The sequence below is a fragment of the Roseobacter cerasinus genome (genome assembly GCF_009811755.1).
In the GTDB taxonomy this organism is placed as follows: Bacteria; Pseudomonadota; Alphaproteobacteria; order Rhodobacterales; family Rhodobacteraceae; genus Roseobacter; species Roseobacter cerasinus.
The window spans coordinates 228,251-682,178 of the sequence record NZ_BLIV01000001.1 but is presented as its reverse complement, the minus strand read 5'-3'; the positions used below and the strand labels follow the sequence as shown (position 1 = coordinate 682,178).

Sequence of the window (453,928 nt, the reverse complement as noted above, 5' to 3'; positions counted from 1 at the left end):
CTTCACCCTGGTTGAGCATCTGGGCTATTCGCTCTTCCGCGTGATCGTGGGCTTTGTGATCGGCGCTCTGGTGGGCATCCCGCTGGGCTATGCGATGGGGCTGAGCGACTGGTTCCGGGGCTGGTTTGACCCGATTGTCGAGTTCATGCGGCCGGTGCCGCCCTTGGCTCTGATCCCGCTGGTGATCATTTGGGCGGGTATTGGTGAGGCGGGCAAGATCATCCTGTTGTTCCTGGCTGCGTTGTGGATCATGGCGATTGCGGCACGTTCCGGTGTGTCCGGCGTGAAGATCTCCAAGGTGCACGCTGCTTACTCGCTGGGGGCCAGCAAATGGCAGATCATGCGTCACGTGATCATCCCCAACTCGCTGCCCGAGATCTTCACCGGCGCGCGGGTTGCCATGGGCGTTTGCTGGGGCACGGTGGTTGCGGCTGAGCTGGTTGCGGCGGAGCAGGGGGCGGGCATGATGATCATGACGGCCTCGAAGTTCCAGAACACCGATATCGTGATCATGGGCATCATCCTGATCGGTGTGATCGGCTTTGGCATCGACATGCTTATGCGGTGGGCCGAACGCATGCTCGTCCCGTGGAAAGGGAAAGGGTAAGCCGCGCCTCAGTTTAGTGACTGCGTGACTTACACCAGTCAAAGACATTCATCGAAGGCTCCTCTGGGGCCTTCGATTGCGTTTTGAGACACCAAAGGCCGACAATAAGATGACATGGCTCTAGGTGCCATCTGCGGGGTCTCGCAATCCCACCTGAAGGGGAGCGCCACCATCATGCGTGCCTTTCAGAGCGCGACCTGATAGAGGCGAGGCAGGCCGCACGCCCCACCGCTCAGGAGAAGAATAATGCCCGATCATGTCATCCCGGCGCCCGAGATACCGGCCATTCCCACAGTTGATGGCGCAGCTTTCCCGGTCAGACGCGTCTATTGCATCGGGCGCAACTTCGCGGCGCATGCGGTGGAGATGGGGCATGACCCCAACCGGGAGCCGCCGTTTTTCTTTCAGAAAAACCCTGACAATCTCGATGCGTCAGGTGATTTTCCTTACCCGGCGCAGTCGTCCGATGTTCATCATGAGGTGGAACTGCTGGTTGCCTTGAAATCCGGCGGCACAAACATCGCTTTGGATCAGGCGCTTGACCATGTCTGGGGCTATGGCGTGGCCCTCGATATGACCCGACGCGACCTGCAGGGTGTGGCCAAGAAGATGGGCCGCCCCTGGGAGATCGGCAAGGCGTTTGAGCGGTCGGCACCGGTGGGGCCGCTGCGGCCGGTGTCAGAGGTTGGTCACCCCGATCAGGGGCGCATCTCACTCACCGTGAATGGTGAGGTGCGGCAGGAGGGGGATCTCAATCAGATGATCTGGAAGGTGCTCGAGATGATCTCCTATCTCTCGGAGTACTTCGCGCTGGCTGCCGGTGATGTCATTCTGGCGGGCACGCCTGCGGGTGTGGGGGCCGTTTCGCGAGGCGACACCATGCATGCGACAATCGAGGGGGTCGGAGAGCTGACGGTCAAGGTGGTCTGACCTCTCACCCATAGAAATAGTCGACCAGAAATAGCGGGATCGCCGGGATATAGGTGCACATCAGCAGAACGGTCAGCAGGACCGCGATGAAATAGATGTTCACCTTGGTCACGTCCCAGATGTTGGCGCGGGCCACCGCGCAGGCGGTGATCAGAACGCTGGCCACGGGTGGCGTCTGCTGCCCAATGGCGAGGTTCAGCGTGACCACGAGACCGAAGTGGATGGGGTTGATGCCCACAGCATCAATCAGCGGGATGACAATTGGCACGACCAGAATGATCGCGGCGGCGGAATGCAGAAAGAAGCCGATGATCAGGAAGAAGAAGTTCAGGATCAGCAGGATCAGCCACTTGTTTTCCGTGATGCTGAGGATGCCAGCGGCCAGCTCCTGCGGGTATTGCGCCCGGGTCAGGAACCCTCCCATCACGACCGACGCCGCCACCAGCAGCATCACCACCGCCGTCTGCATCCCGCCATCGAGCATGGAGCGCTGCAGGTGCCGCAGATCGACCTGGCGGTACCACAGGCTGATTGCGATGGCGGCCAGAACCGCGAGGCCCGCCGCTTCGGTTGCCGTGACATAGCCACCGAAGATGCCGCCGAGGATGATCACCGGCAGGGCAAAGGTGGGCAGCGCGTCGACAAAGGCTTCCCAGAGTTTGCGGCCTGAAAATGCGTCTTCTCTCGGCAGGTCGTAGCGGCGTGCGAAATAGTAAGCCACGCCCATCAGACCTGCGGCCCCCATGAGGCCCGGCACCACGCCCGCGACAAACAGTTGCTCGACCGAGACATTGGCCGAGGTGGCGTAGAGGATCATGGGAATGGATGGCGGGATGATGATGGCAAGCGAGGCCGATGAGGACGTCACCGCCGCAGAGAGCGCGCCGGAATAGCCGCGCTTCTTCATTTGCGGGATCATGACGGAGCCCATCGCTGCGACATCGGCCACGGCGGAACCCGAGATCTCCGCGAAGAACAGCGACACGCCGATGTTCACATGCGCAAGCCCGCCCCGGATAAAGCCGATGAGGGCGGCGACGAAGTTGATCAGCCGGTCTGTGATCCCACCTGCGTTCATGATCGCGCCAGCGAGCACGAACATCGGGATCGCGATCAGCGAAAATTTGGTCGCGCCGCCGTACATGTCCAGCGCGACATTCACCAAAGACCCGGTGCCCTCCAGCACCAGCAGACCTCCGATCGCGGAGACGGCGAGTGCCACGCCGATGGGCACATTCAGGCAGATCATCGCAACCATCGCGATGAAGATCCCCAGCATCAGCATCAGGCGTTCCCCGCTTTCTTCATCTCGGTTTCCACTTCTTCCTCGATTTCCGCGTGCTCAAGCGACACGCCCGCCGCCGTTCTGCGCCAATACTCTGGCAGGCTCAGCGCCTGACAGATCAGGAAGAGCACCGCTCCAATGGGGATGACGGACTGTGTGAAGCTGATCGGCACCCAGGTGAGGGACACAAGCGACATACCACCCAGGATCGTCATTACCGTGTAGCCAGCCCAAGCCAGCAGGATGAAGAACCCGGCGGTTATGCCTTCCGCGAAAGCGACCGCCCACATCCGGGTCGGCATGCGGATCGACAGCAGAACCGAGTCAAACCCGATGTGCCTCCGCCGCAGCGCGGCCAGGGCCGACCCGTAGTAGGTGATCCACGCCAGCAGGATCGCGGCAACCTCGTCGTACCAGGCGAGGCTTGAGCCAACCAAGCGGTAGATGACGGCGACAACAACGACTCCCGTCAGGATCACCATCAGGAAGATCACAAAGTATTCGAGGACGACCTCAAAGAATCTGCGGAGCCATGTGAGCATAAAACGCCTCTGCCGGTCGCCATGCGCCGGTGCTGTGTGAGGAAGAGGGCAAGTGCGGGCAGGGGGCCAACACCCCCGGCCCAGATCGGGTCAGGACCCAGATGCGAGGGTCTGAATACGCTCAATCAACTCCGCTCCACCATCGACGGATGTAGCGAATTCCTCATAGATCGCGGCAGAGGCATCAATGAAAGCCTGATTGTCGGCCTCATTGACTGCCACACCCGCCTCGCGGATCACGTCGAGCAGGTCGGTTTCCAGCTTGGTGGCATGCGCGTAGACGAAATCCTGCGTCTCGGCCCCGCAGGCTTCGAGATCGGCGCGCACGTCTTCCGGCCACTTCTGCCACTGGCTTTCAGCCACAAGAACGTATCCCGGCGTATAGACATGGCCGGTGATCGACAGATACTTCTGCACCTCCTGGAACTTGGCCGAGGCGATCTGGGCGTAGGGGTTCTCCTGCCCGTCAATCACGTTGGTCTGCAACGCGGTAAAGACTTCTGAGAAAGCCATGGGCGTCGGGTTTGCGCCATATTGCTGGAACATCTTCACGCGCCACTCGCCGTTGGGCGTGCGCAGCTTGATGCCTTGCAGATCGTCTGGCGTGTTGATCGGACGCGTGTTGTTGGTGATGTGGCGGAAACCGTTCTCGAAGTAGCCGATAATCCGATAGCCTTGGCCGAGGGCTGCCTCTTGAAACACATCGCCGAGTTCAGCCTGAATGCGACGCATATGGTCGCGGTCTTGCACGATGTAGGGCATCTCGAAGACACCGAACTCTGGCGCGACAGACGACATGACCGAGGAGGGCAGCGAGAAGTGCACTTGCCCGAGCTTCAGCTTTTGCAGCAGTTCACGGTCTTTTCCGAGTTGGCTGGCGCCAAAGGTCTGGACTTCGGCCCGGTCACCCAGTTTGCCGTTGGCGCATTCAGCAAAAGCGTTTGCCGAGGCTTCAAAGAGCGACCCCGGATTGCCCACATGCCCAAACCGCAGCGTCAGATCTGCCGCCGTGGCCGCCACTGGCATCGCCACCGCCGCCACACTCGCCAGTATGGTTGCTTTCAGTGTCATTGATTTTCCTCCCGTTGGTGCCCCTTGCAGAGCGTTATTCAGCGGCCACCCGCTCGTCTGTTGTGTCTTTGAGATACTCCATTGCGGCCTGCGCCCCGCCGGACTGATGCGGCACGCCCGCCTTTGCTAGCCCCATCTCGACGCCAGATAGCGTCGCCATCAGCATCAGATCGTTGAAATCCCCCAGATGCCCGATGCGGAACACCTTGTCGGCGACCTTTGACAGGCCGTTGCCAAGCGAAATATCATAGTGTTTGAGCGTCGTCGCGCGGAAACCATCTGCGGAATGCCCCTCCGGCATCAGCACGGCCGTCAGAACGCCGGATTCCTGCCCCTGCCGCGCGCAGAGCACCTCCAGCCCCCAGGCGCGGACGGCGGCGCGCGTGGCTGCACCATGCCGCGCGTGCCGGGCAAAGACGTTGTCCAACCCTTCCTCGTGCAGCATGTCGATGGCCTCATTCAGCCCGTAAAGCAGGTTGGTGCCGGGCGTGTAGGGGAAATAGCCCGAAGCATTGGGCCCCACCATGTCCTGCCAGTCCCAATAGCTGCGCGGCATACTCACGGATTTTGCATGCTCCAACGCCTTGTCGCTGACCGCGTTGAAGCTGAGCCCTGGCGGCAGCATCAGACCCTTCTGTGAACCGGAAACGCAGACATCGACGCCCCAGTCGTCAAACCGGAAATCAATGGAGGCGAGCCCGGAAATCGAATCCACCATCAGAAGCGCGGGGTGCCCCGCCGCATCGATTGCCTTGCGAACCTCCACGATGGGGGAGACCGACCCCGTCGAGGTCTCATTGTGCACCACACAGACCGCTTTGATCTCGTGGCTGGTATCAGCCCGCAGGCGTGCTTCGATCCGGTCGGGCTCAGCCCCGCCCCGCCAGTCCCCTTCCAAAAACTCCGGCGCGACACCGATCTTGCGGGCCATCTTGTTCCACAGCGTGGCGAAATGCCCCGTCTCGAACATCAGCACCCTATCGCCGGGCGAGGTCGTGTTAACCAGCGCCGCTTCCCAGGCGCCTGTGCCGGAGGAGGGGAAGATGAAGACATGTTGCTCGGTCTTGAAGATCGTCTTCATCCCGCCAAGCGCTTTCAGACCCACTTCGGCAAAATCCGGGCCGCGGTGGTCAATTGTTTGCTGACCAATGGCTTTCAGAATGCGGTCGGGCACAGCGCTCGGACCCGGAATTTGCAGGAAATGTCTGCCAGCCTGGCGCATGGTGTCTCGTCCTCCCAGCGGCGCCGTGGACTCGGCGCAATTTCATATTGTCAAAACGTAATTATGAATTCATAATTCAGTCAACCCAAAAATCTGGTTGCGGTTTTCGGGCCTGACTATCGGGGGAGTTACGGCTTTAATGCGCGAAAACACACGTCTTTCCAATCGCTTGGCTGCGGCTGTTGAGGGTGAGGTGATGGTCGACGCAGCCGCGCGCGGCCGCTATGCGACCGATGCCTCCATCTACCAAATGGTGCCTGAGGCCGTCGTTGTCCCGCGTTCGACAGAGGATGTCGAGGCCGCAATGCAGGTGGCGCGGGAGGAGGAAACGCCCGTCCTGCCGCGTGGCGGCGGCACGTCTCAATGTGGTCAGACCGTGAACCGTGCCGTGGTGCTCGACAACACGCGTCACCTCAATCGGATCTTGGAGATTGACACGGACACCCTCATCGCGCGGGTCGAGCCGGGGTTGGTGCTGGACGAGTTGAACCGGGCTTTGAAACCGCACGGCCTGTGGTTCCCGGTTGACCCGTCCACTGCCTCGCGCTGTACGCTTGGGGGGATGGCGGCGAACAATTCCTCGGGCGGGAAGTCGCTGCGCTATGGCATCATGCGGGACAATGTGCGGGCCATCTCGGCGATTTTGCCGGACGGAACGGCCGCGCGGTTCAACGGAGCTGACCCGATGCCCGGCCCCTATGCGGATCTGGTGCGGGACATGCGCGCCCTTGGCCAGCGTGAAGCGGAGGAGATCGAGCAGTCTTTCCCGAAAGTCCAGCGCCGTGTCGGTGGCTATAACATCGACGCGCTGACCGGGAACGACGTGAACATGGCCCATCTGCTTGTCGGCTCCGAAGGCACGCTGGCCTATTTCACCGAGCTGGAGTTGAGCCTTGCGCATCTGCCGGGTGAGAAGGTGACCGGCATCTGCCATTTCCCGACCTTCTATGCGGCGATGGACGCGGCGCAGCATCTGGTCAAGCTTGGCCCGCAGGCGGTGGAGCTGATCGACGACACGATGATCGCGCTTGGCCGCGACATCCCGCTCTTCCGAAAGACGATTGACGCGTTTGTTCAGGGGGACCCGGCGGCGCTTTTGCTGGTTGAGTTTGCCGAGGGAAGCGCGCAGGCCAATGCGGCCAAGCTGGCTGAGCTGCAAGAGCTGATGGGGGATCTGGGCTTTGCCTTCACAGGCCATGGCTCCAGTTGGGGCGGCGCCCTGCCGGTCACCGACGCTGCGCTGCAATCGGCAATTGCCGAATATCGCAAATCAGGTCTGAACGTGATGATGTCGATGAAGGAGGCGGGCAAGCCAATTTCCTTTGTCGAGGATTGCGCGGTCGCCCTGCCTGATCTGGCGGAGTACACCCAAGGGCTGACAGATATCTTCGCGCGCCATGGCACCAAGGGGACCTGGTACGCCCATGCTTCTGTTGGGTGTCTGCACGTGCGCCCTGTTTTGAACATGCGCCAGGACAAAGACGTCAAAACCATGCGGTCTATTGCTGAAGAGTGCTTTGATCTGGTCAAGCAGTACAAGGGCTCGCATTCCGGCGAACATGGGGATGGGATTGTGCGCTCCGAGTTCCACGAAAAGATGTTTGGCCCGCGCATTGTATCCGCTTTCGAAGAGGTCAAGGTGCGGTTTGATCCAAACGGGCTGATGAACCCGGGCAAGATCGTGCATGCGCCCGCGATGGATGACCGCCGCGTGTTCCGTTACGGGCCGACCTACGCGGTGCCGGAGTTTGAAACGGCGCTCGACTGGTCCGCTTGGCCGGGCAGCGGGGGCGGTTTTCAGGGCGCCGTGGAGATGTGCAACAACAATGGGGCGTGCCGCAAGCTGAAGGGGGGCGGCATGTGCCCGTCGTTTCGCGCCACACGCAATGAACGGGATGCCACGCGCGGGCGAGCGAACACCCTGCGCTTTGCCATCAGCGGTCAGATGCCCGGTGGGCTGACGTCGGATGCGCTGGCCGACACGATGAAATACTGCGTGTCCTGCAAGGCCTGCAGGCGCGAGTGCCCCACGGGCGTCGATATAGCCCGCATGAAGATCGAAGTGCTGTCGGCGCGACGCAAGGAAAACGGGCTGTCTTTTGCGGACAAACTGGTTGGGTATCTGCCGCGCTACGCGCCCAAGGCCGCGAGAGTTGCGGGGGTGATGAACCTGCGCAACAGGATCGGCCCCTTGCGCCGACTGACGGAGGCCCTGACCGGTGTGTCGCACAGGCGCGACTTGCCGGTTTGGTCCTCCAACCCGTTCCGGGATGAGGAGGCGCAAGATGCCGCGCCGGATGTTCTGCTCTTTGCGGATGTGTTCAACCGCTATTTCGAACCGGAGAATCTGCGCGCAGCAGTGCGCGTCTTGCGTGCGGCAGGCGCGCGCGTCGCGGTGGCGCAAGACGGCTCTGGCAGGCCGTTGGACTGCGGGCGCACGCTGCTCGCAGTGGGCTGCGTTGAAGAAGCGCGGGCGGAGGCCAAGCGGATCATCGAGGCGACACGGGAGGCCGTGGCCAAGGGTGTCGCTGTGGTCGGGTTGGAACCCTCCTCAATTCTGACATTTCGCGACGAGTTTCTGGCGCTGTGCCCCGGAGAGGATGCCCAGGCGCTTGCGGCCGCGGCGCAGACGTTCGAGGAATTCCTCGCGCTCCGCCCAAGCCCAGAGATGAAACCGCTGGGTAAACCGATCTATGTGCACGGGCATTGCCACCAAAAGTCCCATGACGCGGTCAGCCCGATGCTTGATCTCCTGAAGCGCATTCCTGAGGCTGAAGTGACCCTGATCGAGAGCAGCTGTTGCGGGATGGCGGGGGCCTTCGGCTACGCGCCCGACACCATCGATATGTCGCTCAAGATGGCCAATCTTGATCTCTTTCCCGCGCTCGCGGCAGCGCCGGAGGATGCGATTGTGGTTGCGGACGGCACCTCCTGCCGCCATCAGATCGCGGATGGCACGCCGCGCCGCGCTATGCACGCTGCCCGCTTGCTCGATCAGGCACTTGCTGGATAGGATGACACCATGACCCTGACCCAGGCCATCAAACGCCCCACACTGCATGAGGAGCTTGTCGACCGGCTGCGCAATCTCGTGGTCGACGATACCCTGAAGCCCGGCGAGAAGGTGCCCGAGAAAGAGCTTTGTGAGGCTTTCGGTGTGTCCCGCACACCGTTGCGTGAGGCGTTGAAGGTTTTGGCCTCCGAAGGGTTTGTGGTGTTGCAGGCCAATCGCGGCGCGCGTGTCGCACGCGTCACCCGGCAGGAGTTGGAAGACACCTTTCCCGTGATTTCACGGCTAGAGCAACTGGCCGGAGAGCTGGCCTGCGCGCATCTGGAGGATGCCGGGATCGCAGACATCGAGGCGCGGCACCGCGACATGGTGCAAGCCTATCACGCGCGGGACCGTCAGGCTTATTTCCAGGCCAATCAGGACATTCATCAGGCGCTGATCCGGGGCGCGCAGAACGAGATCCTCGAAAGCCACCATAAGCTCTTGGCGGGCCGTGTCCGGCGGGCGCGCTTTATGGTGAACCTCTCGGATGAGCGTTGGGCCGAGGCCATCGACGAGCACGAACGTATGATGGCAAAACTGCGCGCCCGAGATGCGGATGGCCTTGGGCAGCTGATGAAGCTGCATATGATGAACAAGTTTGCAGCGCACATCAAAGCAATCGACGCCGGTGGCGATGCGGAGCCCGAAGGCTGAGCGGCCAACCGCGTCTGTTCTCTTTCGATCCGTGGACCACACCCCCTCACAGGAGTACGTCGCACTATGTCCTCTGAACTCACGTCTGAAATGAAGGGCCAAACGCTTTGGCTGACCTTCAACCGACCCGAGGCGCGCAACGCACTAACCTTCGCGATGTATGATGCGCTGGCCGAGATCTGCGCGACCATCCCGACAGACGGGTCGGTGCGCGCCATGGTGTTGACCGGCGCGGGCGGCAAGGCCTTTGCTGCAGGTACGGATATGACCCAGTTCCGCGTCTTCGAGACAGCTCAGGATGCGTTGGACTATGAAGACAACATCTCGCGCGTGCTCGCGGCGGTGGATCAATGTCCCGTGCCAACTGTGGCCGCCGTGCATGGCGCCTGTACGGGCGGCGGCGCGTCGATCGCAGCGGCCTGTGATATTCGGATCAGTTCTGCGCAGCTGAAGTTTGGCTTTCCCATCGCCCGCACGCTGGGCAATTGCCTGAACGCAGGCAGTCTTGCCCGGCTCAGCGAGTTGATCGGCGCGGGGCGGGTGCGCGAGATGATTTTCACCGCCCGGCTCATGGGCGCAGAGGAGGCGCTGGCCACGGGGCTGGTCTCCGAAATCCTGCCTGATGAAGCCGCCCTGATCGCGCGTGCGACGGAGCTCGCGGATCACTTGGCCGGGATGGCGCCGCTGACCCTGCGGGCGACGAAGGAGGCCATGCGCCGCAACCGCGCCGCACTTGCGGTGGAAGACAGTGACCTGATCACCTCCTGTTACATGAGCCGCGACTTCAAACATGGGCTTGAAGCCTTCCTGGCCAAGCAGAAACCAGAGTGGAGCGGAACATGACCTCGACAGGGCCTCTCGCCGGCATGAAGGTGATCGAGCTGGCCCATATCATGGCTGGCCCCGCCTGCGGCATGATGCTGGCGGATATGGGCGCGGATGTGATCAAGGTGGAAAAGCCCGACGGAGACGATAGCCGCCGCTTTCTGCCGCCCGACATCAAGGGCGAAAGTGCGGCCTTCATGATGATGAACCGGAACAAGCGCGGCCTTGCGTTGAACCTGAAAGACTCCGATTCCATCGACGTGCTGCGTACGCTGTTGGACGGCGCGGATGTGGTCATCGAGAATTACCGGCACGACACCATGCAGCGGCTTGGCCTGGATTATGCCGCGCTGCGTCAGCGCAATCCCAAGCTGGTTTATTGCGCCATTTCGGGGTTCGGGCGCACCGGGCCTTATGCCGAGAAAGGCGGTTTCGATCTGATCGCGCAGGGCATGTCGGGGCTGATGTCCATCACGGGCGAGGGGCCAGGGCGCCCACCGGTCAAACCCGGCGCGCCGATTGCGGATATTACGGCCGGGTTTCTGGCGGCTTTGGGCTGCGTCGCGGCTTACAGCCACGCGCAGCAGACCGGCGAAGGGCAGATGGTTGACACTTCGCTTTTTGAGGCGGGGATATCGCTGACCTACTGGCAATCCGCCATTGCCTTTGCCACCGGGCAGGCGCCGGGCGCCCTCGGCTCCGCCCATCCACTGAATGCGCCCTATCAGTCTTTTCGCACCCGGGACGGCTGGATCAACATCGGGGCGGCGAACCAGCGCAACTGGCTGCGGCTGCTGGAGGTGATCGAAGCGCCCGACCTCAACGACGATTCGCGGTTTGCCAGCAACGCGGACCGGATCACCAACCTGCCCGCTCTGGTGCCGGTCCTTGAGCAGCACCTGCAACACCGGGACACGCAAGACTGGATGGATAGGATGGAAGCGGCGGGTCTGCCCGCTGGTCCCGTCATGGATATTTGCGAGATGCATCGGGACCCGCAGGCGCTGGCCCGTGACATGATTGTGGAAACGACACATCCGGTGGCCGGTCAGGTCAAGTCCATTGGTTTGCCGATCAAGTTCAGCGAGACCCCCGGCAGCGTCACAGCACCCGCACCTACCATTGGGCAGCATGGGGCCGAAATCCTGCGGCAGCACGGGTATGAACAAGTGACGATAGATCAGCTTCGGGCCAAGGGGGCGTTGATTGTCGGAGAAGGTTGAGTGAATCCGCTGCACCGCCCACCGGGATGGCTCAAGCCGCGTCGCAATGCGCGGATCAGCTGCCTGTTAACCCGGCAGCTGCAGATCCCGAGCCGTGCCCCGGCTCGTTGGTAGGGCGCCCGGTGTTGACACTTCTGGACAATACGGGCACGGACAAATGCCACCAAAAACCAAGACCAAGCGGGACAGTCTATGCCAGGCCCATCTCATCTTATTGTCGGCGACGGCATCACAGCGCTGGCCTTTCTGGAGAGCTGTCTGACGCGCGACATCGTGCATGTGACGGTCGTCGGCAGAACCGCGTCGCAGCTTGGCCGGGGCGTGGCCTATGCGAGGGATGCGGAGGATGCGCCCTGGCGTTTTGCCTATCTTCTGAACTCGCCAGCGGATGACATCGACCCGGCCTTTGCCGCATGGCTGGCCGAGAATTGGGACAGGATTGAAATTACGATGGCGGGCCGCAAACCAGACTGGCTCCGTGCGGCCGCTCCGCTGGTGGCGGCAGGCGATGTCCACGGCGTGAACGCCCCACGGGAGTTCTACGGCGACTTCATGGAACTGCGCGCGCAGCAAATCATCGACCAACTGCGCAAGGCGGGGATTAAGGTCACTCTCATTGACGATATCGCCACGTCCATGCGTGTCGAAGACCACAAGGTCAGCATCCGGACATCGGGCGGGCAAATGCTGGATGCACAAAGCGCGGATGTTGCTCCGGGCGGGCCGGAGACGATGCGATTTGAGGGGGACGACGGCCCCTTCAGCGCGCCGTCGGTCTTTGGATATGAGCATCGGATCTCCGAGCATATCAAAGCCGGGTCGGAGATTTTCTGCATTGGTGGCAACGCGGCGATGCTGGACGTGCTGCGGCTCTGCCAGAGCCATATTCCGGACAGCGAGATCAGATTTGCCTTTTGCGCGCCGGAAGGTGAGGTGCCGCCGCCGCTGGTGCCGACCCTGCCGCGCAGGTTGGCCAAGCCCAACCTGTCACCGGGCCATGCCTCTGCACAGAGTTTCCTGTCCGAGATCCGGAGGGAGATCGACGCGGCGGAGGCATCGGGCCACGAGCGGCGCGATGTGAGGGCGGGTTTCCGGGCGCACTTCCTGGAGCACCCGTTGCATCTTTACGTGGCCGACCCGGAGGAGGCAGCTGAGGTTGCCAAGGTGCTGCGCTTCTGGCTGCGGGGCGGCACCCGAGACACGATCTTTGACATGCGGCGGCTGGTCGACGCTGGCCGCGTGCAGATCGTGAAGGGCCACGTGCGCCGGATCGAGACCACGAACACGGGCGCGACTGTTGTTTTTGATGACGAACACGGGGTCACGCAGCGGCGTGAGACGGGCTTTGTGGTGAACTGTGCCGGGGCCGCGCCGCACTCGCGGTTTGATCCGCTGACCGAGGATTTGCTGAGGCAGGGTCTGATCGACCGCAACCGTTCAGGCGGATTGGTCATCGACGCGAAGTGCCAGACCAAAGCGCCGAACCTGCGATATCTGTCTCCGGCTGTTGTGCAGTTGGGCGAAGAGGTTGTGGCGATGCCGCTCTATGACGCGCATATGCTGCGCACCTATGTGGCCAGAGCCGTATCATAACGCGGACCCCTTGGTGGGCAACGGGGCGTCGCGCAGCGATCTCCCGGGCTGGTGATCATTGCCCCCGGTCAGAACCCAGAGGGCGCCTGCCTCAGAGCATGGGAGGAGGGGTCAGATTGGCGCCCACTGTCGCGCCTGCGCCAATCCTTTCGGAGATATCGCGGCCCGCTGCGATCAAGATGCGCTTGCAGGCTTCCACATCGGGGTCGCTCGACGCGTGCAGCCGCTGCACATGCGGGATGGTGAGCGCGGCGACAACCTCACCTGCGTATCCGAACACCGGGACGGACAGGTTCAGAACACCTTGAATGACCGAAGACGGGCTTTCGCAGACGCCGGTGCTGACCACCTGCGCCACCGCTTCTTCGAACACGGCCATCGTTTCGGTCGTAAAAGCCTCGCTTTTGGCGCAGATGTCGCGCCGTTCCGTTGCTGTCAGCTGGTGCAGCAGGCTGGCCCCTGATGAGGTGAGCACAATGGGAACCTGCGCGCCGAGGCGCACCACTGTGATGTTGTTGCCGGGCGAGTCGATCTGCGCGATGACGAGGATCTGGCCGTCGTAGGGAATGGCCAGATGCATGGACTGGTTCAGCACCGCAGCCGTGCGCTCCATGATCCGGCCCGCCACCGCCGTGAGCCGACGCGTCGGCGGATAGCGATGCGACAACTCAAACAGGCGCATCGACAGCGCATAGCGCTCGCTTTCCTCATCGAACAGAACATAGCCACGCGCCACCAGCACAGCCAACATGCGGTACAGCTCGTTCACGGAGCGGTCGAGCGCTTGCGCGATTTCGTTTTTCTTCAGACCGTTGGTCTGCGCTGCCAGAAGCTCAAGAATATCGAGCCCTTTGGACAGGGCCGGGGCGCTGTATTTCTCGGTGCTCGCCACGGCTTTGCTCATCTGTTTTGACTTTCGTTAGAGGTGGGCTCGGATCTTGCGCTGTGCCATCAGGCGTCCAACTGCCATAGGTCAAGGGCGTTCAGGTAATATAGTGCATTGCGCTCCTCCTCCGACCACCCTTGGGTCAGCATGTGGGTGACCGCCACCCATGTGGGCAGATCGCCGCCAAGATTGCAGACCGGGCTGTCGGAGCCCCACACAAGTCGGTTTGTCCCGAAGGCGTCGACAGTCTCTTCGACAAAGGGTCTGATGTCCTCAAGCGTCCAGGTCGCCGCGTCGCCATAAGCGATCACACCCGAGATCTTGGCGTGCACATTCGGTCGCTCGGCCACCGCGCGCAGGTGGTCGCGCCAGGGCTCCAACGCCCCCGAGGCGACATCAGGCACGCCGCAGTGGTCAAGGATGAAGGTGACGTCGGGACAGTGGTCCACAAGGTCGATCGCGAGCGGCAGCTGGCGTGGCAAGACACACAGATCGAAGGTCATCCCTGTCCCGCTAAGACGGCGGATATTGTCGCGGAACGTCTGGGTTGTGCTGACATCATCGGGCACCACATGCAGTACGCGCCGAAACCCTCGGACCAAACCCGTCGCCCGCGCCCGGTCGAGATGGGCGGCAAATCCGCCATGTTCTGGCCTACAGGAAGAAATGATGCCGCGCAGCAACCCGTTGTGCGCTCCGGCCAGCTTCGAGATCACCGCAACCTCCTGCTCGATCTGATCTTCGGCCACGTCGACTTCCATGTGAAAGCAGTGGCTGATGCCCAGACGGGCGGCCAGGCGCGCGTACTCATCGAACCCGTTGTCGTGGTTCAGCGCCGCGTAATCATCGAGCCAAGGATAGGAGAGCCGGTCCTTATAGATCAGATGCAGATGGGTATCGAACAGCATTCCCTGGGTCTCCTCTTCCCTCTAAAGATAGACGTTGACTAAATATGAAAGTCAAGTTTGTATGTGAATAGTTGAAATGAAGCGCATACCGCTCGTTCAATCCAGATGGGAGGACGTCATGAGAAATTTGAAACTGACAGCGCTGCTGGGTGCCACGGCTTTGGCTGCGGCCACCGGCGCCGCATCAGCCGCTGAGTTTGATGGGGTGACCCTGCAAGCCAAGCTGATCGGTGGGCAGCAGTATGAGGCGCTTTATGCGCGCATCGGGGAGTGGGAGGCCGCGACCGGTGCGGAGGTAGAGATCATTTCGAAGAAGAACCACTTCGAATTGGACAAGGAGTTCAAATCCGATCTGGCGGCGGGCACGCTGGGCTGGTGCGTGGGGTCGAACCATTCGTCTTTCGCGTCGCAGTACCCCAATCTCTACACTGATCTGAACCCCTATCTGTCAGAGGATTTCGTTGCGGAATACGTGCCGTCGAACCTTTCGGCCTCCAAGATCGGGGATGCGCTGGTCATGCTGCCGCGGGCGCAGTTCGACGTGTCGGTTCTCTATTACCTGAAATCGCTATACGAGGACGCGGACAATCAGGCCGCCTACAAGGCTGAGACAGGCCGCGATCTGGCGCCGCCCGACACCTGGGAGGAGTATAAGGCGCAGGCGATCTTCTTCACCGACGCGCCCAACTTCTATGGCACGCAGTACGCTGGCAAGGACGAGGCCATCGTTGGTCGTTTCTATGAGATGATCATCGCTGAGGGCGGGCAGCTTTTCAACGAGGATTGGTCACCGGCCTTTGACAGCGAGGCGGGGCAGCGGGCGCTGGCCTGGTTTGTCGATCTCTATCAGGCGGGCGCGGTGCCGCCGGGCACCACCTCTTATCTGTGGGATGATCTGGGGCAGGGCTTTGCCTCCGGGACCATCGCGCTCAACCTCGATTGGCCGGGCTGGGCGGGGTTCTTCAACGGCGAAGACACGTCGAAAGCCGCCGGAGACGTGGGTGTGATCGTGCAGCCGCAAGGCAGCGCAGGCATTCGGACCGGCTGGTCGGGGCACCATGGGTTTTCGGTGACCGAGTCTTGCGAGAACAAAGAGGCGGCGGCGTCTCTGGTGGCCTGGCTGACCAATGAAGACAGCCAGAAGCTGGAAAGTGCGGGCGGTTCGCTGCCCACGCGGACAGCCGTCTGGGATCACGTGCTCGAAACCTCGCAATCCGACCCCTTCCGCTCGGAGGCGATTGCAGCTTTCCAGGCCGGGTCTGAGCATGCGTTTCCCGCGCCGCAGACGCCCTATTGGATCGAGGCAACGAACCTGATCTATCCCGAATTGCAGGCCGCAATCCTCGGGGACAAATCCATCGAAGAAGCTCTGGGCGACGCCTCAGAGGCCGTCGATGAGATGATGCAGGAAAACGGCGTCTACTGACCCTGCGCCCGCCTCGGGGCCAATGTCCCGGGGCGGGCTGCCACCGTGCCACCCACCGTCCACCGGTTCGAATGTAAAGGATGCAGGCGATGACGCGCTTCCGCCTTCCAGCTTGGTTTGTGCTTTTGTTGCCTGCGATCATCGTTCTGGCGGCGGTGGTGCTGATCCCTTTGCTGCTGTCGCTTTACTCTAGCTTCACGTCGTACCGGCTGACGCGACCGGACTCGCTCTATAACTGGATCGGCACCTTCAACTACGAAAAGGCCGCCAAGAGCGCGCATTTCTGGGCGGCCTTCGGGCGCACTCTGCTGCTGCTGACCATCGCGCTCAATCTGGAGATGTTGCTGGGCCTGGGCCTGGCCCTGCTGGTCAATCAGGTGACTTACGGGCAGCGCGCGCTGCGCACGATCATGATGTTTCCGATGATGTTCTCGCCGCTTCTGGTCGGCTTTCAGTTCAAATTCATTTTCAACGACAATGTGGGGCTGGTGAACAACGCGCTGCAATCGCTGGGGCTGTCGAATACGGCGATCCCCTGGCTGGTCGATGGGCAGCTCGCGTTCTTCTCAATTCTCGTGGCGGAGATGTGGTCCTCCACCTCCGTATTCGCCATCCTCATTCTGGCGGGGCTTTTCGCGGTGCCACGCGACCCGATTGAGGCGGCCAAGGTTGATGGCTGCACACCCTGGCAAAGCTTTCGCCACATCACGCTGCCCTACATCATGCCCTTTATCTACATCGCGCTGGCCATTCGGTCGCTGGATGTGGCGCGCGCCTATGACATCGTACAGATCATGACCAACGGTGGCCCCGCGCGGCGGACAGAGCTGATCTGGACGATGATCGGGCGCACCGGCTACGTCGATGCCAAGATGGGTTACGCCAATGCGATGGGCTACATCTCCATCTTTCTCGCCATTTTCTTCACCATCTACTTCTTCCGCAAGCTGAACGCCGCGCGCGCCGAACTGGGCATGGGGGGCTGAGCATGGACGAGAACCGCCACCACCGTCTGCGCGCCCGGACCCTGAAGGGGTTGCAGCTCTTCGCGCTCTTCATTGCTATGTGTTTTATCTGCATCCCGGGCCTGTGGGTGGTGCTCAACTCCTTCCGTCCCACGGTCGAGATCATGGCTAAACCACCGGTCTGGATCCCGCAGGATCTGAACCTCGACCACTACCGCGCCATGTTCGGCGGTGTCGGTGAGGGGGGCGTACCGGTCTTACGGTACTTCACCAATTCTCTAATCATCTCCGTCACCTCCACGGTCATCGCGATCCTTGTGGGTATGGCGGGGGGCTATGCGTTTGCACGGTACCAGTTCAAAGGCAAGGCGGCGATCTTCATCGGGCTGATGCTGACCCGCGCGGTCCCGGGTGTGGCCCTGTCGCTGCCGCTGTTCATCGTGATGGCGCGCACCGGGCTGATCGACACCCATATCGGGCTGATCCTCGTCTATGTCTCGCTGAACGTGCCCTTCACCATCTGGCTGATCGACGGCTTCTTTCGCCAGGTTCCGGTCGAGCTGGCAGAGGCCGCTGAGATAGACGGCTGCACCCGCTGGCAGGCCTTCTGGAAGGTAGAGTTCCCGGTGGCGCGCGCCGGGGTCGCCTCGGCCGGTATTTTTGCCTTCCTGACCTCCTGGAATGAATATGCGCTGGCGAGCCAACTGACCCGCTCGACCTTTTCCAAGACGATGCCGGTGGGCCTGCGCGATTTCACCAGCGAATTCACCATCAATTGGGGTGGGATGTGCGCGCTGGCGGTCCTGATGATCATCCCCGCGCTGATCCTTACCTTCCTTGTACAAAAGCACCTCATTGCCGGCCTGACCTTCGGCGGCGTGAAAGGATAAGCCACATGGCACAAGTCAACCTTAGGAATGTGGTGAAACGGTATGGCGCGCTTCAGGTGGTGCATGGGGTCGATCTGAACATCGACGATAACGAATTCGTGGTGCTGGTCGGGCCCTCGGGCTGCGGCAAGTCGACAACCCTGCGGATGATCGCGGGGTTGGAGGCGATCTCCGGCGGAGAGATCGTGATCGGGGACCGGGTGGTCAACGACCTGCCGCCGCGCCACCGCAATATCTCCATGGTGTTCCAGAACTACGCGCTTTACCCGCATATGTCTGTGCGGGAGAACCTGGGGTTCTCGCTCAAGATCGCCAAGAAAACGCAAGCAGAGATCGACCAGGCCGTCGATGAAGCTGCGGAAATCCTCAGCCTGACGGAGTATATGGACCGCAAGCCCGGTGCGCTCTCGGGCGGGCAGCGCCAGCGGGTCGCCATGGGCCGCGCCATTGTACGCCACCCGGATGTGTTTCTCTTTGACGAGCCTTTGTCGAACCTCGATGCCAAGCTGCGCACGCAGATGCGGACCGAGATCAAGAAGCTGCATCAGAAGGTGAATTCCACCATCGTCTATGTGACCCATGATCAGGTGGAGGCGATGACCCTGGCGGACCGGATCGTGATCATGCGCGATGGGCACATCGAGCAGGTCGGCACACCGCTGGAGGTGTTCGAGAACCCGGCCAATACCTTTGTGGCGACCTTCATTGGCTCGCCGCCGATGAACCTGCTGGCGGGCCGGGTGTCAAAGGATCGCATCGTCTTGGAGAACGGGCTGGACGTGCCCGTCCCGGGCCAGTTCAGCGACAAGACCCACGAGGGACAGGAGGTTATCCTGGGCTTTCGAGCGGACAACCTGATGCCCGTAGGCCATGCGATGCCGATGGGGGGTGCCTCTGCCGAGCTGGACATGGCGGTGACACTGTCGGAACCGCTTGGCACTGAAACGCTCCTGTTCACGTCCATCGCAGGTAAGGAGGTGCAGGCCAAGATGCTGAACCCACGCCCGGTTGCGCCGGGCGAGCGCCTGTCTTTCCAGTTGGATCTGACGCGCTGTCATTTGTTCGACGCGCAATCCCAGAACAGCCTGAGGTAACGCCATGGCCCGTATCGCCCAAGTCGAGATTTTCATGGCCAACCTGACGCCTAAGGTGAAGCGCACAGATGCCATTCAGAGCTTTGAAAGCCAGGAAACACCCTTTGTGCGGATCACCGACAGCGAGGGGGCGGTTGGTCTGGGCTACACCTATACCATCGGGCAGGGCGGCCCGGCCATCATGTCGCTGCTGCGCGAGACGTTGGTGCCGCAGCTGATCGGGCGTGAGGCGGAAGAGATCGGGCGGATCTGGCGTGACCTGTTGTTTTCGACTCATGCCACGGCTGTGGGCGCCATCACGTCGCTGTCGCTGGCGGCCATTGATACCGCGCTCTGGGATCTGCGTTGCAAGCGTGCGGGCGTGCCGCTGTGGCGGATGCTGGGCGGCGCGAAGCCGTCCGTGCCCATGTACACAACCGAAGGCGGCTGGCTGCACATCTCGACCGACGATCTGGTCGCGGATGCGGTGGCGGCGCAGGCGGCAGGGTTCTCCGGCAGCAAGATCAAGATCGGGCGTCCACATCTGGACGAAGACCGGCAACGTCTGGCCGCCGTGCGCGCGGCGGTGGGCCCCAACTATGAGATCATGGTGGATGCCAACCAGTACTTTTCACGCGCCGAAGCCACCCGCCGCGCGCGTGTGCTGGAAGAGTTTGGCATCGCCTGGTTCGAGGAGCCGATGCCCGCCGACGACGTGATGGAACACGCGCTTTTGGCGGCCTCCACCTCCGTGCCGATCGCGGTGGGGGAAAGCATGTATTCGCTGTCGCAGTTCAAAGACTATCTGACCACAGGCGGGGCCAGCATCGTGCAGGTGGATGTCGCACGGATCGGGGGCATCACGCCGTGGATGAAAGTCGCGCATCTGGCCGAGGCGCATAACGTGCCCGTCTGCCCGCACTTCCTGATGGAGCTGCATGTCAGCCTTGTCTGCGCCATTCCGAACGCCCCTTGGCTGGAATACATCCCGCAGCTCGACAGCCTGACCGCCTCGCCCATGGCAATGAAAGACGGGCGCGCCTATCCGTCAGATGCGCCGGGGCTGGGCATTGATTGGGATCTGGACCGGCTGGATGCGGCCCGGGTCGATGGTCTCTCGGCCAGAGTCACAAGCTAGGAGGCATGTGCGATGGAACGTATGGGCATGGTCATTGGTCTCGAAGCCGACAATGTGGCCGAATACAAGCGCCTGCATGCGGATGTGTGGCCGGGTGTTCTCGCCAAGATCACCGAATGCAACATCCGCAACTATTCGATCTTCCTGAAGGAGCCGGAGAACATGCTGTTCGGCTATTGGGAATACCACGGCACGGATTTCGCGGCTGATGCGGCCAAGATGGCGGCGGACCCGGAAACGCAACGCTGGTGGGCGGTTTGTATGCCCTGCCAAATCCCGCTGGAGACCCGCAAGGACGGAGAGTGGTGGGCGATGATGGAGGAGGTGTTTCACCTCGACTAGGCCATGTTCGATGATCTGATGCAATTCTGGCCCCGCGCCAGTCATCCCAAGCCCATCGTCATCTTTGGCGCCGGGTCGATTGTGACCGACGCGCATCTGCCAGCTTATGCCAAGGCAGGCTACGCGGTGGCTGGGATCTATGACCCTGACACCGAAAAGGCGGAGGCCTTGGCGCGCGCACATGGGTTTACAGCGTTTGCATCTCCAGAAGAGGCGGCGCGGCTGGGTGATGTGGTCTTCGATCTGGCAACGCCGCCCGACGCGCATGCCGCAATCCTTGAGGGTCTCCCAGCGGGCGCGCCGGTTCTGATCCAAAAGCCCATGGGCAGCGATCTGGCTGGCGCGTCCGAGATTTTGCAGATTTGTCGCGCGCGGCAGTTGAAAGCGGCGGTGAATTTTCAACTCCGGTTTGCCCCGATGATGCTGGCCCTGCGCGATGCCATTGACCGTGGCCTGTTGGGCGGCGTGGTGGATTTTGATGCCTGGCTGGCACTGAACACGCCTTGGGGTCTGTGGAAGTTCCTGGAGCCTTTGCCACGGGTGGAGATCAGCCTGCATTCGATTCACTATCTCGACCTCGTGCGCAGCCTGCTGGGGGACCCCTTGGGTGTGCATGCGAAAACGCTTGGGCATCCGTCGTCCAAGATCGCGCAGACGCGCACGGCGGCGATCCTCGACTATGGCGACGAGGTGCGCTGCGCGCTGTCGATCAACCACAACCACGCATTTGGTCGCAAACATCAGGCCTGCGCGTTCCGCATCTGTGGCACCGAGGGGGCCGCCTATCTGCAGCTGGGCGTAAATCTCGACTATCCGAAAGGCGAGCCGGACATTCTGGAACTCAACACTGGCGATGGGTGGCAGGCGGTGCCGCTGCGGGGCGCCTGGTTCCCCGATGCCTTTGGCAGCCGGATGAGCCAGCTGCAACGCTTTGCCACCGGCGAGGACGATGTTCTGATCAGCAGTGTGGAGGACGCCTGGACTACGATGGCGCTGGTCGAAGCGGCTTATGAGAGCAGCGCCGCCTCGGCCACGCCGTTGGCCACAAAGCCGGTGTGACAGCGTCTACAAGAACAGCTTCCGTCGCAGCTCCGCCTCAGCGCGGCAGATCTCGAAATCCCGCTCCAGAAGACGCCCCTGCGGGCTGGCCGCGATGTCGAAATTCTTGAACCGATCCACGCCGCTGACGATGGCGACAAGCGGGCGATCACCGGAGCTCTGCTTCATCGACGGGCGGATATAGCGGATCGCCACGCCGATGCGGCGGTCGTCGGTGGTGTTGGGCCCTGAGGCGTGGAACAGATGGCCGTGATGCATGGAGGCCTGCCCAGGGGTCAACTCGCAGAGCACCGCGTCGGCCTCATCCACTTCAACGGCAATCTCTTGCCCGCGCGAGAGCAGGTTGTCTTCGGCGTAGGTGTCCACATGCTCAACGATGCGTTGCTTGTGGCTGCCGGGGACAAACCGCATGCAGCCGCTGTCCCGGTTTGCCGGAGAGAGGGCGACCCAGCAGGTAACCTCCTCTGCGTCGTCCAGCCCCCAATAGGTCAGATCCTGATGCCAGGAGACGATCTTGTCGGACTGCGCCGGTTTGATGAACAGCGCACCGCTATAGACCAGCAGATCGGGCCCAAGCACCGAAGACACGGCCTCGATGATCGCCGGATGTCGGATCAGACTGTCAAAGCCGGGCAGCAGTCGGTCCGGGTAGGTGCGCAACAGCGCCAGTCGCTCGGTATCATCTGCAAGGTTTGCTTCCGCACGCTCCAGATCGTCGCGCAGGCTTTGTGCCTCTGCCGCGCTCAGGATATCGAGCGGCAGCGCAAAGCCATCCCGCGTATAGGCGTCAGCAATGCTGCCCGGAGAAGCGGATACTTTGGAGGCGATGTTCACGGCGGCGGCTCCTGTGTCAGTGGTCGCGGGGATAATATTGCATGGCTAGGGAAATCTCAAAAATTGATTTATAAGATAAAGCAACATCATTTTTTTGGATGATACATGCGTCTGTCCGGTTTCAACCTCAATCAACTGATCGGCCTTGAAGCGCTGCTTGCCGAGGGTAATGTGACCCGCGCGGCCAAGCGCGCGCATCTCAGCCAATCGGCGATGAGCGCTGTGCTGTCGCAGCTACGCTTGCATTTCGATGATGCGCTGCTGGTGCGATCCGGGCGGGGCATGGTGCTGACCCCCTTTGCGCGCAGCCTGATCGCCCCGATGAACGAACTGTTGTCGCAGGCGCAGTCCTTCGCCGCACTTCGGCCTTACGCGGACAGCGAGACCATTGATCGGGAGGTGACGATTGTTGCGTCTGAGTTTGTCCTGCAAACCTGTGTCGGGCCGGGCATCATCGCCTCCACCCGCGAGGTGCCCGGGCTGCGGTTTGATCTGCTGCCGCTCTCGGAGGATTCGGGGAAGTTGCTGCGAAACGGCGAGGTTGATCTGCTGCTCGCCGGGCAGTCGCTTGATGTGGGCATGCCGCCCAAGGCTGAGCTGTTCTCGGAAGGGTTTGTCTGTCTTTCCTGTGCAGAGCGGGGGCCGCCGCAAGGGCAGTTGACCCGGCAGGCGTTTCTGGAGCGCCGACATGTGGTCGTGAAATACATTCAACACCAGATGACTCACGACGACGAAGAGGTTCTGAGGCGCGAAGGCCTGATCCGGAAGCGGCAGATCACCGTCTGGTCCTATTCGCTGGTGCCCTATGTTCTGTGTGGCACAGAGATGATCGCGACCTTACCCGAACGTGCAGCGCACCAGATTTCCCGACGGTGGCCGGTGCAGATCCACCCGTTTCCCTTTGGCCACGACCCTGTTCGCGTTTTTGCCTATTGGCACGCCAGCCGGGATACCGACGCGGTGATCGAGCGTTTCCTCGCCAGGTTGTCGTGACGGGCGCGCGGGACTGCATGCACTTGCAGCCTGTTCAGCCGCTTGTGTTCTCGCGCACGAGGTCCGTATATAGCGCGCGGATCCGCGTCGTCATAGGCCTGTCACCGGTCCCGATGCGCTTACCGTCAATCTCCGCCACGGGCGTCTGCGCACCAAAGGTCCCGGTCAGGAAGGCTTCATCCGCGCCGTAAGCTTCATAGAGCGAATAGTTCTTCTCAAACACTGGGATGTCATGGGCGCGGCAGAGGTCGATCACCTTCTGCCGAGTCACCCCGTTCATGCAGTAGTCGCCAGTCGAGGTCCAAACCTCACCGCGCCGCACGATGAAGAAATTGCAGGCATTGGTGGTGTTCACGAATCCATGGGGGTCAAGCATCAGCCCTTCATCGGCGCCCGCCTGTTCGGCCTGCAGACAGGCGATGACGCAATTGAGCTTGGAGTGGGAGTTGTATTTCGCATCCTGAGACATGGGCAATCCACGGACCTGGGGCACAGTGGCCAGCCGGATACCCTTGGCCTGTAGGCCAGACGCAGGCCTGGAATGTTCGACAATCGCGACGATGGTGGGGCCAAAGCGCGACAGATCCGGATGCTGGAAGGGTTTTGCCTTCCGTCCGCGCGTGACCATCAGACGGCAGTGGGCGTCGTCTGTCATACCGTTGGCCTCGGCCGTGCGGTTCAGGATGTCGAGCACATCCCTCGGCCCGATGCCGATGCCGATGTCGATGGAGACGGACTTCAGCGCGTTGAACAGCCGATCCATATGGTCGTCGAAAAACGCCCATCTGCCGTTGTGCAAACGCAGCCCCTCCCACATCCCGTCGCCCAGCATGAAGCCTGAGTCGTAGACCGACACAACCGCCTGCGACTTTGGCACCAGATCACCGTTGACGTAGATCACGATGTTGTCGTTGCGCGCGTCCTCTTCAGCGTCATGGGTGGAATTTCTGTCGATTTTGCTCATGCTCACTGCCTCGGTCGCTGGCGTTGGGTGGCCGCGTTTTGGTGTCGCTGGGCCGGTTTGGATTGTTCTGAACACGGGCCGGCATCGTGATCAAGTCGACCCCAAAGGTCACAATACCGGTTTCTCAGCGGATCACGTCAAGATTTCACCCTTTGGTCATCGCCAGGCATCCGAACCCGGCGCACCTACGGCGGTCAGAGCAGGCCATGGCGCCGCAGAAGGCTGTTCTCTTTCTGCGCGATCCGCTCGCGGTGGTTCGAGCGGTTTTTGCGGGCACCTCGGATGTCACCCGCATCTGTGGTGGCCAGAAAGGCTTCGGCCAGTCGTTGCAGTGCGGGGATACGTGTGCTGGCGTCAACCAGGATCTCGATGATCGCGCAGATGGCCATGACTTGATCCGCCGTGCCATGCAGTCGAATATGGTCGTTCGAAATTGCTTCCGATATCTCCATGTACCCTCGCAGCAGTGCCGTCACCGTGTGCCGATCGGTTGCCCCGTGCGGGCTTTTCAGCTGCGCGGTGCTTGCCCGCATCCGCCGCACGATCAACGCCCCATCGACAAAGCGAAGGGTGATCCGGTCTTTGTCCAGCGCCATGCGTGAGATCTCATCTCCCGCGAGCTTTCGAATGGCCTCGGCCCGCTGCGGTTCGGCTTCGTCCAAAGCCGCATAAAGCGCGACGATCCAGTCGCGCAGATGCCGAGGCTCATTCGACATATTCGAACACGCCCGAGCCTTCGGCGCGCAGCAAGGTCTGGTCCAGCGTCGCCACGAGACGGCAGCGTCCGGCCAACTCGTTGATGAAGCCGGATCCGGGGCGCATCGGGTCGGAGAGCAGCAGCTGCGCGACAGTCTCCGGCTCGAAGACCAGTTCGAATTGCGCGTGCCGACTGACCGCCTGCAAGGTCACTCTCCTTGGCAGATCCGGCGCGCGGCGGTCTGGGTGGATTGCGGCCAGCGCGCCGGGCAGGCGCCGGTTCGCGCGGGTTGGAGCCGTATCAAAGCTCAATCTAACCTGCCCTGGCAGGAACCCGTAGACTTTGCTGCGGTAAACCAGAAAGACATGCGGCGGTTGCCGGTTGAAATGGGCCTTGTCGGTGCCCCGTGCGGCCACCACGGTGATATCCTCACTCAGAACCCAGGCGCCCCATTCCCAGGCCACATCCTCACCCCAGAACCAACGCCCCCAGTTATGGTCGTGATAGCCGCGCGCGTTTTCCAACGAGATGTCCTCTCCATCGAGTTTGAGAGTACCGGAGACAGACAGCACTGGCACCGCGCTCCAGCCGATCCAGCCACTGCCGAACTGCGCCGTGAGGTCCAGCGCGCCCGCCGACAGAACGGGACGGGCGATCAGGTCCGCCTCGAACCCGTCTTCAGGGCGGGCGACTTTGGCGTGCAGCGCCGTGCCATCTCTGGTCACAGCCATCGAAACGGTGCTGAGAAACAGCGCCTGCGTGTCCACTTTGCTCTCGGCGAACGACGCAATCTCGATCCCGCCAATCCAATCGCCATCCGGCGCGCTCGCCAGCGCCACGCCGACTGCCCGAGCCCGCTGGTCCCAGGGCGGCCCATGCATCGACAGGTTGATCAGCACAACGCGCCCCGAGTCGGGCAGGAACACGTTGAGGTGAAACCAGTCCTTGTAGGCCGCCGCCGTGGGATCGCTCAGAACCGGCGGCCGGAGCACATCGAAGGCTGTCACCGCAGGATCGGGCCGCTGTGCACCGCGTCCCCGGGCTCGATGTCGTCCCGCTCAGGTGCGCTACGGGCCAGCGCCTCAACCGATTGCACGATCTCGCGTGAATGGATCCACAGGCCCATCAGCGTGTCGATGAAGGTGATCGCTGGCGGCACCGTCTTGCTGCGATGCACCTTGTTCTCCAGCGGCGCGGGCACGTTATCAATCGTCTCGGCCAGATCATCGGCGAGCAGCAAGGCGAGGTCGTTTCGGATGTGGTCGAGCACAGGGGCGGCTGGCATGCCTTCGGTCCAGCCGGTCACCCGAAGGGCGCTCCACAAAAGCTCGCCGTTGTCCTTGACCGCGCTTGCCTCCAGCGCTCGGCGGATACGCGCGCCCTCCGCAGTCTTCGAAATCTCGCGGCCCGCCTCGGCGAGCCCCGCGAGGGTGGAGCCGATGACGCTGACACCGGACGTATAGTGTAGTGCGATGAGCCTGCTGGCGAGCGAGGAAAACAGGCTCGCCGTGGTGCGCCCCGCGTCCTCGGGCGGGTCAATGAGGCGAATGTGTGCGCTGTTGGCCATGGTCATACTCCTCAGGACGCTTTGGTGGGTTTGCGGGCAGCGGGCTTCCTCGCAGGTGCTTTCTTTGCCGCTGTCTTGGCTTTGGCAGCAGCCGGGGCGGCTTTGCGCTTCGCCGCCTGTTTCGCCACGGTCACCTCCAGCGGCACCACCCCGTCGCTGCAGCCATAGATCAGCACCGCCCCGCGATAGACCCCCACGGGCATATCCTTCGGCGCCTCCAGCACCAGCGCGAAGTCCAACACCTCATCCGTCGCCAGCAGCGCTGTGGGCGGTGTGAATGCCGTTTGCGCGAACCACGTGGCCCCGGTGTCCGAGACCAGCGGCGTGATCATCGGCGTCACCATGGAGTGCACGCGCTGGCGGTTCTCCACGTTCACCAATGCCTTCGCCTGTCCGCCCGGGCGCAGTTTGAGCGTGACGCCTGTCCCCTCCACCTGCTGCACCACGGTGCCGGGGGTGACCGGCCCAACGATACCCTGCAGCTGCCGCAGATACTGCATCGTCGCCTGGCTCAGGCTCTGCTGAAATGCGCTTTGCAGTTTCATCAGCTCCTCAAACGGGCTCGAAGGCGTGCTCCCGTGGTCGTGGTCATGTGGCATGTCGGTCCCTCTTACTTAAGTCTTGCAATCACGTATTTCAGCACTTCGCGCAGGAATTGGCGGTGGCGGGTCTCTGCCATGAAGCGCAGCCCCTCCGCTTCGAATGTCAAAGCCCGGGTGATGAAATCCTGCGCCAGCTCGCGCCCGTGGTCGATGGAGCCTGCTTCGTGCATGGCCTGCAGCAGCCAGCGCACCTCGTCGGGCTCCTTCTCCGCGCGTGGCTGGGTCAGCAGCTTGATCGCCCGGGTGCGCTGGCGCTTGGGGGCCGTGCGCAGGAAATGCAGCAGCATGATGGTGCGCTTGCCTTCGTAGAGATCCCCGCTGATCTCTTTGCCATAGAGCACTTCGTCGGCAGTCAGGTTCAGCAGGTCATCCTGCACCTGAAAGCCGATGCCCGCGAGATAGCCCAGTTCCATCACTTCGATCAGCGCGTCTTCGAGATCGGCCACCATCGACGGGCCGGACCCGGCCACGACACCCAGCCGCAAGGGCGCGATCATCGTGTACCAGCAGGTTTTTTTGTAGGCCATGCGCAGGTAGTCTTCACTATCGAGATCGAAGCGTGCGTTGTGGATCCAGTCGAGTTCAATGGCCTGCCCTTCGACGGATTCTCGGCTTAGCCGTTCGAAATCCTTGAGGATGCGCATCGCCTTGCGCACGCCGAGCTGTTCGACATTGTCGAGCAGCAGCGAGAGGCAAAACACGAAGGTCGCATCGCCGGTGTTGATCGCAATGGGGACCCCGTGGCGGCGAAAGAGCGTCTCATCCCCGCGCCGGAAATCGGAGATATCCTCGATATCGTCATGCACCAGCGCGCCATTGTGGAAGAGCTCGATGGCCGTCGCGGTGTTTTCGGCCTGTGCTTCGGTGCCGCCCATGCCCTGGCAGGCGGCATAGACCAGCGCGGGCCGCAGGCCTTTGCCAACGCGAAACGGATAATCGCTGATCTGATCGTAGAGCACATCCATCCCCGTTTCGCGCCGAGCATCAAAAAACCGGGTCATTGCCTTTTCGGTCCGGGTCCTTGCGGTTTTGAGGGCCTGCTCGATGAGGGCCCGGTCGTAGTCCGGCGTGGTCAAAGGGGCTTCTGCGCGCAGGCGATGCCGAAACCGGGCACAAGGTCGATCCAGCCGGTGGTCTCGAACCCCGCCGCCTCGAAGAGCGCCATAAATTGCTCGGGCGTGTGAAATCCGATCCAGCCCGGATCGGCCCAGAGCGCGAGCCCGGAGGAGCGTTTCACGAACCATTCGGGGCCCGCGTCGATCACCGTGTAGTAGCCGCCCGGGCGCAGGGCACGGAAGATCTCGCGCGTGGCAGCGGGCGGGTCGGGGTAGTGGTGATGCGCCAGACAGGAATAGACCAGATCGAACTGCCCGGTGAAGACCTCGGGCAAATCGCCCACGTCAGATTGAAAGAACGCTGTATGATCAAAGGCTTTTGCACGGGCCGAGGCATAGGCGGCATTGACCATCCCCGCCGCCAGATCAATGCCGACCGCTTCACCATCTGGCACCATCTGCGATAGGCGACAGAGCTCGCGCCCCGCGCCACAGCCCGCGTCCAGCAGCCGGAAATCCGGCTTGATCCAGGCCGACAGCTCCTCCACGGCGGCATTCATGATCGGCGTCGAGAAAGGGCGCACATAGGCGTCGTAAATCTCGCCCATGCGGTCAAACTCGGAGACCAGCGCGTCATTCTCGGTTGCGCGCCCCAAAAGCACCGGCTTGGGGTATTTCTTGGAGAAATGCGGGCCGAGGCCATTCCGATCGAGCGGTTGGGGCAGGGTGCCCAGCGTCGTGCGCTCGATCAGTCCCGCATTGCGGCCCTGTTCATAGGGCTTCATCACCAGCGCGGAATAGAGGTGCATCGCCTGCACCAGCACGCCTTCGGCCATGATGCCACCCGGCGCGCTCACGCGGTCTTTGCCTTCGCTTTGGCGGGCGCGCGCAAGCGGCGCAGCACCACCGGAATCTCACGATCCCCGAAGGGGCGCACGCTGACCGTGCCATGGATGTCCTCATCGAGTTTCATCTTCGACGTCGGCTTGCCCTTCAGCGTGAAGACCACGTCTTCCCCATGCGCGACCATCCGGCCCGCCGGTTCGGCCACGACGCCCGCTGCCCTCAGGTTCTCCGAGACCTCAGGGTCCGCCGCCACCTCCTGCCCGGTGTTGTTCGTGACCGCAAAGCTGGCCGCTGCCTCCTTGCCCGCTGGGGCGGCAAGGATCAGGGGCTGGATCGCGGGCACCGCCGGTGGCGCCGTCGGCGGAACAGGCCGCGCCACATCGGTCTCGAGCCCTTGCTCCGCCAGCGTCCGCAGCGCGCCCAGGTAATCCTTCGTGACGTCAAATAATCCGGAATAATACTTCATGTTCAGGCGCATGGCCTGGCTGAAAAGGTCTTTCATCTGTGAGTTCGACATGGATCACCCTTTGATCCCGCTGCCCGGGCGCACCGAGCGGCCGTAACAGGGCCGCACGCAATAGAAATGATCATACCAATGATGCTCATAATCCGGCTGGTCGAAGACCTCCACGTGATGACAGCAGGCGCGCTCGGTCTTGCCGACCTCAATGGTCCAGCGCAGGTAATGACTGTTGCAGCCCACCACCCAGATCAGCGCTTCGAATTCCGCGCAATGCACCCCGTCATCGAGTTTGGTGTCAAACTGCGCGCGCACCGTGCGCCGCTCCTTCGGTCCCAGCGCAAAACTGTTTGGCGTCAGCTTGACCCGCCCGGCATCGGGCCCAGCCGCCGCCAGCGTGAAATTGCGCGGGCGGAAATCGGTGTTGGTGATGCGGATCTCGACAATCCCGGTGCTGCCCGCGCAGAGCTGGCAATGCACCTCGCCCAGATCTTTCGGCATCCAGCACGGCTCTGGGATGTCGCAGCAGTTCGAGGACTGCCCCGCCGAGAGCGTGGAGAGAAACCGTTGCGCCGTGCCTGCCAGGCTGTCGACCAACTCGCCGGTCAGGTCCATCTGGCGGACCATCATGTCCGACATACTGTCCATACTCTGGCGTACGTCTCGCATGGTCATCTTACTCTTTGTCATGGGCGGTCCCCTTTCTATTTCGGAGCGCTCAGGGTCAGACGGGCCACAAGGCGCAGATGTGGCATGGCGATGGTGGTGTGGAACTTGCGGCCCGCACCCAACTGCGTGGCGTCATTCAACGGTGCCGGTATGGCAAACTCGCCCGACAGCGCGCGGCTCTGGCCCGGTGACAGATTGCCCTTGTCCTTTGACGTGAACTTCAACCGCATAAGCCCCAGATAGGACCGGCGCAGGCCTTGAATGAATTCGCCAAAGACCTCCAGGGGCGCCTCGGCATCCGAGGCATAGGCCGCCGAAAACGCGCCCGCCACCCCGTCAGAGGCAAAGAGCCCGCCCACGCCCCCGTTTGGGACAGGCAAGGCCACGTTGCCCCGGTTCGAGAGGGTGAATTGCGCTGTGACCCGCGTGCCTGGTCGCCCGGTGATGCTGATTGACCCTGGTGAGATGCGTAGCTTTTCGCGCACTGGAACGTCCACGGTGACGGGGTATTCGCCGTCCTCGGTCACCAGTGTGGCCGTGTGCCGCCCCGGAGGTGCCGTTTTGTCGATGCGCGCCGCTATGCGCGTCAGACCTTTGCGCGGGATCAGCCGTGCGCGCAGCTCCGCCCCCATCGCTGTCTTCAAAGCGCCGCCCAGCTTGAGGACACCCGCCTGCGGCTCGGCCACCTCAAACGGTGCCATCGCGCGGCCCCTGCGCAGGGTGATGCTCTCTTTCAGCTCAGCCATCGTCTTCGATCAGCTCGATCCGGCTGACATTGCCAGCGATCTCGCGCGCATTGCCCGGCGGGCCGCAGATCTCGCAGGGGTTGGGGACATAGTCCTCGGTGATCACCTGCGCTTCGCCGCAGAGGTTGATGGCCAGGAGCTCATTCCCGAGGAGCGACAACCCAACCTTGAAATTCGCAGGCAGATGCGCCCGGATCGCCGGAATTTCCTTGATCCGCAGTGAGAAATCGATGGGGTCAACGCCGAGTTGCACTTTGGGCAGTTCCGTGACACCAATTTTGACTTCCGGAAGCTCGCGCACGCGCAACTCTATGGTCGGCAATTCGCGGATGCGCAGGTCGGTGTCCATTGACAGGTCACCGTCTATTGTGGTGCCGCCACTGAGGTTGAGGTCTATCTCATAGTCGTCAGGGACATCTACGCCCATCTCCACCTCCTCCGCTCACATGATGACGTAAGGTTAACAGAAATTTAAGATTCTGCGAAGCCTGATGGTTTTGATGGTTCAGGCGTTCGGCTGCCGCGCAAAAATATGAATATTTTACAGCGAGTTATGCTGCTTTTGCGCAGGGGTGGCATCTGGTGCAAACCTGGCGAGCATGCGCAATTTGCGGAAAAACCGTACTTGCACGCTGATCGGTGCAAAGCACCTCATTGGCCCGGATCCCCCTCACCGGTTTGGGAGCGAAGGCCGTTTGGGGTCCATCAATTGATAAAAGCGACGATTGGGTGCCCGGCGCTGCCGAGAACTGCGGTGGCGGTTGATGACGCCACCCTATTTTGACTTGCGCAGCAAGAGATTGATGGCGTCCAGCAGATCCTTGGTATCGGTCGGCTTGCTCAAGGTCATATCCGCGCCCAGATCCCGCGTGATCTTGAGCAGATCGGACATGCCTTGGTTATGAATGGCGCCCGATATCGCGATGATCGGCATTTCCTTCATCCAGGGCTCAAGGTTCCAACTGAGCGCGCCACGGAGCCTTGAGATCAGAGAGATGCCACCATCCGGCACAGACCTGTTATCCTGGCGCACGATGATGTCGGTGATCAGAAGGTCAAAGCGGTTCTCGGAGATCAGTGAGAAGGCTTCGGTTGCGGATGCGCAGGACTGCACCGAATGCCCCTGTTCCAGCAACACTTCGGTCAGCACAGACGCAAAGTGCGCATCGTCTTCCATCAGCAGTAACTTTGCCACGCTTCAATCCACCATGTTTCTACGTTGTGCCTCGCCCCAGGTCTTTACTGATCCTCATACGCTGTATGCTTGCTTAGAGGGTACAGAGGTGAGCCGTCAACTCTCTGCGTCCTTAGCCCCCTTCTCCTTCGGCTCCAGAGCGCCATAGAGCGCTTCGGCCAATTCCACGGGTGGGCAGGGTTTTTGCAGCATGGGCGCAACCACGTCACCCATTTCAGTAGAGGTGAAGCCGGTATAGCCCGACATGTAGATGATGGGCAGATCCGGTCGCAACTTGCGAACCTTGCTTGCCAGTTCAAAGCCGCCGATGCCCCCGGGCATGACGATATCGGTCAGCATCACGTCCACGGGCACTCCACTGCCGAGAACATCGAGCGCGTCCTGACCGGAGCGTGCCGCACGGAAGCGGAACCCCAGTTCTTCGATCAGATCTTCCATGACAGCGATCAGGTTTTCCTCATCTTCGACGACAAGCACATATTGGCCAGTGCCACGCCGCGCCGGAAGGCGTGGAACCGGCTCTTCGCGTTCATTGTCGGGGCTGCCGCGTGGCAGAATCATGCGGATGGTGGTGCCAAAACCCAGTTCTGAATAAATCCGGAATTCGCCGTCTGACTGCTGGATAAAGCCGTAGACCATCGACAACCCGAGGCCGGACCCGGAGTTGCTGTCCTTGGTGGTGAAGAAGGGGTCAATGGCGCGGCTTTTGATCTCCTCTGACATGCCCGGGCCGTCGTCGGTGACCGAGATTTCCACGTAGCGGTAGGCCTTTTCATCATGGCGGGCCACGTCCTGCGCGTGTTCCTGCTTCATGCCTTGTGTGATGTAGGCATGTAAGTTTTCCCGCCGCAGGATGAGGTCCGCGTCCAATTCATCAAGCCCACGCGCCTTGACGATGATGGCGCTGCCCTTGCTGCTGCGCATGATGGCGTCGCGGCTGTTCAGGACCAGATTGAGCAGCGCATTGTCCAGCTGCCCCTGATCGCAGTAGATCAGAACATCGGGATCAGGCGGCACAAAGGACAGCTCGACATTTGCCTCGATCGCGGGCCGAACCAGCGCTTCAAATTCCCCGAAAATCTCAGACGCATTGCGCGATTTGGCAAGCCCTGGCTGCCGTTTGGCAAAGGCGAGAAGCCGACCGGTCAGCTCCCGGCCCCGACCAACCGCGCTCAGCGCTGTCGCAAGGACCCGGTCGGATCTGGGGGAAATGTTGTCGGCCCTTGTCAACTGCATGGCATAAAGGATCGTTGCCAGCAAATTGTTGAAGTCATGCGCGATGCCGCCGGTGAGTTGACCCAGGGCATCCAGCCGTCCGCGCCGTTCGATCTGTTGGCGGTTTTTTTCCAACTGCGAGACATCGTCGAGCACGATCACACAGCGCAGATCACTCAACTCGTCCTCGACCACCGTGCTGCTGACCCTGACATAACGGTTTTCGCTTTCTCCCGCGCGGGTCATCAGATGTGTCTCGCCGTGCAAGGACTGACCTGCCAGGGCACGATTGATCGGATCGGCAGAGGCGTCCAGTGGATGTAAATCCGCGATATCGAGGAATTTGATTGCTTCGGGCCACGGAAACGGCGTGCTCTCGGATTTGCCACCAAGCATGTGGCGGGCCGCCGGGTTGATGACATTCACGACACCGCTGTGATCGAGGCCGATGATGCCGTTCATCGTGGTATCAAGCACCAGTCGCAGCTGCTGGGATGCTGTCGCCCGCTCCCGGTCTAAATCCTCAAATCGATCCCGGGTTGTATTGATCGCGGAAACGATCGCCTCAAGGTCATCGTCGCGGGTGCTTTCAGAGCGCTCCAGCGTCAGGTTGTCCTCTTCGGTGAGCCAGTAGGGCTGAGAAACATATGACGAGATCTGCCGCAGATGGCGGCTCACCAGGCTTCGGAAGACAAGGAGTATTGCAACCGAGGCGAAGCCTGTTTTGGCCAGATTGGCGAAGAACAGCACCAGCACTTGCGCATAGAGTTCAGACCAGATGCGGGCCCGGCTCAGACCGACGTCAAGCACACCCACCACCGCTTGCCCGCGCGCGGGGTCGGTATAGACCAGCTCGATCACCCTGTCCTGCAAAACCTCGTCAGGGCGCTCCGGACCGCGAAACCACGTTCGGCCCTGGTCAGAGGTCAGGCGCAAGGTGGCAATGTCGGCCCCGGAATGGACCCCGTCGAGGATTTGTTCGACCTGCTGCAGATCAAAGGACCACAAGGCGAAGCTCAGGCTCTGCCCGAAGCCTCGTTCGACCTGTTGGGTGATGTCTTCCAGCGCCCGGTTTTGACGGTCAAAGTTCAGATAAAGCTGGACCGAAGTCGCAATCAGCGACAGAAAAGCGTTGAGCGCCAGAACCCAGAGCAAGAGCTTCAGGGCGAGCCAGTTGCTTTTTGGGCGGTCCATTTCTAGTTCTGCGTGTGTTTTTGCAGCAAGGCGTCAAGGGAGCCATCCGCTTTCATCTCGACGAGGGCCGCGTTGAAGGCGGCCGCAATCTCTTCATGGTCTGTGCGCGTTTTCGAAACGGCCATATGGATCTCCGGCGTCGCGAGCGGTGGTCCAAACAGTTCGACCTGATCAATCAATTGCGGCGCTTCACTCTGAATTGCGTGACGAATGACGTCGGTGCTATCGAGGGTCAGATCGACGCGGCCCGCTGCAACCATTCTCACGCCCTGGATGGCGGTCGTGACCTCGAATTTATTCAGATAGGTCGCGCTGTCGAATTCAGGCTCATAGAGAAAGCCGGTTCCGACCGCGATTACATAGGGTTTCAGCGAGTCCAGACCGTCGAAGACAATATCCGACCCGGCTTTACGAACGAATTTCACTTCCGTTGTGAAGAAAGGGTCTGAATAGGTCAGAGATTTTTCAAATTCTGTATCAAGAAAGAGGCTGGTGATGATATCGTATTCACCCGACTTGGCCCCGCTGACAACGCGTGTCCATGGCAGAATAGCGAGTTCCACCTGATAGCCCGCTCGGACAAGAACGGCTTGGGTGACATCCAGCGATATTCCCATATTGGGCAGCGTTGCACCCGAGAATGGGGGCCATTCGTCCGCCACAACCAGCAGCTTTTCAGTTGCAAAAGCCGACGAGGCGCTCAGCGTGAGGGCGGCAGAAAGGCAGGTCATCCAGCGAGCTTTAAGCGGCATTGGAACCTCTCCCTTCGTTCCCGATGTCGCAGCGCACTGTGAACAAAGTCAGTGAGAAACACAAGAACGCATAGTTCTGTTCCGCCCGTTTGAACAGATTGCCTTGCTGCCGGAACTGCCAGGCCTGCGGATGGGGTGCCTGCGCGACATGTGGTTCTGCATTGCGCTGCTGTCCGGGGCGTCCAAGTCGTTTGTACATGATGAGGTGCCAAATCCTGGCGCCATCCGCTTGCGCAGGCTTGGGTATTTCCCTGAATCCCCCTGGGATTGGTTTGCAATCTGAATCGGTCTTTTTCGAAACTCTGATCCGAGTTTTTTTATGATAGCACAACCCCGCCGTGCGCTGCATTGGTGCAGAATATACTATTCCGAGATTTGATTTGCAATTTAGCCTGTAAAGGCCTGCGGTATTCCAACCCTGACGTGAACCGGCCCTTTCCAGTCATGGGTGAAGTTGATAAGTTTTGCCCGATATTTATGGGGTTACGTATGGTAAAGGCGGTATGGCAAATAAAAAGATAGAACGCGTGCAAACCGGTGTTCGCATCGAGAAACGCATCCTAAAAGTACTCAAAGCAGTCGCCGCGCAGCATGAAATGTCGCTTGGCGATTTGCTCGAGGGTATTCTGCTGCACAGTTTTGAAGGCAGGTCGCCTTTTGATGACGATACGCTGGCGTTTATTGAACAGATGCGCAGTGCGTATGGCCTTGATCTGACATCGGAAGATAGCGTGCCCGCAGGCCAGAGCTGAGCTGCGAAAGCTGCGCCTCGCGGCCCGTGCCTGAGTGGGTCAGCACACTGTTCGCAGGGCTGCCCGCGCGCACCATTTGAGCGCTCATTTTTTAACAGGATACCCTAACGTCAACCATCAGTCACCCGTAAAAAGTGTAGGCTGATCGTTAACAACCCGTTACAAATCGACACTACCGATGACGGGAGCGGGGTGCGATGACAGTCAGTCCAGAACGGGCTGGCGCGGACCCTCCATGATTGTAGAAACAACGGGTTCCGATATGCGCCGCCAAATTTATGCGAATAATTTCAATGACTTTCTTGGTCTTGGTCTGGGCGATACACCAGGCGCAGGCCAGCTCGACTCGCTGATCTGGTCCATCGACGGGTTCAACTCCGACAATGATCTTGCGCGCGGCGAGACCGCTGGCGGCGTCACCACAGGCGGCGTCTACGCACTGACGAGGGACGCTGATGACAATGCGCTTTATCTGCAGCCCGGAGGCAGCGATTTCACCCCCGGAGAGATCACACTCACCCTGGACAGCGGCCCGACCGATCTGTCGGACGTGGTTGTCAGCTTTGAGCGGTTGGTGAACAACGACCAGGCCCGCAGCAACGGCTTCGATCTGTCGTTTTCGCTGGACGGTGTCACCTTCTCGCCGCTGAATACGTTCGCCAGCCCCGGTGCGGCAGACGCCAATGGCGTTGTTGCGTCAACTGTCTCAGTCCCGCTGCCGGATCTGCCCGCCAACACAACCTTCCACCTGCGCTGGTCTGGCGATGATATCGACGGCGGAGGCTCGCGCGATGAGTTCGGGATCGACAATCTTTTGGTCGACGGGCTTGAAGCCACCGATGGTGACGGTGGCGTTTTCACCCTCGAACTGCTGCATATCGCGGATCAGGAGGCGTCCTCCGGCGCCGTGGTCGATGCGCCGAACCTCTCTGCGGTTCTCAACGCGCTGCGGGCACAGGACCTTGGCAACGATGGAGAGCCGGACAATACGCTGACCCTTTCGTCAGGGGACGCGATCATCCCCGGTGTGTTCTTTGACGCCTCTGAAGCGGTCTTTGGCTCTGCTGGCATTGCCGACATCCAGATTCAGAACGAGTTGGGTATCCAGGCCATCGCGCTTGGAAACCACGAATTTGACTTCGGCACCGAAGCACTGGCCGATCTGATCTCCGGTGATGCGCCCGGTGATATCTTTGGCACGGACTTTGGTGGCACCGACTTTGCTTATCTCTCCGCCAATCTCGACTATTCGACCGACGCGAACCTCGCCCCGCTCGAGGTTGCGGGTGGTGCGGCGCCGGTCGGCAACACCGTGACATCCTCGGTGGTGCTGGAAACGGGTGGCGAGAAAATCGGTGTGGTGGGGGCCACCACTCCAACGCTGGGGCGCATTTCCAGCCCTGGGAATCTGGGCATCCTGCCGGGAGAGTTCGACGACACGCCAACGTCCGAACAGCTCGACGCGCTGGCCGCGCAAATCCAGGCCGAAGTGGATGCGCTGCTGGACGCGGATCCCAGCATGAACAAGGTCATCCTGCTGGCGCATATGCAACGCCTGAACATCGAGCAGGAACTGGCGGCGCGGCTGGAAGGCGTTGATGTGATTGTTGCCGGTGGCTCGAACACACGCCTCTTTGACGAGAATGACCGCCCACGAGACGGTGACAGCGTGCAGGGCGAATACCCGATCTTTGTCGAGAATGCGGGCGGCACCCAGACAGCGGTTGTGAACACCGACGGCAGTTACAAATACGTGGGCCGTCTGGTCATCGAGTTTGACGCGGATGGAAATATCCTCCCGGGCACCTATGATGCGGATGTATCCGGCGCCTATGCCACCGACGCGCAGGGTGTGGCGGATCTGAACGCAGAAGGGCTGATCGATCCGGAAATCCAGGCCATTGCTGATGCGATCGAAGCGCAGATCATTGCGACGGAATCGAACGTCTTTGGCGCGTCCGATGTCTTCCTGAACGGGAACCGCTCCGGCGCGGAGGGTGACCCTGACGGTGTGCGCACGCAGGAGACCAACCTGGGCAATCTGACGGCAGATGCCAACCTTGCCGCCGCAAAAGACGCGGATGAGACGGTTGTCGTCTCGATCAAGAATGGCGGCGGCATCCGCGCCTCCATCGGCGAAACTGTGGTGCTGCCAGGGGATACAACTGCGACCCGCCTGCCAAATGGCGAAATCGTTGATGGCGATGGCAATGTGGTCAAGCCCGAGGGCGGCATCAGCCAGAATGACATCCAGACCACGCTGGCCTTCAACAACGGGCTGACCTTGCTGACGCTGACCAAAGCGGAACTGGTCGAGGTGCTGGAGTATGGCGTCGGCGCATTACCCGGAGCGGCCGGGCGCTTCCCGCAGGTGTCGGGCGTCGAGTTCTCCTTTGACCCGGATCTGCCCGCAGGCGACCGGATTGTGAACGCCGAGATTGTCGATGAGGACGGCAATCAGATTGCCGAGTTGGTCCGCGATGGTGAGATCAGCGGCGATGCGAGCCAGGAGTTCCGCATTGTGACGCTGAACTTCCTGGCGGGTGGCGGTGATGGCTATCCTTTCCCACAAGGTGAAAGCGCGAACCGCGTGGATCTGGCACAAGGCGACGCCGCGCGGACAGGCGATGCGACCTTTGCAGATAACGGCACCGAACAGGACGCGCTGGCCGAATACCTCGATGATCTTGAGACGCCGTTCGATGAGGCCGATACCAACCCCTCCGGTGACAGCCGCATTCAGAACCTCAACTTCCGCAATGACACAGTCTTTGACGAAGGGACCGAGGACAGCGTGGTGATCAACGCGGTGCTCTCCAGCACCACGGGCATTGATTCCGAATATGTCGAGCTTTTTGGCACGCCAGGCGCCTCGCTTGATGGCCTGAGCCTGATCGTCGTGGAAAACGATGCGGATGCTCCTGAGGGGGCTGGCAGCATCGATTTCCGTCTGGATTTCGAGCCAGGCACGGTTCTGGGAGACAATGGCTTCCTGCTGCTTGCGAACCAGACAGCCGAGGCGACCTATGGCGTCTCTGCCAACCTGACCCTACCTGCCAATGCGTTGGAAAATGGCTCGTCCACCTTCGCGCTGGTCGAGACATCAAGCCTGCAGGGCGATGCTATCACCGGCAATGAGGTGGTGGTCGACTCTGTGGCGACGCTGGATGCGGATGGCGATACGCCGGCCTTGGATGCCCCCGGCGTTGGCCCCGATGGGAATTTCCTGCCAGCCGGTGTGCGCCGCGTGGAGGACGGGGTGGATACTGACACCGCCGGGGATTTTGACCTGCTCAACTTCTTCAATAACGCCGAGATCAACACACCGACCTCCGGCACCGGCCTTGGCGGCGGCGGTGGCGGTGGCGGTGGTGGCAACATTGACGATGAACCGACGCTGATCAGCGACGTGCAAGGCAGTGGTGCTGCCAGCGCGTTGGTCGGCCAGACCGTGGTGATCGAGGCCATCGTGACCGGTGATTTCCAGAACGGTGATGCAGACAGCTTCCGCGATCTGGGCGGCTTCTTCCTGATGGAAGAGGCGGGTGACCAGGACGCCGACGCAATGACCTCGGAAGGCATCTTTGCCTTCGAGGGCAACGGGGATCTGGGCACGGATGTGAACGCAGGCGACAAGGTCCGCGTGCTGGGCACAGTGATCGAACGCTTCGGCAAGACCACCATCCAGGTGCAAGAGATCCGCGTCGAGGAAGAGGCAGCCGTCGATCCGATGTCGCTGGCCCAGTCGATCCAATTGCCGGATGTGGATGACCGCGAGGCCTATGAGAGCATGCTTGTTACCATTGAGGAGGCGCTGACCTTCTCCGAAAGCTTCGACTATGAGGATTTCGGCCGGGCAGTGCTCACATCGGACGGGCCGGTTTACCAGTACAGCCAGATCAACACGCCTGATGCAGAGGGCAACGCGGCTTATCTCGAAGAGGTTGCCGACCGCACCATCGCCATCGACGACGGCACCAACACCGAGCGCAGCGACTTCGATCCGATCACCCTGCCAGATGGTACGGTGATCGGCGGGCCGGAAGACGGGCCGCGCATGGGCCAATCGGTCGACGGGCTGACTGCGATCATGGACTTCGATTTTGGCGAGTTTCGCCTTCGCCTGCCGGAGGCGTCCGAATTTGAACTGGAGGAAGCGACCAACCCGGCACCGACGGAGCCCGAAGATGTTGGTAGCGACTACAAGGTCGGCTCGCTCAATGTGCTGAACTATTTCACCACGCTTGGCGGGCAGATCGACAATGGCGAAAACGCGCGGGGTGCCGAAAACCCCGAAGAGCTGGCGCGGCAGACCGAGAAGCTGGTGCAGACCATCCTCGGCATGGACAGCGACGTGATCGGCCTGATCGAGATCGAGAACGACTTTGCCGGTGACGAATTTGCCATCAAGACGCTGGTGGGTGAGTTGAATGCGGCGCTGGGTGCCGAGGTCTGGGATTTTGTTGATCCGGGCACGGAGTTCGTGGGTGATGACGCCATCGCCGTGGCCTTCATTTATGACACCACAACCACCAAGCTGGTGGGGGATGCGGCCATTCTGGACACCGATGCCTTCCTTGATCCGCTTGGCGCGGGGCAGGGCGGTGATGCGTTCAACCGCGCGGCCTTGGCGCAAAGCTTTGAGGAGATTGAGACGGGTGGTGTCTTCACCGCCTCGGTCAACCACTTCAAATCCAAAGGCTCGCCCACGGGGGCCGTCGAGGATCAGGACCAGGGCGATGGGGCAGGGCGCAACAACGCGACCCGTGAAGCCGCCGCGGTGGAGCTGGCTGCGTGGTTGGAGACCAACCCAACCGGTGTGGATGATGCAGACGTGATGATCCTCGGCGATCTGAATGCCTATGCGCGTGAGACGCCCATTCAGAAGCTCGAAGAGGCGGGCTATACCGATCTTGCGCGGGAATTCGAAGGCGATGACGTCTACTCCTACCGCTTCAGCGGGCAGATCGGCACGCTGGACTATGCGCTGGCCAATCAGACCCTGCTGGATCAGGTCACCGGCGCGACCACCTGGAACGTCAACTCTGACACGCCGGTGTTCTTCGACTACAACCTCGATGGCACGTTCTCGCAGTCCGACACACTGCGTCCGACGGATCAGGGGCTGTTTGACGGCAGCACCCCGCTGCGCGGCTCCGACCATGACCCGGTGATTGTGGGTCTTGACCTGGACCGCGACACAGAGCTTCTGCTGGCCGGAACAGATGGCAATGACCGTCTGGCCGGAACGGATGTGGCAGAGCGCATTGTCTCTGGTGGCGGACGTCTGGATGTTGTCTCGGGCGGTGGGGATGCGGACACCTTTGTCTTCACCGACATCGACGGCCAACGCGACAGCCTGCGCATCCTCGATTTCGAGGCCGGGATCGACACGCTGGACCTGGATGGCGCTGTGATTGCCTCGGCCCGCACACTTGGGCGCGACAACCTGTTGCTGCAGCTTGACGAGGATCGCGACGTGATCTTCCTGCGCGGCATCAGCGATATTGAAGAGATCGCCATCATCAACGAAGGCGTCTTTGACCTTGCCTAATCTACCGGCGCGGCGGTCTATTTGCCGCCGCGCCCTCTACCCCTGAAGGATGTAAACATGACTTTGATTAAATCTCTTTTGGCCAGCTTGTTTCTGTTGGCTCCGCTGTCTGCGCAGGCCGCGCAGTTGCTGATCTTTGAAGCCCAGGGTGAGGCGCTGGTGGATGGTGATCCCGCTGGCGATCTCTTTGCCGAATTCTTCGATCTGGACTTTGACGACACCGATATTGCGGCGGGTGGGCAGCAGTTGGGTGGCCTGCAGAACGCCAGCATACTGATCACGGATCTGGGCCCCGACCCACTGCTGGAGAGTTCCGACCTGCTCTCCGTGGTGCTCGACATCACACCAATTGGGCCAACTGGCGCGCCGACCGAGGATTTTCTGACGTTGGTGTTCGGCAGTCTGACCGGGGCTGACGCTGATCTCTTTGGTGACACGGCAACGGTGGTGTTTTCTTTCTTTGCCGAGTCGCTCGACAACAGTGTTATCTCACCGGTCACCGCGCGCGTCTATTCCGATCTGGCGCCGATCCCGCTGCCCGCGTCGCTGCCCTTGCTCGCTGTGGGTGGCATCGCCTTGCTTGGTCTGCGCCGGCGCAGCTCACGCTGATTTCAACCTGCGCATATCACCGGAAAAGCGGCCCTACTGGGCCGTTTTTTTGTGTCAAGCCTCCCGCATGCCTTTGAACGCGCGCCGCATAGATCCCGAACGGCCCGCTCGACGACTTGCAAGATGGCCGTTGGTGCACTCAGATGCTGCGAGATAGGCGAAATCACGGAATCATGTTAGTGTCGATGTATTGGTTAATGATATTTGAAAGACACAGGCATGGGGCGTCACCTCGTACTGACCGTTCATGGTATTGGAGAGCAGAAACCCGGCGAGACGGTGGACGCGATTGTTGGTGCTGCCACAACGCGATTTCCAGATGTGAACCGCGTGCCGGTTGTGGTCGAGCGCGACCTGATCCAGCTGGCCGAACAGGAATTCAACGGGAGCGAGCGCCGCGCCAAGCTCTTTCCGATGCATCTGCGCAAGGTGCGGCCCGTTGACGGAGATGACGAAACCCTCTTTGCCGAGGTCTATTGGGCCGATCGCTCGCCTGCGCCCGTTGGTCCATTCCGTACGATTTTCGACCTGCTCAAGGTGGTGTTGGGTCTTGGCTATCTGGCCATGGACAATGTGGAGAACAATCGGGGCCGGTTCCCCATCGGTGTGGTGCATCTGTTCACATGGATCTTCTATGGGTTGGTGGCGCCTCTGAACGCGATGCTGGCGATTGGTGCCGGGCTTCTTTTGGCGGATGTCACACCGCTCGATATTGTGGCCAGTGACATTCCCGCCGCTGAGCGAAGTTGGGACAAGATTCCGCTGATCTGGGTCTTTTTTCTACATGGCGCGCTGACCCTCGGCGTTGGCGTGATCACGGCTGCGCGGGCCAATACATATCTGGTGCGCATCTTCGGGCGAGGCATGACCGCGCTTGGCGTGGTGATGCTGTTTCTGTGGGAATACGGCGTTTTCGGCGGTGATTTCTGTGATCATCTGAGCTGTCAGACCGATGTGGACAACCCCTTCACTAACCTGAATTCCTTTGTGCGCTACAGTGTGACCGCTTTGGGGGTGTCCTGGGCGTCTGTCGTTTTTCTGGCAATGGCGAGCTATGTCACCCTGCTTTTTCAGCAAGACACCGTAGCAGCGCGGCAGGATCGGCGGCACCGCAACATTTACCCCAGTATCTGTGCGGCGATGATCATGTTCTGGATGATCATCTCAAGCGCCATCTGGGTCGGGTTCGTCGAACTGGTCCGGAGCACCGCAGACCAAAACAAGGAGACCACAACATCTCAAAGCGAGCAGCCTCAAGATGCGAATGAGAACAAGGGTCTGGAACTTCTCAACGACTACTTTGCTGGCCCGATGAATGAGGCGATGGGCACGCTGTCTGTCACCTTTCTGGGCCTGATATTGATTGTGGTGGTGGGGCTGCTGCTCGTCGCTGTGCGTGCGTTCAATAAGGAGCTGCTTTACAAGCAACACGAGCTTGGCGCGCGCGTGATCCTGAACATCGGGTTACAATGGGCGTTCTTCGTGGCACTCACAATGATTGCCGTTTTCATCACCTATGACTTGTATCACGGGCGGATAATCGAAGGGGAGGAACCGGTCTGCGTTCTGGCTGAGTCTACCCGGTCGTTTGACCAGGCGATGACCTGCCTGCGCGCCGCCACACCCTATGTGATGACCGCACTTTTGGGGCTCTTCGTGCTGATCTATAACTTCTCCAACTTCGTTGCAGGTGGCCTTGGAGTGGTGCGGGACATCGTGACCTATGCGGTGGTGAAGAACTGCATGTGGTTGAACTCCGTCGAGGAGCGCCGCCCCAATTTCCACGAGCGCAACGCCATCGATGCGCGCTTTCGACGGGTGCTTTATTATGGTGTTGAAGCGTTGAAGCCAGATCGGATCACCGTGATTTCGCATTCACAGGGCACTGTGGTCAGCACACAGATGCTGCAGAACAAATGGGTCAAAAAGAAGATTGCAAAGCTGCAGGACGTGTTGCCGTATCGGAAGCACCCAATGGTTTTGCTGGTGACGATGGGGTCACCTGTCACGCATATCTACCGGCGGTACTTTGGGCAGTTCTTTCAGGTCCCCATTGACAACATGCCGAAGGGTATCGTCTGGCACAACATCCACCGGGCGGATGATTTTGTCGGTACGACGATAGATGACGTGGAAGGGCTTGCTGGCAACTGGTCGGTGCCGGCGGGCGGGCATACGGGCTATTTCACCGATTTCCATGTCTGGGACCGCTTATGGAACAAGGTGGGTTTTCGGCTGTTCTGAAAACATCCGTTTCACCAGGCCCGGAGAAAGTGCGCTTGCCCCCGTCGAGGGCGCGCGCACTGTCCGGCTTTCAGCCGGACGTACGGGCTGCACGATCTGTGATTTGTCGGTTTGGCTGATCTGCTAGACGGTACCGCCGAGGCTGCCTTCGAGCTGCACCATCTCCTGGCCGCCTGCCATCATATCTTGCAGCTCTTCGGGGGTGATCTCTCCGCGCACGGCCGTACCTAGCGTCTGGCCTCGGTTCAGCACGGTGAAGCGGTCGCCCACGGCCATGGCGTGGCGCACGTTGTGCGTGATGAAGACCACGGCAATGCCTTGCTTGCGCACCTTGTCGATGGTGGCCAGCACATTGGCGGTCTGCCGCACGCCAAGCGCTGACGTCGGCTCATCCAGGATCAGAACCTTGGCGCCGAAATGCACGGCGCGCGCAATCGCCACGGTCTGACGCTCGCCGCCCGAGAGCGTGCCCACCGCCTGATCCGGTCCCCGCAGGTTGATGCCCATATTGCGCATCTCCTCCATGGTCACGCGGTTGGCGTAGTCATGATCGAAAAAGCTTAGCCCAGCGATCTTGCGCACAGGCTCGTTGCCCATGAAGAAGTTCCGGCTGACACTCATCAGAGGGATCATCGCCAGATGCTGGTGCACGGTGGCAATGCCTGCTGCAATCGCGTCGCGCGGGTCGGCGAAGTCGAGCGGCTGACCCTCGAAGACAATCTCGCCGCTGGTGGGCTTGTGCACGCCAGACATGGTCTTGATGAAGGTCGACTTGCCCGCGCCATTATCGCCCAGCAGGCAGTGGCACTCACCGGGAAACACATCGACTGACACACCCGCCAGCGCAATGACCGAGCCAAAGTGCTTCTGGATCTCCTTCATCTGGATGATCGGATCAGCCATTACCGTTCTCCCGTGATGATGCGGCGGATGTAGGTGTTCAGGATCACCGCGAAGAGCAGGATGACCCCGAGGAACACCCGAAAGAGGCTCGATTCAACGCCTGCAAAGAACAGCCCCTGCTGGACCACCCCGAAGATCAGCGCGCCGAGCGCGGCGCCGATCACCGAGCCATAGCCGCCTGTGAGGAGCGCGCCGCCGATGACGACGGCGATGATCGCCTCGAACTCCTTCAATAGCCCCCGGTCGGCCCCAGCCGAGCCGAATTCCATCACCTGACAGACCGCAAAGACCGTGGCGCAGAAGGCGGTGAACATGAACATCAGGATCTTGACCTTGTTCACCGGCACGCCCGAATTCCGCGCAGCCTCGGCGTCGCCGCCCGCCGCGAAGATCCAGTTGCCGAACCGCGTGCGCGTCAGCAGGATATGCCCGAATATGATCAGCGCAATCGCCCAGACGATCAGCATGGGGATGCCGTCGACCACCGGTTGGCCCGCCCGCGTGCCACGCTCGAAGACGCCAATCACGCCCATATCGCCGAGCCACTGAAAGATCGGCTGCCCGATCTTTCCGCCAAAGATGGGGGCGAGCCAATCGCCTTCGGCTGCGTCGCGGATACCGCCGATGATGGTTTTGCGTTCGACTGTTTGAGGGATGTAGATGGTGAAGCCGCGCAGAATGAAGAGAAACGCCAGCGTGACGATGAAGCTGGGCAGGCCGGTGCGCACCACAATCCAGCCATTGAGCGCCCCCAGCGCACAGCAGATCACGAAGGTGATGAGGATGGCGATCCACATGGGCCAGGCCAGCACCACACCGAAGACGGCAATCATCATGCCCGCAAAGCCGATCATTGAGCCGACGGAGAGGTCAAACTCCCCCGCGATCATCAGCAGGCAGGCACCCACGGCGATGATCATGAACTGCGCCGAGACGATCGACCAGTTCATCACGCCTTGGCTGTTGAACATGCCGGAATCGAAGGCAAAGAGCGCGAAGAGTGTAAAGACCGCGACGGTGCCGACCATGCCGCCGAGTTCCGGGCGGATCAGCGCGCGGCGCAGCGGCGATATCTCTTTTATGCGCTCGTCGGTGGTGTCTGCCATGGCCTTGTCCCCCGGTGCATGCAGAAAGTGGGAAAAAGGGCGGCTATCGTCTTGCGAAAGCCGCCCGAAGCGTCGTTAGGAGATCAGCGGTACTCGCCCGCGAACTCTTCCACCTTGGTCAGCGCATCCTTGGTCACGAACCCGGGGCCGGAGTTGATGTTGTTGCCCGGCAGCACGCCAAAACGGTCCCAGTTGGCCAGGATCACAACCGGCATATAGGCCTGCAAGAAGGGCTGCTGGTCGATGCCCCAGTTGATGGTGCCGTCCTTAATGCCCTTCACGATCTCTTCGCCGAGGTCAAAGGTGCCGAAGTGGATCGCCCCCGCCATGCCGTTTTCCTGCAACGCGGCAATCGTCGGGTCTGCCGACACCGGGCCCAGCGTCAGGATGCCGTCCACATCCGGGTTGGCCGAGAGATAGGCCAGCACCTTGTTCTTGATCTCCGAGGGGTCGGTGCCGCTGTCCATCATCGAATCGCCCAGATCAATGCCCAGACCATCCGCATAGCCACGGCAGCGCTCGCCCACTGTGGGCTGCTGGATCGCGTGGTTCACGCAGAGGAAGTTGGTCACGCCCTCATCCTTGGCGCGCTGACCGGCGGCAAAGCCTGCGTCATATTCGGGCTGGCCCACATACATCAGCGCGCCGATCTCACGCGCCTGCTCCGGCGTGCCGGTGTTCATGATGATGACGTCGATACCCTGATCGACCGCCGCCGAAATCGGCCCCTTCAGCACGTCGAAGTCCGCCAGCGTGGTGATGATGCCATCGGGACCGGAGGCCGTGGCCTGCTCAATGATCCGCGCCATGTCGGCGATATCCCCGGTGGGCGGGTTGCGGTACTCGACCTCGGCACCCACTTGCTCACCGGCGAGCGCGATACCGTTCTTGATGGTGTTCCACCAGGTATCGCTGTCCGGCGCATGGCTGACGAGGATGTATTTCTCGCCCTCAGCCGCCGCTGTCTGCGCGACCGTAAAGGATGCGGCGGCCACCGCCGTGGCCAATGCCAGTTTCTTCATCAGAGATGTCATGTATTCCTCCCAAGGGTTCACCGTTCTCATGGCGCAAGAGTGACCTGCGTCACTTCTCCGAATCTGACTAAAGCACGGGGGGCGTTTTTTTGCAACCGGTTGCAAAAAGCGCCGCGCTGTTTCATGCTGCAAGGGCCCGGATCGTCAGATAAAAGAGACCGGACCCAATCGCATCGGACCCAGACCTATGCCCGTCACATTGAAAGAGGTTGCAGAACGCGCGGGCGTGTCTCGCTCTGCGGTCTCGCGCACCTTCACCGATGGCGCCTCGGTCTCGGAAAAGATGCGCCGCAAGGTCGAGAAGGCCGCGCGCGATCTGGGCTACAGCCCCAACGCGCTGGCCTCGTCGCTCACCACCGGGCGGACCAAGCTCATCGGGCTGATCTCGAACAACTTTCACAATCCGATTTTCCTGCAGGTCTTCGATCTCTTCACGCGCGGCCTACAGGATCGAGGCCTGCGTCCGCTGCTGGTGAACCTCACCGACGAGACCGACCCGCAGGCCTCTGTGCGCATGTTGAAGCAGTATTCCGTGGATGGCGCGGTGGTGGCCTCCTCAACCCTGCCGCCCGGCTTCTCCAAGGCCTTCCGCGACGCGGGCGTACCCGTGGTGCACAGCTTCGGCCGCTATTCCAGCGCACCCGAGGTGCATGTGGTGGGCATCAACAACGTCGAATGCGGGCGCATGGCCGCGCGCACCCTGGTCGCACGCGGCTACCGCAAGATCGCCTTCCTCGGCGGCCCCGAAGCGGCCACCTCCACGCAGGACCGCTACTCCGGCTTCTTCTCCGAACTCGGTGCGCATCGGGACGTCAAGACCAGCTACAGCTTTGCGGATGCTTATTCCTTCAACGCAGGCCGCCGCGAAATGCTGCGTCTTCTGAAGTCGGACCCGGCAGAGGCCTATTTCTGCGGCGACGACGTGCTCTCCATCGGCGTGCTCTCTGCCATCGCCGACAGCGGGCTGCGCGTGCCTGAGGACATCGGGATCATTGGTCTCAACGACATGGAAATGGCCCGCTGGGAGAACATCAAGCTTACAACGATCCACCAACCGATCCGCCAGATCGTGACGTCGTCGATTGAATTGATGGTCGCCATGCTGGACGAGCCGGACCGCTACCCCGAGGCCCGTATCTTTCCCTGCTCGATTGTCGAACGCGGTACGCTCAGATCATTGCCATAAGCCAGACGCCGTCCCGTGCCAGAGGTCAGCGTGAGCCCTCAACCGAGTGTGAGCTTGGCGGTCGTTCATGCCACACGACAAACGTGTATTACACTCCGGTCGAACTCAGGCTATTGTCTTTCGCGGAGCCAGTTTCGACGGCGTCTGTTGTGTAGTTTGGTTGTAAGCATTGAGAGATTTCGCCTCAAAAACAGGGCTTGACCCCTATGCGCTTGTGGAGCGTGCGTTCGAGCAGGGGTGGCTGCCGATCCACAGCATCCCTTTGGCGGGGGAGGGCGAATTCACCGTGCTCACACTCACAGGCCTGGTCCGGAAGGCAAAGAACCGCAAAACAACAAGGCGGTTTCGGCGCTCCGACAAATACGGCCCCGCGCGGACAACGGTGGTGGCTGTTAAAACCGGGAATTATCTGGCCGCGATCGCTTGGCGACCAATTGAAGGGTAGGGCTGAGCCTCTGCCGTTGCGCCGTCAAGTCCCGATCAAAGCCACTGAATGCAGATACCCGGTGCTCCCCGTGATGTGTAGCGTTGGCTATGACCGCCGGATCGGGTGACCTGCGCGCGCTGGCCTCCCGAACCACTGACATAAGGCTGCCCGCCTTTGACGTGGTGTCTTCAGTGTCTCTACTGCACTGACATCATTCATTTCGGGTAGGGCTTCGGGGAGCAGGTTTGAAGTGAAAGACGACAAGATCCATCGTGAGGTTGCCGCAATCAATTGCCGCGCATTGATTGAGAAGTCATCCGCGTTTGCCAGGCATAACGGGTCTTGTCCGAGGCTGAGTCGGCCGAGGGTACCGGGAACTTTGGCCGCAATGACTTGGAAACCGCCCGCAGGGGGAAGACCACCTTCGCTAACCGGTCCACCAGATTGTGATGTCATCCATTGAACTGATGGTCACCATGCTCGACGAGCCCGACCGCTACCCCGAAGCGCGGAGCTTTCCCTGCTCGACTGTGGAGCGGGGGACGCTCCGGCCTGAGGCATAGCTGTTCCCGGCACGACCGTCTCGGGCCGAGGTCTATCGAAACCTGGATCTGAGCGGTTTCATCTCCTGCGCAATCGTCGCCGCACAGTCATCGATTGTCATCGTGCCGGTATCCACCACGACGCGGTCAACTTGCCATGGTTCAAACTCGCGCTTGGAGACCTTCTTCCAGTCAGGGAGAACGAGACCCTCGACGTCACTCTTGCGTGTCTCAACCCGTTGGCGATGTAGTTTCTCGTTTGAACAGACTACTTCGACATTCAGAAGTTGGGCCGAGCTAGCGGTGGCGGTCTGCGACCATAGCTCTCTTGTGGTTCGAATCGGATTGACCGTGTCCGCGATTACATCGAAGCCAAGCAAGAGGTTGTCTTTTGCAATGGAAGAAATTGCCAGATAGCCAGCATCTTCCGCCGGATGGATGTTCAGGACGCTTCTCTTCAACGCTGCCTCAACCGAGTCGACGCGCAGGTGAAAAGCCTTGGTCCGCGCAGCCAGAGCCTTTGCGACTGTCGTCTTGCCAACCCCGGGAAGGCCTGAAAGAGAGATCAATATGGACATGGCAGAAGTTTAGCACCACCTTCACAAGAACGGCAGCGGGTGCTGCTTCAGTCCGAGGAAGTGGCGTGATCACCGCAACATCGGTGGTCGTGAATCGACCCATGCACCCTCGGCTTTTGCCGAGGCCACTGCGGCATAGACCGCCACCATGGACCGCAACCCATCCGTTGCGGAGGGCAGGGCGTCGCGCATCTCTCCCCGGATCGCGGCGGCCAGATCGACGTAAATGTTCGCCACCGCCAGTGGGAAGCCTTCGGGGTGGGCAATCGCCACGCGACTGAGCCGCGCCGCCTCATCCGACAGTCCAGCCTCACCTTTCTCCATGATCTGCGTACGCCCACCGACAGGCGTGTAGAAGACCTGATTGGGCTGCTCGGAGGCCCACCGCATCCCCCCCGTCTCGCCAAAAACCTGAATGTCGAACCCATGCTGCCGCCCGATGGCAACGGAAGAGGTCCAGAGCCGCCCGACCGTGCCGCCTTCCATGCGGAAGTTCACCATCGCGTCGTCTTCCAGCGTACGCGAAGGTATGGTCGAGGCGAAATCGGCAGACAAGCTGCGCACCTCGTCACCCGCGATGAAACTCGCCATATGCAGCGCATGGATGCCGCAATCGGCGAACTGCCCAGATACCCCCGCCATCGTCGGATCATAGCGCCAGCGCACGCGCGGATTGTCCGCGTCACCCGCATCGCCGTGGTGCCCGTGGCTGAAGTTGGCGACCACGAGGCGCACCTTGCCGATCTGGCCGGTCTTCACCATCTGCCGCATCTCCCGCACCATCGGGTAGGCGGAATAGCAGTAGTTCACCGCGCAGATCTTGCCCGAGGCCTCGGCCACGCGCACAATCTCCTCGCCTTCCTCCACGGTCATGGTCATCGGCTTTTCGCAGAGCACGTTGAACCCAGCCTCAAGGAACGCCTTGGTGATCTCGAAATGGGTGGAGTTCGGCGTGGCCACGGTGACCAGATCAACGCGATCTTCGCGCGTGCGTTCTCCCTCCAACATTTCCTGCCAGTTCGCATAGGCACGATCCGCCGCGACCCCCAGCGACTGCGCATAGGCGCGGCCTTTCTCCGCATCCACATCCAGCGCCCCCGCCGCCAGCACAAAGTTGCCATCCGCCTGCGCGCCCAGACGGTGCGCTGGCCCGATCTGGCTGCCTTCTCCGCCGCCGATCATGCCCCAGTTGAGTTTTGTCATGTCCAGCACCCCTTACCGAAAGCCAATGGATTCAAGATATTCACGGTTCGCGCGGGCATCGCCCAGCGGGTCCGGGTCCAAAAGCGGGTCGCAATCCTGCTCCACCGTGCACCAGCCCTCGAAGCCCGCGTCCAGCAGCACTTGCCGCACCGCCGAAAAGTCTACATCCCCTTGCCCGAGGTTGCAGAAAATCCCCTGTCCGCAGGCGTCGTAGAACCCGGTCCGCTTGGCGATCACATTGGCCTTCACCACCGGATCAATATCCTTGAAGTGCATGTAGGAGATGCGCCCGATGTGCCGCTGCATGAAGGCAACCGGATCGAAGCCCGCATAGGAGTGATGGCCGGTGTCGAAGCAGATCTTGAGTACGCTCTCATCCACCTCGTCCAGCAACCGCTCCAACTCCGGCTCGAAGTCCATGAACCCCGCCGCATGGGCGTGGATGCCCACGGTGAGCCCGTAGTCCTCAGCGCCCATCTTCGCGATGGTTGCGATCTTGTCGCGATAGGCAGCCCATTCCGCGCTGTCCATCTGCTCGGCCTCCGTGGCCCGCCCAGCTGTCGGCGCGCGGCGCGGCGAGATGGAATCGATCAGCACCAGATGTTTGGCGCCATGCGCGGCCAGCGCCTTGCAGGTGCGCACCGATCCGTCCACCACGTCGTCCCAGGCATCTGGCTCGTGAAACGGGCGGAAGACCACGCCGCCGATCAACTCCAGATCGTGCCGGGCCAGCGCCTCGCCCAGCTCCCCAGGGTCCTCTGGCATGAAGCCCACGGGGCCGAGCTCGATGCCCTTGTAGCCCGCCGCCGCGCAGTCCGTCAGCACCGATTGCCACGTGGGGTTGCGCGCGTCGTCCGCGAATTCCACGCCCCAGGAGCAGGGCGCATTGCCAATTCGTATCGTCATGGGAAGCCCTTTCTTGGGTCAGAAGTCGGAAATCTCTTTCCAGGTTTTGTCTTTGGATGAGGCCATGGCTGCAGCGATCACGCGGTTGACCTCCATGCCGTCGCGAAAGGTCGGCCAGACCGGCTGCCCTGTCTCGATGGACTTCAGAAAGTCGCGCGCTTCGATGATGATCTGGTCCTGATAACCGGTGCCATGCCCCGGCCCCTCGCAAAAGGGCTCATAGTCCGGGTGCGCCGGGCCGGTCAGGATCTTGGTGAACCCCCGCGTCGCCTCCGGCCCCTCAGCGCGGTAGAGCCAGAGCGCGTTCTGATCCTCTTGATCGAAGCGAATGGCGCCTTTCGTACCCGTGATCTCATAGGCATAGCCCATCTTGCGCCCCGTCGAGATGCGCGAGAAGTAAAGCTGCCCCATGGTGCCGCGTGCAAACCGGCACATCATCTGACCGTGATCGTCGTTGGTCACCGTGCCGCCGGGGCGCGTCTCATGCACCACCTCCACCTCGGCGATCAGCCGGTCGATGGGGCCGAGCAGAGCCAGTGCTGCATTGATCATATGCGGCGCCAGATCGCCCATCGTGCCGTTCGCATCGCCCTCCGTCCGCCAAGAGGCAGGCGTCTTGGGATCAGCCAGAAAATCCTCCGTATGCTCGCCGCGAAACCAGGTGACCTCGCCGATTACCCCATCTGCAATCAGCGCCCGCGCATACTGGCTGGCGGGCGTGCGGATGTAGTTGAACCCGGTCATATTCGCCACACCAGCGGCCTCGGCTGCAGCCACCATCGCGCGGCTGTCCTCCAACGACGCCCCCAGTGGTTTCTCACAGAACACCGGCTTGCCACGCGCGAAAGCCGCTTCGGCAATCGCGCGGTGGGTCTCCTGCGGGCTGGCGATCACAAGCGCCTCGACCTTCGGATCCGCGACCAGCGCCTGCCAGTCATCGGTCGCACGGGCAAACCCATAGGCCGTCCGGTACCGCTCCGCACTTTCGGGCGAGGTGGCGCAGATCATCTCCAGCCGGGGCCGCAGGCCTGTGTTGAACACCGCGCCCACCGCAGACATCGCCACCGCATGCGCCTTGCCCATGTAGCCGCCGCCGACAATGCCTATCCCAATCTCAGCCATCGGCGTTCCTTTTGTGAGACTCCGGTTGCAACCGGTTGCAAAATTAGTATCGTGAGAGTCGGAGCTGATCAAGACGCGAATTGATCTGGCCGCACCGACCGCCTGAAGGACCCCTGTTTCGATGACCTCTCAGACCCTGACCACCGCGCAGGCCATCATCAAATGGCTGGACGCTCAGTTTATCGAGATCGACGGCGTGGAGATGCGCGTCTGCGGCGGTGGCTTCGGCATCTTCGGCCATGGCAATGTGCCCTGCCTTGGTGAGGCGCTCTACGGCGTGCAGGAGACACTCCCGCTCTACCGTGGCCAGAACGAGCAAAGCATGGGCTTCGCTGCGGTGGGATACGCCAAGCAATGGCTGCGCCAGCGGTTCATGTTCTGCACCGCCTCCGCCGGGCCGGGCACGTCGAACCTTGTCACCTCTGCGGCGCTCGCGCATGCGAACCGGCTGCCGATGCTGCTCCTCTGCGGGGACGCCTATGTTACGCGCCTGCCGGACCCTGTGCTGCAGCAGATGGAGCATTTCCACGACCCGACCGTCGGCGTGAACGACGCGTTCAAACCGGTCAGCCGCTATTGGGACCGGATCACGCACCCTGCCCAGATCATCCAGTCGCTGCCCGCCGCACTCGCCATATTGCTTGACCCTGCCGATTGCGGCCCGGCCTTCATCGGGTTGCCGCAGGATGTGCAAGGCTGGGCCTATGACTACCCCGATGAGTTCTTCGAAAAGCGCGTGCACCGCATTCGGCGCCAAACGCCGGATGCGGCTGAAGTCGCCGATGCCGCCGCCCTGCTGAAAACCGCCCAACGCCCGATGATCATCGCCGGTGGCGGCGTGCAATATTCCCGTGCGGTGGCGGACCTCACCGCCTTCGCCGAAGCGCATCAGATCCCCGTGGTCGAGACTATCGCGGGCCGCGCGAACCTCGTGGACACCCATCCGCTCAACATCGGCCCCATTGGTGTCACAGGCTCCGACAGCGCCAATGCCATCGCCGAAGAGGCGGACGTGATCCTCGCCGTGGGCACCCGGCTGCAGGATTTCACCACCGGCTCGTGGACGGCGTTCTCCAAAGACGCGCGCTTCATCTCGCTCAACGCGGGCCGCCATGATGCGGGCAAGCACCGCTCTCTGCCGATCGTCGGCGATGCGAAACTCGGGCTCACAGCCCTCGCCACCGCTCTGGGTGACGACCAAGCGCCCGCCCCCTGGGTCGACTCCGCGAAAGCCCACCGCGCCAAATGGAGCGCCTATGTGGCCGACAATGTTTCCTATGATGGCAACCGCCCCAACTCCTACGCGCAGGCCATTGGTGTGGTGAACGCTCTTTGCGATCCGCGCGACCGGGTCGTGGCTGCAGCCGGAGGCCTGCCCGCAGAGGTCACCGCCAACTGGCGCACGCTGGACACGGGCACGGTGGATGTCGAATTCGGCTTCTCCTGCATGGGTTATGAGATTGCGGGCGCCTGGGGCGCGCGTATCGCCCAGTCCCAGCGTGAGCCGGAGCGTGACACGATCACCTTCTGCGGCGACGGCTCTTACCTGATGCTGAACTCTGACATCTACTCCTCAGTGTTGACGGGCAAGAAGCTGATCATCCTCGTGCTCGACAACGGCGGCTTTGCGGTCATTAACAAGCTGCAGAACAACACCGGCAACGAGAGCTTCAACAACCTGATCGCCGACTGCCCCACGGTGCCGGAGCCCTTCGCCGTGGACTTTGAGGCGCACGCCGCCTCCATGGGCGCTCACGCTGAAACCGTCGCCAATCCCGCCGAGTTGGCTGAGGCGTTCAAACGCGCGCAAGGCGCCGACAAGACCAGCGTGATCGTGATGAAGGTGGACGCCTACGAGGGCTGGACGACCCAAGGCCATACCTGGTGGGAATGCGGCACCCCGCAAGTCTCCACCTCCGAAAAGGTGCGCGCAGCCCATGCGGACTGGGAAAGCGCCCGCCCGCGCCAGCGGAAGGGCGTCTGATGCTCAGGGACGCGCTTGCCACCGGCAATTTCCTGGTGATCGGCCGGGTGGGCATGGATTTTTACGCCGACCCGCCCGGCACCCGCACCCGCGACGCCACGACCATGCATGTGAGCATGGGCGGCTCGGCAGCCAATACCGCGGCAGGGCTGGTCAAGCTCGGCTGCAAGGCAGCGCTGGTCACCGCCGTCTCCGACGATGCGGTGGGCTGGTACTGCGAGGGCCAGCTTGATCACTACGGCATCGACCGCGCCCATGTGAAACGCGTGCGCGGCGAATATCGCACGTCGCTCGCCGTCTACGAGACCCGCATCGAAGAGCATCAATCCGTCATTTACCGCAACAATGCGGCGGATTTTCAGATGGACGTGGCGGATATCGAGGCCATCGACTTCACCGCCTACGGTGCCGTGCTCACCGCCGGAACGGTCTTCGCCGCCGAACCCTCACGCAGCGCGGCCTTCCGTGCCTTCGAGAAGGCGAAAGCGGCCCGCCTGCCGATCCTGTTTGACATCGACTACCGCCCCTACAGCTGGCCCTCGGCGGAGGAAGCTGCCGATGTGCTCACCCGGGCGGGCGATATGGCCGACGTGATCGTCGGCAACGATGAGGAGTTCGGCTTCATGGCCGGGCACATCGACAAGGGCCTCGCCAAGGCCCGCGCGCTGGCCGAGACCTCCGCCCAAATCGTGATCTACAAGATGGGCCCAGAGGGCGCGATTACCTTCGCGGAGGGCGCCGAGACCCGCACCGGCATCTACCCTGTCGAGGCCGTGAAACCCACCGGCGCGGGCGACAGCTTCATGGCGGGCTTGCTCGCCAGCCTCGCGAAAGGCCGCCCGCTGAAAGAGGCGGTGCTGCGCGGCTCGGCTTGCGCGTCGCATGTGGTGGCCCGCCCCGGCTGCGCGCCCGCCATGCCCGACACCGATCAACTCGCGGCATTTCTCGCCGCGCACCCCGGCCCGACCGAGGCCTAGGAAGGAGACATCATGCACATTGCCCCGCACGACAATCGCAACACGCCCATCGTGGATGCCGATGACCCCACCGTGCCGCTGAACTACTTCAACATCGTCAAACTGACGAAGGGCCAGAACTTTGAGTATCAGGTGCCGGGCTACGAGACCTGCATCGTGCCCGCCACCGGCACCGTGGATGTGGAGGTCGAGGGTGTCAGCTTTAACAAACTCGGCAACCGCAGCGAGGATGTCTGGGATGGCGAGCCCGAAGGCGTCTATGTGCCCGTCGGCGCCAAGGTGCGCCTGACTTGCACCTCGGACGCCACGGAGACCTTCATCGCGGGCGCCAGATACGACACCGTGCTGGAGCCGTTCGATGTGCGCGTGCCTGAACTCGACAAGGTGCAATATGGCTCCGACGACACCAAGACCCACCGCAAGATCAAGCACATCCTGGGCCAGAAGCAGCACGACAAGGTCGGGCGCCTGCTGGTCTCCGAGCTTTTCACTGTGGGGCAGGGCGGCTGGTCGGGCTTTCCTGCGCATAAGCATGACACCGACAATCTCCCACACGAGACGCGGCACGACGAGACCTACAACTTCCGCTTCCGGCCAAAGCATGGCTCTGGCGTGCAAATCCTGCAGCGCGAGGAGGGTCAGCCGGGCGATGCCTACCAGCTGATGGATGGCTCCACGATCTGCATCGACAAGGGCTATCACCCCTGCGCAGTGATGCCGGGCTACGAGATGTACTATTTCACCATCCTCGGCGGCCTTAGCCAGCGCAGCCTGGTGCAGTTTTTCCAGCCCACCCACGCCTATCAGATCGAGACGATCCCCGGCATCAAAGACATGGTGGCGAAGTTCAAGTGATGCAGTTTGCGACGTCGCAAGATGAACGGAGGGCAACCCCCGGCCGCGGGCACGGGGCTGCCCGGCGGTGCCGCCGGGCGATGTCTTTCAATTCAACGACCTGCGACGGGACATAGCTCATGCCCCTCGTCACCCTCTCCGACGTTCTCCAGCCCGCTCTCAAAGACGGCCACGCCGTCGCGGGCCTTGTCACCCTCGGCTGGGAGGACATGCGCGCCTATGTCGCCGCTGCCGAAGCCGAACACGTGCCGCTGATCCTGCAGGCGGGCCCCTCCTGCCGCGCACACACGCCGCTCCCGATTCTGGGCAAGATGTTTCGCCATCTCGCAGACGGGGCCAGCGTGCCCGTCGTCGCCCACCTCGACCATGGCTACACCGCTGTGGAGTGCCGCGAGGCGCTGGAGAGCGGTTTCACCTCTCTGATGTTCGACGGCTCCCGCCTGCCGCTCCAGCAAAACATCGACGAGACCGCCGCCATCGCCGAAATGGCGCACAGCGCGGGCATCTCTTGCGAGGGCGAGATTGGCTTTGTCGGCTACGCTCAGGGCGCCGCCTCCCAAGGCACCGATCCCGAGGAGGCCGCACAATTTGCCCGCGAGACCAAAGTCGACGCCATGGCGATCTCCGTCGGCAATGTGCACCTGCAGGAAAACAAGGAAGGCGGGCTCGACGAGCCCCGCATCCGCGCCATCGAAGCGTTGACGGATGTGCCGCTTGTGATCCACGGCGGCTCCGGCGTGCCGCTGGCCCAACGCCAGCACCTCGCCCGCACGTCCCATGTCTGCAAATACAACATCGGGACCGAGCTGCGCATGGCCTTCGGCGCCGCCCTGCGCGCCGCCGTCAACAGCGACCCGGCCCGCTTCGACCGTGTGGAGATCCTGAAGGACACCCACGACCCGCTGGTCGAGGCCACCCGCACCGTCCTGCGCGGGCTGACAGGAGAGACGCAATGCTGAACATTGGCCTCCTGGGCTGCGGGCGCATCGGCGCGGTGCACGCGGGCTCCATCGCGCGGCTCGATGGCGCACGGGTCAGTGCCGTCTCCGACGCGGTCCCCGCCGCCGCTCAGGCACTTGCCACAAAGGCGGGCGCGCAGACCCTCGACCCGGGCGAGCTGATCGCCAGCGCGGAGGTCGATGCCGTGGTGATCGGCACGCCGACCGACACGCATTACGATCTGATCCATGCCGCGGCCAAGGCGGGCAAGGCGATCTTCTGCGAAAAGCCCATCGACATGTCCGCCGACCGCATCCGCGACTGCATCACAGCGGTCGAGGCCACGTCGGTGCCCTTCATGACCGCCTTCAACCGCCGGTTCGACCCGAATTTCGCCCATCTGCAGGCCCGCCTCGCTGCCGGTGACATTGGCGAAGCGGAAATCATCACGATCCTGTCGCGTGACCCCTCACCGCCGCCTGTGAGCTATGTCAAAAGCTCCGGCGGCATCTTTCGCGACATGATGATCCACGATCTCGACATGGCGCGGTTCCTTCTGGGGGAGGAGCCGACGCACGTCTTCGCGGTGGGCTCCGCGCTGGTCGATCCCGAGATCGGCGCCGCCGGGGACGCCGATACCGCAGCGGTGACCCTCACCACCGCCAGCGGCAAGATCTGCCAGATCAGCAACTCGCGCCGTGCCACCTATGGGTATGACCAGCGGATTGAGGTGCATGGGTCACATGGCATGTTGCGCGCCGCCAATGTGCAGGAGCACACGGTCGAGACGGCGACAGCCATCGGCTTCGCCACCGCTCCGGCGGTGCACTTCTTTCTCGAACGCTACGAGGCGGCCTATCTGGCGGAGATGGCGCATTTCATCGCTGCCGTCCGCGACGGCACCGCGCCGTCGCCCGGCATCACCGACGGGCTGCGCGCCCAGATGCTCGCCGATGCCGCCACGCAGTCCTGGCAGACCGGTCAGCCTGTCTCAGTGGCGGGCAGCGCCTGACGCTCGGACGCGATCCGATGCGCGGCTGCGAGGTCCGCAACCAGATCCGCGCGCAACCGGTCCTGCTCCGCCGCATCGGGCGTGCGCAGAATATGCGCCGGATGCAGGGAGAGCAGCACGTCGCCGCCGTGCCGCCCACGCTCCAGCGTCCCGCGTCGGCGCATGACACCCGCACCATCACCAGTAAGCGCCAGCGCCGCCGTGGCTCCCAGCGCCAGAACCAAGCGCGGTCGCACGCGCGCAAGCTCCGCCTCCAGCCACCAGCGGCAATGATGGACTTCGCTGGTGTTGGGCCGCTGATGGATGCGCCGCTTGCCGCGTGTGACATATTTGAAGTGCTTCACCGCGTTGGTCAGATAGACCTCCGCGCGTGGCACCCCCGCCGCCTGCAGCGCCGCGTCCAGCACCTGCCCCGCAGGCCCGACAAAAGGCCGCCCCTGCAAATCCTCCAGATCGCCCGGCTGCTCGCCCACGATCATCAGCGCTGCGGTCGCCGGCCCGTCGCCCGGCACCGCTTGCGTGGCGCCGTGATGCAAAGGGCAGCGGGTACAGCCCGCAAGTGCTGCGGCAAACCCGTCCTGCGGCCCGCTCCAGTGATCCGGGGCCAGCGCCTCTGCGGCCCGTTGCACCCGGGCTGTGCGCAGAGGCGGCAGGGTGGGGGCCGCCGCTGCCATTGCCCGGGCGCGGGCCGGGGCCTCGGCGATCAACTCGGGTATGGCCGCAGCCTCGGGCATATTGTGCCAGTATTTCTTCGGCATTTCCGATTGCATGGCCTGCACTTTCAGCCGGGCCGGGTTGAAGATGTTGCGGAAGTAGGTGACCCACAGCCCCTCGCTCGCATCCTCAGGCATCTCGGGACGCGGCGCATCCAATAGAAACCGCAGCTGCCCGTCCTCGAAGATCGCCGAGACATCGGGCGTGAAAATCCGCCAGTCCATATCCGCAAAGCGGCGCGAAAAGAAGGTGGCGGTGAACTCAACCGTGTGATGCGTCGGCTCGAACCAGGCGGCGAAACTGCGGCGGGTGGCCTCCGGGTCGCCGATCTCGCGGAAGCGCACGAAGGCCTTCATCTTGTGCTTGCAGCGATGCACCGCCTTCTCCATCCGCCGCAGATGCGCGAGCGCCGGATCACCCCGATCCCGCATCAGCCCCGGCTCCCGCTGCAATCGCCAGAGAAAAGCATAAAGCCGGTCGAAGCGATCCGCATCGCTGTGCCAGATCACGGCACTGCTCATCGCAGCAAAGGCGCGGGGCACGCGGATCTCGCGGTTCACCTCGGGCACCTCTGCCTCGGTGTCAAACAGCCCCTGCGGCGCCTCGCCGTCCGTCCAGCGCAGCGCGTCCGGCGGCACGCCTGCGCTCAGGAACCCCCGCGCCGCCCGCCGCCACGCGGCCTCCGTGCCGATGCGCGGCAGGGTCACGCGCCCGGTCAAAACAGGCTCAGCTGTTCCGGCGGCGGCGCAAAGCGCGCGCGCAGATCGGCGCTGTCGGTCAAGCCGCCCGGGCTCCATCCCTGCGCGCTGACAAACGCCCGCGCCTTTTTCATCGACGCCCCGATGCGCAGCAGATCGTCATAGCGCAGCGCGCGGTGCCGCCGCGTGCCGAGGATGCGGTTCACCGTCTTCACCCCAAACCCCGGCACCCGCAGTAACATCTCGCGCGGCGCGCGGTTCACGTCCACCGGGAATTGCGCGCGGTTGGCCAGCGCCCAGGCAAGTTTCGGGTCCACCTCCAGATCGAGGTTGCCGCCGGGTGCCACGCCGGTGATCTCGTCCAGCTGAAAATCGTAAAACCGCAGCAGCCAATCCGCCTGATAGAGCCGATGCTCGCGCTGCAGAGGCGGGCTGACCAGCGGCAGCCGTGATGAGGAATCCGGGATCGGCGAGAACGCCGAATAATAGACCCGCTTCAACCCGTAAGAGCCGTATAGCCGTGTCGACTGCCCCAGAATGGTCGCGTCATTGGCCCCATCCGCGCCCACAATCACCTGCGTCGACTGGCCAGCGGGTGCAAAGCGGGGGGGCCGCTTGCCCGTATGGCTGCGATCCTTAGCCGCTTGCCGCCGCAGCCGCACATCGGCCATCGCCTTGCGAATCTGATCGGGGCTCTTCTCGGGCGCGTGCTGCTTGACGGAGGCATCCGTCGGCAGTTCCACGTTGATCGAAATGCGGTCGGCCAGCCGTCCTGCCTCCTCGATCAGCTCCGGCGCCGCGTCGGGGATGGTCTTGAGGTGAATATAGCCGCGAAAACTCTCCTCCTCCCGTAGCTTGCGGGCAATCCGCACCATATCCGCCATGGTCGCATCGGGCGAGCGGATGATGCCCGACGACAGAAACAGCCCCTCGATATAGTTGCGCCGGTAAAACTCGATGGTGAGCGTCACCACCTCCTCCACCGAGAACCGCGCGCGCTGTACGTTCGACGACACCCGGTTGATGCAATAGGCGCAATCATAGATGCAAAAATTCGTCTTCAAGATCTTCAGCAGGCTGATGCAGCGCCCGTCCGGCGCATAGGCGTGGCATATCCCTGAGCCCTCGTTCGAGCCCAGCCCCTTGCCATCCCGGCTGTCCCGCTTGGTCGAGCCGGAGGATGCGCAGGAGGCATCGTACTTCGCCGCGTCACTCAGAATCGCCAGCTTCTCTTTCATAGACAATCGCGCCATATGTTCCTGATATGTTCTCACTCAGGTCAAATCAAGCAAAAGCCCCTGCGACCTCTTGGCGCCACGCCGAAAAGCCGCCCAAAAAATAGTCAAACGCCGCGTAGATCATCACTCGTATCGCTGCAGAGCAGCATCCTCGGTTTACAAACCCCAAGCCACACAGCGATTTAAGGGCGGATGATGGGGAAGATGTCGATAATTGTGGTCGAGGCGGACCGCGACCGCGCGTTGCAGATCGTGGACGGTCTGAAGCAGGCAGGCGAGTTCGACATCCATGTTATATCCGAGCGCACACGCCTCGCCCGCGAGATCACCGCGCGCGAGCCCGACATTGTACTGATCGACATCGCCAACCCCTCCCGCGACACGCTGGAAGAACTGGCCCTCGCCACCGGACCGATGGAGCGGCCCGTGGCGATGTTCGTCGACCGCTCGGAGGCGGGACTCTCGGATGCGGCCATCGAGGCGGGCGTCTCGGCCTATGTGGTCGACGGGCTGCAGCCTGCGCGCGTGAAACCTGTCCTTGACGCTGCTATCGCGCGGTTCCGCATGTTCCATCGGATGCGCGCGGAACTGGCCGAGACCAAGCGCGCCCTAGAAGAGCGCAAACTGATCGACCGCGCCAAGGGCATGCTCATGAAGGCCCGCGGGGTCGAGGAAGAGGAGGCCTACGCCATCCTGCGCAAGGCCGCGATGGACCAGGGCAAGCGCGTGGCCGATGTGGCCTCGGCGCTGGTCACAGCCGCGGGGCTTTTGTCATGAGAACCGCCGCCCTCTCGGTGGGTTTCATCCCGCTGGTCGATGCCGCCCCCCTGGTCGTCGCGCAGGAAATGGGGTTTGCCGCGCAAGAGGGCATCGCCCTCGACCTCAAACGCGCGCCCTCCTGGTCGAGCCTGCGCGATATGCTGAGCTTCGGGCAGGTGGATGCGGCGCATATGCTCTCGACTGTGCCTGTTGCCGTCGCCATGGGCCTCGGCGGTGGCGGCACGCCGCTTGCTGCCGTCTCGGTGATGTCGGTGAACGGCAATGTGGTGGGCGTGAACCGCGCGTTGGAAGAGCGCCTGCGCGCTGCGGGTTACGGCTTTGACTTCGCGGACGCCCGCGCCGCGGGGCAAGCGCTCTTTGACGTGAGCGACCGGCCCTTGCGCGTCGGCGTCCCCTTCCCCTTCTCCATGCATGCGGAGCTTGTCTTTTACTGGCTCGCGAGCCTCGGGTCCGTGGCGGATGGCCAGATCGAGATCCGCACCGTGCCGCCGCCGCTCATGGCCGAGGCCATTGAGGCGGGTGAGATTGACGCCTTTTGCGTGGGCGAGCCCTGGGGCTCTCGCTCGGTCGAGAAGGGCGTGGGCGCGCTGCTCCTGCCGGGCACCGCAATCTGGAACTTCGCGCCGGAAAAGGTGCTGGCGGTCCGGCAGGACTGGGCCGAGACGGAGCAATCGCTGCTCTTCCGGCTGATTCGCTCGGTCTGGCGCGCGGGCCGCTGGCTGGCCGAGCGCGACTCGACCCTGCTCGCCACCGAACTGCTCAGCAAACCCGGCTATCTCGACCTACCGCCCGAGCTGATCGAACGTGCCCTGACCGGGCAGCTCACCATCAGCGCGGCGGGAGAGGAGCGGCACACACCGCAATTCGTCGAATTCGCCCGCGGGGCGGCGAACTTCCCCTGGCGCAGCCAGGCGGAGTGGATCGGGCACCAGATGGCGCTGCGCACAGGCCACGACCCGGCCGCAGCCCGCCAGGCTGCCGCGCAGGTCTACCGGACCGATCTTTTCCGCGCCGCCCTGAAGGACACCAGCGCCGATCTGCCCGGCGCCTCGTCGAAAATCGAGGGCGCTCTGGACGGCGACACCGCCGTCGCCTCCGCCGCCGGCCGCGTGATTCTGTGCCGCGACCGGTTCTTTGATGGGCGCGTTTTTGAGCCAACGGGCTGACATCTGCTGCAAATTTGTGCAGCTGCGGCGCTTCGCCCGCTGCGATGCAGAAAGTTTTCATAAAATCGCGGCGGCTCGCTTGATCGGCCCCCAAGTCGCTCGCATAACCATCCCATGAGCGGGCAAGGATGTCCGCGATCGAAATACTCCCCGCGATGGGGATTTACTGAGCAAAGCCGCTCGACCTGACCCGCCTCTCTCCTCCCCGGCGGTTTAGGTCGGCGGCTTTTTTTCTTGCCCGGAGGCACGGGCGCGAGAGCGAAAGGCTTTGATATGAAACACATTCTTCTCGGTCTGGTAGCCGCTGCGTTGAGCACGGGACCGGCACTGGCACAGTCACTGGAGCTGGAAAAGGACGAGCTGACCTTCGGCTTCATCAAGCTGACGGATATGGCGCCGCTGGCCGTGGCTTACGAGAACGGCTACTTCCTCGACGAAGGGCTTTTCGTCACGCTGGAGGCGCAGGCAAACTGGAAAGTGCTGCTCGATGGCGTGATCGGCGGCCAGCTTGACGGCGCGCATATGCTCGCAGGCCAGCCGCTCGCCGCCACCATCGGTTATGGCACGCAAGCGCATATCATCACGCCTTTCTCCATGGACCTCAACGGCAACGGCATCACCGTCTCCAACGAAGTCTGGGAGATGATGAAGCCCAACATCCCAACCATGGACGACGGCCGCCCGCAGCACCCGATTTCGGCTGAGGCACTGGCGCCGGTGGTTGAATCGTTCAACGCCAAGGGGGAGCCCTTCAACATGGGCATGGTCTTCCCGGTCTCGACCCACAATTACGAGCTGCGCTACTGGCTCGCGGCGGGTGGTCTGCACCCGGGCTACTACAGCCCCGAGAATATCTCCGGCCAGATCGGCGCCGATGTCTTCCTCTCCGTGACCCCGCCGCCGCAGATGCCCGCGACGCTCGAAGCCGGCACGATCCACGGCTACTGCGTGGGCGAGCCCTGGAACCAGCAGGCGGTATTCAAGGGCATCGGCGTGCCAGTGATCACCGACTACCAGCTTTGGAAGAACAACCCCGAGAAGGTCTTTGGCATCACCGCCGAGTTCGCCGAGCAGTATCCAAACACCACACTCGCGATCACCAAGGCGCTCATTCGTGCCGCCATCTGGCTCGATGAAAACGACAACGCCAACCGTCCGGCCGCCGTGGAAATCCTCAGCCAACCGGAATATGTGGGTGCGGATTATGACGTGATTGCCAACTCCATGACCGGCTTCTTCGAGTTCGAGAAGGGCGACAAGCGCGACATCCCCGACTTCAACGTCTTCTTCCGCTACAACGCCACCTATCCCTTCTACTCCGATGCCATCTGGTACTTGACGCAGATGCGCCGCTGGGGGCAGATCGACGAGGCGAAGGATGACCAGTGGTTCCACGATGTGGCCAAGGATGTGTACAAGCCCGAGATCTATCTCGCTGCAGCCCGTCTGCTGGTGGACGAGGGCCTTGCCAATGAAGCGGACTTCCCCTGGGACAGCGATGGCTACAAGGCCGCGACGCCTGCCGAAGACATCATCGACGGCATTCCGTACGACGGACGCAGCCCCAACGCTTATCTCGACAGCCTGCCTATTGGCCTGAAAGGCGGCCAGACGGTTGTGGGCTCCGAGGTCCGCGGGTGACGCAGGGCGGCGGGGCAAGGCGGGGTTAACCCGCCTTGCCCCGCCGCGCGCTCCGCACCGACGTAAAACCGACGTGATACCGACGCAAAACAGACGCCCCACGCACAGCCCTTTTGATCCCTCTCCAGGAGACCCCAGATGACCACAGTGGACCCGGATTTCGCCGCCGAAGAGGCCCGCGAGGCGCGCCGCGCCCGGCTCTTCACCCGCATCAACAAGGCCGACACCTGGTTTCAGGTTCTGGGGCTGGCGTGGATCACGCCGCTCCTGAAGGCCGCCGCTGGCGACAACCCGCGTGCTCAGATGAAGGACCTGTGGCGCCTTGCAGGGGTGCCGCTTTTAGCCATCTGCGCCTTCCTGCTGATGTGGGGCACGCTGGCGCCCAAGGTGCAGACCTCGCTGGGTGCGGTGCCTGGTCCCGCGCAGGTCTGGGCCGAAGTGGTCAACCTGCACGAGGATGCACAGGCCAAGGCCGCGAAAGAGGCCAAGTTCAACGAGATGGTCGAGAAGCGCAATCAAAAGCTGATCGACGCGGGCAAGGCCGATCAGGTCAAGACCATCGCCTATACCGGCGCGCCGAGTTACTACACGCAGATCTGGACCTCGATCAAAACGGTCTTCTTCGGTTTCATGATTGCGACGGTCGTGGCTGTGCCGCTAGGCATTGCGGCAGGGCTGTCGCCAACCGCCAACGCAGCCCTCAACCCCTTGATTCAAATCTTCAAACCGGTCTCGCCGCTCGCCTGGCTGCCGATTGTGACCATGGTGGTCTCGGCGGTCTACGTCACGCAAGACGGCTGGTTCGCCAAATCCTTCCTGATCTCGGCCATCACCGTCACGCTCTGCTCGCTCTGGCCGACGCTGATCAACACCGCGCTTGGGGTCGCTAGCATCGACAAGGACCTGGTGAACGTCTCCAAGGTCTTGAAAATGAATACCTATACCAAGATCACCAAGCTGGTGCTGCCATCGGCTTTGCCGCTGATCTTCACCGGTCTGCGCCTGTCGCTCGGTGTCGGTTGGATGGTTCTGATCGCCGCTGAAATGCTGGCGCAGAACCCTGGTCTCGGCAAATTCGTCTGGGATGAGTTTCAGAACGGCTCCTCCAGCTCACTGGCCAAGATCATGGTGGCGGTCTTCACCATCGGGATCATCGGCTTCCTGCTCGACCGGGTGATGTACGCGCTGCAATCGCTCTTCACCTTCACGAAAAATCGGTGAGCATGATGGGCATTCTGACATTCGACCAGGTCTCAAGAAGCTTCGGTGAGACGCCAGTCCTCAAGAATATCACCCTCGACGTGCAGGAAGGCGAGTTTCTTGTGATCCTCGGCTTCTCCGGCACCGGGAAGACCACGCTGATCAATATGATGGCCGGGCTTGATGCGCCCTCCACCGGCAGCGTGAGTTTTCGTGGCAAGCCGATCACTAGGCCTGGGCCGGAGCGGGGGGTGATTTTTCAGAACTACTCCCTGATGCCCTGGCTTACGGTGACGGGCAACGTGCGGCTGGCGGTGGATACTGTGTTTCCGGAGCTGTCCTCGGTGGAGAAGGCCGAGAAGGTCGCGCATTACGTCAAGATGGTGGGCCTGAGCCACGCAGCAACCCGTCGCCCGGCGGAGCTGTCGGGCGGGATGCGCCAACGGGTCAATGTGGCACGCGCCTTGGCGATGAACCCGGAGGTGCTGCTGCTGGATGAGCCGCTCTCGGCGCTCGATGCGCTGACCCGTGCCAATCTGGCCGATGAGATCGAGCATATCTGGGAAGCGGACCGCAAAACCTGTGTGCTGATCACCAATGATGTGGATGAGGCCATCGTTCTGGCCGACCGGATCATCGCGCTGACGCCCGAGGGCACCCTGGGCAAAGAGTTCAAGGTGAACATCCCGCGTCCGCGCGATCGCTCTGCCATGAACAACGATGCCACCTTCAAGGCGCTGCGGGCTGAGGTCACGGGCTATCTGATGGATGTGGGCATTGAGGCGAAGGTCGAAGGCACGCGCGAGCTGCCGGATGTGACGCCCATTCACGGGGTGCCGATGGCGGTGGCGGATGCGCAGAAGGGTCTGATCGATCAGCGCTTTCTGGATTTCAGCCAGCTGCACAAGGTTTATCCGACGCCGAAAGGGCCGCTCACCGTTGTTGAGGATTTTGACCTCAAGATCGACCGGGGCGAGTTCATCTCGCTGATCGGCCATTCGGGCTGCGGCAAATCCACGGTGCTGACCATGGCGGCGGGTCTCAATGAGATATCCAAGGGCGCCATCAAGCTCGATGGCCGCCACGTGGAGGGTGCCGACCCTGAGCGCGCCGTCGTCTTCCAGTCGCCCAACCTCTTTCCTTGGCTGACCGCCAAGCAGAACGTCGCCATCGGTGTTGACAAGGTCTATCCGCGCGCCAGCCAGTCTGAGCGGCAGGATGTGGTGGAATACTACCTCGAACGCGTAGGCCTGGCTGACGCGATGGATAAGTCTGCAGCCGATCTCTCGAACGGCATGAAACAGCGGGTGGGCATCGCACGCGCCTTTGCGCTGTCGCCCAAACTGCTCCTGCTCGATGAACCCTTTGGCATGCTCGACAGCCTCACGCGGTGGGAGCTGCAGGAGGTGTTAATGGAGGTTTGGTCGCGCACCAAGGTCACTGCGATCTGCGTCACCCACGACGTGGACGAGGCGATCTTACTCGCCGATCGTGTGGTGATGATGACCAACGGCCCGCAGGCGACCATTGGCAAGATCACAAAAGTGGATCTGCCGCGCCCGCGCACGCGCAAGGCGCTGTTGGAGCATCCCGACTACTACACCTATCGGCAGGAAGTGCTCGATTTCCTGGAAGAATACGAGCACGGCAACACACCCAAGGCGGCGCAAAAGAGCGCCCCAAAGGCTATGGCGGCGGAGTGAGCCCCATGACTCTATTCAACGTCTTTACTGGTACGCCCGGCGGGTACCGCCGGGCATTCCCCGACCGCCCCGTTTTGCCATGGGCAAACCTACGGTTTGACGGGCAGGGGATTCTTTCCCACCCGCGGCCAGGGAATGCCCTCCGCGAAGTTTGCAAAGGGTCGCTTACATGACCGAAGAAAAACAAAAACTCATTGTCATCGGGGCAGGCATGGCGTCGGGTCGGGTGCTGGAGCATCTCACCGAGACCGACCGTGACGCCTATGACATCACCCTCTTCAACGCAGAGCCGCGCGGGAACTACAACCGCATCATGCTCTCTCCCGTGCTCTCCGGTGAGAAGACCTACGAAGAGATCGTCACCCATGATGACGCTTGGTACGCTGAGGCTGGCGTATCCTGCCGCTTTGGTGAGCGCATCGCTGGCATCGACACAACCGCCAAGACCGTCACCTCGGAGACGGGCGAGGTGCTGGCGTATGACAAGCTGCTCTTCGGTACTGGCTCCAATCCCTTCATGATACTGCTGCCGGGGCACGACCTTCACGGTGTAATCGCCTACCGCGACCTCGAAGACACGCAAAGAATGATGGCCATGGGGCCAGACAACAAAGTCGTCGTCATCGGCGGTGGCTTGCTGGGGCTCGAAGCCGCTGCTGGTATGGCCGCGCGCGGCGTCGATGTGACCGTGGTGCATATCATGGGCCACTTGATGGAGCGCCAGCTGGATGAGGCGGCAGGCTACTTGCTGCGCAAGTCTCTGGAAGAGAAGGGCATCACCATTCTTTGCGGTGCCAACTCCAAGGAAATCCTCGGGGGTGACGGTCGCGTGCGGGCTTTGATGCTCGATGACGGGACGGAATTGCCCTGCGACCTGCTCGTCATGGCGGTGGGTATCCGGCCGAATGTCGCGCTGGCGCAGGACGCTGGGTTGGCCGTTGGGCGTGGTATTCACGTCGATGACCAGATGCTGACCTCCGTCGAGGATGTGCTTGCCGTTGGCGAATGCGTCGAACACGATGGCGCGGTCTTCGGTTTAGTTGCCCCGCTCTACGATCAGGCCAAGGTCGCGGCGCAAACGCTACTGGGCGAAGAGGCGGCGTTTGTGCAGAAAAGCCTCTCCACCAAGCTCAAGGTCACCGGCTGCGATCTCTTCTCTGCTGGCGACTTCGCAGAAGGGGAAGGCCGCGAAGACATCGTCTTCCGCGACCCGTCGCGCGGCGTCTACAAGCGCCTCGTGATCGAAGATGACAAGCTCGTCGGTGCGGTCATGTATGGCGACACAGCTGACGGCAACTGGTTCTTCGGGCTGATCAAGGACGGCACCGACATCTCCGAGATGCGCGAGACGCTGATTTTTGGGCCCGCCTATCAGGGAGGGTCCCCCGTGGACCCCCTGTCAGCCGTTGCAGCCTTGCCGCCTGAGGCGGAAATCTGTGGCTGTAGCGGCATTTGCAAATCCACCATCACCGATGCCATTGCGGGTGGCGCGACCGACCTTGGCGCTGTGCGCGCGACCACAAAGGCCAGCGCCTCTTGCGGCACTTGCACGGGGCTGGTCGAGCAGCTGTTGCAGGTTACGCTGGGCGACGACTTCCAGATGCCCGCCGCGCAATCGGTCTGCGGCTGTACCGACCTGACCCATGAGGACGTGCGGCGGCTGATCAAGTCGCAGGAGCTCAAGTCGCAACCCGCTGTCTGGCAGGAGCTGGGCTGGACAACGCCCAACGGCTGCCATGTCTGTCGTCCAGCAGTGAACTTTTATCTGCTGGCCGACTGGCCGCTGGAGTACCGCGACGACCCGCAAAGCCGGTTCGTGAACGAGCGCAAGCACGCCAACATCCAGAAAGATGGTACCTTCAGCGTCGTGCCGCGCATGTGGGGCGGCATCACCAACCCCGACGAATTGCGCGCCATCGCCGATGCGGCCGAGAAATACGACGTGCCAACCGTCAAGGTGACCGGCGGCCAGCGCATCGACCTGCTGGGCGTGAAAGGCGAAGACCTGCCCTACATCTGGGCCGATCTGAACAAGGCTGGGCTGGTCTCGGGTCACGCCTATTCCAAGGGTCTGCGCACGGTGAAAACCTGTGTGGGGACCGATCACTGCCGCTTTGGTACGCAGGACTCCACCGGTCTTGGTATTAAGCTGGAGAAGGTGCTCTGGGGCTCCTGGACGCCGCACAAGCTGAAACTCGCGGTCTCAGGCTGTCCGCGCAATTGCGCGGAGGCGACCTGCAAGGACATCGGCGTCGTCTGCGTCGACAGTGGCTATCAGATCAGCATCGGCGGCGCGGCGGGCATGGACGTGAAGGAGACCGAACTGCTGGTGCAGGTGCCGACGGAAGAGGAGGCCATTGAAGTTATTATGGCCGTGACCCAAGCCTACCGAGAAGGCGCGAAGTATCTCGACCGCATCTACAAGTGGCTGGCCAAGGTCGGCATGGAGTGGGTCAAGGCGCAGGTGGTCGAGGATCTCGACAACCGCCGCGCGCTGGCGGAGCGGTTCGAGCTGTCGCAGAGCATCTACCGCAAGGACCCCTGGGCGGAACGGGCCAAGGAGCCTGCGCCCTTTGCCCCCCTTGCCAATCTGGAGCTGGAGGCCGCGGAATGAGCTGGATCGACATTGGACATATCGACGACATCCCGCTGCGCGGGGCACGCGTGGTCAAGACGCCGGTGGGTTGTGTCGGGCTTTTCCGGACAGGCGAAGCGGAGGTCTTTGCCGCCTCCAACAGCTGCCCGCACAAGGGCGGCCCGCTGAGCGAAGGCATCGTGCACGGGCAAAAGGTGACCTGCCCGCTGCACAACTGGGTCTTCGACTTGAACTCAGGTGAAGCCTTGGGTGAAGACGCCCGGATTGCAATATATCCCGTGCGCCTCGATGCAGGCCGCATCCTGCTGGATGGCGCGGCAGTGGGCAAGCGGAGTGCGGCCTGATGGACGGCAGCGGCCTGCCTGAGACCCGCTCCACCTGCCCCTACTGTGGGGTGGGCTGTGGTGTGCTCTTGCGCCCGGACGGGCAGGGCGGGCTGGCGGTGCGCGGCGACCCGGATCACCCGGCCAATCGCGGCAAGCTCTGCTCCAAGGGGGCCGCGCTGGGTGAGACCGTCGGCCTCGGCACGCGGCTGCTTGCACCACAGATTGGCGGTGTCGATGTCCCCTGGGACAGGGCGCTAGAGACCGTCGCGGCACGCTTCTCCGACACCATCGCGGAGCACGGGCCGGACAGTGTGGCCTTCTATGTCTCGGGGCAATTGCTGACCGAAGACTATTATGTTGCCAACAAGCTGATGAAGGGGTTCATCGGCTCAGCCAATATCGATACGAACTCGCGCCTCTGCATGGCTTCGACCGTCGCGGGACACAAACGCGCCTTCGGGACCGACACGGTGCCGGGCACCTACGAGGATCTGGATGAGGCCGATCTTGTGGTGCTTGTCGGCTCCAACCTCGCCTGGTGCCACCCGGTCCTCTACCAAAGGCTCATGGCAGCGCGGGCCACGCGCGGCACGCGGATCATCGTGATCGACCCGCGCCGCACGGCCAGCTGCAATCAGGCCGATCTGCACCTCGCCTTGGCTCCCGGCAGCGACGTCGCGCTTTTCAATCATCTGCTCACGAGGATCTACGAGGGCGGGGCGCTCGACAAATCATATCTGCAGCATGTCTCTGGCTTTGACGCAGCGCTTTGCGCCGCCTACGCGGATGATCTTGGTGTGACGGGGCTCGACCAGGAGGAGGTCGCGCGCTTCTGCCAGGCCTGGATCGGAACCGAGAAGGTCGTCACCATCTTCAGCCAGGGGGTGAACCAATCGACCTCCGGGTCCGATAAGGTCAACGCGATCCTGAACTGCCATCTGGCGACGGGTCGGATCGGCAAGCCGGGCATGGGCCCGCTGTCGGTCACCGGCCAGCCCAACGCGATGGGCGGGCGTGAGGTCGGGGGCCTTGCGAATATGCTGGCCTGCCATCTGGATCTGGAGAATGCCGATCATCGCGCCGCCGTGCGCGGGTTCTGGAGCAGTGGTCCGCTGCCCATGGCGCCAGGGCTCAAGGCCGTCGATATGTTCGACGCGGTGGAAGAGGGGCGCATCAAGGCCCTCTGGATCATCCACACCAATCCCGCTGTCTCCATGCCGGATGCGGATCGCGTGGCGCGCGCCATCGCCACCTGCGCGTTCACCGTGGTGAGCGATGTGACGGCGGAGACCGATACAGCGCGGTTGGCCGACGTGCTGCTGCCCGCCACCGCCTGGGCCGAGAAAAGCGGCACGGTCACCAACTCCGACCGGACGATCAGCCGACAGCGCGCGGTGCTGCCCGCACCAGAATGGGTACGCGATGACTGGGCCATTCTTGCAGAAGTCGGGCGGCGCATGGGGTGGGAGGCGGCGTTTGACTATGCAGGCCCGGCAGAGATTTTCCGCGAGCATGTAGCCCTTTCCGCAATTGCGGGCCGCTTCGGCAAGGATTTCGATATCTCGGGTCTGCGCGACTTGGACGACACAGCTTACGATGCTCTGCCACCAACCCGCTGGCCTGTCTCTGACGCGAAAGACGGCGGGCGCTTCTTTGCCCAGGGCGGGTTCTACCACGCTGACGGCAAGGCGCGCATGCTGCCGCTGCGGTGGCGTGCCCCTGCGGCCAAGACCGACCGGCGCTTCCCGTATCGTCTGAACACAGGCCGCATTCGCGACCAGTGGCACACGATGACGCGCACGGCGCTGTCGCCCCGCCTCTCGGCGCATCTGGCCGAGCCCTTTGTGGATATTCACCCTGCGGATGCTGCCGAGATCGGCGTCGCCGCCGCCGATCTGGTGCGGCTGGCCAGCCCGCAGGGCAGCGCGATCCTGCGCGCCCGGCTGACCGAGGCACAGACCCCCGGTCAGCTCTTTGCACCGATGCATTGGACGGCGGATTACGCGCCCACGGGACGTATCGACGCAGTGGTGGCGGGCGCGACCGATCCGGTCTCGGGCCAGCCTGAAAGCAAGGCCGCCGTGGTCAGTGCCGCGCGGTTCGAGGCGGTGTGGTATGGCTTCGCGGTCTCCGCGACGGAGTTCAAACCAGAGGCGTCCTATTGGGCGCGGGCACGCACCCCGGCGGGCTGGCGGGCGGAGCTTGCCTGTACCGCGCCGGTCGCGGATTGGGAGGCGGAGGCGCGCCGGATGTTCGGCCTGCCAAGCGCCAGCGCCATGGTCGTCGAGGACGTGGCGCGCGGGACGGCGCGGCTGGCCTTTCTCGAGGCCGGTCGGCTGGTGGCCGCCCTCTTCGTCTCGCCCCGGCCCGTAGCCGTGATGCGCGATTACCTTGCGGGCCAGATCGACCAGCCGGGCACGGACATCCTCACGGGCCTCACCCCGGCAGATCGCCCCGACCCGGGGCCCGTGATCTGCGCCTGTCTGGATGTGGGTGTGAACACCATCCTGAGCGCTATTGAAACCCAAGGCCTGCTGTCGGTCGATCAGATCGGTGCGGCCCTAGGCGCGGGCACGAATTGCGGCTCGTGCCGACCGGAACTCGCCGCCCTGCTTGCGGCGCGTGTCGTTCGCGAGGCGGCTGAGTGATGCTGGGCGAGCATGTGCGCATCCTCGGGCGCGGCCCCGGCCGGTCCCGATCCCTGACGGAAGAGGAAGCACAGGCCGCCATGCGGCTCATGCTGTCTGGCGAGGCAGCGCCCGAGGCCATCGGTGCTCTGCTGATGCTCTTGCGCATGAAGGGTGAAACGGCGGAGGAGATCGCGGGTTTTGCGCGCGCCGCTCAGCAGAGCGTGACGGCGCTGCCGGAGGTTGATCTTGACTGGCCCAGCTACGCCGCCGGGCGCACGCGCGGGCTGCCGTGGTTTTTGCTGTCGGCCCGGCTGGTCGCAGCCTCCGGTCACCCTGTCTTGCTGCACGGGTGGAACGGGCCCGACCTTGCCGTGCGCAACGGGCTCGCGGCCGGTGGCATCGCCATGGCTCGAAACGCAGACGATGCCGCAGCGCTGATCGTCCGCGACGGCATCGCCTATCTGCCGCTGGAGCAGCTGTGCCCGTCGCTCTTTGCGCTGCTGAACCTGCGCGAGGTGTTGGGCCTGCGCTCCTGTATCAACACGGTCGCCCGCATGCTCAACCCCGCAGGGGCTGCAGCCAGCGTGCAGGGGGTCTTTCACCCCTCTTACCGGTTGCTGCAGGCGGATGCGGCCCAGCTCCTTGGATGGCGCAGCCTGACCGTGATCAAGGGCGGCGGCGGCGAGTTTGAGCGCCACCCGTCAAAAAGCGTATCCGGCTTTGGGCTGCGGCAGGGCAACCCGTGGCAGGCGGTTCTCCCCGCCATGCAGAGCGGGGCACGGCGCCTTGATGATGGCCAGCGTGACGCTGAACAACTGGCCCGGCTGTGGCGTGGAGAGATCCACAACCCCTTCGCGGATGCCATCATTGTGGGCACGGCGGCGCTGGCCTTGGGCACACTTGGCGTGGCCCAGTCCGAAGAGGTCGCCATGCAACTTTGGACCGCACGCCACCGGGCAACGGCAGCATAAGGACAGACGATCATGAAAAGCTTTCCCATGTTCATCCGCACCTCAGGCCGCCGGGTTGTGATCCTCGGCGGGGGCGAGCAGGCGGCCCAGAAGATGCGGCTGATCCTGAAAAGTGATGCGCAGATCGAGATAGCGGCCCCGGCCCTTGACCCGGAATTGAAGGGTGTTGTGGGGGCAGGGCGCGCGCAGTGGCACCGGGGTGGCATTGCCCCTGAGTTCTTTCGCGGAGCCGCGATGGGGTTCATCGCAACCGGGTGCCCGGGGCTGGATGCGAGCTTGCACGCGCTGGCGCAGGAGGCGGGCTGCCCGGTGAATGTGGTGGACCAGCCAGCGCTGTGTGATCTGACCACGCCGTCAATTGTGGACCGCGACCCTGTGGTGGTGGCGATCGGCAGCGAAGGCACGGCTCCCGTTCTGGCGCGGCAGATCAAGACACGGGTGGAGGAGGTGCTGCCGCCCACGCTTGGCGGGCTGGCTGCTGCGGCGGGTCGGTTGCGCTCGGCTGTCGCACAGCAGGTGCCGCGCCCGGCGCGCCGCGCCTTTTGGCGCTGGGTCTTTGCGGGTCCGCCGCGCGATCATTGGACGCGCGGGGCCGAACGGGATGCGATCACCACGATCAAGCAGGCGATCCTTAAGGGTGGTGCCCCTGATACGCCGCAGGAGGGGTCCGTTGCGCTGATCGGCGCGGGGCCCGGCGCGCGTGATCTGCTGACGCTACGGGCGGTGGCCCGTTTGCAGGAGGCGGACGTCATTTTCTATGACCGGCTGGTCGATCCGGAGGTTCTTGAGCTGGCCCGCCGGGACGCGGAACGTGTTTACGTGGGCAAGGTTGTCGGAGCCCATGCCTGGCCGCAGGAGCAGATTAACGCGCTGATCGTGGCCGAAGCGCTGAAGGGCAAACAGGTGGTGCGGCTGAAATCCGGCGACCCGGGGGTCTTTGGCCGGGGCGGTGAGGAGATTGCCGCAGCGGAGGCCCGGGGCATCTCGGTGGAGATTGTTCCCGGTGTCACAGCGGCCTGCGCCGCAGCCGCCTGTGCAGGCATCAGCCTGACCGAGCGCGGCGTGACAAACAGCCTTGTGCTTGCCACAGGCACAGGCGCGGATGGCGAGATGCCGCATCTCTCCGATCACCTGAGCGGGCCAGGTACAACCACTGCTTTTTACATGGCGACGCGGCAAGCGGCACAGATCAGCGCAGCCTTGCGGGTGCGGGGCGTGCCGCAAGACCTGGAATTCACCTTGGCTGTTGATGTCTCAAAGCCGGGACAACGCATTCTCACAGGGCCGATCCGCCAATTGGATCAGGTCATCCGTGATCACGGTGTGACAGGCTGTGCGGTGATCCTGCTGCGTTGGCCAGTTTCGGTGCAGCGGCAGCCACTCCCCAGTGGCCAGATCGACGTCGCCCCCGTTGCCTTGGTCTCGTAGGGGGTCTTCTCGCCGTGCCGGTCTAGAGCTTGTTGACCGGCACTTTCAGCGACATGTTGCCCGCCTCGTCCCGCGGCACCTCGCCCGCGCGAATATTGACCTGCAGCGAGGGGATGATCAGCTGCGGCATGGCGAGTTGCGCGTCCCGTTCTGTCCGCATCTTGACAAAAGCATCGCGACTTGTGCCATCGCCCACGTGAATGTTGGCGGCGCGCTGCGCGCCGATTGTGGTCTCCCACGCGATGGCCCGCCCGCCCGGCCCGTAGTCGTGACAGACAAAGAGGCGCATCTCGTCTGGCAGGCTGAGAATGCGCTGGATTGAATCGTAAAGCTGCCCCGCATCCCCTCCGGGAAAATCGGCGCGGGCGGATCCTCCATCCGGCATGAAGAGCGTATCCCCGGCAAAGGCCGCATCGCCCAGGATGTGCACCATGCAGGCGGGCGTGTGCCCCGGCGTGTGCAGAGCAAAGCATTCCAGCTGCCCCACGTGATAGCTGTCACCGTCCTTGAAGAGCGCATCGAACTGCGAGCCATCGCGCTGGAACTCGGTGCCTTCGTTGAAGATCTTGCCAAATGTGTCCTGAACAGTCTGGATATGCTCCCCGATCCCGATCTTGCCGCCCAGCTTTTGCTGGATGTAGGGCGCGCCAGACAGGTGATCTGCGTGCACATGGGTCTCGATGATCCAGTCGAGCGTCAGCCCCTCCTGCTCAATGAAGGCGATGATCTCGTCCGCGCTGTCATAGCTCAGGCGCCCGGAGGCGTAGTCGAAGTTCATCACCGCATCGATGATGGCGCAGGAGGTGCTGTCCGGGTCCTGCACGACATAGCTGATGGTGTTGGATTGCGCGTCAAAGAAGGACTGCACCTTGGGATGCTTGTGCATGTGAACATTGGGCAACGTCATGATAGATCCTCCGATCGCACCAAAGGTAGGACCGGGCGTGCTGTCAGACAAGTGGGTTGAGCGCCGCAGCGGACGGAGCGTCTAGTCCTTGGCCTCCACCTCTTCGACCGGCCCGCCCTTCTCGGCCCAGGTGGAAAAGCCTTCTTTCAGATGCGCCGCGTCGAACCCCATGTCCTGCAGCGTCGCCACCGTCAGCGCTGATCGCCAGCCCGAGGCGCAGTGGAACACATAGGACTTTCCCTCCTGCGCGAAGACTTCCTTGTGATAGGGGCTGTCGGGATCGACCCAAAATTCGATCATCCCGCGTGGTGCATGCACGGACCCGGGGATGGCGCCGCTGCGCTGGCGTTCGCGAATGTCGCGGATGTCGACAATCACAACATTCGGGTCATCAACCTGCGCAATCAGATCGGCGGTTTCGACTTCCTCGATGCGGGCGCGGGCGGCGGCGACCATCTCGGCTGCGGTGGTTTTGAGCTTTGTCATCTGCTGTGCCATCGTTGGAAAAGGTTCAGGGTAATGTTGGCGAAACCGTCTCGGCAATGCAACCAACCGTTCCGTCAGGCCGGAGTGATCCGCCGGACCGACGCGCGAGGTTCAAGCCGGGTTTCAAGGTTTATCGGCGCGGCGCGCTCTCCGGTCTCGATCCACTGCGCGAGGGTTTCACCTGCGCAGGCGCCCATCCTGCGCACCGGCAAATGCACAGAACTCAACGGCGGCCAAAGGCTGTGCGAGCTTGGCAAATCATCAATGCCGATGACCGAGATATCCTCGGGGACCTCAAGTCCGCATCGTCGCAGACCATGAAGAGCTCCCTGCGCCAGCACGTCAGACAGGCACAGCAGCGCCGTGATATGGGCGGGGATGGTGGCCACGTGATCTGCGGCGGCGGCGACTGTGACCGGTATTTCACGCACGGTAAGCCGGGCCTGCGTGCATCCCGTCAGCGCGTCGAGGCGCGCCTTCGTCCGATCATTGTTCCAGGTGGGGCCGGACAGAACCAGAATATCCGAATGCCCCATATCTACGAGATGATGCAGCGCTTGCCGGGCCGCTGTGCCGTTGTCATAGCCGATGGTCGGCGTCTCGCTGTTGGGGTCGAAATAGGAGGTGGCGATCACCGGAGTCTTATGGCGTTTGATAAGTGCTTCGAAAGTGGCGCTGCGGGTGATGCCGGAGACGACGAAACCTTCGACACCGAGGTTGAGAAGATCCAGTGCCCGCTGGGCCTCGCGCTCCGGGTCGTCATTTGTGGTGGCCACCACGAGGGAGAAGCCGTGATCGGCCAGGGTGAGTTCCAGCGCATCAAGGAAGCGCGAAAAGATCGCATGGTCGAGTGTCGGCACCAGAGCCCCGATCATATACGTGCGGCCCGAGTTGATGGCCCGCGCGGCGGGGCTGGGCACAAAGTCGAGTGCGTCGACCGCGCTCTGCACGCGAGACTGGGTCGCCTCCGCGACATTCGACGCGCCGCTCATCACGCGGGACACGGTCGCCACCGAAACACCCGCATGGCGTGCGACGTCGCGCATGTTGGCACGCCTCTTAGCCTGTTTTTTGGTCAATCCCTGCTCCCTGGCCTGTTAGGACCAAATTGGCCTATTGACACATGTAACTAGTTTCATACACCGTGCACACGTCAAAACAGCTTTGCTTCCGGACGCGCCATGCAAGTCTTCTCTCCCTTGCGCCACTTTTCAAATATCGGTCATTTGTCCGGGGCACGCAACTTCGCTGGATTCTCTGACAGCTCGCGCACAACCCATGATATCGCACCACGCGGCAGTTTGAAGCTGCAGCTCGAGCCGGGTGACCTGTTGCGAATTGCACTGCCCTCGGAGGTCGCCCGCACGGGGCTATTGGCCTTCGATGCAGAGGGTAACCGGGGCGACCAGAGCCTCGGCCTTGCCCCAAATGCTGCTGTTCCAATCTGCGATTTCGACGCGACCGAGCTTGTTGGTTGGATGGTCGCGCGTGGCGCTGATGTGGGCGCGGTGCTGAAGCTCAGCCCGCTTGGCTACCTCGCGGACGGTCTTGTGTTGAGGGCGCCGCGGTCGCTGACCGTCTGGATCGTGAACCCGGTCACGTCGTCGGATCTGGTCAACGCGGCTGGTGCAGGCGCTGTGGTTGTCGAGCATACGCTGGCGGATGGAAAGTCACGCCTGCCAGACCCTTTGGGAGAGGTGCGCGAAGAGTTCACCGTGGCGCGCGGCACCGCGCAGGCCTATGAGCTGCGGCGCGGCGAATTCCTTCAGATCATCGACGTGGAGGGGCAGCAGTGCTCGGATTTCCAGGCGCTCAGCCTCGCCGGGCTGGATCGGTCGCGGGAGCGCATGATTGACGCAACCGCGACCCGCAGCATGGTGCGGCGGTCGTTTCCGGGGCCGGGCCTTTTCGACAAATTTTACGATGCAGACATGTCACCCATGCTGAGCGTTCTGCAGGACACCTGCGGGCGGCATGACACCTTTGGTCTGGCTTGCACCGCGCGTGGCTATGAAGAGCGCGGTTTCCCCGGGCACATCAATTGCTCGGACAATATCTCCGAAGCGACGCAGCCCTTCGGCGTGGCCCCGCGCCGGGCCTGGCCAGCGATCAACTTCTTCTGGAACACCTGGGTCGATCCCCATCACCACATCCAGAGCGACGAGAGCCACTCCCGACCCGGCGACTATGTGGCGATGGAAGCGCTGGATGATCTGGTCTGCGTGAGCACGGCCTGCCCGGACGACATTGATCCGATTAACGGGTGGAACCCCACCGACGTGCATGTGCGGATCTACCGCCCCGAAACCAAAATCCAACGGTCTGTTGCCTACCGCACCAAGGAGGATGCCCCGATGCAGATCAGCCAGGAGTCGGCCTTTCACACCCGATGGGCCCCTCTGACCGATCAATTTGCGCCTGCGCGGGATTTGTGGGTGCCGCTGTCCTTCCCGTCGCAGGGCACCTTGGGCGAATACTGGGCCTGCCGCGAAGCCGCGACGCTGCAGGACATGAGCGGTCTGCGCAAGTTCGATGTGATCGGTCCGGACGCCGAAGCGCTGCTGCAGCGGGCCATGACACGCGACATCGCACGGCTCGCCGATTGGCGCGGAACCTATTCGCTGATGTGCGATGACACCGGGCAGGTCATCGACGATGGCACCCTGTTCCGCATGGGCGCGCATCTCTTCCGCTGGTGCTGCGGCTCGGAAGAGAGCGGGCGTGCCCTGTCGAACCTCGCAGACCGGGAGGGGCTGCAGGTACGCATTCACGACCTCGGCGGTGCCTTGCCAAATCTTGCGCTTCAGGGGCCGAAATCGCGCGATATCCTACGCAAATTTGTCTTTACGCAACCGCATGTGCCTGCATTGGATCAGGTGAAGTGGTTCGGAGCGACCGTGGCCCGCGTTGGTGATCGGGAGGGCGCGCCTTTCTTCCTGACGCGCAGCGGCTACACCGGTGAGCTGGGCTATGAAATATTCTGCTCCAAGGAAGATGCAGTCGCGGTCTGGGATGCGGTCATGGAGGCGGGCGAGGAGTTTGGCTTGCAACCCATGGGCTCTGCCGCCTTGGAGATCATCCGCATCGAGGCGGGGCTGGCCGCCGCGGGCGCGGAGTTCGGCACGGGTGTGGACGCCTTTGAGGCCGGTCTGGGCTTTGCGGTTGACCTGAAGAAAGCTGATTTCATCGGCAAGGCCGCGCTGGAGCGCAACGCCGCCGCACCGCGTCGCGTTTTGAAGGGCCTGCTGCTGGATTGCCAGGATGTCCCGCCGCATGGTGCGCCCGTCTATAGAAATGAACGGCAGGTGGGTGTTGTCACCTCCGCCACGCAGTCGCCCTTGCTGGAGCGCGCCATCGCGATGGTCCAGCTCAATATCGAGCATTCCGAGACGGGGCAAAAGCTGGAGGTGGGGCTGCTCGACGGGCGCATGAAGCGGCTGTCTGGCGACGTCACTTCCGTGCCCTTCATTGATCCGCAACGAAAGAAGGCCCGCGTATGAGCGTCGTAGAACTGGAAAATGTCTGGAAAGTCTTTGGCAGCCGCTCAGCGGACGCCATGGCCGCGATCAAGGCCGAAGGGATCGGCAAGGCCGAGGTGTTGGAGCGCTTCGAGGCCGTCGTTGGCGTCAAGGATGCCTCCTTCGCCGTCGAAGAAGGCGAAATATTCTGCCTGATGGGGCTGTCGGGCTCGGGCAAATCGACGCTCGTGCGGCACATCAACCGATTGATTGAGCCCACGTCCGGCACCATCCGCATCATGGGCGAAGACATCGGCGCGATGAAAACCGAACAGCTGCGCGCCACGCGGGCCGACAAGATCGGCATGGTGTTCCAGAACATGGCGCTGCTGCCGCATCGCTCGGTGCGCGACAATATCGGCTTTGCGCTGGAGCTGCGTGGCATGGATGGCTACACCCGCGCGCAGGCGGCGGACAAGGCGCTGGAGACCGTGTCTTTGCATGGCTATGGCGACCGGCTGCCTTCGGAACTGTCGGGTGGCATGCAGCAGCGCGTGGGCCTCGCGCGCGCCTTGGCGGCTGACCCGGAGATCCTGCTGATGGACGAGCCATTCTCGGCGCTCGACCCACTTATTCGGCGCAACCTGCAGGATGAATTCCTTGGCCTCAGCCAGAACCTGAAAAAGACAACCGTGTTCATCACGCACGACCTTGATGAGGCGATCCGGATGGGTGACCGGATCGGGATCATGAAGGATGGTGAGATTGTCCAGATCGGCACGGCCGAAGACATCGTGACCGCCCCCGCAGATGACTATGTGGCAGATTTTGTGGCCGGGATTTCGCGGCTCAAACTGGTCTCGGCCTCCAAGATCATGGTCAGCCCTGACGCCCATGCGGCGACCCATGGGCCGATCGACATGGCAAACAGCTACCCCGTGGCCGGCCCAGAGGATGATCTGGATTCGCTGGTGGGCCTCAGCACCGGGGCCGATCTGCCGGTTCTGATCAAACATGACGACGCGGTGGTGGGCATCGTGACCAAAGACACCCTTCTGAAAGGGCTGCAAGGGGGGGCAGAGGTATGAGTGCAACAGCCGTAGGCGGAGGCGCGGAACAGCGCGAGATTGACGACCGCGATGTGTCCGTTGGCACCTTCGTTCAGGAGAAAGAGCCCTATTACGCATCGGCGTTCGAGCAGGTGCAGCGGGGGACACTGTCGCGCTGGCACCTGAACATCTGGGCACTGTTGGTGCCCTGGCTGTGGTCGGCTTTCCGGGGTGTGTGGGTCCTGTTCTGGATCTCCCTGGCGATCGATGTCACGGCCATTGTCTGCCTGATGCAGGTGGTGAAGTTCAGCCCCCTGCTGGCTGAGGCGCAGCTGAACCCGGACGCCAACGCCACGCTGATCGCCCGCTATTCCGGTTGGATCACGATCTACAGCTGGATTGGCGTGTTGATGCTGATTGGCGGGCGGCTTTGGATGGGCAGTTCGGCCAACCGTCTTTACTATAGCCAATACGCCCGCTGGCGGATCAACGTGGCCGTGCCAAGTGGCGTGAGCATGAACCGGCTGGTGATCGGGGTCATGGTGATGCTGATCGTGGCGCCGTTGACGACCTATCGCGCGACGCAACTGCGGCTGGACGAGCGGGCCTGCTTCAACAACATCCGCGCCGCGGAAGGGGTGGAGGCGCTCTTGGGGCGTTTTGACGCCAACAGCACGGCGGAGCTGGTCTCTGTTCTGTCCAGCGAGATTGCGCAGCGCGAAAGCCGCCTTGAGACGCTGAATGCGCTGGAGACACTGAGCGACGAGCAGAAATCCGAACGCGCGGCATTGCGCAAGGAAGCGCGCGATCTGGGCCGGGATCGGCAGTTGACCGAAGATTTCAGTAATATCTCCGCACGGGACAAGTTCGATTGCTACTTTATCGACGATTTCCCAACGCTGGCGCGGCTGGAGCCGCCCGAGGACATCACCTATCGCCGGGTGCCGGATGAAGAGGCAATTGCCGCGGGCCGCGAGGGTGCGACCAAGGTGATCGAGCAGATCAAGGACCCGGTGGAGGGCCGCAAGGTCACCGTCTTCACCTATTCGGCGGAGAGCATCGATATCTCCATCAACTACCTGCGCGCGCAGTTTGCGGGCGGGTTTGATGCGATGACGAACGTGCTCAGGCAGTCACTCATTCGGGTTGAGGTCGCCTTCATGCAGACGCCCTGGCTGGTGGTGGCCTTCCTCTTCATCGCGCTCAGTTGGGCCTTTGCCGGCCTGGGCACAACGATCTTCGTGGCCAGCTCGCTGGCATTCCTTGCGCTGTTTGAGTTGTGGCAGATCGCGATGCAGACAATGGCGCTCGTGGTCGTCTCCACAGCTGTCTGTGTGCTCGTGGGGCTGCCCATCGGCATCTGGATGGCCAAGAACAAGTGGTTCAGATGGATCACCGAGCCGATCCTTGACGTGATGCAGACGATCCCCTCGCTCAGTTATCTGGTGCCTGCGGTGGCCTTCTTCGGGATCTCGCAGCCGCCCGCGGTGCTGGCCACGGTGATCTTTGCGATGCCGCCGATGATCAAGCTGACGGCCCTTGGCATTCTGCAGGTGCCCGAAAGCACCAAGGAGGCGGCCCTTGCCTTCGGCGCGTCCGAACGGCAGCTCTTGCGCAAGGTGGAACTGCCCATGGCGATCCCGTCGATCATGGCGGGGCTGAATCAGACCATCATGCTGGCCTTGTCCATGGCGACAATCTCCGCCTTCATCGGCGCGGAAGGGCTGGGGGCCATCGTGACTTCTGCCTTGGGTGACGCGCAGGCGGGCAAGGGCCTTCTGGCGGGGATTGCCATCGCGCTCGTGGCGATGATGATCGACCGCATTCTGAAAGGGATTCGGAATTCGTTTAGCCGGATCTGACCAACCAAAACACCAATCAAAAACAGGGAGACCAAGACAATGACACTCTGGAAATCAACCGCAGCCGCACTTGCGCTGACGGTCGGGGCCGCCCCGGCCATGGCGCAGGAAAAGATCACACTGTCGGATCTGAGCTGGAACGGCGCACAGGCGATCGGCCACGTGCTCAGCGCGATCATCGAAGACGAGATGGGCGGCGATGCCGAGATCGTCTCGGGCATGAACCAGGCTGCTGTGATCATGGCGGGCATGGACAAGGGCGACGGCTCCATCGACATCTACACCGATCTGTGGATGCCGAACCAGCAGGCGCTGTGGGATGAATACATCGACGGCAACCAGACTGTTGCAACCAACAAGCCCTATAAAGGCACGTCGAACATCTATGTGCCCAGCTACATGGCCGACAAGGTCTCCTCCATCGAGGATCTGAACAACCCCGAGATCGCCGCGATGTTCGACACGGACGGCAACGGCAAGGGCGAATACTGGGCTGGCGATGTGACCTGGGCGTCGACCAAGCGCTGGCAGATCAAGTTCAAATCCTACGGGCTGGATGCTCTGTGGGAGCCGAACATCGTCTCGGCCGACACCTTCAAGGCGGGCCTTGAAGCGGCCTATACCGCTGGCAAGCCGCAGCTCTTCTACTACTGGACGCCCGAGGCGTTGCACGTGAGATACGATCTGACAGCCCTGGAGGAGCCGGATCGCTTTGACGGCTGTGAAGACGTCAACCTGGACGCCGAAGACTGGCTGGAAGTGTCGTCCTTTGAGTGCGTGATCGCGCCGAACGACATCTTTGTGGCCTACTCCAAGTCGCTGGAAGAGCGGAACCCGGCCGTGGCCAAAATGCTCTCCAACGTGCAGTTCACCGGCGATGAGATCAACGGCTGGATCGTCGAGATGTTCGACAACAAGCGCGACCCGCGTGAAGTGGCCGAAGACTGGATCGCGGACAACAAAGAAACCGTGCAGTCCTGGATCGAAGGCTGACGTTTATTGATCCGAGCAAGAAGGGCGTGCCGTGGCGCGCCCTTTTTTTCTGCAAGCAGGCCGAATGGTCAGCAGCTTAGCCGCCGGCACCAATCACAGCAGCAATGATGGCCTTGGCGCTGTCGCTCGCCCAATCCGCATCGCCGCGCAGGCGTGCGACCTCGTTGCCCTCTGGGTCGATCAGCACCGTGATTGGCAGGCCGAAGATACCCATCTGGCTCGCCAGCGCCTGTTTCGGGTCCTGATGGCGCGGCAGGTTGTCGACACCAATCTCGTCAAAGAATTTCTGAATGCCCGCGGGCGAATTCCGCCCCGTCGCGATTGTCACCACTTCAAAGCTGTCCCCGCCGAACTCGGCCTGCAGTTCTGAGAGCTGCGGCATCTCCTTGCGGCAGGGCGCGCACCATGTGGCCCAGAAGTTCAGCAGGATGTGCTTGCCGCGATAGGCCTCAAGCGTCTGCTCGCCCGCGCCATCCGCCAGTTGATAGGCAACGTTTGGGGTTGCCTTCGGGTCCTCTCGGATAATCAGTTTTTTCATGTCGCCTTCGCGCAGGAGGGCTGCCGCCTCCAGATCGGCCTGAGCGCTGACCGGGGCGGTGATTGCACCCGCCAAGAGGGCCGTATAAACGAACGCAGCAAATCTTCTTTTCATATCCCCTCCGAAGGGTTCAGACCAATGACCGACACGCCCGCTGCCTCTGCCACCGCCAACCAGATGTGGGGCGGTCGTTTTGCCGCCGGACCGGATGCCATCATGGAGGCGATCAACGCCTCCATCGGGTTCGACAAACGGATGGCCGCTCAGGATATTGCAGGCTCGCGCGCGCATGCCGCGATGCTGGGGGCAACCGGCATTCTGGAACCTAGCGATGTGCAGGCGATCCGGGAAGGGCTGCTCACAGTCTTGTCAGAAATAGAGGCTGGAACGTTTCAGTTTTCCACCGCGCTCGAAGATATCCACATGAATGTGGAGGCGCGGCTGAAGCAGATTATTGGGGAACCGGCGGGCCGCTTGCACACGGGCCGCAGCCGGAACGATCAGGTCGCCACCGACTTCAAGCTCTGGGTCCGCGATCAGCTGGACGCGGCAGAGCAGGGGCTGATCGCCCTGATTGGCGCGCTTCTGGATCAGGCGGAGGCCGGGGCTGATTGGGTCATGCCGGGCTTCACGCATCTGCAGACCGCGCAGCCAGTGACCTGGGGGCACCATATGATGGCCTATGTGGAAATGTTCGGGCGCGATCTTTGCCGTGTGCGCGACGCGCGGGCGCGGATGAATACCTCGCCTTTGGGGGCGGCGGCGCTGGCGGGCACGTCTTTCCCGATTGACCGGCACATGACGGCGGAGGCTCTGGGCTTCGATGCCCCGGCGGCCAACTCGCTCGATGCGGTCAGCGACCGCGACTTTGCGCTGGAGTTTCTGGGGGCCGCCAGTATTTGCGCCATGCACCTTAGCCGCTTTGCCGAAGAGCTGGTGATCTGGTCCTCCGCGCAGTTTCGCTTTGTCAGCCTGTCGGATCGGTTCTCGACCGGCTCGTCGATCATGCCGCAGAAGAAAAACCCCGACGCGGCCGAGCTGATCCGCGCCAAGGTGGGGCGGATCTTTGGGGCCAACACCGCGCTGATGATGGTGATGAAGGGCCTGCCGCTGACCTATTCTAAGGACATGCAGGAAGATAAAGAACAGGTCTTTGACGCCGCTGACAACCTGATGCTGGCGCTGGCGGTGATGACAGGGATGGTGGGCGATATGACAGCCAACCGCGAGAGCCTCGCGGCGGCGGCAGGCTCTGGCTTTTCGACAGCCACGGATCTGGCCGACTGGCTGGTGCGGGTGCTGGGGCTGCCCTTCCGTGACGCGCATCACATCACTGGCAGCATCGTGGCGCTGGCCGAAAGCAGGGGATGTGATTTGCCGGATCTGACGCTGGACGATATGACATCGGTGTACGAGGGCATCACCGCTGAGGTGTTTGAGGTGTTGGGGGTGGAAAACTCCGTCCGCAGCCGCACATCCTACGGTGGCACCGCGCCAGAGCAGGTGCGGGCGCAGATCGCCCGGTGGAAGGAGTTGATGGCATGAAACATATCGTTTTGCTTGCAATGCTTGGTTTTTTGGCGGCCTGCGGCGCAGATGGCGAGCCCGTGGCACCGCAGATCAACGGGGGCGTGACCATCAACAACAGCGGCATCCATCCCAGCGCATCTGTCGGCGTCGGCAAAGGACCTCTGTCGATCTGGCTGGGGTTGTGAGACTGGCCCTTGCAGCTGTCTGCCTGCTGAGCGTCACGGCCTGCGTTGATCCTTCAGCCTCCAGCCGCACTCCGTCCAAGGCTGATGCGCCAGCCAAGAAAACCGGCATCACGGTCTCCGGGCATGCGCTCTTTGGCTATGTGACGGGCGGCTAGATGGGGAAACTGCGCTATCTCTGGCTGCTCTTGGCGCTGTGGGGCACCATCCACCCGATGAGCTATTTCCTGCAATGGTTCAACGAACACGGCTATAGCCTGTCCGGCATGGTTCACGCCTGGCATGCCAATGCAGCCACAAGCGGGCTGGTCTGGGATCTGACCGTCGCAGCGGCGACGCTGACCGTTTGGGTGATTGCTGAGACCCTGCAAACGCGTCAGTGGGTCCGATTGTTCGCCATTCCTGCAACCTTCTGCATCGGCGTCAGCTGCGGCTTGCCGCTCTACCTCTACCTGCGATCCAGGCCGACACCAGACTGATTGTTGGCAAAAAAGAGACAAATTGTTCTCATTTTTCCCCCTGTCTTTACACCTAATAGTGGCATAGCAAGCCCAGACTGTCCCGAGGGGTGCGCGCAATGCGGGTCAGGTCTGGTCGCGCGAAGGTGAGTGTAAGGGGTGTGATGATGAAGAGTGTCTGCAAGGCGGCGGCTGCCGCGCTGATGAGTGTGTTGGGGGCCACCGCTGCGACCGCAGCAACGGTGACCATGGATTTCGAGGATCTGACGGCCAACCTCGGCAATGAAGGCGCGTGGACGTCCTATCAGTTTGCGAACCGGACCTTTGGCATCTCCTGGTCCGGCGGGCGCAGCGAAGGGGCCAACATCTTTGACACAGCCTGCCAGGGCGGGACAAGCGATTGCCGAGGCGACGACGACCTTCTGCCGGGCGGCGTGGCGGGCGCAAGCTCCGAAGGCGTAGGGGGCAACGTTCTGATTCGTCAGCGTACGCGGGACCGTGGCGGCGATCTGGCCAATGATCAGGCCAACAGCGGGACCATCACATTCACGCTGCTGGCGGGCAGCGCCCTGTCGTGGGTGGGCGCCTCTGCGGTCGATGACGGCCGCTTTACGTTTTCGACGCGGACCGGTGGCACCAACACCGTTCTGGGTGTGATCTCGGGCCTTGATGACAATGAAACTGAACAGCTGACCTTTGATGCGCTGTCCCCGCTGATCTCACTGAACGATTCCTTTTCAATCTTCTTTGAAGGGTCCGGTGCGGTTGATAGCTTCGTCTTCGAGACCGTTGACGAAAACACACCCGCAGCCGTTCCGGTGCCAGCGGCGCTGCCGCTGATGTTGGCGGGGCTTGGTGGGTTGGGCCTTCTGGCGAGACGCCGCAGAGCGCGCGCCAACCGAACGGTTTGACATGATGACAAGCGCACAGGGGCAGCAGCAGCTGCCCTTTTTTCTTGTACGTGCTGCTCTGTGTCCCGATTGCACTGGCCGCTTGGTCTGATATGAGACAGCGGATTTAGGCCCGGGGGTTCACGTGGATCACTTTCTCTATCGCGACGGCGCGCTTTTTGCCGAAGACATTCCAGTGGCCGATATTGCTGCAGCTGTCGGCACGCCGTTCTATGTCTATTCCACCGCGACCCTGCTGCGGCATTTCCGCTTGTTCGACGAGGCGCTTGAGGGGCTCGACCATCTTGTTTGCTACGCCATGAAAGCCTCCAGCAATCAGGCGATCCTGAAGACCTTGGCGCAGGCGGGCGCGGGTATGGATGTGGTCTCGGGCGGCGAATACCGGCGCGCACGGGCGGCGGGCGTGCCAGGTGAGAAGATCGTCTTCTCTGGTGTAGGTAAAACTGCGGCGGAAGTCCAACTGGCGTTGGAGGGCGGCATCCGGCAGTTCAACGTCGAATCCGAGCCGGAGATGCAGGTCATCAATGATACGGCGCTCGCCATGGGTGTGGTGGCCCCCATCACCATCCGTGTGAACCCGGATGTGGACGCCAAGACCCACGCCAAGATCGCCACCGGCAAGTCAGAGAACAAATTCGGTATCCCGATTTCGCGCGCGCGCGACGTCTACGCGCTGGCCGCCACCCTGCCAGGGCTGGAGGTCATCGGCATCGACGTGCACATCGGCAGCCAGTTGACCGAGCTTGAACCCTTTGAGGCGGCTTACGTGAAGGTGGCGGAGCTCACCGAACAGCTGCGCGCGGATGGGCATAGCATCCGCCGTCTCGATTTGGGTGGTGGTCTGGGCATCCCGTATGCGCGCGATAATCAGGCGCCGCCCTTGCCGATGGATTATGGCGCCATGATCAAACGCACGCTCGGCCACCTCGGCTGCGAGATTGAGATCGAACCGGGGCGGCTGATCGCCGGGAACGCCGGGCTGATGGTGTCGGAAGTGATCTATGTGAAATCCGGCGAGGACCGCGACTTCCTGATCATCGATGGGGCCATGAACGACCTGATCCGCCCCGCAATGTACGAGGCCTATCACGACATTGTTCCGGTGATCGAACCTGCGCCGGGTGTCGAGCCCGCGACCTATGACATCGTCGGTCCCGTTTGCGAAACCGGCGATACCTTTGCCCGGCAGCGGCAGATGCCACCCGTGGCGGCAGGAGACCTCGTCGCCTTCCGCTCGGCTGGCGCTTATGGCGCAGTTATGAGCAGCGAGTACAATTCGCGACCACTGATCCCTGAAGTTCTGGTGAATGAGGATCAATTTGCGGTTATTCGCCGACGTCCGACCTTTGACGAAATGATAAATAGAGATAGTTTACCCTCGTGGCTGTAGTCTCGTATCCCCGGGGCAACGCCTATGAGGAGACGGACCAATGGTCTCATTTTCCAACACGGATACGGATCATAGCCTGAGAGCTGTGCGCTGGCCGCTGCGGCTGACGTGGTTGGGCATGCTGGTCGAGGCGCTTGTTCAAAGCCTCTGGCCGTTGTTGACCGTCTGTCTCTTTGTGTTGGCCGCCCTGATGCTGGGACTGCAAGACACCATCTCTGTCGAAGCTGTTTGGGCCATTGGGGTCACGGCGGGTCTCGGGGTGCTCGGCACGCTTGGATATGCCATCTGGCGCTTTCGTATTCCCACCCGGGCGCAGGCTATTGCGCGGCTCGACGCAAGCCTTCCTGGGCGCCCCTTGCAGGCGTTGCTCGACACCCAGACCATCGGCGCGTCTGATACCGCTTCTGCGGCGGTCTGGCGTGCGCATCAGGCGCGCATGGCCACCCGCGCCGCCGAAGCGGACCTGGTTCCAGCGAATCTAAGCGTGGCCTCGCGCGACCCTTACGCGCTGCGCTATCTGGCCGTGTTGGTGTTCGGGATTGCGCTGCTCTTCGGGTCCATCTGGCGGGTCGGATCAGTGTCTGAGATGACACCGGGCGGCGGTGCACTGGCCAGCGGGCCGGTTTGGGAAGGCTGGGCGGAAAGCCCGCGCTACACCGGGCGGCCCACGATCTATCTGAATGACATCCCCGAAGGCGCCTTGCGGGTGCCTGTGGGCAGCCTGATCACGCTGCGCCTTTATGGCGAGATTGGCGCGCTGACCTTGTCCGAGACCGTCTCGGGGCGCACGGATGTTCCGCCCGCCTCTGATCCGGCGCAAGATTTCACGGTTGTACAGAACGGCTCCGTCACCATCAGAGGCCCGGGAGGGCGCAGCTGGCAGATCGATGTGATCGAAGATGCACCGCCCCAGATCGCTGTTCTTGACGATCCGACGGCATCGGCCTTTGGCGAAATGACGCTGCCCTTCGAGGCGCAGGACGACTACGGGGTTGAGGCGGGGGAGGCCAGCTTTGCCCTCGATCTGGCATCGGTGAGCCGCGCGCATGGGCTTGTGGCCGCGCCAGAGGATCGGCCCAACCTGATTGTGCCGTTACCGACGCCGATTGCCGGGAACCGCCGCGATTTTCAGGAAAACCTGATTGAGGATTTCTCGGAGCATCCTTGGGCCAACCTGCCTGTCACCGTGCGGTTGACGGCCCTGGACGGGGCCGAGCAAAGCTTTGAGACCGATGCCCATGCCATGGTGCTGCCGGGGCGGCGCTTTTTTGACCCGGTAGCGGCCGCCGTGATCGAACAGCGGCGTGATCTGCTCTGGTCGCGTGAGAACGGCGGGCGTATCAGCCAAATCCTGCGCGCGACCGCCCATTTGCCCGATGATCTGTTCCGCAAGGAGGTGGACGCCCTGCGCCTGCGCAAGGTGATCCGCCAGTTGGAGACCTTTGCCAGCTACGGGCTGACTGACGAGATGCAGCAGGACCTCGCGGATGAAATGTGGGATCTGGCGATCATTCTGGAGGAAGGCGATCTGGCGGATGCTGCTGAGCGTCTGCGCCGGGCGCAGGAGCGGTTGAACGAGGCCATCGAGAATGGCGCCTCGGACGAAGAAATCGCGGAGCTGATGCGTGAATTGCGCCGCGCGACCGAAGACTATCTGCAGCAGATGATGCGCCAGGCCGAGAGACAGCGCCAACAGGGTGACGAAAACAATTTCGAGGCGCCCAACGAAAACACCATGATGATGACGCAGGACGACCTGCAGCGGATGATGGACCGCATTCAGGAGCTGATGGAGCAAGGCCGCATGGCCGAGGCGCAGCAGGCGCTGCAGGAGCTGCAACAGCTCATGGAGAACATGCAGGCCGCGCAAGGGCAGCAGGGCCAGGGTGGTCAAAGCCCCGGCGAGCAGGCCATGGAAGGGTTGTCGGAGACGCTGCGGGACCAGCAGGGTCTCTCTGATCAGGCGTTTCGTGATTTGCAGGAGCAGTTCAACCCCAACGCCCAAGCGGGCGAAAACCAGGACAACGAAGGCCGCAATGGTGGCGCAGGTCGCGGCCAGAGCCACGAGGGCCAGTCGGGTCAGAGCCCGCAAGGCGACAATGACCAGCAGGGTGGCGGGTCCGCCGGAAATCAGGGGGCCGACCCTGAAGGCTCCATCGCAGACCGGCAGCGCGCGTTGCGTCAGGAGCTGCAGCGGCAGCAAGACAACCTGCCCGGCGCGGGCACACCGGAAGGGGATGCAGCGCGCGATGCGCTCGACCGGGCTGGTCGGTCGATGGACAACGCTGAAGAGGCGCTGCGCAACGACGACCTGGCTGGCGCGATTGATGACCAGGGCCAGGCCATGGAGGCCTTGCGCGAGGGTATGCGCGCGCTGGGTGAGATGATGGCTGAGCAACAGCAAAACCAGCAGCCAGGGCAGGGCACGCAGCCCTCCGATCAGCGGGCGGAGAACCGTGACCCGCTTGGGCGCGAATCCAACAATCCCGGTGCTGGTGGCGACAACGGCGATCTGGCGTTGAACGGCGATGCCTATGGGCGTGCCCGCGAGCTGCTGGATGAGATCCGGCGCCGCTCAGGTGAGACAGCCCGCCCGGACGAGGAACGCAACTACCTCAAACGCCTGCTGGACCGCTTCTAAGGCGTCATGCGAAAAGTCTGACGACCTGCGCTGCTTCATAGCGAAGGTGTCTATGCGTCAAGTTTCGGGTCTTTTGTCAGCTGCGTCAGACAGCTCTCACGCATCGTTAGAGGCCACCGCCGCATCCAGCCAGGTGAGGGCATCCGTGACAACGCCGTCCAGCCAGCTGCGGCCTTGGTCGACCAGACCCACATAGCTGCTGAGCCACGGATCCACTTGCGGCACCGACTGGGCGATCTGCGGCGCAAAGACATAGACCAGAGTGAGCAGCGCAACCAGCAACACCATGACGCTGAACCCGCGCCCAAAACTCCGCTTTTCCCGAGTTTCGATCTGGGCGGTCTGCCCGGGATCACCCTCCGGGGACCGGTCAGTGTTGGCGCGCAGGGTTGAGTTCAACTCGTCCACATTGGGCAGTTGGTTGTTGCCTTGGGCCACGCTCGCCGTCGTTTCGGCGATGGGCGGGGAAGGGCTCTCTCCTCTGATCCGCGTCGTGCTATCATGGGTATCGCGGGCGCGCTGGCGGGCCTCATCCACTGGGGTGGCCGCATCAGAGCCCAGATCAGGCTGGCTGTCCACATCGCTGACTGTGACCTTGGCGCGGGCCTTCTTCTCCAGCTCAGCCTCTTCGCGCAGCACGTCAGCCACTGCCGGATCCAACTCGCGCCGTTTCGGCGTGGCAACCGGCGCTGCCCCGCCGTCGTCAGAGTCCTCATCCACGGGTTCATCCGGCTCGGCTTCCGCCGCAGGCGATTGCTCGGGTTTTGCAGCGACCTTCTGAGGGGCCGGTGCGGGCGGCTCTGGCGCGGCGGCCTTCGCCGCCTTCAGCTCAGCCTCGCGGTTTTCTTTTTCCGGTGCCGCTGGCGCATCGGGGTGTGCGTGAAACCAGATCTGGGCGCAGTTGGAACACTGGACGTCCCGCCCCTCCAATGGGATGGCCTCGTCGGGCACTTCGTATTGCGCTTCGCAGTTTGGGCAGATCAAGCGCATTTCAGGTCCTGCTTCATAGACATCCCGGGGTTGTCTTATTTTTCCGCACCATATTGGCATAGGGTTCGTGCGAAAAGCCTTAACTGCGCAGCGGCTGCCAAGTGATGCATTGAAACCAGACCAGCATTGATGCACAACAACGCTCAATGAGGGAGGCGGTGTGATCGAGCTGAAAAATGTCGCCTATAGCTATGGGGGCGGCGCCTTGCTGTCAGACATTTCCCTCACGCTTGCGGCCGGATCCTTTTACTTTCTGACCGGGCCGTCCGGTGCCGGAAAGACCACGTTGCTAAAGCTGTGCTATGGCGCGTTGCAGCCAACTGCCGGTGACGTCTTGCTGTTTGGCGAAGATGTGGCGGGCCTCGCCCGGGACGGGATTGCCGCCTTGCGCCGGCGTGTCGGCGTTGTGCATCAGGACTGTCAGTTCCTCGATCATCTGTCCGTTGCGGAGAACATCGCCCTGCCTCTTGATGTCTCGGGTCGCGCAAGCGCTGCGGCGGACGGCGACCTTAATGAGCTGATGGCCTGGGTTGGGCTTACCCAGCGGGCAGAGGCACTGCCGCCAGAGCTGTCGGGGGGCGAACGGCAGCGTGCGGCACTGGCGCGCGCGGTTATCATGTCGCCAGATGTGGTGCTGGCCGATGAACCAACAGGCAATGTGGATTGGGAGATGTCGCAGCGGCTTTTGCGGCTTTTGGTGGAACTCAATCGCATGGGCAAGACAGTGCTGATTGCCACCCATGACCTGAGCCTGATCCGGGCGGCCAAAACGCAGGTGCAGGCGCGTGTGCTGCGGATCTCGAACCGGCAGGTCCAGTTGGCCGGGGCGGATTTGTGACCGTGGTGCGGCTTGATCTGCGACACCTGATCTCGGGGGATCGGCAGGCCAATCGGGTTGTGCCGCCCTCCGGTGTGACCGCGCATCTGACCATCTTTGCGGCGGCGGCGATGGCGTTTCTGGCGGTCTTTGCGATGGCCATGTCGCTGGCTGCAGGCCGCCTCGCAGCGCGTTGGGGGGATGAGCTGGCGCAATCCTCCACCATTCGCGTCGTTGCTCCGGCGGATCAGATTGCTGCGCAGACGCAGGCCGCGCTTGGCATTCTGGAAACCACGGCTGGTGTGGCCTTTGCTCGTGCGCTAGATGAGGCGGAGCAGCGCGCCCTGCTTGCGCCTTGGTTCGGTGCGGAGCTTGATCTGCAGGCGCTTCCGGTGCCGCAGTTAATCGAGATGATCGAAGAGGACGAGGGGTTCGACGCGGCGGGTCTGCGCCTGCGCCTTGCGGCAGAAGTGCCCGGCGCGTTTCTTGATGACCACAGCCGCTGGCGCGCACCGCTCGTCGAAGCTGCGGGGCGTCTGCGGCTGCTGGGCTGGATCTCCGCGTTGCTGCTCGGGGCGAGCGTCGCCGCAATAGTCACGCTTGCAGCGCGCGCGGCGCTTGCCGCCAATGCGCAGGTGATCTCTGTTCTGCGCTTGGTCGGCGCAACCGACCGCTATATCGCGCAGGCCTTCATTCGCCGCTTTTCGCTGCGGGCCTTTGGCGGGGCGACCATCGGGGTTCTCTGCGCGATGATCGCTGTGGCGATTTTGCCGGGTGCCTCAGAGGCGGCAGGTTTGCTCACGGGGCTGAGCTTCCAGGGCTGGCACTGGGTCCTGCCACTGTTCATTCCGCCGCTGTGCGCTTTGGTTGCCTTTTTGGCGACTGGTGTCGCGGCGCGGCGCACGCTCGGAAAGTTGACCTGATGCTTCAATACCTCCGCTCTGTTATCTTCATCGTTCAGATGTATGTGGCCCTTCCGCTGTTCGGGTTGGTCTTTGCGCCTTGGGCTTTGTTCAGTCGGCGTGGCGCCTTTGCGGCCTGCAAGTCCTATTCGCGTTATGTCTTCTGGACAGCGGGTTGGATGGTCGATCTGCGCTGCGAGGTGCGGGGCACGGTGCCCGAAGGCGAAGTGTTGATCGCGGCCAAGCATCAGTCCTTTCTGGATATTATGATGATCTTCACCGCGCTGCCCGCCGCGAAATTCATCATGAAGAAAGAGCTGATGATGGCTCCGGTTCTGGGGCAATACGCGCGCAAACTGGGTTGCGTTCCTGTGGATCGGGGCAAGCGGGGTGCCGCCATCGAAAAGATGGTGAGTGATGTGAATGCGGGCCGTGCCGAGCCGGGTCAGTTGATCATCTACTCACAAGGCACCCGCGTCGCCCCGGGGGTGAAACTGCCCTACAAGGTTGGGACGGCTGTGCTTTATGAACAATTGGGCCAGCCTTGTGTGCCAGTGGCGACTAATGTGGGCGTGCTCTGGCCAAAGCGGGGCTTGTTGCGCAAACCGGGGTGCGCAGTTGTCGAGTTTTTGCCCGCCATCGCGCCGGGGTTGACACGTAGCGAATTCATGCAGACCTTGGAAGATGCGGTTGAGACGCGATCCGATGCGTTGATGGCGGAGGCTGGGTTTACGTATGGCGGATAAGATGGCCGCGATTGAGAGCATCGAGGCACTGGAGGCGCTCTATGGTCGCCCTGGTGCCGCGTCCTTGCGGAAGGTGGCACGACAGCTCACGCCCCTCTATCGCAAGTGGATCATGGCGTCGCGTTTTTGTATCCTGAGCACGGTGGGGCCTGAGGGCACGGACGCCAGCCCACGCGGAGAGGATGGGCCCGTTGTTCTGGAGTTAGACCCCAGAACGTTGGCCCTGCCGGATTGGCGCGGCAACAACCGGTTGGACTCGCTGCGCAATATCGTGACTGATGGCCGGGTATCTCTGATGTTCATGGTGCCGGGCAACAACAACGTTGTGCGGTTGAACGGTCGGGCTTCGCTCACAGCAGATCCAGACATGCGCCAGCGCTTTGCCAAGGGGGCGCGTCAGCCCGCGACGGTCATCCTCATTGAAATTGCCGAAATCTACACACAATGCGCCCGCGCCATGATGCGCGCCGACCTCTGGGCTGGGGTGGATGCCCGAACCGAGGTGCCAACAGTTGGCGAAATCCTGGCAGAGGTCTCCGACGGAGACGAAGGTGGCGCAACTTATGACGCGGCCTGGGGCGCACGGGCTGCCAAGACCATGTGGTAGTGTAAGGGTGGCCTGAAAGCCCACCCTACCTGCCAGCACAGAGGTCAGTCCCAGCAGGTACGGTGGGCCTTTGGGCCACCGCCTTCTGTTACATGTGGATCGGTCCGTCGCCGCACGCGAGCGCCGCCTCGCGCACCGCCTCGGAATAGGTCGGATGCGCATGGCAAGTCATGGCCAGATCTTCTGCTGATGCGCCGAACTCCATGGCAACGCAGATTTCGTGGATCAGATCACCCGCTGCTGGCCCGATGATATGCGCGCCCAGAATACGATCCGTCTCCTTGTCTGCGAGGATCTTCACAAAACCGTCTGCTGCGAAATTGGCCTTGGCGCGCCCATTGCCCATGAAGCTGAACTTGCCAACCTTGTAGGTTCGGCCCTGATCTTTCAGCATCTCTTCGGTCGCGCCAACATTGGCCACTTCCGGATGGGTGTAGATCACACCCGGGATCACTCCATAGTTCACATGGCCATGTTTTCCAGCCACCTGTTCCGCGGCAGCCATGCCCTCATCTTCGGCCTTATGGGCCAACATGGGCCCCTCGATCACGTCGCCGATGGCGTAGATGCCGGGAACATTGGTCTCCCACTTGCCGTTGACTGCGATCTGCCCTCGGTCGGTCATCTTCACGCCAAGCGTATCGAGCCCCAGCCCCTCCGTATAGGGTTTGCGGCCCGTGGCCACCAACACCACATCCGCGTCGAGCACGTGGTCGCTGTCGTCCTTACGCAGCTTGTAGTGCACTTTCGCCTTGGTCTTGGTCGCTTCGGTTTTCTGGACCGCCGCGCCCATGATGAAGGTGAGCCCCTGCTTTTTCAGCGTCTTTTGAAAGCCCTTCTGAACCTCGGCGTCCATCCCCGGGGTGATCACATCAAGAAACTCGACAACCGTCACCTCAGCCCCGAGCCGTGCATAGACCGACCCCAACTCAAGCCCGATTACACCCGCACCGATCACCACCAGCTTCTTCGGCACCTTGCCCAGCTCCAGCGCGCCGGTGGAGGTCACGACGACCTTCTCATCCACCTCGACACCCGGCAGCGATGCAGGTTCCGACCCCGAGGCGATGATGATGTTCTTGGCCTCATGCACCTCATCACCAACCTTGACCTTGCCCGCCTCGGGGATCGACCCCCAGCCTTTCAGCCAGTCGACCTTGTTCTTCTTGAACAGGAACTCGATGCCGCTGGTGTTCTGGCCAATGGTATTCTCCTTATAGGCCAGCATCTGCTTCCAATCGACAGAAGGACTTTTGCCCTTCAGCCCCATCTCGGCAAAGTTGTGTTCCGCCTCATGCAGCATATGGCTCGCATGCAGCAGCGCCTTCGACGGGATACAGCCCACATTCAGGCAGGTCCCGCCAAGGGTGTCTCGCCCTTCAACACAGGCCACCTTCAGCCCAAGCTGTGCGCAGCGGATCGCGCAGACATAGCCTCCGGGGCCGGAGCCGATGATGATCACGTCGTAGTTTGCCATGGGAAGGTCCTTCGGTTTCGAGCGTCGGTGTTATGTCGTGCGCTCGTCGGTATCGGAAAGATATTGCGTCATAGTTGCCCGGCCTGAACCAAAGCTGCAAGCACCATCAGGAGTGTTGCGGCAAAGCCCACAAACCAGATGAGCGAGCGCCAGGGCACCCATCCGAAGGCATAAGCCGGGATATAGAGAACGCGCGCACCGAGGTAGACCCAGGCGCAGGCCTGTGTGAGGGCCGAGGATTGGCCCCCAAGCGTCACCACCACAACAGCGATGGTGAAGAGGATGAGCGCTTCGAAATGATTGTTCAGCGCACGGTAGAGACGCGCCGTGCGCGGCGAAAGTTTGTCAACGAGATCGCCGCCAAGTTTGTCCCTGTCACGGGGGCTGAGTGTGTCACCCGGCGCAAGCTCGATATTGGCAGGGACGGCCATCAGCATGAATTGCACTCCCTGCAGCAGTGCCGCGAGCGCGAGAACAGTGAGCTCAACCGTCATCCGCCCAAGGCCTCTGCTATCTGAGCGGCTTTGGTGCGGATTGGGAGGCCGCGAGCGCTGGGATGGGCAACGGCGCGGTGCGGGATGCCAAACCGGGCGCAGGCCGCTGTCGCGACACGTCCCAGGGCCACCACCGGGCGGCCCGCAATCTCATGCCGGGTGATGGCGTCAAAGCTTGCCTCCACATCCGCCACGGAAACCGTGGCCGACCGCTGTGCGGGCAGCAGGTGAAACGCGTGGGTCAGATATATGGCGTTTCGGGTCATCTTGGCGAGGCTCAGCGCCAGGTCCAGCACACGGTTGAACAGCATCTGCGGCAGGTACCCCATCCGCGCCAGCGTGTCGCGATGTGTGTCGGCCGTGGGCGCATCAAGCCAGTTGTAGCTGATCAGGACCGGCCCCGAGGGGTTGCCACAGCTGAGCTGATAGGGGCTGACGTAGTCGCCATCGAGCCCCACATCCGCATAGCTGCGATAGCCCGGCCGCATGAAGGCGCGGCGGGCTGCGATGCACTGGCTGCGGTGTGTCGCGGTCAGCATCAGCGGTCAGAGCGCCAGTAGGTAGAGTGCGACCGTCGCCACAATGCCCACAGTCCAGGCGAGGCTGCGCAGGCCCACGATGCCAAAGGCATAGGAGGGCAGATAGATCAGCCGGGCAATCAGAAAGGCTTGTGCTGCAAGCAGCGTTTCATTGCTGCGGCTTTCGGTGACCACGATCAGCAGGACGGCGGGCGCAAAGAGCACCATCGCCGTGACCGAGTTGTTCAGCGCCCGCTCCAACCGCCCGGCGATGCCCGAAACGGTGCGCCCCTCATCGCGGGAGCCCAGCAGGTAACCCATGCCAAGCTGCGTCAGCCCCCCGGTGGCCTGCAGGATCAGCGTCAGGATCACGAGCAGGCCGTAGAGGGCGAGGATGGTGATTTCGGTCATGAATCTACTCTCCTAAGGCTTCATTCTTCGATCGGAGGGGCAGGCAAAGCCAATGGTTTCGCTTCAGTTTCGAGCAGCTTTTGATCTTCGTCCTCCAAACCGTCGTAGCCGATCAAAGCTGTAATCTTGCCGAGCGTCTCAAGTGCGTCCGGACCGTCTGCAAGAACCGCAACGCCTGACGTAATCACGGCACCAATTATTGCGATTGCTGGCAGCAATCTGCCCAGAGTTATGTGTTGTTTACGCAGTTCCTGTTCGAACTCGCTGATTTTCTGACCTAGCCTAGCGCTGTGTCGTTCAGACAGATTAAGAGCAGCAACTCTTTCCCGGAGCTCGGCAATAAGTGGGTTGATCGAAGCGATGACTTCTTTGGAAAGGGTGCGATCATTTGGATCACCTTTGGCCTTAGCTCGAAGCTTTGATCTTAGTTCCTGTTGCCGAGTTTTCTTGGAGAATCTGACTAGATCGGCAAGCATCTCCTCGGCTTCACTTGCCAAAACCGCCGGGATACCTACACCTAAGTCGTTTGCGAGAGTGACCATAAACTCCGCAAACTCACTTTTAAGGAGGTTGTCATCTTCTACCTTGGTCTGCGCACTGATACGGCTCCCCACAGCGGTCATTCCGATGTTTAGCGTGTCACGCCAAATTTCCAGTGGCGGCCCTTCAACGGTTTCTAGCTTGTCGGAAAGCTCCTCAATCCAATCGTACTCGGTCAACTTGATCGCCTCACAAATCCATCAACAGCCGCCGCGGATCTTCCAGCGCCTCTTTCACGCGCACGAGGAAGGTCACGGCCCCCTTGCCGTCAACGATCCGGTGGTCGTAGCTCAGCGCCAGATACATCATCGGGCGGATGACGATCTCACCGTTCACCACCATCGGCCGCTCCTGGATTTTGTGCATCCCCAGAATACCCGACTGCGGTGGGTTCAGGATTGGCGAGGACATCAGCGAGCCATAGACCCCACCATTGGAGATCGTGAAGGTCCCGCCCTGCATCTCGGCCATCGACAGCTTGCCATCCCGCGCCCGCGCACCCTTCTCGGCAATTGCCTGCTCGATCGCATGGAAGCTCATCGTATCCGCATCGCGGATCACGGGCACCACGAGGCCCGTGGGCGTGCCCGCCGCAATGCCCATATGCACGAAGTTCTTGTAGACAATATCCGTCCCATCGATCTCGGCGTTGACCTCCGGCACTTCTTTCAGCGCGTGGCAGCAGGCCTTGGTGAAGAAAGACATGAAGCCCAGCTTCACCCCGTGCTTCTTCAGGAACAGGTCCTTGTACGCGTTGCGCAGCGCCATGACCTCTGTCATGTCCACCTCGTTGTAGGTGGTCAGCATCGCTGCGGTGTTCTGGCTGTCCTTCAGGCGCTTGGCGATGGTCTGGCGCAGACGCGTCATCTTCACGCGTTCCTCGCGGGCGGCGTCATCGGCTGCCACCGGCGCGCGCGGGGCGGAAGCGGCGGGCGCCTGGGCCGGAGCCGCGCTGGCCGCCGCAATCGCAGCGCTCACGTCCTCTTTCATGACCCGTCCGTCGCGCCCCGACCCGGTGACCTGATCGCGGTTGATCCCGGCCTCCGCCATGGCCTTCTTGGCCGAGGGCGCATCTTCCACATCCTTGCCTGCGGGCGGTGTGCTGTATTGCGTGTCGCCGGCAGGCGCTGCAGGTTCCACAGCTGCCGCAGCCACGACCTCGCCTTGGGTCATCACCGCCAGCTTGGCACTGGCGTCGACCGTTGTGCCTTCTGACGCAAGGATCTCGGTCAGCGTTCCGGAGGCTGGCGCAGGGACCTCGACAGAAACCTTGTCGGTTTCCAACTCGCAGAGCATCTCATCTGCGGCCACATTGTCCCCAACGGCCTTGAACCAGGTGCTGACGGTCGCCTCGGTGACGCTTTCGCCCAAGGTCGGGACCATCACGTCGACGGTGCCGCCCGTGGCTGCGGGTGCGTCAGCACTCGCAGCCGGCGCAGCGGCGGGAGCTTTGCTCCCGGCACCTGCGCCATCGCCCTCCAGGATCGTCGCCAACAGGGCGTCTACCCCAACAGTCTCCCCTTCGGCAGCAACGATGTCGCCCAGCGTCCCCGCCGTGGGCGAGGGCACCTCAACGGTGACCTTGTCGGTTTCCAACTCACAGAGCATCTCGTCAACGGCAACCGCGTCGCCGGGGCCCTTGAACCATGTGGCGACAGTTGCCTCTGTAACGGATTCGCCCAGCGTGGGGACACGAACTTCGGTGGTCATTTCTCTTCTTCCCTTCGGCGCTTATGACTTGACGGTCAGCGCATCATCCACGAGCGCTGCCTGTTGTGCTTTGTGTTGGCTGGCAAGCCCCGTGGCGGGGCTGGCAGAGGTCGCGCGCCCAGCGTAGGCCGGGCGCGGGTGCTTGGCCTTGATCCGGCCCAGCACCCATTCGATGTTGGGCTCAATGAAGGTCCAGGCGCCCTGGTTCTTGGGCTCTTCCTGGCACCAGACGATCTCCGCCTGCTTGAAGCGTTCCAATTCCTTCACCGCAGACTGCGCAGGGAAAGGGTAGAACTGCTCAACGCGCAACAAATAGATATCGTCGATCCCGCGCGCATCACGCTCTTCCAACAGGTCATAATAGACCTTGCCCGAACACATCACGACACGTTTGATCTTGTTGTCCGCCACCAGCTTGGTCTCGGAGTTCCCCTCTTGCGCGTCATCCCACATCAACCGGTGGAAGCTCGATCCGGTCGTGAACTCCGCGGCTTTGCTGACGGCTAACTTGTGTCGCAGCAAGGATTTTGGTGTCATCAGGATGAGTGGTTTGCGGAAGCTGCGGTGGATTTGACGCCGCAAAAGGTGGAAGTAATTCGCGGGCGTTGTGCAATTGGCGACAATCCAGTTGTCCTGCCCGCACATCTGCAAAAACCGCTCCAGCCGGGCGGAGGAGTGCTCTGGCCCCTGTCCTTCAAACCCATGCGGCAGCAGACAGACCAATCCCGACATACGCAGCCATTTCGACTCGCCCGAACTGATGAACTGGTCGAACATGATCTGCGCGCCATTGGCAAAATCGCCGAACTGCGCCTCCCACAGCGTCAGCGCATTGGGTTCGGCCATGGAGTAGCCGTACTCAAAGCCCAATACCGCGTATTCTGACAGCATCGAGTCGATCACCTCATAATGCGCCTGACCCGGCTTGATGTTGTTGAGCGGATAGAACCGCTCTTCGGTGTTTTGGTTGACCAGCCCTGAATGTCGCTGCGAGAACGTCCCACGCGTGCTGTCCTGACCGGCCAGCCGCACCGGGTACCCTTCCGTCAGCAATGAGCCAAAAGCCAGCGCCTCGGCGGTGGCCCAGTCGATACCCTCCCCGGTCTCGAACATCTTCTCCTTTGCATCAAGCAAACGCCCCACGGTCTTGTGCAGCGGATAGCCCTCTGGCACCGCACTCAGGGCCTTGCCCACCTCCGCCAGCGTCGCCTTGGAAATGGCCGTCTTGCCACGCTGATACTGCGTCTTCTGTTTGTCGAGATGCGACCACTTGCCATCAAGCCAGTCGGCCTTGTTTGGGCGGTACTCTTTGCCAGCCTCGAACTCCTCGCTGAGATAGGCCTGAAAGGCGGCCTTCATATCCTCGATCTCGCCCTCGGGAATGAGCCCGTCTTTGACCAGTCGCTCCGTATAAAGGCTCAGCGTGGTCTTATGACCCTTGATCTTCTTGTACATCATCGGGTTGGTGAACATGGGCTCATCGCCCTCATTGTGCCCGAACCGGCGATAGCAGAAGATGTCGATCACCACGTCCTTGCGGAACTTCTGTCGGAATTCCGTGGCCACACGCGCGGCATGCACCACGGCCTCCGGGTCGTCTCCGTTCACGTGGAAGATCGGCGCTTCGACCACCAGCGCGTTGTCGGTGGGGTAGGGCGACGAGCGGCTGAAGTGCGGGGCGGTGGTGAAACCGATCTGGTTGTTCACCACGATGTGGATCGTGCCACCCGTCTTGTGCCCGCGCAGACCCGAGAGCGCAAAGCACTCCGCAACCACACCCTGGCCCGCGAAGGCCGCATCGCCGTGCAGCAGGATCGGGATGCACGAAGTGCGTTCGGGGTCATTGTTCTGGTCCTGCTTGGCGCGCGCCTTGCCCAGCACCACAGGGTTCACCGCCTCAAGATGCGAGGGGTTGGCTGTCAGGCTGAGGTGTACCGAATTGCCATCGAACTCGCGGTCACTTGAGGCACCGAGGTGGTATTTCACATCGCCCGATCCGTCCACATCCTCAGGCTTGAAGCTGCCGCCTTGGAATTCGTTGAAGATCGCCTTGTACGGTTTGGCCATCACATTGGCGAGCACCGACAGCCGCCCCCGGTGCGGCATCCCGATCACGATGTCACGGACACCGAGCGCGCCGCCGCGCTTGATGATCTGCTCCATCGCGGGCACGAGGCTTTCGCCGCCATCAAGGCCAAAGCGCTTGGTGCCCATATATTTCACATGCAGGAATTTCTCGAAGCCCTCGGCCTCCACCAGCTTGCTGAGGATCGCCTTGCGCCCTTCGCGGGTAAAGGCGATTTCCTTGCCAAAGCCTTCGATGCGTTCCTTCAGCCAACCCGCCTCTTCGGGGTTGGAGATATGCATGTACTGCAGCGCGAAGGTGCCGCAGTAGGTGCGTTGTACAATCGCGAGGATCTCGCGCATCGAGGCTGTTTCCAGCCCCAGCACGTTGTCGATGAAGATGGGCCTGTCCATGTCCGCTTCTGTGAAGCCGTAGGAGCGCGGGTCAAGCTCCGGGTGGGGCGTGTTCTCGCGCATGCCCAGCGGGTCGAGATCCGCCACGAGATGCCCCCGGATCCGGTAGGCGCGGATGATCATCAGCGCCCGGATGGAGTCGAGTACCGCACGTTTGATCTGATCGTCAGTGACTTCGACACCAGCTGCGGCAGCCTTTGCCTTGATCTTGTCGCCCGCGCCTTTGACCTCGGCCTCCGGCGCCCATTCACCAGTGAGTGCTGCGGTCACGTCATCGCCCGGCTGCGGCGGCCAGTCGGTGCGCGCCCAGGATGGCCCCGAAGCCTCGCGCTTCACCGCGACCTCATCATCCCCCATCGCCTTGAAGAAGGCCCGCCACGCGTCATCCACCGCGTTGGGGTCGCTGGCGTAGCGCGCGTACATCTGTTCGAGATACTCGGCATTGTGCCCCTGCATGAAGGAGGAGGCATGGAACTGGTCGTTGGGGGTGTGTTCGGTCATGGGGTTACCTCATGTGGGTTGGGACCGTATTTGTTGGGGCCGGGTTGGGATTTTTTGCAGAGCCAGACAATCAGGATGATCAGGCAGATGCCTAAGAGTGCAAGTGTGATGAGCTGAAGAGTGGCGCCGACGTAAAGCCCCTGTACCTGAGAAAGCAGCATTCCGATGCCTGCCAGCAAGAGGCCAGAGCCGAGCGGAATGCCAAGCATTAGTCCCGGATACCACAGTCCGGATCGGTCGATGTCATGAAGGCGTCGCCAGGTCACTGCCAAAGACGGAAACAGAGTTGCCAAGCTGGCGGCGCCGGACAGGATCAGTGGCCCTTCGGGAGTATCCGTTGCGGCGTTGATGAATGTTTCGAGTCCGCTTGCGACAAGTCCAAGCGCAATAGCAAAAAGTGTAAACCACCAATACTCGGATCGCGATGCCCGTCCGGAGAAGGTGAAGTACTTGCGAAAGCACGTTTTGACAGACTCGGTCAGGCTCATTGCTGCGAACCTCCCGCCCGGCGGGCACCGCCGGGCAGCGCCCGACCCTCCCCCCAGGGAGGGCGCTTCTCGCCCACCCTAGGCTCGGGCGCTGCCCTTCGTCCGCAAGTGCGTCGGTTGGTGGCGAGCCCGTGCTCCGCTTGGTTGGAAAGAAAGCGAGCGAACGCCGAGGGTGCGCTCGCCTCGCGCCCTGGCCGGGGCTCCGCCCGTTCGCGGCTCGAAAGCGCCACTGGCGCTTTCGCCTCGCTTATGCTCGGATCGGCTCTCACCCCTTCTCAATCGCCTCTTTCACGGCTTCGCCCAGCGTCGCGGGGCTGTCGGCCACCACAATCCCTGCGGCGCGCATGGCTTCGATCTTGTCTTCGGCACCGCCCTTGCCGCCGGCGACAATCGCGCCCGCGTGGCCCATGCGACGGCCCGGAGGGGCGGTGCGGCCCGCGATGAAGCCCGCCGTCGGCTTCCAGCGACCCTTCTTCTTCTCGTCTGCCAGGAACTGCGCTGCATCCTCTTCGGCGCTGCCGCCGATTTCACCAATCATGATAATGCTTTGCGTCTCATCATCCGCAAGAAACATTTCCAACACGTCAATGTGCTCTGTCCCCTTGATCGGGTCGCCGCCGATGCCCACCGCCGTCGATTGGCCATAGCCCAGATCGGTGGTCTGCTTCACCGCCTCATAGGTCAGCGTGCCGGAGCGCGAGACCACGCCGCAGGAGCCACGCTTGTGGATGTGGCCGGGCATGATGCCGATCTTGCAGGCGTCGGGCGTGATCACCCCGGGGCAGTTCGGGCCGACGAGCCGCGACTTGGATCCTTCCAGCGCGCGCTGCACCTTCATCATGTCGAGGACTGGGATGCCCTCTGTGATGCAGACGATCAGCTCCATTTCGGCATCAATCGCTTCGAGGATCGAATCTGCCGCGAAAGGTGGAGGCACGTAGATCACGCTCGCATTCGCCTCCGTCTTGGCCTTGGCCTCATGCACAGAGTTGAAAACCGGCAGGTCGAGATGCGTCTGACCGCCCTTGCCGGGGGTCACCCCGCCCACCATCTGTGTGCCATAGGCGATGGCCTGTTCGGTGTGGAACGTGCCCTGCGATCCTGTCAGACCCTGACAGATGACTTTGGTGGTCTCGTTGATGAGTACGGCCATGGTGTGTCCTTTTGACTTACAAATTTCTGGCGCCGAGGTCGGCGGGTGTCGGGGCGGTTCAGAGGCTCATTGCTTGGCCTCCGGACCGGGTTGGGCGTGAAAGGTGATCTGATGCAGCTTGGCACGCCCGGTGAGTGCGCTGGCCAGCGTCGGCAGCGGGTAGGCCACCTCGTAATACGCGCGTTTGAGCTTTTGGCGCAGCAGGGCAAGGCCTTCGGGGCGGTTGCGCGTCGCGGTTTGCAGCGCCACGCCTTCGGGTTCGTTGCCCTGCTCGATGAGCGCGGGCTGGATCTGATAAACCCGCATGGCACGGGCAACCGGCGAGGCGTTGAAGTTGAACAGCAGATTGTCGATGGTGATGTTGAAGGGGCGCTCCGCCAGAAAACGCTGCGCTGCTGGCCGCGTCAGCATGTAGCCAGCAGCGCCTACATGGCGCGACATCAGCCGCGAGATCCGGCGCCCGCGATAGTCGCCGCTGCTGCGGCCCAACAGGACCTTGAGGCTGCGTGCGCGCCAGCGTTCGAGCTTGACCATATCGGCATCTGTCGGCCACCAGCTGAGATCGTCCAGCCACTGGCCCAGCTCGGGTGCGATGAAGATATCATCCTCCATGACGAGACATAGCTCGGCGTCAGAGGCCAGAAACCGCTCCCACACCTGCGCATGGCTGATGGTGATTGCCATATTGCTGTCGTGGAACAGCCCCCAGGGACCGTCGGGACGGCAGTGGCGCAGCATCTCCTCACGCGGATGTTCGCGCATGTCGAAAGCCGGGTGAAATTGCGCGTCGACCCCGGCTTGGGCCAGCTCCGCCTGCATGCGCGCACGACGCTCCTCGGCGCGGGCGAGGTTGATCATCTCGATATGCAGGCGTGGGCTCATTGCACCAGCGACTCCCAATCGGCAGGCAGGCGGTCGACGGCCATGAAGGTCTGGTCGGCGCGTGTGCCCACATGCACAACGGCCACGCGCCCGCGCAAAAGCGCGCGGCCCTCGATGAAGGCGGTCCCAGCTGTCGCGCTATGCGTGCCCGGCAAGGCGGTGGCAGAGCCAAACACGGGGGGCGTTGCCATCTTGTCGCGCAGCGCGGCAATTGCTGCATCTGTATGGTCACCCTCAAAGGACACTTCGCAGCGCCGCTCAATCGCGTCTGGCATCCCCGGCGCGGGCGCGAGCGTCTTGTCCCAAAAGATCAGCGTGTAGGGGAGGGGGGCACCGTCGCGCGCCTGCATGTTTGTACGAACCTGAACTTCGGTTTTTCCCGCAGTGAAACAGAGCGCATTGAAGCTTGCGATGGCGCTGTCAGCCACGGAGTTCGCCATGGCCGCCCCGGCGAAGGCCAGTGATATGATGGCGGCGCGGATCATCCCGCCTCCGGCTGAAACAGGATCAGCGCATAGCGATACCAGCCCACGCTGACGGTGCGTTCGGTGGCGATGATGGCGGGTGGTGTGGTCGGTACTTGCCAGGCCTGCTCAATATCGCGGCCCAGCGGTTTCGGGTCGATGGCGCGCGCTCGGGGGAAGGTTTTGGCCACGTAGTCATTGAAATTCGCGGTTTGCCCGGTGCGCGACTCCGCCAGCACAAGACACATCCTGTCCGAGACGGCGACCGCAGGATAGCGATTGTCGATGACGTAGGCGCGTGCCCCCGGTGCCCGTTCAGTGAGCGGAACATAGCCCGCGCTGCGCAGCGTCGCGTCGTCCCTTGGGCCGTTTGTGCAGACGCGGTCAAAGGTGCGTACCATCTGATAGGGGGTGCTCTTGGGCACGAGGTTGGACCGCCACATGTTGCGCAGTTCGGCAGTGTCCGAAGACACACCTTGCGCAGTGCAAGCCGACAGGGTCAGCAGCATTGCGACGCAGAGAGTGGCGGGCAGGCCTCTCATCCTCTTGCCTCGTCAACATCAGAATTGGCTGCGCCCCGTTTGCGTAGGCGCATGAAGAGAAAGGCCGCAACTGTGAAGCTGAACGCCATCCCAAATTCGGCCACTTCCTCATAGGTGAGTGCCAGCAGATCGACCCATCCGGGCAGTTCAACACCAAAAGGGGCCAGCTTCCGCCCAAGCCCGTCGGCCATCTTCGAGGTGATGGCCAAAACTACGCCCAACCCCACACAGAGTGTGACGCCGCGAAAATGAGAGTCGCGCCGCGCGAGGCCGCGGATGGACCGCATGGTGGCCAGGATCCCAGTGATGATCAGCCCCAGAAGCAGCGCCCCGGATAGCAGCCGTTCCACCAAAGGCGCCCCACCTCCGATGTACTGCCTGCTCTTGAAGAGACCTTCTGTGAAAAGCAGCTTGTCCATATCGAACTCACGCATACAGAAGGCCAAAAGCAGCACGATGAATGGCCAGACGTCGGCCCCTGCAGGCAACAGCAGCGCAATGGCGACAAGATAGATCAGCGCTGTCGCGGTCTCGAGCGCGCCGCCCTCCTGGAGCAAGGCGCTCTGTTGCGTGTCTTCGAAAAAGAGCAGCACAATAAAAATCGTCATGGTCACGATGATGCAGAGCAGGGCGTAGTTGCCTGAGGCCACAGGCCGCGCCATGCGCGGGTCGTCTCTAGAGATCATGCGGGTCATGCGCTGGCTCCCTCGACCCTGACCGACCGATTTTGCCGCCAGTTTTTTTCCAGCAGCCGGTACAGTGTTGTGCCAGGCAGATGATACTGGTTCTGCGTCAATACAACTATCCGATATCCTTTGACCCTAACTGGAATGTCCCACTTCACCACCATTTTGGGCAGCAGGTGTTCCGCATGTCTCTCGACGAGCAGAAGAGCAAGAACGATGGTCGGCGCTCCAAGTTTTGTCGGATGACTTTTTCTTTCTTCAAGTCCCGCAATGACGTCCCATGGAAGTCTCGTCTCGGCGCGCCAGTGTCTGATGACCAACGCATCCGGCTGGATCTGCACGGGATATCTGTTCATGTTTTTGAAAAACACATAGACCAGCGTGACGACACAGGCCGTCGCGCCAAGAATAAGCAAGGTATCGACAAGGTCGCGGTCAAATGCAGCGTCATATGCCACCATTCCGGCGGCGCTGAACAGGACGACAATCCACAAGATAACCGCGACACCAAAAAACGCGGTTTCTGGCCCGAGCGCTTTGTGAATGCGCAACGTTTCCGTTTTGTTGGGGGCGGTGTGCGTCATGCTGATACCATCTGGCCAATGTGCCTGGTTGCCCTGTTTGGCGGGTCCCGTATTGGTTGACCGGAACCCCAACCGCGATTGGGTCAAGAAGCCAACCGAACTTTTTGGCTCATCACCCCTTCACAGCCTTCACGATTTTCTGCGCGCCGTCTTTCAGATCATCGGCTGCGATCACATCCACGTCTGAGTTGTTGATGATGTCCTTGCCCTGCTGAACGTTGGTGCCTTCTAGGCGCACCACCAGGGGAACCTGCAAGCCCACCTCCTTCACTGCGGCGACGACACCTTCTGCGATCACATCACAGCGCATAATGCCGCCGAAGATGTTCACCAGAATGCCCTTCACATTGGGGTCCGAGGTGATGATCTTGAAGGCTTCGGTCACTTTCTCCTTCGTTGCACCGCCGCCCACATCAAGGAAGTTGGCAGGCTCAGCCCCGTAGAGCTTGATGATGTCCATTGTCGCCATGGCAAGGCCTGCACCGTTCACCATGCAGCCGATCTCACCATCCAGCGCGATGTAGTTGAGATCGTATTTGGACGCTTCCAGCTCCTTGCTGTCTTCCTCGGTAGTGTCGCGCAGCTCGGCGATGTCGGGGTGGCGGTAGATCGCATTTCCGTCAAAGCTGACCTTCGCGTCGAGCACTTTCAGATCGCCACTGTCGGTCACGATGAGCGGGTTAATCTCAAGCATCTCCATGTCTTTTTCCATGAAGGCTTTGTAAAGCAGGCCCATCAGGCCCACACATTGCTTGACCTGCTTGCCCTCCAATCCCAGTGCAAAGGCAATGCGACGTCCGTGGAAAGCCTGATAGCCTGAGGCCGGGTCGACCGAAAAGCTGAGGATCTTTTCAGGGGTTGCGGCGGCCACCTCTTCGATGTCCATGCCGCCTTCGGTCGAGCAAACAAAGCTGACGCGGCTGGTCTGGCGATCCACCAACAGCGCGAGGTACAGTTCCGTTTCGATGCCCGAGCCGTCTTCGATATAGATGCGGTTGACCTGCTTGCCCACCGGGCCGGTCTGATGTGTGACCAGCGTGCGGCCCAGCATCTTCTTGGCTTCCTCAGCAGCCTCCTCCACGGATTTGGTCAGCCGCACACCACCTTTTTCGCCTGCATCCGCTTCCTTGAATGAGCCCTTGCCGCGACCGCCAGCATGGATCTGTGCCTTGACCACCCACATTGGCCCATCGAGCGCGCCTGCCGCCGTCTTGGCCTCCTCAGCCCGCAGGACAACCCGACCGTCGGAGACCGGCGCGCCGTAGCTGCGCAACAATGCTTTTGCCTGATATTCGTGGATGTTCATGGAAAAGGGTCCCGTGTTGTTGGATCGGTTTCCAAGCCGGTATACGATAAGGTCTTGCGGTGAGGTAAACAGTTTTTGCCTGATATCGCAGATAGGTGAAGGAAATTCGCCTTTTGTGATCACACCGAAAAATACTGTGATCACAAAATCAGCCGTCGCTCGCCGACTCAAGCCGCACAAGAGGCTTTGTGAACCGAAAGTCGCAGCAATGCGTAATTGGTTTACCGTTTTCTGAAAGTGTTGGGGCAAGCTGTGTCATGGCTGGTTTTACGCAGGTTCAACAGGTCGACCCACGGACCAGCTGGCCGGGATTTCTGCTTGCGAGCGGGGCGGTCCTGATCCTGCTCTTCGTGCTGCTTGACCCTGGCCCGTCGCGCGGACTGTCGGTGCCGGGCGTGGTGCTGTTCTGGGCCTCACATGTGATGAGCGCGCTGCTCTGCCTGCAAGCCGCGCAGCTTGTGGTCCAGCGGGTTGGGCGCTCTCGGCTCCTGCCCGCCGCAGTGCAGGTGGTACTGGGTGGGCTGACCGGGTCGCTTGTCTTTACGCCGATCGCCTTGGGGCTGGACCGGCTTCTCGGTGTCGCCGATCTGACTGATGATGCCGGTGAGACGCTTGGCGCCGGCCTGCTTGGCGAATGGCTTGCGTTGGCCCCTCCGGTGATCCTCACCTGGCTGGCGCTGAATGCAACGCGGCTGCTGCGGTTGCCTGCACCCGCCGCGCCGGTTCAGCCGGTGCCCGGGTTCTGGTCCAAGGTGCCCGCTGCGCTTGGGCGTGACCTCGTCGCGCTGAGCGCCGAATTGCACTACCTGCGGGTCTACACGGCGCGTGGCGATACGTTGGTGCTGTATCCCTTCGGTCAAGCCGTTCAGGAGCAGGGGCACGGCACGCAGATCCATCGCTCCCATTGGGTTGCACTGGCTCATGTGGACCGGATCGAGCGCCGGGGCCGGGAAGGGGTCTGCCATCTTGCGGGCGGACTCGCGTTGCCCGTCAGCCGCCGATTTCGCCGCGCGGTAGAAGATGCGCTGACCGCCGCAGCGTGACCACTCGTGCAAACTGCGGTCCGCTGGTGCAAAACCGCTGGCCACCATGACCATGTTCATCATGCTCTGCCGCATCTTTCGAGGCAATACGGAGTAGGCTCCTCATGATGCATGCAAAAACGAACTCGCACTGGCGCTGTTGCGCGCTCGCCGCGCTTCTCTCATGCGCGGCTGTGACCGCGCGGGGGCAGGACGGCGGTTCCGGCCTCTACGGCGGGTTGTTTGGTGGACTCTCGGCCCTTCAGGGGGATGAGTTCACCTTGGGCGGAGCAACAACAACGCTCAACTTTGACAGCGGGGCGACCGCTGGCGTGACCTTGGGCTATGACTACAGCGGCAGCCCGTGGCGATCCGAGATTGAATTCGCTTATCGCACGGGCGATGCCAGTAACTTCTCAGGCGGTGCGGGCGCCGGAGGTGATCTGGCCTCAACCGCATTGATGTTCAACGGATACTATCAGTTTGCGACACGCTCTGCCTGGCAGCCCTACGTCGGTGCAGGCCTTGGTGTGGCAACGGAGATCGATTTTGACATCGAAGGCGGCAGCGCTGCGGGCGAGTATTCTGATAGCGGCATCTTTGCAGCCCAGGTCATGGCGGGCACACGCTATGCGCTGTCAGAACGGGTATCGCTTTATGGCGAGGTGCGGTACTTCACCGCCGGGTCGCCCGATCTGGAAACGGATGGCGGGCAGGTGCTTACAGTCGATTATGACACGCTCGACCTGATCGCGGGAGTTGCCTTCCGCTTCTGACAAAAAAGGGGCAGGCCGTCAGGCCCGCCCGGTCGTTTTTGGCGTGACATTGCGTCAGGCAAGCGTGTTGTCGATCCCTTTACAGGCCTCGACCAGGCCTTTCACTGCGCTGACCGAATTGTCGAACATGGCCTGTTCGTCCTTGTCCATCGAGATCTCGACCACGCGCTCAATACCGCCCGCGCCGATCACGGTCGGTACACCCACGTAGAACCCTTTCAGACCGTAGGCACCCTCCACATAGGCCGCACAGGGCAGCACGCGTTTCTGGTCCTTGAGATAGCTTTCCGCCATCTCGATGGCCGAGGTTGCGGGCGCATAAAAGGCGGAGCCGGTTTTCAGCAGGCCGACGATCTCCGCACCGCCATCCCGGGTGCGCTGCACAATCGCATCGAGTTTTTCCTGCGTGGTCCAGCCCATCTTGACCAGATCCGGCAACGGAATGCCCGCAACGGTGGAATAGCGCACCAGCGGCACCATGGTGTCACCGTGCCCGCCCAGGACAAAGGCCGTGACATCCTTCATGGACACGTCAAATTCAGATGCGAGGAAGTGGCGGAAGCGCGCGCTGTCCAGCACACCCGCCATGCCGCAGACCTTCTCATGTGGCAGGCCGGAGAATTCGCGCAAGGCCCAAACCATCGCGTCGAGCGGATTGGTGATGCAGATGACAAAGGCGTTGGGCGCATGATCGCGGATGCCTTCGCCCACGGATTTCATGACTTTGAGGTTGATGCCCAAAAGGTCGTCGCGGCTCATGCCCGGCTTGCGCGGCACACCGGCGGTCACGATGCAGACATCCGCGCCCGCGATATCCTCATAGGATTGCGTGCCAGAGAGGGCTGCGTCGAATTTGCCGGACGGTCCGCTCTCCGCGATATCGAGCGCTTTGCCCTCAGGCGTGCCTTCGGCAATATCGAACAGGACAACGTCGCCCAGCTCTTTCAGCGCCGCCAGGTGAGCCAGCGTGCCGCCGATTTGACCGGCGCCGATCAGCGCGATTTTGGGTCTTGCCATGGAATATGCTCCGCATTGGGTTGAGATTGCGCCCTCTGCTAGCGGTTCAGGCCGGATTGCGCAAGTTTGCGCAGGCAGTTGTGTTCGGAGCCGCACTGTCGTGATCTGTGCAGGTCGAATCGCGGAGCGCAGGTTCGCAGATCAGGACATGAGGAAGGCCCCTCGGATGCTCACCCTCGATTGGACATTCTTTCTCATTGCCGGCCCCGCCGTGATCTTTGCAGGAATCTCCAAGGGAGGCTTTGGATCAGGAGCGGCCTTTGCCTCGGCCAGTATACTGGCGTTGGTCGTCGATCCGGGGTTGGCCCTTGGGGTGATGTTGCCGCTGCTGATGCTGATCGATGCGGCGACCCTTAGGCCCTATTGGCGAAAATGGGATGGACAGGCCGCGCTGCTTCTGGTGATCGGAGGTCTGCCGGGTGTGGCCCTTGGTGCGGCGCTTTACCGGATTGCCGAACCCGATGTGTTCCGAGTGCTGATCGGAGCGATATCGCTCGCTTTTGTGGTCTGGCAGCTCTTTCTCTCCGCCCGCAAGATCCGGCGCCAAGAGGGCCTTATGCCCCGCTGGGTCGGCATGCTGGCCGGTCTGGTTGCGGGGTTTACCAGCTTTGTCAGCCATGCAGGCGGGCCGCCTGCGGCTGTGTATCTGCTGTCAAAGAACCTGACCAAGCTTCAGTACCAGGCGACCACGGTGCTTGCGTTCTGGGCCATCAACATTGCGAAATTTGTGCCTTACGCAGTTCTGGGGATGTTCACAGCCGAGACTGCGCAGGCCAACCTGTTACTCGCACCTTTCGCACTCTTTGGCGCCTGGATTGGCGTCTACGCGCACAGGCTGGTGCCGGAGCCGCTCTTCTTCGGGCTGACCTACCTGTTGCTCAGTGTGACCGGTGTCAAACTCATCTTGGATGGGCTGACGTAGTCCCGCGACGGGATCGGCACGCGCCATAAGCCACAGCGCGCGAGGCCTGCTACAGGCAGGTAGGGTGGGCTTTCAGGCCACCCCTCGGTGACCACATTCAGGCGTCGTTGCCCTTGGCGGGCAGCGCCTCTGCAAGCTCTTCATAAGACTGTCCGGATGCCACCAGGCAGGTCAGCCCGTTCGGGGTGGTGACTGTGATGGTCCATGTGCCGGTCTCGTCAGAGGCAAACACCTCCACAACAGCGTTGTTGGCGCCCAACCCCATGGATTGGCGCGACTCGCCATACCCTTCGGCCAGCCGGTCAACAACAGCATCGCGCGGGGCGCAATTGCGTGCGTTTTGGGCTGCAGCATCGCTGGTTGATGCAATATAGAGCGCAGCGGCTGCACTGAGCGCTCCCAGATGCAGGATTTTCTTCATGCGTGTCATACTCGTGTCTGCCTTCAATTCAAAGGCGGCACCCGCTGTCATCTGGCCCAACCGGCTTTGCCGGTGATGACCGGGCGGCCCCGGTTCCTTTTCCATGTCGACCGTTTCGCCACGTTTGACGCTTTCAGCGCCGGACTTGAAGCAGGGCTCGCCGCGATCATCGACGGGAGCAGCATCCATCCGAGGTTTGAAATAATGGTTAATCCGCCGTCCGCGGATCATATAAATTTGAGATTTGCTGCAATGCGGCGTGATTTCACTTGAAGTTTCTTCCCAAAAATGCCCCATTCCGCGCAACTTTGTAACTCTTTGGATCATATTGGATCTCTGTTTATGTCGACCTTGCACCGCCCGCTCCGCTCTGTTCTCTACATCCCGGGATCCCGTGCGCGTGCCCTCGAAAAAGCACGCCAACTGCTTGCAGATGCTATTATTTTCGACCTTGAGGACGCCGTTGCACCGGACGAGAAATCAACCGCCCGCAGTGTCCTGGCAGAGGCACTGGTGACCGGCGGCTATGGTGCGCGCCTAAAGATTGTGCGCATAAATGGGCTGGACACCCCTTGGGGGCGCGAAGATGCACTTGCGGCGGTGCAAATGGGGGCTGATGCGGTGCTTTTGCCCAAAGTAGACGGTGCAAACGACCTTGATGCGCTGGCGGGTATCACCGGTGACACCCCACTTTGGGCCATGATGGAGACGCCGACAGGCATGCTCGCAGCGGCGGAAATCGCCGCGCACCCGCTCTGTCAGGGCATGGTCATGGGCACCAATGACCTGGCCAAGGACATGGGCACACGGTTTCGCCCGGACCGGCTGCCCCTGATGGCAGGCCTTGGTCTGAGCTTGCTGGCCGCGAAGGCGCATGGTGTCGCGATCATCGACGGTGTCTACAACGCCTTCAAAGACACCGAAGGTTTGGCCGCGGAATGCGCGCAGGGCCGCGACATGGGGTTTGACGGGAAAACGCTGATCCACCCCGCACAGCTGGAGACCGCAAACGCAGCCTTCTCGCCAACGGAGGACGAGGTGGACCTCGCGCGGCGGCAGATCGCCGCATATGACGAAGCCATTGCGGCAGGGCAGGCAGTGGCCGTGGTCGACGGCCGGATTGTGGAGAACCTGCATGTTGCAACCGCGCGCGAAACACTGGCAAAGATGGATGCGATAGCAGCTCTCACAACGGAGTAAGCCAATGGCCCTGATCGTCGCCGGACTGATCCTCTGGACCCTCGTTCACTATTTCAAACGTCTTGCCCCCGATCGCCGCGCCGCCCTGGGAGACCCCGGAAAGGGGCTCGTCGCGGTGGGTGTCGTCGCCGGGCTTGTGCTGATGATCATCGGATATCGCAGCGCCGACTTCATCTACATCTGGCAGCCACCCAGCTTCATGGTGCATGTGAACAATACGCTCATGCTTCTGGCGTTCTGGGTCTATGGCTCAAGTGCTGCGAAGACGGCGAAGGCCTGGCCGGCGTACAAGATCCGTCATCCGCAGCTGACGGGATTCAAGATCTGGGCGGTGGCGCATTTGCTTGTGAATGGTGATCTCGCCTCGATCCTGCTGTTCGGCGGGCTTTTGGGCTGGGCCGTCGGGTCGGTGATCCTGATCAACCGGGCCGAACCCGACTGGACGCCGCCCGAACCTGCAGGTGTCGCAACCTATGTGCGCCTTGCGATCATCAGTCTGGTGCTGTTCAGTATTGTCGCGGGCGTTCACGTCTGGCTGGGCGTTTGGCCCTTCCCTGTCTGATCTGTCGGAGCATCCCATGAAACTCTACCGCTTCCTGTCCGAGCAGGACACCTCGGCCTTCTGCCACAAGGTCACCGAGGCGCTCAATAATGGTTGGATGCTGCACGGCAGCCCCACCCAGGCCTGGGATCATGCCGCAGGCGTGATGCGCTGCGGACAGGCGGTTACAAAGGAGGTGGATGGCACCTACACACCAGATACCAAACTGGGAGAGCAGTGATGGGCACGAAGACAAACGCAGGCCGGTTCTTTGAGGACTACGCCATCGGCCAGATGATCCACCATGCGGTGCCGCGCACCGTCAAGATGGGCGAGCGCGCGCTCTACCATATGCTCTACCCGGCGCGGCACGCGCTCTATTCCTCGGACCAGTTTGCGCAGAGCTGCGGGCTGCCCTTCAGCCCGCTCGACGATATGGTGGCCTTCCACGTGGTGTTCGGCAAGACCGTGCCTGATGTGTCGCTGAACGCGGTGGCCAACCTCGGCTATGCCCAGGGCCGCTGGATCACCCCGGTCTGGCCCGGGGACACCCTGCGCTCCGTCTCCGAGGTGATTGGGCTGAAGCAGAACTCCAACGGCAAGACCGGGGTCGTCTGGGTACGCACCACCGGGCTGAACCAGCATGATGAGACCGTGCTTGAGTATGTGCGCTGGGTCATGGTGCGCAAACACGACGTGGATGCGCCTGCGCCTGAAACGGTGGTGCCCGATCTGCCCAAGGCCGTGGCGGCGGAGGATCTGGTGATCCCGAAAGGCCTCGACTTCAGCGACTATGACTTCACTCTCGCCGGTGAGCCGCACCGCTGGGACGACTACGAGGTGGGCGAGCAGATCGACCACGTCGATGGCGTGACCGTCGAGGAAGCCGAGCATATGATGGCCACGCGGCTGTGGCAGAACACCGCGAAGGTGCACTTTGACACCTCGGCCCGGCCTGATGGCTCCCGCCTGATTTATGGCGGGCATGTGATCTCCATGGCGCGCGCGCTCAGCTTCAACGGGTTGGCCAATGCTCAGATGGTCGTGGGTCTGAACGGCGGCGCGCACGCCAATCCCTGCGTATCGGGCGATACCATTCGTGGTTGGTCGGAAGTGCTGGACAAGGCCGAGACACCCGCGCCCGGTGTGGGCGCGCTGCGCCTGCGGCTGGTGGCCACGAAAGGCGGTGACCCGTTCCGCTTAAAGGGCGACGATGATAAGTATCTACCGGAGGTGCTGCTCGATCTCGACTACTGGGCGCTGGTGCCCGTCTGACGAAGGGTCCGGACCATGCGCAATATCCTCCTGACCCTACACCTCGCTTGTTTGGTGCTGGTCAGCCCTTTGCAGGCACAGACCCGCGAGGATGCCTTTGTCGAGGCCAATGTGCTGGCTATTCTCTATCACGAGATGGGCCACGCGCTGATCGACATCCTGCAACTGCCGGTCTTTGGACAGGAGGAGGATGCCGCCGATGTGCTCAGCGTGCTCCTGATTCACGATCTCTATGAGGAAGAGGCCGCCGCAGGTATCATCTACGATGCGGCTTTTGGCTTTCTCGGTGAGGCTGATGCGTATGAGCCAGCGCTTTGGGATGTGCATGGCCCCGACCTGCAGCGTTACTACACGATGATCTGCCTCTTCTACGGTGCCAATCCAGAGGCCCGCGAAGAGCTTGCCCTTGAGCTGGACTTGCCAGAGGAACGCGCGGAGAGCTGCGTCGAAGAATTCCAGCTCGCCTATGACAGCTGGGGCCCGGTGCTCGATGAGATCACCGCAGAGAAGCCCGGCACTTCGATGACCCTCGAAGGCGCTGAGGATGATGTGATCGGCGTGTTGATGACGGATGAGGTCGCGGCCCTCAACGAAGACTTCATCCTGCCGGTGCCCGTGATGATCCGGGTCGAAGCCTGTGGCGAGGCGAACGGGTTTTATGACCTCGACACCCGCGAGATCATCATTTGCAGCGAGCTTGACCCCTATCTGCGCAGCCTTGCGGATTTCTAAAGCGTCGGTCATTGAAGGAGCGGGCCATGTCTTCACCCGGGGCGCCGTGCGGAGGGACCGGCAGACACGACAGCTGAGTGGTTTGACCCCGACCGCCTTGGCGTGCCCGGACGTGTGGATATCTTCTTAGTACTAAATCGGGCCCGAATGCGTAGTCTGGCCGGATGAGACAGCTGATACCTCTTCTTCTCTGCAGCCTTTTCGGCGCAGGACCCGCGCTGGCTTGCCAGCTGGCACTGGTGCTGGCGGTGGATGTCTCTGGTTCCGTCGACAATCGTGAATATGACATCCAGATGCAGGGTTTGGCAGCGGCCCTGCGCGACCGGGCGATTGTGAATGCGCTCATTGAGCAGGAGGCCGCAGTCACGTTGATCCAGTGGACCGGATCGTCGCGTCAGCGTCAAACCATCCCCTGGACCAGCCTTCTTACGCCTCAAGATGTGGCTGAGCTGGCTGACGCCGTTGAGGAGAACCGCCGCGTGTGGCGCAACTATTCCACCGCGATTGGCGAAGCGCTTGTTCTGGCGGAAGAGGCCCTGCGCGCGGTGCCGCATTGCACCCGCAGGGTGATCGATGTCTCGGGGGATGGTGTCTCCAACGAAGGGGTGCATCCGCGTGACCGTCATGCCGCGCTAGCGGAGATGGATGTGACCGTAAACGGGTTAGCCATTGAAACTGACGAGGAAGACCTGACAGGCTGGTTTTTCGAGAACCTGATCCGGGGGGAGGGCGCTTTTGTCATGACCGCCAATGGGTTCGAGGACTATCCCGCGCAGATCCGGCGCAAGCTGCGGCGCGAGATCACGCGACCTCTGAGCAATCTCCGGATTTGTGATCACGCCGCTTTCACGTGTGATCACAAATACCAAAAGATTAAGGTTTTTCCGACAAACCGCGCCAAATAACCGCGCCTTGGGCCCCTCCCTACACGTGACAAACCCGTAATAAGAGGTAATAAAAGCGCCAGGGAACCAAAAGGAATCTGCCATGGCCGATGTCAATCGGGGCAATCGCCCCTTGTCACCGCATCTGACGATCTATCGCCCACAGCTGACGTCGATGACTTCGATCCTCACTCGCATCACCGGCAATGCGCTATTGATCTCGTCGCTGCTGGTGGTCTGGTGGTTCTTGGCAGCCGCAAGCTCGCCCGAATACTTCGCCATTGCCAATGGCGTGCTGACCAGCTGGTTTGGTGATCTGGTCATGACGCTCTCGCTCTGGGGGCTGTGGTATCACACGCTGGCCGGTGTGCGGCACCTGATCTGGGATCAGGGCGTTGGTCTCGATCTGGAGACCGCCTACAAGCTGGGTTACGCGGTCATCGGCGGCTCGGTTGTGTTGACCCTTCTGACCATCGTGATCATCTGAGGAGCGCGCTATGAGCTATCTGACAGACCGCAAACGCGCCGTCGGCATGGGGTCCGCCAAATCGGGCACAGAGCATCACTGGTCGATGACCGTCAGTTCCGGTGCGCTGCTGATCCTGATCCCGCTTTTTGTCTTCACCTTCGGCCCGATGCTGGGCGCCTCCTATGAAGAAGTCACCGACTACTTCAACCGTCCGTTCCCGGCGGTTGTGGCGGGGCTGACGATCATCGTGACCTTCAAGCATTTCGCGGGCGGTGTGCAGGCGCTGCTCGAAGACTATGTGCATGGGCTGGCGCAGAAAATCTCCATCGTCTTGATGACCTGCGTCTCTTACGCGGCCATGGCCGTGGGACTTTATGCAATTGTGCGCCTCGCGCTCTGACCCCAATGACCGTGTGGCCGCGCGCGCCGCACGAGACCCAGGAGACTGATCCATGGCTGAATATGAATACGAAACACATGAGTATGACGTGGTGGTCGTGGGCGCGGGCGGGGCTGGCCTGCGCGCGACTCTCGGCATGGCCGAGCAGGGGCTGCGCACGGCCTGTGTGACCAAGGTCTTCCCGACCCGCTCGCACACGGTTGCGGCGCAGGGCGGTATCGCGGCGTCGCTGTCGAACATGGGGCCCGACCACTGGCAATGGCACATGTATGACACGGTGAAGGGCTCCGACTGGCTGGGCGACACCGACGCCATGGAATATCTCGCGCGCGAGGCCCCCAAGGCGGTCTATGAGCTGGAGCATTACGGGGTGCCGTTCAGCCGGACCGAAGAGGGCAAGATCTACCAGCGCCCCTTTGGCGGCCACACTACCGAATTCGGTGAAGGCCCCGCGGTGCAGCGCACCTGTGCTGCCGCCGACCGGACGGGCCACGCGATCTTGCACACGCTTTACGGCCAGTCGCTGAAGAACAATGCGGAGTTCTATATCGAATACTTCGCCATTGACCTGATCATGTCCGAGGATGGCGTCTGTCAGGGCGTGCTCTGCTGGAAGCTGGATGACGGTACGCTGCACCTCTTTGCCTCGAAGATGGTGGTGCTGGCCACCGGCGGTTATGGACGCGCGTATTTCTCGGCGACCTCTGCACACACCTGCACCGGCGACGGGGGCGGTATGACTGCACGCGCTGGCCTGCCGCTGCAGGACATGGAATTCGTGCAGTTCCACCCAACCGGCATCTACGGCGCAGGCTGCCTCATCACCGAAGGCGCGCGCGGCGAAGGCGGGTATCTGACCAATTCCGAAGGCGAACGCTTTATGGAACGCTATGCGCCGCAGTACAAAGATCTGGCACCCCGCGACTATGTCTCCCGCTGCATGACCATGGAGATCCGTGAGGGCCGGGGCGTCGGCAAGAACGGCGACCACATTCACCTCAACCTCAACCACCTGCCGCCCGAGACGCTGAAACTGCGCCTGCCGGGTATTTCGGAAAGCGCGCGCATCTTCGCGGGCGTGAACCTCAACAAAGAGCCGATCCCGGTGCTGCCCACGGTGCACTATAATATGGGCGGCATCCCCACGAATTACTGGGGTGAGGTGCTGGCGCCCACCGCGGACGACCCCGACCGCGTGTCGCCCGGCCTGATGGCCGTGGGTGAGGCGGGTTGTGCCTCCGTGCATGGGGCGAACCGTCTCGGCTCCAACTCGCTGATCGACCTCGTGGTCTTTGGCCGCGCCGCCGCGATCCGCGCGGGCAAGGTTGTCGACCCCGACAGCGCGGTACCGACACCCAACAAGGCGTCCATTGAGGCCGCGCTCGACCGCTTCGACAACACCCGTTACGCGAAGGGCCACACACCCACTGCCGAACTGCGGCTGGAAATGCAGCAGTGCATGCAGAAAGACGCCGCTGTCTTCCGCGCCAACGACACGCTGGCCGAAGGCAAGAAAGCGATGGATGAGGTTGCGGGCAAGTGGTCCGACGTCGGTGTGACGGACCGCAGCCTCGTGTGGAACTCCGACCTGATGGAGACGCTGGAGCTCGCCAACCTGATCCCCAACGCCGTCGCCACAATTACTGGCGCCGAGGCGCGCAAGGAAAGCCGCGGCGCCCATGCCCATGAGGACTTCCCCGAGCGGGACGACCAGAACTGGCGCAAGCACTCGCTGATCTGGTTCAAGGGCAACAAGGCGTCCCTGGGCTATCGCGGCGTGCACGAGCAGCCGCTCACCAGCCACAATGACGGCGGGATCGACCCCAAGAAGATCGCACCGAAGAAGCGGACCTTCTGATGCGCCTGCCCTTGATCCTTTTCAGCGCCGCCGCGCTTTCGGCGTGCGTCGAAATCCAGCAGGCGACCGATCGCGCAGGCCGCGATACGGCCAAAACGGTCCTACCCGAAGCGCTCGCCGTCTATTTTCCGCAAGTGCCGAAGGCGCTGTTCACGCCATTTACAAACTGCGTGGTGGACAATGCGGATGCGGCGGAAGTGCAAGCGCTCGCCGCGGATGCCATCACCGGGGTTGATCAGAGCACGGCGGACACCATCCGCACCGTGCTCGCGCGGCCCGAGACCCAGAACTGCCTGCGTGCCGCTGCCCCAACAGCGCTCGGCTCGCTCTAGACAGAACAGGAGACCCAAGACATGGTTCAACTGACCCTGCCCAAGAACTCCCGCATGACCAAGGGCAAGACCTGGCCCAAGCCCGAGGGGGCGAACAACCTCAAGAAATTCAGCATCTACCGCTGGAATCCGGACGATGGCGAAAACCCCCGGGTCGACACCTATTTTGTCGATCTGGACAGCTGCGGCCCGATGATCCTGGACGCGCTTATCAAGATTAAGAACGAGATCGACCCGACGCTCACCTTCCGCCGCTCCTGCCGCGAGGGGATCTGTGGCTCCTGCGCAATGAACATCGACGGGATCAATACGCTCGCCTGCATCTACGGCATGGACGAAGTGAAGGGCGATGTGCGCATCTACCCGCTGCCGCATATGCCCGTGGTCAAGGACCTGATCCCCGACCTCACGCATTTCTACGCCCAGCATGCCAGCATCATGCCCTGGCTGGAAACGAAGACAAACCGCCCGGCGAAAGAGTGGAAACAGTCCATCGAAGACCGCAAGAAGCTCGATGGCCTTTATGAATGCGTCATGTGCGCGTCGTGCTCTACCTCCTGCCCCAGCTATTGGTGGAACGGCGACCGCTACCTCGGGCCAGCAGCCCTTCTGCACGCCTACCGCTGGATCATCGACAGCCGCGACGAGGCGACGGGCGAGCGGCTGGACGATCTCGAAGACCCGTTCAAGCTCTACCGCTGCCACACCATCATGAACTGCGCCAAGACCTGCCCCAAGGGGCTGAACCCGGCAGAGGCGATTGCCAACATCAAGAAAATGATGGTCGAACGCCGAGCCTGATCCTTGGAGATCGCCCCGCATTGGGCGGCCATCGGGCTTGCGACACTGGCGGGGTTGTCGATCCCGGTCGGTGCGTCGCTGGCCATTTGGCGCGTCAATCTCCTGCCCGATTGGCTTCGCAGCGAACTGCGGCACGCGGTGATTGCCTTTGGGGCCGGGGCGCTTTTGGCAGCCGTCGCTCTTGTGCTGTTGCCCGAGGGCAGCGACCGCCTGGCACCTGGGCCAGCGCTGCTGTGGTTCTGTGCAGGTGGTGTCGGTTTTGCCGTGATCGACCAGGTCATCGCCGCCCGGGGTGGCCAGATCGCGCAATTCCTCGCCATGATGATGGATTACCTGCCCGAGGCCATGGCGCTTGGTGCGCTGGTTACGGGCGACTTGCCGACAGCCGTGCTGGTGGCCGCCTTGATCGCCCTGCAGAACCTGCCGGAAGGCTTCAATGCCATGCGTGAAATGCGCCAAGATGATCAGGCGGCGCCGCTGTGGCTCTTTTACCTGATGGTGCCGCTGGGTCCGCTGGCCGCTGCCATCGGTCTGGCGCTACCTGCAGCCTATGATCCGGTGATTGGCGCGGTGATGATGCTGGCCTCAGGCGGGATCATCTACCTGATGTTCCAGGATATCGCCCCGCAGGTCCCGCTGGACAACTCCATGCTGCCGCCTCTTGGGGCGATCCTTGGCTTTGGCTTCGGCCTCGCCGGGCATCTGTTGATCTGAGCGCATCATGCATATCGTCATCGGTCTCATCATCGCCTTTGTGATTGTCGCAGTGTTTGCGCGCCGAAATCGCGGCACCCGTGGCTGCCGTTGGCGTGAAGATCGCACCGGCAATCGCGGCGCCTTACGCAAATACAAATGTGCGACCTGCGGGGCCGAAGCCTTCAGCACCAGCAAGGGCCCGCCCGACAGTTGCAGAGCTCATCCGCCAAAAACCTGACCAAGGAGCCTTCATGCCAAACGCCCCCTCGGATGCCGACGCCCGCCGCGCCGTAAAACCTGTCATCTGCTATCCGACCGAGACACTGCCTGCACCGGATCTGCCCATGCTGACCGCTGCGCGTGTGCGCCTCACAAAAATCGGTGAGGTCACCGTCCCCCCGCGCGAGGCGCGGTGCTTCGAGGCGCCCGCAGGACATTTCTTTCGCATCACCAGCGTTGAGGCACCGCAGGTGGGCGACCTGAACCTGCACAACGCCACCGACCCAACGGAGCGGTTCTACTCCGGTAAGGCCCGCGCGCTGCACGGCACCCACCTGACAACCGGGGGCCGCATGTGGTCCTCTTTCCCGCACTTGCGGCCCATGGCGACCATCACCCACGATACGCTCGGTTGGTACGGCATCGATGGCTTCGGCGGCTCGGTGCATGACGTGATCGGCACCCGTTGCGACCCCTACACCCACGCGCTGCTGTCGGGTGGCGGGCAGTATCACCACTGCTGCCACTCGAACCTCACCCGCTCCTTGGCAGATCATCTCGGCATCCCGCTGACTGAGGCTGAGCCACTTGTGCATGACGTGCTCAACGTCTTCATGTGCACCGGCTTCACTCGCGACACCGGCCAATACTTCATGAAGGCCAGCCCCGTGCGCCCCGGCGACTATCTGGAGTTTTTTGCGGAGATTGACCTCATCGGCAATCTTTCAGCCTGTCCGGGCGGCGATTGCGGATCTGAGCATTCAAGTGATGCGGCCCGATGCGCCCCCTTGCTCGTCGAAGTTTTTGCGCCAGCCGAAGGCAGCTTGGAAGGTTGGGTCTCGCCCTTGTCCAATGCCTATGATCGCAGTCACGGGCGTTGAGTCTGCGGTGTCGCCACCGTCTTCACCCTTACAAAAATACTCTCAGACCGCAGGCCGACGTGCTGCGCGACGCTGATGTGACGCGCCGCGTTTTTAGGAAAACGCGGCCTCGAGCGCGATTTCGACCATATCGCCAAAACTGCGCTCCCGGTCTTCCGGGGGAAGCGCTTCACCGGTTTGCAAGTGGTCCGACACCGTCAGGACCGCCAAAGCCCGACAGCCATAGCGTGCCGCAACGGTATAAAGCTCTGCCGCTTCCATCTCGACGGCCAATACTCCGTGCCGGGTCATTTCCTTGTCCAGATCCGGGTGCTCAGAATAAAAAACATCCGATGAATAGATGCCGCCAATATGCGTTGCGACATCGCGTTCACCGGCCGCGCGCGCGGCGGCGTTCAGCAGGCCATAGTCCGCACAGGGCGCGAAGTTGAGGCTCTGGAAGATATGCGTTGAGGGTGTCGAAATGGTGCTCGCCGTCATGGCGAGAATAACATCCCGAATGGCGACGTTTTGTTGCATCGCCCCGCAGGAGCCAATGCGAATAAGGGTCTTGGCGCCAAAGTCTCGGATCAATTCGTTGGCGTATATCGACAGAGACGGCATGCCCATGCCTGAACCCTGAATGCTGACCCGGTGGCCTTTCCAGGTGCCGGTAAAGCCCAGCATGCCGCGCACTTCATTGACACAGACCGCATCTTCAAGAAACGTCTCCGCTGCCCATTTCGCGCGATAAGGATCGCCGGGCATCAGCACCGTTTCTGCAAGGTCTCCGGCTTTGGCTCCGATATGCGTGGTCACGATCACATCCCCTTACTGCAATTGCCTGCTGTGCTGAACGTAAAAGGAACCCGGTGTCAAACAACGACCGGGCTCCAATTGTCTCATTTTGCCGAAAATGACGCGCTTAGACTTCCATGGATTTTGGGTCTTTGCCCGCGTCGACAGCCTCTTTGTACCATTTCGGCTGACGGCCTTTGCCTGTCCATGTCTGTGTTGCATTTGCCGGGTTGGCGTATTTCGCAACGGACGCAGAGGGTGCGGATTTCTTTTTCGCGCCACTCTTGGCCGGTTTGGCATCGGTCAATTCTGACAGCGAATACCCGAATTTCTGGGCGGCTTGTTCAGCGGCTTTCCGAGCTTCGCGCAATTCTTTGTTGCGCAGCGCCCCCAGCGCTTTCTCTACATCTTTTTGCAGCTTTTCCAACTGCTTCTTCGACATCGATTTGAGATCTTGCGGCATTCTGCTCTCTCTTTGGAAATGATTGCCGCCGTCCATAGAGGAATAATCATAGAATGCAAAGGTTGCATTTTGTGTCAGCTAATTTGCGCGGAATAGCGTCTATTCTGCGGCCACCGCCTGGGGGTCAGCCAGGGTTACAATATCCATCATGATGGTATTCAGCTCAAAATCCTTCGGCGTATAGACACGTGCCACTCCCATGGATTTCAACCGTTCCGCGTCATCATCCGGGATAATTCCACCGACAATGACAGGGATATGACCCAGCCCCGCCGCACGCATCTGCGCCATCAAATCCTCGACCAATGGAATGTGGCTGCCCGAGAGAATGGACAGCCCCACCACATGCGCTTCGTCCTCAAGCGCAGCCGCCACAATCTCCGAAGGCGTCAGCCGAATACCTTCATAGGCAATATCCATGCCGCAATCGCGCGCCCGCACGGCAATTTGTTCGGCGCCATTGGAATGGCCATCGAGCCCGGGTTTACCCACGAGGAATTTCAGACGCCGCCCCAATTTATCACTCACCGCGTCCACCGCATCGCGCAGATCGTCCAAACCTTCGGTCTTGTTCGAGCGGGAGCCAGAAACACCGGTTGGTCCCCGGTATTCCCCGTGAACGCGGCGCATTTCAGCGGCCCATTCCCCGGTGGTCACACCCGCTTTGGCGGCGGCAATAGACGGGGGCATCACATTCCGCCCATCGGCCGCCGCTGCGCGCAAATCCGCGAGTGCGCGTGTCACAGCTTCCTGGTCCCGGTCGCTGCGCCACGCATCAAGCCGCGCGATCTGATCCGCCTCCACGGCCGGATCGACCACCATAATACCGCCATCACCGGTCATCAGCGGCGATGGCTCCCCCTGCTGCCATTTGTTCACGCCAACAACGACGGTTTCTCCGGCTTCAATGCGGCCAAGGCGATCCGAATTGCTATCGACGAGACGGGCCTTCATATAGTCGATGGCTTCAATCGCACCGCCCATGCCGTCGAGATTTGCCAATTCATGCCGGGCACCCTCTTTCAGCGCCTCGACCTTGGCATCTACCGCCGGGTTGCCATCGAAAAGATCGTCGAATTCTAGAAGATCGGTTTCATAGGCCATGATCTGCTGCATGCGCATGGACCATTGCTGATCCCAGGGGCGGGGCAGGCCAAGCGCCTCATTCCAGGCGGGCAATTGCACCGCGCGCGCCCGGGCTTTTTTGGACAGCGTCACCGCCAGCATTTCGATCAGAATACGATAGACGTTGTTTTCGGGCTGCTGTTCGGTCAGGCCCAGAGAATTCACCTGTACACCATAACGGAAGCGGCGAAACTTCGGATCTTCGACGCCATAACGCTCCTGACAAATCTCATCCCAGAGATCGACAAAAGCGCGCATCTTGCACATCTCTGTCACGAACCGAATGCCCGCATTCACAAAGAAGGAAATACGGCCCACGAGCACCGGAAAATCTTCTGCGGGCACACGGGGTTTCAGCGCATCCAAAACGGCTGTCGCGGTGGCCAGTGCAAAGGCCAATTCCTGTTCGGGCGTCGCCCCGGCCTCTTGCAGGTGGTAGGAGCAGACGTTCATCGGGTTCCATTTGGGCACATTCGTATAGCAATACTCGGCCACATCGGCGATCATTTTCAGGCTCGGCGCCGGCGGGCAGATATAGGTGCCACGGCTGAGGTATTCCTTGATCAGATCATTTTGCACGGTGCCTTGCAGCTTCGAGACATCCGCGCCTTGTTCCTCAGCCACCGCAATATAGAGCGCAAGCAGCCAAGGGGCGGTCGCATTGATCGTCATGGAGGTGTTCATCTGTTCCAGCGGGATCTGGTCAAAAAGCGTGCGCATATCGCCCAGATGGCTGACCGGCACGCCCACCTTGCCGACTTCACCCCGGGCCAAAACATGGTCGCTGTCATAGCCCGTCTGCGTCGGCAGATCGAAAGCCACGGAAAGGCCCGTCTGCCCTTTGGCGAGGTTCCCACGATAAAGCGCGTTCGAGGCCTTGGCCGTTGAATGCCCGGCGTAGGTGCGGATTAACCAAGGGCGGTCTTTCTTGACGTCAGACATGGGGACCTCGTGAATCGTTCAAAGCAATTATATTACGTAATTAGGTAGATATCTGGAATATTATGGCGTTGTCAATTCGCTGCGTTGCGGCAATTCGATCTATTTTGCGCGGGCGTGCCACAGCATCCGTGTGGCAGAGCGAAAGCGAAACACGGTCTCGAAAATACCCGTATGCTCCACACTGGTTGCGACAAAGCCCTGCCGTTCGTAAAGCGCCTTGGCTCTTGGGTTGCTGTCGATCACGTCGAGCCGTACCGCCTGCTTTCCCCGCGCTGTCGCCTCATCCTTCATGACGTCAAGCAGCGCGCTGCCGATACCAAACCCGCGCGCCTGTTCGGAGACGCAGATGCCATCCATCAGCAGCACATCCGGTGTCACATCCCGTTCGATCACTGACAAGAGCAGCCCCCGCCAAAGCCCGCCCCACCACCCATATATGCGCTGAAGATCGGGTAGGTCGCCGCCCACCAGCGTGCCGTCTTCGGTTTTGAACCCCGCGATCCCGAGGATATCGCCGGTGTCTGAGCGGGCGATCAGCGCAAACTCCGGGTCCAGCACGCTTTCCAGAAAGCGCAGCGCGCGCTCGTCCGGCCCGAGGCTGCGCCCCAGCTTTCGCCCGAAGGCCTGCCAATAAAGGCTTGCGACCCGGCGGCGTTCATGGTCCTGAAACCCGGTGGATATAGTGACCTGCATGCTTTTGATATTGTTCTCATGGTCGGCGCCTGCAAGGGTCGGGCCATGACGCAAGTCGTTGAAATACCGCTGTGGCTCTTTGTGCTGATCGTGCTCTTTGCCGCGGTGACCTTTGCATCGCATTTCCTCTTTCCCTCTGTGCGCTGGTTTTTCCGCCGCCGCCTCGAACGTGCGGTGCGGCGGCTGAATGAACGGCTGACGCGCCCGATCGAGCCGTTCAAGCTGGCCGGGCGCTACGACATGATCCAACGGCTGATCTATGACCCGGAGGTCAGCCGCGAGATTGCCAACCACGCCCGCTCCAACAATGTGCCCGAGAATGTCGCCTTTGAACGGGCCCGCGCCTATGCGCGCGAAATCGTGCCCGGGTTCAGCGCCTTTACCTATTTCAGTTTCGGCACACGCATGGCGCGTCTGCTTGTGCGGTCGGTCTATTCGGTCTGGACGGGGCCGCGAAATGACGAGGTCATCAGATCTATCCCGAAGGATGCGACGGTTGTCTTCATCATGAACCACCGCTCCAACATGGATTATGTTCTGGTGACCTATCTGGCGGCTCAGACCTCGGCACTGTCATATGCGGTGGGGGAATGGGCGCGTGTCTGGCCGCTTAGTCGGCTTATTCGGATGATGGGGGCCTATTTCATTCGGCGCAAATCGCGCGGCGGGCTCTATCGCAAGGTGTTGGCGCGCTACGTGCAGATGGCGATTGCAGGCGGGGTCGCGCAGGGCATCTTCCCCGAAGGCGGGCTGAGCCTGAACGGACGCCTGATGCCGCCTCGGCTGGGGCTTTTGTCTTATGTGACCGAGGGGTTCGACCCGGAGGGCCGCGATGTGGTCTTTGTGCCGGTCGCCATCAACTATGACCGCGTTCTGGAAGACCGTGTTCTGATCGCTGCGGGACAGCGGGGAGATCGCCGTTTTGGCGCGCGCATCTCTGTTGTTTTGCGCTTTATTCTCGGCAAGTTCTGGCAGGGGCTGAGAGGGCGGGTGACCCGGTTCGGAACCGCGGCGGTGGTCTTTGGCGAGCCGCTCTCGCTCAGCCAGTTCGGGGAGGATCGTCCGGTTGAGGAGTTGGCCGAGGATCTGATGGGCCGGATCGGTGCTGCGATGCCCGTGCTGGCGGTGCCACTGGTGTGCCGCGCCCTGCGGTCGGGTGCCGCGCCTCAATCGGAAGCGGCGCTGACGGATGCGGTGCGTACCATGGCCGAGCGGCTCTCGGCCAATACACCCGCAACCGTCGTTGAGGACCCGGCCAAGGCGGTACAGGGCGCGCTGGTCCAGTTGCACCGGCACGAGGTGATCGAAGCAACGCCCGAGGGCTGGCAGATACGGCCTGATCAGCGCGCCGTCGCAGACTACTACGCAAGCTCCATTGCGCATTGTCAGACAGAGGATGTCATTCCAGCATAATTTCTGCATCTGCGAAGTCATAAAATTACAAAAATGATGCTCAAGATGTTGCAATGTTGCGTGACACTGCATATTCAAGGCTCCAGACGCCGCGATTCTGCATCGCGGCATGATTTATTAGTATGTCGTTCAGCAGGAGGCTTACATGGCACTGGACACCACCATCGCGCAGTATGATGCGCCGCAAAAAGACCTCTATGAAATGGGAGAGATGCCTCCCATGGGCCACGTGCCCAAGCAGATGTACGCCTGGGCGATCCGCCGCGAACGTCACGGCGAGCCGGACACCGCCATGGTGCAGGAAGTCGTCGATGTGCCCGAGCTCGACAGCCAGGACGTGCTGGTGCTCGTGATGGCGGCCGGTGTGAACTACAACGGTGTCTGGGCGGCGCTCGGCGTGCCGATCAGCCCCTTTGACGGGCATAAGCAGCCTTATCACATTGCAGGCTCCGATGCGTCCGGCATCGTCTGGGCGGTGGGCGACAAGGTCACGCGCTGGAAGGTGGGCGATGAGGTCGTGATCCACTGCAACCAGGATGATGGCGATGACGAGCACTGCAACGGCGGTGACCCGATGTATTCGCCCAGCCAGCGGATCTGGGGCTATGAGACCCCCGATGGGTCGTTCTCGCAGTTCACCCGGGTGCAGAGCCAGCAGCTCATGCCGCGCCCCAAGCATCTGACCTGGGAAGAGGCGGCGTGCTACACGCTGACACTGGCCACTGCCTACCGGATGCTCTTTGGGCACGAGCCGCACGACCTCAAGCCCGGCCAGAACGTGCTGGTCTGGGGGGCATCGGGCGGTCTGGGGTCCTACGCGATCCAGTTGATTAACACGGCGGGCGCCAATGCCATTGGTGTGATCTCGGATGAGAGCAAGCGCCAGTTTGTTATGGATTTGGGCGCCAAGGGCGTGATCAACCGCAAGGACTTCAACTGCTGGGGCCAACTGCCAACGGTGAACACGCCGGAATACGGCGAGTGGTTCAAGGAAGCGCGCAAGTTCGGCAAGGCGATCTGGGACATCACCGGCAAGGGCGTGAATGTCGACATGGTGTTCGAGCACCCGGGCGAGGCGACCTTCCCCGTCTCGACCTTTGTGGTGAAGAAAGGCGGGATGGTTGTGATCTGTGCCGGCACCACCGGGTTCAACCTGACCTTTGACGTGCGCTACATGTGGATGCACCAGAAGCGCCTCCAGGGCAGCCACTTTGCCCATCTGCAGCAGGCCTCCGCGGCGAACAACCTGATGCTGGAGCGGCGGCTCGATCCCTGCATGTCGGAGGTGTTTTCCTGGGCCGATCTGCCGCAGGCGCATATGAAGATGATGCGGAACGAGCACAAGCCCGGCAACATGTCCGTTCTTGTTCAGGCGCCGACCACGGGCCTGCGCACCTTCGAGGACGCGCTTGAAGCCGGCAGTTAACCGCGCATCCGACAATTTACCGAAGACGAACGCTCGCGAATCACGTAAAGATTACGCGAGCGTTTCTCGTTATGGTTGTGACGCTGTTTAGGATCAACCACTTAGATTTTCCGATCTCGCTATTTCTGGGGAGTATATATCCGCGAATTTTCAGCAGGCGTTCATACATGCTAAGGTTGTTTTAATCTTTCGTTAACCTTTAAGAGGCGAGTCTGCTATGCGAAGTGACTGGATTTTGGACGTTCTCACGGATTTGAAAACATTTGCGACTGCAAACGATCTGCCGGTTTTGGCCGAGCAGTTGGATGACACCGCGATTGTTGCTCTTGCCGAGATCGCCGCCCTTCACGAGAGGACGCAGGGCACGGCTCATGGTAGCGAACACGACGGTGGAAACAGTCTTGGCGGAACTGGAGCAAGCGGACACGCTTGAATCCATTCAGGATGCCATTCTCACACTGAAGGAGCATTTCCAGGTTCAGAACATGGTCTACCACTGGGTGGACAGTGCCGGAGAGCAATACGGCTACGGCACTTACCCGCTGGACTGGGCCGCACGATATCAAGAGCAAAACTATATCAGGATCGATCCGGTCATTGCGGGGTGTTACAAACGCTTTCATCCGGTTGACTGGAAAAAACTGGATTGGTCGAGCAAGGCGGTTCGGGCATTCAGGACTGAGGCAATTGAATACGGCATAGGTAATCAAGGCTATTCCATCCCGATTCGTGGACCTAACGGGCAGTTCGCCCTGTTTACCGTGAATCACACCTGCGAAGATGAGGAATGGGAAGCTTTCACGGAGAAGAACCGGCGCGAACTGATCCTGATCGCCCACTATTTTAACCAAAAAGCGCTCGAGTTCGAACCGAACCGGGCGCCGGAGGAGTCGCAACCGCTCTCACCGCGCGAGATCGATGCAATGACCTTGCTGGCGATCGGTTACAGCCGGGCGCAAGTGGCTGAAACGCTTTCGATTTCTGAGCATACGCTGCGGGTCTACATCGAAAGTGCACGCTTCAAACTGGGCGCGACAAACACCACCCATGCGGTGGCTCGAGCACTTAGCAGAGGGCTGATTGTGGTGTGAGGCACGCGGGTTTTCAGCCCGCAAACGGTTAATGCCACGCGCGTCCGGGTTCCTCCGCGTTAAACAAGCTCAAGCTAATCCTTTGTTCACGCCTTGCTCTGATCAAAGGAAAACACATGCTTCGCTACGTCTATGCAGATCAACTCTCCCAGTTCCCAAAACTCGCGGCTTCCATGTTCCATGATCGCGCGGATCAGTTCAAAACGCGGCTGGGCTGGGAGGTCAACGTAGACGAGACCGGCGCGGAGCGGGACGAATACGACGCGATGAATCCGCTCTACGTGATCTGGGAGATGCCAGACGGCACCCATGGCGGCTCCATGCGCTTTCTGCCGACCACCGAGCAGACTATGGTCAACGATCATTTCACGCATCTGATGGGAGGCGGCACCATCACCAGCCCGCTGATTTGGGAGTGCACACGCTTTTGCCTGAACCGCGACGCGCCCAGCCGGGTTGCAGCTGCCCTGATGTTGGGTGGTGGAGAGATCATGAATGGTTTTGGCGTCAAGCACTTCGTTGGTGTCTTTGATGCCCGCATGGTGCGGATCTACCGCATGATCGGTTCGTCTCCGGAGGTTCTGGGCAGCCAGGGGGAAGGCCGCGACAAGATCAGTGTTGGGCTCTGGGAGTTCGCGCCCGAGGCCCAGGCCAAGGTGGCCGCGCGGGCCGGTGTCTCGCTGGAGTTGTCGCGTCTGTGGTTTGACCGTGCCTTCGGGCGTGGCGCTGTGCAGCAACTGGCCTGCACCGGATAATTCGAGCAGCGGGTCTCTGGCACCTGCGGCGCGGCCCCTGTAGGGTCGCGCCATGTCTGCACCCGCCCTTACCTTTTCCGATGATCAGGCCACTGCCTATGACCATGTCGCGGAGGTTTTGCGGGGCGCGGGCATTGATCTCGATGACCAGCTGCTGACGCCTCCCCGAAGCAGTGCGACCTCCGTCATGGCCGTCACCGGCAAGGCCGGGTCCGGCAAGACGCTGCTGCTGGCTGAGCTTTACAAGGCGCTGAAAGGGGCCGGGGTCGAGATCGTCTCGGGAGACTACGAGTCGCGCAAGCGGCGTGACAAACGTAGCCTCGCCATCCTGGCACCCACCAACAAGGCGGCCAGTGTTTTGCGGCTGCGGGGGGTGCCCGCGACCACCATCCACCGCATTCTTTACACCCCGGTCTATGATCCGGAATACGAGCGTATTGCGGAGTGGCTGACCGGCAATGGCGAGCGCCCCGAAATTGAGGGGCTGTCAGAGCAGGCGCTGGACCGGGCGGCGGCTTTCTATGCCAATAACACCTCGATCCCCGGTGCTTTGGCTGCGGCAGGCCTGCGCGGGTCGGATTTCATAACCGGGTGGAAACGGCGCGAGGAACCTTTGGACATCGGGTTTGTCGACGAATCCTCTATGCTCGATGACCGGCAGTTCGAGGATTTGCAGGAAATTTTCCCGACGCTGCTGTTGTTTGGAGACCCCGCACAGCTGGCGCCGGTCAACCAGTCCGGCGCAATGGTGTTCGACAAGTTGCCAGCCCCGCGCGTGTTGTCGCTCAGCCGCATTCACCGGCAGGAGGCAGATAACCCGATCCTTGATCTGGCGCATGCGCTGGGAGATCCGGACATGGGCTTTGAGCAATTCGAACGGATGGTCGAACAGGCGGCTGCGCGCGATGAGCGCGTGGTCTGGGGGCAGCGGGTCGAGGTAGATTTGATGGCGCGCAGCCCAGTGCTGGTTTGGCGCAATGCCACGCGCATCCGGCTGATCAATGCGTTCAGGCAGGTCTATGGCGCGCCGGAGGATGCGCTGCTGGAAGGCGAGCCGCTGATCTGCGACGGGCTGGAACTGCCGTTGAAACACCGCAAGAAGCGGCTTGATCTGGAGGCGCGGGGGCTGATCAAGGGCGCGCAAGTCATCTATCTGGGCGCGGGGCGCAAGCCCGGGTTCAGCCGACTGCATGTGATGGGAGCGGAAGATCCGCAGGTCTCAGCCGCGTCGATTGTGAAGATCGAAAAACCGGATGAGGAAGAGCCTTTTATCCCCTTCGCTGCCCGCATGGGCGCCACCTTCCTGCACGGGGCAGCCGTGACCATCCACAAAGCGCAGGGCAGTCAGTGGGACACGGTGCAGGTCTTTGCGCCGGATCTCTACGCTGCGGCCCGTATGGGGCGCTCTGAGGCGGGACAGCCGCTTTGGAAGCGTCTGGCGTACGTGGCCATCACGCGGGCGCAGGAGCGGTTGATCTGGGTGGTGCGCAACCGGCTTTCTGTGCCCTCGCACCCTCTGGTGGTGGATGACCTGCGGGCCGTTCCAGCAACCCCATTGATCCTGGAAGAGACCCGGGCGGAGGACATGACATGAAATCGATCATCATCACCGGCGCAAGCTCAGGTATCGGCTATGCCACGGCAGAGCGCTTTCTGGACGCGGGATGGCGTGTGGGGTTGGTTGCCCGGCGGGCAGAGCGTCTGGAGGCATTGGCTGACCGCTACGAGACTGCCGTGCCCCTGCCTGCGGATGTGACGGATCCGGAGGGCATACAGGCGGCGTTTCAGGCGTTCGGCCATCTCGATGTGCTCTTCAACAATGCGGGTCTGTTCGGGCCGACAGCCACGATCGACGCAGTGGATCTCGAGGACTGGGCACAGGTGATGCAGGTCAACATTGGCGGCATGTTCATGGCCGCTCGGCTGGCCTTTGCCGCGATGCGGGCGCAGGACCCGCAAGGCGGGCGGATCATCAACAACGGCTCTCTCTCGGCCCATGTGCCGCGTCCCAACTCGGTCTGCTACACGGTGACAAAACATGCGGTGACAGGACTGACCAAGACCCTCTCGCTGGATGGCCGTCCCTTTGGCATTGCCTGCGGGCAGATCGACATTGGAAATGCCGAGACGGATCTCCTCGCGCAGCTCAAGCACACCCAGCCAGAGACAAAGACCATGGATGTCGATAACGCTGCGCGCTCGGTGCTGCATATGGCTGAGATGCCAGCGGATGCGAATGTTCAGTTTATGACCGTGATGGCAACCACGATGCCTTACATTGGTCGGGGGTGACACAAGCGGTGGCCTGAAAGCCCACCGCACCTGCTGGTCGCAACCGGCTGTGCTGGCAGGTGGGGTGGGCTTTCAGGCCACCCCTGTTTCAGGCGCGGAACATCCGGAAGGCTGCAGACGCCGCCCAGCCCGCTCCAATCGCGATGGCCAGGGACATCAGCCCATACATCAGGGCATTCTCACGTGACAGCTTGTAGAGCCAGCGTTCAAGACCAACTTTCCGCACATAGATACTCGTCTCATATTGCGAAATCACCCGGCCGCCTCGTGTCAGAAAAATCCGCGTTTGATAGTCCCCTTCCGTTAGCGCTGCGGGCAGCTTGATCGCTGTGCGGAACAGGGTCTGGGCGTCGACGCTCACGGTGCCCTCATTCAACTGATATTGGTTCGACTGGGACTTGATGCGGATCAGCGCTTCGGAGAACGATTCCGCATCAGTGATCGTGGCGGGCGCATCGATGGAACGGATGGCCCGAGGGATCGATACGCGATGCCGCAGATCTTCGGTCTGGTTCAGGGACAGGCCCAAAGCAGTGCTGGTTGAGACTGCATAGAACGACGGTGCGCTGTCGATCTCAACCGCATCGGTGTTCACCCAGATGCCGAAGCGCTTTTCCTTGCGGCGGACGGTGAAGGTCTCATTTGGTCCGGCCACCGTAATGATGACTTGCAGCCTAGGGTCATCGGGGATGGGCGCTTCGCGTTTCACCGCCCCGAAGATCAGGATTTCCGATCCGTCAAAGCTGGTGTCGATCGAAACCGTATCTTTGCTGAGGCCCAGAACAACTTCTTCAGCCAGAGCGGGCAGGGCGCTGAGGAGCACCAGGAGAAAGGCCAGCGCGCGCATCAGTGGCCCTCTGCCGCGCCGACGGAGTAGAGCTCGGACGGCATCAGCAGCAGATCGAGGGCGAGCTTGCCGCAGACCGCCAGCACCATGATCGCCAACAGGATGCGCAGTTGCTCAGCTTTCAGCTTCACGCCGATCCGCGTTCCGATTTGAGCACCAATCACACCGCCGACCAGCAGCAGGACAGCCAGCACCACATCAACCGTGAAGTTCGTTGTGGCATGCAGCATGGTCGTGAAGGCGGTCACGAAAATGATCTGGAACAGCGAGGTGCCCACAACCACTTTCGTCGGCATGCCCAGAAGATAGATCATCGCGGGCACCATGATAAAGCCGCCGCCCACACCCATGATCGCCGCCAGAATGCCCACCGACACCCCCACCAGAAGTGGCGGGATCACCGAGATATAGAGGCCGGACACCCGGAACCGCATCTTGAAGGGCAGGCCGTGCACCCAATTGTGCTTTTTTCGTGCGGGCGGTTTTCCAGATTTGGTCTTGCGGATCGCGTTCAGGCTTTCGATGAACATCAGCCCGCCGATCACGCCGAGAAAGACGACGTAGCAGAGCTTGACCAGCAGATCGACCTGGCCCTGAGCCTTGAGGTAATTGAAGATCAGCACCCCCAGAGCGGCCCCGATCAGACCCCCGATGAGCAACACCGTGCCCATCCTGAGGTCCACCGTCTTTCGTTTCAGATGCGCCAGCACGCCGGAAAAGGAGGAGGCGACGATCTGGTTGGCTTCGGTCGCCACGGCCACGGCGGGGGGGATGCCAATGAAGAACAGCAGCGGCGTCATCAGGAACCCGCCGCCCACGCCGAACATGCCCGACAGAATGCCCACGATGCCGCCGAGACCCAGCAACAGGAACGCATTGACCGAGACTTCGGCGATAGGGAGGTAGATCTGCATGTCCCCTGTTAGTGCAGAGGACCCTGCAAAATCAATGCCCCTTGCTGCTGCGCAGCGATCAGGACTGACATTATTTCGTGAACTGGTCTTATGCGTTCAGCGTTCTTTCACGTAGGGTTTGCCTCCTGCGCGAGGTGGGATGGCTTTGCCCACGAATCCCGCGAGTATGATCACTGTCATGACGTAGGGCAGAGCGCCGAGTAGAGCGCCTTGCACCTTGAGACCAAAGAGGCCCTCAATCACGTCAGGGCGGGTTTCGAGCGCACCGAACAGACCAAAGAGCAGCGTGGCATAAAGTGCGTACCACGGGCGCCACTTTGCAAAGATCAGCGCGGCCAGCGCGATAAAACCACGCCCGGCGGACATGTCTTTCACGAAACCCGCTTGCAGGGCGGTCGAAAGATAGGCGCCCGCGATACCGCAAAGCACACCGCAGATGATCACCGCAGCGTAGCGCAGGCCGACGACCGAGACGCCGGCTGTGTCGACAGCGGCAGGGTTTTCGCCAACGGCGCGCAGGCGCAGGCCAAAGCGGGTGCGGAAGAGGATCCACCACGTGAGCGGTACCATGGCAAAGGCCACATAGACGAGGATGGAATGGCCCGAGATCAACTCGCGGTAGATCGGACCCAGGACGGGTACGCCGTCCAAGGCGTCGGCGAAGGGCAGGGTGATCGGCTCAAACCGCCCGCCGCCCATCAGCGAGGGTGTGCGCCCGCCCTGGCTGAACCAATCCTGCGCGATGAGGACGGTGAGACCGGCTGCCAGAAAGTTGATGGCGACACCTGAAATGAGCTGATTGCCCCGGAAGGTGATCGAGGCGACGCCGTGCAGCAGGCTGAAGGCCATCGACGCGGTGATCCCCGCAAGCAGGCCCAGCCAGACGGAGCCCGTGACCGCTGCGATGGCGGCTGAAAAGAAGGCAGCAGCCAGCATTTTGCCTTCAAGGCCAATATCAAAGATGCCCGCGCGTTCGGAGAACAGCCCGGCGAGGCAGGCCAGCAGCAAGGGCGTGGCAAGCCGCACGGTGCTGTCCAGCAGCTGAACAAAGGTTAGGAAATCCATCAGGCGTTCCCCCGGCGCAGCATCAGGAACAGCCGCTCAAGCGGCATGCGCACCATATTGTCGAGCGCGCCGGTGAAGAGGATCACCAGCGCCTGGATCACGACGATCAGCTCACGCGGGATCGATGTCCAAAGCGCCAACTCGGCCCCGCCCTGATAGAGGAAGCCAAAGAGGATCGCGGCCAGTAGCACGCCAAAAGGATGGCTTCGGCCCATCAGCGCCACGGCGATCCCGATGAACCCGGCACCTTCGACCGCATTCAGCACCAGCCGCTCCGCCTCGCCCATCACGTTGTTAATAGCCATCAGCCCGGCCAGCGCACCGGAGATCAGCATGGCGATCATGGTGATCGCGACGGGAGAGATACCGGCGTACTTCGCACCGGGCTCCGATTTACCGTAGCTGCGGATTTCATAACCCAACCACGTGCGCCAGAGCAGGAACCAAACGAGGACGCAGGCCAGAAGGGCGATGATAAAGGTCACATTGGCGGGTGCTGACTTGGAGAAATTGATGCCGAGCGGCAGCAGGATGTCATGTAGCGTGGGTAGGTGCGTGATTTCGGGGAAGCGCGCGGTGGCCGGGTCCATGCTACCGGGGGGGCGCATGAGGTTGACCAGCACGTAGTTCAGCACGGCGGCACCGATGAAGTTGAACATGATGGTGGTGATCACGATGTGGCTGCCGCGTTTGGCCTGCAGAAACGCGGGGATGGCCGCCCAGGCGGCACCGAAGACGGCTGCAGCCACGGAGGCGCCGAGCAGCGCCAGCGTCCAATGCGGCCAGGGGATGAAGAGGCAGGCGAGGGCCACGCCAAGCCCGCCCAGCATCGCCTGGCCTTCGCCGCCGATGTTGAAGAGGCCGGCGTGGAAGGCCACGGAGACGGCCAGCCCGGTGAAGAGGAAATTCGTGGCGTAATAGAGCGTGTAGCCCCAGCCATAGGTGCTGCCCAAGGCGCCGGTGACCATCAGGTTGACCGCCTCGACAGGGTCTTCTCCGATGGCGAGGATCACAAGGGCCGAGAGGAGTGCGGCCAGCACCAGCGAAATCAGCGGCACAAGGGTGACCTCGGCCCATTTTGGCATCACGTCCACGCGCATGCTCCGTTCTTTAAAGGCCTGCTGCGCAGACGCGATTCTTTAGGGGGTTTCACCCCCGGCGCTGGCGCGCCTCCCCCAGAGTATTTCGGGAAGGATGAAGGGGGGGTCATGCGGTGACCCCGGCCATCAGCAGGCCCAGTTCTTTTTCATCCGTCTCGGCGGAGAGGCGTTCGCCCATGATATGGCCGTCGAACATCACCGCGACCCGGTCGGCGAGGGCGAGGATCTCTTCCAGCTCGACCGAGACCAGCAGCACCGCCTTGCCCTTGTCGCGCAGGGCCACGATCTGCTGGTGGATGAATTCGATGGCGCCGATGTCGACGCCGCGTGTGGGTTGGCCGACGAGCAGCAGATCGGGGTTCCGTTCGATCTCGCGGGCCAGCACGATCTTTTGCTGGTTGCCGCCCGAGAAGTTCTTGGCCGCTAGCGCCGGGTTCGGGGGGCGGACGTCGAAGCGGTTCATTTTTTCTTCTGTGTCGGTGCGGATGGCGGCGTTGTTCAGCAGCACGCCGGATTGATAGCCGGGGTCGCGGTGATAGCCGAAGGCGGTGTTCTCCCAAGCGGAGAAATCCATGATCAGCCCTTCGCGCTGCCGGTCTTCCGGCACATGAGCGATGCCGCGTGCGCGACGTGTGCGACCGTCGGCCAGCTTGCCGCTGAGTTCCAGCGGTTGGCCGTTTACCCGGATTTCGCCGGTGGCATCGGCGTAGCCGCCCAATACTTCGAGCAGTTCGGACTGTCCGTTGCCTGCCACACCCGCAATACCGACGATTTCGCCAGCGCGCACTTGCAGATCTATGCCCTTGATCCGCTCGACACCTTTGTCATCGACCACACGTAGGCCTTTGACATCGAGCACCACGTTGCCTGGTTTGGCCGGGGTTTTGTCCACGCGTAGCAGAACTTTACGGCCCACCATCAGCTCTGCCAGCTCCGCTGGAGAGGTTTCGGAGGTCTTCACCGTCGCGGTCATCTCACCGCGTCGCATGACGCTGACAGTATCGGTGGCTTCCATGATCTCGCGCAGCTTGTGCGTGATCAGAATGATGGTTTTGCCTTCCTGCCGCAGGCGATCGAGGATGCGGAATAGCTGGTCGGCTTCCGCCGGTGTCAGCACGCCGGTGGGCTCGTCCAGAATGAGAATATCCGCTTGTCGGTAGAGCGCCTTGAGGATCTCCACCCGCTGCTGCATGCCCACGCCCAGTTCTTCGATCACGGCGTCCGGATCGACGTTGAGCCCGTATTCATGCTCCAATTCCAGCAGCGTCTTGCGCGCTTTGGCGAGCGAGGGGGTCAGCAGCCCGCCGTCCTCGGCCCCGAGGATGATGTTTTCGAGCACCGTGAAGTTTTCGACCAGCTTGAAGTGCTGGAAGACCATGCCGATGCCCGCAGCAATGGCCGCTTGACTGTCGGGGATCTCGGTCTTCTGACCACTGATGAAAATCTCGCCCTTGTCGGCTTTGTAGAAGCCATAGAGGATCGACATCAGCGTCGATTTGCCCGCGCCGTTCTCGCCGATGATCCCGTGGATCGTGCCCGGCATCACGCGGATGGAGATGTCTTTGTTGGCCTGGACCGGCCCGAAGGCCTTGGATATGCCCTTGAGCTCAATCGCTGGTGCTTGCTCGCCCATGCACCCCCCTTATTCGTCTTGCACAGGCCGCACCTCCCACGGGCGCGGCCTGCGGGTGTTTCGCCTTAGAAGTCCAGCGCGGGGCAGCTGTCTGTGGCGTAGTAGGAGGCAACTTCGATATCACCGGAGATGATCTTTTCGCGGGCTGCTTCGACGGCGGCCTTCATCTCGTCGGAGACCAAAGGCGCGTTGTTGTCATCGAGCGCATAGCCCACACCTTCCTCAGCGAGGCCAAAGGTGAAGACGCCGGTTTCCAGGTCGGTACCCGCTTTCAGCGCGTCATAGACGGCCACATCGACGCGTTTCAGCATTGAGGTCAACACCTTGCCAGGGTGCAGGTGGTTCTGGTTGCTGTCCACGCCAATGGAGAGGATGTCTTCATCCGCCGCGGTTTGCAGCACACCGACGCCTGTGCCACCTGCGGCGGCATAGACAACGTCAGCGCCCTGGCTGATCTGCGCTTTCGTCAGCTCGGAGCCTTTCACCGGGTCATTCCAGGCCGCCGGTGTGGTGCCTGTCATGTTGGCAACGACGGTGGCATCTGCGTTGACTGCCTTCACACCCTGCGCATAGCCGCAGGCGAAGTGACGGATCAGCGGGATATCCATGCCGCCGATGAAGCCCACGGTGCCGCTTTCCGAGGCCATGCCCGCCATCATGCCAACGAGGTAGGAGCCTTCATGTTCGGCGAAACCGATCTGACGGATGTTCGGCGCGTCGAGCCAGGTGACGTCGATAGCCACAAACTTGGTGTCCGGATAGTCGGGTGCGACAGTGGACAAAGGATTAGCCATGGCAAAGCCCATGGTGATGATCGGGTTGGCACCGGCTTCGGCAAAGCGGCGCAGGGCCTGTTCGCGCTGCGCTTCGGACTGCAGTTCGATCTCGCGGTAGCTGCCGCCGGTCTCTTCGGCCCAGCGGCTGGCGCCATTGTGGGCGGCCTCATTGAAGGATTTGTCGAACTTGCCGCCGAGATCGAAGATCACGGCCGGTTCGGCCAGCGCGGCGCCTGCGGAGAGGCCAAGGGCCGCCGTCGCGCCGAGAAATTTGTGCATGAAGGTCATTCAGGGGTCTCCCAGATTGTGATTTTGGGACGTGCGATCAGAGCTTTGACACCCCGCGCCGTCCAATACGCACAAATTAGGACCTAGGCCGCAGGCAGGGTCAACCGGTTTTTGAAGGTTTGCCGGGGGATTCCGCTGCCTGACGAGGGGGCAGTGCCGCCGTCATCAGCACTGCATCGACCGATGCGGCCCCTGCACGGCGGTAGTAGGCCTTGCGGCGCCCGGTCTCGACGAATCCATGTTTGCTGTAAAGTGTTTGGGCGGCGCGGTTGTCAGCGGCGACCTCAAGAAAGGCCTGCGCGGCCTTTGCCGATTGCAACCATTCCGTCACCAGCGTGTCCCCGATGTGTTGGCGTCGGTGCGCGGGATGCACCGCAAGGGTCAGCAATTCGCTTTCATCCGCAACCGTGCGGATCAGCGCAAACCCATACGTGTGATGCAGGGGCCGGACGTGTTCCTCAGCCAGCAGGCTTGCAAACTCAGCTGCGGACCACGGGCGCTCCGACGTAAAGGCTAACCGGTGCAGCGCGGCCAGATCCTCCGGCGTCATGGCAGAATGACTGGGGCTGAATCCCGCGCGGGAGCGGCATCCGCCGGGCGCAGATAGAGTGGCGCAGGGCGTGGTTGCGGCGTTCCGAGGCGCGATGCCGCGAGATGTGCAATGGCCACGGCTGTTGAGTGCGCAGGGGCAATGCCGCGCGCGCCGATGAGTGGCCCTGCGTGGTTGAGAATGGCGTCCTCCGGCACAATGACGGGTGCTGATACCCTGCCTCCGTCAAAGCTCTGCACATAAAGGTGCCCCCGTCGCGCGGCGATGGCGGTGGCACAGGGACCATCGTGGCCAAAGCGCAAGGCATCGAAGCCCGACACGCCAATCGCGGGCACACCCAGACCCAGTGCAAGCCCGCGCGCCGCGGCGACGGAGATCCGGATGCCAGTGAAATTGCCGGGCCCGACGCCGACACCAATAGCCGTGAGGTCATGAAACGCCAGACCGGTACCACTCAGAACGTCTTCACAGAGCCCCATCAGACGTTCCGCCTGACCCTTCTGCATCGGCTCTTCGGCCTGCGCGACAACACGTCCGCCCGCAAGCACTGCCACCGCGCAGCAGGGCGCGGCTGTGTCAAAGGCCAGAACGGTGCAGGACATCTGAGCCGTCATCCGTTCTGCAAGGTGTCACGCGCGCTGTGCTCCGCGCGGGGCAGCTGATCGGCGAGGTGCAGCCATGGCAGGCGCGAGGTCGCATGCGAATGCAGGCTTGGGGGCAGCTCAGCCGACTGGTCGATCAGGCCGAGCGGTACATAGATCTGGCCGGGTAGATAGTCGTAGGTCGCGGCGAGGGGCGAGCCGCAGTCGCGACAGAACCAACGTGTGACACCCGGCGCATGCGAGACCGGCGGACCAGGGGTGGGCTCAAAGCGGAGGACGGCCTCGCGAAAGGCGGCAAAAGCAGACACCGGCGCCCCTGACACACGCCGACAATCGCTGCAGTGACAATAGCTTACCATGTCGGGTTGCGCGTCGGCCATCAGCCGAACTGCGCCGCAGTAACAGCGCCCCGTGATCGTTTTAAAGCCGGACATGGATTGTCGTCAGGTGGCGACCGGGCGCACCTCGGTCACTTCCGGGATGTAGTGGCGCAGCAGGTTCTCGATGCCCATCTTCAGCGTCAATGTAGACGAGGGGCAGCCCGCACAGGCACCCTGCATGTGCAGATACACCACGCCACGATCAAAGCCATGGAAGGTAATGTCCCCACCATCCTGCGCCACGGCCGGGCGCACGCGACTGTCGAGCAGCTCCTTGATCTGATCAACAATTGGGCCATCCTCGCCACTGTGTTCCGCATGGCCAGACGCCGGGGCATGATCGCCGGACATGACCGGCTGACCGGACTGGAAATGCTCCATGATCGCACCCAGGAGGGCAGGCTTGATATGATCCCAATCCACCGCATCCGCTTTGGTTACGGTCACAAAATCCGTGCCGAAGAACACACCTGTCACCCCATCCACTGCAAAAATCCGCGTCGCCAGCGGCGACTTGTCCGCTGTCTCTGCGGTCGGAAAGTCGGCGGTTCCCATCTCCAGCACGGTCTGGCCGGGCAGGAATTTCAGCGTGGCAGGGTTCGGGGTCGATTCTGTCTGGATGAACATCGGGTCTCTCCTGAATGTCCTCCAGATATGCGGACCGCAACCCGGGAAGTCAAGGTTTGGAATCATTCTAAACTGTGGCGTGGGTTGGACCGCGTCTGCGGTCTCTGACCTAAGCCACACACACCATGGCTTGCGGTGCGGTGTCGCACGCTTGGTCCGCGCGGGCCCTGGCCCGCCGGTCCAGCGTGTGCCTCAGGTGATCGCTTCGAGCTTTTCCTTGCTCAGATCACCTGGTACGATGGTCATGGGAATAGGCAGGGTGCCTGCACTTTTGGTCAATTCAGTGACCAACGGGCCTGGGCCCTTCTTGTCTGTTCCAGCTCCCAGCACAAGCACGCCAATCTCCTGATCCTCATGGATCTGCGCCAGAATTTCATCCACGGGCCGACCTTCCCGGATCACCAACTCCGGGTTAATGCCCTGCCGGTCTCGCATCCACTTTGCAAAGACCTCATAGTGCACTTCAATCCGCTCGCGCGCCTCTTCGCGCATGACCTCGCCCACACCAATCCAGTGATTGAACTCATCCGGCGGTATGACCGAGAGGATTTCCACGCCACCGCCGGTGTGTGCGGCGCGCATCGCTGCAAAGCGCATGGCATTCAGGCATTCACGACTGTCATCGAGTATGACGAGAAACTTTCGCATCTTCCGATGTCCCCCTTTTGCTTGGATCATGACGACAGACGCGAGGCGGCGCAATCGCAATCTCCCTTAGGTTCTAAGGAAGGGCAGCGCGAAAGCTCCCGTCTTTGGTCTCCATGAAATGGTCATAGGGGTATCGCGGGCAGCAGGAACACTCTCCTGATCGGTGATCAATCTGGCGGCAGGTTGTCCATGGTTCGGTGGAGGTGGAGAGGGACGTCTCCAAGTCCTGCGAGTGGGTTTCAAGGGGGCGCGATAGCCCCATTGATCGTTGGGTGCAGGGAGAGCGAAGTCTCCTTGCTCGTGGTTGAGCGGCGATACGTTCAATGTCTGGATGATGGGTTCTATGCCCTGAGACCAGCCACAGGCCGGGGGGATACAACGGGGGAGCGCAAACACGCAGTGTTGGAGCGTCCCCTATGTCAAGCGTGTGGTACTACCACACACATCTTGCATGGTTTGCTTGGGGCCAGTTTTTGCAACACTGACTCTGCTGGTTCTCGGATCAGCGTATAGTCCGGATCGAACACATCTTAGGCTTCCAGGGCCGTCGCAAGCAAGATCGGGTTATACAAATTCACTTGGTCTGAACAAATGGCGGAGAAGCCTCGGATGTCTCGAATGCAAGACAAGAAGGATCAACCACCAACCGACATTTATTGTGGCACAGATGTCAGCGAAGTAAATTGGATGCCTATGTGCATCCTCATGGCGAACCGCTTCAAGTTCCCAATGACAAGGCCGGGATACGAACGTTAATACTTGTGTGCAAACGCAGTGACTTTGTGATTCTCTGTCGGACCTGTGCGGTTGCAGATAACGATCCTCCACCACCATTTGATGATATCGTTAAGTTGATATCCAACTTCATTCGCCATCACAGTTATTCAAGTTCGCGTGATCCGATTCTCCGAACGCTGAACTGAGCTGAATATTGCTGCCGCTACGGGGCCGTATCGGCGGAGTAGCGCATAGAGAATTTTAGGGGCCACTGGAGAATTGATCGATAGACTCAATTCAACTAGATGCCTCATTCTCTGCGAAAACGAGACCATTGGTCCCAATAGTTATAAGATGAAAGGGTAGAAATCCTAATGCACCTGTTCCGAAACGAAGTTGTTGATGCGCATAACGAAAATCTGCCTGGAGATCATCTTCTTACAGTATCCGTTCCCTCCAGTGCAACCACAGCTCCGCTAATAGCTCTTTGCGGAGTACCAAAATGACAACCGTTACCACGACATCAGATCAAGCAAGTTTGATATCTGCTCTTCTCCAAGAGCGTGGCGTCACTTTTAGGAACCAGCTTTTGTTTCACGCAATGAAACCAGTTATCGATCGACCTCTTCATCTATCGGATGCGATAGCGCTTCACCATAAAACACGGCATTTGGAAGCTCACGACTGTTTCAGAGAGATCATCGAGGCATCAGGTTTCGAAGTTGACGCCCTCGGACTGGAAAACATTCCGAATGACTCTCCGGTCATGTTAGTGGCAAATCATCCAACCGGCGTGGTAGACCTTCTCATCCTCTACGCTCTTCTAAGCCCCATACGAAATGACTTCCGTTTCGTCGCACATCGTGATGCACTTCGCTTCAATCCAAAGCTTTCAAGAATTATTATTCCTGCGGAATGGCGTGACCAATATTCGACTATACATACAGCTAGAGAGACAGCTCTTAGTGTGAAGCAGCACTTCAAAGAGCATAAAAATGGCCTGATGGGAGTTTTCCCATCCGGACGAGTTTCTGCTCGTTCACGTGGCAATCTTCAGGAGTATCCATGGAAAACAACGGCGATGAAGATAGCCGAAAATTATAGCCTACCGATTGTGCCGGTGCACGTCGATGCAAAAAACTCCACTAGCTTCTATCTTGTCAGCCATTTTTGGGAAAGTATGCGAAATGCATTAACATTCCGAGAGATATTTACCAAGAAAGGCCAAAAGATCAAAGTACATTTTGGTACTCAAATAAGGCCGCCGAAAGGTAGTGCAGAAATCGAAGAGTATACGCACAGACTTCAACGAGTGTGTAGTAAGAAGCTATATAAGTGAGGGGTGGAAATGAATTATTTTAGTGGTCAAGCAGGCAATAGTATTGAAGCTACACTACCGTTTTCTATATTGGAAACAGTTAAACGGCACTGCCAAGAAAATCTAAACCCGTTCAAAGCGGAGTGGGAAAAGGCGGGTCAAGCGCCTCTGCATGAGATTTTTAAGGACCTAGCCACGTATAAATTGCTTGGTATTCAAAAAGACGTAAAAGTGGGTGGACAGGGTATGTCCTACCAGACGCATTTGGAGTTTGCGGAGGCTCTTGGGCACTGCACCTGCCCGTCAATCAACTTGGCTGTCGGAGTGCAGACAGATATCGCGACACCTGCATTGGCGAAGTATGGTTCAACGGAACTCGTTGATAACTTCCTGAAACCATCAATAAATGGAGATTTGGTTGCGTGCATGGGTGCAAGTGAACCAGGCGCAGGGTCCGACCTTTCTCACTGCTCCACGAAGGCTGTCATTGAGGGTGACGATCTAGTAATAAATGGTAGTAAGATGTGGACGACGAACGGCGCACAGGCAGACTGGATGTGCTTGCTATGTCAAACAAATAACAAACATCCAATCTTAAACAAAGCTTTAATCTGTGTGCCATTGCATACTAAAGGTGTTGTGAGGTCCCAAAAATTGAAGAAAATTGGATTTAAAGCATCCGATACGACGATGTTCTTTTTTGATGACGTTCGAGTTCCCGCTCGGTTTATAATAGGAAACAACAAGCGGGGCCTCATCTACCAAATGGAGGCTTTCCAAGAAGAACGCCTCTGGGTAAGTGCAACTGGCCTCGTCCCGATGGAACGGTCATTGAATACCGTTGTAGAATACTTGAGTTCAAGACCGGGAAGGAAAAACCCGGAGTTAGATTTTCAACACAAACTGTTCGAGGCATCCTTGCTGTCAGCGGAAATAGCTACGCTGCGCGCTGCCCTCAAAACAGCTACCGGAAGTGATTTCCCAAGCATTGCAAGCAACAGTGTTGTGTCCAGATTAAAACTTCAGGCAGGGCGTTTGCAAAGGCGCGTCTTTAATTGGTGTTGCAAAGTCTTACCTGTCAACCATCCAGACTGGCTTACCTGTCACCAACATTTGCTTGATTGCCGCCTAGTGTCAATAGCCGGCGGGTCCGATGAGGTAATGATGAGCTTTATTGGAAAAGAGCTTCTGAAGAACAGTACACAAGCCTGAAATCGAAGTGCAAAGGGCGAAGCTATGCAAGTACAGCTAAACGACCAAATGGATTTGACGAACGGGGCCGGTGCATCAATTCGCGACACCTTGTCTCATATTTTTAACCAAGCGACCATCAATACTCAAGGCACATGTAGTGAAAGTCTGGCATGGGAGCTCCTTGGTGAAAACGGGTTTTTAGGCGCTACGGTCTCTCATGCCATGGGTGGAGTGGGTCTTGATCTCGCTCATTTGATCGAATTTTGTTCCGTCTTGGTGGACTATCTTCAGGACGAGCTAGCTTTTGTCCTTCATTCGTTGGTTTCTTCTGAACTAATAGAAGCATACGGATCGGGAAAGCAAATAGAGTCGCTACTACCAGGAATGCTTGATGGAACGCTTAGGTCAGCCGTTTGTTTTTTTGATTTGAGAACTTTTTCGGAGAGCAACTGGAGTGGGGCGTATTATGAAAAAAATGATGGGAAGTATGATCTGTATTTCGATCAGACAGTTTTCATCGGTGCGCAATCCAGCAATACTGTCATAGTAATTGCAAAAGAGAAGGGTAAGCAAAGCACCTTTTCCATATTTCATGTTCCTAAGGGCACGGAGTCTCTGGGGTTAAATTTGGAACGAGGTCAATTTGACGACGTTCAAATATCCATTGCTGGCCAACTTTCGGGAGTCATTCGAGATTTGGACGATAGCTTTATTTTGGGAAATAAGGATGGATTGGGTGGCAGTCAGTGGCAAAACTTCCTTGGCAAGCTTCACATGGCGATAGGGGCGTTATCGGTTGCTTCAATGAGTAAGGTAATTAGAGCAACTCGAGAATACACCAGCGACCGGGAAGTATTTGGACGAGCAGTAATAGATTTCGACAACACAAAACATGTTGTTGCGGCAGGTCAGTATGAAGTCTTGGCAGGTTTCGCGATTTTTCGCGATTTTTTTAACGGTGGTCATAGAGAAGATGCCTCCTCCAGCTACGTTAATGGACTCTGCGCAAAATTCGTCCGAAGACATACAAAAACTTGTGATGAATGTCTGCAGCTCTTTGGAGGTTATGGCTTTTTAGTGGAAAATCCGATTGGGAAGCGATATATGAACTATCTGTTCGCCTCTTCTATTTGTCTAGATGATGTTGAGTACGTAGCATTTGAAAAGCTGTGGAATCGTTCGAATGGAGACGATCTTCATCACGAATGCACAGCACTTGAACGGACAGCATAAACTTATGCAACGTAAATTTATCGAGATTTAGCGCGAGTCGGAACGGCATGGTGGAGCGCCTGATCCGGTCTTTGAAAGAGCAGTGTGTCCATCTTCAGCGTTTCGAGAGCTTGTCCAACGCGACCCGTGCAGTCGGCGACTGGATCCAGTTCTACAACCACAAACGCCCGCAGCAGGCCCTTGCCATGAGAATACCAACCGAGGCATTCAAATTAGCAGCTTAAACTGAGCAGATTCCGCTGTATCGGTACATCGTTGACCTAGGCTGTCAACCGTTTGATGGTGAAGAAGAAGATGTCAGGCTCCGCCGCAGTGAAAATGTCAAAGCTATATAAGCTCTTTTGGCGATCTTCACGTCTATGATGGGAGTGCGCCATCCGGAAAGCGCGTGAGCTGCGGTCAGCCAAGGCATTGCTTTTGTTTCCACCCGCATTGGCGCGGTGGACGGGCGTCAAAACCAAAGAGGTCAAAGCCCGTCTCGGCACCACACCCGACTTACAACCCGCCGCTGAAGTCGCCGCATGGCTGCAATCGCGCAAGACCGATCAGGTCAAAGATTATATCGCCCAAGTCAATGACCAGCATCGAAAAGACATGCTACCTTTCATCAACGAACGTGCGCAAATGGTGATCGCGTAGCGGCAAGAACGCAAAACTCTCAAAGCCAAACAAAACCAACGTTGGGTCGAAGAAACCAAAGCGCGGCAAGATCGGTTGCGCCCGTATCGGTCGCGGTAGTTACAGAGGTAAGGCGGGTCAAGGCCAGCTATCAGCTCGTCTTGCGGGATCATGCTGTCGTGCGCAAAGACCGGTAACGGCAAGTGGAAATGGCCTGTGTACGTGACGAGGGAAGATGTCATGAAAGACAGGTAGACAAGTCGCGCAATCGGTTTGTCGGCCAATCTGCGCCAGCGTGGATCGCGTCTAAGTTCTGTTGAAAGCATAGTAAATTCCATCTGCGACAAGAGCCGTACTCCCAGCTTACCGACAGCCACTACCGTGTCTGCGGTTTCGGTTTTATCTTGTTTCGCCGGGAGAAATTCGGTATCCGTTTAGCTGTCCAGACTAACGGCGAAGCCCTGCGAAAGCGGGGTTTTGTTGTTTTATGCCAGCTCGTTGGTTTGAACAGTTCGCTTCTGAATCCACGCGTTCAGGTCTGCGCCGTGATACTTAACTCTACGGCCAAACTTCACGAATTTTGGTCCTACACGCTGGTATCGCCATTGCGCGCGCATTGAACGACTGGTGATCAAGTCCAGTTCGGCATCCGCATCGTCGTAATAGTGTTCTGGATTGAACGGTTCTTTGCGCACTTCCACTTGATCGCCGGTCATATCGGCCTCCTATTCAAAGCTAATTGCGAATAATTGAGGACAGTTGGAAATGAATGTCGAAGAATTTTGGCAGTAAAACTCAGCGATTTTCGTGAGCAGTAACCCTGGCAGGTGCTGCTCACAGTTCGTTCTTGAAACTGGTCAAGAGCGGATCATCTGCTTGGCACCCCTTTGCTTTCCTTGCATAATGGCGGAACCCACCTTCAATTCGACCAATATTGAAAAGCTCTTCTAGACATTTGCAGAACACCCCAGAAGGGGCGCCGTACTTTTCGCCATCGGTGATCGGAACATCGCTGTAGACTTCGAAAATTGCCCTCAGAGCGACCGCAGTTCGAAAAGCCCGGTACTTTCCCCCTTGGCCTGCTTGCGCGACCAAACATTGTTCCTGATGTTTGATTAGAAAATGGATCGCGGACCGGATTTGGGCTGGGTCTGCCGAACGCACAGCTTCGAGGACCAAGTAGTAGAGTGGACCAGATAGCAGCAGAATAGCGTCGAAGACTTGTTTCTTTTTTTCCTTCTTCATTTTTTGGAACCGACCGTTGGAAAGCCAGCGGTCAAATCGCTTCAGTCGTAGGAGCGCATCGTCTGCCTTCCGGTTACCATACTCTTTGCTTGAGCCAATCCAAAAGACATGATCGGCGACAAATGGGTTGAACAACAATGTGGCGGGTACATACTCGTGGCTGCCTTCGAATTGCCGGTCAAGGTGTTTGCGGAGCACATCGGTTACCGATGACAAGAACGGCTCATATTGCGAAATGAAGTTCAGGATGCTTTGTCGATCTATCGCAAGCTCGGGGACATCCTCGTTAGAGTAAGGTTCAATCGGTGACATAGTCAGACCACCTCGCGAGGAGTTCACGCCGCTGGGCCAGTAGGTCCGAACGTGCATAGGCACGTTCAACCTGAGAGCCCACCTGATGCGCGAGGCTCAGTTCAGCAAGTTCTCGGCTGACCCCGGCCTGCTCAGAAGCCCAATCTCTGAAGGTTGAGCGGAATCCGTGAACGGTAATGTCTGATAATTGCATTCTGCGAAGCAGCATCAGCATAGCCATGTTACTCATAGGCTTGTGACGCTTCTGTCCCTCGAAAACAACGTCAGATCGTAGTGCTCGCAAAGGTTCAACAATGGACAGCATGTGGGCACTGAGGGGTACTCGATGCTCCTTGTCGGTCTTCATTCGGGCTGCGGGAACAGTCCACATCTGCTGTTCGAAATCAAACTCTTCCCAACGTGCTTGAAGCACTTCGCTGGTACGGCTGGCAGTTAGGCAGGTGAACATTAGCGCCTTCGCCGCCATGGCGTCTTTTGCGGCCAGTTGGGCATAGAATGCGGGCACGTCTTTCCAGTCCATGGCCTTGTGATGCTGCACCTTTTGCTTGACTTGGGGCAGCACACGCGCGTCGCGGATCGTAGTGACCGGGTTTTCGCCGTCACGAAAACCCTTAGACTTCGCTACATCAAGCACGGCTTTAATCCGTTGCGCGAGGCGCTTGGCAGTTTCGTGTTTCTCAGTCCAAACCGGTAAAAGAACCTGAAGCACTTCAGGCTGCCCTACCTCTGAGATGGGCAATCGGCCGATCTTGGGAAAAGCATACTCTGCGAGTGTGTTTATCCACTGCTGACCATGCTTCGGATTCTTCCAAGTCGGGAGGCGTTCAATATGGACTTGGCGGGCGATCTCTTCGAAACAGGGGATTTCCTGAGTAGCATTGTAGCGTGGGTTTATCCCTTGTTTCGCCATTCGCCGGTATTCAAGGGCGCGATCTCTTGCTTGGTTCAGCGTAACGATGTCTGCCCCGCCGAGACCAAAGTCGGTACGTAGCGGTTTGCCTTGTTTGTTCCGCTGCCCCTTGACAGTTACACGTACGATCCATCGACGCGCTCCGGACGGATCGACAACCAAATAGAGACCATTGCCGTCACCATGACGGCCGGACCCCAACGTCCGAACCAAGTTTTTTGTCAATTTACCACTGTGAAGAGCCACGATTATACCACAATTCATACCACCAAGTGAGCATGATTGAGACTAATCGAAATCAAATCAAACGCAATGGAGAAACTGATATCTTCATGTTTTCTATGAAGATAGGCGATGTCAGCTAACCGACAGTAACCCGGTATCAATGGTGGGTGGCGGAGACGAAGGGATTCGAACCCTCGAGACGGTTTCCCGCCTACTCCCTTAGCAGGGGAGCGCCTTCGACCACTCGGCCACGTCTCCGCTGATGGGTATAGACGTGCAGTTGCCAGAGTTACAAGACGAAATTGACCAAGAGATGATTTCGACAGCTAGGTTGTGCGGTGTCAGCATATTCTCCAGATCGAAACGGAAGATTACAACTCAAAATAGCTCTGGTAAGGCCGTTTGGCCGCAACGGTTTTACGATCCACATATTCTTGGCAACGTGTTGCTTAAGGTTCAAGACCGTGGCCCTTCTGAACCTGGCGCTTGGTGCTAACATGGGTGGTAAGAGCGGCCTGTTTTTGAATGTCAATTTTGGGCGCTATGGCCGCTGCATTGGTCATGTCTACACCTCATCACCATGGTTTGAACAGGGTGCAACTGTTTCATGCGGCATCTCTTTGAGATCTCGCGAAGATGGCACACCGCCGCGAGGCGCAACTCCCGCGATGCCCATCGCTGGTTCAGGCAACACCACCGTGGCGCCAAACGACCACAAATCGACAAGACTAGCATAGAATTCAGCTTTTACCGGCATCGCTAGCAGCACGCGGTCGCCATGGCCAAGTCCCTTACGCCTCCACTTTCTGGCCAATTGCTGCGCGCATATCTTAACCTCACGAAAGGTGACCTCGCGACCGTCGCTCTCAGTAGGGGCTGTCCGATCCGGGTGCCGATCAACCGCAACGGCAAAATGCTCCAGCAGGTCAGCCATCCAGGAGCAGCCCCAACAGGTTGTACCGTCGGAATACCATGGCCCCTCGGCGAGAACAAATTTTTCACGTTCCATACGGCCGACCTTCCTTTCATGGGCGCGGAGCACAGTCGCGCTTTTGATCTGCAAAATCTTCTCCGGACCGTCTTCAATCCTCTTTTCCAGGGCTTTGATATCTCTTGATATCTGGGCACGTGCCGATCCTGCGAAGGTCTTTCTCTGCTTCCTGAGTTTGTAGCTGATATTAGGGTCAGGACCCATTGATTTTTGGCGAGCGGCATGCTTCACGGCTCGAAAACGAGCGATGACCATGTCTGATCTTTTCTGGCTGACCGATGCGCAGATGGCGCGTCTTGCCCCCTTCTTCCCCAAGGCCCACGGCAAGCCACGCGTTGACGACCCATGACCGGCAGGCGATCTGCAAAGCTGATCTGCCAAGAAGGGGCGCGTGTGTTGAGCGGGATTATCTTCATCAATCACAATGGCTTACGGTAGCGTGACGCGCCTGCTGCCGATGGTCCGCACAATTAAAGGGGAGCGTTGATAAGGGAGGGTGAGGGTTTCTGGCCCATCGTACCTACCAAGGAGTGGAGGTGAGACCGAAATCTGGAACCCAGCGGAGCCACGGCGAGAAGGTCGTCAAGGACATCCGCCGCGCGACGCGCAAACAGCGCTCGGCTGAAGAGAAGATCAGGATCGTGCTGGAAGGCCTGAAAGGCGAAGTTAGCACTGCCAAGCTTTGCTGCCGTGAAGGCATAGCACAGAGTCTGTATTACATTTGGTCCAAGGAGTTTTTAGAAGCCGGGAAGAAGCGCTTGGCGGGTGGCACGGCCCACACGGCAACCTCGAATGAGGTCAAGGATTTGCGCCCGGAAGGGTCCGTCAGAAAACATCTTGCGAGGGATGACGCAATGCAATCGAATGCGTGATCGGCAAGCTCAAAGACCGGCGGCGCATCGTGACACGCTGGGATATGCCTCAGTGTTCGCCATCTCAATCGCCCAGCCGGTCGTCGTCTTTTGTGGACCCCGGTCCGGGATCGTATCACCCTCATTGTCGCCAACGTCCCCAGCTTGGTCTTTCGCTTACGTCTTGGCCGTATCGTCCGTGTTCAGGTTCAGATACGCCACGCCGCTGTTCCCCAAGTCGACGGCGGCGAAGGGGCCTCCGTGGTGGGTGTTGGCCGGATCCCGAGGGTCCAGGGGGCCGTCAGTGGCGTAAATCTCTTCCGCGAACTGTTCGGCGTTGTCCTTGGGGTGATAGCCCAGATGTTGCGCTTTGGCGTTGTCAACCGGGGCGCGGTCATTGTTGGAGACACCATAGACCACGCTGAAGCCGGTGATCGGTGTGCTGATCGCCCGCTCCACCAGATGAATCAGATCATCATAGCTTAACCAGCTGCCCACCGCGCGGCTGTTGGAGACCTGCGCACAGGACAGGATGCGCATGCAGACAGCTTCCAGCCCGCGCTTGTCCCAGTACAAGCTGGCCAGATCTTCGGCAAAGCACTTCGCAAGGCCATAGAAGGTGTCGGGCTTGTGGGCGGCGTCAATGCCAATGAAATCGGTCTTCTTGTGCATGCCCACCGCATGGATCGACGAGGCATAGACAACACGACGCAGCTTGTTGCGATATGCCGCCTCCCAGATCGTGTAGGCGCCGTAGAAATTGGGGCCCCAAAGCTCCTCCATCGGGGCCTCGTCGCCGATCGCACCGAAGTGAACCACCATGTCCGCGCCTTCAAGCAGAGCCACCATCGCATCGAGGTCCGTGATGTCCGCTTTCACATAGGTCTCATTTGCTGCCATGTTGGGCACCGCATCTGCGAGGTCGGATGAGACAAACTGCTCACACATCGTTGAAAGCGGTTCGCGCAGGTAAGAGCCAAGACGGCCAGCGGCCCCGGTGAGAACAAGTTTTTTCATGAGCGATATCCTTTGAGATCGAGGTGAGCCTGCGCGGTGCGGTTCGTTGCGGTATGCAGGCCTTTTGTGCTGGGCGGTGTTGGACATGGGGCAAACGGGCGGGCAGGCCGCACCATCAGATCACGGCCTTTTCGACAAGCGGCGTGTTGGCCGGAATGCGTGCGTAGCTGAACGGTGTCATATCGAGCGTGCGGTAGGTACCATAGGTCAGCCACTCTGCTGTGCCACGCCCCATGGCAGGCGACTGCTGCAGTCCGTGGCCCGAGAAGCCATTGAGGAAAATGAAGTTCGACAGCTCCGTATGCGGCCCCATGATTGCGTTGTGATCGAAGGTGTTCATGGCGTAGTGGCCGGCCCATTCGGACTGGAGCTTGACGGCCTCGAACTGCGGGATACGGGTGGCAAGGACGGGCCAGATGTGCTGCTCCCAAAGCGAGAAATCCATGGCATAGTCGTCATAGTCGACTGCCGGGTCGTGATCGGAATGGCCGCCGCACTGATATGTTCCGCCGCCGTTTTCGCGCACATGAACACCTGAGGGGTCGATGGTCAGCGGCAGGTCGACATCAAGCGGCTGTTCGGCCTTGAAGATCCAGGAATAGCGCTTGCGCGGCTCAACTGGCAGGTCGATCCCGGCCATCTGCGCAAGCGCTGCAGCCCTGGGGCCCGCGCAATTGACCATCTGGCCGCAGGCGACCACTTCGCCTGACTTCAGCGTGATACTCTCCACCCTGTTGCCCGCCGCGCTCCGGGTGATCGCGACCACTTCGTTTTCGATGTATTCGACCCCTCGCTCGCGCGACTGGCGGCGCCACCACTCATTCACCGTACCGCCATCCCAGTAGCCCTCATCCACCGTATTGATCGAGCCCAGAACAATGTCATCGACGTTGTAGAACGGATATCGGGCTTTGATCTCATCCGCTGTGAGCAGCTCGGTCCCGGCGCCATGGGCGCGTTGCACCTTCTGGTTTTGGCGCAAGACATCCGCGAAGGCGTCAGTCTCAGCCAGATACATGTATCCGAAGCTCCGGATCGACAGCTGGGGGATCCGCTCATCACCCCCCATATAGCTGCGGATGTTCTTGACGAAATCCGCCGCGAATTGGCTGATCTGAACGTTGAGACCGATGGAGAACTGCTGGCGCATGCAGGAATTCGTATGCGCGGTGGAGCAGGCCTCAAGAGTCAAATCACGATCGACAACCAGAACGGAGCCGTCGAAATCAGCGTTGTCTGACAAGAACCACGCGGTTGACGCGCCCATTATGGCGCCGCCGACGATGATGACGTCATACGCCGATTTGTTTGGTGCTTGCGTTTGTCCTGCCATCGGACATCCTCTTTCTTGTGAAGGGCGTGCTGCACGGCCTCAATCCCCGATGCGGACAGCCCTTAGTCTCCCGCAGCAGTTTTGGCAGAGATATGGCCGCGCGCAAGATCGCGTTTCACCAAATTCATGACAGCCTCCGCCGGGCCGTCGCGGCCTAGGCCGCCAAAGACGGTCTGATCATCGTCGCGCCATGAGGCACGACGTGCTTGCTCTTCACTGTCATCGGAGCGCTATCGCGACGTATGGCTGCGCTATTTGCCGCGGTCTGGCCGCCACGGCGGCCGAGTGGGAGGCCCGCACGAAGGGGCCTGTCTGTGTCGGCAATGGGTGAACTCACGCTATGGCGCGCGGATCGCGCCATAGCGTGAGTGGCTCGCCCAATGCGATCTCCTTTTGCGCGCGGGCGCGCAGCAGTGCAGCACCCTTCGCCATCAGGCGCATAAGCCCAGTATCGCGTTGCGGCGGCTTCGTTCTCAATGTGCGCGCACGAGCGGCGATGCCGGACGAGAGGTTTGGCTGCGCGGTTCCGAGGGCCGGGACGGCGCTGCGACCGACGACCAAGGCGTCGCGCTGTTTGAGAGAAACCCGGCCTTTTTTATCGTGACTGTGTCTGATCATCTGAAATCGGCTATCGTCAACCACGCCCCACGGCCCGGCTAGGGACGGACGTCGCGCGCCTAGTGGGTTGCAAGCGCTTTCTTTTTTCGCCGCAAAGCCCCTTGTGTCTTATTATTCAACGACTTCCGGTTTGGCGTCCAAACCACGCGTTTGTGGGGCTGCCAGCAGCGTAGATCGTCCGAAAAAGTGGTACTTGGCGCAACACTATCTAAACCTCTTTGTGGTCTTGGGCGATTAAGCGAGGAGATCAAGCTGATGAAAGACCTGACCATAGAAGCCCATGCGGCCCAGGGCGACACCTCTGAAATTTTCCAGGTGCTGCACCAGGCGATGGATGCCGTTGTGATGATCGACGAGTTCAACAACGTCACCTTCTTCAATCCGGCGGCGGAGCGATTGTGGGGCTATTCCAGTGCGGAAGTGATCGGTCAGAACGTGAAGATGCTGGTCCCGAAGGTAATGCAGCCGCAGCACGACAGCTGGGTTGACGCCAATCGCGACGGCGGCCCGGACAAGATTGTCGGCACCAGCCGCGAAGTTGAGATTCACCGCAAGGACGGTGGGTTGCGATGGGCCAGCCTGTCCCTCTCCAAAGTCGTCTCCGAGGGTCGGCCCGCCATCTACACCGCCTTCATGAAAGACGTGACCGAGGAGAAGGCGGCGCGCGAACTGATGAAGGCAACGCTAGAGCAGACAATCGACGCCGTCGTGATGCTGGATCAGGCCAACCACGTGACGTTCTTCAACGAGGCGGCCGAGACGCTTTGGGGCTATCACCGGGATGAGGTCATCGGGCAGAACGTCAAGATGCTGGTGCCACCGGAAATGCGCAGCAATCACGACAGCTGGGTTGACCGTCACAGAAATGGCGGGGAAGACCGGATTGTCGGCACCAGCCGCGAGGTGCCTGTTCACAAGAAAGACGGCTCCGTTGCCTATGGCAGCCTGTCTCTGTCTTGCGTGAAGTTGCCTGATGGCACGAGCCAATACACCGCCTTCGTCAAAGACGTGACCGAGGAGAAGGCCGCGCGCGAACTGATGAAGGCAACGCTAGAGCAGACAATTGACGCCGTCGTGATGCTGGATCAGGCCAACCATGTGACGTTCTTCAACGAGGCGGCTGAGACGCTTTGGGGCTATCACCGGGATGAGGTCATCGGTCAGAACGTCAAGATGCTGGTGCCGCCGGAGATGCGCAGCAATCACGACAGCTGGGTTGACCGCCACAGAAACGGCGGGGAAGACCGGATTGTCGGCACCAGCCGCGAAGTACCGATCCATCGCAAGGACCGCTCTGTGGCGCATGGCAGCCTGTCCTTGTCCTGTGTGAAGTTGCCCGATGGCGCCAGCCACTACACGGCCTTCATCAAGGATGTGACCGAAGAGGTGGCACAGAGAGAGCAGTTCCGCCTGTTGTCCCTGGTGGCGAATGAGACGGATAACTCGGTGATCATCACCGACAAAGACGGGTTGATCGTGTTTGTGAACCCCGGTTTCGAACGGCTCACAGGCATCTCGGCGCGCGACGCCAAGGGTAAGAAACCCGGCAGAATGCTGCAGGGCCCTGCAACCGACAAACAGACCGTCGCGCGCATCCGACAGAAACTGGACAGTGGGGAGGCGTTCTACGAAGAGATCCTGAACTACTCCAAGAAGGGGGACCCCTACTGGATCAGCCTCGCTATCAACCCGGTGCGTGACAAAAATGGGCGGATTGAATACTTCGTGTCGGTACAGGCCAATGTCACGGAGACGCGTCAGAAATCGATGAATTTCGATGCAAAACTCTCTGCGATCAGTGACGCAACCGCCATCGCTGAATGGTCACATGCCGGTGCGCCGCTGGAGACCAACGCATTTCTGAACAGCCATGGCAACCGACTGCCGCGTCTTGGAGAGGTGCTGAGCGATGCGGATGTAAAGTCGGTTCTGGATGGCAAAACGCTGAGTAGAGAGTTGTCTTGGCCCACCGGAACAGGGGAAGAGCTCTGGCTGGACGCGATCTTCTCCTGCACGCGGGATATGGAAGCCAAGGTGGACCGCGTCATCATGTGTGCAAACGACGCCACTCTCCGGCGGGAAGCAACCGCGCGCAGTTCCGAAGCCATGGGCAATATGTTGAGCAGCATCACCAACCTCGTCGAATCCATCGGCGGCGTGGCCAAACAGACGAACCTGTTGTCCGTGAATGCGACGATCGAAGCCGCCCGGGCGGGTGACGCCGGGAAAGGGTTTGGTGTGGTGGCAACCGAAATCAGAAGCCTGGCCAGCCGTGTCGGCGATGCCGCCACACAAATCGACCAATTGATCAGCGAGGGGCAGGATGCGCTGCACAAGCTCAAAGACAATAACTAGCAGCGCAAGGGGTCGTTGACCGCCCGCGGGTCGGTCTGACGTTGATATACTGGATCAAGCTTTTGGCGTTGGAGGGACAACACGCGTTAGCCCTCCAACACTGCAAGCGATGCGGATGGCACGGGGTTCGACCTGCAGAAGTAAATGGGGTCAGTCCGGTCTGGCGGTTGAAATCTGCAAAGCGCCGAGGTTGCGCTGCCAACTGCTGTTCCCTTTGAAACGTGCTGCAGCGTTTGGAGGGCAGGGATACACCGCCCTTCAGAACCTGGCCGACGATCAGGCGCCATGATTTCGAGAACTTGTGCTCCGCTTGGGGCAACGAAACCGGTCAAAAAGACCTCGCATGTGACGACTCGTGATGTTTGGCCATTCGGGCCATGTTTTGGGTCATTCTGATCACTAACTTTGGTTCGTCGGCAAGTGAGCTGTGATCGCTGGCCGGCCTTTTCTCCCGGATCGTCCGACGGTCGGACCTCCCTTTCTCGTCAATTCCGATGTATCTCTTGCGCCAGATGCGCCGCTTGGAGCCACCATGCTCTCGGGCATTCCACGCACCTTCGCTCTCAGCCTTGAGACCGGTGCTGGCTCCTGCACGGCAGTCGAAACGTAGTTTCGATGAGAGTGGATCAGAAGGGTCAGCGGCCCTTTCCCTCCACGGTAGGGGATCGCCACGGTCAGCTTTCGCTGGTGGCGGCACAAGGCGTTGATATCCGGGACCGGCCAGTCCAACCCGACCACGTCGTGGTTTTGTACGTCGTCGCGGCCCAACTGCTCAGGCCTGCTAGCTATCATGCTGGATTCATGCGGCGAACCCCTCGTCCGAGGCGTGCAACAGGGCCGTTGCACGACCACAATCCCGCCCTCTTGAACGCCCTTGGCAACCTGGTTCGGTGCATTCTGATGCCAGCCAACCGCGACGACACCGTCGACGTCGCGCCGTTGATCTGGGGCATCGAGTTCGGTGCGATGTTCGCTGACAAGGCCTTGGACAGCAATGGGATCATCGACGGCCTGAATGCGCGGAGCAAGGATCGTGATTTCGCAGCGACCTCAGCGCCTGCGCCCACTCGACATTGACGACGAGATGTACAAATGGCAGCACTCGATCAAGAGCTGCTTCCTGAAGTTGAAAGAATTCAAATGCATAGCGATGCGCTCGGCCAAGATGGGCACCTCCTATGCCGCCATGATCTGCCTTTGCGTCGCAATTATAGACCCAAGATGAATGTCCACAGATCCTAGACCAGCCTTGAAATCTCCTTGGCCGCGCGTATGAAATCGCGGAAGAGCGGGTGCGGATCGAAGGGTTTCGACTTCAGCTCGGGGTGGAACTGCACGCCGATGAACCACGGGTGGTCCGGCCACTCCACGATTTCGGGCAGTTTGCCGTCGGGGGACATGCCCGAGAAACACAGGCCTGCTGCCTCCAGTTTGTCGCGATACTTGATGTCGACCTCGTAGCGGTGGCGGTGGCGTTCGTCGATGCTGGTGGTGCCATAGACCTCCGCCACTTTCGATCCGGCGGTCAGCACCGCATCATAGGCGCCCAGACGCATGGTGCCACCTTTGTCGTCTTCGACTTTGCGGCTGACTTTGGCGTTGCCCTGAACCCACTCTTTCAGGTGATAGACCACCGGCTCAAACCGCTTCTTGCCCGCCTCGTGGTCGAACTCTTCGGAGCCCGCAGTCTTGATATCGGCCACATTGCGCGCGGCTTCGATCACGGCCATTTGCATGCCAAGGCAGATGCCCAAGTACGGCACTTTGCGGGTCCGGGCGAATTCTGCCGCCTTGATCTTGCCTTCGGTGCCGCGCTCGCCAAAGCCGCCGGGCACCAGGATTGCATGATAGCCTTCCAGATGCGGGGCCGCGTCTTGAGTGTCGAAAATCTCGGCGTCGACCCATTCCACCCGCACTTTCACGCGATTGGCCATGCCGCCGTGTGTCAGCGCTTCGGCGATGGACTTATAGGCGTCTTCTAACTGGGTGTATTTGCCGACGATCGCGACCTTCACTTCGCCTTCTGGGTTGTGCACCCGGTCGGAGACATCCTGCCAGACCGTCAGATCCGGGCGCGGAGCGGGGGAGATGTCAAACGCATCCAGCACCGCCTGATCGAGCCCCTGCTTATGATAGGCCAGCGGCGCGTCGTAGATTGTCTTAAGGTCATAGGCGGCCACAACAGCCTCCTTGCGCACGTTACAGAAGAGCGCGATCTTCTCACGCTCCTTCTCGGGGATTGGCTGCTCAGAGCGGCAGACCAGAATATCCGGCGCGATCCCGATGCTTTGTAGCTCTTTCACGGAGTGCTGCGTGGGCTTGGTTTTCAGTTCACCCGACGCGGCCAGATAGGGCAGCAGCGTCAGATGCATGAAGATGCACTGCCCGCGCGGTTTGTCGTGGCTGTACTGACGAATAGCCTCAAAAAACGGCAGCCCCTCGATGTCGCCCACAGTGCCGCCAATCTCGCAGAGCATGAAATCGACCTCATCGCCGCCGATGTCGAGGAAGGCCTTGATCTCATTTGTTACATGGGGGACCACCTGAATGGTCTTGCCAAGGTAGTCGCCGCGCCGCTCCTTCTCCAGCACGTTGGAATAGATGCGGCCCGAGGAGACGGAATCGGTATGGCGCGCCGGCACGCCGGTGAAGCGCTCGTAGTGCCCAAGATCGAGGTCCGTCTCGGCACCATCGTCCGTGACAAAGACCTCACCATGCTCGAACGGCGACATGGTGCCGGGGTCGACGTTCAAATAGGGATCCAGTTTGCGTAAGCGCACCGAAAAGCCGCGCGCCTGCAACAGCGCGCCAAGAGCCGCCGAGGATAGCCCCTTGCCGAGGGAGGACACCACACCGCCGGTGATAAAGATATAGCGTGCCATTGTCAGATATGCTCCCGTGCATTTTTGCGGTTGAACAGCCGCCCTGAGAGGCTGCGGATGTCGCAGGTCCACGGGACTTAAGCTTATCAGGATTCGGGTGTCGGACGCAAGGCATGCCGCAACATGATGTTGCGAAACATCTCACATCCGCAAGGGGTTGTAGTGAGGGGTTAATCCGCTGTTGGAACCAGAGGCGCGTTGTCATCCGGGCTTGGCGGCAGCAACAGATCCCCTTCCGGTACGGCCGGGGCGTCACTCTCGTTCAGCGCAGGCGGGGTGATCCCCAACCGGTCCACAACCGAGGATCCGGAGGCGTTTTCCGCAGCAAAAATCGTCAGCGTGATCGACGTGCAGATGAAGGCAATCGCCAGCAGCCAGGTGACCTTGCCCAGAGCCGTGGCCGCCGCGCGCCCGGTCATGGCGCCACCTCCGCCTCCACCCATGCCCAGGCCACCACCTTCGGAGCGCTGCATCAGCACAACGGCGATCAGGCTGAGCGCCAGAATGAGGTGGATGATCAGGACGACGTTTTCCATGGGTGACCCAATGCGGTTCGATTTGCTTTGGGCGTATCTAGGCAAGTTTGCCGGGGCTCGCAAGGGAGGATTGCCGCGACGCACCGGCACGCCCACACGCCAAGACCGTCGCCTGTTGTCTCCGCCGGGCGACGGTCTGCTGAAGCTGTTCTCTCATGCGCCGGGTTAAGAGGGCTATCCTGGAATTGAGGCGCTGCAGACTCACTTCGTGCGAAAACCGTAACACGTTTTGCGGGAAAAATCGTCGGGAAAAGCGCGCCTGTGGATAACTACGGCGGGTCTTTGCTGGACAATGGCGCCGGGGCGGCTCACTGTCTGGGCATGCCACATGATGATCCCGACCACCCGCATGAGCTTTTGCCGCCTGACCCCGCCTTGCGCGTCAAGGCGTTGGAGACCATCCTGACCAAAAAGGGGCTGGTCGATCCCGCCGCTCTGGACGAGATCATCGACATCTATGAAAACAAGATTGGCCCGCGCAATGGTGCCCATGTGGTGGCCAAAGCCTGGAACGATCCGGCTTTCATGGCGGCCTTGCTGGAGGACGCCACACCGGTGGTCGCCGATCTGGGGTACTACGGGCGGCAGGGTGAGCATATGGTGGCGGTTGAGAACACAGACGCTGTCCATAACATGGTCGTCTGTACCTTGTGCAGCTGCTACCCGTGGCCACTTCTGGGCATCCCGCCCACATGGTACAAGTCAGACGCCTATCGCGCGCGTGCGGTGCGTGAACCCCGGGCGGTGCTGGCTGACTTTGATGTGACGCTGCCGGACGAGACTGCTGTGCGTGTCTGGGATTCCACTGCCGAGGTCCGGTATCTGGTCATTCCGCAGCGCCCGGACGGGACCGAGGGCCTGTCGGTGGACGAGTTGATGGCGCTGGTCACCCGCGACAGCATGATCGGCACCGGATTGGCGCGCACACCATGACCCGCGTGCATGACATGGGCGGGCGCTTCGGTGATGGCCCGGTGACGCCCGAGCCGGAGGGGGAGGTTTTTCACGAAGACTGGCACAAGCGGGCGCTGGCGATCACTCTGGCAGCCGCAGCTCATGGCAAATGGAACATCGATATCTCCCGCCATGCGCGGGAGCGATTGGCGCCCAAGGACTACGCGCGATTTTCTTACTATGAAAAATGGATGGCCGGTCTGGCGGATCTGCTGGTGGACACCGGCCTTGTGAGCCGTGCGGAATTGGCGGGTGCTGCGCCGGATGTGAGTAGCGACACAAGCCGCACCCTGCGCGCCGAAGGTGTGGCGCCGATGCTGGCGGCAGGCGGTCCGGCGGACCGGCCCAGTGATGTGCCGCAGCAGTTTCAGCCGGGCGATGCCGTTGTCACCCGCCGGATCTCCGCGAACCGGTTGGTGGATGGTGGCCATACCCGGCTGCCGGTCTATGCCGCCGGCGCATGTGGGTGCGTCCTGCGGGTCCATGGCACCCATATCCTGCCCGACAGCTCCGCCCACCGGTTGGGGGAGGCCGCAGAGCCGCTCTATGCTGTGGTTTTCCCCGCGTCGGAGCTTTGGGCGCAGCCGGAGCATCCAAAAGACGAGATCGTGCTCGATCTGTGGCAAAGCTATTTGGTGCCCGCGTGACCGAGGTGCCAACCCCTGTCTTCGATGCGCCCTGGCACGCACAGGTCTTTGCGCTGACCGTGCATTTGAATGAGTCCGGCCACTTTGATTGGCCGGACTGGGCGGCGCTTTTCGGCGCGACACTCAAGCGTCATGGGCTCGACAAGGATCTCAACGGCGGAGACGATTATTTCGGGGCCTGGCTGGACACATTGGAAGCGATGCTCGCAACCCTCAACCTGACAGATGGCGCTGAGACGGAGCGGATGCGTGCCGCCTGGGAGACAGTTTATCTGACCACGCCACACGGCGCGCCCGTCCGGCTGCCATAGAGGGCAAGCCGCAGAGTTTCTCGCGATAAGGTTTCAGCGGTCTCCCGGCGGAAACGCCGGGCAGTGTCCGCCCCCCTTCGATTGGGGGGAAGGACACTTCGTCGGTCGATCGCGGGCCCGTCTCCCAAGCACATGCAACCACCTCAATCGTCGATGTCATCCACATCGGATTGACCGGAAAGCGCGCGGCGCACGTGGCTCCAGCTCAGCCCGATGCCCAAAACCAGCGACAGCGCCAGAAGTCCAAGCCAGACATTCAGACTGGAATTGTCGAGCCTTAGAACACCCAGATCATAGAGCACCCAGACCAACGCGCCCACAACGGCCAGCACCAGCATCATGCCGCCCGCGCCAATCGAGCGCAGCGTGGCCCGCAAGTAGATGATGTAGCCGATGGCCAGGAGCAGCCCCAGCAGCACGGCAATGGACAGATTCATGCCGCCATAGCCCTGGACCCAGTTCACGTAGTTATACTGCGTTGGGTTGAAGGTCAGTGCCAGCAGCGCAAAGGCAAAAACCCACCGTGTCAGAAACCCCATTGACCTGCCTGCCTCCGTCTTGGTTTGGCGGCGGGACGTTGGCGCATCGGAGGCGGAAAGTCCATGCGGCCTGAGGTGGTCTTTTGCCCTTTCGCCCCTCAGGCTGTGCCGCTATACCGGCGCGGGTTTGAACACACCAAAGGGGACCGGGTATGGCAAATGTCGTTGTTGTCGGCGCGCAGTGGGGCGACGAGGGGAAAGGCAAGATTGTCGACTGGTTGTCGGAGCGGGCGGATGTGATCGCCCGGTTCCAGGGCGGGCACAACGCCGGGCATACGCTGGTGATCGACGGCAAGGTCTATAAGCTGAACGCGCTGCCGTCGGGTGTGGTGCGGGGCGGCAAGCTCTCGGTGATCGGCAATGGTGTGGTGCTGGACCCCTGGCATCTGCTGAAAGAGATCGAGACGATCCGTGCGCAGGGTGTCGAGATCACGCCAGAAACGCTGATGATTGCGGAAAACACGCCCTTGATCCTGCCGATCCATGGGGAGCTGGACCGTGCCCGCGAAGATGCGGCCAGCACAGGCACCAAGATCGGCACCACCGGGCGCGGGATTGGCCCGGCCTATGAGGACAAGGTGGGGCGGCGCTCGGTCCGGGTGGCCGATCTGGCAGATCCGGCGACGCTGGAGGCGCGTGTGGACCGGGCGTTGCAACACCATGACCCGTTGCGTCGCGGCTTAGGGATTGAGCCCGTGGACCGCGACGCGCTGCTGGCGCAGCTGCGCGAGATTGCACCGGGCATTCTGGACTATGCCGCTCCGGTCTGGAAAGTGCTGGGTGAGAAGCGCAAGGCCGGCAAGCGGATCTTGTTCGAAGGCGCGCAAGGCGCGCTGCTGGATATCGATTTTGGCACCTATCCTTTTGTCACCTCTTCCAACGTGATCGCCGGGCAGGCCGCCACCGGGGTCGGGATGGGGCCGGGAGCCATTTCTTATGTGCTTGGCATCGTGAAAGCCTATACCACTCGCGTGGGCGAGGGGCCGTTTCCGTCCGAACTGGATGATGCCGATGGTCAGCGTCTGGGCGAGCGCGGGCATGAATTTGGCACCGTGACCGGCCGCAAACGGCGCTGCGGCTGGTTTGATGCGGTCCTGGTGCGACAGACCTGTGCGACCTCGGGCGTCAATGGGATCGCGCTGACCAAACTCGACGTTCTGGACGGGTTCGAGACGCTGAAAATCTGTGTGGGTTACGAGTTGGATGGCACGCGGATGGATTATCTGCCCACGGCGGCAGACCATCAGGCGCGGTGCGCGCCGATCTACGAGGAAATGCCCGGCTGGTCCGAGTCCACCGAGGGTGCGCGCAGTTGGGCCGATCTGCCCGCGAACGCCATCAAATACGTGCGCCGGGTGGAGGAGTTGATCGACTGCCCGGTTGCACTACTCTCTACCTCGCCCGAACGCGAGGACACCATCCTTGTGACGGATCCCTTTTCCGACTGAGGTTTCATGCCCGTTAGCTACAAGACCCGCCGCCGCCTGTCGCTCCTGATCCTGCTGGTCGCCTTACCGGCCTATATCGTGGCGGCGGTGACGGTGGTGAACTGGCTGGAACGCCCGTCCATTCTGGTTGAATTACTGGTCTACGCGGGGCTTGGAATTGTCTGGGCGTTGCCGTTCAAGTTCATCTTTCGCGGCATTGGCCAGGCCGATCCTGATCGGATGGACAGTTAGTGTGCGGCACGTTTCAACTGGCATCACTGACATTGGACGCCGGGCAAGCCCGTGGTTTGCGCACCGGGGTGACGCACGAGACCTTGCCCAGCATCCGGCCTGATGACCGAAATAGGTTCGCTTCCGCTCGGCGGGATCGTTCGGCGAATGCAGCGCCGTGATGTTGGCAAGGGGTACAGCCTGTCAGAACGACGATGGCAAATGAATGTGGTTTGGCCTTTTTTGTTTGATTGCGACTGGGGTCACCCGGCGTCTTTTTCCGGTCTGAAACCTATAGTGTCCGCTGCCTGAAAGCGTCCGCTGCCGATTTTTTCGATCTTGCCCGCCTCAAGCAGTTTGGCAAAACCGCGCAGCGCCTCTTCGCGGTGGAAATTCTCGGCATCGGCCTGCCGCGCATGTGTCATCAGCTGAGGGCGCGAGAAAACCTCGCGGCCTTCAACAAACCGCATATGGGCTGCGGCGGCCTCTAGCAAGTCGGGCAATTGAGTGACGCCCCACGCTTCGGCGAAGGCCGCAAAACCGATGCCGGCTGGCAACGTGGACTCTCTTTCGGCGGGGATGCGGCGAGGTGTGACGCGGCTCGCATCAGGAGGCGAATCTCCGACCCGCTGTTCGGGGGTCAACTTGAGTGGGGCGGGCGCGGAATCTTCAGGGCGCTCGGCCCGCTGTCCGGCGGACAAAAGGCGGAGCGGTCCAATAGCCTGGGCAAGATCATGTCGATAGGGCCGGGTTGTCTCATCCTCAGTCGCGGCATGCTGCATGCTCTCGTCGACGGAGCGCGCCGCCACTGCCGCACGAAGATGCGCAAAGGCGTCGCGTCGCGTGGTGCCATCGGGATCGCCCATCTTTTGTTCTGCTTCGGCCATGAGGCGCGAGACATCGTCTGCGTCGCTTTTATCGACGGGAGGCAGCTTCGCCTCGGAGGTGCGAGGGGTCGTAGTGTCGCGCGGTCGCGTTCCAAACTCACCAGCGGCAAGAGCCGCCTCCAGATCAGCACGATCTACCTTCAGAACGCGGCCCCCCACTGCTGATCGCAGCCGTGGCTTCGTCTGCTCCGTCGGGACGATGGTTTCGCGTCTGTTATCTATGTCCAACGCGCTCTCATCGTCACCGGGCATCAATGCCGCGTCGTCAGGTGTTGCATGCGGCGCATCTTCGTCGGCCACCCTGATTTCACGCTCAATCTGCCTCAGCGCAATCTGCAGGTCGTCCGGAGGGGGGGATGTGTGCTGATCTGGCCCCTCTCTCGGGCTTGTCTCAGCCTTCACTGTATCGGATTTTTCCGCTCTTTCGCCCGGCGGTTGATCGTGGTCCTGCTCGGCGCTGGCCTCGCCAGCAGGCGTGTCTGTCGTCTCAGCCGTTTTGGGCCGATGCCCGACAAGCTCACGAATGCGGTGTAGCTTTGCGGCGGTATCGGGATCTAGTGCCGTCTTGATCGTGATGGAAGGCGCGGGTTTGGCCACAGCCCTGTCACCTGCGTCCTGGTCTGATTGTCGTGGTCCGCGTGTGTGATCCTGACTTGGCGCATCCTTTGCCCTGGGGGTTCCCTCATCTGCATCTGATGCCTCAAGGCGGACATCGACCGCCGCGGGCGGCACCTCGGCTCGCTTGTCCGCGCCCTCGACGACGGATGCGCCCTTGGTTGTCACTTTTCTGTCCGCGCGGGGGCGCAGCGGGAGACTGCCGTCAGTGCCCTGAGCGTCGATGCGGCGGCTGACCTCGTGCCGGGCCAGGCGCGTCGCTTCATCCGTTTGCGTTTGAGGAGGCTCCACGCCAAAATACCGGTCTTCCGCCGCAAGCTCGCGAAAATACTCGGTAATGGCCTTCATCGCTTCAAGAGAGTCGTCAAACCCTTCCAGCGTGCAGGAAAACGTTCCATAAGAAACAGTTAGAATCTTGCTGCTCTGCGTCATCCAATGCTCGTCTTATGCCTGTTTTCAACGACCGGTCTCAAATAGCTGGGTAGGCCAAGGCGGCGCCAATCCGTGGTCATGGCGGCACCACGCGTCGCCTGCGTGTTTCTACTGTCTGAAAAGGTCGTTAATCTTCGATGAATAATAAAATTTTAGAGCAATCGAACCCGGTCACCTTGGTGGGGGGCGGCGCTCTCTTGGACAGAGATCTGCGGGCTGCCCTGGCCCTTGCGCCGACCTGCGTGGCGGCTGATGGCGGCGCCGAGGCGGTGCTGGCCGCAGGCGTTCCCCTGGCTGCGGTGATTGGGGATATGGATTCCATATCGCAGGCAGCTCTGGCGCGGATCCCGCCGGAGTGCCAGCATAGGATCACCGAACAGGACAGCACGGATTTCGACAAGGCGCTGCGCCATATCTCCGCGCCGCTTGTGCTTGCGGTGGGCTTTTGCGGTCGGCGTATCGATCATCAGTTGGCGGCGTTGCACACCCTTGTGATGCGATCCGATGCCTGTTGTCTTATGGTGGGCGATGAGGATGTCATCTTCCTCTGCCCGCCATTGTTTGAGATGCCGATGGAGCCGGGCACCCGTGTGTCTTTGTTCCCAATGGGCGCCGTAACAGGCCGGTCAGACGGTTTGGAGTGGCCCATCGACGGGCTTGCGTTCGCGCCAGATGGGCAGTCCGGCACGTCCAACCGCGCCACCGGCAGGCTGCGTCTGGAGGTGGATGCGCCTGCGCTGCTGTGCATCCTGCCGCGCGCCTCTATGGCAGCGGCTGCGGAGACACTCCTGGCGCTGCCACGGCACGCGCGCTGGCCCGCTCGCGCAGCACCACATAAAGCCCCGCCAGCATCGTGATGAGAATGCCCAGGGCCGCAAGCGGATTGGGCAGGTCGCCAAACACGATGAAGCCAATCACGGTCGCAAAGGGTATTTCGAGGTATTGCATGGGCGCAAGGGTTGCCGAGGGCGCGTAGCGCAGCGACCAGGTCATCAACAGGTGGGCAAAGGTGCCCAGCAGCCCGATGCTGAGCAGCAGGGTCCAGTCCGTTGCGTCGACAGCGATCCACTGCAGGTTCCAGACACCGCTGTTCTGCGACAGCAACACGATGGGGATCATCACGGTCACCGCCATTACCCCGCTGACGGCCTGCAGGCCAATTGGATCCGTCTCGCGTGCAATCTGCCGGGTGACAAGCATGAAGAAGGCGAAGTTGACCGCCACCACAACGGGCAGAAGCGCGGGCCAGCCCACGTTCTGAAAGCTCGGCTGCACCACCAGCAGCGTGCCGATGAACCCGACGATACAGGCGGCCAACCGGCGCGATCCGACCTCTTCGTTCAACGCGTATTTGCCCAAAAGCAGCATGATGAAAGGCATCACGAAGGCAATCGCGACCGCATCGGCCAAGGGCAGATACTTGAGCGCCGTGACCATCGCGCCGATCCCGAAGATATGCAGCAGCGTGCGCACAAAGGTCAGGGTCAGGATACGTCCTCGAGCGCGCCATTGTCGGCCCGTCCACCAGACCAGCGGGATCAGCACAACCGCCTGCACGGCAAAGCGCACAAGCACCAATTGCCCGACCGGAACGGTTTCTCCGAGGATTTTGGCAATGGCATCACCCACCGGTGCCAGAATGCAGAATCCCAGCATCAGCATGATTCCAAGCAGGGGACGATCTGGACTCATGCCGCGACCGTAGAGGCGGCTTTCAGTCAATGCAAGAAACCCTTACAGGGTGACTCAAGTTTCAGCAGTTTGGCACATTTACGGCCAACCCGCCGAGCGAGGTTTCCTTGTATTTCTCTGACATATCCGCCCCGGTCTGGCGCATGGTTTCGATGCAGGCGTCCAGCGGAACAAGATGCGTCCCATCGCCGCGCAGGCTGAGTGAGGCGGCGGAAACCGCCTTGATCGCGCCCAGTCCGTTGCGTTCGATACAGGGCACCTGCACCAGCCCTTTCACCGGGTCGCAGGTCATGCCGAGGTGATGTTCCAGCGCGATCTCGGCCGCGTTTTCCACCTGCTGGGGCGTGCCGCCCATCACCGCGCAGAGCCCGGCGGCAGCCATGGCCGCAGCAGACCCGACCTCGGCCTGACATCCGGCCTCGGCGCCGGAGATCGAGGCATTGTATTTCACCAACCCGCCGATGGCCGCCGCTGTCAGCAGGAAGTCCTCGATATGCGCCTCAGAGGCGCCGGGCACATGGTCGAGATAGTAACGCAAGGTCGCCGGCAACACGCCCGCCGCGCCATTGGTGGGCGCGGTCACCACCTGGCCCCCGGCGGCGTTCTCCTCATTCACCGCCATGGCGTAGACGCTCATCCAGTCATTGATGGTATGCGGTGCGGTCAGGTTCATGCCGCGCTCTTCCATCAGCTTGTCATGGATGCCCTTGGCGCGACGCTTGACCGACAGACCACCGGGCAGGATGCCTTCTGTGCTCAGCCCCCTGTCGATGCAGTCATTCATCACCTGCCAGAGCTGCGCCGTGCCGGACTTGAGGTTTTCGGCGCCACCGCGCGAGATTTCATTGGCGCGTTTCATGGCGGCAATGGAGCGGCCCGAGGCGGCAGACATCTCCAGCATCTGTGCGGCGGTCTTGAACGGGAAGGGCACGGGCGCGCCTTCATCGCTGTCCTTGCCCTCGGCCAGCTCACTTTCCGTCATCACAAAGCCGCCGCCAATGGAGTAATAAACCTCTCTCAGGATCACGTCGCCCTGCGCATCCGTGGCCATCAGCATCATACCGTTGGCATGGCCGTCCAGCACCGTGTCAAAATCAAAGATCAGATCCGTTTCGGGATCAAACGCCAGCTCCGGCAGACCCTCGGGCTGCAACTTGCGCTCGGCCTTGATGGTCTCCAGCGCGGCATCCGCCTTCTCGCGGTCGTAGGTTTCGGGCACAAAGCCTGCCAGCCCCAGAATGGTGGCCCGGTCGGTCGCATGGCCGACACCGGTGAAGGCCAGCGAGCCATGCAGCGACGCGCGCAGCCCGGCAAAGGCAAAGGGTGAGGCGCGCATCAAGTCCAGAAACCGGGCCGCCGCCACCATCGGACCCATGGTGTGCGAGGACGAGGGGCCAATCCCCACCTTGAACATCTCGAAAACCGACAAGAACATCTAAAGCGCGCTTCCTTCGGGTGGGTTGGGCGCCTGCGGCGCGGTGAACGGGGTGGGGCCCAGCCCTTCGGCAGCTTGCGCAGTCCTGGTGCTGGCCCGACTCTCCAGCCGGGATGCGACATGATGTAGGGCAGGGAAGCTGGCAAGGTCAAACCAGCTGCGGTCGCTGTCTTGCGGGTAGATCTGAACCCACCGCAGCATCGGAGCGAGATAGAGGTCGAGGACAGTTGGCTCTGCCGTAGGGCGCCAATGGGCTTCGAGGATTTTCAAATGGCTGAGAATGTTCTGCCGGGTCTCAGTCTGCAGACGCGCCTGATGGGCGGGGTCGTCCCCGATGTAGCTGCCGGGATAGAACAACCGGCGCAGCGCTGGGTGCAGCGTGTTGGAGAGGTAGAATAGCCATTTCAGCAGATCGCCCCGATCCGGGCTGTCGGGAGATGGCGCGAGGCCACCGTGACGGTCCGCCAGCCACAGCAGGATCGCACCGGTCTCGAACATTGCCCCCTCCGGTGTCTCCAGGGCGGGGATCAGCCCATTGGGGTTGAGTGCGAGATGCGCGGGCGCACGCTGGCCGCCCTGGTGCCGATCGACCAGATGGGTGCGGTAGGGCACCGCAAGCTCCTCCAGCGCCAGCCGGATGACCAAAGACGCATTGTCGGGCGCGTAGTGCAGAATGTAGCGTGGAGCGTCCATGCGTCCGTCCTAGCGTGATTCCCGTGCGCCTTGGCAGTGGAAAGCGACATCTTACCGCCGCTTCGCGCGGCGGTGGCGCTGATCTGGCGGGTTTGCAAAAACAGCCCTCGCACCCCGGAGGCTTGTTTCCTATAAGGCAAGGCAGCCGCCGGAGGAATCTGCCCATGCCCACTGACCTGTCGCCCATTGAAAAGGCCAAGTTCGTTGCCGCAAAACGCGCCTCGCAACTGGTGGAAGACGGTATGCGTGTGGGCTTGGGCACAGGATCCACTGCGGCCTGGCTGGTGCGCTGTTTGGGCGAGCGGGTGCGCGACGAGGGGTTGCAGATCACGGCTGTGCCGACCTCCATCCGCACCGCTGAGCTGGCGCGTGAGGTGGGCATCGAGGTGGTTACGCTCGATCAGGCGAAATGGCTGGATCTGACCATTGACGGTGCCGATGAATTTGACCCGCAGCTGGGGCTGATCAAGGGCGGAGGCGGCGCGCTGCTGCAGGAGAAGATCGTGGCCACCGCCTCCGATACCATGGTGGTCATCGCGGATGCGGGCAAGGAGGTGGCGACGCTCGGGGCTTTTCCGCTGCCGGTTGAGGTGATCCCCTTCGGGTTTCAGACCACGCGGGCGCTGGTCGAGGAAACGTTGGGGTCGATGGACGTGCTCGGGCGCGAGACGGCCCTGCGGATGGATGGAGACGCGCCCTTTGTCACAGATGAGGGCAACCGCATTCTTGATCTGCACCTCAAACGCATCGGTAATGCCCGGCAGACGGCACTGGCGCTGAACCAGATCCCCGGCGTGGTGGAAAATGGCCTTTTCATTGACATTTGTGATCGGGTGATCATCGGCTACGGTGATGGTCGCATCGAGATGCGCGACCTTGACAATGGCCCGGTCGAGACCGGCAGGCTCGACTTTGTCGATAGCGATAACATCTTTGCCGACCTGCCCGACTAAACATGCTTCCGCGCTGACAGCCTCGTGATGTGGCAAAGGCGCGGCCCCCGCTTATATACACATCCTCAAGTTCCAAAGACCCCGAAAGGTGCCCCCCGATGAGCGATTTTGACTACGATCTATTTGTCATCGGTGGCGGCTCAGGCGGCGTTCGTGCAGCGCGGGTTGCCGCAGGTGACGCGGGGGCGAAAGTGGCGCTGGCAGAAGATGATCGCTATGGCGGGACCTGCGTCATTCGCGGCTGCGTGCCAAAGAAGCTGATGGTCTTTGCCAGCGAATACGCCGGCGTCGTCGAGGATGCGGCCTCCTACGGCTGGGATCTGAAAAACGGGCCGTTTGATTGGGTGTCATTCCAGAGCCGGCTCAACAAGGAACTGGACCGGCTGGAACAAGTCTACCGCGATCTGCTCAAAGGATCAGGCGTGGAAACATTCGACGCCCGTGCGCGGGTCTCGGGTACGCATGAGGTGACGCTGTCGACCGGAGAGACCAAAAGCGCCAAACATATCCTGATTGCCACCGGCGGACAACCGGTGCGGCCAGACATGCCGAACGCCCATCTTGGCATCGTTTCTGATGATATCTTCCATATGGAAACTCTGCCCAAGTCCCTGCTGATCGTAGGCGGCGGTTACATCGCCTGTGAATTTGCGGGTATCATGAACGGGTTGGGGGTCGAGGTAACGCAATACTACCGGGGGGCACAGATCCTGAGGGGGTTCGACGAGGAAGCGCGCGGTCTGGTGGCCGAATCCATGCGCGAGCGCGGGATCGATCTGCGGGTTGGCACCAATATCGTAGAAATGGCACCCGCCAGCGAGGATCACACAGCCAGTTGGACAGGCACCGCCTCCGATGCGGCGATGGGCGCAGATGTGCAACAACGCCAGGAGATGCAGGCGGAGGTCGATGGTCCGCAAGGGCCAGTTTGGGTGAAGTCGACCACCGGACAGGAACGGGTCTTTGACATGGTGCTCTTCGCCACCGGGCGGGACCCCAACACTAAGGATATGGGGCTGGAAGAGGTCGGCGTGAAACTGGGCCGTCGCGGTCAGATCGAAGTGGATGCGTACAGCCAGACGGCGGTGCCCTCGATCTACGCGATTGGCGATGTAACCGACCGGGTGAATCTAACCCCTGTGGCCATCCGCGAGGGCATGGCGTTTGTGGAAACGGTGTTCAAGGGCAATCCGACATCGGTGGATCACGAGCTGATCCCGTCAGCGATTTTCACACAACCCGAGATGGGCACCGTTGGCCTCAGCGAGGAAGACGCGCGGGAGCAGGAGCCGGTTGAGATCTACTGCACGTCGTTCAGGCCCATGCAGACCGCCTTTGCCGGACGGCCTGATCGGGTTCTGATGAAGCTGGTGGTGTCCAAGGAAACCCGCAAGGTTCTGGGCTGTCACATCGTCGCACCACATGCGGGTGAGATGATCCAACTGGCAGGTGTTGCGATCAAGATGGGCGCGACCAAGGAAGACTTCGACCGGACTGTGGCGGTGCATCCCACGATGTCGGAAGAGATCGTGACCATGCGCAACCCGATGCGCACGGCTTGAATTTCGCGTGACCACACGTACCTATGGCATGAATTTGATCGCCTGTTGGGCGACCTAGGAGGGAAAGAGACTGAATGGCTGGGAATAATGGCGGCCCCTGGGGCGGCGGCGGTGGAAACTCCGATGATGATGGGCCACGCAGGCCAAATCGCGGCAACAATGGCGGCGGTCCGCGTGGGCCGGGCGGTGAGGGGCCACAAATCCCGGAAATCGACGAGCTGGTCAAAAAAGGCCAGGAGCGTCTGCGCGTCCTGATGGGCGGCAAAGGCGGCGGCACCGGCGGTGGTGGCGCCGGCGGCGGTGGGGGCCCGGCCTTCACGCGCGGGACCGTCGGACTCGGCCTGTTGGGGGCTGCTGCTGCGTGGTTCTTTGCATCTTTTTACACGGTGCAGCCAGAAGAGCAGGGTGTAGAATTGTTTCTCGGCAGCTATTACCGGACCACCGACGATGGTCCGCACTTGGCTTACTGGCCTTTTGTAACCGTTGAAGTTTTGCCCACAACGAGGGAACAGACCGAAGATATCGGTTCCCGGGTTGATAGCGGGCTGATGCTGACCACAGATGAGAACATCATCGACATTGATTTCCAGGTGGTCTGGAACATTAGCGATCCGGCCAAGTACCTTTTTAATCTCGCTGAAGCGCGCGAGACCATCCGCGCGGTGTCGGAATCGGCCATGCGCGAGGTAATTGCGCGCAACCAGCTGGCGCCGATCTTGAACCGGGACAGGGGTATCATTGCCGATGAGGCCGAGCAGCTTATTCAAGCTACGCTGGATGCCTATGACAGCGGCGTGAACATCGTGCGTCTCAACCTCGACAAGGCCGACCCGCCGCGCGAGGTGATCGACAGCTTCCGCGAAGTGCAGGCCGCAGAGCAGGAGCGGGACCGGTTGGAGCGTCAGGCCGACGCCTATGCCAACCGGGTGACGGCGGGCGCACGCGGTGAAGCCGCCAGCCAGCTGGAGCAGGCCGAAGCCTACCGCGCCCAGCAGGTCAATGAAGCTCAGGGTGAGGCGGCACGCTTCACCTCGGTTCTGGAGGAATATGCCAAAGCGCCGGAAGTCACGCGCAAGCGGCTTTATCTTGAGACCATGGAACGCGTCTTTGGTGACGTCGACAAGATTATCCTTGAAAGTGATCTGGGCGGTGGCACCGGGGGGCAGGGGGTTGTGCCCTATCTGCCGTTGAATGAACTGCGCCGCGGCTCTGCTGCTGGGGGGACAAACTGATGCGTGCTGGCAAATTCCTGTTACCAATTTTAGTCATCGCCGTGATCGGCTTGCTGAGCTCGGTGTTCATCGTTGATGAGCGCGAGAAGGCATTGGTGCTGCAGTTCGGTCAAATCAAGCAAGTTAAGGAAGAGCCGGGGCTGGCGTTCAAGATTCCCGTAATCCAGGAGGTGGTACGCTATGACGACCGCATTCTGTCGCTGGACACCGAAGTCGTCGAGGTAACGCCCTCGGATGACCGACGCCTTGTGGTGGACGCCTTTGCCCGCTATCGGATTTCAGATGTGATTCAGTTCCGGCAAGCCGTGGGTAATGGCGGTTTGAGTCTCGCCGATAAACGGCTCGAGGACATCTTGAATCCGACTATTCGCCGCGTGCTTGGCTCCGACGGGGTGACGTCGAACACTATCCTTTCTGCCGACCGGGCACAATTGATGGCACGGATCACCGAACAAGCACGGCTGCGGGCGCTGCCTCTGGGCCTCGAAGTTGTGGACGTGCGGCTGAAGCAGACCAACCTGCCCGAGCAGAACCTGGATGCGACCTTTGCCCGGATGCGGGCCGAGCGGGAACGGGAAGCCGCAGACGAGGTCGCGCGCGGTGAGGAAGCGGCCCAGCGGGTGCGCGCCCTGGCCGACCGGACGGTGGTTGAGCTGACATCGGATGCGACCCGCGAAGCAGATATCATTCGCGGTCAGGCGGATGCGGAGCGCAATGCCATCTTCGCAAGTGCCTTCGGAGCAGATCCGGAGTTCTTTGAATTCTACCGGTCGCTGACGGCTTATGAACGCGCGTTGCGAGGCAACAACTCGACCATGGTGCTGTCGCCGGATTCGGAGTTCTTCAACTATCTGCGCTCCGATCAGGGGCTGCGCTCGGAAGAGGGTGAGCGCCGGTGAGCACGCTGCTGCTGGCGCTTGGGCTTGTGATGATCATCGAGGGGCTGGCCTATGCGCTGGCCCCTTCGCTTATTGAACGGATGTTGGAGGTTCTGCGCACCCTGCCGCAGACCGCGGTGCGGCAGGTGGGTCTGCTGATCATGGTCAGCGGGCTGATCCTGGTGTGGTTCGCGGCACAGCTGGGCGCGGCGTTTTGAGAGCGTCGCATCGCTGGCTACGGTCCCGCAGCTTCACGGATCGTTCACACAGTATTGAAACTGTGACACGCTGATACATCTTTGATGTTGCGTGGGGGTCACCCTAAATGCACTCTAGTGGTGGTCCACGCAGTCAAGACCACACGGCGGCCACACGGCCGGACAGCAAGAGTTTCAGGAGACGACGCATGCAGCCCACTGCAGTATCCATGTCCAACATCAACCGCGCCTCTGTGCAGATGCGCCTGTTGCTTTTGGCGGTTCTGACGCTGGCATTCATGCTGGTTCAGCCGCTGAGCGCGCTGGCGCAGCAACAGAGCCTCGCGCCGCTGGCGGAGAAAATCAGCCCTTCGGTGGTGAACATTACCACCTCCACGGTGGTGGCCGGGCGCACCGGCCCTCAGGGCATCGTCCCAGAGGGCTCCCCCTTTGAGGATTTCTTCCGCGAATTCCAGGACCGCAACAACAATGGGGAGGGCAACCGCCCGCGCCGCTCTTCGGCGCTGGGGTCGGGTTTTGTAATCAGCGAAGATGGCTATGTTGTGACCAACAATCACGTCATTGAAGGTGCGGATGAGATCCTGATCGAATTCTTCAATGGCAGCGAACTCAAGGCTGAGGTGATCGGGACGGACCCCAACACCGATATCGCCCTGCTGAAGGTCGAGGCGGACGGCCCGCTGCCTTTTGTCTCCTTCGCCGACAGCGATCTGGCGCGTGTGGGCGACTGGGTCGTGGCCATGGGCAACCCGCTGGGCCAGGGCTTTTCGGTCAGCGCAGGCATTGTCTCGGCCCGCAACCGCGCGCTGAGCGGGACCTATGACGATTACATCCAGACCGATGCGGCGATCAACCGGGGCAACTCGGGCGGGCCGCTTTTCAACATGGACGGTGAGGTGATCGGCGTGAACACCGCGATCCTGTCGCCCAATGGCGGCTCCATCGGCATCGGGTTTTCGATGGCGTCCAACGTGGTGACCCGGGTGGTCGATCAACTGAAAGAGTTTGGCGAGACCCGCCGCGGCTGGCTCGGTGTGCGCATTCAGGACCTCACGGATGATCTGGCCGAGTCGATGGGGCTGGAGAGCACGGCGGGCGCGCTGGTGACGGATGTGCCGGAAGGCCCGGCCCAGGAGGCGGGGATGGAAGCGGGTGACGTGATCATCAGCTTCGCCGGGAAGGACGTGGAGGATACGCGCGGGCTGGTGCGTGAAGTCGGCAACAGCCCGGTCGGTGAGACCGTGCGGGTGACCGTGCTGCGTGAAGGTGCGACCCAGACGCTGCGCGTGACGCTGGGCCGCCGCGAAGAGGCGGAAGGAGCCGTTCCGGCCGTGGCCGTGAGCCCGGATCAGGAGGACGAGCCGACCACCAAGGACGTGCTGGGCTTGAGCCTGACCACCCTGACGGATGAGATCCGAGAGGAGCTGGGTGTCGATGACAAGACGCAAGGGCTCGCCGTGACCGCCGTGGACGAGGCCACGGAAGCCTTCGAGAAGGGCCTGCGGGCCGGTGACATCATCACCGAAGCGGGCCAGCAGCGGGTGACCAGTATCTCCGAGCTGGAGGAGCGCGTGGAGGCTGCCAAAGAAGCAGGGCGCAAGTCGCTGCTTTTGTTGGTGCGCCGCGCCGGTGATCCGAGGTTTGTGGCTCTGTCTTTGGCGGAGTAACTGGTCCTCCAGACCCTCTGAAAAGCGCCCCGGTTCGGGGCGCTTTTTCTGTGTGCTTGGCAGCCCGGTTTTGGCGTACCTGTCAGATGGTCTGGGGTCGGGTCCGAAGCGGGGTCGCAAATGGGGCTGGCGCGCCCTATATCGCCCCGGTAGACATGCCAAAGCAGCTCAAGAAGGGAATTCGGGACGTGGCCAAGATCACCTACATAGAACACGGCGGTAAGGAACATGTGGTGGAGGTTGCCAACGGCCTCACGGTCATGGAAGGCGCGCGGGACAACAACATTCCCGGCATCGAAGCGGATTGCGGTGGCGCCTGCGCCTGTTCGACCTGCCATGTTTATGTGGACCCGGTCTGGACCGACAAGCTGCCCGCTAAAGAAGACATGGAAGAGGACATGTTGGATTTCGCCTATGAGCCCGATCCCGCGCGGTCGCGGCTGACCTGTCAGATCAAAGTCACAGATGCGCTCGATGGTCTGGTGGTGCAGATGCCGGAAAAGCAGATCTGATGATCGCGGGGGCGCGGCGTCTGCGGTTGCGCTCGTGGGTCCGTTTTGCGCGCCGCGCGCTGCTGGCCGCGTGCCTGTGGCACGGGGGCGCAGTGGCCGCCGGTGAGATTGTGTCTGCCGCTTATGCGGGTCCGACCGAGCGCTATGCGCATGCGGTTCTGGGGGATGGGATCGAGCATAGCGAGGTTGTGCTGTCTTTTGCGGATGGTGCTGAGCGGAGTTTCATGCTGCCGGAGGATCTGGTCTTTGAGGACACGGTGCCGCGGGTGGCGGATCTCGACGCGGATGGGTACCCGGAGGTCATCGTGGTGGAGAGCAGCCAGAGTGCTGGGGCGCGGCTCGCTGTCTATGGGCCGGAGGGGCGGATCACCGCCACATCTTTCATCGGGACGCGATTTCGCTGGCTTGCGCCGGTCGGGGCGGCGGATCTGGATGGGGACGGGGTGATCGAGATCGCCTATGTGGACCGGCCGCATCTGGCCAAGACCTTACGGGTTTGGCGGTATCAGGACGGTGGCTTGCAGCCGGTGGCGGATTTGCCTGGGCTGACCAATCATCGCATTGGCGAGCGGGACATCGCTGGTGGGATACGGACCTGCGCCGGCGCGCCGGAGATGGTGCTCGCCTCAGCGAATTGGGCGGAGTTGCTGGCCGTGCGGTTCGACGGGCATGAGTTTTCGACCACGCGGCTGGGGCGTGACACCAGCCGGGCGGCGTTTGCCCGAGCCTTGGACTGCAAACTGTAACGTGTCAGCTGTCGCTGAGCGCGCGCCAGCCGATGTCGCGGCGGCAGAAGCCTTCTGGCCAGTCGATCTGATCCAACATGGCATAGGCGCTGTCGCGCGCGGCCTGCAGGGTGTCTGCGCGCGCCGTCACAGCCAGAACGCGGCCACCGGTGGCGATGAACTGCCCAGTGTCGCGGCCCGTGCCCGCGTGGAAGACCATGTGGCAGCTGTCTTCGGCCATGCTGCCGAGGCCCCGGATCACGGAGCCTTTCTCGTAAGCGCCCGGATAGCCCTGTGAAGCCAACACCACGGTCATCGCGTGATCGTCGGCCCAGTTGACCTGCGCCTCATCCAGCCGCCCTTCGGCACAGGCTTGCATCAGGTCGAGGACCTGCGCGCCGAGGCGGAGCATGAGCACCTGACACTCCGGGTCACCGAAGCGCACATTGTATTCCACGAGGCGCGGCTGGCCGTCCTCGATCATCAGCCCGACGAAGAGCACACCCTGATAAGGGGTGCCCTGCCGCACCATCTCGGCCATCGTGGGTCGCACGATCTGGTCGAGGGCCTTTTGCGTGACCTCGTGTGTCATCACCGGCGCGGGAGAATAGGCGCCCATGCCCCCGGTGTTGGGTCCAGTGTCGCCGTCGCCCACGCGCTTGTGGTCTTGTGCTGTGCCGATGGGCAGGACGGTCTCGCCATCGCAGAGCACGAAGAAAGACGCCTCTTCGCCTTGCATGAACTCCTCGATCACCACCTCGGCGCCCGCCGCGCCGAATGCTCCGCCGAACATGTCGTCGATGGCCGCAAGCGCGTCGGCCTCTGTTTCGGCGATGATCACGCCCTTGCCCGCCGCCAGCCCGTCGGCCTTGATCACGATAGGAGCGCCTTGGGCCTGCACATAAGCTTTGGCCGCAGCGGCATCGGTGAAATGACCATAGGCGGCGGTGGGCGCGCCTGCCGCGTCGCAGATCTGCTTGGTGAAGGCCTTGGAGGCTTCGAGCCGTGCTGCCGCCCCGCTGGGGCCAAAGACCGGCACACCCGCCGCGCGCAGGCGGTCGGAGACCCCGGCGGCCAGCGGCGCTTCAGGCCCAACGATCACGAAATCCACCGCCATCTCCTCGGCGAAGGTCACCACCGCGCTGCCGTCTTCGATGTCGAGGGCCGCGCAGTCCGCGATCTCGGCGATGCCTGCATTGCCCGGCGCCACGATCAGCCGGTCGCATTTGGGGTTCTGCATCACCGCCCAGGCGAGGCTGTGCTCGCGCCCGCCGCTGCCAAGGATGAGAATGTTCATGGGCAGCGCTCCTGATCTGCTTGGCCTTGGATTGCGCGCGTTCTATGCTCCCCGCACTGCCGTGACAAGCCGGAGCCGAAATGGACCTGATCGACGCGCCCGAGGAGGGCCTCAACAGCCCCGAGTTCACCGTCACCGAGATTTCGGGCGCGATCAAGCGGGTGATCGAGGGCGAGTTTGGCCATGTGCGGATCAAGGGCGAGGTGGGCCGTGTCTCGCGCCCGCGCTCTGGGCATATCTACCTCGATCTGAAGGACGACCGGTCGGTGATCTCGGGCGTGATCTGGAAGGGCGTCTCCGCCCGGCTGCAGACCCAGCCCGAGGAGGGGATGGAGGTGGTCGCTACGGGCCGTGTGACCACCTTTGGCGGGCAGTCGAAGTATCAGATCGTCATCGAGGACATCAAACCGGCGGGCATGGGCGCGCTGATGGCGCTTCTGGAAAAGCGCAAGAAGATGCTGGAGGCGGAGGGGCTGTTTGACCCCGCGCGCAAGCGGCCGCTGCCCTATCTGCCGGAGATCATCGGCGTCGTGACCTCACCTTCGGGTGCGGTGATCCGCGACATCCTGCACCGGCTGCGGGATAGGTTCCCGCGTAAGGTGCTGATCTGGCCCGTGGCAGTGCAGGGGGAGAAATGCGCGCCGGAGGTGACGCGCGCGATTGAAGGCTTCAATGCGTTGAAGCCGGGCGGTGCGCTGCCGCGGCCCGATCTGTTGATCGTGGCGCGGGGCGGCGGCTCAGTCGAAGATCTCTGGGGCTTCAACGAGGAGAGCGTGGCGCGGGCGGCGGCGGCCTCTGCGATCCCACTGATCTCAGCGGTGGGGCATGAGACGGATACGACGCTGATTGACTATGTCTCGGACAAGCGCGCACCCACACCTACGGCGGCGGCCGAGCTGGCGGTGCCGGTGCGGCACGAGCTGATGGCCTGGCTTGATGGTCAGGACGCGCGGATGCGCCAGGCGCTGAGCCAGGGGCTGACCCGCCGCAACCAGCGGTTGCGCGACATGGCCCGCGCGCTGCCCCGGGCGGAGACACTGCTCGACACACCGCGCCAGCGGCTCGATATGGTGTCGTCGCGTCTTGGGCCTGCGCTGATTGCGGGGGTGCAGCGGCGCAAGGTGCGCTTGGCGGATATCAGCGGATCTTTGCGCCCCTCGACCCTGCGCCGGGGGCTGAGCACGGAGGCGCGGCGGCTGGCGGATACGTCCCTCCGGCTGGCCCCTGCCTTGACCCGCGCGATTGCGCGCAAGAGGGAGCAGTTGGCCGCAACCTCGCGGCGCTTTCGCCCCACCGCCCTGCAGCAGGACCGGTACCGCAAGGCGCGAGAATTGACGCAGCTGTCAAAGCGGCTGGCGGATGCGGGCCAGCGCAACATCACGGCCTGCCGCACGCGGCTGGAGGCGGCGGAACGTCTGCGCCGCACGCTGGGCTATGAGGCGACGTTGGAGCGGGGCTTTGCAGTCGTCCGCAGCGAGGGCGCGGTTGTCACCGACAGCAAGAGCGCTAATGCCGCATCCACGCTGGAGATCCAGTTCGCCGATGGTCGCGTGACTGTCGGGGGTAAATCGGCGCCGCGCAAATCTGCGGCAAAGCCGCCGGAACAAGGCTCCCTTTTCTGAACCAAAACGGTCGGACCACTCCTTTGGATCACCCGGTTGGGTTCCGTCCCGCCCGGCCACGGCCGGGCAGCGCCCGATCCCCCTCGATGGGGGTGAGGGCGCTCGCCCCGCCCACAATCGCTGCTGTCCGAACCGCTCAGACGCCGACGTCAGGGCCGAGGCAGAGCATCTCGTCGTTCAGGTCCCCGGCTTCATAAAGCTCGGTGGCGCCCGGTGCGTTCTGGAATCGCGCGATCAACCGGCCCTCGTCCTTATGGAAGGTCCAGCACTGCGGGTTGGGGTTGTCTTCGTAGATAAAGCAGATCTGGTTCGATTGTTCGTACCAGGTGCCGGACTTGCATTCGCCATCAAGGAAAGACCAGATCACACGGCGGTTGTCGAGGTATTCCTCCGCGCCGTAGGTCACGCCATTCTCGCCGTAGAACAGCGTCTTGCCGCGGGTGTAGTCGTCGAATTCCTGCGCGTTCATGGGCGGCTGGGCCAGGACGGGCAGGGCGATCAGGCACAGGATGCCTGCGAAAAGGAAGATAGATTTTGAAATCGATACCATGGGTTTACTCTGACAGAAGGAAGGGTTGAGAGCCAGTCACAGGCTCGGGAGTCGGCGCCAAGGCGCCGGGCGGCGTGCCGGGGTGCGCGGTGACGGCGCGCACGCGCGGGTCCATTACCGCACGCCAGAGCGGCGGGACAAGCGCCAGAGCGCCCATCACGGGGACGGAGCGGGGCAGGGTGGGCATCTGCGCCGCGTCATGTCGCAAGGCCGAAAAGGCATGCGCGGGGTTCATGTGGTGGTCGGAGTGCAAGGGCGCGTTCAGCATCAGGGCCACCGAGAAGCTCCGGGGCGCGTTCCAGCTGTGCTGCGGGCCCATTGGCTCTGGCCGCCCCTGCGCACCCACCCGGCGCCGCAGCCCGTAGTGCTGGACATAGTCCGACAGCATCAGCTGCAGATGCGCATGCAGTGCGAGGACCAGCAGACCCAGTCCCCCAAGCGCTCCGCCGAGCAGATATGCAGCAACCAGTGTCAGCAGGCCGCCCGCGCCGTAGAGCACATAAGGATGCCGCCACATCGCCCGCCCCTGGCGGCGATGGGTTTCGGCCCGCAGCCCGGCGCTGAATTCACCGATCATGGCCTGCGCGAAAAATCGCCAAAATCCTTGGCCCAGCGGGGCGGAATTGGGGTCTTTCGCGGTGCCAGCATGCACATGATGCACCAGCAGATGGGCCGAGACGTGCTGGCCGTTCAGCAGCGAGCAATAGATCGCGGTGCCAAGTACGCGCAACCAGCGATGGCCACGGTGGATCAGCTCATGCGCGCAGGCGTTTGACACCTGTCCGACATAGAGGCCGATCCCAACCGCCAGAGCGATGATCTGTGCGGTTTCAAGATGCGCGCCGGTGCCGATGGCCCAGACCCCCGCCCCCAGCAGCATAAAATGCACAGCCCCCACACCCACGGGCAGCCATACGTCTTGCCCCGTAGCCGCCGCCCATTCCATGCCCGCCCGATCCAGCAGCACGACACCGGTCGTGATGCTAAAGAGGCCGACATAGGGCCAGACCCCGCCCGCAATCGCGCCGAGCAGCAGCAGCGCCGCCGGGCCAAGGCTCGCCAAGGCGAAGAGGAGGGAGGGGGCAAAAACGATCATGTTAGGAAACTGTTTACCTTGACATGCGCGCCCGACAAAGCACTCTCGGCTGTGTCAGTTAATAGCGGAAGTTTCTGATCAGACACAGAGTGTCGTTTCTGGCCTGTGGCCGGGGCGGCTTTGGCAGTACCGTGTACAGGCGCGGGCTGATAGCATCGCGCAAATTGGACGTTTTGAGAGGCACCCGGTTTTTTGGCCGGGACGGGAGAGACCGCACGATGGCATTGGACAAGGCAGACACGTCCCCGCGCAAGGGCGTTTGGAAATCCGGCAAGGGCAAGGGCCGCCGCCACACCAAGGGCCGCCAGTTGCAGGATGATGCCTGGACGGAGGTGCGCGATCTGCTGGGAGACGCCCCCCGCCGCGCCGATCTGCTGATCGAGCATCTGCATAAGATCCAGGATGCCTTTGGCCACCTCTCTGCCGCGCATCTGCGCGCGCTCGCAGAAGAGATGCGCATGTCCATGGCCGAAGTCTATGAGGTCGCGACCTTCTATGCGCATTTCGACGTGGTTAAGGAAGGTGAGACACCGCCGCCCGCGCTGACCATCCGGGTCTGCGACTCGCTCTCCTGCGAGTTAGCGGGTGCGCAGCAGTTGAAGGCGGCGCTGGAAGACGGGCTGGACCCCGGCGAAGTCCGCGTGCTGCGCGCGCCTTGCATGGGGCGTTGCGACACGGCGCCTGTGCTGGAGCTGGGCCACGCGCATATCGACCACGCCACGCCCGAAAAGGTGCAGGCGGCGATTGCGGCGGATGACACTCACGCGCATATCCCCGACTATCAGGATTTCGCGGCTTATGTTGCCGATGGTGGATACGCCGCTCTGAAGGATCTGCGCGCAAATGGCGACTGGGAGGCCGTGCAGGACAAGGTACTTGCCTCCGGTCTTCGGGGCTTGGGCGGGGCGGGCTTCCCGTCGGGCAAGAAGTGGGGCTTCGTGCGTGCCAACGCGGGCCCGCGCTATCTCGCCGTGAACGGCGACGAGGGCGAGCCGGGCACTTTCAAGGACCGCTATTATCTGGAACGTGTGCCGCATCTCTTCCTCGAAGGCATGCTGATCGCCGCCTGGGCGGTGGAAGCGGAAACGGCCTTCATCTACATGCGCGATGAATACCCGGCGGTGCTGGAAATCCTCGCGCGCGAGATTGCCGCGCTAGAAGAGGCGGGCATCGTTGACCCGGGCTACATCGACCTGCGGCGGGGCGCGGGCGCCTATATCTGCGGCGAAGAAAGCGCGATGATCGAAAGCATCGAGGGCAAGCGCGGCATGCCGCGTCACCGTCCGCCGTTCGTGGCGCAGGTGGGTATCTTTGGCCAGCCGACGCTGGTGCATAACGTGGAAACCCTGCACTGGGTCGCGCGCATCTGTCGCGAAGGGCCGGAGGTGCTGTCGAGCACCGAAAAGAACGGGCGCAAAGGTCTGCGCAGCTACTCCGTCTCGGGCCGCGTGGCGGCGCCCGGCGTGTACCTGCTGCCCGCAGGTTCCACGATCCTGGACATCATCGAGGCAGCGGGTGGCATGGCCGAGGGTCACGTCTTCAAAGCCTATCAGCCCGGTGGGCCGTCGTCTGGGCTGCTGCCTGCGTCGATCAACGACGTCCCGCTCGATTTCGACACGTTGCAGCCTCTGGGCAGCTTCATCGGCTCGGCGGCTGTGGTGGTGCTCTCGGAGCAGGACTCCGCGAAAGCGGCCGCGCTCAACATGCTGCGGTTCTTCGAGGATGAAAGCTGTGGGCAATGCACCCCCTGTCGTGTCGGCTGTGAGAAGGCGGTGAAGCTGATGCAGGCCGACCGCTGGGATCAAGGGCTGCTCGAAGAGCTCAGCACCGCCATGGTCGATGCGTCGATCTGCGGGCTCGGGCAGGCGGCGCCAAACCCCATCCGCCTGACCATGAAGCACTTCCCCGACGAGATCTGACCCAGACATTCCTTGTGCCAGACCGGTTTTCATCATTCGCGCGGCCTGATAGAGATCGCGCGTTTTGATGACTCAGAGGTTGCGGTGACGCCGAGGGCAAAGAAGACCGAACTCGCCAGCATGTGGTTCGACGGCCCCCTGCGGCTGGTGGACAGGATATGCCTGTCGTCGATGGTGGCGACGGGCATGCCGGTGACGCTTTACACCTATGGGGACGTGCCCAACGTCCCCGCAGGCGTCACGCTCCGCGATGGCGATGAGGTGCTGGACCGGTCCTTGGTTGCGCGGCTTGTGCCGGTTGCCAAAAAACACCAGGTCTCCTGGCTGCCCACAGTGCAGTTCAGCGACTTCTTTCGCGTTTTCCTGCAAAAATCCGGCGGTGGTCTTTGGCTTGATACGGACGTTCTGATGTTCAAACCGTTCGCATACGATCCGGATCAAGTCTACTTCGTGCGAGAGGCCAATGGCGGGATTGGCGCCTCCGTTTTTTATCTGCCGCCCGACAGCCCGATTATCGGTGAATACGAGCGGTTGATCACGCAGGATGACCTCACGCCGAACTGGCTGGAGTTCAAACGCCGTGTCTTGCGCCCGATGGTGTACCGGCTGACCCGCACCGCTTTTTCACCGTCGGATCTGGGCATTACGATGTATGGCAACGAGGCGTTTCGCCGGTTGGCGCGCCGCCACAACCTCTTTGATCACGCGCAGCCGCAACATACGTTTTATCACTGGTCGGATGCCCAGAACGAGGATGTTTTCAAACAGGTGCCTTGGACGTTTTTCTACAGCGATCCTGCGTATCTCGGGTTACATATCCACAAGAAAACCGAGGCCGCGCAGAACCCCGCCGCGGGCAGCCTGTGGCACGATGCGCTGCAACGATATGCATAGAGCGTTCAAGGGTCGCTGGAAGCACATAGGGATCGGATCAGATGGCGTTTTTTAGAAAGCTCAAGGATCGGTTGTTCAAATCCTCATCCAAGCTTGATGAGGGGCTTGAGGCCATTGTCGAGGAGGGCGGTGTCGAAGAGGCTGTGACGCCTGAGACTGAGCCTGCCGCGCCGCCCGCTGTAGAGACTGCCGCCGAGGTTGATGCGGTTATGACGTCTCCGGCAGAGGCGGTTGAAAGGATGCCGGTGGCGATTGAGCCGGAACCACCGGTGGTGTCAGAAGACCCGGTTGACCCGGCAACGGTTTCGGAGCTTTTTCAACCCGAACCCGAACCCGAACCCGAACCCGAACCCGAACCCGAACCCGAACCCGAACCCGAACCCGAACCCGAACCCGAACCCGAACCTGTGGTGTTGCCACGCGCGCCAACTCCGGTGGCGGAGGATCTGACCGAACCGGTGTCTGCACCAAGCGCTGCCAAACCGGGCCTGCTCGGGCGCCTGATGGGCCGATCAGCGGAGCAAACAGTTGTCCGGCGCGTGCTGGACGACGCGATGCTCGAACAACTTGAAGAACTGCTGATCACAGCGGACATGGGTGTCGACACGGCTCTGCGCGTGGTGGCCAACATGGCCGAAGGACGGCTGGGTCGGAAGCTGTCGGTTCAGGAAATCAAGGCGCTGATGTCTGCCGAGATTGCTCGGATCATGGAGCCAGTTGCACGTCCGCTGCCGCTTTACCCCCAGACGCCGCAGGTTGTGCTTGTGGTTGGCGTGAACGGTTCAGGCAAAACCACCACGATTGGCAAGCTGGCCAGCCAGTTTCGCGCCGCTGGCAAGAAGGTCGTGATTGCGGCAGGCGATACCTTCAGGGCCGCAGCGGTCGAGCAACTTCAGGTCTGGGGCGAGCGCGCAGGAGTGCCTGTGCTGACAGCCCCCGAAGGCTCCGATCCGGCAAGCCTGGCCTTCGATGCGATGACACAGGCCCAGGCAGACGGCGCAGACCTTTTGCTGATCGACACCGCCGGACGGCTGCAAAACCGTACCGATTTGATGGAGGAACTGGCCAAGATCGTGCGCGTCATCCGCAAGAAGGACGAAAGCGCGCCCCACAACACGCTGCTGGTACTGGATGCGACCACAGGTCAGAACGCGCTCAGTCAGGTTAAGGTCTTCCGCGACATTTCCGATGTGTCGGGCCTTGTGATGACAAAGCTCGACGGCACCGCAAAGGGCGGGGTGCTTGTGGCACTGGCCGACAAATTCGGCCTGCCGATCCATGCCATCGGGGTCGGAGAGCAGATCGACGATCTCGACGCTTTCGATCCTGAGGAGTTCGCCGACGCGCTCATGGGCCTCGACCGCCAATGATACCCAGATTGCAACCACCCAACCCGCAACCAGCAGGTGCGGTGGGGCTCGCGCCACCGCCTCGCCATTTATGACGGAGTGGTTGCTCTCCATCGAAGGCACCGAAACCGGCCACAAGGTCGCCTTGGGCCTCGCGCTGATGGCCGCCTTCCTGCATGCGGTCTTCGGCGCGCTGCAAAAGGGGCGTCACGACCCCTGGCTCACGCGGGGTGCCATCGACAGCTGCTATTTTCTGATGGCCATCCCCTTCGTGCTCTTTGTGGTGCCCTGGCCCGAGCCGCATATGTGGCCGATCTTCGCCGCTGTCTGGCTGATCCATGTGATCTACAAGCTGTTGCAGGCCTGGGCCTACACGAAAGGGGCCTATACAGTTGTCTATCCGGTGGTGCGCGGCACCGGCCCGCTCTTCACCGTGATCGGGGCCTATCTGATCTTTGGCGAGACCTTCACGGGCACCCAGTGGATCGGCGTCGCCGTGCTGCTCGCCGGCATCTTTGGGCTCGCGATCTACAACATGATTTTTCTGGTGTCCGAGCGCGAGACCCTGAAAGCGGCCCTGGGTCTGGCCGTGATGACCGGGCTCTTCGTGGCGCTCTATACGACCTATGACGCCTACGGCATCCGCGCGACGGCAGATCCCTTCACCTTCCTCGCCTGGTTTTTCATGATCGACGGGATCTTCATGCCCTTCGTCGCCGCCGCCCGCTGGCTACGCATGGCGGATCGCCCCACGCTGGGCCCACTGATGGCGCGGGGCCTCGTGGGCGGCCTGGTGGCCCCTTTGAGTTTCGGCGCAGTGATGATGGCGACCCGGCTCGACAAGGTGGGCGAGGCCGCCGTCCTGCGCGAGACCTCAACGGTCTTTGCCGCCGTCATCGGCTGGCTCTTTCTGAAAGAAACCGTCGGGCCGCGACGGATCGCCCTTATGGCATTGATCGCGCTGGGCGCTGTGATAGTTGAGATGGGCGGATAGGAAGAGAATATGTCAGACGTAAAACCGATAAACCCCATCGTGAAACAAGTGCTCGAACTGGGCCCTACGATCTTGTTTTTCCTGATCTATCTCAGGATCAAGGACGACACCTTCGTGATCGGCGGGACGGAATACACCGGCTTTATCGTATCCGCGCTGATATTCGTCCCAATTCTGTTGGTGGCCATGGGCCTCCTGTGGCGTCTCACCGGCCAACTCAGCCGCATGCAGGTCTTCACGGCCGTCATGGTGATCTTCTTCGGCGCGCTCACCGCCTGGTTCAACGACGAACGCTTCTTCAAGATGAAAACCACCATCGTCTACGGTCTTTTCTCCGTCCTGCTGGGCATCGGTCTTTTGCGCGGTCAGTCCTATCTGGCGTATGTGATGAGTGAGATGATGCCCATGCGCGACGAAGGCTGGATGATCCTGACCCGCAGACTTTGCGCCGCCTTTGCGGTGCTGGCAGTGGCCAATGAGATCATCTGGCGCACCATGTCGACGGACGCCTGGGTCAAGATCGAAACCTTCGGCTTTCCGATTGCCCTGATGGCCTTTCTAATGTGGCAGTTCACCAGCCTGCAAAGCTATCTGATCTCAGAGGAAACTGACGACGCTAGTTGACCATCGCGCGTGGGGGCGCAGGCTCCGGCGGGCGCGGACGCACCGCATTGGGGCCGATGGCCCGGGCCACCTTCTGAGCAAGATCCACCGAGATCGCAGCTTCCAGCGCTAGACGAAAGCGGGTGCTGCGCGCGCATTTGCGTTGTAAGTCATCAAACCGCCATTCCAACACCTCGGCCCCCGGCTCCAACCAAGTGGAGGCGGAGCTTGGCTGCCCGATCAGAAAAGCGATCTCACCCAGAAAGAATTGCGGTGGCAGAATGAACTCGCTGTCACCTTTCTGGACCCGAGTGGCGCCTGAAATCACGTAGTAAAGCCGCGTTCCAATCTCCCCTTCTACGGTCAATTGCCGCTCATCCTCAACCCGGTAGCGGTGGGCCAGCTTCATCAAGCTGCGGAAGTCTCCGGGCGGCAGGGGCGGAAAATCGGCATAGAGGTCGGCATACGCACGCGGGATGGCCAGCCGGGATCTGCGCGCAAGCAGGCTGCTCAGGCCAATCAGATTGGCTGTCCCAATGAGCGTACTGACATAAATAGCCTCCCAGAGCGGGCTCGCCGCCACCGTGGCATAGTACAGGATATAGACGCAGGTGCCGCTCAGGATCAGCAGGCGCAAGAACACCTGATTGATGGTCACCAAGCCCAAAACATAAAGCGTGCCAGCGACATAAACCAGCGCGCCGGGCGAATACATATACTCGATCATACTCAAATTCAGGCAACCCCTCCCTGGCACGGGCGGAGTGTGCGCGACGAAAACCACGTTATGCAAAGAAAATCATCACCGGTATGCGTTTTTTGCAGTTTAAGATGGGTTGCCCTCGGGATCAGGAGGGGGTTGTGGCATCAGACCGGATGCATGCCGATGTCAAAAAGGCTGGTTCGTCGGGGTCTCTCTTGGAAAACGCGCGCTTGAACAGGGTCGCCTTGTGGCGCAGTCTGAGCGTCACCGCAGCCAACGACTCAGTGGCCACATGACAAATGTCCACGTTGGGGCAGCCGAGGCCAAGACGTGACCACCTTGGGTCTTGATCGTCTGGAAGAGCACCCTGCAACTCCCGGAAGCAATAGGCCTCCGGTTGGCGCAACAGCTTGGCATAGAAGCTCATTGCGCCAGGGCGCGTATAGCTGGACCAGTGGCAGATCTGACGCTTAGGCGTTGTGATGGGGGTGCCAAACTGTGCCAATGCCGCGAGCGATCTGTCGCAATCGAGCTGGATATTCAGGGCGTTGGGCCGTGAGAGCCCCTGGCCGAGTGCGCGGTCGCCCTGCCGTTGTGCGCGCACCAGCGTCTCGAACGCCAGATCAAAGACGTCATTCTCGCGGCTGGTGATGTTGAACACCTCCGCTGTCCTGCCCGCTGGTGTCGCAAGCATGTCATCGGCAAAGCCACAGAAGCTGGCCCCTGTCAGCAGCAGTATTCGGTCCACCGCCCGTGGGGGCAGATGCTCCAGCGCCGCCAGCGCGATTTCGGACCCCAGTGAATGCGCAATGACATGCACAGGGCGGGCCGGGTGGTTTGCTTTTAAAGTGCCAACGAGCTCGGCGAGGGTCAGCCCGAGCCGGGTTGCACGCCGGTGAACCTGTCGCAGCGGGCCGCGAGCTGACCATCCCAAGGCGATACCAAGGCCTTCACCTGCCTTGCTCTGATCAAAGCCCAAGGCGTGCGGCCAGTTTGCGCCTTGCGCCCCGAACAGCTTGCGCTGCGGGCAGTGCCGATCCGCATGGGGGTCATATTTGAAGCCGTGGATCATCACGATGGCTGGTCCGCCCGTCCGCTGCGAAACCTCGGCGATCTGAGACAGCGCGTCAGCCCCGGTGTGATGCAGGTGCAGCCCCTGATCTGTCGCATTCATCCTGAGCAACGGCATTTCCTGCCCCTTCTACAAGATATTGTGGCTGAGCTATCCCAGAGGCATACGACAGGGGGATGAATTTCCTGTTACAGCACCGTGACGGTGTTGACGCGCAACACCGCATGTCCTAACGCTGCGACCGTGGCGATTTGTTACCGGATTGCGGGCCACGTTAAATATTCCGCTAAAAGGTCACCGATGAGGAACCCCCGTCGCGTTGGCCGCGTCTGGGGTTTTTTTGTGCCCGCATGGGCTGGAGAGAAGAAGAATGACTGGTGATCTGAAGCCGCGCACCCGCGCCGTTCATGGCGGCACCCGCCGCAGCCAATACGGGGAGGTGTCCGAGGCGATTTTCCTCACACAGGGCTTTGTTTACGAGACAGCCGAACAGGCCGAAGCCCGGTTCATCGAGGCGGGTCCGGATGAGTTTATCTATGCCCGCTACGGCAACCCGACCGTCGCAATGTTCGAGGAACGGATTGCCGCGATTGAAGGGGCGGAGGATGCCTTTGCCACCGCGTCCGGCATGGCCGCGGTGTCCGGCGCGCTGATCTCGATGCTGAAAGCGGGTGATCACGTGGTGTCTGCCCGCGCGCTCTTTGGCTCCTGCCTCTATGTGCTCGAAGAGGTGCTGACCCGCTATGGTGTCGAGGTCACCTTTGTGGACGGCAGTGACCTTGACGCCTGGGCGGCGGCGATCCGGGACGACACCACAGCCGTGTTCTTCGAATCTGTCTCGAACCCCACGCTGCAGGTAGTTGATATTGCGGGCGTGGCCGCGCTGGCTCATGCCAAGGGCGCCAAGGTGCTGGTCGACAATGTTTTTGCCACGCCGGTGTGGTCGGATGCCTTGGCGCAGGGTGCGGATGTGGTGATCTATTCAGCCACCAAACACATCGACGGGCAGGGGCGTGCGCTGGGGGGCGTGATCCTCGGCACGCAGGAATTTATTCGCAAAACCGTCGAGCCCTATATGAAGCACACCGGCGGCTCGATGAGCCCCTTCACCGCCTGGGTCATGCTCAAGGGTCTGGAAACACTGGATCTTCGCGTGCGGGCACAGACGGCCAATGCGACAGCCATCGCTCAGGCGATTGAGACGCATGATAAGTTGGCCCGCGTGATTTACCCAGGCTTGGACAGCCATACGCAGTCCGCGCTGGTCCAGCGCCAAATGGGGCAGGGGGGCACTGTGCTGGCCATTGACCTCCGGGGCGGCAAAGAGGCCGCGTTCCGCTTCCTGAATGCGCTCGAAGTCGGCGTGATCTCCAACAATCTGGGCGACGCAAAGACGATCTTGACGCATCCTGCCACGACAACGCACCAGCGCCTGCCGCAAGATCAGAAAGATGCGCTTGGCATCACCGATGGGCTGGTCAGAATCAGCGTCGGCATAGAGGATCAGGCAGACCTCATTGATGACATCCTGAACGCGCTGAAGACGGCTTAGGGCCAGGTCACCGCCGTGCAATTTCGCGGACGTCAAGAATTTGACTAGAATAGTGATCTTTTTCGGGCCGGCTAACGTAACCGTGAGGATACGTTGGCCGGGACTGCCTCGCGCCCTATCTAAATCACAGACGCCGTCATGAGGGACATAGCGATGAACATCCACACACCCGTACTTGATGCCACACCCGACCGCGAAGAGGCCGAGACCGCCTTGGCGATTTTGCGAAACTGGGCAAAAGGCGCGACGGCAACAGAAATTCTTGAGCTTGATCCGTCGGTTGCCCGCTTGATCCCAGGCGATACATCGGTCGAATATCCCGCTTTTTCGCGGGACTATCCGGAGGATTTCGCCAGCGATGACGGCTATAAGGCGACGCTGCCGGATTTGCAGAACGGGCCGTCTAGCCTGATCCGGGGCGCACGGCAGCAGATCCAACATGTGGGGATCTCGAACTTCCGCCTGCCGCTGCGGTTCCAGACCCGAGACAATGGACCTTTGACGCTGGAAACCTCGGTGACCGGATCGGTCAGCCTAGAGGCGGACAAGAAGGGCATCAACATGTCGCGGATCATGCGGTCCTTCTACAAGCACGCCGAAGAAACCTTTAGCTTTGGCGTGATCGAAGCTGCGATTGATGATTACATTTCGGATCTCGATAGTTTCGATGCGCGCATCCAGATGCGGTTCAGCTTCCCGATGAAGGTGGACAGCCTGCGGTCGGGTCTCTCGGGCTATCAGTATTATGACATCGCACTAGAGCTGGTCGAGAAGGCGGGTGTGCGCAAGAAGATCATGCACCTCGACTATGTCTATTCCTCCACCTGCCCGTGCTCGCTTGAGCTGTCGGAACACGCACGCGCCACGCGCGGGCAACTGGCCACACCGCATTCGCAACGCTCGGTCGCGCGGGTTTCGGTGGAGATCGATGAGGATGCCAGCTGTCTGTGGTTCGAAGATCTGATCGAGGCCTGCCGCCGCGCGGTGCCGACCGAGACGCAAGTTATGGTCAAGCGTGAAGATGAACAGGCCTTCGCCGAACTTAACGCCGCCAACCCGATTTTTGTGGAAGACGCGGCGCGGCTCTTTTGTGAGCAACTGCAGGCAGATGTACGCATTGGCGATTTCCGCGTGGTGGCCAGCCACCAAGAGAGCCTGCACAGCCATGATGCGGTGAGCATTCTCTTGGAGGGGGAAACCTTTGCGGCCGAAAGCCTCGATCCGCGTTTGTTCAACACGCTGTTCCATGTCGGCTAACAGCAAATTGTTTAACAAACTGTTGAAAGCGCAGCGAAAAGCTGCGCTTTTTGCGTCTGCGCAGCCCATACCCGCCATGCAGAACTTGCAATTCTCATGCACGGATCCATGCGCTATATGAAGAGCAATGGGAGGAGATGAACGTTTAACGTAAGGATCTCCGATGGCTTACCATTCTACTGAAATCGACAGCGGCCTGGGCCGTATTTTTCACAACATCTTCGGCGCAGTGCGCGGTTTTTTCTCCTCGATCATGACCGCGATGATCATGTCCAGCTCCTACACCGGGCGGGTGAACAAGGTTCAAGCGCTGCAGGCAAAATCTGACGAGGAACTGGCGGCGATGAATATCAAGCGCGAAGACATCGTGCACATCGTCTTTCACGACCTCTATTACGTCTAAGCTGACGGACGGTCCATTCGCTTGACACTGGCACTGCGCGCAGCCAACCCTGCGCGCATGCCTGACTTTCGCCCCGTTGGATATGTGATCGGACTGCTGGTGGCCGTCTTGGGGGCGGCGATGCTGCTGCCGATGTTGGTGGACATCGCAGAAGGCCGCGGCCACTGGCCGGTCTTCATCCAGTCCGCCGTGATCACCATCCTGTCGGGTGGGTTGATATCGCTAGCCTGCGCCAATGGTGTGAAAGAAGGCCTCACGATCCAGCAAACCTTCCTGCTGACCACCGGCGTCTGGATTGCGCTGCCCCTGTTTGGGGCGTTGCCCTTTGTCTTTGGTGACACGGAGTCCCGCTTTGTCGATGCGTTTTTCGAGGCGATGTCCGGGTTGACCACCACCGGCTCGACCGTTCTGTCGGGTCTTGAAGAGCTGCCCAAGGGGCTTTTGCTGTGGCGCGGTATCTTGCAGTGGCTGGGCGGCATCGGGATCATCGTTGTGGCCATGGTGTTCCTGCCGGAGTTGCGCGTCGGCGGCATGCAGATCTTCAAATCCGAGTCCTTTGATACCATGGGCAAGATCTTGCCCCGGGCAGGGCAGATTGCGAGCCAGATTTCCAGCATCTATCTGGGGCTGACCATGGTCTGCGCGTTCAGCTATCTGGTTCTGGGGATGAACGCCTTTGACGCCACGGTGCATGCGCTGACCACCGTGTCCACGGGCGGGTTTGCCAACTACGATGCCTCTTTCGGAGCCTTCAAAGGCAATCTGGAGATTGCGGCCGCGGTTTTCATGGTCCTGTCGGCGCTGCCATTTGTTCGCTATGTTCAGCTGATCAATGGCCAGTCCGAACCGCTTTGGCGGGACAGTCAGATCCGCGTCTTTATGATCACCCTGCTGGTGATCGTGGCGATCATGTCCGTCGTGCTTTTTCAGCTCTTTCCGCAAGCCTGGGGCGTCTCGATGCGCGAGGCGCTCTTCAACGTGACCTCCATTATGACCGGCACCGGCTATGCCTCAGCCAACTATATGACCTGGGGGCCGCTGCTGATCTCGATGTTCTTTTTTATCGGGTTGATCGGCGGCTGTGCGGGGTCGACCACCTGTTCGATCAAGATTTTCCGGTATCAACTGCTCTTTGCCTCGATCAAGATGCAGCTGCGGCGGATCAGATCGCCCAATGGCGTCTTTGTCGTGCGCTACGACCGGCGCGCCGTGGGTGATGATGTGCTCAGCTCGGTCATCTCGTTTTTCATGTTCTTTGTGGTGACCTTGGGCCTGATGGCCGTTGCGCTCAGCCTGACGGGGCTAGATTTCATCACCTCGCTGTCGGGTGCGGCCACGGCCCTGTCGAACGTCGGCCCCGGATTGGGGGACGAGATCGGACCGGCGGGCAATTTCGCCGGGCTGAATGACACCGCAAAATGGTTGTTGTCTTTAGGGATGCTCTTGGGTCGTCTGGAGCTTTTGGCCGTCTACGCCATCTTCACTGTCAATTTCTGGAGAAACTGACAGGCTGCAACGGCGGGCCTTCAGACCTGATCGACTGGGCCTCACCTTGTCTCAAATCACACGGCGCCCGGACATAACGTTTGAGATCCCCTTTGTACGCGCCCCCCGGCGCGGGTCTGCCGGGCCAGCGGCTTCCATTGGGCGAACCGGCCGGCTGCGTTTTATTCGTAGTCGGAATAAGCGCGCTGGATCAGGCGGCGCTTGCAGCCTTCATGTGCGGTATTCACGATCAGATACCAGACCGTTTCGCCCGGGCGCCCTGCGCGGGAATACTGGCAGTGATCCGGTGTCGTCCACCATTGCCCGCGATAGTTCGCAGGTGGCAGCATTGGGGACGAATATTCGACCAGCGTCGCCTTCGCCGTGGTGGCCGGTGCGCCTTGGGCTGATGCGGGCAGCAAAAGAGCTGCCCCGAACGCCAAGGCGGTCAGGTGTTTAACCATGATACTCACTCCATCTTCGCATCCAGATGCGTGTGCCCCCACGCCTTGAAAGATGGCGGCGGGGTCTTAAGGCATCGCAAATGGACGCGCAGATGGGCGGATTTCTTTGCAGCGGATTTGAGAGGTATTTGCGGCTATTCCCAGCAGCTCACCAGAACAGTCATGCCAACCGCGCGCGTGGTGATATCCTCGGGTGCCAGAGCTGCGGTGTCATTGCCGCGGGACGCAGATATTCCCGCTCTTTCCAGAACCTGGGCAAGCGCAGGTGCCGCCAGGGCAAAGCGCACATCCTGCGGCAGTTGCCGTGCGCCCGCCTCGCGGGGCAGCAGCATGCCGTGCACATTGCCGCTGGCATCGAAGACCGGGCCACCGGCGTCGCCGGGCAGGCTTTTCAGGCTCAGGCGGCTGAGACCGGCCTCGCCCCCGAGACCGCGCAAGTCTGATAATGTGCCGAAGGTGATGCTGGGGGCGTCAAGAATGCCTTCGTAGGAGTATCCGGAGACCGCCACATCAGACTGCAGGCGCGGCGGGACCTGGCCAAATTGTGCAATCTGCTGCGGCGCCAGCGCAGTCTTTGGTGTCATCACGGCGACCCCCAGCTCGGTATCGAGGGTGGAGAGTCCCACCTCCACATCCTCATCCACGGTGATGCGCGTGCAGTTCTGCACAGCCTCCGCCGTGGTGATCAGCGTGCCACTGTTGTCGACGAAAAACCCCGAGCGCGACAGCCGCGGCGTGCGCACGCGCAGACCCGCGATCAGATCAACCTGCTGATCGGTCGCGTCACCTGCGGATGGGTCAAGCACCCCGGGCAACCGGGTAAAGCTCGCCTGCATTTCAGCGACGAGGCGCGTGCGGCGCTCCTCATCACCTGTGGGCCAGACGAGGGTAAAGCCTTTGATCTCCTCGCCCTCCACCCAGGCGCGTGTTTCGCTGACGATCTCCGCATTCTGGCCGACCAGGGTGAAGCGCGTGCGCTCGAGGCTGCGCGGCCCGTCGAGCGGTACGATCTCCAGAGTTTGCATGACCTGGTAGAGGCTGGCCAGCCTGTTCACATCCCCCCGCTGGCTGATCAGCAGCACTTGGGCCGTGTCGCCCTCTGATCCGGTGAAGCGGGCAAACGGCGGATCATAGCGGTCGAATGTGACGCGGGCTGTGGGCAGTTTGACTTCGATGCCGGTCTGCCTGTCCGACACGGTTTGCAGGCCCAACCCTTCAAGCACGGCGTTGTATTGGCCGAGCAGGGCCGCTCTCTGCAGCGTGGTCAGCACTCCCGTCGGCTCAAAGCCATTGGCCGTTTGCCAGGCGGACATAGAGCTGCGCGTGCCCCGTCCAAAAGCGCCGTCGATGGTGGCATTGTAAAAGCCCGCCCATTGCAGGGCGGTTTGCAGCGCGCGTCGCTGTTCCGCTGTCAGGGTCCGTTCGCTTTGGCGCGCCTGCGCCGGGGTCTCATCCGGAATGGTGCTTGGCGTGGCAGCGGGTGCTTCCGCCGTCTCCCGCACAACCGGCGTCGGGGTCTCCGCCGTTGTTTGCGGTGCGGGCTCTGGTTGTGCCACCGTAGCATTGCGTTGGAAGAGATCCGTTTCTGCCGGGAAGAACTGGCGCCCCAAAGCCGAACTGAAAGCGATGTAGCTGTCGCGCGGGATCAGCCCGTCAGCGCGGTAGATTTGCAACACCTGCTGTGCGTCTTCCGGCGTGTAGGGCCCAAGAAGGACGCCATACCATCCCCCGCCAAGCGCAAAACCATTCACATCGTCCAGCGTGCGGGCATAATCCTGCGCACGGTCCAACCCGTCCTGCAGGTTCGGTTGCGCCTCGATCTGAACCCAGACAACCTGGCTGGAGGATTGCGCCTGCACCACGCCACCGACACTGGCAAACACCGCCACACACACCGCAAGAAAACGGATCATTAGACTACCCACCCTCGACCTCAAAAATTTCGCGACACATAATCAGGAAATGGGCCGTTTGACCATAACACAATGGCCCAATTTATCCGTCGGGCGGCGATTGACGCCTCTCGCCCACACACGTAGGTAAGGCGCGCAAGATCAGCCCGAGGCCGCGTTTTCCATGTCCAAGATGACCGATGCTCCGAAGTCCTTTCAGGAGATCATCCTGAGGTTGCAGGCCTATTGGGCGGCCAAAGGTTGTGCCATCCTGCAGCCCTACGACATGGAGGTGGGGGCGGGCACGTTTCACCCCGCCACGACGCTGCGCTCGCTCGGCACGCAGGTCTGGGCCGCGGCCTATGTGCAGCCCTCGCGCCGCCCGACCGATGGGCGCTATGGCGAGAACCCCAACCGGCTGCAGCACTATTACCAATATCAAGTGCTAATCAAACCCAGCCCGCCGGATTTGCAGGAGCTCTACCTTGGCTCGCTGGAAGCGATTGGCGTCGACATGGCCTTGCACGACATCCGCTTTGTCGAGGATGACTGGGAAAGCCCCACACTGGGCGCCTGGGGGCTTGGCTGGGAGGTCTGGTGCGACGGTATGGAGGTCAGCCAGTTCACCTATTTCCAGCAGGTAGGGGGGCACGACTGTCACCCGGTTTCGGGCGAGCTGACCTATGGGTTGGAGCGTCTTGCCATGTACATCCTCGGCGTCGATCACGTGATGGACATGCCGTTCAACGACCCGCAAACGCCGATTGCTCTGTCCTACGGTGACGTCTTCAAGCAGACCGAAGAGGAATACGCCCGCTGGAACTTCGACACAGCGGATACGGATGTGCTGCTGCGGCAATTCGAGGAGGCCGAGACGCATTGCCGCGAGATCCTCGACGCGCCGCATGAAGACCCCAAAACCGGCAAGCGCATCGTGATGGCACACCCGGCCTATGACCAATGCATCAAGGCGAGCCATATGTTCAATTTGCTGGATGCGCGCGGCGTGATCTCCGTGACCGAGCGGCAGGCCTACATTGGGCGCGTCCGAACCCTCGCCAAGCTCTGCGCCGATGCTTTTGTGCAGACGACAGCGGGCGGCTGGCAACCGGACAGCGCCGCATGAAGGGCAAGATCGTGGGGATTGTGATCCTGAGCTCGGCGCTGATTGCGGGTGCCGTGCTGTACTACCTGCAAATCTACGGCTTCTATGAAGAGGTGAGCGCGGAGGTGTCCGAGGTTCGGCTTGTCTCGCTTGTCACGGATGAACCTGAACCGATCCGGGCAGAGGCGATTGAGGCGATCGATGCCGACAGCTCGCCCATCCGCTTCCGCGCCTGTTTCCAGACCTCCGCCAGCCTGCCGATGCTCACGGAAACCTATGTAGGGCTGGAGCGTGCGACGCCGCGCAATGCGCCGCCGTGGTTTGACTGTTTCGATGCTGACGCCATTGCCGCCGAGATGCGAGCGGGCACGGCGCTGTCTTTCTTGGGCGAAAAGAACGTGGCCTTTGGAGTCGACCGGATCGTGGTGATCACCGACGAGGGGCGCGGCTATATCTGGCACGAGCTGAACGATTGCGGCGAAAAAGCCTATGACGGAACGATTGTGGGCGAAGAATGCCCAAGACGGGATGACAGCTGATGCCTGACCTGCTGATTGAACTTTTCTCCGAGGAAATTCCCGCGCGCATGCAGCGCCGGGCCGGGGAAGACCTGAAAAAGCTGGTGACCGATGGGATGGTCGAGGCCGGGCTGACCTATGCCTCCGCCGGGGCCTTTTCGACGCCGCGTCGTCTGACCCTGACCGTTGAGGGCATGCTGGCGGCCAGCCCCGCGACGGTAGAGGAGCGTAAAGGCCCGCGTGCTGACGCGCCGGAAAAGGCCATCGAGGGGTTCCTGCGCAGTACGGGGTTGACCCGCGATCAGCTGGAAGAGCGCGAGACGCCGAAAGGCGCGATGCTCTTCGCGCGCATCGAAAAGGCGGGCCGCCCGGCGGCTGAGATCATCGGCGAGGTGTTGGAGAAAGCGATCCGCACTTTCCCCTGGCCCAAGTCCATGAGCTGGGGCGCGGGGTCCTTGCGCTGGGTGCGGCCACTGCACTCCATCCTCTGCATCCTGAGCGATGAGGCGGGCACGGAGGTTGTGCCGCTGGAGGTCGATGGGATTGCGTCCGGCGATACAACAGCGGGTCATCGCTTCATGGCGCCTGCGCCGTTTTCTGTTTTGAATTTCGACGACTACGCGGCGAAGCTGAAGCGCGCTTATGTGGTGCTCGACCCCGAAGAACGGGCCGAGGCGATTTGGCACGAGTCCACGAACATGGCCTTTGCCAGCGGTCTTGAGGTGGTCGAAGATAAAGGTCTTCTGGCCGAGGTCGCAGGGCTGGTAGAATGGCCCGTGGTGCTGATGGGCCGGATCGCTGATGATTTCCTCGAACTGCCGCCCGAGGTGCTGCAAACCTCGATGAAGGAGCACCAGAAGTTCTTCTCTGTGCGCAACCCCAAGACGGGGCGGATCGAGCGCTTCATCACCGTGGCCAACCGCGAGACGGTGGACAATGGCGCGACCATACTGGCGGGCAACGAGAAGGTGCTCTCAGCCCGGCTGGCGGATGCGAAGTTCTTCTGGGAGAACGATCTGCGCGTGGCCAAGGCGGGCATGCAGCCATGGCTGGAGCAGTTGAAAAACGTGACCTTCCACGCCAAGCTGGGCACGCAAGCCGAGCGCATCGACCGCATCGCAGCGTTGGCGCGCGAGCTGGCACCGGTCGTCGGTGCCGACGCCGACCAAGCCGAACGCGCCGCGCGGTTGGCCAAGGCAGATCTGAGTTCTGAGATGGTCTATGAGTTTCCAGAACTTCAAGGGCTTATGGGGCGGTATTACATCAGCGCTTTATGTGAGGATGCAGCCGTTGCAGCGGCGGCAGAAGAGCACTACTCGCCGCTGGGGCCGTCTGATGCAGTACCCACCGCGCCGGTGTCAGTGGTCGTCGCGCTTGCCGATAAGATTGATACGCTGACGTGCTTCTGGGCGATTGATGAAAAGCCGACCGGCAGCAAGGATCCGTTCGCGCTGCGGCGGGCCGCACTAGGAGCTATCCGGATTGTTCTTGAAAACAATCTGTCTATGCCGATGCTTCCAGTTTTTTTATCGACGTACTTGGATTTCTTAAGAAGTCAGTCGTTTGAAGCGCTCAATACGCTGAACAGCGCACGAAGTGGCCCCGAATACGCGGGTGCCTTGCCATCGGCCAAACAACTTTTGACACAAGATGCCCTGCTCAGCTTCACGAGTTCTCCAAGGGACACCAAAGCAGCCTTGGCCCGTGCAATTGAAGAAATGCAACAGGAGTCCAACTGGTCGGTAGCTGATGCGGCGCTTGACGGACTGTTTGCCTCAGAGCTTGCGCCGATTCACACTTTTGAATGGTTAATGGTATCGGAGCCTGAGGGCGGATATTCGGATGCGGATGACGAGGCTCGCAATGAAGAACGGCAAAAATTTGAGCCATTGCTGAGCCGCTTGGCGTTACATTTGTTGTCTTTCGTACACGACCGCCTCAAAGTGTACCTCCGCGACCAAGGCATTCGGCACGACATCATCGACGCCTGCATCGCGATGGAGGGCAATGACGATCTGACGCTGCTGGTTAAGCGCGCGCGGGCCTTGTCGGACGTGTTAAAAACCGAGGATGGGGAGAACCTCATTCAGGGGTTCAAGCGGGCCAACAATATTCTGACACAGGCGCAAGAGGCGGATGGGGTCGAGTATTCCTATGGCGCCGATGTGAAGTTTGCCGAGACGGATGAGGAGCGCGCGCTCTTCACTGCACTCGACCAAGCGGAGGCCAAGATCAAACCCGCAATGGAACAGCAGGATTTTGCCACAGCCATGGCCGCGCTGGCAGAGCTGCGGGCACCGATTGATGCGTTTTTCGAAGGAGTGAAGATCAACGCCGACAACGCCACCGTGCGGCGCAACCGACTGAACCTGCTCAGCCGGATCACCACGCTCTGCAGCTCCGTCGCGGATCTGCGCCGCATCGACCGGTAGACGGGGCCCAAAAGCGCGCGCGCACAAAGCCTTGTCAGCGGCGCGCTACGTCTTATGCTGCGTCCGAACCAAAAGGATGCCGCAGTGCAGAATAATCCGCATACCACTCTTGTAACGCCAACAGCGCCGATTGCGAACAACACGCACGGCGGGCGGGCGAAATGCCTGCAGCGGCTGGTGCGGCTGGATCTTCCGGTGCCGCGCACGGTGGCGTTGTCGTTTGATGCGGTGCAGAGGATCGCCAAGGGCGAGCTGCCGGATATCGCCGCCATTGTCTCGCAGTTTCCCGAAGGCACGCTGTTGTGCGTGAGACCCTCTTCCGAAGATCCTGACTGGGGTGGCCCGGGCGCTGTGCTCAATATCGGTATGAATGAGGCGCGGCTTGCTGCGCTGGCCGACCGCCTTGGCACAGAGGCGGCGCGGGCGATCTACACCCGCTTTGTGCAGAACTACGCGGTGGATGTGGCGCGGCTCGACCCGGATGTGTTTGAGCCGGTGGAGGGACCGGAGGGTCTGTCGGAGGCGCTGCGCGCCTATGAAGCGGAGCTGGAGGAGCCTTTCCCGGCTGATCCGGCAGAGCAACTTGCTGCTGTGCTAAAATCCATGGCGCGGGCCTGGGATGGCACCTCGGCCCGGCTCTTGCGTCAGGCCAAGGGCGCGCCTGCGGATGCGGGGCTGGGGCTGGTGGTGCAGGAAATGGCGCTTGGTCTGGGGGGCGGCAACTCCGGGTCCGGCGTCTTGCAGCTGGTCAACAGCGAGACCGGTCTGCCGCAGATCACCGGTCGGTACTTGAGCCAGAGCCAGGGGCGCGATGCGCTGGAGGGTGACGCGGCCCTCTATCTCAGCCGAGACCCGCGGGGCCCGTCGCTTGAAGATCTCGCGCCTGAGGCCTTTGCCGCGCTGAAAGCTGACGCCGCGCTGATGCGTGTGAAGCTGCGCGAGGAGATGCAGGTCGAATTTGTCATCGAAAACGGCCAGCTTTTCATTCTGGACGGCGTGCGGGTTCTACGCTCCAGTCAGGCGGCGGTGCGCATCGCGGTGCAGTTGGCCGACGACCAGATCATCAGTCGGGCGGAGGCGTTGATGCGCATTCAGCCGCGCACGCTGTCTGAACTCTTGCACCGTCAGGTCAGTCCGAAGGCCAAGCGTGACGTGATTGGGCAGGGGATCGCGGCCAGCCCTGGTGCGGCCACCGGCCAGATCGTCTTTACTGCTACTGAAGCCCAGGCCAGTGCCGCGCGCGGCGAGCCTTGCATCCTCGTGCGGCGGGAAACCTCACCGGAAGACATTCGCGGCATGCATGCGGCCCAGGCTGTTCTGACGGAACGGGGCGGGATTACCAGCCACGCCGCTGTGATCGGGCGGGGTATCGGGCTGCCCTGCGTGGTGGGGGCGTCGAACATGCGCTTCAACCGGAGCAAAAAGCAGTTGGTCACGCGCGATGGCCGGGTCTTTGCCGCAGGCGAGATCATCACCGTAGATGGCTCCAGCGGGCAGGTGTTGGCGGGCGCTCCCGAAATGCAGGAGGCGGCGCTGGACGAGAGCTTTCAGAAGCTGATGGATTGGGCGTCGGAGCATTGCGATATTGGCATCCGCGCCAACGCCGATACACCAACCGATGCGCAGACGGCGCGGAACTTTGATGCGCAGGGCATCGGGCTGTGTCGGACGGAGCATATGTTCTTTGAGCCGGGCCGCTTGACCGTGATGCGCGAGATGATCTTTGCCGAAACCTCGGAAGACCGGCGGGCGGTGCTGGAACGGCTGCTGCCAATGCAGCGCGAGGATTTCACGCAGCTGTTCCGGATCATGGAGGGTAAGCCCGTCTGCATCCGCCTCTTCGACCCGCCGCTGCATGAGTTCCTGCCAACCGACCGGGCGGGGCAGCGAGAATTGGCCGAGGCGCTGGATCTGCCGCTGTCTGATGTGACGCGGCGGATTGAGGCGATGTCAGAATACAATCCCATGCTTGGACTTCGCGGCGTTCGATTGGGGGTGACGGTGCCCGAAATCTACGAGATGCAGGCACGCGCAATCTTTGAGGCAACCGTCGCGGTCAGTGCCGAGGGGCTCGCCATTGTACCAGAGATCATGATCCCCCTGGTGTCGGCGCGCCGGGAAGTGGAACTGGTGAAGACCTTCATCGACGCCGTCGCTGCCGCTGTGCGCATGGAGCACGATCATAACTTCGACTACCGCCTTGGGGTCATGGTGGAGACACCGCGCGCCGCTCTGCGCACAGCCGAGATTGCACCCTACTGCGCGTTCCTGAGCTTCGGCACAAACGATCTGACGCAGATGGCTTACGGGTTGTCGCGCGATGATGCCGGGCGGTTTATGTCAGCCTATGTGCAGCAGGGTGTCTTCCCCGAGGATCCGTTTCATGTGCTCGACACGGACGGCGTGGGCGAGCTTCTGCAACTCGGAGCCCAGAGAGGCAGGGAGGCGCAACCGGGCGTTACACTGTCCATCTGCGGAGAGCATGGCGGCAACCCCGAATCGATTTCTTTCTGCCGAGAGGCCGCGTTTGACTATGTCTCTTGCTCGCCCTTCCGTGTTCCGGTGGCGCGACTAGCTGCCGCACAACTTGCCATAGAAGACAAGATATTGTAGTTCACTTGATAAAAAAATCTATATGATGTGGTTTCTAGGATCGCGTGTTGAGCGGGACACTGCCGACGTTAACCATGTTTACCATCGTAAACTTTACGTCAACTTTTAGACTCGGTAGAGCAACCTTCGTTGAAAAGCCGTTGGGGGACGCGCTGTGCGTAGGATCTGCAAAGCGATTATTTCGTTGTCATTGGGGTTATCTGTTGGTTTTTTTGTGGCCGATACAGGCTTGGCGCGCCAAGCCGAGGAAACGGGTCAGAAGGCTGAAACCGATCTGCAGTCTGTAACTGTGCGCCGCATGCAAGAAACCAAGCTTGATACAAAAACGGCCTCGCCAATCGAGTTTTCGAAGAGTTGGCTTGATGCACAGCCCAAGGCGACAGGCGGAGATGAGCTGCAATGCTTGGCTGAAGCGCTGTACTTCGAAGCGCGGGGCGAAACCGTGAAAGGCCAATTTGCGGTGGCGGAAGTGATCCTGAACCGGGTGAAATCCGAGCGCTTTCCGGGCTCTGCCTGTGGTGTGATCAATCAGGGGACGGGTAAGAAGTATCAATGCCAGTTCACCTACACCTGCGACGGCTATAAAGAAGTGATCAACGAGCCACGGGCGTTTGAACGTGTCTCGAAAGTGGCCCGCGCCGCGCTGGATGGCGCCGCACCGGAACTGACCGAGGGCGCAACACACTACCACACCACCGCCGTGAATCCGAAGTGGAGCCGCGTCTATACCAAGACCACATCCATAGGGGAGCACATATTCTACCGTCACACATGGCGGACAGCGAGCAATTGATTTCGGGTCTTGGCGCGCCGTCCTGACTGCTGGTAAACGGCGATCGTCCCTGCGTGTGGCAATTGCCCATGGTTGCGAAAGGCCCGGCCCATGACCTGCGAAATCAGACTTGCGTTTGCTCACCCCTCCGAACGGTCGGAGGCCACGGCCAAAAGCGACCCGCTGGACCGGATTTCGGTACGCAACTACGTTCTTGAGACCGAGATCGGGGCGTTTCAGGCAGAGCGCGGTGTCACTCAACGGGTCTGCTTCAATGTGGTGGTCGAGGTCCAGCCTCTGACCGGACCAATCGATGACGACGTGGACCGTATCCTCAGCTATGACAAAGTCACTGATGCCATTGCGTTCGAGCTTGCGGACGAACGGCTGAACCTGCTTGAGACACTGGCCGAACGCGTGGCCGAGCGGATTCTGCTGGAACCTCAGGCGATGCGCGCCTTCGTGCGCATTGAAAAACTGGATCGTGGCACGGGTGCTCTCGGGGTCGAGATTGTGCGTGCGCGCGAAGATACGCTGGTGACCCGCCCTGAGGAAGAGCCCGCGCCGCAGCCGGAACTGATCTATCTGAGCAATGCGGCGATTGCCTCGCCCCATCTGAAAGGCTGGATCGATCAGCTCGAAGCCGCAGGCAAACCGCTGATTTTCTGCGTCGGCGCCCCTGACACACCCGCCCCGCAAACCGGTCACAGGATGGCGCAGCGACGCATTGATCTGCTGGCGATTGAGCAGAACGCCTGGGTTTTGGCCTCCAAGGACGACCGATGCGTTGTGGTCAGCACCCGGACGGAGCTGGATTGGGCGATGCGAAACGGGCAAAGCTGCGTCTGGGCCCCCTCAAAGATCGTGCTGGATGCGGTCGATGGCCCTTCAGCTCAGCCACGGGATGCTGTGGCTCTCGCCGCCTGGTTTGCAGCGACCTTCGAGGCGCTTGAAATGGTAGTGATCGGCGCGGCGCTGCCCATGCAGGCCTCGGTGCCTCTGCGGTCGATCCCGGTAGATGCCGTGACGCTCTGATCCATGACGGACTACATCCGCCCGCTTGTTCAGGTCGATATCGCACGCCCGGATCATGCACTGCCGCTGGCAGGGGGTTGGGGCTGGTTCACGCATGTGGAAATTCTATCCCGCGCCGCTGCGCCCAGGGTTGTGCCTGCTGAGGCTGTCGAGGCTGACCGGCTTCCGCCATTGACGCGCGCTCGCGCACCAATCGCGGGGCTTTCGATGGAAAGCCCGCAGATCATGGGCATCCTCAACGTTACGCCGGACAGCTTTTCTGATGGCGGTAGGTATGGGTCCGCAGAGGCTGCGCGCGATGCGGCCTTGGCCATGCAGGGCGCAGACATCATCGACATCGGCGGCGAATCGACCCGTCCAGGGGCTGAGACAGTCTCCGATGCGGAGGAGATCGCGCGCACGGCACCTGTGATCCGCGCATTGAAAGAGGCCGGGTTGACGCAGCCGATGTCCATCGACACCCGCAAATCTGCTGTGGCTGCGGAGGCTTTGACCGCCGGGGCGGTGCTGGTCAATGACGTGTCGGGCTTCACCTATGACGCGGATCTGGCCCCGCTTTGTGCCAAGGCGAAGGCACCGGTCTGCGTCATGCACAGTCAGGGTGACCCGGCCACCATGCAGCGGGATCCACGCTACGCTGATGTTGTGCTGGACGTCTATGATGCCTTGCAGCAGCGGATCGAGGTGCTGGTGGGGCTGGGGATTCCGAAGACGCGCATCATCGCCGACCCCGGCATCGGCTTTGGCAAAACGCTGGAGCACAATCTGGCCTTGCTCGCGCGGCTGTCTGTGTTCCACGGGTTGGGCGTGCCGATCCTTCTGGGCGCGTCCCGCAAGCGGTTTGTTGGCACGATCAGCGGGGTTGAAGAGGCGCATGCGCGCATGCCTGGCTCAGTTGCGGTGGCGCTCGCGGCGTTGAAACATGGGACACAAATTGTGCGCGTGCATGATGTGCCGGAAACCGCTCAGGCCATTGCGTTGTGGCGGGCGAGCGTGGCAGGTAGGGCAAATGGATAAGCTATTTGGTACCGATGGCGTGCGTGGCACCGCCAATATTCACCCGATGACCGCTGAGATGGCGCTGCGTATCGGCGCCGCCGTGGGGCGTTACTTCAGCCGCGATGGCTCCAGCGCGCACCGCGTTGTGATCGGCAAGGACACGCGGCTGTCCGGCTATATGTTCGAAAACGCCCTGACCGCCGGGCTGACCTCGACCGGCATGAATGTGCTGCTGCTGGGGCCGGTCCCGACACCCGCCGTGGGGCTGCTGACCCGGTCGATGCGGGCGGATCTTGGCGTGATGATTTCGGCCAGCCACAACCCGGCCGTCGACAATGGTATCAAATTCTTCGGCCCGGATGGCTTCAAGCTGTCGGACCAGATGGAAGGCGAGATTGAGGCGCTGATTGCCGCTGGTGTCGCGCCCGCAGGGGCAAGCGATATTGGCCGTGCCAAGCGGATTGACGATGGGCGGTTTCGCTATATCGAACGCGTGAAATCTTCCTTTCCCCGACAGCAGTTACTGGACGGTCTTAAAGTGGTTGTTGACTGTGCCAATGGGGCCGCGCACCGCGTCGCACCCGAGGCGCTGTGGGAGCTTGGTGCGGATGTGATCCCGGTGGGCGTGTCGCCTGACGGGCACAATATCAACGACGGCTGCGGCTCGACCCACCCCCAGATGGCGGCAGAAACCGTCTTGGCCCATGGCGCCGATGTGGGTATCTGCCTTGATGGCGATGCGGACAGGGTGATCCTGCTTGATGAAACCGGCAAGGTGGGGGATGGTGATCAGTTCATGGCGCTGATGGCGGCCCGTTGGGCCTCTGAGGGGCGGTTGTCGAACAATGCGCTGGTGGCGACCGTCATGTCCAATCTGGGATTGGAACATTTCCTCGACAGCAAGGGCTTACGGCTGGAGCGCACCGCTGTTGGCGACCGCTATGTGGTGGAGCGGATGCGTGCGGGTGGCTTCAACCTCGGCGGCGAGCAATCCGGGCATATCGTCATGTCCGATTACGCCACAACAGGTGATGGTCTGATGGCTGGCTTGCAGTTTCTGGCCGAGATGATGCGCTCCGGCCAACCTGCGAGCACACTTTTGAATAATTTTGAACCAGTGCCGCAATTGCTCAAGAATGTGCGCTTTTCTGTGGGGCAAGCTCCGCTAGATGTTGAGAATGTGAAAGCGGCGATTGCTCAGGCAGAGGCGGATCTGGCCGGGCGCGGGCGTTTGTTGATCCGCAAGTCGGGGACCGAGCCCTTGGTCCGGGTCATGGCGGAGCATGAGGATGCTGCGTTGATGGAGAGGGCGGTGGACAGTGTGGTCGACGCGGTCGCGGACGCCGTCTCACGCTAGACGTCAGCCGCGGGCGAAAAGCCGTTTCAGTGCGCCATACTGGCTGAGGCCCACGCCCGCGAGGATCAATACCATCGCCCAGAGCAGCGAGGGCGGGAGCGGCTCGCCGAGCAACAACGCCCCCAGAACGACCGACCAGACCGGCACCTGATAATTTGTCAGAGACATGAAGACCGGCCCGGCGCTGCGCACAACGAGCACGCGCAGGAGGTTCGCCGCCGCCGTTGGAATGAGGCCAAGGGCCATCACAACAAGGATCGTGGTGGTGTCCGGCAGCGGCGGCCAGCCTTCAACGATGACGGCCATCGGCAGCACAAGCGCGGCCCCGATCAGCAGCAAGACTGTGGAGAGACCGATGGGGTCCACCGGTGGCAGCCGCCGCATTAGAATAGACGAGAGGGCATAGCAGCTGGCCGCACCAAGGCAGGCGGCGCGCCCTGCGGGTTCCATTGATGTACCGGTCGTCTCGAAGGCCTGCGCGCCGATCAGCACGCAGACGCCCGCAAACCCGATGACAAAGCCCACACCCTTGCGCAGGGTCAACGGCTCGCCGGGCACCAGGAAATGCGCAAGCGGCAAAACGATCAGCGCAACTGCAGCCATGGAAACACCGGCAAAACCTGAGATCACGAATTGCTGTCCCCAGGCCAGCAGCATGAAGGGCACCGCCGAGCTGAGCGCGCCGATCACGGTCGCGGCTGTCCAATCGGCGCGGGTTGGTCTGGTTTCAAACAGCCGGAAGCCGATCATCGTCCAAATAGCCGCCATCAGCGCCGCTGCAAAGGTGATCCGCCCTGCGGCCAGCCAGAATGGCGTGAGCCCCCGCAGTGCAATCTCGGTCACGAGAAAGGTACCGCCCCAAGTGAAGCCAAGCAGGCTCACCATAACCCAACTGCGGGCGGTGATCGTCGGTTGGTCTGTCATGTGGCGTTTTGCCTTTGACCTTGCGCGGAACCTCTGTGACCCGAGGCAGTTGATCTGGCAGACACAAAGGAGAGCGACATGGATTTTACTTACTTAATTGTCATTCTGGCGCTGATCACGATGTTGGCCGTGATTGTTTTTGCCCTGGTCAGCAAGGCAAAGGTCGAGCAGCGCATGGATGATCCCGACAGCACCAAATCCACGCTGGCGTCAGACAAGCGGTCTGACGGCCAGCCGGCTGACGTGTGACGCAAGTGAAAGGGCCCGGCGCTGATCGCCGGGCCATCTGATTTAGTTTTTGGCTTTGTCGACCATTTTACCAGCTGAGATCCAGGGCATCATGCCGCGCAGGGTCTCGCCCGTGGCTTCGATCTGGTGCTCGTCGTTGATGCGGCGGGTGCCTTTGAAGAAGGGTTGGCCAACCGCGTTTTCCTGCATGAAGTCACGCACGAATTTGCCGGTCTGGATGTCGGTCAGGATGGCTTTCATCCGCGCCTTGGTCTCGTCGTAGGGGAGCACGCGCGGGCCGGAGACATATTCACCGTATTCCGCCGTGTTTGAGATGGAGTAGTTCATGTTGGCGATGCCGCCTTCGTAGATCAGGTCGACGATCAGCTTCACCTCGTGCAGACACTCGAAATAGGCCATCTCGGGCGCATAGCCCGCCTCGACCAGTGTCTCGAAACCCATGCGGATCAGTTCCACGAGACCACCGCAGAGCACGGCCTGTTCGCCGAAGAGGTCGGTTTCGCATTCCTCGCGGAAGTTGGTCTCGATGATACCGGAACGCCCACCGCCGATGGCGGAGCAGTAGCTGAGGCCGATCTCCAGCGCCTTGCCGGAGGCGTCGTTGTGCACGGCCACCAGGCAGGGCACGCCGCCGCCTTTGGTGTATTCGCCGCGCACCGTGTGGCCGGGACCTTTGGGGGCCATCATGATCACATCGATGGTGTCCTTCGGCTCGATCAGCCCAAAGTGCACGTTCAGACCGTGTGCAAAGGCGATCGCAGCACCGTCGCGGATGTTGTCCTTCACGTATTTCTTATATGTCTCTGCCTGAAGCTCATCGGGCATGGTGAACATGATCAGATCGGCCCAGGCGGCGGCTTCGGCGATGCCCATGACCTGCAGGCCTTCGCCTTCGGCTTTAGCCTTCGATGGCGAGCCGTCGCGCAGGGCGACAACCACGTTCTTTGCGCCGGAATCGCGCAGGTTCAGCGCATGGGCGTGGCCCTGGCTGCCGTAGCCCAGGATGGCCACTTTCATGTCTTTGATCAGATTCACATCGCAGTCGCGATCATAGTAGACGCGCATTTGGGGATCCCCTCGTTGATTTTGTCTGTGGCGCACTGTACTGGGCGCTTTGCGGGATGCCAGCGATGTGCCGGTGAGTATTTTCGGAAGAATGAAAGAAGTCATGCGCAACTTTACATATTTTCGAAGAAATCATGCTTGATGATCTGGATCGACGACTTCTGCGGCGTTGGCAGGCAGATGCCAGCCTGAGCCCGGCAGAGCTGGCCGATGCGGTTGGGGTTTCTGTCGGCAAGGCGGCGCGGCGCTTGGCGCGGATGCAGGACGCGGGCGTGATCGAAGGGATCTCGGCCGTCGTGGATTGGGCGGCTCTGGGTTATGCTGTAGAGGTGTCCTTGCGGATCACGCTCGACAAGACGCAGGCGCGGGCCTTTGATGAGTTTATCGCGGCCGCGCGAGGGGTGGCGGAGGTCACGGAAATTCAGACCTTTTTGGGGCGCGTGGACGTGCGGCTGACCATCATCGCGCGGGACATGGGGCATTATCAGGAGATCTATCGCCATCGTATCCTGACCTTGCCGCATATTGCGGATATCGAGGCCTTGATGCAGATCGCGCGCATCAAGGCCGAGCAGGCTTTGCCGCTGTGATCGAACTGGATGGCATAGATCGTGCCTTGGTGCGGGCGTTGGCCGAAGATGCGACGCAGAGCGCGGGCGCTTTGGGTCGGCGTTTTGGTCTGTCGCAACCTGCGGCCTGGCGTCGTATTCGTAAGCTGGAGGAGGCGGGGGTGCTGCGCGGGCGGCGTCTCAGGCTCAATGCGGAAAAGCTGGGGTTTGGTGTGACGGTTTTTCTGGGTGTGAAGCTTGCGACCAAGGGCCGCGTCAGTCTGGAAGACTTTGAGCGTGCGGTCAGCGCTATCCCAGAAGTGCAGCAGGTGGAGCATGTGTTGGGGCTTTATGATTACCGATTGCGGGTGGTGGCGCGGGACCTGCCGGATTTCGAGCGGGTGCTGCGCCGCCGGATCATGACCCTGCCGGGCGCGGGGGAGGTCGAGGCCAACGTGCTGCTCAGCGAAGAGCGCCGGATGGGGCCAATTGGCTAAGGTCGGCGACGCGGGTTTCCGATGGGGCACAGGCCAGCGCTAAACAGCCGCCAGGTATACCGAAGTAGACTTTGCCAAGGCGCGTGCGACCCGCTAGGGCTTGGCCAGTTTGAGGGAGAAGAGACCATGGCCGCATTGCTTGAGACTGTTGACCCAACGGGGTTGGAGGAATTTTCGGTTGTTTTCACCGACCGGTCGCTGAACTCCATGAGTGCGGCATTTCAGACAGTGATGACCGATATCTCCGCGCTTTTGAAAGAAGTCTACAGTGCCGATGCGGTGGCCGTGATCCCCGGCGGCGGCACCTTTGGCATGGAAGCGGTCGCACGGCAGTTCGCACGTGGCGCGGAGGTGCTGGTGGTGCGCAACGGCTGGTTCTCCTACCGCTGGAGCCAGATTTTCGAGACCGGCGGGCTGACTGCAAACACCACCGTCCTGAAGGCACGGCAGACCGGCAACAGCGCGCCGTCGCCCTTTGAACCTGCGCCCATTGAGGACGTGATCGAGGCGATTGCCACGCAGAAGCCCAATGTCGTCTTTGCGCCGCATGTGGAGACCAGCGCCGGTGTGATCTTGCCCGATGACTACATCAAGGCAATGGCGGACGCGGCGCATGCGGTGGGCGCCATTATGGTGCTGGACTGCATCGCCTCGGGCTGCGCCTGGGTGGATATGCGCAGCTTGGGCGTCGATGTTCTGATTTCGGCGCCACAAAAGGGCTGGTCAGCCTCGCCGTGCGCGGGCCTCGTGATGATGTCTGAGCGCGCTGTGGCGCGACTGGGGGACACCCAATCGGACAGTTTTGCCATTGATCTCGGCAAGTGGCACAGCATCATGAAGGCTTACGAAGATGGCGGGCACGCTTATCATGCGACCATGCCGACAGATGCGCTGCGCGCCTTTCGGGATACCATGCTTGAGACAAAAGAGTATGGGTTCGAGCGTCTGAAGGAAGCGCAGTGGAAGCTCGGTGACACCGTGCGGGCCATGCTGGCGGCCAAAGGTGTGACCTCTGTCGCGGCCGACGGATACGGCGCGCCCGGTGTTGTGGTCAGCTACACAGGTGACCCTGATATTCAGAATGGCAAGAAATTTGCAGCCGAAGGCATGCAGATCGCAGCGGGTGTGCCGTTGCAATGCGACGAGCCTGCCGATTTCCGCACCTTCCGCTTGGGTCTTTTCGGGCTCGACAAGCTCTACGATGTGGATGGGACCGTGGGCCGCTTGCAGCGGGTGGTGGATCAGGTGCTTTGAGAGCCTGACACGCCAAGACCCATCTGCATCAACATGCGCCGCACGGGCCCCATCGCATAGAGCGCGTTCAAGGCTGTCGCGCGGGCGTCGCGCAGCAGCGGCGCGCGCACTTGGCTGGCGCGGTTCAGAAGGTCAATGCCCCGCACCCGCAGGGTCACATCCGCATAGCGCGCCTTGTGGTAGGCATCGAGCATCTGCTGATCCCCCAGGCCGTCGGGACGCTCTTGCGCCAGTGCGAGCAGCGTTGCTGTGTCCGCCAGGCTCATGTTCAGCCCTTGCGCGCCAATCGGCGGGACCACATGCGCGGCTTCGGCGATCAGGGCCAATCGTTCGGCGGTCAGCCGCTCCGCCTGTTGGCTGATGATCGGCCAGAGGCTGCGGGGCGAAGCCAGGGTGAGCGGCCCGAAGAGGTGGCAGCTGCGCTCGGTCATCTCCACCTCGAAGCTGGGGACATCCATGTCAAGGCGCGCCTGCGCCAGCGCTCCGTCATCCATCCAGACAATGGCGGAGCAGGGCAGGCCGTCCCGATCCGGCAGGGGCACCAGTGTGAAGGGGCCGCCGGTGCGGTGAATCTCGGTCGAGACATTTTCATGCGGGATCGGGTGGGTCACCGAAAAGGCGAGCGCCTTTTGTCCGTAGTGCATCTTACGCACGTCGATGCCTGCGGCGGTTCGCATTGCTGAAGTGCGCCCGTCGGCCGCAATCACCAATCGGGTGCGGATGCGGCTGCCGTCACTGAGTGTGACGCGCGCCTCAGTTTCGCGGGTAAAAAGGCCCGTGGCAGCGAGACCGGGGCGGAAGTCGACATTGGGCAATTCCGCCAGCCGGGCGACGATCTCGCGGCGCAGCAGCCAGTTGGGGAAGTTCCAGCCGAAAGGAAGTTCCGAGACATCGGCTGCGTTGAAATCGCGGGTCAGGCGGGCTTCGGCCTCGGGCCCGCCAGCATCGACAATGCGCATGACTTGCAGAGGCGAGGCATGCGTTTCCAACCGTTGCCAAAGCCCTGAGGTCTCCAGCAGTGTCCGGGCAGGTTGCAGCAAGGCGGTGGTGCGCATGTCCGCGCCGTCTGCCGTATGATCCGTGACCGGGGGGGCAGGGTCAACGCAGATCACGTCAAAGCCCGCGCTGCCGAAAGCCGCAGCTGCCGTCAGCCCGGCGATGCCGCCGCCTGAAATGAGGATATCACATGTCTGATGTGTCACGCCCGCTCCCTCCCGCCAAACTAGAGTCCGGCTGATGAAATGGCCAGTCGCCTCAGCCTTTGGTGATCAGTAGCAGGACCACGAAGACAACGGGAACAAGCGCCAGCGCAGGCAGATACAGACCTGGCAATCCGAAGGTGAGTGCGGAGCTGAGCCAGAGGCTGACAAACCCGATCAGTGCGAACCAGACATTGTTCTTGTCGCCAAACAGAAGATCTTTCGCGACCCAGCCAAGCACGGGTATCTTGAAAAACAGCCGCTGCCAGAGCGGCAGGGCAGAGGGTTGCACGGCGAGTGTCATCACAAAGGCTCCTTACTGACGTTTGCAGACAGATAGGGAACGACTGCGAGGATCACAGAGGCCCGATTGTCGCAGGGCTCACGTCAGGCGCGCGAGAAATTGGCACAGATCATCTGTGTGAAACTGGATGTGCTGGCTTTTTTCCGGGGTATCAGCCACATGCACAGTGCGCATGCCCATGTCATGCGGCACTTTGAGGTTGCGCGGATCATCCTCGAACATGGCAGCCGTTTCGGGGGTCAGCCCGTCTTTGCGAAAGACCATGTCAAAGGCCGCGAGGTCGGGTTTGGGATGAAACCCCGCGTCTTCCACGCCATAGACGGCGTCGAAGGCGCTGGAGAGCCCGCGCGCGGCCAGCACACGTTCCGCATAAGGCGCGCAGCCGTTGGTGTAGACGATCCGCCGCCCTGGCAGGGCGCGGATTTGTGCGGCAAGCTCAGGGTCCGGGCTGAGCCTGTCCAGCGGGATGTCGTGCACGTCTGCCAGGTAAGGCCCGGGGTCTACGTCGTGTTCGCGCATGAGACCCGCGAGCGTGGTGCCGTGCGTGGCCCAATAATGTTTGCGCAGCCGGTCCGCTTCGGCGTGATCCACCCCAAGCGCATCCATAACATAGGCTGTCATGCGCATTTCGATCAGATCGAACAGCCGTGCAGACGGGGGATACAGCGTGTGATCGAGATCGAAGACCCATGTGGTGACCGGTGTGAAAGCGTCTTTTGGCATGGCGCCTAGCTAGAGCGCCCGACGCGCCTGTGCAAGACCGCATGGGGTTGCGCCCGCGCAAGCCGCCTCGCTAAGGTGCCGGAACCGGAGTAAAAAAGGTGACGACCATGGGCTTGCAGAAACCGCAGCCAACCGATGCATATACAATGATCCTCGACGCCATTGACCTTGGGGTCTATCGCCCCGGTGACCGGCTGGTGGAAAGTGAGCTGGCGGAGCGCTTCGGCGTGTCGCGCACGCCTATCCGCGAAGCGTTGCAGCGGCTGGAGACGCAGTCGCTGCTGGCGCGGGACGGACGCAGTCTGATTGTGGCGTCGCTTGACCACAATCAGATGGCGGAGCTTTACGTGGTGCGTCGCGAGCTGGAGGGGCTTGCCGCCGGGTTGGCAGCACAACATGCGACGGCCGAAGAGGTGCGCATTCTGCGGGAGATGGTCGCGGCGGACAATGCGCTGATTGACAACCCGGTGGCTCTGGCCCGCGCCAATCGCCGGTTTCACAAACAGATCCATCTGGCGTCCCACAACCGGTATCTGGTGCAGCAGCTTGATCTGGTGCACCGCACCATGGCTTTGATGGCAACCACGTCTCTGGCTGCGGATGGTCGAGGCGAAATTGCGCAGGCTGAGCATGACGCCATCGTCAAAGCAATTGAAGAGAAAGACGCCGAGGCCGCGGACCGCGCTCTTCGCGAACATATCTCCGTGGCGTTCATGACACGGTTGAAACAGGACGCGGCGCGACGCGAAGAGGAGAGCTAGGCGACTGCGCTGCAGTGGTAGGGCCGTCCCGTGGATCTGGGTGAGGCGCCCGCGCCGTGGCGGGGCGTGAAACGCCCCGCCACGGCGCGGGCGCTGCCCGGCGGTCACCGCCGGGCCGGCTAGCCGGTAGGTTTTTCACCCTCGTCAGCGTGTGTCGGTTTGCTGCGAAACGCCGTGCTGCGTTTTGTCCCAAAAAAATGGCGCGCGGATTGTTTCCCAAAGCGCCTTATAGGCGGCCAAAGCCCCCAGCGTGAAGTAGAAGGCCATTGTCGGCACAAAGGCGAGCAGGTGCCGGTGGGCCTTGCCTGACACGGCATAGAGTCCCATCGCCAGGCTCAGCGCTTCGGAAAAGATGAAAAGTGCTACAAAACCCCAGACCGCCTGCGCGCCGAGCGTCAGTTCAACCGGATGGGTGACACCTGTGAAGGTCAGCCAGAAAGACCAGAGCAGCGGGGCGGCTGCAAATTGGGAGACCGTGGCGAGAAACAGGGTCTGCACGCCCAAGAACCGTTTCCACCCCAGATCGCGCAACAGGGCCGCCGGGCGGCGCATGTGCACGAAGTAAGTGATCATGAACCCCTTGAGCCAGCGCGAGCGCTGCCGCACCCAGGGCCAGACCCGGCTTGTGGCCTCTTCATGAGTGACCGTATGGATCAACTCGGTCTTGTAGCCATGGCGCGCCAGCCGCACACCGAGGTCTGCATCCTCCGTCACGTTATGTGCGTCCCATCCGCCGAGCTGTTCCAGCGCCTCGCGTTTGAAAAACAATGTGGTGCCTCCGAGAGGCAGCACAAACCCGAGCTTTGCGACACCGGGCAGCATCACCCGCCACCAGGTGGCGTATTCGATGGTGAAACAGCGCGACAGCCAATTGGTGCGAGAATTGTAGTAGTCCAGAATGCCTTGCAGACAGACCACATTTTCCGGCGCGCCATTGAAGCGGGTCACAACGCGTTCAATTTGATCTGCCTCGGGCCAGTCTTCCGCATCCCAGACGCCAATGATGCTGCCACGGCAGAAGTCCAGCGCGTAGTTAAGCGCGCGCGGCTTTGTGGTCAGCGATCCGGCGCCAGGCACTTCGATCACGCTCATCCACTCGGGCAGTTCTGTCTCGGCGATGGTCTGGCGGGTGGTTTCATCCCCTTCTTCCAGCACCAAAACGACGTTGAGCAGAAACTTCGGATAAGTCAGGCGGCTGAGCCGGGCGATGAGCTGCCCTGCAATCTCGTTTTCCTTCAGAAGCGGCACCAGCACCGACACGCGCGGCAAACGAAACTTCGCAGTGCTGATGTCTGAGCGCCCACGCCGCACAGCGGAGGGCTGGGTCAGTTGGGCCGCGAATGCTGCGGCCTTCAGGCCGGTGGTCATCGCCAGGGTCAGAACCGCCCAGAGCACGGCCAAAGTGACTGTCCAGGCGGGCGCCAGCAGCAGGCTTGCGGCCAGCGCTGTGCAAATCCCGCCCGCCCAGAGCGAGCGGTTTTGCACCCGTGTGCCCCAACTGCGGCAGCTTTCGACCTCAGGCACACGCGTTTCGGCCTTTTGCGCCAGTTCCGCCCCGTAGAGGCGGCTGATATGCGTCTGGATCTGCACATCATCGACAATGACCGGAAAGAGCGAGAGCCCGCGCCGCTTCATGGTCTGACACAGGGCAGCAAAATCCGACGGGCTGCTTGTCGCAACAAGAATGCGCAATCCGTCACGTTTCCATGGCACCACCCCGTGACGCAGGCAAACCTCGGCGGGCAGGCAGGCGGCCATCTTGGCGGCGGGCGGCTCCAGGTCGAGATCGGCGCCGCGCGCATGGCATTGCGCGCCCACTGCATGCAGCACGTCGCGCTTGCTGAGCAGCCCTTCGGACACCATGATTTCGCCCAGCGGGGCGTCAATCTGGCTCTGGATTTTTAGCGCGTGATCAAGATCGTTTTGCGCGATTTTGCCGTCGTTCACCAACATACGGCCAATCGGTTCATATCTGATCGCCGGCGCCGCCAGATCCGGATCCGGGATCGGATCGGAGACAACCAGCCGGAGGGTGCTCATGTCTAAAAGCCTTGCCTGAATGCGACCTCGGGCAAGCTGTCAGAACAGGGTTAATGATCTGTTAAATTAACACTTTTTCAGGCAAGAGGCCACGCGGACGCTACGCGGCCTGCTGTGCCATGGCGCTGGCAAACCGTTCAAACAGGTAGTAGCTGTCCTGCGGCCCGGGGCTGGCCTCGGGGTGGTGCTGCACCGACCAAACAGGCCGATCTGCCATGCGGATGCCGCAGTTCGACCCATCAAAAAGGGAGGTATGTGTCTCGATCACGCCCTCGGGCAGAGATTGCGCATCCACTGCAAAGCCATGGTTCATTGAGGTGATCTCAACCTTGCCTGTGTCGTGGTCCTTGACCGGGTGGTTCGCGCCATGATGGCCGTGGTTCATCTTGATGGTCTGGGCGCCAAGCGCGAGCGCGAGCATCTGATGCCCGAGGCAGATGCCAAAGACCGGAAGGGACGTATCGGAGAGCACCTGTTGTATCATTGGCACGGCATATCTGCCTGTGGCAGCAGGGTCGCCTGGGCCGTTGGACAGGAAAACGCCGTCGGGCGCATGCGCCATGATATCGTCAAATGTGGCGGTGGCCGGCAAAACGGTCACATCGCAGCCCGCTGAGGCGAGGCAGCGCAGGATGTTGCGCTTGGCCCCGTAGTCGATGGCGACAACCTTATGTTTTGGTGCGGTCTGCGAGGCGTAGCCATCTGGCCAGGCCCATCGCGTCTCGTTCCACCTGTAGGACTGAGCGCAGGTCACCTTTTTGGCCAGGTCAAGCCCTTCGAGGCCCTCGAACCCGCGCGCTGCCGCCAGCAGAGCCTCCACATCGAAATTGCCGTGCGGATCATGCGCCAGGGCCACATGAGGCGCTCCGGCGTTGCGGATGGCGCGGGTCAGGCGGCGGGTGTCGACACCGCCCATGGCAATCCGACCTCTGGCTGCGAGCCAGGCGTCCAGCCCTTGTGCGGCCCGCCAGTTTGATGGGTCGGTTGGCATCCACTTCACGATCATGCCTTCGGCCACCGGATCACCGGTTTCATCGTCTTCGGGGTTCACACCCACATTGCCGATATGCGGGAAGGTGAATGTCACGATCTGACCCGCGTAGGAGGGATCTGTCATGATTTCCTGATAGCCGGTCATGGCGGTGTTGAAGCACAGCTCGGCCACTGTCTGACCCGTCGCGCCGAAGCCGGTCCCGTAGAACAGCGTGCCATCGGCCAGCGCCAGACATGCGGTCGGGCGGTCGGACAGAGGGGAATGCATGGGCGGTCCTTTCAGGCGGCGAAATATAGTCAAATCTGGCGGAAAGTAGACGTGGGGTGAGGGTGGGTCAAGGCCGATTCAGTGCTTTTGCAGGCCTCCGAGGTGACGTGGCGGATCGTATTGCGGCCCCTGCACATGTTGGATAGAGTTTGCGCCTTGAAACGCATGGTCGCGGGGGAGAACCCGGGGCGCCAGCTGAGAGGATGCACCAGGATGGAATTGCGCGCAAAGGTTTCCGCTGCGTTGAAACAGGCGATGAAAGACAAGGCGGTGGATCGGCTGTCGACCCTGCGTCTGATCAATGCGGCCATCAAGGATAAGGATATCGCTGCCCGGGCGGAGGGCAATGACGAGGGTGTCGGCGAGGCTGAGGTGCTGGCCATCCTCGGGAAGATGTCCAAGCAACGCCTGGAAAGTGCGCGGGCTTACGAAGAGGGCGGGCGGCTGGATCTGGCTGAGAGCGAGCGGGACGAGATCAAGGTGATCGAGGAGTTCCTGCCGCGACAGCTTTCGGATTCGGAGGCGGAGCAAGCTGTCGCGGACGCGGTTACTGAGGTTGGTGCGGACAGCATTCGCGACATGGGCAAGGTCATGGCGCTTTTGAAGTCCAAGTACACTGGTCAGATGGATTTTGGCGCTGTTGGGCCAAAGGTGAAGGCGCGGCTCAGTTAGGGGAGCCGGCGGCCTGAAGCCCGCCGCACCTGCTGGTGGCGCATTTGTCGCTTCGATCTCAGCGAGGCGTTTTGGCGGATGGCTTGATAGGTTTGGTCTTCTAGACGCCCTGGCTGGACAACTTCGTTGGGGCTATGTCGTCCAGGCGCGTTGTAGCTCGTCATAAAGTGAGACGCGTTCTTCCTCGCTCAAGAAGGCGCCAATCTCGACCTCTCGGCCCATGCCCTTGAGCGTCACGTAATGCGGCACCGGGCCGTCCTTTTCGTATTTGGTGATTGTTGTCCAGTAGCGCTTGCAGGTCCATTCCTGCACCGCGCCGGAGGGGTCCTTGCGCGTGAGGTGCGCCGCATCGTCATCGAGGGTCAGCGTCTCAACGATCTGCCGGGCGAGATAGTTGCGGTTGAGCGCAAAGTAGATGCCCCAAAGGGCCAGCAGCAGGAAGGGCAGCAGACCCCAGAGCAAAGGTGACCCCAGCAGCGGCAGGGTCGGGATACACAGCAGCGTGAAGGTGGTCAGGACAAACGCGGCCATGCCACGGGCGGGCAGCGAGTTGTGCGGCCAAAGCTGCAAGATGCGAGGGCAGTCGCCGGGGTCTGATGTCCATTGGTAGGGCATGCCGAAGTGTTAGCCAGAAGAGCTATCTGAAGCAATGCGACACGGGCGACCTGCGTCCCCCGATGGGCTGGGCAACATTGTGTTGTCCGGTCCATCGGGGGCTTTGGTGGAAACAGGGGCGTCGTGAGAGGGCCCGCTGCTTTGGTTACCAGTTTGTCGCGGGCTGCGGTTGTGGATAGCCGCTTGTGTCGACACCTGTGTTGGCGCCATTTGCGATCTCCGCCCGGAAGGTTTTCAGAAGACCGCGTGTGCCGTCCGGATGTGCAGCGATTTGCCGGAACGTCTGATCGCCACCAGCTTGTGCGCGATTGTAGCTGCGCAAAAGCAAGTCCTGCTCGAAACCGGTCAGCTGGCCGGTTGGTTGATATCCAAGATAGCGTTGGTACTCGGAGATTGCGGACGTGCTTTGGCGACCGAGCTGCCCGTCGACGGTGCCCGCGTTAAATCCGAAGTAGTTCAGCGAGGTTTGGATGTTCCGCCCATCCTGTGTGGCGGGGATGGACGACCGGTAGCTGCGTTTTGTCGTACCGGTCTGTCGTGCCGCTGGCGCTTGATAGACCCGCTGCTGTTGTGCGCGCGTCCGGTCCACGTTTTTCTGGATCTGGGAGCCCACGACCCCACCGATGATGGCGCCGGCGATGAAGTCCTTGCCGTCAGCGGCCACGCGCGCCGCCGGGGCGAAAACGATCGCTGCGGCGAGGGCTGCGGATGTCATGTGTGTCGAGAACATGCGTCTCTCCTTTCATTGTCACTGTCGGGTCAACGCGAGGTCATAAGGCCTTGTTCCGGGCCTGGCGCTCACAACTGCTCAAGGCCCGTCGCTTGGCGGAGACATGCTGCAATGTGCGATCTGCATCGGCGAAAAACATCCGATCCGGTCGGTAACCAGCGAATCTGCTCTGCCGTGCAGCTGTGCGTGCAATGGGCGCTGTTTGACTGCGGCCGCAGCCGTTGGCTTCTGTCGTCGGCAGAGCCTGTTGCACAGGGTCAGGAAAACGGCGTCAAACTCGGCTTTCGAGTGGAGCACGGCGCCTTCTGTCTAACCGCCATCTGTATTGCTCAGGCCGGACGGCATATGGGTCTATTGCCAGGTGCCAATAGAAAAGGCCCCGGAGATTGTCCGAGGCCTTTGGGGATTGTAGCGATGCCTTAGTGGCTCGGCTGTTTGTCCCAGTCTTCCTGTTTTGGAAGCTGCTCGAACGTGTGTTCGGGCGGCGGGCTGGGCAATGTCCACTCAAGCGTGTCGGCGTATTCGTTCCAGGGGTTGTTTTCCTTGGCAGGCGCACCTTTGCGCAGGGCGTAGAACATCACACCGAAGAAGAAGAGGAATGACGCAAAGCTGATGAAAGCACCGAGGCTCGACCACCAGTTCCAGTAGGCAAAGGCCTCAGGGTAGTCGATGTAGCGGCGCGGCATGCCCTGACGGCCCAGGAAGTGTTGTGGGAAGAAGGTCAGGTTTGCGCCGATGAAAAACGCCCAGAAGTGCAGCTTGCCAGCCCATTCAGGGTACATCTTGCCGGTCATTTTGGGGAAATAGAAGTAGATCCCGGCGAAGATGGCGAAGACGGCACCAAGGCTCATCACGTAGTGGAAGTGCGCCACCACATAGTAGGTATCGTGGTAATAGCGATCAACAGCGGCCTGCGACAGAACGATGCCAGTTACACCGCCGACGGTGAAGAGGAAGAGAAACCCGAAGGCCCAGAGCATCGGTGTTTCGAAGGTCACCGAGCCGCCCCACATGGTCGCGATCCAGCTGAAGATCTTCACACCGGTCGGCACCGCGATGACCATGGTGGCCAACATGAAGTAGGCCTGCTGATTGAGGCTCATTCCCACGGTGTACATGTGGTGCGCCCAAACCACGAAGCCGAGGGCTCCGATGGCGATCAGCGCCCAGACCATCGGCAGGTAGCCGAAAATCGGTTTGCGCGAGAACGTTGCGATCACGTGGCTAATGATGCCAAAGCCGGGCAGGATCACGATATACACTTCGGGGTGGCCGAAGAACCACAGGATGTGCTGGTAAAGCACCGGGTCGCCGCCACCAGCCGGATCAAAGAAGGTGAAACCGAAGTTGCGGTCCATCAGCAGCATTGTGATTGCGCCCGCCAAAACTGGCAGAGACAGCAGGATCAGCCAGCTTGTAACGAATATCGACCAGGAAAACAGCGGCACTTTGAAAAGCGTCATGCCCGGAGCGCGCATGTTCAGGAAGGTAGTGATCATATTGATCGCACCCAGGATCGACGATGCCCCCGAGACGTGCACCGCAAAGATTGCCAGGTCCATCGAGTAGCCGCGTTCCAGCGTGGACAGCGGTGGGTAGAGCACCCAGCCCACGCCTGAGCCGGACTGGTCATTGCCGCCAGGCGCCAGCACCGAGCAGACCGCCAGTGTTGTGCCTGCCACGTAAAGCCAGAAGGACAGGTTGTTCATGCGCGGGAATGCCATATCGGGCGCGCCGATCTGCAAGGGCATGAAATAGTTGCCAAATCCGCCGAAAAGTGCGGGGATCACAACAAAGAACATCATCAGGATGCCGTGGCCGGTGATCAGTACGTTCCACAAATGCCCGTTGGGGGTGCAGGGTGCGTCAGACGCAAAGAGCCGTGCCCCTTCATCGCACATATATTGAACGCCCGGATCCATCAGTTCCAGCCGCATGTAGACGGTGAATGCCACCGATATGAAGCCCGCCAAAGCGGATGTTATCAGGTAAAGGATCCCGATATCTTTGTGGTTTGTTGACATAAACCAACGTTGGAAAAACGTTGGTCCATCATGGTGTTCGTGGCCATGAATGGCTGCGTCTGCCATGCTTGTGCCTCCTGATCAAGCTGTGGTCGTCATGCGCCAGTTCCCAGGGCCGCATGACAGAATCTCCTCGGTTCTAGAGGGTGTTGAACCGCCAAGCAATGATCGTATTGCCGCAGTTCCAAAAAAAGGGTTTCCACCGCAACGATTGGATCCGCGCAGTCGGCACAGGTTGTTTCAGATTCTATCGATCCGCGTTGGGATTTACCGCCGATTAAACTTCATGACCCATACATATCAGCGGGGCATGTATTCTGACCTTTGTGGGTCAGTGTTTTGACGGGTCGGTGAAGGAGACAGGCACAATGCAGGTGGAGATCCGCCAGCAAGGCCCAAATCTGCCTTTCGAGGTGGACGAAAAAAGCGCGGCGTTTCTCAGTCGCGTGGTCGGGCTTGTGCCGGGCATCATCTACGTCTTCAACCACAAGACCATGAGCAATGAATACTCCAACCGGTCAATGGCAGAGCTGCTCGGCTATTCACCACAGCAACTTGTTGAGATGGGCGATACGGTGATCGAGCGCTGCGTGCATGAGGAGGATCTGCCCGGCCTGGTGACCTACTTCGCCAGCATGGATGCTCTGCCGGATGGCGCATATGTCAGCCACGAGTATCGGGTCTACGCCAAAGATGGGTCTATCTTGTGGCTGCGGTCCATCGACACGGCATTTGAACGCGCCGCTGACGGGTCCGTGTTGCGGCACATCGGAGTTGCCTCTGACATCACGGCCCAGAAGGAAGCAGAAGCGGAACTGCACCGCATCAACGCGGAGCTTGAGCAGCGCATTCAAGCGCGCACGCAAGAGCTTGAGATGCTCAACCGTGAACTGGCGTCCAACATGGCGACACGCACGGCAGAATTGGAGAAGGCTCAGCGTGATCTGGAAGAGCTGACCTATGCCGCCACGCACGACCTGCGCGTGCCGGTCAATAATATGACCAGCTTGACCCATATGCTGTCGGAGGTGGAATCGCTGCTTCCGGTCGAGCATGCGGAGACGCTTGGCTGGATGCGCGAGGTGTCTCAGCAGGCCAGTGACAAGCTGGATGCGCTGATCTGCGTGGCGCAGGCCGGTTTGAGCGCGCCAGGCGACTTTAAAGAGGTCGATCTGGCAGAGGCGACAGAACAGGCTCTGGTCAACCTGCATTTCCAGATCGCGGATGCGCGCGCCGTGATCAAGACAGAGTTTATGCACCCGTCGGTCTGGTTCATGCCGCAGGAGATGGAGAACATCCTGCAGTCCATGATCGGCAACGCGATCAGGTACCACAAGCCTGGTCGACGGCCGCGACTGCGCATTCTGTCGCGAAAATGCGATGACGAGGTCGAGATTTCATTGCAGGACAATGGGTCGGGGCTGGACTTGCAGCGCGACCGTGACAAGGTGTTTGGCCTCTTCAAGCGGGCTCATACGACCCCGGATGGCGCGGGTGTGTCGCTGTATTCGATCCGGCGCTTGCTGGAGCGTGCGGGTGGCTCAATCGATGTGGCCAGCACGCCCGGGGCCGGCAGCTGTTTCTCTATTCGTCTGCCGGATCGCGAGGATGTCGTGTGACCGCAGCTGTGCTGGATACTGTCCTTCTCGTCGATGATGACAAGGTGACCAACCTCATGCACACGCGGATCATCCGGCGCAGCGCACTTGCGCGCACCGTTGATGTGGCCACTGACGGTGTTGCGGCGCTGGACTATCTGCAAACGCGGCTGGCGGCGGGGCAGGGCTGCCCCGACCTCATTCTGTTGGACATCAACATGCCGAGGATGGACGGGTTCGAGTTTTTAGAAAACTACTCGGCGCTGCCGGAGGAAAGTCGCTGCTCAGACACTTTGATCGTCATGTTGTCGACTTCGGTATTGGAAGCGGACCGCGCCAGAGCAGAAGCGCATCCCGATCTCCATGCGTTTCTCAACAAGCCGTTGACGGTCGACGATATGCTGCGTTTTGCGGAGACCTCTGCGGAGGTGCGGGACGCATTACATGGCTAGCTCTTGCATCTAAGTTTGGCATGTCTCAGCGCCATCGCGCGTCGGTCATCGACGAGTGTTGATGTGTGGAACACAATCACAGGCTGGTCTCATGAAGATCAAACACCAGAAGTGATGACGCTTCGGCCAACCCCTACCTGTCTGGTTGCGAGATGACAGGGGCGGCAGGCATTGCTTCTAGGTGAATTCGCCCGCCGCCAACTCAGGCGCGGTCTTTGTGTCTGGTACATCGCCGAAGATATCCGCAAAACCGGCCCTCAGTGCTAGATCGACCTCCGGCAAACCAACCGGCAGGCCCAAATCCACGAGGCTGGTCACCCCGTGCTCTGCGATGCCGCAGGGCACGATCCCCTCGAAGTGACTGAGGTCCGGCTCAACATTGATGGATATGCCGTGGAAGCTGACCCATTTGCGCAGGCGAATCCCGATGGCCGCGATTTTCTCCTCTGCGATGCCACCGTCCTGACGGCGAGGTTTTTCGGGGCGTTCAACCCAGACGCCGACACGGCCGTCGCGGATTACCCCGGTGATATTGAAGGTGGCCAGCGTCGCGATCACCCAGGCCTCCAACTCCTGAACAAAGCGGCGCACATCGCGACCGCGGCGACCCACGTCGAGCATGACATAGACGACACGCTGGCCCGGCCCATGATAGGTGTACTGACCGCCTCGACGCGTCGGGTAGACGGGAAAGCGATGCGGGTCCGTGAGGTCTGCGGCGCGGGCGCTGGTGCCCGCAGAATAGAGCGGCGGGTGTTCGATCAGCCAGATGCATTCCTCTGCGTTTCCGGCGGCGATGGCGTCGGCGCGCGCCTCCATCCACCGCTCCGCCGCGCGATAATCCGTCAACCCGTCTGATACGATCCAGTCCACCATGATCGCGGTGTACCGCAGCCTGAGGGCGACGAAAACCCCGGCCCGAGATGGCTGAAGTTTCCGGGCGCGATCCTTGGTCCGCAATTGGATCGCTTGACTCGAGCGACCCTGCGTGCGGTGTCTTGGACACCCTAACCGAAGGCCCGAATGGGACGATCATGACTTACGCAATCGCGGCCTGCGCCCGCAACGAAGGGCCATTTCTGATCGAGTGGATCGCGCACCACCTGTCTGTCGGTTTCGACAAGATTTTTGTGGCGACCAATGACTGCGAGGATGGAACCGATCAGATCCTCGACCTGCTGGCCGCGGATTGGCCTGTTTACCGGATCGACAATACCACCTCGCTTGAAGGTCTGACCCATCAACGCAGCGCAGTGCAGCGGTGTCTGGCGCATGAGGACATGACTGATCAGGATTGGGTGATGCACATCGATCTGGATGAGTTTCTCAACATTCGGACGGGTCAGCCGCGCATCGCGGAATTTCTTGCTCCGTTTGGCGATGTTCATGCGGTCATGTTTGGCTGTCGCGTCTTTGGCAGCAGTGATCGGGCGGTTTGGGACGGGGGAGGGGTCTTGGATGGATTTCTGCTGTGTCAGGACGATTTAGAAGGCTTTGCACAAAAAGTGATGTTCAGACGATCAGCTTTTCGGGATGCTGCGCCCCACTGCCCCAAAGACCCGACTGTGCCTGCAGAAACCCTGCGTGTGGTGAACACTGCGGGCGAGATGCTTGACACATCCGTTTGTTACCGGCAACGCGGAACCGCTCTCAAGCTGGCGCCCGAGCAAAAGACCTGGGCGCTGGCGTGCATCAATCACTATATGCACAAAAGCCATGATCTCACCCGGTTGTCACGGCGGTTAAGGGGGGATGCCAACGGGCGCAGGGCGCGGCGGCGCCGGTCGGTTGGGACAGAAGAGTACAACCGGTTCGACCGGAACGACGTGCTGGATGTATCGATCAACACCAGTCGGGTCGACCGTATCCGGATCATGACCGCGCTGTTGCAGACGCCCGGTGTGCTGGAGGCGCATTACCAAGCCCATGCCTGGTTTTTCAAGAAACTGACCCGCCTGGCCAAGAGGCGGCGCTGAGCCTGTCTTATTGCGGCGGAAAAGGGGTTGTCATGATACCGCAACCCTCCTATACGGCCCCTTCATCATGAACTCCACGGGAATCAGGGTGACCAGAGTGCATTGCACGTTGGGCCTGCCCGTGATGTTGAAAGGAAAAAGGCGATGAACGCCAAGGAATTGCATGACAAGACCCCGGATCAGCTTCGTGAAGAGCTGGCCAATCTGAAGAAAGAACAGTTCAACCTGCGCTTTCAGCAGGCCACCGGCCAGCTGGAAAACCCCGCGCAGCTGCGCATTGCGCGCCGCAACGCGGCACGGGTGAAGACCGTGTTGAACCAAAAAGCTGCCGCTGCAGCGTCTGAATAAGGAGAGCACCCATGCCAAAGCGTATCCTGCAAGGCGTCGTGACCTCCGACGCAAACGCGCAAACAGTGACCGTTAGCGTTGAGCGCCGCTTCACGCACCCGGTTCTGAAAAAGACCATCCGTAAGTCCAAGAAGTACCGGGCGCACGATGAGAAGAACACCTTCAAGGTAGGTGACACGGTCCGCATCATCGAATGCGCGCCGAAGTCGAAAACCAAACGTTGGGAAGTGCTCGAGGCCGCTGAGGCCTAAGGCACCGCCCTTACAGTCGAAACCCTGGGGGTAAGGCCATGCATCGGCCCCCCATAGGTCGGGAGAAACCAAATGATCCAGATGCAGACCAACCTGGATGTTGCTGACAACAGCGGCGCACGCCGTGTTCAGTGCATCAAGGTCCTGGGTGGTTCCAAGCGTAAATACGCCTCCGTTGGCGACATCATTGTCGTCTCGGTGAAGGAAGCCATCCCACGCGGTCGCGTGAAGAAGGGCGACGTGCGCAAGGCCGTCGTCGTGCGCACCGCCAAGGAAGTTCGCCGCGAAGATGGCACCGCGATCCGCTTTGACCGCAACGCCGCCGTGATCCTGAACAACAACAACGAGCCCGTCGGCACCCGGATCTTTGGCCCGGTTGTCCGTGAGCTGCGCGCGAAGAACTTCATGAAGATCATCTCGCTTGCGCCGGAGGTGCTGTGATGGCTGCGAAACTGAAAAAAGGTGACAAGGTCATCGTGCTGGCCGGCAAGGATAAGGGCAAGACGGGCACAATCTCGTCTGTGTCGCCCAAGACTGGCAAAGCAGTTGTGGACGGCATCAACATCGCCATCCGCGCAACCCGTCAGAGCCAGACAACGCAAGGCGGTCGCATCCCCAAAGCGATGCCGATTGATCTGAGCAACCTGGCTTTTGTTGACAAGAATGGCAAAGCAACCCGCGTCGGCTTCAAGATGGACGGCGACAAGAAGGTGCGGTTTGCCAAGACCACGGGGGACGTGATCGATGCTTGATAGTGCAAACTACACACCCCGCCTGAAGGCCACATATGCGGAGACCATCCGCGCGGCCATGAAGGAAGAGTTCGGTTACAAGAACGACATGCAGATCCCGCGTCTTGAAAAGATCGTGCTGAACATCGGCTGTGGTGCCGAAGCGGTGCGTGACAGCAAGAAAGCGAAATCTGCCGTTGAGGATCTCACGCTGATCGCAGGCCAGAAGGCGCTGACCACACGTGCGAAGAAGTCCATCGCGGGCTTCCGGGTGCGGGAAGACATGCCGCTGGGTGCCAAGGTGACCCTGCGCGGTGACCGCATGTACGAATTCCTCGACCGTCTGATCACCATTGCGATGCCCCGCATCCGCGACTTCCGCGGCGTGTCGGGCAAGAGCTTCGATGGGCGTGGCAACTATGCCATGGGCCTCAAGGAGCATCTGGTGTTCCCGGAGATCAACTTCGACAAGATCGATGAGAACTGGGGAATGGACATTGTGATCGCCACAACGGCGAAAACCGACGCTGAAGCAAAGAGCCTGTTGAAGCACTTCAACATGCCTTTCAACAGCTGATCGGGAGGGATTTGATATGGCTAAGAAATCCATGATCGCACGCGAGAAGAAGCGTGAGCGTCTGGTTGCCAAATACGCGGCAAAGCGTGCCGAGTTGAAGGCAATCATCAACGACCAAGAGAAGCCGATGGAAGAGCGTTTTCGCGCGTCTCTGAAACTGGCGAAACTGCCTCGGAACTCATCGGCTGTGCGTCTGCACAACCGCTGCCAGCTGACAGGTCGTCCGCACGCCTACTATCGCAAACTGAAAATTTCGCGGATCGCGCTGCGGGACCTCGGCTCTCAAGGCCAGATCCCCGGCATGGTCAAGTCGAGCTGGTAAGGAGGGTATGAGATGAACGATCCTATCGCAGATATGCTCACCCGCATCCGCAACAGCCAGATGCGCGGCAAATCCACCGTCATGACCCCGGCGTCCAAGCTGCGGGCCTGGGTGTTGGATGTGCTGGCCGACGAAGGCTACATCCGCGGGTATGAGAAGGTCACTGGTGCCGACGGCCATCCGGCCATCGAGATCAGCCTCAAGTACTACGAAGGCGAACCTGTCATTCGTGAGCTCAAGCGGGTCTCCAAGCCCGGGCGCCGCGTTTACATGGGCGTCAATGACATCCCCGTGGTCCGTCAGGGCCTGGGTGTGTCGATTGTCTCCACCCCCAAGGGTGTGATGTCGGATCAGGCTGCACGCAGCGCCAATGTTGGCGGCGAAGTGCTCTGCACCGTATTCTAAGGAGGGCATGATGTCTCGTATTGGTAAAAAACCGATTGACCTGCCCTCTGGCGTTACGGCCACGGTGTCGGGTCAGGCCATCGAAGTCAAAGGCCCCAAAGGCACACGCTCGTTCAAGGCAACGGATGATGTGGATCTGAAGGTCGAAGACAATGTGATCACCGTGACACCGCGCGGCAAATCCAAGCGCGCGCGCCAGCAGTGGGGCATGTCCCGCACGCAGGTGCAGAACTGTGTGACCGGCGTGACGACAGGCTTCAAGAAAGAGTTGGAAATCCAGGGTGTGGGTTACCGGGCGAGCATGCAGGGCAACACCCTGAAGCTGAATCTCGGCCTCTCCCATGATGTGGATTACACAGCCCCCGAGGGTGTGACTGTGACAGCTCCGAAACAGACCGAGATTGTGGTGGAAGGCATCGACGAACAGCTTGTTGGTCAGGTTGCCGCGAACATCCGTCAGTGGCGCAAGCCCGAGCCCTACAAGGGCAAAGGTATCCGCTACAAAGGCGAGTTCATCTTCCGCAAAGAAGGCAAGAAGAAGTAAGGACGCAAACAATGGCAAACAGCAAAAGAGACCTGTTCTTGAAGCGCCGCCTGCGCGTTCGGAACAAACTTCGCAAGGTGAACGCGGGGCGCGTGCGCCTCTCCGTGCATCGGTCGAACAAGAACATCAGCGTGCAACTGATCGACGATGTGGCGGGCACAACACTTGCCTCGGCGTCGACGCTGGAGAAAGCGCTGGGTGTGGTCGGCAAGAACAACATCGAAGCGGCCACCAAGGTGGGCGCGGCGATTGCCGAGCGCGCCAAGAAAGCTGGCGTGAGCGAGGCATACTTCGACCGCGGCGGCTTCCTCTTTCACGGGAAGGTGAAGGCGGTGGCTGACGCCGCCCGCGAAGGCGGTTTGAAGATCTAAGGATGGGTGGCCCAAGGCCCACCCTACCTGCCGGCAGGTACGGTGGGCTTTCAGGCCACCGTTGATTGAGACAGCGTAGGCGGCTGTGATGGCCGCCTCGATGATCCGGGGGCTTCGCGCTCACTTGGGTTGAGACAAACGGGCGCTTGCCCAGATATCAAAGGATGTTCTCTATGGCAGAACGTGACAACCGGCGCGGCAGAGGTCGTGATCGTGACGAAGCACCGGAATTTGCCGACCGTCTGGTCGCCATCAACCGTGTGTCCAAGACCGTCAAAGGCGGTAAGCGCTTTGGCTTCGCAGCCCTCGTGGTTGTGGGTGACCAGAAGGGCCGTGTGGGCTTTGGCAAAGGTAAGGCGAAAGAGGTGCCTGAGGCCATTCGCAAGGCGACCGAGCAGGCCAAGCGTCAGATGATCCGCGTGCAACTGCGCGAAGGCCGCACGCTGCACCACGATATGGAAGGCCGTCACGGCGCTGGTAAAGTGGTTATGCGCACAGCGCCTGAAGGGACCGGTATCATCGCCGGTGGCCCGATGCGGGCCGTGTTCGAGATGCTGGGCGTGAAAGACGTTGTGTCCAAGTCCATCGGCTCGCAGAACCCTTACAACATGATCCGCGCCACCATGGACGGGTTGCGCAAAGAGTCAAGCCCCCGGTCTGTTGCGCAGCGTCGCGGCAAGAAAGTGGCTGACATCCTTCCCAAGCGTGAGGATGCTGTCGACACATCCGCACAAGTGGCTGAGGAGGCGTGAGCATGGCCAAGACAATCGTGATCAAGCAGATCGGCTCCCCGATCCGCCGCCCCGCCAAACAGCGCGCAACGCTGATCGGCCTGGGCCTGAACAAGATGCACAAGACCCGCGAATTGGAAGACACGCCTTCTGTGCGCGGTATGATCAACTCCATCCCGCATATGGTGGAGATCGTGGAAGAGCGCGACTGATACCGTCCAGGTGTTGAACCATGGGGCGCTCTGCAGGAAACTGCGGGGCGCTTCTTATTTGGACAAACCTCAATGTCGAGCTCATAGGGGAAATCATCGTCTTTTTACCGTGAGCGCGCAGTAAGGCTTTTGCCACGTGGTCATTGCTCTGAGCGCGGCAGCACTTTCTCGCACGTGCGGCACGCGCATCTTCGATATCCGCCCGGTCCGGCTGGCGCAGCGCCATACAGCGCGGGTCGATCATCAACTCCTGGTGGCCAAAGAAGCCACCCTCTCCCCGGTCAATCTCGCCGGGGCTTTTGAACGAATAGCTCAGCATCATGTAAAAGTGTGCCAATACGATGATCGCACCCAAGACCAGCCCGAGATGTTTCGGCCAGGCCTGCGTCATCCGCAATGAACCTTGCGTTCGACCAGCCAGCGCTGGATCAGAGTGAGAGCCATCACAAAGATCAGGAACAGCATGGTGATGGCTGAGCCGATCCCGATCAGGTTCTGCTGAACGCCCTTTTCGAAGATGGCGAGCATCATTACATAGGCGGATTTGTTCGGCCCGCCGCCTTGTGGCCAGAAGGCTTCGATTGTGTCGAACACCTGAAACGCGCGGATGCAGTAGATGGTCACCACAAAAAAAACTGTTGGCCCGAGCGCAGGCCAGGTGACCAGCCGGAACCGCTCCTAGGCGCTCTTGCGGATCTGGGCCGCGCGCTGGTGCGCGACCCCGCTGCGTTTCTCTTGGATGAACCGCTGTCCAACCTTGATGCCAAGCTGCGCGTGCAAACACGCGCGGAGACAGCGGAGCTGCATAGGCAGCCTGGGTGCGACATTCATCTATGTCACCCATGATCAGGTCGAGGCGATGACCATGTCCGACAAGATCGCAGTGATGATGGGCGGTGAAATCCTGCAATGCGCAGCGCCCGAGATCATCTATGAAGATCCCAACGACATTCATGTTGCTGAGTTCATTGGGCCGCCCAAGATCAACATACTGCCGGTTGAGGCCGTTGGTCGAGGGATCCAGCTTTTAGGCCACCCCCTGATGTGGCGGGTGCCTTTTGAGCCCCTCGCGTGATGCAGTTGGGTCTCCTGCCGGAGGCACTCCGGCTCACAAAAGCCGCGCCGCTGCTCAACCGAACGCTCGCAATGGCTTGCGGATCGTGGTTCGAGGCCATCCCCTTCGGCGCCAATGGCTGTGACGAGGGGTTTCCGCTGTGGCTGGGAGATCGCGACTAAGCCATTTGGGTCGTGTACTTTATCGGGATCTGGCAAGGGTTTGGCTTCAACATGGTGCTGTACCTTGTCGGGCTGACGTCCGTGCATAGCGAACTCTACCATGCCGCTGAAATGGACGGCGCCAATAGATTGGCCGATGTTGGCCTGATCACGGATGCACCGGAACATGAAGGCTGGGAGCGTATCCATATCGAACAATCGCAATATGTGCTCTACTGCCTCGCGGATCACCGATTTGCGCGGCAAAAGCAGGTGTCGCTGGTCGATCTTCAGCACGAAACGCTCATTGTCCCTGAAAAGGGCTCGCTCACGCAGCGGCTTCTTGGCCAGAGGTGCAAGCAGCATGACATCACGTTGACCCGCACTGTGACCATGACAACCTTCCCGTTGATGTGCGAAGCGGTGCTGCAGGGCATTGGCGTGGCGCTGTTTCTTCGCAACAGCAGTCTTATTCAGGATAATGTCGCATAGGTCGCCATCCGCGAGATGCGAGACGCACAAGAGACATATCTGATCGCAACGAAGGACCGCACCCGTTTGAGGCTTGTAGCGGAATTCATCAAGGCAGCGGTCGTTTGATCTGTTTGCTTTCCCATCTTGCCTGTTATCAAAATCGTGTTCGGAGACCAAATCACGACTGCTTACCGGACTGCCTAAGCCTTTGCTTGTTCTTGTGCGGCGAGATGTGGGCGTGCCAGGGTCAGGATGTTTTGCAGATCCCTTGGACCGGTTCAGCTTCAACGTGACCCTTCCAGGGTGTCCAAACTGGCCCTTGATCCATCCGCCAACGCCGTCTATACGCCGACGGTCAGCCGCAGCTGACTGAGAATCGAAACGCCGTGTTTGCCCGCTCCCGTCGCTGGGGGGTACATCCGGCCAAAGGAGAAGCGACAATGAAACTGAATGAACTGTCTGACAACGCAGGCGCCACCAAGAAACGCAAGCGCGTGGGGCGTGGCCCGGGTTCCGGCACCGGTAAGATGGGTGGCCGCGGGATCAAAGGTCAGAAATCCCGCTCGGGTGTGGCGATCAACGGGTATGAAGGCGGGCAAATGCCGCTCTACCAACGTCTGCCGAAGCGTGGCTTTAACAAGCCGAACCGCAAGAAGTTTGCCGTCGTCAACCTCGGTCTGATCCAGAAATTCATCGACGCCAAGAAGATCGACGCGAAAGCAGCGATCACCGAAGACGTTCTGGTCGAGAGCGGCCTGGTGCGCCGCAAGCTCGATGGCATCCGTGTGCTGGCAAAGGGCGAGGTCACTGCCAAGCTCGACCTGACCGTGACGGGTGCGTCCAAATCGGCGGTTGAAGCTGTTGAAAAAGCCGGGGGCTCGCTGACTGTGGCGGCGCCGGTCGCGGAAACGTCAGAGGGCTGAGACCCGAGTTCAGGCTTGTGGGCGGCCTCTGCGCCGCTTACATAGTCGGATGAGTTTTCCCGAACGCCGCCCGCCGGAAAACGGCCTGGGCGGCGTGTCTGTATAAAAAGAGAGCCACATAAATGGTATCTGCCGTCGAAAACATGGCCGCCAACACCAGCTGGTCTGCGCTGGGCAAGGCGACCGACCTTCGGAACCGCATCCTCTTCACCCTTGGTCTGCTGATCGTCTATCGTCTGGGCACTTTCATCCCGGTGCCAGGCATCGACGGTGTGGCCCTGCGCCAGTTCATGGAGCAGGCGGGGCAGGGCATTGGCGGCATGGTGTCGATGTTCACTGGTGGCGCGCTCGGGCGGATGGGCATCTTTGCCCTTGGGATCATGCCCTATATCTCGGCCTCGATCATCGTGCAGCTGTTGACCTCGATGGTGCCCAGTCTTGAGCAGATCAAGAAAGAGGGTGAGCAGGGGCGCAAGAAGATCAATCAATATACCCGCTATGGTACTGTGGCCCTCGCGACCCTGCAGGCTTATGGGCTTGCGGTCAGCCTTGAGGCCGGTGACATCGTGACCGATCCAGGGCTCTTCTTCCGAGCGTCCTGCGTGATCACGCTGGTTGGCGGGACGATGTTCCTGATGTGGCTCGGGGAGCAGATTACCGCACGCGGTATCGGCAACGGGATTTCGCTGATCATCTTCGTGGGGATCATCGCTGAGCTTCCGGCGGCGCTGGCGCAGTTCCTCGCGTCAGGTCGCTCCGGCGCGCTGAGCCCGGCTGTGATCATCGGTGTGATTGTCATGGTGATTGCCACGATCATGTTTGTGGTCTTCATGGAACGCGCCCTGCGCAAGATCCATATTCAATACCCGCGCCGTCAGGTGGGCATGAAGGTCTATGACGGCGGGTCGAGCCACCTGCCGGTCAAGGTCAACCCGTCAGGCGTGATCCCGGCGATTTTTGCCTCCTCGCTGCTGCTGTTGCCTGTCACCATCAGCACCTTTTCGGGCAATTCCACCAATCCGATCATGTCCTGGCTGCTGGCGAACTTCGGGCCCGGACAGCCGCTCTACCTGGCGTTCTTCACGGTGATGATCGTGTTTTTTGCGTATTTCTATACGTTCAACGTGAGCTTCAAGCCCGACGATGTGGCCGACAACCTGAAGAACCAGAACGGGTTTATTCCGGGCATTCGACCGGGCAAGAAAACCTCCGAATATCTGGAGTATGTGGTCAACCGCGTGCTGGTGCTTGGCTCTGGGTACCTCGCTGCGGTGTGCCTTCTGCCTGAGATCTTGCGCGGGCAGTTTGCGATACCCTTCTACTTTGGTGGCACTTCCGTGCTGATCGTCGTCTCGGTAACTATGGACACCATTCAACAGGTCCAGAGCCATCTTCTGGCCCATCAATACGAAGGCCTGCTTGAGAAGTCGCAGCTGCGCGGCAAATCAGGCGGTAAGACACGCAAGAAACGGAGCCCCGTCCGCCGATGAATATTATCCTGCTGGGGCCTCCGGGGGCCGGGAAGGGGACGCAGGCGCGTCATCTCGTAGAGACACGCGGCATGGTGCAGTTGAGCACTGGCGACATGCTGCGCGAGGCCAAGGACTCCGGCACCGAGATGGGCAATATTGTCGCTGATGTGATGGCGCGCGGCGCGCTTGTGACGGACGAGATCGTCATCGGGCTGATCAAGGAAAAGCTGGAGACGGTAAAGGCCAAGGGCTTTATCTTTGATGGGTTCCCGCGCACGCTGGCGCAGGCCGATGCGTTGGGACAGCTGCTGGAAAGTCAGGGCGAAACGATAGACGCGGTTGTCGAGCTTGAAGTCAATGACGACGTCCTGGTGTCGCGGATTGTCGGGCGGGCTGAAGAAGCCCGCGCGGCGGGGCAGCCAGTGCGCGCCGACGACAACGAAGACAGCCTCAAGATCCGCCTCATGGCCTATTACAAGCAGACCTCACCGCTGATCGGCTATTACTACGCGAAGGGCATGCTGAGCCGCGTGGACGGCTTGGGCAGCATCGAGGCCGTGCAAGGTGACATCAGTGCCGTGCTGGACAGCTGACACACACAATTGCCGCTAGGGCACAATCATGAACGGATTGGCCGAGCTTACGCGTGTTTCACCACAATCGGCTGGCGCACGTCGTTGAGGGGCTGATCCACCCGGTGGCGCCAGTTCAATCATATTGGCGGGCAGGATTTGCGCGACAACCCCGTCATCACTCTGGTTCCAGGCCTGCGCGATCTGTGACCGTTCGTCAGGCTGCATCTCCGCCATTTCCAGCATCAACTTCATGATCAGAGTCTCGCGGACATCTTCAAAGCCACGGGCGACGAGGTGAAACGCTCCGGGCCCTCCGATCACACAATCCTCATAGTAGTGCGAGACGCGGTCCAAGGCGGTGCGATCGGTGTTGGTCTCGCCATGGGTGATCTCGATCGGCAGGCCGTTCACTGTCAGCCCCATGGCCAACAGCTGATCACGGACGGCCAGGATGCCCATGCCGTCGTTCAGCACACCGTCGCCGGAAATGTCGATGACATAGTCGCGTGCGGGCACGTTCAGCGTGGCCATCACCTGTTCGGCAGCCAGGAGTGCGTTGCCGATGGCCGTGGGCTGCACATACATCGGGTCGGCGTTGCGGTCTTCGATGGCCAGGATGTCAGCTGCGAAGGTGGCCAGTTGCTCTGGCGTCGACATGATGCGCATGGGCAGGTGTACCCGTTGATAGTGCCGGCCACTCCACTCCATGTAAGAGATGGCAACCCGCCCGGCGCCGCCGCCAAGCGCCATGCTGGCCACGCGGGGATCCGCAAGAGCAGCCGCATAAGCCTCACGCTGAAAGCGTCGCTCGTGGGATTTGACGGAGGAGGACACATCCACCGCAAGCACCAAGGCCACATCGACGCGGCTTGGGTTGTGAATGTCCACCTGCCCGGACGCATATCGGGGCATCAGCGCCCCTTCGGTGCTGGCCGGATCAGGAGCCAGGGTCACCAGGCTCAGAAGCGTCAGGCCCATCAGCCAACGCAGCGGTTGGCATGGAAAACAAAATTCAGGTCTCGTGCGCATTGCCGTCTCCTTTCAGGGCGGCCTCCTCCCACGGTCGCGAATGCGGGACCTTGTATAGCGAAAAAGGGTTAACAACTCCTCCCCGGATCGTGCCGCGGCGCAGCATTTTGTGATTGAGCCTTGCCAATCCGCGCAAGTGCTTGGTTTTTAGGCAAGAGAGAAATCGCGTCCCAGTTGAAGGCAGAGCAGACGGAGGGCGCTTTTAAACATGCTCTGAGCGCTGGATGTCGCTGGAAAAGACCGGCAGGCGCTGCGCGACGACCGCTTAGAAACGGATCTTGCTGAGGTCCTTGTCGGTCACGCCACCTGTGTGCCGAAGGGAAGATTTAGGCACCGAAGCTAACTGTCTATTCGTCTCGACCTTTGCGGCGGGTCTTCGGGCGTGGCCGCGCAGATGATGATGATCAGATCTCGTCTGGCCGCCTGATCTGGGCGGCAAAAGCCGGAATGCGGCGCTGGATGAATTCGTAGAAGGCCGCGTTCCGCGCGGGCGCGCCGTCGATGTCCTTTATGTGTTTGATGGCTGCGTTCAACACGGAGATCACCTGCTTGTTGGTCTCCCACTTCTTGGCTGCCCCGCGCGAAGGGTGCCAGCCCTCCACCTGGCCATTGATGCCGCGAAAGATTTCAAACAGCGTTCGGTCGGTCTGCGTGGCCATGCCCGGCGCATCATCGGGGGATTTGATGGCGTCACCGGCCCAACTCGGCAGCTTGGAGCGCCCGGTAAAAAGCCGGATCCAGTAGGGCATCTTGGAGGGATTCGTGACGTTCAATTTGCCCGAGATATAGCGGTGCGCATTTTTATAGTAATGCTTGGCCGCCGCTTTCTTGAGGTCTCGGTCCGTGAACTCCGGGTCATCTGCATATTTTTGCCGCAGCGCGGCCAGAGTGTTTGGGTAAAGGTCGGGGGTCTTCTTGTCGAACTCTGCCAGCGCGGCGTCATAGTCAATGTTGTACTGCAGCGTCTCACCATGCTCTTCCTTTGCCGGCCCACTCCCGTGTGTCGTGCGAATCCGCCCGCCGGGAAAGTAGATACTGCCGATCTTGCCGTCTGCGACGCTCGCAATCAGGGTTTTCGGTGCCTCCCGGATATAGTCCTGCTTTGCCCACTCGGGCACGCCTGTCCGGTCGACTTTCTTCCAGCTTGGTTCTGCGTTCGGTGCAAGGGCGGGCATGCGCGGGCCGGGGCTGGCGTCCACGGACCCGGTCTTTCCGACCTTGTTGACATAGTCATCCTCGGCCCATTGCGGTGTGCCGGTGCGGTCAACGGCCTTCCAGCTTGGGTCTTGATTGGGGCCGAGGGCAGGCAGGGACTGGCTGGGGCTTGTGTCGACCGTGCCCTCTTTCCCAACCTTGTTGATGTAGTCTTCCTTGGCCCAATCGGCCGCATCCGATTTCACCGGTGTCTCTCGCTGGATGACCGCCTTGGCGCTGAGCTGGAGCGTGTTCAGGCTTTTCGTCGCAGAGCTACCGTCAGCCTTGGCCTGCAAGGCGGAGAGCGCAGGGTCGGGCCGCCCGGGAGCTCTGCCGGCTGGAGAGGCAGGGTGGCGTTCCTCTCTTACAGCCTTGCGTGAGGTGGTCGTTTTCGACATATGGATGTCCTGATCGAGAAACCGATGAGCGGCAACATAACGTAGTGGAGCGAAGCGGTCTACAATCGGCTGAGGCGCGCCGCGCGGGCCGGTTTTGGCCGCATGATATGACATGGCTCAGGCGGGTTGACGCTCACCCCAAAACCCCATAACACGCGCTATCTCTCGCGAGAATCAATTTGCCTCCAAGACCAGCATCCGGAGGCGAGATTACCTGAAGAGCTCACACCTGGGGCAGACATATGCAACAGGATTTTTGATGCAAAACACGCAACCTGCGTGATGTTGTGAAAAAAGGGTCTGGCGCTACGGACCCGCAACGAAAAGGACGACGACACGTGGCACGTATTGCCGGCGTAAACATCCCGACTGCAAAGCGGGTTCCTATCGCCCTCACTTATATCACCGGTATCGGCAACACCTCCGCAAAGGCAATTTGCGAAGCGGTTGGCATCGACCCCACTCGCCGGGTCAATGAGCTGTCCGACGCCGAAGTTCTGGCCGTGCGCGAGCACATTGACGCCAACTACACCGTCGAAGGCGATCTGCGCCGCGACGTGCAAATGAACATCAAGCGCCTGATGGACCTGGGTTGCTACCGTGGCCTGCGCCACCGTCGCAACCTGCCGGTTCGCGGTCAGCGCACCCACACCAACGCACGCACCCGCAAAGGCCCAGCGAAGGCCATTGCCGGTAAGAAGAAGTAAGGGAGGGTCTGACCAATGGCACGTGATCGCGTACGCGTTAAGAAAAAGGCCAGCAAGAACATCGCCGCCGGTGTGGCGCATGTGAACAGCTCCTTCAACAACACCAAGATCCTGATCTCGGATGTGCAGGGCAATGCGATCTCCTGGTCGTCCGCCGGCACCATGGGCTTCAAAGGCTCGCGGAAATCCACGCCTTATGCGGCGCAGATGGCCGCTGAGGATGCGGGCCGCAAGGCGCAGGAACACGGCGTGAAAACGCTGGAGGTCGAAGTGCAAGGCCCCGGATCTGGCCGTGAGAGCGCGCTGCGTGCTCTGGCCGCCGCGGGTTTCAACATCACCTCGATCCGTGACGTCACACCAATGGCACACAACGGCTGCCGCCCGCCAAAGCGCCGCCGCGTCTGAGAGACATTGAACTTTCGGGGCTGCGAGTCTGTTCGCGGCCCCCATCCGCTTTTTGAAACCTCGAGAGTCTTCGCCTTTTGGACATGGGGCGCTGACAGGAATGGAGGGACGCATGATCCATAAGAACTGGGCCGAATTGATCAAGCCGCAGCAGCTCGACATCAAGCCGGGCAATGACCCCGCACGTCAGGCGACTGTGACAGCGGAGCCGCTGGAGCGCGGTTTTGGCCTGACCATGGGCAACGCGCTGCGCCGGGTGCTGATGAGCTCGCTGCAAGGCGCTGCGATCACCTCTGTGCAGATCGACAATGTGCTGCACGAGTTCTCCTCCGTTGCCGGTGTGCGCGAGGATGTGACCGACATCATTCTGAACCTCAAGGGCGTGTCTTTGCGCATGGATGTCGAAGGGCCCAAGCGTCTGTCGATTTCCGCCAAAGGCCCGGGTGTGGTGACGGCTGGCGATATCTCGGAAACGGCGGGCATTGACGTGCTGAACCGCGATCATGTGATTTGCCACCTCGATGACGGGGCAGACCTCTACATGGAGCTGACTGTCAATCAGGGCAAAGGCTATGTCTCGGCTGAGAAGAACAAGCCCGAGGACGCGCCGATTGGTCTGATCCCGATCGATGCGATCTATTCGCCGGTCAAGAAGGTGAGCTATGATGTGCAGCCGACCCGTGAGGGCCAAGTGCTGGATTATGATAAGCTGACCATGAAAGTCGACACGGATGGCTCGATCAGCCCCGATGATGCGGTGGCCTTTGCCGCGCGCATTCTGCAGGATCAGTTGGGCATCTTCGTGAACTTCGACGAGCCGGAGTCGGCATCCCGTGCCGATGAAGACGACGGTCTGGAGTTCAACCCGCTGCTACTCAAGAAAGTGGACGAGCTGGAGCTGTCTGTCCGTTCGGCCAACTGCTTGAAAAACGACAATATTGTCTACATCGGGGACCTCATCCAGAAGACCGAGGCCGAGATGCTGCGCACGCCGAACTTTGGCCGCAAGTCGCTGAACGAGATCAAGGAAGTGCTCTCTGGCATGGGCTTGCACCTTGGCATGGACGTAGAAGACTGGCCGCCAGACAACATCGAGGATCTGGCCAAGAAATTCGAGGATTCCTTCTAAGGGATCTTGAGACAAATGCCCGCAGGTGGCGGGGACGATCCGGGCCGACAGGCCCCAAGGAGAGCCGGGTGACACGCATCACCCGGTCAGACAAAGCAAAACCGCCCGTAGAGGGCAAACTAGGAGATAGAAAATGCGTCACGCACGTGGATACCGCCGCCTGAACCGCACACATGAGCACCGCAAGGCGCTTTGGGCGAATATGGCGGGCTCGCTCATCGAACATGAGCAAATCAAGACAACACTGCCCAAGGCCAAAGAACTGCGCCCGATCATCGAAAAGATGATCACCTTGGCGAAACGCGGTGATCTGCACGCGCGCCGTCAGGCCGCCGCAAAGCTGAAGCAGGACCAGTACGTTACCAAGCTGTTTGACGTGCTTGGCCCGCGCTACAAGGACCGTCAGGGCGGTTATGTGCGCGTGCTGAAAGCGGGCTTTCGCTATGGTGACATGGCGCCGATGGCGATCATTGAATTTGTGGACCGTGACCGCGACGCCAAGGGGGCGGCCGACAAGGCGCGCGTGGCGGCGGAAGAGGCCGCCGACGAATAAATCTGGTGCTTTTGCGCCGATTGGCCCTTGTCCCACCAGGGACAAGGGCTTTTTTTATGCCTCCGGCGGGGATATTTAGGGCCAGAAGAAGCTGGGAGGGGCGATCCCTAAGGAGGCTGCGCCGATGAGAGCTGTCGAAATTCTCTTGATCATGGCGATGTGGCTCGGTGGGGGGGCAGCAATGGCCCAGCAGGTGCCGCAGTCTGCGGCGCAGATCCAGTTGAGCTTTGCGCCTCTGGTGCGTGCAACGGCGCCTGCTGTCGTGAACATCTATGCCCGCTTTGTGACCGAGGACCGCCGGCGCACGCCCTTCATGGACGATCCGTTCTTTGAGCGATTCTTCGAAGGCTTTGGGCGACCGGAGCCGCGTGTAGAGAATTCGCTGGGCTCGGGCGTGATCTTATCGGCGGATGGGATCATCGTGTCGAACTATCATGTGGTGGGCATGGCGACCGATATCCGCGTGGTCCTGGCCGACCGGCGCGAGTTCACGGCGCGCGTGCTTCTGGGCGATGCGGAGAGCGATTTGGCGATCCTACAGCTGGAGGGGGCTGAGGGCTTGCCGTTCTTGCCGTTCAGGGCGTCAGACACCGTGGAGGTGGGCGAGCTGGTGTTGGCCATTGGCAACCCTTTTGGCGTGGGGCAGACCGTCAGCAGCGGGATCGTTTCGGGATTGGCCCGTTCCGGCGCTGCGAATGGATCGGGCCGGGGGTATTTCGTGCAGACCGACGCGCCCATCAACCCGGGCAATTCGGGCGGTGCGCTGATCGATGTGCGGGGGCAGCTGATTGGGATCAACACTTCGATCCTGACGCGGTCCGGTGGATCGAACGGTATTGGCTTTGCGATCCCGTCCGATTTGGTCGCAACCTTTGTGGCACAGGCCCAGGAAGGGCGCAGCAGCTTTGCGCGCCCTTGGGCCGGGATGCGGGGGCAGTCGGTTGATGCGGAGATGGCGGAGGCCTTTGGCCTCGACCGCCCTGGCGGGATCATCATCTCGGCTTTGCATCCGCAAAGCCCCTTTGGTGCGGCCGGCGTGGATGTGGGGGATGTGATCGTGGCCGTGGACGGTCAGCCTGTGAACACACCGCCGGAGATGATCTACCGCATGAGCGTGGGGGGGCTGGGGCAGACCGCCCGCATTCACTTTCTGCGAGAGGGGGATATGCGGGAAGCCGACGTGCCCTTGATGGCGGCACCAGATGTCCCCGAGCGAGAGGCATTGGCCCTGCAACGCGGCGACATTCTGTCGGGCCTGGGCCTGGCGCGGGTGAACCCGGCGGTGATCGCCGAGTACAATCTCTCATTGGAGAGCGCGGGCGTGGTTGTCACGGATGCAGGGCAGTTTGGTGGCCGGGTCGGCCTGAGGGTGGGCGATGTGATCGTTGCAATCAATAACCGCCCCGTGGCGCGGCCCGCAGAGGTGGCGGAGGCCTTCCGCGTGCGAGCGCGCAGCTATGCCGTGAGCGTGATCCGGGGCACGCGGCGGATCACGCTCCGCTTTGGGGCCTGAGGGATGGCGGATCTCTTTGCCTCGGACCCGGAACCTCAGACGGACGCGCACAGGCCGCTGGCTGATCGGTTGCGGCCGCGCGCGCTGGCTGAGGTGATCGGGCAGGGTCAGGTCCTTGGGCCGGAGGCACCGCTGAGCGTGATGCTGGAGGCCGGGGCGCTGGGGTCGCTCATCTTCTGGGGCCCGCCGGGCGTTGGCAAGACCACAATTGCACGGCTGCTCGCTCATGAGACGGACATGCATTTTGTCCAGATTAGCGCGATTTTCACCGGTGTGCCGGAACTGCGCAAGGTGTTTGAGTCAGCGAAGATCCGGCGGCAGAACGGGCAGGGCACACTGCTGTTTGTCGATGAAATCCACCGTTTCAACAAGGCGCAGCAGGACGGGTTCCTGCCGCATATGGAGGATGGGACAATCCTGCTGGTGGGTGCCACCACGGAGAACCCGTCGTTTGAGCTGAACGCCGCTGTGATAAGCCGGGCGCAGGTCATGGTGCTGGAGCGGTTGGATCTGACCGATCTGGAGCTTCTGGCCCAGCGGGCGGAACAGGAGCTTGGCGCGCCTTTGCCACTCGATGGTGCCGCGCGCGAGGCGCTTTTGGAGATGGCCGATGGGGACGGCCGCGCGCTTTTGAACCTGATCGAACAGCTGAGCGCCTGGACAGTTGAGGGGAAACTGACCCCCGAGGCTTTGGGCACGCGCCTGATGCGGCGCGCGGCGCAATACGACAAATCGGGCGATGCGCATTACAACCTGATTTCTGCGCTGCATAAGTCCGTGCGCGGGTCAGACCCGGATGCCGCCCTTTACTGGTTTGCGCGGATGTTGGAGGGTGGCGAGGACCCGCGGTTTCTGGCCCGCCGGATCACGCGCATGGCGGTGGAAGACATCGGGCTTGCCGATCCGCAAGCCCAGGCGATCTGTTTGCAAAGTTGGCAAACCTATGAACGGCTTGGCAGCCCGGAGGGCGAGCTGGCACTTGCGCAGGCGCTGGTCTATCTGGCGCTCGCGCCGAAATCCAACGCGGCCTATGTGGCTTACAAAGGGGCGCGCAAAGCGGCCAAGGCAACCGGATCGGAGCCGCCGCCCAAACACATTCTGAATGCGCCCACCAACCTGATGAAAGATCAGGGCTATGGCGCAGGCTATGCCTATGACCACGATGCCGAAGATGGGTTTTCCGGCCAGAACTACTTCCCAGACGCGATGGCGCGGGAAGCGTTTTATGCGCCGGTCGAACGCGGCTTTGAACGCGATTTGCAAAAGCGGGTTGCCTACTTTGCAAAGTTACGGGCCAAGCGGGAAACTTGACAATCCGGCAGGGGTGCGGGACAGACCGCGCATGATGACATCTTTGATCATGGTGGCTTTTGGCGGGGCAATTGGTGCCTCTTTGCGGTTCCTCTGGGGGGCGGCGTTTCTGCGCCTGACAGGGCCGTCGGAGTTTCCGCTCGCGATCATGACAGCCAATGTTCTGGGCTCCTTTTTGATGGGCGCGTTTGTGGTGCTGGCCGCCCATAAGGGGCTCACGTATCTGAGCCCCTTTGTGATGACAGGTCTGCTGGGCGGCTTCACCACCTTCTCGGCCTTTTCGCTTGAGACCATGACGCTGGTTGAACGTGGCGATATCGCTGCGGCGGGGCTGTATGTGGCGCTGTCGGTTGGTCTGTCGGTTGGCGGGCTGATGCTGGGGCTGTGGCTGGCGCGTGGGGTGGTGGCATGAGCCGTGTGCAAACCGTGACCGTGGAGGCCGATGACGCCGATCAGCGGCTTGACCGCTGGTTCCGGCGGCTCTTTCCGCATGTGCCGCAGGGGCGGATCGAGAAGATGTGCCGCAAGGGCGAGATCCGGGTTGACGGCGGGCGGGTGAAGGCCGCCACGCGATTGGAGGCTGGGCAGCAGGTACGCGTGCCGCCCTTGCCCGATGGTCAAGCGCCCGCGCCGGAGCGCAAGGCGGTTTCGGACGCCGATGCCAAGATGATCCAGTCCTGCGTGATTTACCGTGATGATCAGGTCATCGCGCTGAACAAACCTGCAGGGCTGCCGACCCAGGGCGGCTCGAAGCAGACCCGCCATGTGGATGGGCTGGCCGAAGCGTTGAAATTCGGGCTGGAGGAGAAGCCGCGGCTGGTGCACCGGCTCGACAAGGACACGTCTGGCGTGCTGCTCCTAGCGCGCACGCGTCAGGCGGCCAAAGCGCTGACCGCCTCGATGCGGCATAAGGAGACGCGCAAGATCTACTGGGCCTTGGTGGCCGGGGTGCCCACGCCTTATCTGGGCGAGATCCGCTTTGGGCTGATCAAGGCGCCGGGGCGTGGCGGCGGCGGGGAGGGCGAAAAAATGATCGCCCTGCACCCGCGCGAGATTGACGACACGCCCGGTGCCAAGCGGGCGCATACGCTCTATGCGACGCTCTACCGGGTGGGCGCGCGAGCGGCCTGGGTTGCGATGGAACCGATCACGGGCCGCACGCATCAGCTGCGTGCGCATATGGCCGAGATCGGGCATCCGATTGCAGGGGATGGCAAATACGGCGGCTCGGGGCAGGAGAACATGGGCGACGGCTGGGGCGCACAGCTTGGCGGCATCATCTCTAAGAAACTACACCTGCATGCGCGGATGATGCGGTTTCAACAGCCGGAGACCGGAAAGATCATCACCGTCACGGCCCCGCTGCCGGACCATATGGCACAGAGCTGGGACACCTTCGGCTGGACCGAAGACCTGGCGGCGGAAGACCCGTTTGAGGCGCTGTGATGGCGGATGATCTGCGGCTGGTGATCTTCGACGTGGATGGTACGCTGGTGGACAGTCAGGCGGATATCCTCGCGGCTATGGCGCAGGCGTTTGCGGCTGTTGATCAAGCGCCAGCAACCCGGACAGACGTGCTTGGGATCGTTGGGTTGTCACTGGATGTTGCCATGCAGCGACTGGCCCCTGCGCAGGATCATGCGCGGATGGTGGAGGCGTATAAAGATGCCTATGTGGGCCTGCGTGCGCAAAGCGGTGCGGCGCAATCCTCGCCGCTTTATCCCGGTGCGCGGGAGGTGTTGGAGCGGCTGAGCACACAATCTGATCTCCTGCTCGGTGTGGCCACCGGAAAGTCGAAACGTGGGCTCGACAAGCTGATCGAGGCTCATGGGCTGGAGGGTATCTTTGTCACCCAGCAAGTGGCGGACTTTCACCCCTCCAAGCCGAACCCGTCGATGATTTATCAGGCCATGGCCGACGCGGGGGTCTCGCAGGGCCAGACCGTGATGATCGGCGACACCAGCTATGACATGGAGATGGCCGCGGCCGCTGGTGTGACGGGTTTGGGCGTCAGCTGGGGGCATCATCCCGTAGACGCGCTGCGCGCAGCCGCGTCATTGGTTCATGATTTTGGGGAATTGGAACGGGCGCTGGCCCGTCACTGGGGTATGGCAGAATGAGTGAGTGGAAGGCCAAACGGTTCTGGACAGCTGCTGAGGTGACGGAGGCGGCGGATGGCTTTGCTGTGGCCCTCGACGGGCGCCCCGTAAAAACCCCGGCAAAGCGGGACCTGCACGTGCCGACACGTGGGCTGGCCGAGGCTGTGGCCGCCGAATGGGCCGCACAGGGCGAGGTGATTAACCCGCTGGAGATGCCCTTCACCCGCACGGCCAATGCGGCGATTGACAAGGTGGCCAACCAGCAGGCCGAGGTCGCGGATATGCTTGCGGCCTATGGCGACAGCGACTTGCTTTGTTACCGGGCCGAGGCCCCGGGCGCGCTTGTATCGCGGCAGGCGGCACAATGGGATCCGATCCTGGATTGGGCTGCGGCGGCCCTGGGCGCACGCCTGCACCCGCGCGTCGGGGTCATGCATGCACCGCAAGACGCAGAGGCGCTTGATCGTTTGTCAGCGCAGGTGCATGCGCTGTCTGTCTTCCAGCTGACGGCCTTTCACGATCTCGTCAGCCTGTCCGGTTCCCTGATTCTCGGTTTTGCAGCCGCGCATGATTTGAAAAAAATCGAAGCGCTTTGGGACATATCGCGTCTTGATGAGATCTGGCAGGCCAAGCAATGGGGCCAGGACGACGAGGCAGAGGCCGCAGCCGCTGTTAAGTTTGCCGGTTTTGGGCATGCCAAACGGGTTTTCGAGCTCGCGGATCCGTCTTTTTCGCGCTCACAGTAAGCAACAGACGAGTAACCCCGGGGCCCGGCTTCATTTTGGGCGGCATACCCTTGACCTCAATGAAGGATTGCGACCAGTATATCGCCCACTTGGGGGGCAAACCCTTCAAATCGCCTCCGGCGCAAAGATGCCGGGAGAGCCGCTCCTCCGGGGGCGGAGAATCAGGAAGAGGTAAAAATGAAAAAAAATGTAATTCTCGGTGCACTTACAGTTGCCGGCCTGTCGGCCGGTGCTGCGGCCGCCGGAACGTTGGACGACGTCAAGGCGCGTGGCACGCTGAACTGCGGTGTGAACACAGGTCTGGTTGGCTTTGCCGCACCGGACGCGAACGGGGAGTGGAAAGGTGTCGACGTGGCGGTCTGTCGCGCCGTCGCGGCGGCTGTTCTGAACGATCCGACAGCTGTGGAGTTTGTGCCGACAACCGGCAAAACACGCTTCACCGCGCTCGCCTCTGGCGAGATCGACATGTTGTCACGGGTCACCACATGGACCTTCAGCCGGGATGTCGACCTGAAGTTCACCTTTGTCGGGGTGAACTACTATGACGGTCAGGGCTTTATGGTGCCGAAGGCGCTTGGCGTATCCTCGGCGCGGGAACTCGACGGCGCAACGGTCTGTGTCCAGACCGGAACGACGACCGAATTGAACCTGGCGGATTTCTTCCGGACCAACAACATCAGCTACGAACCGGTGCCGGTCGAGACCACTGCGGAAGGTCAGCAGCAGTACCTCGCGGGCTCCTGCGACACCTATACCACTGATGCCTCGGCGCTGGCCGCCACACGTGCCTCCTTCGAAGCGCCTGGCGACCATGTGATCCTTCCCGAGATCATCTCCAAGGAGCCGCTGGGTCCGCTCGTGCGCCATGGCGATGATGAGTGGGCAGACGTTGTGCGCTGGACGCTCAACGCGCTGATCACGGCTGAGGAACTTGGCGTCACATCGGCCAATCTCGACGAAATGGCGGCCAACAGCGAAAACCCCGAAGTGGCACGCCTGCTTGGAACGGAAGGCACGCTGGGCGAGATGCTCGGGCTGGACGCTGCTTGGGCGAAACGCGCCATTGCAGCCGAGGGCAACTATGGGGAGATTTTTGCCCGGCACATCGGGGAAGAGACGCCCATTGGCCTGGCTCGCGGGCTGAATGCCCAATGGACCGATGGCGGTCTGCTCTATTCACCGCCGTTCCGCTAAACGCAGATTGGTGAGGGCGCAGGGACCAACCTGCGCCCTTTCCATATGAAGACCCAAAATAAAGAGACCCGACCACCGAGGCGCAGAAAGCGTCCGTAAAAAACAAGGTCGGAACCACGGGGAAAATTCAAATGACCACACTGACGGACCCACCTCAGGGCTCCTTCCGCCTGTCTATGTTGATCAATGACACGCGGTATCGGTCCCTGACGTTTCAGGCTATCGCGCTTCTGTTGCTGATTGTTTCGATCGCCTATTTGGCCAACAACCTTTTTGCCAATCTGGCCGCTGCGGGCCTCAATATCGCCTATGACTTCCTCGGCACTCCGGCCGGCTACGACATCAACCAGACGCTGGTTGAATACAACAGCAGATCGACGCACGCGCGCGCCGCGCTTGTTGGTATTCTGAATACGCTACTGGTGGCCTTTCTGTCCTGCGTCATGGCGACGGTTTTTGGTGTCCTTGCTGGTGTTCTGCGCTTGTCGAACAACTGGCTTGTGGCCAAATTGATGTCCTTCTACGTCGAGATTTTCCGGAATATCCCCGTACTGATCTGGATCATCATCATCTTCACCATCATGACGGCGGTGATGCCCGCGCCGCGCGCCTTCCGGGGCGACGAGCCTGAGGCAAGCATGTTGTTGGGACTGGTCGCCTTCACCAACCGCGGCATCTATATCCCCGCCCCGGTCTGGGGTCCGGGGTCCTTGGTTGTTGTGGCGACCTTCATTGTGTCGATTGTCGGCGTGATCGGCTACCGCCGCTATGCCACCAATCTGCTGTATTCGACAGGCAAGCTGCTGCCCACCGGCTGGCCCAGTCTGGCGATCCTTTTCGTGCCGACAATCTTGATGTTCTACATCATGGGGCGGCCCATCGGGCTGGATATCCCGGAACTGGGTGGCTTCAACTTCCGGGGTGGCATTCAGGTGGGTGCACCGCTGATTGCGCTGTGGTTTGCACTGTCGATCTACACGGGAGCGTTTATCGCAGAAAACGTCCGCGCTGGTATTCAGGCGGTCAGCAAAGGCCAGACCGAGGCCGCCTCGGCGCTTGGTTTGCGGCCCGGACGGGTGATGAAGCTCGTGGTGTTGCCGCAGGCTTTGCGGGTGATCATCCCGCCGCTGATCTCCCAGTATCTCAACATCACCAAGAACTCTTCGCTGGCAATTGCGGTGGGCTATGCCGACATCACCGCGACCTTGGGGGGCATCACGCTGAACCAGACGGGGCGCGCGATTGAGTGCGTACTGTTGCTGATGCTGTTCTACCTCACCATCTCGCTGCTCATCTCAGCGGTGATGAACGTCTACAACAACGCCGTGAAGCTGAAGGAGCGCTGAGCCATGTCAGACATACATGCAAACTCCGTCGCCTTCGTGCGTAAAACGGAAATCCCGCCCGCCCCGCCGCCCTACGCGGCCACTGGGCCGGTCAAATGGCTGCGTGAGAACCTCTTTGCCACGCCCGCCAACAGCCTGCTGACCATTGCGGCGCTCTACGTGATCTGGCTGATCCTGTCGGGTGCCTTACCATGGATCGCAAACGGGATCTGGACCACTTCAAGCCTGACTGAGTGCCGTCAGGCACTGGATGGGGTTGCGGGCGCCTGTTTCTCGGTTCTGACCGAACGGTGGAACCAGCTGCTCTTTGGGTTCCAGTATCCGTCCGAGTTCTACTGGCGACCAACCCTGGCCCTCGTCCTGCTGTTCGTGGCTGCGGCCCCCGTGCTGTTCTTTGACCTGCCGCGCAAGCTGCTGGTGTTCACCGCCGTTTATCCCTTCATTGCCTTCTGGCTGATCTGGGGCGGCACGATCCTGACGCCAATTTTGGCCCTTGCAGGTGTGATCGCAGGCGCGCTTGTCTACCAGCGCCTGGTCACCGGCAGCTTTGCCTATGGGTTTTTCGGCGGGATCATCGCGGCCTTCATCGTCTGGACGGTGGGCGGCTGGATCATCCCAGCGGGCGCCTCCGATAGCGCGATGCTCACAGCTGTGCCCAGCCGCGACCTCGGTGGCTTCATGCTGAACATGATGCTGGGGGTGACCTGCGTGACGCTGTCGGTCCCCATCGGGATCGCGCTGGCGCTTGGGCGGCAGTCGTCCATGCCGCTGATCAAGATGATCTGCGTGGTCTTCATCGAGTTCATCCGGGGCGTGCCGCTGATCACATTGCTCTTTGTGGCGAGCGTGATGCTGGCCTATTTCTTCCCGCCGGAATCCACGCTCGATCTGTTCCTGCGTGTGGTTATCATGATCACCATGTTTTCCTCAGCCTATATTGCCGAGGTGATCCGGGGCGGCCTCGCCGCCTTGCCGAAGGGGCAGTACGAGGCGGCGGATTCGCTGGGCCTCGACTATCCGCAGGCGATGCGGCTGATCATCCTGCCGCAGGCGCTGAAAATCTCCATTCCCGGCATCGTGAACATCGCGGTGGGTCTCTTCAAAGACACCACGCTGGTGTCTGTGATCGGCATGTTCGATATCGTCGGCATGATCCGGGGGCCGATCCTGGCCTCGACCGAATGGAACGGGGTGTATTGGGAGCTGCTGGGCTTTGCCTCGGTGCTCTTCTTCATCGTCTGCTACGGTATTTCACAATACTCACAATGGCTCGAACGTCGCCTTGCGACCGACCATCGCTAACACACCCGTAGATCGCGTAAGCGTCGGGCTAAAACAGGGAGGCCAATATGGCTGAAGCTGCAACTCAAATGAAGGTCTCGGACGAGATCGCCATTACCATCACCAAAATGAACAAATGGTACGGGTCGTTCCACGTGCTGCGTGACATCGATCTGGTGGTTAACCGAGGGGAACGCATTGTGATCTGCGGCCCCTCAGGATCTGGGAAGTCGACGTTGATCCGCTGCATCAACGCGCTGGAAGAGCACCAGCAGGGCTCCATTGAAGTGGATGGCACGCTGCTGTCGTCGGATCTCAAGAACATCGACAAGATCCGGTCGGAGGTTGGTATGTGCTTTCAGCACTTCAACCTCTTCCCGCATCTGACGATCCTGGAGAACTGCACGCTGGCGCCCATCTGGGTGCGCAAGACACCCAAGAAGGAAGCCGAAGAGACGGCGATGCACTTCCTTGAGAAGGTGAAGATCCCCGATCAGGCGAATAAATATCCCGGTCAGCTCTCGGGTGGTCAGCAGCAGCGGGTGGCTATCGCGCGCTCGCTCTGCATGCGCCCGCGCATCATGCTCTTTGACGAGCCGACCTCGGCGCTGGACCCGGAGATGATCAAGGAGGTGCTCGACACCATGATCGAGCTCGCCGAGGAGGGGATGACCATGCTCTGCGTGACCCACGAGATGGGGTTCGCGCGGCAGGTGGCAAACCGGGTGATCTTCATGGATGCGGGGCAAATCGTGGAGCAGAACGAGCCTGAGGCCTTCTTTAACAATCCGCAGAGCCCGCGCACCCAGCTGTTCCTGAGCCAGATCCTCGGCCACTGAACCAGGCGTGGCCTGAAAGCCCACCCTACCTGCCAGCATAGACCTCACGACAGGCAGGTGCGGTGGGCTTTCAGGCCACCGTTACGTCAACTCTCGCGGAACGACGAAATCAATTGGCCGGCCGTTGTGCCAACTGACCTCGCTCCAGCTTTTGATATCAAAGGCCACCACAAGCGTGGCACCGGTTGGATAGTCTTCGAACCTGGCGTGCTGCGGTGCGTCGCGCACCAGCCGGTGCGCAAAGTCGCATATGCCGGGATTATGCCCGATCATCAGCACGCAGGTCCCTCGCGCGCGGCTCAGCACGTCACGCATCATGTTGGCGTCAGCGTGGTAAAGATCACTTGTGTAGCTTACGGGCAGCTCACCTGACAGCGCCAGGCGCTGCAGCGTCTCCCCGGTCCGGGTCGCCGAAGAGCACAACACCTCATCCGGCACATGCCCGCATGTGCGCAACCAATTGCCCAGAGCCTTGGCCGAGACCCGTCCGCGCCCGTTCAGCGGCCGCTCATGATCACGCAATCCTGCATGGGTCCAGTCGGATTTTGCGTGTCGCATCAGGATCAGAGTATGGGTCATTGCGGATGAAAGGCTTTCATATGGAAGGCGGATTGCGCGGGCGCGCGGTCGACTTGCTCTGAGACAGGGCAGGCGCGCCGCACGCGACAGCCCTGTGCCATACAGTCTTCACCCTCTGCCGTGTCGAGGAAACCCTTGCACTTCGGCACATCATAGGCGTGGTCTGTCGAGAGTGCGCCGACCGGGCAGGCGCTGACACATGGCGTGTCTGCGCAGCTGTTGCAGGGGCTGGGCTTGGAGGGCATCTGCGATATGAGTGGAGTGTCGAAGAGCAAAGCTCCGCGGATGGAGATCATCAGCCCCGCCGTGTCATGCACCATCATGCCCGTTGGGCTTTGGAAAAATCGGCCTGTCTTCAGCGCCCAGGCGATGAAGGGCAGATAGGGTGGCCCGTCGGAGGGATAGGCCGCATCAGCGCCGACCTCCACCGCCAGGGCGCCGATGACCCGCTTGGACCAGCGGTCCAGCGGGTCGACCTGCCCATCGCCGTATTCCGCTGATGCGGTAAAGACCGGCCAAAGGCCCGCGCCTGCCCCGATGAGCACAAGACCTCTGCCATCGTCCAACGTCGCCGTCCCCATGACAATCAGGCCGGGCGGGTCCGCCAGCTTGGCGATGCCGTCCAGCGTCATTTCCGGATGAACGGCAAGGTGAGAGACCAGCCAAGGCGGCTCGGGCGGTCGTCCTGCCACGCCAATCCCACTTGCATCTGCTCATGCCCGGCTTTGGGCTGGGCGATATATGTGCCAAACATCTGGTCCCAAATCGACAGTGCAAAGCCATAGTTGCTGTCGTGTTCGTCGCGGTGCACGGAGTGGTGCACGCGGTGCATATCCGGCGTGACCAGCGCGCGCCGCACCACCGCGTCAATCCAGAGCGGCAGGCGAATGTTGGCGTGGTTGAGCATCGCGGTGCCATTCAGCAGAATCTCGAAGATAATCACTGCAAGGGCCGCCGGACCTATCAGGTAGACAAGCCCGATTTTCAGCACCATCGACAGAGCAATCTCGACTGGATGAAAGCGGATTGCGGTGGTCACATCCATATCCACATCTGCGTGATGCACGCGGTGCAGCCGCCACAGGATCGGTACCTTGTGGGTTATCAGATGCTGCAGCCAGATCGCGAAGTCCAGCAGGAGGATCGCAATCCCCACTTCAAGCCAAACCGGCCAGCCAACCTTGTTGAAGACCCCCCAACCCTGGGTCTGCGCGTCCATGGCGGCGCCTACGGCCAGCAGCGGCAGGGGGAAGGCCAGGAGCCGCAGGGTCAGCGTGTTGACGATAGTGATGCTCCAGTTCGTTATCCAACGCCTCCTGCGCGGCTGGTTACGCAGGCGCCTCGGGGCCAGCGCTTCGAGTGTGGCAAGCAGCGCGAAGAGGCCTAGAAAGACGCCAAGGCGCAGGATGGCTTCGTTTTCCATAACATACATGTAAGTCAGACTGCGCCCTGAACCAAGGCACAGACCATCTGCGCCACGTTGGGCCCTACGCGGCCCAAGGGCTCAATCGGACCGAATGATGGAGCCTGCGCCATGCTCGGTGAAAAGCTCCAGCAGGCAGGCATTGGGTGCACGGCCATCCAGGATCACCGCCGCGCGCACACCACCGTCTATGGCAGCCAGCGCCGTCTCGGTCTTGGGGATCATGCCACCGGCGATAACGCCGTCTTCGGTCAGGCTGCGGATCTGCGTGGCGCTCAGTTCGGTCACCACCTCGCCCGCCGCGTTCTTGACGCCTGCCACATCGGTGAGCAGCAAAAGCCGGTCGGCCTTCAGCGCCGCAGCCACGGCGCCCGCGGCCGTGTCGCCATTGATGTTGAAGGTCTCTCCCTGCGCACCCGCGCCCAGCGGCGCGATCACGGGGATGTATTCCTTTTCCGCGAGATCACGCAGCACACGCGGATTGACCGCCTGCGGTGTACCGACAAAGCCCAGATCGGGGTCGGTTGGCGTGCAGGTGATCAGATGCGCATCCTTGCCTGACAGGCCAATAGCGCGCCCGCCCTGCCGGTTGATGGCCTGCACGATGCGCTTGTTCACTACGCCGGCCAGCACCATCTCGACCACCTCCATGGTGGCGGCATCGGTCACGCGTTTGCCGTTCTTGAACTCAGAGGTGATCTGGAGCTTGTCGAGCATCGCGTTGATCATGGGCCCGCCGCCATGCACAATGACCGGGTTGACCCCCACCTGGCGCATTAACACCACGTCGCGGGCGAACTCCTCCATGGCCGCGTCACTGCCCATGGCGTGACCGCCGAGCTTGATCACAACGGTCGCCCCCGCATAGCGCTGCAGGTAGGGCAGGGCCTTGTTCAGCGTGCTTGCGGTTGCAATCCAGTCGCGGTTCATGTCTCGGGTCTTCATCTTTGCACCATCCGTCGGGGCGTTATGATGCGCCGCGCGACGCTGCGCAAGGGCGCGGGCTATTCCAGCGTGGCGACGATTGTGCGCAGGGTTGGGATGCCCCAACCCTTCTCGCTCGATGTGACCACGATCTCGGGGTAGGCGGCGGGGTGTTTGGCAAGGGCCGTGCGCACCTGGTCGAGGACTTTTGCGCGCTCTTTTTCCTTCACCTTGTCCGCCTTGGTCAGCACCACCTGAAAGGTGACAGCCGCACTGTCGAGCAGGCTCAGGATCTCGTCGTCGACTTTTTTGACGCCATGGCGGGCGTCGATCAGCACAAAGGCCCGGCGCAGGGTCTGACGGCCCGAGAGATACTGCTTGAGCAGGCGCTGCCACTTTTCGACCACCGGGACCGGCGCATTGGCGAAGCCATAGCCCGGCAGATCGACAAGGTAATGCGCCTCTCCCGCAGTGAAGAAATTGATTTCCTGCGTGCGACCGGGGGTGTTGGAGGCGCGGGCCAGCCCCTTGCGACCGGTGAGCGCATTGATCAGCGAGGATTTCCCCACGTTGGACCGGCCTGCAAAGCAGACCTCCAGCCGATCCGGCGCAGGCAGGCCCGACATCGCCACCACGCCCTTCACGAACTCCGTCTCGCCAGCAAAGAGCAAACGCCCCCGTTCGAGGTCCTGCGGGTCAGGCTCAGGTGCTGTGGGGAAGGGCAGGGTGCTCATGCAAGCGTGTCGCCGACGCGGGCTGTCCCAGCGGTCTTGACCTCGAAATAGACCCCGAAGTTACGCGTGTTCCAGCCGTCTTCGAGCAGCCGCAGCATACCGATGTCGCGGGTGCCGTTGGCCGGGTTGGCGTCGGGCGCGCGGCAGCGTTCGATCGGCTCAACCGGGGTGAGCGTGGCGGTGCCCAGCGTGATGCCCCCTTTCAGCAGGTCGATTTCTTCCCATGGGGCGAGCCCGTCGAGCCAGAGGTTGATGCGAAAGCGGCGCATGTCGATGTCGAACCCGGCCTTCTGGCTGAGCGCCCGCAGCGAGGCCAGATTGCCGATGGAGACGGAGGCATACTCCACATCTGTCATGCCCTGTACCGGGGCCTTGACCAGGCGCGCAGGCCCGGGCCGGTTGTCGGGCCACAAGTCGCCGATCCAGTTGCCGAGTGTGGCACCGTCGCTATTCGGGTCGATTTCCAATGCCGGGCGGTCCGGGTGGGTCAGGCGGATCCCGCTGCCGGTTCTTTCGGCACTGAGCGCGGCCAGCTGCGGGCCCGAAGCGACCTGCAGGAAGTTGCGGCGGGGTTGCCAGTTGTCGGTATCCTCAGCCTCGGCGTTCAGAAGCGCCCACAGCCGGTCACCGACCACAGCTTGGTCCGGGTCAAGATCTACCGACTGAATCGCCTCGCTGCCCAGCCCTTTGAGCGGGTGCCGCCAGATGTGGGCCAGCGTGGCGGTCACTTCTCGGCGTCCTCGGTCGATTTACGTTTGAAGCCGCTGACGATATTTCCAAAGACATCCGGTTTGTAGCCCTGACTCCGCATGATCATGTATTGCTGGCCGAATGTGATGGTGTTGTTGGCGATCCAGTAGACCACCAGCCCGCTGGCAAAGCTGCCCAGCATGAACATGAAGACCCAAGGCATCCAGGCAAAGATCATCTGTTGCGTGGGGTCCGTGGGTGCGGGGTTGAGCTTTTGTTGCAACCACATGGAGATGCCAAGCAGCAATGGCAGGATGCCGATGAAGATCAGCGCCATGATCGAGGTTGGTTCCGGCCCGTCAAAGGGCAGCAGGCCAAAGAGGTTCATGATCGACGTGGGATCAGGCGCGCTGAGGTCCTGGAACGGGCCAAAAAACGGCGCGTGGCGCAACTCGATGGTGACGAAAATCACCTTGTAGAGCGAGAAGAAGATCGGGATCTGCAACAGGATCGGCAGGCAGCCCGCAGCGGGGTTCACCTTCTCGCGCTTGTAGAGCTCCATCATGCCTTGCTGCATCTTCTGGCGGTCGTCGCCAGCTTCTTCCTTGAGCTTCTCCATCTGGGGCTGAAGCTCTTTCATCTTCGCCATGGAGACGTAGGACTTATAGGCAAGCGGCAGCAGGATGGCCTTGATGATCAGCGTCAGACCGATGATGGCCCAGCCCATGTTGCCGATCAGCAGGTTAAGTTCGTGCAGCAGCCAGAAAATCGGTTTTGTCAGGAAGAAGAACCAGCCCCAGTCGATGCTGTCGATGAAACCTTCGACCCCGGCGCTTTGATAGCTGCGGATGGTCTCCCATTCCTTGGCCCCCGCAAACAGCTGGCTGGTCACCGTGACCGAGGTGCCAGGGGCAACCGTCTGGGTCGGCATTACGGTTTCAGCTTGATAGATATCGCGACGCTCGTCGTATTTTGCCACGGATTTGAAGGCACTGCCCGGGGCGGGGATGAGCGTCGACATCCAGAAATGGTCGGTAAATCCGATCCAGCCGTTCTGGGCCACCTGTGTGACCTCGGCCCGTGCGCCCTCGCGCGCGGCGAATTCGAAGTCGGGCATGTCGGACCAGTCGGTTTCGGTCAACTCGCCATCCGCCATGGCCACGACACCTTCATGAAGGATAAAGAAATTCTTCAGGTCCGAGGGTTCGCCGTGCCGTGCCAGAACACCATAGGGTGCGACGCTGATCGGTGCATCAGCGGTGTTTGCGACGGATTGGGTGATGGTGAAGAGATAGTCTTCGTCGATGGCGATGGTGCGGGTGAAGGTTTGGCCCACGCCATTGTCCCATGTGAGAACAACGGATGTGTTGGCGTTCAACGTCTCACCCTCAGCCACGGTCCAGAGCGTGTTCGGCCCGGGAACCGAAGCGGGGTCGATCCCCGTGCCGGGGGCCCAGCCGTAAAGCGCGTAGTAAGCGTCCGCTGTTCCGACGGGCGACAGCATTTTCACGATTTCCGCTTCGGGATCTTGCGTAACGCGGTAGTCGTTAAGGGACAGATCGTCGATGCGACCGCCCAGCAGGGAGATTGATCCGGTTACCCGATCTGTGGCGACGGGGATACGGGGGGCATCGGCAAATGCATCCGGGCGCGTTTCGGTTTCTGGCGCGGCTTGCCCGTCGCCGGTGGTGGCAGGTACGGTGGCGGTGCTGCCACCACCTTCGGCTTGCGACGTTTGCGCGGGTGGGAGCGTGTCAAGTGGCGCGTCGGGTTCGGGGGGAGGGAACAGAATGAACCACACCAGGATCACAAGGAAACTGAGTGCCGTTGCAAGAATAAGGTTTCTGTTCTGATCGTCCATCTGGGACAGCCACCCTGATCTGATTGATATCAGCGTGGGTTCAACAGAGTGCGGACCCAAAGGTCAAGCGGAATCGGGGGCTTTTGGAGATTTCGCCCCGGCCATTACGAGCAGGCTGTTGAGGTCGGGGCGGCGCCCATGCAGACCAGCGTGAAACGTCAGCCGGTGCGGTTGCCGAGGATGCGCGGAACATCCTGCAGCTTGGACGTGTGCTGTGCGATCCACTCAAATGTATCCTCCAGCGGCATCGGTTTGGCAATGCCAAACCCCTGGACATGATCGCACCCCAGCTGCGCCAGGAGCGCATGTTCCCCGACAGTTTCAACCCCTTCGGCAAGGGTCTCGACACCAAGGCGTTCGGCCATGGTCAGAATGGCGCTGATCATGCGCTGCTGGTCCGGATCCCGGTCAGCTTTGAGGACAAAGGAGCGATCAATCTTAATGCGGCTCACCGAAAACCGACGGATTGAGGCAATCGAGGCATGGCCTGTTCCGAAATCATCGAGATCGATGCGGCAGCCAAGCTCTCCAAGCGCATTGATGTTGCGCGTGATGATGTCGTCGGGCGCCCGTGCGACCACGGTTTCAAGCACTTCGACCGCGAGCCGCTCAGATGTGAGGCCGAACCGGTCAAGCTCCCATTTCACCTTTTCAATGAGGCGCGGGTTTTTCAACTCCGGCCCTGCAAAGTTCACACCGACCTGGGGCACGTTCACGCCAGCCTCATCCCATGCCTTCACAGCGGCAAAAGCATGATGCATCATGACCTCGGCCAGCCGTTCCAGCATATCGGCCTGCTCGATTGCGGGCAGAAAGTCGGCTGGAGAGATCATGCCGCGCTCGGGGTGGTCCCAGCGCGCGAGGGCCTCAAAACCTGTCACGAGCCCGGTGTCTGTCGAAATCTGCGGCTGGAACCAGGGCCGGATCTGGCCGCTTTCCAAGGCATTTGCGACTTCCTGCCGCAATTCTGCACGCGTTTCCGTGCGCTGTTTCATTTCGCTGGAATAGGCGCGAATGCCGTTGGGGCCATGTGCTTGCGCCTCGCGCAGCGCTGTCCGCGCCGCCTCCATCCAGGCCCGGGGAGACTGGTTGATCACGTGAGCGTGCTGGCAAAACCCCACGGAACTGGTCAAATAGACAGATGTTCCATCGATGGATATCGGTTCTTCAATGGCGGCTTGGAGACGTCCTGCAAGCTGAATGCAAAGCTCAAGATCAAGCTGCTGCACCGGTTTCAGGCAGGCAGTAAACCTGTGGTCGCCGGTTTGTGCGACCGCGTCGCCCTCGCGCAGTGCTGAAAAGACACGCTCGCCCACCCGCGCAACAATTGTGTCGGTTGCGGCCTGGCCAAATCGGTCTGCAAACTCCGTCGCATCGTCGATTTCAATTTTGAAGATGGCAGAAGAACGGGACCCCTCCCGCGCTTGCTTGAAGCGCTCGGCAACAAGCCCGCCAAAAGCGGCACTGTCGGTCAGGCCATTGCGCAGCGTCATTGAGTCCGATGCAGCAGGCTGCCCGGCCCCGATGGTCAAAAGATAAAGGACGGGCATCGCAACAGCAGCGGCAACCAGGGCCAAGTCACCGCCAATAAGGTAGACGGCGAGAGAGAGGGCTGGCAAGCAGGCAAGGGCTGCAGGTCGGGTTAAGACATTGGCCAGAGCACGCCGCATGCGCGCAATCATTTTGCCAAATAACCCTGCCATATTGTGTCCTTTCAGATGCCGCGCCTGTGCCACGTTACTGCGGCAGCTGTGACCTGCCCGTTAACGTCGATCCGCTTAACTTAGGACGATTCTCTTAAAATGTTCCTATTTTAGTCCCAGCCCCTGAAAGTCGAAAAGTTTCGGGTCAAGCAGGTGTGAGGGGCGTGCGTTCATCAGTGCGCGAAACATGACCTGGCGGCGCCCGGGGCTGTTTCTCTCCCAGCCATCAAGGATCGCCTTGACCTGCTGGCGTTGCAACCCGTCCTGACTGCCGCAGAGATCACAGGGGATGATGGGATAGTTCATCGCTTTGGAAAACCTCTCACAATCGATCTCGGCCACATGAGCGAGGGGACGGTACAGGAACAGGTCGCCCTCTTCGTTCACCAGTTTCGGCGGCATGGTCGCAAGGCGGCCACCGTGAAACAGGTTCATGAAAAAAGTCTCCAGTATGTCGTCGCGGTGATGGCCAAGAACAACGGCGCTACAACCTTCCTCGCGTGCGATCCGGTAGAGGTGCCCGCGACGCAGGCGCGAACAGAGCGCGCAAAATGTGCGGCCCTGGGGGATCTTGTCAATGACGATGGAGTAGGTGTCCTGATACTCGATCCGATGCGGCACCCCCATCTTCTCAAGAAATTCAGGCAGAACGGTGGCGGGAAAGCCCGGCTGCCCTTGGTCGAGATTGCAGGCAAGCAGGTCAACCGGCAGGAGCCCGCGCCATTTCAGCTCATAGAGCACCGCGAGCAGGGTATAGCTGTCCTTGCCGCCTGAGAGGCACACCAGCCAGCGGGCGCCGGCGTCTATCATGCGGTATTGATCAATGGCTTCGCGCGCCGCGCGCACGATGCGTTTGCGCAGTTTCTTGAATTCGGTTGTGGATGGCGCACCGGCAAAGAGCGGATGGATATCGTCAGCTGTGTCGAACATGGGGGCATCCCGGGTTGAGTTTGCGCCTCTATACCGCCAATGCGGCTGAACCAAAAGCGGGCGCGAGACGTAGTCAGACTATATGGGGAGAGCGTCATGATCCGCAGGTTTTCTATTCTCTTTTGTGGTTTTCTGCTTGCGGGCTGCGTGGGCAAGCCGTCGCTGGAGGATGAACCCCTCTCGCCCTTGGAGCTGAACCTCGAAGAGTTCTTTGACGGGCGCGTGGTTGCGTTTGGGCAGTTCCAGGACGTGTTTGGCGCCGTGCGGCGGCGCTTTGACGTGGACATCTACGGCACGTGGGATGGTGAGAAACTGCGGCTGGTGGAAGACTTCGTTTACGAAGACGGCAGTCCCGAGCAACGGATATGGACGTTGCAAAAGACCGGAGCTGAGACCTGGCGTGGCACCGCACCCGGTGTGATTGGCGAGGCTACCGGGGAAGAGCGGGGCGATACGTTCAACTGGACATATGAAATCGACTTGCCGGTGCCCGATGGCACTCTGCGCGTCACGTTTGATGATTGGATGTGGCTGTTGTCCGAGGATCGGATCCTGAACCGCGCCTATATGAAGCGATTTGGCGTCGACATCGGCGAGGTCATCATCACCTTCGAGAAGCAGCGCTAATCGCCATGATCGGAGTGCCGCTCCGGCACCGGGTCATAGCCGCTGTTGCCCCAGGGGTGGCAGCGCCCGATGCGCCGGATGGTCAGCCATGCCCCCTTCAGGGCCCCGTGTGTGGCCAAAGCTTCCAGCGCATAGGCGCTGCAGGTGGGTTGGTATCGGCAGTTGTGACCCACCCAAGGGCTCAAGAGTAGCCGATACGCACGGATGGGGAGGGCGAAGAGATGTGCAAGTGGGCTCATCTCAGACGTGCGTGCAACCGATCGATTGCAGTTTTCAGGTCAGCGGTGAGCTGGCTGAAGGGCAGGGCGGCCGTCTGATCGCGTCGCCCAATCAGAACATAGTCAAGGCCGTCACGCCCATGGTGAGCCAGCACGAGCCGTGCGGCTTCGCGCAAACGACGTTTGGCGCGGTTGCGCGCGACGGCATTGCCAACTTTTTTGGAGCAGGTATAGCCCACGCGGATGCCTGTCGCCTCATCACCCGCTCTGACGCGCAGTTGCAAGACGAAACCGGGCATAGCGACGCGCATGGCCCGCGACGCGCGCTGAAAATCCGCGCGCTTTTTCAAGACCTGCAAACGAGACGACGCCGCCGCAAGTGCATCGCGCGTGTCCAAGACCCGGGGCGATGCGGCTTGCGGCGGCGTCATATCAGTTGACCGGTCCAAAGGCGCGATTTACGCGCTCAGCGACTTCCGGCCCTGGGCGCGGCGCGCGTTGATGATCTTGCGGCCCGCTTTGGTGGCCATGCGCGCGCGGAAACCGTGGCGCCGTTTGCGCACGAGGTTGGAAGGTTGATAGGTGCGCTTCATCGCTCCGTCTCCATGTCTGCTGTCCAGCGGCGCGGAATCGCATCGGCCCCCGGTGTCATTCGAAGCCCGTGCTCTAAAGCGGTCTGCGGCCCAAGTCAAACCCTGCAGAGGCCAATCTGGCCTGATATTGCAATATTTTCGCGCAGCACACCGTAAGTGCGCGTCAACTTGTTTCAGTTACGTGGGGTCGGGGCGGTCTGGATCGCGAAAACCGTCACGCCAGATCAAGCGCCCGTGATGGGGCTATCGCTGACGCAGGGAAACCGTCATCTACCTAGTAAGTTGAAACACGCGCTCTGAGAGGACAGTCACATGTCGGATATGACAGACCAGCCGAAATCCGGGGACGAACCGGCGCCCAAATCGGGCCTGATGCGGCATCTACCGCTGATCCTGATCCTCTGCGTTGCGGGAATTGGTGCCTTCACTCTGCGCGACTATCTCAGTTTCGATGCGCTGCGGGACAATCGCGAAGCACTTATCGCCTTTCGTGATGCGAATTTCATCGGCACTGTCCTGGTCTTCCTGGCCGCTTACATCGTGATCGTAGCCTTTTCGCTGCCCGGTGCGTTGGTGGCCACGCTGACGGGCGGTTTTCTCTTTGGGACATTCGGTGGGTCGGCGCTGAGCGTGATGGCGGCCACCATCGGCGCAACTGTGATTTTTCTGGCGGCCCGACACGGGCTGGGTGAGAAGCTCAAGGCGCGCATGGATGCCTCGCAAGGCACCGTGCGCAAGATCAAGGAGGGGATCGACGAGAACCAATGGTCCATGCTGTTCTTCCTGCGGCTGGTGCCTGTGGTGCCGTTTTTCGTGGCCAATCTGGTGCCTGCCTTCCTCGCCGTGCCAGTCTACCGCTATGTCGTCTCGACCTTTCTGGGCATCATCCCCGGCTCTCTGGTCTATTCCTCGGTCGGCTCCGGGCTGGGCACTGTGTTTGAGCGCGGCGAAAGCCCTGATCTGGGGATTATCTTTGAACCACACATCCTGCTTCCGATTCTGGGCCTCTGCCTTCTGTCGGTCCTTCCGGTGGTGATCAAGGCGATCACCGGTAAGAAGGGGCTCTGAACCATGACGCGGATGAAGACGGATGTGCTGGTCATCGGCGCTGGCTCCGGCGGGTTGTCCGTGGCGGCGGGCGCGGTTCAAATGGGGGCCGAAGTGGTTCTGCTCGAAGGCCACAAGATGGGCGGCGACTGCCTGAACTACGGCTGTGTGCCCTCCAAAGCCTTGATCGCCAGCGGCAAGGCTGCTTATGCGCAGCGTCATTCGGCGCAATATGGGGTTGCTGATGCGCCTGGTGCTGCGGACTATGCTGCCGCGAAGGACCATGTGGCGAATGTGATTGCCCAGATTGAACCGGTCGACAGCCAGGAGCGGTTCGAGGGGCTGGGCGTGCAGGTCATTCGGGAATTTGGCCACTTCATCTCGCCCACCGAAGTGCAGGCGGGTGAGATTGTCATCACCGCGCGCCGGATTGTCGTCGCAACCGGGTCTTCCCCTCTGATACCACCGATCCCGGGCCTCGACAGCGTACCTTATGAGACCAACGAGACGCTATTTGACCTGCGGGAGCCGCCCGAACATCTGCTGATCATCGGCGGTGGACCCATTGGTATGGAGATGGCGCAGGCGCACATCCGTCTGGGCAGCAAGGTCACCGTGATCGAAGGCGCCAAGGCGCTCGGCAAGGATGACCCGGAGCTGGCTGAGGTGGTGCTGACGAGCCTGCGCGATGAGGGTGTTGTCATCGAAGAAGAGGCCAAGGCGTCGCAGATCAGGGGCGCTGCCGGAGCCATCGAGGTGCTGACCGAGGATGGCCGGTCGATCAAAGGAACGCATTTGCTGATGGCAGTTGGACGCAAGACCAACACCGCCAAGTTGAACCTGGAGTCTGCGGGGGTCGAGACCACGCGCACAGGCATCAAGGTCGATGACGGCCTGCGCACCACCAACCGCCGTGTCTATGCCATTGGCGACGTGGCGGGCGGGTTGCAATTCACCCATGTCGCCGGATATCACGCAGGCGTTATCATCCGCTCGATGCTCTTTGCGCTGCCATCAAAGGCCAAGACGGCCCATATCCCATGGGCGACCTATACGGACCCGGAGCTTGCTCAGGTCGGCCTGACCGAAGATCAGGCGCGCACGGTTCACGGCGACGCGTTGGAGGTTGTGCGGTTCCACTACACGCATAACGACCGCGCCATTGCCGAACGCAAGACCAAGGGCTTTATCAAGGTGATGGTGGTCAAGGGCCGCCCCGTCGGCGCGTCGATTGTCGGCTATCAGGCGGGCGAGCTGATCAACCTCTGGGCGCTTGCACTGGCCAACAAGATGAAGATGAGCCAGATTGCCGCCATGGTGGCCCCGTATCCCACAATCGGTGAGGTCAACAAACGCGCGGCTGGCGCTTATTTTAGCCCGCGGCTCTTCGACAGCCCCATGGTCAAGCGCGTTGTGGGGCTTGTCCAACGCTTTGTCCCGTGAAACGCTGATCTCATGTTCAACTCGCTCTCAGGCCGGCTGATAGTTTTGACGATCATCTTCGTGATGATCGCGGAAATCCTGATCTTTGTACCCTCCATCGCTCGGTTTCGCGAAGACTATATGATGAACCGGCTGGAGCGGGCGCAGATCGCGTCGCTGGCTTTGCTGGCAGATGATATGATCGACCGGGAACTGGAGGCGGAGCTGCTGGAGAATGCAGGCGTTTTCAACGTCGTACTGCGCCGCGATCAGGTGCGCCAACTGATGCTTGCCTCTGACCTGCCGCAGCCGATCTCGCAGACCTATGACATGCGCGACAACTCGGCTATCCTGCTGATCCGCGACGCGCTGACCCGCTTTGTCTCGCCCGAGAATGAGGTGATCCGGGTGATCGGCGCCCCGGTGCGCGACGCAGGCCTGCTGATCGAGATCACGATGGAGACGGCGCCACTGCGTATGGCCATGATCGACTATGGCATTCGTATTCTGATCCTCTCTGCAGTGATTTCGATTGTCACCGCCTCACTGTTGTTTGTGGCCATGCGGGCCTTGCTGCTGAAGCCGATCAAGGCTGTGGTGGGGCACATGCAGAACTATGCCGCAGCCCCGGAGGATGCCCGGCGGATCATCACGCCTTCGGCCGGCGTGACCGAGCTGCGCGAAGCGGAAGAGGCGCTTCAGACGCTGGAAACGGACCTTACCCAGGCGTTACGCCAGAAGGACCGGCTCGCCCAGCTCGGCAGTGCTGTGAGCAAGGTCAGTCATGATTTGCGCAATATTCTGACCACGGCCCAGCTCTTTACCGATCGTATTGAGATGAGCGAGGACCCGGCGGTCAAACGCATGGCGCCAAAGCTTGTTGGCAGCATCACCCGCGCGGTCCATTTGTGTGAGAGCACGCTGGCCTTCGGCAAGGCGGAGGAGCCAAGCCCGACGCTGACTGTGCTGCCATTAGCCGATCTGGTGGAAGAGGTGATCGAGAGTGAGCGCCTTGCCATCGGAGAGGCGGACGTGAGCTTTGCCTGTGCCGTGCCCTTTGCCATGACCGTGCGCGCTGATCCGGAGCAGCTCTACCGTGTGTTGGCCAATTTGCTGCGCAACGCCCGGCAGGCGCTGATCGCCGCGGCGCGTCCTGGAGAGATCAGCGTCGGTGGACGCGAAGATGACAGCGCGTGGTGGATTGAAGTCACGGACACCGGCCCCGGCCTGCCACCCAAAGCTCAGGAGCATCTCTTCACGCCTTTTCAGGGTGGCGCGCGTAAAGGGGGCACAGGGTTGGGCCTGGCGATTTCGGCGGAGTTGATCCGGGGTCATGGCGGAACACTCCAGCTCGCCTCAACCGGGCCCGAGGGCACGCGGTTTCTGATATGCCTTCCGAAGGGCGATGGAACTCTGACGGTTGCACCACAACTTACGCAATCAGAGCGCACACCTGTCTGAGCGCAGTGGCACGCGGCTTTGCAGCGTTTCTGCGGTGGGGATCATTTTTGGACCAATTGGGCTTGCATAACCCGTCACACGGCACTAAACCGCGCGGTAGTGGACCGATAGCTCAGCTGGATAGAGTACTTGACTACGAATCAAGGGGTCGGGGGTTCGAATCCTCCTCGGTCCGCCACTGCACCCTAAAAGATACACAAAGAACAGCATCTTAAGGTGATCCGGCGATATGATCCCGCCGATTTTCCCACCACTAGAATGTAGTTTGCCTGTCATTCTTCCTCTAGCCCGATCCTGGGCCAAACCAGAGAAGGAAATGACATGAACACTGGATTGAACCGTCGCCGCCTGTTGATCGGGCTTGCTGCAGCATCCGGTGCCGCGGCTACTGCAAGCGCCGGAGAAGCGGAAGCGGCTTCTGGACAACGAACAGCGCCGTAAGCGAGCGCGTGCCAAGAGAGATGCGGACCGGATGCAGCGGCAGCTTGAGGCAGAGGCCCGACAAAGCGCATAAGCTGCAAAAGCGGCCGGTGCTTCAGATTGATCAGGGGCACCGGTAGGCGTCGACCTGAACGATTGTGCCGTCTTCGTTCGAACTGGTGTTGGTCAAGACAAACGCGTTACCGCCTCTGGCTGCTACGTCATTCCTAGCCTTGTTCATGGCACTGCCGGTGTTTCCAGCCGCTGATATCCCGAAGTGTTCTGACGCGGACACAGGACCAAGAAACTCACACCCATCCGTTGTAACCGTTGAGATCTGGCGCACTTGTTGCGCTGCTGGCGTGAGTTCCGTGCTGCATCCAGCAATGACCAAAACTCCCAAACCAAAGACCATCGCGCGCATCTGTGGATCCCCTTTTCCCGTCCAAATTCGTCCTGCCGTTGAAGCCTAATAGAGTTGCGTTCCTTAATCGTGTGTTAAGATCACAGAGCTGGAGCGGAAACGATCTGTCGAATTACTGGTTGATATTGACACTATCGCTCTCGAACCACAGGTTCTTGGCCTTCATCATGGGTCTCGGTCAACACCAACAAACCACGCAGTCGGTACCGTAGAATGCTGTCCTTCGTCCAGCGTGAGCCAAAGGTCGGTAGTGCGGGACTGAGCTTTCGTCCGCGAGCACGCCTTGAACGACTGGTTTAGTTTATCAGAGGAGAGCTACGCAGCACTCTGATAAGCTGCGGAAACCCTAACAATCTCCTGCTCTAGAGTAGAAAGTTGTGTCTGAAATTTCTTGAGTGACTTGTGGTTCTCTTCGACTTGGTAACGCAAGTCTCTGACGTCCCATTCGCGTGGCCTCCGAATGTTGCGTGCCTTTCGCATTCCGTGCAATCTGATCTTACCAAATTTGTATCGCGAAAGAGCTTCCATCAACGAATTGAGCTCTGAAAACTCCGACTGGGCGAATACGTCGGCATGCTCCTCAATCACTGAGTTTGCCCGAGCAAAGGCTTTCAAAAAGTCATGAAGCGTATCTTCGTTGACGTGACGCCAAAGGACTTCGCCTGTGGCCTGAAGTTCACTTAACCTTCTCAAGATTGACTTCCAAGCTTGCTCATTATCGCCATAAATCTCTTCATTGATAACTCCCGGGAAACGCTCAGCAAAGACAGCATGTATCCTTGCTACGCCACCGTCCCAGTCGTCGGCTAGGTCGACCCATTGAAGGTCGTGAAGCGTCTCTCCTCCGCCAATCGCCAGCGCCGGAATATCACACTCATCCAGTTTGATAGGTACAAACCAAGCACGGCTGTCCGGGTACTCCTGAAGCATTTCAGCCGCAATTCTCAGCTCAGAGTTCATAAAGCTTCGGTCCTTGTTAGTGAGCACGCTTGAAAAGCAAGCCAAGAAACCGGAGCCATCGCGAATAGCGTCACGAATAGCGGCTTTCCAACGCGTGCCGGCCGCTATTTCGTTCCGATCGATCCAAGTGAGAATGCCGAGTCTTTGGAGGTCTTCTTCGAGACGCTTAATTGCCGCCTTGTCCTCCCGACAGTAAGAAATGAAAACGCGCTTCGTCATAGCAGATCCCTTCAGCCTACCTTCTAGTAACGCATAAGAAAGTGATTTCTAAAAGGCTCCAAGCCACATCATCAAGAGACATACGCACAAGATAGTTCGTCTGATAGCGTGACCATTTCAGAAGCATTGGTGGACCCTGGCGCGCCTACGCTTCCGCGGAACACGTATCGATCTCCAGGCTTAAGAACAAAGCGTGCAGATAACGACTGTCCTCGAGCAATCCTCTGCCCTGTGAAACGGCGAACATGAAGTCCGGTTGCAACCGCCTTACAAGAAACAGCGCGAGGGCCCTCGTTTACGTAGTCAATCTCGAAATCTGCGACCCAGTTGAGTTTCGTCAAACTTCCTCTTGGCTGGCGCCCCCGGAACTCTGACCAACTAGTCGCGTTGTTGTCGATTAAAACCAGACGTGTGGCGTCGATCGGGAGGCTACGCTGCACCAATCGCTGCTCCTCGAACCGGCGTTCAACGCAGTCAAGATATGACCTAAATACTTGAACCCGGGCCTCGCTATCCAGGGTCGGATCTTCAAAGATGATTCCTCTAATGGCTTCGCGAGACTCAGCGCTGATCTCCGCTGATGTTAGATCGACAGCGGCCTGAAGACGTTTCTCACTATCCGAACTTAAACCGGCGCTGCATACGCCAATTGTGTTCGCAGTCGCATCCGAGACTAGTGGCTTCGTACCGATGGTTTCGTCAGGTTCCGAAGTTTGGGTACATCCGACTAAAAGAAGCGCAGCAGCTGACGACCAGAAGTTCTTCACAAGCCCGTCTGTTCTCTCACGCAGCCCAGAAATAAGTTGTACAGTTCCACGATGTTTTTTTCGGTAACTGCGGGTGAACTGAGCAATGCTGTTCGAAGGTCTCTTTCCACCTCAGCGGAGATTTCTCCGGACGCTTTGGCCTTTTCAATGACTGCAGCCAATGAGGCCTTTGTGGAGTCAGAAAAGCCCCCTCCGCACAGAGCGGCAATTCTTCTTGAGTCCGCTTCTGATCCCGAGACAGAGGGCGTTTCGTTGCTGCAGGCCGCGAGAACAATACAGATCGACGCCGCAAATAAACTGGGTTTGCTTATCCGGTTAGCAATTCTGTTCATGAAAGTGCTTTCTTTAACTATCTATCCAACGCGCTGCCAACAAAAGACTGGGATAAGGCGACCGATAACAGAAATGTCGAATTCAGCCGACGTCGTAGTCCTTCTTTGTTATCGACAGTCGCAATCGAATGCTAAGACCTCAAAGAAGATAAGTCTACAGCGTAGCCCAAGTTGGGCAGCGCGATAACGGTTTGATGGATCGTCTCAGAAGCGCCAGCGTGGCCCCTCCAGAGGTTTTCGCGGTAACCTTAACGAGACCCGCTAGAGGGCATTCTGACAGCCCTACGTGAGCGTGAGGTGCCATAGATCGCACCAGGCTACCCCCGTTATGAACCGCGCTTGTGTATCAGTCGTCACTATTATTGTCGCTGCACTCCTTGGGCAAGCCGGCCCGGTCGCAGCCAGTAGCGGGCCCATCGCGCATATCCTTTGCGCCTCAGGCGAAGACATGCGCCACAGGCTGGAAACTCGATATCGTGCGCACCGGGCTTGGGCCGGGCTGCGGGGCCCAGATGAGGTCATGGAGCTTTGGGAGAATGCGGAGGGTGAGTGGACCCTGATCATCACATATGCGGACGGTAAACGGTGCATCGTGGCCATGGGCGAGGCGCTGTCGCCCATCGCGGGTATGCCCCACGGCTGATTTACCGGTTGAGGGCGCGCGGAAACGCGCCCTCCTTGGGGTGTCAGGCTTCCGGTGTACCAAGTCTCGCCAAAGTGACATGGGTCTTTACTCGATATGACAGCATGCCACGGTCGTTCGTATGCCCTTCAAGCAGCCGCCCAAGCTCAGTTTCAAAGTCACAGGCTTGGCTACCCAGCTTCGAGCGGGCAAAAGTGTTTCGCGACTGCTGGCACAGCACGAAACTGTCGATCGTCTGCTCAAACGGATCAGAGACAAAGTCGCGTGCTTGGACAACGTCCACGAAATCCAGGTGCCGCGTGCGCGAAGATTGCCATTCTTGTGAACCAAACGGTCGCCCTGTCGCTTTGGGCACCCATTTTTCCAGAAAGGCCCGGAACTCCGGCGCCCATGCGGGCTCAAACGGGTCGTCCCCGACGACGATCGCAATGAGATGATTGGGGACAAGATGGTGTTGCAGTTTGTTGAACAGTACCACCGGGTCCATCCAGTGGATGCTAGATGCAAAGGTCACCAGATCGAACCGGCCATGCAGTGCAGCATCTTCTGCTTTGGCGCACAGCCAATGAATGTTTGCAGCATCGCCATTGTCGAGGGACTTGCCCAAGTTGATCATGTTTGCAGATGGATCAACGGCAACGACCTGGTCAAAGTATTTGGCCATAGGCCGCGCGATCTTACCCTCACCACACCCCAGGTCGAGCAATCGACCGCACGAGGGCGCCTTATCCAACACAAAGGCATAGGCTCCGTCGGCATAAGGCGGCCGATGCCGATAAAGATCGGCAACCTCAGCTGCCATAAAGGACGTGCCTTTCAGGTCGTCAGGCGTGCGGGTCTGCTGTCGGGTCATCAGTTACATCACCAACCCAAGGCGCTTCAAATAAGTAAACCCCTGCGGGATGTCCGACTTGCGGCGAAGCTCCAGGACCAGATGCGGGTCGGATGCGCATTCGGACAAGGCACGAAACACCTCTTGCCAGTGGATCTCACCCTCGCCGGGCGCCCAGTGCCGGTCGGCGTGGCCGTCCAGGTCTTGCAGGTGCACGTGTCGCAGCTGGTCGCTGGCATCCCGGACAAAGTAATCCACTGGTGGCGCGCCTGACATGCGGCGCGCTAGATGCGCATGGCCTGTGTCGATGGAAAGGGCAATAGCGTCACTTTCAAAGCTGTCGACCATGGCCCGCCTGCTTGCCGGGTCCACATCCAGAATGTTTTCGATCACCAGGGTGATCCCAGCCGTCTCTGCCGCTTTGATCACGGGCATCATCACATCATGGATGCGGGCCAGCTTGGTGTCCCAATAGTTCGGCTTGTTGAGACGATTCCATTCGTACCAGCGGGTGAGGGGCGAGTGCAGCACCATTTGCCGCGCACCGACCCGCTCGGCGGCCTCAAGTGCTTTGAGGTAGCGCGCGGTGATGATGGGGCGGACTTCAGGGTCCTTGTTGTCCATGTCCAGCCCCTCGTAAGGCCCGTGCATCCCCAGCCGTCCACGAAACCCCGTCAGCGCCGCTTTCGAGGCGGCAATGCGGTCTTCAAACTCAAGCGCGAGGTCTTGGTGGGTGCTAAAGCCTTGCAACTCGATGTCGCGGTCGGCGTCAAAAAGCCAATCGCGGTGATCGCCAATTTCATGTGGTGCCAGGCAAGCACCGACTTTAAGCGGTGTCATAGGTCTGAGCCCTTCTTGGGTCTGAGATATTGAGATAGGCTAAGAGTCCTCCTTTGAGGCGAAATGCCATATCGGGAAGATCCCACCAACAACCGGTGGACAGCGGAGTGGTCCTTCAGAGGTTCGGACGGCGTAGCGGCGCAACCTCCAAAGCAAAGCCCTGCTGAGAGAACGCAGAAAATCTGGTTCAGGCCCAAAGCTGTCGCCATTCGTGACAAGACGCTGGCATGGGGGTACATGAGCCTGCCAAAACCCATGATCCGCGTGATCGCGAGGCCAAGGCCTGGCACGTCGTCCCGATTCAACGTCATGCAGCGAGCGGTATCGCGCGATAGGCTGCGCGGCCCGCCACCCAGGTCCCTTGGATCGCGGGGGTTTGCCCCTTGGGCCAGTCTACCAGCACAAGGTCAGCCCGTTTGCCGACAGCGATTTCGCCCCGGTCATCCAATCCCATGGCCCGCGCCGGACCGCTCGACACAAGCGACCATAGTGTCGACCGATCCGCCCGTTTCTCCCGGTCCAAACGGTCCACCGCTGCCAGCATGGCGGGGTAGTAGTAGTCAGAAGCCAGGGCATCACACAGGCCCGCTTCAACCATGTCACCGGCCCCAAGCGAACCGATATGGCTGCCGCCACGTACCGCATTGGGCGATCCGAAGACGATCATATCACCGTTGGTGCGCGCTTGCTCGACCGGACCCATCGTCATCGGAAACTCGGATGTGGATGCCCCGATGCTGTTGTAAAACCGGCGTGTTTCAGCCTGGGTGTCATCGTGGCTCAGCATCGGTATACCCTTGGCGCGGGCCTTTGCCGCTACGCTTTGCAGCGTTTCCACAACCTCCGCCCGCCGGTTCCAGACCTTGTGCACCAACGCCTTGTGGTCGTCGTAGTCCAAGCCCGACCTTTCTGTATGCTTGCGATAGCGTTTTTCGAACAATGCCGCATCGCTCAGATCCATGATCTTGAACTCCGGACTATGCTCAAAGGGGCGCTCCTGCATCACCGTGTCGGCGCTGCGCATCGCCATCGAGAGGTGATCGTTGAAGGCAAGAGACGGCGTGAGAGGCGCGTCCATCGCCCAGTCGAGGGTATCCAGTGCCTCAAAGGCGAATGTTTCCCAACGGAGTTGGAACCTGTTTTCAACCATTAAGCGCGGCGCCAAGTTCATGATTGCTTGCATCATGGTGCGCCCGCGCTCGACGCTGCGCAGACCCGGCTCATAGCTTAACGTGATGGAGTGATAGGTCGTCGCGATTCCGTTCGCGGCAAGTTGCCGGTCGGTTTCCAAAACGGCGGTTTCCATCGGAAAGAACACGCCTGGGCGCGGCATGACCTGCCGCTCAAACGCGTCGCCATGCACGTCGATCAGTGCCGGCGCGAGGATCATGTCACGGGCGCCGATTTGGGTGCCCCGAACCGGTCCACCGATTTCAACAATGCGACCATCCTGCATCGTAACGGTTGTGTCCGCGATCTCGCCGGGCAAGTAGACCTCTGCCCCCACAAAGGTTTGGATCATGCCTGACGCTCCAGGATGAGGTGCCAGTGCCAGGATCCGGGCTTTTCATGCTCGCGGTCCTCCATCCACATCACCTCAAACCCTTGGAAAAGAGCCAGCATCTCCACTGCGCCACAATAGTAGTGGGGGTGACGCTTGTCTGATCCGTCTTCATCAAACACCCAGGTGTTACGGGAAATCTCACGTGGCTCATTGAGCTTTTCACGGTCAATCCAGAGGCGGCGCTTTGACAGCATCGTCAGCATGAACGTCCCGCCCGGCTTCAGGACCCGGCGCACTTCGCTGATCGTGTTGAGCAGCACAGTTTCATCACCATGATAGATCACGTTCCAGCTGAGCACGTGGTCAAACGCGCCATCCTCGAACGGCAGGTCATCCATGCGGCCAAGCGTGGTCTTCACGCCGATGCCCGCCTTGTCGATCTCGGCCAGACCCTCAGGGGCAGCATCAAGCGCGGTCAACTCGAAACCCGCAGCTTGCAGAGACAGCGCGTGGCGTCCCACGCCGGCCCCTAGGTCAAGAATGGCAGCGCCCGCTGCCAATTCCTCAGCCCAGCGTTTGACATCCGCCTCAGGCGTCAACCATTTCGAGCCCTCTTCGATCTCGTCCCAGATCTTGCTCCAATGCTGATCCGCTGTGTCGGTTTTGGTGATGATGTTCAACGCACTACTCCAATGATCTTGGTCCGGGCCCAGCCCGACAGGTATTCGATTGAGATGACCACAACGGCGATCATCAGGATAACGGTCATGGCGGTCGGATAGTCAAAGAGGTCAAAGCCCACCTTCAACTCGATCCCGATGCCCCCGGCACCGACAAGGCCCAAGATGGTCGAGGACCGCACCGCCTTTTCCGTTGCAAAGAGCGAGGTCGAGATGAAAGCCGGCATGGCCGCTGGGATGGTGGCGCAGGCCACCACATCCAGTTTGCGTGCGCCTGTCGCCGTCAGGCTTTCAGAGGAGCCCTTGTCGGCCGCCTCCATGTCATCGGCAAAGAACCGGCCACAAAAGCCGATCGTGTCGATGGCAATCGCCAGCATACCCGCAAAGGGCCCAAGGCCCACCGCAACCACAAAGACCAAGGCCCAGGCGATATCCGGCACTGCGCGGATGAACCCCAGCGCGGTGCGCACGATCTGATTAATCCATGTTGGCGCGATCAGCCCACGCGCGGCCAAAAGCGCTACAGGCACTGACAGGGTGATCCCAATGACCGCACCGGCCAGAGCGATCTGCAAAGTCTCCAGCATCTTCCAGCCCAGCCGCGCAAGCACCTGAGGTTCCAGGTTGGGTGGGAAAGCACGGTCCAGAAAATCTGCAAAGCGCGGCGGAGATGACACGACCTTATCGATGGAAAAGCCGGCCCCGGTAAAAGACCACAGAATGATCACGATGGCCGCGGCATAGCCCAGAAAGGCCAAGGCCGAAGGGCGCTCAAACCGGGCAGGAAGCGATGCGTCAGTCATAGAGCCCTCGCAGTTGTTCCGCATTCAGGCTGGCCGCACGCGCGTCCAAAGGCATACCGCCATTTGCCAGACCAAGAATGCGGTCACCGTATTTGAGTGCATGATCTATATTGTGCGATATGAAGATCACCGTGACCCCCTCTTGCCGGGCGAGGTCAAAGAAAAGATCCATGACATCTTCCCCCGCTGCCGGGTCCAGAGAAGCGGTCGGTTCATCCGCGATCAAGATCCTCGGCTGACCGACCAGCGCTCGCGCGATGGCGACCCGTTGAGACTGCCCACCGGACAAACGATCGGCTCGGCGCTGCGCAAGTTGGGCGAGCCCGACCTTCTGCAAAGCAGCCATCGCAGCTGCGCGCGAGCGCGCTGGTGCAAGGCTTTGACTCCAGTGACGCAGCCCCGGCTTTTGCCCCAACAGCCCCTGCACCACGTTGGACAGGACCGACAGCCTCGGCACCAGATTGTGCTTTTGGCTGACCAGACCGATCTGCGCCCGCATGGCACGCAGACCGGAGCTTGAGGCGCTGCGCACATCCGTGCCCACCACATCAATTGAACCTGCATCGGTAGGGATCAGTCCCATCAAGCAGCGCAGCAGCGTGGACTTTCCGGTCCCGTTCGCGCCGACGATGGCGACAGCTTCGCCCCGTGATAGCCCAAAAGAGACATCGGAGAAAACCGGCGTTCCGGCAAAGCTTTTTGCCAATCCTGTTACGCGCAAATCAACAGGCAAAACCGGGGCAAATGACTCTGCCCCGGTCCCGTCTGGCCGCGTGTCCGCGACCAGCGTTTCGACCGACAAGTCAGTCACCGATGAAATTGTCGAACTGGGGGTAGCCTGCGTTCGAATACATCGAGCGGACGTAGTCATAGGCGCTGTCCTCGATCTCAACGAGGTCCATGCCAACGTATTTGTCGTTCTCTTCATGGGCGGTGATGCCGGCAATGATGCTGTCTTTGTTGGCGATGATGGCCTGCTGAACGGCAGTCGCCGCTTCTGCCGGTACATGCGCGCCAACCATGATCATATCATTCGGTAAATCGCCGGACCGTGCGATCATTTTGAAAAAGCCGTAAGGCAGTTCGGTTTCCTTGGCCCGGACGTTCAGCCAGCTGCCCGCATTTGAGCCAAGCGCATCCACATCGCCGTTCTTCAGCGCTTCATGAGCGATGTTACGGCTCGTATGCGTCTTCTCAATATCGTTGACCGGGTCGAGACCGTAATCAGCCAGCACTTGCATCGGGCAAAGCATGTTAGAGGTGGAACCGATGTCACCGAACGCGACCTTCTTGCCTTTCAGATCGGCGACGGTGTTGATGCCACTGTCCGCCCGCACAACGATGGCGCAGTGATAGTCCGGGCGCCCCAAACCGATGATCGGCGTGGCATTGGTCAGTTTGTTTATGACCACGTATTCCGCGGGACCAGAGATCACGAAATCGACCGTTTCGCCGCGCAGTGCTTCGGCCGCGGCGGTGCGCGAATTCACGGCATAGAAATCAAATGTGTCGCCGGTTGCAGCTTCAAGCGCATTCTTGAACGGCCCCCACTCAATCTGCAGGCGCTCCATGCCTTCAACGTCCGTGACGGCCAGTTTCCAGGTTTCGGCATGTGCCGCGAATGCTGCGGATACAGCCAGCACAGCGCCAGCCAGAACAGAACGAAGTTTCATGGTGATTCCCCCATTTTGAAATTCATCCGGATGATTTGGCGGGAATGAAACAGCCAGGTGACAGAAGCATGGAGTTTTTATTTTCTCTGAGCATCGTCAGGCAGCTTCACCCACGGCTGTCACATGTTTGGAAGTAATGAGGGTCGTCTGGCGAGGTTTCGCCTGTAGAACAGAACTTAATTCTGTCACCGCAAGCCACCGCGAGCTTGCCTTCACCTGAACCTTTGCGAGGAACGCTCACACATCGCGCAAAGTAAACTGATGGCCACTTTGTAGAAATCGAACACGCAACCAAGCACCACCACAGGAGGCATCCACTTCGCCCCCGAGATTTTTTTGCGTCGGCCGCGAACCGCTCGTTGCTGACCATCAGATCAGAAAACCGACCGACAGCTCCGCCACGACCCACGATGATCCAACCCGTTGAAAGCGAAAGAGCGGATTAAGCTTCCCCGAAATTGACGCCCGCGAACGACCGGTTCGACGATATGCATTACGAATTCGCAAATGGAGTACTGCACATACAAAGAAATGCTGCGTGAGCAATAGCTGCAATTGCACAAGTCCGCTTTGTCCCGCGACTCGCTCGCCCAGGCATCCCGACCCGATGTCTCCTTTGGGCTGCTCGCTGTCGTTGATGGGTCGTGCGGCTAAGGTCGGCGAATGAGCCCAAACTACCGAATGCTGCGCTTTGCCCAAATTGCAGCAAAGCAAAGAAAAGCCGACGTTGGAGCTAACCAAACAATCGCGTCTTAGACGTGGCTTACAATCGTCGAGTGGGCGATTCGTCCAACCGTAGTGGCCGGAGGATTTGAAATTTTTTCAAAGCCTTTGCTCGCCCCAAAAAATGCGGACTAGTTGGCGCTACTTGACTCGCTGATCTGGGCTTCATCCAACGCAAGGGGTGCTCGGTCGGTCAGCGCTAAATTGTACTTAAGTGGAGTCGAATGCGAGACCGGTTGACCGTGCCGGAACACGGCAAGCCGATGCGCGCGCAGGCGGATTGCTTCGATTCTGTCTTTTGCCTGCAGGATCACAAAATTCGCATGGCTCCCTTTGGCAAGGCCGTAACCTTCCAATCCCATGATATGGGCCGAGTTCACCGTCACCGCGTCAAAGCACCAATCCATATCCGCGCGGCTTGACAATTGACCGACATGCAACCCCATGAAGGCCACGTCCAGCATGTCGGCCTTCCCAAGCGAATACCACGGGTCCATGACGCAGTCCGAGCCGAAGCCAACGGTGATGCCCGCGTCTCGCAGTTCGCGCACGCGGGTTTGGCCCCGACGTTTGGGATAGCTGTCGTGACGGCCCTGCAACATGATGTTGATCAACGGGTTCGGAATTGCATGAACACCCGCTTCGACCATGAGCGGGATCAGCTTGGAGACATAATAGTTGTCCATGGAATGCATTGAGGTCAGGTGAGACCCCGCCACGCGCCCCTGCAAACCCAATCGCTGGGTCTCGAAAGCAAGGGTTTCGATGTGGCGGCTTGAGGGATCGTCGCTTTCATCACAATGCATATCCACCATCAGCCCCCGTTCGGCGGCGATTTCACACAGCAGACGAACGCTTTCGGCCCCATCTGCCATAGTCCGTTCAAAATGCGGGATGCCCCCCACCACATCGACGCCCATATCCAAGGCGCGAATGGTATTTTCCATCGCGGTCGGATCGCGCAATACGCCGTCTTGCGGGAAAGCAACCAGTTGCAGGTCTATGTAATTCTTGACCTTTTCACGCACCTCCAGAAGGGCTTCAACGCCCTTCAACTCATCATCGCAGGTGTCCACGTGGCTGCGGATCGCACCGATGCCCTTGGCAATCGCCAGATCACAATAGCGCATGGCGCGTTCGACGATATCTTCGACCGACTGGATCGGCTTCAACTCGCCCCAAAGCGCGATTCCTTCCAGCAGCGTCCCGGAAACATTCATGCGCGGGGTGCCGAGAGACAACGTGGCGTCCATGTGGAAATGGGGATCAACGAAGGGCGGTGAGACGAGATAACCTTGGGCGTCGATCACCTCTTTCGCCTCGGCGGTGATACCGGCTTCGACTGCTGCGATCTTTCCGTCCCTGCACGCGATATCCACACCGGTTTGTCCGTCATGTGTCGTTGCATTCTTGACGATCAGGTCAAACATTGCGTGTCTCCGTTTACTTTGGCATTCAGATCGGTTGCGCTATCGCTGGCCCTTGAACCAGGGGGTCAGCAAAGCGCGTGGATAGTCCGCAGATCGGGCGGCTATGACAAGGGCGATGATGGACAGGATATAGGGTGCCATCAGGAAAACCTGCCCCGGCACCAGCGCGCCCATCTCGGTTTGCAAACGGACCTGCAAGGCATCGAATGCGCCGAACAACAACGCACCCAGCAGCGCCTTGCCCGGTCGCCAACTGGCGAAAATGACCAGAGCGATGCAGACCCAACCACGCCCGTTGACCATGCCAAAGAAGAAGGCGTCAAAGGCGCTCATCGTCAGGAAGGCTCCGCCAAGGGCCATCAAGGCCGACCCCGCCACGATTGCGCCCATACGCAACCCATAGACCGAAAGTCCTTGCGCATCGACGCTGTCGGGGTTGTCGCCAACCGCCTTGATGGCCACGCCAAGCGCCGTGCGGTTCATCACGTACCAGACCAGGCCCACCATCAAAAGCGCAAGCCATGTCAACGCTGTCTGCTGGAACAGGACCGGGCCAAGAAACGGCAGATCGGACAGCACAGGGATATCCAAAGCCTGAAACGGTTCGATGCGCGGCGGCGAGGACACGTTCGGAAGCGCGGTGCGGTATGTGTAATAGCTGACAGACGTGGCAAAGAGCGTGATACCAAGCCCCGACACGTGCTGCGACAACCCAAGCGGGACCGTCAATATGGCATGGAGCAGACCAAAGAACGCCCCCGCCAAAGCGGCGAACAGAACGCCGCCCCACAGCCCTGCGCCCAGCCAGACCGCCATCCAGCCGCACATGGCGCCCACAACAAAAATGCCTTCGATCCCAAGGTTCAAAACGCCTGCGCGTTCACAGATCAGCGCGCCCAGAACGCCAAAGATCAGCGGCGTCGCAATCCTGAGCGAGGCTGCCCAGAAACTGTCGCTCAGCAATATGTTCAGCAGGTCCATCATGCTTTGGCCGCCCTGGTGCGCAAAATGCGGTACCTCGCCAGAAAACCGCCGACCAGTACGCAAAGAAGGGACATCGAAACAACAAGGTCTGCCAGGAACGACGACACGCCCATCGCCCGGCTCATACTGTCGGCCCCGACGAAAACCGATGCAATGAACAGCGCCGCGATGACCACACCCACCGGCGACAGCCCCGCCAGCATGGCGACAACGATGCCGGTGTATCCGAACCCCGGCGACAGGTCCGAGGTCAGATACCCCTTCAGGCCAGCCACTTCGCTCACACCCGCCAAACCGGCCAAAGCACCTGAAATCGCCGCAACCACGAACAAGGACCGTCGCACATTTATTCCGGCGTGGCGTGCGGCCGCCGTGTTTTCACCAACCGCGCGCAGTTTGAAGCCCCAGACCGACCGCGCCAGCATGAACTGCGCAATCGCCGCCAGCACAAGCGCCAGGATCAGCCCCGAATGCACCCGCATCCGGTCCATCAGCGGCGGCAGCATCCCCTGATCCAGAACAGGTGCGGATTGAGGCCAGCCAAGGCCCATCGGATCCTGCAACGGACCCTCCAGCATCATCTGCAGAAAGATCAGGATGATGAAATTGAGAAGAAGCGTTGTGACAACCTCGTCCGCACCAAACCGCACTTTCAGATAGGTCGGGGCCATCATGCCAACGGCGCCGGCGGCGGCTCCGAGAAAGATGATCAGCGGCAACAGAAGCAGACCCGAAATATCAAGGAAACCGGACCCGATGCCCACAGCCGCCATGGCGCCCAGATACAGTTGCCCCTCGGCACCGATGTTCCACAGCTTGGCGCGGAAAGCCAAAGCGGCGGCAAGCCCGGTAAAGATCAATGGTGTGGCGCGTGTCAGCATTTCTGACACCGCAAAAACGGAACCAAAGACGCCTTTGATCATTTCGCCATAGGCCACCAGCGGATTGGCACCTGCCGCCAAAAGCGGGATTGCCGCAAAAGCCAAAGAAATCACCGCAGATAGCACCGGTATCCCGACGGCGAAGGCACGGGACGGGCTTTCGCGTGGTTCAATGCGGATCATGCTGGTTCCCCCGCCATCATCAGACCGATCTTTTCCCGGTCGTGGCTGCCCGCCTCAACCAGATTGCCATCGCGGATCACCACGACACGGTCCGCAAGACCCAGGATTTCGTCCAGGTCTTCGGAAATCAAAACCACACCCGCCCCGCGCGCGCGGGCCTCCAGCAGGCGGCGTCCAACTTCTGCCGCGGCCCCCATGTCCAAACCGCGCGTCGGCTGGTTTGCCAGGATCAGCCGGGGCCCGCGTTCGAAGACGCGCGCAAGGATCAGTTTCTGGATATTCCCGCCTGACAGCAGGCGCGACGGCGCGGTCACGCCCGGTCCCCGCACGTCATAGGCTTTGGCAAGTTTCTCGGCATTGGCCTGAATGGCGTCGCGCTTCAGCAAACCGCGGGACTGGATGGCCGGGTCGTCCAGCCGTTCTATCACCATGTTCTCGGCCACACTCATGGCACCGACAATGCCTTCGTGATGGCGGTCTTCCGGAATGCGCCCGACACCGGCCCTGACCATTGCGCCCGGGCCTGGCCTGGTCACGAGCGTGTCATTGACCGAAAGACTTCCCCCTTCAGGCTGTGCAAGGCCGGAAATCACATTGGCCAGCCCGCTTTGTCCGTTTCCGGAAATCCCGGCGACCCCAAGGATTTCATGCGCATGCACCGTCAGATTGACGCCCTTCAGCCTGTCACGCTGTGAACGCCCACCGACCGACACGTTCGACAATTTCAGTATCGGCATGCCGGGGGCCATATCCCGGCGGGCCACCTTTGGTGTATCCGCCCCGACCATCATACGGGCGATGGCCTTTTCATCCGCCTCCGCCGTCGCCATCTCGCCCACTTTCTTGCCGTGGCGAAGAACAGCGATGCGGTCGGAAAACGCCAGAACCTCGCGCAGTTTGTGGCTGATGAAGATGACCGACAACCCGTCCTTGGTCATCGCCTTGATGTTCTCGAACAGCGTGTCCGCTTCTTGCGGCGTCAAAACCGCCGTCGGTTCATCCAGCACCAGAATACGGGCATCCCGGTACAATGCTTTCAGGATCTCCACCCGCTGACGTTCCCCGACCGAAAGCCGACCCACAGGGACGTTCAGGGGTGCGCTCAGCCCGCTGCGTTCAATGATGCCTTCGATCTTAGCGCGCGCTGAACGCCGGTCACGTTTCAGGGCCAAAAGCGGCTCAGACCCAAGGGTGATATTGTCCAGCGCATTGATGTTTTCAGCCAGCGCAAAGTGTTGATGCACCATACCCACACCGGCAGCAAGCGCGGCCTGTGGATGGCCCAGCGGCAACGGGTGAAGCGTGCCGGTTTCGTCAGCCACCTCGACTCGTCCTGCGTCCGGCAAGTAATGCCCGAACAGCATATTCATCAGCGTGGTTTTCCCTGCGCCGTTTTCACCCAGAAGGGCAAGCACTTCGCCTTTTGCAAGGGTCAGGCTGACATTGTCATTGGCAATCACCGAGCCAAAGCACTTGCTGAGGCCGATAAGCCGGAGAGCTGTCAATTCTGCCATGGAAAAACGGGCTGGCGCAGCTGCCAGCCCGAAAGTCGTCAGTTGTCGGATACCGGACGGTCATCGTTCACGTTCACACGGAAGAGACCACCCAGAATTTCAGCTTCACGTTCTTTGACGGCAGCTGCGGTATCTGCCGATACAAGGCTTTCGTCCATGACAAGCGACCCGCCGCCATAGGCCATGAAGCTGTATTGGCCATAATCGGCGGCTTCGAAGGCGCCACTGGCCACATTCGCCACAGCCTTGTCGATGGTCGCTTCCATGTGCCAAAGCGCCGAGGCCATGATCGTGCCGGGATAGTCGCCAGAGGTGTCGATCACGTTGCCGATGGCCTTCACCCCGCGCTCAACCGCGGCGTCGGACACGCCAAAGCGTTCGGCGTACATGACGTCAGCGCCTGCATCCATCATCGCAAATGCACTTTCCTTGGCCTTTGGCGGATCATACCAGCTGTCGATGAAGTTCACGATGAATTTCACATCCGGGTTCACTTCGCGTGCACCGTCCATGAAGGCATGCATCAACCGGTTCACTTCGGGGATGGCATAGCCACCGACCATGCCGATCACATTGGACTCGGTCGCGGCCCCGGCGACCATGCCGGACAGGTAGGACGGTTCGTGAATCCAGTTGTCAAACACCGAAAAGTTGGGCGCGACGGAACCAAAAGACGACCCCATAAGGAACGCTGTTTCCGGGTAATCTTTCGCCACTTTGCGCGCGGCGCGTTCCAACCCAAAAACTTCGCCGACGATCAATTGCTGGCCGGCTTCCGCATATTCGCGCATCACGCGCTCATAGTCGGTGTTGGCGACATTCTCTGAGAACACATACTCTATGTCACCCCGCTCGGCGGCGGTGTTCAGCGCAAGGTGAATCCGGCTGATCCATTGCTGTTCCACGGGCAGCGTGTAGATCGCCGCGACCTTGACCTTTTCTGCGGCGGCGACTCCTGCCGCTAAAAGAGTCGATCCTGCGACCATGGCGGCAAGCAACGCCCTTTTCGCTACCATTATTTTTGACATGTTATCCTCTCCTGTTCGGCTTTTTTGTGTGTTCGTATATGCGTGGTGTGATCATTGCGCTCGGCTGGCTGGCGCCGCCCCGTTACACCGCGTCAGGCCCGCGTTTTCCAATGCGGGTCGATTGTACGTTTGTTGGCAGTGTCTTCCGCTCCCCACCAATGCCATGTGCGCGAATGCTGAAAACATTTACCTGCCCGGTCAAGAATTATCTGCACGATCGTGCAGAAAGTTTCCAAATCGGTTCGGGCTTGATAGTCTGATTGGCATCGGATGTTCAAAACGGCCCGTCCTTCGGCGCGACGTACCGTTCAGAGGATTGCATCAGCGTGAACAAGCAAAGCAGCGGAATACAGATCCGTCATCGCGAAGAAACAAGGGCGCAGATTCAGCAGGCCGCTGAACGCGTCTTTGCCGATTATGGCTATGTTGGCGCGTCATTCAGCCGGATCGCCGCTGAAGCCGGCCTGCCGAAATCCAACATCGTCTATTACTATCAGACCAAGGAAAAACTGTACCGGAATGTGGTCGAAAATATCTTCAATGTCTGGCGCGAGGCGGCGGACGTCCTGTCGCCAGAACGCGACCCGATGAACGCTCTGGGTGACTATATCGAAACCAAGCTCGAATTGGCTCGCACGCGCCCGCATGGCTCCAAAGTCTGGGCAAACGAGATCATTCAGCGCGCGCCCGTTGTGCAGGACTACTTGGAAGGCGAGCTGCGCCAATGGACCGATGATCGGATAGCGGTGATCGAATACTGGATCGCCCAAAAGCAGATCAGGCCCGTCAGCGCGCGACATCTGCTTTATGCAATTTGGGCGACCACGCAGCACTACGCAGACTTCAAACACCAAATCAGAACGTTGAACGACGATCTGGAACTGACAAACCAACAGTGGGAAGACACCAAACGCTCGCTTCGGGAAATCTTGCTGGAAGGCGTAAAGCTCTGATCTGGTCGAAATCTTCAAATTGGCGGTACTGGTGATCGCGCCTGCTAGGAAGGGGGTCAGTGCAGCCCAACGGCAACGTACCTTAGTGTCAGTTTGAGAAGAATCCCAGGTCGAGTGTCACGTGCTAGCATCTTTGCAGCCGTTGAAAATGACCGATTTACGCGCCAAGGACGCTTCTGTCTTTGGTCTAGTAGCCTCCAAAAGGAGACCTCGGTGAGGCAACGCTCAAAGTCGGCTTCTCTAATCGGGCGTTTGGGTCAAGTTCATTTCATCGTTTCATCTCCGTCTTGTTGAGATCGTTGTCTCTCATCCGGGTTACGCTTCTCTTCGCAGTCATTGGTGGCCCGGTTCGGTTGGACCGCTGCATGCATGTGTCGGATAGGATGTGGGGCGCCCCGCTTCGTCTCGCGCTTGATGTCACAGCAGACATATTAGGCGTCACCCACAGACCTCGTCCGGTAGGCATGTGCCTCCTGGCTCTTGATGAAGACCTTGCTATACCAGCCTGATCGCAGGACTTGGGCGATCCCTCGGGCATCCGTCTTGTCGGTTTGGTTCCGCATTGCTGACAGCACCGCATTCACCTGGCGCGCTTCCATACACACCACATCGAAGTCAGCGGCCCGCAGGCGCCTCCTTCGAACCATCAAAGGGGCCGACACGGCCGCGCAACTCGCGGATGATCTGTCTGCCATTTACGGTGAGATCGGCTGATGGGATCTCATCCCCAGAGCCCAGGCAGCTTTTCAACGGCGACCCAAGTGGCCGCGACGCAGCCCAATACGCCGGTGGCGGAGATCTGCGAGCCCTGCGCGTCCCGCTTCCGTGTTGAGGCTCACTATGACGACCCATGGAAGACCCCGATCACGCTGGCGCCTTTGCGGGTGCAGTACCAGGAGGGCGCGGTGATCTCGGAGGGAGGCCGAACCCGCGCTCTGGCGACCTTTGGCCTGCAGGATGGTGAGCAGATCCAAAGTGTGCTGCCTGAAGTCGGTGCTTACGATGATCGCGCACCTGAACCTGGTGCCATCACGGCACAGCTTATCCCCGAAGATGCCGGCGACCCGGCAGCATTGGAAGAGCAGATTGTCGGGGAACTGGCTGCGTTTGCGCAGACAATGGAAACGGCCATGCAGCCGTGGATCATCCAATGGGAATCCCACGCGTCCAAAGTGGTGCCAGTCAATGCTCTAGCCTAGGAATAGCTGGGCATAAGGCGGAAAGCGACCCGCCTTAGCCTCCCAAGCCAGCGCGACCGGACAACCCTGACTCTAAGGATCTCGCGCCACAGAGCGGTTCGCATTTCTTTCCTGAGGCTTTCAGGGATGTCTTCGATCTCAAGAGTGGAGTATGTGCGGGTCACTGCCTTCACCTCTCCAAAAAATGCTGAATGGTCGTTGCAGTATCTCGCAATAGATCGCTCAAAGTGACTTTGCCAACCGCCGAACATGGAAGGATCCAGCGTCACTTCTGCACGCGTGTTGTCCAACATGGAGCGCAGCTTTTCTGCCAAGATGGGATTTCTCAGAAGCAAGCCGCCAACTATCGGCGTCTGCGCGAAGATGCGGGGCCGGGCGCCTCCGTTTCCAAGGCGAACGCGCATAGGACTTAGGGCGTCTGCAACGCCCCCGCCCCGGATGCCGTTGAAGAGACGCAACATGTCTATGTCAACCTTCACAGAGGATGTGTTGACACGGGTCTCTCCCCCGTCAGGCACGCCGCACGCTTCTGATAGCGCGGCAATGATCCCACCGTCTGATACTACTTTGTCGAAGGAAATCGGCACTATGTCGTTAAAGCCTGCTTCCTCTGCGGCGACAATCACCTTGTCAAACTCAATCCATGCCCGTTGGGGTGTATTGTCGTCAATGCGCGTCATGAAGCTGCAGAATGATTCCGCATCGCGCATCTTGGCATTCTGGACCCATCGTGAGTGCAAGTAGCCACACCAGTGCCGGAACGTAATCACAAATCTCGGATCGTGGTTTTCCGTGAATACCTTGAGGTCAGAGGGCGGCGCAACTGAAAGCCCCTCATGAGAGAAAACAAGCACCTCTACTCCGTCCTGTTCCGCCTCTTGGATTTTAGCAGATATCCAGCTTTTATTCAAAAAGCCGCCTGAAAAGAATTCCTTAGCTTCTGGCCCAAATGATCGGACACCTGGTGCGTTCATTCGGCGCAGGTTTTCCTGAAAAGATGATGTGCCGGTTTTGTGCATCCCTGCGTGTATTGCAATCTTCATATTCACCCTATCCGTGTATTTATTTGATTTTTTTACATAATTTTTGGAATCATCTTTAGTTGGAAATCAATCGGCAATCTATTGCCTATCTTTAGAAATGACGTTTTTTTTTAACTCTGTATGTCTGTGATCGATAAGTTGATGTGGTCAGGTCCGGCGCGGGAGGTCAGATGTTCGCGCCGGGTCATCCTCCTATTTGATTTGACAAAAAAGCGGCATTCCAAGTCTCAAGATTGGCTTCTTGGGTTTGTTCGACACGCTCAGATGGCCTGAGAGAATGGCCTGCTGATCCTCAGTCTTGATCTCGAAAAGGCGCATGGTCGGGCGTCGAACTGCTTCGCAGATCGCCTCAGCATCCACAGCGTCGTTCTTGCCCCGCTTCACGCAGGGTTTGACCTAGCCGGCGGGCAGGCGCTTCACATCATGCCCAAGCTGGCGACCCCAATGGTGGGATGATCCGCATGCTTCCATGCCGATGATACAGGGCGGAAACGTCTCAAATAATGCCAGCAGCTTCGCACGCTTGATAGCTTTGTTGAAGATAGCGCAGCCGTTCTCCGAAATACCGTGCACTTGAAAACATCCCTGACCAGATCAAGGCCGAGGGTCATTACTGTCATTGGGGCGCTGCTTTCCTGGCAGTCCCTGAAAACTGCACCTTGGCACATTCGATGCCGGTAGATCAGGAGCCACCCAGCTCATCCGCAATCTTCATCTTGATCAAATGCCTCCACACGGCCTAACATGACACCAGTTATTTCTTGGGTATGCGTCGTATCTCTTCCACAAGACCTGTGGGTTAAACCTAGATGCGATACGGATGCTGCCCTTCCATAGTGTTCTGTTGCTTGCCTCGATTTCGAATGGTCTCGCCTTTATTCTAATCCACCGGACGAGACACCGCCTGCTTCCGCAACAGAGCTTCCGGCATCGGGATGCAACACGGCATGAATACGCGCGTCAAAGAGTGGCTGGGTCTGTCCAGAGAACAGCTGGACCAGATTTACAAGCAAGCGTCAGCCGGAACGATCCCGAGCGGTGACACACGCGGGACGGCAATACTCACGGGGTCATTGTTATCAAAGTCATTCGCGGCCTTCGTCCGGCTCTTCGCTTGGCAGGGAAAGGTCTTTGATCTCATGCCGCCACGCCATGAAACCGGCATACTCATTAACAAGATTACGCCTCTCAGCCTCACCTTTGTCATCGCCAAGGTCTACAAGCAGGCCAGTTGGATCGATGAGAAAGAAACGATTGTTATCGATTACTCAAGAACGTCGTTTTTCGCCAAAAAGATAAGGGACGAAATACGTGAAATAGAGCCTGGCCTTTACCTCGGGAAGGTCTGGTGGGGGAAAACCAGAATTCTGGACTTCGCCTTGGTCGACAAGGCGAGGGTTCAGGATTAGGCCGAGGGTCACATGGACTACGTGCGCGTCAGCTCGGTGGAAGCAGCCATGGAATGGATCGGCAAGGGCGCAACGCCGCTTGCAGGCGGGACAATCATCGTCCCGGAGATGACCTTGCGCGCCAATGCGCCGGAGGCTCTGGTCGATATCTCGGACATCGCCGACTTGCGCGCCTTCCACTGCACGCAAGACTTCGCAGAGCTGGGTGCCATGGTATCGGTCGACTGGATCGCGCGGGCACCGGACACAAACACGTATCTCCCTGGATTGAGCGCTGCGGCCAGCCATCTGGGGACGCCACAGGTCAGACGGTCGGCCACCTTGGGCGGCAGTCTGTCAGCGGGTCTTGCTGGGGCCGGGTCACCCGGCGAATTCGCCAGCGCGTTCGATCTGGCGACCACATTGCTGGCGTGCGGCGCGGAGGTTGTCTTGGAGAGTGCGCAAGGCAGTGAGCGCCGCGCCATGGATGAGCTCTTCGCGACGGGGCTGCCGGAGGCAAGTCTGATCAGGAAGGTAGAGATCCGCATGCCGCCCGGCTACCGCTCGGCCTATCGCAAATTCGCGTGGCGCAAGAGCGCTGGCAAAACCATCGTGAACATCGCGGTTTCCCTTGTATTGGAGAATGGCAGGGCCAGACAGCCGCGGATCGCAGTCGGAGGCAACACTTTCGCCATACGCCGCCTGACCGCGGTCGAAGCTCTTCTTGACCAGGAGGTTTTGACGGATGCCCTGATCGTGAAAGCCGCCAATACTGCCATCGAAGAGAATGGTGGCGCGTCGGTGGAGACTGATATCTCAAGCTACAAGCGCAGTCTGATCAGGGCCGGTCTCAGCGACGTTCTGGAAAAGGCTTCGTTCGCGTGACGGAGGATAACCCAAACCGGATCACCATTGATGTGACAGTCAATGCAGAGCCAAAGACGCTCTCGATACCGGTTGAGACGACCCTTCAGAAACTGTTGCATCACGACCTGGGCCTGAAGGACGTCCGCTTCGGCTGCGGCGAAGGCGTTTGCGGGGCCTGCACCGTTTTGGTTGATGGGGCACCCGTGTGTTCCTGCCTCACCCTCGCTGTTCAAATGTCTGGAAAGCGGATTACCACTGCAGCGGGGCTGGAGCACGACCCGGTGGCCGTGGATGCAGATAAGGTGAAGGCGTTAAAGGATCAACTCGTGACGCGAGAGGCGTTTCAATGCGGGTATTGCGCCTGCGGGGTCATGGTCTCTGCCGCGCATCATGTCTCGGGCGACCCTTCGCTGACACATGCCGACGCCCGGCGCGCGCTGTCTGGAAATATCTGCCGCTGTTCGGGCTATGACCCGCTGGTCAAATCCCTGGAGGCGGCCCGGGAGGGTACCAGCGCAGCAGAGTGCGATGCCGGACAACGCGACCTTCGCGATCGCATGGAAGGCATCAGCCGCTATCCCACGGATACGTGGAAACAGGAGGCGCTCGTGGCCAAGGTTCTCTGGAGCGAGTGGCCGGCTGCCGACATCCTGAGCATAGACACGTCGGAAGCCAAGGCCCTCCCAGGGGTCGAAGCTGTGCTCACCCACACTGACATTCCCGGTAAGAACCAGGGCGGCAACGGGATCATCGACAACGATGAGCCTTTTCTGGCATCCGGGCGTGTCCGGTCCCGTTCGGACGCCATTGCGCTGGTTGCCGCACAGTCCGAAGCCATCGCCATGGACGCGGTGGCAAGGATCAAGGTCGTGTATCGTCCGCGCGCTGCCGTCACTGACGCGCGGAACGCTCTGGAGTCGTCTGCGCCGCGTGTTCATCCGAATAAGAGCAACATCATTGCTGATCTCAGAACCGAGCATGGGGACGCTGAGGAGGCGCTCAAGAAGGCCGATCTTGTTGTCAGTGGACGGTTCGGCTGTGGCAACAGCGATCATAGTTGCATTGAGCCGGAAGGGGGAAGCGCGTGGATGGAGGACGGCACGCTCGTTCTTGCTGTCCCGACGCAAACGCCGCACCGCGTTCGCCGCTTTGTCGCAAGACTGTTGTCGCGTGAGGAAACATCTGTACGGGTGGTCGCGCCGCGCATGGGCGGCTCCTTCGGCAAGTACCTTATGACACATACCGAGGGCTATCTGGCGCTGCTGGCCGAAAAGACGGGCCAGCCGGTCAGACTTGTCCTCAACCGGGCGGAGATGCTTGGACGCAGCTCCAAGAGGCACTTTTTCACAGGCGATTATACCCTCGGTGCGATGAAAGATGGCCGGATCGTCGCCCTGAAAGCGGACTTGCTTGCAGATGCCGGAGCGTATTCAGCCCTCACGCCCACGATTGTTTCGCTTCTGGCGGTTGAAGCGGAGGGCGCTTATGACATCCAGAATGTGAGCGTTTGGGCGCGCGGTGTCGTCACCAACAACCTGGTGGCTGCGCCGATGCGGGGCTATGGCTCGCAACAGGTGACCTTTGGCATAGAAGCCATAGTGGACAAGGCCGCCAGAGCCCTGGATCTCGACCCGGTGGCCATGCGCAAGACGAACTTCCTGTCGCGCCACATAGAGGGAACCGGCACCAAACGGGCTGCACCTGAAGTCCGGCAGGTCTTGTCTGCCACGATGGACATGGTGATCAAACGCCTTGGCGACCGACCCGACCCCCCATCGAAAAACTGGCGTATCGGCCGCGGGTTTGCTGCGACGCATGCAAAATACGGCTATCCCTATGGTTTGGTGGACCGCTTTGTGGCCAGGATAGCCGTTGATGGCGCAGGGACGTGGCACATCGGTTCGGACATCGGAGATGCCGGGACAGGCTTCACGCGGGGCCTGCCCCGGCTCGTCATGGAGCGATTCAAGCTGTCTCGGATGCCCGTCTACGCCGTGGATCAGGCAGCGATTGATGATCCAACCGGAGATCTGATGTCCTCGGGACGCGCTCCGGGGCGGTGGCGCGCGCGGGGATTTCGGCTCATCGAACGCCTGCAAATGTCGGGTGCGAAGGTGCTGCGCGACGACAAGCCGCTGATGCAGGTGCTCCGCCGACTGGGGCTGGCCAGCCCAATTTTCCGCGCGGCGAATGGTACGACGGCGTGGGTCAAGAACCGGCATTTCCCCTTCGGCATCGACAGTTATCTGCCCCGGGTCAGCGGCAGCCGCAGCTATTACATGGGAGGTCGAGCGGTGCTGGACGCCGTTGACCGCATTCAGACCACGGGCAGACAATTGGCGGCCCGGTCGCTTGGCGTCAGCCCCGAAGAGGTGATGGTGATCAAGGATGGGTTTGCCGTCACTGAGGCACCGTCAAAGACAATTTCCTGGGCGGCTCTGGCATCATCCCATCAGACTGGACAGATCGCCGCAGTTGGAGAAGCACATTTGCCACGGGGCCGCATATTGAGCGCAACCGGCAACCAGGTTGGCCCGGTGGATTTCATGCATGCCAGCCACGGGTGCGATCTGGCCGTCAATCCAGAGACCGGGGAGGTTCGAATCCTCAACTATGCAGCCTGCCATGATGTTGGAAAGATCCATGACGAGCATATCATCCGAGGCCAGCTTGTCGGCGGTATCGCGATGGGGATTGGTCAGGCTCTGTTTGAAAAGGTGGAAGTTGTCGAAGGGATTGTGCGCAATCAAGGCATGCATGAATATGGCGTCCCGACGAGCCTCGACATTCCGAAAGATGTTACCGTTGATCTACTCGAGTCCGGCGATGGCCTCGGACCTCGTGGTGCAAAGGGCGTCGGCGAAGCAGGCGCCGTGGTTTCACCGAGCGCCATTGTGAGTGCGCTCAACGATGCTCTCGGTGTCGAGATTGAGAGTATTCCCGTTATGCCAGAAAAAATTGTCGCCCTGAGCGGGCGAATAAACTAGAATACGTCCAAAGCAGGCTGCCAATTTAAGCTGACTGCTGTCGCATTTTTTTAGCTTATTCAGGGTTTTTGGTGCCCTGCCGCACCTCAACCCAAGTTTTTTTGGAGGTTGCAATGAATGATATGTCCGGGTGCCCTGTCGCCGCAAAGCACAACCAACGGGTTGATTTTAAATCTGAAGACCCGCTTGAAAACATCAATGCGGGCAACTTCACAACAGCCATAGAGCTCTATGTCGAGCGCCATGAAAACGGTGATGCGACTGCGGAGGATTATGCACTCGCCGCGCACGCGTTCCGCAATGTCGGAGACTTTCTCTCGGCAGCGGATTGGTTCGAAAAGGCCGCTCAGAAAGAGCCAAGCCACAAGTTTGCTGAATTCTGGAGCGACCAGATCGCGAAAAACCGGGTGGATGGCAATAGCGGCGCGGGCGTCCTGCGGCCCAATACTCTGACGAAAGACTACCTCGAAACCGACCCGGCCAAGGCTTATGACGGCCACAAAAACGCGTGGGTGCTGTGCACGGATTTCAAGCGCCCAGGCGATCATATCCCGGAGAAATCGCTGCTGGATAAGGCACGAAATTTCAAGGATTCTCTGGTATCTCTGGCGCTGGGTCCCGTTGGTGCCTGGGCAAACTCCGGCGCGACGCCCGGCAATGCAGGCCGGTGGACACAGCGCAAACTTGGCATTCTGCGGCTCGCGGCTTTGGGCGATGCGCGCACGCAGATGGAGAAGGGCGAGCGCGACCCTGACGGCGAACGCGGTGACATTGTCGGTCAGCTGCCCAAGGGCGCCACTCCAAAATGGGCAGATTCTGGCTTTTCCCCCGATGGCGCGCATCTTGATACACGGTTTGGCCCTGGTGAAGGCCGTGTCGGTCAAGAGTTTGTCGATCACGGCCTGACAGAAGGCTATCGCCCGGAAGACCAATCCCAGAATCCAGAATTGCCCAGCGAAGCCGATGTTGTGAAAGCCTTTGGCTATCGCGATGGCAAAACCATCGAAGCCATGACGGCCAGTTTTCATGCTGCGGCCCACTTGCAGCAACTGGTCCATGATGTGGCGCAAACCGCGCCTGATAATGCTTTGAAACACGCCATCCCCATCGACCCAAACAGCGAATGGGCCGCACTTGGCGTGAAATTTGATTGGAGCCGGTCCGATGCACCGCATGCCTTGCGCGCAGATGGCGAAGGCATGCATGGCACCACTGTCTGGTGGGACATGAGCCACCTCTATGGCAGCGACATCGAAACGCTTGCAGAAGTGCGCTCCCGTCCCGACGGTACGCCAGTGCCAGGCGGCAAGCTCTATCTGGAAGAAACCGAAGACGACGGCTCGGGCGGATTTCTTCCGCTGAAAGAGGTGCCCGTTGGCGAAGACGGCCAGCTGCAAAAGCAGATTGTTACTGGCTTTGGGCGCAACATGACGGCCCCCCTGGAAGCTGAACACACGCTTTATGCGCGCCATCACAATTGGGTCGCGGATGTTCTAAAGGAGCGTTACCCGGACTGGTCAGACAATCAGATTTTCCAGATCGCGCGGCGCGTGATCACCATGACATATGTGAAAATCCACACCGGCACCTGGACACACACCCTGTTTGCCAATGAAGCCGTGGTCAACGGGCTGAATGCCAATCTGTTCGGTCGTGCGGAACGCAAGCTGCCGCATTTCGACAAGAAGATTTACCGGCCCGAACAAGGCACGGATCCTGTGGCCCACGGTATTGCCGCCGGGAAGGTTGAGAAGAACAAGCCGGAAATCAAAGGGAATTTCTTCAGCAAGGCTTACCGTTTTGGCCACCAAATCTGGGTCGATCAGCTGAAGTGTCCGCCCATCGGAGAGATCGCCCAAGACGGCACGCGCGAAGTGAATATGATGAACTTGCGCGAGCTCGATGGCCACCAATTCCTCAAGAATGAGGGGCTGGGCGCGGTCTATTACTACATGATGAACACCCGTCTGGGCGCACCTGTTGCCGGCAATACGGCCGATTTCTTCCGGAACATGGCGACCGAAGAAGGCGTCATGAACATGTTGGAGCAGGAAATCCGCAAAGATCGGCAGCGGGGTACACCCTCCTGGACGGATTATCAGCGGGCCCATAACATCCCGCCAAGCAAGACGTGGGAGCACCTCTTCCTCGATCCATCAAGCAAGACGTCCAAAGCGACGATTGCAAAGCTTGAAAAACTCTATCCGGCAGGCATCGAAACCCTGGATGCGATCATCGGGCTGACCTTGAATGAGCATAAGCCTGACGGCTTGGCGATCACCAATGAAGGCTTTCAGACCTTTGTGCAGGAGGCCACCAGCCGCATCCGCAAGAACCCTTATCTCACCGAGAAATGGCGCCCCGACGAAGTCAGCTGGACGGCCATCAATCTGGTCGAAGCTGTTGATAAGGAAAAGCTGCTCTACCTGCACTGCCCGGAACTGCGCGACTGGCTGGAGACCCGGAAGACGGTCAACACCTACGAATATGTCGGCACCTCTGCAGCTGAGGCGCCGGACGAGCATCCGCTCGAATCCAATGGCATCATCATATGGGGCAAGCAGCATATTCGCGACATGGGGCTTGGTGATCCGTGGAAGGCTGCGCATTTCGATGAAAATGTGCCCAACCAGCTGATCCGTGTTGCGCATGGTGAAACGGTCTATATCGTCGACATAACCGATGGCGCCGTCTTCGCCGACCTGGAAGGCGAGGGCCGGGTCTTCGCCCGCGACATACTGACCAAAGACCCCGACGGCGTCACCCGCGCCGATTTGATCGCAGCGGCCAAGGCTATTCTGGATGAAAAGAAATACCCTTGGCCCGGCTATCAGTCGCCTGGGCATCCAGGGTTTGTGAGCGAATGGATATTGACGCAGAAAGAAGTCAATCAGCTCAGAGGCTATCGCAAGGACGAGAAGCGTGAAGGCGTACAACTCAAACTGACGGATATGGAAAAGCACATCCTTCCCTTCAACCTGGGCGATGACCTCGCGCGCGCCGGGCTAAGAGAAAATCTGAAAGGCTGGCAAACCTTTGAAACGAGCGGATTTCGAGCGCTGTTTCTAACCCTTGGGTCGACCTTCAAATTTGGCGGACTAAAAAATCTCCTGTTGGGTCGCGGCATTCCTCTCGACGAAATGGCGAAACGCCGTCCGAGCAAGCGCACAATGGTGTACGATGAAAATGGCATGATCGATGAAGGTCTGCTGGCGGATTATATGAGGACGCTTACTGGCATGGCTGCCAAGCATGGCGACGATCTGATCCCGGAAAAAGAATTCATGGCGTTCTTGGAGGGGAAAAAGGCTTTGGATGATCTCACCACCAAGCAATGGGAGTCATTTTTCCGCATGCTCGGTCGCGCTGGCCAACCGGCGGCCATTCGACCGGCAGACTTTGAAGGCCTCTACCGAAATACGTTGCTGCCGGAGATGTTTGAGCGCTTCGCATCACCTTAAAGCGTAAGCTAATTTTCCCCGCGAACGGCGACCCTAAAACACGCTGATCAAAGTGCAGAAAAATCCGGTGGTGCTTTGCCTTTGGCAGGCTCCCAAAGGATCAGTTTCGTGTCTTTGACGCATTTGCGTTGAAACCGAAAATTTGATCAAACCCTGCAAAACCTCAGAACTCTTCTTGCAGGCTTTGCTCAGGGCCATCTGGCGTCGGAAGCCGGGGCCGGGCTTGCTGATCCACTCAGATCAGGGTGCCCAATTTACCAGTCGTAAATGGGCGGCATTCCCGCGCGAGCACAATCTGGAACATGCGATGAGCCGCAGAGGCAATTGCCATGATAATGCGGTTCCAGCTATTGAAGCGCGAGAAGGTCAGGCGGCGAAAGTACAGGATCCGAGAAGAAGGTCGGCGAGATGTCTTTGACTACATTGAGCCGTTCTATGACCCAAAACGCAAGCACACGCACAACGGCACGCTGTCGCCCGCGGGCGTCAAATAAAAACAGCTCAAATTGAAAAAGGCAGGTGTCTAATAATCTGGCGCCACATCAGATCAGTATCCTTTGCGCGGCAGAGTGTTTCGGGCTACGATATTCCGGCAAGTATCGAACAAGCATATTTTGAAAACAAAAGAATAGTACAGACTCATTAGGAGGAATCCCCCATGAGCAAGTCCCCCGCAAAATCACGCAAATCCAAAAGCATGGCCGCTAAGAAAACAACCGACCCCTCCAAAACTCTTGATGCCGCTCCCCGACTGGCCAACAGAGTCCTGAACGTCCAGCCAGACGCAACCGATTTGCGTGATCGCATCTACGAACCTGCTCTGCTTGATCTTGCTTTGAGACTGGATCCGCCAACAGCGGATATGAGCCCGATCCGCGACCAGGGTCACGAAGGCGCCTGCACTGGGTTCGCGCTGTCAAGCGCCATCACGTTGATGAACCGGATCCGCCATCGACGCATTGATCCGACCGCCTCCGTTCCGATAGCAAGTCCCCGCATGTTGTATGAGATGGCTAAGATCAATGATGAATGGCCAGGCGAGGATTATGAAGGGTCCAGTATTCGCGGAGCTCTCAAGGGGTTCTACAACAATGGCGCCTGTAGCGAAGACGTTGCCCCCTACAAAGACGGTCAGAAGAATTGGGCTCTCACCGTCAAACACGCCAAAGACGCCCGCCATGTCGGTCTTGGCGCTTATTATCGTCTGCGCCCTGAAGTTAACGACTATCACGCCGCGCTCAACGAAGTCGGCGTCATCTATGTTTCTGCGCAAATCCATCGAGGTTGGCAGAATCCGGCAAAAGGCGACATCAAACCGTCTCACCTGACCGAGGGCGGACATGCCTTCATTATTGTCGGCTATGACGACATTGGGTTCCTGATTCAAAATTCATGGGGCGAAAGCTGGGGTGGGTTTGGCAAACGCCCGGGCATTGCCAGATGGCGCTATGAAGATTGGGCAGCGACCGTCATGGATGCCTGGGTCTTGCGCCTTGCGGTGCCGACACCGGACGCCTTCGATCTCACGATCACTGAACCGACACCCGAGAGCGAAAGCCTATTTGGCACACAAAGTGTTCGCGCCCCGCGCCACGAAGACATTATCGGTCACATCATCCATCTGAATGACGGCAAGCTGGTTGAAACCGGGAAATATCCAAGCCCACTTACAACCATCAAGGAAACTGCCGACCTTCTCGCAGATGACACAGCTGCCGCTGATCGCAGCTATCAGCATCTGGTGTTTTATGCCCATGGGGGGCTCAACAATTCGGCAGCCTCGGCAAACCGCGTGCGCAAAATGAAGGACGTCTTCAAACGAAACGGGATCTACCCCATCCACTTTATGTGGGAGACGGGTTTCTTTGAATCGCTCACCGACGTCATAGTCAATTCACGCGATAAGGCAGAAGCACGTGTAGGCGGGCTTTCCGACTTTTTCGACCGGGTGCTGGAATCGATTGCACGCGGACCGGGCACCGCAATCTGGCGCGATATGAAATGGGATGCAAATCAAAGCTTCAAGGCCTCTGGCGGTGGTCGAAAGGCTCTCAAGGTCCTGCTTGATGGCAATGCCAAACGTTCAAAACCGCTCAAGGTTCATCTGGTTGGTCACAGCGCCGGTTCTATCCTGTTAGCCCATCTTCTGGACGCCATGGATGCAGCGAACCCGCTCAAGACGCCTGTTGAATCTTGTTCTCTCATGGCCCCTGCATGTACCATCGACCTTTTCAAGAAAAGCTATCATCCCAGGATCGGGAAAACCGGCGCCGCCTCAGGGCTCAAAAATCTCGTCCAGTACAATCTCATCGATCAGCGCGAACAGGATGACAAGGTCGGTCCTTACCGCAAATCCCTTCTGTACTTTGTGTCCAATGCCTTTGAGGATGAGAAAAAAATGCCGCTTCTGGGGATGGAGAAATTCGTCGGTGAGGTGCCCACTAAAACCGGTTACACGATCCACTATGCGGGCCGGGCTCCAAGCATCACCGACAGCGAAACGCATGGTGGCTTCGACAACGACAGAAAGACCATGAATGACATCCTCAAAACCATCCTGGGCAAAAAGCCAACTACCGCAAAAGGCTTTCAGCCTGACGAAGTGAGGGGATATTAAAAGGAGTGACCGTTCCGCAGAGCTTTGTAAGCGTTGCATCTGACCCCGTATCAACCAACATCCAGCGGTCTATGGTACCCCCCAAAAAGGATACAGGCATCATGAATTCTCCAAATCTGGGTGACCTCTCAAGTGATCAAAAAATACAAAACATCTTCCATGCCTACGGCCACTCAATCCCTGTCGGGAAAGATGGTCGCCGTCTGTGGCCCACAAAGTTCAAACGCGCAATGGGTCAGAGAATGAGATCCGGTGAGCTATCAATCGGTGAGGTGCAAAAGACCTGTCAGGTTTCGAACAAGACGGCCTACAGTTGGCGGAACGGCAGCTCTCGAAAATCATCTCCCAAGCAATAAAAGACCTCGAAACCAGGCCCGACGTTTGCCGAAATCAAAGTTCAACGTGATGAGCCACTCGCGGAACCTCAGGCGCCACAGATTGTTTTCAGACGCGCAGGCTGTGAAGTTCAGCTGCCGCCGAATTTTCCAATCGATCAGCTGGCTCAGCTGATCAGTGCGTTCGAGCGTGACCCATGATCTCTCTGGCGGGTAATTTCAAATTCTACGTCGCGACCAAACCTGTCGACTTTAGGAAAGGCATGGATGGCCTGGCAGCGATTGTCTTGAATGAATTTGAGCTCGACCCCTTCAGCGGTGCCATCTTCATCTTCCGCTCGAAACAGGCTGACCGGTTGAAGCTGATCGTCTGGGATGGAACCGGTCTCGTGATGACGTACAAGTGGATCGAAGGAAAGGGCTTCGAGTGGCCGCGCATCCAAGACGGCATGATTACTCTGAACAAATCTCAGTTTCAGGCCTTATTCGAAGGCCTCGACTGGAAGCGTGTCACCGCCAGAGGTACCACCGACAAAATCCGCTATGAACGTTGGAATGGAGATAGGCCAGCGGACCTCATGATGCGGTCTTTGCTGGCAAGAGAGTTATTAGACGAGTAGCCGCGTAGAGATTTTCAAAAGGCGGTCGCGATGGTGAACGAACCTGGTGCCTGATACGAATATGCTAGAATGTGGACTCAATTCAGCCAGCACCTGATTGCAAAGATGTGGAGCATGGACAGGAAGTTTCGCTTCAGCTTCTCGTAGCGCGTAGTCAGTCGTCGCATATCCTTCATGCGGCAAAAGAAGCGTTCTACCAGATTTCGCATGGCATAGAGTTTGGGGGCATGGGGTATCGGCACTTTGGCGTTTGATTTCGAAGGGATGACCGCGACGGCGCCTTCATCTGCGATGGCCTGCCTGATCGCAGCGCTGCCGTAGGCTTTGTCTGCAATGATAGCCGAGGGCGGCGCGTCCCAGTCCAGAAACGCGCTAAATGCCTTGCTGTCATGAGTTTGAACGCCGGTCACATCGATCCGCAAAGGACGCCCCAGATCATCTACAGCGACGTGAACCTTGCTGCCGCGACCGCCGCGTGAGCGTCCAATACCTTGGCCCAGCTCCCCCCTTTTGCGCCGCTTGCCGACCTGTGGGCTTTGACGATGGAGCTATCCACGAAGATCAAAGTGCATATTTTCACTGAACTGACTCGACGATCGCATCTGGTTCCGCCTCAATCTTGCGTTCTAGGCAAAGGTTTCCATCATCATCGACAACGCAAACGTTAGCGGTTTCGAAGGACGCGTCGATCCCGACATAATGTGCCATGTATTTTCCTCCAGGCGGCTTATTGATGGGGTTACGATCGACCATTCCGGGCCGCCCACCTACCCCATCTTTGCCGTCTGGATTTGACCGACTGCGTGCCTGACCATTGGGACGGCTCCGATTGCGAGGCCCATGCGGCGCAAACGATGAATTCCTCCTCGCCGCCACCGCCCAGACGCAAAAGTCGATCGCGGGCACCAAGCAAAGTCTTGAGCCGATCGGCGGCCTCGCTGCGGATATGAACTTGTGTGTACCACCCCATTCGCGATAGCTGCGCCAAGCCCTCGGCATCGGCCTTGTCCGACTTGTTGAGCCGTGCGGAAAGGGCCTTGCGCGCGTCGATGCAGACAACCGGGACGTCGAGCGCGTCCAAGCCTCGCGTCAGCCAGGTCGAGAGCATTCCACTCTCGTGCACGACGCGATCAAGATCCGGCGCCTTCTCAGACAGGAAGTTGGTAATTGCCTGGGGCTCCGTTGCCACCGAGCCTCGATGCAGGACCTTGCCACTTTCATCGACGATGCAAATGCTCGTCTCTTTCAACGACACGTTCAATCCGGCATACTGTTTCATGGTCGTTCTCCTCACGGCTTATATCCATGAGGCCAATATACCGGACCTCGTTCGCCCCCGGAGAGCGGCCGCCGCAATCACACCATGTCGTTTGACTATGAGCTTCCGATGTTTCCGAATTGCGCTCATGTCTGGTAGAGGCGTTTTCCATCAGCCCAATTCTCTATGAAAAAGCTATTCGTGTCTGACACCGACACACTGCGCTGGGTTTCCTGCCACGATAGCTCCAGCGGGAACTTTTCCACGCACAACCGCGTTGGCTCCGACTATCGCTCCGTCGCCCACGCAGCTTCCCATGAGCACAACAGCGCCAGCTCCGATCCAAACATCTTTTCCGATCTTCACATCTGCTTCTAACATCGGCTGCCTTCCCATAGGAGATCCCCGCCGATAATCGTAGCTCGCGGCGGTTATCAACGTGTTTGGGCCGAGCATCGTATCGCTCCCAATTTCGATTTGGCCATTGGCCGGTCCCGCCCAAATGCGGCAGTTCTCTCCAACCAGAACTCGAGATCCGAGTCGGATGCGCCGTGCATGGGCGAATTTCGACGTGGGGCTGATATGACAATCTTTCCCCCGACTTAGTTCTCTAAGGGGAACCACGTGGGAGTAATTGTAGAAGTTTAGAAGTTTCACCATGTGCAGCCAAGCCATAGGCGAAACCAAAGCACCAAACATGCGCCGCCATTTCTTAAGGGTCGTCAGTTCGGTTTTGGTGACGCTCATCGTTCTCGCAATAGGAGATTGGGTTATGTACTACCAAGCGCGGCTTCGTTTGAACGGATCTCGTCGGTCAATTTCTGGAAAACTATCCGAATATCCATTAGTTTGCGAATCAATTGCATACTACCCACCTTGAAACAGTATATGCTATAAGAGGTTAGCTTTGCATGATTTCGAGCGCCGTCGGGCGCGCCTTATAGCTTCTGCACGACCCTCAAAACAATATGCCGTTGGGCAACAGTCTCACAAGAATTCAATTCGCGTTCTGATAGTAGATCTCAACAACTTCGCAAGCTTTCCCACCCTTGCCATCGGGCTGATGGCCGCAGTTCTCCGGCGGGCCAGTATGACCGTCGACGTTCTGACCCCGCTGGCCCACGATGTGCCTGCCGTACAGAGAGAACGACAGGAGACCCTGCTCGATCACATGAAGCGACGCATACATCTCTCAGACACACTTGATTTCGCGCGGTTAATCGAGCCGCTGCGCGCCGTAAGAGCGGCGTGGTCCGAGCGTCCCCATTCAGGCGTACTTGACGAATTCGATCGGTCTTTGGACCGACGCTACGATGTCGTGCTACTCTCTGCGTATCTGCAGCACTTCAGGACCGTTGAACAAATCGGACTTCGCGCAAGCAGGAGAAAGGTTCCTGTATTGGTGGGGGGACCTATGTTCAACCTTGAGGATGTCGCCGAGGCGTGGCGGTATCTTCCCGGTGTTTCGGCGGTTGTCGGCGCTGAAGTCGACCGCGCGCTTCCTGACATTGTCCGGACACTCCTTGATGGTGGAGATCTCACCGAACATCCTGGCGTCGTCGTGCCGGACGGGCGGCCAATGCGGAAGGCTCTTCCGCTCAGGAATCTTGACGATGCGCCGGTGCCCGACTTCACCGACTTTCCTTGGGACCGTTACCCAGTGCGCATCGTTCCGCTGATGACCGGTCGCGGCTGCCAATGGGACAAGTGTCTCTTCTGCTCGGACGTAATCTCGGCATCTGGACGCACTTTCCGCACCCGGAGCGTCGAGAGTGTCTTGCTCGAAATGCAGGAGCAATCCGACCGGCACTCGACGACGAACTTTCTCTTTCTCGACCTCAAGCTGAACTCTTGGCCGGGCATGATCCGAGGGATCGCACGCGATATTGGAAGATATGTGCGCGGGGCCGAGTGGATCGGTACGGTGCATGTTGATCGGCGATCTGACAATGGACTTTCCCGCCAGGATCTCGATATTGCCGTCGAGGGGGGAATGCGGCGTGTTTCATTCGGCCTCGAGAGCGGGAGCCAAAGACTACTTGATGCAATGCAAAAAGGCAGCGATGTCGAACGCAATGCGCAGTTCATTCGTGATGCCCATTCCGCTGGACTCTCAGTCCGATGCACAATGTTCCGGGGCTTTCCCGGCGAAACTGCCGAGGACATGGAAGCCACGGTGCGCTTCTTGGAAGAGCATAAGGAGAGAATTGATCGTATACGCTTCAACGAGTTCACACTGCACCTCGGAACACCAATCTGGCGAACTATGATGTCGCGGGCTGCCGGCGATGTGCCATTGCAAATACGCAGGCAAGACTCGAAACAAGCACGAGTCATATACCGAAATCGTGAGCCCCGGGTTCCGGCTTACCGCAAGGCAAAAGCCCATGCGCTAGCGCTTGTGCACGAGATCAATAGGCGACCGCTGCGCGATGCCGCGCGCCAGTTCGATGGTCTCATGTAATGCGACATGCTCTATCGCGACTTCGACGTTCTGACGCCACCCGAGGCAATTCGCTTTCGAGGCGACTTCGCCGCATCTCGGCGCTGGAACGTCGGGAAGAAGCTCGTTCGTTTCTTGACGCATTCCACGACGCCACGGAAGCATCAAACTCAGTCCGGCAACGCCGGTGGAGCACCGTGCGACGCGATCTCGCCAAATATGGGTTCTACCGACATACGCCCGAAGAGCTGGCTTTTGGAGCGCGCCTGGCGTGGCGAAATCATGGTCGATGTATAGGACGCCTCTTTTGGGAAAGCCTTGATGTCGTCGACTGCCGAGACATCCGCAGCCCAGAAGCTATTGCTTCGAGGATGCATGATCACCTGATCGAAGCGCATGGAGACGGGCGCATCAGGTCGGTCATTTCTGTGTTTCCGCCAGTTGAAGGCAACCAGCTTCCGGCTTGGATCGATAGTCCGCAGATCATCCAATATGCCTGTCATGCAGGTCCGAAAGGTAGACTGATCGGTGATCGTCAAAACGCGGAGGCGACGCGCACCGCATGTGCCATGGGCTGGGAGCCACCTGCTCGTCTTGGCCAGTTTGATCTGTTGCCATGGTTCATCCGTGATGAAGACGATCAGCGCCACCGCATTGACCTTACAAGTGGCGTGGTGCGCGAGGTTGCGATCATGCACCCCGAACATCAAGGCATCGCCGCTCTTGGGCTTCGGTGGTACACGGTGCCGGTAGTGAGCAACATGGTCCTTACCATCGGCGGTATTGACTATCCCTGTGCTCCCTTCAACGGCGTCTACATGGGTACCGAGATTGCGTCGCGGAATTTCGCCGATGCGGGGCGTTATGCTCTTTTGCCAGATGTCGGAGAGGCCATCGGCCTGCGAACACGGAATAGCTCCGATCCTCTCTGGAAGGATCGGGCGCTTACAGTTCTCAACGAGGCTGTCCTGCACTCGTATCAATCTGCGGGGGTCACTCTTCTTGATCATCATACAGCGTCGGATCAGTTTATGATCTTTCATAAACGAGAGTCGGCCGCTGGTCGTCGAGTAGCTGCCGACTGGCGGTGGATAGTGCCGCCGCAAGCAAGCTCCTCTTGTGAAGTATTCCACCTAAAGATGCGGAACTTCCATCCGGTTCCGAACTATTACCGAGATCGCGGAACGGACGGCTTGCGTTTGATGCCGTGGTACGGAGACCGGCACCGGCGGCGTTTCGCGATCTGGATGGACCGCGTCCTACGTCGCTGGAAGATCTGGAAAAGGATGGCGTGGTGAAAGACCCTTCAGTTGACTGGGATCCTCGTCTCATCGAACTCGCATCGCTTCGCCAAGAACTGCTGTCGCGTATTCTTCTTCAAAATGCTCTTATGATATTTGCTGTCGCAATATTCTCGGTTTTTGCTGTGGCCGCGCTAGCGCATCCAGATTTTGCCTGGACAGCTGCTTTTGCACACGGCGCCACGACTATGGCAATCGTCCTTCAGTGGTGCCACCACGGCGTTCGTACAAAGCAGATCAAAGAGTACTTGCTCGAACTCAACCCGGACCAAGGCGGATGGGAAAGATGGCTCCCTTCGCGCCGCCCAAGAACAATTCTTGGCTCGCGCTGGTTGATTTCTACGAAGGGCGTACTCCTGGGCCTTGAGATCGCCAGTATGTTACTCGCGGAGCTGCTCAAGGCTCCACGCGGAAGCTTCTCGCTCCTCCTCGGCGCAGGTCTCCTGCTCGCAAATGCTGCCTTCTTGTTTACCAATCCGAAAGAATGAAGCCATGAAGAGCGCAGCGGTCTCCTGCGGCATTGTCATTCCTGTATGCAACGAAGCTCAGCGTTTGCCCGAAACCGTGCCAGGTATCCTCTCGGCGGGCCGCGCAACCAAAGCTCGCATAATCTGGGTTTGCAACGGCTGCACTGACGACAGCTTCCAAATAATCAAGAACATGGTCGGGCAGAATGCTGAAGTTCTAAACCTCGATCCGCGCGGGAAGACGGCCGCACTTCAGGCTGGCGATGATCAGCTCGGACACATCTTCCCGCGCTTCTATGTCGATGCAGATATTCTTATCGAAGGGCGCGACTTGTCCTTGCTGCACGCAGCCCTTGTTTCAGGCGTCGCCGATCTCGTGTCGCCGCGCTACGAGTTTGATTGCTCTGGCGCTTCAAACATCTCCCAAAGAATTGCCGAATGCTGGATGAGCCTTCCACACGCCAGACAAACAGCTTTTCACGGCGTTCTTGGCATATCTGAAAAGGGACGAGCGCATTGGGAAAGGTGGCCCGATGTTGTAGGTGACGACGCTTTCGCGGCAGCGACGATTCCCGCAAAACGGCAACGACTTATCCTTGGCGCGAAAGCTAGTTCTCGGTCGCCCGAGAGCTTTGCTGCATGGGTAAGAATGCGACGGAGGTGGTCGCGAGGATTGGTGCAGCTGCGAAAGATGGAACTCTGCCCCCCGCCTGCGAGAGGACAAAAGAGAGCTCTGCTGCTACGGCTCCTGCGCGGTCCCGACCGTATTGGAACATGCGCATTCCTTGCTGTAAGAGCTGCAAGCATCGCACAATGGGGCACGGCAGAGTCTGGATGGGTACCGGCAAGATACTAATCTGTTGGCGCGCCAGCTAGTGTCTCACATGGACGTAGAGAGGCTTTGGAGATGAACCTGTTGAGCACACCATCTTCCAAGGATGTCCCTACTAGAGCGGAGGTATGCCGCGGCAAAGGCGGGCCTTATTGGACTGACACAAGTGCTGGCCGCAGAACATGGCCCAGAAAACATTCGAGTAAACGCATTGCTGCCGGGTGGCACAGCCACACCAATGGCCGGCAACGATCCAGATTTCCATGCGTTTGTGCGCGGACTTCATGCGCTCAAACGAATGGCGGAGCCGGAGGAAATCGCCCAGGCTGCACTGTTCCTTCTGTCAGTTGCAGCGTCTTTTGTCACAGGTAGCGCCATGCTTGCTGATGGCGGAAACTCAATCAATAAAATCTAATCCATTTAGTGTTGGTAAGCGGCAGTAGTTCCTGCTTGCCGACACCTAAAGGGCGAAGCGGACCTTGATGCAAAGCACATGAAGGTCTGCTTTTACCTGTCTCCAAAGGCCGACAGGCATTTGTCCAGAATGGCGTTCAACTCAGTCCGGTCCATTTCGGACAGCCCTTCGACCAATCGTTTCTGAACAACGACGTGATCTGACACGACGGCATCGATCTTCCTGATCCCGCCCGCTGTGAGCTTCACATGGACACTGCGCTTGTCTTCCGGGTTCGGGATGCGCGCTACAAGACCGTCCTTTTCAAGCTGGTCGATGCGGTTGGTCATTGTGCCTGACGTCACCATCATCGTCGCAAGAAGTTGGTTAGGGGACAGCGCATGGGGCGGTCCTGACCTCAGAAGCGTGGCCAGCACGTCAAAACTCGCCGCACTCAGCCCATGTTTTGCAAAGGTCTTGCCCATCTCTTCGCTGTAGAGCGCCGACACTCGGACCAACCTGCCAATCACACCCATTGGCCCGGTGTCGATGTCTGGCCGCTGTTTGGCCCACTGCGCTCTGATGTCTTCAATATCGAACATGCTGTGACACAGAATTGATTTTTATCTTGACGTCAAGCTAAATGCATTTATCTCTACGTCAAGATAAATTGGAACGCCCTATGTCCCGTCCTCATGACATCGCCCTCACGGCACTGGCCCCAATAGTGTGGGGGAGCAGCTACATCGTCACGACACAGTTCCTGCCCAACCTTGATCCGCTGACCGTCTCGGTCCTGCGCGCTCTGCCTGCTGGCCTGATTCTATTGTGCCTGGTGCGCCAAGTGCCTCATGGCCTATGGGTCTGGAAGATGTTCGTTCTGGGTGCCTTGAATTTCGCGATATTCTGGTCGCTGCTCTTCTTTGCCGCCTATCGTTTGCCCGGGGGCGTCGCAGCCGTGATGGGAGCATTGCAGCCATTTGTGGTCATCTTTGCAGCGCGCTTCTTGCTTGGCTCCCCCATCAAAGTGCTGTCCTTGTTCGCCGTTGCGGCGGGCGCCGCTGGGGTTGCACTCCTCGTCCTGACGCCTGAAGCGAAGCTGGATATGTGGGGCGTTGTTGCCGGGATCGCCGGGTCGGCGTCCATGGCCTTCGGCACTGTGTTGAGCCGAAAATGGCAACCGCCGGTCAGCGCTCTGACCTTTACGAGCTGGCAATTGACGGCAGGCGGCTTGCTCTTGGTGCCATTTGCCCCCTTTGCACCTACAGATTGGTCGACGATCAGCGGAATGAACGTCTTGGGGCTCGCCTATCTGGGACTTATCGGTGCGGCATTGACCTACATTATTTGGTTGCGTGGTATCCGCGTCATCCAACCCGCTGCTGTCTCGATATTGGGCCTTCTCAGCCCTGTGAGTGCAACACTGCTCGGTTGGTTTTTTCTGGGTGAAACTTTGAGTGCTGCGCAAAGCATCGGAATGACTGTCGTCCTTCTGAGCGTATTCGTTGGCCAATATGCGTTAAGATCGAAATCAGCATCGACTAAGCCAACATTGGCCGCGCTGCTGCCAACGCGCCGCTCGGATACGGTTGCTCAAGGACATGAGGGACGACACGTTGACAGATGAGATTACATTTTCGCGGCTGGTTGATGTGCCGGTTTCCGAGATTGCCGAGCACATGTCCGACCCGAGAGTTGCCGAACACATGCCGCTTTTGACGGGTGCTTGGGACACGGAGATGGCACTCAGGTTTGTCAAAATGAAAGAGGAATACTGGGCACGGGATGGACTCGGGCACTGGGCAGTTCTGGTCGACGGCAATTACGTTGGGTGGGGCGGCTTTCAGAAAGAAGGTGACGAGTGGGATTTCGGGCTTGTTTTGCGGCCGGTTGCGTTTGGTCTTGGTAGGCGCATTTCAAAGAAAGCCATAGATTTCGCCATTGCTGACGACCGCATTCCATTTGTGACGTTTCTGCTGCCACCCTCCAGGAAGAACCTTGGAGCCCTCGGAAGACTAGGTGCTGAGCACGTCGGAGATGTCGACTACGACGGAGAGAGGTTCCTGAAGTTCCGACTTAACACTGCGTGACCAGCCCGCCGCTGGTCTTGTTCTTAACCGTCTCAGACCATCTTGAGGCCGCAATGAATGTAAGGCATCTATCACGATCAAAACGACCCACGCGAACGGGCGCTTTGGCGACAACGAGTGCAACTCAGAGAATGATACGCCGCGCCTGCAAGGCAATGCTGCATCAGCGTGATTAAGAAATCGAATGTCGGCAGAGTCCCGCAGACTGAAAGTTCGGTCACTGCCAGATTTTGCGAATGCGGCGAAAGTCCGGTTTGGTGAAGCCGCAATGCAGCGTGGTTTGACCCGATGAATGGCCGGTATGGGCTGTTCCCCACGGCTTGGACTGGGTTGCTGCATCGGCTCCAACGGCGGCAGCTTTGCAACTGAGATCGAACCGTTGACCAGCCCCACCTGAGTGGTCCGGTTTGAGTGTTAGTGCATGACTGGCCTTGGATCTATCTGGACGATGGTTTCTGGGGCCGGTGGGCGATAACCCAGAGCACTCTGTGGTCGTTTTGTGTTGTAGTGTATCCTCCATTCTTCGATCAGGATTTGCGCCTTTCGCAGGCTGTAGAAGTTGTCACCGTTGAGCAGCTCATCCCGAAACCTGGTATTGAAGCTTTCACAATATCCGTTCTCCCAAGGGCTGCCTGGTTCGATGTATGCCGTTTTCGCACCGACGGCTTTGATCCAGCCCTGTACGGCCTGCGCAACGAACTCCGGACCACTATCGGAACGAATGAACGACGGGACGCCGCGCAGGATGAACAGGTCGCTCACCGCGTTTCTGGTTGTCCCTCATGAGTTGATGGTCTGAATCAGTAGACGAGCACCACTGCAATTTGGTGTCGCCCCGGTGCTGCCCGTGTCCGGAAAACAGAAAAACCGCCCTTAGGCGGCTCTCTCTAATCAACTGGGTGTGTTGGGAATTTTGGAGCGGGCGAGGCGATTCGAACGCCCGACCCTAACCTTGGCAAGGTTATGCTCTACCCCTGAGCTACGCCCGCTTCCTTGGGTGAGCTGTGAAATACTCATTGCTGCCGCGACCTGCAAGAGAGAAATGCACCATCTTCTCATTTTTATGCAGATGGCTCGCGCCGCCACGCTTGGCTGCGCGCGTCACTCAGATCAGACCAGAGCCGCCCGAGCATGACGCGGGCTTCGTCGATGTCTGCCGTGGCACCATCCAGACCCATCATACCCACCAGATCCTTGGCGACTTGGGTGATCTGCCCACTCAGAAAGACGCGCAGATCTGGGCGGCTGACCCGCAACGCCATGACCAGCCGGGCAAGGGGCGCTGCGGAATGCACACCACCTGCGGATAGGCCCAGGATGCGAATGGGGCTTTCGACGATCTCTGCCATCAGATCCTCGTGCGTGCGCCCGGTTTTCACCTCGATGTTCCAGCCTTCCTCGCCAAAAAGATCCGCGGCCATGCGAACGCCCAGCGTATGGATTTCACCCGGTACCGTGGCAAAGATCGCTGATTTCACCTCGACAGGATGCCGGGGCACAAAGAGGTAGCTGTATTCGCGCAGGATCGCATAGATGCGGCTGCTGGCAATCGTGACTTCGTGGAAGCTGACGTGGTCTTCATCCCACCATTCTCCAAGGATCACGGCCGCTTCAGACAGGTAATTCAGGTAAATGGCATGGAGCGCCGCGCCCGACTCCCGCACCTCGCGGATGAAGGCTGCAGCCTCGCCCGGCGCATCGGAGATCAGCGCGTAGCACAGCGCTTCGATCTTGCGACGGCTGGGTTGGTTCACCGGGTCCCGGTTGGTCTGGCGCTCTGCTGCAACGCGGTGCAGCACCTCTCGCACGATATCGCTTACAGCCTCGTTGGGCAGCCTTGCCTTGAGCTTCAGAACATCGGACTGCACTTGTGTATACTGCGCCGGAGCCTCAGGCTCTGGCGCTCCGTCGGGCTCGGGCATGGCTCCCCCCTGAGCGTGGCTTGATCGGTCCTTCGTGTCTTTGGTGAGTCTTGCGATCAGCCTAACGGACACGCGATGCGTGTGTCAATGAAAGTTGACAGATCACCTGCCGGAGGGGAAGCGACAGGCGCGCCAAAGGAGGGCGCCTGTGCAAGGGGATCAGTCGAATTCGACCAGCAAGTCTTTGGCGTCGATCTGGCCGCCCGGGCTGACATGCACCGCCTTGATCGTGGCATTGCGATCCGCATGGATGCCTGTCTCCATCTTCATGGCCTCGATGGTCAGCAGCAGATCGCCCTCCTTGACCTTCTTGCCCACTTGCGCCGCAACAGAGGCCACAACGCCGGGCATCGGTGCACCGATATGGTTGGCATTGCCCGCTTCGGCCTTGGGCCGCTGTGCGGTGGCGGATTTCACCAGACGGTTCGGCACCCGGATCACACGGGGCTGGCCGTTGAGCTCGAAGAACACGCGCACCTCGCCGTCCTCAGTGGTTTCACCCACCGCCTGCAGGCGGATTTCCAGCGTCTTGCCGGGGTCGATCTCGGCGCTGATCTCCTCGCCCGGCTCCATGCCGTAGAAGAAGGTCTTGGTTGGCAGGGTGCGCACCGGGCCATAGGTGCGGTGCCGGCCCATGTAGTCGAGGAAAACCTTGGGATACATGAGGTAGCCGCTGAGGTCCTCATCATCGACCTCTTTGCCCTCCATCGCCTCCGAGGCCTCCTTGCGCAGCGCCTCTAGATCAGCGGGCGGCAGGTGTTTGCCAGGACGTTCGATGTTGGGTTTCTCGTCTTTCAGCACCTTTTTCACGATGCCGTCTGGGAAGCCGCCCGGGGGCTGGCCAAGGTTGCCGCGCATCATGTCGATGACCGAATCCGGGAAGGCCACATCTGTGCCCGGGTCTTCCACATCGGCGCGCGTGAGGCCCTGGGAGACCATCATCAGTGCCATGTCGCCCACCACCTTGGACGAGGGCGTGACCTTCACGATGTCGCCAAACATCTGGTTCACATCCGCATAGGTCTGGGCGACCTCATGCCAGCGCTCTTCCAGGCCCAAGCTCGCCGCCTGCGCCTTGAGGTTGGTGAACTGCCCGCCCGGCATCTCATGCAGGTAGACCTCGGAGGAGGGGGCCTGCATGCCGGTCTCGAAGGCCTTGTAGTGGCTGCGCACCTCTTCCCAATAGTCCGAGATTTCACGGATCGCCTTGGTGTCGAGCCCGGTGTCGCGGTCGGTGTGCTTGAGCGCTGCGACAACGGAGCCGAGCGTCGCCTGGCTCGTGTTCCCCGAGAGCGCGTCCATCGCGCAGTCGACCGCATCGACGCCTGCCTCACTGGCTGCAAGGATCGTTGCACAGGCCACCCCAGCGGTGTCATGGGTGTGGAAGTGGATCGGAAGGCCGACCTCGGACTTCAGCGCCTTGACCAGCTGGCGGGCCGCGGCGGGTTTCAGCAGCCCCGCCATATCCTTGAGGCCCAGCACATGGGCGCCCGCGTCGCGCAGCGCTTTGCCCATATCCACGTAGTAGTGCAGATTGTACTTCGCGCGGTCGGGGTCGTTGATGTCGCCGGTGTAGCAGATCGTGCCTTCGCAGATCTTGCCGCTTTCGATCACCGCGTCCATGGCGATGCGCATATTCTCGACCCAGTTGAGGCTGTCGAACACCCGGAACACATCGACGCCGGTGTTGGCCGCGACCCGCACGAACTCCTGCACCACATTGTCGGGGTAGTTAGTATAGCCCACGCCGTTCGAGGCGCGCAGCAGCATCTGTGTCATCACGTTTGGCATGGCTGCGCGCAAATCCCGCAGGCGCTGCCAGGGGCATTCCTGCAAAAAGCGATAGGCCACGTCGAAGGTGGCCCCGCCCCAGCACTCCACGCTGAAGAGCTGCGGCAGGTTCGCCGCATAGGCGGGGGCCACGCGGATCATGTCGATTGACCGCATGCGTGTGGCCAGCAGCGATTGGTGCCCGTCGCGCATCGTGGTGTCGGTGATCAGCAGTTGGCGCTGTTGCTTCATCCAATCGGCGACCGCCTGCGGGCCTTTCCGCTCCAGCAGGTTGCGCGTGCCCATCAAAGGCTCGGCCTTTAGGCTGGGCGGGCGCGGGTCGCGCACCTGCGCGCCGGGGCGCGGATGGTCCTTAGTCTCCGGATGCCCGTTCACAGTGACGTCAGCGATGTAGGTCAGCACTTTGGTGCCCCGGTCGCGGCGTCGGGTGAACTGGAAGAGCGCGGGCGTCTCGTCGATGAACTTGGTGTGGTAGGTGTTGTCGAGGAAGGTCGGGTGCTTCAGCAGGTTCTCGACAAAGGCGATGTTGGTGCTCACGCCGCGAATGCGGAACTCGCGCAAAGCCCGATCCATCCGCGCAATGGCCTGGTCCGGGGTCTGCGCTTTTGCCGTCACCTTGACCAGCAGGCTGTCGTAGTACCGCGTGATCACCCCGCCGGAATACGCCGTGCCACCGTCTAGGCGGATGCCCATGCCGGTGGCTTCGCGGAAGGCGGTGATGCGGCCGTAGTCGGGGATGAAGTTGTTCTGCGGGTCTTCTGTGGTGATCCGGGTCTGCAGGGCGTGGCCGGTCAGTTGCACGTCATCCTGCGTCGGCTTGCCTGTGGCGTCCGCGATGGTCTTGCCTTCGGCGATGAGGATCTGGGCCTGCACGATATCGATGCCGGTGACCTCTTCGGTGACCGTATGCTCCACCTGCACGCGCGGGTTCACCTCGATGAAGTAGAATTCCTCCGTCGCCATATCCATGAGGAATTCGACGGTGCCCGCGCATTCATAGTTGACGTGTTTGCAAATTTTGTAGCCCAGTTTGCAAATTTCTTCCCGTTGTTTTTCAGTGAGATAGGGGGCGGGCGCGCGCTCGACCACCTTCTGGTTGCGGCGCTGGACCGAGCAGTCGCGCTCGTAGAGGTGATACATGCCGCCGTGCTTGTCGCCGAGGATCTGCACTTCGACGTGGCGGGCACGCAGGATCATCTTTTCCAGATAGCCCTCGCCATTGCCAAAGGCGGCTTCGGCCTCGCGGCGGCCTTCGAGCACCTTGTCTTCCAGCTCTTTTTCCTCATGGATGGGCCGCATCCCGCGCCCGCCGCCGCCCCAGGACGCCTTGAGCATCAGCGGATAGCCGATCTCCTTGGCCTCTGACTTGATCGCTGTCATGTCGTCGCCGAGCACCTCAGTGGCCGGGATCACCGGCACACCCGCCTCCATCGCCACGCGCCGGGCGCTGGCCTTGTCGCCGAGGGCGCGCATGGTTTCTGCCTTGGGGCCGATGAAGGTGATCCCGTTCTGCTCGCAGGCGTCCACGAAATCGGGGTTCTCGGACAGCAGCCCATAGCCTGGATGGATCGCATCGGCGCCAGAGGCTTTGGCCACCCGGATCATCTCATCAATCGCGAGATAGGCGGCGACCGGCCCGAGCCCTTCACCTATCCGGTAGGCTTCGTCCGCCTTAAAACGGTGCAGGCCGAGTTTGTCTTCTTCAGCGTAGACGGCAACCGTCTTTTTGCCCATCTCATTGGCCGCGCGCATGATGCGGATGGCGATCTCACCGCGGTTTGCGATCAGGATCTTGCGGAATTCAGGCATCAGGCGGCCTCCTCTGGCTTGAGCGGGTGCGTCTCTTTAGGAAGAATTAACCCGCCCGTAAACGCGTACTATTGGGTACGCGCCTTCAATTTCCGCCGCAACGCAGCATTTTGGCGGCGAAATGTAAAGCAGCCTTTGTTTACGCGACAGGCAGGGTGATGGGCGCTGGCAGATCCTTGAGACCGCGCGCCCCAAGTTGGCCCATGTTGGCCACAAGGTCTTTGTCGAGCATGTCGATCAGGTGGTCTGGCCCGCGCGCGCCGAGTGCTGCCAAGGCGTAGTGAAATCCGCGCCCCAGCATCACAAAATCTGCGCCCGAGGCGAGCGCCCGCAAGATGTCGAGGCCACCTTCGATGCCGGAATCGAAGATCAGCGGCAGGCGGGTGGCGGCTCTGATCCCGGGCAGCACGTCGATTGCAGCAGGTGCCGCGTCGAACTGGCGGCCCGCGTGGTTCGACACCCAGATCCCATCCACACCGATTTGTTCGAGCTTTGGCGCGTCCTGCGTGCGCAGCACGCCTTTGACCACAAACGGCCCATCCCAGGCATCACGCAGCCAACGCACATAGTCCCAGTCGGGCGAGGTTCGCAGCAGATAGCCTACATGTGCGGTTGAAGAGCGCGCTGTATCCGCTTCGCTTGCGTATTTCTCCAGCGTACGCATCTTGGGCAGCCCGCGCCGTGCCATGCCAAGCGCCCAGGCTGGCCGCAGAGCCACCTGCGCCATCAGGCGCGGGGTCAGCCGGGGCGGCAGGGTGAGGCCGGACCGGGTCTGCCGCTCGCGCCGCGAGGCCACGGGGACATCCACTGTCAGCACCAGCGTGCTGAAGCCTGCCGCCTTTGCTCGCGCCAGCATGTCGCTGCGGATGCTCTCGTCGCGCGGTGGGTACATCTGAAACCACGCATATGGGCCCAGATGCGGCGCGAGGTCTTCGGGGGCTTGTGTTGCGACGGTGGAAAGGCTGTAAGGGATATGCGCCTTGGCGGCGGCGCGCGCCAGAATGCCTTCCGCATCGGGCCACATCAGGCCTGACATGCCCACAGGGGCGATGCCGTAGGGTCGCGGCAGGGTCGCGCCGAAGAGGCTCACGCTCAGGTCGGGGGTGAACTCGCCGTGCAGGATGCTGGGCGGAAAGCCGATGCGGTCGAGGCTCGTGCGGTTGCGGGCCTTTGTGCGTTCCTCACCGGTGGCGCTGTCGAGATACTCCCAGACGAAACGGGGCAGGCGTTGGCGGGCCCGTGCGCGCAGGTCGCTCAGGGCGGGGTATCGGCTGTGCAGGTCCATGGGGCCTTGGTGGCGCAGAATGCGAGCGGTGTCTATTGGGCCTGCCCGTCAGGGTCTGCATATTTGTGGAACAATGAAGGCGGGTCTTCGGTGGAACATTAGAAGAACGTGTCTTTATCTTGGAGCGGGGGGATTGTAGGGTGGCGTCATGAGCAGTTTCGATGAGATGGATGCCTTTGAGGGCGCGTCGCTGTCGGCGCGGGCGATGGCCGCGCGACCGCAGCCTTATCTGGAGGGGCTGAACCCGGCGCAGCGCGAAGCGGTGGAGCAGCTGGAGGGGCCGGTGCTGATGCTCGCCGGGGCGGGCACGGGCAAGACGCGGGCGCTGACTGCGCGGATTGCGCATTTGCTGATGAGCGGGACGGCGCGGCCCAATGAGATCCTGGCGGTGACCTTCACCAACAAGGCAGCACGCGAGATGAAGACCCGCGTTGGCAGCATGTTGGGACAGCCGGCGGAGGGGATGCCGTGGCTCGGCACTTTCCATGCGATCTGTGTGAAGCTGCTGCGGCGGCATGCGGAGTTGATTTCGATCCCGGGGACTATGGATCTGCCACATCGGGATGAGCCGTTGACAGCTCAGGACGAGTTGGGGCCGCCTGGAGGCGCGCGCGGGGCGCCGGAGGGTCCGCATCTGAAGTCGAATTTCACCATTCTGGACACGGATGATCAGCTGCGCCTGCTCAAGCAATTGGTCTCGGCGGCGAATATCGATGACAAGCGCTGGCCCGCGCGGCAGCTGGCCTCCATCATCGATGGCTGGAAGAACCGGGCGCTGACGCCGGAGAAGGTGCCCGCTGCGGATGCGGGGGCCTATAATCATCGCGGTGTTGAGCTTTATGCGCAGTATCAGCGGCGGCTGATCGAGTTGAACGCGACGGATTTCGGCGACTTGTTGCTGCATATGGTCACGATTTTCCAGACCCATGCGGATGTGCTGGAGCGGTATCAGCGCTGGTTCCGCTACATCCTTGTAGATGAGTATCAGGACACCAACGTGGCGCAGTATCTTTGGCTGCGGCTGCTGGCGGGCGGGCACAAGAACATTTGCTGTGTGGGCGATGATGATCAGTCGATCTATGGCTGGCGCGGGGCCGAGGTGGGCAACATCCTGCGGTTTGAAAAGGATTTTCCCGGGGCGCATGTGGTGCGGCTGGAGCAGAACTACCGCTCCACGCCGCATATTCTGGCAGCGGCCTCGGGGGTGATTGCGGGCAATGAGGGGCGGCTTGGCAAGACGCTCTTCACAGATCTCACCGAGGGCGAGAAGGTGCGGCTTATCGGTCATTGGGATGGTGAGGAGGAGGCGCGCTGGATCGGCGAGGAGATTGAGGCGGCACAGAAGGGCACGCGCGGGATGGCGCCCTATGGGCTTGATCAGATGGCAATTCTCGTGCGCGCGTCGCATCAGATGCGCGCCTTTGAAGACCGGTTCCTGACCATTGGTTTGCCTTATCGGGTGATCGGCGGGCCGCGGTTTTACGAGCGGATGGAGATCCGCGATGCGATGGCCTATTTTCGCGTCGTGGTCAGCCCGGATGATGATCTTGCCTTTGAGCGGATCGTGAACACGCCAAAGCGGGGGCTGGGCGACAAGGCGCAGCAGACGATTCAGCGCATGGCGCGCTCCAATGGGGTGAGCCTGGTGGAAGGTGCGCGGCTTTGCGTGCAGACCAAGAACATTGGGGGCAAGGGGGGCAACGCGCTTGGCAAGCTCGTTGACGGGGTCGACCGGTGGGGCCGGATGCTGGGCGACAAGGACCTCAGCCACATGGAGCTGGCCGAGATCATCCTCGATGAAAGCGGCTATACCGCGCATTGGCAGAACGACAAGACGCCCGAGGCGCCGGGGCGGCTGGAGAACCTCAAAGAGCTCGTGAAAGCGCTGGAAGGCTTTGAAAATCTGCAAGGATTCCTCGAACACGTCAGTCTGATCATGGACAATGAGAGCGATGATGGGGACGAGAAGGTCTCGATCATGACGCTGCATGCGGCCAAGGGGCTGGAGTTTCCTTGTGTCTTCCTGCCGGGTTGGGAAGATGGGCTTTTCCCCTCGCAACGCTCGATGGATGAGAGCGGCCTCAAGGGCCTCGAAGAGGAGCGGCGGCTGGCCTATGTGGGGATCACGCGGGCCGAAGAGGTGTGCACGATCTCCTTTGCGGCCAACCGGCGGGTGTTTGGGCAGTGGCAATCTTCCATGCCCTCGCGGTTTATCGATGAGCTGCCGCAGGCGCATGTGGAGGTGCTGACACCGCCGGGGCTTTATGGCGGTGGGTATGGCGCGGCGGGGATGCAGCCCTTGCGCTCGGATCTCGCAGAGCGGGCGGCAGAGGCAAATGTTTATAACTCGCCCGGTTGGCGGCGGCTGCAGGAGCGCAGCCAGCAGCGCCCGGTGAGCCAGCCGCGCGAGACCAGGAACACGGTGATCGACATGAGTGCCGTGTCCAGCTTTACCGTGGGCGAGCGCGTGTTTCATCAGAAGTTCGGCTATGGCGCCATTCAGGGCATTGAGGGCGACAAGCTGGAGATCGCCTTCGAGAAAGCGGGCACCAAGAAGGTGGTGGCGAAGTTCGTCACGGGCTGTGATGATATCCCTTTCTGAAGGCTCGGACGCGATCAGGATAGCCTGAACCAGTGATGTCTGGATTAGCAGCCGGAAACTGTAGTGGAGTTCTAGAGCAGCGTCCAGAAAATCTGCACCACAACATCAAACCTGCGCTTGGCCGGCACCGCCGGCCAGCCCCCGACCCTCTCGTCAAACCGAAGGTTTGCCTTTGGCAAAACGGGAGGGGGCTTCACCCCCACCCAGGGTCGGGGGCTGGCCTCTGTATTGAAGCCCAAGCGTTTCAGATTTTATGGACGCTGCTCTAGTCTGTAAAGTGGCGTCCGAAAATGTGAGACGCTCCTGCGTCTGCACGGAGGTTACCGCCCGATCCTACGAGAAACACACTCTGGTCATGAGAGGTGAGCAGTCAACCGTCCCGCCCGGTGAGCACCACCGGGCAGCGCCCGTCCGCCCCCCGGGGCGGGCGCTTTCAGCGGGACGCCCGCGAACGGACGCTGCCCTCAGTGCGATGCGCCGAGCGTGATGACAACTGTCAGGCATGCCGACGTCAGAAAACAGGCGGCCAGGCCTTGAGCCAGTTCAGGTCAGTCAAGCGGCAGCAGCGTGCGCGCCTCGAACCCTTTCACGATGGGCCGGGCCGCGCGGGGCAGGGTGATGCCATCCAACTCAGGGAAGAGCGCCCTGATCTCGTCATATGTCTCTCGGTCGGCCTCCAGAATGTGATCACCTGCATAGAAGCTCTCGAGCCGCGCGCCATCGGCAAAGACCACCTCATGGGCGTCGAACATCACGTGATAATAGGTGACGCTGTCACAGGGCGCGCTGAAGATCTGATCACCATCGCAGAGATGCTTCGCGGCGCATAGCACCTCCTCGGCCTCAAACATCAGCTCGCACCGCCAGCCGTTCAGCAGAACGCGGTGCTGGGGCGAGACCCGCAGCTGCGACCGGTTCCCGATGCTGCCCGGCAGGAAGGTCACCGGCGCCAGCTCGCCGCGCCCCGGGACGCTGCGCTTCCCGATCCAGCGGATCGGGCGCGCGCCATGATCCAGCGTCTCGACCAGATCGCCCACCGCCAGCGCCTCGACCGGGACATCGCCCCCGGGTGTGCGCAAGGGCGTGCCTGCGGTGAAACAGGCCACGGTGACGCTGTTGATGTTGAGATAGGTGAAGGTGCGCCCATTCGGCAGCGTGACATTGCCGCCGGTGGAGGAAAACGGGTTCACCACCGAGCCTTGCGGCACAGTCAGGCTGTCATCGCCGCTGCCGCCCTGCACAAAGCCGGTGTTGAGGCCAGCGAAGATCACATCGTCGCCGCTGCCGCCTTCGAGATTGCCACCCCCATCCTCGGCAAAGAGCGTATCGTCGCCGCTGCCCCCACGCAGGATGTTATTGTTGCCGCCGCCGCCGCGCAGGATATCATCGCCCTGGCCGCCGCTGATGTTGTTGTTGCCGCTGCCACCTTGCAAGACGTCATCGCCAGCCCCACCACGCATTGTACCGCCCAGGTTGCCGTCGTCGGTGAAGGTATCATCGCCACTGCCGCCCCGATAACCGGATGCGTTCAGCCCGACGGATCCGCTGACATCATTGTCGGCGTCGTTGCCGCGAAACTGCACAAATTCGCTGAAGGAGCCGGAGCCGATGTCTGCGTCGGTGTATGTCGTGACCGCGCCACTGTTGGTGTCTGTGAAGGTGATCGAATTGCCGGTCAGCGTGATCTGAAAACGGTCAGAGATATTGCGCGCGTCGATGGTGCTGTCGCGATTGATATCGAGGCCAGCCCAAAAGCTGGCGTCAGTGATATCGGCATTTGTCAGTCTCAGAAAAACCGGCATTTGACCCACTCTTCACATGATGGCTTGGTCTTGCAACACAACCAAGCCAGGCAACCGTGCCCCTAACCCTTTCGAATTATATCGGAAACCCAGCGGGTGTCACGCTGGTTGAAAAAATCCCTTAACGCTGTGCCGAAGCGCGCCGATTTGGTCCGATACAAAGGAAAAGGCGGCGCCCGGGAGGAGGGCACCGCCTTCATAGTCCGTCGCCAAAGTCAGGGAGGAGGAAGACCCTGGCCACGTGTTACAACCAGCCAAGCTGGTCTTGATTAGGGACAGCGACATCCGGGAGGAGGATGAATGCCGCTGCCTGGTCACAGACGCCCCAGGGAGGAGGAGAGGCGCGTCTGATATCGTGTCCCCGATGGGGAGCTGCGTGCTCCGGACCGGGTGCGCACGCGGGGTGCGCTTGCATTCTGGCGACGGCATCCGGGAGGAGGATAGATGCCGCCGCTCAAGGTACAGACGTTCCAGGGAGGAGGAAGGAGCGCCTGTTCGGGACGCAGAGTTAGGTCTCTGCGAATTTCTCTGCCGCCTCCAGTGCAAGGCCGCGGATCATCGCCCGGCTCAGGCCAAGGTCATTCAGATCGCGGTCGCCGAGTGCGGCCAGTTCATTGTAGGTTTCCCGGTAGACGCGGTGCTTGGCATAGCGCTGCGCGGCTTTGTCGAGAAATTGGGCGGTTGTCGCCAGTGCCCGTTCGATCAGGCTGCTGGAAGCGACATGTGACTGTGTGTAATAGGCCATGACAGATGCCTTCGTGTTTACTCGTATGCGTTCGTTGTGACTGTTATGTAGGAAAATGCTGCGGGTGCACAATAGACGCTCTTACAATGCTGCTATGCAGCGAATGCATGGGCGTCCTAGCGTAAATTTATGCGTAGTGCTATAGGGTTAGGCAGTTCGACACCCTAAATACTGTTAGCGGAAACAGGCGCTTAGCAAAGCGGCGCATTTGAGGAGAATTTGAGCATGTCTGTGACGAAGGCCCAAGTTGAGGCGGCGCTGGACCGGGTTGCCCTTCCCGATGGAAAAAGCCTGCTGGCGCATGATTTGATTCGAGCGCTTGTCGTGGATGGGGCCTCCGTGCGCTTTGTCATCGAGGCGCCGAGCCCCGAGGTCGCGCGCCAGATGGGGCCGTTGCGTGATGCCGCAGAAAAGATCGTGCGTGACTTGCCAGGCGTGGAAAGTGCGTCCGTCGCGCTGACCGCGCATGGCCCGGCAGAAAAGAAGCCCGAGCCGCCAAGCCTGAAGATCGGCGGCCACCCCAAACCACAGGCCGGGCCGACCAAGCCGACCGGTGTGAAACGCATTCTCGCCATCGGGTCCGGCAAGGGCGGGGTGGGCAAATCCACGGTCTCATCAAACCTCGCCGTGGCTCTGGCGCGGGCGGGGCGCAAGGTCGGTCTGCTGGACGCTGATATATATGGTCCCTCTCAGCCGCGCATGATGGGCGTGAACAAGCGCCCGGCCTCGCCTGACGGCAAGACGATCATTCCGTTGCACGCCCATGGGGTCACGCTGATGTCCATCGGCTTCATGCTGGAAGAGGGCAAGGCGGTGGTCTGGCGCGGGCCGATGCTGATGGGCGCGCTGCAACAGATGCTGGGCCAGGTGGAGTGGGGCGAGCTTGACGTCTTGCTGGTCGACCTGCCGCCCGGCACGGGGGATGTGCAGTTGACGCTTTGTACCAAATCCGAGCTCACGGGGGCCATTGTTGTTTCCACCCCGCAGGATGTGGCGCTGATCGATGCGCGCAAGGCGCTCGATATGTTCGACACGCTGAAAACGCCGGTGCTGGGGTTGATCGAGAATATGTCGATGTTTGTCTGCCCGGATTGCGGGTCGGAACATCAGATCTTTGGGCAAGGTGGCGTGGCCGCCGAAGCTGACAAGCTGGGGGTGCCGTTGCTGGGCGCTTTGCCGATTGATCTTGAGACGCGCCTTGCCGGGGATGGTGGCACACCCATCGCCGTGGGAGACGGCCCGATGGCGCAGGCGTATGGGCGCATCGCCGAAGGCTTGATCAAGGGCGGCATGGCCTGATCCTGATCACTCAAGGGGCCGATGCTGGACCAAATGCCCGTAAAGCGTGCTGAGAACGCTAATGAAGATCAGTGACTGCAGGATTATCTGAACAAGGCTAGCGGGTAAGACCAGGCCTGGCTGAGTGGCTGCGACCGCCATCATCATTTGCTGCAGCAGCACGTTGATCACACTCAGCAAGATAGCGGTCCAGAAGATATCGCGAGAGACAGGCGCGGTAGCGGCCCAGCTTTCGGAAACCGTCAGATGGGCGCCGGTCGCTGCGGCGGGCAGCACGAGGCTGTTGCGCAGTAGGATCCACGAGATCGCCATATTTATGGTAAGTGTGGTCCCCAGCGTGACGATTGAAAGAATGCTCGGCGATGCGGCGGAAAAGACTGCAGTGACAAAGAAGGCGCCAAAGCCAAGTGCAAAGGCGGCAAGCATTGCCAGGAGAAGGACGATCAGAGCGCCCTTGAAATACTGCCAGTAGATCCGGCCTGTGACGGTCATGACCTCGTGGCGTGCTTCGTCCTGCAGCAGCGCATGTCGATGCCAGAAGATTGCGAAGGTCATCCAGCCCAGAAGGCTGAGCACAAGGCCCACGATAACAAGTGCGGCGTTGATCTCAGTTGGTGCAGATTGGGACGCGGCCAAATCGCCCCCAAATCCCTGCAATACAATATACGCAGCCAAGGCGATCAGAACTGTGCCGGGGGCGATCACTTTCAACGTGTTCAGCGGTTCGGCCACGATCAGACGAAAGGCGCGGCCGAGAATAAGAAGGGGAAGGTTCATAACGCACCTGACTTGTTAAAGTGGCAGCCCTAAGCGTTTGGGCCGGGCGTATCAATTTTTGCGAAAATTTTGGTTAACTCGCGACCATGGGAGATCATGGGACGGTATGACGATTTGATATGAGTGGCGGCGACTCAGTGGGCAGCTGCGGTTATTGACGTCGAAGATTCTCGAACAAATCCGCAACATGGTGGAGCCATACAGGCAATTCTAAAGAAAATCGGGAATAGATGGGAAAAAATATGCCGATAGTGCATTGGCTATATATAGTAGTTGCTTGAGATTAATCCGCTTAATGTTGATATCGTAGGCGTGTGCTTCATTGATTTCCGCAATGAATTAACCTCTCACCGACATACTTAAGAAGTTGGTAACTAAAAATCCCTTGCTCTCCCATAGTTTCCCAGTGTATCCCTTTTACATCAGATGAGAACGAGCCGGGGCAGTCAACGACCCCACGCAAAACAAGAACTCTAGCAGGTTTCATACAGGCACCTCGCTTTCATCAGACCAAAGAGATCCGGCGCGCGAGCGAGCAGACATCCCCCCAGGTGGCGCGCGCAGCTGGACTTCCCCGCAGGTTGCGGGACGAGGGCGGCGGGTTGATCAGTGGCAGCAGATCAACCCGCCGTTACCATTTCAAGGCAGGGGGATAGGCATCGAACTTAAAGCGATGCTGGAAGATTGGGGCAGGGCAGTGAGCCGCAGGTTCAGAGGCGAAAGCCATCACAAGGTCGATACAAAAGGGCGGGTGTCCATCCCGGCCTCGTTTCGTCGTGTGATCGAGGCGGCTGATCCCAACTGGACCTCCGGCAACGCGCCCGAATTGGTGATCGTCTATGGCGATCATCGCCGCAATTACCTGGAATGCTACACAATTGAGGCGATCGAGGAAGTCGACGCCAAGATTGATGCGCTGCCGCGCGGGTCGATGCAGCGCAAAATGTTGCAGCGGCTCTTTCATGGTCAGTCATTCCCGACGTCCGTGGACGAGACCGGCCGCCTTGTGCTGCCAGCCAAACTGCGCAGCAAGATCGAGCTGGAGAGCGAGGCGTTCTTTATCGCGGCGGGGGATACCTTTCAGATCTGGAAGCCCGAGACCTACGAGGCTGAGGAGTCCGCCAAGACCGAGGCCTGGCTCGAAGATCTGCCGGATGACTTCGACCCGCTCGAATTTCTGGACGTGCAAAAGGGGGAGTAAGCCATGGCTGCAACGGCCTCCTCCGATATGTCTGCCCCTCATGTTCCTGTTCTGCTGTCCGCCATTCTCAAGGCGGTGGCACCTGTTCATGGCACCTGGCTTGATGGCACCTTTGGTGCGGGCGGCTACACGCGCGGGCTGCTGGAGGCGGGGGCGCAAACGGTCGTCGCGGTGGATCGCGACCCGCTGGCATTCGAGATGGCGGCGGATTGGGCAGGCGCTTACGGCGACCGGTTGGTGCAACAGCCTGGTGTGTTTTCCCAGATGGACAGCTATGCCAGCGGACTTGACGGCGTCGTGCTGGACCTGGGCGTCTCCTCCATGCAGTTGGATCAGCCGGGGCGCGGGTTCTCTTTTTTGCGCGACGGTCCACTGGACATGCGGATGAGCCAGGATGGCCCCACAGCGGCAGATATCGTGAACACCGCCTCCGAAGAGACGCTTGCCAACATCCTGTTTCAATATGGGGAAGAACGGGCCAGCCGCCGCATCTCGCGCGCGATCCTGGCGGCGCGACCCATCCGTACAACCTTACAGCTGTCCGAGATCATCGAAGGCTGCCTGCCGCGCGCCAAGCCCGGTCAATCGCACCCGGCCACACGCAGTTTTCAGGCTCTGCGCATTGCGGTGAACGACGAATATGGTGAGCTGTTCCAGGGGCTTATGGCGGCTGAACGGGCGCTGGCGCCCGGTGGGCAACTCGCTGTTGTTACCTTCCATTCGGTTGAGGACCGCATGGTCAAGCGCTTCTTGACGGCGCGATCCGGCAGCGGCGGCAACGCCAATCGCTATGCCCCACAGATCGAGGCGGAGGCCCCCGCTTTCACGCAGGCCTCCCGCAAGGCCATCGCCCCCGATGCTGACGAAATCGCGGCCAACCCCCGGGCGCGCTCGGCCAAGCTGCGCGTGGCCACGCGCACCGATGCGCCTGCCGCCCCGGTGGATGCCAAAACCCTGAATATGCCGATTGTGAAAGAGGTCTGACCCATGCGTGCCGTGCTCTACATTCTGACCACTCTGGCAGTGATTGGCCTCGCTTTCTGGGCCTATCGCGAGAACTATGCCACGCAGGCAGCCTTGGCTGAGACCCGCGAGTTGCGGCAGGACATCCGCACTTCTCATGAACGATTGGCGGTCCTGCGGGCTGAGTGGGCCTATCTGAACCGGCCAGATCGGTTGCGAGACTTGGCGGAGATCAATTTCGACCGATTGGGCCTGCTGGATCTGCGCGCCGAGCAATTCGGTCTGGTGGGGCAGGTGGCCTACCCGCCGGATCCGCTGCTGCCGATCACCAACCCGGTGGATGTCGCGCATCTTGAAGAGGAGACGCGGCCATGATCCGAACGCCTCTGCGTCCGCTGGCCCGCATCCTGGATGCCCGCGCCAAAGGCCAGAACCCCGATGTGATCGAGCGCGAGAACATCCACATTCGTCACGAGCAGATGCGCGATCAGGCACGGCAGCGGGCTGAAGGGCGGCTTCTGGTCCTGGGGATGTTTTTTGTGGCGGCCTTCAGCGTCATCGGGTTGCGCATGGGGGTGCTGGCAACGGCGGAGCCGATGGAGCCACGGGCTGAAGCACCGGGCGCTGCGATCCATGCCGGGCGCGCGGACATCGTTGACCGCCATGGTCGGCTGCTGGCCACCAACTTCGAGACCCACGCGCTTTATGCGCAGCCCCCTCAGATGATCGATCCGGCTCATGCGGCGCGCGAACTTGCTGCGATCTTCCCGGACCTCAAGGAGGAGGACCTGCTGGAAGATTTCACCGGCAAGCGCAAATTCCTCTGGCTCAGGCGCAAGATCAGCCCCGAGCAGATGCAGGCCGTGCATGAGATCGGAGAGCCGGGACTGCTGTTCGGGGGCCGCGACATGCGGCTCTATCCCAACGGACGGCTGGCCGCACATGTGCTGGGTGGCGCGAGCTATGGTCGCGAGGCGGTGCATGCGGCGGAGGTCATTGGCGTCGCCGGGGTTGAGAAGTATTTCGACACGTACTTGAGCGATCCGGCCAATGGCAACCAGCCGCTTGAGCTGTCGCTTGACCTGACCGTGCAGGCGGCGGCAGAGCGGGTGCTGGCTGGTGGTATGATGCTGATGAACGCCAAGGGTGCCACCTCCATTGTGATGGATGTGCAGACGGGGGAGGTGGTGAGCGTGGTCTCCCTGCCGAACTTCGATCCCAACGATCGCCCGCGCCCCGCGACCAGCGGTGATCAGTCCGACAGCCCGCTCTTCAACCGCTCGGTCCAGGGGGTGTATGAGCTGGGCTCCACCTTCAAGATTTTCACAGTCGCACAGGCTATGGATCTGGGCCTCGTCAACCCCGGCACGGTCATCGACACCAAAGGCCCGTTGCGCTGGGGCAGGCACCGCATTCGCGACTTTCGCTTTTACGGCAATGAGATGACCGTCTCCAAGGTGATCGAGAAAAGCTCCAACATCGGCACCGCGCGGATCGCACAGCAGATTGGCACGACGCGTCAGCGGGCCTTCCTGAAAGAGCTGGGCATGCTTGACACCACCGGTTTCGAGATTGTCGAGGCTGCAACCGGCAAGCCGCTCCTGCCCAAGAACTGGTCAGAAATCAGCACCATGACCATCTCTTACGGGCATGGGCTGTCGACGTCGCCGATGCATCTGGCGGCGGGCTACGCGGCGATTGCCAACGGCGGCTACAAGGTCAAGCCGACGATCCTGAAACAGGACGGCCCGCAGCTGGGCGAGCGGGTGATGTCGGACAGCGCCACGCGGGCGGCGCGCAAGATGCTGCGACGGGTGGTCACCGAAGGTACCGCAAGCTTTGGCGAGGTGCCGGGCTATGCGGTGGGTGGCAAGACGGGTACGGCAGACAAACCGCGCCCGCAGGGAGGCTATTACGAAGATAAGGTGATCGCGACCTTTGCAGCGATCTTCCCCGCGCATGACCCGAAATATGTGGTGATCGTGACGCTGGACGAGCCTGTCGATACAATCGGGAAGGAGCCGCGCCGCACCGCAGGGTGGACGGCTGCACCTGTGGCGGGCGAGATGATCAAGCGCGTCGCCCCTCTTCTTGGGCTGCGTCCGGGCGTTGAACCGGTGGAATTGACCGATATAAAGCTGATCAAGAACTAATCCGGCAGAAAGCGGGGCCATGAGCGGAGAACCAAAAACCCTTTCCTCCCTGGGGCTGACGGGCCAAGGCGGGCGCAATCCGCAGATCACGGGTCTGGCTGTGGACAGCCGCGAGGTGCAGGAGGGGTTTCTGTTTGCCGCCATGCCGGGGGCGAAGATGCACGGGGGCGAGTTCATCCGCTTTGCCCTGCGCATGGGGGCTGCCGCGATCCTCACCGATGCCGAGGGCGCTAGGCTGGCACAGGATGAGCTTGCCGAGAGTGACGCAGCCCTCATCGTGACAAGCGAACCCCGCGAGGCGTTGGCCCGCGCCGCCGCGCTTTGGTTCGAGCGTCAACCGCCGGTTATGGTCGCCGTCACGGGCACCAATGGCAAAACCTCGGTCAGCACATTTGTACGCCAGATCTGGCAAGGCCTGGGCCATGCGGCGATCAACCTTGGCACCACCGGCATCGAAGGCGCCTGGACCGCGCCGCTGGCCCATACCACGCCCGAACCCATCACGCTGCATTGCGCATTGGCGGAGGCGGCGGAGGCAGAGGTGACCCACTGCGCCATGGAGGCCTCAAGCCACGGTCTGGACCAGCGCCGCCTGGACGGCGTGACCCTGAAGGCCGCGGGTTTCACGAACCTCACGCAGGATCATCTGGATTATCATGAGACCTTCGAGGCCTATTTTGACGCCAAGGCCGGGCTCTTCGCTCGGGTGCTGCCGGAAGACGCCAAGGCGGTGATCAACATCGAAGAAGAACGTGGCGTCGACATGGCAGCCATTGCAAACGCACGGGGCTGCCCGGTGATCTCGGTGGGCCGCGATATCGGGGATTTGCATCTGGGTCGCATTCAGGTCGATGCCACGGGTCAGACCGTGCAGTTTTTTCACCTGGGCAAGTCTTACGTGCGGCGGCTGAACCTGATCGGCGATTTTCAGGCCGAAAACGTGCTTTTGGCTGCCGGGCTTGTGATCGCCTGTGGGGAAAGGCCCAATGTCGTCTTTGACACCTTCGAAGACCTGCGGACGGTGCGCGGGCGGATGCAGCTGGCGGCGACCCGCGCCAATGGGGCGACCGTCTTTGTGGATTATGCCCACACGCCCGGCGCGATCTCGACCGCGCTGAAGGCTCTGCGGCCCCACGTGGTGGGACGTCTGATCGCGATTGTCGGCGCGGGCGGGGATCGGGACGTCACCAAACGCCCGCTGATGGGGCAGGCGGCAGCCGAGAATGCCGATCTGGTGATCGTGACCGACGACAACCCGCGCAGCGAGGATCCGGGCGAAATTCGGGCTGCCGTCTTGCTGGGTGCGCCCGATGCGCAGGAGGTCGGCGACCGGGCCGAAGCCATCCTGCGCGGCGTTGATGCGCTAGGGCCGGGTGATGCGCTGCTGATCGCCGGCAAGGGGCACGAGACCGGCCAGACGATTGGCAGTGACGTGCTGCCCTTTGACGATGCCGAACAGGCCAGCGTCGCGGTGGCCGCGCTTGATGGGCGCATGGCATGAGCCTTTGGACCGCCGCAGAGGCTGCCGCAGCCACGGGCGGGCAAGCCACGTCAGACTGGATTGCCACCGGCGTCTCCATCGACACCCGCACGTTGGAGCCGGGCGATCTCTTTGTGGCCTTGAAAGACCAGCGGGATGGGCATGAGTTTGTGCCCCAGGCGCTTGAGAAAGGCGCGGCTGCGGCATTGGTGAGCCACCGTCCGCCGAATGTCGCTGAAGACGCGCCGCTGCTCATTGTCGACGACGTGCTGCAAGGGCTCGAAGCCCTTGGCCGCGCGGCCCGCGCTCGGATGCAGGGCAAAGTTGCTGCAGTCACCGGCTCTGTCGGCAAGACCTCCACCAAAGAGATGCTGCTGGAAATGCTGCGCGTGCAGGGGCGCACCCACGCCTCAGTGGCCAGCTATAACAATCATTGGGGCGTGCCGCTTACTTTGGCCCGCATGCCAACCGACACCGAGTTCGCCGTGATCGAGATCGGTATGAACCACCCCGGTGAGATCGCACCGCTCGCCCAAATGGCGCAACCGCATGTGGCGCTGGTCACCACCGTGGCGGCCGCGCATCTGGAGGCGTTCGAGGACATTTCCGGTATCGCCGTTGAGAAAGCGTCGATCTACGAGGGTGTTCTGCCCGGCGGCGCCGCTGTCCGGAATGCAGACATCGACACGGCTGAGATTCTGAAAGCCAAGGCAGAGGATTGCGCGCTGAAGGACATCAGCTTTGGCGCAGACGGGCAGGATTTCAAACTTCTGTCTGCTGACCTGCGGGATGACACCACCGTCGTTCGCGCGCAGCTGGGGGCAGAGCCGCTGCTTTACAAGATCGCCTCGCCGGGACGGCACTTTGCCATGAACGCGCTTGGCGCTCTGGCGGTGGTTGCGGCCCTTGAGGCGGATGTGGCTCTGGCTGTGGGCGCGCTTGGTCGGTGGCGTCCCTATAAAGGGAGGGGTCAGCGCGAGCGCATTTATCTGGATGTGGTTGAAACCGGCATGACGCTGGATCTGATCGACGACAGCTACAATGCCAATCCGACGTCAATGGCGGCGGCTCTTGAGGTGCTGGCCGCAGCGCCGGTCACAAACGACATTGGCCGCGTCTCGCGCGGGCGGCGCATCGCCTTTCTGGGTGACATGAAGGAGCTGGGGCCAGACGAGGTTGCGCTGCACAGCGGGCTCGCGGATCTGCCCAGCTTGCAGCGCCTTGACGTCGTGCACTGCATCGGGCCGCTGATGCGTGCGCTCTATGATGTCTTGCCGGAGGCGCAGCGTGGCGACTGGTTTGCCAGCTCGGACGAGGCTTTGCCGCTGCTCAAACGTCGGCTGGACAGTGGCGACGTGGTGCTGGCCAAGGGCTCGCTCAGCATGAAACTCGGTCTGATCGTTGACGCCATCCGCAACATGGGGCATGCCCCGCCCGACGTCGAAGAAGGATAACGCATGCTCTATTGGCTCACGCTCTTGTCGGACGGGGGGGATGCGTTCAATCTCTTCCGCTACATCACGTTCCGGGCAGGGGGGGCCTTTCTGACGGCGCTCATCTTCGGGTTTCTGTTTGGACGTCCGTTGATCGCAGTGCTGCGCAAACGGCAAGGCAAGGGCCAGCCGATCCGCGACGATGGCCCGGAAAGCCACTTTGCCAAGGCGGGCACGCCGACCATGGGTGGTCTGCTGATCGTGGGCGCACTTGTGACCTCCACCGCCCTGTGGGCGCGGCTCGATAACCCGTTTGTGTGGATCGTGCTGGGGGTGACGTTGAGCTTTGCCGCCATTGGCTTTGCCGATGACTATGCCAAAGTCTCGAAGGGAAATCACAAGGGCGTGCCCGGCAAGGTCCGTCTGGCACTTGGGTTCTTGATCGCAGGCGTTGCGACCTACGCGGCGATGTATGTGCACGGGCTAAACGATCTGGATCTTGCCGTGCGGGTTGAGAACTATGAGCCTCTGGCCGGGCGGCTGGCGCTGCCGGTCTTCAAGGATGTGCTGTTGAACCTGGGCATGTTTTTCATCCCCTTTGGCATGATCGTGATTGTGGGTGCCGCAAATTCCGTGAACCTGACAGATGGGCTCGACGGGCTGGCCATCATGCCGGTGATGATCGCCGCAGGCACGCTGGGCGTGATCGCCTACGCCGTCGGCCGGGTGGATTTCACCGAATATCTCGACGTGCACTACGTGCCTGGCACCGGTGAAATCCTGATCTTCTGTGCAGGGCTCTTTGGTGGGGGGCTTGGATTTTTGTGGTACAACGCCCCTCCGGCAGCTGTCTTCATGGGCGACACCGGATCGCTGGCTTTGGGCGGTGCGCTTGGCGCCATCGCCGTGTCCACCAAACACGAGATCGTTCTGGCGATTGTTGGCGGGCTGTTTGTGGTGGAGGCGCTCTCCGTGATCATTCAGGTGCTCTATTTCAAGCGCACCGGCAAGCGGGTGTTCCTAATGGCTCCGATCCACCACCACTATGAAAAGAAAGGCTGGGCCGAGAGCACCATCGTGATCCGCTTCTGGATCATCTCGCTGATCCTCGCCATGATTGGCCTTGCCACACTGAAGGTCCGGTAACGGCGGTCGGGCCGCTGCCCACTGTCCGGCAGAGACCCCGACAAGACCCTTGGCAAATCCACGACGCGGCCTGTAGCGTTTAATCAACGGCGGGGCTGGCACACCACAAAACCCGCCGCGCACCATCGCAAGAGGCCGAGGGCGTCTGATGCTCAATTTCCAAAGCAAGCACGCAAGCTTTGAGCAGCGCAATCAACTGATCGCTGACCGGCTGCCGCATGCCGGGTCATGGATCCTCGATGTGGGCTCGAACACCGGGTTCACCACGCAGTTTCTCGGCAATCTCGGCCACTACGCACTGGGTGTCGAGAAGATGGAAAAGGAGTACGCCACGGCCTGCGGAATCGCGGGCCAAACTTCGGCCTTCATGCACATCGGGGTGTCGCCCGCGTTCTTTGCCAACAGCCCAGAGTGGAGCGCGATCCTGCTGCTCAGTGTCCTGCATCGCATCTATGCGTTCGACGGCGAGGCCTGCATGCGCGACGTGCTGCGACAGTGCGGGCAGAAGACCGCGATGCTCTTTGTGGAAGGCAGCACACGCCACGCCAGATATCGCGATCAGGGGCAACCGCCGCCGTCCTTCGCAGATCAGGATGTAGACGCAGCCACTGCCTGGCATGAGGAGCTCTTTCGCGAGGTTCTGGGCGATGATTGGGCAGTGCAAAGCAAACACGTCCTTGCGCATACCAAGAAGGAACCGCAGAGGATTTTGTTTCACCTCACCAAGACGTCGCGCGCTCTGGATCCGCTGCGGCTCAGGCCGGGTGATGTGATCGAGCTCGATCCGGCTCGCGTCGGATTTCTGCAGTTTCCGGAATTCCACAAGCTGCACCGCACCACGCCGGCCTCGTTGGGTCAGGCACCACCGGGTGATTGGGATGTCGTGCTGGACAAAGACTGCTTTTGGGGCGCCCGCTACGAAGGGGGGCGGGGCCAAGACATTGGCATGATCAGCCTGTCCAACTACCACTTTCTCACGGCGCTTAAGCAACGGTTCCACGAGGGCAAGGCGTGGGAAGACACCGCCTGGTTGGCCTGGATGCGCGAGACCGCGCCAAGCCGCTATAACACCGAGCAAAAGATACAGAAACGGTTGCGATTTATCGAAGGGCTCTACGACGACTGTGTCTCCGGCAGGTATCGGTTCTCCGGAGATGACCTTCCTCTGGTCAACGTCGGTCGATTAGATCGGATCGCAATCGAAGATGGTCGCCATCGCATCTGTGTCGCCAAGGCCGCGGGCGTCGCGCGCATTGCAGTCAAAGTCAACGCGCTGCACCCCGATCACAGGTTTGCCCTCTAAAGATCGAAGATAGCCGCCGCCGGGTTGGCCCGACTTTGCGCGACCCAGCGCATTTGACGAAATACCCAAAATGTCGCCTATCACTTACCGCGTTGAAATCTTTGATTTCAGGCAGCGTTACGTGATTCACGTCTTCCGCATGATGCTTTATCTTGCCCCCGGAGGCTGTGGGCGGCAGTGTCGCGCAACCAATCAAGAAGAGGTTTCCCGTGATTCCGGTCAGAGGATTGCAAGGGCAAAAGGTTGCCATTCTGGGCTTGGGTCGCTCTGGGCTCAGCGCCGCCCGCGCGCTCGCCGCCGGGGGGGCTGTTCCGATCTGCTGGGATGACAACCCTGCCGCTAAGGCGCGCGCCGAGGCTGAAGGGTTCATCTGCCAGCCTCTGAAAACCCCAAGCGACTTTGATGATATTGCGCGGTTGATCGTGAGCCCCGGAATCCCACATCTCTACCCCGAGCCGAACCCTGTTGTGGCCGCCGCCTTGGAGGCAGGCGTGCCTGTCGACAATGACATCGGGTTGTTCTTTCAGTCCTTCGCCACGGAGGCCTGGAACAGTTTTGACGTGGCACCGCGCGTTGTGGCGGTGACGGGATCGAATGGGAAGTCGACAACCTCGGCCCTCATTCATCACATTCTCTCCGAGGTCGGGCGCCCGTGCCAGCTGGCCGGGAACATCGGGCGCGGTGTGCTTGATCTGGAGCCGCCCATCGATGGGGAGGTGGTGGTGCTGGAACTCTCCAGTTACCAGACCGAACTCGCGCGCAGTCTGACGCCGGATGTGGCTGTGTTTACCAATCTTTCGCCCGATCATCTGGATCGGCACGGCGGGATGGGAGGGTATTTTGCGGCCAAGCGGCGGCTTTTTGCGGAAGGCGGCCCGGACAGGGCCATCATTGGTGTAGACGAGGCCGAGGGGCGATATCTGGCGGGCCAGCTGAGTGAAGGGCGGGCGGATGACCGGGTGATCCGCATGTCGGTTGAGCAGAAACTCACAGGACCCGGCTGGCAAGTCTTTGCGCGCAAGGGATTTCTGGCGGAGTACCGCAAGGGCAAGCAAACCGCGTCGGTCGATCTGCGCCAGGTGCCGGGCCTGCCGGGTGCGCATAATCACCAGAATGCCTGTGCTGCTTATGCGGTGTGCCGGTCGCTTGGGTTGGCCCCCAAGGTGATCGAGCGCGCGTTTCACGGCTTTGCTGGTTTGCCGCATCGCAGCCAGCTGGTGGGTGAGAAAAATGGCGTGCGCTTTGTCAACGACAGCAAAGCGACCAATGTGGACGCCGCGGCCAAGGCGTTGATGGCCTTTGAAAACATCCGCTGGATTTGCGGAGGGCTTGAGAAGGAGGGTGGTCTGGCGGAACTGGGTGCGGCGGCGTCCGTGCGCAAGGCCTATGTGATTGGGCGCGAGGCGGCTGCCTTTGCGTTGAAGCTGCCGGTCGCGGCGGAGGTGTGCACCACCATGGCCCGGGCCGTCGAGCAGGCGATGCGGGACGCGGAGGCCGGTGATGTGATCCTGCTGGCACCGGCTGCGGCGAGTTTTGATCAATACGACAACTTCGAGCAGCGCGGCGAGGATTTTATGGCTGAAGTCGCGCGTCATCTTTGAGGGTGCCGCGCTTGACCGGTCGGTCGTGCCTCCGGCGGGAGTATTTTGGGAAGGATGAAGGGGTTAAAGCGTCATGCGAAAAACCTGAATCACATATCGCTGCCTGAAATCAAAGATTTCAACGCGATATGTGATGTTTGATATCTCAGGTATTTCGTCAGACGCTCTAGGTGCTCAAACTGCGGGCGGCGGCCATGGCGGAGGACCAGGCCCATTGGAAGTTGTAGCCGCCAAGCCAGCCGGTTACGTCCACGGCTTCGCCGATGAAGAAGAGGCCGGGGACGTTTTTGGCTTCCATGGTCTTGGCGGAGAGCGCATTGGTGTCGACGCCGCCCAAGGTGACTTCCGCAGTTCGGTAGCCTTCGGTGCCGCTTGGGGTGAGATGCCAGTCTGACAGTTGAGTGCAAACGTCGCTGAGACGTTTGTCGGATTGATCAGCCAGATTGCCGGTCAGGTTCAGGTCTGATGCGAGATGGTCTACCAATCGGGTCGGGAGTGCTGTGGCCATTTCTGTGGTGAGGTTTCGGCGGCCCGAAGCCGCGCGTCGGGTCCTGAGGTCGCCCAGCAGATCGATGTGTGGAATGAGGTTGACTGTGACGGCCTCGCTTTCCCGCCAGTAGGAGGACGCTTGCAAGACGGCCGGGCCGGAGAGACCGCGGTGGGTGAAGAGCAGGGCTTCGTCAAAGCTTTGCCCGCCTGCTGTGACGCGCGCGGGAACGGAGACGCCCGCAAGACCGGCAAAGCGCTCTTGTGGGAAGGTGAAGGGGACCAGCGCGGGCCGTGTGTCGGTGACGGGCAGGCCAAATTGGGTGGCGACGTCATAGGCCAGGCCCGTGGCCCCCATCTTGGGGATGGATTTGCCCCCAGTTGCCATGACCAGCCTGCGGGCGCACACCTGTTGTGTGACACTATCTCGTGTCAGGGTGAATTCGAAGCCGTCCGGGGTCTTTGCAAAGTCGCTTGCAGTTGTTTGCAAACTCAGGTCAACGCCGTTTTGCTGCAATAGCTCCCGCAGCATGGCGATAATCTCTTTGGCGGAGGTGTCGCAAAAAAGCTGGCCCAGGGTCTTTTCGTGCCAGGTGATCCTGTGGCGATCCACAAGGTCGATGAAGTCCCACTGCGTGTAGCGGGCTAAAGCAGATTTCGCGAAATGCGGGTTCGCTGACAGGAAGGCGTGGGGCCCGCAGTGCAGGTTGGTGAAATTGCACCGCCCGCCGCCTGAAATGCGGATTTTCTCGCCGGGTGCGCGCGCGTGATCGACCAGTAGCACGCGGCCGATGGTGTGGGCTGCGCACATCATCCCGGCGGCACCGGCACCTATGATCGCTGTATCGACCTGCATCGGCGCCAACTGGCGTGAAAACCACAGTTTGGCAAGTCTTGAGGCTGGTGCAGTGGACAAAATGACGCTACTGTGTCTGCAGCAGATCCCGAATAACGGGACGCATGAGGCAGTGTAACGGTTCAAGGCAGACCCCATGACGGAAATGGTCTATGGCGCAGTGCCGGTTCGCGATGGCGAGCCGATCCTGCCGAAGTGGTGGCGCACGATCGACAAGTGGGCCATGTCCTGCGTTCTTATTCTTTTTGCCGTGGGCCTGCTGCTTGGGCTGGCCGCGTCGCCGCCGCTGGCAGAGCGCAACGGGTTCGAGCCGTTCCATTATGTTCAGCGGCAGGCGGTTTTCGGCAGCCTTGCGCTGATTGTGATGGTCATCACCTCGATGATGTCGCCGGTGCTGGTGCGGCGTTTGGCTGTACTGGGGTTTCTGGTGTCTTTTGTGGCGTTGGCTCTGCTGCCCGTCCTCGGCACCGACTTTGGCAAGGGGGCGGTGCGCTGGTACGGCCTGGGCTTTGCGGCAATCCAGCCGTCGGAGTTTCTTAAGCCCGGGTTTGTGATTGTCGGCGCCTGGATGATGGCCGCCTCGATGGAGTTGAATGGCCCGCCGGGGCGCAGCTGGTCCTTTGCGCTGTGTCTTGCGATTGTGGCGATGCTGATCCTGCAGCCGGACTTTGGTCAGGCTTGTCTGGTTCTGTTCTCCTGGGGCGTGATGTATTTTGTGGCGGGCGCGCCGATGATCCTGCTGGTTGGCATGGCAGGGTTGGCTGTCTTGGCTGGCACGGTGGCCTATTCCAACTCGGAGCACTTTGCCCGGCGCATTGATGGCTTTCTGAACCCGGACATCGACCCGCGGACGCAGCTGGGCTATGCCACCAATGCCATTCAGGAGGGCGGCTTCTTTGGGGTCGGTGTCGGCGAGGGGCAAGTGAAATGGTCGCTGCCGGATGCGCATACAGATTTCATCATTGCTGTGGCGGCTGAGGAATACGGGCTGATCCTCGTGCTGGTGATCATCGCGCTCTACTCCACGGTGGTCGTGCGGTCGCTCATGCGCCTGATGCGCGAGCGCGATCCCTTTATTCGGCTGGCCGGCACGGGGCTGGCCTGTACCCTTGGCGTACAGGCGATGATCAATATGGGCGTTGCCGTGCGCCTGTTGCCCGCCAAGGGCATGACGCTTCCGTTTGTGAGCTACGGTGGCTCCTCGGTGATCGCCAGCGGATTGGCCGTGGGGATGCTTTTGGCTTTCACACGCACCCGTCCGCAGGGGGGCATCAGTGATTTGTTGCTGCGGGGCCGTGCGCGATGAGCACGCAACCGCTTCTCATGATTGCTGCGGGCGGCACGGGTGGGCATATGTTCCCCGCGCAGGCGCTGGCCGAGGCGATGCTGCACCGTGGCTGGCGCGTCAAGCTCAGCACGGATGCGCGCGGCGCGCGGTACACGGGCGGCTTTCCCCACAGCACCGAGATCACCCAGATCAAGAGCGGGACCTTCGCGCGCGGCAATGTTCTGGCCAAGCTGGCGGTGCCATTCCAGATTGCGGGCGGGGTGCTCGGGGCGCTCTGGAGCCTGCGGCGCGACCGGCCTGATGTCGTGGTGGGCTTCGGCGGCTACCCGACGATCCCGGCACTGGCGGCGGCGCACCTGTTGAAGCTGCCGCGGATGATCCACGAGCAAAACGGTATTCTAGGCCGGGTCAATCAGATCTTTGCCTCGCGCGTTGATGCGGTGGCCTGTGGCACCTGGCCCACCGATCTGCCGGAGGGGGTTGAGGGCTATCACACCGGCAACCCGGTGCGCCGTGCCATTCTGGAACGGGTCGAGGCAGGCTACATCTCGCCCGGTGACTACCCGATGGAGCTGCTGGTGATCGGCGGCAGCCAGGGCGCGCGTATCCTTAGTGATGTGATCCCGCCGGCCATCGCGGCCTTGCCCATGCGACTGCTGAAAAACATCCGCGTGAGCCATCAGGCCCGCGAGGAAGATGGTGAGCGGGTGGCCGCGTTCTACAAGGAGAGCGGCATTCGGGCCGAGGTACAGCCATTCTTTCACGATGTGCCGCGCCGCATGACCGAGGCGCAACTGGTGATCAGCCGGTCGGGCGCGTCGTCGGTTGCGGATCTGACGGTGATTGGCCGCCCGTCGATCCTGATCCCCTTTGCCGCAGCGGCAGGAGACCACCAGACCGCCAATGCGCGCGGGCTGGTCGAGGCGGGTGGCGCGATCATGATCCCCGAAAGCCGTCTTGAAGTGGCTGCCGTGACGGAACAGATCCTTTCGGTTCTGGACAATCCGGACGGGGCGATGCAGATGGCCCGCTCAGCGGCAAAATTCGGCAAACCGGACGCGACCGAGGCTTTGGTGAGCATGGTCGAGCATCTGGCAGCAAAGGGGCAAGAGACATGAGCGCAGCGACCAAACTGCCCGGCGACGTCGGGCCCATTCATTTTGTTGGTATCGGCGGCATCGGCATGTCGGGCATTGCTGAGGTGTTGCTCAATCACGGCTATACGGTGCAGGGGTCTGATCTGAAATCGACGCCGATCACCCGCCGCCTCGAAGAGCTGGGCGCGCATGTTTTCGAAGGTCAAAGTGCAGAGAACATCGCCAACGCCGAGGTCGTGGTGATCTCCTCCGCGATCAAGCGCGGCAATGCGGAGCTGGATGCCGCCCGCGCCCAAGGTTTGCCCATCGTGCGCCGGGCCGAGATGCTGGCAGAGCTCATGCGTCTCAAATCCAACATCGCCGTGGCGGGCACTCACGGAAAGACCACAACCACCACGATGGTGGCGACGCTGCTCGATGCGGGCGATTTCGACCCCACGGTTGTGAACGGCGGCATCATTCACGCTTACGGCTCGAACGCCCGCGCGGGTGAGGGGGAGTGGATGGTGGTTGAGGCCGATGAGAGCGACGGCACTTTCAACCGCCTGCCCGCGACCATTGCGATTGTGACCAACATAGACCCCGAGCATATGGAGCATTGGGGCGATTTCGACACGTTGCGGCAAGGCTTTCTGGATTTTGTCTCGAACATTCCGTTCTACGGCGTCGCGGTCTGCTGCACCGATCATCCGGAGGTACAGGCGCTGGTGGGCAAGATCACCGACCGCCGCGTGATCACCTACGGGTTCAATGCCCAGGCCGATGTGCGCGCGGTGAACCTGACCTACAAGAATGGCGTGGCGCATTTCGACGTGGCTTTGCAGGCCGAAGGTATCGTGATCGAAGACTGTTCGCTGCCGATGCCGGGCGATCACAACGTCTCGAACGCGTTGTCTGCGGTGGCTGTGGCCCGGCATCTGGGCATGAAGGCAGAGCAGATCCGCGCGGCCCTCGCGGCGTTCGGCGGGGTGAACCGGCGGTTCACGCGGGTCGGCGATGTCGATGGCGTGACGATCATTGATGATTACGGCCACCACCCGGTGGAAATTGCCGCCGTGCTGAAAGCCGCGCGGCAGGCAACCGAGGGCCGCGTGATCGCTGTGCACCAGCCGCATCGCTTTACGCGCCTCTCAAGCCTGTTTGACGATTTCTGCGCCTGTTTCAACGATGCGGATGTGGTTGGCATCGCCGAGGTCTATGCGGCGGGAGAAGACCCCATCGAAGGCGCCAGCCGCGATGATCTGGTCGCAGGTCTCATCCGTCATGGCCACCGCCACGCCCGCGCGGTCGTGGGCGAGGATGATCTGGAGCGTCTCGTGCGTGAACAGACGCGCCCGGGCGATATGGTTGTCTGCTTGGGCGCGGGGACGATCAGCACATGGGCCAATGGCCTGCCGGATCGGCTGCGCAAGGGGGCCGCGTGATGCCGCAGACCTGCGACACACCGGAGCGCGAGCAATGAGCCTGCCGCTGATCCTCGCAGCCCTCTGGGCGGTGGTGGCCAATGTGCTGGCCATGGCGCCCAGCAAGGACAACCACTGGCGCAGCGCCTATGCGCTGATTGCCGTCGGCATTCCCATTGTGGGCTATGTCACGTGGCTGCACGGGCCCTGGGTGGGCATTCTTGTGATGGCGGCGGGTGTCTCGATGCTGCGCTGGCCGGTTATCTATCTGGGCCGCTGGATCAAGAGCCGCACGCTACACCGATGAGCAGCCTGCCGGATGTCCGTGGCCGCCTGACGCCCAACCGCAGCTTGAGCGATCTGACCTGGCTGCGCGTCGGCGGCCCGGCGGATTGGCTGTTCCAGCCCGCTGATCTGCAGGATCTGCAAAAGTTTCTCGCCGGTTTGCCCTCTGATATCGCCGTATTCCCGATGGGGGTGGGCTCCAACCTGATTGTGCGCGATGGCGGGCTGCGCGCCGTGGTGATCCGCCTGGGGCGCGGGTTCAATGGCATTGAGATTGACGGAGCGCGGGTCGTCGCCGGAGCGGCGGCGCTGGATGCGCATGTGGCCCGGAAAGCGGCTGATGCGGGGCTGGATCTGACCTTTTTGCGCACCATTCCGGGCAGCATAGGCGGCGCGATCCGCATGAACGCGGGCTGCTATGGCAGCTATACGGCGGATGTGCTGGTCGAGGCGCAGGCCGTGACGCGCGCGGGCGACATGGTGACGCTGACGCCGGAGGATCTGACCTTTGCCTACCGCCACAGCACGTTGCCCGAGGGCTGGGTGCTGACCTCTGCGACCTTCGAGGCGCCGCAGGGCGACCCGCAGGCGCTGCATGCGCGGATGGAGGAGCAGTTGGCCAAGCGTGACGCCACGCAGCCCACCAAGGACCGCAGCGCAGGCTCCACCTTTCGCAACCCGGCGGGGTTTTCCTCCACCGGACGCAGCGACGATGTGCACGACCTCAAGGCCTGGAAGGTGATCGACGACGCGGGCTTGCGCGGCGCGCGGCAGGGCGGGGCGCAGATGAGCGAGAAACACCCCAACTTCCTGATCAACACTGGCGATGCCACCGCCGCCGATCTCGAAGGATTGGGTGAGCAGGTTCGAAAAAAGGTTTACGCTCAAAGTGGGATCACGCTAGAATGGGAAATCAAGCGCGTCGGTGACAGGACCCTGCCGGACTAACCCACGGTTAACCATGGTGTCCGCAGACTGCGGGCGAGGATACAGGCGGTGATCTGGCGGCAACAGCCGGACCCAAACAAGACAACAAGGGCCGGAACGGCCTGATAGATGAGGCACCAGCGTGGGTCAGTCGAGCAGGACACCCCAGCGTGTGGCGGTATTGATGGGCGGCCCTTCGGCTGAGCGCGATGTGTCGCTGTCGAGCGGGCGAGCCTGTGCTGCCGCGTTGCGCGGGGAAGGATTTGAGGTCACCGAGGTTGATGCCGGCCCGGACCTTTGCGCCGTGCTGACTGATCTGAAACCCGACGCGGTGCTGAACTGCCTGCACGGCCGCTGGGGCGAGGATGGCTGCGTACAGGGGTTGCTGGAATGGATGCGCATTCCCTATTCGCATTCCGGCGTGCTGGCCTCCGCCCTCGCCATGGACAAACAGCGCAGCAAGGCGGCCTTCGCTGCGGCGGGGTTGCCGACGGTGGAGAGCGTGATTGCCGCGTCGACAGAGGTGCGGACGCGGCACGTGATGGCGCCGCCCTATGTGGTGAAACCCAACAACGAAGGCTCCTCCGTCGGCGTCTATCTGGTGCATGACGGCGCGAATGGGCCGCCGCAGCTCTCTGCCGATATGCCCAAGGAAGTCATGGTCGAGACCTTCGCGCCGGGGCGCGAGTTGACCACGACCGTGTTGGGTGACCGGGCGCTGACCGTGACGGATATTCTCACCGACGGCTGGTATGATTACGACGCCAAGTACAAGCCGGGCGGCTCGCGCCACGTGGTCCCTGCCGACGTGCCGCAGGACATCTTTGACCTTTGCATGGACTATGCGCTGCGCGCGCATCAGGCGCTGGGGTGTCGCGGGGTCAGCCGCACGGACTTCCGCTGGGACGAGACACGCGGTGCCGCTGGCTTGATCCTGCTTGAGACCAACACGCAACCCGGCATGACCGAAACCTCGCTCACCCCTGAACAGGCACAGGCTTGCGGGATGAGCTTTGGCCAGCTCTGCGCCTGGATGGTGGAGGATGCCTTATGCGGTCGCTGAGACGTCACACCCCGGCCTATTCCGACCCTGCGCCCTCCCGCTGGGCCTGGCGCATGCAGCGATTGATGCTGACGCCGGCTTTCCTGCTTTTGCTGCGCACGGGCCTGCCGTTGGTGCTGATCGCGGGGGGGGCGACCTGGTGGTTGTCGGATGAGGGCAATCGCAACACCATCTGGGAGGCCGTGTCGGAAGCCCGCGCCAGTTTCGAGACGCGGCCCGAGTTCATGGTGCATCTGATGAGCATCGATGGCGACGATGATGATCTGGCGGATGATATCCGTGAAGTGGTGCCGCTGAACTTCCCGGTCAGCTCCTTTGATCTGAACCTTCAGCAGATCCGCGACACGGTTGCCGCGCTGCCGCCTGTGAAATCGGTGGGCGTGCGGGTTCGCCCGGGCGGCATCCTGCAGGTCGACGTCACGCCGCGCACGCCGGTGGCCATCTGGCGCAGCCCCAAAGGCCTGACCTTGATCGACATCACCGGCGCGCACCTGGGAAAGATCAACAAACGCCTCGACCGGGCGGACCTGATGGTGATCGCGGGCAAGGGTGCCGAGGCGCAGGTGAAAGAGGCGCTGGATCTCTACCGCGCGGCGGCCCCGCTGGGGGATCGCCTGCGCGGGTTGGTGCGCATGGGCGAACGGCGGTGGGACGTGGTGCTCGACCGTCAGCAGCGCATCCTGCTGCCCGAGGAAGGCGCCGTGGAGGCGCTGGACCGGGTGATCGCGCTGGATGCGGCACAAGACATGCTGGCGCGCGATCTGGTGCGGGTGGATTTGCGGCTGGGCGCGCGCCCGACCGTGCAGATGAGTGAACAGGCCGCCACGCTGTGGTGGGAAATAAGAAAGACCTCGGGGCAGTAAATGATGGATTTATACGAACGCCAACGCCAGATGCGGAACATGCGCAAGGCGGCCATGCAACGCGGTGTGGTGGCGATTCTGGATGTGGGCAGCTCGAAAATCTCCTGTCTTGTGCTGCGCTTTGACGGCATGGGCGATCTGAGCGATGAGGGCGAGATTGGCTCGCTCGCCGGGCAGTCGCAGTTCCGTGTGATTGGTGCTGCCACGACGCGCTCGCGCGGCGTGCGTTTTGGCGAGATCTGCGCCATGCAGGAGACGGAGCGCGCGATCCGCACCGCGCTGCAAGCCGCGCAGAAAATGGCCAATATCCGGGTCGATCACGTCATTGCCTGTTTTTCGGGCGCTGACCCGCGCTCTTACGGGCTGGATGCGCAGATCCCGCTTGAGGGGCAGGCCGTCGATGAACAGGATGTGGCGCGTGTGCTGGCCGCCTGTGACGTGCCCGACTATGGCCCGGGGCGTGAGGTGCTGCACGCGCAGCCGGTGAATTTTGCGCTCGATCACCGCTCTGGCCTCAGTGACCCACGTGGGCAACTGGGCAACGCGCTCTCGGTCGATATGCATATGCTGACGATTGATGGCGCCGCAATTCAACATCTGGCGCATTGCATCAAGCGCTGCGATCTGGAGCTGGCGGGCATCGCCTCCTCGGCCTATGTCAGCGGCATCGCGGCGTTGGTGGAGGATGAACAGGAGCTGGGCGCGGCCTGCATCGACCTTGGCGGCGGGGCGACCAGCGTGTCGATCTTCATCAAGAAACACATGATCTACGCGGACTCTGTGCGCATGGGTGGTGATCATGTGACAGGCGACATTTCCATGGGCCTGCAGGTGCCCATGGCCATGGCTGAACGGATCAAGACCATGCACGGCGGTGTGCACGCCACCGGTATGGACGACCGCGAGATGATCGAGATCGGCGGCGACACAGGCGATTTTGAGCATGACCGCCGAACTGCCAGCCGGGCGGAAGTCATTGGCATCATGCGCCCGCGTGTCGAAGAGATCCTCGAAGAGGTGCGCGCGCGGCTCGACGCCGCCGGGTTTGACCACCTGCCCAGCCAGCAGATCGTGCTGACGGGTGGCGGCAGCCAGATCCCTGGGTTGGATGGGCTGGCCAGCAAGATCCTGGGCCAGCAGGTGCGGCTTGGGCGCCCCCTGCGGGTGCATGGCTTGCCACAGGTGGCCACAGGCCCGAGCTTTGCTTCGGTGGTGGGGCTGACGCTCTTCGCCGCGCATCCACAGGACGAATGGTGGGATTTCGACATCCCGGCGGAACGCTACCCCAGCCGGTCGCTCAAGCGCGCAGTGCGCTGGTTTCGCGACAACTGGTAGACGAATCACGGGGTGACGCGCCGCGCTCGGCGTGGTACTCAATTCTCAAGGCCCGTCAGAGGCCCAACGGCGGTCGAGCAGTCGTCCGCATATCGAGATTTCAGCGCGACTCGCGCGCCGCGGGCCTGGCCCGCGACCCATAGTGCTGTGCGCTGCATTGTGTCCACTGCGCAGGGTTGCGCGACATCTTGCCAATACCCCCCGCCTTCAGGGGTATTTAGGCCGTTTCAACCCACATTTTGTGGTGGATGTGTGTTTTTTGCGTGACGCTTCGGCATGCAGCAGGTAGTCTTGGGGCGGAATAGGCACCCAAAAAAGCCCGCGAATGCGGGACAAAAACACAGGCGGATATACCAATGACCCTTACTCTTTCCATGCCCGGACAAACTGACCTCAGACCACGGATCACTGTGTTCGGTGTGGGGGGCGCCGGGGGCAACGCGGTCAACAACATGATCGAGAAAGAGCTCGACGGGGTTGAGTTCGTCGTGGCGAACACCGATGCGCAGGCGTTGCAGCAGGCCAAATCCGACAACCGTGTGCAGCTTGGCATCAAGGTCACCGAAGGGCTGGGCGCCGGGGCGCGGGCCAGCGTGGGCGCGGCGGCGGCGGAAGAGAGCATCGAGCAGATTGTCGATCACCTTGCGGGCGCGCACATGTGCTTTATCACCGCCGGGATGGGCGGTGGTACGGGCACAGGGGCTGCGCCGATCATCGCGCAGGCCGCACGCGAGTTGGGCGTTCTGACCGTAGGCGTTGTGACCAAACCTTTCCAGTTCGAAGGCGCCAAGCGGATGCGCCAGGCCGAGGATGGCGTGGAGTCGCTGCAAAAGGTGGTCGACACGCTGATCATCATCCCCAACCAGAACCTCTTCCGACTGGCGAATGAAAAAACCACCTTCACCGAAGCTTTCTCCATGGCGGATGACGTGCTCTATCAGGGTGTGAAAGGCGTGACCGACCTGATGGTGCGCCCCGGCCTGATCAACCTCGACTTTGCCGACGTGCGCGCCGTGATGGACGAAATGGGCAAGGCGATGATGGGCACAGGCGAGTCCGACGGCGAAGATCGCGCCATTCAAGCTGCCGAGAAGGCGATTGCCAATCCGCTGCTGGACGAAATCAGCCTGCGCGGCGCCAAAGGCGTGCTGATCAACATCACCGGTGGGCACGACCTCACGCTCTTTGAACTCGACGAGGCGGCCAACCGCATTCGCGAAGAGGTGGACCCGGATGCCAACATCATTGTGGGCTCGACGCTCGACACGGACATGGGCGGCACCATGCGGGTCAGTGTCGTTGCGACTGGCATCGACGCCATGGATGTGAACACGGACATTCCGGTGCCGCGCCGGTCGCTGTCGCAGCCGTTGACGCCCGTCGCCGCAGTTGAGGATGAGCAGCCTGAAAACGCTGTTGCCGCGCTGCATGAGGCGGAGCCGGTCCACGCCGCAGCAGAGACGACGGATGAACCCTCCCTTTTTGGCGATCTGGAAGCGGATCAGCCGTTCCAGTCTGACGAGGTGGCCTTTGAGACGCCAACGGAGGTTGAGGATGATCTGCCCGCGCCGGCCTATCAACCTCAGGTAGCGGCCTTCGAGCCGACGCGTGTCGATGCACCCGCCGAGCCTGAGGCCTTTGTTGCGCCGCGTGCGCCAGCACCGGGCACACCGTCGCCCGAAGCCATGGCACGTCTCCGGACCGCTGCGCAAAAAGCCGCGCCGCAGCCTGTGCAGCGCGCCGCGGTGGCACCGGCCGATCAGGGGGAGCGCCCGCGGTTCGGGATCAACTCCTTGATCAACCGCATGACCGGTCAGGCCGAAGGCGGTGCGCCCTCGGCAACGCGCCAGCAGCCGCCGGTTCAGCAACAGCGGACCGCGCAGGCACCACAGGAACAGGCTGACCCCGATCAGGATCGCATCGAAATTCCCGCATTTTTGCGGCGTCAGGCGAACTGATATCTTCACGAAATGCCGAAAAAGGGCCGCAATCTTGTGGCCCTTTTTTGTTTTAGCGCCAAATAGTTAGGGTAACTTCGGCGCCTTTGCGCTCAAATGTAACAGGAGTGTTTCAGACCGTTGCAAAGATTGAGTTGAGGGTTGAGGGGGCAGTCCATAGTTAGGATGCCAACAGGGACCAAAGGTCCTGAGGTTTGTGGGGCAATTGTGCAGACAACGATCAAATCGCCGATCAGCTTTTCCGGCTGCGGTCTCCATACGGGTCACAAGGCCACGGTCACCATCCGGCCCGCAACTGCGGAGCACGGCATTTGGTTCTCGCGCGTGGACATTGCTGTCGGTGATCGCCTGATCCCCGCGCGCTGGGACGCGGTATTGCGCTCCCCGCTATGCACCAAGATTGAAAACGCGGCTGGTCTGCAAGTCTCCACGGTGGAGCACATCATGGCGGCGCTGGCAGGGTGCGGCGTGCACAACGCGCTGGTTGAGATCGATGGGCCGGAAGTTCCGATCCTCGACGGATCCGCAGCACCTTTTGTGCGTGGCATCATGCAGCGTGGCCTGCGCACTTTGGCGGCCCCCGTTCGAGCCTTTGAAGTGTTGAAGCCGGTCACTGTGACCGATGGTCAGGCAAGTGCGACGCTGGCGCCTGCGGATACACTCCGCATCGATTTCGAGATCGATTTTGCCGATACCGCAATTGGTCACCAAAAAAAGTCGCTGGTTATGAACAACGGCAGCTTTGCACGCGAACTCTGCGATAGCCGGACGTTCTGCCGTCAATCGGATGTGGATGCGATGCGCGCCAACGGTCTGGCCTTGGGTGGCGCATCGGGCGAAAATGCCGTTGTTTTCGACGGCGACCGCGTGGTCAGCCCGGGTGGTCTGCGCCACCAGGACGAGCCCGTGCGTCACAAGATGTTGGATGCGCTTGGCGATCTGGCCTTGGCGGGGGCACCTCTCATCGGTCATTACACCGGTGTTCGGGCGGGGCATTCGATGACAAACACCTTGCTGCGGCAGCTTTTTGCGACACCAGGCGCGGCGCGCATGATTGTCTGCGACAGCAATACAGCCGGTCGGCTGCCGGGCTATGGCCTTGTCTGGGATGAAATTCCGGCTGTCGCCTGACCCGAATGCTGCGCGCGATTTAGCCGCACGCGACGTGACGTGGCCCACCCCAAACACCGATCTTCACAATGCGCGCAATGGGCGTTTTGCATGTCAGATTTCTGTGCTAGGACCACTCAAGCGTGGTCAAGACACTGCGTCGGGGTACGGAACGAGGGTGGCAGAGCATGAGTAAGCCTGGGTCGCGAAAACCAGTGGTTATGGCAGTTGTGGTGGCCGCGATTTTGGCGGGCTGTGGTAACGGCGGCAATCGCGGGTTTCTGAATCCTGAAGATGCCGCGCTTGAAACTTTCTCGCCCGAACAGATCTTCGAGCGTGGCGAGTTTGAATTGAACCGCAGCCGGCCCGAAGAGGCTGCGTTCTTTTTCTCGGAGATCGAGCGTCTCTACCCCTATTCCGATTGGGCGCGGCGCGCGCTGATCATGCAGGCGTTTTCCTATCATCGGGACCAGGATTACCCAAACAGCCGGTCTGCCGCACAGCGGTTCATCGATTTTTACCCGCAGGATGATGATGCGGCTTACGCACAATATCTTCTGGCGCTGAGCTATTATGACCAGATTGACGAGGTGGGCCGCGATCAGGGTCTGACCTTCCAGGCGCTTCAAGCGCTGCGCGAAGTGATCGAGCGCTATCCAGAGAGCGATTATGCACGCTCCTCCATTCTCAAGTTTGATCTGGCCTTCGACCATCTCGCGGCCAAGGAGATGGAGATCGGGCGATACTACCTGCGTCGCGGGCACTACACCGCCGCGATCAACCGCTTTCGCGTGGTGGTGGAGGATTTCCAGACCACGACTCACACGCCGGAGGCGCTGCACCGGCTTGTGGAAGCCTACCTGTCTCTGGGCCTGACCGATGAAGCACGGACAGCGGGTGCGATCCTTGGGTTCAACTACCGCTCGACCGATTGGTATGAGGACAGCTTTGCGCTTTTGACCGGTCAGGGGCTGACGCTGGAGGCGGCGGGGGACGGCTGGTTGCGGCAGGTCTATCGCCAGACGGTGAAGGGCGAATGGCTCTGATCCCATGCTCATGACGGGTGGCGGTCATGCTGCGCGGGCTTGATATCACGGACATGCTGATCATCGACCGGCTGGAGCTGAGCTTTCAGCCGGGTCTCAACGTACTGACAGGAGAAACCGGTGCAGGCAAGTCTATCTTATTGGATTCGCTGGGGTTTGTTCTGGGCTGGCGCGGACGGGCGGATCTTGTCCGGCAGGGGGCCGCGCAGGGGGAGGTGACCGCTTGGTTCGACCTGCCCGAAGGCCACCCCGCGCGGGCCGTTCTGGAAGAGGCCGGGTTGCCCGTTGATGACGAGTTGATCTTGCGGCGCGTCAACACGGCCGATGGCCGCAAGACCGCCTGGGTCAACGACCGGCGTTGTTCCGGCGAGGTGTTGCGGCAGTTGTCCGAGACCTTGGTAGAGCTGCATGGCCAGCATGATGATCGGGGCCTTTTGAATACGCGTGGCCATCGTGCGATCCTTGACGCCTTTGGTGGGTTGGACGACTTGCGCTCTGCCTGTCGCGCGGCCTGGTCTGCGCAGGGGCGCGCGGCCAAGGCCCTGGCTGCGGCAGAGGCTCGCGTGGCGGCGATCCGCGAGGAAGAGGACTATCTGCGCCACGCGGTTGCGGAACTGGATGATCTTTCGCCTGAGCCGGGCGAAGAGGCAGCGCTCGACGTACGTCGCCGTGCCATGCAGGGGGCCGAGCGGATCCGTAGCGACGTGATCCGCGCCTATGAGATCCTTGGTGGCCAGCAAGGCGCAGAGACAGCCTTGGGAGAGGCCCTGCGTTGGCTGGACGGGGCGGCTGAGCAGGCGGAGGGGACCCTTGAGGCGCCCATGGCCGCCCTCTCGCGGGCGATGGTGGAGCTGGACGAGGCGACCTCGGGGTTGTCCACGGCCATCGAAGGCCTGTCGTTTGACCCGACGGAATTGGAAGAGACTGAAGAGCGGCTTTTTGCGATCCGGGCGCTGGCGCGCAAACACGATGTGCTGCCGGATGACCTGGCCGGGTTTGCGGACACGCTGCGCGGCAAACTCGCAGCACTTGATGCGGGCGCGGCAGATGTGGCGGCGTTGCGGAGTGATCTCAAGGTGGCGCGGGCGGCTTATACCACTGCTGCGGCGGATCTGACCGCCGCCCGCTGCGAAGCGGCAACACGTCTCGACAGGGCCGTGACCACCGAGCTTGCGCCGCTCAAGATGGAACGGGCGGTTTTCGAGACCCGCATCACACCTGACACATCGGGCCCGGACGGCACGGATGCCGTGGCTTTCACCGTGGCCACAAACCCCGGCGCACCTGCCGGGCCGTTGAACAAGATCGCCTCGGGCGGCGAGCTCAGCCGCTTTTTGCTGGCGCTCAAGGTCTGCCTGACCAAGGACCAATCCGGCCTCACCATGATCTTCGATGAAATCGACCGGGGGGTCGGAGGCGCCACGGCGGATGCGGTGGGGCGCAGGCTGTCGGCTATCGCAGCGGAGGGCCAGGTGCTGGTCGTGACCCATTCCCCACAGGTCGCCGCCCTTGGCGCGCATCATTGGCGCGTTGAGAAGCACGTCAACGACGGTATGACCACCTCGACCGTCGTGCCTCTGCCCCAACCCGATCGCGTGGATGAAATCGCACGGATGCTGTCGGGCGATACGATCACCGAAGAGGCACGCGGCGCTGCACGCGCGCTCTTGGCCGGATGAGGGGCGCAAAGACCTTTCCCCCCGGCGCCGCTTGACCTAGACCAATAGTAGCCAGAGTTTGAGCCGCATGTCCCGCCCACCCCGATCCCGCCTTTCCCACCAAGTTGATGTGGCGTTGACCAGATGCCGGGATGGGCTGCGGCTGGTGCGGCACCGGGGGCCGACACAGATCCAGTTCTGGTTCATTGCGCTTCTGATCGGGATCGCAGCGGGTTTTGCAGCGCTGTTCTTCCGCAAGGGTGTGAATGCGCTGCAGACCTACCTCTACGGCACCGAGGACGTGCGGCTGTTGCACAGCTTTGCGGAATCCCTGCCGTGGTATCTGGTGCTGATCATCCCGATCTGTGGCGGGCTTGTGGTTGGCCTGATCCTGCACTTTTTCACCAAGGATGCGCGTGCTCGCTCGGTGGCCGATGTGATCCACGGGGCCGCCATGCACGACGGGCGGGTTGAGACGCGGGCGGGGCTGGCCTCGGCGCTGGCGTCGATGATCACGCTGGGCACGGGCGGATCAACGGGTCGAGAGGGGCCGGTTGTGCACCTGGCCGCGGTGATCTCCACCTGGGTCAACCGCCGCATCCATGCGGATGGGATCACCGGGCGCGACCTTCTGGGCTGTGCTGTGGCTGCTGCTGTCTCGGCCAGCTTCAACGCGCCGATTGCGGGCGCGCTCTTTGCTCTGGAGGTGGTGTTGCGCCACTTTGCGGTGCACGCCTTCGCCCCCATCGTGATCGCCAGTGCGGCGGGCACCGTGATCAACCGGCTGGAGTTCGGCGGGGTGACCGAGTTTAGCCTGACCACCGTGAACGAGGTGCAGTTCTATCAGGAAATGCCCGCCTATCTCCTCCTCGGTCTGGTCTGTGGCTTGGTCGCCGTGGCCTTCATGAAGGCGATCTTCTGGGCGGATGATTTCGGCACCAGGGTGCAGCGCCAGACGGGCATACCCCGCTGGCTGCGTCCGGCCATCGCAGGTGCCATGCTGGGCACCATCGCGATCTGGTTCCCGCATATCATTGGTGTGGGTTACGAGACGACGTTCCTGGCCATGGACGGCCAGTTGATGCTGCATGAGGCAGTCATCTTTGCCGTGCTCAAGGCCATCGCTGTGGCCATCACCATGGCGGGCCGTATGGGAGGCGGGGTGTTTTCGCCGTCACTGATGGTGGGCGCGCTGACGGGGCTGAGCTTCGGGCTGATCGCCACGGGTATTTTCCCGGATGTATCAGGATCGATCTCGCTTTATGCGCTGGCGGGTACAGGGGCGGTGGCGGCGGCAGTGTTGGGGGCGCCGATCTCCACCACTCTGATTGTCTTTGAACTGACCGGCGACTGGCAGACCGGGCTGGCGGTGATGGTCGCAGTGTCGATGTCGACGGCTCTGGCTTCCCGGCTGGTGGATCGCAGCTTTTTCCTCACCCAGCTGGAGCGTCGGGGCATTCACCTTGCTGCCGGGCCGCAGGCCTACCTTCTGGCCATGTTCCGGGTGGGGCCGGTTATGCGCCCCATGGATCATGAGCAGGCCGCGCAGGAACATCTGTGCTGGGAGATGATCAAAGAGGGCGTCTACATCGACAGCAACGCAACACTGGAATCGGCCATGCCGATGTTTGAGACCGGCGTGCGCTTCATCCCCGTTGTCACCCTGAGCACCGACGCCGCACCGCCCGAGCTGCAAGGGGCCTTGTTCCATGTGGATGCGCTGAAGGTTTACAATCGCGCGCTGGCTGCAACGGCGGCTGAAGAGCACTCCTGAACAGCACCTGCACCTCTCCGTGCTCGCAAGGTGGCCCCCGGCGTGGCTCGACCTACAGCTGCTCCACCGTAACATCGCCGGTCGTGTAGAAGGCCAGATGGTCCTTGATGCGCGCAACACCTTCTTTCGGGGTCTCATAAGACCAGGCCACATCAACCAGCGTCTGGCTTTTGGTCACAACCGAGAAATAACTGGCGTCGCCCTTATGTGGGCAGTGCGAGCGTTTCTCCGTCTGGTCCAGAAACGCCATCGCGATGTCACTGCGGGGGAAGTAGATCACCGGCGGATAGTCACCTTCGGTCAACTCCAGCGCGTCCGAGCTTTCGCCCAGGACGGCACCGCCTGCGCGCACGCTCCATGTGCCATCCGCCTTCCGGATTGTGATGTGATCTGCCATGGTTGCGTTTCCCCCTGGTGTCTCTATCCGCCCTGCGTGTAACAGAACGACAACGCCGATCCGCTGTCAGATCGGCGCCACCGCGGCATCCAACCATGTTTTTGCGCCGGACGATAGGCGCGGGCCGATTTTTTCTGCAACCTCAGCGTGGTAGCTGTTCAACCAGTCGCGCTCTGCTGGAGTGAGCATGTCCGTCACGATCAGCCGCTGGTCAATGGGCGCAAAGGTCAGCGTGCGCCAATTGAGCATCTTGCGGTGATCATCGCCGCCCGGCAGCGGCGGCGCCTCCTGTGCCACAATCAGGTTTTCAATGCGAATGCCGAAGGCGCCCTCGCGGTAATACCCCGGTTCATTCGACAGGATCATGCCGGGCTTGATCGGCACATGGCTCGCCCGGCTCAGCCGTTGCGGCCCCTCATGCACGCTCAGATAAGCACCGACCCCATGCCCCAACCCATGGTCAAAGTCCTGCCCCGCCAGCCAGAGCGGCATGCGCCCGATGGCCTCGATGTCGCGCCCGGCCAGCCCCTGCGGCCAGCGCAGGCGGCTCATCGCGATCATGCCCTGCAACACCCGCGTGAACGCCGCGCAGGCCTCTTGGGGTGGTGTCCCGATGGCGATGGTGCGGGTGATATCGGTGGTGCCGTCAAGGTATTGGCCGCCACTGTCGAGCACGATCAGCTGCCCATCTTCGAGCGTGCTGTCGGTCTCTTCGGTCACGCGATAGTGCATGATCGCACCGTTTGGGCCGGTGCCTGCAATGGTCTCGAAGCTGATGCCCTGCAGCGCGTTGTCGAAACGGCGCAACTGCTCCAGCCGGGTCACCACCTGCGTCTCCTTCAGACTTCCGATGGGCTGGGCATCAAGCCAGGCCAGCAGTTCCACCACAGCGGCCCCGTCCCGCAGATGTGCGGCCGCAGCCCCCGCAATCTCTGCCGGGTTCTTGCAGGCTTTGGGCACCGCGCAGGGATCACTGCCAAAGGCAGCCCGGTCCCCCAATCGCTCGGCCAGAACATAGGGCACCGTGTCCCGGTCCACGCGCACGGGTCCCGCCAATTGGTCGACCGTGCCGCCAAGCGCATCGGGGTCGTGCACCGTCACATCCGGACCGAGATGGTCGCCCACGTCTATCAGCTTCGCTGCATCCATGAAAAGATCGACGGTGCCGATGTCATGCAGAATGGCAAACCCATGTGCCACCGGGTTACGCGGAATGTCGGAGCCGCGGATGTTCAGAAGCCAACAGAGCGAATCCGGCAGGGTGATCAGGGCAGACCGCTGCCCCTCCTGTTTCAGCGTCTCCGCCAACCGGGCCCGCTTGGCCGCGTGCGGCTCACCGGCGAACTCCAGCGGATGGACCTTTACAGCCCCCATTGGCGGGTCCGGTTGGTCGCTCCAGACCCGATCCACCAGATTGTCCGAAACCCGCAGCACAACACCGCTGCCCTCCAGCGCCTTTTGCAGCGCCTGAATTTGCCCCGCGCTGTAGAGCCAGGGGTCAAAGCCGACCGTGCCGCCATCCGGCAACTGTTCGATCAACCACGGTCCAAGCCCGGTCTCGGGCCAGGCGACCGGCGTATAGACATCTGCGACCTGCGCCTTGACCTGCGTCCGGTAGCGCCCGTCAATGAACACGCCTGCAACCTGCGACAGCACGGCACAGAACCCGGCTGAGCCGGTAAACCCGGTGAGCCAGGCCAAACGCTCATCGCGCGGCGCCACATACTCCCCCTGATGTGCATCGGCGCGTGGCACGAGAAACCCGTCGAGCCCCTCGGCCTGCATGGCCTCGCGTAGGGCTTTCAGCCGGGGCGGCCCCTGTTCAGGCCGTGCCGTCACCTCAAAGGATTGAAACATGTCCGGCCCCCTTCATTGTTCCGACAAATATGCCCCCCGGAGGGTCGCTCTCAGCCTGCGCGCTTCATGCCCATAACCCGCGCCCGCGCCCGCGGATCACTGTCAAAAAGCGCAGCCAGCTGTTCGGTCATCGCACCCGCCAGCTGGTCCACATCCGTGATCGTGACCGCCCGATCATAGTACCGCGTCACATCATGCCCGATCCCAATGGCCAGCAGCTCGACCGCCCGGCGTTTCTCGACCATAGCGATCACATCGCGCAGGTGCTTCTCCAGATAGTTCGCCGGGTTGACTGACAGCGTGCTGTCATCCACCGGCGCCCCATCGGAAATCACCATCAGGATCTTGCGCGCCTCACCGCGCATCAGCATGCGCCGGTGCGCCCATTCCAGCGCCTCACCGTCGATGTTTTCTTTCAGCAGGCCTTCCTTCATCATCAGCCCCAGATTGGGCCGGGTCCGTCGCCAGGGCGCATCAGCGGACTTGTAGATGATGTGGCGCAGATCATTCAGCCGCCCGGGCTGTTGTGGTCGCCCGTCATTGAGCCAGGCCTCCCGCGCCTGCCCACCCTTCCAGGCCCGCGTGGTGAAGCCGAGAATCTCGACCTTCACGTTGCACCGCTCCAGCGTGCGGGCCAACACATCCGCGCAGATCGCCGCAATCGAAATCGGTCGCCCGCGCATGGACCCAGAGTTGTCGAGCAGCAGTGTCACCACCGTATCCCGAAAATCAGTGTCTTTCTCGACCTTGAAAGACAGCGGCGTCGTCGGGTTGGCCACAACCCGCGCCAGACGGCCCGCATCGAGCATGCCCTCCTCCAGATCGAATTCCCAGGATCGGTTCTGCTGCGCCTGCAACCGCCGCTGCAGCTTGTTCGCCAACCGGCTCACGGCGCCCTTCAAGGGCTCCAACTGCTGGTCGAGATAGGCGCGCAGGCGCTCCAGCTCAATCGGTTCCGCCAATTCCTCGGCGCCGATCTCCTCATCATGGTCGGACATATAGACCAGATAATTCGGATCCGCATCCGAAGCTTGCGGCGGGGCAGGCGGCTCCATCGGCGCCTCACCCTCGGGCATCTCAGCCTCGTCGCCCATCTCCTGATCGGCCATGTCGTCCATGGAGACCTGGGCCTGGCTCGCGTCCTGCTGCTCTTCCTGAGACTGCTCTGGCGAGCCCTCCGCCTCTTCCTCGTCCTGATCGTCTTGACCGGTGCTGTCGGGTTCGGACTCGTCGTCAGAGCCCTCTTCAGCCTCGTCTTCCTGATCCTCTTCGATCTGGTCGGGGTCGTCGCCCAGCTGATCGCCGTACCCAAGGTCGGAAATCAACTGCCGCGCCAGTTTAGCAAAAGAAGCCTGATCACTCAGCGTTTCGTCCAGATTGTCCAGCGTGCCGCCGCATTGCTCTTCGATGAACCCGCGCCAGAGCTCCATCACGTTCTGTGCCCCGGAGGGCAGATCGCGACCGGTGGCCAGATGGCGGATCAGATAGCCCGCGGCCGTGGCCAGCGGTGCGTCGGCGGCCTGTGTGACCTGGTCATAGCCCTTGCGCATCGCCTCATGGGCAATCTTGGCGTCGATGTTGCCGGCGGTGCCGGGCATGTCTCGCGCGCCCATAGCCTCGCAGCGCGCGGTCTCCATCGCCTCATAGAGGTCCCGCGCCATATCGCCCTGCGGCTGGTACTTCGCGTGCGTTTGCCCGTTGTGATAGCGGCGGTTGAGCGCCAGCGCGTCCGCTGTGCCACGCGCCAGCAGCACCTCATCCCGCGTCATCCTACGGCTGACCTGCGGCAAGCGCATTGCATCCCCCGACAGCCCTGCCGGATCGACCGAATAGGAGACCGACAGCTCCGGGTCATTGGCCATCACTTTGGTGGCCTCACCAAGGGCTTTTTTGAAGGCGTCTGCGGGGTTGTCGGAAGGTTTGCTCATGAGCCGCCTTGTTTAGATCGTCGGTGGTTGCTTTTGGGCGAGTGCTGTTTGTTGCCTACGTTTGCTAGATCGGTGAAGACCGCTTTGCTTGTCGCGGTTCCTTGTCAGTTTATGGAAACAGCGGACTGTTTCCAGACGTCAGTGGAAGTCTAACTTGCACGTTTTTTGGTTCCCTTCGACAAGACATTTCGGCAGGTTTTGGCATCTTGTTCCAATATAGCGGGCGCTACTACAGTTTTGCCGGCCTTTTCACGCGCTGCTGCGTGTACACCTACGAACACCAAGTAACTATGGAAATACGCGTCAGTATTTCGATCAGCCGTGCGATTTGCTAGTTCAATGTCTTTTTTTTGAGCATCGGTGTCGACTAGCTCATGGGCCGCCAAGGTTTGAGCGTGTTGCGATGCCTGCGCATTTACAACCGTCACATTCATGAGTTCTGGTTGCAGCCTCGCAGCCTCTCCCGAGGTCAACCACGAGTGAAAGCGATACAGCCCTGCGCAACGGGAAAACTGCTCGTAGTCGTTGAGCCGCCCTTCATTCATATCTTCCTTTAGAGGCCGTACAACTATTTTGGGTTCGACCGGAGGAGGCGTTGGTGTGCAGGCGGTTGTTAATAACACCATTGCAGCGGCTGTCGCCAAAGAACACTTCGAGCGCACCAACTTACCCCAAGCTCACACTCGCGGCACTCTCTGGGAGTTCCTCGTCGAACAGGCGCTGGTAGAATTCGGCGACCGTCTGCCGCTCCAGCTCGTCGCATTTGTTGAGGAAGGACAGGCGGAAGGCGTAGCCCACGTTGCGGAAGATCTCGGCGTTCTGCGCCCAGGCGATGACCGTTCGGGGCGACATCACCGTTGACAGGTCGCCGTTCATGAAGGCCGTGCGGGTGAGGTCGGCCACGGTTACCATCTGCTTGACGATCTTGCGGCCTTTTTCGGTGTTGTAGTGCGGGTTCTTGGACAGGACGATCGCGGTTTCCGCATCGATGCTGAGATAGTTCAGCGTCGCGACCAGCGACCAGCGGTCCATCTGACCCTGGTTGATCTGTTGGGTGCCGTGGTAGAGGCCCGTTGTGTCGCCCAGGCCCACGGTGTTGGCCGTGGCGAAGATGCGGAAGTAGGGGTGCGGTGTGATCACCTGGTTCTGGTCGAGCAGGGTCAGCTTGCCGTCCACCTCCAGCACGCGCTGGATCACGAACATCACATCCGCGCGGCCCGCGTCGTATTCGTCAAAGACAATAGCCGTGGGGTTGCGCAGCGCCCAGGGCAGGATGCCTTCCTGAAAATCGGTGACCTGCTTGCCGTCTTTCAGCTTGATTGCATCTTTGCCGATCAGGTCGATCCGGCTGATGTGGCTGTCGAGGTTCACACGCACGGCGGGCCAGTTCAGACGGCTGGCCACCTGTTCGATGTGCGTCGATTTGCCCGTGCCGTGATAGCCCTGGATCATCACGCGGCGGTTATGCGCAAAGCCCGCCAGGATCGCGAGGGTCGTGTCCGGGTCGAACTTATAGGTGGTGTCCAGCTCGGGCACGCGGTCGCTGCGGTCAGCGAAGCCCTTCACAACCATATCCGTGTCGATGCCAAAGACGTCGCGGACGTGGATCTCTTCGGTGGGCTTCATGTTGATGTCCAATGCGCCGTCGGCCATGAGGTGTCACCCCTATACAAAACTGAGAAATGGGACCCGCCTAGGCCCGGCCCTTCTGGTGCAACATATATGGAGCAGGCGCAAGGGAAAGGGGGCGGTCCAGTTGGACAAAAGCGTAAGCCATCAGTCCTTGAAATTGCGGCTGCCCTTGATCTGATCCCAGGCCCAGACAACCTCCTGCAGTTGCTCTTCCTGGCTGCGGTCTCCGCCGTTCATGTCGGGGTGCAGCACCTTGATCAGCGCCTTGTAAGCCTTGCGCACCTCGGGCTTGGTCCATGTGTCCTTGGCCTCTAGGATCTCCAGCGCGCGGCGCTCGGTTGGGGGCAGGCGTCGGCCCGCGCCACCGCCCCGCCCGGGGTTCTGCGTGGCATTGGCGCCCAGCACCTGATGCGGGTCCTCGATGCCCAGACGCGCCCAGGCACGCGCTTCGGGGTCGCCGAGCGGTTTTGTCGCGCGCTCCCACACCTTGTCTTTCGACATCTGGGCGTTCAACTCTGCCTCGGTGGTGCCGTCGAAGAAATTCCACTTCAGATTATACTCGCGCACATGCTCCTGACAGAACCAATAGAAGTCATCCAGCACGTCCGGTGCCTTCGGTGCGCGGTATTTGCCCGGCTTGTTGCACCCGTCCTTGTCGCAGATCCGTGTCGATGTCTCGGACGCACCGGACATCCCGCGCCGACCGCGCGGATTCTTCTTCTTGGACGAAGAAACAGACATATCGAATCCGAAAGGATCAGGTTTGGACATATTGACACCTATACGAGTTGAGGCGGCCTAGTTTAAACTGCAGGCTGAAAGAGGAAAGAGGCATCAGCAAAAAAATGTCTAAACGTCAGCAGATTGAGGACCGGTTGCGCGAAGCGTTTTCACCGCGTGAACTTCAGGTCGTGGACGATAGCGAAAGTCATCGTGGCCACGCGGGCTATCCGGAGGGCGGCGAAAGCCACTTCAACGTGGCCATCCGCGCAGCGGAGTTCAAGGACATGAACCGCGTTGCGCGACATCGTGCGATCCACGCGGCCCTGGGGCCGAAACTGATCGCGGACATCCACGCCTTGGCGCTGGATGTGGACGCTTAGACCGCTGGCCTAGGATTCGGATTTTTCGTTTTTTGGCGTGTCAGACAGCTCTTCGGGCGCAGGAGGTGTCTTGGCGCCGTCCGGGACTTCGGAGGGCCGCGTGGCGGCATCTTTGCTTGCCGGGTCCGACGTTGTCAGTTGAGGCTCGGCGCGGAGGGTGGTTGCGTCGGGCATGAAACTATCCGAGGGCTCGTCGCTCACAGGTTTGCGAAACACCAGCAGGTTGCGCCACGTGGTTGTCGTTGAGGTCAAACCAGAGCGCTCGACAGATGGTAACGCCTCGGCGCGCTGGTACTCCCAGCCGTCCGCGGCCATCTCATTCATCAGGCCTTCGACGGTGTGGGCAAAGCGTGCTTCGGGCGTCTTTAGGCCCTTGGCCTTGATGCCACGATTGGGGGCGGGGATCACCCTGTATTGATATTTGGCCATGGCTCGGCCTCCGCTGTGAGGGGCGTCAGCCTTTAAGCTTTTGCGACACCAGCTGGTTCACGACTTTCGGATTGGCTTTGCCGCCCGTGGCCTTCATCACCTGACCGACGAACCAGCCTGCCAGCTTGGGGTTCTCTTGCGCCTTGGCCACCTGATCGGGGTTCGCGGCGATGATTTCATCGACAGCGGCCTCGATGGCGCCGGTGTCGGTGACCTGCTTCATGCCGCGCGCCTCGACGATCTCGGCCGGGTCCCCGCCTTCGGTGTAGACGATCTCGAAGAGCTCCTTGGCGATTTTGCCGGAGATGGCATCGGAGGCGATCAGATCAATCACACCACCCAGTTGTGCCGGTGAGACGGGGCTGTCGGTGATGTCGGTGTCGTCCTTTTTCAGACGCCCAAACAGCTCATTGATCACCCAGTTCGCGGCCATCTTGCCGTCGCGGCCCTTGGCCACCGCTTCGAAGTACCCGGCGCTGTCCAAATCGGCGGTCAGGACGCTCGCGTCATAATCGCTCAAGCCGAAATCCGCGATGAATCGTGCCTTCTTGGCATCGGGCAGTTCGGGCAAGTTGGCCCCGATGTCATCAACCCAGGCCTGCTCGATTTCCAGCGGCAGAAGGTCGGGATCGGGGAAGTAGCGATAGTCATGCGCCTCTTCCTTGGAGCGCATGGAGCGAGTCTCGTTCTTGTCCGGGTCGTAGAGCCGGGTTTCCTGATCAACTGTGCCGCCTGCCTCAACAATGGCGATTTGCCGCCGCGCCTCGACGTCGATGGCTTGTTGGATGAACCGCATGGAGTTCATGTTCTTGATTTCGCAGCGGGTGCCCAGATGGCTGAAATCCTGCGTTGCCTGATACTTCTCGTAGTCGCCGGGGCGACAGATTGAGACGTTTACGTCGGCGCGCAGGTTGCCGTTCTGCATATTGCCGTCGCAGGTGCCCAAGTACCGCAGGATCTGGCGCAGCTTGGCCACATAGGCGGCGGCTTCTTCGGGGCCGCGAATGTCGGGGCGGCTGACAATCTCCATCAGCGCCACGCCGGTGCGGTTGAGGTCCACGAAGGACATGTTCGGGTCCATGTCGTGGATGCTCTTCCCCGCGTCCTGTTCCAGGTGAATGCGTTCGACCCGCACGAGCCGCGCCGTCCCGTCGCCCATCTCAACCAGCACCTCACCCTCGCCGACGATGGGGTGGTAGAGCTGCGAAATCTGATAGCCCTGCGGCAAGTCGGGGTAGAAATAATTCTTGCGGTCGAAGGCGGAGGTCAGGTTGATCGCCGCCTTCAGCCCCAGACCGGTGCGCACGGCCTGTTCCACGCAGAATTCATTGATCGTGGGCAACATGCCGGGCATCGCCGCATCCACGAAAGAGACGTTATTGTTGGGTTCAGCCCCGAATTTGGTGGAGGCGGCAGAGAAGAGTTTCGCCTTTGACGTGACCTGCGCGTGCACCTCCATGCCGATAACCAGTTCCCAGTCATGTTTGGCGCCCGCAATCACTTTGGGCTCGGGGGTGTCGTAGGTCAGGTCAAGCATCGGGTCCCTCGTCAGGCAGGTCGGCGTGTCCGAGGGGTTTAGGGCAGCGCAGGGCTTGCTGCAAGCCCTGCCGCTTGAGCGCTTTAGCGGGCGGTCGGCATGTCGCGCCAGCGCAGGTCGATGCTGCGATCTGCCTGATCGGGCAAGCGTTTGCGCGGCATCATGCGGGCCTCGCTGCTGAAGTCCTCGTTGATCCGCACGACGATGAGGCAGCAGAAGGGTTGCGACAGATCGACGGTGATAATGTCATGCGGCCCGCCGGGCGCCAGTGTGATGATCTGGGCGGCGTCCAGATCATACTCTCCCTGCACCGGGTCTGATGCCGGAAGGTCAAAGGCGATGGCCGCGTGAATGCGGGCGATCCCTTCATAGATGGGCAGGTGCAGCCCTGTCAGCTCATGATAGGCGCGCGCGCATTGGATCATCCGCAGATGAAGGCTGTGCAACCGTGCCTGCGGGTCGTCGGATGGAGCCGCACAGGGCGCGCTTGTGTGCTGCGGTGGGGCAGCTTGCCGATGCCAGTCGATCCAATCGCCGCTGTCCCAATGTGCTGCGTCTGCTGGAATATTGCTCATGATGCCTCGTCTCCCATGTCGATACCCTTCCCTCACAGCCATCCGGTGCCGCTTTCGACCCGACCGCGCTGCAAGACCACAGACAGGTTACAATCGCCGCCTTGTGGCGCTGTCTGCGCGCAAGTGATTGCTCAAACGTTTGTTGGCCCCGCTACTTGTGCTTATTGCCCGGGTTTTAAGGCTAAAAAATGACGCCAGCACGAAAATATGTCATTGTTTCCCGCCCTGCGGGAAGACAGGATGACGCACGTACTGATATTCAGGCAGGACGGTCAGATACTTCCCGCGAAGGTTGCGCCAAGGCCCGCGCAACCGCTTGGCCCGCCCTTGCACAGACCAAGTGAGTCGGCGCATAGAGGCCGGATGATGAGACTGTCCACGCTCCTCTTCGCCGCTGTGGTGGCCGTCGCCGCCCCCACATTGACGCAGGCCAACGATTCGCCTGAGACGCCGCAGCTCTTTCCGCGCATGCGGTGGAGCCACATGGAAAACCACAGGCTGTGGCATGCTGCGGCCCTGCAGGCGTTGCGCACCCATGGGCGTGCGCTGGTGGAGACGGTGCCCGGTGATATCACCGAGTGGTGCCCTTACTATGAGGCGGCGGGGCAGGTGGGGCGTGAAGCCTTCTGGGTCGGGTTCATGTCGGCGCTGGCCAAGCATGAAAGCACTTACAAACCCTGGGCTGTGGGTGGCGGGGGCCGCTGGTACGGCCTTTTGCAGATCCTGCCCGCTACGGCGCGCGGCTATGGCTGCCGGGCTGGAAGCGGTGAGGCGCTGAAAGATGGTGGCGATAATCTCAGTTGCGCAATCCGCATCATGGCGGTGACCGTGCCCCGTGATGGGGTGATTTCGGGGCGTGACAGCAAATGGCGCGGTGTGGCGGCGGATTGGGGGCCAATGCGCGTGGCCTCAAAGCGGCGCGACATCGCAGGCTGGGTCAGCGCGCAGCCGTATTGTGCCGCACCTCCCGAACCGGAGCGCAAGCGCCGGAAGCGCGAGCACCGTGAAGAACGCTAGACTAGCCGATCCATGAGAAGTGATGCCGTTCGGTGCGAACGCCCAGGTGGTGCAGCGCGGCTTCGAAGGCCTTGTGCGGAGGTGTCGCCTCATAAGGCAGGCGCAGCTTGCGCCCGCTGAGCAAAACAGCAGAGATGCGCACCGAGAGGTCAATACGCGTATCGAGACGCATATGATCGACCTCTGTCCATTTGAGGGTTGCGGCGCGTTTGCCCGTGAACCAGTGAATGCCATCGCGGTCCATGCGCAGGCCCGCCGAAGGGTTGGCCCAAACCTCCCAGAGCGCGGGGAGTGTAAAGAGTACCAGCGCCGCCATCAGCCAAGGCGACGCCTGCACAAGGAGGATTGCAAGGATCGCAGCGATCCAAACTGCGAGCACGACGCCAATGGTGGCCCGGCTGCGGCCCTGCCGGTGATAGACAAATGGCTCAGCGGCCACCCGTGACGTCCAGCGTCGAGCCGGTCACATAGCTTGCGTCGTCAGACAGCAGCCAGATGATCGGCCGGGCGACCTCCTCGGCTGAGCCTTTGCGCTTCATCGGCACCATATGCGCAAGGCGGTCTGCGCGGCCCGGCTCGCCGCCCTTGGCGTGTATCTCTGTCTCGATCAGCCCGGGGCGCAGCGCCATGACACGGATATTATCCGCTGCAACTTCGTCCGACAACCCTTTGGTAAAGCAATCAATTGCCGCCTTGGACGCAGCATAGTCAAGGTATTGATTGCCCGAGCCGAGGCGCGCTGCGGCTGAGGAGATATTCACTATGACCCCGCCGTCTCCCTGCGCCTGCATGCGCACCACAGCCTTCTTCGCGACAAGCATCGCGCCGATCACGTTGATGTCAAACATGCGGCGCAGGCGGGCGTGGTCCATATCCGTAAGTTTGGCGGTCTGATCCACGACGCCCGCATTGTTGATCAGCGCGTCGACCCGGCCAAATTCCGTGTCGATCTTGGCATAGACCGCAGCAATTGCACCGGGATCAGCCACATCGCCCTGGCAAAGCACGACCTTTGCGCCTGCGGCGCGGCAGTCTGCGGCGACGGCCTCGGCAGCAGAAGTGTCGGAGCGGTAATTCAGCGCGAGATCATAGCCTTGGGTGGCGGCAATGCGTGCGCAGGCCGCCCCAATGCCGGCAGAGCCGCCGGTGATGAGCAGAACAGGTTTCATGGGTCAGGTTCCTCGGATACGGGTGAGCATTTCGGTGGTATCACGCGACAGATCGGGCAGCGCGAGAATGCGGTCAAGCTCCGCCGCGATCTTGGCCTGGCGGCTCTCGTCATAGCGTTTCCACGTCTGAAAGACGGAGCACATGCGCGCGGTGGTCTGCGGGTTGACCGGATCGAGCTTGATCAGCCAATCGGCGAGCAACGTATAGGCCGCGCCACTTTCGTGATGAAAGCCCGCGTGGTGACTGGCCATCGCGCCTATGACCGCTCGGAAACGGTTGGGGTTCTTCCAGTTGAAGTCGGCGTGTTCGGTCAGGCGCTGTGCCGTCGATGCCACCTGGTTTGGCTCCGCTTGCATGACTTGCAGGCCGAACCATTTGTCCATCACCAATCGGTCGTGAGACCATTGTTGTTCAAAGGCGCGCAGCGCGTCGTCGCCCGCCTTCTGGCGCAGCAAGACCGACAGCGCGGTCAGTTGCTGGGTCATGTTGTCCGCCGCATCGTATTGGGCTTGCGCGCGGTCCGGGCCGTCGGTCAGCGACATCAGCCGGAGAGCGGCATTGGCGAGGCTGCGGCGGCCCGATTGCTCGGCATTGGGTTGATACGGCTCGCGGACCTGATGCTGATCATAAATGCCGGGCAGCAGATCGCCCAGCTTGTCTGCCTGCGCACGGCCCATCCCTTCGGCGTTGTCCCAGATTGCCTGCGGATCCGGCACTTCGCCCAGTTCATGCAGCGTTCGCGCCAGGTCGGACTGGCCCGGCACCCCCAGCATCAGGGCGCGGTACGCAGGGTCTAGACTGTCGTCGGCGAAGACGGCCCGCAGCCCGTCGAGATATTTTGCATCGGGTGCGGCCCCCTCGCGGATCATTCCGAGTAGGCTTTTGCGGGCCAGATCGCGCCCGGCTTCCCATCGGTTGAACGGGTCCGTGTCATGGGCCAAGAGAAAGGCGGTGTGCTCCTCGGGCAAATCGCGTTGCAAGACCACCGGTGCGGAGAAGCCGCGCAGCACTGAGGGGATCGGGCGTTCGGACAGGCCCTCGAAGGTGAAGGACTGCGACGCCTCGGTCAACTCCAGCACCTGGCTGGGCACCAGTTCCTCACCGCTCGGCGACAAGAGTCCCGTCACGATGGGGATGACTTGCGGCTGCGGGTCAGCTGTCGTCGCTGATGGCTTCAAGTCTTGCGTGAAGGTCAGGATATAAGTTCCTGCATACCAAGCATCTTTGACTGTCACCGTGGGTGTGCCAGCCTGCGAGTACCAGCGCTTGAACTGGCTGAGGTCGCGGCCTGTTGTGTCTTCAAAGACCTTCAGCCAGTCCTCGATAGTGCAGGCTTGCCCGTCGTGCCGGTCGAAATAGAGATCCAGCGCTTTGCTGTAAGCCTCAGCGCCGACAAGACGGCGCAACATGCCAATGACCTCCGCGCCTTTTTCATAGACCGTTGCCGTGTAGAAGTTATTGATTTCCTGAAAGCTTTCTGGCCGAACCGGGTGCGCCAGTGGCCCCTGATCCTCGGGGAACTGGCGGGCGCGCAGCTCAATCACATCCGAGATGCGTTTTACCGGGGCAGAGCGCATGTCAGAGGTAAACTGGCTGTCGCGAAAGACCGTCAGACCCTCTTTCAGGCACAGCTGGAACCAGTCACGGCAGGTGATGCGATTGCCCGTCCAGTTGTGGAAGTATTCATGGGCGATGATCGCCTCAATCCGCTCAAAATTGCTATCCGTGGCCGTCTCCGGGCTGGCCAGCACGGCGGAAGAGTTGAAAATGTTCAAGCCCTTGTTTTCCATCGCGCCCATGTTGAAATCGTCCACGGCCACGATATTGAAGACATCCAGGTCGTATTCCCGGCCATAAACGTCCTCATCCCATTTCATGGAGTCTTTCAGCGCCTGCATGCCAAAGGCGCATTTGCCCTCATCACCCGGACGGACGTAGAGATTCAGATCGACCTCCTGCCCGGACCTCGTGGTGAAACTGTCGGAGTGCGCCACAAGGTCTCCGGCGACAAGGGCGAAGAGATAGGCGGGCTTGGGCCAGGGGTCGTGCCATTCAGCGCGCCCCTCGGAGGCATTCACCGGGTTGCCGTTTGACAGCAGCACCGGGTGCGGGCCGTTGATCGTGACGGTGAAGACGCTCATCACATCCGGGCGGTCGGGGTAGTAGGTGATCTTGCGAAAGCCCTCGGCCTCGCATTGGGTACAGTACATGCCGTTCGACATATACAAGCCTTCGAGTGCTGTGTTGTTGGCGGGATCGATCTCCACCTCCGCCTCCCAGACGAAGGGGGTCGCGGGCACCTTGCATGTCAGGCCCTGGTCGGTGATCTCGGGCGCCACCGGTTGGCCATCGATGCGTGCGGAGATCAGGGTCAGGTTTTCGCCATGCAGGAAGATCTCCTCCTCCGCGTCTGAGGTCGGTGCAAAGGCAATCCGGCTTTTCACGCGGGTGGCATGCGGGTTGAGGTCAAACGTCAGCGCTACGGAGGTGACGTCAAAGCCGAAAGGTTTGTAATCCTTAAGAAAAATGGTCGTTGGAGCCGCGTCACGCATCAGATCACCTGCTTGGGTCATGGAACCGGAGAGATGATGTGGACGTTAATCAGCGAAGTGCCGGCTCGCAACCCGGCTTACACGCACTAGATGAAAGGTATGATCATGTCAGCACCCGATACGAACATTGAACGTCAGGCGGAACGTCACTGGGTTTCCATCACAGGCATCTGCGTGGCTCTGACCCTCGGGGTCGTGATTGGCCTGGGCCTTGCGTCGGTGATCGATCTGAACGGGCCCCAGGTCAGCGCAACAGACGCGCAGATCAATGGCACAGTAACATCGGGCGACTGATCACATGCGCCGGAAAGGGGATTTGCCGCAGAAGCCTTGTGTGGTCTGCGGGCGTCCGTTCAGCTGGCGCAAGAAATGGGAAAAGGTCTGGGCAGAGGTGCGCTATTGCTCGGAACGGTGCCGCCGCAACAGGAAGGGCGGCGGCACCAATTGATTGGTAAGGCAATATTACCAATTTTGTTGCCTATCGGAAACTTTCCTCCTAAACCTTCGTGCAATTGCCCGGATGGCTGAGACTGAGGAGCGTTTGCGATGGCCGGTTACCAACAGAAAAACGATTTGCAGGTGGCGGATGCGCTTGCGGCCTTTCTGGAGGAGCAGGCATTGCCCGGCACCGGCGTGGACCCGGCTGCTTTTTGGCAGGGATTTTCCGATCTGGTGACCGAGACAGTGCAGGAGAACCGAGACCTGCTGGCCAAGCGGGAGGATTTGCAGGCGCAGATCGACGCCTGGCATCTGGAGCAGCGTGGGCAGCCGCATGATCATGAGGCGTATTGCGCCTTTCTGCGCGAGATCGGGTATCTTGTGGAGGAAGGAGAAGACTTCGAGATCGACACCGCCAATGTCGACCCGGAGATCGCATCCGTGCCCGGGCCACAGCTGGTGGTGCCGATCACCAACGCACGCTATGCGCTGAATGCCGCGAATGCGCGCTGGGGCAGCCTCTATGACGGTTTCTACGGCACCGACGCCATGGGCAGCGCGCCACCCAAGGGCGGCTATGACCAGGGGCGAGGCGCACGGGTCGTAGCCCGCGCGCGCGTGTTTCTGGATGAGGCCTTTCCGATCACGCGCACGTCCCACGCGGATGCGAAACGCTACTACGTGCACAAGGGCGCGCTGTTGGTGGACGACCAGTTTCTGGCGCAGCCGGAGAAATTTGTAGGTTACACCGGGCACCCAAAGGCGCCGGATACGGTGATGCTGCGCAACAATGGGCTGCATGTGGAGCTGGTCTTTGACCGCACCCATGCGATTGGCAGCCGCGATCAGGCGGGCCTCGCCGATGTGCGCATGGAGAGTGCCGTCTCCGCGATCATGGATTGCGAGGATTCGGTGGCTTGTGTGGATGCCGAAGACAAGGTCGTTGCCTACGCAAATTGGCTGGGGTTGATGAAGGGCGATCTGCAGGAGACGTTTGAGAAGGGCGGCAAACCCGTCACCCGGGCGTTGAACCCTGATCGTGAACTCATTGCCCCCGATGGCACCAAGCTAAAGCTCAAGGGGTGTGCGTTGATGCTGGTGCGGAATGTGGGTCATCTGATGACCAATCCGGCCATTCTGGACAAGGATGGCAACGAGATATTTGAAGGCGTGATGGATGCGCTGGTCACCACTCTGATTGCGATGCATGACCTGCAGCGCGAGGGCGGCAATTCGCTAACAGGCTCGGTCTATGTGGTGAAACCCAAGATGCATGGGCCGGACGAGGTGGCTTTTGCGGATCGCATCTTCACCCGCGTTGAGCAAATCCTCGGATTGCCGCAATATACTGTCAAGCTGGGGATCATGGATGAGGAGCGGCGCACCTCGGTGAATCTCAAGGAGTGCATCCGCGCGGCGAAGAGCCGAGTGGCCTTCATCAACACCGGGTTTCTGGACCGCACGGGCGACGAGATCCACACCTCGATGGAGGCGGGGCCCTTCAGCCGCAAGGATTTCATCAAGCGCAAGGCCTGGATCGGAGCCTACGAGAACCAGAATGTAGATATTGGGCTGGAGTGCGGCCTCAGCGGCAAAGCGCAGATCGGCAAGGGCATGTGGGCGATGCCCGATATGATGGCCGCGATGCTGGAACAGAAGATCGAGCATCCGAAGTCGGGGGCCAACTGCGCCTGGGTGCCCAGCCCCACGGCCGCGACGCTGCACAGCCTGCATTATCACAAGGTGGACGTCTTTGCCGTGCAGGAAAAGCTGCGCGCTGGTGGGCGGCGGGCCTATGTGGATACAGTTCTGGATATCCCGCTGGCGACTTATCAGAAGTGGACCGACGCGCAGAAAACCCGCGAGGTGGAGAACAACGCGCAGGGTATCCTGGGCTATGTGGTGCGCTGGGTCGATCAGGGTGTGGGTTGCTCAAAAGTGCCGGACATGAACGATGTGGGTCTGATGGAAGACCGCGCGACCTGCCGGATCTCGGCGCAGCATATCGCGAACTGGCTGCATCACGGTGTGGTTGACGCACAGCAGGTCATGGGTGTCATGCGAAAGATGGCGGCAGTGGTCGATGAGCAGAATGCAGGTGATCCGCTCTATCAGCCCATGGCGCCGGGCTTCGACGGGATCGCCTTTCAGGCGGCCTGCGATCTGGTGTTCAAGGGTCGGGTGCAGCCGTCTGGTTATACAGAACCGGTGCTGCATGCTCGCCGGTTGGAGTTGAAGGCCGCCCTCTAACGGCGGCCCATCAAAGCGATCCACCAGAAGCCCCCTGAGCGGCGTCTTTTCCAAGGGGCAGTTTGCGCCTCTGTGACCGCCAAGATCTTTGGGTCAACGCGCCGTACCGGGTGTGACACGGGATCACACATGGCTGGAAATGCTGGCGTTCTGCGCCATTTGCTCCCATGTTGAGAGCGCTAACCGAGAGTAAATCCTATTGATCTAATCAAGGGGTTTTCGAGCGCGGCCTCTGTTGACCCTAAGGGGGGACCGGCGTAAACCCGCATAAACCCTGTTCGCCGCGGGGCAGCATGGTGTGAAATGCACCGGTGCCACAGAAAAGGAGCCAAGCCTTGGACGAGATGTTGCGGGAATATCTTCCCATCCTGATGTTTCTGGCTGTTGCCATCGGCCTCGGACTTGTCCTGATCCTCGCCGCTGTCGTTCTGGCGGTCCGCAATCCCGACCCCGAAAAGGTCTCGGCCTATGAATGCGGGTTCAACGCTTTTGACGATGCGCGCATGAAGTTCGACGTGCGGTTTTACCTTGTCTCGATCCTCTTCATCATCTTCGATCTGGAGATTGCCTTCCTCTTCCCTTGGGCGGTGGCCTTCAAGGATATCTCGATGGTGGGCTTCTGGTCGATGATGGTGTTCCTTGGTGTTTTGACGATTGGGTTTGCCTACGAATGGAAAAAGGGAGCGCTGGAATGGCAGTAGCCGCCGGAGCCAACGTCGCGGGTGCAGACCGCGACGTCGCCACGCAGGATCTGAACCGTGAATTGCAGGACAAGGGCTTCCTGCTGACCTCGACAGAGGACATCATCAACTGGGCTCGCACAGGGTCCTTGCACTGGATGACCTTCGGGCTTGCCTGCTGCGCGGTGGAGATGATGCACACCTCCATGCCGCGCTATGATCTGGAGCGCTTCGGCACGGCCCCGCGCGCCTCTCCGCGGCAGTCGGACCTGATGATCGTGGCGGGCACGCTGACCAACAAGATGGCACCGGCCCTGCGCAAGGTCTACGACCAGATGCCCGAGCCGCGCTATGTGATCTCCATGGGCTCCTGCGCCAATGGCGGCGGCTATTACCATTACAGCTATTCCGTGGTGCGCGGCTGTGACCGCATTGTGCCGGTTGACGTCTATGTGCCCGGCTGCCCGCCAACGGCGGAGGCGCTGCTCTACGGTATCATGCAGTTGCAACGCAAAATCCGCCGCACCGGCACAATCGTACGCTGAGGAGGCCGCATGTCTGACGCATTGAAAGAGCTGGGCGCTTACATCGAAGCCAAACGCACCGACTGTGTGCTGGCCTGGGATGTGACCCATGATGAGCTGAACCTTGACGTGACGCCCTCGAACATCGTGGGGTTGGTGGAATTCCTGAAGAGTGACGCGACCTGCCAGTTCTCCTCGCTCGTGGATATCACGGCGGTGGATTATACGGGCCGCGCCAAGCGCTTCGACGTGGTCTATCACCTGCTGTCGATGTACCAGAACCACCGTATTCGCCTGCGGGTCAGCATCCGCGAAGAGGCTATGGTACCCTCGATTGTCTCGGTGCACCCCTCGGCCAACTGGTTTGAGCGTGAAGTATTCGATATGTTCGGCATCCTCTTCTCGGGCCACCCGGACCTGCGGCGCATCCTGACGGACTACGGCTTCCGCGGCTATCCGCTGCGCAAGGATTTCCCGACCACGGGCTATACCGAGGTGCGCTATGACGAGGCGCAAAAGCGCGTGGTCTACGAGCCGGTGAGCCTGGTGCAGGAATACCGGCAGTTCGATTTCATGAGTCCCTGGGAGGGCGCGGAGTACATTCTGCCCGGTGACGACAAGGCGGATGAGAAAGCAGAGGCGAAGTGATGGACGGGCTCTGGTGGCTCATCCTCTCTGCGCTCACGGCCATCCCGATGGTCAAGCTGCTGCCGTTCTTCGGCATCAACAAATACTGGGCAGCGGCCTGCTTGATCCCGCTGGGCACCATTGCCTTGCTCTGGTGGATGGGTCTGAAGCTGCAAGAGTTGGAGAAGCGGTGATGTGGTTTGAGATAATCAATACACTTATCGGGGCCGCTGGGTTGGGTCTGGCTTTGATGCCGTTTTTAAAAAATATGCCTCAAAATACGAAGCGTATGCTCGCTGCAAGGTTTTGTAATATCAGGGTTCTTTCTTCGACTGGAGGTTCAGCATGATGGACGGTACCAAAGGTTTTGACGACGCCCTGACGGGCGAGCAGAAGATCCGTAATTTCAACATCAACTTCGGGCCGCAGCACCCGGCGGCGCATGGCGTGCTGCGGCTGGTGCTGGAACTGGACGGCGAGATCGTCGAGCGCTGTGACCCGCACATTGGCCTGCTGCACCGTGGCACCGAAAAGCTGATGGAGAGCCGGACCTATCTGCAAAACCTGCCGTATTTCGATCGGCTCGACTATGTGGCGCCGATGAACCAGGAGCACGCCTGGTGTCTCGCCATCGAGAAGCTCACCGGCGTCGAGGTGCCGCGCCGCGCCAGCCTCATCCGCGTGCTTTTCTGCGAGATCGGGCGGGTGTTGAACCACCTGCTGAACATCACCACGCAGGCGATGGACGTGGGCGCGCTGACCCCGCCGCTTTGGGGCTTTGAAGAGCGCGAAAAGCTGATGATCTTCTACGAGCGGGCCTGCGGCGCGCGGCTGCACGCAGCCTACTTCCGGCCCGGCGGGGTGCATCAGGATCTGACCCCTGAGCTGATCGATGATATCGACACCTGGTCTAAGGAATTCCCCAAGGTCATGGCGGACATCGACGGGCTGCTGACCGAAAATCGCATCTTCAAGCAGCGCAACGCCGATATCGGCATCGTCACCGAGGAAGACATCCTCGAATACGGCTTCTCCGGCGTGATGGTGCGCGGCTCCGGCCTGGCGTGGGATCTGCGCCGCGCGCAGCCCTATGAGTGCTACGACGAGTTCGACTTCCAGATCCCCGTGGGCAAGAACGGCGATTGCTATGACCGTTATCTGGTGCGCATGGAAGAGATGCGGCAATCGCTGCGGATCATCCTGCAGGCCATCGAGAAACTGCGCGCGCCCGAGGGGCAAGGCGACATCCTCGCGCGTGGCAAGATCACCCCGCCATCGCGCAAGGATATGAAACAGTCGATGGAGAGCCTGATCCACCACTTCAAGCTCTACACCGAAGGCTTCCACGTGCCCGAGGGTGAGGTCTATTGCGCGGTGGAGGCGCCCAAGGGCGAGTTTGGCGTTTATCTCGTGGCTGATGGCACCAACAAACCCTACCGCAGCAAAATCCGCGCGCCCGGCTTTTTGCACCTGCAGGCCATGGATCACATGTCGCGCGGCCACCAACTGGCTGATGTGGCCGCGATCATCGGGACCATGGATGTGGTGTTTGGAGAGATCGACCGATGAAGAAGGCTCTGACAAGCGCTGTGGCTTGTCTGTGGTGCGGTGCCACCGCCATGGCATCCGTATCAGATCTGATCGACGACTCCATCGGGTACCAGAATATCCGTGATGGGGTGGTGATGATCGAAACCGAGACGGGTGGCAGCTTTTGCAAGATCGATATCGGTGATGAGGTCTTTGCTGAGTTTGCCGAGGGGGGTGACATCAGCGGATATGTGGCCATCTGCGTGCCCTATGACGTGTTCAACGGCAATTTCGTCTCCTCGGATGATCGCAGTTTCACAGATTGCATCGATGCATCCGAAGGGTATACGCATGTGCGTGAGGGTGTGATCCTTGTGGAAGAAAGCGCCGTTTCCTCCTTGTGCCAGATCACCATTTCAGATGATGACTTCGCCCGCTTTGCCTCAGAAGGCAAAAGTGGCGTTCAGGATGCCCGCGCTGTCTGCGTGTCAATAGAAGAGCTTGAGAATTAAATGCTGAGACGTCTTCACCCCGACCAACCCGACGCTTTTGCGTTCACGGCGGACAATCTTGCCTGGGCGGAAGGGCAGATCACGAAATACCCCGAGGGGCGCCAGGCCAGCGCCATCATTCCGCTGCTTTGGCGCGCGCAGGAGCAGGAGGGGTGGCTCAGCAAACCCGCCATTGAGACTGTTGCCGATATGCTGGGCCTGAGCTATATCCGGGCTCTGGAGGTGGCGACCTTCTATTTCATGTTCCAGCTCCAGCCGGTTGGAAAGATCGCGCATATCCAGGTGTGCGGCACGACCTCCTGCATGATCTGCGGCGCCGAAGATCTCGTGGCCGTGTGTAAGGAGAAGATCGCGCCCGAGCCGCATGCGCTCTCGGCGGATGGCAATTTCTCCTGGGAGGAGGTCGAGTGCCTCGGCTCGTGCTCCAACGCGCCGATGGCGCAGATCGGCAAGGATTACTACGAGGATCTCACCGCCGAACGGATGGGCGAGATCATTGACGAGCTGGCGGCAGGCAAGGTGCCCGTGCCCGGCCCGCAGAACGGGCGCTATGCGGCTGAGCCGCTGGGCGGTCTGACCTCGCTGACCGACCATGAGAACGGTAAACCTCAGTACAACGCGTCGGTCGACCTGGCCGTGAGCATCGGCGATACGGTCAAGCGGATTGACGGGACCGAAGTGCCGCTGATCATGCCGTGGCAGGGCAAGGCGGCCAATGTGGCTAAACGCCCGGCCCGAGAAGTAAGGCCCGCTGAAGGCGTGCCCGCAGACGCCACCGGCACCACCGAACAGGAGGCGCAAGCCACGTCAAAGGCCAAACCGCCATCGAAATCCGACCCGGCTGGCGCAACGGACGCGCCGGTTGGGGAAAAGCCTGCGGTGTTGGCCTCGGCGCGCGACGGCGGTCCGGATGACCTCAAGAAGATCAAAGGCGTTGGGCCGAAGCTGGAGAAACTTTTGCATAGCATGGGCTTTTTCCATTTCGACCAGGTGGCAGCCTGGACCGACGAGGAAGTGGCCTGGGTCGATGAAAACCTCGAAGGGTTCATAGGTCGAGTGAGCCGGGACAACTGGGTCGCACAGGCCCGCACACTGGCTGAAGACACAGCCTCCTGAATTTCCAAAACGCGTAAAAGCTGGTTAGAGTGAGATCGGACATACGATCAACAGGAAAAGAGGGACTGGGATGGGCAACAATAAAGGTATGATCGGCATGGCTCTGGGCAGCTGGCTGGTGGCTTTGGCAGGTGGCGTCTTGGCTGCCGTCTTGTTGATGGTCCTGGGGGGATGGGGCTTTATGCAGGGCGTCTTCGCGGGCGTCGTGGTCTTTATTGTGTTCGGCGCGATCATCAGTTGGATCATGACCCGGCCCTTGCCCGGTCCGGGCGAGGTGGTACTTGGCGCAGGGGCCCCTGAGGCGCCGAAAGCGGCACCGGCAGCAGCGCCAGCGGCCAGTGAGGCGGCCCCGAAGATCCAGCCCTCCAAACGGTTGCCGGGCGAAGAGGATCTGGCCGCGCGCAAGGGGGACTGGACCTACGAAAAGGAGCCTGCGGCAGAAGACGCAGCCAAACCCGCAGAGGTCACAGCATCAACCGCCGAGACAGAGGCGCGCCCGGCGGGCTTTAGTGATACGGCACGGGACGGCGGCGCAGACGATCTCAAGAAGATCAGCGGTGTCGGGCCAAAACTGGAAGAGACGCTGAATTCGCTGGGCATCTGGCACTTTGACCAGGTGGCCGCCTTGACCAAGGATGATATCGCCTGGGTTGACGAGCGGCTGCGCTTCAAGGGCCGGATCGAACGGGATGATTGGGTCGGCCAGGCGAAAAAGCTGGCAAGCGGCGACTGAAGGACGGACGGAAAGGCACAACTGATCATGAGTGCGCAGGATCAGGACACACAGGCGCAGGACCGTGCGCTGGCCGCCAAGGGGCGGATGGTCAGCCTTGTGATCGTGGGCACCATGGTGCTGTGGCTGCTGGCGCTTTGGCTGGGGCCGAAGCTGGGTATGCCCGGGCGTTATGCCTTTCTTTTCGATTTTGCGGCATTGGCGGGGCTCTTCTGGGCGCTGGTGGTGTCATTACAGATACGGCGCGCGCGCAAAGACGCGCGCGGGCCCGAGTGAGAGGGGAAGCGGATGCTTCAGGATAAGGACCGGATCTTCACCAATATCTACGGCATGCATGATCGCACGCTGAAGGGCGCGCAGGCACGCGGCCATTGGGACGGCACGGCAGAGATCATCAAGAAGGGCCGCGACTGGATCGTGGACCAGATGAAAGCCTCCGGTCTACGCGGGCGTGGTGGGGCTGGCTTCCCGACCGGCCTCAAGTGGTCTTTCATGCCCAAGGAAAGTGACGGGCGCCCGGCCTATCTGGTGGTGAATGCGGACGAATCCGAGCCCGGCACCTGCAAGGATCGTGAGATTATGCGCCACGATCCGCATACGCTGGTCGAAGGCTGCTTGATCGCGAGTTTCGCGATGAATGCACACGCCTGCTACATCTACATTCGCGGGGAGTACATCCGCGAGAAAGAGGCGCTGCAGGCGGCGATTGACGAGGCTTATGACGCGGGGCTGATCGGTAAGAACGCGGCTGGGTCCGGTTGGGATTTTGACCTGTACCTGCACCATGGGGCAGGGGCCTACATCTGCGGCGAGGAAACAGCACTTCTGGAAAGCCTTGAGGGCAAGAAGGGCATGCCGCGTATGAAGCCGCCGTTTCCTGCGGGCGCGGGGCTTTATGGCTGCCCGACCACGGTGAACAATGTGGAATCGATTGCCGTGGTCCCCACGATCCTGCGGCGCGGGCCGGAGTGGTTTGCGGGCTTTGGCCGCGCGAACAATGCAGGCACCAAGCTCTTTGCCATCAGTGGCCATGTGAACACCCCCTGCGTGGTCGAGGAGGCCATGTCGATCACCTTCGAAGAGCTGATCGAGACCCATTGCGGCGGCATTCGCGGCGGCTGGGACAACCTCAAGGCGGTGATCCCGGGCGGGTCTTCGGTGCCCTGCATTCCGGGCAAGGACATGCGCGAGGCGATCATGGATTTCGACTACCTGCGTGAACAGCGCTCAGGCCTTGGCACGGCGGCGGTGATCGTGATGGACAACTCGACAGACATCATCAAGGCGATCTGGCGGCTGTCGAAGTTCTATAAACACGAGAGCTGCGGGCAATGCACGCCCTGCCGCGAGGGCACCGGCTGGATGATGCGCGTGATGGACCGGCTGGTCACGGGCGAGGCGGAGGTCGAGGAAATCGACATGCTGCTCGACGTGACCAAACAGGTTGAAGGTCACACGATCTGCGCGCTTGGTGATGCGGCGGCCTGGCCAATCCAAGGTCTCATCCGCCACTTCCGCGACGAGATCGAAGACCGCATCAAACACAAACGGACAGGTCGCGTCAGCGCGGTGGCGGCGGAGTAATGATCGATGTCTCTGGAAGGCTTATGGGAGCGATGGTGCTGAGTGCACCTCTCGCGGCTTGTGCGGCGCCGATGGCTGTTGGCGTCGCTTCTGAGTTGGAGCGAAACCGGCTGGAGGCTCTGGATCGCAGCACACTTGTCTATGCGCGGGACGCGGGCATCGCCGCCTTCATGGTTGGTCGCTGTTCTGGCGCCGGCATCGGTTTCAGCCTGGGGACCAGCCGCGAAATGAACCTGCGATTTTTCGATGAGTGGGAACGCAGAGGCTATACGGCCGATGAGATCAACGCTGCCGCCGCGCGGATCAGCGAGGGAGATATCGAGAAGTTTCGTCAATCTTACTTTGGCATGCGTGGGGTAGATCCTACGGACACCCGGGCGATTTGCGATTTGGCGCGGTCGGAGATGGATCAGCGGACGACGCTTGGTCGAATGATGCGGGAGATTTAAGAATGCAAGGTCATCATCTTGCGGAACTCAACGTTGGCCGCCTTGTCGCCCCGATGGAGGACCCGCGCGTGGCGGAGTTCATGCAGAACATCGACCGGATCAATGGTTTGGGCAAACGTATGACGGGGTTCGTGTGGATGATGGAAGGCTCTGGCGCGCCGGGGTCTGGCAATACGGAAAACGCGATTGGCGGCGACCCGCGGTTCGTGCCCAACCTCAGCGTCTGGGAAACGCCGGAGCAGCTGGAGACTTTTGTCTGGGGCACCCTCCACAAGCAGTTCTACGAGCGTCGGGCGGAGTGGTTCGAGGTGCTCGGAGAGATGCACTTCGTGATGTGGTGGGTGCCGGAGGGGCATCAGCCGACGCTGGAAGAAGCGCTCGACCGGCTTGAGCATCTGAAGACCCATGGAGACAGCGACCACGCCTTTGGCTGGGCGCATTTGAAGGACGCAAACCGCTGGCGCACTGAGCGCTGCGCGCAGGTTGCGGCGGAGTAGTGATATGAGACGTGTTTTGACATATTTGGCGGTGGCCGGCCTGCTGGCAGCCTGCGGCAGCGAGGCTGAGGACGTGGCCTTTGACGGCCAGTTCTACCGCACTGGGATCAGTGATCTTGACGAGCGCCACAAGTTTCAGGTGACGGCTGCTCCGGTCTCGGCTTCGCTGCTCGGGGCACGGGAGGCGGCGCGTTATGAGGCCACGATCTTCTGCGTGAATGAATATGGCAGTTCCAATATCAACTGGGTGGTTGGCCCCGACGACCCCGATGAGGTTCTGCCCATCTCGAACGATACCCTGACGCTGGAAGGGGCCTGCCCGCTGTGACGGGCGCGGCTCCATATCCCTTGCTATTGAATAGCGGGCCTCTCGTATCCCATCTCGGGAGGGTGCGGCATGTGCTGCGCTTTCAAGGAGAGTGGATATGAAGACACCTGTTGTTTCCCTGGTTTTGGCGGCTCTGATCGTGGGATCGCAAGGCGCGCTGGCCAAACCAGCCCTTCGGGATGTGAAGCCGATAGACGACGGGCTGTTTGCCATCGGCTTGGCGGATCAGATCCGCAAGAACTGCCCGCAGATTTCGGCCCGTGTGTTGCCAGCACTTTCTGCATTGCAGAATTTAAACCAAACCGCCAAAGAGATGGGCTATACTCAGGCGGAGATTGACGCGCATGTGGACTCCGAGGCCGAGAAAGACCGCCTGCGCGCTCGGGCCGCGCGCTACATGGCGTCGAAGGATTTGAATGTGGATCAGGCGGGCTATTGCGCGCTTGGCAAAGAGGAAATCGCACGGAACAGCACGGTGGGCGTGCTGCTGCGGGCAAAAGACTAGGGCACGCCGCGTCATGCGGGCGTGCCGGAGCTAAAGGCGAGCGATATGAGCGACTTACGCAAGGTTGTCATCGACGGAAACGAGATTGAGGTGGACGGCGCGATGACGCTGATCCAGGCCTGTGAAGAGGCCGGGATTGAGATTCCGCGTTTTTGCTATCACGAGCGGCTGACGATCGCGGGCAATTGCCGCATGTGTCTTGTCGAGGTCGTGGGCGGCCCGCCGAAGCCAGCGGCTTCCTGCGCGATGCAGGTGAAGGATCTGCGGCCCGGACCGGAAGGCCAGCCGCCCGTGGTGAAGACTAACTCGCCCATGGTGAAGAAGGCGCGTGAGGGGGTGATGGAGTTCCTGCTCATCAACCACCCGCTGGATTGCCCGATTTGCGACCAGGGCGGCGAGTGTGACCTGCAGGACCAGGCGATGGCTTATGGCGTGGATTTCTCCCGCTACCGCGAGCCCAAGCGGGCGACCGAAGACCTCGATCTCGGCCCGTTGGTCGAGACGCATATGACGCGCTGCATCTCCTGTACGCGCTGTGTGCGCTTCACCACCGAAGTGGCGGGCATTCACCAGATGGGTCAGACCGGGCGCGGAGAGGATGCGGAGATCACGTCCTATCTCGGCCAGACGCTCGATTCGAATTTACAGGGCAATATCATTGACTTGTGCCCTGTCGGCGCGCTTGTCTCGAAGCCCTATGCTTTCACCGCGCGGCCTTGGGAGCTGACCAAGACCGAGAGCGTGGATGTGATGGATGCGTTGGGGTCGAACATTCGTGTCGACACCAAGGGGCGTGAGGTCATGCGCTTCCTACCTCGCAACCACGACGGTGTGAATGAGGAGTGGATCTCCGACAAGACGCGCTTTGTCTGGGACGGGTTGCGGCGGCAGCGGCTCGACACGCCTTACATCCGTGAAAATGGCAAGCTGCGTCCGGCAAGCTGGCCAGAGGCGCTGACTGCAGCGGCACAGGCGATGGCGGGCAAATCTGTGGCCGGGCTGATTGGCGATCTGGCCCCGGTTGAGGCGGCTTTTGCGCTGAAACAGCTGATCGAAGGGCAGGGCGGTATCGTCGAATGCCGGACGGATGGGGCCAAGCTGCCTGCGGGCAACCGCTATGGCTATGTCGGTGACGCGTGCATCGAGGACATCGAAGACGCGCAATATGTGATGCTGATCGGGACCAACCCGGCGGTGGAAGCGCCGGTCCTGAACGCGCGCATCCGCAAGGCCTGGACCCGGGGTGCCAATGTGGCGCTGATCGGTGAGGCGGCCGATCTGACCTATGAACATGTGCACATGGGCACGGATCGCAAGGCGCTGGGTGATTTGCAGCAGCATGACTTCGGCGCGATCAAGGACGTACCCTCGATCGTAATTCTGGGGCAAGGCGCGCTGACCGGCGACGATGGCGCCGAAGTGCTTGCGGCGGCCATGGATGTGGCGGAAAAAACCAACGGCAAGCTTATGGTGCTGCACACCGCCGCCGCCCGTGTGGGCGCGATGGATATAGGGGCCGTGGCTGAGGGTGGCATCGACGCGGCGCTGGGCGCGGATGTGATCTATAACCTTGGTGCGGATGAGGTCGAGATCCCCGCCGGGCCCCTCGTGATCTATCAGGGCAGTCACGGCGACCGGGGCGCACATCGGGCTGATATTATCCTTCCTGGCGCGGCCTACACTGAGGAGCCGGGCCTGTTCGTGAACACCGAAGGCCGTCCGCAACTGGCCCTGCGCGCAGGCTTTGCACCAGGGCAGGCCAAGGAAAACTGGGCGATCCTGCGGGCGCTGTCCGCCGAGATGGGTGCGCAGCTTCCCTTTGACAGCATCGCGCAGCTGCGGCAGGCGCTGGTCAAGGACGTGCCGCAGCTGAGCCAGGTCGACGCCGTGCCCGAAAACGAGCGGCAGCCGCTGGAGCAAGGCGCTCTGGGCACCGGCAACTTCCACAGTGCCGTTACGGATTTCTATCTGACCAACCCGATTGCCCGCGCATCCGAGCTGATGGCGGAGCTTTCGGCCAATGCAAAGGCCCGCCGACAGGAGGCGCTGGCTGCGGAATGAGGGCTGCTGTGCTGAGCGCTGCCATGATCCTTGTCGCCTGTACCGAACAGGCCCCGTTGGCGTCCGACTTCGTGCCGGACTATCTGGGTGCGGAGATCACGCAGCTGGCGGGTGATCTTGTTCAGGTCGAGGCGCGGATGACCAAGGCGGGCACCGCGTCCAATGTCTTTGCATACGCGGATTGTGCAGTGGCGTCTTTCATGCAGGAGGATGCTGTGCCATATGCGCGCTATGTACGGTCGAATTTCGACAGAGAGGCTGGCGTGTGGGCCGCAGATGTTGTTTACATCACCTCGGCGGAGCGGCCGCGCGGTATTCGGGTAATTGATGCAGCGGCAGTTGTCGCGCACTGCAGGCAGAAACGCATTCCCACGGTGTGAGGACCTATGGCTGATTTCTTTACAACCCCGGGCGGTATCGCCGTGATCATCCTGGCGCAAGTGCTTGCGGTTGTTGGCTTTGTGATGGTCTCGCTGCTGTTCCTCGTCTACGGCGACCGCAAGATCTGGGCCGCCGTTCAGATGCGGCGCGGGCCCAACGTGGTGGGCACCTTCGGGCTGTTGCAGACGGTGGCCGATGCGCTGAAATACGTGGTGAAAGAGGTCGTGGTGCCTGCGGGGGCAGACAAGACCGTCTTCATGTTGGCGCCGATGACGTCTTTCGTCTTGGCCCTCATCGCCTGGGCGGTGATCCCCTTCAACGAGACCTGGGTGCTGAGCGACATCAATGTCGCGATCCTGTTTGTCTTTGCCGTCTCTTCGTTGGAAGTTTACGGCGTGATCATGGGCGGCTGGGCGTCGAACTCGAAATATCCGTTCCTTGGGAGCCTGCGCTCGGCGGCGCAGATGATCTCCTACGAAGTGTCGCTGGGGCTGATCATCATCGGGGTGATCATCTCCACCGGCTCCATGAACTTCGGCGGCATCGTGGCCGCACAAGACGGGCCTTACGGGTTCTTCAGCTGGTATTGGCTGCCGCATTTCCCGATGGTTTTCCTGTTCTTCATCTCCTGTCTGGCCGAGACCAACCGCCCGCCGTTTGACTTGCCCGAGGCGGAGTCCGAACTGGTCGCGGGCTATCAGGTGGAGTATTCCTCGACGCCCTTCCTGCTGTTCATGGCTGGTGAATACATCGCGATTTTCCTGATGTGCGCGCTGACCTCGCTGCTGTTCTTCGGCGGCTGGCTGTCGCCGATCCCCGGGCTGCCGGATGGCGCGCTCTGGATGGTGGCGAAGATGGCCTTTTTCTTCTTCATCTTCGCGATGGTGAAGGCGATCACCCCGCGCTACCGCTATGACCAGCTGATGCGGCTGGGTTGGAAAGTGTTCCTGCCGTTCAGCCTCGTCTGGGTCGTCTTCGTGGCCTTTGCGGCCAAGTTCGAGTGGTTCTGGGGCGCCTATGCCCGCTGGGGCATGGGGGGCTAAAATGCTCGAGAGCGATCTTGCCGACATGTATCTTACGCTCGACGACGAACAGAAGCGATCGTTCGCAGTGCATTTAGAGGATCATCTCGAAGGTAGATGGTTTGAACGCTCGAAGACGGGAAAGAAGCTGGAAGTTGATTTTATACGGTCTGCATTGTCGAAATGGTCTCAAAAACACTCAAACGGGAGTATGACATGACTCAAATCGACTACACCCGCGCCGCCAAGTATTTCCTGCTACAGGATTTCTGGGTCGGCATGAAGCTGGGGCTGAAGTACTTCTTCGCTCCTAAAGCAACTGTGAACTACCCGCATGAGAAAGGGCCGCTCAGCCCACGCTTCCGGGGGGAGCACGCGCTGCGGCGCTATCCCAATGGCGAGGAACGCTGCATTGCCTGCAAGCTCTGCGAGGCCATTTGCCCCGCGCAGGCGATCACCATTGATGCGGAGCCGCGCGAGGATGGCTCGCGCCGCACCACGCGTTACGACATCGACATGACCAAATGCATCTACTGCGGCTTCTGCCAGGAAGCCTGCCCGGTGGATGCGATTGTCGAGGGGCCGAACTTCGAGTTCTCCACCGAGACGCGCGAAGAGCTTTACTACGATAAGGAAAAGCTCTTGGCCAACGGCGAGCGCTGGGAAGCCGAGATCGCCCGCAATCTGGAACTGGACGCGCCTTACAGATGACCACTTCCGACGCATATCAACGCGGCAAGGCGATGGCGGAGGCCACGAACCCGGGCATCGAGGCGGCTCTGGCGGCGCGCTATGACGCGATCCTGCCGGGGTTTTCCACCACGATGATGGAGGTGGCCTTCGGGCACTACTACACGCGCGATGGGCTGTATGATAAAACGCGCTATTTGGCGACCGTCGCGGCGTTGGCGGCACTTGGCGGGCAGACCGGCCCGCAGTTGAAGGTACACATCCGCAATGCGCTCCGCTCGGGGGCTACCCAGCGCGAGGTGGCGGAGGTGATCAACCAGATGGCGCTTTACGGCGGCTTTCCGGCCATGATCAACGCGCTGAACGCGGCGCTTGAGGTCTTCGAAGGGGAGGAGGCCGACACATGAGCGATCCGAAAAACCCCTTTGAAGGCGCAAATCCCTTTGCCGCCATGTTCACACAGGCGCAGGAGATGGCCAAGGCTTTCCCCGCGATGGAGGCGTTCACGCCCAAGGGGTTCGAGAAGATGATGGGCACCATGCCCAAAGAGATGATGGAAATGATGTTCGGCAATGCGCTGAACGAGGGCAGCTTGGACGCGCGCACGCGCATGCTGCTGACGCTCGCGGGGCTGACGATGCAGGGCGCGCAGAATGACATGGCGTTCCGCCAGGCCGTACGTCACGCGCTGGAGGCGGGCGCCACGGAGCAGCACATTGTCGAGACCATCGGCCAGATGTCGATGTTTGCAGGCCTGCCAGCGATGACCCGCGCGCTGGAGCTGGCCCAGCAGGTGCTGGACGAAGGAAAGGACGAGGAATGACGGTTTTTGCCTTTTATCTCTTTGCGATCAGCGTGATCGCGGGCGGGCTCTTCACCGTGATCAGCCGCAACCCGGTGCATTCGGTGCTCTGGCTGATCCTGGCATTCCTCAGCTCTGCCGGGCTCTTCGTGCTGCTGGGGGCGGAGTTCGTGGCGATGCTGCTGATCATCGTCTACGTGGGCGCGGTTGCGGTGCTCTTCCTCTTCGTGGTCATGATGCTCGACGTGGATTTTGCCGAGTTGAAGGCGGAGATGGCGAAATACATGCCGCTGGCGTTGCTGATCGGCGTGGTGATCCTGATGCAGTTCGTCATGGCCTTCGGGTCGTGGGAGGCCAATGCCGCAGCGGAAGGCCTCCGCGCGAACGTCACGCCCGTTGATCGGCACAACACGGAAGCTTTGGGGATGATCCTCTATGATCAATACTTCCTGCTGTTCCAGCTGGCCGGGCTGATCCTGCTGGTGGCGATGATCGGGGCGATTGTGCTGACACTGCGCCACCGCTCGGATGTGAAGCGGCAGGATGTGGTTGCGCAGATGATGCGCGATCCGGCCACCGCGATGGAACTGAAGGATGTGAAGCCGGGGCAGGGCTTGTAATGGAGGGTGACCAGATTGCTGTTCTGGTGGCCATTGCTGTCGCGGTGCTCGCGGCATTTGGATATTTCAACCGGTCCTGAGACCGGCAAGGGCGACATGATGGAACCGAAAGACGCCGAAGCGAGGCAGGGCCTGTGAAAACAACGTTTGCATCAGCGGCGGTTGCGATGATGTCAACGAGCGGCGTGGCAGAGACCTGTGCGTCCGGCTCTCATCATGACTTCACCTCCGCGCCCGTGGATTTGGGCGCCGGGTCTGTGATGCACGAACGTTTCGTGTCCTTTGACGGGGATCAGATGCACTCAGTGGTGGTGACGCATTGCGGGTCGCTGACACAGATGGAAGCCTTTACGCACATTGCCGACAAGGGCGCCGCGGCGACGATCCATGTGGATCAGAACCTTGTTGTGAAAGCGGTCCGGCACGCAGCGGAAGCTTCCGAGGCGGTCTCACTCTCGCAACTGGGTGCGCGTCTGGATGCCATGGGGGCGCGTTCGACGACGTATAGGCTGGATCGCCCCAGCTGTGGCTGTGACCTATTTTACGGCGCTGGCGGGGCGAGGCCCGAGAAGTGATGACGCTGAAAATGCCTGAGGATGAGATATGATCGGACTTGAACATTACCTGACAGTGGCGGCGACGCTCTTTGTCATCGGCATCTTTGGGCTGTTTCTGAACCGCAAGAACATCATCATCCTGTTGATGAGCATCGAGCTGATGCTGCTGGCGGTGAACATCAATCTGGTGGCCTTCTCCAGCTTCCTCGATGATCTGGTGGGGCAGGTCTTCACGCTCTTCGTGCTGACGGTCGCGGCGGCAGAGGCGGCGATTGGCCTGGCCATTCTGGTCTGTTTCTTCCGCAATCGCGGCACCATCGCCGTCGAAGACGTCAATGTGATGAAGGGTTAGCGTTGTGCAGCTCCCTCAAGTACCACGACCGAAGAATGGGTCATTGACACCAAATAGGATGATGGTGCTCAAGGTCGTGCAAGATGTCGCTGTCGAAATGGCATGCACAGCATGTGGAAAGACTCACATGGCGAATTTTCTAAACTACCGCGCAATCGAATGTGATGCACCGGAATGCGCAACAGACAGAGGTGACAACTAGTGGAAACCATCATCCTCTTTGCCCCGCTGGTTGGCGCGCTGCTCTGCGGCTTTGGCTGGAAAATCATCGGCGAAACAGCAGCCATGTGGGTCGCCACATCGTTTCTGTTCCTCTCGGCGATCCTCAGCTGGCTTGTTTTCCTGACGTTTGACGGCACCACCGAACAGATCCAGATCCTGCGCTTTATCGAAAGCGGCACGCTCAGCACGGATTGGGCCATCCGGCTCGACCGGCTGACGGCGATCATGCTGATCGTGATCACCACCGTCTCCAGCCTCGTGCATCTCTATTCCTTTGGCTACATGGATCACGATCCGCAGTGGCGTGAGGGCGAGACCTACAAGCCGCGGTTCTTCGCATACCTCAGCTTCTTCACCTTCGCGATGCTGATGCTGGTGACCTCGGACAATCTGGTGCAGATGTTCTTCGGCTGGGAGGGCGTGGGCGTCGCCTCCTACCTGCTGATCGGGTTCTATTACCGCAAACCCTCCGCCAATGCGGCGGCGATCAAGGCGTTTGTGGTCAACCGCGTGGGCGATTTCGGTTTTGCTCTAGGCATCTTCGCGCTGTTCTTCCTGACCGACAGCATCAACTTCGACGATGTGTTTGCGGCAGCACCTGATCTCGCGGAGACACAGCTTACCTTCCTGTGGTCGGAGTGGAACGCGGCCAATCTCGTCGCCTTCCTTTTGTTTATCGGAGCGATGGGCAAATCGGCGCAGCTGATCCTGCACACCTGGCTACCGGACGCGATGGAAGGCCCGACACCCGTCTCCGCGCTCATCCACGCGGCGACCATGGTGACCGCGGGGGTCTTCCTCGTCTGCCGCATGTCGCCGGTCATGGAGTTCGCGCCGCAAGCGATGATGTTTGTGACCATGCTGGGCGCGGCGACCGCCTTCTTTGCGGCCACGGTCGGCCTCGTGCAGACCGACATCAAGCGCGTGATCGCCTATTCGACCTGCTCGCAGCTGGGCTATATGTTCGTGGCGGCGGGCGTGGGCGCTTATTCGGTCGCGATGTTCCACCTCTTCACCCATGCGTTCTTCAAGGCGATGCTCTTCCTCGGTGCGGGCTCGGTCATTCACGGCATGCACCATGAGCAGGACATGATGAACTATGGCGGGCTGCGCAAGAAGCTCCCTTATACCTTCTGGGCCATGCTGATCGGCACGCTGGCGATCACCGGGGTGGGCATTCCGCTCACCGGGTGGATCGGTTTCGCAGGCTTTGCCTCGAAAGACGCGGTGATCGAGAGCGCTTATGCGGCGATGCCGGGCGGTTTTGCCTTCTGGGCGCTGGTGATCGCGGCGCTTTTCACCAGCTTCTATTCCTGGCGGCTGATGTTCCTGACCTTCTGGGGCACGCCGCGGGGCGACAAGCACACCTATGAGCACGCGCATGAAAGCCCGATGACGATGCTGATCCCGCTTGGCGTTCTGGCGCTTGGCTCGGTCTTTGCAGGGGCCATCTGGTATTCGAGCTTCTTTGGTAAGCAGAACGAGGTGATCACCTTCTTCGGCGGTCACTACGAAGAGCCGAGTGACGAGATCAAAGCTGCGGTGGCGGAGCGGAGCCCCAAGGCATCCGAGCTTCACTATGTGATGGAAGACCCGCCCGGCGGCGCGGGTATCTACATCGCCCCCGAAAACACCGTGCTGCACGAGGCGCATTACGTGCCCACCTGGGTGAAACTGTCGCCCTTCGTGGCGATGGTGTTGGGGCTCGCCGTGGCGGTCTGGTTCTACATTGTGAACCCGGAGCTGCCCAAGCGGTTGGCCGAGAACCAGCGGCCTCTCTATCTCTTCCTGAAGAACAAATGGTACTTTGACGAGATCTACGATTTCATTTTTGTGGGTCCGGCGAAGTGGGTTGGCCGCTTCTTCTGGCGGCGCGGCGATGGTGATGTGATCGACGGCAGCCTCAACGGCGTCGCCATGGGCATCATCCCCTTCTTCACCCGCCTCGCGGGCCGCGCGCAATCCGGCTATATCTTCACCTACGCCTTCGCCATGGTGATCGGCATCGCGGTGCTGGTCACGTGGATGTCGCTCTCCGGGGGAGCCAACTGATGGACAACCTGCTTTCCATTGTGACCTTCATCCCGGCGGTTGCGGCACTGATCTTGGCTGTCTTCCTGCGCGGCGATGATGAAGCAGCCAATCGCAATGCCAAGTGGCTGGCGATGGCGGCGACGACGACGACCTTCCTGGTGTCGTTATTCATCCTGGCGGATTTTGACCCGAATGACACCGGCTTCCAGTTCGTCGAAGAGGCGCCTTGGCTGTTGGGCCTGCAGTACAAGATGGGTGTCGATGGTATCTCGGTGCTCTTCGTGATGCTGACCACCTTCATGATGCCGCTGGTGATCGCGGCCTCGTGGAATGTGACGGTACGCGTCAAGGAATATATGATCGCGTTTCTGCTCTTGGAGACGCTGATGCTGGGCGTCTTCATGGCGCTGGATCTGGTGCTCTTCTATCTGTTCTTCGAGGCGGGTCTCATTCCGATGTTCCTGATCATCGGGATCTGGGGCGGGGCGAACCGCATCTATGCGAGCTTCAAGTTCTTCCTTTACACCTTCCTCGGCTCGGTGCTGATGCTTGTGGCGATGGTGGGCATGTTTGCCGAAGCGGGCACCACTGACATTGAACAACTGCTGCGGCATCAGTTCGATTTCGAGACCTTCTCGATTGCGGGCGTGACCATCGTGGGCGGTCTGCAGACGCTGCTGTTCCTCGCCTTCTTCGCGAGCTTTGCGGTCAAGATGCCAATGTGGCCGGTGCACACCTGGCTGCCCGATGCGCACGTGCAGGCGCCGACTGCCGGGTCGGTTGTGCTGGCGGCGATCTTGCTGAAGATGGGCGGCTATGGCTTCCTGCGCTTTTCGCTGCCGATGTTCCCCGTCGGGGCGGAGGTGCTGACGCCGTTGGTGCTGTGGATGAGCGCAATTGCGATTGTCTACACTTCACTGGTCGCACTTGTGCAGGAGGATATGAAGAAGCTGATCGCTTATTCCTCGGTTGCGCATATGGGCTTTGTGACCATGGGGATTTTCGCCGCGAACCAGCAGGGCGTCGATGGCGCGATCTTCCAGATGATCAGCCACGGGTTCATCTCGGGTGCGCTCTTTCTTTGCGTGGGCGTGATCTATGACCGGATGCACACGCGGGAGATCGACGCCTACGGCGGGCTGGTCAACCGGATGCCGGCCTATGCTCTGATCTTCATGCTCTTCACCATGGCCAATGTGGGTCTGCCGGGGACGAGTGGATTTGTGGGTGAATTCCTGACGCTGATGGCGACGTTCCAGGTCAACACCTGGGTTGCGGCTGTGGCGACCACGGGTGTGATCTTCTCTGCCGCTTACGCGCTCTGGCTCTACCGTCGGGTCGTCATGGGCGATCTGATCAAGGAGAGCCTGCGTTCGATCACCGATATGACCCCCCGTGAACGCTGGATCTTTGCGCCGCTGGTGGTGATGACCTTGCTGCTGGGGGTTTACCCGGCGCTGGTGCTGGATGTCACAGGGCCCGCAGTGGCCAATCTGGTTTCAAATTACGAGACGGCGCTGGCCGCAGCGGAAGCTGCAACCCAGCTGGCGTCGAACTGAAGGACGATGCGATGACTTCCGCTGATCTGACCCTTGTGCTGCCGGAAATCCTGCTCGCGGTTTACGCGATGGGGATGCTGCTGGTGGCGGTTTATACGTCGAAAGATGGGCTGGCCTCGACGCTGGTCTGGATGACCGCAGGCGTGATGATTGCGCTCGCCGCCTGGATCGGCACGACGGGTGAGGGCGCAAAGAGCGCTTTCAACGGGATGCTGATGATTGACGGTTTTGCGCGCTTTGCCAAGGTTACGATCCTGCTGGCCGCTGCTGCGGTGCTGGTGATGTCCGAAGCCTATATGAAGCAGCGCGATTTGCTGCGGTTTGAGTATCCGCTGCTGGTGGCGCTGAGTGCCGTGGGCATGATGGTGATGGTCTCGGCGGCGGATCTGATGGCGCTCTACATGGGGTTGGAACTGCAATCTCTGGCGCTTTACGTGGTGGCCTCGCTGCGCCGCGATTCCGTCAAATCGACCGAGGCGGGGCTCAAGTATTTCGTGCTGGGCGCGCTGTCGTCCGGCCTGCTGCTCTATGGCGCGTCGCTGGTCTATGGCTATGCGGGCACCACGCTGTTCTCCGGCATCATTGAGACGGCGCAGGCGGGCGAGGTCTCGCTTGGGCTGCTCTTTGGTCTGGTGTTCCTGATGGCGGGCATGGCGTTCAAGGTCTCGGCTGTGCCCTTCCATATGTGGACGCCGGACGTCTATGAAGGCTCGCCCACGCCGGTCACCGCCTTCTTTGCCACGGCCCCGAAAGTGGCGGCCATGGCGCTCTTTGCGCGGGTGCTGCATGACGCCTTTGGCAATGCGGTGAGTGACTGGCGCCAGATCGTGGCGCTTCTTTCGGTGCTCTCGATGTTTCTGGGCGCCGTCGCGGCGATTGGTCAGACCAACATCAAGCGGCTGATGGCGTTTTCCTCGATAGCGCATATGGGCTATGCGCTGATGGGGCTCGCGGCGGGTACGGTGCTGGGTGTGCAGGCGATGCTGATCTACATGGCGATTTACGTGACGATGAATGTTGGCACCTTCGCCTTTATCCTGATGATGGAAAAGGATGGGCAACCCGTGACGGACATTGGCGCGCTGCAGATGTATTCCAAGCGCGAGCCGGGCAAGGCGCTGGCCATGCTGGTGCTTCTGTTTTCGCTGGCCGGTGTGCCGCCGATGCTCGGGTTCTTCGGGAAGTTCTACGTACTGCGCGCGGCTTATGAAGCGGGGCTGGCTTGGCTGGCGGTGGCTGGGGTGATTGCCTCGGTGATCGGGGCTTACTACTACCTGCGGATTGTCTTCTACATGTATTTCGGCGATGAGGCCGAGGAGGGTGTGGACGCAGGGGGGTCGCCTCTGCTCTCGGGGTTCCTGATGGCCTCGGCGGCGATTATGGTTCTGGGCATCGCGAATATGTTCGGTGTCGAGGCGGCGGCGGCCGCGGCCGCGGCTGTGCTTGTCAACTGATCCTATGCGGTGGGTGGCTGACCGGCCCTCCGGGGGGGATATTTCTGGCCAGAAGAAACCGTGATGCCCTGGCCCGAGGGATATGGCCGGGTGATCTGCCAGGAGGTGGGATCGACCCTGGATGAGGCGGTCCGGCTGGCGCAGGCCGAGGCTGCGCCGTTTTGGGTTTTGGCACATCGGCAGACGGCGGCGCGCGGACGGCGTGGACGGCCCTGGGCGATGCCGGAGGGGAATTTTGCGGCGACGCTGGTACTGCGCCATTATCAGGCGCCGGGTGTTGCGGCGTTGCGATCCTTCGTGATGTCGCTGGCGTTGCGCGAGGCCTTTGTGGAGGTCTGCGGGCGCGAGGATGCCTTTGCGTTGAAATGGCCGAATGACGTGCTGCTGCGCGGCGGGAAGGTTGCGGGGATCCTGCTGGAAAGCGCGGGTCATGGCAGGGCTGTGGGGCCTTTGGCCATTGGGGTGGGGGTCAACCTCGTGGCGGCGCCCAAACCTGATGAAGTGGAAGCCGGGGCCATCCCGCCTGTGTCTTTGCGAGAAACGACCGGGCAGACCGTTGGCGCTGAGGTGTTTCTGGACGCGCTTGCGCGGGCCTATGCCCCGCTGGAGCAACAGTTTAGCACATTGGGGTTTGCGCCCATTCGAGCGGCCTGGTTGCAGCACGCGGCGCGTCTGGGTGAAACAGTTGTTGCCCGCACCGGCCGGGAGGAGATCACCGGCACCTTTGAGGATGTGGACTCCAGTGGTAACCTCATGTTGCGGACCTCCAAAGAGCTTCGCGCCATCGCTGCGGCGGATGTATTTTTCTGAAGGGGGTGAGAGATGCTGCTGGCGATTGACTGCGGGAACACCAATACGGTTTTTGCGATCTGGGACGGGGAGCAATTTCTGGCGCACTGGCGCACGTCGACCGAGTGGCAGCGCACCGCCGATCAATACTACGTCTGGCTCAGCACTCTGATGAAGCTGCAGAACCTAGATGTGACGATCACTGATGTAATCGTGTCTTCGACTGTGCCGCGTGTGGTCTTCAACCTGCGTGTTATGGCGGATCGCTACTTTGACACACGGCCTCTGGTTGTGGGCAAGCCGGACTGTTTGCTGCCTGTGGATGTGCGGGTGGATGAGGGCACGCAGGTGGGGCCGGACCGTCTGGTGAACACGGTGGCGGGGCATAACCTCTATGGTGGCGATCTTATTGTGGTGGATTTCGGGACGGCCACCACCTTTGATGTGGTGGCGGGCGATGGGGCTTATGTGGGTGGGGTCATCGCACCGGGCGTGAACCTGAGCCTGGAGGCGCTGCATCAGGCGGCGGCGGCCTTGCCCCATGTCGATATCTCCAAACCGCAGGCCGTGATCGGCACCAATACGGTGGCCTGCATGCAGTCGGGTGTCTTCTGGGGTTACATTGGTCTCGTGCGTGAGATATGTGCCCGGATCAAGGCAGAACGCGCCTGCAAGATGCGCGTGATTTCAACCGGGGGGCTGGCCCCGCTTTTCCAGCAGTCCGAGGCGCTGTTTGACGCCTTTGAGGACGATCTGACCATTCACGGGCTGACCGTGATCCACGCATTCAATGAGGACGCCGCTTAACCCTTATGAGCAAAGACCGTTTGATCTACCTCGCGCTTGGGGGCGCGGGTGAAATTGGCATGAACTGTTATGTCTATGGCTATGGCCGCCCGGGCAAGGAGCGGCTGATTGTCGTGGACCTGGGCGTGGCCTTCCCGGACATGGAGACGAGCCCCGGGGTGGATCTGATCCTGCCCGACATCTCCTGGCTGGTCGAGCGGCGCGATCAGATCGAGGCGGTGTTCATTACCCATGCCCATGAGGATCACATCGGCGCAGTGGCGCACAGCTATGAGCAGCTACGCGCGCCGATCTACGCGCGGCCCTTCACCGCCAATATCGCGCAACGCAAGATGCAGGAGCAGGGCCATCCCGAGGACGCGGTACAGGTGGTGTCGCCTTGGCCGGAGATGGTGCAGTCCGGGCCGTTTTCGGTGAGCTTTTTGCCGATGTCACACTCGATCCCGGAGAGTTCTTCGATGGTGATCGACAGCCCCGATGGGCGGGTGATTCATTCGGGCGACTTCAAGCTGGATGAGACGCCTCTGGTGGGAGAGCCGTTTGACCCGGAGCTTTGGGCAGAGGTCTGCAAGGGCGGCGTGAAGGCGCTGGTTTGCGACAGCACCAATGTGTTTTCGCCAAACCCCGGACGGTCGGAGGCGACCCTGGGCCCGGATATCACCGACCTGGTGCAAAGCGCCAAGGGCATGGTTGTGGCGACAACTTTTGCCTCGAACGTGGCCCGGGTGAAGACATTGGCCGAGGCCGGTGTGCGCGCGGGTCGGTCCATCGTGCTGATGGGGCGGGCCATGAAGCGCATGGTCGAGGCCGCCGTGGAAAGCGGTGTGCTGACCGATTTCCCAAGTGTTGTGCCGCCCGAGGATGCCAGGGAGATCCCGCGCGAGAACCTGATGCTGCTGGTGACCGGAAGCCAGGGCGAGCGGCGCGCCGCCTCTGCACAGCTATCGCGGGGCAAGTATCAGGGTGTCGAGATGAAGGAGGGCGACCTTTTTCTGTTCTCGTCCAAGACCATTCCGGGCAATGAGAAAGGTGTGATCCGCATCATGAACGCCTTCTCTGAGCAGGGTGTGGACGTGGTGGATGACAGCGCCGGCAAGTACCACGTTTCGGGTCATGCGAACCGGCCCGACTTGGAGCGGTTGACCAGCATCGTGCGGCCGCAGGTGGTGATCCCCATGCATGGGGAGCACCGGCATTTGAGGGAACATGTCAAATTGGCCGAGCGCAACGGGATGACCGGTGTGCTCGCGGTCAACGGGATGATGGTGGATCTGTCGGGCAATCAGCCGACCATTGCGGAGTACATCGAGACCGGGCGCACTTATCTGGACGGGTCGGTGCAGATCGGCGCGTTGGACGGGGTAGTGCGCGACCGTATCCGTATGGCCTTGAACGGGCATGTGGTGGTCACCCTGATTGTGGACGACGAAGACGAGCCTCTAGGGGAGCCGTGGTGCGAGTTGATGGGATTGCCTGAGACAGGCAGCAGCCGGGCCTCTCTGGTCGATGTATTGGAGGCGGATCTGGGGCAGTGGTTGGCGCGTGCCGGGGCCAAAACCCTGCGCGATGACGACAAGCTGCAGGAGGGGCTGAGACGCATTATCCGGCAGACCGCGCTGGATGAGATCGGGCGCAAGCCTGAAGTGACTGTGGTGGTGAGCCGGTTGAGTTGATCTCGCGGGCCGAGGCGCCTGTGGCAGCCCGGCCCTTCGGGGAGGATATTTGACGCCAGAAGAAGCGGGCCTGGCTTAGCTGGCGATGCGTTCCTTGAAGCTGAGGCCGATGAACTCGGGCGTGTGATCGCCGAGGCCCACAACCTTGTTTCCGCCGCGATCCGATTTTTCGGAGCTGCTCTTATCGCCTGAACCGCGACGCCCGCGCCCGCGCTTGGGCTTGTCGTCGGGCTGCGTGTCGGGTTTCGCCTCGGGCTTTGAAACGTCCCTGGTCTCGGCCGCTTTCCGGCTGCGAGAGCGCTTGGGCTTGTCTTCACGCTCCGGCGCAGTTGACGTCTCGGGCTTCAGCGGGTTCTCCATCCGGGGGATTTCACGCTGGACCAGCTTCTCGATATCGTCGAGGTTCTTCTCATCTCGCGGAATGCAGATCATCACCGCTTTGCCATCGCGGCCCGCCCGACCGGTACGGCCAATGCGGTGCACGTAGTCTTCCGCGTGGCTGGGCACATCGAAGTTGAACACATGGCTGACGGAGGGCACGTCGAGCCCGCGTGCGGCCACATCCGAGGCCACGAGGAAGCGCAGGCTGCCATCGCGAAACCCGTCGAGTGTGCGGGTGCGTTGGGACTGGTCGAGGTCGCCGTGGATCGGGGCCGCGTCATAGCCGTATTTCTTCAAGGATTTCGCAACGATATCCACGTCGACTTTGCGGTTGCAAAAGACGATGGCGTTGGTGCAGGTCTCGCCTTCGGCGTCGATCAGGGCGCGCAAGAGCTTACGCTTCTCGGAAGGTTCGCGGTCGCGGCGGCTGCCTTTGAAGAGCACCACGCCTTGGGTGATGGTTTCACTGGTGGTCGCCTGACGCGCCACTTCGATCCGCTCAGGCGCCGACAGGAAGGTATTGGTGATCCGCTCGATCTCGGGCGCCATGGTGGCCGAGAAGAAGAGGGTCTGCCGCGTGAAGGGCGTGAGGCCGAAGATGCGTTCGATATCGGGGATGAACCCCATGTCGAGCATCCGGTCCGCCTCATCAACCACCATGACCTTCACGTCGTTCAGGATCAGCTTGCCGCGTTCGAAGTGGTCGAGCAGGCGGCCCGGCGTGGCGATCAGCACGTCGACACCCTTGTCGATGAGGATGTCTTGTTCCTTGAAGCTGACACCACCAATCAGCAGTGCCTTGGTCAGCTTGACGTATTTGGCATAGGTGTCGAAGTTCTCGGCCACTTGAGCCGCGAGTTCCCGTGTCGGGCAGAGCACGAGACTGCGCGGCATGCGCGCACGGGCGCGGCCCCGGGCCAGCTGGGTGATCAGGGGCAGGGTAAAGCTCGCCGTCTTGCCGGTTCCGGTTTGGGCGATGCCAAGGACATCCTTGCCCTCAAGCGCGGGCGGAATTGCGCCCGCCTGAATGGGCGTGGGGCTTTCATAGCCCGCTTCGTCGATGGCTTTCAGAACTTTTGGATTCAGATTCAGATCAGAGAATTTGGTCATATATGTCCGGTTTTGGCGGACACTGTCTTGGCCCGCAGCAGCGTTCGTCTCGGCCCGAATGGCCCAAAATGGCGGCTGACACCGCGACACGATGCGCGTCCATAGCAACATGCGGGCGCAGGGTCAAATCACCATACTATCTATTGGTGAATCCACAAAAAAAGATGAGTTTCCGTGGCCCTTCCTGCGCGGTTTTCATGTGCGCGCAGCGGGGCAGAGGTCAAACCATCATTTCCTTGGTCGCGCTCAGCGTCACATCCGGGTCATCGCGGGCCACGCGGTCGATGTCCCATTGCAGCCGCGTAAGATACACGATGTCCCCGTCATGATCATGCGCGATGTGCTGCTTGTTGCGCTCGGTGAAGGCCTCCACCGCGGGTTTGGGCCCGCTGACCCAGCGGGCGGAGGTGAACTGTGAGGCCTCAAAGCGCACAGGCAGCCCGTATTCCAGCTCGATGCGGCTGGCCAGCACTTCGAACTGCAACTGCCCCACGACGCCGACCACGAAGCCCGAGCCGATAGCTGGTTTGAAGACCTTGGCAGCCCCTTCCTCGGCAAATTGCATCAGCGCTTTTTCGAGGTGTTTCGCTTTTAGCGGGTCGCCTGCGCGCACGCCTTGCAACAGCTCCGGTGCGAAGGAGGGGATGCCGGTCACGCGGATCACTTCGCCTTCGGTCAGCGTGTCGCCGATGCGCAGCTGGCCATGGTTCGGGATGCCAATGATATCGCCCGCCCAGGCTTCCTCTGCCAGTTCGCGGTCGCTGGCCAGAAACATCACCGGGTTGCTGATCGCCATGGGCTTTTTCGATCGCACATGCGTCAGCTTCATACCACGTTCAAAATGCCCGGACGCCAGCCGCACAAAGGCCACGCGGTCGCGGTGCTTGGGGTCCATATTGGCCTGTACCTTGAAGACGAAACCGGCGACCTTTTTCTCCTCCGGCAGGATCTGGCGCGGCTCAGCCGATTGGATCTGTGGTTGCGGCCCGTAAGAGGCGATGCCCTCCATCAGTTCCTTCACGCCAAAGGAGTTGATGGCGGAACCGAACCAGATTGGCGTCAATGACCCCTCATGCATCGCGGCCATGTCGAGCGGCGGCAGCAGCTCGCGCGCCATCTCCAGCTCTTCGCGCAACGTCTCCAGTAGGTCAGACGGCACATGGTCGGCCAGCTTCGGATCGTCGAGGCCTTGGATCTCGATGCTCTCGGCCACGCGGTTCCGGTCCGCACGGTCCATCAACTCCAACCGGTCGCGCAGGATGTCGTAGCACCCCAGAAAATCCCGGCCCACACCGATGGGCCAGCTGGCCGGGGTTACGTCAATGGCGAGGTTTTCCTGTATTTCGTCAATGATCTCAAAGACGTCGCGGCTCTCCCGGTCCATTTTGTTGCAGAACGTCAGGATCGGCAGGTCGCGCATCCGGCAGACTTCAAAGAGCTTCTGCGTCTGGCTTTCCACCCCCTTGGCACCGTCGATCACCATGACGGCGGCGTCAACGGCCGTGAGCGTGCGATAGGTGTCTTCTGAGAAGTCGGAGTGGCCGGGTGTATCCACCAAATTAAAGCGGAACTCTTTGAAATCAAAAGACATGGCCGAGGCGGAGACCGAAATGCCTCGGTCCTTCTCCATCGCCATGAAGTCGGAGCGCGTGCGCCGCGCCTCACCCTTGGCGCGCACCTGGCCCGCCATCTGAATAGCGCCACCAAACAGCAGGAATTTTTCTGTCAGCGTGGTTTTGCCCGCGTCCGGGTGGCTGATGATCGCAAAGGTGCGGCGGCGCGCGATTTCAGGCGGCAGATCGGGGCGGTTTTTGGGGCTGTCCAACATAAGCGCGCATATAGCGAGGCGCGTCCCCGGCGGCAAGCGCTGCGCGTGGTGCTGGCAGGTGGGGTGGGCTTTCAGGCCACCCGTCCTTACCCCAAGACCGCACGCTGCAAGACGGTCATGAGATCAGACCGATCCAACAACGCTGACCCGAGCTCCAGCCCGGTAGGCTCGCCCTTACCCTCCCACACGTGTTCATGTTGTAGATATGCAGGGAGCATTGCCGCGGTGCAGCTGTTCACGCGCATCGCCTCCGCCGCAATACCTTCAGCAAAAAGGATGCGGGCCTGATCAAGGAGCACCTGATGATAGTCCACAAAACCGCCCTGATCCACGCAAACGCAAGGCCCGCGCAGAAGATCGCGCGCCTTGATCAGCAAATCGGCCCGCCCGACCTTCAAAATGTCACTGCGCTGATGGATCAAAAGGCGCTGTTCCGGGCTGACACTGAGATCCCGACTGTTGTTTAGTGCACCCGCCTCAATCCGGACCGGGGCCAGCGCGCCCACCGCGCGCACCGTGATGCGACCCACCCAGCGGATCGGTTGCGCCCCGCCATCCCGTGTCAGCACGATGTCTCCGGCGTGCAGCGCCTCCACCGGTCGTTGCTGGCCGTCCGCCATGGTGATCTGCGTGCCGCGCAGGAAGGAAGCCACAGTCATCTGGGCCAGCACCTGCCGGGGTTGGCCGCGATCAATCTCAACCAGCCGGTACTCCGCTGTCGGTACCAACGGGGTGACCGGCACGGCAAAAGCGGGTGTCCGCCCGTCGGTCGCCCCGACTTGTCTCAGCAAGATGACGTCTGCTCGCGCTCCACAGTGTGCCATCAGACGCAGCATGCAAAGCGCGTCAACCTCCGCACCCGCCTGGCCCAACTCTGTCTGCGGCGCGAGCGTCAGCGGCCCCACTGTCTCTCCAACCAGAATAAGTCGCCGGGGCTGCACCGGTTTGCGCAGCTGATAGATGTCACCTTCGACAAGCGGCTTGTCACAACACAGCGGCTCCCCCTGGTTCGCCCCCGACACCGCCAGGAGGTCCTCCGCATATAAGGCGGGCAGCGAGACAGGTATGGGGGCCATGGGCAAGACAGCGCCGCGTCACGGCCCGTGGCGCGGCTGTGGCGGCACAAGGATCGGGCCAGCCGGTCTTTGGCTGGCCTTCTCTGGCGTCCGGGTGCTAGGCATAGGCTGAATCATTCAGGGAGCATGGCATGGACTTGGGAATCAAAGGTAAACGCGCGGTCGTCTGCGCGTCGTCAAAGGGTCTGGGCCGAGGCTGTGCCGAGGCTCTAGCCGCTGCCGGATGCCATCTTGTGCTGAACGCGCGCGGGGCTGAGGCGCTGGAGACCACGGCGGAGGCCATCCGCAGCGCCCATGGCGTTTCGGTCGAAACGGTGGCCGCTGATGTCACAACGGACGAGGGGCGCGCGGCGGTGCTGGCTGCGGCGGGTGATACGGATATTCTGGTGAACAACGCAGGTGGCCCGCCGCCCGGCATGTGGCACGACTGGGACCGCGACGACTTCATCAAGGCGCTCGACGCGAATATGCTGGCCCCCATCGCCATGATCAAGGCGCTGGTGCCGGGCATGATGGAGCGCGGCTGGGGCCGGGTGGTCAACATCACCTCGCAGTCGGTCAAGGCACCGATCCCGCAGTTGGGGCTCAGCAACGCCGCGCGTACCGGGCTCACCGGCTATGTGGCGGGCACCAGCCGACAGGTCGCCGGCGCGGGCGTGACCATCAACAACCTGCTGCCCGGCATCCACGCAACCGACCGAGCCGAAGCGCTGGATGGCCCGGTGGCCGAACGGGAAGGCATCACCTTGGAGGAGGCGCGCGCGCGGCGCTCAGCCACGATTCCTGCCGGGCGCTATGGCACGCGCGAGGAGTTTGGAGCTGCCTGCGCCTTCCTGTGCTCGCAGCACGCGGGTTTCATTGTCGGGCAGAATATCCTCTGCGACGGCGGTGCCACAAACGCCACAATATAGATCATGGCCGCTGGATATTCGCTGAAAGACGACCTCTTCAACCCGACAACCGTTGGCCAACTGGCCGGTGAGTTCGCAGCGGGCGTGCCCGGTTTTGACGCAGCACGCTTCGAGGAAGAGGCGCTCGCAGGCTTTCCCGAACGGGAGTTGATGGCGCGGATGGAGTGGCTGGCCGACTGCGCCGAGGCGCAGCTGGCCAAGGACTTCCCGACCATGGCGGATCAGCTGGAGGCGGCACTTGCGCCCCGGTTGGACCCGACGCTGACCGACGATGACTTTGGCCAGTTCATCCACGCGGTACCGGGCATTCTTGCCGTGCGCCACGGGCTCGAAGAGCATCGGGAGCGCGCCATGGCGCTGCTTTATGAAGCGACACAACGGTTTTCCATGGAGTTCTACATCCGCCCCTTTCTCAATCGCTGGACGGAGGAAACGCTGGTCGCGCTGGCGGTTTGGGCGGAGGATGACAACTATCATGTGCGGCGTCTGGTCAGCGAGGGCACCCGGCCCAAGCTGCCCTGGGCCAAGGCGGTGGTGCTGACGCCAGATCAGACCCTGCCGCTGCTCGACCGGCTGCATGGGGACCCGACCCGCTATGTCACACGCTCCGTTGCGAACCACCTGAACGATCTGTCGAAAACCCGCGATGATCTGGTGCTGGGTCAGCTCGCCACTTGGCAAAAGGGCGGCAAGCAGGTCGCGAAAGAGATCGACTGGATGACTCGCCATGCGCTGCGCACGCTGATCAAGCAGGGGCACAGCGGTGCCATGGCCGCTCTGGGATTCGATGCCAGAGTGCCGGTCACGGTGGATCTTGAGATCGAGACGCCTCAGGTCGCCATGGGGGACGCGCTGACTTTCACCTGCACGGTGTCCAGCGTGGTCGATCTGCCGGTGCTGGTCGATTATCGCATCACCTTTGCGCGCCCCGAGGGCAAGACCGGCGAAAAGGTCTTCAAACTTAAGCAGGGCAAAGCCGCCGCGGCGAAGCCTTTCGTCGCGCGCAAGCTGCACAAGCTGAAAGGCGACGCGACGACGTTTCGGCTCTATCCCGGGCCGCATCGCGTCACCGTGCAGGTCAACGGTGTTGACCGCGCGGAGGCCGGGTTCGAGCTGGTCTGACGGCGGAGCTTGCAGGCGCGTGGCAGGGCTGATAGCCCCTTATCCGATGGATTTGATCGGATTTGGACCGGTACGTGACGACACCTCCCCCCCGGCTTGAGATCAGGAACCTGCGGCGCGCCTTCGACGGGCGCCCGGTGGTGGATGACATCAGCTTTGCGATCCAGCCGGGGCAGGTGACCTGCCTGCTGGGGCCTTCGGGCTGCGGCAAATCCACCACCCTGCGCATGATCGCCGGCGTCGAGATGCAGGACAGCGGCGAGATCTATGTGGATGGTCAGCTTGTCTGTGACACCGTGTTTCGCCTGCCGCCCGAGCGGCGCGAGATCGGGCTGATGTTTCAGGACTTCGCACTTTTCCCACACCTGAGCGTGGCGGATAATGTGGCTTTCGGCCTCAAAAAGGCATCGAAAGCCGAGAAGCGCGCGCGGGTGGAAGAGCTGCTGGCGCGTGTGGATCTGATGCGCTTTATCGACGGGTTTCCGCATCAGCTTTCGGGGGGAGAGCAGCAGCGGGTGGCGCTGGCCCGGGCACTGGCGCCGCGGCCCAAGATCATGCTGATGGACGAACCGTTTTCCGGCCTCGACAACCGGCTGCGCGATGGTATCCGCGACGAGACACTGAACATCCTCAAGGAGGAAAACACGGCTGTGCTGCTGGTCACCCATGAGCCGGAAGAGGCGATGCGCATGGCCGACGAGATCGCATTGATGCGCGACGGGCGGATTGTACAGCAGGGCGCGCCCTATAACGTTTACACCCGCCCGGTGGATCGCGCGGCTGTGGCGTTTTTCTCGGACACCAATGTGCTCAAGGCGCGGGTGCAGGGTGCGCTGGCTGAGACGCCGTTTGGCCAGTTCCTGGCGCCCGGGGTGCCGGATGGCACGGATGTGGACATCGTCTTTCGCCCACAGCACGTGCGCATCGACTTTGACCGCAACGGACAAGGGCCAAAGCCCACCGCCACGGATGGCACAGCGGCACGCGGCGTGGTGCAGCGGGCGCGCTTCATGGGCAATGAGAGCCTTGTGGAATTCGCCATGGACTATGACGGCTCGGTGCTGCGGGCGACGGTGCCGAATGTGTTCCTGCCAAAGCCTGGCACCGTGATGTGGCTGACCATCCGGCGGGACAAATGCTTTATCTTTTGACGCTTCAGGAGGGGTTGTGATGACGCGATTGCTGGTGGAATTCGGGATGGGCACATCCCTGCGGCGGGGCGACTATACGCAAGCCGCCGTGCGGGGCGTGAAGGATGCGCTGTGGCACAATTCGATCAATCTGGCGGAGCTCTTTGGGTTTGAGAAGACCGACATGCAGATCCGCGTGGACATCGGCGTGCAGCAACCCGACCAGGTGGATGTGGAGGAGGTGCTCAAGGTTTTTCCCTATGGCGCGGCGACGGTCACGGTGCATCATGGCGGGCTCGACATTGCGCGGCCCGAGGGGGAGGGCAACCCGACGATCATGGCCAATGTAGCACTGACCGTGGGATTTGACATGGAGCGGGCAGATGGCTGAACAGCGGTTGATCATTGAGATGGGCATGGGCAACGATCTGCACGGCCAGGATTACACCAAAGCCGCCAAACGTGCGATTGAAGACGCGTTTCGCCATTCTTCGCTGCCCATCTTCGGCGCAGTGGGCCTGAGCCATGATGCCATGCGCGTGCAGGTGACAGTCGGGGTTCAGGAGCCCGATGCGGTGGACCTAGACGCCTTGGCCGCGACGCTGCCGCGCGGACGCGCAGTGGTCCGCGTGGTCAAAGGTGGGTTGAATGTGGGCACCGATACCGATGATCCCATTGTGATCGCGCAGGCCAGCGTAGAGGCCTTCCTGCCGCCGCAAACCGGCTGGCGTCTCAAATCCTGAGGCGCTTCACCAATTTTTTATCAGGTGCCGTGGAAATAAATGGAACCTTCGGGCGTTAGCCTTTTGAGGGTCGGAGAGGTTCCGTATTGGCCCTATCAAAAAAAGGACAACTACAATGAGTAAATTCGGTATCGCAATCGTTCTCGGGCTGACAGTCCTGCTTCAGGCCTGCGCAACCACACCTCAGCAACAGCGCCAGGTCGGCTGTGCCGGTGCCGGTGTGGCCGGCGCCCTCGCGGGTGCTGCTGTGGGCAACCAACTTGGCGGTGGCTCTGGCAGAGATATCCTGACCGCCGGTGGTGCCGTTGCAGGCGGCCTCGCAGGCAACACTGCGGCAGGCTGCTAAGCGTCGCAAACCACCCTCTACGCTATGGGGTGTAGTCAGCTATTGTCTTGCCCGGCTCATCCACAAAGAGCTCGGGCAGGGCCTCTGCGGTCTGGATCAGATCGACCCGGAACACGCGGAAGGCATCGCGCAGTTCGCACCAGGCGGTCAGCGTCCAGACGCGGCCCCAGTATTCCATATGCAAAGGGCGGATTGTGCGGGTGGTCACGCGGGCGTCCTTCGACGTGTAGACGAGCCGCAGCTTCTGCTTGGCACGGATCGCTGCGCGTATGGTCGGCATATGCGTAAAACCGCGTGCTGCATCGGCAAAGGGGTAGACCGCGAACTTCCATTGGTCGGCGTCTGCGATGGTTTGCGTGGGCAACACCGCATCGACCTTGTCGGCGAGGCTGAGGGCGGCGGCTTTGAGGTCGGGGTCGGCGGCTTCGGCCACGATGGCCATGCCGAGGTTTAGCGCTTCCAGCTCGGCCACGGTGAGGTTCAGAGGCGGCAGGCTGATCGCCTCGGTGATCATATAGCCGACACCGCGTTCGCCCTGCACCGGCACGCCCGAGGCCACCAACGTATCCATATCGCGATAGATCGTGCGGGTGGAAACCTCCAGTTGCGCGGCGATGTCCTGCGCGCGGTGCAGCTTACCGTCGCGCAGGATCTGGATGATATCGAAGAGGCGATCAGTGCGGCGCATGATCCTCCGGCGGCAGGTAGAGCGATATCTTTGCGTGGCGCAGGGAGAGATCACTTTGATCAATCATCTCCATGACCGGACCGGCCTCGGGGCGCGCAAACATCGCTTTGGCTGCGGCCAGCGCGTCTTCCATGGAGGTCCAGGTGATGAATTCGGTCCAGAGGCCGTCGTCATCGGCGGAAAGCGTGCGGGAGATCATGGCGCCGGTGCTACGCAGGAAGGGTGTCATCCCTTCGGCTGCTTTGGCAAAGGCCTGCGGGTCGCTGCCCTCTTTCAGGCGGAAGGTCACGATTTCTGCGACGGTGGGCGTGGTCATATGTCTGTCCTTCATTGGTGTTACTGACACGCCCCGTCTAGCGCCTTACAACTGACATAAACCTGTCAGTTGAGTTTTGCGAGGCTTCATTTTTCGTGCAGCCAGTCCAGATTCACCGAACCTTGACCGGTTTCTGACTTCTGTATGATGCGCGCGCTGCGTATTCCTGTGGAAGACAAGCCCGGCGAACGCGGGGCGCGACCTTATGGGAGAGACATTATGTTGAACAATATCGGCCTGCCTGGCCTTTTGCTGATCGCGGTTGTGGTGCTTGTGCTCTTTGGGCGCGGGAAAATCTCCAGCCTGATGGGCGAAGTGGGCAAGGGCATCACTTCGTTCAAGAAGGGCATCAACGAAGGCCAAGATGAAATTGCCAAGGCTGAAGAGGCCAAGGACGTCACGCCCGAGACGGAAAAAGACAAGGTCTGATCCATGTTTGATCTTGGCTGGACGGAGATGCTCGTCATCGGCATCGTCGCGCTGATTGTTGTGGGCCCAAAGGACCTGCCGGTGCTTTTCCGCAAGGTGGGGCAGTTCGTGGGCAAGGCCAAGGGCATGGCGCGAGAGTTCAGCCGGGCGATGAATGACGCGGCGGACGAGAGTGGTGTGCGCGATGTGGCCAAGGGCCTGAAGGCGGCGACCAATCCGATCAACTCGGCCATGGACGGGGTGAAAAGCGCGGCCTCTGACCTCGGCAAGTTCGATCCGGACAGCGAGACCGGCAAGCTTGCGGCGGAACGGGCTGAGAATGCCAAGAAGATCCAGGCGGCCACGGCACGGGCTGCGGTGGACCGCAAGATGAAAGAGGCGCAGGAGGCGCAGGCTGCCGCTGAGAAGCTGGAAGCCGCGCGCGATGCTGAGCCGACCAAGACGAGTGACACATGAGTTCATCCGACGACATCGATGACAGCGCCGCCCCGCTGATCGAGCATCTGGCGGAGCTGCGCACGCGGCTGATCCGCTCGGTCATCGCCTTTATCGTGGGCATCGTACTGGCCTTCACCGTGGCGGAGCCGATCCTGCAATTTCTGCTGGGCCCCATTGAAGAGACCCTGCGCGAGCTGGGCGACCCGTCGCCCACGATGCAATACACCTCGCCGCAGGAATACCTGTTCACGCTCTTTCGCATCTCCATGGTCTTTGGGTTCGCTCTGGCCTTTCCGGTAATCGGCGTGCAGCTGTGGCGGTTTGTGGCGCCGGGCCTCTACAAGACGGAAAAGAATGCGTTTTTGCCATTCCTGATTGCCTCGCCGGTGATGTTCCTGCTGGGCGCGTCCTTTGCGCATTTTGTTGTCACACCTCTGGCGATGGCGTTTTTCCTGGGCTTTGCTGATGTGCCGTCGGTGATTGCGGACCTGATGAGTTCCTTTACGAACGCGGGTGACGTGCCGGTTGTTGCAGGTGCCGTGGACGAGGGCATCCGCATCACATTCTTCGGCAAGGTGAACGAATCGCTCGATATCACCTTGAAGTTCATCATGGCCTTTGGCTTGTGTTTTCAACTGCCGGTGCTGCTGACGTTGATGGGTAAGGCCGGGCTGGTCAGCGCGGAAGGGCTCGGGAATGTCCGCAAATATGCGGTGGTGGCCATCCTGGTGCTGGCGGCCCTTGTCACGCCTCCCGATGTGATCACTCAAGGCATTCTCTTCACCGTGGTCTACGGGCTCTATGAGGTGTCGATCTTCCTGGTGAAACGGGTGGAGAAGACGCGCGAGGCCAAACTGCGGGCGGAAGGTGCGTGGTTCGAGGATGACGAAGAGGCCGATGACCTCGCCGAGGATGATCTGAAGTGATTGATGACCCGATGGACCGCATCGCGGCGGCGCTGGAGCGGATGGCCCCGGCACCGCTGGAGGCGCCCGATTTCTCGGGCGCACCGGCCTTTGTGTGGCATGTGGAGCCGGACCGGCTGGAACCCGTGCCGCAGGTGGCGCGGGTCGATCTGGCGCTGCTGGTTGGGGTAGAACGCGCCCGCGATACGCTGCTGGCCAATACCGAGCAGTTTGCGCGTGGATTATCTGCGAATAATGCACTACTCTGGGGCGCGCGGGGCATGGGAAAGTCAAGCCTTATAAAGGCAATACATGGTGAAGTTCATTCAAAACATGAAGGTTTGCGCATCGTGGAGCTGCAGCGGGAGGACCTGCCGTCTGTTGGGCGCCTGCTGAACCTGCTCCGGGGTGCGCCGTATCGCTTTATCCTGTTCTGCGATGATCTCAGCTTTGGCCACGATGACGCGCATTACAAGAGCCTCAAGGCGGTGCTGGATGGCGGTATCGAAGGGCGTCCGGAGAATGTGGTGTTGTATGCGACGTCGAACCGGCGGCACCTGATGCCGCGCGACATGATCGAGAACGAACGCGGCAGTGCCATCAACCCGTCAGAAGCGGTGGAAGAGAAGGTCTCGCTCTCGGACCGCTTCGGGCTGTGGTTGGGCTTCCACCCCTGCGATCAGGACCAATATCTGGCGATGATCCGGGGCTATTGCGATGCCTACGGGGTTGAGATTGCCGACGATGACCTGAGGGCCGAAGCCATTGAATGGCAGGCCACACGCGGCTCCCGGTCGGGTCGCGTGGCCTGGCAGTACTTCAATGATCTGGCAGGCCGAAAGGGCGTTGCGTTGGGCGCTTGACCTATTGCAGGTAGGGCATCGGGTCGACGCTGTCGAAGCCATTGCGCACTTCGAAATGCACGTAGGCGTCATTACCGCTGCGCAGTTTGGCAATCGGCTGCCCACGCGTGACTTTAGTGCCTTTCTCGACCGACACATCGGTGACATTGGCATAGACGGTCAGAATCTCGGGGTCATGCCGGATCACGATAATCGGGACACCATCCGCACTCTTGGTGATCGCCGCCACCGTGCCCGCATCAGCGGCCTTGACCGGCGCACCGGCATCCGCCTTGATGTTGATGCCCTCGTTCTTGCCTTTGGCGTATTCGCGGATGATTGACCCGCTGACCGGGAACACCATGCGCGCATCAGACGCCGTCTGCGTTTGCTGGCCCACATCCACCGCAGGGGCGGGTTCAACGGTCGGCGCAGGATCAGTTTGCGGCAGAGGGTCGTCGGCACTCGGTGGGGTTGGCGTGGGCGAACCTGCGCCGGGGCGCGTGACAGCTGCCGTTTGTGTGGGGGGCGCCTGCTTGGCCACGGGGATCAACAGGAATTGCCCCTCACGGATCGCGAAATCAGGACCCAGCCCATTCCATTCCGCCAGCGATTTCACGGGCACATTGTAGAGCCGTGAGATCGTGTAGGCTGTCTCGCCGCGTTCAACCTTGTGGCGCGTGGGTTCTGTCTCGCTTTGCGGTGCAGGTGCTGCTGCCGGGGTGGCGGGGGGCAGGGCGGCTGTGCGCACGCCCTCGCTCTCCGGTGCCCTGTCGATGGCGCCTCCGGCCAGCGTATTGATATCAACAGCGCCGGGTTGGGCGCCCGTGGCAGGTGACGGTTCGGACAACCGGCGGGGCAGCGCGATCACTTCGCCCTGGCGCAGGGGCACGTCGGCTTCAATGCCGTTGAAGCTGGCCAGTTCGGGCGCGCTGACGCCCAGCCGGGTTGCCACACTCTCAATTGTATCGCCGCGCTCAGCCACGGCGACCTGGTAGTTCGGGTAGGAGATCACGCCACGGGCATCCGGTTGTGGGCGCTCGGCCGGGGCGGCGCCTGTCTCTGCACCTGCGCCACCAAATGACCCAAGACCATTGCGCAGGTCGAAATCCAGCGGGTCCGAACAGGCGGCAAGGACCGTCAGGGAGGTTGCGGTCATCAATAGGAGACGCGCACGGCTGCGCGAAATCATCGGGCTCATCTGCTTGTCCTCAATCGCTCAATACACCGGTTGATCCGGCGCTTTGGGCCGGACTATAGCAGGTTAACCGTCCTTTCCCAAGCCTTCGAGCAGGGGAACGAAACGGACCTGTCGCAATTCTTCGTAATCGACGCCGTCCTCGCGCTTGCGGGCAACGATCAGGTGTTGCACCGCGTCGGACTGGCCCACAGGCACAACCATGACGCCGCCGACCTTGAGTTGCTCCATCAGCGTGCCGGGCGGGTCCTCGGCGGCGGCGGTCACGATGATGCGGTCAAAGGGCGCCTGGTCGGGCAGGCCAAAGCTGCCATCACCGGTGATCGCGGTGATATTGGTCAGGTCAAGCGTATCGAAAAGCTCGCGCGCCTCGCGCACGAGACGGCTGTGCCGGTCGATGGTGTAGACGCGGCGCGCGAGCTTGCTGAGGATCGCCGCCTGGTAGCCGGAACCTGTGCCCACCTCCAGTACCTTGTCGCGCGGGCTCACATGAAGGGCCTGGGTCATCAGCCCCACCACAGAGGGCTGGCTGATGGTCTGGCCGCAGGCGATGGGCAGGGGCATGTCTTCATAGGCGCGAGCCGAGAAAATGCCACGCACGAAGGGGCCGCGGTCAATCGCCTCCATCGCTGTCAGCACGCGCCTGTCAGTGACGCCTTTGGAGCGCAGCGCGTAGAGGAACTGCATCTTGCGTTCCGCGGCCTCGCTCATGTGGCGATGCCTGCCAGTTGGTCCATCATGTCATGTGCGGTGAGGTCCGCGCGCATCGGGGTGACCGAGACATAGCCTTCGAGATTGTCCGCCGCGTCTGATCCGGGGGCGGTGGCGATCTGCTGATTGCCGCCACGGATCCAAAGAAAGCGCCGGCCCGACGGAGAGGTATGCGGTTCGGTGGAAAAGCCGGTGCCGGGGCGCATGCCTTGGGTTGAGAGGCGGATACCCTTGACCTCAGCGGCCAGAACGGGCGGAAAATTCACATTGTAAAAAAGCCGGTAGCCGCCGTTTTCCTGCGGAGTTTGGGCGAGGATGCGGCGCACAACATCGGCTCCGTAATGGGCGGCCGCGTCAAAGGGGGTGTCGGCCTGTGCGTTTCCGGGCCCGTAGTATTGCGAGAGCGCAATCGCGGGCAGGCCTTGCAGGGCGGCTTCCATCGCGCCGCCGATGGTGCCGGAGTAGAGCGTGTTTTCCGCCGAATTGTTGCCTCGGTTCACGCCGGAGAGTACCAGATCGGGCGGGCTGTCTTTCATCACGTCATGCAGGCCCGCAAGCACGCAATCGGCGGGGGAGCCTTCTGCGGCAAACCGGCGGGGGCCAAACTCGCTGATCATCATGGGGTGGGTATAGCTGATGCAGTGCCCGACGCCGGATTGCTCAAAAGCCGGCGCGACTGTCCAGACTTCGCCGGCGGGGCCTGCAATCTCGGAGGCGATGGCCAGCAGTACCTCAAGCCCGGGAGCGTTGATGCCGTCATCGTTGGTGATCAGAATGCGCATGGATGGATCCCTTTGCGCCTTGATAGGCGAGGGCTGCGCAAGCGGCAAGGTGGGAGCCTCCGGCGGGAGTATTTTTAGAAGGATGAAGGGGCGATCTGTGCCAGAATGGTGGCGGCCTCGTCATGTGGGTCGCTGAGCGTGCTGTGACTTTCGCCCGGATAGAACCGCCTGCGTGTTGCCGTGGGCATGGGTGCGGGGGTTATGATGTGCACCTTTGGCCCGGTCTTTGTGGTTTCCGCCTGCCAGCTTTTTGCCAGCGCGATCTGGGCTGCCTTGGTGGCGCCGTAGGCCCCGAAGAACTTTTGCCCGGCGCAGGGGTCATCAAAAAAGACCGCTTGGCCGTTTTGACCAAGCAGCGGCGCAACATAGGTGATCAATGTGCTTGTCGCCGTGACATTGGCGGCGACAGATTTCGCGAATTCCTTCGTGTCGATATGACTGGCCGGGGAGAGCGAGGCGGCATGAATCGCCGTGTGCAACCAGAGGTCGAGCTGCCCCCAGCGGTCAAAAATACCGCGGCAGAGCGTGGCCATGGCCTCGGGTTTGGTGATATCCATGGGGGCCAGTGTGGCGCTTCCCCCTTTGGCTTTGATCCGGTCGTCGAGCTCTTCCAGCGCGCCGGTGGTCTTGGCGACGGCGATGATGTGATGCGTGTCGCTGAGCGCTTCGGCAAGGGCAGAGCCAAGGCCACGGGAGGCGCCGGTGATGAGGGTTGTTTGTGTCATGCGCGCCTGATGGGCGGGATTGTGCGCGGCGTCAAGCGCTCTTGCGGTGGTATGTGAGCGTCAGAAGGGCGCAGTGGTCGATGGTCGCTTCTGGCAGCGGAGCATCGAGCGCGAGATGCAGCGCCCGGTTGCCTTCGTAAGCAAAGGCGCCGGGGTAGAGCGTGCGCATCGTCTCAGCCAGCGTCGTCTGACAATGCACATAGAGGCTGAGGCGCTGCGGGGCTGTCTCATGCCAGTCGCAGCGAAGGGTCGAGCCGATGCGGGGCCGGGTTGGCAGCCAGGAGGGCTGACCCCATTTCAGCGTCTCTGTCAGTCCGCCAATCTCAGCGCGCTGTGCAACCTCGTGCACGATCCCGCGCAGTGCGGTGAAGTGGGCTTGTGCAGGGGCAGGCCATTTTTTGACTTGGGTCTGAATGTCGTCGGGCAGGTCTGGCATGGGCTGAGTATCGGCGAAGCTGCTGACACCCTCCGACAAGAGCGATTACTCCGCCGCTTTCATCTCAAACCCGCTTTCGATCTGGTCGGCGGGCTCCACCGGGTATTCGCCTGAGAAACAGGCGTCGCAATACTGCGGCTGTTTGGCGTTGCGCCCCTTGGCCTCGCCCACGGCCCGGTAAAGGCCGTCGAGCGAGATGAATTTCAGGCTGTCGACCTGCAGATGGTCGCGCATTTCCTCTTCGGACATGGTTGCGGCCAGCAGTTTTTCGCGTTGCGGCGTGTCGACACCGTAAAAACAGGGCCAGGCTGTGGGCGGGGAGGCGATGCGGAAATGCACCTCCTTGGCACCCGCATCCAGGATCATCTCCTTGATCTTGCGGCTGGTGGTGCCGCGCACCACGGAATCGTCCACCAAGATCACCCGTTTGCCTTGGATCAGCGCGCGGTTCACGTTGAGCTTGAGGCGCACGCCCATGTTGCGGATCTGCTCCGTTGGCTCAATGAAGGTGCGGCCCATGTATTGGTTTCGGATGATCCCCATGGCGTAAGGAATGCCGGATTCCAGCGAATAGCCGATGGCCGCTGGCGTACCAGAATCCGGCACGGGGCATACCAGATCCGCCTCAACCGGCGATTCCTTGGCCAGCTCGCGTCCAATCGACTCGCGTGTTTCATAGACAGACCGCCCGCCGAGGATGCTGTCGGGGCGGCTGAAATAGACGTGCTCGAAAATGCAGAACCGGGGTTTTTGCGGACGGAAGGGGAACTGGCTGTCGATCCCGTTTTGGGAGATCACCACCATCTCGCCGGGTTCGATCTCGCGGATGAACTCTGCCCCGATGATGTCGAGCGCGCAGGTCTCGGAGCTTAGCGCCCAGCCATCGCCGACCTTGCCCAGCACAAGCGGGCGCACGCCCAGCGGGTCGCGCACGCCGATCAGCTTGGTGCGGGTCATGGCCACAACCGAAAACGCGCCCTCAACCCGGCGCAGCGCGTCTTCCATGCGCTCGGGGATCGTGCGCTGCAGGCTGCGCGCCATCAGATGAATGATGCATTCGCTGTCTGAGGAGCTTTGGAAGATCGAGCCGCGCTCGATCAACTCGCGACGCAAGGCGTTGGCGTTGGTGATATTGCCGTTGTGGGCAATCGCCGCGCCCCCCATGGCAAACTCGCCAAAGAACGGCTGCACATCACGGATCGCCGTCTGCCCCTTGGAGCCCGTGGTGGAGTAGCGTACATGGCCGATTGCCAGCGGGCCAGGCAGCGTTTCCATGACCTTTTGCGAGGTAAAGTTGTCGCGCACATAGCCAAAACGCCGCGCGGACTGGAAGCCTTGTTCCGGATCGTGGCTGACGATGCCGCCTGCCTCTTGGCCGCGATGCTGCAGCGCGTGCAGGCCAAGCGCCACGAAGTTCGACGCGTCACCAACGCCGATCACTCCGAAGATGCCGCACTCCTCTTTCAGCTTGTCGTCGTCTTCAAGGACAGACGCGTCAAAGGGGTGCGCGGGAGGCATGATCTTGGACAACGGGGCAGCTCCGAATCCGGTTCGAGATGTCACCCCGTATGTAGGGGCTCCGGCCCGCGCTGTCACGAAACTATCACGATCTGCGGCACAATTGTCGCCTTCCGAACACGCCTCCGACACGTCACGCGGGAAGTGCCCAAAGGTCAGGCGCCGCAGTTGCCTACAAGGGTCTCGTATTGCTGGGTGATCCAGCCAAGCGCCTGCTCGGGTTCGGAGTTCTGAATCTGATCGGACACTTGCGCGAACACCACTGCAGAGCGGCTTTCATCGACCACGGTGTAGGTCTCGCCCGTGACGATGGTTTCATAGACGAAGAAGGCGATGGCCACGAGCAGCACGCCGCGCGCCACGCCAAAGACAAAACCAAACCCCTGGTCAATCCCACCCAGAGCGGAGCGCTGCACCACGGAGGCAAAGAGTGGGGTAAACAGCGACACCACAATCAGCGCCACGGCGAAGACAAGCGCAAAGGCACCGATGATCGATAGCTCGCAACTATCGGCGATGAACTCCCCAACGACAGGGATTTCGCGCACGAGCGGCTCAACTTGCGGGGCAAAGATAAAGCCAAGCACGGCGGCGGCAATCCAGCCAACGATGGCCATGACCTCGCGGACCAGCCCGCGCCCGTAGGCCAGCAGGGCCGAGACGATGATGACAAGCGCCACCACGCCGTCAATGATGGTAAAGCCTTCCATAGTCCCTCAACGCCTTTTTGTTTTGCGCTTATCCTGCGCCGAATATCTCGCCCACGAAGCCGGTCAGATCGCTCATGGTGTTGAGGGTCAGACCGCTGCCGCGCGCTGTTTTTCCGCCCGAAGGTGCGATGGCAGCGGTGAAACCAAGTTTTTGCGCCTCTTTCAACCTGTTTTCGGTCTGGGACGCCGGGCGCAGCGCGCCGGAGAGGCTGATTTCGCCAAAAACCACCGTGTCGGCGGGCAAGGCGGCATCTTCACGCGCAGAGAGCAGCGCGGCCGCCACCGCGAGATCAGCGGCGGGTTCGCTGACCTTCATGCCGCCTGCCACATTCAGATAGACATCGAGGCCCGCAAAGGGGATGCCGCAGCGGGCCTCCAGCACGGCGAGGATCATCGCCAGGCGCCCACCATCCCAGCCGACGACCGTGCGGCGGGCCTGCGCGTGTGGTGAGGGGGCGACGAGGGCCTGGAACTCTAGCAGCACAGGCCGGGTGCCTTCGACACCTGCAAAGACGACAGAGCCAGGGGATGGTTCGCCACGTTCACTGAGAAACAGCGCGGATGGATTAGGAACCTCCGCTAAGCCTTTGCCTGTCATTTCAAAAACACCGATCTCATCCGCAGGGCCAAAGCGGTTCTTCACGGCCCTGAGAATGCGGAACTGATGCCCGCGCTCGCCCTCGAAATAGAGCACGGTGTCGACCATATGTTCGACCACCCGGGGGCCCGCGATCTGGCCGTCCTTGGTGACATGGCCGACAAGGACCACGCTGATGCCCTTGCGCTTGGCAAAACTCGTCAGCTCATGAGCGGCAGCGCGAACCTGGCTGACAGAGCCGGGCGCGCTCTCGACATTGTCGGCCCACATGGTCTGGATCGAGTCGATGATCGCCAGTTGCGGCTTTTCCGCTTCCAACGTGGTCAGAATATCGCGCAGGTTGGTCTCGGCAGCGAGCTTCACGGGTGCGTCGGCCAGGCCCAGGCGCTGCGCGCGCATGCGCACCTGGGCCGACGCCTCTTCACCGGAAACATATATGGTTTTCAGACCATTGCGCGCAAAAGATGAAGCGGCTTGCAGCAGGATTGTGGATTTGCCAATCCCTGGGTCACCCCCCACCAACGTGGCAGAGGCGGGCACAAGGCCGCCGCCCAAGACGCGGTCCAGCTCCTCGATGCCCGAACACGTACGCGGCGGTGGTGCCTCCTCGGTCGACAGGTCGGTGAGCACAACGGAGGACCCGCGCCGGGCGCCAAGCGATTTGGCAGGCCCCTTCGAGATGCCCGCATCTTCGGAGATGGTGTTCCACTCACCACAGGCCTCACAGCGCCCGGCCCATTTGGTTGTGACATTGCCGCAGGCGGAGCAGGAAAAGGAGGGGGATTTGGCCATATCCCGTTGTGGCGCAGCGGGCAGATGTGCTCAACCCCTTTTGCAGGTGGGACCTCTTGGCGCGGGATTGTTTTGTGCTGACGTGATGCGCGGGCCTCGTGCTAAGACAGACATCATGGGAGGGGCTGTGATGTTGGACTATCCGTTTGATCTGGGGCGTTATCGTCGGCCGGTCACCACGTCGTCGGAGGCGGCACAGATCTGGTTTGATCGGGGTTTGAACTGGGTCTTCGGGTACAACCATGAAGAGGCCGGGGTGTGTTTTCAAAACGCGCTGGAGGCTGACCCGGGCTGCGCAATGGCCTCCTGGGGGCGCGCCTATGTCATCGGGCCAAACTACAATCGGCCATGGGAGGCGTTCACGCCGGAACAGCTGCGCAAGATGCTGGCCAAGTCCCGCGCCGCGATCAGGACCGCCAAGGCGACCATGGGATCGGCGTCAGAGGTCGAACAGGCTCTGATCCTCGCGTTGGAGCACCGCTACCCTTCGGACGAGCCTGCGCCAGATCTGAGCATCTGGTCGACGGCCTATGCGCAGGCGATGCGTGAGGTCTATGCCCGGTTCCCGGAGGATCCGGATGTGGCCACGCTCTTTGCCGAATCCATGATGAACCGAACGCCCTGGCAAATGTGGGATCTGCGCAGCGGGCAGCCGGAACCGGGCAGCGATACGCTGGAGTGCCGCGAGGTGCTCGAAGATGGGTTGCAAAAGGTTGCAGCGCGCGGGGCGCAGCGTCATCCTGGGCTGCTGCATCTCTACATCCATTTGATGGAGATGTCGCCGGTGCCGGAGGTGGCCTTGCGCCATGCGGATGAGCTGCGCGAGCTTGTGCCAGCCGCCGGGCATCTGGCGCATATGGCGACGCATATCGATGTGCTTTGCGGTCACTATCAGGATGTGGTGACCTGGAACCACAAGGGCATCCTCGCGGATGAGGCCTATTGGCGGCACGCCGGCGCGATGAATTTCTACTCGCTCTACCGGGTGCACAACTATCATTTCAAACTCTACGGCGCGATGTTTCTGGGCCAGTTCCGCCCCGCCATGGAGGCGGTTGAGGGGATGATGAAAACCATCCCCGATGCGTTGGTGCGCTGCGAGGATCCACCCATGGCCGATTGGTTGGAGGGGTATTTGTCGATCAAGACCCATGCCTTGATCCGCTTCGGGCGCTGGCAGGCGCTGATTGACGACCCGCTGCCGGAGCATTCGGTGGACTACGCGATGACAACCGCATTGAACTGGTATGGGAAGGGCATTGCCTATGCCGCCCTGCAACAGCCCGACAAAGCTGACGAGGCGCGGCGCGCATTTGAGGCAGCGGCGGCGCGTGTGCCTGACAGTCGATACATTCACGTTGTCCCCTGTACGCAGATTCTCGCGGTCGCCCGCGAGATGCTGAACGGTGAGGTCGAATACCACCGTGGCAAGTACGACGTGGCCTTTGCCCGGTTGCGCCAGGCGGTCGTGCTGGAAGATGCGCTGCCCTATGACGAGCCCTGGCCCTGGATGATGCCAAGCCGCCATCCCCTGGGGGCCTTGCTGATGGAGCAGGGCCATCATGTGGAGGCGGCTGCGATCTATGAGGCGGATCTGGGGCTGAACGACACCTGCATCCGCGCAAACCGCCACCCCAGCAATGTCTGGGCTTTAAAGGGTCTGCATGCGTGTTATCTGGCGCTTGGCCAGACGAGAGAGGCGGCAATGATCAAGCCGCAACTGGACGTTGCGCTGAGCCGCGCGGACCCGGGCGTTTACGCGTCGTGCTTTTGCAGCGGCAGGAGTTCTGGCTGACCTACTCCAAACCCAGCGGATCCCACGCCAGTTGACGCCCGTTGGCGCTGCCCGGTCCTCGATGGGTCGCGATGGCGTCGCGCTTGAGATCCGACCTCGGATCTCGGGCTTCAAGACCGCAGCCCGTGTTATCTTGGCTGGCCTGAGCCCCTAGATGTGGTCGCGCGCAACACTGTCGGTCAAATCACGCTCATAGATCAGCCTGTCGTTCTCATAGGCCTCCAGCCGTGCGCTCAGATGGAAATGGGTGGCGTCTGACCACATCTCGCAAGATGCTTCGGTGCGCAGTCGGATGTCGTCGCGCTCAAGCTCCTGGGTCCAACGGCAGGCGCCGTGGGCGGACAGGGGATCATCCGGGTGGATTGACCATGTCTCCTGCGCCGCCGAGCCGGAGATGAGCCCGTGATCGAGGTCGCGGGTCTTGCCAAAGTCGTCCTTGATGCGGAGCGTGACGATGCCTGTTGCCATGTCGACCTCCCGGGTGCGGCTGTTGCCCGTCGCGCGCAGCGCCTCCGCCTGCGGTGGTGGTGCGGCCTCGGGCGGCGGCAGGTTCACCTCTTCGCGGCGCGCGGTGCGGCGCACGGGCAAATGCAGGCTGCCCCCCTGCAGCGTGATCGTGCCGGATTGTGGGGCAGGCCAGATCAGCGGCCAGTAGGCGGTTGAGACGGACAGCCGCAGTTTGTGCCCTTTCGGCAAGCGGTAGGCGATGGTGTCGAGCCAAAGCTCCACCGGCATGGGCGTGTCTGTGGGCATGGGTGCCGGGTCGGCGGGGTCTTCGCGGTGGCTGAGGTTGAGCGCGCCATAGGTGATGCGGGTCGAGGCACCATCGGGGTGCACGTCGCAGAGCCGCACCGCGATCTGGGCCTGAGGTTGGTCACTGCTGAGCCGCAGTCTTACCTTGGGTGCGCCGAAGATGTCGGTGTCCTGATCGGCGGGGGCAGTGTCGAAACAGGCAGATTTTGCGTCATCCTCGCGCTGATCGCCGGGCATGTCTGGGCCGCCCCAGATCGCGCAGTATTCGCCCGCCTCTGCGCCGGTGTCCTGGGGGGAGCAGATCGGGGTTGTGATCGTGCCGCGCCCGTCCGTGAGCCCGTGCCGGTTGAGATAGAGCGTGCGGTGCGGAATATGATGCGTGGCACCATCGGCCTCGGCGACCCAGCGCCCGGGCCGTTCTGTATAGGAGCGGGCAGGGCGCACCGCATCCATCATATAGGCACGAAAGTCGGGGTCGTCCTCGACGTCCGTGCCCTCATCCCTGAGCCAACGGTCCCACCAGCGGAGCGCCTCTTGCAGGAAGCCGATGCGTGGGTCCGGTGTCGCCAAATGCGGGTAATCTTGCGCCCAGGGGCCGACGATGCCCTTTGCGCCGGGCAGGGCCTGCACCAGCTGCGGGACAGCGTTTTTGTAAGCGTCGCCCCAGCCTCCGATGGCCAGCACCTTGGCTGTGATCGCGTCGTAGTCTTCGCAGACCGAGCCGTGCCGCCAATAGGTATCTCTGTGCTGATGGCGCAGCCAAATGCCGGGAAGGAAGGGGTCTTGTTCAAGCCGTTGCAGCCAGATCTCGCGCCAGTCGCTGCGTAAGGCCGGGTCTGGCGGCCGGGAGCTGTAGGACCACATGGCGGCACCCCAGCCCAGGTTTTCATTCAGCAGGCAGCCGCCCTTATAGTGGATGTCGTCGGCAAAGCGGTCAACGGTGGAGCAGAGCGTGATCACCGCCTTCAGCGGTTCGGGCGCGCGGGCGGCGACCTGCAGGCTGTTGAAGCCGCCCCAGCCGATCCCCATCATGCCGATGCTCCCGCTGCACCAGGGCGCGGCGGCCAGTTGGGTGACCACTTCCAGCGCGTCGGAGAGTTCCCGTGTGGTGTATTCGTCTTCCAGCCGCCCGTCGCTGTCCCCGGTCCCACGCATGTCGACGCGCACGCAGGCATAGCCGCGCTCGGCAAACCACGGGTGGGTCAGCGCGTCGCGCGCGGCTGTGCCGTCACGCCTGCGGTAAGGCAGGTATTCGAGAATCACGGGAACGGGATGCTCGGCGGCATCCACAGGCCGCCAGATGCGGGCAGAGAGGCGGGTGCCGTCAGAGAGTGTGATCCCATAGTCGGGCAGATCTTCGATGTCTTGCAGGGTCGTGTTCATGCCCGGACGGTTGCCTTGACGCGTTCGGTTGTCAAGCGTGGGGAAGCGGTGGCCTGAAAGCCCACCGCACCTGCCTGCCAAGACCGTTTCTACCGGCAGGTAGGGTGGGCTTTCAGGCCACCCTTGGCCGCATCAATCTTTCAGCGCGATCACCAGATCCATGACGTTGGTGCCTGTGGGGCCGGTCTTCAGCAGGGCGCCTTTTGCGTTGAGCCAGGTGCCCGCGTCCGCGTGATCAAGCGCGTCTATAGCTGTGTCGTCCCAGGTTGTGCCGTCGACCAAAGCCCCAGCAGCATCCGTCGGGCCGTCCGTTCCGTCGGTACCGGCGACCAGAAGGCGAAGACCGCTCATTCCCTTGATCTCTTGCGCCAGCATCAGGGCCAGTGCCTGGTTCCGGCCGCCTTCCCCGGGGTTGGGGGGCAGGATCACGGTTGGCTCACCACCAAAAACATGTACGCCCGGTCCCGCAGACCGCAGCGCCGCACCGATCCGGGGCGCAAGTGCCGCGATGTCGTCGTAGAGTGCCTCGTCATTTGTGCCGACGGGCAGACCCGTTTGTTTGGCAGCCGCAACGACAGCTGCGCGGGCGATGGCATTGCTTGCCACGATGCGGGCGTCGAAGCCAAACGCAGGTATCGCGGGCGCATCGCCAATGCCGGAGCCAATCACCGCAAGGCTATCGCCTTCCACATCCGAGATGGCGAGGGTCGTCACGGAGGTGCCTTGGAACTGCCCAAGCAGCTTGCCCCCCTTCACGCGGCTTACAGCGGTACGAGCGGCGTTCATGGCATGGATGTCAGCGCCCGACGCGAGCATCTCCTGCGCACGGGCTTTCAGGCCTGCCAGATCAAGGCCATCTAAAGAGGCTTCGGCCAGCGCGGATGCACCGCCGGAAACCAGCATCAGCAGGTGACTGCCCGCGGCCATGCCCGATACCGCCTCAAGCAGCCGTGCGCCTGCCGCCAGGCTGTTCTCGTCCGGCACGGGATGCGCGGCTTCGATTACCTCGGCGCCCTCTGGTGCCCCTTGGCCATGGTGATACTTGGTGACCACCAGCAGCGGCGCCTCGGGAAAGGCCGCATGCGCGGCCCGGGCCATCGCGGTCGCCGCTTTGCCGACCGCGACAATCTGGTCCGGCGGCGGGCAGGGGCGCGCCGTGAGCGCTGCGGCCACCGCCCTGTCGCCCCGCACCGCCGCCACACCGGCCCAGAAGAGCGCTTCCAAATCCGTGGTGTGCATGCGCGCCTCCCTTAGGGCTGATTGGTGTCGAGCCAGAGCGTCACCGGACCGTCATTGACAAGAGCCACTGCCATATCCGCGCCGAAGCGTCCAGTTTCGACCGGCACGCCGAGGCCGCGCAGGCCTTCGGCAAAGTGCCTGTAAAGCGCGCGCGCCTCCTCCGGCTTGGCGGCCCCGGAAAAGCCCGGGCGGTTGCCGCGCGAGGTATCGGCGGCCAGGGTGAACTGGCTGACGACAAGGGCCGCGCCGCCGGTCTGCGCGAGGCTGAGGTTTATCTTGCCCGCATCATCCTTGAAGAGCCGCAGCTTGCTGATCTTCGCGGCTAACCGCTCTGCCACAGCCTCATCATCTCCCGGCATGGCGCAGACGAGGATCAGTAGGCCCGGACCAATGTCGCCGATGACCTCGCCCTCGACGGTCACGGAGGCCTCGGAGACCCGTTGAAGAACTGCGCGCATCGGGACCCCTTACTGACTGATGGCGGCGACATAGCCGACGGCAGCTGCCACGATCCCGCCGAGGATCACGGCGATGGCGATCTTGACGGCGGACCAGGGTCGCTCGCCCTGCACCTTGCCGGTGCGGCCGTTCACGACGAAGCGGTAAGTCTCGCCGCGGTACTTATACGCGGCGAGCCAGACCGGCAGCAGCACGTGCTTGAAGGTCACATCGCGCAGCTCGGTCTCGACCTGGTGGATGCGTTGCCGGTCGCCGCCTATATCGAACCGGATGTCGCGGGCGATGATCTGGTCCATGCGCTGGCGCGCCTCGACAAAGCCGTCCTTGAGCGCCACCGCATAGCCCTCGGCCCGAAACCCGGCGAGATATTCGGGCGCATAGGGCTGCATGTCGCCCAGATCCCAGGGCTCCAGCGCGCCGGTGAAGCGTTTGGGCAGCGAGGTCGAGGCCAGCACAAGCACATCGTCGAAAAACCGCGCGACGCGGCCCCGGACCCCGCGCCAGCGGATCTTGGGTACCCGGATCTGCTGGCGCTTGCCGTCGCGCATCACCGTGTGGGTCTCGTAATAGACCGTGCCGCGTTCCCCCCGATACAGGCTCTCCGTATCGGCGTCGAAGGTCCAGTAGGGCACATAGATGCCCTGCATCCGGCGCCCCTTGCGCGCATACTCCTGCAGCCCGTTCGGCGCAAACCAGAGGCCGCCGAGCCAGTCGGTCATCGCCTCGCGCGCGGTGGCCTCGTCAAAGGCGAAGGGCAGTACGCCGCGCGGCTTGATGTGGCGGTGGGTGCCGGTGTCGGTGACCACGGGCGTGGCGCAGAAGGGGCATTCGGTGGCGTGCACATTCGGGTCGAATTCGACCTCCGCCGCGCAGTTGGGGCATTTGGAGACGCGCGTCTCCTCCATCTCCATCGCGGGCAGCGCCTGGTTCAGCGCGGCCTCCAGATCAAGCTCCTTGATCTCGGTTTGCCCCCAGGGGCCGGCGTCGAGGCTTTCGGTGTTGCCGCAGTGATCACAGACCAGTTGCCGCCCGGCGGGGGCGAAGCGCATGTCGCCGCCGCAGGCGTCGCAGGGGAAGTGGTGTTCGGCCAGGGGGGGCTGGGCGTCTGGTCTCATAACATACCGTGAAGGGCGGAGGGTGTGATGCGGCGCAGGGCGCCATCGCCGAGCGCCGTGTGGCGCCAGAGGTGGAAGATCGCGTGCAGCGCGGAGGCGGCAAAGAGCGTGACCAGCACATCGCGGGGGCTGGGGCCGGGGAGCGCGGTGCCGACGGCGACGGTTAGTGTTGCGACGCAGGCCCAGCCGAGCAGCGCGTACATGCCGCGGCTGAGCCACGGGTGTGCTGTGCGCAAAGCGCCTTCAAGCTTGGGGCCGGGGCCGTTCATCAGGCCAAAGATCACCGCGAGGGCCACCATCGCCAGCCCGACGATGCCGAAGGCGGCATTGAGGGCGGCGCTCTCCAACCCGGCGGCCAGCGCGAGGATCAGCAGGGTGAGCACCAGCCAGTGCAGCAGGATCGTGGCGCGGCGGCGGGTCATGCGGGGCGCTCCTGCGGGCTGTGTGCGACGAGGCGGAACTCCACCAGCGCGCCGGGGCGGCGCAGCCCAGCGACCTCGACGGCGGTCCAGGCGGGCAGGGGTGGGGTGAAGACCTCCTCCAGCGTCGCCTGCACCGGCGCGAAGGTTGTCGCAATATCAACGTGATAGCTGGTCATCTCCACCACGTTGGTCTCATCCGCGCCTGCGGCGGCCAGTGCGGTTTGCGCTTTGTCCAGAGCGATGCGGGTCTGCTCGGCGGGGCTTTCGGGCATGGTGCCATCGGCGCGGCCCCCGGTGGCGCCGGTCAGGAAGAGGAAGTCCCCGGCGCGGATGACGGGGGAGAAGCCGGTCGCCGCCGCTGCCTCTTTCAGCGCCTCGGGGATGATCGCCTGCCGCATCTTACGGTGCCGGGGGCGGGGGTGGGGGCGGTAGCACGGTAAAGAGCTGGGCGAGTTCAGCTACGTCTTCGGCGCGCATCCAGCCGTCCTGACCGGGCGTCCAGACCAGGCTCTGGCGGGTGAGCGCGCCGTCGGCGGCCATGCGGCCAAGCGCGGCCTTGGAGTAAGGGCCCTTGGTCTGACCGTTTTCGGCGACGTGCCAGACATGTTCGACGGGTGGGGGTGGAGGTACTGCCGCAGGGCTGGCTGTACGCGCGCCCCAGGGACCTTGCTGGGCCGCCGCGTGGCCGATCTGCATCCCCAGCCCTGCGCCAAGACCCGCCTGGATCGCTCCGGCGCCAGCCCCCTCGCGACCCAGAGCCTCGGCCGCCTGGAACTGCATGTATTCATTGAGATTTCCAATCACACCCATGGAGGAGCGCTTGTCCATCACCTCTTCCACAGCAGGGGGCAGAGAAATGTTTTCGATGTAGAGCTCCGGCATCGCGAGCCCGTATTCGGCCAGTTGCGCCGCGATTTCCTTGCCGACCAGCTGGCCCAGCTCGCGCGTGTTCGCAGCCATGTCCATCACCGGAATGCCCGCGCGCGCAAGGGTGCGCGAGAACTCCTGCACGAGGATGTTGCGGATCTGGAAGCTGATCTCATCCATGGTGAATTCGCCGTCGGTGCCGACGATTTCCACGAGGAACTTCGCCGGATCGGACACCTTGATCGAATAGGTCCCGAAGGCGCGCAGGCGCACAGGGCCGAACTCCGGGTCGCGGCAGATGATCGGGTTCTTCGTGCCCCATTTCAGATCGTTGAAGCGAGTGGTATTGACGAAATAGATCTCGGACTTGAACGGGCTGCGAAAGCCATGATCCCAGTGCTGCAGGGTGGTCATGATCGGCATGTTGTTGGTCTCGAGCATGTAGAGACCGGGGGTGAACACATCCGCAAGCTGGCCTTCATGCACAAAGACCGCCGCCTGGCCCTCGCGCACGGTCAGCTTGGCGCCGTATTTGATCTCGTGCCCTTCGCGTTCGAACCGCCAGACCATCGTGTCGCGGGTCGAGTCCGTCCAATGGATGACGTCGATGAATTCGCCGGAGAGAAAGTCAAAAATACCCATATCAGTCGGTCCTCTAGGTCATGGTCTCAGCTCGAGCCGGTGCCTTTTAGCGCGCGGGCGATGGTCCGGACGATGGGCGCGGCCTCCGCCGCTGTCATGCCGGGTGTCAGGCGGTCGTCATAGAGCATCTTGAGCAACAATTCGTCGTGTTTGGTCAGCAGTGCGAATTCATCGTCATCATTAAAGATGGAGGGCCGCGCGGTGCGGCTGTCGTTGGCCAGCCCAAGCGCCTGTGCCATCTCTTCATGAATGCAGCTGAGCCGCAGAAGGCTGGGATTTTCCGCGCGGATCACGGCCACGGCGGCAGTGTAGGTATTGGCATCCGAGCCTGCGGCATAGGCGGCCACGGCGCAGTAGGTGTCGCGCGAGAGACTGCGCAGAGCATTCAGGCTTTCGCGGGTGATGCCCGGCACGCGCGCAGCGGCGGCATCCAGCGCGGCATCGCGGTCGTCTTCGCTGGCTACAATTACAATGAAATTGGGTGTGCCGAACGTCATGATCGGATGGCCGGTGATCTGCCCCAGTCGTTTGGCATAGCCGCGAATGGCCGCGCCATCGGCGCTGCGTTGCGAGGGCGGGACACCATTGCCAAAGAGCGTGCCGACCCGCACCGGCGCAGACCACCGGCGCAGCGGGCTTTCACCACCGCGCCCCTGCAATGCGCTTTCGTATTCGTTGAAAAACACAATGCGTTCGAAATTGCGCGCCAGCATCGAGGGGGTGAAGGGCGTGTCCGTGCCGCCGCCATCTTCGCGCAGCAGACCCTGGTTCAGCTGTGTAGCCTGCACTTGCACCAGGTAGCTTCGCAGGGCGGCACTCTCTTCGGATGTCGGCCGCAGCTGTGTTTCGGCCCGAACGGAGGGCCGCGCACGGGGTGTCTTCACCGATGGCGGCTCCTGCATAAGATCGCAGGCGGCCAGGGCCACTCCGGCCAGCCCGAATGCGCCCCAGCGCAGGAGTGTGCCACACGGTGCCATGTCGCCCTCAGGTCGGAACCGAGGTTACGGCTGTGTCGCCCAGCCCAGTGGCTTTCGCACGGGCCGAGGCCAGCGTGTCGCGCAGTTTGCTCTCCATCTGCTGCAGCTCCGTCTCGGCTGCGGCGCGGCGGGCCTTGCCCTCATCCGCGATCTGCAAACTCTCCTCGATGGTGCCGATGAGGTCCGCATTGGCCTGTTTCACGGCCTCGATGTCGAAGACGCCACGCTCCATCTCCTCGCGGATGACCTTGTTGCTTTCGCGCAGGTTTTTCGCGTTGGCGGTCAGCAGCTCATTGGTCAGGTCATTGGCCTGCCGCACCGCCTGCGCCGCCTCGGAGGAGCGCTGGATGGTCACCGCCTGGGCCAGTTGCGTCTCCCACAGGGGCACGGTGTTCACCAGCGTGGAGTTGATCTTGGTGACGAGCGACTTGTCGTTTTCCTGCACCAGGCGGATCGAAGGCAAGGACTGCATGGTCACCTGCCGCGTCAGCTTGAGGTCATGCACCCGGCGCTCCAGATCGTCGCGCGCGGCGCGCAGGTCGCGCAGCTCTTGGGCCACCATGACCTGATCCTCCTCGGCCGCGGCGTCGACTTCGGCGGCCTTGGCGGGGATGGTTTTCTCGTCCAGCTCAGCGAGCTTCTCCTCGCCCGCCGCTATGTAAAGCGCCAGCTCATCATAGAATTGCAGCGTCTTCTCATAGAGCATGTCGAGCGACTTGATGTCTTTCAGCAGCGTGTGCTCGTGCTGCAGAAGCTCATCGGTGATACGGTCGATCTGGTCCTGCACCTCTTCGAACTTTGCCGTGAACTTGGCGAAGGGCGCGGCTTTGCCCATCAGCTTTTCCCAGAAGCTGCGCTCGCGCCGGACGTCAAGCTCATCAATGGAAAAGCCGCGAATGGTGGTCACGATGTTGCGCAAACTGTCGCCTGCCGGGCCCACATCCTTGTTGCGCACGCCGCCGAGCATCGCCTGGCTGATCTCCTGCAACTCCACCTGCGCGCGGCTGCCGAAGGCGACGATGGAGTTGGTGTCACCCATGTCGATCTCGGCCATGCGTTTGGTGATCTCGGCACTCACGGGCGCGTCCGCTTCGGCCATGGGCACGATGGCATTTGCATCCGCCGGCTCGGGCAGAATGACGGCAGTGACCTCTTCGACCATCTTGAGGTCTTCGGCGGCCTTTTCACGTGTGGTTTCGCTCATGGATAGTCCCCTGTTGTTGGGCGGCGTCAGTCGAGCCGCACCCCTTCGCGTTGCAGACGGTCCCGCAGGACCTCGATTTCGACCGTGAGGTCACTGTGGTCGTCCAGCATGAGTTTGGTGGTGCGGTTGGTGAAGTTCTGTTCCAGATCGTCGAGCAGCGCGAGGTAGTCCGCGCGGGCCTGCTCGTCCTGATTTCGGGCGTAGATGTCGGCGAATTTCACCGAGGCATCGCGGGCACCGAGCAGGTAGACGCCCAGATATTTGCGCGCTGCCGTCAGATCGCGCGGATCATCCTCAACCGTGCGGATCAGATCACGCACGACGGTCTGAAACTGCTCCATCCGGGCAGTGACGCGGCGGTCGCCCGCACGCTTCAAGGCATCCATCATGGCCAACAGATGCGCCTCCGCCTCGTCGACGACGCGTGCGACACGGTCCTGCTGGAACGTGTCGATGCCTTCCATGCCCTTGTCGGTCAGCGGATCAATGCCAAACGCCGCCACATGCAGGCCAGAGGCTGCGACACCGAAGAGCACGGCTGCGACGAGATTGCCATCATGGCTGAGCGCGGCCAGTGCGGTCCCGAGGCCTGCCATGCCTGCTGCTGCGATCTTGCGCGGCATGGCCGGGCGGCGGGCAACTTTTCTCTCGTGCCAGGCGGCTTCGGCCATCAGCCCGCCGCGCAAGAGCCATGCACCAAGCGCCAGCGCCGCCGTGCCCGCCAGACCAAGCGTCAACCCCAGCGCGCCTTGCGTGAGCGACATGAACAGCAGCACCACAGCGGGCAGAAACATCAGGTTCGCACGTGCGCCCACAGGGTCGACCTTGGCGCCCGAAAAGCCACCTTTTCGTGGCGCGGCACCCTCTGTCGGGGCACCCTGAGGGCTGTATTTTCCGCCGAACCGTTTGGCCATACCGTCAGAGACCACCCAGCAGGCCTGCGGCGACACCCGTCATCAGGACAAGCAGCGCCACAAAGGCAAATTTCTGCATCGTATTCGGCGTCATGTTGTCTCCCCGGACTGACGGTGCCTTGAATATATGCCCATGCGCGTCAGCATGCTACCCCGCTCTGCCGTGGGTTGCGCTTCCCGCCGGTTTTGGCGCGTCTCGGTTCCAAACTGGGGGCAGAGTGCGCAGGGCGGCAGGGGGAATTTTCCCCTTCAGGTCTCAGAACGCCGGGGTTTGGCCGGTTTCGAGGGGCGCGGGCGGCTGCGCCGCTGCCGGGTGGCGCGCTCGGGTGTCTTGCTCGGTTGCTCCTGTTCGAGACCCAGCTGGTCGCGCAAGATGCGGCGGCGCACCTCTTCGACCGCGCCCAGTTTCAGATCGCCCAGCTGGAAGGGCCCATAGCTGATGCGGATCAGCCGGTTCACAGTGAGGCCAATGTCCCCCAAGGCGCGTCTGATCTCGCGGTTCTTGCCTTCGCGCAGCCCGATGGTCAGCCAGGCGTTGGCACCCTGCTGCCGGTCCAGCGTCACGGTCATGGGTTGGAACTGCTCGCCTTCAACGATCAAGCCCTTGCGCAGCGGCGCCAACATGTCATCGGTGGGTCGCCCGTTCACCCGCACGCGGTAGCGGCGCAGCCAGCCGGTCGAGGGCAGCTCCAGCTTGCGTTTGACGCCGCCGTCATTGGTGAGCAGAAGCAGCCCTTCGGAATTCAGATCAAGCCGGCCCACGCTCATCACCCGTGGCATATCCTCCGGCAGGGCGGAATAGATCGTCTCGCGCCCTTTTTCATCACTGTCCGTGCTCACCAGCCCCGTGGGCTTGTGAAAGAGCCAGAGGCGCGGCGGCTCGGGTTCGGTCACAGGCGCGCCATCGACGGTGATCTTGTCAGCCCCCGTCACGTTCAGCGCGGGGCTGTCGATCATCTTGCCATTGACGGTGACGCGGCCTGCCGCGATCATACGTTCCGCTTCGCGGCGGCTGGCGACACCGGCGCGGCTGAGGATCTTGGCGATGCGGTCGCCTTTGGGTGGCTCTGGCTTGGACATGGACGTGCCTTAGCCGCTTTGCGGGGCTTGCGAAAGGGGGCGCTTTGCGGGCAACTGGACCTATGGAATTCAACACCCACATGCAGCAGGCTCTCAGCGAGGCGCGCGCGGCAGCCAAGCGCGGCGAGGTGCCGGTCGGTGCCGTGGTGGTGGACCCCTCCGGCGTGGTGGTGGCTGCAGCGGGCAACCGCACGCGCGAGCTGAATGACCCTACGGCGCATGCCGAGATGCTGGCCCTCCGCGCGGCCTGTGCCGCAGCGGGCTCGGAGCGGCTGGTGGACCACGCGCTTTACGTGACGCTGGAACCCTGCGCGATGTGCGCCGCAGCCATCGCGGCGGCGCGGGTGGCGCGCTTGTACTATGGCGCAAGCGATCCCAAGTCAGGCGGGGTCGCGCAGGGCGCACGGGTCTTTTCGCACCCGCAATGCCACCACGTGCCCGAGATCTTCGACGGCATCGCCGCCGCTGAATCCGAGGCTTACCTGCGCGCCTTCTTCACCGCCCGCAGGTAGGGCGGGCTTTCAGGCCGCCCTTGGCTGGGCGCAACGCGGGAGAGACAATATGGACTGGACGCGACAGATCGACAGCTACTGCGAAAGGCTCGACGCCTCTTATTGGGCCGAGCCGGTGAATGCGGTCACCAACCTCGCCTTTATTGTCGCTGCGCTGATCATGTGGCGGCGATCAGATGGCGACCGGCTGGCGCAGCTGCTCTGCATCGTGCTCTTCGCCATCGGGGTAGGTAGCTATCTCTTTCACACGCACGCACAAACCTGGGCGGCGATCGCGGATGTCACGCCGATCCTGCTTTACATCCTCATTTATATATACGCGATGAACCGGGTGGGCTGGGGGCTCAGCCTTTGGCCTGCGCTGGGGCTCACCGCGCTCTTCTTCCCTTACGCCTGGCTCACGGTGCCACTGTTCCAGAGGGTGCCGGGGATCGGCTCTTCTGCAGGCTACGCGCCGGTCGCGCTGCTCATCTTGATCTACGCTGCGCTGCTGCGCCACCGTGCGCCGGACCTCGCGCGGGGGCTGGCCATTGGCGCGGGTGTTCTCATCGCCTCCATCACCTTCCGCTCGCTCGATTTGCCGCTTTGCGGCCAGATCCCGCTGGGCACCCATTTCATGTGGCATCTGCTCAACGCGCTGATGCTGGGCTGGATGATAGAGGTTTACCTGCGCGCCGCTCTTGGCAAGGCGCGCGCGGGCGGATAAACGCCTGCCCAAAGCAGACGAGGAATTGCGATGTCCATTGACGAGAGCACAGCCGCCCGCGTGGCCAAACTCGCCCGGATCAAGGTGGAACCTGAGGCGCTGCCCGCGCTGGCGGGGGAGTTCAACACCATCCTGGGCTTCATCGAGCAGCTCAACGAAGTGGATATCGACGGCGTGGAGCCCATGACCTCCGTCACCCCGCAAGTGCTCAAGCGCCGGGCCGATGTCGTGACCGATGGCGACCAGCAAGCCAAAGTACTGTCGAACGCGCCTGATGCGCGCGAAGGCTTCTTTGCCGTGCCGAAGGTGGTTGAGTGATGAGCAAGCTGAACGAACTGACCCTGAGTGCCGCTCGCGACGCCCTACGCGCAGGCGAGACCACCTCGAAAGAACTGACCGAAGCCTGCCTTGGCGCCATTGAAGGGGCGGGGGCGCTCAACGCCTTTGTGCACCACACGCCTGAGATCGCCTTGGAGCGTGCTGCGGCCGCTGACGCGCGGCTCGCCAACGGCGACGCGCCCGCTATGTGCGGGCTGCCCATCGGGATCAAGGACCTCTTCTGCACCAAAGGCGTCGCCTCCCAGGCAGGCTCGCGCATCCTCGAAGGTTTTCTGCCGGAATATGAATCCACGGTGAGCCAAAACCTCGCGGACGCAGGCGCGGTCATGTTGGGTAAGCTCAACATGGACGAATTCGCCATGGGGTCCTCAAATGAGACCTCAACCTACGGCAACGCTGTGAACCCCTGGCGGCGCGGCAATGACGACGCGCAGCTGACCCCGGGCGGCTCGTCTGGCGGATCAGCCTCTGCCGTCGCGGCGGACCTCTGCCTCGCGGCCACCGGCACCGACACCGGCGGCTCCATCCGCCAGCCTGCAGCCTTCACCGGGACCGTGGGCATCAAGCCCACCTATGGGCGCTGCTCGCGCTGGGGCATCGTGGCCTTTGCCTCTTCGCTCGATCAGGCGGGTCCGATGACCAAATCGGTGCGCGATGCCGCGATCATGCTGGAGGCCATGTGCGGCCACGACCCGAAAGACAGCACCTCTGCCGACCTGCCCGTTCCAAACTTCGAGGCAGCGCTGAACGGTGACATCAAGGGCAAGAAAATCGGCATCCCCAAGGAATACCGGATGGACGGCATGCCGGAGGAGATCGAGACACTCTGGCAGGACGGCATTGCAATGATGAAAGATGCAGGCGCCGAGATCGTGGATATCTCGCTGCCGCATACGAAATACGCGTTGCCCGCCTATTACGTGATTGCACCTGCCGAGGCGTCGTCCAACCTCGCGCGTTATGATGGCGTGCGCTACGGCCACCGCGCCAAACTGGACCAGGGTGACGGCATCACCGAGATGTACGAGAAAACCCGCGCGGAAGGCTTCGGGGATGAGGTCAAACGCCGGGTCATGATCGGCACCTATGTGCTGTCGGCGGGGTTCTACGACGCCTACTACAACCGGGCGCGCCGAGTTCGCACGCTGATCAAACGCGACTTCGAGCAGGTTTTTGCCCAAGGCATCGACGCGATCCTGACCCCGGCAACCCCCTCGGCGGCTTTTGGCCTGGGGGAAATGACAGATGCCGACCCGGTGGCGATGTATCTCAACGACGTCTTCACTGTGACGGTCAATCTGGCCGGTTTGCCTGGAATTGCGGTGCCTGCAGGGCTCGACAAGCAAGGCTTGCCCCTGGGCTTGCAACTCATCGGTCAACCTTGGGCGGAGGCAGATCTGCTCTGCGTTGCACATGTTCTTGAGCAGGCGGCGGGCTTTGTGGCCAAGCCTGCGAAATGGTGGTAATCTCCGCTGCCAGATGAGCAGAACAGGCAGAGATTTCATGACAGCACGGGTCGTTTTTGCAGCCCTCACCCTTGCCGCCTTGAGCGCCTGCGCCCCGCAGGTGCCAGACAGCGGGCAGGGTGTGGGGTTCGACAATTCTTTTGAAGCGCAGCGCCAGCGTGACGCAGCGCTTGCCGGAGGTGAGGTGGGCGTGCCCGGGGCCACAGACGCGCCCCTTCCCGGCTCGCCCGAGGACACAGCAGCTGCCACAACCCGCATTCTGGCTGAGACCCGCCCCGGCGCGCCGGACAGTGCTGAACTCAACTCAGGCGTGGCTCCGGTGCAGGCAAGCCCGTCCAACCCAGCGCCTGCGACGATCAACAACCCTGGGATCTCGGACGAAAACGATTTTGACGCGGTGGCCGAACGTCAAACCATCGAAAGTGACGCCGCCCGGATCGAGCGCAACCGCGCGCAATATGAGGTGGTGCAGCCTGAAGCGTTGCCGACCCGCCAAGGCGGCGAGCAACCCAATATCGTGGCCTTTGCGCTCGCCACCAGCCATCCCAAGGGGCAAAGCGTCTATGCCCGGGCCGGATTTGGCGGCGAGGGGCGCGCGGCGCGCAACTGTGCCGATTATGCTTCGCCCGATCTGGCACAGATCGATTTTCTCGCCCGCGGAGGCCCCACGCGGGATCGCAGAGGCCTTGACCCCGATGGCGATGGATATGCCTGCGACTGGGATCCGGCCCCCTTCCGCACGGCCTCCGAAGGCTGAACGTGATCGAGCGGCCCTCGCCGAACTTCGGGCCACGCCGCGACGGGCTGACACCGTCTATCATTGTGCTGCACTACACAGCCATGGCATCGGCTGAAGCTGCGATCCAGCGGCTGTGCGACCCCAAGGCTGAGGTGTCCGCACATTATGTCATCTGCCGGACGGGTGCTGTGACCCGGTTGGTCCCCGAAGACCAGCGCGCGTGGCACGCAGGGACCGGAGAATGGCGCGGATGGACGGACATCAATTCCCGTTCCATTGGCATTGAACTCGACAACGCCGGAGACCACCCATTCCCAGAGCCGCAAATGGCGGCGCTGGACGCGCTCTTGCGGGATATCTGCGCGCGCTGGCCGATTTCGCCGGAGAACATCATTGGCCACTCAGACATGGCCCCGGGCCGCAAAAGCGACCCGGGGCCGCGCTTCGGCTGGGCGCGCCTGGCGCGGCAAGGCCTTGCCGCGCCAGGCGCGCCCAGCCGCCCCCTGGCGGACGTCAGCGCCCAGCGGTTCCGGACGCTAGCGCAAGCTGCCGGGTTCACCGCCAACGTCGACGATGCCACGCTGCTCGCGGCTGTCCGCCTGCGGTTCCGCCCACATTCGCGCGGCCCTCTCAGCCAGGAGGATCTGGCTGTCTTGCCTGACACCGGCTGATTTCATTGTTCGTCAAATATGCCCGCCGGAGGCTTCCCAAGCTCTCACCCCATTGACGCCCGGCGAAATAACACGCATCACCGCCTTCGCGCGGAAGGCCGGATGGCCGCGGCGCCGGGCAACCGGGGTCGAGGAAAGTCCGGACTCCCAAAAGCAACGGTGCCGGGTAACGCCCGGGCAGGGCAACCTGACGGACAGCGCCACAGAAAACAGACCGCCGCAGCACTGCGGCAAGGGTGAAACGGTGGGGTAAGAGCCCACCGCGCCGCTGGCAACAGGGGCGGCACGGCAAGCCCCACCGGGAGCAATGCCAAATAGGGATCGCGCGTCGCAAGACGGGGCCGCTTTTGCCCCAGCAGATCCGGGTTGGCAGCTAGAGCCCTTGCGGTAACGCAGGGGCAAGAGGAATGGTCATCGAACCGGGGTTTGCGCCCTGGGGAACAGAATCCGGCTTACAGGCCTTCCGCGCATATCTTTTCGAAAAGGTGAGAGATGGACCTCAAAGGCAAAGTGGTGGTCGTGACCGGGGCAGCGATGGCATCAGGCGGCACATCTGCCTCAAACTGGGGCAGGCGCTCTGCAGGCTTGCCATCCTCGGGCGCAGTCCCGACCGTCTGAGCGCGGTCCGTGACGCGGTGCAGCCTGAAGCGCTGGCCTGCAGCTGCGATCCGCAGCAAAGCGGCGAGTTCACAGAGACTGCGCAGCAGAGCCGCGTGACCTTCGACGCGGTCGATGTCTTCATCAACAACGCAGGCGTCCGGCTCAGGGCCAGGCCTGCTGGATGCGATCTCGGAGGAGATGGTGGCAGCGACCTTGCAGACGAACCTCACTGGTACGATCCAGCTGACCCGTGCGCTTCTGCCCGCTTTGCGGGCGCGGGATGACGCAGCAATCCTGAACGTGATCTCCAAATCCGGCGTGGTCGCTCAGGCCGGGCAGTCGGTCTACACGGCGAGTAAATACGGCATGCGCGGCTTCACCGAGGTGCTGAAGGCCGATGAGGCGGAGACCGGCGTGCGGGTGGCGGGTCTATACCAGTCGGGCACCAATACCGAGATGTTTGCAAAAGCAGGGGAAGAGGTGCCGAACCACATCTTCACCGAACCGCAAGACCTGGCAGACGTGGTGGTTTTCATGCTGCCACGGCCGCCAAAGCTGTGGATGCATGACGTGCGCATTGAACTTTGACAGACACAAAGGCCCGAGCGCTGGCGGAGTGGAAAATCGAGGCTTTTGCGGTTGACTCGCGGCCACATCCGGGTAAAAGCCGGGCTTCAGGATTTTCAGCAGCCCGTCCCGCGCGAAGGGCCGCAGCAGGAGACACACCATGGCCAAGCCAACCACGATCAAGATTCGTCTGAACTCCTCGGCGGGGACAGGCCATTTCTACGTGACCAAAAAGAACGCACGCACCATGACCGAGAAGATGGTTGTGCGCAAATACGACCCGGTTGCGCGCAAGCACGTCGAGTATAAAGAAGGCAAGATCAAGTAAGATCGCCCTTTCCTTACCAAGGCTTCGAGGCTGCGCCCATGCGCGGCCTTTTTCGTTTTGGAGGCAGTATGAAACGCGTGATGATCGTGGGCGGCCCGGGCTCGGGCAAGAGCACGCTGGCCCGCTTTATGGGAGAGAGGACCGGTCTGCCGGTGCACCATATGGATCACCTGCATTGGATGCCCGGTTGGGCGGAACGGCCGCGTGCCGAAAAACTGGCCATGGCGCAGGCCATCGAGTGCTCGGATGCCTGGATCTTCGAAGGCGGCCTGTCGGCGACCTATGATCACAGAGCGGCATGTGCCGACACGCTCATCTGGTTGGACCTGCCGGTTTTTCTGCGCTTGTGGCGGGTCACGGCACGCATGTACCGCTACTATGGTCAGACCCGGCCTGATATGGCTGCGGGCTGCGTTGAAAAGCTGCACGGCGAGACGTTTGAGTTCTACCACTACATCTGGCGGACCCGGCGCAGCAATCCTGCGCGGTTGCAGGGGCTTATGGCGCGGCATCCGCATCTCGACTGTCATCACCTGACCTCACGGTCGCAAGTGGCGATTTTCATGCAAGACCTGGAAGCGCATGGAGCGTCAAGCTCCCCCAATTGAGCTTACAGTGCTATGAACCGGGGGGCTGCTCAGGGCCACCCGCTACGACAATAAAAAGGGCCGGTTCTTTTCAGAACCGGCCCCGGTAACGGCTATGATCCGATTATTCGCGATTGCCGAACAGTTGCAGCAGCATCATGAACATGTTGATGAAGTTCAGATACAGGCTCAGCGCGCCCATGATACCGGACTTCTGCAACCACTCCTGGTCGCCGTGATGCGCGTGCGCCAGATAAGTGTTCTTGATGTTCTGCGTGTCATAGGCGGTGAGGCCTGCGAAGATCAGCACACCGATCGCGGAGACGGCGAACATGATCGCGGGCGAGCCGATGAAGAAGTTCACGATCGAGGCCACGATAATCCCGATCAGACCCATGATCAGGAAGCTACCCCAGCCGGAGATATCCTTCTTGGTCGTATAGCCCCAGAGCGACAGGCTCGCGAAGGCGATGGAGGTCACCAGGAAGATCTGCGCAATCGAGAACCCGGTGAAGACCAGGAAGATCGAACTGATCGACAGACCCATGACGGCCGCAAAGACATAAAATACAGTCTGAGCTGTTGCCGCCGACATGCGGTTGATGCCAGCGCTGAAACCAAAGACGAAGATCAGCGGTGCAAACATCACCACCCACTTCAGAGGCGAGGTGTACAGCGCCGCGCCCAAGCTGGTGAGATACTGATCCGCTCCAATTTGCGCGACGCCTTGTGCCGGATCGCTGGTCACCGCGAGGCCGGAAATGGCCCAGGCAGCGGCAAATGTGATCAGCATGCCCACGGACATCGTGCCGTAGACCCTATTCATATGGGCGCGCAGCCCCTCATCAATCTGGGCGGCGCGGGATCCGGCTGCCTGCCGGATTGTATTCACGTCAGCCATTAAGACCTCCACTTGAAACTAGTCCGCGCGCAGACCTTCCGCGCGCTCTGCGCCAAATATCGGTGGCGGTTGCCTGTATTTCAAGGCTTTTCGGTCGGGATTGTGCCGGTTTGGTAAGAATTAGATACCAAATCCATAATTGTCATGCAGGGCGCAGATCCCGCAGGGGCCCATCACTGGTCTTTCCAGGTGTCCGGAACATCCCAAAAGCTGCGGCGCGCTTCGATTTCAGCGGCTTGGCTGTCGATGCCGATGTCTTGCAGGCCGCGGGCGTCCAGTCGCGCCAGCGCGCGGCGCGAGCGCCGGAGCGCCAGATAATCTGTCAGGCTGAATGCGCTGCGGCGAAGGGGCGCTGCGGCGCGCGATGAAATCATATCAATCAAAGCCATGATTCAGTTCCTTTCGTGATGTGTCGTTGTCATGTCATCAAGCTGCTTGATGTATATGACCAACTGTGGTTCATTTTGAAAACGAATGTTTGTGAACTCTTTCATCAGAGGTGTTGATATGAGAAATCTGGATGTGACCACCTTGCGCTCATTTGTTGCGGTCGCAGATGCAGGAGGGGTCACGCGGGCGGCCGGATTTCTGCATCTGACCCAGTCAGCGGTGTCGATGCAGCTGAAACGGCTGGAGGAGCTTTTGGACGTCGAACTGCTGGACCGGTCCGGCCGGACCATCGCGCTTACGGCGTCTGGAGAGCAGCTTTTGATCTACGCGCGTCGGATTGTTGCGCTGAACGATGAGGTGGTCGAGCGGCTGACCGATCAGGCTTATGAAGGCGAGATCGTGCTCGGTGTGCCGCATGACATCGTCTACCCGGTGATTCCGCAGGTGCTTAAACAGTTCCATGTGGCCTTTCCGAGGGTGCGTGTGAGGCTGATCTCCTCCTACACGCGCGCGCTGAAGGAGATGCATGAGAAAGGCGACTGCGATCTGATCCTGACGACCGAACGTGCGCTGGACCCGAAAGGCGAGATTTTGGGCGACAAGCCGCTGCGCTGGATCGGCGCACCGGGGGGCACCGCCTGGCGGCAGACGCCCCTGCGGCTGGCCTTCGGGCGCCAGTGCACCTTTCGCCCTCATGTGGTTGAGGCGCTGGATCTGGCCGGCATTCCCTGGGAGATCATGGTGGAGACCGAAAGTGACCGGACGATCGAGGCGACGGTCAGCGCCGATCTTGCCATTCATACGATGATCGAGGGGACCGAGCCGCCGCATCTTGAACGGGTCGATCATGGGGGCGCGTTGCCCGAACTGCCCAACCAGTTGATCAATCTCTATGGCGCGCACTCCGTCAAAAACGTCATGCACAGCACGCTGGCGGATTTCCTGCGGCGCGCGTTTGCAAAGCCCGAGGCCGCGCGGTTGAAGATTGTCTGAGCCACCTCCGACGGAGATATCTGCAAGATTCGGGGCGAATTTGGCGCGTAATTTGCCCCGACACGCCTTGCATATTTCGCTTGGCCCGGCGGGATTTCGCCAATCTCGGTGGAAATAGGCGAATTCTGGCGCTGGCGGCCGAGGCTCAGCACGGTCTTGCAGCGTCATGGGCGGAAATTCTAGCTTGCGGGGAAAAAACAGCATCAGACCCGTCAAAATCAACTCTTGATTGAGTAAAATCGGCGAAAGTTACGGATATCCCGAAAATTTTAGACGAATAGTGGGACGGCCCTCTCGGTCTCAAAAAGGGCTGATTTCTATGGGAAAGACGCGCTTAGATTGATCTGGAGCGGGCTCGGTTCACGCTATGGGGCGGGGATTGTCATTGATCAGAGGCCGATTTTCCTTATTGTTCTGGCCCAGAATGGTTTGTGGTGATCGCGGCTAGGTTGTGCCAAGGATGCAGTCCGGTCGAGAGACCACCTTTTTACAAGGTTAATGCAAGGGATAAGCAAATGGTACATGTCGTAGATGCTCATGTTGGAAAGCGTATTCGCCAACGGCGCTGGCTGGTCGGAATGACTCAGCAAAAGCTTGCCGAATGCGTCGGGATCAAGTTCCAGCAGATTCAGAAATACGAAACCGGTGCCAATCGTGTGAGCGCGTCCCGGCTTTGGGACATTGCAGATGCGCTTGAGGTGGATGTCGCATTTTTCTTTGAGGGTCTGAAATCCGATCAGGACGGCCCGGTCGAAGAGCAATCGATCCCGACGGATATGATGGGGGATAAGGAGGCCATGGATCTGGTGCGCTCCTACTACGCGATCCCTGAAAATCAGCGCCGCCGTCTTTTCGAACTGGCGCGTGTCCTGAGTGACGTCGCCTGAGCGCAAAGCGCATGAAATCCATGCAATGGCTCTGAGCGGGTCTTGCGCCTGATGGGTGCGGCTGGCACCAAGGAGCGATGACCCGCGAATGTTTGCTACACGAGAGTGCTGAAATTGACGCCACGGCGCAGCGGATGGCTGATGCGGCGCGGCAAGCCATCTTGCCGTTTTTTCGCCAACCGGATTTGTTGACCGACAATAAGCTGGCAGGTGGCTACGACCCGGTCACCGAGGCGGATCGCGCCGCCGAGACAGCGATGCGTGCTATTCTGGCAGAAAGCCGCCCCGACGATGCGATTCTGGGTGAAGAGTTTGGCCGGGCAGAGGGCACCTCGGGCCTGACCTGGGTGCTAGACCCCATCGATGGCACCCGTGCCTTTGTGAGTGGTACGCCAACCTGGGGTGTCCTGATTGCGGTGTCTGACAACAGCGGGCCTTTTTACGGGCTGATCGATCAACCCTACATCGGTGAGCGGTTTGTCGGCCACGGCGCGCAGGCCTGGATGCAGGGGCCGCTTGGCCAGCGGGCGCTGTCGACCCGCCCGACGACGCGGCTTGATCAGGCGACGCTGCTCACCACCTTTCCCGAAGTGGGCAGCGCCGAAGAGGGTGCGGCCTTTCACGCCGTGGCCCAGCAGGTGAAGCTCACCCGCTACGGGATGGATTGCTATGGCTACGCTCTTTTGGCGGCGGGGCAGGTTGATCTGGTGATTGAAGCGGGGTTGCAGGCCTATGACATTCAGGCCCCCATCGCGCTTATCCAGGCTGCTGGGGGTGTGGTCACAGACTGGGACGGCGCCCCGGCGCATGAGGGTGGGCGGGCGTTGGCGGCCGCAAACCCGGATATCCATGCTGCGGCGCTGACGGTCTTGCGCGACAGCCTGGCATGAGTCGGCTTCTGCTGCGCGGTGCCGATCATCTGTTGACGATGGATGACGATCGCCGCGAACTGACCGGCGCGGATGTTCTGATCGAAAACGGTGTGATTGCCGAGATCGGTGCCGGGTTGCAGGCTGATGCGCCGGTCATTGATGCCGGGGGCTGTGTGATCACGCCCGGCTTGACCAACACGCACCATCACCTTTATCAGAGCCTGACACGGGCCGTGCCCGCAGCGCAGGACGCCCTGCTCTTTGGCTGGCTTGAGACGCTCTATCCGATCTGGGCGCGCTTTACTCCGGAGCATATGTTTACCTCTGCACAGGTTGGTCTGGCGGAGCTGGCGCTGTCCGGCTGTAGCCTGAGCAGTGATCACCTCTATCTCTATCCAAATGGCGCGCGACTGGAGGATACCATTCATGCGGCTGCAGAGGTCGGCCTGCGGTTCCAGCCCACACGCGGCGCGATGAGCATTGGCCGCTCGCAAGGCGGTTTGCCCCCCGATGATCTGGTGGAGCGGGAGGCGGATATACTGGAAGACTGCATCCGCGTGATCGACGCCTTCCATGATCCGGCACCGGGGTCGATGTGTCGGGTGGGGGTCGCGCCCTGTTCGCCCTTCTCGGTCACCCGCGATCTGATGCGCGAGGCGGCGCTGTTGGCGCGGGACAAAGGCGTAATGCTTCATACGCATCTGGCTGAGAACGATGAGGATATCGCCTATTCGCTGGAGACCTTCGGCTGCAGGCCCGGGCAATACGCGCAAGAGCTTGACTGGGTCGGGCCCGATGTGTGGCACGCGCATTGCGTCAAGCTCGATGCGGAGGAGATTGCGCTCTTTGCGCAGACGGGGACGGGTGTGGCGCATTGCCCCTGCTCAAACTGCCGCCTGGGCAGTGGGATCGCACCGGTGCGGCAGATGCGGGAGGCGGGGGTGCCGGTTGGGCTGGGCGTCGATGGCTCAGCCAGCAATGACGCTGGCAATCTGGTGGCCGAGGCGCGACAGGCGATGTTGCTGCAGCGGGTGGCGCAAGGCGCGGATGCCATGAGCGCCCGCGCCGCACTGGAGATTGCCACGCGGGGTGGGGCTGATGTGCTGGGGCGGCCTGAGTGTGGGCGTATTGCGGTGGGTGCGCGGGCGGATATTGCGGTCTGGGATGCGTCGGGCATTGAGACTGCGGGCAGTTGGGACCCCGCGGCGCTGTTGTTGGCTGGACCGACGGTCGTGCATGATCTGATTGTGGAAGGCCGCGAGGTCGTGCGCGACGGGCAGGTGGTGACACTGGATATGCCGGGGCTGATTGCGCGGCAGACCCGGCTTGCGCATCAGTTGATGGACCGGCTTTGATGCGCTGGTGTGTGCTGCTGTTCTCTGTGTTGCTTGGCGCGGCGGCAGCGGCGGACCCGCGCGCCACCGACGTCTTGAATGACTATCGCGCGGCTGCTGGGCGCGCGTCGCTGACCTATTCGGCAGCGCTTGAGGCCGCCGCTCTGGCGCATGCGCGGGACATGGCGCGGGTGGGTTTCTTTGACCATCGGGGCAGTGATGGGTCAGGCGTGGGAGAGCGCGTCGCCCGACAGGGCTACGGCTGGTGCTTTGTGGCTGAGAATATCGCAAAGGGGCAGGGCAGTCTCGACGCGGTCATGCAGGCCTGGGCGGGCTCGCGTGGCCACCGGCGGAACATGTTGTCACGCCAAGCGCGGGAATTTGCACTGGTTGAGGCGCCGGGACGCATCTGGGTCATGGTGCTGGCAGCCCCTGGGTGTTGAGCCGGCGGCGCGTTTGGCAGGCAGGCCCTCCGGGGGGGATATTTTTAGCCAGAAGAAGCGGCGTGTCGGTGTCCGGCAATCCAGACATCAGCGATGGCGCGGTCATCGCCCATCATGAGGGTGGGGAAGAGTACTTCCCAAACACTCCGGGCCTGGCCGGCGCGTTGTGCGATGGCCGGGGTGGAGGCCAGATCCAGGATGGTGAGGTCGGCCTCGTAACCTGGTGCCAGCCTGCCGATTTTCTCATGCAAGTGCAGGCTGCGGGCTGAGCCTGCGGTGGCGAGCCAGATCAGCTGTGCCGGGTGCAGGGCTGTGCCGCGCAGTTGCGCGATTTCATAGGCCGCGGCCATGGTGCGGAGCATGGAAAAGGAGGAGCCGCCGCCGGTGTCGGTGGCCAGCCCAAGCGGGATTTGGCGCGCGGCGAGGCCTGCGACATCCATCAGGCCGGAGCCGATGAAGGTGTTCGAGGTGGGGCAGTGGATCAGGGCCGCGCCGCTTTCGGTGATGCGATCGATTTCGCGCGGCTCAAGGTGGATCGCGTGACCGAGGATTGCGCGGGGCCCCAGTAGCCCGTGCATCTCATATGTGTCGAGGTAATCGCGGGCGTTTGAGAAGAGGTCACGGACCCAGGCGATTTCATCGGGTTGCTCGCTGAGGTGCGTTTGCATCGGGCAGTCGGGGTGTTCGGCCCAGAGTGCGCCCAGGGCGCTGAGTTGGTCTGGTGTTGAGGTGGGCGAGAAACGCGGAGTGATGGCGTAGGTCGCGCGGCCTTGTCCGTGCCACCGCGTTAGCAGGGCCTTGCTGTCATCATAGGCGGACTGGGCCGTATCTCGCAGGCCGTCCGGCGCGTTGCGGTCCATGCAGGTCTTGCCCGCCACCGAGCGCAGGCCGCGTGTGGCGGCGGCGTCAAAAAACGCATCGACGCTATGCGCGTGAATGGTTGTGTAGGAGCACATGGTTGTCGTGCCATGATCCAGTGCGAGATCCAGGTAGCGCGCGGCGATCTGGCGGGCATAGTCGGGGTTGGCCAGCCGCATCTCTTCGGGGAAGGTGTAGCTGTTCAGCCAGTCGATGAGCTGCTTGCCCCAGCTCGCGATGATGGCCGTTTGTGGGTAGTGCACATGGGCGTCCACAAACCCCGGGCAGATCAGATGTGTGCCGTAGTCTTGCACCTGCGCCTGAGGGTGATCGCAAAGCAGGTCATTGCGGTTGCCAACGGCGCGGATCATCCCATCTTCGATCAGCAGGGCGCCTGCGCTGTTGATGTGGATCACCTCCTGCCAGGGTTCAAGAAACGGGTTACCGTCCGCAACAAAGGTCTGGCCAAGAAGGAGGGTCTGTGTGCGCATGCCCTCTGTCTAGGCACTTCGCCGGGCGGCGACAATGTGGAAATGCGGTGCCATTGTGTCCGGCAAATCGGCCCCTTATGGTCCGCGCAAACCAGGGGAGACGCGCATGTCAGATCAGTCCGCCGAGCTGGAGCCGGAGCGTGAAGACGACGCCTATGTGCTGGGTCCGAAGGCGGTTGCGGCGATCCTCTATGCGGTGGACATCGACGACAGCGCCAAGCTGACGGAGCTGATGGAGCCGCTGCACCCAGCGGACATCGCCGACCTTCTGGAACAGATCAACGCCTTTGATCGCTCGCGGCTGGTGCGGCTTTACGGGCGCGAGTTTGACGGCGAGATCCTGTCGGAACTGGACGAGTCGATCCGCGAAGAGGTCATCGGCGTTCTGACCCCGCAGGTGCTTAGCCAGGCCGTGCGCGACATGGATAGCGACGATGTCGTCGATCTGGTGGAGGATCTGGAGGATCACCAGCAGGAGGCGATCCTGGATGCGCTGCCCGATGCAGACCGCGTGGCGGTGCAGCAGGCGCTGAGCTATCCGGAATATTCCGCAGGCCGTCTGATGCAGCGCGAGCTGGTCATGGCGCCTGAGCATTGGACGGTGGGGCAGGCCATCGACCATTTGCGCGCCACGCCCGAGGACGAGCTGCCTGCGCAGTTTTATCACATCGTGTTGGTCGACCCGCGCCTGCACCCGATCGGGAATGTCACTTTGGGTAAGCTTATGCGCTCCAAGCGCGAGACGCGGCTGATCGACATCAAGGAAGAGACCTTTCAGGTCATCCCCGTCCAGCAGGACGAATCCGACGTGGCCTATGCCTTCAACCAGTATCACTTGATTTCCGCGCCCGTGGTGGATGACGAGGAGCGGCTGATTGGGGTGATCACCATTGATGATGCGATGGTGGTGCTCGATGAGGAACATGAGGAAGATATCCTGCGCCTCGCCGGTGTGGGGGAAGGCTCGCTCTCGGACCGGGTGGTGGAGACCACCAAGCAGCGCCTGCCCTGGCTGGCGGTGAACCTTGTGACAGCCATTGCGGCCAGCCTTGTGATCGCCCAGTTCGAGGTCGCGATTGCGCAGATCGTGGCGCTGGCAGTGCTCATGCCCATTGTGGCCTCGATGGGGGGGAACGCGGGCACACAGTCCCTGACTGTGGCCGTGCGGGCGATTGCCACTAAGGACCTGACCGGCGCCAACGTCTGGCGGGTGATCCGGCGTGAGGTGCTGGTGGGGCTGATCAATGGCGTGATCTTTGCGGTGGTGATGGGCATCGTGGGCCTGCTGTGGTTCGGCTCGCCCGCCTTGGGCTATGTCATCGCCGCGGCAATGGTGATCAACCTGGTAGTGGCCGGGCTTGCAGGCACAGTGATCCCGGTGATCCTAGACCGCGTCGGCGTTGACCCGGCGCTGGCCTCCGGGGCCTTTGTGACTACGGTCACGGATGTGGTGGGCTTTTTTGCCTTCCTCGGGCTGGCCGTCGTGGTGCTGCTATGAGCGATCTGGCAGCTGAAAAGGCAACGGCACGCGCCGAGGGGTTTGCGCGCCGCAAAGCGGCACATGCAGCGGATCCCGGTACGGGCGCCGCGGTGCTCTCCAGCTTTCTGGCGGGGCATCGTGGTGTGCCGCTCTCAGGCTATATGCCCATCCGGACGGAGATTGACCCGCTGCCTGCCATGGCCGAGGCAGCCGCTTATGGGCCCGTGGGTATTCCTGTGATCCTGGGCGCTGGGCAGCCCCTGAAATTCGCCCGTTGGGAGCCAGAGATGCCGCTGGTCGAGGGCGCCTTTGGCGCGCGCATTCCCGAAACACCGGAGTTCTTTGAGCCAGAGATCGTGATTGTCCCGCTGGTGGCCTTTGATTTGCGCGGTGGGCGCCTGGGCTATGGCGGCGGCTTTTATGACCGGACATTGGAGCTGTTGCGGGCCAAACGCCCGACGCTGGCGGTGGGTTTTGCCTATGCGGGGCAGGAGGCCCATGCCCTGCCGCTGGAGCCCACGGATCAGAGGCTTGATTTCATCGTGACCGAAACGGGCATGGCGGACCTGCGTCAGTCTTCGCCGACCTCATAGGTCAGAATATCTCCAGGCTGGCAGTCGAGCGCATCGCAGATCCGGGCCAGCGTTTCAAAGCGCACGCCTTTCACCTTGCCGGACTTCAGTAGCGAGACGTTCTGCTCGGTGATGCCCACCCGCTCGGCCAGCTCTTTCGATCGCATCTTTCGGCGCGCAAGCATCACGTCCAGCGTCACGATGATGCGCCGCCCTGCGTCTTGATCTGTCTCAGACAAAAGCCTTGTTTTCCTCCGCCAGATGCGCAGCGTCACCCATGATATGGCCCAGAGCCACCAGCATGAGCCCCAGAATGATGGCATAGATGTCGCCTTCCTCAGCGCCAAGCCTAAAGGTGATGCCCGTCGGATCCGCCCAGTAGCGCAGGGTGGCCCCCGCGATGCCATCAACGATCATGCTCACCGGCGCAATCAGAACCAGCACCCACCCGACGCGGCGCAGCCGAAGGGCCGTGCGCTCCGTGAAGATGCCTGATCCGTCGCGAATACCGGCAAAGAGCTGGCGGATCAGCAGCATCATCGCTGCGGCCATGAAATCTGTGGTCAGCCAGATCAGCGAGGCAAGCAGGGCGCTGGCGGTGGTCAGCGGCAGGCTGCCGATCTCCAGTTCCAGCTGCTCCGCCATTTCCCGTCCCAGATGCTGAGGATCGCTGATCGACAGGAAAATGAAATAGGCGGCAAAGAGCAGTGCAAGACACAGGGCCAATGTGCTGAACCAGACCCCCGCAAGGGCAGTGGCGGCGATCTTTGTCTGTCGGTCGAGATAGTCGGTCACGGCTACGAACTCCAAATAAAACTAAGCTTGCATAAATTATCGTAAAACAATAATTCATATAAGCACAAGGTTAACAATTCGCCTGTCTTCCATATTGTATGAGGACTCACATGGTTTATCGAGAGTTGTTTTTATCGGCTGGCATCCTGCTGGCCCTGGTGTTGCCCGCCGACGCCCGCGAGCGTTGGACTGGGCCCTATGTTGGGTTGTCCATCGACAGTATTGAAACAGCCTCTGAAATCGAAGGCAGCGGCGCGCATGATCTGTCGGACAAGGGGGTGCACTTTGGCATCTATGCAGGCTACGGGCGTCGCGGGCGGGGCAATCTGATCTGGACGCCCGAGGTGATGCTGTCCACCCTGGAGACCCAGGGCGGCGCGTCGGATGCAACCTTTGGCACCACGCGGTTTGACGGGTCTTTCCTGCTCGAACCTCGCATTCGCGTGGGTTTTGCAAGCGATCAGCTCTATTACTATGGGCTTGTCGGTCTCGGCATCACCGATGCGGGGCTGCGGCCTGCGGGGGCGGGGGATGATGATCTGATCGGGTCGTTTGGCGTGGGCCTCGGCGCGGAGTTTGCGATTGACGACAGGTGGTCGACCCGGCTTGAAGCGGTGTATTACCGATGGGAGGCTTCGGAGCAAGACTTCAACGGGCAAAGGCGGGACACCGAGAGTGACGCAACCGTCCTTCGCATTGGTCTCACGCGGCGGTTCTGACACGCGCATTGTGCCCGGCGCCGGTGTTGGTGCACCGGGCCCGACGTAAGGGAGCGTCATCCGCCCCTTGCCCTTGCGCGGTTTGCACCCTACCCATCCCGCATGAAGCTCATGTTCCTCGGAGATGTGATGGGCCGCGCCGGGCGCCGCGCCATCACGGAAAACCTGCCGCGCTTGCGCCAGGAGTGGAAGCTCGATTTCATTGTGGTCAATGGCGAGAATGCCACCTCGGGCATTGGCCTTTCCGGCGCGCACGCCAAGACACTGCTGGAGGCGGGGGCGGATTGCATCACGCTGGGCGATCACGCCTTTGATCAGAAGGACATGCTGCGGTTTATCGAGCAGGAGCCACGTGTGATCCGTCCGCTCAACTTCTCCAAGGCGGCGCCCGGAAAGGGTGCGCGGCTCTTCACGGCGCAGAACGGGCGCAAGGTGCTGGTGGCGCAGGCGCTGGGGCAGGTGTTCATGAAGCGCCCCTTTGATGATCCGTTTTCAGCGCTGGAGCCGGTGCTCAAGACGCATCCTCTGGGCGGGCAGGCGGCGGCGGTGATCGTGGACATTCACTGCGAAGCCACGTCTGAGAAGATGGCCATGGGTCATTTCTGCGACGGGCGGGCGAGCCTTGTTGTGGGCACCCACACCCATGTGCCGACGGCGGATGCCATGGTGCTGCCCGGCGGGACGGGGTATTTGACCGATGCGGGCATGTGCGGCGACTACAACTCGGTGATCGGGATGGACAAGGCAGAACCTTTGCGGCGCTTCATCACCGGCATGCCGCGCGAGCGGTTCACACCGGCCGCTGGTGAGGCAACACTCTCCGGTGTCTATGTGGAGACCGACGATCGGACCGGCAAAGCCACGCGCATCGCCATGGTGCGCAACGGAGGGCTGCTGGAGGCTGCCGCGCCGTGAGCCTGTCACGCCGCGAGATCCTCTTGTGCACCGGCGTTCTGATCCTGCTGGGGGCGGGCTGGGGTATGACCCAACCGCTGACGAAAATAGCGGTGTCCACCGGATACAAACACTTTGGCCTGATCTTCTGGCAGCTCTTCATTGGCGCCGCGCTGATGGCTGTTATATGTGCGATCCGGGGTACAAAGCTGCCACGCGGGCGGGCGCAGATCAGCATTTGCCTGATGGTCGCGCTGGTGGGCACAATGATCCCGAACACGACCTCCTATCAGGCAGCGGTGCATTTGCCGGCTGGCATCCTGTCGATCCTGTTGTCGATGGTGCCCATGTGGGCCTTTCCGATTGCTCTGATGATGGGGCTGGACCAGTTCTCGTGGCGCCGGTTCCTTGGCTTGGCGCTGGGGCTTTGCGGTGTGCTTTTGATCGCCGCACCCGGCGCCTCGGCGATGGATCTGGCGGTGTTCTGGGTGTTGATCGGGTTGATCAGCGGCATTTGCTATGGGTTTGAGGGCAATCTGGTCGCCAAGTTTGGCACCGCTGGGATGGACCCGTTCCAGGTGCTCTATGGGGCCTCGCTCATGGGGGCTGTGATCATGCTGCCGGTTGCGCTGGCCTCAACGCAGTGGATCCCGGCGGCAGAACTGCTGACCCGCGAAGGGCAGGCGCTGGTTCTGGCCTCGGTGATCCATGTGGTGGTCTATGCGGGCTATGTCTGGATGGTGGGGCGTGCAGGCTCTGTTTTTGCGGTGCAGGTGAGCTATCTGGTGACCGGTTTCGGGGTCATCTGGGCCAAGCTGATCCTGAATGAGAGCTATTCGAGTGGCATCTGGGCGGCGCTGCTGTTGATGTTTGCAGGCATGTATCTGGTCCAGCCGCGCGCAAAAGCCGCGCTTGCCCCGGCCTGAGCAATCCGCCACACTTACCGCAGGTTGAATGCTGCCAGAGGTGCTATCCCCTTGACACCCTTGATTGAATTGTCGCCGAACACCGGTGCGTTCCTCACGTTGGGCGTTGTGGCGGTGATGTTCGCTCTCTTTGTGCGCGAAACCTTTCCGACCGAGGTGGTGGCGATTGCGGGCTCGGCGCTGATGCTGCTGTTGGGCGTTCTTCCTTACGACACCGCGCTGGCGGTGCTGAGCAACCCGGCGCCCTGGACCATCGCTGCGATGTTCATCGTAATGGGCGCGTTGGTGCGCACAGGCGCGCTCGAAGTGCTGACCCAGATGGCCGAGCGCTACGCCAAGACGCATCCGCGTGGCGCTGTGGTGGGCGTGCTGTTGTCGGTCATGGGGGCGTCAGCGATCATGAACAACACGCCCGTCGTTGTAGTCATGATCCCGGTGGTGGTGCAGCTCAGCCAGACGCTGGGGGCGAAGGCGTCCAAGCTGCTGATCCCGCTGAGCTATGCGGCGATCATGGGCGGCTCGCTCACGTTGATCGGGACCTCGACCAACCTGCTGGTGGACGGCGTGGCCCGCACGCAAGGGCTGGAGCCCTTCACGATCTTCGAGATTCTGCCCATCGGCCTCGTCGTTTGCGTCTGGGGGCTGACCTATCTTGCGCTCTTCGGTCGGCGGCTGCTGCCGGACCGGGACAGCATGGCGAACATGCTCTCGGACCGCTCAAAGATGAAGTTCTTCACCGAGGCCGTGATCCCGCCGGAGTCGAACCTCATTGGGCGTGAAGTGCTGGGCGTGCAGCTTTTCAAGCGTGAGGGTGTGAGGCTGGTTGACGTGATCCGGGGCGACGCCTCGTTGCGGCGGAACCTGCAAGGGGTAGAGCTGCAAGTGGGCGACCGCGTCGTGCTGCGCACCCAGATGACCGAGCTTCTGAGCCTGCAGGCCACCAAGGAGCTCAAACGGGTCGATCAGGTCTCGGCAGTCGAGACCACCACAGTCGAGGTGCTGATCACGCCGGGCTGCCGGATGGTGGGTCGCAGCCTTGGCAGGATGCGGCTCCGGCGGCGCTACGGCGTCTACACACTTGCCGTGCATCGGCGCAATCAGAACATCGGGCGGCAGCTCGATGATCTGGTGGTCAAGGTCGGCGACACACTGCTGCTGGAAGGCGCGCCGGAGGATATCCAGCGGCTCGCGGCGGATATGGAGATGGTGGATGTCTCTCAACCCTCCGCCCGTGCCTTCCGGCGCAGCCACGCGCCCATTGCGATCCTAGCGCTGGTGGGGATCGTAGCGCTGGCCGCTTTCGACGTGGCCCCCATCCTGCTGCTGGCAATCCTCGCCGTGGCGCTGGTGCTGGTCACCGGCTGCATCGACGCGGATGAGGCGTTTTCCTTCGTCGATGGGCGGCTGCTTGCGTTAATCTTTGCCATGCTCTCGGTTGGTGCCGCGTTGCAGCATTCGGGGGCGGTGGCGCTGATCGTCGATGCGGTCTCGCCCACCCTGATGACGATGCCGCCAACGCTGGTGGTACTGGTGGTGTTTGTGATGACGTCGACCCTGACCGAGATCGTCTCGAACAATGCGGTGGCGGTCATCATGACGCCATTGGCGATTGGTCTCGGCACGGCGCTTGGCCTCGATCCGCGCCCGCTGGTGGTGGCTGTGATGATCGCGGCCTCCTGTGCCTTCGCGACCCCCATCGGCTATCAGACCAACACGCTGGTCTACGGCCCGGGCGGCTATCGCTTCACCGATTTCCTGCGCGTGGGCGCCCCCCTCAACCTGAGTATGGGGCTGATCGTATCGATGGTCATCCCGCTGATCTGGCCGCTTTGACGGCGCATGCTGCTATGCAGAAAATGCAGATCAGCTTTTCCCTTTTGCACGTTGTTTGTTAACGGTTTCGACATCATGTTGGCGCTATCAGAACATCCGGTTTTGATGAAAGGACGCAACATGAATAGCATCATTACAAGACTGAAGACCGCGGCCGCGAAACGGGCCGAATTCAACCGCACCTATCACGAGCTGCGGCACATGCCACGCGACACGGCGATTGATCTGGGGATGTTCCCGGAAGACGCTTACGATGTGGCCTACGCGCACGTTTACGGACGCTGAGCCAAAGGGCGTCAGAAGGCGCCGACGATATTCCCGACCCGCATTCGGTGCCCCGGATGCGGGTCTTTTTTTTGCCCTGACGTCAAAGCGGCCAGACAATCAGGATCATCGGGATGGAGACAGCCACGACGATGATCTCAAGCGGCAGCCCCATGCGCCAGTAATCGCCGAACCCGTACCCACCCGGGCCGAGGATCAGCGTGTTGTTCTTGTGCCCGATGGGGGTGAGAAAGGCGGAGGAGGCCGCAACCGCCACGGCCATCAGGAACGGGTCGGGCGAGACATCGAGGCTCTGCGCCATCTGGATGCCCACAGGGGCGGCGACGATTGTGGTGGCGGTGTTGTTGAGCACATCCGACAGCGTCATGGTCACCACCATCAGCACGGTGAGCACCGCCCAGGCTGGCAAACCGCCAGTCCAGGAGACAAGCGCGCCCGCGATCAATTCCGTGCCGCCCGAGCTTTCCAGCGCCGCGCCCAGGGGGATCATGGAGCCCAGCAGCACGACCACGGGCCAGTTGATCTGATCGTAAAGCTCGCTCAAGGGCACAATGCGCGTGAGCACATAGGCCACCACGACCAGTCCTAGTGCTATGGGCAGGTAGAGTAGCCCGACGCTGGCCGCAGCCACTGCCCCGGCAAAAAGCCCGATGGCCAGCCACACTTTGCGGTTCTCGGTCACGGCGAGGCCACGGTTGGCCAGCGGCAGGCAGCCCAGCCAGTCGGTCACATCCGGGCCGGTGTCGCGCGGCACGAGCAGCAAGAGGATATCGCCGGTCTGCACCACCGTCTTGCGCAGGTGCTTGGTGATCCGCTTGCCCTGGCGCGAGATGCCCAGCAACACGGTGCGCTGGCGCCAGGCCAGGCCAATGGCCTGCGCCGTCTTGCCATTGATGCGCGCGCCCTCGGGCACGACGACCTCGATGATTTCGACACCATCGCCATCTGCGCGCAGGGCTTCCTCGCGTTTGGCGTCGGCCACGGCCAGATCGAGGCTGCTGCGGAATTCATCCAGCGCGTCGGGCGTCGCTTCCAGTACCAGCGCGTCTCCGGCCTGCAGCATGGCGTTGCGGGCGGGTCCATAGCGGCGCTTGCCGTCGCGGATGAGGCCCAGGATGGCCACATCCGCCTTGTCCGCCGCCTCGGACAGCTCTGCCACGCGCTTGCCGATCTGCTTGTTGCCCTCGGGTACCGTCAACTCGGCGATGTACTGGGACAGGTCAGCTTCGGCGGTGGTTGCAGTGTCTCCCTGAGGGATCAGCCGCCAGCCAATCAGGGCGACAAATGCCAGCCCGGCGAGTGCTGCGGCCGCGCCCACGGGGGCGAAGTCGAACATGGCAAAGGGCGTGCCAAGCGCATCTTCGCGGATCGACGCGATGATGATGTTGGGCGGTGTGCCGATCAGCGTGGCCATGCCCCCGAGGATGGTTGCAAAGCTCAGCGGCATGAGGCTGAGGCCCGCCGGGCGCCCCGCCTTGCGCGCGGTCTGGATGTCGACAGGCATGAGCAGGGCGAGGGCCGCGACATTGTTCATGAAGGCCGAGAGCACGCCGCCGATGGCGCCCATCAGCGCGATATGCGCGCCCAGGGCGCGAGAGGCATCCACCAGCGTGCGGGTGATCAGGAACACCGCGCCCGACCGGACCAGCCCGGCAGAGACCACCAGCACGAGAGCGACGACAAGGGTAGCCGGGTGACCGAAACCGGAAAAGGCGTCCTCGGTCGGGACCACGCCCAGAACCACGCCGAGCATCAGCGCGGAAAAGGCAACGATATCGTAGCGAAAGCGCCCCCAGAGCAGCAGCCCAAAGACCGCGCCAAAGAGCGCGAAAAGGATGATCTGGTCTTGTGTCAAACGGGCTGCTCCACGCTCTTGATTTCGCGATGTGTTTTACCTCAACTGCGGTTATGTCCGATTTGAAGTTTTTAATCACCAATGGATTTCTGGAGGCGCTGGAGAAGGCGGGCAAGCTCGCCCCGCGCGCGGCGTCCAGGGCCAAGGTGCGGATTTTCAAGCTGAAGCGGTATCTCGACGCGGTGGAGCACAGCTGGCGCACCCCGGATCATCTGCGCTGGAGCCATGTGGCCGAGGCGCAGCATGTGAAAAGCGCCTATCCGCCGCCCGAATTCGGGGCCTTCCTAGCCAATCTGGAGAAACCTGTTCTGTTTCAAAGCATTGACGGGCTCGATGATCCGGATGCGGAGGGGTATTTTGCGCGGTTTCGCGCGCGGAAGTTCGATCTGGCCTGTGTCGTGCTCTACACCGAGCAACCGAAGAGGCGGTTGGCCTTCCTCAGTGTTGGGTCGCTGGCCGACTGCACGCGGAGCCTCGATGATCTGCAGAATGCGGTGGCCGCGCGCAAGGTGATCGCGGAACTGCGCGCGGTTACCAGAGACTAACCGCGTCGGGCGCTGAAATCTTGACAGGTGGCGGTTCATGGCTTAGGTGTTGCTTTGCAAGGCAACAGTTTTCGACCACCAGATGAAAGGTGATGCATGACTGATGTACAGATCAACGCGGGCAGCGGGGCCAAATCCGCCAAGCCGCGCACCACCCGCCGCGCCGCGCGCACCGCGACTGCGCCGGTGAAACCGGTGAAACCGCTTGACGATGCCGCGTTTGAGGCGGCCTTTGATGCATTGGATCCTGCGGAGCGGCACGCCGTCTTCCGTGACGTGGGCGAGGAACTGGCCAGGACGCTGGGCGCGCAGGTGATTGCGCAGATGCTGAACGGGTCCGGGCTGAGCCGACGCGAGATCGCGGCGCAATCGGGGTTCGACCACACGGCCTTGTCGCGGATCGCGCGGGGCGAGTCCAAGACCGGGCCGACCTTGTGGAAGGTCTTTGCGCTGGCCGAAGCGCTCGGCTACCGGATCGAGTTGAACGCCGTCAAGAAGTGAGCAAGGCGGGCCTCGTCTCTGACGCGCTGATCCTTGCTCCGGCGATCTGGGCATGTTCTTTCCTGCTGCGCTCCCGCTGGCACGAACGCGCTGTGGCGCGGCTGGTCGCGCAAGGCGCGGACGAGCCGACAATTCAGTTGAAACGCGAAGAGGCGCGGTATTATCAGGATTTCGCCCGCGTGATGCCCAACTACATGCTGGCTGCGCTGACGCTGGGGCTGGCGATCCGGGCCTGTCTGATCCTCGCGGCATTTTTTGCACCCTAGTCTCTGGGGGTTGAGCGTTTCCGCCCGCGCGGATACATAACCCCAAACTCAAAAGACGAATGGAGGGTGCCGATGGCCGGACACTCAAAATGGGCCAACATCCAGCACCGCAAGGGCCGTCAGGACGCCGTGCGGGCCAAGCTGTTTTCAAAGCTTAGCAAAGAGATCACCGTGGCCGCCAAGATGGGCGACCCTGATCCCGACAAGAACCCGCGCTTGCGTCTGGCCGTCAAGGAAGCCAAGTCGCAATCGATGCCGAAGGACAACATTGATCGCGCGATCAAGAAGTCTCAGGCGGGTGAGGGCGATGACTACGAAGAAATCCGCTATGAGGGTTACGGCCCCAATGGCGTGGCTGTGATTGTCGAGGCGATGACGGACAACCGCAATCGGACGGCCTCGACCGTGCGCTCGACCTTCACCAAGAATGGCGGCAATCTGGGGGAGACGGGCTCGGTCGGCTTCATGTTCGACCGCAAGGGTGAGGTCAGCTATCCGGCGGATGTGGGGGACGCCGACACCGTGATGATGGCGGCCATCGAGGCCGGGGCCGAAGACGTGGAAAGCTCCGACGATGGGCATGTGATCTGGTGTGCGGATACGGACCTGAACGAGGTGGCCACGGCTCTGGAGGCGGAGCTGGGCGAATCCGAAAGCACCAAGCTGGTCTGGAAGCCGACCACCACGACCGAGATGGACCTCGACGGGATGCAAAAGCTGTTGCGGCTGATCGATGCGCTCGAAGATGATGATGACATTCAGCGGGTCACCACAAACTTCGAAGCCTCCGATGAGGTGATGGAGCAGCTCTGACGCGCGCCCCGATCGGGACAGAAAAAAGCCGCCGGGCAGGGACCGGCGGCTTTTTCGTCATCCGGGGTGGGGGCTACCGGACTTCGTCACATTGGGTGCAAAACAGCATCCGGGCAAACTGGCCCCAGCTCTGCCGCGATGCCCTCTGAGGGCGCGCCGTGCTGCGGTTGATGCGTTTCATCAGATGCTTCAGATCCGTCAGCCTCTGGCGTGCGCCGCTGCCTCCTGCGTGGCTTTGCACGGTCAGGATCTTCTTTTGCGTGTGCAGAGCGGACTCGATCAGTTCGAGGTCTTTTGCGGTCAGGTCCAGGTTGTGCAAGTTATCCAGCATTTGACTCATATCCTTGTTACATTCCCATCATATGGGGAACAAAGAGAGATAAGCCAATCATCACGCGTAAGATTTCCGTGATTTATTGTTTCGGTCTTACATTCCCGTGAGGGGGGTTAATCAATTTGCCGCGCGCCTGGCGCGCAATCGCGGTGCTCAAAGGGGCGAGTGCAGGGGCCATAAGCCTGCTGGTCTGCCAGTAAAGTGCTATATCCAAAGGGTTCTCTGGCGATAGCTCCACCAACCGGCCGTCTTTCAGATGTGTCTCGACCAGAGACAACGGATTCATACCCCACCCCAGCCCGGCGCAGGCGGCATCCACGAAGGCGTGGGTTGAGGGCAGTTGATGCGTCGGCGGAGAGAGCTTTTCACCGGTCAGCTTCGTGATCCAACCGTGTTGCAACCGGTCCTTCACATTAAAAGTCATCATCGGCGCCTGTTCCAGCGCGGGCGCGGTCACCCCATGCGGAAACCACGTCTGTGCAAATCCTGGGCTGGCTGTTGCCACGTAGCGCAGGGCGCCCAGTGGCCTGGCTGTGCAACCGGAGACCGCCTGATGTTGTGCGGTCACCGCCCCGCTGACTGCGCCGCGTAGCAGCCAGTCCGTCGATGTGTCCTGATCGTCGATCACGAGATCAAACAAGAGGTCCTGCACCTCAGCCAGAGCGGAGACAAACCAGGTCGCAAGGCTGTCGGCATTGACCGCGATGCGCACGCGCGGGGCGGCGAGGGCGGCGTCGGGCTGAAGGGTGCGCAAGACATGCGCCTCCATCAGGGCCACATCATCCGCGTGCCGGGCCAGCCGCGTGCCCGCGTCTGTCGGCGTGCAGGGGTGGCCGCGGTAGATCAGGGCGGTGCCCATCCGCTCCTCCAGCGCCTTGATCCGTTGCGAGACGGCAGAGGGTGTCACGCCGAGGCTGGCGGCGGCCGCTTCAAAGCTGCCATCGCGGACAATGGCGGCCAGTGCGGTCAGATGATGACGATCAATCGACATTAGAAAAACTTAATCCGAATTCAGATTTTTAATTTGAGTAATCTTTGGTGGCTCGCTAGTCAACACGACAGCAAAGCGGAGATGATTGCATGTTTGACACCTTCCTGCCGGGATATCTGCTCAGCCTGTCGCTGATTGTGGCGATTGGGGCGCAGAACGCCTTTGTGCTGCGACAGGGTTTGCGGCGTGAACATGTGTTCTGGGTATGTCTCACCTGCGGTGCGTCGGACGCCATTCTGATTGCGTCGGGGGTGGCCGGGTTTGGCGCGCTGGCGCAGTCCTTGCCCTGGTTTGAG

General features: G+C 61.2%; 445 protein-coding genes, 3 tRNA genes, 1 other RNA gene, 13 pseudogenes and 1 riboswitch (2 of these 463 cut by a window edge). Of the genes and pseudogenes, 272 read left to right on the top strand and 190 right to left on the bottom strand.

Annotated features, from left to right (window positions below; translation table 11 throughout):
- Both So717_RS03415 and So717_RS03410 read left to right on the top strand, forming a co-directional pair.
- On the top strand, positions 1-607 hold the final stretch of the coding sequence (locus So717_RS03415; protein ID WP_159974777.1) for an ABC transporter permease. The gene continues 659 nt to the left of window position 1, outside the view; only the last 607 of its 1,266 coding nucleotides appear in the window; its start codon lies beyond the left edge, outside the window; the stop codon is at positions 605-607.
- A 246-nt stretch (positions 608-853) separates the two neighbouring features.
- The gene (locus So717_RS03410; protein WP_159974776.1) at positions 854-1,537 is read left to right on the top strand and encodes a fumarylacetoacetate hydrolase family protein; all 684 of its coding nucleotides are present in this window, start codon (positions 854-856) and stop codon (positions 1,535-1,537) included.
- Between the two features lie 4 nt (positions 1,538-1,541).
- Here the strand turns inward: So717_RS03410 and So717_RS03405 are convergent, their stop codons facing one another.
- The 4 genes from So717_RS03405 to So717_RS03390 all read right to left on the bottom strand — a co-directional run bounded on the left by So717_RS03405 (position 1,542) and on the right by So717_RS03390 (position 5,657).
- Positions 1,542-2,822 carry a TRAP transporter large permease gene (locus tag So717_RS03405; protein ID WP_159974775.1) on the bottom strand — a complete coding sequence of 427 codons (1,281 nt, stop codon included), beginning with the start codon at positions 2,820-2,822 and terminating at the stop codon, positions 1,542-1,544.
- Complete coding sequence (locus So717_RS03400) at positions 2,822-3,364, bottom strand: TRAP transporter small permease (protein ID WP_159974774.1); 543 nt, start codon at positions 3,362-3,364, stop codon at positions 2,822-2,824. Before So717_RS03400 ends, So717_RS03405 begins: the two co-directional genes overlap by 1 nt.
- Positions 3,365-3,454: 90 nt before the next feature.
- Positions 3,455-4,435, bottom strand: coding sequence for a TRAP transporter substrate-binding protein (locus So717_RS03395; RefSeq protein WP_159974773.1), 981 nt, complete (start codon positions 4,433-4,435; stop codon positions 3,455-3,457).
- A gap of 34 nt (positions 4,436-4,469) precedes the next feature.
- The gene (locus So717_RS03390; RefSeq protein WP_159974772.1) at positions 4,470-5,657 is read right to left on the bottom strand and encodes a pyridoxal-phosphate-dependent aminotransferase family protein; all 1,188 of its coding nucleotides are present in this window, start codon (positions 5,655-5,657) and stop codon (positions 4,470-4,472) included.
- A 169-nt stretch (positions 5,658-5,826) separates the two neighbouring features.
- On the opposite strand from So717_RS03390, the gene So717_RS03385 reads away from it, so the two are divergent.
- The 5 genes from So717_RS03385 (at position 5,827) to So717_RS03365 (ending at position 13,004) form a co-directional block, all read left to right on the top strand.
- Positions 5,827-8,670, top strand: coding sequence for an FAD-binding and (Fe-S)-binding domain-containing protein (locus So717_RS03385; protein WP_306439492.1), 2,844 nt, complete (start codon positions 5,827-5,829; stop codon positions 8,668-8,670).
- A 9-nt stretch (positions 8,671-8,679) separates the two neighbouring features.
- On the top strand, positions 8,680-9,363 hold the full coding sequence (locus tag So717_RS03380) for a GntR family transcriptional regulator (protein ID WP_159974770.1): 684 nt from the start codon (positions 8,680-8,682) through the stop codon (positions 9,361-9,363).
- Positions 9,364-9,429: 66 nt separating this feature from the next.
- Positions 9,430-10,206 (top strand): enoyl-CoA hydratase/isomerase family protein, encoded by a 777-nt coding sequence (locus So717_RS03375; RefSeq protein WP_159974769.1) that lies wholly within the window; start codon positions 9,430-9,432, stop codon positions 10,204-10,206.
- Positions 10,203-11,411, top strand: coding sequence for a CaiB/BaiF CoA transferase family protein (locus So717_RS03370; RefSeq protein ID WP_159974768.1), 1,209 nt, complete (start codon positions 10,203-10,205; stop codon positions 11,409-11,411). The genes So717_RS03375 and So717_RS03370 overlap by 4 nt, the downstream gene beginning before the upstream one ends.
- Positions 11,412-11,603: 192 nt before the next feature.
- Entirely contained in the window at positions 11,604-13,004 is a 1,401-nt protein-coding gene (locus tag So717_RS03365; protein WP_159974767.1) for an FAD/NAD(P)-binding protein, read from the top strand.
- 91 nt (positions 13,005-13,095) lie between these two features.
- Here the strand turns inward: So717_RS03365 and So717_RS03360 are convergent, their stop codons facing one another.
- Together So717_RS03360 and So717_RS03355 are read right to left on the bottom strand one after the other, a co-directional pair.
- Positions 13,096-13,908, bottom strand: coding sequence for an IclR family transcriptional regulator (locus tag So717_RS03360; protein ID WP_159974766.1), 813 nt, complete (start codon positions 13,906-13,908; stop codon positions 13,096-13,098).
- Positions 13,909-13,955: 47 nt separating this feature from the next.
- Positions 13,956-14,798: an amidohydrolase family protein gene (locus tag So717_RS03355; protein WP_159974765.1), complete on the bottom strand. Its 843-nt coding sequence runs from the start codon at positions 14,796-14,798 to the stop codon at positions 13,956-13,958.
- Positions 14,799-14,916: 118 nt separating this feature from the next.
- On the opposite strand from So717_RS03355, the gene So717_RS03350 reads away from it, so the two are divergent.
- The 7 genes from So717_RS03350 (at position 14,917) to So717_RS03320 (ending at position 21,691) form a co-directional block, all read left to right on the top strand.
- Positions 14,917-16,224: an ABC transporter substrate-binding protein gene (locus So717_RS03350; RefSeq protein WP_159974764.1), complete on the top strand. Its 1,308-nt coding sequence runs from the start codon at positions 14,917-14,919 to the stop codon at positions 16,222-16,224.
- Positions 16,225-16,313: 89 nt separating this feature from the next.
- Positions 16,314-17,210, top strand: a complete 897-nt coding sequence (locus tag So717_RS03345) for a carbohydrate ABC transporter permease (protein WP_159974763.1) — start codon at positions 16,314-16,316, stop codon at positions 17,208-17,210.
- A gap of 2 nt (positions 17,211-17,212) precedes the next feature.
- Positions 17,213-18,079 (top strand): carbohydrate ABC transporter permease, encoded by an 867-nt coding sequence (locus So717_RS03340; RefSeq protein ID WP_159974762.1) that lies wholly within the window; start codon positions 17,213-17,215, stop codon positions 18,077-18,079.
- 5 nt (positions 18,080-18,084) lie between these two features.
- A complete protein-coding gene (locus tag So717_RS03335) occupies positions 18,085-19,173 on the top strand; it encodes an ABC transporter ATP-binding protein (protein ID WP_159974761.1) in 1,089 nt (362 codons plus the stop codon).
- Between the two features lie 4 nt (positions 19,174-19,177).
- Positions 19,178-20,290, top strand: a complete 1,113-nt coding sequence (locus tag So717_RS03330) for a mandelate racemase/muconate lactonizing enzyme family protein (RefSeq protein WP_159974760.1) — start codon at positions 19,178-19,180, stop codon at positions 20,288-20,290.
- Positions 20,291-20,302: 12 nt separating this feature from the next.
- A complete protein-coding gene (locus So717_RS03325; RefSeq protein ID WP_159974759.1) occupies positions 20,303-20,632 on the top strand; it encodes an L-rhamnose mutarotase in 330 nt (109 codons plus the stop codon).
- Between the two features lie 3 nt (positions 20,633-20,635).
- Positions 20,636-21,691, top strand: coding sequence for a Gfo/Idh/MocA family protein (locus So717_RS03320; protein ID WP_159974758.1), 1,056 nt, complete (start codon positions 20,636-20,638; stop codon positions 21,689-21,691).
- Positions 21,692-21,697: 6 nt separating this feature from the next.
- On the opposite strand, the gene So717_RS03315 is transcribed toward So717_RS03320, so the two are convergent.
- The gene (locus tag So717_RS03315) at positions 21,698-22,525 is read right to left on the bottom strand and encodes a phytanoyl-CoA dioxygenase family protein (RefSeq protein ID WP_159974757.1); all 828 of its coding nucleotides are present in this window, start codon (positions 22,523-22,525) and stop codon (positions 21,698-21,700) included.
- 105 nt (positions 22,526-22,630) lie between these two features.
- Between So717_RS03315 and So717_RS03310 the strand changes: the two genes are divergently transcribed.
- A complete protein-coding gene (locus tag So717_RS03310) occupies positions 22,631-23,518 on the top strand; it encodes a LysR family transcriptional regulator (protein WP_159974756.1) in 888 nt (295 codons plus the stop codon).
- A gap of 34 nt (positions 23,519-23,552) precedes the next feature.
- Here the strand turns inward: So717_RS03310 and So717_RS03305 are convergent, their stop codons facing one another.
- From So717_RS03305 to So717_RS03240, 14 genes are all read right to left on the bottom strand, one after another.
- On the bottom strand, positions 23,553-24,482 hold the full coding sequence (locus tag So717_RS03305) for an aminotransferase class IV (RefSeq protein WP_159974755.1): 930 nt from the start codon (positions 24,480-24,482) through the stop codon (positions 23,553-23,555).
- Between the two features lie 194 nt (positions 24,483-24,676).
- Positions 24,677-25,198 (bottom strand): hypothetical protein, encoded by a 522-nt coding sequence (locus So717_RS03300; RefSeq protein WP_159974754.1) that lies wholly within the window; start codon positions 25,196-25,198, stop codon positions 24,677-24,679.
- The gene (locus So717_RS03295) at positions 25,188-26,186 is read right to left on the bottom strand and encodes a hypothetical protein (protein ID WP_159974753.1); all 999 of its coding nucleotides are present in this window, start codon (positions 26,184-26,186) and stop codon (positions 25,188-25,190) included. Before So717_RS03295 ends, So717_RS03300 begins: the two co-directional genes overlap by 11 nt.
- Entirely contained in the window at positions 26,183-26,746 is a 564-nt protein-coding gene (locus So717_RS03290) for a hypothetical protein (protein WP_159974752.1), read from the bottom strand. Before So717_RS03290 ends, So717_RS03295 begins: the two co-directional genes overlap by 4 nt.
- An 11-nt stretch (positions 26,747-26,757) precedes the next feature.
- The gene (locus So717_RS22115; protein ID WP_202981888.1) at positions 26,758-27,345 is read right to left on the bottom strand and encodes a hypothetical protein; all 588 of its coding nucleotides are present in this window, start codon (positions 27,343-27,345) and stop codon (positions 26,758-26,760) included.
- Between the two features lie 11 nt (positions 27,346-27,356).
- Positions 27,357-28,349, bottom strand: a complete 993-nt coding sequence (locus So717_RS03280) for a polyprenyl synthetase family protein (protein WP_159974751.1) — start codon at positions 28,347-28,349, stop codon at positions 27,357-27,359.
- A 71-nt stretch (positions 28,350-28,420) separates the two neighbouring features.
- Positions 28,421-29,260: a class I SAM-dependent methyltransferase gene (locus So717_RS03275; RefSeq protein ID WP_159974750.1), complete on the bottom strand. Its 840-nt coding sequence runs from the start codon at positions 29,258-29,260 to the stop codon at positions 28,421-28,423.
- The gene (locus So717_RS03270) at positions 29,257-29,766 is read right to left on the bottom strand and encodes a hypothetical protein (RefSeq protein WP_159974749.1); all 510 of its coding nucleotides are present in this window, start codon (positions 29,764-29,766) and stop codon (positions 29,257-29,259) included. The genes So717_RS03275 and So717_RS03270 overlap by 4 nt, the downstream gene beginning before the upstream one ends.
- Positions 29,767-29,769: 3 nt before the next feature.
- Positions 29,770-30,399, bottom strand: coding sequence for a hypothetical protein (locus So717_RS03265; RefSeq protein ID WP_159974748.1), 630 nt, complete (start codon positions 30,397-30,399; stop codon positions 29,770-29,772).
- Positions 30,400-30,413: 14 nt separating this feature from the next.
- Positions 30,414-31,124: a COG1361 family protein gene (locus So717_RS03260; RefSeq protein WP_159974747.1), complete on the bottom strand. Its 711-nt coding sequence runs from the start codon at positions 31,122-31,124 to the stop codon at positions 30,414-30,416.
- Positions 31,117-31,551 (bottom strand): hypothetical protein, encoded by a 435-nt coding sequence (locus So717_RS03255; RefSeq protein WP_159974746.1) that lies wholly within the window; start codon positions 31,549-31,551, stop codon positions 31,117-31,119. The genes So717_RS03260 and So717_RS03255 overlap by 8 nt, the downstream gene beginning before the upstream one ends.
- Positions 31,552-31,899: 348 nt before the next feature.
- Positions 31,900-32,319 carry a response regulator gene (locus tag So717_RS03250; protein ID WP_159974745.1) on the bottom strand — a complete coding sequence of 140 codons (420 nt, stop codon included), beginning with the start codon at positions 32,317-32,319 and terminating at the stop codon, positions 31,900-31,902.
- Between the two features lie 96 nt (positions 32,320-32,415).
- Entirely contained in the window at positions 32,416-34,728 is a 2,313-nt protein-coding gene (locus So717_RS03245; protein ID WP_159974744.1) for a response regulator, read from the bottom strand.
- 2 nt (positions 34,729-34,730) lie between these two features.
- Positions 34,731-35,480, bottom strand: coding sequence for a substrate-binding periplasmic protein (locus So717_RS03240; protein ID WP_159974743.1), 750 nt, complete (start codon positions 35,478-35,480; stop codon positions 34,731-34,733).
- 464 nt (positions 35,481-35,944) lie between these two features.
- On the opposite strand from So717_RS03240, the gene So717_RS03235 reads away from it, so the two are divergent.
- From So717_RS03235 to So717_RS03220, 4 genes are all read left to right on the top strand, one after another.
- Positions 35,945-36,232 carry a hypothetical protein gene (locus So717_RS03235; RefSeq protein ID WP_238840636.1) on the top strand — a complete coding sequence of 96 codons (288 nt, stop codon included), beginning with the start codon at positions 35,945-35,947 and terminating at the stop codon, positions 36,230-36,232.
- A gap of 262 nt (positions 36,233-36,494) precedes the next feature.
- Entirely contained in the window at positions 36,495-41,786 is a 5,292-nt protein-coding gene (locus So717_RS22185) for an ExeM/NucH family extracellular endonuclease (protein ID WP_238840634.1), read from the top strand.
- A 57-nt stretch (positions 41,787-41,843) separates the two neighbouring features.
- Positions 41,844-42,395: a hypothetical protein gene (locus tag So717_RS03225; RefSeq protein WP_159974741.1), complete on the top strand. Its 552-nt coding sequence runs from the start codon at positions 41,844-41,846 to the stop codon at positions 42,393-42,395.
- A 219-nt stretch (positions 42,396-42,614) separates the two neighbouring features.
- On the top strand, positions 42,615-44,639 hold the full coding sequence (locus So717_RS03220) for a hypothetical protein (RefSeq protein ID WP_159974740.1): 2,025 nt from the start codon (positions 42,615-42,617) through the stop codon (positions 44,637-44,639).
- 123 nt (positions 44,640-44,762) lie between these two features.
- Here So717_RS03220 and So717_RS03215 read toward each other — a convergent pair whose 3' ends face one another.
- From So717_RS03215 to So717_RS03205, 3 genes are all read right to left on the bottom strand, one after another.
- Positions 44,763-45,542: an ATP-binding cassette domain-containing protein gene (locus tag So717_RS03215; protein ID WP_159974739.1), complete on the bottom strand. Its 780-nt coding sequence runs from the start codon at positions 45,540-45,542 to the stop codon at positions 44,763-44,765.
- On the bottom strand, positions 45,542-46,648 hold the full coding sequence (locus tag So717_RS03210) for an ABC transporter permease (RefSeq protein ID WP_159974738.1): 1,107 nt from the start codon (positions 46,646-46,648) through the stop codon (positions 45,542-45,544). The genes So717_RS03215 and So717_RS03210 overlap by 1 nt, the downstream gene beginning before the upstream one ends.
- 83 nt (positions 46,649-46,731) lie before the next feature.
- Positions 46,732-47,682 (bottom strand): sugar ABC transporter substrate-binding protein, encoded by a 951-nt coding sequence (locus So717_RS03205; protein WP_159974737.1) that lies wholly within the window; start codon positions 47,680-47,682, stop codon positions 46,732-46,734.
- Positions 47,683-47,869: 187 nt separating this feature from the next.
- On the opposite strand from So717_RS03205, the gene So717_RS03200 reads away from it, so the two are divergent.
- Positions 47,870-48,868, top strand: coding sequence for a LacI family DNA-binding transcriptional regulator (locus So717_RS03200; RefSeq protein ID WP_159974736.1), 999 nt, complete (start codon positions 47,870-47,872; stop codon positions 48,866-48,868).
- Positions 48,869-49,037: 169 nt separating this feature from the next.
- Positions 49,038-49,313 carry a hypothetical protein gene (locus So717_RS03195; RefSeq protein WP_159974735.1) on the top strand — a complete coding sequence of 92 codons (276 nt, stop codon included), beginning with the start codon at positions 49,038-49,040 and terminating at the stop codon, positions 49,311-49,313.
- A 577-nt stretch (positions 49,314-49,890) separates the two neighbouring features.
- Here the strand turns inward: So717_RS03195 and So717_RS03185 are convergent.
- The 4 genes from So717_RS03185 to So717_RS03170 form a co-directional block, all read right to left on the bottom strand.
- On the bottom strand, positions 49,891-50,415 hold the full coding sequence (locus So717_RS03185) for a P-loop nucleotide/nucleoside kinase family protein (protein WP_159974734.1): 525 nt from the start codon (positions 50,413-50,415) through the stop codon (positions 49,891-49,893).
- Between the two features lie 69 nt (positions 50,416-50,484).
- Entirely contained in the window at positions 50,485-51,618 is a 1,134-nt protein-coding gene (locus So717_RS03180) for a Gfo/Idh/MocA family protein (RefSeq protein ID WP_159974733.1), read from the bottom strand.
- Positions 51,619-51,630: 12 nt separating this feature from the next.
- A complete protein-coding gene (locus So717_RS03175) occupies positions 51,631-52,524 on the bottom strand; it encodes a TIM barrel protein (protein WP_159974732.1) in 894 nt (297 codons plus the stop codon).
- 18 nt (positions 52,525-52,542) lie between these two features.
- Positions 52,543-53,646 carry a Gfo/Idh/MocA family protein gene (locus tag So717_RS03170; protein ID WP_159974731.1) on the bottom strand — a complete coding sequence of 368 codons (1,104 nt, stop codon included), beginning with the start codon at positions 53,644-53,646 and terminating at the stop codon, positions 52,543-52,545.
- Between the two features lie 121 nt (positions 53,647-53,767).
- Between So717_RS03170 and iolD the strand changes: the two genes are divergently transcribed.
- The 5 genes from iolD to iolG all read left to right on the top strand — a co-directional run bounded on the left by iolD (position 53,768) and on the right by iolG (position 59,413).
- Positions 53,768-55,630: a 3D-(3,5/4)-trihydroxycyclohexane-1,2-dione acylhydrolase (decyclizing) gene (iolD, locus tag So717_RS03165; protein ID WP_159974730.1), complete on the top strand. Its 1,863-nt coding sequence runs from the start codon at positions 53,768-53,770 to the stop codon at positions 55,628-55,630.
- Positions 55,630-56,607, top strand: a complete 978-nt coding sequence (gene iolC, locus So717_RS03160) for a 5-dehydro-2-deoxygluconokinase (protein ID WP_159974729.1) — start codon at positions 55,630-55,632, stop codon at positions 56,605-56,607. The genes iolD and iolC overlap by 1 nt, the downstream gene beginning before the upstream one ends.
- A 12-nt stretch (positions 56,608-56,619) precedes the next feature.
- Entirely contained in the window at positions 56,620-57,462 is an 843-nt protein-coding gene (locus So717_RS03155) for a 5-deoxy-glucuronate isomerase (RefSeq protein ID WP_159974728.1), read from the top strand.
- 119 nt (positions 57,463-57,581) lie between these two features.
- Positions 57,582-58,421 (top strand): class II fructose-bisphosphate aldolase, encoded by an 840-nt coding sequence (locus tag So717_RS03150; protein ID WP_159974727.1) that lies wholly within the window; start codon positions 57,582-57,584, stop codon positions 58,419-58,421.
- Positions 58,415-59,413 carry an inositol 2-dehydrogenase gene (iolG, locus tag So717_RS03145; protein ID WP_159974726.1) on the top strand — a complete coding sequence of 333 codons (999 nt, stop codon included), beginning with the start codon at positions 58,415-58,417 and terminating at the stop codon, positions 59,411-59,413. The genes So717_RS03150 and iolG overlap by 7 nt, the downstream gene beginning before the upstream one ends.
- Here iolG and So717_RS03140 read toward each other — a convergent pair.
- The gene (locus So717_RS03140; protein WP_238840632.1) at positions 59,383-60,834 is read right to left on the bottom strand and encodes a UdgX family uracil-DNA binding protein; all 1,452 of its coding nucleotides are present in this window, start codon (positions 60,832-60,834) and stop codon (positions 59,383-59,385) included. The genes iolG and So717_RS03140 overlap by 31 nt on opposite strands.
- Before the next feature lie 8 nt (positions 60,835-60,842).
- Positions 60,843-62,078 carry a putative DNA modification/repair radical SAM protein gene (locus So717_RS03135; protein WP_159974904.1) on the bottom strand — a complete coding sequence of 412 codons (1,236 nt, stop codon included), beginning with the start codon at positions 62,076-62,078 and terminating at the stop codon, positions 60,843-60,845.
- Positions 62,079-62,255: 177 nt separating this feature from the next.
- Here So717_RS03135 and So717_RS03130 point away from each other — a divergent pair, with 177 nt between their 5' ends.
- The 10 genes from So717_RS03130 (at position 62,256) to cysG (ending at position 76,504) form a co-directional block, all read left to right on the top strand.
- A complete protein-coding gene (locus tag So717_RS03130) occupies positions 62,256-62,840 on the top strand; it encodes an ANTAR domain-containing response regulator (protein WP_159974724.1) in 585 nt (194 codons plus the stop codon).
- Positions 62,837-64,009, top strand: coding sequence for an ABC transporter substrate-binding protein (locus So717_RS03125; protein ID WP_159974723.1), 1,173 nt, complete (start codon positions 62,837-62,839; stop codon positions 64,007-64,009). Before So717_RS03130 ends, So717_RS03125 begins: the two co-directional genes overlap by 4 nt.
- A 273-nt stretch (positions 64,010-64,282) precedes the next feature.
- Positions 64,283-65,650: a CmpA/NrtA family ABC transporter substrate-binding protein gene (locus tag So717_RS03120; protein WP_159974722.1), complete on the top strand. Its 1,368-nt coding sequence runs from the start codon at positions 64,283-64,285 to the stop codon at positions 65,648-65,650.
- A gap of 138 nt (positions 65,651-65,788) precedes the next feature.
- Entirely contained in the window at positions 65,789-66,871 is a 1,083-nt protein-coding gene (locus So717_RS03115; protein WP_159974721.1) for an ABC transporter permease, read from the top strand.
- Between the two features lie 5 nt (positions 66,872-66,876).
- A complete protein-coding gene (locus tag So717_RS03110) occupies positions 66,877-68,553 on the top strand; it encodes an ABC transporter ATP-binding protein (RefSeq protein WP_174238989.1) in 1,677 nt (558 codons plus the stop codon).
- A gap of 169 nt (positions 68,554-68,722) precedes the next feature.
- On the top strand, positions 68,723-71,167 hold the full coding sequence (gene nirB, locus So717_RS03105) for a nitrite reductase large subunit NirB (protein ID WP_159974719.1): 2,445 nt from the start codon (positions 68,723-68,725) through the stop codon (positions 71,165-71,167).
- The gene (nirD, locus tag So717_RS03100; RefSeq protein WP_159974718.1) at positions 71,164-71,493 is read left to right on the top strand and encodes a nitrite reductase small subunit NirD; all 330 of its coding nucleotides are present in this window, start codon (positions 71,164-71,166) and stop codon (positions 71,491-71,493) included. Before nirB ends, nirD begins: the two co-directional genes overlap by 4 nt.
- Positions 71,493-74,123, top strand: a complete 2,631-nt coding sequence (locus So717_RS03095; RefSeq protein WP_159974717.1) for a nitrate reductase — start codon at positions 71,493-71,495, stop codon at positions 74,121-74,123. The genes nirD and So717_RS03095 overlap by 1 nt, the downstream gene beginning before the upstream one ends.
- Positions 74,120-75,076, top strand: a complete 957-nt coding sequence (locus tag So717_RS03090) for a glycosyl transferase family protein (RefSeq protein WP_159974716.1) — start codon at positions 74,120-74,122, stop codon at positions 75,074-75,076. The genes So717_RS03095 and So717_RS03090 overlap by 4 nt, the downstream gene beginning before the upstream one ends.
- 12 nt (positions 75,077-75,088) lie before the next feature.
- Positions 75,089-76,504, top strand: a complete 1,416-nt coding sequence (gene cysG, locus So717_RS03085) for a siroheme synthase CysG (RefSeq protein WP_159974715.1) — start codon at positions 75,089-75,091, stop codon at positions 76,502-76,504.
- Positions 76,505-76,526: 22 nt separating this feature from the next.
- Here the strand turns inward: cysG and So717_RS03080 are convergent, their stop codons facing one another.
- The 3 genes from So717_RS03080 to So717_RS03070 all read right to left on the bottom strand — a co-directional run bounded on the left by So717_RS03080 (position 76,527) and on the right by So717_RS03070 (position 78,943).
- On the bottom strand, positions 76,527-77,411 hold the full coding sequence (locus tag So717_RS03080; RefSeq protein ID WP_159974714.1) for an MBL fold metallo-hydrolase: 885 nt from the start codon (positions 77,409-77,411) through the stop codon (positions 76,527-76,529).
- An 81-nt stretch (positions 77,412-77,492) separates the two neighbouring features.
- Positions 77,493-77,897, bottom strand: coding sequence for a rhodanese-like domain-containing protein (locus tag So717_RS03075; RefSeq protein WP_159974713.1), 405 nt, complete (start codon positions 77,895-77,897; stop codon positions 77,493-77,495).
- A gap of 74 nt (positions 77,898-77,971) precedes the next feature.
- Positions 77,972-78,943, bottom strand: coding sequence for a LacI family DNA-binding transcriptional regulator (locus So717_RS03070; RefSeq protein WP_159974712.1), 972 nt, complete (start codon positions 78,941-78,943; stop codon positions 77,972-77,974).
- Between the two features lie 255 nt (positions 78,944-79,198).
- Between So717_RS03070 and So717_RS03065 the strand changes: the two genes are divergently transcribed.
- Genes So717_RS03065 through So717_RS03050 form a run of 4 tightly spaced genes read left to right on the top strand, consistent with a single transcriptional unit; the run spans position 79,199 to position 85,259 of the window.
- The gene (locus So717_RS03065; RefSeq protein WP_238840630.1) at positions 79,199-81,397 is read left to right on the top strand and encodes a DUF1989 domain-containing protein; all 2,199 of its coding nucleotides are present in this window, start codon (positions 79,199-79,201) and stop codon (positions 81,395-81,397) included.
- Positions 81,394-82,443, top strand: coding sequence for a quaternary amine ABC transporter ATP-binding protein (locus So717_RS03060; RefSeq protein WP_159974710.1), 1,050 nt, complete (start codon positions 81,394-81,396; stop codon positions 82,441-82,443). Before So717_RS03065 ends, So717_RS03060 begins: the two co-directional genes overlap by 4 nt.
- Positions 82,440-84,266: an ABC transporter permease gene (locus So717_RS03055; protein WP_159974709.1), complete on the top strand. Its 1,827-nt coding sequence runs from the start codon at positions 82,440-82,442 to the stop codon at positions 84,264-84,266. Before So717_RS03060 ends, So717_RS03055 begins: the two co-directional genes overlap by 4 nt.
- A 39-nt stretch (positions 84,267-84,305) precedes the next feature.
- On the top strand, positions 84,306-85,259 hold the full coding sequence (locus So717_RS03050; protein ID WP_159974708.1) for an ABC transporter substrate-binding protein: 954 nt from the start codon (positions 84,306-84,308) through the stop codon (positions 85,257-85,259).
- Between the two features lie 76 nt (positions 85,260-85,335).
- Here the strand turns inward: So717_RS03050 and So717_RS03045 are convergent, their stop codons facing one another.
- Complete coding sequence (locus So717_RS03045; protein ID WP_159974707.1) at positions 85,336-85,911, bottom strand: TlpA family protein disulfide reductase; 576 nt, start codon at positions 85,909-85,911, stop codon at positions 85,336-85,338.
- A gap of 63 nt (positions 85,912-85,974) precedes the next feature.
- Between So717_RS03045 and argH the strand changes: the two genes are divergently transcribed.
- The 7 genes from argH (at position 85,975) to So717_RS03015 (ending at position 92,909) form a co-directional block, all read left to right on the top strand.
- Positions 85,975-87,342, top strand: a complete 1,368-nt coding sequence (gene argH, locus So717_RS03040; protein ID WP_159974903.1) for an argininosuccinate lyase — start codon at positions 85,975-85,977, stop codon at positions 87,340-87,342.
- Entirely contained in the window at positions 87,339-87,512 is a 174-nt protein-coding gene (locus So717_RS22025) for a hypothetical protein (RefSeq protein ID WP_174238983.1), read from the top strand. The genes argH and So717_RS22025 overlap by 4 nt, the downstream gene beginning before the upstream one ends.
- Positions 87,509-87,667: a hypothetical protein gene (locus So717_RS03035; protein WP_159974706.1), complete on the top strand. Its 159-nt coding sequence runs from the start codon at positions 87,509-87,511 to the stop codon at positions 87,665-87,667. Before So717_RS22025 ends, So717_RS03035 begins: the two co-directional genes overlap by 4 nt.
- Positions 87,668-87,988 carry a DUF2834 domain-containing protein gene (locus tag So717_RS03030; RefSeq protein ID WP_159974705.1) on the top strand — a complete coding sequence of 107 codons (321 nt, stop codon included), beginning with the start codon at positions 87,668-87,670 and terminating at the stop codon, positions 87,986-87,988.
- 143 nt (positions 87,989-88,131) lie between these two features.
- The gene (locus So717_RS03025; RefSeq protein WP_238840628.1) at positions 88,132-88,878 is read left to right on the top strand and encodes a VPLPA-CTERM sorting domain-containing protein; all 747 of its coding nucleotides are present in this window, start codon (positions 88,132-88,134) and stop codon (positions 88,876-88,878) included.
- A 124-nt stretch (positions 88,879-89,002) separates the two neighbouring features.
- Positions 89,003-90,268 carry a diaminopimelate decarboxylase gene (gene lysA, locus So717_RS03020; protein ID WP_159974704.1) on the top strand — a complete coding sequence of 422 codons (1,266 nt, stop codon included), beginning with the start codon at positions 89,003-89,005 and terminating at the stop codon, positions 90,266-90,268.
- Between the two features lie 40 nt (positions 90,269-90,308).
- Positions 90,309-92,909 (top strand): TIGR02302 family protein, encoded by a 2,601-nt coding sequence (locus So717_RS03015; protein WP_159974703.1) that lies wholly within the window; start codon positions 90,309-90,311, stop codon positions 92,907-92,909.
- 96 nt (positions 92,910-93,005) lie between these two features.
- On the opposite strand, the gene So717_RS03010 is transcribed toward So717_RS03015, so the two are convergent.
- Positions 93,006-93,899 (bottom strand): zinc-ribbon domain-containing protein, encoded by an 894-nt coding sequence (locus So717_RS03010; protein ID WP_159974702.1) that lies wholly within the window; start codon positions 93,897-93,899, stop codon positions 93,006-93,008.
- A 160-nt stretch (positions 93,900-94,059) separates the two neighbouring features.
- Between So717_RS03010 and So717_RS03005 the strand changes: the two genes are divergently transcribed.
- Genes So717_RS03005 through So717_RS02990 form a run of 4 tightly spaced genes read left to right on the top strand, consistent with a single transcriptional unit; the run spans position 94,060 to position 96,971 of the window.
- Positions 94,060-94,737: a cell division ATP-binding protein FtsE gene (locus So717_RS03005; protein ID WP_159974701.1), complete on the top strand. Its 678-nt coding sequence runs from the start codon at positions 94,060-94,062 to the stop codon at positions 94,735-94,737.
- A gap of 5 nt (positions 94,738-94,742) precedes the next feature.
- Positions 94,743-95,639: a cell division protein FtsX gene (locus So717_RS03000; RefSeq protein WP_438810635.1), complete on the top strand. Its 897-nt coding sequence runs from the start codon at positions 94,743-94,745 to the stop codon at positions 95,637-95,639.
- On the top strand, positions 95,639-96,364 hold the full coding sequence (locus So717_RS02995) for a lysophospholipid acyltransferase family protein (RefSeq protein WP_159974699.1): 726 nt from the start codon (positions 95,639-95,641) through the stop codon (positions 96,362-96,364). Before So717_RS03000 ends, So717_RS02995 begins: the two co-directional genes overlap by 1 nt.
- Before the next feature lies 1 nt (position 96,365).
- Entirely contained in the window at positions 96,366-96,971 is a 606-nt protein-coding gene (locus So717_RS02990) for a pyridoxamine 5'-phosphate oxidase family protein (protein ID WP_159974698.1), read from the top strand.
- Between the two features lie 88 nt (positions 96,972-97,059).
- Here the strand turns inward: So717_RS02990 and lpdA are convergent, their stop codons facing one another.
- The 15 genes from lpdA to sucC all read right to left on the bottom strand — a co-directional run bounded on the left by lpdA (position 97,060) and on the right by sucC (position 111,205).
- Positions 97,060-98,448 carry a dihydrolipoyl dehydrogenase gene (gene lpdA / locus So717_RS02985; protein ID WP_159974697.1) on the bottom strand — a complete coding sequence of 463 codons (1,389 nt, stop codon included), beginning with the start codon at positions 98,446-98,448 and terminating at the stop codon, positions 97,060-97,062.
- A gap of 68 nt (positions 98,449-98,516) precedes the next feature.
- Complete coding sequence (locus tag So717_RS02980; RefSeq protein ID WP_159974696.1) at positions 98,517-98,942, bottom strand: MAPEG family protein; 426 nt, start codon at positions 98,940-98,942, stop codon at positions 98,517-98,519.
- A complete protein-coding gene (locus So717_RS02975) occupies positions 98,939-99,481 on the bottom strand; it encodes a uracil-DNA glycosylase family protein (protein WP_159974695.1) in 543 nt (180 codons plus the stop codon). The genes So717_RS02980 and So717_RS02975 overlap by 4 nt, the downstream gene beginning before the upstream one ends.
- 6 nt (positions 99,482-99,487) lie before the next feature.
- A complete protein-coding gene (locus So717_RS02970; RefSeq protein ID WP_159974694.1) occupies positions 99,488-99,871 on the bottom strand; it encodes an MAPEG family protein in 384 nt (127 codons plus the stop codon).
- A 20-nt stretch (positions 99,872-99,891) separates the two neighbouring features.
- Entirely contained in the window at positions 99,892-100,590 is a 699-nt protein-coding gene (locus So717_RS02965; protein ID WP_159974693.1) for a hypothetical protein, read from the bottom strand.
- A gap of 10 nt (positions 100,591-100,600) precedes the next feature.
- Complete coding sequence (gene odhB / locus So717_RS02960; RefSeq protein WP_159974692.1) at positions 100,601-102,121, bottom strand: 2-oxoglutarate dehydrogenase complex dihydrolipoyllysine-residue succinyltransferase; 1,521 nt, start codon at positions 102,119-102,121, stop codon at positions 100,601-100,603.
- 21 nt (positions 102,122-102,142) lie between these two features.
- The gene (locus tag So717_RS02955; protein WP_159974691.1) at positions 102,143-105,100 is read right to left on the bottom strand and encodes a 2-oxoglutarate dehydrogenase E1 component; all 2,958 of its coding nucleotides are present in this window, start codon (positions 105,098-105,100) and stop codon (positions 102,143-102,145) included.
- Entirely contained in the window at positions 105,097-105,588 is a 492-nt protein-coding gene (locus So717_RS02950) for a DUF805 domain-containing protein (RefSeq protein ID WP_159974690.1), read from the bottom strand. The genes So717_RS02955 and So717_RS02950 overlap by 4 nt, the downstream gene beginning before the upstream one ends.
- A 265-nt stretch (positions 105,589-105,853) precedes the next feature.
- The gene (sucD, locus tag So717_RS02945; protein WP_159974689.1) at positions 105,854-106,741 is read right to left on the bottom strand and encodes a succinate--CoA ligase subunit alpha; all 888 of its coding nucleotides are present in this window, start codon (positions 106,739-106,741) and stop codon (positions 105,854-105,856) included.
- Positions 106,742-106,807: 66 nt separating this feature from the next.
- Complete coding sequence (locus So717_RS02940; protein WP_159974688.1) at positions 106,808-107,623, bottom strand: glycosyltransferase family 25 protein; 816 nt, start codon at positions 107,621-107,623, stop codon at positions 106,808-106,810.
- The gene (locus So717_RS02935) at positions 107,620-108,108 is read right to left on the bottom strand and encodes a hypothetical protein (RefSeq protein ID WP_159974687.1); all 489 of its coding nucleotides are present in this window, start codon (positions 108,106-108,108) and stop codon (positions 107,620-107,622) included. The genes So717_RS02940 and So717_RS02935 overlap by 4 nt, the downstream gene beginning before the upstream one ends.
- Complete coding sequence (locus So717_RS02930; RefSeq protein WP_159974686.1) at positions 108,105-108,629, bottom strand: hypothetical protein; 525 nt, start codon at positions 108,627-108,629, stop codon at positions 108,105-108,107. Before So717_RS02930 ends, So717_RS02935 begins: the two co-directional genes overlap by 4 nt.
- Positions 108,626-109,324: a hypothetical protein gene (locus So717_RS02925; protein ID WP_159974685.1), complete on the bottom strand. Its 699-nt coding sequence runs from the start codon at positions 109,322-109,324 to the stop codon at positions 108,626-108,628. Before So717_RS02925 ends, So717_RS02930 begins: the two co-directional genes overlap by 4 nt.
- Positions 109,321-109,899 (bottom strand): hypothetical protein, encoded by a 579-nt coding sequence (locus So717_RS02920; protein WP_159974684.1) that lies wholly within the window; start codon positions 109,897-109,899, stop codon positions 109,321-109,323. Before So717_RS02920 ends, So717_RS02925 begins: the two co-directional genes overlap by 4 nt.
- Before the next feature lie 112 nt (positions 109,900-110,011).
- Positions 110,012-111,205, bottom strand: coding sequence for an ADP-forming succinate--CoA ligase subunit beta (gene sucC, locus So717_RS02915; RefSeq protein WP_159974683.1), 1,194 nt, complete (start codon positions 111,203-111,205; stop codon positions 110,012-110,014).
- A gap of 257 nt (positions 111,206-111,462) precedes the next feature.
- Here sucC and So717_RS02910 point away from each other — a divergent pair, with 257 nt between their 5' ends.
- Positions 111,463-112,248: a LytTR family DNA-binding domain-containing protein gene (locus tag So717_RS02910; RefSeq protein WP_159974682.1), complete on the top strand. Its 786-nt coding sequence runs from the start codon at positions 111,463-111,465 to the stop codon at positions 112,246-112,248.
- A gap of 104 nt (positions 112,249-112,352) precedes the next feature.
- The gene (locus So717_RS02905) at positions 112,353-113,003 is read left to right on the top strand and encodes an outer membrane protein (protein WP_159974681.1); all 651 of its coding nucleotides are present in this window, start codon (positions 112,353-112,355) and stop codon (positions 113,001-113,003) included.
- A 54-nt stretch (positions 113,004-113,057) separates the two neighbouring features.
- Here the strand turns inward: So717_RS02905 and mdh are convergent, their stop codons facing one another.
- Positions 113,058-114,020 carry a malate dehydrogenase gene (gene mdh, locus So717_RS02900; protein WP_159974680.1) on the bottom strand — a complete coding sequence of 321 codons (963 nt, stop codon included), beginning with the start codon at positions 114,018-114,020 and terminating at the stop codon, positions 113,058-113,060.
- Positions 114,021-114,186: 166 nt separating this feature from the next.
- Here mdh and So717_RS02895 point away from each other — a divergent pair, with 166 nt between their 5' ends.
- Positions 114,187-114,942, top strand: a complete 756-nt coding sequence (locus So717_RS02895) for a sulfite exporter TauE/SafE family protein (protein WP_159974901.1) — start codon at positions 114,187-114,189, stop codon at positions 114,940-114,942.
- A gap of 97 nt (positions 114,943-115,039) precedes the next feature.
- Here the strand turns inward: So717_RS02895 and So717_RS02890 are convergent, their stop codons facing one another.
- On the bottom strand, positions 115,040-115,372 hold the full coding sequence (locus So717_RS02890; protein WP_159974900.1) for a hypothetical protein: 333 nt from the start codon (positions 115,370-115,372) through the stop codon (positions 115,040-115,042).
- Positions 115,373-115,705: 333 nt separating this feature from the next.
- Here So717_RS02890 and So717_RS02885 point away from each other — a divergent pair, with 333 nt between their 5' ends.
- The 13 genes from So717_RS02885 (at position 115,706) to So717_RS02825 (ending at position 125,651) form a co-directional block, all read left to right on the top strand.
- Positions 115,706-116,563, top strand: a complete 858-nt coding sequence (locus So717_RS02885) for an HpcH/HpaI aldolase/citrate lyase family protein (RefSeq protein WP_159974679.1) — start codon at positions 115,706-115,708, stop codon at positions 116,561-116,563.
- 4 nt (positions 116,564-116,567) lie between these two features.
- A complete protein-coding gene (locus So717_RS02880; RefSeq protein ID WP_159974678.1) occupies positions 116,568-117,125 on the top strand; it encodes an NnrU family protein in 558 nt (185 codons plus the stop codon).
- 16 nt (positions 117,126-117,141) lie between these two features.
- Positions 117,142-117,345, top strand: a complete 204-nt coding sequence (locus So717_RS02875; RefSeq protein ID WP_159974677.1) for a DUF1737 domain-containing protein — start codon at positions 117,142-117,144, stop codon at positions 117,343-117,345.
- Complete coding sequence (locus tag So717_RS02870; protein ID WP_159974676.1) at positions 117,345-118,379, top strand: MaoC family dehydratase; 1,035 nt, start codon at positions 117,345-117,347, stop codon at positions 118,377-118,379. Before So717_RS02875 ends, So717_RS02870 begins: the two co-directional genes overlap by 1 nt.
- 15 nt (positions 118,380-118,394) lie before the next feature.
- A complete protein-coding gene (locus tag So717_RS02865; RefSeq protein ID WP_159974675.1) occupies positions 118,395-119,111 on the top strand; it encodes a DUF4344 domain-containing metallopeptidase in 717 nt (238 codons plus the stop codon).
- A gap of 164 nt (positions 119,112-119,275) precedes the next feature.
- Positions 119,276-120,016 (top strand): DUF1194 domain-containing protein, encoded by a 741-nt coding sequence (locus tag So717_RS02860; RefSeq protein ID WP_159974674.1) that lies wholly within the window; start codon positions 119,276-119,278, stop codon positions 120,014-120,016.
- 82 nt (positions 120,017-120,098) lie between these two features.
- The gene (gene sdhC / locus So717_RS02855; protein ID WP_159974673.1) at positions 120,099-120,482 is read left to right on the top strand and encodes a succinate dehydrogenase, cytochrome b556 subunit; all 384 of its coding nucleotides are present in this window, start codon (positions 120,099-120,101) and stop codon (positions 120,480-120,482) included.
- A gap of 10 nt (positions 120,483-120,492) precedes the next feature.
- Entirely contained in the window at positions 120,493-120,864 is a 372-nt protein-coding gene (gene sdhD / locus So717_RS02850) for a succinate dehydrogenase, hydrophobic membrane anchor protein (RefSeq protein ID WP_159974672.1), read from the top strand.
- A 52-nt stretch (positions 120,865-120,916) separates the two neighbouring features.
- Positions 120,917-122,722 carry a succinate dehydrogenase flavoprotein subunit gene (gene sdhA / locus So717_RS02845; RefSeq protein ID WP_159974671.1) on the top strand — a complete coding sequence of 602 codons (1,806 nt, stop codon included), beginning with the start codon at positions 120,917-120,919 and terminating at the stop codon, positions 122,720-122,722.
- Positions 122,722-123,054: a hypothetical protein gene (locus So717_RS02840; RefSeq protein ID WP_159974670.1), complete on the top strand. Its 333-nt coding sequence runs from the start codon at positions 122,722-122,724 to the stop codon at positions 123,052-123,054. Before sdhA ends, So717_RS02840 begins: the two co-directional genes overlap by 1 nt.
- Before the next feature lie 21 nt (positions 123,055-123,075).
- Positions 123,076-123,855, top strand: a complete 780-nt coding sequence (locus So717_RS02835) for a succinate dehydrogenase iron-sulfur subunit (protein ID WP_159974669.1) — start codon at positions 123,076-123,078, stop codon at positions 123,853-123,855.
- Between the two features lie 3 nt (positions 123,856-123,858).
- Positions 123,859-124,569, top strand: a complete 711-nt coding sequence (locus So717_RS02830) for a ZIP family metal transporter (RefSeq protein WP_238840626.1) — start codon at positions 123,859-123,861, stop codon at positions 124,567-124,569.
- A 233-nt stretch (positions 124,570-124,802) separates the two neighbouring features.
- Entirely contained in the window at positions 124,803-125,651 is an 849-nt protein-coding gene (locus tag So717_RS02825; protein ID WP_159974668.1) for an urea carboxylase-associated family protein, read from the top strand.
- Between the two features lie 93 nt (positions 125,652-125,744).
- Here So717_RS02825 and deoD read toward each other — a convergent pair whose 3' ends face one another.
- The 4 genes from deoD to So717_RS02805 form a co-directional block, all read right to left on the bottom strand.
- Positions 125,745-126,449, bottom strand: a complete 705-nt coding sequence (deoD, locus tag So717_RS02820) for a purine-nucleoside phosphorylase (RefSeq protein ID WP_159974667.1) — start codon at positions 126,447-126,449, stop codon at positions 125,745-125,747.
- Between the two features lie 106 nt (positions 126,450-126,555).
- Positions 126,556-126,927, bottom strand: a complete 372-nt coding sequence (locus tag So717_RS02815; RefSeq protein ID WP_238840622.1) for an H-NS histone family protein — start codon at positions 126,925-126,927, stop codon at positions 126,556-126,558.
- A 63-nt stretch (positions 126,928-126,990) separates the two neighbouring features.
- The gene (locus So717_RS02810; protein WP_159974666.1) at positions 126,991-128,958 is read right to left on the bottom strand and encodes a protein meaA; all 1,968 of its coding nucleotides are present in this window, start codon (positions 128,956-128,958) and stop codon (positions 126,991-126,993) included.
- A 99-nt stretch (positions 128,959-129,057) separates the two neighbouring features.
- Positions 129,058-129,651 (bottom strand): GNAT family N-acetyltransferase, encoded by a 594-nt coding sequence (locus So717_RS02805; RefSeq protein ID WP_159974665.1) that lies wholly within the window; start codon positions 129,649-129,651, stop codon positions 129,058-129,060.
- Positions 129,652-129,696: 45 nt separating this feature from the next.
- Here So717_RS02805 and So717_RS02800 point away from each other — a divergent pair, with 45 nt between their 5' ends.
- The 6 genes from So717_RS02800 (at position 129,697) to So717_RS02775 (ending at position 136,628) form a co-directional block, all read left to right on the top strand.
- Entirely contained in the window at positions 129,697-131,064 is a 1,368-nt protein-coding gene (locus So717_RS02800; protein ID WP_159974664.1) for a 1-acyl-sn-glycerol-3-phosphate acyltransferase, read from the top strand.
- Between the two features lie 145 nt (positions 131,065-131,209).
- Entirely contained in the window at positions 131,210-132,490 is a 1,281-nt protein-coding gene (gene ccrA / locus So717_RS02795) for a crotonyl-CoA carboxylase/reductase (protein ID WP_159974663.1), read from the top strand.
- Positions 132,491-132,861: 371 nt separating this feature from the next.
- Positions 132,862-133,581, top strand: a complete 720-nt coding sequence (locus So717_RS02790) for a helix-turn-helix transcriptional regulator (protein WP_159974662.1) — start codon at positions 132,862-132,864, stop codon at positions 133,579-133,581.
- A 116-nt stretch (positions 133,582-133,697) separates the two neighbouring features.
- A complete protein-coding gene (locus So717_RS02785; protein WP_159974661.1) occupies positions 133,698-134,336 on the top strand; it encodes an acyl-homoserine-lactone synthase in 639 nt (212 codons plus the stop codon).
- 52 nt (positions 134,337-134,388) lie between these two features.
- Positions 134,389-135,930 (top strand): ATP-dependent DNA helicase, encoded by a 1,542-nt coding sequence (locus So717_RS02780; protein WP_159974660.1) that lies wholly within the window; start codon positions 134,389-134,391, stop codon positions 135,928-135,930.
- Positions 135,927-136,628 (top strand): SDR family oxidoreductase, encoded by a 702-nt coding sequence (locus So717_RS02775; protein ID WP_159974659.1) that lies wholly within the window; start codon positions 135,927-135,929, stop codon positions 136,626-136,628. The genes So717_RS02780 and So717_RS02775 overlap by 4 nt, the downstream gene beginning before the upstream one ends.
- Before the next feature lie 88 nt (positions 136,629-136,716).
- Here the strand turns inward: So717_RS02775 and So717_RS02770 are convergent, their stop codons facing one another.
- The 11 genes from So717_RS02770 to So717_RS02720 form a co-directional block, all read right to left on the bottom strand.
- Positions 136,717-137,475 (bottom strand): TIGR02186 family protein, encoded by a 759-nt coding sequence (locus So717_RS02770; RefSeq protein ID WP_174238982.1) that lies wholly within the window; start codon positions 137,473-137,475, stop codon positions 136,717-136,719.
- Positions 137,475-138,389, bottom strand: coding sequence for a sulfite exporter TauE/SafE family protein (locus So717_RS02765; RefSeq protein WP_159974658.1), 915 nt, complete (start codon positions 138,387-138,389; stop codon positions 137,475-137,477). Before So717_RS02765 ends, So717_RS02770 begins: the two co-directional genes overlap by 1 nt.
- 96 nt (positions 138,390-138,485) lie before the next feature.
- Entirely contained in the window at positions 138,486-139,454 is a 969-nt protein-coding gene (locus So717_RS02760; RefSeq protein WP_159974657.1) for an ABC transporter permease, read from the bottom strand.
- Positions 139,454-140,548: an ABC transporter permease gene (locus So717_RS02755; protein ID WP_159974896.1), complete on the bottom strand. Its 1,095-nt coding sequence runs from the start codon at positions 140,546-140,548 to the stop codon at positions 139,454-139,456. Before So717_RS02755 ends, So717_RS02760 begins: the two co-directional genes overlap by 1 nt.
- 112 nt (positions 140,549-140,660) lie before the next feature.
- Entirely contained in the window at positions 140,661-142,187 is a 1,527-nt protein-coding gene (locus So717_RS02750; protein WP_159974656.1) for an ABC transporter ATP-binding protein, read from the bottom strand.
- A 65-nt stretch (positions 142,188-142,252) separates the two neighbouring features.
- Entirely contained in the window at positions 142,253-143,251 is a 999-nt protein-coding gene (locus So717_RS02745) for a BMP family lipoprotein (RefSeq protein WP_159974655.1), read from the bottom strand.
- A gap of 100 nt (positions 143,252-143,351) precedes the next feature.
- Entirely contained in the window at positions 143,352-143,801 is a 450-nt protein-coding gene (locus So717_RS02740; protein ID WP_159974654.1) for a GNAT family N-acetyltransferase, read from the bottom strand.
- Positions 143,798-144,415 carry a tRNA (adenosine(37)-N6)-threonylcarbamoyltransferase complex dimerization subunit type 1 TsaB gene (gene tsaB, locus So717_RS02735; protein WP_159974653.1) on the bottom strand — a complete coding sequence of 206 codons (618 nt, stop codon included), beginning with the start codon at positions 144,413-144,415 and terminating at the stop codon, positions 143,798-143,800. The genes So717_RS02740 and tsaB overlap by 4 nt, the downstream gene beginning before the upstream one ends.
- Positions 144,412-144,837, bottom strand: coding sequence for a GFA family protein (locus So717_RS02730; RefSeq protein ID WP_159974652.1), 426 nt, complete (start codon positions 144,835-144,837; stop codon positions 144,412-144,414). The genes tsaB and So717_RS02730 overlap by 4 nt, the downstream gene beginning before the upstream one ends.
- A gap of 9 nt (positions 144,838-144,846) precedes the next feature.
- Complete coding sequence (locus So717_RS02725; RefSeq protein ID WP_159974651.1) at positions 144,847-145,410, bottom strand: NifU family protein; 564 nt, start codon at positions 145,408-145,410, stop codon at positions 144,847-144,849.
- Between the two features lie 192 nt (positions 145,411-145,602).
- A complete protein-coding gene (locus tag So717_RS02720) occupies positions 145,603-146,058 on the bottom strand; it encodes a universal stress protein (RefSeq protein ID WP_159974650.1) in 456 nt (151 codons plus the stop codon).
- 1,219 nt (positions 146,059-147,277) lie between these two features.
- On the opposite strand from So717_RS02720, the gene So717_RS02715 reads away from it, so the two are divergent.
- The 5 genes from So717_RS02715 (at position 147,278) to So717_RS02695 (ending at position 151,159) form a co-directional block, all read left to right on the top strand.
- On the top strand, positions 147,278-148,114 hold the full coding sequence (locus So717_RS02715; protein WP_159974649.1) for a 1-acyl-sn-glycerol-3-phosphate acyltransferase: 837 nt from the start codon (positions 147,278-147,280) through the stop codon (positions 148,112-148,114).
- A gap of 9 nt (positions 148,115-148,123) precedes the next feature.
- The gene (locus tag So717_RS02710) at positions 148,124-149,305 is read left to right on the top strand and encodes an acyl-CoA dehydrogenase family protein (RefSeq protein WP_159974648.1); all 1,182 of its coding nucleotides are present in this window, start codon (positions 148,124-148,126) and stop codon (positions 149,303-149,305) included.
- A gap of 48 nt (positions 149,306-149,353) precedes the next feature.
- On the top strand, positions 149,354-150,520 hold the full coding sequence (locus tag So717_RS02705; protein ID WP_159974647.1) for an acyl-CoA dehydrogenase family protein: 1,167 nt from the start codon (positions 149,354-149,356) through the stop codon (positions 150,518-150,520).
- Entirely contained in the window at positions 150,517-150,744 is a 228-nt protein-coding gene (locus tag So717_RS22620) for an integrase core domain-containing protein (protein WP_368854953.1), read from the top strand. The genes So717_RS02705 and So717_RS22620 overlap by 4 nt, the downstream gene beginning before the upstream one ends.
- A gap of 193 nt (positions 150,745-150,937) precedes the next feature.
- Positions 150,938-151,159: a hypothetical protein gene (locus So717_RS02695; protein WP_159974646.1), complete on the top strand. Its 222-nt coding sequence runs from the start codon at positions 150,938-150,940 to the stop codon at positions 151,157-151,159.
- A gap of 464 nt (positions 151,160-151,623) precedes the next feature.
- On the opposite strand, the gene So717_RS02690 is transcribed toward So717_RS02695, so the two are convergent.
- From So717_RS02690 to So717_RS02670, 5 genes are all read right to left on the bottom strand, one after another.
- Positions 151,624-151,854, bottom strand: coding sequence for a MerR family transcriptional regulator (locus So717_RS02690; RefSeq protein WP_238840618.1), 231 nt, complete (start codon positions 151,852-151,854; stop codon positions 151,624-151,626).
- A gap of 118 nt (positions 151,855-151,972) precedes the next feature.
- On the bottom strand, positions 151,973-152,695 hold the full coding sequence (locus tag So717_RS02685) for a hypothetical protein (protein WP_159974645.1): 723 nt from the start codon (positions 152,693-152,695) through the stop codon (positions 151,973-151,975).
- The gene (locus So717_RS02680; protein WP_238840616.1) at positions 152,682-153,818 is read right to left on the bottom strand and encodes a tyrosine-type recombinase/integrase; all 1,137 of its coding nucleotides are present in this window, start codon (positions 153,816-153,818) and stop codon (positions 152,682-152,684) included. The genes So717_RS02685 and So717_RS02680 overlap by 14 nt, the downstream gene beginning before the upstream one ends.
- A 180-nt stretch (positions 153,819-153,998) precedes the next feature.
- A tRNA-Ser gene (locus tag So717_RS02675) sits at positions 153,999-154,088 on the bottom strand.
- 307 nt (positions 154,089-154,395) lie between these two features.
- Positions 154,396-155,076, bottom strand: a complete 681-nt coding sequence (locus So717_RS02670) for an AMP-binding protein (RefSeq protein ID WP_159974643.1) — start codon at positions 155,074-155,076, stop codon at positions 154,396-154,398.
- Here So717_RS02670 and So717_RS02665 point away from each other — a divergent pair.
- Both So717_RS02665 and So717_RS02660 read left to right on the top strand, forming a co-directional pair.
- Positions 155,075-155,256, top strand: a pseudogene (locus tag So717_RS02665) (hypothetical protein); the annotation flags it as partial. The gene So717_RS02670 and the pseudogene So717_RS02665 overlap by 2 nt on opposite strands.
- 101 nt (positions 155,257-155,357) lie before the next feature.
- Positions 155,358-155,684, top strand: a pseudogene (locus So717_RS02660) (transposase); the annotation flags it as partial.
- Positions 155,685-155,849: 165 nt separating this feature from the next.
- Here So717_RS02660 and So717_RS02655 read toward each other — a convergent pair.
- From So717_RS02655 to So717_RS02645, 3 genes are all read right to left on the bottom strand, one after another.
- Entirely contained in the window at positions 155,850-156,689 is an 840-nt protein-coding gene (locus tag So717_RS02655; protein WP_159974642.1) for an NAD-dependent epimerase/dehydratase family protein, read from the bottom strand.
- A 115-nt stretch (positions 156,690-156,804) separates the two neighbouring features.
- The gene (locus So717_RS02650; RefSeq protein ID WP_159974641.1) at positions 156,805-158,022 is read right to left on the bottom strand and encodes an NAD(P)/FAD-dependent oxidoreductase; all 1,218 of its coding nucleotides are present in this window, start codon (positions 158,020-158,022) and stop codon (positions 156,805-156,807) included.
- 333 nt (positions 158,023-158,355) lie between these two features.
- Positions 158,356-158,640, bottom strand: coding sequence for a hypothetical protein (locus So717_RS02645; protein ID WP_159974640.1), 285 nt, complete (start codon positions 158,638-158,640; stop codon positions 158,356-158,358).
- Positions 158,641-158,895: 255 nt separating this feature from the next.
- Here So717_RS02645 and So717_RS02640 point away from each other — a divergent pair, with 255 nt between their 5' ends.
- Complete coding sequence (locus So717_RS02640; RefSeq protein WP_159974639.1) at positions 158,896-160,995, top strand: PAS domain S-box protein; 2,100 nt, start codon at positions 158,896-158,898, stop codon at positions 160,993-160,995.
- A 478-nt stretch (positions 160,996-161,473) separates the two neighbouring features.
- Here So717_RS02640 and So717_RS22175 read toward each other — a convergent pair.
- A pseudogene (locus So717_RS22175) lies at positions 161,474-161,733 on the bottom strand (transposase); the annotation flags it as partial.
- Positions 161,734-161,895: 162 nt separating this feature from the next.
- Between So717_RS22175 and So717_RS02635 the strand changes: the two are divergent.
- Positions 161,896-162,072 carry a hypothetical protein gene (locus So717_RS02635; protein WP_159974638.1) on the top strand — a complete coding sequence of 59 codons (177 nt, stop codon included), beginning with the start codon at positions 161,896-161,898 and terminating at the stop codon, positions 162,070-162,072.
- Between the two features lie 161 nt (positions 162,073-162,233).
- Here the strand turns inward: So717_RS02635 and pyrG are convergent, their stop codons facing one another.
- Positions 162,234-163,877, bottom strand: coding sequence for a CTP synthase (gene pyrG / locus So717_RS02630; RefSeq protein WP_159974637.1), 1,644 nt, complete (start codon positions 163,875-163,877; stop codon positions 162,234-162,236).
- A 170-nt stretch (positions 163,878-164,047) separates the two neighbouring features.
- Positions 164,048-164,413 carry a preprotein translocase subunit SecG gene (gene secG, locus So717_RS02625; RefSeq protein ID WP_159974636.1) on the bottom strand — a complete coding sequence of 122 codons (366 nt, stop codon included), beginning with the start codon at positions 164,411-164,413 and terminating at the stop codon, positions 164,048-164,050.
- 321 nt (positions 164,414-164,734) lie between these two features.
- On the opposite strand from secG, the gene nthA reads away from it, so the two are divergent.
- From nthA to So717_RS02610, 3 genes are read left to right on the top strand one after another with little or no spacing between them, the layout of a single operon-like run.
- Positions 164,735-165,346 (top strand): nitrile hydratase subunit alpha, encoded by a 612-nt coding sequence (nthA, locus tag So717_RS02620; RefSeq protein ID WP_159974635.1) that lies wholly within the window; start codon positions 164,735-164,737, stop codon positions 165,344-165,346.
- Positions 165,343-166,014: a nitrile hydratase subunit beta gene (nthB, locus tag So717_RS02615; protein WP_159974634.1), complete on the top strand. Its 672-nt coding sequence runs from the start codon at positions 165,343-165,345 to the stop codon at positions 166,012-166,014. The genes nthA and nthB overlap by 4 nt, the downstream gene beginning before the upstream one ends.
- Complete coding sequence (locus tag So717_RS02610) at positions 166,011-166,325, top strand: nitrile hydratase accessory protein (RefSeq protein ID WP_159974633.1); 315 nt, start codon at positions 166,011-166,013, stop codon at positions 166,323-166,325. The genes nthB and So717_RS02610 overlap by 4 nt, the downstream gene beginning before the upstream one ends.
- 143 nt (positions 166,326-166,468) lie before the next feature.
- On the opposite strand, the gene So717_RS02605 is transcribed toward So717_RS02610, so the two are convergent.
- Positions 166,469-166,864: a DUF6524 family protein gene (locus tag So717_RS02605; RefSeq protein WP_159974632.1), complete on the bottom strand. Its 396-nt coding sequence runs from the start codon at positions 166,862-166,864 to the stop codon at positions 166,469-166,471.
- Positions 166,865-167,016: 152 nt separating this feature from the next.
- On the opposite strand from So717_RS02605, the gene So717_RS02600 reads away from it, so the two are divergent.
- Together So717_RS02600 and So717_RS02595 are read left to right on the top strand one after the other, a co-directional pair.
- A complete protein-coding gene (locus So717_RS02600; RefSeq protein ID WP_159974631.1) occupies positions 167,017-168,312 on the top strand; it encodes an adenylosuccinate synthase in 1,296 nt (431 codons plus the stop codon).
- A 6-nt stretch (positions 168,313-168,318) separates the two neighbouring features.
- A complete protein-coding gene (locus tag So717_RS02595; RefSeq protein ID WP_159974630.1) occupies positions 168,319-168,543 on the top strand; it encodes a DUF2842 domain-containing protein in 225 nt (74 codons plus the stop codon).
- A 242-nt stretch (positions 168,544-168,785) separates the two neighbouring features.
- On the opposite strand, the gene So717_RS02590 is transcribed toward So717_RS02595, so the two are convergent.
- Positions 168,786-170,372: a hypothetical protein gene (locus So717_RS02590; RefSeq protein WP_238840614.1), complete on the bottom strand. Its 1,587-nt coding sequence runs from the start codon at positions 170,370-170,372 to the stop codon at positions 168,786-168,788.
- A 221-nt stretch (positions 170,373-170,593) separates the two neighbouring features.
- On the opposite strand from So717_RS02590, the gene So717_RS02585 reads away from it, so the two are divergent.
- Entirely contained in the window at positions 170,594-171,313 is a 720-nt protein-coding gene (locus tag So717_RS02585; protein WP_159974628.1) for a thiamine diphosphokinase, read from the top strand.
- On the opposite strand, the gene So717_RS02580 is transcribed toward So717_RS02585, so the two are convergent.
- The 3 genes from So717_RS02580 to So717_RS02570 all read right to left on the bottom strand — a co-directional run bounded on the left by So717_RS02580 (position 171,219) and on the right by So717_RS02570 (position 174,276).
- Positions 171,219-172,148: a DMT family transporter gene (locus tag So717_RS02580; RefSeq protein ID WP_159974627.1), complete on the bottom strand. Its 930-nt coding sequence runs from the start codon at positions 172,146-172,148 to the stop codon at positions 171,219-171,221. The two genes, So717_RS02585 and So717_RS02580, sit on opposite strands and share 95 nt — an antisense overlap.
- Before the next feature lie 61 nt (positions 172,149-172,209).
- Positions 172,210-173,583 carry an L-serine ammonia-lyase gene (locus So717_RS02575; protein ID WP_159974626.1) on the bottom strand — a complete coding sequence of 458 codons (1,374 nt, stop codon included), beginning with the start codon at positions 173,581-173,583 and terminating at the stop codon, positions 172,210-172,212.
- Complete coding sequence (locus So717_RS02570; protein ID WP_159974625.1) at positions 173,584-174,276, bottom strand: glutathione S-transferase family protein; 693 nt, start codon at positions 174,274-174,276, stop codon at positions 173,584-173,586.
- A gap of 164 nt (positions 174,277-174,440) precedes the next feature.
- Here So717_RS02570 and rpiA point away from each other — a divergent pair, with 164 nt between their 5' ends.
- The 8 genes from rpiA (at position 174,441) to So717_RS02530 (ending at position 182,044) form a co-directional block, all read left to right on the top strand.
- Positions 174,441-175,229 carry a ribose-5-phosphate isomerase RpiA gene (rpiA, locus tag So717_RS02565; protein ID WP_159974624.1) on the top strand — a complete coding sequence of 263 codons (789 nt, stop codon included), beginning with the start codon at positions 174,441-174,443 and terminating at the stop codon, positions 175,227-175,229.
- Between the two features lie 98 nt (positions 175,230-175,327).
- Positions 175,328-176,791 (top strand): FAD-dependent oxidoreductase, encoded by a 1,464-nt coding sequence (locus tag So717_RS02560; RefSeq protein ID WP_159974623.1) that lies wholly within the window; start codon positions 175,328-175,330, stop codon positions 176,789-176,791.
- A 74-nt stretch (positions 176,792-176,865) separates the two neighbouring features.
- Positions 176,866-178,023 carry an FtsH protease activity modulator HflK gene (gene hflK / locus So717_RS02555; RefSeq protein WP_159974622.1) on the top strand — a complete coding sequence of 386 codons (1,158 nt, stop codon included), beginning with the start codon at positions 176,866-176,868 and terminating at the stop codon, positions 178,021-178,023.
- Complete coding sequence (gene hflC, locus So717_RS02550; protein WP_159974621.1) at positions 178,023-178,922, top strand: protease modulator HflC; 900 nt, start codon at positions 178,023-178,025, stop codon at positions 178,920-178,922. Before hflK ends, hflC begins: the two co-directional genes overlap by 1 nt.
- The gene (locus So717_RS02545; protein WP_159974620.1) at positions 178,919-179,119 is read left to right on the top strand and encodes a DUF2065 domain-containing protein; all 201 of its coding nucleotides are present in this window, start codon (positions 178,919-178,921) and stop codon (positions 179,117-179,119) included. The genes hflC and So717_RS02545 overlap by 4 nt, the downstream gene beginning before the upstream one ends.
- A 188-nt stretch (positions 179,120-179,307) precedes the next feature.
- Complete coding sequence (locus So717_RS02540) at positions 179,308-180,786, top strand: DegQ family serine endoprotease (RefSeq protein WP_159974619.1); 1,479 nt, start codon at positions 179,308-179,310, stop codon at positions 180,784-180,786.
- A gap of 188 nt (positions 180,787-180,974) precedes the next feature.
- Complete coding sequence (locus So717_RS02535) at positions 180,975-181,298, top strand: 2Fe-2S iron-sulfur cluster-binding protein (RefSeq protein ID WP_159974894.1); 324 nt, start codon at positions 180,975-180,977, stop codon at positions 181,296-181,298.
- A complete protein-coding gene (locus So717_RS02530) occupies positions 181,298-182,044 on the top strand; it encodes an FG-GAP repeat domain-containing protein (RefSeq protein WP_159974618.1) in 747 nt (248 codons plus the stop codon). Before So717_RS02535 ends, So717_RS02530 begins: the two co-directional genes overlap by 1 nt.
- A 4-nt stretch (positions 182,045-182,048) precedes the next feature.
- On the opposite strand, the gene purD is transcribed toward So717_RS02530, so the two are convergent.
- Complete coding sequence (purD, locus tag So717_RS02525; RefSeq protein ID WP_159974617.1) at positions 182,049-183,320, bottom strand: phosphoribosylamine--glycine ligase; 1,272 nt, start codon at positions 183,318-183,320, stop codon at positions 182,049-182,051.
- An 80-nt stretch (positions 183,321-183,400) separates the two neighbouring features.
- On the opposite strand from purD, the gene xseA reads away from it, so the two are divergent.
- Positions 183,401-184,942 (top strand): exodeoxyribonuclease VII large subunit, encoded by a 1,542-nt coding sequence (gene xseA / locus So717_RS02520; protein WP_159974616.1) that lies wholly within the window; start codon positions 183,401-183,403, stop codon positions 184,940-184,942.
- A gap of 136 nt (positions 184,943-185,078) precedes the next feature.
- Here xseA and So717_RS02515 read toward each other — a convergent pair whose 3' ends face one another.
- Both So717_RS02515 and So717_RS02510 read right to left on the bottom strand, forming a co-directional pair.
- Positions 185,079-185,492: a hypothetical protein gene (locus So717_RS02515; RefSeq protein WP_238840612.1), complete on the bottom strand. Its 414-nt coding sequence runs from the start codon at positions 185,490-185,492 to the stop codon at positions 185,079-185,081.
- Between the two features lie 4 nt (positions 185,493-185,496).
- On the bottom strand, positions 185,497-186,588 hold the full coding sequence (locus So717_RS02510; protein WP_159974615.1) for an alkane 1-monooxygenase: 1,092 nt from the start codon (positions 186,586-186,588) through the stop codon (positions 185,497-185,499).
- A gap of 218 nt (positions 186,589-186,806) precedes the next feature.
- Between So717_RS02510 and So717_RS02505 the strand changes: the two genes are divergently transcribed.
- The 5 genes from So717_RS02505 (at position 186,807) to So717_RS02485 (ending at position 192,368) form a co-directional block, all read left to right on the top strand.
- A complete protein-coding gene (locus tag So717_RS02505; protein ID WP_159974614.1) occupies positions 186,807-188,507 on the top strand; it encodes an NAD(P)H-dependent oxidoreductase subunit E in 1,701 nt (566 codons plus the stop codon).
- 84 nt (positions 188,508-188,591) lie between these two features.
- Positions 188,592-189,401, top strand: a complete 810-nt coding sequence (locus tag So717_RS02500; RefSeq protein ID WP_159974613.1) for a hypothetical protein — start codon at positions 188,592-188,594, stop codon at positions 189,399-189,401.
- 41 nt (positions 189,402-189,442) lie between these two features.
- On the top strand, positions 189,443-190,771 hold the full coding sequence (gene ftsY, locus So717_RS02495; RefSeq protein WP_159974612.1) for a signal recognition particle-docking protein FtsY: 1,329 nt from the start codon (positions 189,443-189,445) through the stop codon (positions 190,769-190,771).
- A 70-nt stretch (positions 190,772-190,841) separates the two neighbouring features.
- Positions 190,842-191,744: an EamA family transporter gene (locus tag So717_RS02490; RefSeq protein WP_159974611.1), complete on the top strand. Its 903-nt coding sequence runs from the start codon at positions 190,842-190,844 to the stop codon at positions 191,742-191,744.
- Between the two features lie 9 nt (positions 191,745-191,753).
- A complete protein-coding gene (locus tag So717_RS02485) occupies positions 191,754-192,368 on the top strand; it encodes an inner membrane-spanning protein YciB (protein ID WP_159974610.1) in 615 nt (204 codons plus the stop codon).
- On the opposite strand, the gene So717_RS02480 is transcribed toward So717_RS02485, so the two are convergent.
- Together So717_RS02480 and So717_RS02475 are read right to left on the bottom strand one after the other, a co-directional pair.
- Positions 192,361-193,074, bottom strand: coding sequence for a Crp/Fnr family transcriptional regulator (locus So717_RS02480; protein WP_159974609.1), 714 nt, complete (start codon positions 193,072-193,074; stop codon positions 192,361-192,363). The genes So717_RS02485 and So717_RS02480 overlap by 8 nt on opposite strands.
- A gap of 121 nt (positions 193,075-193,195) precedes the next feature.
- Positions 193,196-194,239, bottom strand: a complete 1,044-nt coding sequence (locus tag So717_RS02475) for an alpha/beta fold hydrolase (RefSeq protein WP_159974608.1) — start codon at positions 194,237-194,239, stop codon at positions 193,196-193,198.
- A 116-nt stretch (positions 194,240-194,355) separates the two neighbouring features.
- Positions 194,356-194,432, top strand: a riboswitch (SAM riboswitch).
- A gap of 60 nt (positions 194,433-194,492) precedes the next feature.
- Between So717_RS02475 and metZ the strand changes: the two genes are divergently transcribed.
- The 4 genes from metZ to So717_RS02455 all read left to right on the top strand — a co-directional run bounded on the left by metZ (position 194,493) and on the right by So717_RS02455 (position 198,840).
- Positions 194,493-195,674, top strand: a complete 1,182-nt coding sequence (gene metZ / locus So717_RS02470) for an O-succinylhomoserine sulfhydrylase (protein ID WP_159974607.1) — start codon at positions 194,493-194,495, stop codon at positions 195,672-195,674.
- Between the two features lie 153 nt (positions 195,675-195,827).
- Positions 195,828-196,931 (top strand): GTP cyclohydrolase FolE2, encoded by a 1,104-nt coding sequence (gene folE2 / locus So717_RS02465; RefSeq protein ID WP_159974606.1) that lies wholly within the window; start codon positions 195,828-195,830, stop codon positions 196,929-196,931.
- Between the two features lie 163 nt (positions 196,932-197,094).
- Positions 197,095-197,334, top strand: a complete 240-nt coding sequence (locus So717_RS02460) for a hypothetical protein (protein ID WP_159974605.1) — start codon at positions 197,095-197,097, stop codon at positions 197,332-197,334.
- Between the two features lie 57 nt (positions 197,335-197,391).
- Positions 197,392-198,840 (top strand): TrkH family potassium uptake protein, encoded by a 1,449-nt coding sequence (locus So717_RS02455; RefSeq protein WP_174238981.1) that lies wholly within the window; start codon positions 197,392-197,394, stop codon positions 198,838-198,840.
- Between the two features lie 161 nt (positions 198,841-199,001).
- Here So717_RS02455 and So717_RS02450 read toward each other — a convergent pair whose 3' ends face one another.
- Entirely contained in the window at positions 199,002-199,283 is a 282-nt protein-coding gene (locus So717_RS02450; protein WP_159974604.1) for a hypothetical protein, read from the bottom strand.
- A 134-nt stretch (positions 199,284-199,417) separates the two neighbouring features.
- On the bottom strand, positions 199,418-201,196 hold the full coding sequence (locus So717_RS02445; protein WP_159974603.1) for a serine protease: 1,779 nt from the start codon (positions 201,194-201,196) through the stop codon (positions 199,418-199,420).
- 172 nt (positions 201,197-201,368) lie between these two features.
- On the opposite strand from So717_RS02445, the gene So717_RS02440 reads away from it, so the two are divergent.
- The 8 genes from So717_RS02440 to glmM all read left to right on the top strand — a co-directional run bounded on the left by So717_RS02440 (position 201,369) and on the right by glmM (position 212,006).
- On the top strand, positions 201,369-202,301 hold the full coding sequence (locus So717_RS02440) for a glycine--tRNA ligase subunit alpha (RefSeq protein WP_159974891.1): 933 nt from the start codon (positions 201,369-201,371) through the stop codon (positions 202,299-202,301).
- The gene (locus So717_RS02435; protein ID WP_159974602.1) at positions 202,298-202,819 is read left to right on the top strand and encodes a DUF6446 family protein; all 522 of its coding nucleotides are present in this window, start codon (positions 202,298-202,300) and stop codon (positions 202,817-202,819) included. Before So717_RS02440 ends, So717_RS02435 begins: the two co-directional genes overlap by 4 nt.
- The gene (gene glyS, locus So717_RS02430) at positions 202,819-205,230 is read left to right on the top strand and encodes a glycine--tRNA ligase subunit beta (RefSeq protein WP_159974601.1); all 2,412 of its coding nucleotides are present in this window, start codon (positions 202,819-202,821) and stop codon (positions 205,228-205,230) included. The genes So717_RS02435 and glyS overlap by 1 nt, the downstream gene beginning before the upstream one ends.
- Before the next feature lie 54 nt (positions 205,231-205,284).
- On the top strand, positions 205,285-207,843 hold the full coding sequence (locus So717_RS02425; RefSeq protein ID WP_159974600.1) for a putative PEP-binding protein: 2,559 nt from the start codon (positions 205,285-205,287) through the stop codon (positions 207,841-207,843).
- 175 nt (positions 207,844-208,018) lie between these two features.
- A complete protein-coding gene (locus So717_RS02420; RefSeq protein ID WP_438810634.1) occupies positions 208,019-208,636 on the top strand; it encodes a cell wall hydrolase in 618 nt (205 codons plus the stop codon).
- A gap of 90 nt (positions 208,637-208,726) precedes the next feature.
- A complete protein-coding gene (locus tag So717_RS02415; protein WP_159974598.1) occupies positions 208,727-209,650 on the top strand; it encodes a dihydroneopterin aldolase in 924 nt (307 codons plus the stop codon).
- A gap of 3 nt (positions 209,651-209,653) precedes the next feature.
- Positions 209,654-210,667 (top strand): dihydropteroate synthase, encoded by a 1,014-nt coding sequence (gene folP, locus So717_RS02410; protein WP_159974597.1) that lies wholly within the window; start codon positions 209,654-209,656, stop codon positions 210,665-210,667.
- Complete coding sequence (glmM, locus tag So717_RS02405; protein WP_159974596.1) at positions 210,660-212,006, top strand: phosphoglucosamine mutase; 1,347 nt, start codon at positions 210,660-210,662, stop codon at positions 212,004-212,006. The genes folP and glmM overlap by 8 nt, the downstream gene beginning before the upstream one ends.
- 3 nt (positions 212,007-212,009) lie before the next feature.
- Here the strand turns inward: glmM and So717_RS02400 are convergent, their stop codons facing one another.
- Positions 212,010-212,930 carry a DMT family transporter gene (locus tag So717_RS02400; protein ID WP_159974595.1) on the bottom strand — a complete coding sequence of 307 codons (921 nt, stop codon included), beginning with the start codon at positions 212,928-212,930 and terminating at the stop codon, positions 212,010-212,012.
- Between the two features lie 78 nt (positions 212,931-213,008).
- Here So717_RS02400 and So717_RS22020 point away from each other — a divergent pair, with 78 nt between their 5' ends.
- On the top strand, positions 213,009-213,179 hold the full coding sequence (locus So717_RS22020) for a hypothetical protein (protein WP_174238979.1): 171 nt from the start codon (positions 213,009-213,011) through the stop codon (positions 213,177-213,179).
- Between the two features lie 42 nt (positions 213,180-213,221).
- Here the strand turns inward: So717_RS22020 and ilvC are convergent, their stop codons facing one another.
- On the bottom strand, positions 213,222-214,244 hold the full coding sequence (gene ilvC / locus So717_RS02395; RefSeq protein WP_159974594.1) for a ketol-acid reductoisomerase: 1,023 nt from the start codon (positions 214,242-214,244) through the stop codon (positions 213,222-213,224).
- A 134-nt stretch (positions 214,245-214,378) separates the two neighbouring features.
- On the opposite strand from ilvC, the gene So717_RS02390 reads away from it, so the two are divergent.
- From So717_RS02390 to So717_RS02380, 3 genes are all read left to right on the top strand, one after another.
- Positions 214,379-214,834 (top strand): Lrp/AsnC family transcriptional regulator, encoded by a 456-nt coding sequence (locus tag So717_RS02390; RefSeq protein ID WP_159974593.1) that lies wholly within the window; start codon positions 214,379-214,381, stop codon positions 214,832-214,834.
- Entirely contained in the window at positions 214,831-215,289 is a 459-nt protein-coding gene (locus tag So717_RS02385) for an Lrp/AsnC family transcriptional regulator (protein ID WP_159974592.1), read from the top strand. The genes So717_RS02390 and So717_RS02385 overlap by 4 nt, the downstream gene beginning before the upstream one ends.
- A 126-nt stretch (positions 215,290-215,415) precedes the next feature.
- Complete coding sequence (locus So717_RS02380) at positions 215,416-216,543, top strand: aminotransferase class V-fold PLP-dependent enzyme (RefSeq protein ID WP_159974591.1); 1,128 nt, start codon at positions 215,416-215,418, stop codon at positions 216,541-216,543.
- Here the strand turns inward: So717_RS02380 and So717_RS02375 are convergent.
- The 3 genes from So717_RS02375 to So717_RS02365 all read right to left on the bottom strand — a co-directional run bounded on the left by So717_RS02375 (position 216,531) and on the right by So717_RS02365 (position 218,769).
- Positions 216,531-217,745, bottom strand: coding sequence for a UbiH/UbiF family hydroxylase (locus tag So717_RS02375; RefSeq protein WP_159974590.1), 1,215 nt, complete (start codon positions 217,743-217,745; stop codon positions 216,531-216,533). The two genes, So717_RS02380 and So717_RS02375, sit on opposite strands and share 13 nt — an antisense overlap.
- Positions 217,746-217,797: 52 nt before the next feature.
- A complete protein-coding gene (locus So717_RS02370) occupies positions 217,798-218,046 on the bottom strand; it encodes a hypothetical protein (protein WP_159974589.1) in 249 nt (82 codons plus the stop codon).
- 78 nt (positions 218,047-218,124) lie between these two features.
- Positions 218,125-218,769: a pyrimidine 5'-nucleotidase gene (locus tag So717_RS02365; RefSeq protein WP_159974588.1), complete on the bottom strand. Its 645-nt coding sequence runs from the start codon at positions 218,767-218,769 to the stop codon at positions 218,125-218,127.
- Between the two features lie 107 nt (positions 218,770-218,876).
- Here So717_RS02365 and So717_RS02360 point away from each other — a divergent pair, with 107 nt between their 5' ends.
- A complete protein-coding gene (locus tag So717_RS02360) occupies positions 218,877-219,530 on the top strand; it encodes a GntR family transcriptional regulator (RefSeq protein WP_159974587.1) in 654 nt (217 codons plus the stop codon).
- A gap of 144 nt (positions 219,531-219,674) precedes the next feature.
- Here So717_RS02360 and So717_RS02355 read toward each other — a convergent pair whose 3' ends face one another.
- Both So717_RS02355 and carA read right to left on the bottom strand, forming a co-directional pair.
- A complete protein-coding gene (locus So717_RS02355; RefSeq protein WP_159974586.1) occupies positions 219,675-221,570 on the bottom strand; it encodes a glycosyltransferase in 1,896 nt (631 codons plus the stop codon).
- 100 nt (positions 221,571-221,670) lie between these two features.
- Positions 221,671-222,831 carry a glutamine-hydrolyzing carbamoyl-phosphate synthase small subunit gene (gene carA, locus So717_RS02350; RefSeq protein ID WP_159974585.1) on the bottom strand — a complete coding sequence of 387 codons (1,161 nt, stop codon included), beginning with the start codon at positions 222,829-222,831 and terminating at the stop codon, positions 221,671-221,673.
- Positions 222,832-223,044: 213 nt separating this feature from the next.
- On the opposite strand from carA, the gene So717_RS02345 reads away from it, so the two are divergent.
- Entirely contained in the window at positions 223,045-223,503 is a 459-nt protein-coding gene (locus tag So717_RS02345) for a GatB/YqeY domain-containing protein (RefSeq protein ID WP_159974584.1), read from the top strand.
- Positions 223,504-223,635: 132 nt separating this feature from the next.
- Here So717_RS02345 and So717_RS02340 read toward each other — a convergent pair whose 3' ends face one another.
- From So717_RS02340 to ctaD, 3 genes are all read right to left on the bottom strand, one after another.
- Positions 223,636-224,118 carry a DUF2244 domain-containing protein gene (locus So717_RS02340; RefSeq protein WP_159974583.1) on the bottom strand — a complete coding sequence of 161 codons (483 nt, stop codon included), beginning with the start codon at positions 224,116-224,118 and terminating at the stop codon, positions 223,636-223,638.
- A gap of 145 nt (positions 224,119-224,263) precedes the next feature.
- Complete coding sequence (locus tag So717_RS02335; RefSeq protein ID WP_159974582.1) at positions 224,264-224,848, bottom strand: peptidoglycan-binding domain-containing protein; 585 nt, start codon at positions 224,846-224,848, stop codon at positions 224,264-224,266.
- A gap of 419 nt (positions 224,849-225,267) precedes the next feature.
- On the bottom strand, positions 225,268-226,938 hold the full coding sequence (gene ctaD, locus So717_RS02330; RefSeq protein ID WP_159974581.1) for a cytochrome c oxidase subunit I: 1,671 nt from the start codon (positions 226,936-226,938) through the stop codon (positions 225,268-225,270).
- 302 nt (positions 226,939-227,240) lie between these two features.
- On the opposite strand from ctaD, the gene So717_RS02325 reads away from it, so the two are divergent.
- Both So717_RS02325 and So717_RS02320 read left to right on the top strand, forming a co-directional pair.
- Positions 227,241-228,491, top strand: coding sequence for a sensor histidine kinase (locus So717_RS02325; RefSeq protein WP_159974580.1), 1,251 nt, complete (start codon positions 227,241-227,243; stop codon positions 228,489-228,491).
- Between the two features lie 8 nt (positions 228,492-228,499).
- The gene (locus So717_RS02320; protein WP_159974890.1) at positions 228,500-228,922 is read left to right on the top strand and encodes a response regulator; all 423 of its coding nucleotides are present in this window, start codon (positions 228,500-228,502) and stop codon (positions 228,920-228,922) included.
- Between the two features lie 177 nt (positions 228,923-229,099).
- On the opposite strand, the gene lipB is transcribed toward So717_RS02320, so the two are convergent.
- Positions 229,100-229,798 carry a lipoyl(octanoyl) transferase LipB gene (lipB, locus tag So717_RS02315; protein WP_159974579.1) on the bottom strand — a complete coding sequence of 233 codons (699 nt, stop codon included), beginning with the start codon at positions 229,796-229,798 and terminating at the stop codon, positions 229,100-229,102.
- Positions 229,799-229,956: 158 nt separating this feature from the next.
- Here lipB and So717_RS02310 point away from each other — a divergent pair, with 158 nt between their 5' ends.
- The 13 genes from So717_RS02310 (at position 229,957) to So717_RS02250 (ending at position 235,790) form a co-directional block, all read left to right on the top strand.
- Positions 229,957-230,898 (top strand): glycosyltransferase family 2 protein, encoded by a 942-nt coding sequence (locus tag So717_RS02310; RefSeq protein ID WP_159974578.1) that lies wholly within the window; start codon positions 229,957-229,959, stop codon positions 230,896-230,898.
- Positions 230,899-231,042: 144 nt separating this feature from the next.
- Positions 231,043-231,246 (top strand): 50S ribosomal protein L29, encoded by a 204-nt coding sequence (gene rpmC, locus So717_RS02305; RefSeq protein WP_159974577.1) that lies wholly within the window; start codon positions 231,043-231,045, stop codon positions 231,244-231,246.
- Between the two features lie 11 nt (positions 231,247-231,257).
- A complete protein-coding gene (rpsQ, locus tag So717_RS02300; RefSeq protein WP_159974576.1) occupies positions 231,258-231,497 on the top strand; it encodes a 30S ribosomal protein S17 in 240 nt (79 codons plus the stop codon).
- A 72-nt stretch (positions 231,498-231,569) separates the two neighbouring features.
- A complete protein-coding gene (gene rplN / locus So717_RS02295; protein ID WP_005621870.1) occupies positions 231,570-231,938 on the top strand; it encodes a 50S ribosomal protein L14 in 369 nt (122 codons plus the stop codon).
- The gene (rplX, locus tag So717_RS02290) at positions 231,938-232,249 is read left to right on the top strand and encodes a 50S ribosomal protein L24 (RefSeq protein ID WP_159974575.1); all 312 of its coding nucleotides are present in this window, start codon (positions 231,938-231,940) and stop codon (positions 232,247-232,249) included. The genes rplN and rplX overlap by 1 nt, the downstream gene beginning before the upstream one ends.
- Positions 232,242-232,805 carry a 50S ribosomal protein L5 gene (rplE, locus tag So717_RS02285; RefSeq protein WP_159974574.1) on the top strand — a complete coding sequence of 188 codons (564 nt, stop codon included), beginning with the start codon at positions 232,242-232,244 and terminating at the stop codon, positions 232,803-232,805. The genes rplX and rplE overlap by 8 nt, the downstream gene beginning before the upstream one ends.
- A gap of 16 nt (positions 232,806-232,821) precedes the next feature.
- Positions 232,822-233,127 carry a 30S ribosomal protein S14 gene (gene rpsN / locus So717_RS02280; protein WP_159974573.1) on the top strand — a complete coding sequence of 102 codons (306 nt, stop codon included), beginning with the start codon at positions 232,822-232,824 and terminating at the stop codon, positions 233,125-233,127.
- 12 nt (positions 233,128-233,139) lie between these two features.
- Entirely contained in the window at positions 233,140-233,532 is a 393-nt protein-coding gene (gene rpsH, locus So717_RS02275) for a 30S ribosomal protein S8 (RefSeq protein ID WP_159974572.1), read from the top strand.
- A 10-nt stretch (positions 233,533-233,542) separates the two neighbouring features.
- Positions 233,543-234,076: a 50S ribosomal protein L6 gene (gene rplF / locus So717_RS02270; RefSeq protein ID WP_159974571.1), complete on the top strand. Its 534-nt coding sequence runs from the start codon at positions 233,543-233,545 to the stop codon at positions 234,074-234,076.
- A gap of 11 nt (positions 234,077-234,087) precedes the next feature.
- Positions 234,088-234,447 carry a 50S ribosomal protein L18 gene (gene rplR / locus So717_RS02265; RefSeq protein ID WP_159974570.1) on the top strand — a complete coding sequence of 120 codons (360 nt, stop codon included), beginning with the start codon at positions 234,088-234,090 and terminating at the stop codon, positions 234,445-234,447.
- Positions 234,448-234,620: 173 nt separating this feature from the next.
- Complete coding sequence (gene rpsE / locus So717_RS02260) at positions 234,621-235,199, top strand: 30S ribosomal protein S5 (protein ID WP_159974569.1); 579 nt, start codon at positions 234,621-234,623, stop codon at positions 235,197-235,199.
- Between the two features lie 2 nt (positions 235,200-235,201).
- Positions 235,202-235,390, top strand: coding sequence for a 50S ribosomal protein L30 (rpmD, locus tag So717_RS02255; RefSeq protein ID WP_159974568.1), 189 nt, complete (start codon positions 235,202-235,204; stop codon positions 235,388-235,390).
- Positions 235,391-235,526: 136 nt separating this feature from the next.
- Positions 235,527-235,790: a hypothetical protein gene (locus tag So717_RS02250; protein ID WP_159974567.1), complete on the top strand. Its 264-nt coding sequence runs from the start codon at positions 235,527-235,529 to the stop codon at positions 235,788-235,790.
- Here So717_RS02250 and So717_RS02245 read toward each other — a convergent pair.
- Positions 235,778-236,068, bottom strand: a pseudogene (locus So717_RS02245) (carbohydrate ABC transporter permease); the annotation flags it as partial. The gene So717_RS02250 and the pseudogene So717_RS02245 sit on opposite strands and share 13 nt — an antisense overlap.
- Here So717_RS02245 and So717_RS22720 point away from each other — a divergent pair.
- The 5 genes and pseudogenes from So717_RS22720 to So717_RS02220 form a co-directional block, all read left to right on the top strand.
- Positions 236,036-236,527 (top strand): annotated as a pseudogene (locus So717_RS22720) (ATP-binding cassette domain-containing protein); the annotation flags it as partial. The pseudogenes So717_RS02245 and So717_RS22720 overlap by 33 nt on opposite strands.
- A pseudogene (locus tag So717_RS02235) lies at positions 236,516-237,097 on the top strand (substrate-binding domain-containing protein); the annotation flags it as partial. The pseudogenes So717_RS22720 and So717_RS02235, both read left to right, overlap by 12 nt.
- A gap of 422 nt (positions 237,098-237,519) precedes the next feature.
- Complete coding sequence (gene rplO / locus So717_RS02230) at positions 237,520-238,002, top strand: 50S ribosomal protein L15 (protein WP_159974566.1); 483 nt, start codon at positions 237,520-237,522, stop codon at positions 238,000-238,002.
- Positions 238,003-238,124: 122 nt separating this feature from the next.
- The gene (gene secY, locus So717_RS02225) at positions 238,125-239,492 is read left to right on the top strand and encodes a preprotein translocase subunit SecY (RefSeq protein ID WP_159974565.1); all 1,368 of its coding nucleotides are present in this window, start codon (positions 238,125-238,127) and stop codon (positions 239,490-239,492) included.
- Positions 239,489-240,067: an adenylate kinase gene (locus tag So717_RS02220; RefSeq protein WP_159974564.1), complete on the top strand. Its 579-nt coding sequence runs from the start codon at positions 239,489-239,491 to the stop codon at positions 240,065-240,067. Before secY ends, So717_RS02220 begins: the two co-directional genes overlap by 4 nt.
- A 15-nt stretch (positions 240,068-240,082) precedes the next feature.
- Here the strand turns inward: So717_RS02220 and So717_RS02215 are convergent, their stop codons facing one another.
- Together So717_RS02215 and So717_RS02210 are read right to left on the bottom strand one after the other, a co-directional pair.
- On the bottom strand, positions 240,083-241,027 hold the full coding sequence (locus So717_RS02215; protein ID WP_159974563.1) for a DUF1194 domain-containing protein: 945 nt from the start codon (positions 241,025-241,027) through the stop codon (positions 240,083-240,085).
- Positions 241,028-241,482: 455 nt separating this feature from the next.
- On the bottom strand, positions 241,483-242,670 hold the full coding sequence (locus tag So717_RS02210) for a hypothetical protein (RefSeq protein WP_159974562.1): 1,188 nt from the start codon (positions 242,668-242,670) through the stop codon (positions 241,483-241,485).
- Positions 242,671-243,008: 338 nt separating this feature from the next.
- Here So717_RS02210 and rpsM point away from each other — a divergent pair, with 338 nt between their 5' ends.
- The 14 genes from rpsM to So717_RS02140 all read left to right on the top strand — a co-directional run bounded on the left by rpsM (position 243,009) and on the right by So717_RS02140 (position 255,793).
- Positions 243,009-243,377: a 30S ribosomal protein S13 gene (gene rpsM / locus So717_RS02205; protein ID WP_159974561.1), complete on the top strand. Its 369-nt coding sequence runs from the start codon at positions 243,009-243,011 to the stop codon at positions 243,375-243,377.
- 15 nt (positions 243,378-243,392) lie between these two features.
- Positions 243,393-243,782, top strand: a complete 390-nt coding sequence (rpsK, locus tag So717_RS02200; RefSeq protein WP_159974560.1) for a 30S ribosomal protein S11 — start codon at positions 243,393-243,395, stop codon at positions 243,780-243,782.
- Between the two features lie 112 nt (positions 243,783-243,894).
- Entirely contained in the window at positions 243,895-244,911 is a 1,017-nt protein-coding gene (locus So717_RS02195; protein ID WP_159974559.1) for a DNA-directed RNA polymerase subunit alpha, read from the top strand.
- Between the two features lie 133 nt (positions 244,912-245,044).
- Positions 245,045-245,464 (top strand): 50S ribosomal protein L17, encoded by a 420-nt coding sequence (gene rplQ, locus So717_RS02190; protein ID WP_159974558.1) that lies wholly within the window; start codon positions 245,045-245,047, stop codon positions 245,462-245,464.
- A 124-nt stretch (positions 245,465-245,588) separates the two neighbouring features.
- Complete coding sequence (locus So717_RS02185; protein WP_159974557.1) at positions 245,589-246,977, top strand: trypsin-like peptidase domain-containing protein; 1,389 nt, start codon at positions 245,589-245,591, stop codon at positions 246,975-246,977.
- A gap of 3 nt (positions 246,978-246,980) precedes the next feature.
- Entirely contained in the window at positions 246,981-248,288 is a 1,308-nt protein-coding gene (locus tag So717_RS02180; RefSeq protein ID WP_159974556.1) for a replication-associated recombination protein A, read from the top strand.
- A gap of 31 nt (positions 248,289-248,319) precedes the next feature.
- Positions 248,320-248,700: a fluoride efflux transporter CrcB gene (gene crcB, locus So717_RS02175; protein WP_159974555.1), complete on the top strand. Its 381-nt coding sequence runs from the start codon at positions 248,320-248,322 to the stop codon at positions 248,698-248,700.
- Positions 248,697-249,734 (top strand): RluA family pseudouridine synthase, encoded by a 1,038-nt coding sequence (locus tag So717_RS02170; protein WP_159974554.1) that lies wholly within the window; start codon positions 248,697-248,699, stop codon positions 249,732-249,734. Before crcB ends, So717_RS02170 begins: the two co-directional genes overlap by 4 nt.
- Entirely contained in the window at positions 249,734-250,408 is a 675-nt protein-coding gene (locus So717_RS02165) for an HAD-IA family hydrolase (RefSeq protein ID WP_159974553.1), read from the top strand. The genes So717_RS02170 and So717_RS02165 overlap by 1 nt, the downstream gene beginning before the upstream one ends.
- The gene (locus tag So717_RS02160; RefSeq protein ID WP_159974552.1) at positions 250,405-251,133 is read left to right on the top strand and encodes an ATP12 family chaperone protein; all 729 of its coding nucleotides are present in this window, start codon (positions 250,405-250,407) and stop codon (positions 251,131-251,133) included. Before So717_RS02165 ends, So717_RS02160 begins: the two co-directional genes overlap by 4 nt.
- Before the next feature lie 177 nt (positions 251,134-251,310).
- Positions 251,311-252,327: an amino acid ABC transporter substrate-binding protein gene (locus So717_RS02155; RefSeq protein WP_159974551.1), complete on the top strand. Its 1,017-nt coding sequence runs from the start codon at positions 251,311-251,313 to the stop codon at positions 252,325-252,327.
- A 131-nt stretch (positions 252,328-252,458) separates the two neighbouring features.
- Positions 252,459-253,673, top strand: a complete 1,215-nt coding sequence (locus So717_RS02150; RefSeq protein WP_159974550.1) for an amino acid ABC transporter permease — start codon at positions 252,459-252,461, stop codon at positions 253,671-253,673.
- 3 nt (positions 253,674-253,676) lie between these two features.
- On the top strand, positions 253,677-254,975 hold the full coding sequence (locus tag So717_RS02145) for an amino acid ABC transporter permease (protein ID WP_159974549.1): 1,299 nt from the start codon (positions 253,677-253,679) through the stop codon (positions 254,973-254,975).
- A 47-nt stretch (positions 254,976-255,022) separates the two neighbouring features.
- The gene (locus So717_RS02140) at positions 255,023-255,793 is read left to right on the top strand and encodes an amino acid ABC transporter ATP-binding protein (protein WP_159974548.1); all 771 of its coding nucleotides are present in this window, start codon (positions 255,023-255,025) and stop codon (positions 255,791-255,793) included.
- Between the two features lie 81 nt (positions 255,794-255,874).
- On the opposite strand, the gene So717_RS02135 is transcribed toward So717_RS02140, so the two are convergent.
- From So717_RS02135 to ttcA, 9 genes are all read right to left on the bottom strand, one after another.
- On the bottom strand, positions 255,875-256,372 hold the full coding sequence (locus So717_RS02135; RefSeq protein WP_159974547.1) for a SixA phosphatase family protein: 498 nt from the start codon (positions 256,370-256,372) through the stop codon (positions 255,875-255,877).
- Positions 256,369-257,004, bottom strand: coding sequence for a ferredoxin (locus So717_RS02130; RefSeq protein WP_159974546.1), 636 nt, complete (start codon positions 257,002-257,004; stop codon positions 256,369-256,371). Before So717_RS02130 ends, So717_RS02135 begins: the two co-directional genes overlap by 4 nt.
- Entirely contained in the window at positions 257,001-257,795 is a 795-nt protein-coding gene (locus So717_RS02125; protein WP_159974888.1) for a sterol desaturase family protein, read from the bottom strand. Before So717_RS02125 ends, So717_RS02130 begins: the two co-directional genes overlap by 4 nt.
- An 81-nt stretch (positions 257,796-257,876) precedes the next feature.
- Entirely contained in the window at positions 257,877-258,740 is an 864-nt protein-coding gene (argB, locus tag So717_RS02120) for an acetylglutamate kinase (RefSeq protein WP_159974545.1), read from the bottom strand.
- 59 nt (positions 258,741-258,799) lie between these two features.
- Positions 258,800-259,453, bottom strand: a complete 654-nt coding sequence (gene yihA / locus So717_RS02115) for a ribosome biogenesis GTP-binding protein YihA/YsxC (RefSeq protein WP_159974544.1) — start codon at positions 259,451-259,453, stop codon at positions 258,800-258,802.
- Complete coding sequence (locus So717_RS02110; protein WP_159974543.1) at positions 259,450-260,181, bottom strand: MOSC domain-containing protein; 732 nt, start codon at positions 260,179-260,181, stop codon at positions 259,450-259,452. Before So717_RS02110 ends, yihA begins: the two co-directional genes overlap by 4 nt.
- Positions 260,178-262,004, bottom strand: a complete 1,827-nt coding sequence (yidC, locus tag So717_RS02105; RefSeq protein ID WP_159974542.1) for a membrane protein insertase YidC — start codon at positions 262,002-262,004, stop codon at positions 260,178-260,180. Before yidC ends, So717_RS02110 begins: the two co-directional genes overlap by 4 nt.
- Positions 262,005-262,162: 158 nt before the next feature.
- Positions 262,163-263,674: a putative bifunctional diguanylate cyclase/phosphodiesterase gene (locus So717_RS02100; protein ID WP_238840610.1), complete on the bottom strand. Its 1,512-nt coding sequence runs from the start codon at positions 263,672-263,674 to the stop codon at positions 262,163-262,165.
- A gap of 138 nt (positions 263,675-263,812) precedes the next feature.
- On the bottom strand, positions 263,813-264,637 hold the full coding sequence (gene ttcA / locus So717_RS02095) for a tRNA 2-thiocytidine(32) synthetase TtcA (RefSeq protein ID WP_159974540.1): 825 nt from the start codon (positions 264,635-264,637) through the stop codon (positions 263,813-263,815).
- Positions 264,638-264,733: 96 nt separating this feature from the next.
- Between ttcA and So717_RS02090 the strand changes: the two genes are divergently transcribed.
- The gene (locus So717_RS02090; protein WP_159974539.1) at positions 264,734-265,264 is read left to right on the top strand and encodes a DUF3833 domain-containing protein; all 531 of its coding nucleotides are present in this window, start codon (positions 264,734-264,736) and stop codon (positions 265,262-265,264) included.
- On the opposite strand, the gene yidD is transcribed toward So717_RS02090, so the two are convergent.
- Genes yidD through rpmH form a run of 3 tightly spaced genes read right to left on the bottom strand, consistent with a single transcriptional unit; the run spans position 265,261 to position 266,075 of the window.
- Positions 265,261-265,503, bottom strand: coding sequence for a membrane protein insertion efficiency factor YidD (yidD, locus tag So717_RS02085; protein WP_159974538.1), 243 nt, complete (start codon positions 265,501-265,503; stop codon positions 265,261-265,263). The genes So717_RS02090 and yidD overlap by 4 nt on opposite strands.
- Entirely contained in the window at positions 265,500-265,913 is a 414-nt protein-coding gene (gene rnpA / locus So717_RS02080) for a ribonuclease P protein component (protein WP_159974537.1), read from the bottom strand. The genes yidD and rnpA overlap by 4 nt, the downstream gene beginning before the upstream one ends.
- A gap of 27 nt (positions 265,914-265,940) precedes the next feature.
- Positions 265,941-266,075 carry a 50S ribosomal protein L34 gene (gene rpmH, locus So717_RS02075; RefSeq protein WP_037911188.1) on the bottom strand — a complete coding sequence of 45 codons (135 nt, stop codon included), beginning with the start codon at positions 266,073-266,075 and terminating at the stop codon, positions 265,941-265,943.
- Between the two features lie 321 nt (positions 266,076-266,396).
- Here rpmH and So717_RS02070 point away from each other — a divergent pair, with 321 nt between their 5' ends.
- The 4 genes from So717_RS02070 to So717_RS02055 all read left to right on the top strand — a co-directional run bounded on the left by So717_RS02070 (position 266,397) and on the right by So717_RS02055 (position 270,183).
- Positions 266,397-267,143 carry a TVP38/TMEM64 family protein gene (locus So717_RS02070; protein WP_159974887.1) on the top strand — a complete coding sequence of 249 codons (747 nt, stop codon included), beginning with the start codon at positions 266,397-266,399 and terminating at the stop codon, positions 267,141-267,143.
- 3 nt (positions 267,144-267,146) lie between these two features.
- Complete coding sequence (locus So717_RS02065) at positions 267,147-268,565, top strand: dihydrolipoyl dehydrogenase family protein (protein WP_159974536.1); 1,419 nt, start codon at positions 267,147-267,149, stop codon at positions 268,563-268,565.
- A gap of 12 nt (positions 268,566-268,577) precedes the next feature.
- Positions 268,578-270,005 carry a sensor histidine kinase gene (locus So717_RS02060; RefSeq protein WP_159974535.1) on the top strand — a complete coding sequence of 476 codons (1,428 nt, stop codon included), beginning with the start codon at positions 268,578-268,580 and terminating at the stop codon, positions 270,003-270,005.
- A 101-nt stretch (positions 270,006-270,106) separates the two neighbouring features.
- Positions 270,107-270,183, top strand: a tRNA-Arg gene (locus So717_RS02055).
- A gap of 366 nt (positions 270,184-270,549) precedes the next feature.
- Here So717_RS02055 and So717_RS22615 read toward each other — a convergent pair.
- From So717_RS22615 to So717_RS02040, 3 genes are all read right to left on the bottom strand, one after another.
- The gene (locus So717_RS22615; protein WP_368854952.1) at positions 270,550-270,840 is read right to left on the bottom strand and encodes a DUF4156 domain-containing protein; all 291 of its coding nucleotides are present in this window, start codon (positions 270,838-270,840) and stop codon (positions 270,550-270,552) included.
- 324 nt (positions 270,841-271,164) lie between these two features.
- Positions 271,165-272,028 (bottom strand): toll/interleukin-1 receptor domain-containing protein, encoded by an 864-nt coding sequence (locus So717_RS02045; RefSeq protein ID WP_159974533.1) that lies wholly within the window; start codon positions 272,026-272,028, stop codon positions 271,165-271,167.
- 763 nt (positions 272,029-272,791) lie between these two features.
- Positions 272,792-273,127 carry a hypothetical protein gene (locus So717_RS02040; RefSeq protein WP_159974532.1) on the bottom strand — a complete coding sequence of 112 codons (336 nt, stop codon included), beginning with the start codon at positions 273,125-273,127 and terminating at the stop codon, positions 272,792-272,794.
- A gap of 448 nt (positions 273,128-273,575) precedes the next feature.
- Here So717_RS02040 and So717_RS02035 point away from each other — a divergent pair, with 448 nt between their 5' ends.
- Entirely contained in the window at positions 273,576-273,770 is a 195-nt protein-coding gene (locus So717_RS02035) for a hypothetical protein (RefSeq protein ID WP_238840608.1), read from the top strand.
- A gap of 43 nt (positions 273,771-273,813) precedes the next feature.
- On the opposite strand, the gene So717_RS02030 is transcribed toward So717_RS02035, so the two are convergent.
- From So717_RS02030 to So717_RS01975, 12 genes are all read right to left on the bottom strand, one after another.
- Positions 273,814-274,623: a class I SAM-dependent methyltransferase gene (locus tag So717_RS02030; RefSeq protein ID WP_159974531.1), complete on the bottom strand. Its 810-nt coding sequence runs from the start codon at positions 274,621-274,623 to the stop codon at positions 273,814-273,816.
- 3 nt (positions 274,624-274,626) lie between these two features.
- Positions 274,627-275,442: a sugar phosphate isomerase/epimerase family protein gene (locus So717_RS02025; protein WP_159974530.1), complete on the bottom strand. Its 816-nt coding sequence runs from the start codon at positions 275,440-275,442 to the stop codon at positions 274,627-274,629.
- Between the two features lie 307 nt (positions 275,443-275,749).
- Positions 275,750-276,964, bottom strand: a complete 1,215-nt coding sequence (locus So717_RS02020) for an alpha-D-ribose 1-methylphosphonate 5-triphosphate diphosphatase (protein ID WP_159974529.1) — start codon at positions 276,962-276,964, stop codon at positions 275,750-275,752.
- Positions 276,961-277,626 carry a class I SAM-dependent methyltransferase gene (locus So717_RS02015; RefSeq protein ID WP_238840606.1) on the bottom strand — a complete coding sequence of 222 codons (666 nt, stop codon included), beginning with the start codon at positions 277,624-277,626 and terminating at the stop codon, positions 276,961-276,963. Before So717_RS02015 ends, So717_RS02020 begins: the two co-directional genes overlap by 4 nt.
- Positions 277,623-278,429, bottom strand: coding sequence for a phosphonate ABC transporter, permease protein PhnE (gene phnE, locus So717_RS02010; RefSeq protein ID WP_159974528.1), 807 nt, complete (start codon positions 278,427-278,429; stop codon positions 277,623-277,625). The genes So717_RS02015 and phnE overlap by 4 nt, the downstream gene beginning before the upstream one ends.
- Entirely contained in the window at positions 278,422-279,240 is an 819-nt protein-coding gene (locus tag So717_RS02005; RefSeq protein WP_202981884.1) for a phosphonate ABC transporter ATP-binding protein, read from the bottom strand. The genes phnE and So717_RS02005 overlap by 8 nt, the downstream gene beginning before the upstream one ends.
- Positions 279,233-280,102 (bottom strand): phosphate/phosphite/phosphonate ABC transporter substrate-binding protein, encoded by an 870-nt coding sequence (locus So717_RS02000; RefSeq protein WP_159974526.1) that lies wholly within the window; start codon positions 280,100-280,102, stop codon positions 279,233-279,235. The genes So717_RS02005 and So717_RS02000 overlap by 8 nt, the downstream gene beginning before the upstream one ends.
- Positions 280,103-280,956: 854 nt before the next feature.
- Positions 280,957-282,255, bottom strand: coding sequence for an amidohydrolase family protein (locus So717_RS01995; protein WP_159974525.1), 1,299 nt, complete (start codon positions 282,253-282,255; stop codon positions 280,957-280,959).
- A 39-nt stretch (positions 282,256-282,294) separates the two neighbouring features.
- Positions 282,295-283,236 carry an ABC transporter permease gene (locus tag So717_RS01990; protein ID WP_159974884.1) on the bottom strand — a complete coding sequence of 314 codons (942 nt, stop codon included), beginning with the start codon at positions 283,234-283,236 and terminating at the stop codon, positions 282,295-282,297.
- Positions 283,236-284,300: an ABC transporter permease gene (locus So717_RS01985; RefSeq protein WP_238840648.1), complete on the bottom strand. Its 1,065-nt coding sequence runs from the start codon at positions 284,298-284,300 to the stop codon at positions 283,236-283,238. The genes So717_RS01990 and So717_RS01985 overlap by 1 nt, the downstream gene beginning before the upstream one ends.
- Positions 284,300-285,817: an ABC transporter ATP-binding protein gene (locus So717_RS01980; protein WP_159974523.1), complete on the bottom strand. Its 1,518-nt coding sequence runs from the start codon at positions 285,815-285,817 to the stop codon at positions 284,300-284,302. The genes So717_RS01985 and So717_RS01980 overlap by 1 nt, the downstream gene beginning before the upstream one ends.
- 38 nt (positions 285,818-285,855) lie before the next feature.
- Positions 285,856-286,845 carry a BMP family protein gene (locus So717_RS01975; RefSeq protein ID WP_159974522.1) on the bottom strand — a complete coding sequence of 330 codons (990 nt, stop codon included), beginning with the start codon at positions 286,843-286,845 and terminating at the stop codon, positions 285,856-285,858.
- A gap of 326 nt (positions 286,846-287,171) precedes the next feature.
- Between So717_RS01975 and So717_RS01970 the strand changes: the two genes are divergently transcribed.
- Both So717_RS01970 and So717_RS01965 read left to right on the top strand, forming a co-directional pair.
- Positions 287,172-287,798, top strand: coding sequence for a TetR family transcriptional regulator C-terminal domain-containing protein (locus So717_RS01970; RefSeq protein WP_238840604.1), 627 nt, complete (start codon positions 287,172-287,174; stop codon positions 287,796-287,798).
- A 713-nt stretch (positions 287,799-288,511) separates the two neighbouring features.
- Positions 288,512-288,997: a hypothetical protein gene (locus So717_RS01965; RefSeq protein ID WP_159974521.1), complete on the top strand. Its 486-nt coding sequence runs from the start codon at positions 288,512-288,514 to the stop codon at positions 288,995-288,997.
- On the opposite strand, the gene So717_RS01960 is transcribed toward So717_RS01965, so the two are convergent.
- Both So717_RS01960 and So717_RS22715 read right to left on the bottom strand, forming a co-directional pair.
- Positions 288,994-290,040, bottom strand: coding sequence for a hypothetical protein (locus So717_RS01960; protein ID WP_159974520.1), 1,047 nt, complete (start codon positions 290,038-290,040; stop codon positions 288,994-288,996). The two genes, So717_RS01965 and So717_RS01960, sit on opposite strands and share 4 nt — an antisense overlap.
- Positions 290,041-290,304: 264 nt before the next feature.
- Positions 290,305-290,660 (bottom strand): annotated as a pseudogene (locus tag So717_RS22715) (IS110 family transposase); the annotation flags it as partial.
- A 327-nt stretch (positions 290,661-290,987) separates the two neighbouring features.
- On the opposite strand from So717_RS22715, the gene So717_RS01950 reads away from it, so the two are divergent.
- The 7 genes and pseudogenes from So717_RS01950 (at position 290,988) to tnpB (ending at position 302,315) form a co-directional block, all read left to right on the top strand.
- The gene (locus So717_RS01950; RefSeq protein WP_159974882.1) at positions 290,988-291,449 is read left to right on the top strand and encodes a hypothetical protein; all 462 of its coding nucleotides are present in this window, start codon (positions 290,988-290,990) and stop codon (positions 291,447-291,449) included.
- A 12-nt stretch (positions 291,450-291,461) separates the two neighbouring features.
- Positions 291,462-292,313: an FAD binding domain-containing protein gene (locus tag So717_RS01945; RefSeq protein WP_159974519.1), complete on the top strand. Its 852-nt coding sequence runs from the start codon at positions 291,462-291,464 to the stop codon at positions 292,311-292,313.
- Positions 292,310-295,282 (top strand): molybdopterin-dependent oxidoreductase, encoded by a 2,973-nt coding sequence (locus tag So717_RS01940; protein WP_159974518.1) that lies wholly within the window; start codon positions 292,310-292,312, stop codon positions 295,280-295,282. Before So717_RS01945 ends, So717_RS01940 begins: the two co-directional genes overlap by 4 nt.
- A 71-nt stretch (positions 295,283-295,353) precedes the next feature.
- Positions 295,354-298,743, top strand: a complete 3,390-nt coding sequence (locus So717_RS01935; RefSeq protein ID WP_159974517.1) for a peroxidase family protein — start codon at positions 295,354-295,356, stop codon at positions 298,741-298,743.
- 166 nt (positions 298,744-298,909) lie between these two features.
- Positions 298,910-299,237, top strand: a pseudogene (locus So717_RS01930) (DDE-type integrase/transposase/recombinase); the annotation flags it as partial.
- Positions 299,238-299,401: 164 nt separating this feature from the next.
- Entirely contained in the window at positions 299,402-301,360 is a 1,959-nt protein-coding gene (locus So717_RS01925; protein WP_159974516.1) for a C1 family peptidase, read from the top strand.
- Positions 301,361-301,892: 532 nt separating this feature from the next.
- Positions 301,893-302,315 carry an IS66 family insertion sequence element accessory protein TnpB gene (gene tnpB / locus So717_RS01920; RefSeq protein ID WP_159974515.1) on the top strand — a complete coding sequence of 141 codons (423 nt, stop codon included), beginning with the start codon at positions 301,893-301,895 and terminating at the stop codon, positions 302,313-302,315.
- A 77-nt stretch (positions 302,316-302,392) separates the two neighbouring features.
- On the opposite strand, the pseudogene So717_RS01915 reads toward tnpB, so the two are convergent.
- From So717_RS01915 to So717_RS01905, 3 genes and pseudogenes are all read right to left on the bottom strand, one after another.
- Positions 302,393-302,830: pseudogene (locus So717_RS01915) on the bottom strand (IS5 family transposase); the annotation flags it as partial.
- Between the two features lie 431 nt (positions 302,831-303,261).
- Positions 303,262-303,594: pseudogene (locus So717_RS22160) on the bottom strand (IS110 family transposase); the annotation flags it as partial.
- A 174-nt stretch (positions 303,595-303,768) separates the two neighbouring features.
- Positions 303,769-304,320: an acyltransferase gene (locus tag So717_RS01905; protein ID WP_159974513.1), complete on the bottom strand. Its 552-nt coding sequence runs from the start codon at positions 304,318-304,320 to the stop codon at positions 303,769-303,771.
- A gap of 343 nt (positions 304,321-304,663) precedes the next feature.
- Between So717_RS01905 and So717_RS01900 the strand changes: the two genes are divergently transcribed.
- The 5 genes and pseudogenes from So717_RS01900 to So717_RS01880 all read left to right on the top strand — a co-directional run.
- Positions 304,664-306,037 (top strand): B12-binding domain-containing radical SAM protein, encoded by a 1,374-nt coding sequence (locus So717_RS01900; RefSeq protein ID WP_159974512.1) that lies wholly within the window; start codon positions 304,664-304,666, stop codon positions 306,035-306,037.
- Positions 306,037-307,314 (top strand): nitric oxide synthase oxygenase, encoded by a 1,278-nt coding sequence (locus So717_RS22610; protein WP_159974511.1) that lies wholly within the window; start codon positions 306,037-306,039, stop codon positions 307,312-307,314. Before So717_RS01900 ends, So717_RS22610 begins: the two co-directional genes overlap by 1 nt.
- Positions 307,311-307,805, top strand: a complete 495-nt coding sequence (locus tag So717_RS01890) for a hypothetical protein (protein ID WP_159974510.1) — start codon at positions 307,311-307,313, stop codon at positions 307,803-307,805. The genes So717_RS22610 and So717_RS01890 overlap by 4 nt, the downstream gene beginning before the upstream one ends.
- 4 nt (positions 307,806-307,809) lie before the next feature.
- A complete protein-coding gene (locus tag So717_RS01885) occupies positions 307,810-308,640 on the top strand; it encodes a glycosyltransferase family 2 protein (protein ID WP_159974509.1) in 831 nt (276 codons plus the stop codon).
- Between the two features lie 103 nt (positions 308,641-308,743).
- A pseudogene (locus So717_RS01880) lies at positions 308,744-309,031 on the top strand (SDR family oxidoreductase); the annotation flags it as partial.
- Between the two features lie 92 nt (positions 309,032-309,123).
- Here the strand turns inward: So717_RS01880 and So717_RS01875 are convergent.
- On the bottom strand, positions 309,124-309,612 hold the full coding sequence (locus So717_RS01875; protein WP_159974508.1) for a MarR family winged helix-turn-helix transcriptional regulator: 489 nt from the start codon (positions 309,610-309,612) through the stop codon (positions 309,124-309,126).
- A gap of 80 nt (positions 309,613-309,692) precedes the next feature.
- Between So717_RS01875 and So717_RS01870 the strand changes: the two genes are divergently transcribed.
- Positions 309,693-310,637 carry an EamA family transporter gene (locus So717_RS01870; RefSeq protein ID WP_159974507.1) on the top strand — a complete coding sequence of 315 codons (945 nt, stop codon included), beginning with the start codon at positions 309,693-309,695 and terminating at the stop codon, positions 310,635-310,637.
- A complete protein-coding gene (locus So717_RS01865; RefSeq protein ID WP_174238977.1) occupies positions 310,612-311,100 on the top strand; it encodes a GNAT family N-acetyltransferase in 489 nt (162 codons plus the stop codon). The genes So717_RS01870 and So717_RS01865 overlap by 26 nt, the downstream gene beginning before the upstream one ends.
- Before the next feature lie 414 nt (positions 311,101-311,514).
- Here So717_RS01865 and So717_RS01860 read toward each other — a convergent pair.
- The 5 genes and pseudogenes from So717_RS01860 to So717_RS01840 all read right to left on the bottom strand — a co-directional run.
- Positions 311,515-311,868 (bottom strand): annotated as a pseudogene (locus tag So717_RS01860) (integrase core domain-containing protein); the annotation flags it as partial.
- A 146-nt stretch (positions 311,869-312,014) separates the two neighbouring features.
- Positions 312,015-312,089 (bottom strand) — tRNA-Gly (locus So717_RS01855).
- 72 nt (positions 312,090-312,161) lie between these two features.
- A complete protein-coding gene (locus tag So717_RS01850) occupies positions 312,162-313,022 on the bottom strand; it encodes a cobalamin B12-binding domain-containing protein (protein ID WP_159974506.1) in 861 nt (286 codons plus the stop codon).
- Positions 313,023-313,181: 159 nt separating this feature from the next.
- Positions 313,182-316,622, bottom strand: a complete 3,441-nt coding sequence (locus tag So717_RS01845; RefSeq protein WP_159974505.1) for a pyruvate carboxylase — start codon at positions 316,620-316,622, stop codon at positions 313,182-313,184.
- A gap of 139 nt (positions 316,623-316,761) precedes the next feature.
- Entirely contained in the window at positions 316,762-317,907 is a 1,146-nt protein-coding gene (locus tag So717_RS01840) for an alpha-hydroxy acid oxidase (RefSeq protein ID WP_159974504.1), read from the bottom strand.
- A gap of 148 nt (positions 317,908-318,055) precedes the next feature.
- Here So717_RS01840 and So717_RS01835 point away from each other — a divergent pair, with 148 nt between their 5' ends.
- Positions 318,056-320,509 carry an ATP-dependent helicase gene (locus So717_RS01835; protein WP_159974503.1) on the top strand — a complete coding sequence of 818 codons (2,454 nt, stop codon included), beginning with the start codon at positions 318,056-318,058 and terminating at the stop codon, positions 320,507-320,509.
- Positions 320,510-321,057: 548 nt separating this feature from the next.
- Here So717_RS01835 and So717_RS01830 read toward each other — a convergent pair.
- Together So717_RS01830 and So717_RS01825 are read right to left on the bottom strand one after the other, a co-directional pair.
- The gene (locus So717_RS01830; protein ID WP_159974502.1) at positions 321,058-322,311 is read right to left on the bottom strand and encodes a Hint domain-containing protein; all 1,254 of its coding nucleotides are present in this window, start codon (positions 322,309-322,311) and stop codon (positions 321,058-321,060) included.
- Positions 322,312-322,819: 508 nt separating this feature from the next.
- Positions 322,820-323,056, bottom strand: coding sequence for a DUF1127 domain-containing protein (locus tag So717_RS01825; protein ID WP_159974501.1), 237 nt, complete (start codon positions 323,054-323,056; stop codon positions 322,820-322,822).
- Between the two features lie 225 nt (positions 323,057-323,281).
- Between So717_RS01825 and So717_RS01820 the strand changes: the two genes are divergently transcribed.
- On the top strand, positions 323,282-324,355 hold the full coding sequence (locus tag So717_RS01820; protein ID WP_159974500.1) for an Mrp/NBP35 family ATP-binding protein: 1,074 nt from the start codon (positions 323,282-323,284) through the stop codon (positions 324,353-324,355).
- 6 nt (positions 324,356-324,361) lie between these two features.
- On the opposite strand, the gene So717_RS01815 is transcribed toward So717_RS01820, so the two are convergent.
- A complete protein-coding gene (locus So717_RS01815; protein WP_159974499.1) occupies positions 324,362-325,087 on the bottom strand; it encodes a hypothetical protein in 726 nt (241 codons plus the stop codon).
- Positions 325,088-325,829: 742 nt separating this feature from the next.
- Between So717_RS01815 and mraZ the strand changes: the two genes are divergently transcribed.
- The 9 genes from mraZ to murD all read left to right on the top strand — a co-directional run bounded on the left by mraZ (position 325,830) and on the right by murD (position 336,412).
- Positions 325,830-326,333, top strand: coding sequence for a division/cell wall cluster transcriptional repressor MraZ (gene mraZ, locus So717_RS01810; protein ID WP_238840600.1), 504 nt, complete (start codon positions 325,830-325,832; stop codon positions 326,331-326,333).
- A 3-nt stretch (positions 326,334-326,336) separates the two neighbouring features.
- Positions 326,337-327,317 carry a 16S rRNA (cytosine(1402)-N(4))-methyltransferase RsmH gene (gene rsmH, locus So717_RS01805; RefSeq protein ID WP_159974497.1) on the top strand — a complete coding sequence of 327 codons (981 nt, stop codon included), beginning with the start codon at positions 326,337-326,339 and terminating at the stop codon, positions 327,315-327,317.
- A gap of 3 nt (positions 327,318-327,320) precedes the next feature.
- Positions 327,321-327,671, top strand: coding sequence for a cell division protein FtsL (ftsL, locus tag So717_RS01800; RefSeq protein WP_159974496.1), 351 nt, complete (start codon positions 327,321-327,323; stop codon positions 327,669-327,671).
- Positions 327,668-329,449: a peptidoglycan D,D-transpeptidase FtsI family protein gene (locus So717_RS01795; RefSeq protein WP_159974495.1), complete on the top strand. Its 1,782-nt coding sequence runs from the start codon at positions 327,668-327,670 to the stop codon at positions 329,447-329,449. Before ftsL ends, So717_RS01795 begins: the two co-directional genes overlap by 4 nt.
- A 19-nt stretch (positions 329,450-329,468) precedes the next feature.
- A complete protein-coding gene (locus tag So717_RS01790; protein ID WP_159974494.1) occupies positions 329,469-330,950 on the top strand; it encodes a UDP-N-acetylmuramoyl-L-alanyl-D-glutamate--2,6-diaminopimelate ligase in 1,482 nt (493 codons plus the stop codon).
- Positions 330,947-332,383, top strand: coding sequence for a UDP-N-acetylmuramoyl-tripeptide--D-alanyl-D-alanine ligase (locus So717_RS01785; protein WP_159974493.1), 1,437 nt, complete (start codon positions 330,947-330,949; stop codon positions 332,381-332,383). Before So717_RS01790 ends, So717_RS01785 begins: the two co-directional genes overlap by 4 nt.
- A 3-nt stretch (positions 332,384-332,386) precedes the next feature.
- Positions 332,387-333,508 (top strand): phospho-N-acetylmuramoyl-pentapeptide-transferase, encoded by a 1,122-nt coding sequence (mraY, locus tag So717_RS01780; RefSeq protein WP_159974492.1) that lies wholly within the window; start codon positions 332,387-332,389, stop codon positions 333,506-333,508.
- A gap of 148 nt (positions 333,509-333,656) precedes the next feature.
- Positions 333,657-334,811 carry a class I SAM-dependent methyltransferase gene (locus So717_RS01775; protein WP_159974491.1) on the top strand — a complete coding sequence of 385 codons (1,155 nt, stop codon included), beginning with the start codon at positions 333,657-333,659 and terminating at the stop codon, positions 334,809-334,811.
- 209 nt (positions 334,812-335,020) lie between these two features.
- Complete coding sequence (gene murD, locus So717_RS01770; RefSeq protein ID WP_159974490.1) at positions 335,021-336,412, top strand: UDP-N-acetylmuramoyl-L-alanine--D-glutamate ligase; 1,392 nt, start codon at positions 335,021-335,023, stop codon at positions 336,410-336,412.
- A 166-nt stretch (positions 336,413-336,578) separates the two neighbouring features.
- Here the strand turns inward: murD and So717_RS01765 are convergent, their stop codons facing one another.
- Complete coding sequence (locus So717_RS01765; RefSeq protein ID WP_159974489.1) at positions 336,579-337,754, bottom strand: BaiN/RdsA family NAD(P)/FAD-dependent oxidoreductase; 1,176 nt, start codon at positions 337,752-337,754, stop codon at positions 336,579-336,581.
- Between the two features lie 136 nt (positions 337,755-337,890).
- Here So717_RS01765 and ftsW point away from each other — a divergent pair, with 136 nt between their 5' ends.
- The 13 genes from ftsW (at position 337,891) to So717_RS01700 (ending at position 353,561) form a co-directional block, all read left to right on the top strand.
- Entirely contained in the window at positions 337,891-339,060 is a 1,170-nt protein-coding gene (ftsW, locus tag So717_RS01760) for a putative lipid II flippase FtsW (RefSeq protein ID WP_159974488.1), read from the top strand.
- A complete protein-coding gene (locus So717_RS01755; protein ID WP_159974487.1) occupies positions 339,057-340,160 on the top strand; it encodes a UDP-N-acetylglucosamine--N-acetylmuramyl-(pentapeptide) pyrophosphoryl-undecaprenol N-acetylglucosamine transferase in 1,104 nt (367 codons plus the stop codon). Before ftsW ends, So717_RS01755 begins: the two co-directional genes overlap by 4 nt.
- Complete coding sequence (murC, locus tag So717_RS01750; RefSeq protein WP_159974486.1) at positions 340,157-341,563, top strand: UDP-N-acetylmuramate--L-alanine ligase; 1,407 nt, start codon at positions 340,157-340,159, stop codon at positions 341,561-341,563. The genes So717_RS01755 and murC overlap by 4 nt, the downstream gene beginning before the upstream one ends.
- Before the next feature lie 34 nt (positions 341,564-341,597).
- Positions 341,598-341,849, top strand: a complete 252-nt coding sequence (locus So717_RS01745) for a DUF2484 family protein (RefSeq protein ID WP_159974485.1) — start codon at positions 341,598-341,600, stop codon at positions 341,847-341,849.
- Entirely contained in the window at positions 341,846-342,775 is a 930-nt protein-coding gene (murB, locus tag So717_RS01740; protein ID WP_159974484.1) for a UDP-N-acetylmuramate dehydrogenase, read from the top strand. The genes So717_RS01745 and murB overlap by 4 nt, the downstream gene beginning before the upstream one ends.
- A gap of 163 nt (positions 342,776-342,938) precedes the next feature.
- Positions 342,939-343,817 carry a D-alanine--D-alanine ligase gene (locus So717_RS01735; RefSeq protein WP_438810629.1) on the top strand — a complete coding sequence of 293 codons (879 nt, stop codon included), beginning with the start codon at positions 342,939-342,941 and terminating at the stop codon, positions 343,815-343,817.
- Positions 343,805-344,680: a cell division protein FtsQ/DivIB gene (locus So717_RS01730; protein ID WP_159974482.1), complete on the top strand. Its 876-nt coding sequence runs from the start codon at positions 343,805-343,807 to the stop codon at positions 344,678-344,680. The genes So717_RS01735 and So717_RS01730 overlap by 13 nt, the downstream gene beginning before the upstream one ends.
- Positions 344,681-346,015, top strand: a complete 1,335-nt coding sequence (gene ftsA, locus So717_RS01725; RefSeq protein ID WP_174238976.1) for a cell division protein FtsA — start codon at positions 344,681-344,683, stop codon at positions 346,013-346,015.
- 356 nt (positions 346,016-346,371) lie between these two features.
- Entirely contained in the window at positions 346,372-347,973 is a 1,602-nt protein-coding gene (gene ftsZ, locus So717_RS01720) for a cell division protein FtsZ (protein WP_159974481.1), read from the top strand.
- Positions 347,974-348,180: 207 nt separating this feature from the next.
- A complete protein-coding gene (gene lpxC / locus So717_RS01715) occupies positions 348,181-349,104 on the top strand; it encodes a UDP-3-O-acyl-N-acetylglucosamine deacetylase (RefSeq protein WP_159974480.1) in 924 nt (307 codons plus the stop codon).
- A 167-nt stretch (positions 349,105-349,271) separates the two neighbouring features.
- Positions 349,272-350,129 (top strand): outer membrane protein assembly factor BamD, encoded by an 858-nt coding sequence (locus So717_RS01710; RefSeq protein WP_159974479.1) that lies wholly within the window; start codon positions 349,272-349,274, stop codon positions 350,127-350,129.
- Between the two features lie 26 nt (positions 350,130-350,155).
- The gene (gene recN / locus So717_RS01705; protein WP_159974478.1) at positions 350,156-351,808 is read left to right on the top strand and encodes a DNA repair protein RecN; all 1,653 of its coding nucleotides are present in this window, start codon (positions 350,156-350,158) and stop codon (positions 351,806-351,808) included.
- 67 nt (positions 351,809-351,875) lie between these two features.
- The gene (locus tag So717_RS01700) at positions 351,876-353,561 is read left to right on the top strand and encodes a chloride channel protein (RefSeq protein WP_159974477.1); all 1,686 of its coding nucleotides are present in this window, start codon (positions 351,876-351,878) and stop codon (positions 353,559-353,561) included.
- 52 nt (positions 353,562-353,613) lie between these two features.
- Here So717_RS01700 and So717_RS01695 read toward each other — a convergent pair whose 3' ends face one another.
- The 6 genes from So717_RS01695 to So717_RS01670 form a co-directional block, all read right to left on the bottom strand.
- Positions 353,614-353,958 (bottom strand): DUF427 domain-containing protein, encoded by a 345-nt coding sequence (locus So717_RS01695; protein WP_159974476.1) that lies wholly within the window; start codon positions 353,956-353,958, stop codon positions 353,614-353,616.
- A gap of 66 nt (positions 353,959-354,024) precedes the next feature.
- Entirely contained in the window at positions 354,025-355,815 is a 1,791-nt protein-coding gene (locus So717_RS01690; RefSeq protein ID WP_159974475.1) for an aminopeptidase P family protein, read from the bottom strand.
- Positions 355,816-355,865: 50 nt separating this feature from the next.
- Complete coding sequence (gene cobT / locus So717_RS01685; RefSeq protein ID WP_159974474.1) at positions 355,866-357,743, bottom strand: cobaltochelatase subunit CobT; 1,878 nt, start codon at positions 357,741-357,743, stop codon at positions 355,866-355,868.
- A gap of 149 nt (positions 357,744-357,892) precedes the next feature.
- Positions 357,893-358,369: a hypothetical protein gene (locus So717_RS01680; RefSeq protein ID WP_238840598.1), complete on the bottom strand. Its 477-nt coding sequence runs from the start codon at positions 358,367-358,369 to the stop codon at positions 357,893-357,895.
- Between the two features lie 40 nt (positions 358,370-358,409).
- Entirely contained in the window at positions 358,410-359,396 is a 987-nt protein-coding gene (cobS, locus tag So717_RS01675) for a cobaltochelatase subunit CobS (RefSeq protein WP_159974472.1), read from the bottom strand.
- A gap of 123 nt (positions 359,397-359,519) precedes the next feature.
- The gene (locus So717_RS01670) at positions 359,520-360,146 is read right to left on the bottom strand and encodes a J domain-containing protein (protein WP_159974471.1); all 627 of its coding nucleotides are present in this window, start codon (positions 360,144-360,146) and stop codon (positions 359,520-359,522) included.
- A 74-nt stretch (positions 360,147-360,220) separates the two neighbouring features.
- Between So717_RS01670 and So717_RS01665 the strand changes: the two genes are divergently transcribed.
- Entirely contained in the window at positions 360,221-360,478 is a 258-nt protein-coding gene (locus tag So717_RS01665; RefSeq protein WP_159974470.1) for a BolA family protein, read from the top strand.
- A gap of 9 nt (positions 360,479-360,487) precedes the next feature.
- Here So717_RS01665 and So717_RS01660 read toward each other — a convergent pair whose 3' ends face one another.
- The 3 genes from So717_RS01660 to So717_RS01650 form a co-directional block, all read right to left on the bottom strand.
- Positions 360,488-360,907, bottom strand: a complete 420-nt coding sequence (locus tag So717_RS01660; RefSeq protein WP_159974469.1) for a DUF4177 domain-containing protein — start codon at positions 360,905-360,907, stop codon at positions 360,488-360,490.
- A 25-nt stretch (positions 360,908-360,932) separates the two neighbouring features.
- On the bottom strand, positions 360,933-362,444 hold the full coding sequence (gene gatB / locus So717_RS01655; protein ID WP_159974468.1) for an Asp-tRNA(Asn)/Glu-tRNA(Gln) amidotransferase subunit GatB: 1,512 nt from the start codon (positions 362,442-362,444) through the stop codon (positions 360,933-360,935).
- Positions 362,445-362,527: 83 nt separating this feature from the next.
- Entirely contained in the window at positions 362,528-363,019 is a 492-nt protein-coding gene (locus tag So717_RS01650; RefSeq protein ID WP_159974467.1) for a hypothetical protein, read from the bottom strand.
- Between the two features lie 363 nt (positions 363,020-363,382).
- Here So717_RS01650 and So717_RS01645 point away from each other — a divergent pair, with 363 nt between their 5' ends.
- Entirely contained in the window at positions 363,383-364,036 is a 654-nt protein-coding gene (locus tag So717_RS01645) for a transglycosylase SLT domain-containing protein (protein ID WP_159974466.1), read from the top strand.
- Position 364,037: 1 nt separating this feature from the next.
- Here So717_RS01645 and So717_RS01640 read toward each other — a convergent pair whose 3' ends face one another.
- The 3 genes from So717_RS01640 to pepN are packed head-to-tail and all read right to left on the bottom strand — an operon-like array spanning position 364,038 to position 367,758.
- On the bottom strand, positions 364,038-364,475 hold the full coding sequence (locus So717_RS01640; protein ID WP_159974465.1) for a hypothetical protein: 438 nt from the start codon (positions 364,473-364,475) through the stop codon (positions 364,038-364,040).
- Positions 364,465-365,205 (bottom strand): SDR family oxidoreductase, encoded by a 741-nt coding sequence (locus tag So717_RS01635; protein ID WP_159974464.1) that lies wholly within the window; start codon positions 365,203-365,205, stop codon positions 364,465-364,467. The genes So717_RS01640 and So717_RS01635 overlap by 11 nt, the downstream gene beginning before the upstream one ends.
- Positions 365,206-365,208: 3 nt before the next feature.
- Entirely contained in the window at positions 365,209-367,758 is a 2,550-nt protein-coding gene (gene pepN, locus So717_RS01630; RefSeq protein ID WP_159974878.1) for an aminopeptidase N, read from the bottom strand.
- Between the two features lie 105 nt (positions 367,759-367,863).
- Here pepN and So717_RS01625 point away from each other — a divergent pair, with 105 nt between their 5' ends.
- The 32 genes from So717_RS01625 (at position 367,864) to So717_RS01475 (ending at position 394,554) form a co-directional block, all read left to right on the top strand.
- Positions 367,864-368,052 carry a hypothetical protein gene (locus So717_RS01625; protein ID WP_238840596.1) on the top strand — a complete coding sequence of 63 codons (189 nt, stop codon included), beginning with the start codon at positions 367,864-367,866 and terminating at the stop codon, positions 368,050-368,052.
- 4 nt (positions 368,053-368,056) lie between these two features.
- Positions 368,057-368,206 carry a DUF2256 domain-containing protein gene (locus So717_RS01620; protein WP_159974462.1) on the top strand — a complete coding sequence of 50 codons (150 nt, stop codon included), beginning with the start codon at positions 368,057-368,059 and terminating at the stop codon, positions 368,204-368,206.
- Between the two features lie 98 nt (positions 368,207-368,304).
- Positions 368,305-370,446 carry a malate synthase G gene (locus So717_RS01615; RefSeq protein WP_159974461.1) on the top strand — a complete coding sequence of 714 codons (2,142 nt, stop codon included), beginning with the start codon at positions 368,305-368,307 and terminating at the stop codon, positions 370,444-370,446.
- A 335-nt stretch (positions 370,447-370,781) separates the two neighbouring features.
- Positions 370,782-371,147, top strand: a complete 366-nt coding sequence (locus tag So717_RS01610) for an NADH-quinone oxidoreductase subunit A (protein WP_159974460.1) — start codon at positions 370,782-370,784, stop codon at positions 371,145-371,147.
- Positions 371,138-371,671 (top strand): NuoB/complex I 20 kDa subunit family protein, encoded by a 534-nt coding sequence (locus tag So717_RS01605; RefSeq protein WP_159974459.1) that lies wholly within the window; start codon positions 371,138-371,140, stop codon positions 371,669-371,671. Before So717_RS01610 ends, So717_RS01605 begins: the two co-directional genes overlap by 10 nt.
- Before the next feature lie 9 nt (positions 371,672-371,680).
- Positions 371,681-372,298, top strand: a complete 618-nt coding sequence (locus So717_RS01600) for an NADH-quinone oxidoreductase subunit C (RefSeq protein WP_159974458.1) — start codon at positions 371,681-371,683, stop codon at positions 372,296-372,298.
- On the top strand, positions 372,298-372,471 hold the full coding sequence (locus So717_RS22015) for a hypothetical protein (RefSeq protein WP_174238975.1): 174 nt from the start codon (positions 372,298-372,300) through the stop codon (positions 372,469-372,471). Before So717_RS01600 ends, So717_RS22015 begins: the two co-directional genes overlap by 1 nt.
- Positions 372,472-372,625: 154 nt before the next feature.
- A complete protein-coding gene (locus So717_RS01595) occupies positions 372,626-373,846 on the top strand; it encodes an NADH-quinone oxidoreductase subunit D (protein ID WP_159974877.1) in 1,221 nt (406 codons plus the stop codon).
- Positions 373,843-374,319, top strand: coding sequence for a hypothetical protein (locus So717_RS01590; protein ID WP_159974457.1), 477 nt, complete (start codon positions 373,843-373,845; stop codon positions 374,317-374,319). Before So717_RS01595 ends, So717_RS01590 begins: the two co-directional genes overlap by 4 nt.
- Entirely contained in the window at positions 374,320-375,435 is a 1,116-nt protein-coding gene (locus So717_RS01585) for an NADH-quinone oxidoreductase subunit E (protein ID WP_159974456.1), read from the top strand.
- Between the two features lie 70 nt (positions 375,436-375,505).
- Positions 375,506-376,168 (top strand): helix-hairpin-helix domain-containing protein, encoded by a 663-nt coding sequence (locus So717_RS01580; protein WP_159974455.1) that lies wholly within the window; start codon positions 375,506-375,508, stop codon positions 376,166-376,168.
- Between the two features lie 27 nt (positions 376,169-376,195).
- Positions 376,196-376,444 carry a DUF5337 domain-containing protein gene (locus tag So717_RS01575; protein WP_159974454.1) on the top strand — a complete coding sequence of 83 codons (249 nt, stop codon included), beginning with the start codon at positions 376,196-376,198 and terminating at the stop codon, positions 376,442-376,444.
- 12 nt (positions 376,445-376,456) lie between these two features.
- Entirely contained in the window at positions 376,457-377,752 is a 1,296-nt protein-coding gene (nuoF, locus tag So717_RS01570; protein WP_159974453.1) for an NADH-quinone oxidoreductase subunit NuoF, read from the top strand.
- Positions 377,752-378,201 carry a DUF5333 family protein gene (locus So717_RS01565; protein ID WP_159974452.1) on the top strand — a complete coding sequence of 150 codons (450 nt, stop codon included), beginning with the start codon at positions 377,752-377,754 and terminating at the stop codon, positions 378,199-378,201. Before nuoF ends, So717_RS01565 begins: the two co-directional genes overlap by 1 nt.
- A gap of 2 nt (positions 378,202-378,203) precedes the next feature.
- Positions 378,204-378,698, top strand: coding sequence for a DUF3291 domain-containing protein (locus So717_RS01560; protein ID WP_159974451.1), 495 nt, complete (start codon positions 378,204-378,206; stop codon positions 378,696-378,698).
- A 4-nt stretch (positions 378,699-378,702) separates the two neighbouring features.
- The gene (locus So717_RS01555) at positions 378,703-379,026 is read left to right on the top strand and encodes a hypothetical protein (RefSeq protein WP_159974450.1); all 324 of its coding nucleotides are present in this window, start codon (positions 378,703-378,705) and stop codon (positions 379,024-379,026) included.
- 97 nt (positions 379,027-379,123) lie between these two features.
- On the top strand, positions 379,124-379,531 hold the full coding sequence (locus So717_RS01550; protein WP_159974449.1) for a DUF5333 domain-containing protein: 408 nt from the start codon (positions 379,124-379,126) through the stop codon (positions 379,529-379,531).
- A gap of 45 nt (positions 379,532-379,576) precedes the next feature.
- A complete protein-coding gene (gene nuoG / locus So717_RS01545) occupies positions 379,577-381,592 on the top strand; it encodes an NADH-quinone oxidoreductase subunit NuoG (protein WP_159974448.1) in 2,016 nt (671 codons plus the stop codon).
- An 8-nt stretch (positions 381,593-381,600) separates the two neighbouring features.
- Positions 381,601-381,972: a YNQ4 family lipoprotein gene (locus So717_RS01540; RefSeq protein WP_238840593.1), complete on the top strand. Its 372-nt coding sequence runs from the start codon at positions 381,601-381,603 to the stop codon at positions 381,970-381,972.
- A 6-nt stretch (positions 381,973-381,978) separates the two neighbouring features.
- Complete coding sequence (gene nuoH / locus So717_RS01535) at positions 381,979-383,016, top strand: NADH-quinone oxidoreductase subunit NuoH (RefSeq protein ID WP_159974446.1); 1,038 nt, start codon at positions 381,979-381,981, stop codon at positions 383,014-383,016.
- Between the two features lie 195 nt (positions 383,017-383,211).
- Positions 383,212-383,706: an NADH-quinone oxidoreductase subunit NuoI gene (nuoI, locus tag So717_RS01530; RefSeq protein ID WP_159974445.1), complete on the top strand. Its 495-nt coding sequence runs from the start codon at positions 383,212-383,214 to the stop codon at positions 383,704-383,706.
- The gene (locus So717_RS01525) at positions 383,703-384,092 is read left to right on the top strand and encodes a carboxymuconolactone decarboxylase family protein (RefSeq protein WP_159974444.1); all 390 of its coding nucleotides are present in this window, start codon (positions 383,703-383,705) and stop codon (positions 384,090-384,092) included. Before nuoI ends, So717_RS01525 begins: the two co-directional genes overlap by 4 nt.
- Positions 384,089-384,508, top strand: coding sequence for a carboxymuconolactone decarboxylase family protein (locus So717_RS01520; RefSeq protein ID WP_159974443.1), 420 nt, complete (start codon positions 384,089-384,091; stop codon positions 384,506-384,508). The genes So717_RS01525 and So717_RS01520 overlap by 4 nt, the downstream gene beginning before the upstream one ends.
- Positions 384,505-385,107, top strand: coding sequence for an NADH-quinone oxidoreductase subunit J (locus So717_RS01515; protein WP_159974442.1), 603 nt, complete (start codon positions 384,505-384,507; stop codon positions 385,105-385,107). Before So717_RS01520 ends, So717_RS01515 begins: the two co-directional genes overlap by 4 nt.
- Before the next feature lie 170 nt (positions 385,108-385,277).
- Positions 385,278-385,682 carry a hypothetical protein gene (locus So717_RS01510; RefSeq protein WP_159974441.1) on the top strand — a complete coding sequence of 135 codons (405 nt, stop codon included), beginning with the start codon at positions 385,278-385,280 and terminating at the stop codon, positions 385,680-385,682.
- 28 nt (positions 385,683-385,710) lie between these two features.
- On the top strand, positions 385,711-386,016 hold the full coding sequence (gene nuoK / locus So717_RS01505) for an NADH-quinone oxidoreductase subunit NuoK (RefSeq protein WP_011569388.1): 306 nt from the start codon (positions 385,711-385,713) through the stop codon (positions 386,014-386,016).
- A gap of 201 nt (positions 386,017-386,217) precedes the next feature.
- Positions 386,218-388,290, top strand: a complete 2,073-nt coding sequence (gene nuoL / locus So717_RS01500) for an NADH-quinone oxidoreductase subunit L (protein WP_159974440.1) — start codon at positions 386,218-386,220, stop codon at positions 388,288-388,290.
- Positions 388,290-389,831 (top strand): NADH-quinone oxidoreductase subunit M, encoded by a 1,542-nt coding sequence (locus So717_RS01495; RefSeq protein ID WP_159974439.1) that lies wholly within the window; start codon positions 388,290-388,292, stop codon positions 389,829-389,831. Before nuoL ends, So717_RS01495 begins: the two co-directional genes overlap by 1 nt.
- An 11-nt stretch (positions 389,832-389,842) precedes the next feature.
- Positions 389,843-391,285 carry an NADH-quinone oxidoreductase subunit NuoN gene (nuoN, locus tag So717_RS01490; RefSeq protein ID WP_159974438.1) on the top strand — a complete coding sequence of 481 codons (1,443 nt, stop codon included), beginning with the start codon at positions 389,843-389,845 and terminating at the stop codon, positions 391,283-391,285.
- Between the two features lie 63 nt (positions 391,286-391,348).
- A complete protein-coding gene (locus So717_RS01485) occupies positions 391,349-392,095 on the top strand; it encodes a biotin--[acetyl-CoA-carboxylase] ligase (protein ID WP_159974437.1) in 747 nt (248 codons plus the stop codon).
- Between the two features lie 12 nt (positions 392,096-392,107).
- A complete protein-coding gene (locus So717_RS01480; protein WP_159974436.1) occupies positions 392,108-392,881 on the top strand; it encodes a type III pantothenate kinase in 774 nt (257 codons plus the stop codon).
- A gap of 5 nt (positions 392,882-392,886) precedes the next feature.
- A complete protein-coding gene (locus So717_RS01475; protein WP_159974435.1) occupies positions 392,887-394,554 on the top strand; it encodes a ribonuclease J in 1,668 nt (555 codons plus the stop codon).
- A 75-nt stretch (positions 394,555-394,629) separates the two neighbouring features.
- On the opposite strand, the gene So717_RS01470 is transcribed toward So717_RS01475, so the two are convergent.
- From So717_RS01470 to So717_RS01460, 3 genes are all read right to left on the bottom strand, one after another.
- Complete coding sequence (locus So717_RS01470; RefSeq protein WP_159974434.1) at positions 394,630-396,045, bottom strand: DEAD/DEAH box helicase; 1,416 nt, start codon at positions 396,043-396,045, stop codon at positions 394,630-394,632.
- A gap of 220 nt (positions 396,046-396,265) precedes the next feature.
- On the bottom strand, positions 396,266-397,873 hold the full coding sequence (locus tag So717_RS01465) for a peptide chain release factor 3 (protein WP_159974433.1): 1,608 nt from the start codon (positions 397,871-397,873) through the stop codon (positions 396,266-396,268).
- A gap of 86 nt (positions 397,874-397,959) precedes the next feature.
- Complete coding sequence (locus So717_RS01460; RefSeq protein ID WP_159974432.1) at positions 397,960-398,949, bottom strand: Hint domain-containing protein; 990 nt, start codon at positions 398,947-398,949, stop codon at positions 397,960-397,962.
- A gap of 131 nt (positions 398,950-399,080) precedes the next feature.
- Between So717_RS01460 and So717_RS01455 the strand changes: the two genes are divergently transcribed.
- The 6 genes from So717_RS01455 (at position 399,081) to So717_RS22490 (ending at position 403,201) form a co-directional block, all read left to right on the top strand.
- Positions 399,081-399,860 (top strand): SDR family oxidoreductase, encoded by a 780-nt coding sequence (locus tag So717_RS01455; RefSeq protein WP_159974431.1) that lies wholly within the window; start codon positions 399,081-399,083, stop codon positions 399,858-399,860.
- A 3-nt stretch (positions 399,861-399,863) separates the two neighbouring features.
- Positions 399,864-400,982, top strand: a complete 1,119-nt coding sequence (locus So717_RS01450; protein WP_159974430.1) for a YhaZ family DNA alkylation repair protein — start codon at positions 399,864-399,866, stop codon at positions 400,980-400,982.
- A gap of 74 nt (positions 400,983-401,056) precedes the next feature.
- Positions 401,057-402,133 (top strand): ABC transporter ATP-binding protein, encoded by a 1,077-nt coding sequence (locus tag So717_RS01445; protein ID WP_159974429.1) that lies wholly within the window; start codon positions 401,057-401,059, stop codon positions 402,131-402,133.
- A 19-nt stretch (positions 402,134-402,152) separates the two neighbouring features.
- Positions 402,153-402,503 (top strand): Lin0512 family protein, encoded by a 351-nt coding sequence (locus So717_RS01440; protein ID WP_159974428.1) that lies wholly within the window; start codon positions 402,153-402,155, stop codon positions 402,501-402,503.
- Complete coding sequence (locus So717_RS01435; RefSeq protein WP_159974427.1) at positions 402,496-402,855, top strand: Lin0512 family protein; 360 nt, start codon at positions 402,496-402,498, stop codon at positions 402,853-402,855. The genes So717_RS01440 and So717_RS01435 overlap by 8 nt, the downstream gene beginning before the upstream one ends.
- A 115-nt stretch (positions 402,856-402,970) precedes the next feature.
- Complete coding sequence (locus So717_RS22490) at positions 402,971-403,201, top strand: hypothetical protein (protein ID WP_159974426.1); 231 nt, start codon at positions 402,971-402,973, stop codon at positions 403,199-403,201.
- Between the two features lie 22 nt (positions 403,202-403,223).
- Here So717_RS22490 and So717_RS01425 read toward each other — a convergent pair whose 3' ends face one another.
- Positions 403,224-403,889 (bottom strand): helix-turn-helix transcriptional regulator, encoded by a 666-nt coding sequence (locus So717_RS01425; RefSeq protein ID WP_159974425.1) that lies wholly within the window; start codon positions 403,887-403,889, stop codon positions 403,224-403,226.
- Positions 403,876-404,205: a hypothetical protein gene (locus So717_RS01420; RefSeq protein WP_159974424.1), complete on the bottom strand. Its 330-nt coding sequence runs from the start codon at positions 404,203-404,205 to the stop codon at positions 403,876-403,878. Before So717_RS01420 ends, So717_RS01425 begins: the two co-directional genes overlap by 14 nt.
- Positions 404,206-404,424: 219 nt before the next feature.
- Here So717_RS01420 and tatA point away from each other — a divergent pair, with 219 nt between their 5' ends.
- The 4 genes from tatA to So717_RS01400 are packed head-to-tail and all read left to right on the top strand — an operon-like array spanning position 404,425 to position 406,840.
- Positions 404,425-404,634, top strand: coding sequence for a twin-arginine translocase TatA/TatE family subunit (tatA, locus tag So717_RS01415; RefSeq protein ID WP_159974423.1), 210 nt, complete (start codon positions 404,425-404,427; stop codon positions 404,632-404,634).
- 3 nt (positions 404,635-404,637) lie between these two features.
- On the top strand, positions 404,638-405,090 hold the full coding sequence (gene tatB / locus So717_RS01410) for a Sec-independent protein translocase protein TatB (protein ID WP_159974422.1): 453 nt from the start codon (positions 404,638-404,640) through the stop codon (positions 405,088-405,090).
- Positions 405,087-405,998, top strand: a complete 912-nt coding sequence (tatC, locus tag So717_RS01405) for a twin-arginine translocase subunit TatC (protein ID WP_159974421.1) — start codon at positions 405,087-405,089, stop codon at positions 405,996-405,998. The genes tatB and tatC overlap by 4 nt, the downstream gene beginning before the upstream one ends.
- Positions 405,995-406,840 carry an ATP-binding protein gene (locus So717_RS01400; RefSeq protein WP_159974420.1) on the top strand — a complete coding sequence of 282 codons (846 nt, stop codon included), beginning with the start codon at positions 405,995-405,997 and terminating at the stop codon, positions 406,838-406,840. The genes tatC and So717_RS01400 overlap by 4 nt, the downstream gene beginning before the upstream one ends.
- Position 406,841: 1 nt before the next feature.
- Here the strand turns inward: So717_RS01400 and So717_RS01395 are convergent, their stop codons facing one another.
- The 8 genes from So717_RS01395 to radA all read right to left on the bottom strand — a co-directional run bounded on the left by So717_RS01395 (position 406,842) and on the right by radA (position 414,289).
- Positions 406,842-408,020, bottom strand: a complete 1,179-nt coding sequence (locus So717_RS01395; protein WP_159974419.1) for a LysM peptidoglycan-binding domain-containing M23 family metallopeptidase — start codon at positions 408,018-408,020, stop codon at positions 406,842-406,844.
- A gap of 63 nt (positions 408,021-408,083) precedes the next feature.
- On the bottom strand, positions 408,084-408,728 hold the full coding sequence (locus tag So717_RS01390; protein ID WP_159974418.1) for a protein-L-isoaspartate(D-aspartate) O-methyltransferase: 645 nt from the start codon (positions 408,726-408,728) through the stop codon (positions 408,084-408,086).
- Complete coding sequence (gene surE / locus So717_RS01385) at positions 408,725-409,510, bottom strand: 5'/3'-nucleotidase SurE (protein WP_159974417.1); 786 nt, start codon at positions 409,508-409,510, stop codon at positions 408,725-408,727. Before surE ends, So717_RS01390 begins: the two co-directional genes overlap by 4 nt.
- A 74-nt stretch (positions 409,511-409,584) precedes the next feature.
- A complete protein-coding gene (locus tag So717_RS01380) occupies positions 409,585-410,235 on the bottom strand; it encodes an SDR family NAD(P)-dependent oxidoreductase (RefSeq protein WP_159974416.1) in 651 nt (216 codons plus the stop codon).
- Between the two features lie 31 nt (positions 410,236-410,266).
- Positions 410,267-410,671: a DUF1801 domain-containing protein gene (locus So717_RS01375; RefSeq protein ID WP_159974415.1), complete on the bottom strand. Its 405-nt coding sequence runs from the start codon at positions 410,669-410,671 to the stop codon at positions 410,267-410,269.
- 45 nt (positions 410,672-410,716) lie between these two features.
- Positions 410,717-412,189, bottom strand: coding sequence for an amidophosphoribosyltransferase (gene purF / locus So717_RS01370; protein ID WP_159974876.1), 1,473 nt, complete (start codon positions 412,187-412,189; stop codon positions 410,717-410,719).
- 155 nt (positions 412,190-412,344) lie between these two features.
- A complete protein-coding gene (locus tag So717_RS01365) occupies positions 412,345-412,899 on the bottom strand; it encodes a CvpA family protein (protein ID WP_159974414.1) in 555 nt (184 codons plus the stop codon).
- Positions 412,900-412,927: 28 nt separating this feature from the next.
- Entirely contained in the window at positions 412,928-414,289 is a 1,362-nt protein-coding gene (gene radA, locus So717_RS01360) for a DNA repair protein RadA (protein ID WP_159974413.1), read from the bottom strand.
- A gap of 130 nt (positions 414,290-414,419) precedes the next feature.
- Here radA and So717_RS01355 point away from each other — a divergent pair, with 130 nt between their 5' ends.
- The gene (locus So717_RS01355) at positions 414,420-416,084 is read left to right on the top strand and encodes a tetratricopeptide repeat protein (RefSeq protein ID WP_174238974.1); all 1,665 of its coding nucleotides are present in this window, start codon (positions 414,420-414,422) and stop codon (positions 416,082-416,084) included.
- 150 nt (positions 416,085-416,234) lie between these two features.
- Here So717_RS01355 and So717_RS01350 read toward each other — a convergent pair whose 3' ends face one another.
- The 11 genes from So717_RS01350 to So717_RS01300 all read right to left on the bottom strand — a co-directional run bounded on the left by So717_RS01350 (position 416,235) and on the right by So717_RS01300 (position 427,139).
- Entirely contained in the window at positions 416,235-418,220 is a 1,986-nt protein-coding gene (locus So717_RS01350; RefSeq protein ID WP_159974412.1) for a CocE/NonD family hydrolase, read from the bottom strand.
- A gap of 132 nt (positions 418,221-418,352) precedes the next feature.
- Positions 418,353-419,459, bottom strand: a complete 1,107-nt coding sequence (locus tag So717_RS01345; RefSeq protein WP_159974411.1) for a DUF4147 domain-containing protein — start codon at positions 419,457-419,459, stop codon at positions 418,353-418,355.
- 11 nt (positions 419,460-419,470) lie between these two features.
- On the bottom strand, positions 419,471-419,917 hold the full coding sequence (dtd, locus tag So717_RS01340) for a D-aminoacyl-tRNA deacylase (protein WP_159974410.1): 447 nt from the start codon (positions 419,915-419,917) through the stop codon (positions 419,471-419,473).
- A 9-nt stretch (positions 419,918-419,926) separates the two neighbouring features.
- Positions 419,927-421,033: a TFIIB-type zinc ribbon-containing protein gene (locus So717_RS01335; RefSeq protein WP_159974409.1), complete on the bottom strand. Its 1,107-nt coding sequence runs from the start codon at positions 421,031-421,033 to the stop codon at positions 419,927-419,929.
- Positions 421,030-421,455, bottom strand: a complete 426-nt coding sequence (locus tag So717_RS01330; RefSeq protein WP_159974408.1) for a hypothetical protein — start codon at positions 421,453-421,455, stop codon at positions 421,030-421,032. Before So717_RS01330 ends, So717_RS01335 begins: the two co-directional genes overlap by 4 nt.
- Entirely contained in the window at positions 421,452-421,853 is a 402-nt protein-coding gene (locus tag So717_RS01325) for a Rid family hydrolase (protein WP_159974407.1), read from the bottom strand. The genes So717_RS01330 and So717_RS01325 overlap by 4 nt, the downstream gene beginning before the upstream one ends.
- A 1-nt stretch (position 421,854) precedes the next feature.
- On the bottom strand, positions 421,855-422,964 hold the full coding sequence (locus So717_RS01320) for an SPFH domain-containing protein (protein WP_159974406.1): 1,110 nt from the start codon (positions 422,962-422,964) through the stop codon (positions 421,855-421,857).
- Between the two features lie 26 nt (positions 422,965-422,990).
- A complete protein-coding gene (locus tag So717_RS01315) occupies positions 422,991-423,941 on the bottom strand; it encodes a DUF2927 domain-containing protein (RefSeq protein ID WP_159974405.1) in 951 nt (316 codons plus the stop codon).
- Positions 423,942-423,948: 7 nt separating this feature from the next.
- Positions 423,949-425,145, bottom strand: coding sequence for a toxic anion resistance protein (locus So717_RS01310; RefSeq protein ID WP_159974404.1), 1,197 nt, complete (start codon positions 425,143-425,145; stop codon positions 423,949-423,951).
- Positions 425,146-425,171: 26 nt separating this feature from the next.
- The gene (locus tag So717_RS01305; protein WP_159974403.1) at positions 425,172-426,059 is read right to left on the bottom strand and encodes a 5-bromo-4-chloroindolyl phosphate hydrolysis family protein; all 888 of its coding nucleotides are present in this window, start codon (positions 426,057-426,059) and stop codon (positions 425,172-425,174) included.
- A gap of 249 nt (positions 426,060-426,308) precedes the next feature.
- On the bottom strand, positions 426,309-427,139 hold the full coding sequence (locus So717_RS01300) for a pseudouridine synthase (protein WP_159974402.1): 831 nt from the start codon (positions 427,137-427,139) through the stop codon (positions 426,309-426,311).
- Positions 427,140-427,201: 62 nt separating this feature from the next.
- On the opposite strand from So717_RS01300, the gene So717_RS01295 reads away from it, so the two are divergent.
- The 10 genes and pseudogenes from So717_RS01295 (at position 427,202) to So717_RS01250 (ending at position 433,675) form a co-directional block, all read left to right on the top strand.
- A complete protein-coding gene (locus So717_RS01295) occupies positions 427,202-427,651 on the top strand; it encodes a nucleoside deaminase (protein WP_159974401.1) in 450 nt (149 codons plus the stop codon).
- Positions 427,652-427,700: 49 nt separating this feature from the next.
- Complete coding sequence (locus So717_RS01290) at positions 427,701-428,357, top strand: ceramidase domain-containing protein (protein ID WP_159974400.1); 657 nt, start codon at positions 427,701-427,703, stop codon at positions 428,355-428,357.
- Positions 428,358-428,387: 30 nt separating this feature from the next.
- Positions 428,388-428,675: an Asp-tRNA(Asn)/Glu-tRNA(Gln) amidotransferase subunit GatC gene (gene gatC, locus So717_RS01285; protein ID WP_159974399.1), complete on the top strand. Its 288-nt coding sequence runs from the start codon at positions 428,388-428,390 to the stop codon at positions 428,673-428,675.
- A complete protein-coding gene (gene gatA / locus So717_RS01280; RefSeq protein ID WP_159974398.1) occupies positions 428,675-430,162 on the top strand; it encodes an Asp-tRNA(Asn)/Glu-tRNA(Gln) amidotransferase subunit GatA in 1,488 nt (495 codons plus the stop codon). Before gatC ends, gatA begins: the two co-directional genes overlap by 1 nt.
- A gap of 13 nt (positions 430,163-430,175) precedes the next feature.
- The gene (locus tag So717_RS01275; RefSeq protein ID WP_238840591.1) at positions 430,176-430,919 is read left to right on the top strand and encodes a hypothetical protein; all 744 of its coding nucleotides are present in this window, start codon (positions 430,176-430,178) and stop codon (positions 430,917-430,919) included.
- 2 nt (positions 430,920-430,921) lie between these two features.
- Positions 430,922-431,572 (top strand): N-acetylmuramoyl-L-alanine amidase, encoded by a 651-nt coding sequence (locus tag So717_RS01270; protein ID WP_159974397.1) that lies wholly within the window; start codon positions 430,922-430,924, stop codon positions 431,570-431,572.
- A gap of 90 nt (positions 431,573-431,662) precedes the next feature.
- Positions 431,663-432,043, top strand: an RNA gene (rnpB, locus tag So717_RS01265) — RNase P RNA component class A.
- 21 nt (positions 432,044-432,064) lie between these two features.
- A pseudogene (locus So717_RS01260) lies at positions 432,065-432,760 on the top strand (SDR family oxidoreductase).
- A 139-nt stretch (positions 432,761-432,899) separates the two neighbouring features.
- The gene (gene rpmG, locus So717_RS01255; RefSeq protein ID WP_011454349.1) at positions 432,900-433,067 is read left to right on the top strand and encodes a 50S ribosomal protein L33; all 168 of its coding nucleotides are present in this window, start codon (positions 432,900-432,902) and stop codon (positions 433,065-433,067) included.
- Positions 433,068-433,135: 68 nt separating this feature from the next.
- Positions 433,136-433,675, top strand: a complete 540-nt coding sequence (locus So717_RS01250; protein ID WP_159974396.1) for a P-loop NTPase family protein — start codon at positions 433,136-433,138, stop codon at positions 433,673-433,675.
- Positions 433,676-433,778: 103 nt separating this feature from the next.
- Here So717_RS01250 and So717_RS01245 read toward each other — a convergent pair whose 3' ends face one another.
- Together So717_RS01245 and So717_RS01240 are read right to left on the bottom strand one after the other, a co-directional pair.
- Positions 433,779-434,555, bottom strand: a complete 777-nt coding sequence (locus tag So717_RS01245; protein WP_159974395.1) for a Bax inhibitor-1/YccA family protein — start codon at positions 434,553-434,555, stop codon at positions 433,779-433,781.
- A gap of 173 nt (positions 434,556-434,728) precedes the next feature.
- Complete coding sequence (locus tag So717_RS01240) at positions 434,729-434,944, bottom strand: YjiS-like domain-containing protein (protein WP_238840589.1); 216 nt, start codon at positions 434,942-434,944, stop codon at positions 434,729-434,731.
- Positions 434,945-435,062: 118 nt separating this feature from the next.
- Here So717_RS01240 and So717_RS01235 point away from each other — a divergent pair, with 118 nt between their 5' ends.
- From So717_RS01235 to So717_RS01215, 5 genes are all read left to right on the top strand, one after another.
- The gene (locus So717_RS01235; RefSeq protein ID WP_159974394.1) at positions 435,063-435,938 is read left to right on the top strand and encodes a LysR family transcriptional regulator; all 876 of its coding nucleotides are present in this window, start codon (positions 435,063-435,065) and stop codon (positions 435,936-435,938) included.
- Positions 435,939-436,453: 515 nt separating this feature from the next.
- On the top strand, positions 436,454-436,825 hold the full coding sequence (locus So717_RS01230; RefSeq protein ID WP_159974393.1) for a helix-turn-helix domain-containing protein: 372 nt from the start codon (positions 436,454-436,456) through the stop codon (positions 436,823-436,825).
- A gap of 77 nt (positions 436,826-436,902) precedes the next feature.
- Entirely contained in the window at positions 436,903-437,715 is an 813-nt protein-coding gene (hisN, locus tag So717_RS01225; RefSeq protein WP_159974392.1) for a histidinol-phosphatase, read from the top strand.
- Complete coding sequence (locus tag So717_RS01220) at positions 437,712-439,052, top strand: 8-oxoguanine deaminase (RefSeq protein ID WP_159974391.1); 1,341 nt, start codon at positions 437,712-437,714, stop codon at positions 439,050-439,052. Before hisN ends, So717_RS01220 begins: the two co-directional genes overlap by 4 nt.
- Positions 439,052-439,474, top strand: a complete 423-nt coding sequence (locus So717_RS01215) for a CAP domain-containing protein (RefSeq protein WP_159974390.1) — start codon at positions 439,052-439,054, stop codon at positions 439,472-439,474. The genes So717_RS01220 and So717_RS01215 overlap by 1 nt, the downstream gene beginning before the upstream one ends.
- Before the next feature lie 44 nt (positions 439,475-439,518).
- Here the strand turns inward: So717_RS01215 and guaD are convergent, their stop codons facing one another.
- Positions 439,519-440,823: a guanine deaminase gene (gene guaD / locus So717_RS01210; RefSeq protein WP_159974389.1), complete on the bottom strand. Its 1,305-nt coding sequence runs from the start codon at positions 440,821-440,823 to the stop codon at positions 439,519-439,521.
- Between the two features lie 106 nt (positions 440,824-440,929).
- Between guaD and mgtE the strand changes: the two genes are divergently transcribed.
- Together mgtE and So717_RS01200 are read left to right on the top strand one after the other, a co-directional pair.
- On the top strand, positions 440,930-442,321 hold the full coding sequence (mgtE, locus tag So717_RS01205) for a magnesium transporter (protein WP_159974388.1): 1,392 nt from the start codon (positions 440,930-440,932) through the stop codon (positions 442,319-442,321).
- Positions 442,318-442,896, top strand: a complete 579-nt coding sequence (locus So717_RS01200) for a 5-formyltetrahydrofolate cyclo-ligase (RefSeq protein ID WP_159974387.1) — start codon at positions 442,318-442,320, stop codon at positions 442,894-442,896. Before mgtE ends, So717_RS01200 begins: the two co-directional genes overlap by 4 nt.
- Here the strand turns inward: So717_RS01200 and So717_RS01195 are convergent.
- Positions 442,875-443,114, bottom strand: a complete 240-nt coding sequence (locus So717_RS01195; RefSeq protein WP_438810627.1) for a helix-turn-helix domain-containing protein — start codon at positions 443,112-443,114, stop codon at positions 442,875-442,877. The genes So717_RS01200 and So717_RS01195 overlap by 22 nt on opposite strands.
- Positions 443,107-443,685: a DUF2975 domain-containing protein gene (locus tag So717_RS01190; protein WP_159974386.1), complete on the bottom strand. Its 579-nt coding sequence runs from the start codon at positions 443,683-443,685 to the stop codon at positions 443,107-443,109. The genes So717_RS01195 and So717_RS01190 overlap by 8 nt, the downstream gene beginning before the upstream one ends.
- Before the next feature lie 95 nt (positions 443,686-443,780).
- Between So717_RS01190 and So717_RS01185 the strand changes: the two genes are divergently transcribed.
- From So717_RS01185 to So717_RS22010, 5 genes are all read left to right on the top strand, one after another.
- Complete coding sequence (locus tag So717_RS01185; protein ID WP_159974385.1) at positions 443,781-444,389, top strand: outer membrane beta-barrel protein; 609 nt, start codon at positions 443,781-443,783, stop codon at positions 444,387-444,389.
- A 102-nt stretch (positions 444,390-444,491) separates the two neighbouring features.
- A complete protein-coding gene (locus So717_RS01180; protein WP_159974384.1) occupies positions 444,492-445,304 on the top strand; it encodes a TIGR00282 family metallophosphoesterase in 813 nt (270 codons plus the stop codon).
- Positions 445,301-446,209 (top strand): DMT family transporter, encoded by a 909-nt coding sequence (locus So717_RS01175; RefSeq protein WP_306439491.1) that lies wholly within the window; start codon positions 445,301-445,303, stop codon positions 446,207-446,209. The genes So717_RS01180 and So717_RS01175 overlap by 4 nt, the downstream gene beginning before the upstream one ends.
- Positions 446,210-446,260: 51 nt before the next feature.
- On the top strand, positions 446,261-448,042 hold the full coding sequence (locus tag So717_RS01170) for an SLC13 family permease (RefSeq protein ID WP_238840587.1): 1,782 nt from the start codon (positions 446,261-446,263) through the stop codon (positions 448,040-448,042).
- A 120-nt stretch (positions 448,043-448,162) separates the two neighbouring features.
- Positions 448,163-448,327: a hypothetical protein gene (locus tag So717_RS22010; protein ID WP_174238973.1), complete on the top strand. Its 165-nt coding sequence runs from the start codon at positions 448,163-448,165 to the stop codon at positions 448,325-448,327.
- A gap of 82 nt (positions 448,328-448,409) precedes the next feature.
- Here the strand turns inward: So717_RS22010 and So717_RS01165 are convergent, their stop codons facing one another.
- Positions 448,410-450,182: an SLC13 family permease gene (locus So717_RS01165; protein WP_159974383.1), complete on the bottom strand. Its 1,773-nt coding sequence runs from the start codon at positions 450,180-450,182 to the stop codon at positions 448,410-448,412.
- A 53-nt stretch (positions 450,183-450,235) separates the two neighbouring features.
- On the opposite strand from So717_RS01165, the gene So717_RS01160 reads away from it, so the two are divergent.
- The 4 genes from So717_RS01160 to So717_RS01145 all read left to right on the top strand — a co-directional run bounded on the left by So717_RS01160 (position 450,236) and on the right by So717_RS01145 (position 452,307).
- Positions 450,236-450,727 (top strand): PAZ domain-containing protein, encoded by a 492-nt coding sequence (locus tag So717_RS01160; RefSeq protein WP_159974382.1) that lies wholly within the window; start codon positions 450,236-450,238, stop codon positions 450,725-450,727.
- Positions 450,728-450,823: 96 nt separating this feature from the next.
- Complete coding sequence (locus tag So717_RS01155; protein WP_159974381.1) at positions 450,824-451,228, top strand: helix-turn-helix domain-containing protein; 405 nt, start codon at positions 450,824-450,826, stop codon at positions 451,226-451,228.
- A complete protein-coding gene (locus tag So717_RS01150) occupies positions 451,225-451,494 on the top strand; it encodes a hypothetical protein (protein WP_159974380.1) in 270 nt (89 codons plus the stop codon). The genes So717_RS01155 and So717_RS01150 overlap by 4 nt, the downstream gene beginning before the upstream one ends.
- Positions 451,495-451,566: 72 nt before the next feature.
- Positions 451,567-452,307, top strand: coding sequence for a YebC/PmpR family DNA-binding transcriptional regulator (locus So717_RS01145; RefSeq protein ID WP_159974379.1), 741 nt, complete (start codon positions 451,567-451,569; stop codon positions 452,305-452,307).
- Between the two features lie 73 nt (positions 452,308-452,380).
- On the opposite strand, the gene So717_RS01140 is transcribed toward So717_RS01145, so the two are convergent.
- Entirely contained in the window at positions 452,381-452,638 is a 258-nt protein-coding gene (locus tag So717_RS01140) for a hypothetical protein (protein ID WP_159974378.1), read from the bottom strand.
- Positions 452,639-452,720: 82 nt separating this feature from the next.
- Complete coding sequence (locus tag So717_RS01135) at positions 452,721-453,632, bottom strand: LysR family transcriptional regulator ArgP (RefSeq protein ID WP_159974377.1); 912 nt, start codon at positions 453,630-453,632, stop codon at positions 452,721-452,723.
- Positions 453,633-453,721: 89 nt separating this feature from the next.
- Between So717_RS01135 and So717_RS01130 the strand changes: the two genes are divergently transcribed.
- On the top strand, positions 453,722-453,928 hold the beginning of the coding sequence (locus So717_RS01130) for a LysE/ArgO family amino acid transporter (protein WP_159974376.1). Its footprint extends 393 nt past the window's final position; 207 of the gene's 600 nt are visible here — the first part of the coding sequence; the start codon lies at positions 453,722-453,724; its stop codon lies off the right edge, out of view.

Excerpts from the sequence above, each read along its gene's own strand:
- So717_RS01820 (WP_159974500.1), top strand. The coding sequence starts at position 323,282 with ATGTCTGTGACGAAGGCCCAAGTTGAGGCGGCGCTGGACCGGGTTGCC.
- cobS (WP_159974472.1), bottom strand. The coding sequence starts at position 359,396 with ATGGCCGACGGCGCATTGGACATCAACATGAAGCCCACCGAAGAGATC.
- So717_RS02570 (WP_159974625.1), bottom strand. The coding sequence starts at position 174,276 with ATGGACGCTCCACGCTACATTCTGCACTACGCGCCCGACAATGCGTCT.
- So717_RS03405 (WP_159974775.1), bottom strand. The coding sequence starts at position 2,822 with ATGCTGATGCTGGGGATCTTCATCGCGATGGTTGCGATGATCTGCCTG.
- So717_RS02415 (WP_159974598.1), top strand. The coding sequence starts at position 208,727 with ATGACCTGCGAAATCAGACTTGCGTTTGCTCACCCCTCCGAACGGTCG.
- So717_RS02890 (WP_159974900.1), bottom strand. The coding sequence starts at position 115,372 with ATGACACGCATGAAGAAAATCCTGCATCTGGGAGCGCTCAGTGCAGCC.
- ftsY (WP_159974612.1), top strand. The coding sequence starts at position 189,443 with ATGGCGTTTTTTAGAAAGCTCAAGGATCGGTTGTTCAAATCCTCATCC.
- So717_RS02905 (WP_159974681.1), top strand. The coding sequence starts at position 112,353 with ATGATGCATGCAAAAACGAACTCGCACTGGCGCTGTTGCGCGCTCGCC.
- yihA (WP_159974544.1), bottom strand. The coding sequence starts at position 259,453 with ATGAGCACCCTGCCCTTCCCCACAGCACCTGAGCCTGACCCGCAGGAC.
- So717_RS03220 (WP_159974740.1), top strand. The coding sequence starts at position 42,615 with ATGGGGCGTCACCTCGTACTGACCGTTCATGGTATTGGAGAGCAGAAA.
- So717_RS02970 (WP_159974694.1), bottom strand. The coding sequence starts at position 99,871 with ATGACCGAAATCACCATCCTCGCCCTCTACGGCCTGCTCGTGATCCTG.
- gatB (WP_159974468.1), bottom strand. The coding sequence starts at position 362,444 with ATGCTTGACCTGACCTACGACACCCCCGAGCCCAAAGTGATTGCGGGC.
- So717_RS01520 (WP_159974443.1), top strand. The coding sequence starts at position 384,089 with ATGAGCGATCCGAAAAACCCCTTTGAAGGCGCAAATCCCTTTGCCGCC.
- So717_RS01585 (WP_159974456.1), top strand. The coding sequence starts at position 374,320 with ATGCTGAGACGTCTTCACCCCGACCAACCCGACGCTTTTGCGTTCACG.
- So717_RS03050 (WP_159974708.1), top strand. The coding sequence starts at position 84,306 with ATGACACTCTGGAAATCAACCGCAGCCGCACTTGCGCTGACGGTCGGG.
- So717_RS01495 (WP_159974439.1), top strand. The coding sequence starts at position 388,290 with ATGGACAACCTGCTTTCCATTGTGACCTTCATCCCGGCGGTTGCGGCA.
- So717_RS02640 (WP_159974639.1), top strand. The coding sequence starts at position 158,896 with ATGAAAGACCTGACCATAGAAGCCCATGCGGCCCAGGGCGACACCTCT.
- radA (WP_159974413.1), bottom strand. The coding sequence starts at position 414,289 with ATGGCCAAATCCCCCTCCTTTTCCTGCTCCGCCTGCGGCAATGTCACA.
- So717_RS22610 (WP_159974511.1), top strand. The coding sequence starts at position 306,037 with ATGCGACATGCTCTATCGCGACTTCGACGTTCTGACGCCACCCGAGGC.
- So717_RS01765 (WP_159974489.1), bottom strand. The coding sequence starts at position 337,754 with ATGCAGGTCGATACAGCGATCATAGGTGCCGGTGCCGCCGGGATGATG.
- So717_RS02460 (WP_159974605.1), top strand. The coding sequence starts at position 197,095 with ATGGCTTACCATTCTACTGAAATCGACAGCGGCCTGGGCCGTATTTTT.
- secY (WP_159974565.1), top strand. The coding sequence starts at position 238,125 with ATGGTATCTGCCGTCGAAAACATGGCCGCCAACACCAGCTGGTCTGCG.
- secG (WP_159974636.1), bottom strand. The coding sequence starts at position 164,413 with ATGGAAAACGTCGTCCTGATCATCCACCTCATTCTGGCGCTCAGCCTG.
- So717_RS01960 (WP_159974520.1), bottom strand. The coding sequence starts at position 290,040 with ATGAAGATTGCAATACACGCAGGGATGCACAAAACCGGCACATCATCT.
- ftsZ (WP_159974481.1), top strand. The coding sequence starts at position 346,372 with ATGACCCTTACTCTTTCCATGCCCGGACAAACTGACCTCAGACCACGG.
- So717_RS02645 (WP_159974640.1), bottom strand. The coding sequence starts at position 158,640 with ATGATCAGACACAGTCACGATAAAAAAGGCCGGGTTTCTCTCAAACAG.
- So717_RS01870 (WP_159974507.1), top strand. The coding sequence starts at position 309,693 with ATGTCCCGTCCTCATGACATCGCCCTCACGGCACTGGCCCCAATAGTG.
- So717_RS02835 (WP_159974669.1), top strand. The coding sequence starts at position 123,076 with ATGGTTCAACTGACCCTGCCCAAGAACTCCCGCATGACCAAGGGCAAG.
- lpdA (WP_159974697.1), bottom strand. The coding sequence starts at position 98,448 with ATGGCAAACTACGACGTGATCATCATCGGCTCCGGCCCCGGAGGCTAT.
- ttcA (WP_159974540.1), bottom strand. The coding sequence starts at position 264,637 with ATGTTCGACACAGCTGACGATATCCATCCGCTCTTTGCCGGTGCGCCA.
- So717_RS01525 (WP_159974444.1), top strand. The coding sequence starts at position 383,703 with ATGACCACTTCCGACGCATATCAACGCGGCAAGGCGATGGCGGAGGCC.
- So717_RS01240 (WP_238840589.1), bottom strand. The coding sequence starts at position 434,944 with ATGGCTTTGATTGATATGATTTCATCGCGCGCCGCAGCGCCCCTTCGC.
- So717_RS01795 (WP_159974495.1), top strand. The coding sequence starts at position 327,668 with ATGATCCGAACGCCTCTGCGTCCGCTGGCCCGCATCCTGGATGCCCGC.
- pyrG (WP_159974637.1), bottom strand. The coding sequence starts at position 163,877 with ATGGCACGCTATATCTTTATCACCGGCGGTGTGGTGTCCTCCCTCGGC.
- So717_RS02440 (WP_159974891.1), top strand. The coding sequence starts at position 201,369 with ATGACCGATGCTCCGAAGTCCTTTCAGGAGATCATCCTGAGGTTGCAG.
- So717_RS01345 (WP_159974411.1), bottom strand. The coding sequence starts at position 419,459 with ATGCACACCACGGATTTGGAAGCGCTCTTCTGGGCCGGTGTGGCGGCG.
- So717_RS02595 (WP_159974630.1), top strand. The coding sequence starts at position 168,319 with ATGCCCGTTAGCTACAAGACCCGCCGCCGCCTGTCGCTCCTGATCCTG.
- So717_RS01560 (WP_159974451.1), top strand. The coding sequence starts at position 378,204 with ATGCAAGGTCATCATCTTGCGGAACTCAACGTTGGCCGCCTTGTCGCC.
- So717_RS01305 (WP_159974403.1), bottom strand. The coding sequence starts at position 426,059 with ATGGCCAAACGGTTCGGCGGAAAATACAGCCCTCAGGGTGCCCCGACA.
- rnpA (WP_159974537.1), bottom strand. The coding sequence starts at position 265,913 with ATGACGCCGCCGCAAGCCGCATCGCCCCGGGTCTTGGACACGCGCGAT.
- So717_RS02825 (WP_159974668.1), top strand. The coding sequence starts at position 124,803 with ATGCCAAACGCCCCCTCGGATGCCGACGCCCGCCGCGCCGTAAAACCT.
- So717_RS02125 (WP_159974888.1), bottom strand. The coding sequence starts at position 257,795 with ATGGAAAACGAAGCCATCCTGCGCCTTGGCGTCTTTCTAGGCCTCTTC.
- So717_RS02100 (WP_238840610.1), bottom strand. The coding sequence starts at position 263,674 with ATGCGGCGTGCTCTGGCCAATGTCTTAACCCGACCTGCAGCCCTTGCC.
- So717_RS01365 (WP_159974414.1), bottom strand. The coding sequence starts at position 412,899 with ATGGAAGGCTTTACCATCATTGACGGCGTGGTGGCGCTTGTCATCATC.
- So717_RS01835 (WP_159974503.1), top strand. The coding sequence starts at position 318,056 with ATGAGCAGTTTCGATGAGATGGATGCCTTTGAGGGCGCGTCGCTGTCG.
- gatA (WP_159974398.1), top strand. The coding sequence starts at position 428,675 with ATGAGCAAGCTGAACGAACTGACCCTGAGTGCCGCTCGCGACGCCCTA.
- So717_RS03075 (WP_159974713.1), bottom strand. The coding sequence starts at position 77,897 with ATGACAAAGCTCAAAACCACCGCAGCCGAGATGGTCGCCGCCGCCCGC.
- So717_RS01775 (WP_159974491.1), top strand. The coding sequence starts at position 333,657 with ATGCTCAATTTCCAAAGCAAGCACGCAAGCTTTGAGCAGCGCAATCAA.
- So717_RS01555 (WP_159974450.1), top strand. The coding sequence starts at position 378,703 with ATGAGACGTGTTTTGACATATTTGGCGGTGGCCGGCCTGCTGGCAGCC.
- So717_RS01635 (WP_159974464.1), bottom strand. The coding sequence starts at position 365,205 with ATGAAACCTGTTCTGCTCATCACCGGCGGCTCTGCCGGCATTGGGGCG.
- So717_RS03180 (WP_159974733.1), bottom strand. The coding sequence starts at position 51,618 with ATGACAAAACTCAACTGGGGCATGATCGGCGGCGGAGAAGGCAGCCAG.
- So717_RS01680 (WP_238840598.1), bottom strand. The coding sequence starts at position 358,369 with ATGGTGTTATTAACAACCGCCTGCACACCAACGCCTCCTCCGGTCGAA.
- So717_RS03125 (WP_159974723.1), top strand. The coding sequence starts at position 62,837 with ATGAGAACCGCCGCCCTCTCGGTGGGTTTCATCCCGCTGGTCGATGCC.
- So717_RS02940 (WP_159974688.1), bottom strand. The coding sequence starts at position 107,623 with ATGAGCCCACGCCTGCATATCGAGATGATCAACCTCGCCCGCGCCGAG.
- So717_RS02455 (WP_174238981.1), top strand. The coding sequence starts at position 197,392 with ATGCCTGACTTTCGCCCCGTTGGATATGTGATCGGACTGCTGGTGGCC.
- So717_RS03320 (WP_159974758.1), top strand. The coding sequence starts at position 20,636 with ATGTTCGATGATCTGATGCAATTCTGGCCCCGCGCCAGTCATCCCAAG.
- So717_RS02935 (WP_159974687.1), bottom strand. The coding sequence starts at position 108,108 with ATGATCCGCGCCGCCATCATATCACTGGCCTTCGCCGGGGCGGCCATG.
- So717_RS03300 (WP_159974754.1), bottom strand. The coding sequence starts at position 25,198 with ATGTCGAATGAGCCTCGGCATCTGCGCGACTGGATCGTCGCGCTTTAT.
- So717_RS02980 (WP_159974696.1), bottom strand. The coding sequence starts at position 98,942 with ATGACGGTTGAGCTCACTGTTCTCGCGCTCGCGGCACTGCTGCAGGGA.
- So717_RS01375 (WP_159974415.1), bottom strand. The coding sequence starts at position 410,671 with ATGCCAGACCTGCCCGACGACATTCAGACCCAAGTCAAAAAATGGCCT.
- So717_RS02000 (WP_159974526.1), bottom strand. The coding sequence starts at position 280,102 with ATGAAACTTCGTTCTGTTCTGGCTGGCGCTGTGCTGGCTGTATCCGCA.
- So717_RS02760 (WP_159974657.1), bottom strand. The coding sequence starts at position 139,454 with ATGGATTTCCTAACCTTTGTTCAGCTGCTGGACAGCACCGTGCGGCTT.
- So717_RS01155 (WP_159974381.1), top strand. The coding sequence starts at position 450,824 with ATGACTGATGTACAGATCAACGCGGGCAGCGGGGCCAAATCCGCCAAG.
- So717_RS03070 (WP_159974712.1), bottom strand. The coding sequence starts at position 78,943 with ATGCGCGACGTCGCACGCCATGCGGGTGTTTCGGTGGCGACCGTGTCC.
- cysG (WP_159974715.1), top strand. The coding sequence starts at position 75,089 with ATGAAAAGCTTTCCCATGTTCATCCGCACCTCAGGCCGCCGGGTTGTG.
- nthA (WP_159974635.1), top strand. The coding sequence starts at position 164,735 with ATGCCACATGATGATCCCGACCACCCGCATGAGCTTTTGCCGCCTGAC.
- So717_RS01605 (WP_159974459.1), top strand. The coding sequence starts at position 371,138 with ATGGCAGTAGCCGCCGGAGCCAACGTCGCGGGTGCAGACCGCGACGTC.
- nthB (WP_159974634.1), top strand. The coding sequence starts at position 165,343 with ATGACCCGCGTGCATGACATGGGCGGGCGCTTCGGTGATGGCCCGGTG.
- So717_RS02335 (WP_159974582.1), bottom strand. The coding sequence starts at position 224,848 with ATGTTCTCGACACACATGACATCCGCAGCCCTCGCCGCAGCGATCGTT.
- So717_RS02450 (WP_159974604.1), bottom strand. The coding sequence starts at position 199,283 with ATGGTTAAACACCTGACCGCCTTGGCGTTCGGGGCAGCTCTTTTGCTG.
- So717_RS01620 (WP_159974462.1), top strand. The coding sequence starts at position 368,057 with ATGCGCCGGAAAGGGGATTTGCCGCAGAAGCCTTGTGTGGTCTGCGGG.
- So717_RS01135 (WP_159974377.1), bottom strand. The coding sequence starts at position 453,632 with ATGTCGATTGATCGTCATCATCTGACCGCACTGGCCGCCATTGTCCGC.
- So717_RS02165 (WP_159974553.1), top strand. The coding sequence starts at position 249,734 with ATGGCGGATGATCTGCGGCTGGTGATCTTCGACGTGGATGGTACGCTG.
- So717_RS01710 (WP_159974479.1), top strand. The coding sequence starts at position 349,272 with ATGAGTAAGCCTGGGTCGCGAAAACCAGTGGTTATGGCAGTTGTGGTG.
- So717_RS03290 (WP_159974752.1), bottom strand. The coding sequence starts at position 26,746 with ATGGCCAACAGCGCACACATTCGCCTCATTGACCCGCCCGAGGACGCG.
- carA (WP_159974585.1), bottom strand. The coding sequence starts at position 222,831 with ATGCATTCCCCTCTGTCCGACCGCCCGACCGCATGTCTGGCGCTGGCC.
- So717_RS01455 (WP_159974431.1), top strand. The coding sequence starts at position 399,081 with ATGGACTTGGGAATCAAAGGTAAACGCGCGGTCGTCTGCGCGTCGTCA.
- So717_RS01950 (WP_159974882.1), top strand. The coding sequence starts at position 290,988 with ATGAATACGCGCGTCAAAGAGTGGCTGGGTCTGTCCAGAGAACAGCTG.
- So717_RS03215 (WP_159974739.1), bottom strand. The coding sequence starts at position 45,542 with ATGGCTGATCCGATCATCCAGATGAAGGAGATCCAGAAGCACTTTGGC.
- So717_RS03410 (WP_159974776.1), top strand. The coding sequence starts at position 854 with ATGCCCGATCATGTCATCCCGGCGCCCGAGATACCGGCCATTCCCACA.
- So717_RS02340 (WP_159974583.1), bottom strand. The coding sequence starts at position 224,118 with ATGCCCTACCAATGGACATCAGACCCCGGCGACTGCCCTCGCATCTTG.
- sucD (WP_159974689.1), bottom strand. The coding sequence starts at position 106,741 with ATGGCCGTACTCATCAACGAGACCACCAAAGTCATCTGTCAGGGTCTG.
- So717_RS02370 (WP_159974589.1), bottom strand. The coding sequence starts at position 218,046 with ATGACACTCGCCGTGCAACCCTCTGCCCTGCCGCTCTGGCAGCGGCTG.
- So717_RS03260 (WP_159974747.1), bottom strand. The coding sequence starts at position 31,124 with ATGGCTGAGCTGAAAGAGAGCATCACCCTGCGCAGGGGCCGCGCGATG.
- So717_RS01645 (WP_159974466.1), top strand. The coding sequence starts at position 363,383 with ATGATGAGACTGTCCACGCTCCTCTTCGCCGCTGTGGTGGCCGTCGCC.
- So717_RS02180 (WP_159974556.1), top strand. The coding sequence starts at position 246,981 with ATGGCGGATCTCTTTGCCTCGGACCCGGAACCTCAGACGGACGCGCAC.
- So717_RS02130 (WP_159974546.1), bottom strand. The coding sequence starts at position 257,004 with ATGACGCTGGACGGCATCGCCAAGCTGGCGGACCCGCCCGGCCTGATT.
- rplE (WP_159974574.1), top strand. The coding sequence starts at position 232,242 with ATGCTTGATAGTGCAAACTACACACCCCGCCTGAAGGCCACATATGCG.
- So717_RS02690 (WP_238840618.1), bottom strand. The coding sequence starts at position 151,854 with ATGACCGGCGATCAAGTGGAAGTGCGCAAAGAACCGTTCAATCCAGAA.
- So717_RS02195 (WP_159974559.1), top strand. The coding sequence starts at position 243,895 with ATGATCCATAAGAACTGGGCCGAATTGATCAAGCCGCAGCAGCTCGAC.
- So717_RS03060 (WP_159974710.1), top strand. The coding sequence starts at position 81,394 with ATGAGCGTCGTAGAACTGGAAAATGTCTGGAAAGTCTTTGGCAGCCGC.
- So717_RS02650 (WP_159974641.1), bottom strand. The coding sequence starts at position 158,022 with ATGGCAGGACAAACGCAAGCACCAAACAAATCGGCGTATGACGTCATC.
- dtd (WP_159974410.1), bottom strand. The coding sequence starts at position 419,917 with ATGCGCGCAGTTCTTCAACGGGTCTCCGAGGCCTCCGTGACCGTCGAG.
- So717_RS01745 (WP_159974485.1), top strand. The coding sequence starts at position 341,598 with ATGAGCCTGCCGCTGATCCTCGCAGCCCTCTGGGCGGTGGTGGCCAAT.
- So717_RS02780 (WP_159974660.1), top strand. The coding sequence starts at position 134,389 with ATGTCTGCACCCGCCCTTACCTTTTCCGATGATCAGGCCACTGCCTAT.
- So717_RS01145 (WP_159974379.1), top strand. The coding sequence starts at position 451,567 with ATGGCCGGACACTCAAAATGGGCCAACATCCAGCACCGCAAGGGCCGT.
- tatC (WP_159974421.1), top strand. The coding sequence starts at position 405,087 with ATGAGTTCATCCGACGACATCGATGACAGCGCCGCCCCGCTGATCGAG.
- So717_RS03265 (WP_159974748.1), bottom strand. The coding sequence starts at position 30,399 with ATGACAAAGAGTAAGATGACCATGCGAGACGTACGCCAGAGTATGGAC.
- mdh (WP_159974680.1), bottom strand. The coding sequence starts at position 114,020 with ATGGCAAGACCCAAAATCGCGCTGATCGGCGCCGGTCAAATCGGCGGC.
- So717_RS02025 (WP_159974530.1), bottom strand. The coding sequence starts at position 275,442 with ATGACACCGCTTAAAGTCGGTGCTTGCCTGGCACCACATGAAATTGGC.
- So717_RS03115 (WP_159974721.1), top strand. The coding sequence starts at position 65,789 with ATGACCACAGTGGACCCGGATTTCGCCGCCGAAGAGGCCCGCGAGGCG.
- So717_RS01485 (WP_159974437.1), top strand. The coding sequence starts at position 391,349 with ATGCCCTGGCCCGAGGGATATGGCCGGGTGATCTGCCAGGAGGTGGGA.
- So717_RS01980 (WP_159974523.1), bottom strand. The coding sequence starts at position 285,817 with ATGGCAGAATTGACAGCTCTCCGGCTTATCGGCCTCAGCAAGTGCTTT.
- hisN (WP_159974392.1), top strand. The coding sequence starts at position 436,903 with ATGACCCGCGAATGTTTGCTACACGAGAGTGCTGAAATTGACGCCACG.
- sdhC (WP_159974673.1), top strand. The coding sequence starts at position 120,099 with ATGGCCGATGTCAATCGGGGCAATCGCCCCTTGTCACCGCATCTGACG.
- So717_RS03030 (WP_159974705.1), top strand. The coding sequence starts at position 87,668 with ATGGGGAAACTGCGCTATCTCTGGCTGCTCTTGGCGCTGTGGGGCACC.
- So717_RS01595 (WP_159974877.1), top strand. The coding sequence starts at position 372,626 with ATGGACGGTACCAAAGGTTTTGACGACGCCCTGACGGGCGAGCAGAAG.
- surE (WP_159974417.1), bottom strand. The coding sequence starts at position 409,510 with ATGCGCATTCTGATCACCAACGATGACGGCATCAACGCTCCCGGGCTT.
- So717_RS02070 (WP_159974887.1), top strand. The coding sequence starts at position 266,397 with ATGACAGACCAGCCGAAATCCGGGGACGAACCGGCGCCCAAATCGGGC.
- So717_RS01945 (WP_159974519.1), top strand. The coding sequence starts at position 291,462 with ATGGACTACGTGCGCGTCAGCTCGGTGGAAGCAGCCATGGAATGGATC.
- So717_RS01865 (WP_174238977.1), top strand. The coding sequence starts at position 310,612 with ATGAGGGACGACACGTTGACAGATGAGATTACATTTTCGCGGCTGGTT.
- So717_RS01460 (WP_159974432.1), bottom strand. The coding sequence starts at position 398,949 with ATGGCCCCCATACCTGTCTCGCTGCCCGCCTTATATGCGGAGGACCTC.
- So717_RS02910 (WP_159974682.1), top strand. The coding sequence starts at position 111,463 with ATGGCTGGTTTTACGCAGGTTCAACAGGTCGACCCACGGACCAGCTGG.
- So717_RS03225 (WP_159974741.1), top strand. The coding sequence starts at position 41,844 with ATGACTTTGATTAAATCTCTTTTGGCCAGCTTGTTTCTGTTGGCTCCG.
- So717_RS02790 (WP_159974662.1), top strand. The coding sequence starts at position 132,862 with ATGGTAGCGAACACGACGGTGGAAACAGTCTTGGCGGAACTGGAGCAA.
- So717_RS02920 (WP_159974684.1), bottom strand. The coding sequence starts at position 109,899 with ATGACGCACACCGCCCCCAACAAAACGGAAACGTTGCGCATTCACAAA.
- So717_RS01310 (WP_159974404.1), bottom strand. The coding sequence starts at position 425,145 with ATGAGCGAAACCACACGTGAAAAGGCCGCCGAAGACCTCAAGATGGTC.
- ctaD (WP_159974581.1), bottom strand. The coding sequence starts at position 226,938 with ATGGCAGACGCAGCCATTCATGGCCACGAACACCATGATGGACCAACG.
- So717_RS03310 (WP_159974756.1), top strand. The coding sequence starts at position 22,631 with ATGCGTCTGTCCGGTTTCAACCTCAATCAACTGATCGGCCTTGAAGCG.
- yidD (WP_159974538.1), bottom strand. The coding sequence starts at position 265,503 with ATGAGCCCACTTGCACATCTCTTCGCCCTCCCCATCCGTGCGTATCGG.
- So717_RS03110 (WP_174238989.1), top strand. The coding sequence starts at position 66,877 with ATGGGCATTCTGACATTCGACCAGGTCTCAAGAAGCTTCGGTGAGACG.
- cobT (WP_159974474.1), bottom strand. The coding sequence starts at position 357,743 with ATGAGCAAACCTTCCGACAACCCCGCAGACGCCTTCAAAAAAGCCCTT.
- So717_RS03325 (WP_159974759.1), top strand. The coding sequence starts at position 20,303 with ATGGAACGTATGGGCATGGTCATTGGTCTCGAAGCCGACAATGTGGCC.
- gatC (WP_159974399.1), top strand. The coding sequence starts at position 428,388 with ATGTCCATTGACGAGAGCACAGCCGCCCGCGTGGCCAAACTCGCCCGG.
- So717_RS01140 (WP_159974378.1), bottom strand. The coding sequence starts at position 452,638 with ATGCTGGATAACTTGCACAACCTGGACCTGACCGCAAAAGACCTCGAA.
- So717_RS02710 (WP_159974648.1), top strand. The coding sequence starts at position 148,124 with ATGAATTATTTTAGTGGTCAAGCAGGCAATAGTATTGAAGCTACACTA.
- So717_RS01315 (WP_159974405.1), bottom strand. The coding sequence starts at position 423,941 with ATGGCACCGTGTGGCACACTCCTGCGCTGGGGCGCATTCGGGCTGGCC.
- So717_RS03135 (WP_159974904.1), bottom strand. The coding sequence starts at position 62,078 with ATGGCGCGATTGTCTATGAAAGAGAAGCTGGCGATTCTGAGTGACGCG.
- So717_RS01230 (WP_159974393.1), top strand. The coding sequence starts at position 436,454 with ATGGTACATGTCGTAGATGCTCATGTTGGAAAGCGTATTCGCCAACGG.
- So717_RS02655 (WP_159974642.1), bottom strand. The coding sequence starts at position 156,689 with ATGAAAAAACTTGTTCTCACCGGGGCCGCTGGCCGTCTTGGCTCTTAC.
- nirB (WP_159974719.1), top strand. The coding sequence starts at position 68,723 with ATGACCGAAGAAAAACAAAAACTCATTGTCATCGGGGCAGGCATGGCG.
- So717_RS22015 (WP_174238975.1), top strand. The coding sequence starts at position 372,298 with ATGGACGGGCTCTGGTGGCTCATCCTCTCTGCGCTCACGGCCATCCCG.
- So717_RS01625 (WP_238840596.1), top strand. The coding sequence starts at position 367,864 with ATGTCAGCACCCGATACGAACATTGAACGTCAGGCGGAACGTCACTGG.
- sdhD (WP_159974672.1), top strand. The coding sequence starts at position 120,493 with ATGAGCTATCTGACAGACCGCAAACGCGCCGTCGGCATGGGGTCCGCC.
- So717_RS03055 (WP_159974709.1), top strand. The coding sequence starts at position 82,440 with ATGAGTGCAACAGCCGTAGGCGGAGGCGCGGAACAGCGCGAGATTGAC.
- So717_RS02715 (WP_159974649.1), top strand. The coding sequence starts at position 147,278 with ATGACAACCGTTACCACGACATCAGATCAAGCAAGTTTGATATCTGCT.
- So717_RS02365 (WP_159974588.1), bottom strand. The coding sequence starts at position 218,769 with ATGCCAAAAGACGCTTTCACACCGGTCACCACATGGGTCTTCGATCTC.
- So717_RS02560 (WP_159974623.1), top strand. The coding sequence starts at position 175,328 with ATGAGCGATTTTGACTACGATCTATTTGTCATCGGTGGCGGCTCAGGC.
- So717_RS01735 (WP_438810629.1), top strand. The coding sequence starts at position 342,939 with ATGGGCGGCCCTTCGGCTGAGCGCGATGTGTCGCTGTCGAGCGGGCGA.
- So717_RS02220 (WP_159974564.1), top strand. The coding sequence starts at position 239,489 with ATGAATATTATCCTGCTGGGGCCTCCGGGGGCCGGGAAGGGGACGCAG.
- So717_RS02580 (WP_159974627.1), bottom strand. The coding sequence starts at position 172,148 with ATGAGTCCAGATCGTCCCCTGCTTGGAATCATGCTGATGCTGGGATTC.
- guaD (WP_159974389.1), bottom strand. The coding sequence starts at position 440,823 with ATGCGCACACAGACCCTCCTTCTTGGCCAGACCTTTGTTGCGGACGGT.
- So717_RS01325 (WP_159974407.1), bottom strand. The coding sequence starts at position 421,853 with ATGCGGCAGGCGATCATCCCCGAGGCGCTGAAAGAGGCAGCGGCGGCG.
- So717_RS02215 (WP_159974563.1), bottom strand. The coding sequence starts at position 241,027 with ATGGGCCTGACGCTTCTGAGCCTGGTGACCCTGGCTCCTGATCCGGCC.
- metZ (WP_159974607.1), top strand. The coding sequence starts at position 194,493 with ATGACTGGTGATCTGAAGCCGCGCACCCGCGCCGTTCATGGCGGCACC.
- So717_RS02955 (WP_159974691.1), bottom strand. The coding sequence starts at position 105,100 with ATGACCGAACACACCCCCAACGACCAGTTCCATGCCTCCTCCTTCATG.
- So717_RS22490 (WP_159974426.1), top strand. The coding sequence starts at position 402,971 with ATGAGTAAATTCGGTATCGCAATCGTTCTCGGGCTGACAGTCCTGCTT.
- tnpB (WP_159974515.1), top strand. The coding sequence starts at position 301,893 with ATGATCTCTCTGGCGGGTAATTTCAAATTCTACGTCGCGACCAAACCT.
- So717_RS22185 (WP_238840634.1), top strand. The coding sequence starts at position 36,495 with ATGCGCCGCCAAATTTATGCGAATAATTTCAATGACTTTCTTGGTCTT.
- rplX (WP_159974575.1), top strand. The coding sequence starts at position 231,938 with ATGGCTGCGAAACTGAAAAAAGGTGACAAGGTCATCGTGCTGGCCGGC.
- nirD (WP_159974718.1), top strand. The coding sequence starts at position 71,164 with ATGAGCTGGATCGACATTGGACATATCGACGACATCCCGCTGCGCGGG.
- So717_RS02060 (WP_159974535.1), top strand. The coding sequence starts at position 268,578 with ATGTTCAACTCGCTCTCAGGCCGGCTGATAGTTTTGACGATCATCTTC.
- hflK (WP_159974622.1), top strand. The coding sequence starts at position 176,866 with ATGGCTGGGAATAATGGCGGCCCCTGGGGCGGCGGCGGTGGAAACTCC.
- So717_RS02435 (WP_159974602.1), top strand. The coding sequence starts at position 202,298 with ATGAAGGGCAAGATCGTGGGGATTGTGATCCTGAGCTCGGCGCTGATT.
- So717_RS02860 (WP_159974674.1), top strand. The coding sequence starts at position 119,276 with ATGAGACAGCTGATACCTCTTCTTCTCTGCAGCCTTTTCGGCGCAGGA.
- So717_RS01755 (WP_159974487.1), top strand. The coding sequence starts at position 339,057 with ATGAGCACGCAACCGCTTCTCATGATTGCTGCGGGCGGCACGGGTGGG.
- ftsW (WP_159974488.1), top strand. The coding sequence starts at position 337,891 with ATGACGGAAATGGTCTATGGCGCAGTGCCGGTTCGCGATGGCGAGCCG.
- So717_RS02065 (WP_159974536.1), top strand. The coding sequence starts at position 267,147 with ATGACGCGGATGAAGACGGATGTGCTGGTCATCGGCGCTGGCTCCGGC.
- So717_RS22115 (WP_202981888.1), bottom strand. The coding sequence starts at position 27,345 with ATGCCACATGACCACGACCACGGGAGCACGCCTTCGAGCCCGTTTGAG.
- So717_RS02895 (WP_159974901.1), top strand. The coding sequence starts at position 114,187 with ATGCTCACCCTCGATTGGACATTCTTTCTCATTGCCGGCCCCGCCGTG.
- rplN (WP_005621870.1), top strand. The coding sequence starts at position 231,570 with ATGATCCAGATGCAGACCAACCTGGATGTTGCTGACAACAGCGGCGCA.
- nuoN (WP_159974438.1), top strand. The coding sequence starts at position 389,843 with ATGACTTCCGCTGATCTGACCCTTGTGCTGCCGGAAATCCTGCTCGCG.
- So717_RS03380 (WP_159974770.1), top strand. The coding sequence starts at position 8,680 with ATGACCCTGACCCAGGCCATCAAACGCCCCACACTGCATGAGGAGCTT.
- So717_RS02345 (WP_159974584.1), top strand. The coding sequence starts at position 223,045 with ATGGAATTGCGCGCAAAGGTTTCCGCTGCGTTGAAACAGGCGATGAAA.
- So717_RS02505 (WP_159974614.1), top strand. The coding sequence starts at position 186,807 with ATGGCATTGGACAAGGCAGACACGTCCCCGCGCAAGGGCGTTTGGAAA.
- yidC (WP_159974542.1), bottom strand. The coding sequence starts at position 262,004 with ATGGACGATCAGAACAGAAACCTTATTCTTGCAACGGCACTCAGTTTC.
- So717_RS02170 (WP_159974554.1), top strand. The coding sequence starts at position 248,697 with ATGAGCCGTGTGCAAACCGTGACCGTGGAGGCCGATGACGCCGATCAG.
- So717_RS02575 (WP_159974626.1), bottom strand. The coding sequence starts at position 173,583 with ATGTTCTTGTCGGTTTTCGAGATGTTCAAGGTGGGGATTGGCCCCTCG.
- So717_RS02880 (WP_159974678.1), top strand. The coding sequence starts at position 116,568 with ATGGCCCTGATCGTCGCCGGACTGATCCTCTGGACCCTCGTTCACTAT.
- So717_RS03365 (WP_159974767.1), top strand. The coding sequence starts at position 11,604 with ATGCCAGGCCCATCTCATCTTATTGTCGGCGACGGCATCACAGCGCTG.
- odhB (WP_159974692.1), bottom strand. The coding sequence starts at position 102,121 with ATGACCACCGAAGTTCGTGTCCCCACGCTGGGCGAATCCGTTACAGAG.
- So717_RS03360 (WP_159974766.1), bottom strand. The coding sequence starts at position 13,908 with ATGAGCAAAGCCGTGGCGAGCACCGAGAAATACAGCGCCCCGGCCCTG.
- argB (WP_159974545.1), bottom strand. The coding sequence starts at position 258,740 with ATGAAGACCCGAGACATGAACCGCGACTGGATTGCAACCGCAAGCACG.
- So717_RS02600 (WP_159974631.1), top strand. The coding sequence starts at position 167,017 with ATGGCAAATGTCGTTGTTGTCGGCGCGCAGTGGGGCGACGAGGGGAAA.
- So717_RS01965 (WP_159974521.1), top strand. The coding sequence starts at position 288,512 with ATGGGATCTCATCCCCAGAGCCCAGGCAGCTTTTCAACGGCGACCCAA.
- rpsE (WP_159974569.1), top strand. The coding sequence starts at position 234,621 with ATGGCAGAACGTGACAACCGGCGCGGCAGAGGTCGTGATCGTGACGAA.
- So717_RS01350 (WP_159974412.1), bottom strand. The coding sequence starts at position 418,220 with ATGAACACGACCCTGCAAGACATCGAAGATCTGCCCGACTATGGGATC.
- So717_RS02865 (WP_159974675.1), top strand. The coding sequence starts at position 118,395 with ATGCGCAATATCCTCCTGACCCTACACCTCGCTTGTTTGGTGCTGGTC.
- So717_RS02425 (WP_159974600.1), top strand. The coding sequence starts at position 205,285 with ATGCTGCGTCCGAACCAAAAGGATGCCGCAGTGCAGAATAATCCGCAT.
- So717_RS01220 (WP_159974391.1), top strand. The coding sequence starts at position 437,712 with ATGAGTCGGCTTCTGCTGCGCGGTGCCGATCATCTGTTGACGATGGAT.
- So717_RS02510 (WP_159974615.1), bottom strand. The coding sequence starts at position 186,588 with ATGATCGTTTTTGCCCCCTCCCTCCTCTTCGCCTTGGCGAGCCTTGGC.
- pepN (WP_159974878.1), bottom strand. The coding sequence starts at position 367,758 with ATGCGTGACGCGGCTCCAACGACCATTTTTCTTAAGGATTACAAACCT.
- So717_RS01840 (WP_159974504.1), bottom strand. The coding sequence starts at position 317,907 with ATGGACCTGCACAGCCGATACCCCGCCCTGAGCGACCTGCGCGCACGG.
- So717_RS01995 (WP_159974525.1), bottom strand. The coding sequence starts at position 282,255 with ATGTTTGACCTGATCGTCAAGAATGCAACGACACATGACGGACAAACC.
- So717_RS01380 (WP_159974416.1), bottom strand. The coding sequence starts at position 410,235 with ATGACACAAACAACCCTCATCACCGGCGCCTCCCGTGGCCTTGGCTCT.
- So717_RS03170 (WP_159974731.1), bottom strand. The coding sequence starts at position 53,646 with ATGGCTGAGATTGGGATAGGCATTGTCGGCGGCGGCTACATGGGCAAG.
- iolC (WP_159974729.1), top strand. The coding sequence starts at position 55,630 with ATGCTCAGGGACGCGCTTGCCACCGGCAATTTCCTGGTGATCGGCCGG.
- So717_RS02840 (WP_159974670.1), top strand. The coding sequence starts at position 122,722 with ATGCGCCTGCCCTTGATCCTTTTCAGCGCCGCCGCGCTTTCGGCGTGC.
- So717_RS02515 (WP_238840612.1), bottom strand. The coding sequence starts at position 185,492 with ATGGTATCGATTTCAAAATCTATCTTCCTTTTCGCAGGCATCCTGTGC.
- So717_RS03095 (WP_159974717.1), top strand. The coding sequence starts at position 71,493 with ATGGACGGCAGCGGCCTGCCTGAGACCCGCTCCACCTGCCCCTACTGT.
- So717_RS01665 (WP_159974470.1), top strand. The coding sequence starts at position 360,221 with ATGTCTAAACGTCAGCAGATTGAGGACCGGTTGCGCGAAGCGTTTTCA.
- So717_RS01905 (WP_159974513.1), bottom strand. The coding sequence starts at position 304,320 with ATGAGCGTCACCAAAACCGAACTGACGACCCTTAAGAAATGGCGGCGC.
- So717_RS02705 (WP_159974647.1), top strand. The coding sequence starts at position 149,354 with ATGGATTTGACGAACGGGGCCGGTGCATCAATTCGCGACACCTTGTCT.
- murC (WP_159974486.1), top strand. The coding sequence starts at position 340,157 with ATGAGCGCAGCGACCAAACTGCCCGGCGACGTCGGGCCCATTCATTTT.
- So717_RS02030 (WP_159974531.1), bottom strand. The coding sequence starts at position 274,623 with ATGACCCGACAGCAGACCCGCACGCCTGACGACCTGAAAGGCACGTCC.
- So717_RS03010 (WP_159974702.1), bottom strand. The coding sequence starts at position 93,899 with ATGCGCTTGATCTGCCCAAACTGCGAAGCGCAATACGAAGTGCCCGAC.
- So717_RS01250 (WP_159974396.1), top strand. The coding sequence starts at position 433,136 with ATGAAACGCGTGATGATCGTGGGCGGCCCGGGCTCGGGCAAGAGCACG.
- So717_RS02360 (WP_159974587.1), top strand. The coding sequence starts at position 218,877 with ATGGGCTTGCAGAAACCGCAGCCAACCGATGCATATACAATGATCCTC.
- So717_RS03205 (WP_159974737.1), bottom strand. The coding sequence starts at position 47,682 with ATGACATCTCTGATGAAGAAACTGGCATTGGCCACGGCGGTGGCCGCC.
- nuoK (WP_011569388.1), top strand. The coding sequence starts at position 385,711 with ATGATCGGACTTGAACATTACCTGACAGTGGCGGCGACGCTCTTTGTC.
- So717_RS01480 (WP_159974436.1), top strand. The coding sequence starts at position 392,108 with ATGCTGCTGGCGATTGACTGCGGGAACACCAATACGGTTTTTGCGATC.
- So717_RS01660 (WP_159974469.1), bottom strand. The coding sequence starts at position 360,907 with ATGGCCAAATATCAATACAGGGTGATCCCCGCCCCCAATCGTGGCATC.
- So717_RS03120 (WP_159974722.1), top strand. The coding sequence starts at position 64,283 with ATGAAACACATTCTTCTCGGTCTGGTAGCCGCTGCGTTGAGCACGGGA.
- So717_RS01390 (WP_159974418.1), bottom strand. The coding sequence starts at position 408,728 with ATGAGCGAGGCCGCGGAACGCAAGATGCAGTTCCTCTACGCGCTGCGC.
- So717_RS01670 (WP_159974471.1), bottom strand. The coding sequence starts at position 360,146 with ATGTCCAAACCTGATCCTTTCGGATTCGATATGTCTGTTTCTTCGTCC.
- So717_RS02990 (WP_159974698.1), top strand. The coding sequence starts at position 96,366 with ATGGCCGCGATTGAGAGCATCGAGGCACTGGAGGCGCTCTATGGTCGC.
- So717_RS02605 (WP_159974632.1), bottom strand. The coding sequence starts at position 166,864 with ATGGGGTTTCTGACACGGTGGGTTTTTGCCTTTGCGCTGCTGGCACTG.
- glmM (WP_159974596.1), top strand. The coding sequence starts at position 210,660 with ATGGATAAGCTATTTGGTACCGATGGCGTGCGTGGCACCGCCAATATT.
- tsaB (WP_159974653.1), bottom strand. The coding sequence starts at position 144,415 with ATGACGGCTCAGATGTCCTGCACCGTTCTGGCCTTTGACACAGCCGCG.
- So717_RS03345 (WP_159974763.1), top strand. The coding sequence starts at position 16,314 with ATGACGCGCTTCCGCCTTCCAGCTTGGTTTGTGCTTTTGTTGCCTGCG.
- So717_RS02020 (WP_159974529.1), bottom strand. The coding sequence starts at position 276,964 with ATGATCCAAACCTTTGTGGGGGCAGAGGTCTACTTGCCCGGCGAGATC.
- So717_RS01465 (WP_159974433.1), bottom strand. The coding sequence starts at position 397,873 with ATGTTGGACAGCCCCAAAAACCGCCCCGATCTGCCGCCTGAAATCGCG.
- nuoG (WP_159974448.1), top strand. The coding sequence starts at position 379,577 with ATGAGCGACTTACGCAAGGTTGTCATCGACGGAAACGAGATTGAGGTG.
- So717_RS03045 (WP_159974707.1), bottom strand. The coding sequence starts at position 85,911 with ATGAAAAGAAGATTTGCTGCGTTCGTTTATACGGCCCTCTTGGCGGGT.
- crcB (WP_159974555.1), top strand. The coding sequence starts at position 248,320 with ATGATGACATCTTTGATCATGGTGGCTTTTGGCGGGGCAATTGGTGCC.
- So717_RS01290 (WP_159974400.1), top strand. The coding sequence starts at position 427,701 with ATGGACTGGACGCGACAGATCGACAGCTACTGCGAAAGGCTCGACGCC.
- So717_RS02800 (WP_159974664.1), top strand. The coding sequence starts at position 129,697 with ATGACGCAAGTCGTTGAAATACCGCTGTGGCTCTTTGTGCTGATCGTG.
- So717_RS03130 (WP_159974724.1), top strand. The coding sequence starts at position 62,256 with ATGATGGGGAAGATGTCGATAATTGTGGTCGAGGCGGACCGCGACCGC.
- So717_RS01245 (WP_159974395.1), bottom strand. The coding sequence starts at position 434,555 with ATGGCTGACGTGAATACAATCCGGCAGGCAGCCGGATCCCGCGCCGCC.
- lipB (WP_159974579.1), bottom strand. The coding sequence starts at position 229,798 with ATGGTGGACTGGATCGTATCAGACGGGTTGACGGATTATCGCGCGGCG.
- So717_RS01435 (WP_159974427.1), top strand. The coding sequence starts at position 402,496 with ATGGCTGAACAGCGGTTGATCATTGAGATGGGCATGGGCAACGATCTG.
- So717_RS02150 (WP_159974550.1), top strand. The coding sequence starts at position 252,459 with ATGACCACACTGACGGACCCACCTCAGGGCTCCTTCCGCCTGTCTATG.
- So717_RS01875 (WP_159974508.1), bottom strand. The coding sequence starts at position 309,612 with ATGTTCGATATTGAAGACATCAGAGCGCAGTGGGCCAAACAGCGGCCA.
- So717_RS03375 (WP_159974769.1), top strand. The coding sequence starts at position 9,430 with ATGTCCTCTGAACTCACGTCTGAAATGAAGGGCCAAACGCTTTGGCTG.
- So717_RS02950 (WP_159974690.1), bottom strand. The coding sequence starts at position 105,588 with ATGAGCCTGACCGAGTCTGTCAAAACGTGCTTTCGCAAGTACTTCACC.
- So717_RS03330 (WP_159974760.1), top strand. The coding sequence starts at position 19,178 with ATGGCCCGTATCGCCCAAGTCGAGATTTTCATGGCCAACCTGACGCCT.
- So717_RS02765 (WP_159974658.1), bottom strand. The coding sequence starts at position 138,389 with ATGCAGATCTACCTCCCTATCGCCGAAGTCTCGGTCAATGCGTTCCTG.
- So717_RS01510 (WP_159974441.1), top strand. The coding sequence starts at position 385,278 with ATGTCAACGAGCGGCGTGGCAGAGACCTGTGCGTCCGGCTCTCATCAT.
- So717_RS01850 (WP_159974506.1), bottom strand. The coding sequence starts at position 313,022 with ATGCCCGAGCCCGACGGAGCGCCAGAGCCTGAGGCTCCGGCGCAGTAT.
- So717_RS02490 (WP_159974611.1), top strand. The coding sequence starts at position 190,842 with ATGACGGAGTGGTTGCTCTCCATCGAAGGCACCGAAACCGGCCACAAG.
- So717_RS01565 (WP_159974452.1), top strand. The coding sequence starts at position 377,752 with ATGATCGATGTCTCTGGAAGGCTTATGGGAGCGATGGTGCTGAGTGCA.
- ftsL (WP_159974496.1), top strand. The coding sequence starts at position 327,321 with ATGCGTGCCGTGCTCTACATTCTGACCACTCTGGCAGTGATTGGCCTC.
- recN (WP_159974478.1), top strand. The coding sequence starts at position 350,156 with ATGCTGCGCGGGCTTGATATCACGGACATGCTGATCATCGACCGGCTG.
- So717_RS03355 (WP_159974765.1), bottom strand. The coding sequence starts at position 14,798 with ATGCTGTTCGATACCCATCTGCATCTGATCTATAAGGACCGGCTCTCC.
- nuoI (WP_159974445.1), top strand. The coding sequence starts at position 383,212 with ATGACTCAAATCGACTACACCCGCGCCGCCAAGTATTTCCTGCTACAG.
- So717_RS02155 (WP_159974551.1), top strand. The coding sequence starts at position 251,311 with ATGAAAAAAAATGTAATTCTCGGTGCACTTACAGTTGCCGGCCTGTCG.
- rplR (WP_159974570.1), top strand. The coding sequence starts at position 234,088 with ATGGCAAACAGCAAAAGAGACCTGTTCTTGAAGCGCCGCCTGCGCGTT.
- rplO (WP_159974566.1), top strand. The coding sequence starts at position 237,520 with ATGAAACTGAATGAACTGTCTGACAACGCAGGCGCCACCAAGAAACGC.
- So717_RS02885 (WP_159974679.1), top strand. The coding sequence starts at position 115,706 with ATGTCGACCTTGCACCGCCCGCTCCGCTCTGTTCTCTACATCCCGGGA.
- So717_RS02540 (WP_159974619.1), top strand. The coding sequence starts at position 179,308 with ATGCAGCCCACTGCAGTATCCATGTCCAACATCAACCGCGCCTCTGTG.
- So717_RS01825 (WP_159974501.1), bottom strand. The coding sequence starts at position 323,056 with ATGGCCTATTACACACAGTCACATGTCGCTTCCAGCAGCCTGATCGAA.
- So717_RS01730 (WP_159974482.1), top strand. The coding sequence starts at position 343,805 with ATGCGGTCGCTGAGACGTCACACCCCGGCCTATTCCGACCCTGCGCCC.
- So717_RS01925 (WP_159974516.1), top strand. The coding sequence starts at position 299,402 with ATGAGCAAGTCCCCCGCAAAATCACGCAAATCCAAAAGCATGGCCGCT.
- rplF (WP_159974571.1), top strand. The coding sequence starts at position 233,543 with ATGTCTCGTATTGGTAAAAAACCGATTGACCTGCCCTCTGGCGTTACG.
- So717_RS01590 (WP_159974457.1), top strand. The coding sequence starts at position 373,843 with ATGAAGAAGGCTCTGACAAGCGCTGTGGCTTGTCTGTGGTGCGGTGCC.
- So717_RS01320 (WP_159974406.1), bottom strand. The coding sequence starts at position 422,964 with ATGGGTATTTTTGACTTTCTCTCCGGCGAATTCATCGACGTCATCCAT.
- So717_RS02995 (WP_159974699.1), top strand. The coding sequence starts at position 95,639 with ATGCTTCAATACCTCCGCTCTGTTATCTTCATCGTTCAGATGTATGTG.
- So717_RS02740 (WP_159974654.1), bottom strand. The coding sequence starts at position 143,801 with ATGACGCCGGAGGATCTGGCCGCGCTGCACCGGTTAGCCTTTACGTCG.
- So717_RS01160 (WP_159974382.1), top strand. The coding sequence starts at position 450,236 with ATGTCCGATTTGAAGTTTTTAATCACCAATGGATTTCTGGAGGCGCTG.
- So717_RS02810 (WP_159974666.1), bottom strand. The coding sequence starts at position 128,958 with ATGTCTGACGTCAAGAAAGACCGCCCTTGGTTAATCCGCACCTACGCC.
- So717_RS03340 (WP_159974762.1), top strand. The coding sequence starts at position 17,213 with ATGGACGAGAACCGCCACCACCGTCTGCGCGCCCGGACCCTGAAGGGG.
- So717_RS02685 (WP_159974645.1), bottom strand. The coding sequence starts at position 152,695 with ATGTCACCGATTGAACCTTACTCTAACGAGGATGTCCCCGAGCTTGCG.
- So717_RS03025 (WP_238840628.1), top strand. The coding sequence starts at position 88,132 with ATGATGAAGAGTGTCTGCAAGGCGGCGGCTGCCGCGCTGATGAGTGTG.
- rpmC (WP_159974577.1), top strand. The coding sequence starts at position 231,043 with ATGAACGCCAAGGAATTGCATGACAAGACCCCGGATCAGCTTCGTGAA.
- So717_RS02875 (WP_159974677.1), top strand. The coding sequence starts at position 117,142 with ATGAAACTCTACCGCTTCCTGTCCGAGCAGGACACCTCGGCCTTCTGC.
- So717_RS02815 (WP_238840622.1), bottom strand. The coding sequence starts at position 126,927 with ATGGACGGCGGCAATCATTTCCAAAGAGAGAGCAGAATGCCGCAAGAT.
- So717_RS01990 (WP_159974884.1), bottom strand. The coding sequence starts at position 283,236 with ATGGACCTGCTGAACATATTGCTGAGCGACAGTTTCTGGGCAGCCTCG.
- tatB (WP_159974422.1), top strand. The coding sequence starts at position 404,638 with ATGTTTGATCTTGGCTGGACGGAGATGCTCGTCATCGGCATCGTCGCG.
- So717_RS01975 (WP_159974522.1), bottom strand. The coding sequence starts at position 286,845 with ATGTCAAAAATAATGGTAGCGAAAAGGGCGTTGCTTGCCGCCATGGTC.
- So717_RS22010 (WP_174238973.1), top strand. The coding sequence starts at position 448,163 with ATGAATAGCATCATTACAAGACTGAAGACCGCGGCCGCGAAACGGGCC.
- So717_RS03210 (WP_159974738.1), bottom strand. The coding sequence starts at position 46,648 with ATGGCAGACACCACCGACGAGCGCATAAAAGAGATATCGCCGCTGCGC.
- So717_RS01475 (WP_159974435.1), top strand. The coding sequence starts at position 392,887 with ATGAGCAAAGACCGTTTGATCTACCTCGCGCTTGGGGGCGCGGGTGAA.
- So717_RS02805 (WP_159974665.1), bottom strand. The coding sequence starts at position 129,651 with ATGCAGGTCACTATATCCACCGGGTTTCAGGACCATGAACGCCGCCGG.
- So717_RS02185 (WP_159974557.1), top strand. The coding sequence starts at position 245,589 with ATGAGAGCTGTCGAAATTCTCTTGATCATGGCGATGTGGCTCGGTGGG.
- ilvC (WP_159974594.1), bottom strand. The coding sequence starts at position 214,244 with ATGCGCGTCTACTATGATCGCGACTGCGATGTGAATCTGATCAAAGAC.
- rpsQ (WP_159974576.1), top strand. The coding sequence starts at position 231,258 with ATGCCAAAGCGTATCCTGCAAGGCGTCGTGACCTCCGACGCAAACGCG.
- So717_RS02725 (WP_159974651.1), bottom strand. The coding sequence starts at position 145,410 with ATGTTCATCCAGACAGAATCGACCCCGAACCCTGCCACGCTGAAATTC.
- So717_RS01885 (WP_159974509.1), top strand. The coding sequence starts at position 307,810 with ATGAAGAGCGCAGCGGTCTCCTGCGGCATTGTCATTCCTGTATGCAAC.
- phnE (WP_159974528.1), bottom strand. The coding sequence starts at position 278,429 with ATGACTGACGCATCGCTTCCTGCCCGGTTTGAGCGCCCTTCGGCCTTG.
- So717_RS01425 (WP_159974425.1), bottom strand. The coding sequence starts at position 403,889 with ATGCGCCGCACTGATCGCCTCTTCGATATCATCCAGATCCTGCGCGAC.
- So717_RS01355 (WP_174238974.1), top strand. The coding sequence starts at position 414,420 with ATGTTGGACTATCCGTTTGATCTGGGGCGTTATCGTCGGCCGGTCACC.
- So717_RS02770 (WP_174238982.1), bottom strand. The coding sequence starts at position 137,475 with ATGCGCGCGCTGGCCTTTCTCCTGGTGCTCCTCAGCGCCCTGCCCGCT.
- So717_RS01420 (WP_159974424.1), bottom strand. The coding sequence starts at position 404,205 with ATGACCACGCCCACCGTCGCAGAAATCGTGACCTTCCGCCTGAAAGAG.
- So717_RS02635 (WP_159974638.1), top strand. The coding sequence starts at position 161,896 with ATGCCAGCCAACCGCGACGACACCGTCGACGTCGCGCCGTTGATCTGG.
- So717_RS03280 (WP_159974751.1), bottom strand. The coding sequence starts at position 28,349 with ATGACCCGGTTTTTTGATGCTCGGCGCGAAACGGGGATGGATGTGCTC.
- So717_RS02135 (WP_159974547.1), bottom strand. The coding sequence starts at position 256,372 with ATGACCCATACTCTGATCCTGATGCGACACGCAAAATCCGACTGGACC.
- So717_RS01215 (WP_159974390.1), top strand. The coding sequence starts at position 439,052 with ATGCGCTGGTGTGTGCTGCTGTTCTCTGTGTTGCTTGGCGCGGCGGCA.
- So717_RS02585 (WP_159974628.1), top strand. The coding sequence starts at position 170,594 with ATGAATAATAAAATTTTAGAGCAATCGAACCCGGTCACCTTGGTGGGG.
- So717_RS03255 (WP_159974746.1), bottom strand. The coding sequence starts at position 31,551 with ATGGGCGTAGATGTCCCTGACGACTATGAGATAGACCTCAACCTCAGT.
- So717_RS02325 (WP_159974580.1), top strand. The coding sequence starts at position 227,241 with ATGCAGGTGGAGATCCGCCAGCAAGGCCCAAATCTGCCTTTCGAGGTG.
- hflC (WP_159974621.1), top strand. The coding sequence starts at position 178,023 with ATGCGTGCTGGCAAATTCCTGTTACCAATTTTAGTCATCGCCGTGATC.
- So717_RS02035 (WP_238840608.1), top strand. The coding sequence starts at position 273,576 with ATGCGCCACAGGCTGGAAACTCGATATCGTGCGCACCGGGCTTGGGCC.
- So717_RS02750 (WP_159974656.1), bottom strand. The coding sequence starts at position 142,187 with ATGGGCGAGCAAGCACCAGCGATTGAGCTCAAGGGCATATCCAAGGCC.
- So717_RS01615 (WP_159974461.1), top strand. The coding sequence starts at position 368,305 with ATGGCCGGTTACCAACAGAAAAACGATTTGCAGGTGGCGGATGCGCTT.
- So717_RS02720 (WP_159974650.1), bottom strand. The coding sequence starts at position 146,058 with ATGCGAAAGTTTCTCGTCATACTCGATGACAGTCGTGAATGCCTGAAT.
- purF (WP_159974876.1), bottom strand. The coding sequence starts at position 412,189 with ATGCCTCCCGCGCACCCCTTTGACGCGTCTGTCCTTGAAGACGACGAC.
- So717_RS02745 (WP_159974655.1), bottom strand. The coding sequence starts at position 143,251 with ATGACCTTCATGCACAAATTTCTCGGCGCGACGGCGGCCCTTGGCCTC.
- So717_RS02785 (WP_159974661.1), top strand. The coding sequence starts at position 133,698 with ATGCTTCGCTACGTCTATGCAGATCAACTCTCCCAGTTCCCAAAACTC.
- So717_RS01785 (WP_159974493.1), top strand. The coding sequence starts at position 330,947 with ATGAGCCTTTGGACCGCCGCAGAGGCTGCCGCAGCCACGGGCGGGCAA.
- So717_RS02040 (WP_159974532.1), bottom strand. The coding sequence starts at position 273,127 with ATGAACAGAATTGCTAACCGGATAAGCAAACCCAGTTTATTTGCGGCG.
- So717_RS02485 (WP_159974610.1), top strand. The coding sequence starts at position 191,754 with ATGTCAGACGTAAAACCGATAAACCCCATCGTGAAACAAGTGCTCGAA.
- So717_RS01180 (WP_159974384.1), top strand. The coding sequence starts at position 444,492 with ATGAAGCTCATGTTCCTCGGAGATGTGATGGGCCGCGCCGGGCGCCGC.
- glyS (WP_159974601.1), top strand. The coding sequence starts at position 202,819 with ATGCCTGACCTGCTGATTGAACTTTTCTCCGAGGAAATTCCCGCGCGC.
- So717_RS01900 (WP_159974512.1), top strand. The coding sequence starts at position 304,664 with ATGACCGTCGACGTTCTGACCCCGCTGGCCCACGATGTGCCTGCCGTA.
- rpsN (WP_159974573.1), top strand. The coding sequence starts at position 232,822 with ATGGCTAAGAAATCCATGATCGCACGCGAGAAGAAGCGTGAGCGTCTG.
- So717_RS02140 (WP_159974548.1), top strand. The coding sequence starts at position 255,023 with ATGGCTGAAGCTGCAACTCAAATGAAGGTCTCGGACGAGATCGCCATT.
- So717_RS01440 (WP_159974428.1), top strand. The coding sequence starts at position 402,153 with ATGACGCGATTGCTGGTGGAATTCGGGATGGGCACATCCCTGCGGCGG.
- So717_RS02045 (WP_159974533.1), bottom strand. The coding sequence starts at position 272,028 with ATGACGAAGCGCGTTTTCATTTCTTACTGTCGGGAGGACAAGGCGGCA.
- So717_RS02380 (WP_159974591.1), top strand. The coding sequence starts at position 215,416 with ATGGCCGCATTGCTTGAGACTGTTGACCCAACGGGGTTGGAGGAATTT.
- So717_RS03080 (WP_159974714.1), bottom strand. The coding sequence starts at position 77,411 with ATGACGTTGCCCAATGTTCACATGCACAAGCATCCCAAGGTGCAGTCC.
- So717_RS02530 (WP_159974618.1), top strand. The coding sequence starts at position 181,298 with ATGATCGCGGGGGCGCGGCGTCTGCGGTTGCGCTCGTGGGTCCGTTTT.
- So717_RS01580 (WP_159974455.1), top strand. The coding sequence starts at position 375,506 with ATGGGCAACAATAAAGGTATGATCGGCATGGCTCTGGGCAGCTGGCTG.
- So717_RS01470 (WP_159974434.1), bottom strand. The coding sequence starts at position 396,045 with ATGACCAAATTCTCTGATCTGAATCTGAATCCAAAAGTTCTGAAAGCC.
- So717_RS02400 (WP_159974595.1), bottom strand. The coding sequence starts at position 212,930 with ATGACAGACCAACCGACGATCACCGCCCGCAGTTGGGTTATGGTGAGC.
- So717_RS22025 (WP_174238983.1), top strand. The coding sequence starts at position 87,339 with ATGAAACATATCGTTTTGCTTGCAATGCTTGGTTTTTTGGCGGCCTGC.
- So717_RS01790 (WP_159974494.1), top strand. The coding sequence starts at position 329,469 with ATGAGCGGAGAACCAAAAACCCTTTCCTCCCTGGGGCTGACGGGCCAA.
- So717_RS02925 (WP_159974685.1), bottom strand. The coding sequence starts at position 109,324 with ATGACCCGCATGATCTCTAGAGACGACCCGCGCATGGCGCGGCCTGTG.
- rpiA (WP_159974624.1), top strand. The coding sequence starts at position 174,441 with ATGCCCACTGACCTGTCGCCCATTGAAAAGGCCAAGTTCGTTGCCGCA.
- So717_RS02730 (WP_159974652.1), bottom strand. The coding sequence starts at position 144,837 with ATGTCCGGCTTTAAAACGATCACGGGGCGCTGTTACTGCGGCGCAGTT.
- So717_RS03350 (WP_159974764.1), top strand. The coding sequence starts at position 14,917 with ATGAGAAATTTGAAACTGACAGCGCTGCTGGGTGCCACGGCTTTGGCT.
- iolG (WP_159974726.1), top strand. The coding sequence starts at position 58,415 with ATGCTGAACATTGGCCTCCTGGGCTGCGGGCGCATCGGCGCGGTGCAC.
- So717_RS01275 (WP_238840591.1), top strand. The coding sequence starts at position 430,176 with ATGAGCAGAACAGGCAGAGATTTCATGACAGCACGGGTCGTTTTTGCA.
- So717_RS01600 (WP_159974458.1), top strand. The coding sequence starts at position 371,681 with ATGTCTGACGCATTGAAAGAGCTGGGCGCTTACATCGAAGCCAAACGC.
- rpsK (WP_159974560.1), top strand. The coding sequence starts at position 243,393 with ATGGCACGTGATCGCGTACGCGTTAAGAAAAAGGCCAGCAAGAACATC.
- So717_RS01330 (WP_159974408.1), bottom strand. The coding sequence starts at position 421,455 with ATGACCCGCCGCCGCGCCACGATCCTGCTGCACTGGCTGGTGCTCACC.
- So717_RS22020 (WP_174238979.1), top strand. The coding sequence starts at position 213,009 with ATGGATTTTACTTACTTAATTGTCATTCTGGCGCTGATCACGATGTTG.
- So717_RS01700 (WP_159974477.1), top strand. The coding sequence starts at position 351,876 with ATGTCCCGCCCACCCCGATCCCGCCTTTCCCACCAAGTTGATGTGGCG.
- So717_RS01650 (WP_159974467.1), bottom strand. The coding sequence starts at position 363,019 with ATGAGCAATATTCCAGCAGACGCAGCACATTGGGACAGCGGCGATTGG.
- rpmG (WP_011454349.1), top strand. The coding sequence starts at position 432,900 with ATGGCCAAGCCAACCACGATCAAGATTCGTCTGAACTCCTCGGCGGGG.
- So717_RS01450 (WP_159974430.1), top strand. The coding sequence starts at position 399,864 with ATGGCCGCTGGATATTCGCTGAAAGACGACCTCTTCAACCCGACAACC.
- folE2 (WP_159974606.1), top strand. The coding sequence starts at position 195,828 with ATGAACATCCACACACCCGTACTTGATGCCACACCCGACCGCGAAGAG.
- So717_RS02445 (WP_159974603.1), bottom strand. The coding sequence starts at position 201,196 with ATGATCCGTTTTCTTGCGGTGTGTGTGGCGGTGTTTGCCAGTGTCGGT.
- nuoF (WP_159974453.1), top strand. The coding sequence starts at position 376,457 with ATGCTTCAGGATAAGGACCGGATCTTCACCAATATCTACGGCATGCAT.
- So717_RS01575 (WP_159974454.1), top strand. The coding sequence starts at position 376,196 with ATGAGTGCGCAGGATCAGGACACACAGGCGCAGGACCGTGCGCTGGCC.
- So717_RS03305 (WP_159974755.1), bottom strand. The coding sequence starts at position 24,482 with ATGAGCAAAATCGACAGAAATTCCACCCATGACGCTGAAGAGGACGCG.
- So717_RS02310 (WP_159974578.1), top strand. The coding sequence starts at position 229,957 with ATGACTTACGCAATCGCGGCCTGCGCCCGCAACGAAGGGCCATTTCTG.
- So717_RS01515 (WP_159974442.1), top strand. The coding sequence starts at position 384,505 with ATGACGGTTTTTGCCTTTTATCTCTTTGCGATCAGCGTGATCGCGGGC.
- So717_RS01295 (WP_159974401.1), top strand. The coding sequence starts at position 427,202 with ATGGAATTCAACACCCACATGCAGCAGGCTCTCAGCGAGGCGCGCGCG.
- So717_RS03185 (WP_159974734.1), bottom strand. The coding sequence starts at position 50,415 with ATGTCCATATTGATCTCTCTTTCAGGCCTTCCCGGGGTTGGCAAGACG.
- So717_RS03200 (WP_159974736.1), top strand. The coding sequence starts at position 47,870 with ATGCCCGTCACATTGAAAGAGGTTGCAGAACGCGCGGGCGTGTCTCGC.
- rsmH (WP_159974497.1), top strand. The coding sequence starts at position 326,337 with ATGGCTGCAACGGCCTCCTCCGATATGTCTGCCCCTCATGTTCCTGTT.
- iolD (WP_159974730.1), top strand. The coding sequence starts at position 53,768 with ATGACCTCTCAGACCCTGACCACCGCGCAGGCCATCATCAAATGGCTG.
- argH (WP_159974903.1), top strand. The coding sequence starts at position 85,975 with ATGTGGGGCGGTCGTTTTGCCGCCGGACCGGATGCCATCATGGAGGCG.
- So717_RS01830 (WP_159974502.1), bottom strand. The coding sequence starts at position 322,311 with ATGCCGGTTTTTCTGAGACTGACAAATGCCGATATCACTGACGCCAGC.
- nuoH (WP_159974446.1), top strand. The coding sequence starts at position 381,979 with ATGGCTGATTTCTTTACAACCCCGGGCGGTATCGCCGTGATCATCCTG.
- So717_RS02670 (WP_159974643.1), bottom strand. The coding sequence starts at position 155,076 with ATGGTCATCGCTCGTTTTCGAGCCGTGAAGCATGCCGCTCGCCAAAAA.
- So717_RS02355 (WP_159974586.1), bottom strand. The coding sequence starts at position 221,570 with ATGAGCACCCTCCGGCTGGTTGTCTCCGATCCGATCCCGGATCCGGAT.
- rpmH (WP_037911188.1), bottom strand. The coding sequence starts at position 266,075 with ATGAAGCGCACCTATCAACCTTCCAACCTCGTGCGCAAACGGCGCCAC.
- So717_RS03390 (WP_159974772.1), bottom strand. The coding sequence starts at position 5,657 with ATGCGCCAGGCTGGCAGACATTTCCTGCAAATTCCGGGTCCGAGCGCT.
- So717_RS02160 (WP_159974552.1), top strand. The coding sequence starts at position 250,405 with ATGAGTGAGTGGAAGGCCAAACGGTTCTGGACAGCTGCTGAGGTGACG.
- murB (WP_159974484.1), top strand. The coding sequence starts at position 341,846 with ATGAGCAGCCTGCCGGATGTCCGTGGCCGCCTGACGCCCAACCGCAGC.
- rpmD (WP_159974568.1), top strand. The coding sequence starts at position 235,202 with ATGGCCAAGACAATCGTGATCAAGCAGATCGGCTCCCCGATCCGCCGC.
- So717_RS03015 (WP_159974703.1), top strand. The coding sequence starts at position 90,309 with ATGGTCTCATTTTCCAACACGGATACGGATCATAGCCTGAGAGCTGTG.
- rpsH (WP_159974572.1), top strand. The coding sequence starts at position 233,140 with ATGAACGATCCTATCGCAGATATGCTCACCCGCATCCGCAACAGCCAG.
- So717_RS01845 (WP_159974505.1), bottom strand. The coding sequence starts at position 316,622 with ATGCCTGAATTCCGCAAGATCCTGATCGCAAACCGCGGTGAGATCGCC.
- So717_RS02975 (WP_159974695.1), bottom strand. The coding sequence starts at position 99,481 with ATGCTGACCGCGACACACCGCAGCCAGTGCATCGCAGCCCGCCGCGCC.
- sucC (WP_159974683.1), bottom strand. The coding sequence starts at position 111,205 with ATGAACATCCACGAATATCAGGCAAAAGCATTGTTGCGCAGCTACGGC.
- So717_RS01335 (WP_159974409.1), bottom strand. The coding sequence starts at position 421,033 with ATGAGACCAGACGCCCAGCCCCCCCTGGCCGAACACCACTTCCCCTGC.
- mgtE (WP_159974388.1), top strand. The coding sequence starts at position 440,930 with ATGTCAGATCAGTCCGCCGAGCTGGAGCCGGAGCGTGAAGACGACGCC.
- So717_RS01550 (WP_159974449.1), top strand. The coding sequence starts at position 379,124 with ATGAAGACACCTGTTGTTTCCCTGGTTTTGGCGGCTCTGATCGTGGGA.
- xseA (WP_159974616.1), top strand. The coding sequence starts at position 183,401 with ATGGACCTGATCGACGCGCCCGAGGAGGGCCTCAACAGCCCCGAGTTC.
- So717_RS02475 (WP_159974608.1), bottom strand. The coding sequence starts at position 194,239 with ATGCCGTTGCTCAGGATGAATGCGACAGATCAGGGGCTGCACCTGCAT.
- So717_RS03240 (WP_159974743.1), bottom strand. The coding sequence starts at position 35,480 with ATGCCGCTTAAAGCTCGCTGGATGACCTGCCTTTCTGCCGCCCTCACG.
- So717_RS02210 (WP_159974562.1), bottom strand. The coding sequence starts at position 242,670 with ATGTCGAAAACGACCACCTCACGCAAGGCTGTAAGAGAGGAACGCCAC.
- So717_RS01200 (WP_159974387.1), top strand. The coding sequence starts at position 442,318 with ATGAGCGATCTGGCAGCTGAAAAGGCAACGGCACGCGCCGAGGGGTTT.
- mraY (WP_159974492.1), top strand. The coding sequence starts at position 332,387 with ATGCTCTATTGGCTCACGCTCTTGTCGGACGGGGGGGATGCGTTCAAT.
- sdhA (WP_159974671.1), top strand. The coding sequence starts at position 120,917 with ATGGCTGAATATGAATACGAAACACATGAGTATGACGTGGTGGTCGTG.
- So717_RS03155 (WP_159974728.1), top strand. The coding sequence starts at position 56,620 with ATGCACATTGCCCCGCACGACAATCGCAACACGCCCATCGTGGATGCC.
- So717_RS03175 (WP_159974732.1), bottom strand. The coding sequence starts at position 52,524 with ATGACGATACGAATTGGCAATGCGCCCTGCTCCTGGGGCGTGGAATTC.
- So717_RS01185 (WP_159974385.1), top strand. The coding sequence starts at position 443,781 with ATGGTTTATCGAGAGTTGTTTTTATCGGCTGGCATCCTGCTGGCCCTG.
- So717_RS03150 (WP_159974727.1), top strand. The coding sequence starts at position 57,582 with ATGCCCCTCGTCACCCTCTCCGACGTTCTCCAGCCCGCTCTCAAAGAC.
- So717_RS02870 (WP_159974676.1), top strand. The coding sequence starts at position 117,345 with ATGGGCACGAAGACAAACGCAGGCCGGTTCTTTGAGGACTACGCCATC.
- So717_RS01695 (WP_159974476.1), bottom strand. The coding sequence starts at position 353,958 with ATGGCAGATCACATCACAATCCGGAAGGCGGATGGCACATGGAGCGTG.
- So717_RS03245 (WP_159974744.1), bottom strand. The coding sequence starts at position 34,728 with ATGGACCGCCCAAAAAGCAACTGGCTCGCCCTGAAGCTCTTGCTCTGG.
- So717_RS02145 (WP_159974549.1), top strand. The coding sequence starts at position 253,677 with ATGTCAGACATACATGCAAACTCCGTCGCCTTCGTGCGTAAAACGGAA.
- purD (WP_159974617.1), bottom strand. The coding sequence starts at position 183,320 with ATGAACATTCTCATCCTTGGCAGCGGCGGGCGCGAGCACAGCCTCGCC.
- So717_RS02590 (WP_238840614.1), bottom strand. The coding sequence starts at position 170,372 with ATGAAGGCCATTACCGAGTATTTTCGCGAGCTTGCGGCGGAAGACCGG.
- So717_RS03335 (WP_159974761.1), top strand. The coding sequence starts at position 18,085 with ATGGCACAAGTCAACCTTAGGAATGTGGTGAAACGGTATGGCGCGCTT.
- So717_RS01690 (WP_159974475.1), bottom strand. The coding sequence starts at position 355,815 with ATGTTTCAATCCTTTGAGGTGACGGCACGGCCTGAACAGGGGCCGCCC.
- So717_RS01395 (WP_159974419.1), bottom strand. The coding sequence starts at position 408,020 with ATGAGCCCGATGATTTCGCGCAGCCGTGCGCGTCTCCTATTGATGACC.
- folP (WP_159974597.1), top strand. The coding sequence starts at position 209,654 with ATGACGGACTACATCCGCCCGCTTGTTCAGGTCGATATCGCACGCCCG.
- So717_RS02390 (WP_159974593.1), top strand. The coding sequence starts at position 214,379 with ATGCTTGATGATCTGGATCGACGACTTCTGCGGCGTTGGCAGGCAGAT.
- So717_RS03370 (WP_159974768.1), top strand. The coding sequence starts at position 10,203 with ATGACCTCGACAGGGCCTCTCGCCGGCATGAAGGTGATCGAGCTGGCC.
- So717_RS22615 (WP_368854952.1), bottom strand. The coding sequence starts at position 270,840 with ATGGTCTTTGGTTTGGGAGTTTTGGTCATTGCTGGATGCAGCACGGAA.
- So717_RS03395 (WP_159974773.1), bottom strand. The coding sequence starts at position 4,435 with ATGACACTGAAAGCAACCATACTGGCGAGTGTGGCGGCGGTGGCGATG.
- ftsA (WP_174238976.1), top strand. The coding sequence starts at position 344,681 with ATGATGGATTTATACGAACGCCAACGCCAGATGCGGAACATGCGCAAG.
- So717_RS02090 (WP_159974539.1), top strand. The coding sequence starts at position 264,734 with ATGATCCGCAGGTTTTCTATTCTCTTTTGTGGTTTTCTGCTTGCGGGC.
- So717_RS03270 (WP_159974749.1), bottom strand. The coding sequence starts at position 29,766 with ATGTCGAACTCACAGATGAAAGACCTTTTCAGCCAGGCCATGCGCCTG.
- So717_RS03400 (WP_159974774.1), bottom strand. The coding sequence starts at position 3,364 with ATGCTCACATGGCTCCGCAGATTCTTTGAGGTCGTCCTCGAATACTTT.
- So717_RS02775 (WP_159974659.1), top strand. The coding sequence starts at position 135,927 with ATGAAATCGATCATCATCACCGGCGCAAGCTCAGGTATCGGCTATGCC.
- So717_RS01300 (WP_159974402.1), bottom strand. The coding sequence starts at position 427,139 with ATGTCCAAGCCAGAGCCACCCAAAGGCGACCGCATCGCCAAGATCCTC.
- rplQ (WP_159974558.1), top strand. The coding sequence starts at position 245,045 with ATGCGTCACGCACGTGGATACCGCCGCCTGAACCGCACACATGAGCAC.
- So717_RS02480 (WP_159974609.1), bottom strand. The coding sequence starts at position 193,074 with ATGATCGAGTATATGTATTCGCCCGGCGCGCTGGTTTATGTCGCTGGC.
- ccrA (WP_159974663.1), top strand. The coding sequence starts at position 131,210 with ATGGCACTGGACACCACCATCGCGCAGTATGATGCGCCGCAAAAAGAC.
- So717_RS02930 (WP_159974686.1), bottom strand. The coding sequence starts at position 108,629 with ATGAGAGGCCTGCCCGCCACTCTCTGCGTCGCAATGCTGCTGACCCTG.
- So717_RS01235 (WP_159974394.1), top strand. The coding sequence starts at position 435,063 with ATGAGAAATCTGGATGTGACCACCTTGCGCTCATTTGTTGCGGTCGCA.
- tatA (WP_159974423.1), top strand. The coding sequence starts at position 404,425 with ATGTTGAACAATATCGGCCTGCCTGGCCTTTTGCTGATCGCGGTTGTG.